406 protein-coding genes, 8 tRNA genes and 5 pseudogenes (2 of these 419 only partly in view) are annotated in these 452639 nt (G+C 68.2%); 232 read left to right on the top strand and 187 right to left on the bottom strand.

Going from position 1 to position 452639, the window contains the following annotated elements:
* A protein-coding gene (locus ABIE41_RS16800) for a bifunctional 2-C-methyl-D-erythritol 4-phosphate cytidylyltransferase/2-C-methyl-D-erythritol 2,4-cyclodiphosphate synthase (RefSeq protein WP_354192575.1) crosses the window boundary here: on the bottom strand, positions 1-207 show its beginning. The gene continues 1005 nt to the left of window position 1, outside the view; the window shows 207 of its 1212 coding nt (coding positions 1-207); its start codon is at positions 205-207; its stop codon lies beyond the left edge, outside the window.
* 198 nt (positions 208-405) lie between these two features.
* Here ABIE41_RS16800 and dusB point away from each other — a divergent pair.
* The 12 genes and pseudogenes from dusB to ABIE41_RS16740 all read left to right on the top strand — a co-directional run bounded on the left by dusB (position 406) and on the right by ABIE41_RS16740 (position 18550).
* Positions 406-1390, top strand: a pseudogene (gene dusB / locus ABIE41_RS16795) (tRNA dihydrouridine synthase DusB).
* A gap of 81 nt (positions 1391-1471) precedes the next feature.
* Positions 1472-2548 carry a two-component system sensor histidine kinase NtrB gene (locus ABIE41_RS16790; protein ID WP_192642830.1) on the top strand — a complete coding sequence of 359 codons (1077 nt, stop codon included), beginning with the start codon at positions 1472-1474 and terminating at the stop codon, positions 2546-2548.
* A gap of 20 nt (positions 2549-2568) precedes the next feature.
* Entirely contained in the window at positions 2569-4017 is a 1449-nt protein-coding gene (gene ntrC / locus ABIE41_RS16785; protein ID WP_192641452.1) for a nitrogen regulation protein NR(I), read from the top strand.
* A 124-nt stretch (positions 4018-4141) separates the two neighbouring features.
* The gene (locus ABIE41_RS16780; protein ID WP_354192572.1) at positions 4142-6433 is read left to right on the top strand and encodes a sensor histidine kinase NtrY-like; all 2292 of its coding nucleotides are present in this window, start codon (positions 4142-4144) and stop codon (positions 6431-6433) included.
* Entirely contained in the window at positions 6430-7797 is a 1368-nt protein-coding gene (ntrX, locus tag ABIE41_RS16775; RefSeq protein WP_192641451.1) for a nitrogen assimilation response regulator NtrX, read from the top strand. The genes ABIE41_RS16780 and ntrX overlap by 4 nt, the downstream gene beginning before the upstream one ends.
* Before the next feature lie 209 nt (positions 7798-8006).
* Positions 8007-8255 (top strand): RNA chaperone Hfq, encoded by a 249-nt coding sequence (hfq, locus tag ABIE41_RS16770; protein WP_054141683.1) that lies wholly within the window; start codon positions 8007-8009, stop codon positions 8253-8255.
* A gap of 5 nt (positions 8256-8260) precedes the next feature.
* The gene (hflX, locus tag ABIE41_RS16765) at positions 8261-9643 is read left to right on the top strand and encodes a GTPase HflX (RefSeq protein ID WP_192641450.1); all 1383 of its coding nucleotides are present in this window, start codon (positions 8261-8263) and stop codon (positions 9641-9643) included.
* Positions 9644-9667: 24 nt separating this feature from the next.
* A complete protein-coding gene (locus tag ABIE41_RS16760) occupies positions 9668-10534 on the top strand; it encodes an alpha/beta fold hydrolase (protein WP_192641449.1) in 867 nt (288 codons plus the stop codon).
* A 104-nt stretch (positions 10535-10638) separates the two neighbouring features.
* On the top strand, positions 10639-12990 hold the full coding sequence (locus tag ABIE41_RS16755; protein WP_354192568.1) for a DNA translocase FtsK: 2352 nt from the start codon (positions 10639-10641) through the stop codon (positions 12988-12990).
* A 137-nt stretch (positions 12991-13127) separates the two neighbouring features.
* Positions 13128-14696: a cryptochrome/photolyase family protein gene (locus ABIE41_RS16750; protein ID WP_192641448.1), complete on the top strand. Its 1569-nt coding sequence runs from the start codon at positions 13128-13130 to the stop codon at positions 14694-14696.
* A 102-nt stretch (positions 14697-14798) separates the two neighbouring features.
* Positions 14799-15923 (top strand): metallophosphoesterase family protein, encoded by a 1125-nt coding sequence (locus tag ABIE41_RS16745; protein WP_192641447.1) that lies wholly within the window; start codon positions 14799-14801, stop codon positions 15921-15923.
* Positions 15920-18550, top strand: coding sequence for an AAA family ATPase (locus ABIE41_RS16740; RefSeq protein ID WP_192641446.1), 2631 nt, complete (start codon positions 15920-15922; stop codon positions 18548-18550). The genes ABIE41_RS16745 and ABIE41_RS16740 overlap by 4 nt, the downstream gene beginning before the upstream one ends.
* Before the next feature lie 151 nt (positions 18551-18701).
* Here ABIE41_RS16740 and hydA read toward each other — a convergent pair whose 3' ends face one another.
* Positions 18702-20183, bottom strand: coding sequence for a dihydropyrimidinase (hydA, locus tag ABIE41_RS16735; protein WP_192641445.1), 1482 nt, complete (start codon positions 20181-20183; stop codon positions 18702-18704).
* A gap of 222 nt (positions 20184-20405) precedes the next feature.
* On the opposite strand from hydA, the gene rsgA reads away from it, so the two are divergent.
* Positions 20406-21413, top strand: coding sequence for a ribosome small subunit-dependent GTPase A (gene rsgA / locus ABIE41_RS16730; RefSeq protein WP_192641444.1), 1008 nt, complete (start codon positions 20406-20408; stop codon positions 21411-21413).
* Positions 21414-22443: 1030 nt separating this feature from the next.
* On the opposite strand, the gene ABIE41_RS16720 is transcribed toward rsgA, so the two are convergent.
* Positions 22444-23316: a MurR/RpiR family transcriptional regulator gene (locus ABIE41_RS16720; RefSeq protein WP_192641443.1), complete on the bottom strand. Its 873-nt coding sequence runs from the start codon at positions 23314-23316 to the stop codon at positions 22444-22446.
* Positions 23317-23411: 95 nt separating this feature from the next.
* Here ABIE41_RS16720 and ABIE41_RS16715 point away from each other — a divergent pair, with 95 nt between their 5' ends.
* The 12 genes from ABIE41_RS16715 to ABIE41_RS16660 all read left to right on the top strand — a co-directional run bounded on the left by ABIE41_RS16715 (position 23412) and on the right by ABIE41_RS16660 (position 35906).
* Complete coding sequence (locus ABIE41_RS16715; RefSeq protein WP_192641442.1) at positions 23412-25025, top strand: ABC transporter substrate-binding protein; 1614 nt, start codon at positions 23412-23414, stop codon at positions 25023-25025.
* 70 nt (positions 25026-25095) lie between these two features.
* Positions 25096-26073 (top strand): ABC transporter permease, encoded by a 978-nt coding sequence (locus ABIE41_RS16710; RefSeq protein ID WP_192641441.1) that lies wholly within the window; start codon positions 25096-25098, stop codon positions 26071-26073.
* A complete protein-coding gene (locus tag ABIE41_RS16705) occupies positions 26070-26978 on the top strand; it encodes an ABC transporter permease (protein ID WP_192641440.1) in 909 nt (302 codons plus the stop codon). The genes ABIE41_RS16710 and ABIE41_RS16705 overlap by 4 nt, the downstream gene beginning before the upstream one ends.
* Positions 26975-27955, top strand: coding sequence for an ABC transporter ATP-binding protein (locus tag ABIE41_RS16700; protein ID WP_192641439.1), 981 nt, complete (start codon positions 26975-26977; stop codon positions 27953-27955). The genes ABIE41_RS16705 and ABIE41_RS16700 overlap by 4 nt, the downstream gene beginning before the upstream one ends.
* A complete protein-coding gene (locus ABIE41_RS16695) occupies positions 27952-28974 on the top strand; it encodes an ABC transporter ATP-binding protein (RefSeq protein WP_192641438.1) in 1023 nt (340 codons plus the stop codon). Before ABIE41_RS16700 ends, ABIE41_RS16695 begins: the two co-directional genes overlap by 4 nt.
* Entirely contained in the window at positions 28971-29843 is an 873-nt protein-coding gene (locus tag ABIE41_RS16690) for an alpha/beta hydrolase family protein (RefSeq protein ID WP_192641437.1), read from the top strand. The genes ABIE41_RS16695 and ABIE41_RS16690 overlap by 4 nt, the downstream gene beginning before the upstream one ends.
* Before the next feature lie 194 nt (positions 29844-30037).
* Entirely contained in the window at positions 30038-31081 is a 1044-nt protein-coding gene (locus ABIE41_RS16685; RefSeq protein WP_192641436.1) for an ABC transporter ATP-binding protein, read from the top strand.
* 51 nt (positions 31082-31132) lie between these two features.
* Entirely contained in the window at positions 31133-32425 is a 1293-nt protein-coding gene (locus tag ABIE41_RS16680; RefSeq protein ID WP_192641435.1) for an ABC transporter substrate-binding protein, read from the top strand.
* Between the two features lie 20 nt (positions 32426-32445).
* On the top strand, positions 32446-33324 hold the full coding sequence (locus ABIE41_RS16675) for a carbohydrate ABC transporter permease (RefSeq protein ID WP_192641434.1): 879 nt from the start codon (positions 32446-32448) through the stop codon (positions 33322-33324).
* On the top strand, positions 33321-34187 hold the full coding sequence (locus ABIE41_RS16670) for a carbohydrate ABC transporter permease (RefSeq protein WP_210320821.1): 867 nt from the start codon (positions 33321-33323) through the stop codon (positions 34185-34187). The genes ABIE41_RS16675 and ABIE41_RS16670 overlap by 4 nt, the downstream gene beginning before the upstream one ends.
* Positions 34188-34217: 30 nt before the next feature.
* The gene (locus ABIE41_RS16665; RefSeq protein ID WP_192641433.1) at positions 34218-35060 is read left to right on the top strand and encodes an endonuclease/exonuclease/phosphatase family protein; all 843 of its coding nucleotides are present in this window, start codon (positions 34218-34220) and stop codon (positions 35058-35060) included.
* 21 nt (positions 35061-35081) lie between these two features.
* Positions 35082-35906, top strand: coding sequence for an inositol monophosphatase family protein (locus ABIE41_RS16660; RefSeq protein WP_192641432.1), 825 nt, complete (start codon positions 35082-35084; stop codon positions 35904-35906).
* Positions 35907-36458: 552 nt separating this feature from the next.
* On the opposite strand, the gene ABIE41_RS16655 is transcribed toward ABIE41_RS16660, so the two are convergent.
* The 3 genes from ABIE41_RS16655 to ABIE41_RS16645 form a co-directional block, all read right to left on the bottom strand.
* Complete coding sequence (locus ABIE41_RS16655; RefSeq protein ID WP_192641431.1) at positions 36459-37055, bottom strand: ferric reductase-like transmembrane domain-containing protein; 597 nt, start codon at positions 37053-37055, stop codon at positions 36459-36461.
* Positions 37056-37093: 38 nt separating this feature from the next.
* Positions 37094-37594 (bottom strand): peptidase associated/transthyretin-like domain-containing protein, encoded by a 501-nt coding sequence (locus ABIE41_RS16650; protein ID WP_192641430.1) that lies wholly within the window; start codon positions 37592-37594, stop codon positions 37094-37096.
* Between the two features lie 253 nt (positions 37595-37847).
* On the bottom strand, positions 37848-38762 hold the full coding sequence (locus ABIE41_RS16645; protein ID WP_192641429.1) for a LysR family transcriptional regulator: 915 nt from the start codon (positions 38760-38762) through the stop codon (positions 37848-37850).
* Positions 38763-38920: 158 nt separating this feature from the next.
* Between ABIE41_RS16645 and ABIE41_RS16640 the strand changes: the two genes are divergently transcribed.
* The 3 genes from ABIE41_RS16640 to ABIE41_RS16630 all read left to right on the top strand — a co-directional run bounded on the left by ABIE41_RS16640 (position 38921) and on the right by ABIE41_RS16630 (position 42155).
* On the top strand, positions 38921-39367 hold the full coding sequence (locus ABIE41_RS16640; protein WP_192641428.1) for a (2Fe-2S)-binding protein: 447 nt from the start codon (positions 38921-38923) through the stop codon (positions 39365-39367).
* Positions 39368-39378: 11 nt separating this feature from the next.
* A complete protein-coding gene (locus ABIE41_RS16635; protein WP_192641427.1) occupies positions 39379-41595 on the top strand; it encodes a xanthine dehydrogenase family protein molybdopterin-binding subunit in 2217 nt (738 codons plus the stop codon).
* Between the two features lie 101 nt (positions 41596-41696).
* Entirely contained in the window at positions 41697-42155 is a 459-nt protein-coding gene (locus ABIE41_RS16630; RefSeq protein ID WP_465247091.1) for a cyclophilin-like fold protein, read from the top strand.
* Between the two features lie 48 nt (positions 42156-42203).
* Here the strand turns inward: ABIE41_RS16630 and ABIE41_RS16625 are convergent, their stop codons facing one another.
* From ABIE41_RS16625 to ABIE41_RS16565, 13 genes are all read right to left on the bottom strand, one after another.
* The gene (locus tag ABIE41_RS16625; protein WP_192641426.1) at positions 42204-43613 is read right to left on the bottom strand and encodes an FAD-dependent oxidoreductase; all 1410 of its coding nucleotides are present in this window, start codon (positions 43611-43613) and stop codon (positions 42204-42206) included.
* A complete protein-coding gene (locus ABIE41_RS16620; RefSeq protein ID WP_192641425.1) occupies positions 43610-44224 on the bottom strand; it encodes a cysteine hydrolase family protein in 615 nt (204 codons plus the stop codon). Before ABIE41_RS16620 ends, ABIE41_RS16625 begins: the two co-directional genes overlap by 4 nt.
* Before the next feature lie 2 nt (positions 44225-44226).
* The gene (locus tag ABIE41_RS16615) at positions 44227-46287 is read right to left on the bottom strand and encodes a hydantoinase/oxoprolinase family protein (RefSeq protein WP_192641424.1); all 2061 of its coding nucleotides are present in this window, start codon (positions 46285-46287) and stop codon (positions 44227-44229) included.
* On the bottom strand, positions 46287-47978 hold the full coding sequence (locus ABIE41_RS16610) for a hydantoinase B/oxoprolinase family protein (RefSeq protein ID WP_192641423.1): 1692 nt from the start codon (positions 47976-47978) through the stop codon (positions 46287-46289). The genes ABIE41_RS16615 and ABIE41_RS16610 overlap by 1 nt, the downstream gene beginning before the upstream one ends.
* The gene (locus tag ABIE41_RS16605) at positions 47975-48844 is read right to left on the bottom strand and encodes an isocitrate lyase/PEP mutase family protein (protein ID WP_192641422.1); all 870 of its coding nucleotides are present in this window, start codon (positions 48842-48844) and stop codon (positions 47975-47977) included. The genes ABIE41_RS16610 and ABIE41_RS16605 overlap by 4 nt, the downstream gene beginning before the upstream one ends.
* Before the next feature lie 3 nt (positions 48845-48847).
* Positions 48848-50260 carry an MmgE/PrpD family protein gene (locus ABIE41_RS16600; RefSeq protein WP_354192554.1) on the bottom strand — a complete coding sequence of 471 codons (1413 nt, stop codon included), beginning with the start codon at positions 50258-50260 and terminating at the stop codon, positions 48848-48850.
* 7 nt (positions 50261-50267) lie between these two features.
* Positions 50268-50969, bottom strand: coding sequence for an ABC transporter ATP-binding protein (locus tag ABIE41_RS16595; RefSeq protein ID WP_192641421.1), 702 nt, complete (start codon positions 50967-50969; stop codon positions 50268-50270).
* Entirely contained in the window at positions 50962-51714 is a 753-nt protein-coding gene (locus ABIE41_RS16590; protein ID WP_192641420.1) for an ABC transporter ATP-binding protein, read from the bottom strand. Before ABIE41_RS16590 ends, ABIE41_RS16595 begins: the two co-directional genes overlap by 8 nt.
* Positions 51714-52676: a branched-chain amino acid ABC transporter permease gene (locus ABIE41_RS16585; protein ID WP_192641419.1), complete on the bottom strand. Its 963-nt coding sequence runs from the start codon at positions 52674-52676 to the stop codon at positions 51714-51716. Before ABIE41_RS16585 ends, ABIE41_RS16590 begins: the two co-directional genes overlap by 1 nt.
* Positions 52673-53545 (bottom strand): branched-chain amino acid ABC transporter permease, encoded by an 873-nt coding sequence (locus ABIE41_RS16580; protein WP_192641418.1) that lies wholly within the window; start codon positions 53543-53545, stop codon positions 52673-52675. Before ABIE41_RS16580 ends, ABIE41_RS16585 begins: the two co-directional genes overlap by 4 nt.
* 143 nt (positions 53546-53688) lie before the next feature.
* Entirely contained in the window at positions 53689-54930 is a 1242-nt protein-coding gene (locus ABIE41_RS16575) for an ABC transporter substrate-binding protein (protein ID WP_192641417.1), read from the bottom strand.
* Between the two features lie 51 nt (positions 54931-54981).
* Entirely contained in the window at positions 54982-55965 is a 984-nt protein-coding gene (locus ABIE41_RS16570; RefSeq protein WP_192641416.1) for a Bug family tripartite tricarboxylate transporter substrate binding protein, read from the bottom strand.
* Between the two features lie 4 nt (positions 55966-55969).
* Positions 55970-56794, bottom strand: a complete 825-nt coding sequence (locus tag ABIE41_RS16565) for a GntR family transcriptional regulator (RefSeq protein ID WP_192641415.1) — start codon at positions 56792-56794, stop codon at positions 55970-55972.
* 122 nt (positions 56795-56916) lie between these two features.
* On the opposite strand from ABIE41_RS16565, the gene leuC reads away from it, so the two are divergent.
* From leuC to ABIE41_RS16490, 15 genes are all read left to right on the top strand, one after another.
* Positions 56917-58353, top strand: coding sequence for a 3-isopropylmalate dehydratase large subunit (gene leuC / locus ABIE41_RS16560; RefSeq protein WP_192641414.1), 1437 nt, complete (start codon positions 56917-56919; stop codon positions 58351-58353).
* On the top strand, positions 58350-58979 hold the full coding sequence (gene leuD, locus ABIE41_RS16555) for a 3-isopropylmalate dehydratase small subunit (protein WP_192641413.1): 630 nt from the start codon (positions 58350-58352) through the stop codon (positions 58977-58979). The genes leuC and leuD overlap by 4 nt, the downstream gene beginning before the upstream one ends.
* 76 nt (positions 58980-59055) lie before the next feature.
* Entirely contained in the window at positions 59056-59967 is a 912-nt protein-coding gene (locus ABIE41_RS16550; RefSeq protein ID WP_192641412.1) for a LysR family transcriptional regulator, read from the top strand.
* Positions 59968-60062: 95 nt separating this feature from the next.
* A complete protein-coding gene (locus tag ABIE41_RS16545; RefSeq protein WP_192641411.1) occupies positions 60063-60893 on the top strand; it encodes an NAD(P)-dependent oxidoreductase in 831 nt (276 codons plus the stop codon).
* Positions 60893-61876 carry a Bug family tripartite tricarboxylate transporter substrate binding protein gene (locus ABIE41_RS16540; RefSeq protein WP_192641410.1) on the top strand — a complete coding sequence of 328 codons (984 nt, stop codon included), beginning with the start codon at positions 60893-60895 and terminating at the stop codon, positions 61874-61876. Before ABIE41_RS16545 ends, ABIE41_RS16540 begins: the two co-directional genes overlap by 1 nt.
* A gap of 4 nt (positions 61877-61880) precedes the next feature.
* The gene (locus tag ABIE41_RS16535; RefSeq protein ID WP_192641409.1) at positions 61881-62999 is read left to right on the top strand and encodes a 4-oxalomesaconate tautomerase; all 1119 of its coding nucleotides are present in this window, start codon (positions 61881-61883) and stop codon (positions 62997-62999) included.
* A gap of 20 nt (positions 63000-63019) precedes the next feature.
* On the top strand, positions 63020-63745 hold the full coding sequence (locus ABIE41_RS16530; RefSeq protein WP_192641408.1) for a PIG-L deacetylase family protein: 726 nt from the start codon (positions 63020-63022) through the stop codon (positions 63743-63745).
* On the top strand, positions 63742-64425 hold the full coding sequence (locus tag ABIE41_RS16525) for a 4-carboxy-4-hydroxy-2-oxoadipate aldolase/oxaloacetate decarboxylase (protein WP_192641407.1): 684 nt from the start codon (positions 63742-63744) through the stop codon (positions 64423-64425). The genes ABIE41_RS16530 and ABIE41_RS16525 overlap by 4 nt, the downstream gene beginning before the upstream one ends.
* A gap of 42 nt (positions 64426-64467) precedes the next feature.
* A complete protein-coding gene (locus ABIE41_RS16520; protein WP_192641406.1) occupies positions 64468-65643 on the top strand; it encodes an ABC transporter substrate-binding protein in 1176 nt (391 codons plus the stop codon).
* A gap of 33 nt (positions 65644-65676) precedes the next feature.
* A complete protein-coding gene (locus tag ABIE41_RS16515; protein ID WP_192641405.1) occupies positions 65677-66534 on the top strand; it encodes a branched-chain amino acid ABC transporter permease in 858 nt (285 codons plus the stop codon).
* Positions 66531-67538: a branched-chain amino acid ABC transporter permease gene (locus ABIE41_RS16510; RefSeq protein WP_192641404.1), complete on the top strand. Its 1008-nt coding sequence runs from the start codon at positions 66531-66533 to the stop codon at positions 67536-67538. Before ABIE41_RS16515 ends, ABIE41_RS16510 begins: the two co-directional genes overlap by 4 nt.
* Positions 67535-68287, top strand: a complete 753-nt coding sequence (locus ABIE41_RS16505; RefSeq protein WP_192641403.1) for an ABC transporter ATP-binding protein — start codon at positions 67535-67537, stop codon at positions 68285-68287. The genes ABIE41_RS16510 and ABIE41_RS16505 overlap by 4 nt, the downstream gene beginning before the upstream one ends.
* Positions 68280-69005, top strand: a complete 726-nt coding sequence (locus tag ABIE41_RS16500) for an ABC transporter ATP-binding protein (RefSeq protein ID WP_192641402.1) — start codon at positions 68280-68282, stop codon at positions 69003-69005. Before ABIE41_RS16505 ends, ABIE41_RS16500 begins: the two co-directional genes overlap by 8 nt.
* Positions 69006-69025: 20 nt before the next feature.
* Complete coding sequence (locus ABIE41_RS16495) at positions 69026-70135, top strand: 5-methyltetrahydropteroyltriglutamate--homocysteine S-methyltransferase (protein ID WP_192641401.1); 1110 nt, start codon at positions 69026-69028, stop codon at positions 70133-70135.
* Positions 70132-71085 (top strand): catechol 2,3-dioxygenase, encoded by a 954-nt coding sequence (locus tag ABIE41_RS16490; protein WP_192641400.1) that lies wholly within the window; start codon positions 70132-70134, stop codon positions 71083-71085. Before ABIE41_RS16495 ends, ABIE41_RS16490 begins: the two co-directional genes overlap by 4 nt.
* Positions 71086-71168: 83 nt before the next feature.
* Here ABIE41_RS16490 and ABIE41_RS16485 read toward each other — a convergent pair whose 3' ends face one another.
* Positions 71169-71432, bottom strand: coding sequence for a DksA/TraR family C4-type zinc finger protein (locus tag ABIE41_RS16485; RefSeq protein ID WP_192641399.1), 264 nt, complete (start codon positions 71430-71432; stop codon positions 71169-71171).
* 292 nt (positions 71433-71724) lie between these two features.
* On the opposite strand from ABIE41_RS16485, the gene ABIE41_RS16480 reads away from it, so the two are divergent.
* A complete protein-coding gene (locus ABIE41_RS16480) occupies positions 71725-72567 on the top strand; it encodes an alpha/beta fold hydrolase (RefSeq protein ID WP_192641398.1) in 843 nt (280 codons plus the stop codon).
* Between the two features lie 93 nt (positions 72568-72660).
* Here the strand turns inward: ABIE41_RS16480 and ABIE41_RS16475 are convergent, their stop codons facing one another.
* The gene (locus tag ABIE41_RS16475) at positions 72661-73593 is read right to left on the bottom strand and encodes a ring-cleaving dioxygenase (RefSeq protein WP_192641397.1); all 933 of its coding nucleotides are present in this window, start codon (positions 73591-73593) and stop codon (positions 72661-72663) included.
* A gap of 324 nt (positions 73594-73917) precedes the next feature.
* Between ABIE41_RS16475 and ABIE41_RS16470 the strand changes: the two genes are divergently transcribed.
* The 4 genes from ABIE41_RS16470 to ABIE41_RS16455 are packed head-to-tail and all read left to right on the top strand — an operon-like array spanning position 73918 to position 78396.
* Positions 73918-74190, top strand: coding sequence for a XapX domain-containing protein (locus tag ABIE41_RS16470; protein WP_192642825.1), 273 nt, complete (start codon positions 73918-73920; stop codon positions 74188-74190).
* Entirely contained in the window at positions 74187-76064 is a 1878-nt protein-coding gene (locus tag ABIE41_RS16465) for an amidohydrolase (RefSeq protein WP_192641396.1), read from the top strand. Before ABIE41_RS16470 ends, ABIE41_RS16465 begins: the two co-directional genes overlap by 4 nt.
* Position 76065: 1 nt before the next feature.
* The gene (locus ABIE41_RS16460; protein ID WP_354192540.1) at positions 76066-77670 is read left to right on the top strand and encodes an MFS transporter; all 1605 of its coding nucleotides are present in this window, start codon (positions 76066-76068) and stop codon (positions 77668-77670) included.
* A 48-nt stretch (positions 77671-77718) separates the two neighbouring features.
* Positions 77719-78396: a hydrolase gene (locus tag ABIE41_RS16455; protein ID WP_192641394.1), complete on the top strand. Its 678-nt coding sequence runs from the start codon at positions 77719-77721 to the stop codon at positions 78394-78396.
* A 57-nt stretch (positions 78397-78453) separates the two neighbouring features.
* On the opposite strand, the gene ABIE41_RS16450 is transcribed toward ABIE41_RS16455, so the two are convergent.
* The 6 genes from ABIE41_RS16450 to ABIE41_RS16425 form a co-directional block, all read right to left on the bottom strand.
* Positions 78454-79401 (bottom strand): helix-turn-helix domain-containing protein, encoded by a 948-nt coding sequence (locus ABIE41_RS16450; RefSeq protein ID WP_192641393.1) that lies wholly within the window; start codon positions 79399-79401, stop codon positions 78454-78456.
* A gap of 147 nt (positions 79402-79548) precedes the next feature.
* Entirely contained in the window at positions 79549-80427 is an 879-nt protein-coding gene (locus ABIE41_RS16445) for a LysR substrate-binding domain-containing protein (protein ID WP_192641392.1), read from the bottom strand.
* Positions 80428-80703: 276 nt separating this feature from the next.
* Positions 80704-82191, bottom strand: a complete 1488-nt coding sequence (locus ABIE41_RS16440) for a carboxylesterase/lipase family protein (protein WP_192641391.1) — start codon at positions 82189-82191, stop codon at positions 80704-80706.
* Positions 82192-82300: 109 nt separating this feature from the next.
* Entirely contained in the window at positions 82301-83866 is a 1566-nt protein-coding gene (locus ABIE41_RS16435; RefSeq protein ID WP_192641390.1) for an ABC transporter substrate-binding protein, read from the bottom strand.
* Between the two features lie 14 nt (positions 83867-83880).
* Positions 83881-84984, bottom strand: a complete 1104-nt coding sequence (locus ABIE41_RS16430) for an ROK family protein (RefSeq protein ID WP_192641389.1) — start codon at positions 84982-84984, stop codon at positions 83881-83883.
* Between the two features lie 275 nt (positions 84985-85259).
* Positions 85260-86423, bottom strand: a complete 1164-nt coding sequence (locus tag ABIE41_RS16425; protein ID WP_192641388.1) for a mandelate racemase/muconate lactonizing enzyme family protein — start codon at positions 86421-86423, stop codon at positions 85260-85262.
* Positions 86424-86573: 150 nt separating this feature from the next.
* Here ABIE41_RS16425 and ABIE41_RS16420 point away from each other — a divergent pair, with 150 nt between their 5' ends.
* Entirely contained in the window at positions 86574-87482 is a 909-nt protein-coding gene (locus ABIE41_RS16420) for a LysR family transcriptional regulator (RefSeq protein ID WP_192641387.1), read from the top strand.
* Positions 87483-87540: 58 nt separating this feature from the next.
* Here the strand turns inward: ABIE41_RS16420 and ABIE41_RS16415 are convergent, their stop codons facing one another.
* Complete coding sequence (locus ABIE41_RS16415; RefSeq protein ID WP_192641386.1) at positions 87541-88452, bottom strand: LysR substrate-binding domain-containing protein; 912 nt, start codon at positions 88450-88452, stop codon at positions 87541-87543.
* A 258-nt stretch (positions 88453-88710) separates the two neighbouring features.
* On the opposite strand from ABIE41_RS16415, the gene ABIE41_RS16410 reads away from it, so the two are divergent.
* The 11 genes from ABIE41_RS16410 to ABIE41_RS16360 all read left to right on the top strand — a co-directional run bounded on the left by ABIE41_RS16410 (position 88711) and on the right by ABIE41_RS16360 (position 101375).
* Entirely contained in the window at positions 88711-90069 is a 1359-nt protein-coding gene (locus ABIE41_RS16410) for an NAD(P)H-dependent oxidoreductase (RefSeq protein ID WP_192641385.1), read from the top strand.
* Positions 90070-90153: 84 nt separating this feature from the next.
* On the top strand, positions 90154-91149 hold the full coding sequence (locus tag ABIE41_RS16405) for a TRAP transporter substrate-binding protein (RefSeq protein WP_192641384.1): 996 nt from the start codon (positions 90154-90156) through the stop codon (positions 91147-91149).
* A 63-nt stretch (positions 91150-91212) separates the two neighbouring features.
* Positions 91213-91728, top strand: a complete 516-nt coding sequence (locus tag ABIE41_RS16400) for a TRAP transporter small permease (RefSeq protein ID WP_192641383.1) — start codon at positions 91213-91215, stop codon at positions 91726-91728.
* A gap of 11 nt (positions 91729-91739) precedes the next feature.
* Positions 91740-93023, top strand: coding sequence for a TRAP transporter large permease (locus ABIE41_RS16395; RefSeq protein ID WP_192641382.1), 1284 nt, complete (start codon positions 91740-91742; stop codon positions 93021-93023).
* Between the two features lie 459 nt (positions 93024-93482).
* Positions 93483-94310 carry a sugar phosphate isomerase/epimerase family protein gene (locus ABIE41_RS16390; protein WP_192641381.1) on the top strand — a complete coding sequence of 276 codons (828 nt, stop codon included), beginning with the start codon at positions 93483-93485 and terminating at the stop codon, positions 94308-94310.
* 143 nt (positions 94311-94453) lie between these two features.
* Positions 94454-96088 carry an ABC transporter substrate-binding protein gene (locus tag ABIE41_RS16385; protein ID WP_192641380.1) on the top strand — a complete coding sequence of 545 codons (1635 nt, stop codon included), beginning with the start codon at positions 94454-94456 and terminating at the stop codon, positions 96086-96088.
* A gap of 15 nt (positions 96089-96103) precedes the next feature.
* Positions 96104-97096, top strand: a complete 993-nt coding sequence (locus ABIE41_RS16380; protein WP_192641379.1) for an ABC transporter ATP-binding protein — start codon at positions 96104-96106, stop codon at positions 97094-97096.
* Positions 97093-98094, top strand: coding sequence for an ABC transporter ATP-binding protein (locus ABIE41_RS16375; protein ID WP_192641378.1), 1002 nt, complete (start codon positions 97093-97095; stop codon positions 98092-98094). Before ABIE41_RS16380 ends, ABIE41_RS16375 begins: the two co-directional genes overlap by 4 nt.
* On the top strand, positions 98094-99026 hold the full coding sequence (locus ABIE41_RS16370; RefSeq protein WP_192641377.1) for an ABC transporter permease: 933 nt from the start codon (positions 98094-98096) through the stop codon (positions 99024-99026). The genes ABIE41_RS16375 and ABIE41_RS16370 overlap by 1 nt, the downstream gene beginning before the upstream one ends.
* A gap of 68 nt (positions 99027-99094) precedes the next feature.
* A complete protein-coding gene (locus ABIE41_RS16365) occupies positions 99095-99898 on the top strand; it encodes an ABC transporter permease (RefSeq protein ID WP_354193481.1) in 804 nt (267 codons plus the stop codon).
* A 4-nt stretch (positions 99899-99902) separates the two neighbouring features.
* Positions 99903-101375, top strand: coding sequence for an alkaline phosphatase family protein (locus tag ABIE41_RS16360; protein ID WP_192641375.1), 1473 nt, complete (start codon positions 99903-99905; stop codon positions 101373-101375).
* Between the two features lie 73 nt (positions 101376-101448).
* Here ABIE41_RS16360 and ABIE41_RS16355 read toward each other — a convergent pair whose 3' ends face one another.
* The 6 genes from ABIE41_RS16355 to ABIE41_RS16330 all read right to left on the bottom strand — a co-directional run bounded on the left by ABIE41_RS16355 (position 101449) and on the right by ABIE41_RS16330 (position 108292).
* Entirely contained in the window at positions 101449-102771 is a 1323-nt protein-coding gene (locus ABIE41_RS16355) for a TRAP transporter large permease (protein ID WP_192641374.1), read from the bottom strand.
* A gap of 5 nt (positions 102772-102776) precedes the next feature.
* Entirely contained in the window at positions 102777-103325 is a 549-nt protein-coding gene (locus tag ABIE41_RS16350; protein WP_210320820.1) for a TRAP transporter small permease subunit, read from the bottom strand.
* 92 nt (positions 103326-103417) lie between these two features.
* A complete protein-coding gene (locus ABIE41_RS16345) occupies positions 103418-104488 on the bottom strand; it encodes a C4-dicarboxylate TRAP transporter substrate-binding protein (RefSeq protein WP_192641373.1) in 1071 nt (356 codons plus the stop codon).
* Positions 104489-104530: 42 nt separating this feature from the next.
* A complete protein-coding gene (locus ABIE41_RS16340) occupies positions 104531-106921 on the bottom strand; it encodes a xanthine dehydrogenase family protein molybdopterin-binding subunit (RefSeq protein ID WP_192641372.1) in 2391 nt (796 codons plus the stop codon).
* Positions 106918-107424 (bottom strand): (2Fe-2S)-binding protein, encoded by a 507-nt coding sequence (locus ABIE41_RS16335; protein WP_192641371.1) that lies wholly within the window; start codon positions 107422-107424, stop codon positions 106918-106920. The genes ABIE41_RS16340 and ABIE41_RS16335 overlap by 4 nt, the downstream gene beginning before the upstream one ends.
* A gap of 10 nt (positions 107425-107434) precedes the next feature.
* On the bottom strand, positions 107435-108292 hold the full coding sequence (locus ABIE41_RS16330) for an FAD binding domain-containing protein (RefSeq protein WP_192641370.1): 858 nt from the start codon (positions 108290-108292) through the stop codon (positions 107435-107437).
* A 108-nt stretch (positions 108293-108400) separates the two neighbouring features.
* Between ABIE41_RS16330 and ABIE41_RS16325 the strand changes: the two genes are divergently transcribed.
* Together ABIE41_RS16325 and ABIE41_RS16320 are read left to right on the top strand one after the other, a co-directional pair.
* Positions 108401-109039: a TetR/AcrR family transcriptional regulator gene (locus ABIE41_RS16325; protein WP_192641369.1), complete on the top strand. Its 639-nt coding sequence runs from the start codon at positions 108401-108403 to the stop codon at positions 109037-109039.
* A 175-nt stretch (positions 109040-109214) separates the two neighbouring features.
* Positions 109215-110393, top strand: coding sequence for an MFS transporter (locus tag ABIE41_RS16320; protein ID WP_192641368.1), 1179 nt, complete (start codon positions 109215-109217; stop codon positions 110391-110393).
* Between the two features lie 280 nt (positions 110394-110673).
* On the opposite strand, the gene ABIE41_RS16315 is transcribed toward ABIE41_RS16320, so the two are convergent.
* The 4 genes from ABIE41_RS16315 to ABIE41_RS16300 all read right to left on the bottom strand — a co-directional run bounded on the left by ABIE41_RS16315 (position 110674) and on the right by ABIE41_RS16300 (position 114494).
* Positions 110674-111888, bottom strand: coding sequence for an NAD(P)/FAD-dependent oxidoreductase (locus tag ABIE41_RS16315; protein ID WP_192641367.1), 1215 nt, complete (start codon positions 111886-111888; stop codon positions 110674-110676).
* Complete coding sequence (locus ABIE41_RS16310; RefSeq protein WP_192641366.1) at positions 111885-113252, bottom strand: FAD/NAD(P)-dependent oxidoreductase; 1368 nt, start codon at positions 113250-113252, stop codon at positions 111885-111887. Before ABIE41_RS16310 ends, ABIE41_RS16315 begins: the two co-directional genes overlap by 4 nt.
* Positions 113245-113553, bottom strand: a complete 309-nt coding sequence (locus ABIE41_RS16305) for a (2Fe-2S)-binding protein (protein WP_192641365.1) — start codon at positions 113551-113553, stop codon at positions 113245-113247. Before ABIE41_RS16305 ends, ABIE41_RS16310 begins: the two co-directional genes overlap by 8 nt.
* Positions 113554-113660: 107 nt before the next feature.
* Positions 113661-114494 carry an IclR family transcriptional regulator gene (locus ABIE41_RS16300; RefSeq protein WP_354192526.1) on the bottom strand — a complete coding sequence of 278 codons (834 nt, stop codon included), beginning with the start codon at positions 114492-114494 and terminating at the stop codon, positions 113661-113663.
* A gap of 117 nt (positions 114495-114611) precedes the next feature.
* Here ABIE41_RS16300 and ABIE41_RS16295 point away from each other — a divergent pair, with 117 nt between their 5' ends.
* From ABIE41_RS16295 to ABIE41_RS16270, 6 genes are all read left to right on the top strand, one after another.
* Entirely contained in the window at positions 114612-115385 is a 774-nt protein-coding gene (locus tag ABIE41_RS16295) for an enoyl-CoA hydratase/isomerase family protein (protein ID WP_192641364.1), read from the top strand.
* A gap of 58 nt (positions 115386-115443) precedes the next feature.
* Positions 115444-116514: an ABC transporter substrate-binding protein gene (locus tag ABIE41_RS16290; protein WP_354192523.1), complete on the top strand. Its 1071-nt coding sequence runs from the start codon at positions 115444-115446 to the stop codon at positions 116512-116514.
* 69 nt (positions 116515-116583) lie between these two features.
* Entirely contained in the window at positions 116584-117597 is a 1014-nt protein-coding gene (locus tag ABIE41_RS16285; RefSeq protein ID WP_354192521.1) for an ABC transporter ATP-binding protein, read from the top strand.
* On the top strand, positions 117594-119360 hold the full coding sequence (locus tag ABIE41_RS16280) for an ABC transporter permease subunit (protein ID WP_192641362.1): 1767 nt from the start codon (positions 117594-117596) through the stop codon (positions 119358-119360). Before ABIE41_RS16285 ends, ABIE41_RS16280 begins: the two co-directional genes overlap by 4 nt.
* 26 nt (positions 119361-119386) lie before the next feature.
* Positions 119387-120916 (top strand): class I adenylate-forming enzyme family protein, encoded by a 1530-nt coding sequence (locus ABIE41_RS16275; protein ID WP_192641361.1) that lies wholly within the window; start codon positions 119387-119389, stop codon positions 120914-120916.
* Position 120917: 1 nt separating this feature from the next.
* Entirely contained in the window at positions 120918-122000 is a 1083-nt protein-coding gene (locus tag ABIE41_RS16270; protein WP_192641360.1) for a hypothetical protein, read from the top strand.
* Positions 122001-122254: 254 nt separating this feature from the next.
* Here ABIE41_RS16270 and ABIE41_RS16265 read toward each other — a convergent pair whose 3' ends face one another.
* Positions 122255-122617 carry a hypothetical protein gene (locus tag ABIE41_RS16265; RefSeq protein WP_192641359.1) on the bottom strand — a complete coding sequence of 121 codons (363 nt, stop codon included), beginning with the start codon at positions 122615-122617 and terminating at the stop codon, positions 122255-122257.
* Positions 122618-122647: 30 nt separating this feature from the next.
* Positions 122648-122875, bottom strand: a complete 228-nt coding sequence (locus ABIE41_RS16260) for a hypothetical protein (RefSeq protein ID WP_192641358.1) — start codon at positions 122873-122875, stop codon at positions 122648-122650.
* A 277-nt stretch (positions 122876-123152) separates the two neighbouring features.
* On the opposite strand from ABIE41_RS16260, the gene ABIE41_RS16255 reads away from it, so the two are divergent.
* A complete protein-coding gene (locus tag ABIE41_RS16255; protein WP_354192517.1) occupies positions 123153-123977 on the top strand; it encodes an alpha/beta fold hydrolase in 825 nt (274 codons plus the stop codon).
* Positions 123978-124120: 143 nt separating this feature from the next.
* Here the strand turns inward: ABIE41_RS16255 and ABIE41_RS16250 are convergent, their stop codons facing one another.
* From ABIE41_RS16250 to ABIE41_RS16240, 3 genes are all read right to left on the bottom strand, one after another.
* Positions 124121-124804 carry a 3'-5' exonuclease gene (locus tag ABIE41_RS16250; protein ID WP_192641357.1) on the bottom strand — a complete coding sequence of 228 codons (684 nt, stop codon included), beginning with the start codon at positions 124802-124804 and terminating at the stop codon, positions 124121-124123.
* A gap of 125 nt (positions 124805-124929) precedes the next feature.
* The gene (locus ABIE41_RS16245) at positions 124930-126522 is read right to left on the bottom strand and encodes an EAL domain-containing protein (RefSeq protein WP_192641356.1); all 1593 of its coding nucleotides are present in this window, start codon (positions 126520-126522) and stop codon (positions 124930-124932) included.
* Between the two features lie 591 nt (positions 126523-127113).
* Positions 127114-127506 carry a response regulator gene (locus tag ABIE41_RS16240; protein ID WP_192641355.1) on the bottom strand — a complete coding sequence of 131 codons (393 nt, stop codon included), beginning with the start codon at positions 127504-127506 and terminating at the stop codon, positions 127114-127116.
* A 39-nt stretch (positions 127507-127545) separates the two neighbouring features.
* On the opposite strand from ABIE41_RS16240, the gene ABIE41_RS16235 reads away from it, so the two are divergent.
* From ABIE41_RS16235 to ABIE41_RS16225, 3 genes are read left to right on the top strand one after another with little or no spacing between them, the layout of a single operon-like run.
* Positions 127546-130350 (top strand): ATP-binding protein, encoded by a 2805-nt coding sequence (locus ABIE41_RS16235; RefSeq protein ID WP_192641354.1) that lies wholly within the window; start codon positions 127546-127548, stop codon positions 130348-130350.
* Position 130351: 1 nt separating this feature from the next.
* Positions 130352-131551: a hypothetical protein gene (locus tag ABIE41_RS16230; protein WP_192641353.1), complete on the top strand. Its 1200-nt coding sequence runs from the start codon at positions 130352-130354 to the stop codon at positions 131549-131551.
* A gap of 11 nt (positions 131552-131562) precedes the next feature.
* Positions 131563-132237: a hypothetical protein gene (locus ABIE41_RS16225; RefSeq protein WP_192641352.1), complete on the top strand. Its 675-nt coding sequence runs from the start codon at positions 131563-131565 to the stop codon at positions 132235-132237.
* Between the two features lie 701 nt (positions 132238-132938).
* On the opposite strand, the gene ABIE41_RS16220 is transcribed toward ABIE41_RS16225, so the two are convergent.
* Positions 132939-136664: a vitamin B12-dependent ribonucleotide reductase gene (locus ABIE41_RS16220; RefSeq protein WP_192641351.1), complete on the bottom strand. Its 3726-nt coding sequence runs from the start codon at positions 136662-136664 to the stop codon at positions 132939-132941.
* A 1191-nt stretch (positions 136665-137855) separates the two neighbouring features.
* Here ABIE41_RS16220 and ABIE41_RS16215 point away from each other — a divergent pair.
* The 3 genes from ABIE41_RS16215 (at position 137856) to ABIE41_RS16205 (ending at position 139634) form a co-directional block, all read left to right on the top strand.
* The gene (locus ABIE41_RS16215; RefSeq protein WP_192641350.1) at positions 137856-138380 is read left to right on the top strand and encodes a hypothetical protein; all 525 of its coding nucleotides are present in this window, start codon (positions 137856-137858) and stop codon (positions 138378-138380) included.
* A gap of 106 nt (positions 138381-138486) precedes the next feature.
* Positions 138487-138897 carry an NADH:ubiquinone oxidoreductase subunit NDUFA12 gene (locus ABIE41_RS16210; protein WP_192641349.1) on the top strand — a complete coding sequence of 137 codons (411 nt, stop codon included), beginning with the start codon at positions 138487-138489 and terminating at the stop codon, positions 138895-138897.
* A gap of 104 nt (positions 138898-139001) precedes the next feature.
* Entirely contained in the window at positions 139002-139634 is a 633-nt protein-coding gene (locus ABIE41_RS16205; RefSeq protein ID WP_192641348.1) for a DUF2155 domain-containing protein, read from the top strand.
* A gap of 7 nt (positions 139635-139641) precedes the next feature.
* On the opposite strand, the gene aat is transcribed toward ABIE41_RS16205, so the two are convergent.
* The 5 genes from aat to ABIE41_RS16180 form a co-directional block, all read right to left on the bottom strand.
* Complete coding sequence (gene aat, locus ABIE41_RS16200; RefSeq protein WP_192641347.1) at positions 139642-140322, bottom strand: leucyl/phenylalanyl-tRNA--protein transferase; 681 nt, start codon at positions 140320-140322, stop codon at positions 139642-139644.
* Positions 140323-140465: 143 nt separating this feature from the next.
* On the bottom strand, positions 140466-141824 hold the full coding sequence (gene accC / locus ABIE41_RS16195) for an acetyl-CoA carboxylase biotin carboxylase subunit (protein ID WP_192641346.1): 1359 nt from the start codon (positions 141822-141824) through the stop codon (positions 140466-140468).
* Between the two features lie 26 nt (positions 141825-141850).
* Complete coding sequence (gene accB, locus ABIE41_RS16190; protein WP_192641345.1) at positions 141851-142315, bottom strand: acetyl-CoA carboxylase biotin carboxyl carrier protein; 465 nt, start codon at positions 142313-142315, stop codon at positions 141851-141853.
* A 63-nt stretch (positions 142316-142378) separates the two neighbouring features.
* Entirely contained in the window at positions 142379-142837 is a 459-nt protein-coding gene (aroQ, locus tag ABIE41_RS16185) for a type II 3-dehydroquinate dehydratase (RefSeq protein WP_192641344.1), read from the bottom strand.
* Between the two features lie 103 nt (positions 142838-142940).
* On the bottom strand, positions 142941-143750 hold the full coding sequence (locus ABIE41_RS16180) for a DsbA family protein (RefSeq protein WP_192641343.1): 810 nt from the start codon (positions 143748-143750) through the stop codon (positions 142941-142943).
* A gap of 159 nt (positions 143751-143909) precedes the next feature.
* On the opposite strand from ABIE41_RS16180, the gene ABIE41_RS16175 reads away from it, so the two are divergent.
* The gene (locus tag ABIE41_RS16175) at positions 143910-145115 is read left to right on the top strand and encodes a pyridoxal phosphate-dependent aminotransferase (protein WP_192641342.1); all 1206 of its coding nucleotides are present in this window, start codon (positions 143910-143912) and stop codon (positions 145113-145115) included.
* A gap of 64 nt (positions 145116-145179) precedes the next feature.
* A complete protein-coding gene (locus tag ABIE41_RS16170; protein WP_192641341.1) occupies positions 145180-147441 on the top strand; it encodes a mechanosensitive ion channel domain-containing protein in 2262 nt (753 codons plus the stop codon).
* 53 nt (positions 147442-147494) lie between these two features.
* Here the strand turns inward: ABIE41_RS16170 and ABIE41_RS16165 are convergent, their stop codons facing one another.
* Complete coding sequence (locus ABIE41_RS16165; RefSeq protein ID WP_192641340.1) at positions 147495-147929, bottom strand: hypothetical protein; 435 nt, start codon at positions 147927-147929, stop codon at positions 147495-147497.
* A gap of 73 nt (positions 147930-148002) precedes the next feature.
* Positions 148003-150756, bottom strand: a complete 2754-nt coding sequence (locus ABIE41_RS16160; RefSeq protein ID WP_192641339.1) for an Rne/Rng family ribonuclease — start codon at positions 150754-150756, stop codon at positions 148003-148005.
* A gap of 636 nt (positions 150757-151392) precedes the next feature.
* On the opposite strand from ABIE41_RS16160, the gene ABIE41_RS16155 reads away from it, so the two are divergent.
* From ABIE41_RS16155 to ABIE41_RS16135, 5 genes are all read left to right on the top strand, one after another.
* Complete coding sequence (locus ABIE41_RS16155; RefSeq protein ID WP_192641338.1) at positions 151393-152673, top strand: N-acetylmuramoyl-L-alanine amidase; 1281 nt, start codon at positions 151393-151395, stop codon at positions 152671-152673.
* A 132-nt stretch (positions 152674-152805) separates the two neighbouring features.
* The gene (locus ABIE41_RS16150; protein ID WP_192641337.1) at positions 152806-155253 is read left to right on the top strand and encodes a penicillin-binding protein 1A; all 2448 of its coding nucleotides are present in this window, start codon (positions 152806-152808) and stop codon (positions 155251-155253) included.
* Between the two features lie 186 nt (positions 155254-155439).
* A protein-coding gene (gene prfB / locus ABIE41_RS16145) for a peptide chain release factor 2 (RefSeq protein ID WP_192641336.1) occupies positions 155440-156568 on the top strand; the annotation gives its coding sequence in 2 pieces (ribosomal slippage) (positions 155440-155508 and positions 155510-156568; 1128 coding nt in all).
* A gap of 133 nt (positions 156569-156701) precedes the next feature.
* Entirely contained in the window at positions 156702-157811 is a 1110-nt protein-coding gene (locus ABIE41_RS16140; protein WP_192641335.1) for an AI-2E family transporter, read from the top strand.
* Positions 157804-158496, top strand: coding sequence for a P-loop NTPase family protein (locus tag ABIE41_RS16135; protein ID WP_192641334.1), 693 nt, complete (start codon positions 157804-157806; stop codon positions 158494-158496). The genes ABIE41_RS16140 and ABIE41_RS16135 overlap by 8 nt, the downstream gene beginning before the upstream one ends.
* An 8-nt stretch (positions 158497-158504) precedes the next feature.
* Here the strand turns inward: ABIE41_RS16135 and ABIE41_RS16130 are convergent, their stop codons facing one another.
* On the bottom strand, positions 158505-159758 hold the full coding sequence (locus ABIE41_RS16130) for an acyl-CoA desaturase (protein WP_192641333.1): 1254 nt from the start codon (positions 159756-159758) through the stop codon (positions 158505-158507).
* Between the two features lie 237 nt (positions 159759-159995).
* Between ABIE41_RS16130 and ABIE41_RS16125 the strand changes: the two genes are divergently transcribed.
* A complete protein-coding gene (locus tag ABIE41_RS16125) occupies positions 159996-162191 on the top strand; it encodes an RNA degradosome polyphosphate kinase (protein ID WP_192641332.1) in 2196 nt (731 codons plus the stop codon).
* On the top strand, positions 162127-163704 hold the full coding sequence (gene ppx / locus ABIE41_RS16120) for an exopolyphosphatase (RefSeq protein ID WP_354192504.1): 1578 nt from the start codon (positions 162127-162129) through the stop codon (positions 163702-163704). The genes ABIE41_RS16125 and ppx overlap by 65 nt, the downstream gene beginning before the upstream one ends.
* Before the next feature lie 15 nt (positions 163705-163719).
* Here ppx and rnd read toward each other — a convergent pair whose 3' ends face one another.
* On the bottom strand, positions 163720-164859 hold the full coding sequence (gene rnd / locus ABIE41_RS16115) for a ribonuclease D (protein ID WP_192641331.1): 1140 nt from the start codon (positions 164857-164859) through the stop codon (positions 163720-163722).
* A 162-nt stretch (positions 164860-165021) separates the two neighbouring features.
* On the opposite strand from rnd, the gene aspS reads away from it, so the two are divergent.
* The 5 genes from aspS to ABIE41_RS16090 are packed head-to-tail and all read left to right on the top strand — an operon-like array spanning position 165022 to position 169473.
* Positions 165022-166800, top strand: a complete 1779-nt coding sequence (aspS, locus tag ABIE41_RS16110; protein WP_192642819.1) for an aspartate--tRNA ligase — start codon at positions 165022-165024, stop codon at positions 166798-166800.
* Positions 166801-166805: 5 nt separating this feature from the next.
* Complete coding sequence (locus ABIE41_RS16105) at positions 166806-167177, top strand: hypothetical protein (RefSeq protein WP_192641330.1); 372 nt, start codon at positions 166806-166808, stop codon at positions 167175-167177.
* 17 nt (positions 167178-167194) lie between these two features.
* Positions 167195-167494 carry a hypothetical protein gene (locus tag ABIE41_RS16100; RefSeq protein WP_192641329.1) on the top strand — a complete coding sequence of 100 codons (300 nt, stop codon included), beginning with the start codon at positions 167195-167197 and terminating at the stop codon, positions 167492-167494.
* Between the two features lie 42 nt (positions 167495-167536).
* A complete protein-coding gene (locus tag ABIE41_RS16095; protein WP_192641328.1) occupies positions 167537-168421 on the top strand; it encodes a glycosyltransferase family 2 protein in 885 nt (294 codons plus the stop codon).
* Positions 168418-169473: an acyltransferase family protein gene (locus tag ABIE41_RS16090; protein ID WP_192641327.1), complete on the top strand. Its 1056-nt coding sequence runs from the start codon at positions 168418-168420 to the stop codon at positions 169471-169473. The genes ABIE41_RS16095 and ABIE41_RS16090 overlap by 4 nt, the downstream gene beginning before the upstream one ends.
* Here the strand turns inward: ABIE41_RS16090 and ABIE41_RS16085 are convergent.
* Both ABIE41_RS16085 and ABIE41_RS16080 read right to left on the bottom strand, forming a co-directional pair.
* A complete protein-coding gene (locus tag ABIE41_RS16085; RefSeq protein WP_192642818.1) occupies positions 169445-170077 on the bottom strand; it encodes a CatB-related O-acetyltransferase in 633 nt (210 codons plus the stop codon). The genes ABIE41_RS16090 and ABIE41_RS16085 overlap by 29 nt on opposite strands.
* Before the next feature lie 86 nt (positions 170078-170163).
* Positions 170164-171978 carry a hypothetical protein gene (locus tag ABIE41_RS16080; protein ID WP_192641326.1) on the bottom strand — a complete coding sequence of 605 codons (1815 nt, stop codon included), beginning with the start codon at positions 171976-171978 and terminating at the stop codon, positions 170164-170166.
* Positions 171979-172158: 180 nt separating this feature from the next.
* Between ABIE41_RS16080 and ABIE41_RS16075 the strand changes: the two genes are divergently transcribed.
* The 4 genes from ABIE41_RS16075 (at position 172159) to ABIE41_RS16060 (ending at position 173358) form a co-directional block, all read left to right on the top strand.
* A complete protein-coding gene (locus tag ABIE41_RS16075) occupies positions 172159-172680 on the top strand; it encodes a DUF192 domain-containing protein (protein ID WP_192641325.1) in 522 nt (173 codons plus the stop codon).
* Between the two features lie 69 nt (positions 172681-172749).
* A tRNA-Pro gene (locus ABIE41_RS16070) sits at positions 172750-172826 on the top strand.
* 81 nt (positions 172827-172907) lie between these two features.
* On the top strand, positions 172908-173213 hold the full coding sequence (locus tag ABIE41_RS16065) for an ETC complex I subunit (protein WP_192641324.1): 306 nt from the start codon (positions 172908-172910) through the stop codon (positions 173211-173213).
* A gap of 68 nt (positions 173214-173281) precedes the next feature.
* Positions 173282-173358 (top strand) — tRNA-Arg (locus ABIE41_RS16060).
* A gap of 56 nt (positions 173359-173414) precedes the next feature.
* Here the strand turns inward: ABIE41_RS16060 and ABIE41_RS16055 are convergent.
* Positions 173415-173693 carry a hypothetical protein gene (locus tag ABIE41_RS16055; protein WP_192641323.1) on the bottom strand — a complete coding sequence of 93 codons (279 nt, stop codon included), beginning with the start codon at positions 173691-173693 and terminating at the stop codon, positions 173415-173417.
* 240 nt (positions 173694-173933) lie between these two features.
* On the opposite strand from ABIE41_RS16055, the gene ABIE41_RS16050 reads away from it, so the two are divergent.
* The 10 genes from ABIE41_RS16050 (at position 173934) to ABIE41_RS16005 (ending at position 184436) form a co-directional block, all read left to right on the top strand.
* Entirely contained in the window at positions 173934-175622 is a 1689-nt protein-coding gene (locus tag ABIE41_RS16050) for an ArnT family glycosyltransferase (protein WP_354192497.1), read from the top strand.
* Between the two features lie 105 nt (positions 175623-175727).
* On the top strand, positions 175728-176495 hold the full coding sequence (locus ABIE41_RS16045) for a glycosyltransferase family 2 protein (protein WP_192641321.1): 768 nt from the start codon (positions 175728-175730) through the stop codon (positions 176493-176495).
* Entirely contained in the window at positions 176492-176818 is a 327-nt protein-coding gene (locus ABIE41_RS16040; protein WP_192641320.1) for a lipid-A-disaccharide synthase N-terminal domain-containing protein, read from the top strand. Before ABIE41_RS16045 ends, ABIE41_RS16040 begins: the two co-directional genes overlap by 4 nt.
* A gap of 391 nt (positions 176819-177209) precedes the next feature.
* Positions 177210-178235 (top strand): amino acid ABC transporter substrate-binding protein, encoded by a 1026-nt coding sequence (locus ABIE41_RS16035; RefSeq protein WP_192641319.1) that lies wholly within the window; start codon positions 177210-177212, stop codon positions 178233-178235.
* A 160-nt stretch (positions 178236-178395) separates the two neighbouring features.
* On the top strand, positions 178396-179418 hold the full coding sequence (locus ABIE41_RS16030; protein WP_192641318.1) for an amino acid ABC transporter substrate-binding protein: 1023 nt from the start codon (positions 178396-178398) through the stop codon (positions 179416-179418).
* 145 nt (positions 179419-179563) lie between these two features.
* Positions 179564-180586 carry an amino acid ABC transporter substrate-binding protein gene (locus ABIE41_RS16025; RefSeq protein ID WP_192641317.1) on the top strand — a complete coding sequence of 341 codons (1023 nt, stop codon included), beginning with the start codon at positions 179564-179566 and terminating at the stop codon, positions 180584-180586.
* A gap of 82 nt (positions 180587-180668) precedes the next feature.
* Positions 180669-181862 (top strand): amino acid ABC transporter permease, encoded by a 1194-nt coding sequence (locus ABIE41_RS16020; RefSeq protein ID WP_354192492.1) that lies wholly within the window; start codon positions 180669-180671, stop codon positions 181860-181862.
* A 10-nt stretch (positions 181863-181872) separates the two neighbouring features.
* Positions 181873-183252, top strand: coding sequence for an amino acid ABC transporter permease (locus ABIE41_RS16015; protein ID WP_192641316.1), 1380 nt, complete (start codon positions 181873-181875; stop codon positions 183250-183252).
* A gap of 98 nt (positions 183253-183350) precedes the next feature.
* Positions 183351-184067: an amino acid ABC transporter ATP-binding protein gene (locus tag ABIE41_RS16010; RefSeq protein WP_192642816.1), complete on the top strand. Its 717-nt coding sequence runs from the start codon at positions 183351-183353 to the stop codon at positions 184065-184067.
* Positions 184068-184166: 99 nt separating this feature from the next.
* Positions 184167-184436 (top strand): hypothetical protein, encoded by a 270-nt coding sequence (locus ABIE41_RS16005; protein ID WP_192641315.1) that lies wholly within the window; start codon positions 184167-184169, stop codon positions 184434-184436.
* A gap of 128 nt (positions 184437-184564) precedes the next feature.
* On the opposite strand, the gene ABIE41_RS16000 is transcribed toward ABIE41_RS16005, so the two are convergent.
* Positions 184565-184708, bottom strand: a complete 144-nt coding sequence (locus ABIE41_RS16000; protein WP_192641314.1) for a hypothetical protein — start codon at positions 184706-184708, stop codon at positions 184565-184567.
* Between the two features lie 170 nt (positions 184709-184878).
* Here ABIE41_RS16000 and ABIE41_RS15995 point away from each other — a divergent pair, with 170 nt between their 5' ends.
* From ABIE41_RS15995 to ABIE41_RS15940, 12 genes are all read left to right on the top strand, one after another.
* Entirely contained in the window at positions 184879-186177 is a 1299-nt protein-coding gene (locus tag ABIE41_RS15995; protein ID WP_192641313.1) for an RsmB/NOP family class I SAM-dependent RNA methyltransferase, read from the top strand.
* 51 nt (positions 186178-186228) lie between these two features.
* Positions 186229-187797: a glutamine-hydrolyzing GMP synthase gene (gene guaA / locus ABIE41_RS15990; protein WP_192641312.1), complete on the top strand. Its 1569-nt coding sequence runs from the start codon at positions 186229-186231 to the stop codon at positions 187795-187797.
* Positions 187798-187846: 49 nt separating this feature from the next.
* Entirely contained in the window at positions 187847-188002 is a 156-nt protein-coding gene (locus ABIE41_RS15985) for a DUF5993 family protein (protein ID WP_192641311.1), read from the top strand.
* 10 nt (positions 188003-188012) lie between these two features.
* Positions 188013-188573 carry a disulfide bond formation protein B gene (locus ABIE41_RS15980; protein WP_192641310.1) on the top strand — a complete coding sequence of 187 codons (561 nt, stop codon included), beginning with the start codon at positions 188013-188015 and terminating at the stop codon, positions 188571-188573.
* 48 nt (positions 188574-188621) lie between these two features.
* Positions 188622-188711: transfer RNA gene (locus tag ABIE41_RS15975), tRNA-Ser, on the top strand.
* Positions 188712-189040: 329 nt separating this feature from the next.
* Positions 189041-190210, top strand: coding sequence for a septal ring lytic transglycosylase RlpA family protein (locus ABIE41_RS15970; RefSeq protein ID WP_354192487.1), 1170 nt, complete (start codon positions 189041-189043; stop codon positions 190208-190210).
* Between the two features lie 139 nt (positions 190211-190349).
* Positions 190350-191489, top strand: coding sequence for a D-alanyl-D-alanine carboxypeptidase family protein (locus tag ABIE41_RS15965; protein WP_354192485.1), 1140 nt, complete (start codon positions 190350-190352; stop codon positions 191487-191489).
* On the top strand, positions 191486-192148 hold the full coding sequence (gene tmk / locus ABIE41_RS15960; protein ID WP_192641309.1) for a dTMP kinase: 663 nt from the start codon (positions 191486-191488) through the stop codon (positions 192146-192148). Before ABIE41_RS15965 ends, tmk begins: the two co-directional genes overlap by 4 nt.
* A gap of 67 nt (positions 192149-192215) precedes the next feature.
* The gene (locus tag ABIE41_RS15955) at positions 192216-193286 is read left to right on the top strand and encodes a DNA polymerase III subunit delta' (RefSeq protein WP_192641308.1); all 1071 of its coding nucleotides are present in this window, start codon (positions 192216-192218) and stop codon (positions 193284-193286) included.
* 20 nt (positions 193287-193306) lie between these two features.
* A complete protein-coding gene (metG, locus tag ABIE41_RS15950; RefSeq protein WP_192641307.1) occupies positions 193307-194866 on the top strand; it encodes a methionine--tRNA ligase in 1560 nt (519 codons plus the stop codon).
* Complete coding sequence (locus tag ABIE41_RS15945) at positions 194866-195666, top strand: TatD family hydrolase (RefSeq protein ID WP_192641306.1); 801 nt, start codon at positions 194866-194868, stop codon at positions 195664-195666. Before metG ends, ABIE41_RS15945 begins: the two co-directional genes overlap by 1 nt.
* 10 nt (positions 195667-195676) lie before the next feature.
* Positions 195677-196474, top strand: a complete 798-nt coding sequence (locus ABIE41_RS15940; protein ID WP_192641305.1) for an MBL fold metallo-hydrolase — start codon at positions 195677-195679, stop codon at positions 196472-196474.
* A 126-nt stretch (positions 196475-196600) separates the two neighbouring features.
* Here ABIE41_RS15940 and ABIE41_RS15935 read toward each other — a convergent pair whose 3' ends face one another.
* A complete protein-coding gene (locus ABIE41_RS15935; protein ID WP_192641304.1) occupies positions 196601-197092 on the bottom strand; it encodes a class I SAM-dependent methyltransferase in 492 nt (163 codons plus the stop codon).
* A 209-nt stretch (positions 197093-197301) separates the two neighbouring features.
* Between ABIE41_RS15935 and ABIE41_RS15930 the strand changes: the two genes are divergently transcribed.
* Positions 197302-198279, top strand: a complete 978-nt coding sequence (locus ABIE41_RS15930; protein WP_192641303.1) for a Bug family tripartite tricarboxylate transporter substrate binding protein — start codon at positions 197302-197304, stop codon at positions 198277-198279.
* Positions 198280-198299: 20 nt separating this feature from the next.
* On the opposite strand, the gene ABIE41_RS15925 is transcribed toward ABIE41_RS15930, so the two are convergent.
* Positions 198300-198776 (bottom strand): regulatory protein RecX, encoded by a 477-nt coding sequence (locus tag ABIE41_RS15925; RefSeq protein WP_354192480.1) that lies wholly within the window; start codon positions 198774-198776, stop codon positions 198300-198302.
* 89 nt (positions 198777-198865) lie between these two features.
* The gene (gene arfB / locus ABIE41_RS15920; protein WP_192641301.1) at positions 198866-199285 is read right to left on the bottom strand and encodes an alternative ribosome rescue aminoacyl-tRNA hydrolase ArfB; all 420 of its coding nucleotides are present in this window, start codon (positions 199283-199285) and stop codon (positions 198866-198868) included.
* Between the two features lie 39 nt (positions 199286-199324).
* On the opposite strand from arfB, the gene mazG reads away from it, so the two are divergent.
* The 5 genes from mazG to rimO all read left to right on the top strand — a co-directional run bounded on the left by mazG (position 199325) and on the right by rimO (position 204537).
* Entirely contained in the window at positions 199325-200161 is an 837-nt protein-coding gene (gene mazG / locus ABIE41_RS15915; protein ID WP_192641300.1) for a nucleoside triphosphate pyrophosphohydrolase, read from the top strand.
* A 107-nt stretch (positions 200162-200268) separates the two neighbouring features.
* Positions 200269-201726 (top strand): siroheme synthase CysG, encoded by a 1458-nt coding sequence (gene cysG, locus ABIE41_RS15910; RefSeq protein ID WP_192641299.1) that lies wholly within the window; start codon positions 200269-200271, stop codon positions 201724-201726.
* An 84-nt stretch (positions 201727-201810) separates the two neighbouring features.
* On the top strand, positions 201811-202245 hold the full coding sequence (locus ABIE41_RS15905) for an OsmC family protein (protein WP_192641298.1): 435 nt from the start codon (positions 201811-201813) through the stop codon (positions 202243-202245).
* Positions 202242-203108 carry a sulfurtransferase gene (locus ABIE41_RS15900; RefSeq protein ID WP_192641297.1) on the top strand — a complete coding sequence of 289 codons (867 nt, stop codon included), beginning with the start codon at positions 202242-202244 and terminating at the stop codon, positions 203106-203108. The genes ABIE41_RS15905 and ABIE41_RS15900 overlap by 4 nt, the downstream gene beginning before the upstream one ends.
* Positions 203109-203217: 109 nt before the next feature.
* Positions 203218-204537, top strand: coding sequence for a 30S ribosomal protein S12 methylthiotransferase RimO (rimO, locus tag ABIE41_RS15895; RefSeq protein WP_192641296.1), 1320 nt, complete (start codon positions 203218-203220; stop codon positions 204535-204537).
* A 3-nt stretch (positions 204538-204540) separates the two neighbouring features.
* On the opposite strand, the gene ABIE41_RS15890 is transcribed toward rimO, so the two are convergent.
* From ABIE41_RS15890 to ABIE41_RS15880, 3 genes are all read right to left on the bottom strand, one after another.
* Positions 204541-204879, bottom strand: a complete 339-nt coding sequence (locus tag ABIE41_RS15890; RefSeq protein WP_192641295.1) for a hypothetical protein — start codon at positions 204877-204879, stop codon at positions 204541-204543.
* 67 nt (positions 204880-204946) lie between these two features.
* Positions 204947-206017: a hypothetical protein gene (locus tag ABIE41_RS15885; RefSeq protein WP_192641294.1), complete on the bottom strand. Its 1071-nt coding sequence runs from the start codon at positions 206015-206017 to the stop codon at positions 204947-204949.
* Positions 206018-206113: 96 nt separating this feature from the next.
* Entirely contained in the window at positions 206114-207088 is a 975-nt protein-coding gene (locus ABIE41_RS15880; RefSeq protein WP_192641293.1) for a quinone oxidoreductase family protein, read from the bottom strand.
* A gap of 166 nt (positions 207089-207254) precedes the next feature.
* Between ABIE41_RS15880 and ABIE41_RS15875 the strand changes: the two genes are divergently transcribed.
* A complete protein-coding gene (locus ABIE41_RS15875) occupies positions 207255-208412 on the top strand; it encodes a UbiH/UbiF family hydroxylase (protein WP_354192474.1) in 1158 nt (385 codons plus the stop codon).
* 9 nt (positions 208413-208421) lie between these two features.
* Here the strand turns inward: ABIE41_RS15875 and ABIE41_RS15870 are convergent, their stop codons facing one another.
* On the bottom strand, positions 208422-209537 hold the full coding sequence (locus ABIE41_RS15870) for a CaiB/BaiF CoA transferase family protein (protein WP_192641291.1): 1116 nt from the start codon (positions 209535-209537) through the stop codon (positions 208422-208424).
* 33 nt (positions 209538-209570) lie between these two features.
* The gene (locus ABIE41_RS15865; RefSeq protein WP_192641290.1) at positions 209571-210542 is read right to left on the bottom strand and encodes an AEC family transporter; all 972 of its coding nucleotides are present in this window, start codon (positions 210540-210542) and stop codon (positions 209571-209573) included.
* Positions 210543-210979: 437 nt separating this feature from the next.
* Between ABIE41_RS15865 and ABIE41_RS15860 the strand changes: the two genes are divergently transcribed.
* The 4 genes from ABIE41_RS15860 to hspQ all read left to right on the top strand — a co-directional run bounded on the left by ABIE41_RS15860 (position 210980) and on the right by hspQ (position 213515).
* A tRNA-Thr gene (locus ABIE41_RS15860) sits at positions 210980-211068 on the top strand.
* Between the two features lie 175 nt (positions 211069-211243).
* Positions 211244-211852 carry a hypothetical protein gene (locus ABIE41_RS15855; RefSeq protein ID WP_192641289.1) on the top strand — a complete coding sequence of 203 codons (609 nt, stop codon included), beginning with the start codon at positions 211244-211246 and terminating at the stop codon, positions 211850-211852.
* Positions 211853-212029: 177 nt separating this feature from the next.
* Entirely contained in the window at positions 212030-213079 is a 1050-nt protein-coding gene (locus tag ABIE41_RS15850; RefSeq protein WP_192641288.1) for an HpcH/HpaI aldolase/citrate lyase family protein, read from the top strand.
* A gap of 106 nt (positions 213080-213185) precedes the next feature.
* Positions 213186-213515 (top strand): heat shock protein HspQ, encoded by a 330-nt coding sequence (gene hspQ / locus ABIE41_RS15845; protein ID WP_069055336.1) that lies wholly within the window; start codon positions 213186-213188, stop codon positions 213513-213515.
* An 85-nt stretch (positions 213516-213600) separates the two neighbouring features.
* Here the strand turns inward: hspQ and ABIE41_RS15840 are convergent, their stop codons facing one another.
* Positions 213601-214362, bottom strand: a complete 762-nt coding sequence (locus tag ABIE41_RS15840; RefSeq protein ID WP_192641287.1) for an invasion associated locus B family protein — start codon at positions 214360-214362, stop codon at positions 213601-213603.
* Positions 214363-214654: 292 nt separating this feature from the next.
* Here ABIE41_RS15840 and ABIE41_RS15835 point away from each other — a divergent pair, with 292 nt between their 5' ends.
* On the top strand, positions 214655-216475 hold the full coding sequence (locus ABIE41_RS15835; protein WP_354192469.1) for an extracellular solute-binding protein: 1821 nt from the start codon (positions 214655-214657) through the stop codon (positions 216473-216475).
* Between the two features lie 11 nt (positions 216476-216486).
* A complete protein-coding gene (locus tag ABIE41_RS15830; protein WP_192641286.1) occupies positions 216487-217503 on the top strand; it encodes an AMP-binding protein in 1017 nt (338 codons plus the stop codon).
* Between the two features lie 12 nt (positions 217504-217515).
* On the opposite strand, the gene mfd is transcribed toward ABIE41_RS15830, so the two are convergent.
* The gene (mfd, locus tag ABIE41_RS15825; RefSeq protein WP_192641285.1) at positions 217516-221064 is read right to left on the bottom strand and encodes a transcription-repair coupling factor; all 3549 of its coding nucleotides are present in this window, start codon (positions 221062-221064) and stop codon (positions 217516-217518) included.
* A 117-nt stretch (positions 221065-221181) separates the two neighbouring features.
* Positions 221182-221478, bottom strand: coding sequence for an FAD assembly factor SdhE (locus tag ABIE41_RS15820; protein ID WP_192641284.1), 297 nt, complete (start codon positions 221476-221478; stop codon positions 221182-221184).
* Positions 221479-221640: 162 nt separating this feature from the next.
* On the opposite strand from ABIE41_RS15820, the gene recG reads away from it, so the two are divergent.
* Positions 221641-223743: an ATP-dependent DNA helicase RecG gene (gene recG, locus ABIE41_RS15815; protein WP_192641283.1), complete on the top strand. Its 2103-nt coding sequence runs from the start codon at positions 221641-221643 to the stop codon at positions 223741-223743.
* Here recG and ABIE41_RS15810 read toward each other — a convergent pair.
* The gene (locus tag ABIE41_RS15810) at positions 223721-224443 is read right to left on the bottom strand and encodes a DUF502 domain-containing protein (protein ID WP_192641282.1); all 723 of its coding nucleotides are present in this window, start codon (positions 224441-224443) and stop codon (positions 223721-223723) included. The genes recG and ABIE41_RS15810 overlap by 23 nt on opposite strands.
* Positions 224444-224622: 179 nt before the next feature.
* Here ABIE41_RS15810 and ABIE41_RS15805 point away from each other — a divergent pair, with 179 nt between their 5' ends.
* Entirely contained in the window at positions 224623-225000 is a 378-nt protein-coding gene (locus ABIE41_RS15805) for a YbaN family protein (protein WP_192641281.1), read from the top strand.
* Positions 225001-225013: 13 nt separating this feature from the next.
* Here ABIE41_RS15805 and glmS read toward each other — a convergent pair whose 3' ends face one another.
* Positions 225014-226840, bottom strand: a complete 1827-nt coding sequence (gene glmS / locus ABIE41_RS15800; protein ID WP_192641280.1) for a glutamine--fructose-6-phosphate transaminase (isomerizing) — start codon at positions 226838-226840, stop codon at positions 225014-225016.
* Positions 226841-226954: 114 nt separating this feature from the next.
* Positions 226955-228319 carry a bifunctional UDP-N-acetylglucosamine diphosphorylase/glucosamine-1-phosphate N-acetyltransferase GlmU gene (gene glmU / locus ABIE41_RS15795; RefSeq protein ID WP_192642812.1) on the bottom strand — a complete coding sequence of 455 codons (1365 nt, stop codon included), beginning with the start codon at positions 228317-228319 and terminating at the stop codon, positions 226955-226957.
* Positions 228320-228584: 265 nt separating this feature from the next.
* Between glmU and ABIE41_RS15790 the strand changes: the two genes are divergently transcribed.
* Complete coding sequence (locus ABIE41_RS15790) at positions 228585-230147, top strand: OpgD/OpgG family glucan biosynthesis protein (RefSeq protein ID WP_354192466.1); 1563 nt, start codon at positions 228585-228587, stop codon at positions 230145-230147.
* Positions 230135-232318, top strand: coding sequence for a glucans biosynthesis glucosyltransferase MdoH (mdoH, locus tag ABIE41_RS15785; RefSeq protein ID WP_192641279.1), 2184 nt, complete (start codon positions 230135-230137; stop codon positions 232316-232318). The genes ABIE41_RS15790 and mdoH overlap by 13 nt, the downstream gene beginning before the upstream one ends.
* Before the next feature lie 19 nt (positions 232319-232337).
* On the opposite strand, the gene ABIE41_RS15780 is transcribed toward mdoH, so the two are convergent.
* From ABIE41_RS15780 to tpiA, 9 genes and pseudogenes are all read right to left on the bottom strand, one after another.
* The gene (locus tag ABIE41_RS15780; protein WP_192641278.1) at positions 232338-232742 is read right to left on the bottom strand and encodes a DUF350 domain-containing protein; all 405 of its coding nucleotides are present in this window, start codon (positions 232740-232742) and stop codon (positions 232338-232340) included.
* Between the two features lie 42 nt (positions 232743-232784).
* On the bottom strand, positions 232785-233684 hold the full coding sequence (locus ABIE41_RS15775; RefSeq protein WP_192641277.1) for a VOC family protein: 900 nt from the start codon (positions 233682-233684) through the stop codon (positions 232785-232787).
* Positions 233685-233773: 89 nt separating this feature from the next.
* The gene (locus ABIE41_RS15770) at positions 233774-234943 is read right to left on the bottom strand and encodes a glutathionylspermidine synthase family protein (protein ID WP_192641276.1); all 1170 of its coding nucleotides are present in this window, start codon (positions 234941-234943) and stop codon (positions 233774-233776) included.
* A gap of 1 nt (position 234944) precedes the next feature.
* On the bottom strand, positions 234945-235568 hold the full coding sequence (locus ABIE41_RS15765; RefSeq protein WP_192641275.1) for a DUF1190 domain-containing protein: 624 nt from the start codon (positions 235566-235568) through the stop codon (positions 234945-234947).
* A 13-nt stretch (positions 235569-235581) separates the two neighbouring features.
* On the bottom strand, positions 235582-235983 hold the full coding sequence (locus tag ABIE41_RS15760) for a DUF350 domain-containing protein (protein ID WP_192641274.1): 402 nt from the start codon (positions 235981-235983) through the stop codon (positions 235582-235584).
* 169 nt (positions 235984-236152) lie between these two features.
* Positions 236153-237124, bottom strand: coding sequence for an N-acetyl-gamma-glutamyl-phosphate reductase (gene argC / locus ABIE41_RS15755; RefSeq protein ID WP_192641273.1), 972 nt, complete (start codon positions 237122-237124; stop codon positions 236153-236155).
* A gap of 320 nt (positions 237125-237444) precedes the next feature.
* On the bottom strand, positions 237445-239073 hold the full coding sequence (locus ABIE41_RS15750; RefSeq protein WP_192641272.1) for a CTP synthase: 1629 nt from the start codon (positions 239071-239073) through the stop codon (positions 237445-237447).
* Between the two features lie 211 nt (positions 239074-239284).
* Positions 239285-239686, bottom strand: coding sequence for a preprotein translocase subunit SecG (gene secG / locus ABIE41_RS15745; protein WP_192642810.1), 402 nt, complete (start codon positions 239684-239686; stop codon positions 239285-239287).
* A gap of 183 nt (positions 239687-239869) precedes the next feature.
* A pseudogene (tpiA, locus tag ABIE41_RS15740) lies at positions 239870-240632 on the bottom strand (triose-phosphate isomerase).
* Positions 240633-240830: 198 nt separating this feature from the next.
* On the opposite strand from tpiA, the gene ABIE41_RS15735 reads away from it, so the two are divergent.
* A complete protein-coding gene (locus tag ABIE41_RS15735) occupies positions 240831-242744 on the top strand; it encodes a peptidylprolyl isomerase (protein WP_354192464.1) in 1914 nt (637 codons plus the stop codon).
* Between the two features lie 2 nt (positions 242745-242746).
* Positions 242747-244276: an anthranilate synthase component I gene (gene trpE, locus ABIE41_RS15730; RefSeq protein WP_192641270.1), complete on the top strand. Its 1530-nt coding sequence runs from the start codon at positions 242747-242749 to the stop codon at positions 244274-244276.
* A 24-nt stretch (positions 244277-244300) separates the two neighbouring features.
* On the opposite strand, the gene ABIE41_RS15725 is transcribed toward trpE, so the two are convergent.
* Positions 244301-244885: a TIGR00645 family protein gene (locus ABIE41_RS15725; protein ID WP_192641269.1), complete on the bottom strand. Its 585-nt coding sequence runs from the start codon at positions 244883-244885 to the stop codon at positions 244301-244303.
* Positions 244886-245129: 244 nt separating this feature from the next.
* On the opposite strand from ABIE41_RS15725, the gene ABIE41_RS15720 reads away from it, so the two are divergent.
* From ABIE41_RS15720 to xth, 4 genes are all read left to right on the top strand, one after another.
* The gene (locus ABIE41_RS15720; RefSeq protein WP_192641268.1) at positions 245130-245597 is read left to right on the top strand and encodes a BA14K family protein; all 468 of its coding nucleotides are present in this window, start codon (positions 245130-245132) and stop codon (positions 245595-245597) included.
* 108 nt (positions 245598-245705) lie between these two features.
* A complete protein-coding gene (locus ABIE41_RS15715; protein ID WP_192641267.1) occupies positions 245706-246077 on the top strand; it encodes a CidA/LrgA family protein in 372 nt (123 codons plus the stop codon).
* Positions 246074-246802, top strand: a complete 729-nt coding sequence (locus ABIE41_RS15710; protein ID WP_354192463.1) for an LrgB family protein — start codon at positions 246074-246076, stop codon at positions 246800-246802. The genes ABIE41_RS15715 and ABIE41_RS15710 overlap by 4 nt, the downstream gene beginning before the upstream one ends.
* 15 nt (positions 246803-246817) lie before the next feature.
* Positions 246818-247603 (top strand): exodeoxyribonuclease III, encoded by a 786-nt coding sequence (gene xth, locus ABIE41_RS15705; protein ID WP_192641266.1) that lies wholly within the window; start codon positions 246818-246820, stop codon positions 247601-247603.
* 22 nt (positions 247604-247625) lie between these two features.
* Here xth and ABIE41_RS15700 read toward each other — a convergent pair whose 3' ends face one another.
* The 6 genes from ABIE41_RS15700 to ABIE41_RS15675 all read right to left on the bottom strand — a co-directional run bounded on the left by ABIE41_RS15700 (position 247626) and on the right by ABIE41_RS15675 (position 256267).
* On the bottom strand, positions 247626-247994 hold the full coding sequence (locus ABIE41_RS15700) for a hypothetical protein (protein ID WP_192641265.1): 369 nt from the start codon (positions 247992-247994) through the stop codon (positions 247626-247628).
* 80 nt (positions 247995-248074) lie between these two features.
* The gene (locus ABIE41_RS15695; RefSeq protein WP_354192461.1) at positions 248075-249022 is read right to left on the bottom strand and encodes a tetratricopeptide repeat protein; all 948 of its coding nucleotides are present in this window, start codon (positions 249020-249022) and stop codon (positions 248075-248077) included.
* On the bottom strand, positions 249009-250739 hold the full coding sequence (ilvD, locus tag ABIE41_RS15690) for a dihydroxy-acid dehydratase (RefSeq protein WP_192641264.1): 1731 nt from the start codon (positions 250737-250739) through the stop codon (positions 249009-249011). Before ilvD ends, ABIE41_RS15695 begins: the two co-directional genes overlap by 14 nt.
* 294 nt (positions 250740-251033) lie before the next feature.
* The gene (locus ABIE41_RS15685; RefSeq protein ID WP_192641263.1) at positions 251034-251615 is read right to left on the bottom strand and encodes a YqaA family protein; all 582 of its coding nucleotides are present in this window, start codon (positions 251613-251615) and stop codon (positions 251034-251036) included.
* 155 nt (positions 251616-251770) lie between these two features.
* Positions 251771-253402, bottom strand: coding sequence for an alkaline phosphatase D family protein (locus tag ABIE41_RS15680; RefSeq protein ID WP_192641262.1), 1632 nt, complete (start codon positions 253400-253402; stop codon positions 251771-251773).
* A 45-nt stretch (positions 253403-253447) separates the two neighbouring features.
* Positions 253448-256267, bottom strand: a complete 2820-nt coding sequence (locus ABIE41_RS15675) for a valine--tRNA ligase (protein ID WP_192641261.1) — start codon at positions 256265-256267, stop codon at positions 253448-253450.
* A 188-nt stretch (positions 256268-256455) separates the two neighbouring features.
* Here ABIE41_RS15675 and ABIE41_RS15670 point away from each other — a divergent pair, with 188 nt between their 5' ends.
* Positions 256456-256941 (top strand): pyridoxamine 5'-phosphate oxidase family protein, encoded by a 486-nt coding sequence (locus ABIE41_RS15670; protein ID WP_192641260.1) that lies wholly within the window; start codon positions 256456-256458, stop codon positions 256939-256941.
* On the top strand, positions 256941-257171 hold the full coding sequence (locus tag ABIE41_RS15665) for a hypothetical protein (protein WP_192641259.1): 231 nt from the start codon (positions 256941-256943) through the stop codon (positions 257169-257171). Before ABIE41_RS15670 ends, ABIE41_RS15665 begins: the two co-directional genes overlap by 1 nt.
* Positions 257172-257193: 22 nt before the next feature.
* On the opposite strand, the gene ABIE41_RS15660 is transcribed toward ABIE41_RS15665, so the two are convergent.
* The 3 genes from ABIE41_RS15660 to ABIE41_RS15650 form a co-directional block, all read right to left on the bottom strand.
* Entirely contained in the window at positions 257194-257736 is a 543-nt protein-coding gene (locus tag ABIE41_RS15660; RefSeq protein WP_465247120.1) for a PopZ family protein, read from the bottom strand.
* Between the two features lie 207 nt (positions 257737-257943).
* Positions 257944-259341, bottom strand: a complete 1398-nt coding sequence (locus ABIE41_RS15655; RefSeq protein ID WP_354192456.1) for a TolC family outer membrane protein — start codon at positions 259339-259341, stop codon at positions 257944-257946.
* A gap of 163 nt (positions 259342-259504) precedes the next feature.
* Positions 259505-260143 carry a protein-L-isoaspartate O-methyltransferase family protein gene (locus ABIE41_RS15650; RefSeq protein WP_192641257.1) on the bottom strand — a complete coding sequence of 213 codons (639 nt, stop codon included), beginning with the start codon at positions 260141-260143 and terminating at the stop codon, positions 259505-259507.
* A gap of 275 nt (positions 260144-260418) precedes the next feature.
* On the opposite strand from ABIE41_RS15650, the gene ABIE41_RS15645 reads away from it, so the two are divergent.
* Positions 260419-261213 (top strand): hypothetical protein, encoded by a 795-nt coding sequence (locus ABIE41_RS15645; protein ID WP_192641256.1) that lies wholly within the window; start codon positions 260419-260421, stop codon positions 261211-261213.
* 1004 nt (positions 261214-262217) lie between these two features.
* On the opposite strand, the gene ABIE41_RS15640 is transcribed toward ABIE41_RS15645, so the two are convergent.
* Positions 262218-262291, bottom strand: a tRNA-Cys gene (locus ABIE41_RS15640).
* Between the two features lie 163 nt (positions 262292-262454).
* Between ABIE41_RS15640 and ABIE41_RS15635 the strand changes: the two genes are divergently transcribed.
* Positions 262455-262529 (top strand) — tRNA-Asn (locus ABIE41_RS15635).
* A gap of 186 nt (positions 262530-262715) precedes the next feature.
* Positions 262716-264167 (top strand): cryptochrome/photolyase family protein, encoded by a 1452-nt coding sequence (locus ABIE41_RS15630; RefSeq protein ID WP_192641255.1) that lies wholly within the window; start codon positions 262716-262718, stop codon positions 264165-264167.
* A gap of 3 nt (positions 264168-264170) precedes the next feature.
* Here the strand turns inward: ABIE41_RS15630 and ABIE41_RS15625 are convergent, their stop codons facing one another.
* Positions 264171-264980 carry an SDR family NAD(P)-dependent oxidoreductase gene (locus ABIE41_RS15625; RefSeq protein ID WP_192641254.1) on the bottom strand — a complete coding sequence of 270 codons (810 nt, stop codon included), beginning with the start codon at positions 264978-264980 and terminating at the stop codon, positions 264171-264173.
* 157 nt (positions 264981-265137) lie between these two features.
* Between ABIE41_RS15625 and ABIE41_RS15620 the strand changes: the two genes are divergently transcribed.
* The 10 genes from ABIE41_RS15620 (at position 265138) to ABIE41_RS15575 (ending at position 274228) form a co-directional block, all read left to right on the top strand.
* On the top strand, positions 265138-265854 hold the full coding sequence (locus ABIE41_RS15620; protein ID WP_192641253.1) for an alanyl-tRNA editing protein: 717 nt from the start codon (positions 265138-265140) through the stop codon (positions 265852-265854).
* Between the two features lie 58 nt (positions 265855-265912).
* Positions 265913-266770: a 3-mercaptopyruvate sulfurtransferase gene (sseA, locus tag ABIE41_RS15615; protein WP_192641252.1), complete on the top strand. Its 858-nt coding sequence runs from the start codon at positions 265913-265915 to the stop codon at positions 266768-266770.
* 182 nt (positions 266771-266952) lie between these two features.
* Entirely contained in the window at positions 266953-268497 is a 1545-nt protein-coding gene (locus ABIE41_RS15610; protein WP_354192451.1) for an MFS transporter, read from the top strand.
* 60 nt (positions 268498-268557) lie between these two features.
* On the top strand, positions 268558-269082 hold the full coding sequence (locus ABIE41_RS15605; RefSeq protein WP_192641251.1) for a cupin domain-containing protein: 525 nt from the start codon (positions 268558-268560) through the stop codon (positions 269080-269082).
* 120 nt (positions 269083-269202) lie between these two features.
* Entirely contained in the window at positions 269203-270006 is an 804-nt protein-coding gene (gene modA, locus ABIE41_RS15600; RefSeq protein WP_192641250.1) for a molybdate ABC transporter substrate-binding protein, read from the top strand.
* Positions 270003-270701 (top strand): molybdate ABC transporter permease subunit, encoded by a 699-nt coding sequence (gene modB / locus ABIE41_RS15595; protein WP_192642946.1) that lies wholly within the window; start codon positions 270003-270005, stop codon positions 270699-270701. The genes modA and modB overlap by 4 nt, the downstream gene beginning before the upstream one ends.
* Positions 270702-270715: 14 nt before the next feature.
* Positions 270716-271792 (top strand): molybdenum ABC transporter ATP-binding protein, encoded by a 1077-nt coding sequence (gene modC, locus ABIE41_RS15590; RefSeq protein ID WP_192642804.1) that lies wholly within the window; start codon positions 270716-270718, stop codon positions 271790-271792.
* A 75-nt stretch (positions 271793-271867) separates the two neighbouring features.
* Complete coding sequence (locus ABIE41_RS15585; RefSeq protein ID WP_354192448.1) at positions 271868-272275, top strand: winged helix-turn-helix domain-containing protein; 408 nt, start codon at positions 271868-271870, stop codon at positions 272273-272275.
* 4 nt (positions 272276-272279) lie between these two features.
* Positions 272280-272687, top strand: a complete 408-nt coding sequence (gene cueR / locus ABIE41_RS15580) for a Cu(I)-responsive transcriptional regulator (protein WP_192641248.1) — start codon at positions 272280-272282, stop codon at positions 272685-272687.
* 119 nt (positions 272688-272806) lie between these two features.
* Positions 272807-274228: a M20 family metallopeptidase gene (locus tag ABIE41_RS15575; protein WP_192641247.1), complete on the top strand. Its 1422-nt coding sequence runs from the start codon at positions 272807-272809 to the stop codon at positions 274226-274228.
* Positions 274229-274260: 32 nt separating this feature from the next.
* On the opposite strand, the gene ABIE41_RS15570 is transcribed toward ABIE41_RS15575, so the two are convergent.
* The 4 genes from ABIE41_RS15570 to ABIE41_RS15555 all read right to left on the bottom strand — a co-directional run bounded on the left by ABIE41_RS15570 (position 274261) and on the right by ABIE41_RS15555 (position 277382).
* A complete protein-coding gene (locus ABIE41_RS15570; protein ID WP_192641246.1) occupies positions 274261-274860 on the bottom strand; it encodes a hypothetical protein in 600 nt (199 codons plus the stop codon).
* Positions 274861-274960: 100 nt separating this feature from the next.
* Positions 274961-275545, bottom strand: coding sequence for an amino acid synthesis family protein (locus ABIE41_RS15565; RefSeq protein ID WP_192641245.1), 585 nt, complete (start codon positions 275543-275545; stop codon positions 274961-274963).
* A 44-nt stretch (positions 275546-275589) separates the two neighbouring features.
* Positions 275590-276177 (bottom strand): amino acid synthesis family protein, encoded by a 588-nt coding sequence (locus ABIE41_RS15560; RefSeq protein ID WP_192641244.1) that lies wholly within the window; start codon positions 276175-276177, stop codon positions 275590-275592.
* Positions 276178-276188: 11 nt separating this feature from the next.
* Positions 276189-277382, bottom strand: a complete 1194-nt coding sequence (locus ABIE41_RS15555; protein WP_354192444.1) for an amidohydrolase family protein — start codon at positions 277380-277382, stop codon at positions 276189-276191.
* A gap of 169 nt (positions 277383-277551) precedes the next feature.
* On the opposite strand from ABIE41_RS15555, the gene ABIE41_RS15550 reads away from it, so the two are divergent.
* From ABIE41_RS15550 to ABIE41_RS15530, 5 genes are all read left to right on the top strand, one after another.
* The gene (locus tag ABIE41_RS15550; protein ID WP_192641242.1) at positions 277552-278046 is read left to right on the top strand and encodes a MarR family winged helix-turn-helix transcriptional regulator; all 495 of its coding nucleotides are present in this window, start codon (positions 277552-277554) and stop codon (positions 278044-278046) included.
* Between the two features lie 97 nt (positions 278047-278143).
* Positions 278144-279022, top strand: coding sequence for an FAD binding domain-containing protein (locus tag ABIE41_RS15545; protein WP_192641241.1), 879 nt, complete (start codon positions 278144-278146; stop codon positions 279020-279022).
* Positions 279019-281808 carry a molybdopterin-dependent oxidoreductase gene (locus ABIE41_RS15540; RefSeq protein WP_354192441.1) on the top strand — a complete coding sequence of 930 codons (2790 nt, stop codon included), beginning with the start codon at positions 279019-279021 and terminating at the stop codon, positions 281806-281808. The genes ABIE41_RS15545 and ABIE41_RS15540 overlap by 4 nt, the downstream gene beginning before the upstream one ends.
* A 14-nt stretch (positions 281809-281822) precedes the next feature.
* Positions 281823-283337, top strand: a complete 1515-nt coding sequence (locus ABIE41_RS15535) for a 6-hydroxynicotinate reductase (protein ID WP_192642802.1) — start codon at positions 281823-281825, stop codon at positions 283335-283337.
* A 146-nt stretch (positions 283338-283483) separates the two neighbouring features.
* A complete protein-coding gene (locus ABIE41_RS15530; protein WP_210320819.1) occupies positions 283484-284359 on the top strand; it encodes a UPF0280 family protein in 876 nt (291 codons plus the stop codon).
* A gap of 120 nt (positions 284360-284479) precedes the next feature.
* Here the strand turns inward: ABIE41_RS15530 and ABIE41_RS15525 are convergent, their stop codons facing one another.
* The 7 genes from ABIE41_RS15525 to exbB all read right to left on the bottom strand — a co-directional run bounded on the left by ABIE41_RS15525 (position 284480) and on the right by exbB (position 292102).
* On the bottom strand, positions 284480-285190 hold the full coding sequence (locus ABIE41_RS15525) for an ABC transporter ATP-binding protein (protein ID WP_192641240.1): 711 nt from the start codon (positions 285188-285190) through the stop codon (positions 284480-284482).
* 1 nt (position 285191) lies between these two features.
* Entirely contained in the window at positions 285192-285998 is an 807-nt protein-coding gene (locus ABIE41_RS15520) for an ABC transporter ATP-binding protein (protein ID WP_192641239.1), read from the bottom strand.
* Positions 285995-287884 (bottom strand): ABC transporter permease, encoded by a 1890-nt coding sequence (locus tag ABIE41_RS15515; protein WP_210320818.1) that lies wholly within the window; start codon positions 287882-287884, stop codon positions 285995-285997. Before ABIE41_RS15515 ends, ABIE41_RS15520 begins: the two co-directional genes overlap by 4 nt.
* A 146-nt stretch (positions 287885-288030) precedes the next feature.
* Complete coding sequence (locus ABIE41_RS15510; RefSeq protein ID WP_192641238.1) at positions 288031-289248, bottom strand: ABC transporter substrate-binding protein; 1218 nt, start codon at positions 289246-289248, stop codon at positions 288031-288033.
* Positions 289249-289724: 476 nt separating this feature from the next.
* Positions 289725-290648: an energy transducer TonB family protein gene (locus ABIE41_RS15505; protein ID WP_192641237.1), complete on the bottom strand. Its 924-nt coding sequence runs from the start codon at positions 290646-290648 to the stop codon at positions 289725-289727.
* Positions 290645-291097, bottom strand: a complete 453-nt coding sequence (gene exbD, locus ABIE41_RS15500) for a TonB system transport protein ExbD (protein WP_192641236.1) — start codon at positions 291095-291097, stop codon at positions 290645-290647. The genes ABIE41_RS15505 and exbD overlap by 4 nt, the downstream gene beginning before the upstream one ends.
* 3 nt (positions 291098-291100) lie before the next feature.
* Positions 291101-292102: a tonB-system energizer ExbB gene (gene exbB, locus ABIE41_RS15495; protein WP_192642799.1), complete on the bottom strand. Its 1002-nt coding sequence runs from the start codon at positions 292100-292102 to the stop codon at positions 291101-291103.
* 330 nt (positions 292103-292432) lie between these two features.
* Between exbB and ABIE41_RS15490 the strand changes: the two genes are divergently transcribed.
* Positions 292433-293041 carry a phosphoribosyltransferase family protein gene (locus ABIE41_RS15490; protein ID WP_192641235.1) on the top strand — a complete coding sequence of 203 codons (609 nt, stop codon included), beginning with the start codon at positions 292433-292435 and terminating at the stop codon, positions 293039-293041.
* On the opposite strand, the gene ABIE41_RS15485 is transcribed toward ABIE41_RS15490, so the two are convergent.
* Positions 293038-294951 carry a hybrid sensor histidine kinase/response regulator gene (locus tag ABIE41_RS15485; protein WP_192641234.1) on the bottom strand — a complete coding sequence of 638 codons (1914 nt, stop codon included), beginning with the start codon at positions 294949-294951 and terminating at the stop codon, positions 293038-293040. The two genes, ABIE41_RS15490 and ABIE41_RS15485, sit on opposite strands and share 4 nt — an antisense overlap.
* Before the next feature lie 20 nt (positions 294952-294971).
* On the bottom strand, positions 294972-295709 hold the full coding sequence (locus ABIE41_RS15480; RefSeq protein ID WP_192641233.1) for a helix-turn-helix domain-containing protein: 738 nt from the start codon (positions 295707-295709) through the stop codon (positions 294972-294974).
* A gap of 156 nt (positions 295710-295865) precedes the next feature.
* On the opposite strand from ABIE41_RS15480, the gene ABIE41_RS15475 reads away from it, so the two are divergent.
* Positions 295866-296594, top strand: a complete 729-nt coding sequence (locus ABIE41_RS15475; protein ID WP_192641232.1) for a response regulator — start codon at positions 295866-295868, stop codon at positions 296592-296594.
* On the opposite strand, the gene ABIE41_RS15470 is transcribed toward ABIE41_RS15475, so the two are convergent.
* The 3 genes from ABIE41_RS15470 to ABIE41_RS15460 all read right to left on the bottom strand — a co-directional run bounded on the left by ABIE41_RS15470 (position 296564) and on the right by ABIE41_RS15460 (position 299779).
* Positions 296564-297061 (bottom strand): hypothetical protein, encoded by a 498-nt coding sequence (locus tag ABIE41_RS15470; protein WP_192641231.1) that lies wholly within the window; start codon positions 297059-297061, stop codon positions 296564-296566. The two genes, ABIE41_RS15475 and ABIE41_RS15470, sit on opposite strands and share 31 nt — an antisense overlap.
* Before the next feature lie 38 nt (positions 297062-297099).
* Complete coding sequence (gene adhP / locus ABIE41_RS15465; RefSeq protein ID WP_192641230.1) at positions 297100-298173, bottom strand: alcohol dehydrogenase AdhP; 1074 nt, start codon at positions 298171-298173, stop codon at positions 297100-297102.
* Positions 298174-298234: 61 nt separating this feature from the next.
* Entirely contained in the window at positions 298235-299779 is a 1545-nt protein-coding gene (locus ABIE41_RS15460; RefSeq protein WP_354192433.1) for a bifunctional aminoglycoside phosphotransferase/ATP-binding protein, read from the bottom strand.
* 176 nt (positions 299780-299955) lie between these two features.
* Between ABIE41_RS15460 and ABIE41_RS15455 the strand changes: the two genes are divergently transcribed.
* Positions 299956-300705: an SDR family NAD(P)-dependent oxidoreductase gene (locus ABIE41_RS15455; RefSeq protein WP_192641229.1), complete on the top strand. Its 750-nt coding sequence runs from the start codon at positions 299956-299958 to the stop codon at positions 300703-300705.
* Positions 300706-300728: 23 nt separating this feature from the next.
* Here the strand turns inward: ABIE41_RS15455 and ABIE41_RS15450 are convergent, their stop codons facing one another.
* The 5 genes from ABIE41_RS15450 to ABIE41_RS15430 form a co-directional block, all read right to left on the bottom strand.
* Complete coding sequence (locus ABIE41_RS15450; protein WP_192642797.1) at positions 300729-303887, bottom strand: efflux RND transporter permease subunit; 3159 nt, start codon at positions 303885-303887, stop codon at positions 300729-300731.
* Positions 303884-305041 carry an efflux RND transporter periplasmic adaptor subunit gene (locus ABIE41_RS15445; protein ID WP_192641228.1) on the bottom strand — a complete coding sequence of 386 codons (1158 nt, stop codon included), beginning with the start codon at positions 305039-305041 and terminating at the stop codon, positions 303884-303886. Before ABIE41_RS15445 ends, ABIE41_RS15450 begins: the two co-directional genes overlap by 4 nt.
* Positions 305038-306150 carry an alpha/beta hydrolase gene (locus ABIE41_RS15440; protein WP_192641227.1) on the bottom strand — a complete coding sequence of 371 codons (1113 nt, stop codon included), beginning with the start codon at positions 306148-306150 and terminating at the stop codon, positions 305038-305040. Before ABIE41_RS15440 ends, ABIE41_RS15445 begins: the two co-directional genes overlap by 4 nt.
* Positions 306151-306226: 76 nt before the next feature.
* The gene (locus ABIE41_RS15435; RefSeq protein WP_192641226.1) at positions 306227-306454 is read right to left on the bottom strand and encodes a hypothetical protein; all 228 of its coding nucleotides are present in this window, start codon (positions 306452-306454) and stop codon (positions 306227-306229) included.
* A gap of 121 nt (positions 306455-306575) precedes the next feature.
* Positions 306576-308096, bottom strand: coding sequence for a mechanosensitive ion channel family protein (locus ABIE41_RS15430; RefSeq protein ID WP_354192429.1), 1521 nt, complete (start codon positions 308094-308096; stop codon positions 306576-306578).
* A gap of 576 nt (positions 308097-308672) precedes the next feature.
* Here ABIE41_RS15430 and ABIE41_RS15425 point away from each other — a divergent pair.
* The gene (locus ABIE41_RS15425; RefSeq protein WP_192641224.1) at positions 308673-308966 is read left to right on the top strand and encodes a hypothetical protein; all 294 of its coding nucleotides are present in this window, start codon (positions 308673-308675) and stop codon (positions 308964-308966) included.
* 6 nt (positions 308967-308972) lie between these two features.
* On the opposite strand, the gene ABIE41_RS15420 is transcribed toward ABIE41_RS15425, so the two are convergent.
* From ABIE41_RS15420 to ABIE41_RS15410, 3 genes are read right to left on the bottom strand one after another with little or no spacing between them, the layout of a single operon-like run.
* Positions 308973-310586 carry a sensor histidine kinase gene (locus ABIE41_RS15420; RefSeq protein ID WP_354192426.1) on the bottom strand — a complete coding sequence of 538 codons (1614 nt, stop codon included), beginning with the start codon at positions 310584-310586 and terminating at the stop codon, positions 308973-308975.
* Positions 310495-310896 carry a hypothetical protein gene (locus tag ABIE41_RS15415; RefSeq protein ID WP_354192423.1) on the bottom strand — a complete coding sequence of 134 codons (402 nt, stop codon included), beginning with the start codon at positions 310894-310896 and terminating at the stop codon, positions 310495-310497. The genes ABIE41_RS15420 and ABIE41_RS15415 overlap by 92 nt, the downstream gene beginning before the upstream one ends.
* The gene (locus tag ABIE41_RS15410; RefSeq protein ID WP_210320817.1) at positions 310893-311543 is read right to left on the bottom strand and encodes a response regulator; all 651 of its coding nucleotides are present in this window, start codon (positions 311541-311543) and stop codon (positions 310893-310895) included. Before ABIE41_RS15410 ends, ABIE41_RS15415 begins: the two co-directional genes overlap by 4 nt.
* Positions 311544-311951: 408 nt before the next feature.
* On the opposite strand from ABIE41_RS15410, the gene ABIE41_RS15405 reads away from it, so the two are divergent.
* Together ABIE41_RS15405 and ABIE41_RS15400 are read left to right on the top strand one after the other, a co-directional pair.
* Positions 311952-312239 (top strand): c-type cytochrome, encoded by a 288-nt coding sequence (locus tag ABIE41_RS15405; RefSeq protein ID WP_192641222.1) that lies wholly within the window; start codon positions 311952-311954, stop codon positions 312237-312239.
* Between the two features lie 85 nt (positions 312240-312324).
* Positions 312325-313602: an FCSD flavin-binding domain-containing protein gene (locus tag ABIE41_RS15400; protein ID WP_192641221.1), complete on the top strand. Its 1278-nt coding sequence runs from the start codon at positions 312325-312327 to the stop codon at positions 313600-313602.
* A gap of 3 nt (positions 313603-313605) precedes the next feature.
* Here ABIE41_RS15400 and ABIE41_RS15395 read toward each other — a convergent pair whose 3' ends face one another.
* From ABIE41_RS15395 to paoA, 4 genes and pseudogenes are all read right to left on the bottom strand, one after another.
* A complete protein-coding gene (locus ABIE41_RS15395; protein WP_192641220.1) occupies positions 313606-314832 on the bottom strand; it encodes a GTP-binding protein in 1227 nt (408 codons plus the stop codon).
* Positions 314833-315038: 206 nt separating this feature from the next.
* Positions 315039-317246 (bottom strand): aldehyde oxidoreductase molybdenum-binding subunit PaoC, encoded by a 2208-nt coding sequence (gene paoC, locus ABIE41_RS15390; RefSeq protein ID WP_192641219.1) that lies wholly within the window; start codon positions 317244-317246, stop codon positions 315039-315041.
* A 4-nt stretch (positions 317247-317250) separates the two neighbouring features.
* Entirely contained in the window at positions 317251-318201 is a 951-nt protein-coding gene (locus tag ABIE41_RS15385) for an FAD binding domain-containing protein (protein WP_192641218.1), read from the bottom strand.
* Positions 318198-318834: pseudogene (paoA, locus tag ABIE41_RS15380) on the bottom strand (aldehyde dehydrogenase iron-sulfur subunit PaoA). Before paoA ends, ABIE41_RS15385 begins: the two are co-directional and overlap by 4 nt.
* Positions 318835-319422: 588 nt before the next feature.
* Between paoA and ABIE41_RS15375 the strand changes: the two are divergent.
* From ABIE41_RS15375 to ABIE41_RS15325, 11 genes are all read left to right on the top strand, one after another.
* On the top strand, positions 319423-320193 hold the full coding sequence (locus ABIE41_RS15375; protein ID WP_192641216.1) for a phosphoadenylyl-sulfate reductase: 771 nt from the start codon (positions 319423-319425) through the stop codon (positions 320191-320193).
* Positions 320190-321092, top strand: a complete 903-nt coding sequence (gene cysD, locus ABIE41_RS15370; RefSeq protein WP_192641215.1) for a sulfate adenylyltransferase subunit CysD — start codon at positions 320190-320192, stop codon at positions 321090-321092. The genes ABIE41_RS15375 and cysD overlap by 4 nt, the downstream gene beginning before the upstream one ends.
* Positions 321092-322747, top strand: coding sequence for a sulfate adenylyltransferase subunit CysN (gene cysN, locus ABIE41_RS15365; RefSeq protein ID WP_192641214.1), 1656 nt, complete (start codon positions 321092-321094; stop codon positions 322745-322747). The genes cysD and cysN overlap by 1 nt, the downstream gene beginning before the upstream one ends.
* A gap of 151 nt (positions 322748-322898) precedes the next feature.
* A complete protein-coding gene (locus ABIE41_RS15360; protein ID WP_192641213.1) occupies positions 322899-323936 on the top strand; it encodes a sulfate ABC transporter substrate-binding protein in 1038 nt (345 codons plus the stop codon).
* Positions 323937-323939: 3 nt separating this feature from the next.
* Positions 323940-324791 carry a sulfate ABC transporter permease subunit CysT gene (cysT, locus tag ABIE41_RS15355; protein WP_192641212.1) on the top strand — a complete coding sequence of 284 codons (852 nt, stop codon included), beginning with the start codon at positions 323940-323942 and terminating at the stop codon, positions 324789-324791.
* Positions 324784-325692 carry a sulfate ABC transporter permease subunit CysW gene (gene cysW / locus ABIE41_RS15350; protein ID WP_192641211.1) on the top strand — a complete coding sequence of 303 codons (909 nt, stop codon included), beginning with the start codon at positions 324784-324786 and terminating at the stop codon, positions 325690-325692. Before cysT ends, cysW begins: the two co-directional genes overlap by 8 nt.
* A 15-nt stretch (positions 325693-325707) precedes the next feature.
* Complete coding sequence (locus ABIE41_RS15345; protein WP_192641210.1) at positions 325708-326754, top strand: sulfate/molybdate ABC transporter ATP-binding protein; 1047 nt, start codon at positions 325708-325710, stop codon at positions 326752-326754.
* Positions 326755-326957: 203 nt separating this feature from the next.
* Positions 326958-327314 (top strand): DUF2849 domain-containing protein, encoded by a 357-nt coding sequence (locus ABIE41_RS15340; protein ID WP_192641209.1) that lies wholly within the window; start codon positions 326958-326960, stop codon positions 327312-327314.
* Positions 327315-327317: 3 nt separating this feature from the next.
* On the top strand, positions 327318-328988 hold the full coding sequence (locus tag ABIE41_RS15335; RefSeq protein WP_192641208.1) for a nitrite/sulfite reductase: 1671 nt from the start codon (positions 327318-327320) through the stop codon (positions 328986-328988).
* Positions 328975-329505, top strand: coding sequence for a DUF934 domain-containing protein (locus ABIE41_RS15330; RefSeq protein WP_192641207.1), 531 nt, complete (start codon positions 328975-328977; stop codon positions 329503-329505). Before ABIE41_RS15335 ends, ABIE41_RS15330 begins: the two co-directional genes overlap by 14 nt.
* Before the next feature lie 49 nt (positions 329506-329554).
* Positions 329555-329710: a hypothetical protein gene (locus ABIE41_RS15325; RefSeq protein ID WP_192641206.1), complete on the top strand. Its 156-nt coding sequence runs from the start codon at positions 329555-329557 to the stop codon at positions 329708-329710.
* Positions 329711-329821: 111 nt separating this feature from the next.
* Here ABIE41_RS15325 and ABIE41_RS15320 read toward each other — a convergent pair whose 3' ends face one another.
* The gene (locus tag ABIE41_RS15320) at positions 329822-330769 is read right to left on the bottom strand and encodes an NAD(P)/FAD-dependent oxidoreductase (RefSeq protein ID WP_192641205.1); all 948 of its coding nucleotides are present in this window, start codon (positions 330767-330769) and stop codon (positions 329822-329824) included.
* A 163-nt stretch (positions 330770-330932) separates the two neighbouring features.
* Here ABIE41_RS15320 and ABIE41_RS15315 point away from each other — a divergent pair, with 163 nt between their 5' ends.
* Positions 330933-331649, top strand: coding sequence for a cytochrome c oxidase assembly protein (locus ABIE41_RS15315; protein ID WP_192641204.1), 717 nt, complete (start codon positions 330933-330935; stop codon positions 331647-331649).
* Positions 331646-332140: a CopD family protein gene (locus ABIE41_RS15310; RefSeq protein WP_192641203.1), complete on the top strand. Its 495-nt coding sequence runs from the start codon at positions 331646-331648 to the stop codon at positions 332138-332140. Before ABIE41_RS15315 ends, ABIE41_RS15310 begins: the two co-directional genes overlap by 4 nt.
* Here ABIE41_RS15310 and ABIE41_RS15305 read toward each other — a convergent pair.
* On the bottom strand, positions 332107-332619 hold the full coding sequence (locus ABIE41_RS15305; protein WP_192641202.1) for a DUF2231 domain-containing protein: 513 nt from the start codon (positions 332617-332619) through the stop codon (positions 332107-332109). The genes ABIE41_RS15310 and ABIE41_RS15305 overlap by 34 nt on opposite strands.
* On the opposite strand from ABIE41_RS15305, the gene coxB reads away from it, so the two are divergent.
* From coxB to ABIE41_RS15225, 16 genes are all read left to right on the top strand, one after another.
* Positions 332572-333285, top strand: a complete 714-nt coding sequence (coxB, locus tag ABIE41_RS15300; RefSeq protein ID WP_192641201.1) for a cytochrome c oxidase subunit II — start codon at positions 332572-332574, stop codon at positions 333283-333285. The genes ABIE41_RS15305 and coxB overlap by 48 nt on opposite strands.
* Positions 333282-335783 (top strand): cbb3-type cytochrome c oxidase subunit I, encoded by a 2502-nt coding sequence (locus ABIE41_RS15295; RefSeq protein ID WP_192641200.1) that lies wholly within the window; start codon positions 333282-333284, stop codon positions 335781-335783. The genes coxB and ABIE41_RS15295 overlap by 4 nt, the downstream gene beginning before the upstream one ends.
* Positions 335771-336097, top strand: coding sequence for a hypothetical protein (locus ABIE41_RS15290; RefSeq protein WP_192641199.1), 327 nt, complete (start codon positions 335771-335773; stop codon positions 336095-336097). The genes ABIE41_RS15295 and ABIE41_RS15290 overlap by 13 nt, the downstream gene beginning before the upstream one ends.
* Positions 336098-336198: 101 nt before the next feature.
* A complete protein-coding gene (locus tag ABIE41_RS15285) occupies positions 336199-338481 on the top strand; it encodes an FdhF/YdeP family oxidoreductase (RefSeq protein ID WP_192641198.1) in 2283 nt (760 codons plus the stop codon).
* Positions 338478-339347: a formate/nitrite transporter family protein gene (locus ABIE41_RS15280; protein ID WP_192641197.1), complete on the top strand. Its 870-nt coding sequence runs from the start codon at positions 338478-338480 to the stop codon at positions 339345-339347. The genes ABIE41_RS15285 and ABIE41_RS15280 overlap by 4 nt, the downstream gene beginning before the upstream one ends.
* Positions 339344-340162: a formate dehydrogenase accessory sulfurtransferase FdhD gene (gene fdhD, locus ABIE41_RS15275; protein WP_354192411.1), complete on the top strand. Its 819-nt coding sequence runs from the start codon at positions 339344-339346 to the stop codon at positions 340160-340162. Before ABIE41_RS15280 ends, fdhD begins: the two co-directional genes overlap by 4 nt.
* A gap of 280 nt (positions 340163-340442) precedes the next feature.
* On the top strand, positions 340443-342176 hold the full coding sequence (locus ABIE41_RS15270; RefSeq protein ID WP_354193469.1) for an ABC transporter ATP-binding protein/permease: 1734 nt from the start codon (positions 340443-340445) through the stop codon (positions 342174-342176).
* 296 nt (positions 342177-342472) lie between these two features.
* A complete protein-coding gene (locus tag ABIE41_RS15265) occupies positions 342473-343561 on the top strand; it encodes a glycosyltransferase (RefSeq protein WP_192641195.1) in 1089 nt (362 codons plus the stop codon).
* 28 nt (positions 343562-343589) lie between these two features.
* A complete protein-coding gene (locus ABIE41_RS15260; RefSeq protein WP_192641194.1) occupies positions 343590-343757 on the top strand; it encodes a hypothetical protein in 168 nt (55 codons plus the stop codon).
* 47 nt (positions 343758-343804) lie between these two features.
* Positions 343805-344767: a glycosyltransferase gene (locus tag ABIE41_RS15255; RefSeq protein WP_210320816.1), complete on the top strand. Its 963-nt coding sequence runs from the start codon at positions 343805-343807 to the stop codon at positions 344765-344767.
* Positions 344764-345822, top strand: a complete 1059-nt coding sequence (locus tag ABIE41_RS15250) for a glycosyltransferase (RefSeq protein ID WP_192641192.1) — start codon at positions 344764-344766, stop codon at positions 345820-345822. Before ABIE41_RS15255 ends, ABIE41_RS15250 begins: the two co-directional genes overlap by 4 nt.
* Entirely contained in the window at positions 345743-346954 is a 1212-nt protein-coding gene (locus ABIE41_RS15245) for an acyl-CoA dehydrogenase family protein (protein WP_192641191.1), read from the top strand. The genes ABIE41_RS15250 and ABIE41_RS15245 overlap by 80 nt, the downstream gene beginning before the upstream one ends.
* Positions 346948-347658 carry a PIG-L deacetylase family protein gene (locus ABIE41_RS15240; RefSeq protein WP_354192407.1) on the top strand — a complete coding sequence of 237 codons (711 nt, stop codon included), beginning with the start codon at positions 346948-346950 and terminating at the stop codon, positions 347656-347658. Before ABIE41_RS15245 ends, ABIE41_RS15240 begins: the two co-directional genes overlap by 7 nt.
* On the top strand, positions 347645-348235 hold the full coding sequence (locus ABIE41_RS15235) for an SAM-dependent methyltransferase (protein WP_192641190.1): 591 nt from the start codon (positions 347645-347647) through the stop codon (positions 348233-348235). The genes ABIE41_RS15240 and ABIE41_RS15235 overlap by 14 nt, the downstream gene beginning before the upstream one ends.
* Positions 348232-349080, top strand: coding sequence for a glycosyltransferase family 2 protein (locus ABIE41_RS15230; protein WP_192641189.1), 849 nt, complete (start codon positions 348232-348234; stop codon positions 349078-349080). Before ABIE41_RS15235 ends, ABIE41_RS15230 begins: the two co-directional genes overlap by 4 nt.
* A gap of 159 nt (positions 349081-349239) precedes the next feature.
* The gene (locus ABIE41_RS15225; protein WP_192641188.1) at positions 349240-349467 is read left to right on the top strand and encodes a hypothetical protein; all 228 of its coding nucleotides are present in this window, start codon (positions 349240-349242) and stop codon (positions 349465-349467) included.
* Between the two features lie 31 nt (positions 349468-349498).
* On the opposite strand, the gene ABIE41_RS15220 is transcribed toward ABIE41_RS15225, so the two are convergent.
* A tRNA-Gln gene (locus ABIE41_RS15220) sits at positions 349499-349572 on the bottom strand.
* A 237-nt stretch (positions 349573-349809) separates the two neighbouring features.
* Positions 349810-351327, bottom strand: a complete 1518-nt coding sequence (glpK, locus tag ABIE41_RS15215) for a glycerol kinase GlpK (protein WP_192641187.1) — start codon at positions 351325-351327, stop codon at positions 349810-349812.
* A gap of 369 nt (positions 351328-351696) precedes the next feature.
* Between glpK and ABIE41_RS15210 the strand changes: the two genes are divergently transcribed.
* Both ABIE41_RS15210 and ABIE41_RS15205 read left to right on the top strand, forming a co-directional pair.
* A complete protein-coding gene (locus tag ABIE41_RS15210) occupies positions 351697-352752 on the top strand; it encodes a Ppx/GppA phosphatase family protein (RefSeq protein ID WP_192642793.1) in 1056 nt (351 codons plus the stop codon).
* A gap of 45 nt (positions 352753-352797) precedes the next feature.
* Complete coding sequence (locus ABIE41_RS15205) at positions 352798-353610, top strand: RlmE family RNA methyltransferase (protein WP_192641186.1); 813 nt, start codon at positions 352798-352800, stop codon at positions 353608-353610.
* A 31-nt stretch (positions 353611-353641) separates the two neighbouring features.
* Here ABIE41_RS15205 and ABIE41_RS15200 read toward each other — a convergent pair whose 3' ends face one another.
* Together ABIE41_RS15200 and ABIE41_RS15195 are read right to left on the bottom strand one after the other, a co-directional pair.
* Positions 353642-354265, bottom strand: a complete 624-nt coding sequence (locus ABIE41_RS15200) for a hypothetical protein (RefSeq protein ID WP_192641185.1) — start codon at positions 354263-354265, stop codon at positions 353642-353644.
* Positions 354266-354318: 53 nt separating this feature from the next.
* The gene (locus ABIE41_RS15195; protein WP_192641184.1) at positions 354319-355770 is read right to left on the bottom strand and encodes an MFS transporter; all 1452 of its coding nucleotides are present in this window, start codon (positions 355768-355770) and stop codon (positions 354319-354321) included.
* A 237-nt stretch (positions 355771-356007) separates the two neighbouring features.
* Between ABIE41_RS15195 and ABIE41_RS15190 the strand changes: the two genes are divergently transcribed.
* The 8 genes from ABIE41_RS15190 (at position 356008) to ABIE41_RS15155 (ending at position 366037) form a co-directional block, all read left to right on the top strand.
* Positions 356008-356352 (top strand): hypothetical protein, encoded by a 345-nt coding sequence (locus ABIE41_RS15190; RefSeq protein ID WP_192641183.1) that lies wholly within the window; start codon positions 356008-356010, stop codon positions 356350-356352.
* A gap of 164 nt (positions 356353-356516) precedes the next feature.
* On the top strand, positions 356517-358010 hold the full coding sequence (gene guaB, locus ABIE41_RS15185) for an IMP dehydrogenase (protein ID WP_192641182.1): 1494 nt from the start codon (positions 356517-356519) through the stop codon (positions 358008-358010).
* A gap of 148 nt (positions 358011-358158) precedes the next feature.
* On the top strand, positions 358159-358569 hold the full coding sequence (locus ABIE41_RS15180; RefSeq protein ID WP_192641181.1) for an MAPEG family protein: 411 nt from the start codon (positions 358159-358161) through the stop codon (positions 358567-358569).
* Positions 358570-358714: 145 nt separating this feature from the next.
* The gene (locus ABIE41_RS15175) at positions 358715-359809 is read left to right on the top strand and encodes a DUF2865 domain-containing protein (protein WP_192641180.1); all 1095 of its coding nucleotides are present in this window, start codon (positions 358715-358717) and stop codon (positions 359807-359809) included.
* A gap of 245 nt (positions 359810-360054) precedes the next feature.
* On the top strand, positions 360055-361068 hold the full coding sequence (locus ABIE41_RS15170) for an extracellular solute-binding protein (protein WP_192641179.1): 1014 nt from the start codon (positions 360055-360057) through the stop codon (positions 361066-361068).
* Complete coding sequence (locus ABIE41_RS15165; protein ID WP_354192398.1) at positions 361065-362744, top strand: ABC transporter permease; 1680 nt, start codon at positions 361065-361067, stop codon at positions 362742-362744. Before ABIE41_RS15170 ends, ABIE41_RS15165 begins: the two co-directional genes overlap by 4 nt.
* Positions 362745-362982: 238 nt before the next feature.
* On the top strand, positions 362983-364740 hold the full coding sequence (locus ABIE41_RS15160; protein WP_192641178.1) for an AsmA family protein: 1758 nt from the start codon (positions 362983-362985) through the stop codon (positions 364738-364740).
* A 100-nt stretch (positions 364741-364840) separates the two neighbouring features.
* The gene (locus tag ABIE41_RS15155; protein WP_192641177.1) at positions 364841-366037 is read left to right on the top strand and encodes an E22 family MetX-like putative esterase; all 1197 of its coding nucleotides are present in this window, start codon (positions 364841-364843) and stop codon (positions 366035-366037) included.
* 270 nt (positions 366038-366307) lie between these two features.
* Here the strand turns inward: ABIE41_RS15155 and ABIE41_RS15150 are convergent, their stop codons facing one another.
* Positions 366308-366940: a MarC family protein gene (locus tag ABIE41_RS15150; RefSeq protein WP_192641176.1), complete on the bottom strand. Its 633-nt coding sequence runs from the start codon at positions 366938-366940 to the stop codon at positions 366308-366310.
* Between the two features lie 500 nt (positions 366941-367440).
* On the opposite strand from ABIE41_RS15150, the gene gyrA reads away from it, so the two are divergent.
* Positions 367441-370152, top strand: coding sequence for a DNA gyrase subunit A (gene gyrA, locus ABIE41_RS15145; RefSeq protein WP_192642791.1), 2712 nt, complete (start codon positions 367441-367443; stop codon positions 370150-370152).
* Positions 370153-370403: 251 nt separating this feature from the next.
* Here the strand turns inward: gyrA and ABIE41_RS15140 are convergent, their stop codons facing one another.
* Positions 370404-371516 (bottom strand): M20 family metallopeptidase, encoded by a 1113-nt coding sequence (locus ABIE41_RS15140; protein WP_192641175.1) that lies wholly within the window; start codon positions 371514-371516, stop codon positions 370404-370406.
* Positions 371517-371955: 439 nt separating this feature from the next.
* On the opposite strand from ABIE41_RS15140, the gene motA reads away from it, so the two are divergent.
* Complete coding sequence (motA, locus tag ABIE41_RS15135) at positions 371956-372813, top strand: flagellar motor stator protein MotA (RefSeq protein WP_192641174.1); 858 nt, start codon at positions 371956-371958, stop codon at positions 372811-372813.
* A 28-nt stretch (positions 372814-372841) separates the two neighbouring features.
* Complete coding sequence (locus ABIE41_RS15130) at positions 372842-373714, top strand: flagellar motor protein MotB (protein ID WP_192641173.1); 873 nt, start codon at positions 372842-372844, stop codon at positions 373712-373714.
* Positions 373715-373847: 133 nt separating this feature from the next.
* On the opposite strand, the gene ssb is transcribed toward ABIE41_RS15130, so the two are convergent.
* The 4 genes from ssb to ABIE41_RS15110 all read right to left on the bottom strand — a co-directional run bounded on the left by ssb (position 373848) and on the right by ABIE41_RS15110 (position 377525).
* Positions 373848-374390 carry a single-stranded DNA-binding protein gene (gene ssb, locus ABIE41_RS15125; RefSeq protein WP_192641172.1) on the bottom strand — a complete coding sequence of 181 codons (543 nt, stop codon included), beginning with the start codon at positions 374388-374390 and terminating at the stop codon, positions 373848-373850.
* 333 nt (positions 374391-374723) lie between these two features.
* Positions 374724-375302 (bottom strand): DinB family protein, encoded by a 579-nt coding sequence (locus ABIE41_RS15120; protein ID WP_192641171.1) that lies wholly within the window; start codon positions 375300-375302, stop codon positions 374724-374726.
* Positions 375303-375387: 85 nt separating this feature from the next.
* Complete coding sequence (locus ABIE41_RS15115; RefSeq protein ID WP_192641170.1) at positions 375388-376191, bottom strand: DUF2189 domain-containing protein; 804 nt, start codon at positions 376189-376191, stop codon at positions 375388-375390.
* 107 nt (positions 376192-376298) lie between these two features.
* The gene (locus tag ABIE41_RS15110; RefSeq protein ID WP_192641169.1) at positions 376299-377525 is read right to left on the bottom strand and encodes an MFS transporter; all 1227 of its coding nucleotides are present in this window, start codon (positions 377523-377525) and stop codon (positions 376299-376301) included.
* A 218-nt stretch (positions 377526-377743) separates the two neighbouring features.
* On the opposite strand from ABIE41_RS15110, the gene ABIE41_RS15105 reads away from it, so the two are divergent.
* Together ABIE41_RS15105 and uvrA are read left to right on the top strand one after the other, a co-directional pair.
* On the top strand, positions 377744-378925 hold the full coding sequence (locus tag ABIE41_RS15105) for a pyridoxal-phosphate-dependent aminotransferase family protein (protein ID WP_192641168.1): 1182 nt from the start codon (positions 377744-377746) through the stop codon (positions 378923-378925).
* A 419-nt stretch (positions 378926-379344) separates the two neighbouring features.
* A complete protein-coding gene (gene uvrA, locus ABIE41_RS15100) occupies positions 379345-382260 on the top strand; it encodes an excinuclease ABC subunit UvrA (protein WP_354193465.1) in 2916 nt (971 codons plus the stop codon).
* Between the two features lie 150 nt (positions 382261-382410).
* Here uvrA and ABIE41_RS15095 read toward each other — a convergent pair whose 3' ends face one another.
* Positions 382411-382878, bottom strand: coding sequence for a PIN domain-containing protein (locus ABIE41_RS15095; protein ID WP_192641166.1), 468 nt, complete (start codon positions 382876-382878; stop codon positions 382411-382413).
* On the bottom strand, positions 382875-383978 hold the full coding sequence (locus ABIE41_RS15090) for an ImmA/IrrE family metallo-endopeptidase (protein WP_192641165.1): 1104 nt from the start codon (positions 383976-383978) through the stop codon (positions 382875-382877). Before ABIE41_RS15090 ends, ABIE41_RS15095 begins: the two co-directional genes overlap by 4 nt.
* Before the next feature lie 671 nt (positions 383979-384649).
* On the opposite strand from ABIE41_RS15090, the gene ABIE41_RS15085 reads away from it, so the two are divergent.
* Both ABIE41_RS15085 and ABIE41_RS15080 read left to right on the top strand, forming a co-directional pair.
* A complete protein-coding gene (locus ABIE41_RS15085; protein WP_354192390.1) occupies positions 384650-384796 on the top strand; it encodes an SEC-C metal-binding domain-containing protein in 147 nt (48 codons plus the stop codon).
* 720 nt (positions 384797-385516) lie between these two features.
* On the top strand, positions 385517-385843 hold the full coding sequence (locus ABIE41_RS15080) for a hypothetical protein (protein WP_192641164.1): 327 nt from the start codon (positions 385517-385519) through the stop codon (positions 385841-385843).
* Positions 385844-385880: 37 nt separating this feature from the next.
* On the opposite strand, the gene ABIE41_RS15075 is transcribed toward ABIE41_RS15080, so the two are convergent.
* Positions 385881-386879 carry a hypothetical protein gene (locus tag ABIE41_RS15075; protein WP_192641163.1) on the bottom strand — a complete coding sequence of 333 codons (999 nt, stop codon included), beginning with the start codon at positions 386877-386879 and terminating at the stop codon, positions 385881-385883.
* Positions 386880-387034: 155 nt separating this feature from the next.
* On the opposite strand from ABIE41_RS15075, the gene ABIE41_RS15070 reads away from it, so the two are divergent.
* The 3 genes from ABIE41_RS15070 to trmFO all read left to right on the top strand — a co-directional run bounded on the left by ABIE41_RS15070 (position 387035) and on the right by trmFO (position 389672).
* On the top strand, positions 387035-387541 hold the full coding sequence (locus ABIE41_RS15070) for an invasion associated locus B family protein (protein WP_192641162.1): 507 nt from the start codon (positions 387035-387037) through the stop codon (positions 387539-387541).
* 401 nt (positions 387542-387942) lie between these two features.
* Complete coding sequence (locus ABIE41_RS15065) at positions 387943-388098, top strand: DUF1127 domain-containing protein (RefSeq protein WP_192641161.1); 156 nt, start codon at positions 387943-387945, stop codon at positions 388096-388098.
* Between the two features lie 167 nt (positions 388099-388265).
* A complete protein-coding gene (trmFO, locus tag ABIE41_RS15060; protein ID WP_192641160.1) occupies positions 388266-389672 on the top strand; it encodes a methylenetetrahydrofolate--tRNA-(uracil(54)-C(5))-methyltransferase (FADH(2)-oxidizing) TrmFO in 1407 nt (468 codons plus the stop codon).
* Positions 389673-389759: 87 nt separating this feature from the next.
* On the opposite strand, the gene ABIE41_RS15055 is transcribed toward trmFO, so the two are convergent.
* The 5 genes from ABIE41_RS15055 to yajC all read right to left on the bottom strand — a co-directional run bounded on the left by ABIE41_RS15055 (position 389760) and on the right by yajC (position 394104).
* Positions 389760-390653: a phytoene/squalene synthase family protein gene (locus tag ABIE41_RS15055; RefSeq protein ID WP_192642790.1), complete on the bottom strand. Its 894-nt coding sequence runs from the start codon at positions 390651-390653 to the stop codon at positions 389760-389762.
* 131 nt (positions 390654-390784) lie between these two features.
* On the bottom strand, positions 390785-391162 hold the full coding sequence (locus ABIE41_RS15050; protein ID WP_192641159.1) for an Mth938-like domain-containing protein: 378 nt from the start codon (positions 391160-391162) through the stop codon (positions 390785-390787).
* A 16-nt stretch (positions 391163-391178) separates the two neighbouring features.
* Entirely contained in the window at positions 391179-392132 is a 954-nt protein-coding gene (secF, locus tag ABIE41_RS15045) for a protein translocase subunit SecF (protein WP_192641158.1), read from the bottom strand.
* Between the two features lie 30 nt (positions 392133-392162).
* Positions 392163-393773 (bottom strand): protein translocase subunit SecD, encoded by a 1611-nt coding sequence (gene secD / locus ABIE41_RS15040; protein ID WP_192641157.1) that lies wholly within the window; start codon positions 393771-393773, stop codon positions 392163-392165.
* A 55-nt stretch (positions 393774-393828) separates the two neighbouring features.
* Entirely contained in the window at positions 393829-394104 is a 276-nt protein-coding gene (gene yajC / locus ABIE41_RS15035) for a preprotein translocase subunit YajC (protein ID WP_192642789.1), read from the bottom strand.
* A gap of 333 nt (positions 394105-394437) precedes the next feature.
* Between yajC and ABIE41_RS15030 the strand changes: the two genes are divergently transcribed.
* Positions 394438-395325, top strand: coding sequence for an ATP-binding protein (locus ABIE41_RS15030; RefSeq protein ID WP_192641156.1), 888 nt, complete (start codon positions 394438-394440; stop codon positions 395323-395325).
* Positions 395326-395529: 204 nt separating this feature from the next.
* On the opposite strand, the gene ABIE41_RS15025 is transcribed toward ABIE41_RS15030, so the two are convergent.
* From ABIE41_RS15025 to ABIE41_RS14955, 15 genes are all read right to left on the bottom strand, one after another.
* Entirely contained in the window at positions 395530-396960 is a 1431-nt protein-coding gene (locus tag ABIE41_RS15025) for a LysM peptidoglycan-binding domain-containing M23 family metallopeptidase (protein ID WP_354192384.1), read from the bottom strand.
* 117 nt (positions 396961-397077) lie between these two features.
* Positions 397078-397764: a protein-L-isoaspartate O-methyltransferase family protein gene (locus ABIE41_RS15020; protein ID WP_354192382.1), complete on the bottom strand. Its 687-nt coding sequence runs from the start codon at positions 397762-397764 to the stop codon at positions 397078-397080.
* Between the two features lie 36 nt (positions 397765-397800).
* On the bottom strand, positions 397801-398562 hold the full coding sequence (gene surE, locus ABIE41_RS15015; RefSeq protein WP_192641155.1) for a 5'/3'-nucleotidase SurE: 762 nt from the start codon (positions 398560-398562) through the stop codon (positions 397801-397803).
* A gap of 135 nt (positions 398563-398697) precedes the next feature.
* The gene (gene serS / locus ABIE41_RS15010) at positions 398698-400146 is read right to left on the bottom strand and encodes a serine--tRNA ligase (RefSeq protein WP_192641154.1); all 1449 of its coding nucleotides are present in this window, start codon (positions 400144-400146) and stop codon (positions 398698-398700) included.
* 215 nt (positions 400147-400361) lie between these two features.
* Complete coding sequence (gene tatC / locus ABIE41_RS15005) at positions 400362-401186, bottom strand: twin-arginine translocase subunit TatC (RefSeq protein WP_192641153.1); 825 nt, start codon at positions 401184-401186, stop codon at positions 400362-400364.
* A complete protein-coding gene (gene tatB, locus ABIE41_RS15000; RefSeq protein ID WP_192641152.1) occupies positions 401183-401674 on the bottom strand; it encodes a Sec-independent protein translocase protein TatB in 492 nt (163 codons plus the stop codon). The genes tatC and tatB overlap by 4 nt, the downstream gene beginning before the upstream one ends.
* Before the next feature lie 44 nt (positions 401675-401718).
* Positions 401719-401961 carry a twin-arginine translocase TatA/TatE family subunit gene (locus ABIE41_RS14995; protein ID WP_066719277.1) on the bottom strand — a complete coding sequence of 81 codons (243 nt, stop codon included), beginning with the start codon at positions 401959-401961 and terminating at the stop codon, positions 401719-401721.
* A 68-nt stretch (positions 401962-402029) separates the two neighbouring features.
* Complete coding sequence (locus tag ABIE41_RS14990) at positions 402030-403073, bottom strand: ABC transporter ATP-binding protein (protein WP_192642786.1); 1044 nt, start codon at positions 403071-403073, stop codon at positions 402030-402032.
* 232 nt (positions 403074-403305) lie between these two features.
* A complete protein-coding gene (scpB, locus tag ABIE41_RS14985; protein ID WP_465247090.1) occupies positions 403306-403983 on the bottom strand; it encodes an SMC-Scp complex subunit ScpB in 678 nt (225 codons plus the stop codon).
* Positions 403980-404810, bottom strand: a complete 831-nt coding sequence (locus ABIE41_RS14980) for a segregation and condensation protein A (RefSeq protein WP_192641151.1) — start codon at positions 404808-404810, stop codon at positions 403980-403982. The genes scpB and ABIE41_RS14980 overlap by 4 nt, the downstream gene beginning before the upstream one ends.
* A 59-nt stretch (positions 404811-404869) precedes the next feature.
* Positions 404870-405880, bottom strand: a complete 1011-nt coding sequence (gene nagZ, locus ABIE41_RS14975; protein ID WP_192641150.1) for a beta-N-acetylhexosaminidase — start codon at positions 405878-405880, stop codon at positions 404870-404872.
* A 133-nt stretch (positions 405881-406013) separates the two neighbouring features.
* Entirely contained in the window at positions 406014-407108 is a 1095-nt protein-coding gene (locus tag ABIE41_RS14970; protein ID WP_192641149.1) for a TRAP transporter substrate-binding protein, read from the bottom strand.
* 204 nt (positions 407109-407312) lie between these two features.
* Positions 407313-408983: an SPOR domain-containing protein gene (locus ABIE41_RS14965; protein WP_192641148.1), complete on the bottom strand. Its 1671-nt coding sequence runs from the start codon at positions 408981-408983 to the stop codon at positions 407313-407315.
* Positions 408984-409081: 98 nt separating this feature from the next.
* Positions 409082-410842: an arginine--tRNA ligase gene (gene argS / locus ABIE41_RS14960; protein ID WP_192641147.1), complete on the bottom strand. Its 1761-nt coding sequence runs from the start codon at positions 410840-410842 to the stop codon at positions 409082-409084.
* Positions 410843-410877: 35 nt separating this feature from the next.
* A complete protein-coding gene (locus ABIE41_RS14955; RefSeq protein ID WP_192641146.1) occupies positions 410878-412125 on the bottom strand; it encodes a deoxyguanosinetriphosphate triphosphohydrolase in 1248 nt (415 codons plus the stop codon).
* Between the two features lie 98 nt (positions 412126-412223).
* Here ABIE41_RS14955 and ABIE41_RS14950 point away from each other — a divergent pair, with 98 nt between their 5' ends.
* Positions 412224-412571, top strand: a complete 348-nt coding sequence (locus ABIE41_RS14950) for a HesB/IscA family protein (RefSeq protein WP_192641145.1) — start codon at positions 412224-412226, stop codon at positions 412569-412571.
* A 101-nt stretch (positions 412572-412672) separates the two neighbouring features.
* On the opposite strand, the gene ABIE41_RS14945 is transcribed toward ABIE41_RS14950, so the two are convergent.
* Positions 412673-413287, bottom strand: coding sequence for a cold-shock protein (locus tag ABIE41_RS14945; RefSeq protein WP_069055476.1), 615 nt, complete (start codon positions 413285-413287; stop codon positions 412673-412675).
* Positions 413288-413468: 181 nt separating this feature from the next.
* Between ABIE41_RS14945 and ABIE41_RS14940 the strand changes: the two genes are divergently transcribed.
* Positions 413469-414101 (top strand): LysE family translocator, encoded by a 633-nt coding sequence (locus tag ABIE41_RS14940; protein WP_192641144.1) that lies wholly within the window; start codon positions 413469-413471, stop codon positions 414099-414101.
* A gap of 3 nt (positions 414102-414104) precedes the next feature.
* Here ABIE41_RS14940 and ABIE41_RS14935 read toward each other — a convergent pair whose 3' ends face one another.
* Together ABIE41_RS14935 and ABIE41_RS14930 are read right to left on the bottom strand one after the other, a co-directional pair.
* Positions 414105-414560, bottom strand: a complete 456-nt coding sequence (locus tag ABIE41_RS14935; RefSeq protein ID WP_192641143.1) for a DUF3429 domain-containing protein — start codon at positions 414558-414560, stop codon at positions 414105-414107.
* 103 nt (positions 414561-414663) lie between these two features.
* Positions 414664-415419 (bottom strand): SIR2 family NAD-dependent protein deacylase, encoded by a 756-nt coding sequence (locus tag ABIE41_RS14930; protein WP_192641142.1) that lies wholly within the window; start codon positions 415417-415419, stop codon positions 414664-414666.
* A 118-nt stretch (positions 415420-415537) separates the two neighbouring features.
* Between ABIE41_RS14930 and ABIE41_RS14925 the strand changes: the two genes are divergently transcribed.
* Positions 415538-416722, top strand: coding sequence for an aminotransferase (locus tag ABIE41_RS14925; RefSeq protein WP_192641141.1), 1185 nt, complete (start codon positions 415538-415540; stop codon positions 416720-416722).
* A gap of 145 nt (positions 416723-416867) precedes the next feature.
* Here the strand turns inward: ABIE41_RS14925 and ABIE41_RS14920 are convergent, their stop codons facing one another.
* Positions 416868-417260: a hypothetical protein gene (locus ABIE41_RS14920; protein ID WP_192641140.1), complete on the bottom strand. Its 393-nt coding sequence runs from the start codon at positions 417258-417260 to the stop codon at positions 416868-416870.
* A 171-nt stretch (positions 417261-417431) separates the two neighbouring features.
* Between ABIE41_RS14920 and ABIE41_RS14915 the strand changes: the two genes are divergently transcribed.
* On the top strand, positions 417432-418406 hold the full coding sequence (locus tag ABIE41_RS14915) for a VOC family protein (RefSeq protein ID WP_192641139.1): 975 nt from the start codon (positions 417432-417434) through the stop codon (positions 418404-418406).
* Between the two features lie 36 nt (positions 418407-418442).
* On the opposite strand, the gene ABIE41_RS14910 is transcribed toward ABIE41_RS14915, so the two are convergent.
* The 4 genes from ABIE41_RS14910 to ABIE41_RS14895 all read right to left on the bottom strand — a co-directional run bounded on the left by ABIE41_RS14910 (position 418443) and on the right by ABIE41_RS14895 (position 421255).
* On the bottom strand, positions 418443-419972 hold the full coding sequence (locus ABIE41_RS14910) for a UxaA family hydrolase (protein ID WP_192641138.1): 1530 nt from the start codon (positions 419970-419972) through the stop codon (positions 418443-418445).
* Positions 419973-420127: 155 nt separating this feature from the next.
* A complete protein-coding gene (locus tag ABIE41_RS14905; protein WP_192641137.1) occupies positions 420128-420511 on the bottom strand; it encodes a type II toxin-antitoxin system VapC family toxin in 384 nt (127 codons plus the stop codon).
* Positions 420511-420723 carry an AbrB/MazE/SpoVT family DNA-binding domain-containing protein gene (locus tag ABIE41_RS14900; protein WP_069055483.1) on the bottom strand — a complete coding sequence of 71 codons (213 nt, stop codon included), beginning with the start codon at positions 420721-420723 and terminating at the stop codon, positions 420511-420513. Before ABIE41_RS14900 ends, ABIE41_RS14905 begins: the two co-directional genes overlap by 1 nt.
* Before the next feature lie 190 nt (positions 420724-420913).
* Complete coding sequence (locus ABIE41_RS14895) at positions 420914-421255, bottom strand: phasin family protein (protein ID WP_069055484.1); 342 nt, start codon at positions 421253-421255, stop codon at positions 420914-420916.
* A 337-nt stretch (positions 421256-421592) separates the two neighbouring features.
* Here ABIE41_RS14895 and ABIE41_RS14890 point away from each other — a divergent pair, with 337 nt between their 5' ends.
* Positions 421593-423248 (top strand): serine hydrolase, encoded by a 1656-nt coding sequence (locus tag ABIE41_RS14890; RefSeq protein ID WP_354192369.1) that lies wholly within the window; start codon positions 421593-421595, stop codon positions 423246-423248.
* 63 nt (positions 423249-423311) lie between these two features.
* Here ABIE41_RS14890 and ABIE41_RS14885 read toward each other — a convergent pair whose 3' ends face one another.
* Entirely contained in the window at positions 423312-424025 is a 714-nt protein-coding gene (locus tag ABIE41_RS14885) for a DnaJ domain-containing protein (protein WP_354192367.1), read from the bottom strand.
* A complete protein-coding gene (locus tag ABIE41_RS14880; RefSeq protein ID WP_354192365.1) occupies positions 424022-424765 on the bottom strand; it encodes a VWA domain-containing protein in 744 nt (247 codons plus the stop codon). Before ABIE41_RS14880 ends, ABIE41_RS14885 begins: the two co-directional genes overlap by 4 nt.
* Positions 424766-424855: 90 nt before the next feature.
* Here ABIE41_RS14880 and panC point away from each other — a divergent pair, with 90 nt between their 5' ends.
* The gene (panC, locus tag ABIE41_RS14875) at positions 424856-425704 is read left to right on the top strand and encodes a pantoate--beta-alanine ligase (RefSeq protein ID WP_192641136.1); all 849 of its coding nucleotides are present in this window, start codon (positions 424856-424858) and stop codon (positions 425702-425704) included.
* Positions 425705-425714: 10 nt separating this feature from the next.
* On the opposite strand, the gene ABIE41_RS14870 is transcribed toward panC, so the two are convergent.
* From ABIE41_RS14870 to ABIE41_RS14860, 3 genes are read right to left on the bottom strand one after another with little or no spacing between them, the layout of a single operon-like run.
* The gene (locus tag ABIE41_RS14870) at positions 425715-426011 is read right to left on the bottom strand and encodes a type II toxin-antitoxin system RelE/ParE family toxin (RefSeq protein ID WP_192641135.1); all 297 of its coding nucleotides are present in this window, start codon (positions 426009-426011) and stop codon (positions 425715-425717) included.
* Entirely contained in the window at positions 426004-426246 is a 243-nt protein-coding gene (locus tag ABIE41_RS14865; protein ID WP_192641134.1) for a type II toxin-antitoxin system ParD family antitoxin, read from the bottom strand. Before ABIE41_RS14865 ends, ABIE41_RS14870 begins: the two co-directional genes overlap by 8 nt.
* A gap of 56 nt (positions 426247-426302) precedes the next feature.
* A complete protein-coding gene (locus tag ABIE41_RS14860; RefSeq protein WP_192641133.1) occupies positions 426303-426740 on the bottom strand; it encodes a DUF1489 family protein in 438 nt (145 codons plus the stop codon).
* A 211-nt stretch (positions 426741-426951) separates the two neighbouring features.
* Between ABIE41_RS14860 and ABIE41_RS14855 the strand changes: the two genes are divergently transcribed.
* Positions 426952-427722 (top strand): SDR family NAD(P)-dependent oxidoreductase, encoded by a 771-nt coding sequence (locus ABIE41_RS14855; RefSeq protein WP_192641132.1) that lies wholly within the window; start codon positions 426952-426954, stop codon positions 427720-427722.
* Between the two features lie 95 nt (positions 427723-427817).
* Here ABIE41_RS14855 and ABIE41_RS14850 read toward each other — a convergent pair whose 3' ends face one another.
* The 5 genes from ABIE41_RS14850 to ABIE41_RS14830 form a co-directional block, all read right to left on the bottom strand.
* The gene (locus ABIE41_RS14850) at positions 427818-429803 is read right to left on the bottom strand and encodes an acetyl-CoA carboxylase biotin carboxylase subunit (RefSeq protein WP_192641131.1); all 1986 of its coding nucleotides are present in this window, start codon (positions 429801-429803) and stop codon (positions 427818-427820) included.
* A 41-nt stretch (positions 429804-429844) separates the two neighbouring features.
* A complete protein-coding gene (locus ABIE41_RS14845) occupies positions 429845-430492 on the bottom strand; it encodes a cation efflux transmembrane domain-containing protein (RefSeq protein WP_192641130.1) in 648 nt (215 codons plus the stop codon).
* Between the two features lie 98 nt (positions 430493-430590).
* Positions 430591-431367, bottom strand: coding sequence for an SDR family oxidoreductase (locus ABIE41_RS14840; RefSeq protein WP_192641129.1), 777 nt, complete (start codon positions 431365-431367; stop codon positions 430591-430593).
* 132 nt (positions 431368-431499) lie between these two features.
* On the bottom strand, positions 431500-433467 hold the full coding sequence (locus tag ABIE41_RS14835; RefSeq protein WP_192641128.1) for a putative bifunctional diguanylate cyclase/phosphodiesterase: 1968 nt from the start codon (positions 433465-433467) through the stop codon (positions 431500-431502).
* 193 nt (positions 433468-433660) lie between these two features.
* Positions 433661-434038 carry a DUF2147 domain-containing protein gene (locus ABIE41_RS14830; protein WP_192641127.1) on the bottom strand — a complete coding sequence of 126 codons (378 nt, stop codon included), beginning with the start codon at positions 434036-434038 and terminating at the stop codon, positions 433661-433663.
* Between the two features lie 129 nt (positions 434039-434167).
* Between ABIE41_RS14830 and ABIE41_RS14825 the strand changes: the two genes are divergently transcribed.
* The gene (locus tag ABIE41_RS14825; protein ID WP_192641126.1) at positions 434168-434569 is read left to right on the top strand and encodes a DUF2177 family protein; all 402 of its coding nucleotides are present in this window, start codon (positions 434168-434170) and stop codon (positions 434567-434569) included.
* On the opposite strand, the gene ABIE41_RS14820 is transcribed toward ABIE41_RS14825, so the two are convergent.
* From ABIE41_RS14820 to lipB, 3 genes are all read right to left on the bottom strand, one after another.
* Complete coding sequence (locus ABIE41_RS14820; protein ID WP_192641125.1) at positions 434531-435148, bottom strand: hypothetical protein; 618 nt, start codon at positions 435146-435148, stop codon at positions 434531-434533. The two genes, ABIE41_RS14825 and ABIE41_RS14820, sit on opposite strands and share 39 nt — an antisense overlap.
* Before the next feature lie 77 nt (positions 435149-435225).
* On the bottom strand, positions 435226-436833 hold the full coding sequence (locus ABIE41_RS14815; protein ID WP_192641124.1) for a carboxyl transferase domain-containing protein: 1608 nt from the start codon (positions 436831-436833) through the stop codon (positions 435226-435228).
* 131 nt (positions 436834-436964) lie between these two features.
* Positions 436965-437660 (bottom strand): lipoyl(octanoyl) transferase LipB, encoded by a 696-nt coding sequence (gene lipB, locus ABIE41_RS14810; protein WP_192641123.1) that lies wholly within the window; start codon positions 437658-437660, stop codon positions 436965-436967.
* A gap of 121 nt (positions 437661-437781) precedes the next feature.
* Between lipB and ABIE41_RS14805 the strand changes: the two genes are divergently transcribed.
* From ABIE41_RS14805 to ABIE41_RS14770, 8 genes are all read left to right on the top strand, one after another.
* Positions 437782-438051: a FliM/FliN family flagellar motor switch protein gene (locus tag ABIE41_RS14805; RefSeq protein WP_192641122.1), complete on the top strand. Its 270-nt coding sequence runs from the start codon at positions 437782-437784 to the stop codon at positions 438049-438051.
* 97 nt (positions 438052-438148) lie between these two features.
* Positions 438149-438233: transfer RNA gene (locus tag ABIE41_RS14800), tRNA-Leu, on the top strand.
* A gap of 187 nt (positions 438234-438420) precedes the next feature.
* Positions 438421-439827 carry a magnesium transporter gene (gene mgtE / locus ABIE41_RS14795; protein WP_192641121.1) on the top strand — a complete coding sequence of 469 codons (1407 nt, stop codon included), beginning with the start codon at positions 438421-438423 and terminating at the stop codon, positions 439825-439827.
* A 75-nt stretch (positions 439828-439902) separates the two neighbouring features.
* Positions 439903-440829, top strand: a complete 927-nt coding sequence (locus ABIE41_RS14790; RefSeq protein WP_354192356.1) for a glycoside hydrolase family 25 protein — start codon at positions 439903-439905, stop codon at positions 440827-440829.
* A gap of 135 nt (positions 440830-440964) precedes the next feature.
* On the top strand, positions 440965-441888 hold the full coding sequence (locus ABIE41_RS14785; RefSeq protein WP_354192354.1) for a glycoside hydrolase family 25 protein: 924 nt from the start codon (positions 440965-440967) through the stop codon (positions 441886-441888).
* Between the two features lie 76 nt (positions 441889-441964).
* A complete protein-coding gene (locus tag ABIE41_RS14780; RefSeq protein WP_192641119.1) occupies positions 441965-442975 on the top strand; it encodes a CorA family divalent cation transporter in 1011 nt (336 codons plus the stop codon).
* Between the two features lie 136 nt (positions 442976-443111).
* A complete protein-coding gene (locus ABIE41_RS14775) occupies positions 443112-444284 on the top strand; it encodes an isovaleryl-CoA dehydrogenase (protein ID WP_192641118.1) in 1173 nt (390 codons plus the stop codon).
* Between the two features lie 125 nt (positions 444285-444409).
* Positions 444410-444925 (top strand): gamma-glutamylcyclotransferase family protein, encoded by a 516-nt coding sequence (locus ABIE41_RS14770; RefSeq protein WP_192641117.1) that lies wholly within the window; start codon positions 444410-444412, stop codon positions 444923-444925.
* Positions 444926-444934: 9 nt separating this feature from the next.
* Here the strand turns inward: ABIE41_RS14770 and ABIE41_RS14765 are convergent, their stop codons facing one another.
* Positions 444935-445117 carry a hypothetical protein gene (locus tag ABIE41_RS14765; RefSeq protein WP_192641116.1) on the bottom strand — a complete coding sequence of 61 codons (183 nt, stop codon included), beginning with the start codon at positions 445115-445117 and terminating at the stop codon, positions 444935-444937.
* The gene (locus ABIE41_RS14760) at positions 445114-445542 is read right to left on the bottom strand and encodes a rhodanese-like domain-containing protein (RefSeq protein ID WP_192641115.1); all 429 of its coding nucleotides are present in this window, start codon (positions 445540-445542) and stop codon (positions 445114-445116) included. The genes ABIE41_RS14765 and ABIE41_RS14760 overlap by 4 nt, the downstream gene beginning before the upstream one ends.
* A 108-nt stretch (positions 445543-445650) precedes the next feature.
* Here ABIE41_RS14760 and ABIE41_RS14755 point away from each other — a divergent pair, with 108 nt between their 5' ends.
* On the top strand, positions 445651-446361 hold the full coding sequence (locus ABIE41_RS14755; protein WP_069055510.1) for a DUF599 domain-containing protein: 711 nt from the start codon (positions 445651-445653) through the stop codon (positions 446359-446361).
* A 13-nt stretch (positions 446362-446374) separates the two neighbouring features.
* Positions 446375-446644, top strand: a complete 270-nt coding sequence (locus tag ABIE41_RS14750) for a DUF3253 domain-containing protein (protein WP_192641114.1) — start codon at positions 446375-446377, stop codon at positions 446642-446644.
* A gap of 4 nt (positions 446645-446648) precedes the next feature.
* Here the strand turns inward: ABIE41_RS14750 and ABIE41_RS14745 are convergent, their stop codons facing one another.
* The 9 genes and pseudogenes from ABIE41_RS14745 to ABIE41_RS14715 form a co-directional block, all read right to left on the bottom strand.
* On the bottom strand, positions 446649-447437 hold the full coding sequence (locus ABIE41_RS14745) for a YdcF family protein (RefSeq protein ID WP_192641113.1): 789 nt from the start codon (positions 447435-447437) through the stop codon (positions 446649-446651).
* Between the two features lie 69 nt (positions 447438-447506).
* A complete protein-coding gene (locus ABIE41_RS14740; RefSeq protein WP_192641112.1) occupies positions 447507-448013 on the bottom strand; it encodes a lysozyme inhibitor LprI family protein in 507 nt (168 codons plus the stop codon).
* Positions 448014-448066: 53 nt separating this feature from the next.
* Positions 448067-448687, bottom strand: coding sequence for a glutathione S-transferase family protein (locus ABIE41_RS14735; protein ID WP_192641111.1), 621 nt, complete (start codon positions 448685-448687; stop codon positions 448067-448069).
* 204 nt (positions 448688-448891) lie between these two features.
* Entirely contained in the window at positions 448892-449083 is a 192-nt protein-coding gene (locus ABIE41_RS24275; RefSeq protein WP_465247119.1) for a biotin/lipoyl-containing protein, read from the bottom strand.
* A 96-nt stretch (positions 449084-449179) separates the two neighbouring features.
* Positions 449180-449434, bottom strand: a pseudogene (locus ABIE41_RS24270) (acetyl/propionyl-CoA carboxylase subunit alpha); the annotation flags it as partial.
* A pseudogene (locus ABIE41_RS14730) lies at positions 449407-450892 on the bottom strand (acetyl-CoA carboxylase biotin carboxylase subunit); the annotation flags it as partial. The pseudogenes ABIE41_RS14730 and ABIE41_RS24270, both read right to left, overlap by 28 nt.
* Before the next feature lie 257 nt (positions 450893-451149).
* Entirely contained in the window at positions 451150-451548 is a 399-nt protein-coding gene (locus ABIE41_RS14725) for a hypothetical protein (protein WP_192641109.1), read from the bottom strand.
* Positions 451549-451878: 330 nt separating this feature from the next.
* Positions 451879-452601 carry an HAD-IA family hydrolase gene (locus tag ABIE41_RS14720; protein WP_354192347.1) on the bottom strand — a complete coding sequence of 241 codons (723 nt, stop codon included), beginning with the start codon at positions 452599-452601 and terminating at the stop codon, positions 451879-451881.
* 34 nt (positions 452602-452635) lie between these two features.
* Positions 452636-452639, bottom strand: partial view of a hypothetical protein gene (locus ABIE41_RS14715; protein ID WP_192641108.1) — the final stretch only. Its footprint extends 491 nt past the window's final position; only the last 4 of its 495 coding nucleotides appear in the window; the start codon falls outside the window, past its right edge; the stop codon is at positions 452636-452638.

Raw genomic sequence — 452639 nt, 5'->3', positions numbered from 1 at the left:
GCGCGCCTCGTCGCCGGCGCCGATCACCACCGCAATTCGGCCGATCCGGGGTGTGGCCAGAAAAGGAGCCAGCGCCTGCCGCAGAACCGGGCTGCCGCCGAGCAGCCGATACTGCTTCGGCGCGTCGAACCCGGCCCTCAGGCCGCGGCCGCCCGCGACGACGAGCGCGGCAACCGGGGTGTCGGTGTCATCTCGTTCGGCGGGCACGGCTCTTTGTCCTGAATGAGGTTCGGTGATAGTCGCAGGAGGCATCGCCGCCAAGCCCGAAGGCCGCGGTCGATGGCGCTGGGGAGCGGACGATGATGCGGTGCACTATTTCGCGAGAGTCACTTGCGCTCCCGCAGCATTGTCCAATAAATATGCACAATGCAGGCTGCCTTTAATTCAGGCTCGGCCGTGACCGCTATGCTCCCTGTGACCCTCGCGTCGCGCGCCCTGCTGGCGCCGATGTCAGGGGTGACGGACATCGTCATGCGCCGGATCGCGGCCCGTTTCGGGGCCGGCCTCGTCGTCTCGGAAATGGTCGCCTCGGACGAGTTCGTGCGCGGCAGCGAGGAAGCGCGGCTGCGAGCCGAGGGCTCCGACATTTCGCCGCATGTCGTCCAGCTCGCCGGCTGCGACCCGCATTGGCTGGGCGAGGCGGCGCGTCTGGCGGAAGCCAATGGCGCGGCGATCGTCGATATCAACATGGGTTGCCCCGCCAAGAAGGTCACGGGCGGCTGGGCCGGCTCGGCCCTGATGCGCGATCTCGATCATGCCATCTCGCTGGTCGAGGCCGCTGTCGGCGCGGTCAAGATCCCCGTCACGGTGAAGATGCGGCTGGGCTGGGACGATGCCTCCCGCAATGCGCCCGAGCTCGCCCGCCGGGCGGTGGCGTCCGGCGCGCAGCTGATCACGGTCCATGGCCGCACGCGCCAGCAATTCTACAAGGGGGTCGCCGACTGGGCGGCGATCAGCGCCGTCCGTGCCGTCGGCGATTTTCCGTTGGTCGCCAATGGCGACATCCACGGCCTCGACGATGCCAGGGAATGCCTCGCCCAGTCGGGCGCCGATCTGGTGATGGTCGGTCGCGCGGCGCTGGGGCGCCCGTGGCGTGGTCGGGGCGATCGGTGCGGGCCTCGACGGGCGGGCCGCTCCTGCGCCGACGCTCGCCCTGAAGCACGCCGTCGCCCGCGAGCACTATGAGGGCCTGCTGTCGCTGATGGGCAAGGCCCATGGCGTGCGCCACGCCCGCAAGCATCTGGCAGCCTATGCCGACGAGGCGATTGTCAGCGGCGCGGCTCCCGACGCCGAGGCGCGGCGCCTGCTGCTGACCACGGATGATCCGAGCCAGGCCCTCGCGGCAATGGCTAGCCTGTTCTCTCCTGCCTGCGGCCGCGCTGCGGCCTGAACCGGGGTATTGCGTATGACGATGGCGTTCGCCGAGAGCGGCGGAAAGGGCAGGGACGGTTACCTGCTCGATCCGATCGAGATGCAGGCCCTGAATGTGCTGCCGATGCCCGTCGTGGTCATCGGCGAGCGCAATGGCATCCTCTACGCCAACACCTCTGCCGAGGATTTCTTCCAGTCGAGCGCGGTCGTGCTGAAGCGCCAGCGGCTCGACGATCTCATCGCCTTCGGCTCGCCGGTGCTGGCGCTGGTCGAGGAGGTGCAGCGCCGCGGCGCCAGCGTCAGCGAGTACCGGCTCGATCTCGGCTCGCCGCGTCTGGGCGCCGACCGCATCGTCGACGTCTTTGCCTCGCCGCTGCCCAGCCAGGGCGATGCGGTCGTGATAATGCTGCAGGAACGAACAATTGCTGAAAAAATGGACAGACAGCTGACGCATCGAGGGGCAGCCCGCTCGATCACAGCGCTCGGCGCGATGCTGGCCCATGAGATCAAAAACCCGCTTTCCGGCATCCGGGGGGCGGCGCAACTGCTTGAAGCGACGGTTCCCGACGAAGAGCGCATCCTGACGCAGCTGATCTGCGACGAGACCGACCGGATCGTGAAGCTGGTCGAACGCGTCGAGCTATTCGGGGACGAGCGGCCGACCGAGCGCGATCCGGTCAATGTCCACGACGTGCTCGACCATGTGAAGCGCCTCGCCCAGTCCGGCTTCGCACGCCACATCCGCTTCAACGAGATTTACGATCCCTCGCTGCCGCCGGTCTCCGGCAACCGCGACCAGCTCGTCCAGGTGCTGCTAAACCTGATGAAGAACGCGGCCGAAGCCATTGGAACGCAAGCGATCGACGGCGAGATCACGCTGACGACGGCCTATCGTCCGGGCATCCGCATGCAGGTGCCCGGATCATCCGGCCGCATCGCGCTGCCGCTCGAGATCGGCATCCGCGACAACGGACCCGGCGTGCCCGCCGATCTGCTGCCGCACCTGTTCGATCCCTTCGTCACGACCAAGGCCCAGGGCAGTGGCCTTGGACTTGCACTCGTCGCCAAGGTGATCGGGGACCATGGCGGGATCGTCGAATGCGAGTCCGTCCCCCGGCGCACGACGTTTCGAATTCTGCTGCCCCTGCACCAACTCCGGGCACGGCAGGCAGTTTGAGGCCTACAGGACCACAGTGAATGCCGACCGGTAACATTCTCGTCGCGGATGACGACGCCGCGATCCGCACCGTGCTCAACCAGGCGCTCGCCCGGGCTGGATACGAGGTTCGGACCACCGGCCAGGCGGCGACGCTCTGGACCTGGGCCGCGCAGGGCCTCGGCGACCTCATCATCACCGATGTGGTCATGCCGGACGGCAACGCCTTCGATCTGCTGCCGCGCATCAAGCGTGTGCGGCCCGAGCTGCCGATCATCGTGATGAGCGCGCAGAACACGTTCATGACCGCGATCAAGGCGTCCGAGCGCGGCGCCTACGAATATCTGCCCAAGCCCTTCGACCTGAAGGAACTCGTCGCCATCGTCGGCCGCGCGCTGTCGCGTCCGCGCGGCGAGGGGGCCCGGGCGAATGCGGCCGAGCCCGACGACATCCCGCTGATCGGTCGCTCGCCGGCGATGCAGGACGTCTACCGTGCGCTCGCCCGGCTGATGCCGATCGACCTGACGGTGATGATCAACGGCGAGTCGGGCACCGGCAAGGAGCTGGTCGCGCGGGCCCTGCACGACTACGGCAAGCGCAAGAACGGCCCCTTCGTCGCGATCAACATGGCCGCGATCCCGAAGGACCTGATCGAGTCCGAGCTCTTCGGCCACGAGAAGGGCGCTTTCACGGGCGCGCTGACGCGCTCCTCCGGCCGCTTCGAACAGGCCGAGGGCGGCACGCTCTTCCTCGACGAGATCGGCGACATGCCGATGGAGGCGCAGACGCGCCTGCTGCGGGTGCTGCAGCAGGGCGAATACACCACCGTCGGCGGCCGCACCCCGATCAAGACCAATGTCCGCATCGTCGCGGCCACCAACAAGGACCTGCGCATCTCGATCGCGCAGGGCCTGTTCCGCGAGGACCTGTTCTTTCGCCTGAACGTGGTCCCGATCCGCCTGCCGCCGCTGCGCGAGCGCGTCGAGGACATTCCCGATCTTGCCCGCCACTTCTTCACGCTGGTGGAGAAGGAGGGTCTGCCGCGCAAGCAGATCGATTCGGAAGCGATGGACGTGATGCGGCGCTACCGCTGGCCGGGCAATGTCCGCGAGCTGGAGAACCTCGTCCGCCGGCTCGCCGCGCTCTATCCCCAGGAAACGATCACGGCGCCGATCGTAGAGGCCGAGCTGCAGCCGGCGACCTCCAACACCAGCTTTTCCGGCAATGCCGGCCCGGAACGTGCGGAAACCCTGTCGGGCTCGGTCGAGCGGCATCTCAACCAGTATTTCGGCGGATTCGGCGACAACATTCCGCCGCCGGGCCTCTATCACCGCATCCTGCGCGAGGTGGAACCGCCGCTGATCGCCGCCGCTCTGGCCGCGACCCGCGGCAACCAGATCCGGGCGGCCGAGCTGCTCGGCCTCAACCGGAACACGCTGCGCAAGAAGATCCGCGAGCTCGACATGCAGGTGGTCCGCTCGCCGCGCTGACGAAAGGCGGCAGGCCCGCCTTTCATATGTCATATTTTGACAACACCGTTGCGGCGGCGCATCAGTGCCGCATCGCGGCCGGACTGATTTGGGTCTGCCGGCTGCCCGGGAGTTGTCTGCCATCGTGTCTGCCCCTTCGAGCGACGTCAGGATCGTGCCGCGAGCCGACGACACGCCGCGCCGCGTTTCGGGATGGCTCGGCGCGACCGTGGTCGTGTTCGCGCTGGTCTCGGCGCTGGTCACCTTCCTCGTCCTCTCGGGCGTCACCCCCGTGGTGCCGGTGCACGAGGTCGTCGTCGGCGTCTTCGTCCTCAACTTCCTGCTGATCCTGCTGCTGCTGGTCATCGTCGCCTTCGAGACGTCCGTTCTGATCCGCGCCCGCCGCGCCGGCGCCGCTGCCGCGGGGCTGCATGTCCGCATCGTCGGGCTGTTCAGCATCATCGCGGCGCTGCCGGCCGTCCTGGTCGCGATCATCGCCACCGTCACGATCGAGCGCGGCCTCGAGCCCTGGTTCTCCGACCGCATGCGCGACGCGATCTTCCGCTCGGTCGAGGTGGCCGATGCCTATGCGGGGTCGCAATGCCAGTCGCTCGGCCGCGAGATCCGCCTCCTCGCCGACGATCTCTCCCGCGCCCGGGCGGCCTATGACGTCGACCGGAAATGGTTCGAGACCTTCCTGACCGCGCGGGCGACAGCGCTGGGAGTGCCCGTCGCGGCGATCATGCAGCCGCCGGACAAGATCCTCGTCCGCGCCAATATCGATGTTCTGCGCGGCGCGCCCCAACCCGACGCCGCGGCCTTCGACGATGCGCAGTCCTCGCCGGAGCCGATCTGTGTTCTGCCGGCGACCGGCCGGATCTTCGGGGCCGTGGTCAAGCTCCCGTCCTATGACAACGCCTTCCTCCACATCGCCCGCCAGGTCGACCCGCTGGCCGTGGAGTTCCCCGCCATCGCCCGTTCGGCTGCGGCGGAGTACATTTCCATCGATGCGCGCCGGAAGGGCGTCCAGATCGCTTTTGCCTCGATGTACGGGCTGATCGCGGTCATCCTGCTGCTCTCGGCGATCTGGCTCGGGCTGAGCTTCGCCAACGCGCTGGTCGCGCCGATCCGCCGGATGATCCACGCCACCGACCAGGTTTCGAGCGGGAATTTCTACGTTCAGGTGCCGATCAGGCGCTCGGAGGGCGATCTCGCCCATCTCGGCGAGACCTTCAACAAGATGACCGCCGAGCTGCGACGCCAGCGCGACGGGCTCGTGACGGCCAGCGAGGTGATCGATCGTCGCCGCCGCTTCACCGAGACCGTGCTGTCCGGCGTCTCGTCCGGCGTGCTGAGCCTCGACCGCGACGGCCACATCACCATCGCCAACCGCTCGGCCGAGAGCCTGCTGGGCACGGGCGGGCGCCTGCTCGGCCAGCCGATCGCGCAGGTCGCCCCCGAGATCGCCGCCTTCGTCACCGAGGCACTGAACGGGCGCCAGCGCCAAAGCGCAGGGCAGATCGCCATCACGCGCGCCGGCCAGGACCGCATGGTCAATGTCCGTGCGGTGCGCGAAGGCGAGGGCTCCGGCGCCGGGCTGGTGGTTACGCTGGACGACATCACCGACCTTGTCTCGGCGCAGCGCACCGCAGCCTGGGCCGACGTCGCCCGCCGCATCGCCCACGAGATCAAGAACCCTCTGACGCCGATCCAGCTCTCGGCCGAACGCATCCGCCGCAAATTCGGCCGCGTCATCACCGAGGACAAGGAGATCTTCGACCAGTGCACGGCGACCATCGTGCGCCAGGTCGAGGATATCCGACGCATGGTCGACGAGTTCTCCTCCTTCGCCCGGATGCCGAAGCCCTCGCTGACGCAGGACGACATCGCCGAAACGGTGCGCCAGATCGTCTTCCTGATGCGCGTCGGCAATCCCGAGCTGACGATCAACGAGAACCTGCCGGCCGGTGCCGTACTCGCGCGCTTCGACCGGCGGCTGCTCTCGCAGGCTCTGACCAATGTGATCAAGAACGCCACAGAGGCGATCGAGGCTGTGCCGATGGACGAGCGCGGCCCGGGGCGGATCGACGTCGCCTTCGAGCGGCGCGAGGATGGCCGGATCGTCATCGACGTCATCGACAACGGCAAGGGGCTGCCGGCGGACCAGCGGCAAAAGCTGCTGGAGCCCTATATGACGACCCGCGAGGGAGGGACTGGGCTCGGTCTCGCCATCGTGGGCAAGATCCTCGAGGACCATGGCGGCGGCATCGAGCTGCTCGATCGGCCGGACGCGGCCGAGGGCCAGCGCGGCGCCCGCATCCGCCTCTGGTTCCCCGAGACCGGTCCCGAGCCCGAAGAGGCGAGGGAAGGCGACCGCGGCGATCCGCAGCGGAGCGCGGCGTCGGGACGGCAAACGCATGATGGGATACGCGTATGAGCGCTGACATTCTGGTCGTCGACGACGAGGCCGACATCCGCGAGCTGGTCGCCGGCCTGCTCGAGGACGAGGGCTATCGCACCCGCAAGGCGAGTTCCGCCGACGAGGCGCTGGTGGCGATCGCCGCGCGGCGGCCCAATCTCGTCTTCCTCGACATCTGGCTCCAGGGCAGCCGCCTCGACGGGTTGCAGGTCCTCGAACTGATCAAGGAGAGCCATCCCGATCTGGCGGTGGTGATGATCTCGGGCCACGGCAACATCGAGACCGCCGTCTCCGCCATCAAGAGCGGCGCCTACGACTTCATCGAGAAGCCCTTCAAGGCCGACCGTCTCGTTCTCGTCGCCGAACGCGCGCTCGAGGCCTCGCGTCTGCGGCGTGAAGTGCGCGAACTAAAGAAGGGCTCGGTCCAGGCCAGCCGCATCGTCGGCCGGTCGACGGTCGTCAATCAGCTGCGCCAGACGATCGAGCGCGTCGCGCCGACCAATGCGCGCGTGCTGATCACCGGCGAGCCGGGCTGCGGCAAGGAACTCGCCGCCCGTACGCTGCACGAGGCCTCGACGCGCGCGACCGGTCCCTTCGTCGTCATCAACGCGGCGACGATCACGCCCGAGACGATGGAGGAGGAGCTCTTCGGCGTCGAGGCGGGCGACGGCCGCTCGCGGCGTGTCGGCGCGCTCGAGGAGGCGCATGGCGGCTCGCTTTATATCGACGAGATCGGCGACATGCCGCGCGAGACCCAGAATCGCATCTTGCGCGTGCTGGTCGACCAGAACTTCCAGCGCGTCGGCGGCGCCACGCGCGTCCATGTCGATGTCCGCATCATCTCCTCGACCAGCCGCGATCTCGCCCAGCTCATCGCGGGCGGCCATTTCCGCGAGGATCTCTATCACCGTCTCTCGGTGGTGCCGGTGAAGGTTCCGGCGCTGTCGGAGCGCCGTGAGGACGTGCCGGAGCTGATCGAGTTCTTCATGGAGCAGATCTCGGTCGCCTCGGGGCTGCCAAAGCGGCGCATCGGCGCCGATGCGATGGCGGTGCTGCAGTCCCATGAGTGGCCGGGCAACGTTCGCGAGCTCAGAAACAATGTCGAGCGGCTGATGATCCTGACCAAGGGCGATCCCACCGCCGACATCACCGTCGACATGCTCCCGGCCGAGGTCGGGGCGATGGTGCCGACGACGCCCTCGGGCTCGGGTGGCGAGCGCCTGATGAGCCTGCCGCTGCGCGACGCCCGCGAGATCTTCGAGCGCGAATATCTCATCGCCCAGATCGCCCGCTTCTCGGGGAACATCTCGCGCACGGCCGAATTCATCGGCATGGAACGTTCGGCACTGCACCGGAAGCTGAAGTCGCTGGGCGTGGGCTGAGGCGGCAGGCGCGGCCTGCATGCGCGGTTGCACTCAGCGCAGGCGGTTCGCTGCCCTGCACGCTCATGTTGCACTTGCGTTGTCGGCGGACTCGGCAGTCTAATACGGGATCGGTGTCCCGAAGCGGGCGGCACGAGCTGCTGCGCCAACGGGACGAAATGGATCGCAGGCTCCAAGCCGATGCGCGATCCCAACAACAGGGGCTACCCATGGCCGCAGAGCGGGCACAGAATCTTCAGGACACGTTCCTCAACTATGTACGCAAGCAGAAGATTCCGCTGACGATCTTCCTCGTCAACGGCGTCAAGCTGCAGGGCGTCGTCACCTGGTTCGACAATTTCTGCGTGCTGCTGCGCCGCGACGGACATTCGCAGCTCGTCTACAAGCACGCCATCTCGACGATCATGCCCGGCCAGCCGGTGCAGCTGTTCGAGCCTGAGGAACAGGACAAGGCCTGATCCAGATGGGCGCCCGCAGCGATGCGGATGAGGCGCGGGCGGCGACCAAGCCGCTCGACGCCATCGAGCGCGAGATCGCCGCCAATACCCGCGCTTATGTGATCGGCCCCTACCAGCAGCGTCGGGGCGCGACGGATGCCAATCAGCGCTCCTTCGCAGCTCGTCTCGACGAGGGTGTCGGGCTGGCGGCTGCGATCGACCTCACCGTGGTCGAGCCGATCCAGGTCATGCTGACCGCTCTGCGGCCGGCGACCTATCTTGGCAAGGGCAAGGTCGAGGAGATCGCCGAGCGCATCAAGATCGAGGAAATCGGCCTTGTCGTGATGGACTGCGCGCTCTCGCCGGTGCAGCAGCGGAATCTCGAAAAGGCCTTCGGCTGCAAGGTCATCGACCGCACCGGCCTGATCCTCGAAATTTTCGGCCGCCGCGCGCGCACCAAGGAAGGCGCGCTGCAGGTCGAGCTCGCCCATCTCAACTACCAGAAGAGCCGGCTGGTGCGGTCCTGGACCCATCTCGAGCGCCAGCGCGGCGGCTTCGGCTTCCTCGGCGGCCCCGGCGAAACCCAGATCGAGGCCGACCGTCGCATCATCCAGGAGCGGATGACCAAAATCGAGCGCGATCTCGAGGCGGTCAAGCGCACGCGCGGCCTGCATCGCGCCAGCCGCAAGCGCGTGCCCTATCCGGTCGTGGCGCTGGTCGGCTACACCAATGCCGGCAAATCGACGCTGTTCAATCGGCTCACCTCCGCCGAGGTTCTGGCGCAGGACATGCTCTTCGCCACGCTGGACCCGACGGCGCGGGCGCTGAAGCTGCCGCATGGCGCGAGGATCATGTTGTTGGACACGGTCGGCTTCATCTCTGACCTGCCGACGCAGCTCGTCGCCGCCTTCCGCGCCACGCTGGAGGACGCGATCGAGGCCGATGTGCTGCTGCATATCCGCGACGTCGCCCATGAGGACACCACCGCCCAGGCCGCGGACGTCCAGGCGATCCTGCGCGATCTCGGCATCGACCCCGATGACGGCCAGCGCGTCGTCGAGGTCTGGAACAAGTCCGACCTGCTGGCGCCGGAGGAGCGCGAGCGCCAGCTCGGACTCGCAGGGCTGAAGCCCGAGGTCTCCCGCCCCGTTCTGGTGTCGGCGGTGACCGGCGACGGCATGGGGCGGCTGACCGACGCCATCGAGAGCCGCATCGCCCGCAGCCGCCCGATCTATCGCCTCGCGCTGCCGCCGGGCGACGGCCAGTCTTTGGCCTGGCTGCATGCCAATGGCGAGATCCTCGAGCGCCGCGACGCCGAGGACGGCACGCTCGACCTTACGGTCCGGCTGCCGCCCGAGCGGGAAGGGGCCTTCGGCGCCCGCTTCCCCGAGGCGCAGCGGGAGAACTAGGCCGGCCCCGACAGGGAGGTGGCGATGATCACGCGTGAACTGCGCTGGACCTGGGGTGGTGAGACCATCTCGCTCGGCCTCGACGAGATGGGCGAAGGGCCGAGCGTGCTGCTCCTGCCCGCGCTGAGCTCGATCTCGACCCGCGGCGAGATGCACCCGCTGATGGAGCGGCTTGCGCCCGGCCACCGCGTCATCGCGGTCGACTGGCCCGGTTTCGGCGACCGGCCGCGTCCGAACCTCGACTACACACCTGCCATGCTCCAGGCTTTCCTCGACTGGCTGCTGACGGAGATCGTGCCGCGGCCCACGCTGCTCGTCGCGGCGGGCCATGCCGCTGCCTATGCACTGGATCATCTTGCCCGCCATCCCGGCGCGGTCGACCGGCTGGTGCTGGTGGGGCCGACCTGGCGCGGCCCGTTCCCGACGATGATGGGTGGGACGCGGCCATGGTTCGCGCGGGTGAGGGCTGCCGTCGACGCGCCGGTTCTGGGGCCCGCGCTCTATGCCCTCAACCTCAGCGGCCCCGTGATCCGCAAGATGGTCGTCGGCCACGTCTACAGCGATCCGGACTGGCTGACGCCGGAGCGCATGGCGGCCAAGCGCGCCGTCACCAGCGCGGCCGGCGCCCGCCATGCCTCGGTGCGCTTCGTCACCGGCGGGCGCGACTGCGTTGCCAGCCGCGAGGCCTTCCTGGCGCTGGCGCGGGAGGCCGCTGTCCCGACGCTTGTCGTCTACGGCGCCGAGACGCCGCCGAAGTCGCGCGCCGAAATGGAAGCTCTTTCGGACAGGCCTGGCATCGAATCGGTGCGTCTCCCGCAGGGCAAGCTCAGCTTGCACGAGGAGTTTCCGGACGCCGTCGCGGCGGCGATCGCGCGTTTCACGCCGGGCTGACGGCATGCACCAGAGGGTACGTTCGGCGCGCTTGTTCATCGCGTCTTAACGCTGGGCCGATACCCCTTGGAGCCTGTCTTCTACGCCAGCCTCCGCGGTTTCTCATGCGTCATTCCGGCCTTCACACCTCCACGCAAGAGATTGCTGCGGAAGCGTTTTCCGACGACCCGGGCGAGCTGCCGGCCGATCGCGGCGGGCCTGTCTATGTCAGGGCGCGCGCCAATCCGCTGGCGCTGGTGAAGCCGGGCGAGGTTCCCGCCGCGCCGCCGCCGCCCGAGCCGCCGCAGGTCCGGTTCTGGCGCACGCCGGATCGCCTGATCGGGAGCGTCTGGGCCCGCGGTGCCGGGGTCGAAGCAGCGCTGCGCGACTATGAATTCGATGCCGATGCGATGGAGTCCGACGACCTCGTCGAGATGTCCGGCCATGCCGCTGTCGACGAGGTCGTCGTTGATGAGGCCTTGGCGGATGGGGCGCATGAACCGGCGCCGCTGACGCCCTTCGACCTGATTTCGGATCACGCCTTCTGGGAGGTCGTCGCCGCCGAGGTCGCAGAGGACGAGCCGGGTCGCCCGGCCGCCGCGCACCGCCACGCCGAGGTTCCCGCCGTCATTCCCCAGCAGACAGCCATGCCGGCTGCGCCTGTCGTCGCGAAGCCGCCGGCCCGCAGTGCGAGCCGCAGGGCCGAGGCGCCGCATGCCCGGACGGTCGCGATGCGCCCGGCTGCTCAGGTGGCGGTCGCGCCTGTCGCGCCGGCTCCGCTTCCCGTGCCGGCCCCCGTCACCGAGCTGGTTTCCGCCGGGCCGGCGCGCGGCGTTGTCGTGACGCGCCGGGCGCGGGCCGAAATGGCGGTGCCGGAGGCCGTCGCTGCCCCGGCGCCTGCACCGGTGCCGGAGCGTGCGGAGGTCCGCGTCGCGCAGCCGGCGCACTTCGAGCTGCCCGACATCGACATTCTCGGCGAGCCGCCGGCGGTCGAGACCGCCATCCCGACCGAGGTCCTGCAGCAGAATGCCGGCTTCCTCGAAGGCGTGCTCGAGGATTTCAACGTCAGGGGCGAGATCGTCCAGGCCTGCCCCGGTCCGGTCGTGACGCTCTACGAACTGGAGCCCGCTCCGGGCACGAAGTCCTCCCGCGTGATTTCGCTGGCCGACGACATCGCCCGCTCGATGAGCGCGATCTCGGCGCGCGTGGCGGTGATTCCCGGCAAGAACGCGATCGGCATCGAGCTGCCCAACGCCAAGCGCGAGACGGTCTATCTGCGCGAGCTTCTGGCGAGCCAGGATTTCGAGAGCTCCAAGCACAAGCTCGCTCTGGGGCTCGGCAAGACCATCGGCGGCGAGCCGGTGATCGTCGATCTCGCCAAGATGCCCCATCTCCTGGTCGCCGGCACCACCGGCTCGGGCAAGTCGGTGGCGATCAACACGATGATCCTGTCGCTGCTCTACCGGCTCAAGCCCGAGCAGTGCCGGCTGATCATGGTCGATCCCAAGATGCTGGAGCTGTCGGTCTATGACGGCATCCCGCATCTGCTCACCCCCGTCGTCACCGACCCGAAGAAGGCGGTCGTCGCCCTGAAATGGGCGGTGCGCGAGATGGAGGAGCGCTACAAGAAGATGTCGAAGCTCTCGGTGCGCAACATCGACGGCTTCAACGCCCGCGTCGTCGAGGCGCAGGCCGCCGGCGAGGTCATCACCCGCACGGTCCAGACCGGCTTCGACCGTCATTCCGGCGAGGCGATCTACGAGGAGGAGGTCATGGACCTCGCGCCTCTGCCCTATATCGTCGTGATCGTCGACGAGATGGCCGACCTGATGATGGTCGCCGGCAAGGAGATCGAGGGCACGATCCAGCGCCTCGCCCAGATGGCGCGCGCGGCCGGCATCCATGTCGTGCTGGCGACGCAGCGGCCGTCGGTGGACGTCATCACCGGCACGATCAAGGCGAACTTCCCGACGCGCATCTCCTTCCAGGTGACGAGCAAGATCGACAGCCGCACCATCCTGGGCGAGATGGGCGCCGAGCAACTGCTGGGCCAGGGCGACATGCTCTACATGGCCGGCGGCGGGCGCATCACCCGCGTCCACGGCCCCTTCGTCTCGGATGCCGAGGTCGAGAAGGTCGTCGCCCATCTCAAGACGCAAGGCCGGCCGCAATATCTCGACGCGGTCACCTCGGAAGAGGAAGAGCCCGGCACTGAGGGCGAGGACGGCGCGGTCTTCGACAAGACCGGCATGGGCCAGTCCGAGAGCGAGGATCCTTACGACCAGGCGGTGGCGGTGGTCCTGCGCGACAAGAAGGCCTCGACCTCCTACATCCAGCGCAGGCTGCAGATCGGCTACAACCGCGCCGCCTCGATCATGGAGCGGATGGAGAACGAAGGCATCGTCGGCCCCGCCAACCACGCCGGCAAACGCGAAATCCTCGTCGAGACCGGCAGGGCACGCGAAGACGAAGACTAGCGGCGGTACAGCCGCCGGCCTGCGCCGGGGGCTGAACCGGTTGTGGGAGCCGGGCGTACTCATCGCAACGAGAGGAGCGCTGCGATGAGGCCTACGGGATATGAGACCGACCGCCGGTGCCGGCCGAGAGCCGCGCGGTGAAGACCGTCGTCCTGATCCTCGGCGACCAGCTCAGCCGCGACCTCTCCGCGCTCGATGGCTTCGATCCGAAGCGAGACATCGTGCTGATGCTCGAGGTCGCTGATGAGACGACCTATGTCCCCCATCACAAGCAGAAGATCGCCTTCATTCTCTCGGCGATGCGCCATTTCGCTCGAGAGCTCAGCGACGAGGGGCTGAGCGTCGATTACGTTGCGCTCGATGACCCCGCCAACACCGGCTCCTTCTCGGGCGAGCTGGCGCGCGCGGTCGCCCGCCACCGGCCCGATCGCGTCGTCGTCACCGAGCCCGGCGAATGGCGCGTGCGCCGGATGATGGACGACTGGGCGCAGGATCTCGGGCTTCCTGTCGAGATCCGCGACGACGACCGCTTCCTGTGCTCGCGTGCCGATTTCGCCGCCTGGGCCGACGGGCGCAAATCCTATCGCATGGAGTTCTTCTACCGCGAGATGCGCCGTCGCACGGGGCTGCTGATGGAGGATGACGGGCCCGTCGGCGGACAGTGGAATTTCGACGCGGAGAACCGCAAGCGCCTGCCGGCGTCACTGTCGCTGCCGCCCCGCGGGCGCACGGCCCCGGACGCGGTCACGCGCGAGGTCATCACGCTGGTCGCGGCCCGCTTTCCGGGTCATTTCGGCGATCTCGACGGATTCGGCTGGGCCGTGACGCGGACGGATGCGCTGGCTGCGCTCGACCATTTCATCGCGGACGCCCTGCCGTCCTTCGGCGATTACCAGGATGCGATGGCTGAAGGTGAACCCTTCCTTTTCCACGCCTTGCTGTCGCCCTATCTCAACATCGGCCTGCTGCTGCCGCGCGAGGTCTGTGTCGCCGCCGAGACCGCCTACAGAGCCGGCAAGGCGCCGCTCAACGCCGTCGAGGGCTTCATCCGCCAGATCCTCGGCTGGCGCGAATATGTCCGCGGCATCTACTGGCTGGAGATGCCCGCCTATGCGCAGACCAATGCGCTCGAAGCCGACCGCCCGCTGCCCTGGTTCTACTGGTCGGGCGAGACGGACATGAATTGCCTGGCGAACGCCATCGCCGACACCCGCCGCAACGCCTACGCCCATCACATCCAGCGGCTGATGGTGACCGGCAATTTCGCGCTGCTCGCCGGCATCCGCCCGGCCGAGATCGAGGCCTGGTACCTCGCCGTCTATGCCGATGCGTTCGAATGGGTCGAGCTGCCCAACACTCACGGCATGGCGATCTTCGCCGATGGCGGGCTGCTGGGCTCGAAGCCCTATGCGGCCTCGGGCGCCTATATCGACCGGATGTCGGATTATTGCGGGTCTTGCGCCTATGATCCCAAGATCAAGACCGGAAAGGGGGCCTGCCCCTTTAACCCGCTCTACTGGGACTTCCTGATCCGCAACCGCGACCGGCTCGGCAACAACCCGCGCATGGCGATGCCCTACAAGAACCTGGCCCGGATGACGCCCGCCCATATCGAGACGATCCGGCGCGAGGCCGCCGCCATCCTCGACGGGCTCGACGCTCCGCCGCAGGCGCCCCCGGCCGGGCAGCCGGACCTTTTCGGCTGATCGCGGAGCGCCATTTCCTTCGCGCCCGTTCTCGACGATGCTGCGCGCCGGCCCGAAAGTGGCCTCAACGGATTCGCTGTCCGCTCTCCGTCCCAAGGCGCAATGTTCCGTTTTCTCCACTCCTCCGACCTGCATATCGGCAAGCGCTTCGGCACCATGCCCGACGAGCTGCGCGGCCGGCTGCGCGAGGCGCGCCACACGGTGCTCGACCGGCTTGCGGCGCAGGCGCGGGCGGGCGGCGCGCAGACCGTGCTGTTGGCGGGCGACAGTTTCGATACCGAGACGCCAAGCCCCGCCATGCTGCGCCAGGCGCTCGCCGCCATGGCCGGCCATGCGCCGCTGCGCTGGATTATCCTGCCCGGCAACCATGACTCGCTGCTCGCCGACGAGCTCTGGGCTGCAACACGCGCCGCCCTGCCGGCCAATGTCGTGCTGGCGACGGAAGCCGCGCCGCTCGCGCTCGCGCCCGACGTCGTGATCCTGCCCGCGCCCTGCACCACGCGGCGCCCGGGCCGCGACCTGACCGAATGGATGGACGGTGCCACGACGCTAGAGGGCGCGCTGCGCATTGGCCTCGCCCATGGCGCGATCCAGAGCTTTTCCGAGGATGGCGGCGGTCTCGACATTATCGCGCCCGACCGGGCGAGCCGCGCCGGGCTGGACTATCTCGCGCTGGGGGACTGGCACGGCCAGATGCCGATCGGTCCGCGCAGCTGGTATTCCGGTGCGCCGGAGCCCGACCGCTTCAAGCATGACCAGCCGGGCCGGGCGCTGCTGGTGTCGCTCGCCGGCCCCGGCGCCGTGCCCGATGTCGCGCCCGTCGAGACCGGCAGCTTCGACTGGCGCAGCCTGCCGCTCGACCTGCTCTCCGGCGATGATGGCGCGGCTTCTCTGAGCGAGCGTCTGCCGGCCGGCCCCGTCCGCCGCCAGACCCTGCTGCGTGTCGTCGCCACGGGGCGCCTGCGGCCCCAGGCGCGTGCGGGGCTCGAGGCCGCGATCGCGGCGGTCGCGCCGGAGTTCGCCTTCCTGCAACTGGATACGGAGTCCCTGGCGACGGATTGCGAGAGCGACGATCTTGACGCGATCGACCGGGCCGGGGCGCTGCGCCAGGCTGCGGACGCGCTGCTCACGGAGAGCCTCGACGAGGCCCGTTCCGCAGCCGAGCGCCAGGCGGCGCGCGACGCGCTGGCGCGGCTGTTCTCCTATTGCGCGGCGATTCCGGCATGAAGCTGACGGCGCTGCGCCTCCACAATGTCCGCCGCTTCGCCGGTCGAGGCGTCGCCGTCGAGGGCATCGGCGACGGCGTCAATGTGCTCTGCGCCGTCAACGAGTTCGGCAAATCGACCTGTTTCGATGCGCTCCACGCTCTGTTCTTCCAGCCCCATACCGGCACGCCCGGCGCCGTGCAGGGCCTGCGGCCCTATAGCGGCGGCAACCCGCTGGTCGAGGCCGACATCACGACCGCGAATGGCGCCTTCCGGCTGACAAAACAGTTCTATGGCGGCAAGCGCGCCATGGTGCGCGAGCTCGCGTCCGGCCGGCTTGTCGCCCAGGCCGACGAGGCCGAGCGCTTCATCACCAACCTCGTCCAGGGCGGCACGGCGGGGCCGGCCGGTCTGCTCTGGGTGCGCCAGGGCGTCACCGGGATCGAGCGCCGGGCCAAGAGCGACGAGGAGGGCGAGAAGCGCGCCCGCGAATCCGTCCTGACCTCGGTCCAGGGCGAGGTCGAATCCCTCACCGGAGGCCGCCGCATGGCGCAGGCGCTCGCCGCCTGCGAGGTGGAGCTGGCGCCTCTCGTCACGGCGACGGGACGGCCCAAGGCCGGCGGTCCCTATGCCCAGGCGCTCGAGGAGCGCGACGCGCTGGCCCAGCTGGAACAGAAGCTTGCGGGCGAATTGCGCGAACTGCGCGACGCGCTCGATCGGCGCCGCAGCCTGCGGGCCCGGCTCGCCGAGCTGGACGACGCCGAGCGCCATGCCAGCCTCCTGCGCGAGGTCGCGCAGGCCGATGCTGCACTGGCAACTGCCCGCGCCCATGGCGAGGCGCTGCGCACGGCCGAGGTCGAGGCCGCGCTCGCCCGCAACGCCCGCGACGCGGCCCGCGAGGCGCTCGACACGCTGCGCCGCGACCTCGCGCGGCTGGCGCTGCTGCGCGAACGCGAGGCGGAGAGCCGCGGCCGTCGCGACGAGGCGCTGGCGCGCCAGCGCGCCGCCAACGAGGCCGGGGTGGCTGCCGCGACCGCGGTCGAGCGGGCTGAAGCCGGGGAGCGCGAGGCGCGCGACCTGCTCGCCCGGCTGGACAAGGCGATGCGCGCCCGCGAGGCCGGCGAAAAGCTGGCTCGCCTGCGGCAGGAGCATGAGCGCGCCGCCGAGGGGCGTGGCGAGATCGAGACGATCGAGGCCGAGCTGAAGGCGCTGCGGCTGCCGGCGGGGGCGCTGGCGCGGCTGGAAGCGCTGGAAAGCGAGCTCGTCGGCTTGCGGGCGACGGCGGCGGCGCGTCGCCCGCTGCTGCGCGTCGCCTATGATCCCGGCGTCGCCGCCGCCATCCAGCTCGACGGCAGGACGCTGGAAGACGGCGAGGAACGCACCCTGTCCGGAGCCGCGACCCTGACCATCGAGGGCATTGGCCAGCTCACCATCGCCCTGCCTCAGGGTGGCGATGGCGAGGCGGATCTCGCCTGGGCCGAGGCGAGGCGGACCACGCTGCTGGCCGATCTCGCGGTTGCCGATCTTGCCGAGGCGCGACGCCGCGAAAGCGCGGCCCGCGAGCTGAACGGCCGGCTCGATCTGGCAAGGCAGCGACTGCGCCTGCTGGCGCCGGACGGTCTGCCCGCGCTGCAGGAGCAGATCGCGCGGCTGGAGGCACAGGGCGCCGGCGCCGAAGAAGCTGAAGGCGATCCGGAAACCGTGCGCGCGAGCCTGGTCGAGACCGAGGCGCGTGTCGTCGCCGCGCGCCGGGCGCAGCGGGAGGCGCAGGCCGCGCGCGATGCCGCGAATGCGGCCGTCGTCGAGACCGAGCGGGCCCTGGCCGGCGTCGCCTCCGAGCAGGCGGGGTTGGCGGCGGCGCTCGGCCCCGAGCAGGAGCGCGCCGGGCTGGAGGCGCAGCGAACGGCTGTGCTGGCGCAGGCCGAACAGGGCTGGTTGGTGGCGCAGGCGCAGCGCGATGCACTCCTGGCCGGCGCGGTCGACATCGCCGGCGCCGAGGCCAAACTGCGCCGCATGCGCTCGGTCCTCGACGGCGCCTCGGCCGAAATCGCATCACTCCGGGAGGAGGCGGCCGAGTTGAACGGCCGCATCCGCGCCCGCGCCGACGCGGCCGTCGAGGAGGCCTGGCAGGAGGCGGCGGAGAAGCTCGGCGCGGCCCAACGCCGCGTGGCGGCGCTGGAGCGCGAGGTGGCGCTGCTGAGTCGCCTGCGGACGGCGCTGGAGGCGGCCCGCACCGAGGCGCGCGACCATTATTTTGCGCCGGTGATGACGGAGCTGCGGCCGCTGCTCGGGCTCTTGTTCGAGGATGCGACGGTGACCTTCGACGAGGAGACGCTGCTGCCCCGCACTGTCAGCCGCAACGGGCTGGAGGAGCCGGTCGGCGTGCTCAGCGGCGGCATGCGCGAACAACTCGCCGTGCTGACGCGGCTCGCCTTCGCGCGGCTTCTGGCGAAGGACGGCCAGCCGGCCCCGGTCATCCTCGACGATGCGCTGGTCTATTCCGACGACGACCGCATCGAGCGGATGTTCGATGCGCTGCACCGGCAGGCCAGCGGCCAGCAGATCATCGTCTTCTCCTGCCGCCAACGCGCCTTCGCCCAACTCGGCGGCACGATTCTGCGGATGGTGCCGTGGGTGCCGGAGGGCTGAGCCGACTGCCTTGCCTCCGAACCACTCCGTCATCCCGGGCTAGTCCCGGGATCCATCGGAGGGCTCCGGAACCCTACAATGGATCCCGGAGCTGCGCCGCTTCGCGGCTTGTCCGGGATGACGCGGTGTTTCCGAGTAAAGCGATCGACTCTCACAAAATCGTCGCGCCGAAATTCCGCTCCGGGTCCATCTCAAGCACGAGCTTGCCCGTCGGCTCGGCGGCCGGGCCGCCCGTGCGTGACAGCCAGCGGCCGGAGCCGGCCTTGGCGTGGAGCGTGCCATCGCTGACGACGACCTCGCCGCGGCGGATCACCGTCTCCGGCCAGCCGGTCACTTGATAGCCGGCAAAGGGCGTGAAGCCCGTCAGGTCATGCATCGCCTCATCCGTGATCGTGACCTCTCGTGTGGGGTCCCAGATCGCGATGTCGGCGTCGTAGCCCGGCTGGATCGCGCCCTTGCCTGGCAGGTTGTAGATCTTCGCCGGCGCGGTCGCGGTCAGGTCGACAAAGGCCTCGAGCCCGCGCCCGGCGAATTCGGGCCGGCCCTTCGAGACCAGCGCGTCGAACATCAGGGGAAGGCGGGTTTCGAGCCCTGGCAGGCCATTGGCGATCTGCTTGAAGTTGGGGTTGGGCCCGGCCGAGAGCTTGCCGCTCTCGTCGAAGCGATAGGGCGCGTGGTCGGAGGAGACCGTCTGAAGATCCCCGAGCGCCAGCGCCTGCCAGAGCGCGTCCTGGTCGGCGGTCTCGCGCGGCGGCGGCGAGCACATCCATTTCGCGCCCTCGAGGCCGGGCTTGTCGAGATCGGCCTTGGTCATGAACAGATATTGCGGGCAGGTCTCGGCGAAGACCTTGAGGCCCTGGCCGCGCGCCTGCCGGATCACGGCGGCGCCCTCGGCGGTCGATACATGGAAGATCATGATCGGCTGGTCGATCAGCGCGGCCTGGGTGATCAGCCGGGTGAAGGCCTCCGATTCCGAGCCGCGCGGATGGCTGATCGAATGGAATTTCGGCGCGGTATAGCCGCGCTCGACCAGCTTCTTGCCCATCCACGAGATCATGCCGTGGTTCTCGGCATGGACGCAGATCAAAGCGCGGTGCTGGCGCGCCGTCAGCATCAGGTCGAGCAGGGGCTCGTCGTCGACCTTGATCAGGTCGTAGGTCATGAAGATCTTGATCGAGGCGTGTCCTTCCTTGATCAGCGCCGGGAGGTCCTCCTTGATCGTCTTCTCGTCGGGGTTCGCGACGATCATGTGGAAGGCGTAGTCGATCAGCGCGCCGCGCTTCGCCAGCGCCGCATAGTCGTCGACGACCTTGCGCAGGTCGAGCCCACGATGCTGGGCGGCGAAGGAGACCAGCGTGGTGTTGCCGCCGAAGGCCGCCGAGGTCGTGGCGCTCTCGAAGGTGTCGGCATTCATCAGCCCGCCGGCCGAGACCTGCTCGACATGGGCATGGGTGTCTATGCCGCCGGGCAGCACGAATTGGCCGGTTGCGTCGATCTCGCGCGCGCCCTTGCCGAGCCCGGTGCCGATCGCCGCGATCTTGCCGTCCTTCACGGCGACATCGGCGACGAAGCGCGCGGTCGATGTGCCGACGGTGCCGCCGCGAATGACCAGGTCGAAGGGTTGCGTCGTCATGCTGTTCTCCCGGCAGGCTGGGCGGCGTGGAGTCGGGCCGCTCTGCCGCGACCATAGCAAAGCCGCGGCCAGCCGCGAGCGCTTGCCGACGCAGGGCTATGATGTCTTCGCCGCCGCTATTCGTCGCGCTTATAGGGCTGCCGAGACGACGGCGCTTGCCAGCCGGCCCGAAGCCCGCTCTACCGGCAGGATGAGGATCGCCCGTCTCAGGACCGCCCGCCGATGACCGCGCCCGAGCCCGCCGCCTGGACGCTTGCCGCGCTCGGCTGGAACGCCTTCTTCGCCAAGCAGTGCGGCCCGGAAGACGAGGGGCTGCTGCCCGCCCGCATCGCCACGGTCCATCGCTCCAGGATGAGCGCGATGGCGGAAGAGGGCCCGATCCGGCTTTCTCTCCCGGTCCATACCGACACCGGCGCCTATACGGTCGGCGACTGGGTGCTGGTCGAGCCGGGGGCCCATGCGATCGGGCGCCTGCTCGAGCGACGTACCGTGCTGGCGCGCCGCGTCGAAGGCAGCAAGACGCCCCAACTCGCCGGCGCCAACATCGACACGCTCTTCATCGTCACCTCCTGCAATGCCGATTTCAACGTCGCGCGGCTGGAGCGCTATCTGGCGCTGGCCAATGAGAGCGGCGCCGAGCCGGTCATCATCCTGACCAAGGCCGATCTCACCGACGCGGCCGAAACCTATCGCGCCCAAGCGGCGGCGCTGCAGCGCGAGCTGGCCGTCGTCGTCGTCAACCCGAAGGAACCCGGCGCCACGGCGGTGCTGGCGCCCTGGTGCGGGGAGGGGCGGACCGTCGCCCTCGTCGGCTCGTCGGGCGTCGGCAAGTCGACCCTGGTCAACACGCTGGCGGGGCTCGCCTCCGAGGAGGCTCAGGAGACCGGCGGCATCCGCGCCCGCGACGACAAGGGCCGCCACACCACCACCTCGCGCTCGCTCCATGCCATCGAAGGCGGCGGCTGGGTCATCGACACGCCGGGCATGCGCACGCTCCATGTCAGCGATGCCGCCTCCGGGCTGGAGACGCTCTTCGCCGAAATCACCGAACTCACCCATCTCTGTCGCTTCCGCGACTGCACCCATGAGCACGAGCCGGGCTGCGCGGTGCAGGCGGCGGTGGCGAGCGGCGCGGTCGATCCCGACCGCCTCGCCCGCTGGCGTAAGCTCGACGCCGAGAACAGAGCGAAGACGCCTGAGGCGAGGGGTCCTAAAGGTCGGCGGCGCTAATTGATAGCGGCCTGACGACATAGGCAGTGTTCTTCCTTCCGGATACTGACAAGTGATAGTAAGCCGCCGACGCCAAGCGGCGTATCGCCGTATCCGTGTAAAATTAGAAAAAGCGGAAAACAGCAAAATTTGCCTGCAACCCCGCATCCCGGTAGGCGATTTCATTCGCAATATCGCTTGAGATCAGTCGTTGTTTGTATCCCCTTGCAATGACAGCAACCTGGGCTAATTTAGTGGCGTTTGACTAAAACTGTTTGGGGGGTGCAATGCATCGTGAGATCACACTGAAAATGTCTTATGTTGGCAAATCGCTCGCTATTTTTGCGATGGTTGCGTTTCCGATAGAGTGGGCCTCGGCCCAAGCTCGAGCAGATAACAACTTCGATCTCAGCTCTTATCGGGGGACGGATGCAGACGCCCGAGGCGCCAGAGGGTTCTGCTGGGAGAAGGTAGGCGTTCCGAAGGAAAGCCGCGCGCGGAGTTCCGAAGAATATGTCGCTTTGAAATCTTGCATCGACAAGGTTCACTCGTCTTTCGTTCCTGCCAAGTCAGGCCCGGCAGCACAATCGCCTCGTGGCAACTGCATTCGAGATCTTCCCGGCTCTCGCTATAATCGCGAAACGAAGCGGTTCACGAATCGGGATGTGGAGCTTGTGAGCTCGAAGTGCGGTGCTGCGTGATTTGAGCGCCTAGCCTTTCCCGCGCGACCGCCGCGAGCTACAGGTCCAGCTCGCAGCAAAGCCAATAGCGGCCGCTCGCTTAGTGGCCGCCAGGGTGCCTCAGGCTCGGCAGCTCGGGCGAGCAGACGTTGGTCCGGTCGCGTGATCGTGTCAAACACGGCCTGCATGGCGGTCGTGGATTCTCTTTCGTGAGCGGCAGGCCGCCGCGGTGCAGGCGGCGGTGGCGAGCGGCGCGGTCGATCCCGCCCGGCTCGCCCGCTGGCGCAAGCTCAACGCGGAGAACAAGGCGAAGACGCCCGAGGCGCGCGGGCCGAAGGGGCGGCGGCGCTAGCCGCTGCCCCGACCGCCGCCTAGCGGTGGAAGGTCCAGAGCAGGCTTTCGCTGAGCTCCCGCAGCGCCTCCGCGGAATCCGGCCGCTCGCGCGCCACGGCTGCGATCAGCGCGTCGGCCAGCGCGAAGATCGCGGTCGGCGAATTCGGCAGGAGATGGCTCCGCGAGGGCGCGAAGAGCGTGACATCCGCGATGGCCGCCAGCGGCGAGGTCGCCCCGTCGGTGAGGGCCAGCACGGAGGCGCCGCGCTTCTTGGCAAAGCCGGCGAGGTCGAGTGTCGCGCGCGAATAGCGCTGCATCGAGATCGCCACGACGAGGTCGTCCGGTCGCGCTGAGAGCATGTGTCGGATCGCCCGTTCGGGCCCCGTCCGCGAGGAGGCGAAGTTGACGTCGGCATCGAGATAGAGCGCCAACCCGTCCTCGAGGAACCCTGCGATGTGGTGGCTGGCGCCGGAGGCCGCAATGAAGACGCGCGGCGCTTTGGTCAGCAGGGCGACCGCACGCGTCACCGCCGCTTCGTCGAGCCCGTCGCGCGCTGCCTGGAGATTGGCGGACTGGTCGGCCAGGGCGTTGGCGAAGGTGGCGAAGGTCGAGCCCGGCTCCGCCCGCGCCCCGGCGAAGCTGTCCACAGGATCACGCGCAAATTTCAGCGCCGCCGAAAGCGCGGCCCTGAACTCGCCATAGCCGCCATAGCCCAGCGCCCTCACGAAGCGGGTAACGGTGGCGTTCGAGGTGCCGCTGCCCTCGGCCAGCCCCTCGATCGTCATCGTCGCGACGTCGAGCGGATTTTGAAGGACGAAGTCCGCCGCGCGGCGGTGGCCATTGCTGAGCGAGGGGTAGATCTGCGCGATCCGGTTGGAGAGATCCGTCGATGGCTTCAGGCCTTGGGACATGCGCTCGCGCCCGGTTGACGTAAAAAAGTTTTCATGTTTGCTACTGGACGAAAATAAACCTGTCAAAACGGTTTCAGCCGGGAGCAACCGTCATCATGCGCACATTCCTGCTTTCCGCCACCGTCGCCGTCTCCTGCCTGGCCGCATCGGCGGCTAGCGCGCAGACGCTGCGCATCGCGCTCGCCTCCGAGCCCACCGCGGTCGATCCGCACTACCATGACCTGACGCCGAACAACGCGCTGGCCCAGCACATGTTCGAATCGCTGGTCAGCCAGGACGAGCAGCAGAAGCTGCTTCCGGGCCTCGCCGCCTCCTGGGAGAACGACGGCAAGAACCGCTGGACCTTCAAGCTGCGCGACGGCGTCACCTTCTCGAACGGCAAGCCGTTCACGGCCGAAGATGTCGTCTTCACCTTCTGCCGCACGCTGAAGAACGAGACCAAGGTCTCCGATTCCTTCGCCGACGTGACCGGCAATTTCGCCTCCGTCGAGACGCCGGATGCCAGGACGCTGGTGATCAACACCAAGGAGCCGGAGCCGCTGCTGCCGAACCTGCTTTCGGCGCTCGGCATCCTCTCGGCCTCGATCGTCGAACATGGCCCCATCAGCTACGACGTCGCCAAGAATTGCGGTGTCACCGGCCCCTGGCCGACGGTGACCGGCTTCAACGACGGCAGCCTCGCCATCGGCACCGGCCCCTACAAGCTGAAGTCCTATGTCCGCGGTTCCGCCATCGAGCTCGAGCGCAACCCGACCTATTGGGGCAAGGCCGAGCCCTGGGCCACCGTGCGCCTGCTGCCGGTGACCAATGCCGGCCCGCGCCTGGCCGGCCTGCTCGCGGGCGACTACGACGTGATCGAGAACCCTGCCGCGCGCGACCTCGGCCGCATCAAGGGCGACAAGCGCTTTGATCACGTCATCACGCCCTCGACCCGCGTGATCTATTTCCAGCTCGACGTCGCCCGCGACCAGAGCCCCTTCGTCAAGGCCGAGGACGGCAAGAACCCGCTGAAGGACGTCCGCGTCCGCAAGGCGATGTCGCTCGCCATCGACCGCGACGCCATCGTCAAGCGCCTCATGGATGGCGCGGCGGAGCCTGCCTATCAGTACCTGCCGACCGGCATGTTCGGCACCCAGGCCAATCCCGAGAAGCTGGCCTATGACCCCGCGCAGGCGAAGAAGCTGCTGGCCGAGGCCGGTTATCCCAACGGCTTCCAGGTCACGCTCTCGACGACCAATGACCGCTACATCAACGACAGCCAGATCACGCAGGCCGTGGCGCAATATCTGACGCAGGTCGGCATCAAGGCCGAGGTCGATGCGATGACCCGCGCGATCTACTTCCCGCGCCGGGCCAAGAAGGAGTTTTCGGTCGCGATCGGCGGCTGGGGCTCGGGCACCGGCGAGGCGGCCTCCTTCCTGCGCCAGTGGCCGCCGACCCCCAACGAGACCAAGACGCTCGGCGGCTCGAACTATGGCGGCTACAAGAACGACAAGTTCGACACCGTCATCCGCGAGGCCGTGACGACGCTGGACGACGCCAAGCGGGCAGACCTGCTGCAGGAGGCCGGCAAGCTGGTGCTGGCCGACCACGCCTTCATCCCGCTGCACTTCGAGAGCGGCGTCTGGGCCTTCAAGTCCGACCTCGACCTCAAGGGCCGCGCCGACCAGCTCATGCTGGCGATGTCGGTGAAGCCGAAGGCGAAGTGACCGCCACAGACGCGACAGGCCGGGCCGCACCGTTGCGGCCCGTGCCGACAAGCGGAGCCGCTCGCGCGCCATGACCGCCTATGTCCTCCAGCGGCTGATCCAGAGCATCTTCGTGCTGCTCGCGGTCTCGGTCGTCGTCTTCTTCGCCGTCTACGGCATCGGAGATCCGATCGAGCTGCTTGTGTCGCCTTCCGCCAGCGCGGCCGAACGCGAGTCGCTGATCCGGCGGCTCGGCCTCGATCTCCCAGTCTGGCAGCAATATTTCGTCTTCATCGGCAATGCGCTGAAGGGCGATCTCGGCCGCTCCTTCGTCCATGGCGTCCCGGCGATCGAACTCATCCTGGCGCGGCTGCCCGCAACATTCGAGCTCGTGCTGCTCGCGATGACGCTGGCGATCGCCTTGGGCGTTCCGCTCGGCCTCTATGCAGGGCTCGACCGGGACAGCCGCGGCGCGCGCATCATCATGGGCGGCACGGTGCTGGGCTATTCGCTGCCGAGCTTCTGGAAAGGCATGATGCTGATCCTGCTCTTTGCCGTGGTGCTGGGCTGGCTCCCGACCGCCGGGCGTGGCGAGACCGTGACCGTGCTCGGCATCCGCACCAGCCTGCTGACCTGGGACGGGCTGAGCCATCTGGCGCTGCCGGCGGTCAACCTCGCCATCCCCAACATGGCGCTGATGATCCGCCTCGTTGCCGCTGGCACGAGCGAGGCGATGACGCAGGATTACGTGAAATACGCCCGCGCCAAGGGCGTTAAGCCGCGCCGGATCGTCGGCCGGCATGTCCTGCGCAACATCCTGATCCCGATCGTTACCGTCGTCGGCATCGAGTTCGGCAGCCTCGTCGCCTTCTCGACCATCACCGAGACCGTCTTCGCCTGGCCGGGCATGGGCAAGCTGCTGATCGACTCGGTCTATCAGCTCGATCGCCCGGTGGTCGTCGCCTATGTGCTGCTGGCGACGCTGCTCTTCGTCACCGTGAACTTCCTCGTCGACATCCTCTACGCCGCGCTCGACCCGCGGGTGAAGCTGACGGGAGAGGCGGCATGAGCGCGACGACCAGAGCGCCAGCCGTCCCGCCCGAGGCCGACACGACGCTGCGCGCGACCGTGCTGCGCCGCATCCGCAGCCGTCCGACGACGCGCGGCGCCGCCATCCTGCTCGCGATCATGGTCGGGCTGGCGCTGCTCGGCCCGATGATCGCGCCGCAGAACCCGCACGACCTCGCCGCGCTGAGCGTGATGGACAACCGTCTGCCGCCCGGCGAGGCCGGCATGAACGGCATGACCTATTGGCTCGGCACCGATTCCCAGGGCCGCGACATGCTGAGCGCCATCCTCTACGGCCTGCGCACCAGCCTGATGGTCGGGCTCACAGCCACGCTAGGCGCGCTCGTCATCGGCATCTCTGCCGGGCTCCTGGCGGCGCAGTTCGGCGGCTTTGTCGATGCGCTGATCATGCGCATCGTCGACTTCATGCTCGGCTTTCCCTCGATCCTGATCGCGCTTGTGTTGCTGGCCTCAATCGGACGCGGCGTGGACAAGGTCATCCTCGCCATCGTGCTGGTGCAATGGGCGCAATATGCCCGGCTGATGCGCGCCTCCGCGCTGGTCGAGCGGCGCAAGGAATACATCGAGGCGGCGCTGAATTTCGGCCTGCCGACGCGCCACATCATGCTCGCGCATCTGCTGCCGAACTCCGTCGGCTCGGTTTTGGTCGTCGCCTCGATCAGCATCGCAAGCGCGATCACGCTGGAAGCGACGCTCTCCTTCCTCGGCGTCGGCGTGCCGGTGACGCAGCCCTCGCTCGGCCTGCTCATCGCAAACGGCTTCGAGTTCCTGCTCTCGGGCGAATACTGGATCGCGGTGTTCCCCGGCATCGCGCTGGTGCTGCTGATCGTCTCGCTGAACCTCGTCGGTGACCGCATGCGCCGCAGCTTCAACGTGCGCTCATGACCGAACCCCTGCTCGAGGTCCGCGGCCTGCGGACGGTGTTCCACGCGCTCGATGGCGCCTGGCCGGCGGTCGACGGGGTCGATCTCGCCATCGCGCGCGGCGAGGTGCTGGGCCTGGTCGGCGAATCCGGTTCCGGCAAGTCGGTGACCGGCTTCTCGCTGGTGCGGCTGATCGATCCACCGGGGGAGATCGTCGCCGGCACGATCCGCTTCGCGGGGGAGGATATCAGGGCGGCATCCGAGGAGCGCCTGCGCGCGCTGCGCGGCGACCGCATCGCGATGATCTTCCAGGACCCGCTGATGACGCTGAATCCCGTACTCAGCATCGGCGAGCAGATGAGCGAGGCGATCCTCGAGCATCGCGATATCGGCCGGCGCGCGGCGCTCGACGAGGCGGCCGCGGCGCTGGGCCGCGTCGGCATCTCCTCGCCGCAGGCGCGGCTGAAGCAGTTCCCGCACGAGTTCTCCGGCGGAATGCGCCAGCGCGTCGCGATTGCGACCGCATTGCTCAACGCGCCCGACCTGATCATCGCCGACGAGCCGACGACGGCGCTCGACGTCACCATCCAGAGCCAGATCCTGTTCGAGGTGCAGAAGCTCGCCCGCGAGGCCGGCACCGCCGTGCTCTGGATCACCCATGACCTTGCCGTCGTGGCTGAACTCGCCGACCGTGTGGCGGTGATGTATGCCGGCCGCATCGTCGAAATCGGGCCGGTCGATGCGGTTCTCGACGCGCCGCGGCACCCCTATACACTCGGGCTCTTGAACTCGTCTGCGACGCTGGTCGCGCCCGGCGGGCGCCTCAACCAGATCGACGGCGTGGCGCCGCGCATCGACGACCGGCCGAGCGGCTGCCCCTTCCGCCCGCGCTGCCCGAACGCTCTGCCGCTCTGTGCCGAGCGCGATCCCGGCCCGACGGAGGAGGGGGCGCAGACCTATCGCTGCCACAACCCCATGCCGAAGGGAGACGCCGCATGAGCGCGCCAATCCTCGAGCAGCCGATCCTTGAGCTGAAGGGCATCACCCGGCATTTCCGCCGCAGCCCGACGCTGGCCGAACGCATCCTGATGGCGACCGGGCGGGGCAAGCCGCCGCCGGTGCTGCGCGCCGTCGACGGGGTCGACCTCACCGTCGCACGCGGCGAGGTGCTCGGCCTCGTCGGCGAGTCCGGCTGCGGCAAGTCCACGCTCGCCCGCGTCGTCACCGGCATCCTGCCGCCGACCTCCGGCGAGGTCGTCTATGATCAGCGCAAGGTGGCGGGGCTGAAGGGCAGGGACCGTCTGGACTACCTGCTCAAGGTCCAGATGATCTTCCAGGACCCTTATGCCTCGCTCGATCCGCGCATGAAGGTCTCCCGCATCGTCGGCGAGGCGCTGAGCCTGCACAAGCTGGTGCCGAAGGGCCAGATCGACGAAGCCGTTGACCGCGCCCTGACCGAGGTCGGGCTCGATACCGCCTATCGCGAGCGCTACCCGCACCAGTTCTCGGGCGGCCAGCGCCAGCGCATCGGTATCGCCCGGGCGCTCGCGGTGAAGCCCGACTTCCTCGTCTGCGACGAGCCGGTCTCGGCGCTGGACGTCTCGATCCAGGCCCAGGTCATCAACCTGTTCATGGATGTGCGCGCCCGCCACGGCCTGACCTATCTCTTCGTCAGCCACGATCTCGGCCTCGTCCGCCATATCAGCGACCGCGTCGCCATCATGTATCTCGGCCGCATCGTCGAGATCGGCCCTGCGGCCGAGGTCTTCGCGTCGCCGGCACACCCCTACAGTGCGGCCCTGATCGCGGCGATCCCCTCCGCCGCGCGGCGCAAGCAGGCCTTCAAGCCGCTGGGGGGCGAGTTGCCGTCGCCGCTGGCGCCGCCGCCCGGCTGCCCTTTCCATCCCCGCTGCCCGCAGGCGATGGCGGTCTGCCGCGAGATCAGGCCGCCTCTGGCCGAGATCGCGCCCGGCCGCAGCGCCGCCTGTCATCTGCACACGGCTCCGGAGGCCGCATGACCACCGCCACGCTGAACCCACCCCTCGGCCGCTGCGCGCTGCCCTTCGTCGATGCCTGCCATCCGGACCGGCCGCTCGCGGTCAATCTCTACCGGCCTGAGCGTTACCGGCCCAACGATCCCGTCGTCGTCGTCCAGCATGGCATGATGCGCAATGGCGACGACTACCGCGATTTCTGGATCGATGCGGCCGAGAAGCACAACCTCCTGATCGTCGCGCCGACCTTTCCCGACGCTGCATTCCCCAAGGCCGAGGGCTATAACAACGGGCTCGTGGTCGCGCCCGACGGCGCGGTCGCGCCGCGTGAGGACTGGCTCTATGCCGTGCCCCTGCGCGTGCTCGACGCTCTGCGCGCCGGCGGCGTCATCGACACGCCCGTCATCCGGATCTTCGGCCACTCGGCCGGCGGCCAGTTCGTCCATCGCATGCTGGCGACGCAGGGCCTTGGTCCCTTCGAGGCGGCTATTGCCGCCAACTCCGGCTGGTACACGCTGCCGGCGCTCGACGCGCCCTTCCCGGAAGGACTGGGCGGACTCGGGCTCGACGAGGCAGCGCTGCTGCGCTGGCTTGCCTCGCCGATGATCATCCTGGCCGGCGGCCGCGACATCGCCACCGACGATTCCAACCTCCCGTCCCAGCCCGAGGCACTGGCCCAGGGGCCGCACCGTTTCGCCCGGTCGCATCGCATGATCGCGCTCGGGCGGGCCGAAGCCCAGCGCCGCGGCGCCCCCTGCAACTGGGTCCATATCGAGGTGCCCGGCATCGGCCACGACGGCGAGGCGATGTCCCACGCCGCCGCGGCCTACTGGTTCGAGGGCCGCATTCCCACGGCGGCCGCGGCAGGCGCGAGCGGCAAGGTCGTCGCCTGAGGCCCGCATGCCATCGGCGCTGTGCCGGCTCACGATGAGCGGGCGGTGGCGGGACCAGCGCGCGTTGCCGATCGGGGCGGTGGGCAACCTGCGCGACGGCTTGTGCGCGGCTTCGATTTCGCGCCATATCGGCCCGACGACAGCGCAGCCCCTGTGCCGGCAAAGCTTGGCATGGGTTGCAGGCCGGATGACGCATGGTTTCTGTTGAGCTGAAAGCGGTTTCGAAGAGCTGGGGCGGCGCCGCGGCGGTCGATGAGGTCAGCTTCACCGTAGCGGGCGGCCAGCTCGTCGCGTTGCTCGGGCCCTCCGGCTGCGGCAAGTCGACGACGCTGCGGCTGGTCGCCGGGCTGGAGGAAACCAGCAGCGGCACGATCCTGATCGGCGGGCGCGACGTCACACGGGCACCGCCCTCCGGGCGCGGCATCGCGATGGTGTTCCAGAACTACGCGCTGTTCCCGCATCTTTCGGTGGCGCAGAACATCACCTTCGGGCTCGACGTTCGCAAGGTCGCCCGCGCCGAGCGCGACCGCCGGCTGGCGCGGGCCGCCGAGATCCTTGGCCTGGGCTCGTTGCTCGACCGCAAGCCCTCCCAGTTGTCGGGCGGCCAGCAGCAGCGCGTGGCGCTGGGCCGGGCCATCGTGGCCGAGGCGCCGGTCTGCCTGATGGACGAGCCGCTCTCGAATCTCGATGCCCAGCTGCGCGTCGAGATGCGCCGCGAGATCCGCGAGCTGCAGCAGCGGCTCGGCATCACCATGGTCTACGTCACCCACGACCAGGTCGAGGCGATGACCATGGCCGACCAGGTCGTGCTGATGCGCAATGGCCGCATCGAGCAGGACGCCCCGCCCGACGAGATCTACGAGAACCCGGCGAGCGTCTTCGTCGCCCGCTTCGTCGGAACGCCGCCGATGAATGTCGTGCCGCTGCCGGCCATCCTCGCCGCCGGCGGGGCAGGGCTCCTGACCCCGCCGCCGGGCCACGATCCCGCCGGCCTGGCGGTCGGCATCCGCCCGGAGATGACCGATCTGGGCGAGGCCGGCATCGCCGCCGATGTCGTGGCGGTCGAGTATCTCGGCGCCGACACGCTGGTCGAAACCCGCATTGGCGGGCACGGTTTCATCGTTCGGCGCGCCGGCAAGGTACGGACGAAGCCCGGCGAAAAGGTCCACATCACACTGTCGCAATCGGGGCTGCACTGGTTCGACCAGGCGTCCGGGCGCAGAGCGGTTCCAGGGTAAGACCCGTTCACAAGGGTCGGGCGTGCCAGCCACATCGAGAGGGAGAAACAGATGGACAGGCGTGACGTATTGAGCGGCGCTGCGGCGCTCGCGGGATCCTTGGTCCTGCCGGGCCTTGCCCGGGCGCAGGCGGCGACCGAGGTCTCCTTCTTCTATCCGGTCGCCGTCGGCGGGCCGATCACGAAGCTGATCGACACCTACGCCGCGGATTTCGAGAAAGAGAACCCGGCGATCAAGCTGAAGCCGATCTATGCCGGCACCTATCAGGAAACGATCGTCAAGGCGCTGACCGCCCATAAGAGCGGCACGCCGCCGGTGACCTCGGTTCTGCTGTCCACCGACATGTTCACGCTGATCGACGAGGACGCGATCGTGCCCTTCGACAGCTTCATCAAGACTGAGGACGACAAGAAGTGGCTCGCCTCCTTCTTTCCGGCCTTCATGGAAAACAGCCAGACCGGCGGCAAGACCTGGGGCATTCCCTTCCAGCGCTCGACCGTGGTGCTCTACTGGAACAAGGAGCTCTTCAAGGAGGCCGGGCTCGACCCCGAGAAACCGCCGGCGAGCTGGGCCGAGCAGCTCGAATTCGCCCAGAAGCTGACCAAGAAGGACGCTGCCGGCAACGTCACCCAGTGGGGCATCCAGATCCCGTCCTCCGGCTTCCCCTACTGGCTGTTCCAGGGTCTGTCCACGCAGGCTGGCGCGATCCTCGCCAATGCAACGGGCAATGCCACCAACTACGCTGACCCGGGTGTGGTCGAGGCGCTGCAGTACTGGGTCGACCTGGCGCAGAAGCACAAGGTCCATCCCCCCGGCATCGTCGAATGGGGCACCACGCCGAAGGACTTCTTCGAGAAGAAGGTCGCGATGATGTGGACCACCACGGGCAACCTCACCAATGTCCGCGGCAACGCCAAGTTCCCCTTCGGCGTCGCCATGCTGCCCGCCGGCAAGCGCCGTGGCAGCCCCACCGGCGGTGGTAATTTCTACCTCTCGAAGAAGGCGACGCCCGCCCAGCAGGAAGCCGCCTTCAAGTTCATCCGCTGGATCACGACGCCCGAGCGCGCCGCGCAGTGGGGCATCGACACCGGCTATGTCGCGATCTCGCCGGCGGCCTATGAGACGGCGGCGATGAAAGCCTATGCCGCCGACTTCCCGCCTGCGCTCGTGGCGCGCGACCAGCTTCCGCATGCGGTGGCCGAGCTCTCGACCCATGAGAACCAGCGCGTCACCAAGGCGCTCAATGACGGGCTGCAGGCCGCGCTGACCGGGACGAAGCCGCCCCAGAAGGCGATGGAGGACGCGCAGGCCGAGGCCGAGCGCATCCTGAAGCCCTATCGCTGAGAGACGGGATCCGCCTTGCGATGAATGCGCGCGCGACCGCCACGGTCCATGGCTGGCTGCTTCTGCTGCCGGCCATGGCCTGTCTGGCTCTGTTCACGCACTGGCCGGCGGTCGCGAGCCTCATCGAGAGCTTCTACTCGACACCAAAAGCGCGCCGCCCGGCGCGCTTCGTCGGGCTCGACAATTACGAGCAACTCCTCGCCGATCCGATCTTCTGGAAGGCGATGTCGAACAATCTCTGGTTCGCGCTTGGCACCATCCCGACCTCGATCGCACTCGCCTTGCTGATGGCGGTCTGGGTCAACGACAAGATCGTGGGGCGGACCTGGGTGCGGATGGCGTTCTTCACGCCGACGATCCTGCCGATGATCGCGGTCGCCAACATCTGGCTGTTCTTCTTCACGCCGCAATACGGGCTGCTGGAGCAGGTCGTCGGCGCCTTCGGCGGGCGCAGCACCAATTGGCTGGGCTCGCAGGATACGGCGCTCACCGCGATCACGATCGTCGCGATCTGGAAGGAAGCCGGCTTCTTCATGATCTTCTATCTGGCGGCGCTGCAGGCCCTGCCGCCCAGCCTCAGTGAGGCGGCGGCGATCGAAGGCGCCTCGCGCTGGACCTACTTCCGGCGCATCCAGTTTCCGCTGCTGATGCCGACGACGCTCTTCGTGCTGATCAATGCGGTGATCAACGCCTTCCGCATGGTCGACCACATCTTCGTCATGACCCGCGGCGGACCGGACAACGCGACGACGCTGCTGCTGTTCTACATTTACCAGGTCGGCTTCAGCTTCTGGGATACGGCCTATGCGGCGACGCTGACCTGCGTGCTGCTGGCGCTGCTCGCGCTGGTCGCCTTCGTCCAGTACGGCTTCCTCGAGCGCAGGACGCATTATCGATGAGCGCGCCTGCCCCCCAGCCGGTCGTCACCGCGGCGCGCTCGGACCCCTACGCCCCCAAGGGCCTGGCGCTGACGCTGGAATCGACAGGGGCGATCCTGCTCGCGCTGCTCTGGGTGCTGCCGCTGGCCTATGCCGTCTGGGCGGCGATCCATCCCGCCGAGTACACCACCCGCTTCGTGCTGACCGCGCCGCTGACGCTCGACAACTTCACCCGCGCCTGGGCGGCGGCGCCCTTCGCGCGCTATTTCCTCAACACCTTCATCCTGGTGACGATGATCCTCGCCTTCCAGCTCGTGCTGGGGACGTTGGCGGCCTATGCGCTGGCGCGGCAGGATTTCTGGGGCCGCGACATCGCCTTCGCGCTGATCCTGGCGCAGCTGATGATCATGCCCGATGCGCTGATCGTCGAGAACTACCGCACACTCGCCCGCTTCGAGCTGATCGATACCATCCCCGCCATCGCGCTGCCCTACATCGCCTCGGCTTTCGGCATCTTCCTGCTGCGCCAGACCTTCAAGACCGTGCCCAAGGAACTGGACGACGCCGCCCGCGTCGAGGGCGCGAGCCCGCTTCAGGTGCTGATGAAGGTCTATGTCCCGCTCGCGAAGCCGACCTACATCGCTTATGGGCTTGTCTCGGTCAGCTACCACTGGAACAACTTCCTCTGGCCGCTGCTGGTGACAAACTCGGTCGAGTCGCGCCCGCTGACGGTGGGCCTGCAGGTGTTCTCGTCGAGCGACCAGGGCATCGACTGGGCGGTGATCTGTGCCGCGACCCTGATGACCTCGGCGCCGCTGCTCGTCGGCTTCCTGCTTTTCCAGCGCCAGTTCGTGCAGAGCTTCATGCGCGCCGGCATCAAGTGACGAAGGCCCCGCCACGATGAAGCTGATCGGATGAGGCTGATTACCTGGAACATCCAGTGGGCGCGCGGGACGGACGATCGCGTCGATCCCCGCCGCATCATCGAGCACGCGCGGGCCATGGCCGATTTCGACGTGCTCTGCCTGCAGGAGGTCGCGGCGAACTTCCCCGATCTCGACGGCAATGACGACACTGACCAGTTCGCGCTGTTTGCGCAGATGCTGCCGGGCTTCACCGCGATCGAGGGAATCGGCGTCGATGTCGACGACGGGCAGGGTGGGCGCAAGCGCTTCGGCAACCTGATCCTGAGCCGCTACAGGGTGGCGCAGGCGCTGCGCCACCTCCTGCCCTGGGAGGCCGCAGAGACGCGCAACATGCCGCGCGTGCTGGTCGAGGCGGTGGCGCAGACGCCACTAGGGCCGGTCCGGCTGATGACGACGCATCTGGAATACTCGTCTCCAGTCCTGCGCGCGGCCCAGGTCGAAGGCATCCGTGAGGCGCATCGCATGGCCGCGTCCCGCGCCCGCACGCCACGCGCTCCGGGCCCGCACACCTATGCACCGACGCCCAACACGTCGAGCGCGATCCTGACCGGCGATTTCAACATGCGGCAGGACGATCCCGCCTTGGCGCGGCTGATGGCGCCCTTCGACGACGGCACGCCACCGCTGCGCGATCTCTGGACCGCCGTGATGGGGGATGCGCCACCGCCCCCGACCGCCTTCATCGTCGACCAGACCTATGGCCCGCCGGGCTGCCTCGACTATGTGCTGGCGACCCCCGATCTTGCAGCCCGTGCCCGCCGGATCGTCTGCGATGTCGACACGCGTGCCTCCGACCACCAGCCGATCCTGGTCGAGTTCGATGTCGGCTGACGGTCGGCCCGGGACAGCGCGATGATGTTTTCGCGGCGCGATCTCGAACGCCTTAACGGCATCCTCGCCTCGGCGGCACGCCGCGAGATCATGCCACGCTTTCGCAAGCTCGCCGCCGGTGACGTGCGCGAGAAGGCGGCGCCGGGCGATCTCGTGACGGAGGCTGACGAGGCGGCCGAGCGTTTCATTTTCGCCGAGCTCGAGCGGGCCTTCCCCGGCGCGCTGCTCGTCGGCGAGGAGGCCGCGACGCGCGACCCGGCCGTGCTGGGGCGTCTCGCGGAGGCGGAGCTCGCCTTCGTGATCGATCCGGTCGACGGCACGCTGAATTACGCTTCCGACCTGCCGCTCTTCGCGGTCATGGCCGCCGCCATCGTCAGGGGCGAGACCGCGGGAGCGGTGATCCACGACCCCGTCCTGAACGACAGCGCGCTCGCGTTGCGGGGTGAGGGGGCGTGGCTGGAGGGCTTAGCGGGCACGTCCCGCGATCTGCGCGTCGGCAGGCCGGTGGCCGTGGCGGCGATGAACGGCATGGCGAGCTGGCAGTATTTTCCCGAGCCGCTGCGCAGCGCGCTGCCGGCCCGCTTCCCTGCCTTCGCCGGCGTGGCGTCGCTGCGCTGCTGCGGCCAGGAATACCGCCTCGCTGCCTCCGGCCGCTGCGACTTCCTGCTCTATGGCGGCCTGAACCCCTGGGACCACGCGCCCGGCGTGCTGCTGTTCAGCGAGGCCGGCGGCCATGCCCGCATGCTCGACGGCGGGCTGTACCGGCCCGGCAAGCCTTCGACAGGGCTGCTCTGCGCGCCCGACGCCGAGAGCTGGCGGTTGATCCGGGAGAGGCTTGTCGGCTGACCGCTGCGTGTTAGCCACCGACGGCCGGCCAATTCAAAAGCTCACCCTGATCTGGCCCATACCGCTGTATTGCCCGCCCCGGGCGGAGACTTCCCTGTCGCCGCGCAGGCCGATCGCGATGCGCTCGGAGAGCCGCATGCCGACCCGGCCCGAGTCCTCGGTGCGAGCCGCCCCGCCCGACGCTGCCCCCCCACAGCGCAAGGCGAGGTGCTTCGAGACGGGAGGTGCCCGCCGGCTCCGCGATTACGGTGGTGGAGCCTGCGGCGTATCCCGCCAAGCCCGGACCCGTGATGCCCGACCGGAGGCGCGAGGCCGAGCCCCCCCTCCAGCATCGTCCCGAGGAACCGCCCGGCAGAACGCAGGCCAACCGCCGAGGCAGCGGTATGGATTCTCGGGCCGCTTCATTGACCGGGATCGACGGTCAGCTGACCAGTCCAAAGCTTGCACCGATCTCGGTCTCATCCGGAGACCGCGTCGCGGGTTGTTTCAGGGCCGAGGTGGTAAGAGGCACGCGACGTGCCCGGTCCGGGTCACCTGGCCCGGTTCAGCGCCCTAAGCCGAGCGGTCGGCGGGGCGCCGGGTTCGCCGGATCAGTGTCAAGGCGCGCAGGTCGTGGATGACCTTGGCCGTCGCCACCAGCACCAGCAGGCAGAATACCGCCTTCGACAGCGGCTCCATCGTCCCATCGACCAGCCAGGCGTGAAGGACGCTGCCGAGGACGATCACGACCGCGAGAACGGTGTGGGCGAGGCGCCATGTCCTCGGGGCCAGGCGAAAGCGCGCCCGCCACGCCGCGAGCGCAGCCGAGGCGAAGACCGCCCACATCGCGACCACGCCCCAGACCGAGAAGGGCGTCGGCGAGGCGAAGAGCAGCGCGTCGATGACATCCGGCGGGCTGGTGAGCCACAGCCCCGCGACATGGAGAAGGATCAACGCGACCAAAACAGCGCCCAGCCAGGCGTGGACAGGGCGGCCGCGCCGGGCCGGCAGAGCGGGCAAGTAGCCGCCCGCCAGCAAGGGCTGAACCAGCAGCAGTGCGAGCGCAAGAATCCCCGCGAAGCCGGACGCGATATAGACGGCGTCGCGCCAGGCGAGCAGAGGGCTTGCAGCCGCAAGCGCGATCGGCACCGCCACGACAAGGGCGAGCATGCCCCAGATCAGAGGCCCCCGAAGCGCGGGCAAGCCGCTCAAGCCGGCTGCAGCACGAAATGCGCGCTGAGGCTGGTGTCGCGCGCGCGGGCCATCACCGGCCGCAGGAAGACCGTCTTGAAGCCGTCCCCCTCATAGGCGAGATGGCCATGCGCCTGTCCGAAGGCCGGGATGATCTGGGGCATTTCCAGCCGGAAGGTTCCGTCGGCACCGGTGAGCGTGGCGCCGTGGCTGCGCGCGTCGTTCTCGCGCCCCTCGGTGGTATGGGCCCAGACCTGGATCCGCACGCCGGGCAGGGGCGCGCCGTCGCCGGCACGACGCACCGTCCCCGTCATCCAGAAGCCGCCGCCGCCGATGCGGCTGACGACCGGCGCGCCGGGGATGTAGTTGTTGGCGCCGCCCGGCATCGTCGGCGTGGCGGCGAGGCCCTGCGCCTGGGCAGGCAGCAGCAGGCCGGGCGCTCCCGTCAGAAGCGCCGCACCGGCGAGGGCGGAACCGCTGGTGAGAAAGGCGCGGCGGGTCGATCGATCATGGCTCAACGCAGCGTCTCCTTGATGGCTCGGCCATCGATGCTGGGGCGGTCAACGGGCGCGGGGCGACGCATTGGCTTGCCGGCGCACCGGGCTCAACTGCTGACCCATAAAGGGCGCCATCGGCGGGCAGGCAAGAGCGCAGGCGCTCGCAGGACGAGGGCTACCACCTGAAGCCGGCGCATCAAGAAAATGATTTATGTGATAGATTTCAGAGATTTGAGACGTTCTTCTCACAAGTCACATCTGGGATCGCGGCTCTTCACGAATTCGCGCCTGCCTGTCCCGCGCCGTGCCGCAGCGCGTCCACGATCACCTTGAAGGCGGGCAGGCTCTGCCTGCGGCTGGGATAGTAGATGTAGTAGCCCGGAAAGGGCGGCGACCACGTCTCGAGCACGGGAATCAGCGCGCCGGCGGCGATCAGCCCGGCGACGAGATCCTCCGGCACATAGGCGATGCCATAGCCGCTCAAGGCCGCATCGATCATCGCCACCGAGGTGTTGAAGGTGAGCTGCCCGTCGACCCGCACGCGGACCTCCTGCCCGTCCTTCTCGAATTCCCAGGCATAGAGCCCGCCGGCCCGCGACTGGCGCATGTTGATGCAGTTATGCGCGACGAGTTCGTTGGGATGCTGCGGCGGCGGGTTGGCGGCCAGATAGGCCGGCGATGCGACGGCCAGAAGCCGCCAGTCCGGCCCGATCCGGACGGCGATCATGTCCTTCTCCACGCTCTCGCCGAGGCGGATGCCGGCATCGAACTGGTCCTCGACGATGTTGCGAAGCCCGTTGTCGATGCTGAACTCCACCTTGATGTCCGGATAGGCGGCCAGCACCGGCTTCAGCTTCGGCCAGACGAGGCCGCTCAGGGCATGATCGGACAGGGTGAGCCGGACGGTGCCGGCAGGCCTGTCGCGGTAGCTCATCAGCGCCGCGATCTCGGCGTCGATCTCGGCAATGCGCGGCGCCAGCGACTGGCGCAGCGTCTCGCCCGCCTCGGTCGTCGCGACCGAGCGCGTGGTGCGCGCCAGCAGGCGAATGCCCATGCGCGTCTCGAGTTTCTTGATCGTGTGGCTCAGCGTCGACTGGGTGATGCCGAGCTTGGCGGCCGCGCGCGTGAAGCTGCGCTCCTCGGCCACGGCAAGGAACCAGAGCAGGTCGTTGAAATCCTGGCGGGCCATGCGCGTCGTCTCCGGCTCGGGCCATTCATGGGCTGGGTCGATATATGTATGCGGATTTCCGCCAGTAACGGGTCGCGCCGCTAACTCCTATTTTGGAAGCCATCCAATCGAGAGGGGGACCATGCGGAGCATGCCGCGTCCTCCCGCAGGAGATGGCCATGGAACTGACGATCAACGGATCGAAACAGCGCGTCGATGTCGAGCCCGACACCCCGCTGCTCTGGGTGCTGCGCGACGAGCTCGGCCTTACCGGAACGAAATATGGCTGCGGCGCAGCGCAATGCGGTGCCTGTACGGTCCTCGTCGATGGTCAGGCGACGCGCTCCTGCGTCACGCCTGTCGAGAGCGTGGCAGGGTCGGCGATCACCACGATCGAATCCGTCGAGGCCGATCCGGTGGGCCGCCGCGTCGTCGAGGCCTGGGTGGCGCATCAGGTGCCGCAATGCGGCTATTGCCAGTCGGGCCAGGTCATGGCCGCAACCGCGCTGCTGAAGCAGACCCCGCAGCCCAGCGAGGCCGACATCGCGGGTGCCATGATCAATCTCTGCCGCTGCGGCACCTACAACGCCATCGCCGCGGCCGTCCGCGACGCGGCACGCGGTTGAGGGAGAGGGTCATGAACGCTCCATTCGCCACGCCTGTCCTCCCCTTCAAGCCCTCGCGCCGTGGCCTGCTCGGGGGGATGGGCGCGCTCGTCCTCGGCATCGCGCTGCCGACCGGCGGCTCCCGGGCCCAGAACGCCGCCGCCGGCATCAAGCCCGGCACGCGCGTCAGCGCCTTCCTCGAAATCCGTCCCGACAGCACCGTGTTGTTCCGCAGCCCCTTCATCGAGGGCGGGCAGGGCGTCTTCACCGCCATGGCGCAGATCGTCGGCGAGGAGCTGGACGTCGAGCCGACGCGCTTCGTCATCGAGGGCGCCCCTCCCGGTCCGGACTATCTGCTGATCGACGGCGCCCGCTTCACCGGCGGCAGCATGTCGGTGCGCAAGAGCTATGAGACGATGCGCCGGCTCGGGGCCTCAGCCCGCGCCATGCTGATCCAGGCAGCGGCGGCGCAGTGGAAGGTGCCCGTCGCCTCGCTCTCGACCGAGCGCGGCCGCGTCGTCCACAAGGCCAGCGCCCGCAGCCTCGCCTATGGCGATCTCGCGAAGGCTGCGGCGGCGCTGCCCGTGCCGGCGCAGGTCTCGCTGCGCCGCGAGGCGGATTTCCGCTGGATCGGCAAGCCGGTGCCGCGCCTCGATGTGCGCGACAAGTCCACCGGCAAGGCGCGCTACGCCATCGATCTGAAGGTCGAGGGCATGGTCCATGCGGCGGTTCAGCATGCCAGCCGCCTCGGGCTCGACCCGGCCGCAATCGCCAACGAGGCCGACGTCCGGGCGATGCCGGGCGTACAGTCGATCCACCGTCTGCCAGGTGCGGTCGCCGTCGTCGCCAGCAGCTGGTGGCGCGCGCGCCGCGCCGTCGAGACGCTCCAGGTCACCTGGGCGGACACCAACACGGCCAAGGCCCGCCTGATGCCGGCGAGCTTCTCCTCGGAAGGCCATCGCGCGACGCTGATGGCTGCGGCCGGCGAGGGGATCGCCTTCGAGACGGCAAGTGACGCGACTGCATCGCTCGCCCGCGCGAAAACCGTCGTCGAGGCGACCTTCGACGCGCCCTATCTCGCCCATGCCCAGCTCGAGCCGCCCTCGGCCATCGCGCGCTTCAGGCCGGACGGCTCTCTCGAACTCTGGCTGCCCAACCAGGCGCCCGAGATGTTCCAGGCCGACGCCGCAAGGGTCGCCGGGCTGACGCCGGACAAGGTGACGATCCATTCCCCGGTGCTCGGCGGCTTCTTCGGCCGGCATTTCCTCTACCAGGCGGCGGGGCCCTACGCGCAGGCGATCCTGCTGGCCAAGGCGGTCGGCAAGCCGGTCAAGCTGATCTGGAGCCGCGAGGAGGAGTTCCTGCGCGATGCGGTCCGGCCGATGAGCGTGGCCCGCTTCAAGGCCGGGCTCGACGAAAACGGGCTGCCGGTGGCGCTGCAGGCCGTGGCGATCGGGGAGGGGCCGGTCAGCCGCTGGTTCGGCGGCGAGCCCGGCAAGGCCGACCCCTCGGCCGTCGAGGGCATCGCCGGCAAGCCCTATGCGATCGCGAACCGGCGCGTCGGCCAGATCCATGTCGACGATCCCGCGATCATCGGCTTCTGGCGTTCGGTCGGCCATTCGATGAACGACTTCTTCTATGAGACGTTCTTCGACGAACTCGCCGATGCGGGCAAGCACGACCCCTACGCGCTCCGGCTGCGCCTGCTCGCGAACAGCCCGCGGCACAAGGCGCTGCTGGAGGCGGTCGGTGACCTGTCGGGCGGCTGGAAGCGCGGCCCCTTCGCGGCCGCCGATGGCAGCCGGCGCGCGCGCGGCGTCGCCATGGCTTCCCCGTTCGGCAGCGAGGTCGCGACGATCGCCGAGGTCTCGCTGAACGGGTCGGACATCGTCGTCCACGATGTCTGGGTTGCGGTCGACCCCGGCAGCATCGTCAACCCGGCGGTGATCGAGGCGCAGGTCCAGTCGGCCGTGGCGCTCGGCCTCTCCTCGGCGCTGCTCGAGGAGGTCGTCTACGAGAACGGTGTGCCCCGCGCGCGCAACTATGACGGCTACCCGATTCTGCCGCCGGACCGCATGCCAAAGGTCCATGTCCGCATCATCGCGAGCGGTGCGCCGATGGGCGGCATCGGCGAGCCCGGTCTCCCCGGTGTCCCGCCGGCGGTCGCCAACGCCGTCGCGGCCCTGACCGGCAAGCGCATCCGCAGCCTGCCGATGTCCAAGTCCGATCTAAAGGCGACGGCCGGGTGAGACTCGGCCGTGGCTAACGCAACGCTCGCCGCGGCCCGGCTTCGGCCGGGTCGCGGGGGCTCGTCGGGTCTCGTGGTGAACAAACGTCCGGAGCGCGCCTGATGACCCATGCGCCCACCCATACGACCCGGCGCGCGATGCTGGTTGCGGCTCTCGCCGGGCTCGCATCCGGGGGCCCCGCCGCGGCGAAACCCGAGGTGAAAACCCTGATGAGGATCCGCTTCGCCTTCGCGGACCAGCTTTTCACGGCGACGTTGGACGACACGCCCTCAGCGCGCGACTTCGCCTCGATGCTGCCGCTCAACCTCTCGATCGAGGATTACGCGACCAACGAGAAGATCGCCCATCTGCCGCGCAAGCTGACGACGCAGGGCAGCGGACCGTTCGGCAACGAGGCGCCGGGGGACCTCGGCTACTACGCCCCTTGTGGCAATCTGGCGATGTATCATGGAGCCTATCGCTACTCCGCCGGCCTGATCCGCCTCGGGCGCTTCGACGATGGCATCGCCCCCCTTCTCAAGCGCGGCACATACCCGCTGCGGATCGAACGTCTGGGTTGACCCTGAGGGGACGCGGTCCAGGCTGTGCCCCGACCGCCACCAGCGAGGTCAGGCCGGGTCCGCCGACGACAGCCGCGCCGCTGCCCGCCCGGCGATGTCACCGAGCGTGATCGCGGTGAGCAGCCCGTTGCCCGAGAGATAGCCCGAGGCGCGCCGGCCCGACACACCGACCGCCGCACCGCCGCAGGCGAAGAGATTGGCAAAGGCCGAGCCGTCGGGCCGCAGCACCCGTGCTTCCGGGTTGATGCGAAGTCCGCCCTGGGTGTGGAAGAGGGCGCCGGTGACGGCAACAGCGCAGAACGGTGCGACGAGCGGGGCCGCGCCGCGGAAGTCGCGGCCGAAGCGATCGGCGCCGTCGCCCTGCTTCAGAGCTTCAACCTCGGCCGCCGTCGCCGCGAGCGCATCCGGCGGCAGGCCGAGCATCGCCGCCAGTTCCGAGAGGTCCTGCGCCTGCAGGATCGCGCCCTGGGCTTCGGCGTTGCGAAAGTCCTCGAACTGCCGGGCGATGCCGGCGATGCGACCGTCGAAGATCGTCCAGGCCTTGCCGTCGGGCTGGGCGAGGACGGTCGCAGCCTGCTCGGAATAGCCATGGCTCTCGTCGGAGAAGCGCTTGCCCCGGGCGTTCACCTGGAAGCCGCCCTCCATGATCGTCGCCCAGGTGATCAGGATGCCGTGCGGCTGCGCCACGGAGCCATGCCCCTGATGGCCGGACATGTCGACGAGATCGGCGCCGAGCGCCTCGCCCCAGAGCACGGCGTCCCCCTCATTGCCGGAATGGCCGAACCAGAGCGCATCCGCCATCTCGGGGATGTATGTCGCAACGAGGTCGCGATGGCCGCCATAGCCGTTGCAGGCCAGCACCAGGGCCTTGCAGCCGATCGTTTCTTCGCGCCCGTCAGGCCTCGTCCCGGCGACACCGACGATGCACGAGGCTTCGTCCGCGAAGAGCGTCGTGACGCGGCAATGGGTCAGGATCGGGATGTCGCGTGCCTCGGCCGCCTCGCGCAGCCGGTCGACGAGCTCCGAGCCGGTGCGCTTGGGCAAGCCGTGCATCCGGCGGGCGGAATGGCCCGGATAGGAGAAGTTCGTCACCACGTCGAAGGGCAGCCCATGACGGTCGGCGAGCCATTCGAGCACCCCGCCGACATGCGCCGCTAGCCGCGCGACGATGGCTGCATCCGGCTCGTTTTCGGCCTTGGCCATAATGTCGGCCGCGAAGAGCTCGGCGCTGTCGGCGATGCCCGCCGCGCGCTGGAAGCGGGTGTCCGCAGCGGGGATCAGCCCGGCCGACAACGCAGTCGAGCCACTCGGTACGGCGTCGCGTTCGAGGACGACGACCTCTGCGCCCGCCTCGCTGGCGGCGAGCGCCGCGACCAGCCCGGCGGCGCCGGCGCCGATGATCAGGACATCGGCCTGCGCCTCGAAGGAGCGGCCCGAGGCCGGAAGAACGGCGTTCACGGCGCTGCCATCTCCGCCAGCACCCCGGCGATCGTGGCGATCCGCGCCACCGGCTTCAGCGCCGCGATCGCCTCCGCATGCATGGTCGGCGTGGGGGCGGCACAACCGTCCTCGAGCACGGTGACATCGAGATCGCGCACATGGGCGTCGCGCACGGTCGAGGCGACGCCACCATTGGTGACGATGCCGGCGAAGACGAGATGCGCGATGCCGAGCTTGCGCAGAACCCATTCCAGCCGGGTCTGGTAGAAGGCGGAATAGGCGATCTTCTCGACGCAGACGTCGATCGGCTGCAGCGCATCGACGACGCGGTGCCCCCAGCCGCCGGGCAGGAAGTCGCCGCGCTTCAGGAACGGGCGCATCTGCTTGAGATGCGGCGAGATCAGCGGCTCGCCGCCGCGCCCCGGCACCAGCGTGAACTGCGTCGCCGCCACCAGCCCACCCTGCGCCCGAAAGCGCTCGACCAGCGGCAGCAAGCGGCCGGGCAGCGCCTGTGCTTCGGGCGAGGCTGCGCCGCCCTTGGCATAGGCGCCGTCGGGATGGATGAAGTCGTTCTGCAGATCGACGATCAGCAGTGCGGTCGCGGCGATGTCGGTGATCGGACCGGCCATGGTCAGCTCCTCAGGATGACGAGGTTGCCCAGCGCGTCGACCTCGGCGGTGAGGCCGGGGTCGAGCAGGACGGTGGCATCGGGCTGCTCGAAGATCGCAGGCCCCTCGACGCGGGCGCTGACCGGCAGATCGAGCCGCGACCAGATCGCGGTCTCCCGCCAGGCGCCGTCGAGATAGACCTGCCGCGTGCCGCGGCGTGCCAGTTCCAGGCTGGCCTCGGCTGCGGGAGCGAGCGCGGTCAGGTCGAAGGCCGGGCGGCGGCCAATGGCGGCTGTGCGCAGCGTGACGATGCGCAGCGGAATCCCCGGCAGGAGACGGCTGAAGGCCGCACCATAGGCGGCCTCGAAGGCCTCGCGGATGAGATCGCCGGTGATGCCGGTGCCGTCCTCTCCGAGCGTGACCGGGAGTGGCACCGAAACGGTGTGCGTCTGCCCGAGATAGTGCATGTCGAGCTCGTAGATCACATCGATCCGCTCGACCGACAGGCCGGCTTCGGCAACGACGCGGTGCGCCTCGCGGCCGGCCTCGACCATGCGCGCGTCGAGGGCCGCGGCGTCGAGCCCCTCCAGCATCAGGTTCACCGTCTGCACGCCGTCATGGCGGATATCGGCGATGACGCAGCCCAACGCCGAGGTCACGCCCGGGAAGCGCGGCACCAGCGCGCCCTTCAGCCCGACTTCGTGGATCAGGGCACCCGCATGGAGCGCGCCGCCGCCCCCGAACGGCATCGCCATGAACTTCGCCGGGTCGTGGCCGCGCTCGATCGAGACGAGCCGGATCGCGCCGGCCATGCGGGCATTTGCGATCTTCACGATGGCCTCGGCCGCGGCCATCACGTCGAGGCCGAGCGGCTCGGCGATCTCCCTGGCGATCGCCGCTCTGGCGGCCTCGACATCGAGCCGCTGCAGCGTGCCGAGCGGCTTCTCGCCGTCGATGCGGCCCAGCACCAGATTGGCGTCTGTCAGCGTCGGGCGGGTGTTGCCCTGGCCGTAGCAGACCGGGCCAGGGCGGGAGCCCGCGCTTTCCGGGCCGACCTCGAGCAGCCCGCCGGCATCGACGCGGGCGATCGAGCCGCCGCCGGCGCCGATCGTGGTGATCTCGATCATCGGGGTCCGGATGACCATGCCGAAATCGATGGTCGTCTGGGCGGCCAGCGCAGCCTGGCCGCCGGCGATCAGCGAGACGTCGAAGGAGGTGCCGCCGAGATCGCCCGTGATGATGTCGGGATGGCCCGCCGCACGCGCGATCACCGCGGCGGCGATGACGCCGGCCGCCGGCCCCGACAGCGCGGTCCGGACCGGCAGGCGGCGGGCCGTGGCGGTCGACATCACGCCGCCATTGCTCTGCACGATATGGAAGCGCCCGGTGAAGCCGTCGGCCGCCAGCGCATCCTCCAGCCGGCCGAGATAGGAGCCAACGACGGGCTGGAGCGTGGCGTTGAGCGCCGTCGTCGAGGAGCGCTCGAACTCGCGGATCTCGGGCAGGATCGCCGAGGAGCAGGCGATGTTCTCGTTCGGCCAGACGGCGCGGGCGGCCTCCAGCGCGTCGCGCTCGTTCTGCGGGTTGGCGTAGGCGTTGATGAAGATGATCGCGAGCGCCTCGCAGCCCTTCTCGTGCAGGGCACGGGCGGCCTCGCGCACCGCCTCGCGATCGACCGCGAGGCGGATCGTGCCGTCGGCCAGCGTGCGCTCGGGCACCTCGACGCGGCAATCACGCGCCGCGACAGGGACGAAATCGCCCCACAGCCCCCAGGTCTGTCGGCGGTCGCGGCGGCGCATCTCCAGCGCGTCGCGGAAGCCCGGCGTGGTGATGATGCCGACCTTGGCGCCCTTGCGCTCCAGCAGCGCATTCGTGCCGACTGTGGTGCCGTGCACGATGGAGGCGAGCTCCGAGACAGGTCCGAAGCTCGTCAGGCCAGCAATGAAGCCCTTGGCCTCGTCGCCACGCTGGGAAGGAACCTTGGCGGTGCGGAAGCGCTTGGCTGCCTCGTCGAACCAGAACAGATCCGTGAACGTGCCGCCGACATCGACGCCGACGATGGCCCGGGGGGAAGAGGTGGTCATCAGCCGATCTCGCTGTCGAAGCCGTAGACATCCCGGGCCGCGCCGGGGCTGACATAGCCGTTGGCCACGTCGCGACGCAGAGCCTCGCGGTCGCGCTTGTGCGGGTCGCCATAACCGCCGCCGCCCGGGCTTTCGAGGCGCACGCGCTGGCCCTTCGCGATGTGGATGTCGGCGATCTTGGTGACGAGCGGCGGGGATTTCGGCCCGTTCTCCGTGTCGTAGACGAAGCGGTTCATGGCGGCGGGCTTGCCGCCGGCGACGCCGAAGGGCGGGAACTTGCCGCGCTCGCCGAGCAGGAAGACGTCGGCGCCGCCCTGCGCCAGCACCTCGATCTCGTAGATCGCGCCGCAGCCACCGCGATGGCGGCCCGCCCCGCCCGAATCCGGCCGCAGCGCCCATTGCGTGAACATCACGGGGTAAGCCGCCTCGAGGATCTCGGCCGGCGGGATCGTCGCCGTCGAGATCGGGTTGTTGCCGTGGTTCAGCCCATCGCCTTCCGGGTTGCCGCCGAGCCCGCCGCCGAAGAAGGAGAACATCACGAAGCGCGAGCCGTCGTCGCGATGGCCGGCCAGCGAGAGCGCGTTGATCGTCGCATAGGGCGAGCCGTTCGCCCGCTCCGGCGCCATCTGCGCGAAGGCGCCGAAGACCGTGTCGATGACGCGCAAGATGGTCTCGGTATAGCCGCCGACCGGCTTGGGCGCAGAGACGCCCAGCAGCGTGGTGCCCGGGATGACGAAGGTGATCGGCTTCAGCACGCCGGCATTGGCCGGGACATGCGGGAAGATGTGCTTGAGCGCGACATAGCAGCAGGCGACCGCGGTCGAATAGGCGATGTTGAGCGGCCCGCGGCAGGGCGGCGCCGAGCGCGAGAAGTCGAGCGTCATCGCATCGCCCGCGATGGTGAGGTCGAGCGCGATGCGCAGCGGCTCGTCGCTGATGCCGTCATTGTCGAGAAAGTCGTCGAAGCTGTAGCGGCCATCCGGCAGGGCGGCGATCTCGGCGCGCATCAGGGCTTCGGCCCGCGCGCTGAAGGCGTCGAGCGCGGCCTCGACCGTCGGCGTGCCGTAATCGTCGAGCAGGGCCGACAGGCGCCGCTCGCCGAGGTCGAGCGCGTTGAGCTGGCCGTTCAGATCGCCCCAGTTCGACTGGGGCAGGCGCGAATTGGCGCTGAGGATCTCGACGATGTCGCCCTGGAACTCGCCCTTGCGCACGAGCTTGACCGGCGGGATGCGGAAGCCCTCCTGGAAGCTCTCGGTCGCCTTGGCGTTGAAATTGCCCGGGACGTTGCCGCCGACATCGAGCCAGTGACCGACCGATGCGAGCCAGCAGAACAGTTTTCCGTCCCGGAAGATCGGCCGCACCAGGCGCATGTCGTTGAGATGGGTGCCGCCCTCATAGGGGTCGTTGAACAGCCAGGTGTCGCCGGGCTCGTTCGACGCACCGGCCTCGACGCGCGCGATCACCGCCCGCACCGCGAAGGCCATCGCGCCGACGAAGATCGGCAGGCCCGACGTGCCCTGGACCAGGGTGTCGCCGGTGGTCGCATGGTAGAGGCCGTGGCAGGCGTCATGCGCCTCGGCGATGATCGGGTTGAAGGCCGAGCGATAGAGCGTCGCGTCCATCTCGTTGGCGATCTGCTCGAGCCGGCCCTTCAGAACGGCCAGCGTGACGGGATCGAGCGTCGCGGTCACAGGGTGCCCTCATAGGCCTTGCCGGCGGCGATCATCGCGGGCGTGCCGATCACAGCATTGAGCTGGTCGAAATCGAACATCCGGTCACGGAACGGGTCGGTCGTGCCATTGGCCTTGAGGCTGGCGTAGAAATCCTGCGCGGCCCGCGCGAGCGCCCGCACGATCCCGCCCGGGAAGATCACCAGCGAGAAGCCGAGTTCCTCGAGCGCGCTCGTCGAGCGGATCGGCGTGCGGCCGCCCTCGACCATATTGGCCATCAGCGGGAGCGTCCCCTTCAGCTCGCTGACGACGCGGGCCAGTTCCTCGGTCGAGCCGGGCGCCTCGACGAACAGCATGTCGGCGCCGGCCGCCGCGTAGAGATGGGCCCGCTCCAGCGCGCGCTCGAACCCCTCGACCGCGATGGCGTCGGTCCGCGCGATCACCAGCGTCTCGTCGGAGGCCCGGGCATCCGTCGCCGCCTTGATCTTGCCGACCATTTCGGCGGCCGGGATCACGCCCTTGTCGGCGAGATGGCCACAGCGCTTGGGGAAGCTCTGGTCCTCGATCTGCAGGGCGTTGGCGCCCGCCCGCTCGAACAGGCGCATCGTGCGCTGCATGTTGAGCGCATTGCCGTAGCCGGTGTCGGCATCGACGATGAGCGGTGTCGCGACGCGGTCGCGGATCATCGTGATGGTCTCGGCGACCTCGGCCATCGAGACGAGCCCGATATCGGGCCCGCCGAGGCGGGTATAGGCGATCGAGGCGCCGGAGACGTAGAGCGCCTCGAAGCCGGCATCGGTGGCGAGCGAGGCGGTCAGTGCATCGTACACGCCGGGTGCGAGCACGATCTGCGGCTGGCGGAAGCGAGCCTTGAGGGAGAGGGTCATCGGTCAGGTCCTGGTGACGGGCGCTGCGGCCAGCAAGGCATCGAGCGCTGCGATATCGGCCGCGCCCGGCAGGGCATCGACGGCCGCGATGATCGCCTCGGCCCGGGACTGGCCCCAGACCGGAACGGCGAGATCGAAGAATTTCTGGCGGACTTCGGCCGGCGTATAGGGATCTTCCGTATCGCCGCGATTGGTCAGCGCCTGCGCCTCGAGCCGGCGGCCGTCCTTCAGCGTCACGCTCACCTTGGCCGGGCGCTGCGCCGGCAGTTTCGCGGTCGACGCCGCATCCTCGCGGACGAAGACGCGCCGGGCCAGCTCGCGGATCGTTTCGTCGGTCCGTGCCGGCTCGCGGAAGGCGGCGACGGTCGCTGCGCCATGGACGATCGTGGTGGCGATCGAGAAAGGCAGCGAGAACTTCGCCGCCAGCATGTTGTGCGGCTCCTGGCCGGCGAGCTGCGCGGCCCAGACATAAGTCGCGACATCGATGCGCGCGATCGCGTCCGGCGTCAGCCGCCCGCCTTCCGTGGCGACGATCTCCGCCAGCGCGTCGAGCGCGCCGTGGTTGTAGCGGCAGCAGGCATGGCGCTTGAAATAGTTGCGCGCGATCTCCCAGCGCCCGCCGAGTTCCGCGACCATCTCGTCCGGGCGCCAGTCATCGGCGATGACGCTGCCATAGACGGTGCCAAGCCCGTCGGCCTCGCCGGTGAAGCCGGCGGCGACGAGGTCGCACACCATCAGGCCGATCTGGTTGGAGAAGCCGGCGAAGCTGTTGCGGACCGTGCCGCCCTCCAGCATCGTCCGCCGGCTGGTCGAGAGCCCCAGCGAGGAGGCGACGTTGATCGTCTCAATCATGCCGGCGGCATCGCGCCGTGCGAGCCAGGCGATGGCGACCGCCGCGCCGACCGTACCCCAGGTACCGTGCGGGTGCATGGTGACGCGCAGCTTCGAGGCGATGCCGATGCGCGCGCCGATCTCGTAACCGAGTGCAACGGCCGTGATGACATCGCGCCCGCTCGCGCCGCTTCGCAGCGCCGCCGCGAGCACGGCGGGCACGACATGGATGCCGGGATGGCCGCGGCAGAACTGGTTGCCCTCGTCGAGCTCGAGCATCGTGCCGGCCGTGCCGTTCAGGAAAGCGGCGAGGGGAGGCGCGCCGCGCCGCCCTGCGCCCATCACCGCCGCACCGGTGTCACCGTCGGCGCCCAGCATCCGCTCGGCCAGCGCAATCGTCTCGGGCTCCTGAGCGCCGGCGGCGATGGCGGCAATGCAGTCGCCGATCACCTGCAGCGTGCGGGCGACGACGGGTTCCGGCAGGTCCTCGAAGCGCAGCCCGGCACAGAACCGCGCGAGCCCGGTCAGCCAGGCCGGCGTGTCGGGCCGGCGCATCACCGGTTCGGCTTTGACGTGTACGGTCATCGGCGTCTCACAATCCGAGATAGGCGTGCTTGAGGGCCGGGTTGGCGGCGATCTCGGCGGCCGATCCCGCGACGACGATGCGGCCGTTTTCCATCACATAGGCGCGGCTTGCGAGTTCGAGCGACTGCACGACGTTCTGCTCGACGAGCATCACCGCCAGCCCCTCCGCCGCGATGCGGGCGATCAGCCCGAACATCTCCTCGACCAGTAAAGGCGAGAGGCCGAGCGAGGGCTCGTCGAGGATGATCAGCTTGGGGTTGCCCATCAGGCCGCGGCCGATGGCCAGCATCTGCTGCTCGCCGCCGGAGAGGGTCCCGGCGCATTGGGACATGCGCTCCCGCAGCCGCGGGAAGAGGGCGAAGATGCGCTCGAGATTGCCGGGCCGGTCGGCCTTACCGCGCCGGTAGCTGCCGAGCACCAGATTGTCGCGGACGCTCATGTTCGGGAAGATGCGGCGGCCTTCCGGGACATGGATCAGCCCGGCGGAGACGATCTCGGGCGGCCTGCGCCCGGTGATCGCCTCGCCGAGGAAGCGGATGGAGCCGGCCCTGGGCGAAATCAGGCCCGACAGCGCCCGGTTCAGCGTCGTCTTGCCCACGCCATTGGCGCCGAGCACCGCGACGATCTCGCCGGGAGCGACATCGAGATCGATCCCCCGCAGCACTTCGGTTGCGCCATAGCCGGCGACGAGCCCGCGCACCTCAAGCATGGGGGCCTCCATCCGGATCGCCCTGCAGGCGCTTGGCGGCGCCATGGCCGAGATAGGCCTCGATCACGGCCGGGTGGGCGGCGATCTCGGCCGGCTTGCCCTGCGCGATCATCTTGCCCTGGGCCAGCACGTGGATGTGCTCGCACAGGCTCATCACCGCCTGCATGACGTGCTCGACCATCAGGATGGTGACGCCCTGGTCGCGGATCTGGCGGATCACCGGCAGCATGTCGCGGATCTCGGAGGGGTTGAGGCCGGCCAGGACCTCGTCGAGCAGGAGCAGCCGCGGCTCCGTCGCCAGGGCACGCGCGAGTTCGAGCCGCTTGCGCCCGGCCACGGTGAGGTCGGCGGCCGGCTGATCCAGCATGCCGCTCAGCCCGAGCAGATCGGCAACCGCGCGTGCCTTGGCATGGGCCTCGCTGCAGCGCGGGTGGCGCAGATGCGCGCCGACGGCGATATTCTCGACCACCGAGAGGCCGGCGAAGGGCTGGACGATCTGGAAGGTCCGGGCGATGCCGCGCTCGGCCCGCTTGTGCGCGGCCAGGCCGGTCACATCCGTGCCGTCGAAGCGGATCGTTCCGCTGCTCGGTTGCTCGAAGCCCGCGATCAGCGTGAACAGCGTCGTCTTGCCGGCGCCGTTGGGGCCAATCAGGCCGGTGATCGAGCCCGGCGCGACCTCGAGGCTGGCACCGTCGACCGCGACGAGCCCGCCAAAACGCTTGGTGACGGAGGCAACGGAGAGCATCAGCGCGCCTCCTGCTTGCCGGAGCGGCGCGGCCGCCGCAGCAGGCCCATGATGCCACCCGGTGCGAAGGCGATCACCGCGACCAGCAGCAGCCCGTAAAGCACGAGGTCGATGCCGGGGATGCCGCCGGCCACGAGCTTGGCGACCTCGCCAAGGATATGCAGCGCGACTGCACCCAGGATGGGCCCGAAGGCCGTCCCGATGCCGCCCACGATCGGCGCGATCAGCGCCTCGACCGAGATCCAGGCGCCGAAGGCGATGCCGGCGTCGAGATAGAGGAAATACTGCACATAGAGCGCGCCCGCCGCGCCCGTGATCGCGGCCGAGAGCGTGATCGCCTTGAGTTTGACCGCCAGCGTGTCGACGCCGAGCGCCCGCGCCGCGTCCTCGTTCTCGCGCACCGCCGTCAGCCAGGCGCCGAAGCGCGAGCGCGTGATGGCGATGGTCAGCAGCAGCACGAATCCCACCAGGGCGACCGCGATCCAGACGAAGGCGGCGCGGCTGGCGAACTGGAAATTCTCCGGCCGGACATCGAGCTTCACCAGCGTGCCCGCCGCGCCACCGGTGAAAGCGGAGGCGTTGGCGAGAATGCGCATGACCTCGGCGAAGGCCAGCGTCACCAGCGCGAAATAGGAGCCACGCAGGCCGGAGCGGAAGCTGAGGAAGCCGATCACCCAGCCGATGACCCCCGCCAGCGCGATGCCGCAGGCGAACGCCGCCCAGGGGTTCACGCCGTAGCGGGTCTGCAGGAGCGCGGCGGCATAGGCGCCGGTGCCGAAGAAGGCGGCATGACCGAAGGAGAACTGGCCGGCGAGGCCACCGAGCAGGTTCCAGCCCTGGGCCGCGAGCGCGATGATCAGCGCGAAGACGACGAAGTTCAGCACCGTATTGGCTGAGACGACCACCGGCAACAGTGCGGCGAGCGCGATCAGGATCAGCGCGGGAGCGTAGGCGCGGATCATGCGCGGGCTCCGAACAGGCCAGTCGGCCGCACCAGCAGGACCAGGATGAAGATCAGGAAGATGCCGATCTGGCCGAGGCTCTCGCCGAAGAACAGGCCGCACAGGCTCTCGACCACACCGATGAAGAGGGCACCCAGCAGCGCGCCGGGGATCGAGCCCATCCCGCCCAGAACGACGATGGTGAAGGCGACGAGCACGAAGGCGTTGCCCGCGCGCGGGGTGACGTAGAAGGTCGGCATCAGCAGGCAGGCGGCGATGGCGACGCAGGCCGCGCCGAGCCCGAAGGTGACCGCATAGATATGCGCGACATCGATGCCGGCCAGCGCCGCGCCGGTCTTCTCGCGGGCGACGGCGCGGATCGCCCGCCCGGTATCGGTCGCCGTCAGGAGCAGACCGAGCAGCAGCGCGACGAGCAGGGCAACGCCGAAGGCAGCGACCCGCGGCAGCGCCAGGAAGGTGAAGCCGAGATCGATCGACTCGAAGGCGTAGGGCACGTCGATCGACCGCGTGTCGGAGCGGAAGATCGAGAGCATCGCGTTCTCGATGACGATCGAGAGGCCGAGCGTCACCAGCAGGATGTTGCGGTCCTCGCCATGGCTCGCCGGCCCGATCAGGAAGCGCTGCACCCCGTATCCGAGCGCGAAAAACAGCAGCGTGATCGGGACCAGCGCAACGTATGGGTCGATGCCGAGCATGGTCTGCGCGACATAGACCGCAAACATCGCCGCGGTCAGCATCGCGCCATGGGCGAAGTTGATGATGTGCAGCACGCCGTAGACCAGCGTCAGCCCGAGCGCGATCAGCGCATAGACCGAGCCGGTCATCAGGCCGTTGAGCACGGCGGCGAGAATGATGTCGGGTGCGAACATGCAGGCTTTTCGTTGGACGGCGCCGCCGTCGGCTCGGCGTCATGCCCGGCGTTGTGCCGAGCATCCGCGCCTCGAACACGCCCCGCGACCACGGGAGGCGTGGCTGGTCGGGACAAGCCCGACCATGACGAATGGGTGGCTCCTTACGCTGGGCGCGGGAAGACCGGCTTGGCGTCGGCGAAGTCGGACGGGAAAATTACCTTGATGTCGTTGCCCTGGACCTGGGTGTTGACCGGCGCGCCGCCCTCGTTCTGGCCGTTCGTGAACTTGGTCGGGCCATAGGGCATGATGTGGCCGGCATAGGTCGAAGCGGCCAGCGCCTCCGTGACCTTTGCCTTGTCGGACGAGCCCGCGCGCTCGATCGCGTCCGCCAGCAGGCCGACGCAGGAGTAGTTGAGCGGGATGTTGTAGGTCCAGAACTTGCCCGACGCCTCGACCTGCTTGCGCAGCGCCTCGGCCACGGGCTTGCGCGGGTCGTGCCAGTGGTTGCAGTCCATCACGAACTGGGCAGCCTCGTTGAATTCCTTGACGAAGCGGTAGTTCGAGGCGGCGCCGTTGAGCACGGCGTAGATGCCCTTCGGCCGGATGCGCTGCTGCTGCATCGTGCGCGCCAGCAGGGCGAACTCGCCGTAATAGCTCGAGGGGATGACGAGGTCGGGGTTCTTCGCGCGGATCTGCAGCGCGACGTTCGACATGTCGCGGGTCGGCGTCGGATGAGCGATGGTGTCGAGAATCTCGAAGCCGAGCTTGGGCAGTTCCGCCTGCATCAGCTTGGCGAGGCCCGAGCCGAAGAGCCCGTCCTCATGCACCAGCACGACGGTCTTCGCCGGCTTGCCCGCATCCTCGTTCAGCTTCGCCAGATTGGCGAGCGCGGTCTTCGTCACCATGCCGAAGCCGGGGCCGAAGCGGAACGTGTTCTTCAACCCGCGTGTGACGATCGAATCGGCGACGCCGACATCGACGATATAGGGCAGGTCGTAGCGCGCGGCCGCCTGGCTCGCGGCCAGGCAGATCGGCGAGGCGAAGCCGCCGACGATGCCGACGACGCCCTGCTCCTGCATGCGCTCGACCTCCGCCGTGCCACCCTCCGGCGTCGACCGGGCATCGCCGAAGACCATCTGCAGCTTGGCGCCGCCCATGGACTTGATGCCGCCGGCATCGTTGATCGCCTTGATCGCGGCCTCGGCGCCGATCTGGCCCTGCTGCCCGTCATAAGCGAGCGCGCCGGTCACCGGCTGGAGGATGCCGATCTTCACCACGGGCGCCTGGGCGCGCAGGACGCCCGGCATGGCGATGGCGGCACTGCCGGCGGCGGAGCCGGCCAGCACGGTGCGGCGGGAGAGCCCGGCGCGGCTTGCGGTCTTGATCTCGCTCTGGTCGGTCATCGTCGTTCTCCTCTGTGATGAGCCCGGTCTGGCGCCGGGCTGGTCGTGCGGTCAGTCGGCCTTCAACCCGCGCTCGCGGATGAGGCCGCCCCATTTCCTGCGTTCTTCATGGATGAAATCGTCGAGCTGCTTCGGCGTCATCGGCACGAACTCGACCCCCAACGCGGCGAGCTTCGGCTTCACCTCCGGCGTCTGGAAGGAGGCGGTGACGATCGCGTTGATCTTCTCGACAATCGCCGTCGGCGTGCGAAGCGGCGCCATCAGCGCCAGGAAGCTGAGCGCCTCGTAGCCCTTCACCGTCTCGGCGATCGCGGGGACCCGCGGCAGGTTCGGCGCGCGCTCCGCACTGGTGATGCCGAGAACCTTGACCCGGCCGGCCTCGACCTGCGGCAGCGCCGTCTGCAGGTTGTCGAACATCAGCTCGACCTGGCCGCCGATCAGATCGCTCATCGCGGGCCCGGCGCCGCGATAGGGCACATGGGCGATGTCGATGCCGGCCATCGTCTTGAACAGCTCAGGCGCGAGATGGCTCGTCGCGCCGACACCGGAACTGGCATAGTTCAGCTTGCCCGGCTTCTGCTGTGCCAGCGCGATCAGCTCGGCGACGCTGTTGGCGGGAAAGGCGGGCGTCGCGATCAGCAGCAGCGGGCTGCGCGAGAGCAGCACGACGGGCTCGAAGCGATCGGGGTCGTAGGGCAGCTTATCGCGCAGATACTGGTTCGTGACATGGGTCGCCGGCGTCGCGACGAGCAGCGTGTAGCCATCGGCCGCGGCCCGCTCGACCTCGGCGGAGCCGATCGCGCCCGAGGCTCCGCCCTTGTTCTCGACGATGAAGCGCTGGCCCGAGGCCTGGTTCAGCGCCTCCGCAGCGAAGCGGCCCATCACATCGGTGGCCCCGCCCGCCGGATAGGGCACGATGATCCGCCCCGACCGGCTGGGCCAGGGCTCCTGCGCGGTGGCGCGGGTCGCGGCGAGCCCGGCGGCGAGCCCGAGCAGGCCGAAGCGGCGGCGGTCGATCGTCATCGGTCCCGGCATGACCTCAACTCCTCGCCGCGGCAGAGGGCGGCCAGGAGTCCGCCTCGCCATCCTGATTGAGACCGGGGCTCGGTACCGGCGACCAGCGCCTGTCGCCGGCGGCACCGGCGCGGTGGAGCTCCATCTGGAAGGAGTAGCGGTCCGGCCGGTAGAGCGCGTGCAGATGCTCGACGCCGCGCCCATCTGTCCCCAGCACGACACGGGTCAGGGAGAGGAGGGGCGAGCCGATCTCGAGACCCAGCGCATCGGCAACGTCGGGGCTCGCCAGGGTCGCGCTGATCGTCTGGCTGGCGCGCTCGACGGCGGCGCCGGCTCGCTCCAGCAGGGCTAGCAGCGGCACGCTGGCGAGGTCGCTCTCGGAATAGGTCAGGCCGATGCGCTCGGGCACATGGGTGGTGAGATAGGAAAAGGGCTGCCCGTCGATGAGGCGCACGCGCACCGAGCGCTGCGTGCGCTCGCCAGCGGCGAGGCTGAGCGCCCGGGCCACGGGCTCTGGCGGCGGCCCATAGCCGAAGGAGACCAGCCTGACTCCGGTCCGGCGACCCATTTCCACCAGATGGGTCAGCATGTTCGCGAAATCGGCGACGATGGGCTTGGGCGCCTCGGCCTCTCGCACGAAGGTGCCGGCGCCGACGCGGCGGTCGATGAGGCCCTCGGCGGCCAGGCTGTCGAGCGCGCGACGCACGGTGACGCGCGAAACCCCATGCTCCAGCGCAAGCGCCGGCTCGCTCGCCAGGCGTGAGCCAGGGGCGATCTCGCCGCTGGCGATGCGCTCGCGCAATTGCAGCGCCAGCCGTCTCGCCTTCAACGGTTCGAGCGATGGATCCACCGTGCGCCGTCCTGTGCATCAGACAATTGACTGTCTCAGCGGACAGCTAGTTGTCTAGCGTATAGAACAAATGACTTGCGTCAAGCCGGCGAACGGCTATGTTTTTCGCCGAGGAGATCGCGATGACGGGTTCGGCAGGCAGGGGAGAGACGGTCGGGCGACCGCGCTCCCTGTTCGACAAGCTCTGGAGCAGCCATGTCGTGGTCGAGCGGCCGTCCGGGGACGCGCTGCTCTGGATCGACCGGCATTTCGTCCATGAGGGCTCGTTCCACGCCTTCAACCAGCTTCAGGCCCGCAGCGGCACGGTCGCCGAGCCCGGGCTGACCTTCGGCGTCGCCGACCATTATGTTCCGACGCGCAACCGCGATCGGGCCGAGCAGCCGGAGATCGCCCGGATGATCGACGACCTCGGCAGCAACACCGCCCGCCACGGCATCGAGCTGTTTGGAATGCACGATGCGCGCCAGGGCATCGTCCATGTTGTCGGGCCCGAACAGGGCCTGACGCTGCCGGGGCTGACGATGGTCTGCGGCGACAGCCACACCTCGACCCATGGCGCCTTCGGGGCCTATGCCTTCGGGATCGGCGCCTCCGAGGTCGCGCATGTGCTGATGACGCAGACGCTGTGGCAGAAGAAGCCGAAGACGATGCGCATCCGCATCGACGGCACGCCGATCGCCGGGGTCGGCGCCAAGGACTTCATCCTCTCGATCATCGCCCGCATCGGGGCCGACGGCGCGCGCGGCCATGCGGTGGAATATGCCGGCGCAGCCGTGCAGGCGCTGCCGATGGCTGGCCGCATGACCATGTGCAACATGTCGATCGAGGCCGGCGCGCGCTGCGGGCTGATCGCGCCCGACGAGACCACCTTTCGCTGGATCGAGGGCCGGCCCTTTGTGCCCAAGGGCGACGTCTTCGCCAGGGCGGTCGAGGACTGGCGCCGGCTGCCGAGCGACGAGGACGCCGCCTTCGATCGCGAGATCAGCCTCGACGCCGCCCGGATCGCGCCGGTGGTAACCTGGGGCACGAGTCCCGAGGACGCCCTGCCGATCGACGGACACGTGCCCGATCCGGCGCGCGAGACCGACGAGGGGCGGGCGGCGACGCTGCGCGATGCGCTCGACTATATGGGGCTGCGCGCCGGCCAGAAGCTGTCGGACATCGCGATCGACCGGGTCTTCATCGGCTCCTGCACCAATGCCCGCATCGAGGATCTGCGCGCCGCCGCAAGCGTGCTGTCGGGGCGCAAGGCGAAGGTGCCGGGTCTGGTCTCGCCGGGCTCGTCGCTGGTGAAGCGCCAGGCGGAGGAGGAGGGGCTCGACCGCATCTTCACCGAAGCCGGGCTCGACTGGGTCGAGGCGGGCTGCTCGATGTGCGTCGGCATGAATGGCGACACGGTGCCCGCCGGAGAGCGCTGCGCCTCGACCACGAACCGCAATTTCCGCGGGCGACAGGGGCCGGGTGCCCGCACCCATCTGATGTCGCCGGCGATGGTCGCGGCCGCCGCGGTCGCCGGCCGGCTCGCCGATGTGCGCCCGATGCTGGAGGGGCGCTCATGAAGCCGCTTACCCGGATTGCCGGACAGGCCTGCCCTCTAGGGCTGGCCAATGTCGACACCGACCAGCTGATCCCGGCCCGCTTCATGAAGCGGCCGCGTTCGGAGGGCTATGGCTCCTTCCTGATGCACGACCTGCGGCGCGACGAGGCCGGCGCGGAGCGGCCGGAGTTTCCGCTCAACCGCGAGCCCTGGCGCAGCGCCCCGATCCTGGTCGCGCGGCGCAATTTCGGCTCGGGCTCTTCGCGCGAGGCGGCGGTCTACGCCCTGGCCGATCATGGCTTCGACGTGGTGATCGCGCCCACCTTCGGCGACATCTTCGCCTCCAATGCGGTCAAGAACGGCGTGCTGCCGGCGGTCCTCGGCGAAGACGAGGTCGAGGATCTGCTGGCGGCACTCGCGGGCACCCCCGATCTCGCCGTCACCGTCGATCTCGGGGCCCAGACCGTGTCCTGGGGCAATCGCTGCGTCGCCTTTGCGATCGATCCGGTCTGGCGCGAGCAGTTGCTGAACGGCTGGGATGACATCGACGTCACGCGCTCCTTCGCTGGCGAGATCCTCCGCTACCGGACGGCGACGGAAACTGAACGCCCCTGGATGAGGCCGGCCGGCCCCAGTCCCGACCGCTGAGGCGCGGTTCGTGGGCGACCCGAGCAGGCGAAGGCCCGAGGGATCGCATTTCCCGGCGGCCGTGGTAGCAGATGGCATGCGCGCGGACGTTCTCGGTCTCCAGGCCTTTATCAGCATCGCCGAGCGCGGCAGCTTCCGGGCCGCCGCATCCCATCTCAACCTGTCGCAGACCGCGCTCAGCCACCGCATCCGCAAGCTGGAGGAAGCGCTGGGCACGCCGCTTCTGCAGCGGACGACGCGGCAGGTCTCGCTGACCGCGGCGGGGACCCTGCTATTGCCCCGGGCCCGACGGATATTCGAGGATCTCGGCGCCGCCATCGACGAGGTCAGGGTCGAAGTCCGGGAAGGCGACGCCGAGGTCTCCGTCGGTTGTCTGCCGACGGTCGCGGCCCATTGTATGCCGGCGGTGATCGCAGCTTTCGCGAAGCGCTTCCCGGGCGTCGGCGTCCGGGTCCACGACAACTCCGCATCGGAGATCGCCGACAAGGTGCAGTCCGGCGAGGCCGAATTCGGCGTGACGATCGTCGCCGCCAATCGCTGGGACCTCGAGCTCAAGCCGGTGGTGAAGGAGCCCTTCGTGCTCGTCAGCCATCGTGACATGCCGCTCGCCCAGGCGACATCGCTGACCTGGGCCCAGCTCCAGGGGGAGCCGCTGGTCCGCATCAGCGCGGAGACGGGCAACCGCATCCTGATCGACGACGCGCTGGGTTCTCGCCGCGAAACCCTGACCTGGCGCTACGAGGTCCAGCGCGTCGTCACCGCCGTCAGCCTCGTCCGCTCGGGCATCGGCTACGCCATCGTCCCGCAGCTTGCCCTCGACGTGGTCGATGCCGGCGGACTCGTCGCGATCCCGTTGCGGGCGCCCGCCATCTCCCGGACCCTGGGCATCGTCACGCGCAAGACGGTGCCGCTGCGCCCGGCGGCGCGCGAGCTCCTGTCCCTACTCAGCGCGGCCCTCAAGCGCAGCGTCGCACGCCCGCATTCATGAGCTCGATTGCTCAATCGCTGCATTCTTATCATTTGCTGCGCCAATGAACCTGTCCCACCCTTGTCGCGGGAAGAAGCGCATGGGGAGTGATGGCGATGGCTGGTTCAGAACCGGCGACAATCGCGTTCATCGGTTTCGGGGAGGTCGGCCAGACCTTCTCCCGCGGCCTGATGACGAACGGCGCGGCCGGCATCAACGCCTATGACCTCCTGTTCGGCAGCGAGGCCGGCCGTCGGCTGGAGAGCGCCGCGCATGAGATCGGCGTCGCCTGCGGTGCGTCGCCGGCGGAGGCCGGCGCGCACGCGCGGTTCGTCTTCTCGGCTGTGACGGCGGACCGGGCCGAGGCGGTCGCCCTCGAAGCGGCTTCCTGGCTGAGGCCGGGGCAGATCTTCGTCGACGTCAACTCCGCCGCGCCCTCGACCAAGCAGCGCGCGGCCAAGGCGGTCGAGGCCAGCGGCGCCGACTATGTCGAGGCGGCAGTGATGGCGCCGGTCCTCAAGCCCGGCCTGAAGGTCGCGATCCTCGCCGGCGGCCCCAGGGCCGAGGCCGCCGCTGCCGTCCTCAACGGTTTCGGCATGAATCTGAAGCCGGTCTCGGAGATGTTCGGCCGCGCCTCCGCGATGAAGCTCTGCCGCAGCATCGTCATCAAGGGGCTGGAGGCGCTGATGGTGGACTGTGCCGCCGCCTGCGAGACCTGGGACGTCAAGGACGCGGTCTTCGCCAGCCTGCACGCGACCTTCCCCTCGATCGATTTCCATGCCCTAGCCGCCGACATGCGCGAACGCGTCGCGACCCATGGCGTCCGGCGTGCGGCCGAAATGCGCGAGGCGGCGGAGATGCTCGCGGCGGGAGGCCTCGCCCCCGGGCTGGCCAGCGCCGTCGCGGACGCCCAGGAACGCGGTGCGCGCCGCAAGGGAGCAGTCTGATGCGGCCCCACCGCCGCCACGTGCTCGCCGGGCTCGGTGCGGCCGGCTTCTCGGGCCTCGCTCCAGCCCGGGCACAGACCTGGCCGAGCCAGATCATCCGCCTCGTCGTGCCGTTCACGCCGGGCGGCAGCACCGACGTGCTGGCGAGGCTGATCGCTGCAAAGCTGGAGCAGGTCATTCCCGGTCGAGGCTTCGTCATCGAGAACCGGCCCGGCGCGGGTGGCATGACCGCGGCCGGACAGGTCGCGAAGGCCGATCCCGACGGCCATATGCTGATGATGGGGCATATCGGCACGCTCGCCTTCGCGCCGTCCCTCTATCCGAACGTCCCCTACGACCCGGTCAGGGATTTCCAGCCGGTCGCGCTCGTCGCGATGGTGCCCAACATTCTGGCCATCAACCCGCAGCTGCCGGCCAAGACCCTCGGGGAGTTCATCGCCCATGCCAGGGCCCATCCCGGCAAACTGAACTATTCGTCCGGCGGCCAGGGCAGTGCCGCCCATATTGCTACCGCCTATCTGGCCCATCGGGCCGGCATCGAGGCCGTGCATGTGCCTTATCGTGGCACGGCGCCGTCGGTGAACGATCTCGTCGCCGGCAATGTCCAGTTCACGCTGACCGGCGGGCCGGCCGTGCTCCCTCTGGCCGAGGGCGGGCAGTTGCGCGTGCTGGGCGTGGCGAACCGGGAACGGGTCGGCTTCGCCCCGAACCTGCCGACCCTCGCCGAGAGCGGGCTGCCGGGTTTCGAGGCCGTGCAGTGGTATGGCGTGGTCGCGCCCGCCAGGACCCCGCGTCCGATCGTCGACCGGCTCAACCGCGCGATCAACGATCTGCTGCGCCAGCCCGACTTTGCCGCAGCGCTCGCCCGCGATGGCGCCATTGCGCGCCCGGAGACGCCGGACGGCTTTGGCGCACTGATCGCCTCGGAACTGACGCTTTGGCGCGACGTCATCACCCGCGCCGGCATCAAGGCGGCGGAGTAAGGCGATGGGGCAGATCGCGATACCCTGCATGCTGATCCGCGGCGGCACCTCGAAGGGGGCCTATTTCCTGCGCGACGATCTGCCGGCGGATGACGCGGCACGCGACGCCGTCCTGCTCACCCTGATGGGGTCGCCCGACAAGCGGCAGGTCGACGGGCTCGGCGGCGCGCATCCACTGACCAGCAAGGTCGCGATCGTTTCGCCTTCGACCGAGCCGGGCTGCGACATCGATTTCCTTTTCGCACAGGTCGGCATCGAGACGGCCCATGTCGACACCACGCCCAACTGCGGCAACATCCTAGCCGGCATCGGACCCTTCGCCCTGGCGCGCGGACTGGTGAAGGCGAGGGGCGCGCGCACGTCCCTTCGCGTGCGTACGCTCAACACGGGCACCATCGCGGATCTGACGATGGACACGCCGGACGGCCAGGCGAGCGCGGAGGGCGAGGCCCGCATCGACGGCGTGCCTGGCACCTCGGCGCCAATCGAGATCGGCTTCCTCGATGCGGAAGGCTCGGTCTGTGGGGCCTTGCTGCCGACCGGCAACGTCGTCGACGTGATCGACGGCGTGCCCTGCACGCTGATCGACAACGGCATGCCGGTGATCGTGATGCGGGCGGCCGATCTTGATCGCACCGGTTATGAATCGCGCGAGCAACTCGGCGAGGACACGGAACTGAAGGCGCAAATCGAACGCATCCGCCTCGCCGCCGGGCCCCTGATGAAACTCGGCGACGTCGCCCGAAAGGTCGTCCCCAAGATCGCACTGGTTGCCCCGCCGGCGGCCGGCGGCGCGATCTGCACGCGCAGCTTCATTCCGCATGAATGCCATGCGTCGATCGGCGTCTTCGCCGCCGTGACGGTCGCCACGGCCGCCGCTCTGCCGGGGTCGCCGGCCGCCTCGGTCGCGGCGATGCCGCAGGGACGCGAGCGCGCGCTGTCGGTCGAGCACCCGACCGGCGAATTCACGGTGACGCTGACCGTCGGCGGAACCGCCGCGCAGCCCGTGATCGAGCGAGCCGGGCTGCTGCGGACCGCCCGCATCCTGATGGACGGCCGCGCCTTCGTGCCGGCCCGCGTGATGGCGGCGCATGCGGGTGAAGCCCGCTCTGCCGTCGAGTGAGACGAGAGGACGCAACGCCGATGGCCGAGCCGCAGAAGACAGGTCTGGTGATCACCGCCCATCCCGGCGATTTTGTCTGGCGGGCCGGCGGCGCGATCGCGCTGCATGCGCGCCGGGGCTTTCGCGTCCGGATCCTGTGCCTGTCCTATGGCGAACGCGGCGAGAGCCAGTTCGCCTGGAAGAAGGCCGGCGTCCGGATGGAGGACGTCAAGGCCCAGCGGCGCGAGGAAGCGGAGCAGGCGGCCGAGACGCTCGGCGCCGAGATCGAGTTCCTCGACGCGGGCGACTATCCGCTGCGCACCACGCCCGCGATGCTCGACCGCGCCATCGACCTCTTCCACGAGCTCAACCCGCGCTTCGTCCTGACGCATGCGCTGGAAGACCCCTATAATGTCGACCACCCCGAGGCGACGCGCTTCGCCCAGGAGGCCCGCATCATCGCCCAGGCCGCCGGCCACAAGCCCGATCCGGAGCGGGCTTATGCGGCGCCGCCGCTGTTCCTGTTCGAGCCGCACCAGCCCGAGCAGTGCAACTTCAAGCCCAATGTCATCCTGAACATCGACGAGGTCTGGGAGGTGAAGCGCAAGGCCTTCGAAATCCTCGCCGCCCAGAAGCATCTCTGGGAATACTACACCCGGGTGGCGCTGAACCGCGGCATGCAAGGCGGTCGCAACTCCGGCAAGGCGATGACCTATGGCGAGGCCTATCAGCGCCTGTTTCCGGAAGCGCTGGAGGCGCTGGCATGACCCCCGTCGTCATCCGCACCAGGGCCCGCGCGCCGGCCGCCGCTATGGCCGATCTGGGCGCGCTCGGCGTCTCGACCACCCATGAGGCCATGGGCCGGACCGGCCTGATGAAACCCTATCTGCGGCCGATCTATGCCGGCGCCCAGATCGCGGGCGGGGCGGTGACGGTGCTGGCGCAGCCCGGCGACAACTGGATGATCCATGTCGCGATCGAGCAGATCCAGCCGGGCGACGTGCTGGTCGTCGCCTGCACCGCCGACAACACCGACGGCATGTTCGGCGACCTGCTGGCGACCTCGCTGAAGGCCCGCGGCGGCGTCGGGCTGGTGATCGATGCCGGCGTGCGCGACGTGCGCACCCTCACGGAAATGGGCTTCCCGGTCTGGTCGCGGGCGATCTCGGCCAAGGGCACGGTCAAGGCGACGCTCGGCTCGGTCAACATCCCGGTGGTCTGCGCCGGCGCGCTGGTCCATCCCGGCGACGTCGTCGTGGCCGACGACGACGGGGTCGTCGTGGTGCCGCGGCTCGAGGCGGAATCCGTGGCCGCCGCCGGCCGCAAGCGCGAGGCCAATGAAGACGAAAAGCGTAGACGCCTGGCCTCTGGCGAACTGGGACTGGACATGTACGGTATGCGCGAAGGCCTCGCCAAGGCGGGACTCGTCTATCGCGACGGCGATTGAAATCAGGCTTCGCAGAAAGCCGCATCAGGGGAAGGAATCATCATGACGCTTCGCAGGACCATTCTGTCCGGCATGCTCGGCCTCGCGCTGGCCGGGTCGACGAGCACCCTGGCGCTGGCGCAGGAAGCGCTGAAGATCGGGCTGATCCTGCCGATGACGGGGCCCTTCGCCTCCACCGGCCGCCAGATCGACGCTGCGGTGAAGCTCTTCCTCGCCCAGCAGGGTGCCGTGCATGGCGGGCGCAAGCTCGAGGTCGTCCTCAAGGACGACACGGGCAACGCCGATCAGACGCGACGCCTCGCCCAGGAACTGGTCGTTAACGACAAGGTGGCGGTGCTCGCCGGCTTCGGCCTGACGCCGCTCGCCATGGCGACCGCGCAGATCGCGACGCAGGCCAAGGTGCCGCAGGTCGTCATGGCGGCGGCGACCGCGACCATCACCGAGGCCTCGCCCTTTATCGTGCGGACCTCCTTCACCCTGCCGCAGGCCTCCGAGCCGATGGCGGACTGGGCCGCGGCCAACGGCATCAAGAAGGTCTTCACCGTCGTCACCGATTACGGCCCCGGCATCGACGCAGAGACCTCCTTCGCCAACAAGTTCAAGGGCGCGGGCGGCACCGTCGAGAGCGTGCGCGTGCCGCTCCGCAACCCCGATTTCGCGCCCTTCCTGCAGCGGGTCTCCGAGGCGAAGCCGGACGCGCTCTTCGTCTTCGTGCCGTCCGGCGTCGGCGCGCAGTTCATGAAGCAGTTCGTCGAGCGCGGACTGGACAAGGCCGGCGTCCGCCTGATCGGGCCGGGCGACGTCGTCGACGACGATATCCTCGAGGGCATGGGCGAGGTCGCGCTCGGCACCATCACGACGCATCATTATTCGGCGGCCCACGACAGCCCCGCCAACAAGGCCTTCGTCCAGGCCTTCCAGAAGGCCAATCCCGGCATGCGCCCGAACTTCATGGCCGTCGGCGGCTATGATGGCATGGTCCTGATCGCCAAGGCGCTGGAGGCGACGAAGGGCGACGCCGCCGGCGACAAGCTGATCGCGGCCATGAAGGGCGCCTCCTGGGAGAGCGTGCGCGGCCCGGTGACGATCGACCCCGACACCCGCGACATCATCCAGAACATCTATGTCCGCAAGACCGAGAAGGTCGGCTCGGAGCTGTTCAACGTGGAGTTCGCGACGATCACGGCCGTCAAGGACCCGGTGAAGGCACGCAAGTGAGGCAAGCGCAGCGGCCGTAGCGGATACCCGCCGATGTTGACCATCCTCTTCGACGGCATCGCCTATGGGATGGTGCTCTTCGTCCTCGGCTGCGGGCTCTCCGTGACGATGGGGTTGATGAACTTCGTCAACCTCGCCCATGGCGCCTTCGCCATGCTCGGCGGCTACGTCACCGTGCTCGCGATGCAGCGGCTCGGGCTGCCCTTCCTCGCCAGCTTGCCGCTGGCCTTCCTGGCGGCGGCACTGGTGGGGCTGGTGCTGGAACGGCTGCTCTACCGGCCGATGTACGCCAAGAGCCATCTCGACCAGGTGATGTTCTCCATCGGGCTCGTCTTCATGGCGGTCGCCGGCACCGACTGGCTGATGGGGTCGAGCCAGCAGTTCATCCGCCTGCCCGCCTGGCTGCAGGGGCGGTTCGAGATCGCGGGCATCGGCATCGGCCGCTATCGGCTTTTCGTCATCGCCGTCTGCGGGCTGCTCGCCGTCGGGCTGCACTGGGGCTTCACCCGCACCCGCTTCGGCAGTCGGCTGCGGGCGGCGGTGGACGATGCGCGGGTGGCGCGCGGCCTCGGCATCCCGGTCAACCGGCTCTTCGCCCTGACCTTCGCGATCGGCAGCGGCCTCGCCGGGCTGGGCGGTGCGCTCGGCGTCGAGTTGATGGGGCTCGACCCGACCTTCCCACTGAAATTCATGATCTACTTCCTGATCGTGGTCACCGTCGGCGGCACCTCGAGCATCACGGGACCCTTCTTCGCCGCCATGCTGCTCGGCGTGGCCGACGTCGTCGGGAAGTATCTCGTGCCCGAGATCGGCGCCTTCATCATCTACGCGCTGATGGTGGTGCTGCTGCTAACCCGCCCCAATGGCCTTTTCGCGAGGGCGAGGGCATGAGCGGCGCGACGCTCCATCAGCGCGTCCGCGAGGCGCTCTATCGCAGCCGGCGCTGGCATCCGGCCGAGATCGCCTTCTGGCTGATTGCCTTTGCCGCCTTCCTGCTCTTCCCGCGTCATCTGCTGCTCCTCAACGAGATCGCGATCCTCGCCTTGTTCGCGCTCTCGCTCGACCTGATCCTGGGCTATGCCGGCATCGTCTCGCTCGGACATGCGGCCTTTCTCGGCATGGGCGCCTATGCCGCGGGTCTCTTCGCCAAGCATGTCGGGGGCGACCCGCTGGCGGGGCTCGCCTGCGGCATGGCGGCATCCGGCCTGCTTGGCCTCATCACCAGTCCGCTCGTCCTGCGCGGCAGCGACCTCACACGCCTGATGGTGACGCTTGGCGTGGCCCTGATCCTCTACGAACTCGCCAATTCGCTGGCCTGGCTGACGGGCGGAGCCGACGGCCTCCAGGGTGTCGTCATGGGACCCGTGTTGGGCCTGTTCGATTTCGACATCTTCGGCCGCACGGCCTATCTCTACAGTCTCGGCGTCCTCTTCGTCCTGTTCCTGGTCGCCAGACGGGTCGCGAACTCGCCCTTCGGCCTGTCGCTGCGCGCCATCCGCGACAACCCGTTGCGCGCAGCGGCCTCGGGCGTCCCCAATGGCCGGCGACTGGCTGGGGCCTATACGCTTGCCGCCGCCTATGCCGGGGCGGCGGGGGCGCTGCTCGCCCAGACAACGCAGTTCGTCTCGCTCGACGTGCTCGATTTCCACCGCTCGGCCGATCTCATGCTCGTGCTGATCATCGGCGGCGCCGGCTATCTCTATGGCGGGCTCATTGGCGCCATCGTCTTCAAGCTGCTGCAGGACGCGATCTCCAGCTTCACCCCGCAGTACTGGATGTTCTGGATCGGGCTCTTCCTCGTGCTCTTCGTGCTCGGCGGTCGCGAGATCATCCATGGCGGAGTGCGCGCCGTCGCCAGCCGCTTCGCCCGCCTCGGCCGGGGAGGCACCCCGTGAGCGCGGCGCTGCAGACCTTCGCGCTGTCCAAGCGCTTCGGCGGCATCACGGCGACCGACGCCGTCAACTTCACGTTGGAGCGCGGCGCGCGCCACGCCCTGATCGGCCCCAACGGCGCCGGCAAGACGACCTTCGTGAATCAGCTGACAGGCGTGCTCAGGCCCAGTTCCGGCCGCATTGCGCTCATGGGGGACGACATCACGACGCTCGCGCGCGAGGCCCGGGTCCGGCGCGGTCTCGCCCGCACGTTCCAGATCAACCAGCTCTTCGGCTCGATGACGCCGCTCGAGATGATCGCCCTCGTCACCTCGGAGCGTCTGGGCCAGGGCGCCCGGCCCTTTGCGAGGCTCGACCGCGCATCCGAACTCGTCGACCAGACGGCCGAACTCCTGTCCCGCTTCCGGCTCGACGACATCATGGACCGACGCATCGCGACGCTGCCCTATGGCAAGCAGCGTCAGGTCGAGATCGCCGCCGCCTTCGCGGCGCGCCCCTCCGTTTTGCTGCTCGACGAGCCGGCGGCCGGTGTTCCCGAGGCCGAGCGCCGCGAGCTGATGCAGACGGTCGCGGCGCTGCCGGAGGACGTCTCCGTGCTGCTGATCGAGCATGACATGGACCTGGTCTTCCGCTTCGCCACGCGCATCACTGTGCTGGTCAACGGCCGCATCCTGGCCGAGGGCACGCCCGACGAGATGGCGCGCGACCCGGCCGTGCGGGCGGCCTATCTCGGGGAGGGCGCCCATGGCTGACGCGACGGATCCGCCGCTTCTGCGCGTCGAAAATCTCAGCGCCGGCTATGGCGAGGCGCAGGTCCTGTTCGACATCGACCTCACCCTGCGCGAAGGCCAGGCGCTGGCGCTGCTCGGCCGCAACGGCGTCGGCAAGACGACGCTGGTCGACAGCATCATCGGCGTCACGCGCCGCCGCGGCGGGCGGATCCTGCTGGCGGGGCGGGACATCACGGCGGCTCCGCCGGAGCAGCGCGCGGCGGCCGGCATCGGCTGGGTCCCGCAGGAGCGCAACATCTTCAAGTCGCTGACGGTGGTGGAGAACCTGACGGCGGTGGCCCGCCCGGGAGCCTGGGACGTGCCCCGCGTCCTGCGGCTGTTTCCGCGCCTGGCCGAGCGCAAAGGCAATCTCGGCCACCAGCTTTCCGGCGGCGAGCAGCAGATGCTGGCTGTCGGCCGCGCGCTGATGCTGAATCCGAAACTTCTGCTGCTCGACGAGCCGACGGAGGGGTTGGCACCGATCATCGTCGAGGAACTGCTCAGGTCCCTCAAGACCCTGTTTCGCGACGAAGGCCTCGCCGCCATCGTCATCGAACAGCACGCCCGCAAGATCCTGGAACTGACGGACGACGCCATCGTGCTCGAACGCGGCCGGATCGTGCTCGCGGAGCGCAGCGCGACGCTGATCGCCGAGCCCGCACGGCTGGAACATCATCTCGGGCTCGCAGCCGCGGCCTGACACAACGAGGGAGGACCATCATGAGCCAGAGAACCAAGCCGCCCTTCCGCGGCGACATGGTCGGCAGCCTGCTGCGCAGCGCACCGGTCAAGGACGCCCGCGCCAAACGCGCCTCCGGCGAGATCGGAGCAGCTGAGCTCGAGCGGATCGAGGACGAGGAGATCCGCAAGCTCGTCCGCAAGCAGGAGGAGATCGGGCTCCAGGCGGTGACCGATGGCGAATTCCGCCGCGCCTTCTGGCATTTCGACTTTCTCGATGGCCTGACCGGGGTCACGACCTACGAGACCGATGCCGGCATCCAGTTCAAGGGGGTCGCCACCAAGGGGCATGGCATCCGCGTCACCGGCAAGCTCGACTTCCCGGACGACCATCCGCATCTCGCCCATTTCAAGTTCCTCGCCTCCTGCACCAGCCGCGTGCCGAAGATGACGATCCCGAGCCCGTCGATGCTGCATTATCGCGGTGGGCGGAAGGCGATCGATCCGAGCGCCTATCTCAAGATGGAGGACTACTACGCCGATCTCGGCAAGGCCTACGCCAAGGCGATCAAGGCCTTCTACGACGCCGGCTGCCGCTATCTGCAGCTCGACGACACCAGCCTGTCCTATTTCTGCGATCCGGAGCAGCGCAAGATGCTGGCCGAGCGCGGCGACGATCCCGACGCGCTGATCTTCGTCTATCGCGACGTGCTGAACGCGGCGCTGAAGGCGAAGCCCGCCGACATGCGGATCACCACCCACACCTGCCGCGGCAACTTCAAATCGACCTTCATCGCCTCGGGCGGCTATGAGCCGGTCGCCGACCTCGTCTTCAACCAGATCGACGTCGACGGCTATTTCATGGAGTGGGACGACGACCGCTCCGGCGGCTTCGAGCCGCTGCGCTTCCTGCCAAAGGGCGACAAGCAGGTCGTGCTCGGCCTCGTCACCTCGAAGTTCGGCACGGTGGAGAGCAAGGACAATCTCAAGCGCCGGATCGAGGAGGCTGCGCGCTACGCCCCGCTCGACCAGCTCTGCCTCTCGCCGCAATGCGGCTTCGCCTCGACCGAGGAAGGCAATGTGCTGGCCGAGGACGAGCAATGGGCGAAGCTCAGCCGCATCCTCGAGGTCGCAAAGGAAGTCTGGGGATGACCGGCGAACCCTGTTTCGACATTGCCCATCTCGGCCATGTCGAGCTCTTCACCGACAAGCCCGAGGCCAGCCTCGACTTCTTCGTGAACATCTTCGGGCTGACCGAAAGCGGCCGGGAGGGCGACTCCGTCTATCTGCGCGCCTGGGACGATTACGAGTTCCACACGCTCAAGCTGACGGCGTCGCACACCACCGGAGTCGGCCACATCGGCTATCGCGCCACGAGCGAGGCTGCCCTCCTGCGCCGCGTCGCCGCGATCGAGGCGATGGGGGCAGGGCTCGGCTGGAGCGAGGGCGATCTCGGCCATGGCCGCGCCTATCGCTTCCGCGACCCCGATGGGCATGTCTTCGAGATCTACTTCGACACCACCAAATACGTCGCCCCAGCGGCCGAGCGGCCCGCGCTGAAGAACCAGGCCCAGCGCAACCATGGCCGCGGCTGCGCGGTCCGCCGGCTCGACCATGTCAATCTGCTGGCGCAGGACGTCGCGGTGATCCGCGACTTCATGCCGAAGGCACTGGGCAGCCGCGTCACCGAGCAGATCGTGCTCGATTCAGGCGAGGTCGGCGGCTGCTGGTTCACTGTCAACAACAAGAGCTACGACATTGCCTACACCCGCGACCACACGAAGGCGCAGGGGCGGTTTCACCACGTCACCTACGCAGTCGACCAGCGCGAGCACATCCTAGAGGCGGCGGATCTCTTTCTGGAGAACGGTGTCTTCATCGAGACCGGGCCGCACAAGCACGCCGTGCAGCAGACCTTCTTCCTCTATGTCTACGAGCCCGCCGGCAACCGCGTCGAGATTGCCAACGCCGGAGCGCGACTGATCCTCGATCCGGACTGGCAGCCCGTGACCTGGACCGAGACCGAGCGCAAGAAGGGCCAGGCCTGGGGGCTCAAGACGATCGACAGCTTCCACACCCACGGCACGCCGCCGGCAACCTGACTGCGGAAAGCGGACGCTCGTCGGCCAGCCCGTAGAGGGTCGGGCTCTGGTCGCTCCGATGACACGGCCAGTGCCCTTTGCCCCTAGCGCAACTGGCTGTCCTTGCTGCCGCGGCGGTTATAGGCCGACGCCATGGCCGGGCGGTCATGTCCCGACTGGCAGTCCACGCATAGCCGCGCGCCGGGCATCGCGGCGCGCCGCGCCGGCGGGATCTCCTCGCCGCATTGCTGGCAATGAATCTCGCCCGGCCCCGTCGGCAGGCGCGAACGGGCAAGTTTGACAGCGTCGGAGACGGAGTCGTCGATCTGATCCTGAACAGCTCCGTCCGGAGCCCACCCGCTGGCCATGGCAATCCTCCTGTGGCAGCGAAACGGAGATCGCGGCTCTCGGTTCCGGTGTGCCCGTGCTCCCCGGAGTGATCGATGTCCGGTGACGCGTGGGGCGCGGTGCGTCTTGAGCGGACTGCGGGCCATTTGAGCCGGCTGTCACCGCAAATCCAGCCAAGCCGCGACGCTAATCTGCAATCCCCGGCGAGCGGCGAGCCTTACCTCTTCCGCGCGAGGTGATCGCGGACACCACCGGACGCGTTCTCCCGCAGGCAATCGCGCCAGCCCCCCTCCCGATACAAGGATGCAGCAGATGAGCAGCAGGTTCGTGAAGACCAAGGACGGCGTCGACATCTTCTACAAGGACTGGGGCCCCAAGAGCGCCCAGCCCATCATGTTCCATCATGGCTGGCCGCTGAGCAGCGACGACTGGGACGGCCAGATGCTGTTCTTCCTCAGCCATGGCTTCCGCGTCGTCGCGCATGACCGGCGTGGCCATGGCCGCTCCTCGCAGGTCGATACCGGCAACGACATGGACCATTACGCCGCCGACGCCTCGGCCGTCGCCGAGCATCTCGACCTTCGCAACTCCGTGCATATCGGCCACTCGACCGGCGGCGGCGAGGTCGCCCGCTATGTCGCGCAATTCGGCCAGCCGCAGGGCCGCGTCGCCAAGGCCGTTCTGGTTTCCGCCGTGCCGCCGATCATGCTCAAGACCGAGCGTTATCCCGGCGGCCTGCCGATGTCGGTCTTCGACGGGCTGCGCAAGGCGCTCGCCGACAACCGCGCGCAGTTCTTCCACGATCTGCCGGCCGGCCCCTTCTACGGCTTCAACCGGGACGGCGCGAAGGCCGATCAGGGCGTGATCCTCAACTGGTGGCGCCAGGGCATGAATGGCGGCGCCAAGGCCCACTACGACGGCATCAAGGCCTTCTCCGAGACCGACCAGACCGAGGACCTGACCTCGATCACCGTGCCGACGCTGGTGATGCATGGCGACGACGACCAGATCGTCCCGATCGCGGCCAGCGCCGAGATTTCGGTCAAGCTGCTCAAGAACGGCACGTTGAAGGTCTACAAGGGCTTTTCCCATGGGATGCTGACGGTCAATGCCGACGTCATCAATCCCGACCTGCTGGCTTTCGTGAAGGGCTGAGACAGCCTGCGCCACAGAAACCGGGCGCGGCGACGGCAGGGCGGGTCCGCCTCTCCCTCGCTGCGTCCGCTCACGGCGACCGGCGGCCCGGGCTCAGGCCAGCGGCGGCAGAAGGCGCAGCAGTTCATCGCGGCGGCCCTCCAGCCCCGGCGGCAGGACGAGCCGCTCACCGAGGTTGTCGCGGGCCTCGTCGATCAGCAACCCCGGTCCGTCGGTTGCCATCTCGATCAGGATACCGTCGGGACCACGGAAATAAATCGAGCGGAAATAGAAGCGGTCCTTGACCGGGCTGGCCTCGATGCCGACCCGGCTCTTGAGCAGAGCGGCCATCCGCGCCTGAGTCTCGTCGTCAGAGGTGCGAAAGGCGACGTGGTGGATGGACCCCGCTCCAAGCCGCGCCCGCCGGTCGTCGCCCCGGCGATGGAGCAGAAACTCTCCTCCCGCCTGATCATGCGCCGAAAACGCGGTCCAGTCTCCGCAGCGCCCGGTTTCCGCGTAGCCCAGAACCTCCGTCAGGATGACGGCCATGAGATCGGTGTCGTGGAGGCTCAGCGCCACCGCCCGGAGTCCATGGATGGCAAAGGCCCCGGGGATGCCGGCGCCCTCCCGCCCTCCTCGGCCCGCCAAGCCGCCGACCAGCGCCAGAGCGGTGCCGTCGGGGTCCTGCAGGGTGATCGCAGGCGCTCCGGAGGGCATTGCCTCGCGATGGCAGGCAACCTTCATCCGGTCCAGGCGCTCTTCCCACCAGTCGAGCGCCGCGGCATCCACGGCAAAGGATAGGAACTCGACATCATCTGGCTGTCGGGGGGCTGGCGCCGCGCTGCGCCAGGAGAAGAAGGTTAGATGACCGCCGGGCCGGCCGTCGTTCTGACCGTACATCAGGTGGTAGGCGCCGGGGTCCTCATGCGTGACGGTGCGCTTTTCCAGGCGCAGTCCCAGCACGTGCCGGTAGAAATCCAGATTCCGGCCCGGGTCGGTGGCGACGACGGTGACGTGATGCAAACCACGACCGCTCACTGGCGACATCTGCTGCTCCCCGACGTGTTCGCATTCGACCCGGCGCTTTGACGAGAACTGAGCCTCGGCGCTTCTGGGCGATAGGAAACGTCGGTTTCCGCTTCACGTCTTGGACGAAGCCTTCACCTTTTGCCGGCCCCGCCCCAAGCCCCGATGCAGGAGACCGGCGAGGACGTCACCCGCCAGGCGCCAAACCGGGCACGCCCAAACCGAGGCGTCGACGCATTCCGACAAAGCGCCGCGGATCCGGACAAGACGCGCCAAGGGGGCATCGTCACCTTGACGGGCAGCGTAGGGCGCCGATGCGCGTCGCTGCTGGCAGGGCCACAGACGATGAAAATCTATCTCATGTCGCTCGGCGCCGGCCTGCTGGTCGGTATCATCTACAGCCTGATCCAGGTCCGCTCGCCGGCCCCTCCTGTGGTCGCGCTCGTCGGCCTGCTCGGGATCCTCGTCGGCGAGCAGCTACCACCCCTGCTCAAGGGCCTGTGGAGCCGTGAGCCCACGGCGCAATCCTGGCATCGTCAGGTCAAGCCGCATGTCTTCGGCCATCTGCCGGCGGGAGATCGGCGCCCTGGCCCGAGCGGCGAGAGGGAGAGGACATGACCGCCGAGCTGATCCTGCGCAACGCCCGCATCACGACGCTGGACCGCAGCAACCCGGTCGCCAGCGCCGCCGCGATCCGGGACGGCCGCTTCGTCGCGGTCGGCGACGAGGCCGAGGTGATGGCGCAGGCCGGACCGCAGACGCGCATCCTCGACCTCAAGGGCAAGCGCGTCCTGCCAGGGCTGATCGACAACCATCTCCACATCATCCGCGGCGGCCTGAACTTCAATCTGGAGCTGCGCTGGGACGGGGTGCGCTCGCTCGCCGACGCGATGGACATGCTCAGGCGCCAGGTCGCCGTGACGCCTCCGCCGCAATGGGTCCGCGTCGTCGGCGGCTTCACCGAGCACCAGTTCGCCGAGAAGCGCCTGCCGACGATCGAGGAGATCAACGCTGTGGCGCCCGACACGCCGGTCTTCCTGCTGCATCTCTACGACCGCGCGCTGCTCAACGGCGCCGCGCTGCGGGCTGTCGGCTACACGAAGGAGACCCCGAACCCGCCGGGCGGCGAGATCACGCGCGACGCTGCCGGCAACCCGACCGGGCTTTTGCTGGCGAAGCCCAATGCCGGCATCCTCTATGCGACGCTGGCCAAGGGCCCCAAGCTGCCCTTCGACTATCAGGTCAACTCGACGCGGCACTTCATGCGCGAGCTCAACCGCCTCGGCGTCACCGGGGCGATCGATGCCGGTGGCGGCTTCCAGAATTATCCGGACGACTACGCGGTCATCCAGCAGCTCGCCGACGAGAACCAGCTCACCATCCGGCTCGCCTACAACCTGTTCACGCAGAAGGCCGGGCAGGAGAAGGAGGACTTCCTCAACTGGACGAAGACCTCCACCTACAAGCAGGGCGACGACTATTTCCGCCACAACGGTGCCGGCGAGATGTTGGTGTTCTCGGCCGCCGATTTCGAGGATTTCCGCCAGCCGCGGCCGGACATGCCGCCGCAGATGGAGGACGACCTCGAAGGCGTGGTGCGCATCCTCGCCGAGAACCGCTGGCCCTGGCGGATGCACGCCACCTATGACGAGACGATCTCGCGCGCACTCGACGTCTTCGAGAAGGTGAACCAGGAGATTCCGCTCGCAGGGCTGAACTGGTTCTTCGACCATGCCGAGACGATCTCGGAGCGCTCGATCGACCGTGTCGCGGCGCTCGGCGGCGGCGTCGCCGTACAGCATCGCATGGCCTTCCAGGGCGAGGACTTCGTCGCGCGTTATGGGATGCGCGCCGCCGAGGCCACGCCGCCCGTCGCGCGCATGCTGGAGAAGGGCGTCAGGACCTCGGCCGGTACGGATGCCACCCGCGTCGCCTCCTACAACCCCTGGGTTTCGCTGGCCTGGCTGATCACCGGCCGCACGCTCGGGGGCCTGCGCCTCACGCCGGAGCGCAACTGTCTCGACCGCGAAACCGCGCTGCGCATGTGGACGGAGAACGTCACCTGGTTCTCTAACGAGGAGGGCAAGAAGGGCCGTATCGCGGTTGGCCAGCTCGCCGATCTGATCGTACCGGACCGCGACTTCTTCGTCTGCCCGGAGGACGAGATCTCCTACATATCGGCCGAGCTGACCATCGTCGGCGGCAGGATCGTCTATGGCGCGGGCGCGTTCACCACGCTCGACGACAGCGCGCCACCACCGGCGATGCCGGACTGGTCGCCGGTGCGGACCTTCCGGGGCTATGGCGCCTGGGGCGAGCCGGACGGCGCGGGCAAGAACTCGCTGCGTCGGACCGCGATGACCGCCTGCGGCTGCGCCAGTTCCTGCGGTGTCCATGGGCATGACCATGCCGGCGCCTGGGGGAGTGGGCTGCCGGTCTCCGACCTCCGGAGCTTCTGGGGTGCGCTCGGCTGCGCCTGCTGGGCGGTGTAAGGTGACGGAGACACCGCCTAAGGCCACAACCGCTTCGGCCTTCGCGCCGCTGCGCGGGCGCGTCTTCGCCGTGCTCTGGGCGGCAACGATCATCGGCAATGTCGGCTCCTTCATGCGCGACGTCGCCAGCGCCTGGCTGGTCACCGACCTGTCGGGGGCGCCGGCGGCGGTCGCACTCGTCCAAGCGGCCGCGACGCTACCGATTTTCCTGCTGGCGATCCCGGCCGGCGTGCTCTCCGACATTCTCGACCGCCGCAAATTCCTGATCGCGATCCAGATTCTGCTCGGGTTCGTCAGCCTGTCGCTGATGCTGTTGTCGACGGCCGGTCTGCTGAGCGTGAGTTCGCTGGTGGGCCTGACCTTCCTCGGCGGCATCGGGGCCGCCCTGATGGCGCCGACCTGGCAGGCGATCGTGCCCGAACTGGTCGAGAAGCCCGATCTGAAGAGCGCGGTCGCGCTCAATTCGCTGGGCATCAACATTGCCCGCGCCATCGGCCCGGCGCTGGGCGGTCTGATCCTGGCGACGCTCGGCGCCGGCTTCACCTATGGCGCCGACGTGCTGAGCTACGTCGTCGTCATCGCCGCCCTGGTCTGGTGGCGGCGCGCGCCCCATGCAGACGATGCCTTGTCCGAGCGCTTCACCGGCGCCTTCATCGCCGGGCTGCGCTATGCGCGGGCGAGCCGCGAATTGCATGTCGTGCTGCTGCGCGCCGCGGTGTTCTTCGCCTGCGCCAGCGCGGTCTGGGCGCTACTGCCGCTGGTCGCGCGCAATCTGCTGGGCGGCGGAGCCGGCTTCTACGGCATTCTGCTCGGTGCAGTCGGGGCCGGCGCCATCATCGGGGCGCTGCTCCTGCCGCGCTTGCGGGCGTGGCTCGATGCCGACGGCCTACTGCTGCTGGCAGGCATCGTCACCGCGACGGTGATGGTCACGCTGGCGCTTGCCCCTCCGAAATGGATGGCCGTGACGATCCTGCTGCTGCTCGGCGCGGCCTGGATCGTCGCGCTGACAACGCTCAACGGCGTGGCGCAGTCGATCCTGCCGAACTGGGTGCGCGGGCGGGCGCTGGCGGTCTATCTGACTGTCTTCAATGGCGCGATGACGGCCGGCAGTCTCGGCTGGGGCACGGTGGCCGAGGCCGCTGGCCTGCAGGGAACACTTGTGATCGCGGCGGGCGGCCTGCTCGTCGCCGCGGTCGTCATGCACCGGGTCAAGCTCCCGCCGGGCGAGGCTGATCTGGCGCCCTCCAATCATTGGCCCGAGCCGCTGGTGGCCGCCGCCGTCGCGCATGACCGCGGTCCTGTCCTGATCCTGATCGAATACCGGGTCAAAGCGACGGATCGCGATGCCTTCGTCGCGGCGATTCATGGGCTCGCCGCCGCACGCCGGCGCGACGGCGCCCATGATTGGGGCATCACTGAAGATACTGCCGACCCGGAGAAGCTGGTCGAGTGGTTCGTCGTCTCGTCCTGGGCCGAGCATCTGCGCCAGCACAAGCGGGTTTCCAAAGCCGATGCCGAGCTGCAGCAGCAGGTCAGTTGCTTCCATGTCGGCGATGCCCCGCCGGTCGTTCGCCATTTCCTCGATCTGCGCCCGACACCTGCGTGACGGGGCGATCCCCTGCATCAGCCTTCCATCCCAGCCAAGGAGACGACCATGTCCGGCTATCTCGAAGTCCTCACCCCCCAGAACAGCCAGATGATCTTCATCGATCAGCAGCCGCAGATGGCCTTCGGCGTGCAGTCGATCGACCGTCAGGTCCTCAAGAACAACGTCGTCGGCCTCGCCAAGGCCGCGAAGGTCTTCGGCATTCCGACCACCATCACCACAGTCGAGACCACGAGCTTCTCGGGGCACACCTATCCCGAGCTTCTCGCCGTCTTCCCCGAGAACAGGATCCTCGAGCGGACCTCGATGAACTCCTGGGACGACCAGAACGTCCGCGACGCGCTGGCCGCCAGCGGCCGCAAGAAGGTCGTCGTCTCCGGACTCTGGACCGAGGTCTGCAACACCACCTTCGCGCTCTGCGCCATGCTGGAAGGCGGCTACGAGATCTACATGGTCGCCGACGCCTCCGGCGGCACCTCGGCCGACGGCCACAAATACGCGATGGACCGCATGGTTCAGGCGGGCGTCGTGCCGGTGACCTGGCAGCAGGTACTGCTGGAATGGCAGCGCGACTGGGCGCGTCGGGACACCTATGACGCCGTCGTCGCGATCGCCAAGGAGCATTCCGGCGCCTATGGCATGGGCATCGACTACGCCTACACCATGGTCCATGGCGCGCCCGAGCGTGTCGCCCATGGCGAGCGCATCGGCCCCAACCCGGCCTAGGTCGGCTGAATCGCACCCGGGACGGGCGGCTGGCGTGGAGGCGCTGGCCGCCGTGGCTCAGGCCGACAGGCGGGCCCTGTCGGCGCCCGGCTCCAGCCGCCGGCGCCAGGCACCGGGCGGCATCCCGACCAGCTGCTTGAAGACGCGGGTCAGGTGGCTCTGGTCGCCGAAGCCACAGATCAGGGCGATGTCGGAGAGCGGCAGATGCGCCGTCGCGAGATGCCGCTTCGCCTCGTCGACCCGCAGCTGCATCAGGTAGCGCTGCGGCGCGACGCCCGTGCTGCGCCGGAAGGCGCGGGCGAAGTGGCTGGCGGTAAGGCGGCATTCGCTCGCCAACTGCGAGATGGTCAGCTCGGAAGCCAGCCGCGCCGCCATGATCTCCTTGGCCCGGCGCTCCTGCCAGGGCGCGAGCCGCCCGCTCGGGCGTTCATCGGCGCGGCCGGGCCCGCCGTAAACCTCCGCGACATGGGTCAGGAGGCAGATCGCGAGTTGGTCGATCAGCAGCGTGTTGGACCCGGTCGACTGCGCGGCGCGCATCAGCGTGTCGCACAGGCCGGCGAGGATCGGGTCCGGCCGCCCGGCATCGCAGCGCAGGCTGCCGACCGCGGCCTGGGAGCGCCGCTCGCCCACCGCTGCAAGCGCCCTGACGGGAATGTAGATCTGCAGCGCATCGACCCGCCCGCAAAGTTGCCATTGCGGCTTGTCGCGCAGATCGGTCAGGCTGACCGAGCCCGCCGGCAGCGGCCCGTGGTGTTGCGGCTCACCGGCGACCCAGCAGCTGTGACCGTCGAGCCGATCGATCGGGCACAGCAGCGAGAAGGCGGCGTCCGGCGGCGCCGGCTGCGTCCGCTCGCGCAGCCTGTCGCCGCAGGTCAGCCGCGTCGCCACCAGGGACAGTTCGCCCTCCAGCCGCAGCGCGCTGACCTCCTGGCCGTGCACGCCGAAATGCCGGGCGGCGCGCTGCCCGAAGAAGCCGTCGCTCGACAGCGGGACAGGCGATCCCATGGTCGGTCTCCCCGTTCGCGATAGTGGTGTCAGGCTCGGGCCCATGCTGCAGCACGGGGAGGGGCCCGGCAATCATCTGCTTGGATGAGGCTATGCGATGGCATTATGAGGCCGTCCGCGAGCGGCCGACCCTGAGTTGGGCCGGGATCAGCGCGATTCCATCAGGCAGTCGATGAAGTCGCGCACCAGCTGCGACTTGGGCCGCTCCGGCGGGCGGATCAGCAGGGTGCGGCTGTTGACGGCGGGCTCGAACGGCCGCAGCACGACACGGCTTTGGTCGAACCCCGTGATCGCATAGCTCGTGAGCAGGCCGGCGCCGATGCCGTCCGCCACCAGCGCGTAGACGGTGGAGGCATAGAGCGTCTCCACGACGATCCGCGGCATCGGCACCCCGGCCTCGGCGAAGATCATCTCGAAGCGCCGGCGCACCCGGTCCTCCGGCACATAGGCGATGAAATCGACGCCGGAGAGGTCCTGCGGCCGGATCACCTCGCGTTCCGCCAGGGGATGTCCGGGCGGCAGGGCGCAAAGCTCGCGCGGCTGGACGAAGATCTGGTGCTCGATGCCGGTGAGGTCGATCTCGTCTGCCGCCAGCCCGATATCGTAGGCGCCGCTGGCGACCCCGTCGCGCACGTCGCGGGAGGACTGGACCATCAGCGTCACCGTCGCGTCGGGCCAGCGGTTGCGGAACTTCACGATCGCCTTGGGGACGATCGAGCCGCTGAGCGAGGACAGGCTGGCGATCCGGATCTCGCCCGCACCACTGTCGCGGATGCGCGCCGCGGTCGAGCGCAGCCGGTCCATGCCCCGGAAGCTGGCCTCGACATCCTCATAGAAAATGCGGCCCTCCGGGGTCGGAACGACGCGACTGCGGACACGGCTGAACAGGCCAAAGCCCAGCGAAGCCTCAAGATCGGCGATGAGCCGGCTCACTGCGGGCTGGCTGACGCCGAGGATCTCCGCCGCCCGCGACACCGTTCCCGCCCTCATCACGGCCGCGAAGGCCTCGATCTGGCGCATGTTCATCGAGCGCTCTCCCGCGGATCCACGGCCATGCCGATGCAATTTGGATGCTGGCGGTGAAGAGCCGCAGGTGCCGGAGAGCCTGTGCTTCTGACCGAGCGACGTCTGTGGATGGTGCTCCGCAAAGTGCCGTTGCGCATCGATCGAGATACCCCGCCTGAACCAGCCAGGGCGGTAGCAGGATTCTCGTGAGCTGATGAGCACACGGCGCTGCAAGCGCATGCTCATTCGCCAGGCGAGACGTGACCGGATTTGACCGAGTACGGAGAGGGCGGGCCGCTAGCGATCGAACAGCCCATCGAAGATGCGGCGCAGGTCCTGTGACGGATCCGTCTGCAGCTTCGCGCCGCCTGAGTCGAACACCTGCGTTGCGCGGCTCGCGGCATCGTATTTGGGCCAGGGAACGGCTCCGGTCCGGACGAAGGCGATGACGGCGTCGTGCATGCTGCAGTCGCCGAGGGCGGCGGGTTGGCCATACGGCCCCGGCTGGTTCCAGATCAGCCCCAGATCGGCGACATGAGGCGCGAGACCGGCGAAGGGGCCGGCGGTAAGCGGGCGGTCGTTGCGATAGACCCAGACCGGCCCTTCCGCTGCGGCATGAGCTTCGGCCAGCCGGATCGAGGGCAGTTCGTATTCTTCCGCCGTCAGCAGCCACAGGCGACGGGTGCTTGCAGGCAAGCCAGGCCAGAGGCGCAAGGCACGCGCTTCGGCTTCCGCCATGAGGCTGGGTGCCAGATGCATCAGCTGTCGAGCGTCCCAGGCCTCCGGCGGAGTCCCGCTCCCGTGCTGCGGCCCGCCGAAGAAAGCCGCAACCTCGTCGCGCGCGGTGCCGATCAGCAGCGGGACCGGCTGCCGGGGCAGCAGTCGTCGCGGCGTCTGCGGCAGGAATGCGCCGTCCAGCACGGCCCGGAACGGCTGCCGCCGCACCTCTTCGCCGCCCAGCTGCGTCTGCAGGGCGATGAGGTCTGCGATGGGCATCGTCAGGAGACGTTGCCAATCCCCGCCTGCGAGCGCCAAAGCGCGCGCAGCAATGGCGTCCGCCTCATCCACGCCATGGATCGTGTCGCCGCCGCCGGAGCTCGAAAACGCCGCATGGAAGAGGCCTGTCGCGGAAGGTGCGGCCAGAAGCGCGGCGACGTTCTTGGCCCCGGCCGACTCGCCGCCGATCGTAACCCGACCGGGATCGCCGCCAAAGGTGACGATGGCCTGCCGAACCCAGCCGAGCGCCGACACGATGTCCCGCAAGGCGTTGTTGCCGCTGCCGCGGAAATGCTCGCCGAAGAGGCGCCCGCCTTCGAGAAACCCGAGCAGTCCAAGCCGATGGCCGACCGTGACGCAGGTGATGCCGGCACGCGCGAAGGCTGCGCCGTCATAGACCGGGCGGCTGGTGCCACCGACGGTCTGGCTGCCGCCATGCAGCCAGACGAGGACCGGGTGGGGCCCGGCCGCCGCCGGCGTCCAGATGTTGAGGTAAAGGCAGTCCTCACTCGCCGGCATCGGCGGCATGGCGTCGGGATCACCGGGATAGAACCCAGGATCGGGTGGTTGCGGCGCCACCGGCGCAAAGCCCAGCGCCTCGCGCGTTCCGGCCCATGGCGGAATTGGCTGTGGCGGCCGGAATCGCAGCGGGCCGACCGGCGCGGCGGCGTAGGGAACGCCCTTGAAGCACAGGATTTCGCCCGAGCGCCCGCCACACAGCCGTCCAAACGGCGTGTCGACGATGACGCGCTCATCGGGCGCCGCTTCGCGGGACGCATGGTGCAGCATCAGGCACGGTCTCGAGGATGGCGGGTCCGGCTCTGGCCGGAGCGCCCGCGATCGCTTGGGCGACCGCGGGCAGAGGCGGGGAGCGGCGGCACGGGCGGCCGCGGCGCCCTCACTGGCGGGTGATGTTCCAGTAGACGGGCGCCGGGGGGGTGAGCAGGCCAGTCAGGTTCGTCCGATAGGCGCGGATCTGGTACTGCACGCCGATCGGCACATAAGGCACCGTCTCCGCGGCACGAGCCTGGATCTTCGCCGCGAGAGCCTGGCGCTGCGCCTTGTCCGACAGGTCGGCGAAGGCCCCGCGCATCGTCTCGATCTCGGCATCGCAGGGCCAGCCGAACCAGGCCTTCTCGCAATTCGAGCGCAGGCCGAGATGGCTGACCGGCTCCATCATGTCGAGGCCCCCCGGACCCGAGATGAAGATGGACCACCCGCCCTTGCCGACCGGCTCCTTGCTGGCGCGACGGGCGACGACCGTCGCCCAGTCCATCGCCTGCAGATCGGTCTTGAAGCCGATGCTCTTCAGCAGTTCGTTGGCGACGGTCGTGAAGGCATGGATGTTGGGGTTCTCGGCGGCGTCGAGCAGCACCACCGGCGTTCCGTCATAGCCGGCTTCCTTGACGAGCGCCCTGGCCTTGGCGAGGTCGAACTTGGGGAATCCGGCCTCGGTGAAGTAGGGCGACGAGCAGACATAGAAGGAACGGCACGGTCTGCCGAGGTCCGGATCGTCGATGACAGCGGCGAGGAAATCCGCACCGTCGACGGCGTGGAGAAGGGCCTGTCGCAGCTTCGGATTGTCGAACGGCGGCTGGAGCGAATTGATCCGGATCTGCTGGGCCACGCCGATCTCGTCCTGGCGCGCAAGCGCGATCTCCTTCGATTTCTTGGCGAGCGGGATGAGGTCGCCGGACAATTCCTCGCTGATGTCGATCTCGCCCTTCAGCAGGGCGTTGAGCGCCGTCTGCTGGTCTGGAATGATCAGCCATTCGACACGGTCGACCTTGGCCACCTTTCCGCCCGAGAAACCGGCGGGCGCCTCCGCGCGCGGGGCGTAGCTCGGGTTCTTGATGAAGACTAGGCGGGCGCCCGCCATCCATTCGTCCTTCTTGAAGACGAAGGGTCCTGAGCCCGTGTGGTCGGTGACGGGCTGGTTGGGGGGCGTTGCCGAGGCGATGCGGGCGGGCATGATGAAGGGCACCGGAGCGCCGGGCTTGCCGAGCGCATCGAGCACCATTCCCCAGGGCGAGGTCAGCGTCAGGCGGAATGTCTTCGCATCCACCGCCTGCCAGGCTGCGCCGCGCTGGTTGAGCTGCTGCCCGAGGCTGTCATTGACGCTCCAGCGCTTCAGCGAGGCGATCACGTCGTCCGCCGTCACGGGCTGGCCGTCGCTGAACGTCAGCCCGCCGCGGAGGACGAAGGTCCAGACCTTGCCGTCCGACGACGTCTCCCAACTCTCGACCATCTGGGGCTTGATCGCCAGCTTGTCGTCGACCGCAAACAGCGTGTCGTAGATCATGTAGCCAAAATTGCGCGCCATGGAATCCGAGCCGAGCATCGGATCCAGGATCTTGACGTCTCCGGATGGCTTGACCTTGAGCACGCTCTGGGCCGGCGCCGGTCCGGCGGCGACGAGCATGACACCGCCCAGAAGCGCTGCCGCCAATGCTTTGAAAATCATGATTCCTCCGTTTTTTATCGTTGGCCTGGATGGTTTGTGACGATGTCGGCGGCCAGTTCCTCCGCCCGCATCGCGCCCCGTTGCAGGTAGGCGTAGGTGGCGAGCGCCAGGCCGGCGGCCGGTTCCCGCCCCAGCTCGGCATTCGAGAAGGCGAGGGTCACCGTCGACGCCCCGCCGAACAGGCTGGCGTCGATCCCGCCGAGAACCGCTTCCTGCACCTGATCGCAGAGCTCTGCCGGCCAGCCCGCCACGACGACGCGCCGGACCGGTGTGAGGTTCAGCGCATTGCCCAGCGCATGCCCCAATCTGATGAGGCGTGTCGCAAGGTCGCCACGGCTGCGCGCCGACAGCTTGAGCCGGCCCGCCTGCCATGCGCCGATGGTCAGCAGATCCTGCTCGCGGATGCCGAGGGCCGGCGCGACGGCCGCCGTCGAGACATAGGCCTCGAGGCAGCCGGCATGGCCGCAGCGGCAGCGCGGCCCGCGCGGATCGAGCACCATATGGCCGATCTCGCAGGGCGCGACATCGCCGCTCGCGGCAAAATCATCGATCAGCGCCGCACCCACGCCATGCCCGACGAAGACGTAGAGATAGGGACCGGCGGCAACGCCGACGCCCTGCTTCAGCTGGTGGGCGACGGCGCGCGTCATGATCGAATTGGCAGTGAGAAGCGCAACGCCGGGCTGCGCGGCCTGGATGTCTGCGAGGATGTTCGCCGGATCGATCGCGATGATCGGGTTGACCCGGAGATCTTCGTGATAGCCAGGGATCGAAACCGCGATCTGGCGCAGCTGGATACCGGTCCGATCAACATGGTCGGTGAGTTGGTGGAGCGCGCGGCGATAGGTCGCCCGGACGGTTTCGAGGTCGGCCCCGTCGGGCAGGTCCAGCCATTCCGAGAACCGGATCTCGCCCGTCAGCGATCCGACGCCGACATGCACCCGGCCGCTGGAAAACTCGACCGCGCCGACATGGCGATCTTTGCTCAGTGTCAGAAATGCGCTCGGCCCGCCTTGATAGGGCGCCGTGAGCCGCGTCTCGTCGACCAGATTCTCCGTCTTCAGCTCGGCGACGATGCGCGAGATGCTGGCATCGGTGAGGCCGGTCGTCTCGGACAAGGCCGGCCGAAAGCAGCCACCGGAGCACCAAAGAGAGCGCAGAACCGCAGACCGCGTCGCACGCCGGCTTCTTGGTGCCCTCACGTCCCACCCTTTGATTTTTACTTTATGTAATAATCCTGATCCAGGGCAAGATGCCTGTCAACACGCCCTTACTGGCGCGCCATCGCGGCGTCATTCAGCGCCGTCGCAAAGGGCCTGGCGGGGGAGGCGGGTGGGAGATGGCGAGAGCCGCTGACTATATGGCCAGCGACCGTCGAGCACCGCGATGCGTCCTATTCCGCGAGTTCGCGCATCACCTTGATCAGGTCGCTTTTGCCCTCGAAGCCGATTCCCGGTAGCTCGGGCATGACGATATGGCCGTCGTCGACCGTGACGCCGTCGGGGAACCCGCCATAGGGCTGGAACAGGTCGGGATAGCTCTCGTTGCCGCCGAGTCCGAGGCCGGCCGCGATGTTGAGCGACATCTGGTGGCCGCCATGCGGGATGCACCGCGCGGGCGACCAGCCGAACTGGGCGAGCACATCGAGCGTGCGCAGATATTCGACGAGCCCGTAGGACAGCGCACAGTCGAACTGGAGATAGTCGCGGTCGGGCCGCATGCCCCCGTAGCGGAGCAGGTTCCGGGCGTCCTGATGCGAGAACAGGTTTTCACCCGTTGCCATCGGGGCCGGGTAGAACTCCGACAGCGCCGCCTGGAGCGCATAGTCCAGCGGATCGCCGACCTCCTCGTACCAGAACAGCGGATACTGCCGCAGCATCTCGGCATAGGCGATGCCGGTCTTCAGATCGAAGCGGCCATTGGCATCGACCGCGAGCCTCGCCTGGGAGCCGATCTCGGCGAGAACCGCTTCGATCCGACGCTGGTCCTCGCCGATCGACGCACCGCCGATCTTCATCTTCACCACGGTGTAGCCGCGGTTGAGATAGCTGCGCATCTCGGCCCGCAGCTGGGCATCGTCCTTGCCGGGATAGTAATAGCCGCCGGCGGCATAGACGAAGACTCGCGGGTCGGCCTCGCGGCCCTTCTGCTGCGCCAGCATCCGGAACAGCGGCTCGCCGGCGATCTTCGCCGTCGCGTCCCAGATCGCCATGTCCAGCGTTCCGACCGCCACGGAGCGCTCGCCATGACCGCCCGGCTTCTCGTTGACCATCATCGCCGCCCAGAGCTTGTGAGGGCAGAGATTGTCGCCGGCCTCGTTGAGGACGCTCTTCGGCTCCGCCTGGAGCAACCGGTCGCGGAAGCGCTCGCGGATCAGGCCGCCCTGTCCGTAGCGGCCATTGGAGTTGAAGCCGTAGCCGACGACCCGTCGGCCGTCCCTGACGACATCGGTGACGACGGCGACGAGGCTCGCCGTCATCCTTGAGAAGTCGATATAGGCGTTGCGGATAGGCGAGGCGATCGGCTTGGTGACCTCGCAGACATCGACGATACGCATCGCTTTCCTCCCTGGTGTCGGCATGCCGTTTCGGCATTGAGCTTGCGCCTGTTCTGAGGGGTTGGGCTCGCCGCAGGCCCTGCTTAAGGCTGGACGCGCTGCCAGGGCCAATGCCAAGTTCGGTTTTGACTATGCGCGAACGGCATCGAGATGCATTACGATTGGCTGTCTGATTTCCGGGCTTTGGCGGAGCACCGAAGTTTCTCGCGGGCCGCCGACGCGCGCAACATCACGCAACCGGCCTTCGGTCGCAGGATCCGCGCGCTGGAGGAATGGATCGGCGCCGCGCTGTTCGAGCGGGGCCATCAAGGCGCGCGCCTGACGGCGGCGGGCGAGCACTTTCAGCCTCACGTGCGGGACCTTCTGGGCATTCTCGACCGGGCGAGGCGCGAGACGCGCGCGGTCGGCGAACGCAAGACCACCGCACTCACCATCGCGGCGACGCATGCCCTGTCCTTCACCTTCTTCCCAGGCTGGATCCGGCGGGTCATGCAGTCGCGGGCGCTCGGGACGATCAACCTGATCTCGGACAGCATGGCGGCCTGCGAGCAGATGATGTTTTCGGGCGAGGTTCAGTTCCTGCTCTGCCACGTCCACGAGGCTGCCGCCCCGCCATTTGCGGCGGACCGCTTCGCCAGCATGCGCGTCGGCGACGACGCGCTCGTCCCACTCTGCGCGCCCGATGAGAAGGGGGAACCGAGATGGCCCCTGCATGGCACCGCAGCGGAGCCGGCCCCCTTTCTCGCATACAGCCAGGCCTCGGGGCTGGGACGGATCATCGCGGCGTGCGGCGGGCTCGACACCGGGGCGTCAGCGGCCGGCCTGACATCCCATCTCGCCGCAACACTGGCGACGCTCGCCCGTGACGGGCATGGCGTCGCCTGGTTGCCGCTGACGCTCGCGGCCGAGGATCTGGACCGCGGCCGCCTCGTTCGTGCGGGGTCGAAACACCTTGATATCCCGGTCGAGATCCGGCTGTTCCGATCGCCGGGGAGGCTGAGCGAAGCCGCAGAGGACCTCTGGAAGGCAGCGTGTCCTCGTCAACCAGACGGAATGTGAGCCGACAGGCCGCGGTTCCCCGACCCAGTTTGGCCTCCATCGCTCTTTAGCCGGCCCGCTAGACCTCCAGGCGATCGGCCGAGACATCGCGGGCCGGCTTCTCGTTGATGTTCCGCATCAGCCACTCGACGAAGGCCTGGATCTCGGGATTGTCCCGCTCCTCGCGGCGATAGATCAGGCGGTGAGCGACGACCCCGATTCCGGTCGGACCCAGCGGCATGACGAGCCGGCCAGCGGCGAGAAGGTCGCGCGCCTGCAATGTTGATTCGAGCGCGAGGCCCAGGCCGTCCTCCGCGGCGGCCAAAGCGAGATGGGCGCGGTCGAACTGAAGCCCGCGTGCGCTCAGGGGCACAAAGGGGGCATGGCGCGCCGTCCACTGGTCCCAAGGCACCACGCAGCGCAGCGAGTGGATCAGCGGCACGCGGGCGATGTCGCTCGGCGCCTCCAGACCATGCGCAGCCACGAAGGCGGGGCTCGCGAGCGGGACGATGAGTTCCTCCCCGAGCGCCACCGCCTCGCAATCCTCGGGAACCGGCCGCGCATACTGGATGTCGATGAGGATGCCGTCCTTGCCGAGGCGGGCAGGCTCATGGCTGGCGAACAGCGCGACATCGATGCTGGGGTGCTCGCGCAGGAACCGGCCGAGCCGCGGCATCAGCCAGAGCGTGGCGAGGCTCGGCGAGGCATGGATCGGCAGTCGCCGCACGCCAGCCCCCGACGCGACCCGCATCGTCGCCGTCATCAAGCGCGCGAAGCTCTCGCCGATCGAGGCGGAATAGGTCAGGGCCTCCTCCGTCGGCACGACGCTGCGCCGCACGCGCAGGAACAGGGGCCGCCCCAGCATCCCCTCCAGCGCCCGCATCTGATGGCTAATCGCCGAGGGCGTCAGGTTCATCAGCTTGGCCGCCCCGGAAAAGCTTCCGGCCTCCATCACGGCGCGGAAGGTCTGCAGCCATTGCACCGGTGGCATGCCCCCAATCATCAGTGAGCCTCATTTGTCGATCATGCCAAAATTGTTCGTTTTTCGCCCGAACGGACCCCATGCTACGCCTATCACTTGAGGAATGCAGCTCATCAAAAGAAGCTGTGGCCCGCAGGGAGGAGAATGCGCCAGCAACCGGCGCCAGGTGACGCGCAGCCCGCGTTGGCCACCCTTTTCCTTTGCGTCGCTTCCTCGATGACGAGACGTCCGACCCCGTGGTCGGCCTGGTGAGGAAAGAACCGGCGCATGAACCTGCACAGACTGCTTCTCGAACGGAAGGCCACCGGCAAGCCGGTCACCGTCGCCATCATCGGCGCCGGCAAGTTCGGCACCATGTTCCTTTCCCAGGCCCGCAGCACGGACGGGATGCACATCGTCGGCGTCGCCGATCTCAACACCGCCCGTGCCCGCTCGCAGCTGAAGCTGGCCTGCTGGCCGGAAGAACAGTACGCGGCCGCCTCGATCGACGATGCGCTGAAGAACGGCGCGACACTCGTCACCGAGGACGGCGACGCGCTGATCGACCATCCCGGCGTCGAGGTCATCATCGAGGCGACGGGCGATCCGGGCGCCGGCATCCGCTTCGCGATGCGCGCCATCGCCCACGGCAAGCATATCGTCATGGTCAATGTCGAGGCCGATGCCTGCGCCGGCCCGTTGCTGGCGCGCAAGGCACGCGAGGCCGGCGTCGTCTATTCGCTGGCCTGGGGCGACCAGCCGGCCCTGATCGCCGACCATGTCGACTGGGCCCGCGCCTCGGGCTTTCGCGTCGTCAGTGCCGGCAAGGGCACGCGCTACCACCCGACCTATCACCAGTCCACGCCCGACACGGTCTGGGACATTCTCGACAAGTACATGAAGATCAAGGATCGCAATTCGATCAATCCGAAGATGTTCAACTCCTTCGTCGACGGCACGAAGTCGGGCATCGAGATGACGGCCGTCTGCAACGCCACGGGACTGGAATCGCAGACGGAAGGCCTGTCCTTCCCGCCGGCGACGCGGTTCGAGCATGCCGAGATCTGCAAGCCCAAGGCCGACGGCGGCGTGCTTGAGCGGGCCGGCGTCACCGAAGTGACCTCGTCGGTCTATCGCGATGGAACGGACGTGCCTCACAGCCTGGTCATGGGCACCTATGTCGTCTTCGAATCCGACAGTGCCTACAGCGAGGAGTGCTTCCGCGAGTATTCGATGCTGCCCGACAAGAGCGGCCGCTACTCCTGCCTCTACCGTCCGATCCACATGATCGGCCTGGAGCTCGGCATCTCCGTGGCCTCCGCCGCGCTGCGCCATGAGCCGACGGGCGCGCCGATCTGCTTCAATTCGGATGTCGTCGCCACCGCCAAGCGCAATCTCAAGGCCGGCGAAATGCTGGACGGCGAGGGCGGCTTCTGCGTCTGGGGCAAGCAGACGCCCGCGACGGCCTCGCTCGACGAGGGCTATCTGCCACTCGGCCTCGCCCACAACGTCAAGCTGAAGATCGACGTGGCGGAGGGCCAGCGCCTGAAATGGAGCGATGTCGCCTATGATCCGGACAATACCGCCGTGAAGGTCCGGCGCGAGATGGAGGCGGCCTTCGCCCGCCCCAATACCAAGGCTGCCTGAGCAAGACATGCCGGCGCGCCTGTGCGTGCCGGCATGGGATTCGAGCCCGAAAACGGGCCGTTCATAACCGAGGAGGAAACACCCATGACGACCAAGGGACGAAGCTTTCCGACCCGCCGCGCGGCACTCGCCGGCCTCGCAACCGGTGCGGCGATGGTCGCCATGCCGGGCGTGCTGCGGGCGCAGCAACTGAAATGGATTGGCGCCTCGGCGACGCCGCAGACCGACTTCATCGCCCAGAGCCTTGATGTCTTCGCCACCCGCGTGAAGGAGCTGACCAAGGGCCAGATCGATATCGCCTCTCACCATGCCGGCGCGCTCGGCGGCGAGCGCGAGAATGTCGAGGGGCTGCTGCAGGGCTCGATCCATGTCGCCACGCCGGGCGCCGCGCTGCTGGCCGGCTGGTACAAGCCGGCCGAGGTCTTTACCTATCCCTATCTGTTCAAGAACGTCGCCCACAAGGACACGGTCATGACCGCAATCATGGCCGAGTACGGCAATGACGTCGCGGCGCAGGCCAAGCTGCGCCCGCTAGGCGCCATCCCGCGCATGCCGCGCCAACTCTCGTCCAGCCGCCTCGTCAAGACGCCGGCCGATCTCAAGGGCTTCAAGATCCGCGTGCCGGAAACCACCATGTGGCGCCGGACCTTCGAGCGCTTCGGCGCCTCGCCGACGCCGCTGGCTTGGCCCGAGGTGTTCCAGGCGCTGAAGTCGGGCGTGATCGAGGGCCAGGAAAACCCGATGGCGCTGACCTTCAACGGCGGCATCTTCGACGTGAACAAGAATCTCGCGCTGACCGAGCACATGATGCAGGACAATATGATCGTGATCTCGGAAGCGAGCTTCCGCGCGGTCAACGAGGACCAGCGCAAGGCCCTCGTCCAGGCCGCCCGCGACATGGAGGACACGCTGCGTCCGAAGGTCATTGCAGACGACGAACGCATCCTCGCTTTGGTCAAGGCCAAGAACATCGCGATCAACGATGTCGACAAGGATGCCTTCCGCAAGACGCTCGAAGGCATGGAGACCGAGTTCGCCCATGTGAAGAAATGGGTCGATCGGATCAAGACGATCGCCTGATCGCCGCCACAGCAGCCGGGCCCTTGCGGGCCCGGCAACCCTTCCTCGCGTGACAGGATTGCCATGCAGCCTCTGACCGGCCTGCCAGCGCTTTGGCGCAGGCTCTGCGACCTGTGTGAATGGACGGCGCGCGCCATCGTCGGCGGCTCGATCGCAGCCATCGTGCTGATCACGATCGCGGCCGTCTGGTATCGCTACGGGCTTGATAGACCGCTGTCGTGGACCGAGCAGGTCTGCCGGATCCTGTTCGTCTGGTCGGTCTTCGCGGGCGCAGCGGTGCTCTACCGCAACATGCTGCACATCGCGATCGACATGTTCGTGCTGATGCTGCCGCAGCGGCTGCAGGCGCTGCTGCTCTGGCTCAACCAGGGCCTTGTCCTGTTGCTCGCCGTTTTGATGCTCTGGTTCGGACTGCAGATCTCGATCGGCACGCTCGGCCAGACCTTTGGGGCGCTCGAGATCAGCCCCGCCTCCTTCTATTTCGCCGCGCCGTTCTGCGCCGCGCTGATGATCGTGTTCTGGATCGAAAAGCTGTTCGACCCGGCCCGGCGCGATCCGCTCGGCGACGTGCACCTCTAGGAGACGATCCGATGGCCGGCGTGCTGATGCTCTCCTTCGGCGTGATGATGATGCTGGGCCTGCCCATCGCCTTCGCGATGGCGCTCGCTGCCGTCATGACGATCGCCAACCACCCGACGCTGCCGTTCTCGGTCTTCGTGCAGCGGGCGCTGATCGGCGCGGATTCCTATTCGCTGCTGGCGATCCCCTTCTTCATCCTGGCCGGCAACATCATGAATGTCGGCGGCATCACCGCCCGCATCATCAGCTTCGCCAATGCCTGCGTCGGCCGCTTCAGTGGCGGGCTGGGCCTTACCACCGTGATGTCCTGCATGGTCTTCTCCGGCGTCTCAGGCTCGGCGGTCGCCGATGCGACCGCGTTGGGCAAGGTGCTGATTCCCGGCATGAAGCGCTCGGGCTACGACCCGGGCTATGCCGCCGCCATCACGGCCTCTGCCTCGGTGATGGGGCCGATCATCCCGCCCTCGATCCCGCTGGTGATCTATGCCCTGTCAGTCGGCAAGGGCGTCTCGGTCGCCGCCCTGTTCCTCGGCGGCGTCATTCCCGGCCTTCTGCTCGGCGGCGGGCTTGCTGTCGCCGTCTACATGATCTCGCGCGCCCGCAAATACCCGGTCCACGAAGCCGTGCCGATGCGCGAGGTGCTGCGCTCCGGCAGCAAGGCGATCTGGGCACTGATGATGCCCTTCGTCATCCTGTTCGGCGTCACCGGCGGCGTGGTCACCGTGACCGAAAGCGCCGCCGTGGCCGTGCTCTATGCGCTCTTCGTCGCGATGGTGATCCATCGCGAGCTCTCCTGGCGCCAGCTCTGGAGCATCTGCGTCCAGAGCGGGCTCGATTCCGCCGTCGTCATGATCATCATCGCCTTTGCTGCCGGCTTCGGCTGGCTGATGGCGGTAAGCGGCCTGCCGCGCGAGATCGCCGCGTGGATCGGTGCCTTCTCGAACAATCCCTGGGTCATCCTGATCCTGATCAACGTGCTGCTGCTGATCGTCGGCTGCTTTATGGAAGCAATCGCGGCCATGATCATCCTGATCCCGGTGCTGATCCCGATCGTCGAGGCGGTCGGCATCGACCTCGTGCATTTCGGGCTGGTCATCGTCTTCAACCTGATGCTCGGCCTGCTGACGCCGCCGGTCGGCATTCTCCTCTACATCTGCGGCAACTTCGCCCAGGTGAAGATCGAGCGGGTTGTGCGCGAAGTGCTGCCCTTCCTCGGCGTCGGCTTCGGCGTGCTGGTGATCATCACCTTCATCCCCGAGGTTGTGCTTTGGCTGCCCCGGCTCGTGTTGAATTGACTCGACGCTCCGGGCCGACCGAATTTCTGACAAGACGGGCATGCTGCCGAGCCAGCCCTGCACAAACCGATGTCGGCGGCACCACCACCAGCATGCCGCCACGGCCCTTGCGCAGGCATATCGCGTAAGCCCGCCTGATCGGCTGACCGACCAGCGCTGGCACGTTACTGCGCTGATCGGGCCGACGGCCGACCTCGCAGGTCGGCGATCCCATCGTCTTCTTGGACGAGTTTCGGCACCGTGCCGGCGCCCCCTAGGGCACCGTCCCCAGGCCGTGAGGCGCCTTCGGATAGCCGGCTAGATAAATTGGAAAAAGTCCGCCTCTTTCACGGATTTTGCTGGGCGCTGTCATCCGGGCGTCACCGCCGGAGGGCTTAGTCCCCGCCGAGGCAGCAACGACTGCCTGCAGGGACCTGGCCAAGGCCCCGATCCGATTTCCCGTCTTTCCGGACCGTCCCCATGTCTTCGCACAAATCCCTGCCCGTCCTCGGCGTCGCGCTCCCGCTCGCCGGCCTCCGCCTGCACCGCGACTGGATCCTCGACAGGCAGCGCGATGTCGAGGTGCAGGATTTCTTTCTCGCCGACGTCCTGAACGGCGACTGGAAGCCGCTGGCCGACGATGTCCTGAAGACGCTCGACGGCCATACCGGTCGCCTCGGAATCCACGGCCCGTTCTGGGGCTTCAACATCGCCTCGAAAGACCCCGATGTGCGCGCCATCGTCGGCAAGCGCATGCATCAGGGCCTGGATGTCTGCGCCCATCTCGGCGCGACGCAGATGGTGATCCATTCGCCCTACACGACGTGGGACTACAACAATCTCGACGATCATCAGGATGCGCGCCAGCTGACCGTTGAGCTGACGCATGCGTCCATCGGTGACGCCGTCCGTCGTGCGGCCGATATGGGTGTCGTCCTCGTCATCGAGAACATCGAGGATAAGGACGCCCATATCCGCGTCGATCTCGCCCGCTCCTTCGACAGCGAGTTCGTCCGCGTCTCGATCGATACCGGCCACGCCAATTATGCCCATGGCTCGACCGGGGCCCCGCCGGTCGACTATTTCGTCCATGCCGCGGGCGACATGCTCCACCACGTCCATCTTCAGGACACCGACGGCTATGCCGACCGCCATTGGAATCCGGGCGAAGGCAATATCCGCTGGCAGGCCGTATTCCGCGCGCTCGAGCGGCTGAGCAGCAACCCGCGCCTGATCCTCGAGGTCCGCAACAAGGAAACCGTCAGGGCAGGCGCGGATCACCTGATCGCGCTGGGCCTGGCGCAGTAACGGCACCGCATCCCACCGCCCTGTCATCCAGCTGTTGCTCTGGCTGACTAGCGTTCGAAGCCATGGCGCCGCGGACCCAGGCTTGGGTCCCGGCGGACCCGACGGCGTTCGCAATCGCCCATTCAATCAACGGAGAGACTGTCATGGCCGCTTTCACGCGACGCAAGGCCCTTCAGTTCGGTGCGGCGACGCTGGGTGCATCCGCGCTGCCGCAATTCGCCATCGGCCAGTCGGACAACCGCCCCTCGATCACCATCGCGGTGCAGAAGATCGTCAACTCCAACACGCTCGACGTGCTGCGCGAGCAGTCCAATGTCGGCGAGCGCGTGTTCTTCACCTCGCTCTGGGAGCCGCTGATCGGCAAGGACTGGCTCGGCAACCTCCTGCCGCGCCCCGGCCTCGCCACCGAGTGGAAGCGCATCGACGACCAGACGATCGAGCTCAAGCTGCGGCAGGGCGTGAAATTCCACAACGGCGCCGAACTGACCGCCGAAGATGTCGTCTTCACCTTCTCCCGTGAGCGCATGTTCGGGAACACCGAGGCCAAGAACCGCTCGACCATCAAGGCCTTCGAGACGATCCCGACGCCGCGTCCCGGCAAGGAACTGCCGGTCGACATCCCGGCCGTGGCGCGCCGGGCCTGGCCCGACCTGCTGCGCGTCGACGCCATCGATAAGTACACCGTCCGCTTCTACAACGCGACGCCGGACGTGACGCTGGAAGGCCGCCTGGCGCGCTACGGCTCGGACATCATGAGCCGCAAGGGCTGGGAAGACGCCGCCAGCTATCTCGACTGGGCCCGCAAACCGATCACGACCGGCCCCTACAAGGTGGTGGAGTTCCGGCCGGACAATTCGCTCACGCTCGAGGCCCATGACGACTACTGGGGCGGCCGGCCGCCGCTGAAGCGGATCCGCTTCGTCGAGGTTCCCGAGGTGCCGAGCCGCATCGCCGGCCTGCTCTCGGGCCAGTACCAGTTCGCCTGCGACATCCCGCCCGACCAGATCAGCGATATCGAGAAGAACGCCGGCTTCGAGGTGCAGGGCGGCACCATCCTCAATCACCGCCTGACGGTGTTCGACAAGAACCATGCCCAGTTGCAGAACCCGCTGGTGCGCCGCGCCTTCACTCACGCCATCGACCGGCAGGCCATCGTCGACTCGCTCTGGGCGGGCCGGACCAAGGTGCCGGCCGGGCTGCAGTGGGAATATTACGGCGACATGTTCCACGCCGACTGGACGGTGCCCGAGTACAACCCGAAGCTCGCGGCCGACCTCCTCAAGCAAGCCGGCTACAAGGGCGACCCGATCCCCTACCGCCTGCTGAACAACTACTACACCAACCAGAACGCCACCGCGCAGATCCTCACGGAGATGTGGCGCTCGGTCGGCCTCAACGTGCAGATCAACACGGTCGAGAACTGGTCGCAGATCATGCAGCGCAACGACAGCCGTGCGGTGCGCGACTGGTCGAACTCCGCCCCCTTCAGCGATCCGGTGTCGTCCATCGTCAACCAGCACGGGCCCAACGGCCAGCAGCAGCAGATCGGCGAGTGGACCAACACGGAAATGAACCAGCTCTGCGAGGTGCTGGAGACCTCAACCGACCGGGCCCGCCGCCGCACCGCCTTCCGCCGCATGCTGGAAATCTGCGAGCGCGAGGACCCCGCCTATACGGTGCTGCACCAGAACGCGACCTTCACCGCCAAGCCCAAGGCCTTGCAGTGGAAGGCGTCGCCGGCCTTCGCCATGGACTTCCGGCCCGGCAACTATGTTTGAGGCGCGGGCGGGCAGATGGCCTCCACGCGTCTCACCCTGTCTGGCCTGACGGTTCGCTTCGATGGCGTGACCGTCCTGCACGGCATCGATCTGTCGATCGGCAAGGGCGAGGCGCTCGGCCTCGTCGGCGAGTCGGGATCGGGCAAGTCCGTGACCTGGCTCGCGGCGCTCGGCCTGTTGCCCGGCAAGGCACAGGTCTCCGGCAGCGCCAGGCTCGATGGTCTCGAACTGGTGGGCGCGAGCCCCGCTGCGCTCGACAAGGTGCGCGGCGGCCGCGTCGCGATGATCTTCCAGGACCCGACGAGTGCGCTCAACCCGGTGCTCAAGGTCGGCACGCAGATCGGCGAGGCCTTGTCGCTGCACCGCGGGCTGTCCGGCCGGGCGATCAGGGCCGAGGCCAAGCGGCTGTTCGATCTCGTCGGGATTCCTGACGCGGAACGGCGGCTCTCGGCCTATCCGCACGAATTCTCCGGCGGGCAGAACCAGCGCGTCATGATTGCGATGGCGCTGGCCGGCGCGCCCGACATCCTGGTGGCCGACGAGCCGACCACGGCACTCGACGTGACCATCCAGGCGCAGATCCTAGACCTGATCAACACGGTGCGGCGCGAGATGGGCATGGCGCTGGTGCTGATCAGCCACGACCTCGGCGTCATCGCCGAGACCTGCGACAGGGTCGCGGTGATGTATGCGGGCCGCATCGTCGAGGAAGCGCCGGCCGCCGAGCTGTTCGACGCGCCCCGGCATCCCTACGCACAGGGTCTGCTGAATTCCCTGCCTCCGCTCGGGGGGCCGCGCCGCAAGCTGGTCTCCATTCCGGGCGTAGTGCCCGATCCCCGCGCGCTGCCCAAGGGCTGCGCGTTCGCGCCGCGCTGCACGCAGGCGGCCGAGATCTGCCGGGAGGCGGTGCCCGCCTTGCGCAACCCCGAGACCGGCAGGCGCGTGGCCTGCGTATTCGAACCGGAGGTTCCGGCATCCGTCGTCGAGCGCGAGCTCGAGCTGGCATGAGCGAAGCCCTTCTCACCGCCACGGACCTGTCGCGGACCTATGGTTCGCGGCGTGGCCTGTTCGGCGCGATCACCCAGGTTCGCGCGGTCAACCGCGTCAGCTTCAGCATCGCCGCCGGCGAGACGCTGGGCATCGTCGGCGAGTCCGGCTCCGGCAAGTCCACCATGGGCCGCATGGCGCTCGGGCTCGAGGCCCCGGACGAAGGGGAGGTGCGCTTTGCCGGCCAGCCGATGCTGACCTCGGGCTCACCCGCATGGCGGGCGCAGCGCGCGCGCATGCAGATGATCTATCAGGACCCGCTCGGCGCGCTCGATCGCCGCCTGCCGGTCGTCGTCCAGGTGCAGGAGCCGCTCGACATCCACCGCATCGGCGAACAGGCCCAGCGCCTTCGGCTGGCGCAGGAAATGCTTGCCCGCGTCGGGCTGTCGTCCGAGCAGATGACCCGCTATCCGCACGAACTGTCCGGCGGCCAGCGCCAGCGCGTCGTCCTGGCGCGCGCCCTGATGACGAGGCCCGACTTTCTGGTCTGCGACGAGCCCGTCTCGGCGCTCGACGTGTCGATCCAGGCCCAGGTGGTCAATCTGCTGGTCGATCTGCAGGCCGAGTTCGGCCTCGCCATGCTGTTCATAAGTCATGATCTGCGCGTGGTGCGGCAGGTCTCCAACCGCGTGGCGGTGATGTATCTCGGCGATTTCGTCGAGGAAGGTGACGCGGATGATCTCTTCGCCGCGCCGTTGCACCCCTATACGCGCGCCCTGGTTTCGGCGGCACCGGTGACCAAGCGCAACAGCGGCCAGGCGCGGATCGTGCTGACGGGCGAGCCACCAAACCCTGCCGATCGACCGGGCGGCTGCAGCTTCCATCCGCGCTGTCCGCTGGCCATCGACCGCTGCAAGCGGGAGGCCCCCGTGCTGCGATCCGTCGAACAGGGCTTTGGCCGCCGTGTCGCCTGCCATCTGGTCGAACCGTCCAGCACGATGATGGGCAAGGCCGCCTGATGCTGCGCTATTTCGCCATCCGCTTCGGACGCGCCCTGATCACCATCGCGCTGGTGGTGACCTTCGCCTTCGTCGTCCTGCGCCTGTCGGGCGATCCCGCCCAGATCATCCTCGGGCCCGAAGCGCCGCCGGAGGCGATCGCGGCCTTCCGGGCGGCCTGGGGCCTCGATGATCCGCTCTGGCTGCAGTATTTCCACTATTTCGGCGCGATCGCCCAGGGCGAGCTCGGCCGCTCCATGCGCGACGGCCGCGCCGCGATCGAACTGGTGGCGGAGCGCATTCCCGTGACGCTGGCGCTGACATTGCCGGCGCTCGCCATCAAGCTGTGCATCGGCGTTCCCGCCGGCATCTATGCCGCCCTGCATCGCGGCAGCCTGGCCGACCGCGTGGTGATGATGCTCTCGGTGGCGGGCTTCACCATCCCCAGTTTCGTGCTCGGCCTGACGCTGGTCCTGGTCTTCGCCGTCAAGCTCGGCTGGCTGCCGTCGGGCGGGCAGGATAGCTGGCGCCACGCGATCCTGCCCGTGCTGACGCTCGGCATCGGAGGCGGCGCGGTGCTCGCGCGCTTCACCCGCAGCGCCATGCTCGAAGTGCTCGGCCAGTCCTTCATCCGCACGGCCAGCGCCAAGGGCGTGCCCTGGCGCGACGTCATCATCGGCCATGCCCTGCCCAACGCCGCGATCCCGACCGTGACGATCATCGGCTTCATGATCGGCACGCTGATCGCCGGCGCGGTGGTGGTGGAGAGCGTGTTCTCCTGGCCCGGCGTCGGCCGGCTGCTGGTCGTGGCGGTGGCGAACCGTGACCTGGCCGTCGTCCAGTGCATCCTGCTTCTGGTCGCGGCCACGATGGTGACGTCCAACCTCATCGTCGACTTTCTCTATGGGTTCCTCGATCCGCGCCTGCGGCAGACGGTTGGAAAAGCGGCATGAATGAACAGGCACTCTCCCATGCGGCGGCGCGGCAGCCGGCTCGCGGCCGTCGCTGGCCGGGCCAGGACATGCCGCTGCTGGCCAAGGTTGCGCTTCTCTGGCTCATCGCGATGATCGTCGTGGCCATCGTCGCGCCGATGATCAGCCCGTTCGTCTACACTGCGCCGAACCTGCGCAACTGGCTCGTGCCGCCAGGCACGTTGCCCCACATCCTGGGGACCGACGAACTGGGCAGGGACGTGCTCTCGCGGTTGCTGATCTCGATCCGCATCTCGCTTCTGATCGCGTTTGGAGCCTCGATCATCTCGGCCGTGCTGGGCACGACGCTCGGCTTTCTCGCGGCTTATTTCCGGGGCCTTGTCGAGCAGATCGTGCTGATGCTGGCCGACTTCCAGGCCTCGATGCCCTTCCTGATCCTCGCGCTATCGGTGCTGGCCTTCTTCGGCAACTCGCTGCCGCTGCTGATCGGCCTGATGGGCCTGTTCGGCTGGGAGCGCTATGCCCGCATCTCGCGCGGACTGGCCATTTCCGCCAGCGCACAGGGCTACGCCTCCGCCTGCCGGCAGCTCGGCGCCTCGCCGATGCGGGTCTATCTGCGCCACATCCTGCCCAATATCGCCTCGACGCTGATCGTCTCGATGACGCTGGTCTTCCCCGAGGTGATCCTGCTCGAAAGCGGCCTGTCCTTCCTCGGGCTCGGCGTGCAGCCTCCGATGACTAGCCTTGGCAACATGGTCGGCTATGGCCGAGAATACATCACGCGCGCGCCCTGGATCATGCTCGCGCCGGCGCTCACCATCGTGTTCACGACACTGGCCGTCTCGGTGCTCGGCGACTGGCTGCGCGACAAGCTCGATCCAACCTTGAGATAGCACCATGCAAAAAGCATCACGCGTCGTCGTCGTCGTGTTCGACGGGCTGAGGCCCGACATGGTGACGCCAGAGCGCATGCCGAATCTGGCGGCATTCGCGGGCGAAGGTACCTGGTTCCGGGAGGCGCGCTCGGTGTTCCCGTCGATGACGCGGGTGGCGACGTCCTCGATCTCGACCGGCGCGCCGCCGGCGCTGCATGGCATCGTCGGCAACAGCTTCTATTTCCCCGAGGTGACCCGCGAATTCGTCCTCGACACCTCGCTGGCAGCAGACCTCGCTTTGGCCGAAGAACGGCTCAAGGGGCCGTTGATCGCCGCGGAAACGCTCGGCGACCGGCTCGCCGCAGAAGGCAAGAGCTTCGCCGTGGTCCATTCCGGCTCGGCCGGTTCGACCTATGCGATCAATCCGCGGGCGGCCGCCCATGGCCACTGGACCTTCTCGGTGATGGGCGGCGAGGCCACGCGGACGCCGCACGCCGTCGACGAGGTGGTGGAGCGCTTCGGGCCGCTGCCGCCACGCACCCTGCCGCGCTTCGAGGAGACGGACTACGTCACCCGCGTCTTCACCGAGCACGTGCTGGGGGAGATGGATCCAGATGTCGCGCTGATCTGGTTCAACGAACCCGACACCTCGTTCCACTACAAATTCCTGGCCTCCGACGAGACGGACGCCATCGTCACGGCGGTGGATGCTGCGTTCGGGCGAATCCGCGCGGCGATTGAAGTCCGGTCGGACGCGCAGGACAGCGCCATCATCGTGGCCTCCGATCACGGTCAGATCTCCAGCTCGGCCGTGGCCGACATCGCCGGCCTCCTCGGCGAGGCCGGCCACAAGGCGGCCCGCGCCTCGGCCCGTGTGATCGACGGCGCCGCCGTCACCGTGACCGGCGGCAATATGGGTGAAATCCGGATGGTCGATGGCGACATGGACCGGCGCGACCAGATCGCGCGCTGGCTCATGCAGCGCGACGAGATCGGCATGGTGTTCACGCCATCGGACGACCCCGTGCAGGGCGCGGTCGATGGCACCTTCTCCACCACGCTGGTCGGCCTCGACCATGCCCGGCAGCCGGAGCTCGTCTATGTGCTGCGCTCAGACACCAGCCTCGACCCTCATGGCCTGCCGGGCCTGGGCCTGATCACCGGCGGCGTGCCGGTGGGCGGCGGCATGCATGGCGGCCTTAACCGGCACGAGCTCAACACCGTGCTGATCCTGGGTGGCGCAGCGCATGGTGGCGCCCCCGGCCAGACGGAAGCTCCCGCCGGCATCGTCGATATCGCGCCGACGATCCTCGATCTGCTTGGGCTCGCAGCGCCGGCCAGCATGCGCGGCGCCAGCCTGATGAGCGGCGATATCCGACACCATAAGGCCGAGATCGAAACCTTCGAGACGGGGTCGGGTGCCTTTCGGCAGAAGTTCGCCATCGCCCGTCGTGGCAACCATGCCTTTCCGGTCCACGGGGGGAGGGCCCGCTAGTCGCAAGAGGTCGGGGCCATTTGCGGATGCGATGTGCCTTCCTCGACCGGCTCGGATCGCTGGCCGCTACTTTTCAGATCAGCGCCAGGCTCAGCCAGGGAAATGCCGCGATGGCGATGAGCGCGGCCAGCATGACCAGAATGAAGGGCATCGCCCCGGCGAACACCTGCTCGACCGAGATCGTCGGATCGGCCAATGTCGCCTTCACGGTGAAGACGGATATCCCGAAGGGTGGCGTGAGAAGGCCCACCTCGACGGCGATCACTGTGACCACGCCGAAATGGATCAGATCGAACCCGAAATTCTGCGCGATCGGCACCGCGATCGGCGTCATGATCAAGAGGATCGAGCTGGAATCCAGGAACATTCCCAAAAACAAAATGATCAGCACGTAGATCAGCAGAAACCCATAGGCCCCCAGCCCGGTGGACTGGACGAGATCGCCGATCGCCGTCGGGACCCCCGCCATGGACAGCATGCGGCTGTAGAAGCCTGCCGCGATCAGCAGGATCAGGATGCTGACGGAGACCGCGCCAGTCTCGGTCAGGACTCGCCACATCTTGCCGCCGCCGAGCGAGCGACGGGCGAGGGCGATCAACAGCGCGCCGAAGGCGCCGATGCCGCCGGCCTCCGTCGGCGTGAAGAAGCCGGTGTAGAGTCCGCCGAGTACAAGCGCGACAAGCAGCGCGATCGGCACGAGTTTGGTCAGAATTTCCGACAGCGGCATGGCGGGTCGGGAGTCGGTGGCACCCGCCAGCGGCGCCCGGCCTTCCTGGTAGACATAACCCGGCGCGAAGCTGGCGAGGCCCATGATCACGGCCACAAAACCGCATGCGATCAGCACGCCAGGCAGGACGCCCGCGACGAACATCTTTCCGATCGAGACCTCGGCCAGCACGCCGTAGATGATCATCAGCAGGCTGGGCGGTATCAGCATCCCCAGGATCGACGATCCCGCGACGGTGCCAGCGGCGAAGGCCTTGCGGTAGCCATGCCTCGTCATTTCCGGCACGGCGACTTTGGTGAAGACCGCGGCAGAGGCGATGGACACCCCCGTGACGGCGGCGAAAACCGCGTTAGCCGCGACGGTTGCGACCCCGAGCCCACCGCGCAGTCGTCGCAGCAGCGCCTCGGCCACCTCGAAGGTATCCTTGCCGACATTCGAGATCGAGACGAGCAGCCCCATCAGCACGAAGAGCGGAATGGTCGCAAACAGATAGTCCGCAATGCCGTTATAGGCAGAGACCGACAGAAGCCGCATGGCCAGAGCGGGATTGTCGCGGATGATCCAGACGCCGGCGAAGGCGACGCCAAACAGCGCCACGGCGATGTGAACGCCGAGCAGGACGAGGATGACGAGAGCGCCGATCAGCGCCAGACCGAAGCCGAGATCCATGGGGGTCAGGCTCCGGCTGGGGGGCGGCTGCTCAGGCGAGCCGTCATGGCGACGAGATAGGCCAGCCCCGCAGCAGCAGCCCCGATCACCGTGATGGCCCAGAACGGCCAGGTCGGGATCGTGAATAGCCCCTGCACCCCGAAGAAGTCATTGCTGCGCCAGCTGCTGGATAGGTCATGCCAGGACGCCGCGGCAATGAGCCCGAACACGACCGCTCCGGCCAGTGCGAACACCGCCTCGAGCCCATCGGCCGCACGCGGGCTGCGAGCTTCGATCATGTTGATCAGGAAATCGGCCCGGGTCATTCGCCCGCCTGCGACAGCCGCGGCGATCTGCAGGAAAACGATGCCGACGACGGAGCGCCCGGCGATCTCAGCAACGCCGGTGATCGGCGCGTTGAAGACATTGCGACCGAGCACATCGGCCACGATCATGAACATCGTCAGGAAAATCCAGACGGTGCCGATGGCAGCCATCACGGACAGCGCGGCGTCGAAGGCGCCGCGCGGCGCGTCAGGGCGCGCGTCGAGGTTGGTTTCGGTGGCATCGGCCAAGGTGACGGCCTTTCACGACATGGTGCCAGCGAAAGCAGCAGGCATCCCCAGGGAGCGGCGCCCGTCAGGAGCGCCGCGGCAGGCCGGGCTCGTCAGAGCCCCTCATCCCAGTTGCGCAGCGGCGTAACCCCTCGCGCCCGGAGTTCGGCGAAGTAGGCCTTCAGGACCTTGCGTGCCGGATCGCCATTGGCCTTGAGCCAGGGCTCGACGATATTCGGCAGGTTCTTGACCCAGCGCGCCTTCTCGGTCTCCGGCAGATCGGCAACCTTGAGCCCGGCGGCCTTCATCTCGGTGAGCGCGGCCGTGGCCCTCTGCGTGACGTACTCGCCGTGCTTCTTCGAGGTGACCTTGCCGGCCGCCCGGATCGCATCCTGTACCTCCTTCGGCAGCTTGCCGAAGAAGGCCTTGTTGGCCGCGATGCCGCCGAAATACATGGCGCCGATGCCGACGCGGGTCAGGTTCGGGGCGACCTCGTAGACACGCGTCGGCTGGATCCCGGAGGCGAAGGACAGCGCACCTTGGGTCACGCCGGTCTGGATATTGGTGTAATAGGTCGTCAGCGCGCCATCGACGGGGGTCGAGCCTGTGCCTTGGAGCCAGTTGGCCGAGGTGCCCGGCGCGTTGATGCGACGGTTCTGGAGATCCTCGAGCTTCGCTACGGGGAAGTTCGCGTAGATGTCGTAGCTGTCGGTGATCAGCGACGAGAGGTAGACCATGTTCTGGCTGTCCCAGCTCTTCTGCAGCTCGGGCACCTCAGCGGTGAGCTTGTCGAATATCTCGATCAGCATCTCGTGGTTGTCGGTGGCGAAGGGGGCGAAGTAGGTCACGTTCTGCAGCGGCATCGCCGCGCCTTCCCAGACCGTGCCGACCATGCCGATATCGGCGATGCCGTCGGCGACCGCCGCCCGCGTGTCCGTGAATTTGTAGAGCGTGCCGCCATAGGCCTCGCGCCAGTTCACCGTAAACTTGCCGCCACCCTCTTTGAGGATCCGGTCGACCTCGGTCTGCAGGGCGTTCTTCATCGCCCAGACCCAGATGTTTGCCGTGGGATGGCTGGAGGCGATGTTGATGGTGATCCGCTGCTGCGCCTCGGCGGCACCCGTCAGCGCGGCGAGCGACAGCCCGGCAAAAGCGCCGATCAGGCCTCGTTTGGTCATCTTCATGGCCTTGCTCTCCCTTGTTGCGGTCTGTCGCCGCTTGGTCTGTCAGAGGCGTCGCGCCGGCACGGTGCCCAGCGCGGCGAGGATGCGTTCAGGCGTGAAAGGCATGGCGGCGACACGCGTCGAGAACGGCTTCAGCGCATCGTTGATCGCATTCATGATGGCGGCGGGCGCGCCGGCTGTGCCGGCCTCGCCGGCGCCTTTGGCGCCCAACAGGGATTCCCGCGTCGGCGTCTCGACATGTCCGATCACCATATCCGGCATCTCCGCGGCCATGGGCACGAGGTAGTCGGCCATGTTGGCCGTCATCAGCTGGCCATCCTCGCTGTACAGGCAATGCTCGTAGAGCGCCCCGCCGATCCCCTGGACGATGCCGCCCCGGATCTGCTCATCGACGAGCTGCGGATTGATGATGCGCCCGCAATCCTCGACGCACCAATGCTTCAGCAGCCGGACGAACCCGGTCTCGACATCCACCTCGACAAGAGAGGCCTGGGCCCCGTTGGTGAAGGCAAAGGGGTAGTCGCTGGTGATGAAGTGCCGGGTCGCAACGAGTTCGCGCGGCAGCCCCTTGGGCAGGGTATCGCCACGGAAGTAGACGATGCGCCCGAGCTCGGCGAGCGGCATGCGCGCCTGCCCGGTTGCCTTGTCGACGATCTCGCCCGCGACGACATCGAGGCTGCCGGCCTCGGCCTGCAACATCGCGGCAGCGATCGTCAGGATGCTCTCGCGCAGCGCCAGACCAGCCTGCAGCGCCGCCTCACCGCCGATCCCGGCCCCGCGGGAGGCCCAGGTGCCGCCACCATAAGGCGTGACCTGGGTATCGCCGGTGATGACCCTGACGCGGTCGATCGGAACGCCGACGCCCTCGGCCACGACCTGGGCGAGAATGGTATCGGTCCCCTGGCCCTGCTCGGTCACGCCGGAAAGGGCCACGACCGAACCGTCCGGGTCCATCCGCACGGTGCAGCCATCCTGCGCGGAGATCCGCGCTCCGCCGATGCCATACATGAAGGGGCTGGGGTTGGTCAGCTCGATGAAGCTGGCAAGCCCGATGCCGCGATGAATGCCCTGTTTGCGCAGCGTAGCCTGCTCGGCGCGCAAGGCATCGTAATCCATGAGCTTCAATAGCTTCTCGAGGCTCGCGTGATGCGACAACCCCTCGAAGCGCATATTGGCGGCCGAGGTGTAGGGATAGGCGTCGTCGGCCACGAGATTGCGGCGGCGGATCTCGGCCGGGTCGAGGCCAGCCGCCTCGGCAGCCAGATCGACGAGGCCCTCGGTGACGGCCGTCGCGATGGGATGGCCAACCGCGCGGTACTGGCAGGTCGGCGTCTTGTTCTGCAGCACCACCGTGGTCTGGGCGCGGTAGGTCTGGAAGTCGTAAGGCCCGCCGCAAAGATTGACGACCTGGTTGCCCTCGATGGCGCTCGTGCGCGGATAGACCGAGTACGGCCCGATGCCGGTGAGATCGTCGATCTCGAGAGCGACGATGCGCCCCTCGCCATCCACGCCCATGCGGCCCTTGATGCGATGATCGCGCGCATGGATGTCGCTGGCGAAGGATTCCAGCCGGTCGGCAACAAACTTCACCGGCCTCGCCATCGCCTTGGCGATGGCCGCCACGGCCATCTCGTCGGGATAGACATGCACCTTGATGCCGTACGAGCCCCCGACATCGCCGCAGATCACCCGGACATTGCCCTCCGGCAAGTCGAGGTGCTTGGCGAAGATCGTTTGCATCATATGCGGCGCCTGGGTGGAGTGATGCACCGTCAGCTGGTTTTCCGGCCGGCTGTAGCTGGCGAGGATCGAGCGCGGCTCCATGCAGACGCCGGTATGGCGGCCGGTGTGGAACGTCGCTTCCACCACATGCGCGGCGCTGGCGAAGGCGGCATCGACCTCGCCCTTCTCGTGCAGCCGGTGGAAGACCAGATTGTCGCCGAGCTCGGGATGGATCAGCGGCGTCTCGGGCGCCAGCGCGGTTTCCATGTCGGCGACAACGGGCAGCGGCTCGAATCTCACCGACAGCGCTGCGACCCCGTCCTCGGCCGCCGCGCGGGTTTGCGCCACGACGGCGACAACCGGCTCGCCGACCCAAGTGGCCCGCTCGACGGCGATGGCATGCTGCGGTGCCGATTTCAGCCCCTTCAGATGAGCAAGCACAGCGACCCACGGTGTGCAGATCGCGGCGACATCCGCTCCGGTGAAGATGCGCAGCACGCCCGGCACCTTCGCAGCCGCTTCGGTCTCGATCGCTCCGATGCGGGCATGCGCATAGGGGCTGCGATAGAATGCGACATGCACCATCCTCGGCAGCACGATGTCGTCGACATACTGGCCACGGCCCTCCACCAGCCGTGCCGCATTGGGGCGCGGCACGGTGCGGCCGATATAGGAATTGGGACGATCGAGGTCGGAGAGGTTCAGGGTCATTCCGCAGCCCTCGGGGACGCACCGCGCCGGGCCGCAACCTGCTCGACCGCGTCGACGATCGCCTCATAGCCCGTGCAGCGGCAGTAGTTTCCGGAGATGTGCTCGCGGATCACCGCGCGGCTCGGCGCCGGGTCATGCGCCAGCAGATCGGCGCAGGCCGCCAGCATGCCGGGCGTACAGAAGCCGCATTGCAGGGCGTTGCGGGCAATGAACGCATCCTGCAGATCCCGGATCGCGCCGGTGTCCGACTGTCCCTCGATCGTCCAGACATCGCAGCCATCGGCCTGAACCGCCAGCATCAAGCAACCGCGGACGATCAGCCCGTCGACCTGGACCGTGCAGGCCCCGCAGACGCCGTGCTCGCAGCCGGCATGAGCGCCGGTCAGCCCGAGATCCAGCCGCAGGAAATCGATCAGATGCCGCCTTGCCTCGACCCGTGCCGAGACCGGCTCGCCATTGACGCGCAAGGCGATCCCGACCGACTCAGAAAATGCCGTGGTCATGCTCTGCTCCTCAGGCTGTCGACATGACGGGCGACAGCGCGGCCACGACCCGACGCAGCAGCACCTTGGCCAGGTGCCGCTTCATCGTTGCGCTCGCCTGGAGATCGTCCGCCGGGTCGAGATCGTCGTCGAGCGCCGCGCAGGCGTCTTCGAGGTCGCCGCCCTGATCGAGGATCCGCATCGCGCCCGCGGCAAGGATCGCCGTCGAACCGAGGCCGAAATAGGCGAGCGTCACGTCACGAAGCCCGCCATCCGAAGGCGTCCCCGCCGCGGCCAGGCCGGCCATCGCATAATCCCCGCTGCGACGCGCCAGTTCGCGGATCGCCTGTCGCCTGCCGGCGGCGATGACGGGTATCTCGACGGCCACGAGAATCTCGAAGGGCTGCAGCGCCGTTTCGAACAGGCCGAGAAAGAAGTCCGCGGCCGGGATACGGCGCTCGCCCGTCTCGGATTGGACCACGATCACGGCATCGAGCGCCAGCATGCAGGCCGGCCACTCCGCAGCCGGATCGGCATAGGCAAGCGAGCCGCCGAGCGTGCCGCGGGTGCGGATCGCGGGGTGGGCGATCAGCGGTGCGGCCTCCGTCAGCAGCGGCGCGTGCCGCGCCACAGGCTCGGACCGCCCGATTTCCGCATGGGTCGTCAGCGCACCGATGCGCAGCGTGCCGCCCTCGCAGCCAAGACCGCACAGCGATTCGATGCGGCTGATGTCGATCAACGCAGGGACGTCGGCCAGACGCAGATTGAGGCCGGCGACAAGGCTCTGTCCGCCAGCGATCAGCCGGGCATCCGGGCCGGCCTCGCGCCAAAGCGCCAGCGCATGGCCGAGATCCGACGCGCGCGCATAGGCGAGCGGGGCGGGCTTCATAGCGTCTCCTCCACGATCGCCCTTGCTCGGACGCTCTCTTATTGATCAAATGATCTCCAAGAACGATTGGCTTGGCAACTGGAATTTTTCGTGGTCGAGACTTCGGCGATGCCTGGCCCTGAACTGCGTCCTCCCCAACCCAAGCGCCGGCTGAAGCCAGCCGAGCGCCGCTCGCAGATCGTCGATGCGGCCGTCGCGTTTTTCGCCGAGGTCGGGCTCGAAGGCCGCACGCGCGATCTGTCGGCACGGCTCGGGATCGGTCAGTCGCTGCTGTACAAGTATTTCGAGAGCAAGGAGGCGCTGATCGAGGCGGTGTTCGAGCGCGTCTATCTCGACCGCCTGCGTCCGGAATGGCGCGATTGGCTATGCGACCGCACGGTGCCTCTTCGCACGCGGATGCTGCGCTTCTACACGGCCTATACGGAAGCGATCTTCACCTATGAATGGATGCGGATCTTCATGTTCTCCGGGCTCGCGAAGGCGAAGCTGAATGCGCGCTACCTCGCGCATCTCCATGCCGCCTTCCTCGAACCGATGCGGCTGGAGATTGCGGCGGCATCCGACGCGCATGCGGCCGTGGAGATGGAGGATATCTGGAACCTCCATGGCGGCATCGTCTATATCGGAATTCGTCGCTTCGTTTATCAGACACCCACCCCGCCCGATGTCGGGCCGGCGATCGAACGCGCCATCGACCGCTTTCTGTCCGATGTCGTCAGCGTGACCGGTCCAAGTCACCCCCGATGACGATCGCGGGTGTAGCGCCCATGCGCGTGACCGATGAGGGGACAGGGCCTGCTCGGCGCCGGCGTCGCCCCTTCAGAATCGGGCGGCGGTGTCGGCTGGACGCGCGCCCGTCGCGCGCCTAAAGCCTCCTGCTGATCGCCTCATGCCAACCGGGCGGATGGTCCCCGGAGACGAGATGGGCAAGGTCCTCAACCTGACGATCCTGTGCCTCTCGGTGGTCGCCTCCCTGTCGGTCTGGTTTGCGGCGACGGCTGCCGTCGCCGATCTGATCAGCCATGGACTGATGACGAGTGCGCAGGGAGGCCTCCTCACATCTGCGGTCCAGGCGGGATTTGTCGTCGGCACGCTCGCCAGCGCCACTTTGGGCCTGGCCGACCGAATCCAACCCAAGCGTCTGTTTGCGACGGGATGCGGCATCGCAGGCGCCGCCACTCTGCTCCTGCCGCTCGTCGAGCCGACGGGCTGGGCCGCGCTTGGTCTGCGCGCCGTGGCGGGCGCCGCCATGGCGGCGGTCTATCCCGTCGGGATGAAGATGGCGGCCACCTGGGCCAAGGGCGATCTGGGCGTCCTCATCGGGATCCTTGTGGGCAGCCTGTCCCTCGGCTCTGCCTCACCGCATCTCGTGAACGGGCTGATCGGCACCTTGCCCTGGACGACCGTCTATCTCGTCGCCGGCAGTCTGGCCTTGGCGGCAGGGGCTCTCATCCTGGCCTTCCGCGAGGGGGAGATGCGGTTCGCGCCAACCCAGTTTCGGTTCGCCGATATCGGCGAGGCCTGGCGGTCGCCCCAGCTGCGCCTCGCCAATCTCGGCTATCTCGGCCATATGTGGGAACTCTACGCCATGTGGGCCTGGATCGGAGCGTTTCTCCAGCACGGCCCCATCAATCTCCAGGGTGCCAAGGCCAGCATGCTGGTCTTCCTGATCATCGCGGCAGGGCTCCCCGGCGCTGTGCTCGCAGGCCTTGCGGCGGATCGCTTTGGCCGTTGCGCGACCGCTGCCGCCGCTATGGTCGTCAGCGGCCTGTGCGCTCTCGCGATCGGCCCGCTGGCGAGCGTCGCACCGGCTCTGGCCATCGCGATCACCCTCGTCTGGGGCTTTGCCGTCGTCGCCGATTCCGCGCAGTTCTCGGCGCTCGCCATCGAGATCGCCCCGCGTCGACTGACGGGAACGATGTTGACGATCCAGACCTGCGTCGGCTTCCTGATCACGATCGCCGCTATTCAGACCTTGCCGTGGCTCCTGCCCTTTACCGGGTGGAACCACGCCTTTGCCCTGCTCGCAATCGGACCGTTTCTGGGTGTTCTCGCCATGTTGAAACTGCGAGCCCTCCGACAATCATGTAGCGTTTCCTGATAGTCAGAGGCGCTCCTGTTCCGCAGCGAGTGTTACCGTGCAGGATGTCCATTTTCAGGACATGGATCCGCTGTGCCTCAGGTGGTTTTAGGCGCGCCGACAGCGCCCAGGCTGCTCCGGACGAGGTGCGCCAGTTGCTGACATCTGACCGGCGCCGCACAGCAGGCATGTCGAGACCTGATCGGTGGCCATCGGCTTTCGATCCATTCCCGAGCGCAATGCATCGACTGCTGACGCATAATCTTACTTCGGAACGATCACTCTGCCGCCGAAGCGCAAGCTAGCTGCGGGCGATCGCTTGGTTGGCGTGAGCGGGTCGCTCGATCGCCATGTCGCCGTGGCGATCAAACTCCTTGAGGAACTTTTCGCTGACCGCCGCGGGCGTGCGGAATCTTGCAATCGAGAACGGGTCCAGCGGGGTCGGCGTCGCGCCGTCGACGATCAATTCGCTGAGGCACAGGCCGACGCCGGGGCCGATCTGGAAGCCATGGCCGCAGAAGCCGAAGGCGTGGAACAGGCCTGGCGTGGTGTCGCTCCTCCCGATCACCGGGATCATGTCGGGCAGATAGCCCTCGATGCCGGACCAGACGCGGATCACATGCGCCTGCGCGAGGGACGGCACGAGTCCCGCGAGCGCACGCATGGCTGCCAGCGTCTTGGCTGGCGGCACCGGCGCGCGGTTTCCCGCGGCATCGGCCGCCGTGCGTGGATAGCCTGCGAGGATGACATTGCCGCGCTCGGTCTGGCGGGCGATGACGGAGCCGTCGATCGTCTGGAGCGAGGGCGTGAACAGCGGGGGCAGGGGCTCGGTCACGAATTGCGGCGGCCCTGCCGCGAAGACCGGCGCGGTCTCTCCGAAGCATTCCGCACTCTGGACGGCCCAGGCGCCGGCCGCATTCACGAGCGCCGCGCAACTCAGCTCGCGCCCGTCTGCCGTGGTGATCCTGAAGCCATCGCCTTGCCGGTTGACGGCTGTGACGTGAGCGTTCTCGCGGATCTCCACGCCCTGCCGCTGCGCCGCACGCGCCACGGCCGGCGTGGCCAGCCGCGGGTTGGCGGTCGCGTCGCGCGCGCAGAAGGTCGCGGCGATCGCCCGGCCGCTTAGCCAGGGGAAGCGCCGGCGCAGATCGGGCGGGACGAGCCGCTCGATCGCCAGGCCGTGCGATTCGGAAACCTGCGCGTAGGCTTCGAGCCGCGCGGCCTCGTCGGCGTCGAAGGCACAATAGAGATGTCCGGTCTGCGCGAATTCGCAGTCCTCGCCGATCAATGCCTCGAAATCCTCCCACAGCGCATGCGAGCGCAACGACAGGGGATACTGGCCGAGAAAGCGGCCCTGCAGCCGCAGATTACCGAAATTCGTGCCGCTGGACTGAGCGCCGACCACGCCCTTTTCGAACAGCGTCACGCTCTGGCCGCGTCGCGCCAGGAAAAAGGCCGTCCAGACACCGATCAGACCGCCGCCGATGATCGCGACGTCGGCGCTCGCGCGGCTCATGGCGTCGACTCCCCGGCTGCGGAGAGGGCGATCGGCTTGACCGGCGCCTGACCGCGCAGGCGGCCGGCGCCAGCCCCATCCTGGCCGGACGCTCCGGCGACGATTTCCTGGAGGGCCGGCCCGCAGACGCGGCCCTGGCAGCGTCCCATGCCGCAGCGCGTCATCGCCTTGACGCGGTTGACCTCGACCGGGCCGAGCGCCTGCGCCATGGCGGCGCGCACCGCGCCGATGGTGACGGATTCGCAGCGACACAGCACCGTGTCGTCGGGCAGGGCCCGGATCTGTGAAACCGGCCAAGCAAAGGCCCGCGCCAAGCTGCGCTGGAAGCCGCGCAGCCTGGCCAGCTTGCGCGACAGCGTCCGGATCGCCGCCGCAGCGGGTGGCCCACCGAGATCGGCCAGGATCGCATGGGCGGCGAGGGCGCCGCTGGCCTCGGCCGCGTCGGCCCCGCCGATGCTGGCGCCGTCCCCGGCGAGATAGAGGCCGGGGCGCGCCCGGCCGAAGGCATCGGTCTCCGGCAGGAAGAGCCGGAACGCCTCGTCATAGGCGAAGCGGGCTCCCGCCAGATCGGCGAGCTGGGTTTCGGGCTTGAGGCCGTATCCCAGCGCGACGGCGTCGCAGGTGAAACGGCGTTCGCGGCCCGCCGAATCGCGCAGCCGCAGGGACTGGACATGGCCGTCGCCTTCGATCGCGATCGGGGTGACGCCATGGAGGAGCGGCGTGCCGGCGCGCAGCGCGCCAGCCATGCCGCCGAGCCCGCGCAGCAGCGTGCGCGGCGAGGCGAGAAGTCCGGGCAGCGCCCGCGCCTTGGCGACGAGGCCCGTCGTGTCGGCGACGACGGCGACCGTGCCGCCCATCTGCCGATACTGCTTGGCTGCAAGCAGGAGCAGGGGAGAGGAGCCGAGGAAGGCGACGCGTCGACCGATCAGGCAGCCCTGATCCTTGAGCGCGACCTGGGCCCCGCCCAGGGTGAAGACGCCCGGCAGGGTCCATCCGGGCAATGGTGCCACCCGGTCCATGGCTCCTGTCGCCAGCAGCAGCCTATCGGCCTCGATCGTCTCCGCCTGCCCGTCATGCAGGAGATGGAGCGTGCGCCCCTCGATCGCCCAGACCAGCGTGCGCGGGCGGTAGTCGATGTGCTCCGCCAGGGCGGCGAAGCGGCGGTGCAGCGCCTCGTAGCGGCCCGCCTCGCTGCCCATCAGAGCGTGCATGTCGAGCGCGAGATCGGGTGAGGGGCGGCGATAGCCCTGGCCGCCTGAGCGCTCACCCTCGTCGATCACGACGGGCCGGTGTCCGTGGCTGCAGAGCAGCTCGGCCGCCGCGATACCGGCCGGCCCGGCCCCGACGATGACGATGCTACTCATGGCGAGCGGCCGGCGGCTGGCTGGCGAGGATCATGCCGTCGGCGACCGGCGTCGTGCAGGCGCGCAAGCGTCCGCCATGGCTGCTCCAGACCCAGCAATCCTGGCAGGCGCCCATCAGGCAGAAGCCCGCCCGCGGCTCGCTCCCGAACTCGTGGCGGCGCAGGATCAGGCCGTGGGTCAGCAGGACGGCCAGGATGCTGTCACCCTCCGTTGCGGCCAGGGGCAGGCCGTCAAATTCCAGAGCGATCGCGGCCCCGCGACGCGTGGCGACGCGCATAAACTGGGCGCCGTCAGAGCTCATGAAGAAACCAAAATATCGCGATGCGATAAGCTCATGCGTATATTGGTAAGGTGGTCGGCGTCTCTGTCAAGCGATGCCGGCATGCCGGATCCTGCGCGTCGAGACGATCAGACCCGCGAGATCGCGTGGGCGGCGGCGATGATCAGCGATGAGAAGCGGGCGACGACCTCCTCGCGGCTGTAGCGCGAGCAGGAGGCCGCAACATTGACCGCCCCTTCGGGACGGCCGCGATGGTCGAGGATTGGCGCCGCGATCGAGGCGTCCCCGAGATAGACCTCCTCGAAGGCGGTGGCGAACCCCTGCGCGGCCGCCTGACGAATCTTTTCGCGGAGCGCATCGCTCTGCCAGGTCGTGGACGGCGTGTAGGCCTTGAGGTCGGAGGCGTCGATCACCGCCATCGCCTCGTCCTCCGACAGGCGCGACAGCATCGCGATGCCGGGCGCGGTGCAATAGGCCGGCATGCGCGTGCCGATGATGACGTCGGTGTTGAGGACGTGCCGGCTGAGGAAACGCGAGACGAAGATTATCTCCGTGCCCTCCCGCATCGTCAGATTGACGGTTTCCTCGGTCTCCTTGCTGAGATGCATCAAATAGGGCATCGCCCGGTCGACCAGGCGGCTGCTGCGGATGAAATGATAGCCGAGATCGAGCGTCTTGGCCGTGAGCTCGAATCGCCGGGTCTCGGCGTCCTTGTGGAGGTAGCCGAGCTGCGTCAGCGTATGGGTGAAACGCTGGGCAGCGCTGAGATCCATCCCTGTTTCCGCGGCGACCTGGGAGAGATTGAGCGTCTGATGCTGGCGGCCGAAGGCCGAGAGCACGCGGAAAGCCTTCTCCACCGAGTTGACCATCAACGCGCTGGATCGGCCGCCCTGGTCGCCTTTGCCGCGCACCAGCCGTTCGCTTTTGAGGCTGGCGCCGCTGCGCTCGCTCATCTCGGACATCGATGGTTCTCCTGCGGGATCAATGGCTGCGGCCTGCGGCCTTGACAAGATCGGGCGTTCGCGCCGATCATTCAATAGAACTTATTGTATATCGATAACAATGCATCGGAGAGTGCCATGAAGGACTTCATCCTCAGCGAGGTGCGCGGGCCTGTCGGCATTCTGACCCTGAACCGCCCCGACAAGCTGAACGCATGGAACGCGCCGATGCGGGCCCGCCTCGTGGAGGCGCTGGACGAGCTGGAGGCGGACTCTGCCGTGCGCGCCATCATCCTCACCGGTGCAGGCGACCGCGCCTTCGGCGCCGGGCAGGATCTCAACGAGACCAAGACCTTCGACCCCGACCGGGCCGAGCTGTGGATCGGCGAGTGGGAGCGCATGTATGACCGGATCCGCTCGCTCTCGAAGCCAATCGTGGCCGCGCTCAACGGCGTCGCGGCCGGGTCGGCTTTCCAGGTGTCGCTGCTGTGCGACCTGCGCGTCGGCCATCCCGGCGTCACCATGGGCCAGCCCGAGATCAACTCCGGCATCGCCTCGACCACCGGCCCCTGGATCATGCGCGAGCTGATCGGGCTCGGCCGCACCATCGACCTGACGCTGACCGGACGGATGATGGATGCCGAGGAATGCTTCCGTATCGGCGTGATCAACCGGCTCGTGCCGCAGGAGCAGGTGATGGCGGCTGCGCTGGAACTCGCCACCGAGCTCGCCGGCAAGCCGCCTGTTGCGATGCGCCTCAACCGCGCGCGCTTCCGGGAGGTCACCGAGGCCGGCTTCCGCGATTGTCTGGCGGCCGGCATCCGCAACCAGCGCGAGGCCTACGCCACTGGCGAGCCGGCGCGGATGATGGAGGAATTCCTCGCCAAGCGCGCCGCCAAGAAGAGCGCCTGACACGAGAAGACCAGACGACCACGGGGAAATGCGGAAAACCGCTGAACGGGAGAGAACGATGACCAGCAGCATCATGAACAGGCCTAACCGGCGCCACCTCCTGCAATTGGCCGGTGGCGTCGCCGCCGGCGCGGTGGTCGGGCCGGCCCTGATCGGACAGGCCCGCGCCGCGACGCAGATCATCGTGGCCGATCCCGGTGGGCCCTTCGGTCCGGCCTTCCGCAAGGCCTTCTACGACCCCTTCGAGAAGGCGACCGGCAACAAGGTCGTCAACGTCGCCCGCGAGGCCGAGCCGACCGCCCAGTTCAAGGCGATGGTCGAGACGAAGTCCTATACCTGGGATGTCTGCACGCTGACGCTCTCGGCGCGCGACATTCTGGCCGGCCAGGGTCTGCTCGATCCAATCGGCTTCACCCATGCCGACGTGCCCAAGCTGATGCCGGAGGCGATCTCGCCGCTCTACATGGGCACGGACGTCTATTCGAGCGTCTTCGCCTACCGCACCGACCGGGTGAAGACCGCGCCGGCGAGCTGGGCCGACTTCTTCAATGTCGAGAAGTTCCCGGGCCGCCGCGCGCTGCGCAAGAACCCGATCGACACGCTCGAGCAGGCGCTGCTCGCCGACGGCGTGCCGCTCGACAAGCTCTATCCGCTCGATGTCGATCGTGCCTTCAAGGTCCTCGACAAGATCAAGCCGCATGTCGCGGTCTGGTGGACCGGCGGCGCCCAGTCGACGCAGCTGCTGCAGAGCGGTGAGGTCGACATGCTGCCGGGCTGGAATGCCCGCCTGCAGGCGGCGATCGATGGCGGCACGCCGGCCAAGATCGTCTGGAATCAGGGCCTCTACTCGATCGAGGGCTGGGGCCTGCCCAAGGGCGGCCCGAAGGCCGACGTCGCGCGCCAGTTCGTGCGCTTCTGCTCGGATCCGAAGGCCCAGGCGCTGTTCACCGAGATCCTGGCCTATGGCCCGACCAATCTCGACGCCTACCAGACGATTCCCGCCGAGCGCGCCAAGGTTCTGCCGACCTCTCCGGAAAACCTGAAGCAGATGGCCATCGCGGACGAAGCGTGGTGGAGCGCCAATCGCGCCAAGGTCTCGGAGCGCTTCAACTCCTGGCTCCTGACCTGATCGCAATGATGACGGGGACCGACATCGCCGGCTCGGCGGCAGCGAATGGCAAACTCGTCATCGAAGGCCTTGGCAAGCGCGTACGGCGCGACCACGGCCCTCGAGCCGAGCTCGCTCAGCGTCGCCGAGGGCGAGTTCCTCACCTTGCTGGGGCCTTCGGGCTCCGGCAAGACGACGCTGCTGCAGCTGATCTGCGGCCTCGTCGAGGCGAGCGAGGGCAGGGTGGTGATCGACGGGCGCGACCAGTCGCACATGCCCGTCCACCAGCGCGATATCGGCCTCGTCTTCCAGCACTATGCGCTGTTCCCGCATCTGACCGTCGCCGAGAACATCGCCTTTCCCCTGAAGATGCGCGGGCGCCCTTCCGCCGAGATCGGCCAGCGCGTCGAGGCGGCCCTGGCGATGGTCCATCTCGGCCATCTGGCGAAGCGCTTCCCGCGCGAACTCTCCGGCGGCCAGCAGCAGCGCGTCGCGCTGGCCCGCTGCTTCGTCTACCAGCCCTCGATCATCCTGATGGACGAACCGCTCGGTGCGCTCGACAAGAAGCTGCGCGAGCATATGCAGATCGAGATCAAGCGGCTGCATCGCGAAAGCGGCGCCACGATCGTCTATGTCACGCATGATCAGGAGGAGGCACTGGCGCTCTCCGACCGGATCTGCCTGATGAACCACGCGAAGATCGAACAGCTCGGCACGCCGCGGGAGATCTACGAGCGGCCCCGGACCGCGTTTGCGGCCGACTTCATCGGCATCTCCAACATTTTCCGCGGCCGCTGGGACGGCAATGGCTCGCTCGAGACGGCGCATGGCCGCTTCGCGCTGCCCCGGAACGCCGCGAGCCCGGGGGCCGAGCCCGCGCTCGTGATCCGCCCCGAACATCTGAAGATCGGCGCGCCCGACGGCAACGCCGTGACCGGCCGCGTCAGCGAGATCGTCTATGCCGGCTCCGAGACGCGGGTGATCGCAACGCTGGGCGATGGCGGCCAGCTCGTGCTACGGCTCGGGCCCGACGACGCCGTGCCGACGATCGATGATCAGATCGTCGCCGGCTGGGCTCGCGAGCGGGCGGTGCTCGTCGCATGAGCGCGGTCGCGGCTCCTTCCGAGGCGCGGGAGACGCGTGCCTTTCGCTTCGGTGCGCTCTGGCTCGCCGTGCCCGGCCTGCTGTTCCTGGCCGTCTTCTTCGTCTGGCCGGTGGCGCAGCTTTTGGGCCTGAGCCTGTTCGATCCCGACAGCGGGAAGCCCTCGATCGCCACCTATCAGCGGATCGCCGCGACCGACGTCTATCTGCGCGTGCTCGGCATCACCTTCCGGATCGCCGGCTACACCGCCCTGTATTCGCTGCTGATCGGCTATCCACTGGCCTATTGGCTGTCGCGCCTGCCCGACATGTATCGCGGCCGGATGCTGCTCTTCGTCATGGTGCCGTTCTGGACGAGCTACCTCGTCAAGACCTTTGCCTGGATGATCGTGCTCGGTCGCAGCGGCATCATCAATTCGCTGGCGATGGGTTCTGGAGTCGTCGATCAGCCGCTGCCGCTGCTGCACAACGAGTTTGGCGTCATGGTCGGCATGGTCCACGCCATGGTCCCGCTGGCGGCGATGACGATGCTGCCGGTCATGGCCGGCATCGACCGACGGCTCGTGCAAGCCGCGCAGACGCTGGGCGCCTCGCCGGCGCATGCCTTCTGGCTGGTCTATTTCAAGCTGTCCCTGCCCGGCGTCGCGGCGGCGGGGCTGCTGGTCTTCATCTCCTCGCTCGGCTTCTTCATCGTGCCCGCCTTCCTCGGTGGGCGCCGCGAGACGATGCTGGCGCAGCTGATCATCACCCAGGTTCAGGAATTGCTGAACTGGCCCTTCGCCGGGGCTCTCGCGGCGATGATGCTGGCGGCGGCGCTGGTTTCCTGCTGGGTCTATGACAGGGTCTTCGGCATCTCGACCATCGCCGGGGGCGCGGCGCAGGTCGGCACGGGGCGCATCCGCGATCTCGGCCTGGCTATTCTCGCAGGCGTTGCCCGGCTGGCGGGAGCGGTCGCCGCGGCGACGCAGACGCTGCTCGGACGGAAAGGAGCAGGGCTTCTGCTTCCGGCCTTCGCCTGGCTCGTCATCGGCTTCCTCGTCCTGCCGACGCTGCTGGTCATTCCGCTGGCCTTCACCTCCTCGCAATTCCTCGAATTCCCGCCGCCGGGTTACGGCCTGACGTGGTTCCGGACCTATTTCGACTCTCCGCTCTGGATTCAGGCGACGATCCGCTCCTTCCTGGTCGCCTTCGCGACGGCCATCGCTGCCACTGCCATCGGCGGCTTCACGGCGCTGGCGCTGGCCAACAGCCGCACGCGCTGGAGCGGGCTGATCTTCGCCTTCTTCCTCGCGCCGATGATCGTCCCGCGCATCGTCATCGCCGTGGGGCTGTTCTACCTCTTCGCCCGCATCGGGCTGGTCGCGACCGATCTTGGGCTGATCATCGGCCATACCGTACTGGCCATCCCCTTCGCGCTGGTCACCATGGCGGCCGTGCTCAAGAGCTACGATCAGCGCCTCGACCAGGCTGCGGCGACGCTCGGCGCCAACCGGCTGAAGACGCTGACCGGCGTGACGATCCCGCTGGTCAAGGGTGGCCTCGTCGCCGCCTTCCTGTTCTCCTTCATCACCTCCTTCGACGAGCTCACCATCGCGATCTTCGTCAGTGGCGGGGTCAAGACCACTTTGCCCAAGCAGATGTGGGACGACATGATCCTCCAGCTCAACCCGACGCTCGCGGCCGTCTCCGTGGTCGTCTTCGTCGTGGTGACGGTGATGCTGCTGGTGGCCGAGCGCTTCCGCTCCTCGTCCTCTTCCACTTCCTGAATCTCGTGCGAACCGAACGACCGACCATGACTTCCAGCGACGATGCCGGCTTTGTCGACCTCCTGACGCGCCGTGCCGCCCAGGATCCCGACCGCGTCTACGCGCGCTATTGCGGCGAGCCGTTGACCTATCGCGCCGTCGAGCGCAGCTCCGCCGCCTTCGCCGCCCATCTGCGGGCGCGCGGACTGCAGCCGGGAGACCGGGTCGCGGTGATGATGCGCAATTCCGTCGCGGCCATCGCCATCGTGTTCGGCCTGGCTCGGGCGGGACTCGCCTGGGTCCCGGTGAACGCGCAGCAGCGCGGGGAGGGGCTGCGCTATCTGCTGACCCATTCGCAGCCCAAGCTCGTCGTGGCGGACGAAGATCTGGCCGAGCTCGTCACGGAAGCGCTGGCGGGAGCCGATGCGCCGCCCCTTCTGCGCCGGGGCCCCGAGCTCGACCGCATTCTGGCCGAGCCGGCTGCTTTTGCCGAGCCTGCGCCCGCCCCCGACGACGTCTTCGCGATCATGTACACCTCCGGCACGACGGGACGGCCCAAGGGCGTCGTCGTCTCGCACCGCATGTTGCGGCTGGCCGCAGAGGGTGTCGGCCGCGTATCGGCCGCGAAGCCCGGCGAGGTCTTCTTCGTCTGGGAGCCGCTCTACCATATCGGCGGGGCGCAGCTCTTGCCGCTGCCGATGATCCGCGACGTGACGCTCACCATGGTCGACCGCTTCAGCGCCAGCCGCTTCTGGAGCCAGGTCAAGGCCGAGGGCGCGACCCATATCCATCATCTCGGGGGCATCCTGCAGATCCTGCTGAAGCAGCCCGAAAGCCCGCTCGACCGGACGCATGGCGTCCGGATCTCCTGGGGCGGCGGCTGCCCGGCCGACATCTGGCCGCTGTTCCGCGACCGCTTCGGCATCGAGATCCGCGAATGCTACGGCATGACGGAGGCCTCCAGCATCACCACCTGCAACGACAACGGCGTCGTGGGCTCCGTGGGCAAGCCCATGCCCTGGTTCACGGTCAGGCTGCTGCGGGCGGACGGCACGCCGGTCGCGGTCGGCGAACGCGGCGAGATCGTCGTCGAGACCGATATCCCCGGCGCGATCTTCCCGGGCTATCTCGACAATCCCGAGGCGACCGCCAAGGCGCTCCGCGCCGGCGCGCTCCACACCGGCGATCTCGGTTCATGGGACGCCGAGGGCAACCTCTTCTTCCATGGCCGCATGACCGACAGCGTGCGCTGCAGGGGCGAGAACGTCTCGGCCTGGGAGGTCGAGCATGTCGCGGCCGAGCACGAGGACATCGAGGACTGCGCGATGATCGGCGTCGCGTCGGATGTCGGCGAGCAGGACATCAAGCTCTTCGTCAAGCCGCGCGCGGGCGCCGCGATCGACGAGGCCGCGCTCTCGGACTGGCTGGCGGCCCGCCTCGCGCCCTACCAGAACCCGCGCTACATCGCCTTCGTCGACGAGTTCGAGCGCACGGCGAGCCAGCGCATCATGAAGCACAAGCTCTCGCCCCGGCTCGACGACGCCTGGGACCGCGCCGCGCCGGTGATGGTCCGCTGACATGAGCACCTGCGACATCCTGATTGCGGGCACCGGCTCCTTCGCCGCGCGCATCGCCTTCGACATCGCCGCGGTGGCGGCCGAGCCGGTCGAGGTCGTCATCGCCGGGCGCAACCGCAGCCGGCTGAACTGGCTGCGGACGGCCGCAAATGCACGGGCCGCGATGTTCGGCAGCCAGGCGCGGTTCACCGCCCATGCGGTGGATCTGCTGGCACCGGACGCGTCCGACCTGCTGCTGGCAGCGACGAACCCGCGCATCCTCGTGCAGGCGGCGTCGATCCAGACCTCGCAGATCATCGCCCAGACGGGAAACGCCTGGACCCGGCTGGTGGCGGAGGGGGGCCTCAGTGCCACCGCGGTCTTCCAGGCGTTGATCAGCTCCCGCGTCGCAGCCGCGATCGCGCGGCGCAGCCAGCCTGTGACACTGATCAACTGCAGCTTTCCCGATGTCGTCAACGGTCTGATCTCGGCGCAGGGACATCAGGTCGCCTGCGGCATGGGCAATGTCGCGATCCTGTCGAATGTCTTCGCCGGCTCGGCCAGCGTGCCGCGCGGCGCCGCCATCAAGGTGCTCGCGCATTACCAGAATCTGGCCGCCTGGCGTCAGCCGCCGGAGCTGCGATCCGGCCGGGCACCACGCGTCTGGATCGACGGGACCGAGGTCGACGATGTCTTCACCCGTTTCGGCGATATCCAGCTGACGCCCGAGCCGGTCATCGAGATATCCGGCGCGAGCGGCGTGCCGATGCTGCTCGCCATGGCGGGCGGCCGGGACTGGTCGGGCCATGTTCCGGGGCCCAATGGCCTGCCCGGCGGGTACCCGGTGCGGCTTTCGCAGGGCCGGCTTGCGCTCGATTTGCCCCCTGGGCTCAGCGAGGCCGAGGCCATCGCGTGGAACGCGTCGTTCGAGACGCAAAGCGGCATGATCATTGGCCAGGACGGCCGGGTGCGCTTTACCGGGATCCTGCGCGACCGTCTCGTTGCCCAGCATCCGGCGCTCGAGAGCGGTTTTGCCGTCCGCGATCTAGAGGCGGTTTGCTACGACCTGCTCCAGTTGCGAGACCGGTTGATCGCGACGCCCTGATCGACGGGCGGCGTGTTGGCGGCGCGCGTCGCGCGACGGTCAAACAGCCGGGCGCGAACCGGAGCGGTGGTCGCCACAAGCAAAGACCGACACGTCTCGGCATGTCTCGGTCCCGTCGCGCCCGCGCCCAACGACCGATAACTCGGGCGGTACGAGCGCGAGCCACATCAAGCTGGTGAGAACGACTGGAACTCGATCTTGCGTCGATATCTCCCGTTGCCACGAAGGGAGGATCCGGCGAGCGTTCTGGGTGCTTATTCCGGCCAGTTGAGGCTGAGCACCACGAGCCATGACGCGAGCGCGCCCAGCCACAAGATGGCGAGATAGGCCAGCCAGCGCGTTCTGTTCGATGCGCGAGCCGCACGAAGCCGCAGATCGACGACGCCGGCGATCAGAAAACTGAAGGACCAGAGGATCGCAACGCCGACCAGAACTGGCCACACCCAGGGGCCTCGCCACGTCGACAGTGGGGGATAGACCTGGGTGAGCACCGGCGAGACCACGCCGTACAGAGCGAGGCTGATATAGCCCAGGCTCAAGAAACTCAGCGCGAAGGCTGCGACGAAACCGAATAGCGAAGCCTTCATCGCCCAGAGACCGGCGAGAAACGCTCTCAAGCCAGGGCTCCGAGACGCGCGAGAATGGCGCTAATCAAGGTTCGGAATCGCGTCGCAGACGGCTGCGATACACTCGCCAGTGACACGAAGGCCACTCATCACGACGCCCCCGAGTTCAACGATCTGGCCCAGACTATCGAGCTGGGTGGCGGTGTCGCCGATCGTTTCGATGGTGGAGGGCTGGGCTGCGGCGTCCTTGGCGCGCTCGACCTCTTCGGCATTCGATCGCGCGATGATGTCTGTCAGATCAGGCTCCATGACATATCCGTCCCGTCGCTGAGTCAGGCAGCAGAGCGGAGCCGGTCGGCGTGGTCATTTTGTGACCTTGCAAAGGCGGCTCGATGGGACGCCCGGCCTCGACCTGTCTGATCGAGCCGTTTCGACATCGCGCCACAAGCTGACCCGCGGCGGTCGCCCCGGCCATCGTGCCGTCAGGACAGGTCGGACCCAATCGCTGACGAATGCGTTGCCTCGGATGAACGCTGTTCAGTCTGACGGCTGCTCCGCGGTTGCGCCCAGCCAGAAGGACATGCCGGTGACCTTGCACTTCGTTCGTCATGGCGAAGGCCCCCGCCTCCTTCTGGTCCATGGCCTGGGTGGAACATGGCGGTCCTGGAGAACGATCCTCCCCGCGCTGTCGAAGGTGCGCGAGGTAACCGCGATCGATCTGCCCGGGCATGGCCAAACGCCGGCGGCGGCTGACAGCGGCAGCTTCGCTGGCCTTGCCGACAGCGTGGAGCAATTCATCCGCGAGCAGGGGCTGGACGGCATCGACATCGTCGGCAGTTCGCTTGGAGCGCGGATCGTCCTGGAGATGGCGCGCCGCGGCAAGGTCGGAGCGACTGTCGCTCTGGACCCTGGCGGTTTCTGGCGAGGCTGGGAGCGCACCTACTTCCAAACGACGCTCGCGGCGTCGATCCGTCTTCTCCGAGGACTGCGTCCGGCACTGCCTTGGCTATCGCGGTCGGCCGTGATGCGCAGCGCGCTTCTGGCGCAGCTCTCGGCAAGACCATGGCGCCTCGACGGGGAGGTCGTTGCGGCTGAACTGCAAGATTTCGCCAGTACGAAAACCTTCGATGCTCTCGTGCGCGATCTTGCGACAGGCCCCGAGCAAACAGGTCCCGCGGCCGATCCCACCCGTCCTCTCGTCATCGGCTGGGGCCGCCAGGACCGGCTGTGCCTGCCGCGACAGGCCGCTCGCGCTCAAGCGGCCTTCCCATCCGCCACGCTGCACTGGTTCTCCCAGTGCGGCCACTTCCCGATGTGGGACCGCACGGACGAGACGGTGCAACTCATCATCGACACGACGGGCGCTGGCTCGCTGCAGGGCTCGTCGACAAAGAGATCAGCTCTTTCATAAGACCGGAAGGCGCTTTCGGCCGAAGTCTGCGGCGACGCGGCGCCACATGCGGTCATCGGCTTGCTACCGCAAACGGACCTTCAGCCATCCGATCTCCATGGCGCCTGAGCCGTCACTCTCAGTCTCTTGCACGCCTCAGGTCTTCAATTCGCAGGGAAAGCTCGTGACGGGATGCGAGAGCCGGCTGCCGGGGATCGCGGGGCAGGGCTGCCCAATGTCGCCAGCCAGTCATGTGCATCCGCTATCCGGATCCGCTGCAGGCGGTGCAGCACGTCATGGTCGAAGTGCTCGGCGCGACAGCGGGAGCGTGCGTCGGCGCAGATGCGATCGAACAGATGGACCGTGACAAACGTATCGGCGCTCGCCCTGTGAAGGCGACCCGGTGACGCAATGCCCATCTCGGATATCAGACCACCCAGTCGATAGCTTCTCCGGCCCGGAAACATGCGGCGAGCCAGGAGCAGGGTGCATAAGGCGCGAACAGGCTGCCCCTGGAGAAACTCGCTCGCCTCGTGTTCGTAAAACCGCCGATCGAAGCCTGCGTTGTGACAGACGATCGGCGATGACCCGATGAACGATGACAGCTGACGCATCGCGACCGCCGATGTCGGTGCACCGTTGAGCATGGCGGTCGTGATGCCGGTGATCTGGGTGATCTCTGCCGGGACGCGGATGCCTGGATCGACGAAGGTCAGCAGTTCATGGCCCGCGCGGCCATCCACCACTTCGCGGGCTGACACCTCAATCACCCGCGCGCCCATCGCGGGGCTGAGCCCCGTCGTCTCGAAATCGAGCACGACAAAGCGACCGCTGGGGATGCTGTTCAAGGTCGCATGTTCCTGCCGAGCTCATCGATTCGACGCCAAGATATCATCCAGCGAGGGCAGGCAGCGCTGAATTCTCCTTCGCGCTGTCGCCTCAGATCAGAACGCGTTCATGGCGCCGGCTCCCGTCATGCGCTTGCCGGCCTGGCTAAGGCTTGAGCTGCGAGGCGTTCCTTGAAGGCGGCCGCACTGATCGGTCTGCCGAACATCCAGCCTTGGGCGTAGCCGGCTCCCGAACCACGGAACCAGTCGGCCTGCTCGACCTCCTCGACACCTTCAACGATGACTTCGAGCCCCAGAGTGCGCGCGATGTCCAGGATCTGAGGAACGACAGTGATCCGTGTCGTATCGCCCCCTACCGTCTGCGTGAAGCTGCGATCGATCTTGAGGGCGTCGACCTGCAACTCGTTGAGATAGCTCAGACTGGAGTATCCGGTTCCGAAGTCGTCAATGTGGATCCGGTGCCCCCTGCGACGGAGCCGTCGGATACCGTCGGTGACGACGTCGCGCGCTTCCGTAGAATGCTCGGTCAGCTCGAGTGATATCTGCTTGGTGTCGAGGCTCCAGCGTTCGATCTCCTTTGCGAGCGTCTCGAAGAACGCATCATCGGCGAGATCCTGAACCGAGATGTTGAGGCTGATGCCGAGCAGGCTTTTGTCCTTCAAGCAGGATGCAAAGTCGGCGAACGCCTGGGCGATGACGAAATCCGTGATCGCGCGGATTTCCCCGATCCGTTCGGCGACGGGAATGAACACGGCGGGGGGGATCGCACGGCCCGTCTGGTCGCGCCACCGGATCAGCGCTTCGGCGCCGACGATACGCCCATCGGCCAAGGCGACGATCGGCTGATACTCGAGCATCAAGGCGCGCCGCGACACCGCATCCCGGAGCCTTGCATCGATCGAGTTTCGACGTGCCCACATCACCAGCGTCAGTGCACTTCCGGCAATGCCGGCCAGGAGGCCAAGAAGACCGCATACGCCGAGCAGGAGCGCATGCTGATGGAACAGATCGGGTTTGCGCAGCGCAGTGGTGACACATAATGCGCGGTCTCGCGCGCAAAGCCGGTAGTAGAGCGTGCCATCCCGGGCAAACGGTCCTTGCATGACTGTGTCGTCTTCGACAGGCAGGATCGCCCGGCCGTAGAGCCTGACATAGCGGCCGGTCTCCGAAAGATATCCGGCCGAATAGTCCATCCCGATAAGGGGTTCGTCGATGAACGTAGCCGGATCGAGAACGACGTTTGTCGCACCCTTCTCGAGGATGGGTGCTCGGCTTTCTCGGGCGACCAGCACAGGCTCGGCAGGAGACACCCCAAGGCCATCCTTTGTGCGTGCCTGAGGCACGGGGACGAGCGGTGGCGCCGCGATCATTTGGAGGCTGCCCGTGCAGACCAGGCGTCGCTCCTTCAGGCGGCCGACATCCTTGATGTAGCGGGTGCGATAGACAGCCTCGCGCAGGTGGTCGAGTTCTTCGGCCGAGCAGAACCGTTCGGGCTGGCGATTGAAGGTGTCGAGTGTGCTCTGGACTTCCCGGTCGAGAGCTTCGAACCGGGTCAAGATCAGCCCGGCCACGGAGCCCAACCGATCCTGCGCCAGCACTTGGATCGTCATCCAGGCAGCAAGGACTGCCGCAGCAGCGCATGCCGCGCTCAGCACCGCGGCGACGGCCAGGCCCAGTACCCGTTGCCGCGGCGAATCGGGAGAGGTCTGACCGATCATGACGAGCCAGCGCCGGTCAGGGCATGACGATCGACCGGCCTGTCAGGCATGGCGCGGCGTCGATGCGATACGTCCGAGCGCAGCGGATGGTCGGCTCCCGATGGCCGGGGCTCAGCTCCAGCGAACGCTAAGCGGAGGGCGTCATCGGACCTGCGAGGCGAGGAAGAGGCCTCCGCATCGACGAGAGGCGCGTCTGAAATGGTGCAGGGAAGGCAGACAGTCATCGGCGCAGCGGATCACAAGCGGCAGTGCTCAACGCTGCTGGTTTCGGGGCCGGGCGACGCAACCGTTCAAAGGCCGATCCCACGCGGTGAACTGTGCGAACGATGACCTCATAGGGGGCGGCGATGTTCAACACGGCTGGCGCGACTCAGACAACATTCGCCGCGACTTTACCGCCAAGTTGAAGCGGATCGGCGGCCTCGTTCCGCTTGGTCATCGTCGGCCCTCAAGAGGCAGACACGATCCTGACGTTAGTGGAGGACTTGGTCAATTGCATGGGCTCGCCTACGGGCCACAATCATCGCCGCGGGTGCCAACTCGGCTATTCCTGCGCGGGACGAAGTCCATTCGGTTGGCATTGGGCTCTATCTACACCGCCTCCGGCACCCGACGATCGTTACCGATGAGTTTCTCCAAGGCACCTGCTAGCGCCTCGAAGCTGTACGGCTTCTTCAGTATCAGGGAATTGCGATAGGGCTCCAACATCCCGTCTGCGCTGTATCCGGTCGAAAACATGAATGGCACGGCCTGTTCGGCGAGGGCGTCCGCGACTGGATAGCTCCTGTCGCCATTGAGGTTCAGATCCAGCATGGCCAGATCGAACGTCTCGGTTTCGATCAGGAGAAGGGCCTGCTTGACGGTCGCAGCAACGCTGATGGATTGGCAGCCAATCTCCTCCAGCATGCTCTCGATCATCATCAGCAACATCATCTCGTCCTCGACAACGAGCATCCGCAAGCCGGTTAAAATGCGATCTGTCATGGCGTAGCCGTGGTCCTCCATCCGACCGCCGTACCGCAGATGGAGGTGCTGACGGCGACGCTACTCGCGGGGCTTGTCTGCGCTGGAATGTTCACGATGGCGAGCATGCCATCAGCCGCGCTCGTTTTTTCCGGACTTATCCTCGGCGCCCGTATCGTCCATATCCTGCTCTCACCGACCGATTACATCCTTGAAAACCTCGTTTTCCAAGGGATCTATGGCACGGTCATGCTGGTTTCGTTGCGCAATATGGCTCAGCTTTTCGTTGATCGCGTCTGTGCCGTCATCAGCGCGCAGGAACTCAGCCTCAATGCTGGCACGCATGCGCTGAACGAAGAGGCGCGGAGAGAGGATGTCGAGCGGCAAGCCGAGGCCTTTCGACATGAGATCGGAGCGATACTTCAGCCCGTCTTCCAGTCCGTTGGTCATATGAATGCGGCTGCTGAACAATTGGCGGCGCCTCCATCGAGATCAAGACGGTGGGACGGCTCATCGGTAATGCCGTGCCCGTCGAGCTGGCACGCGCGATCGCCCGGCGCGTTCGTTCTCACCTCGACGAGTTCTCGGCATGAAGGTGGTGAGAAGGCTCAGGTCCGCGAAATGAGCTCGACGACCACCAAAGAGCCGAAGGCCGCCATCGGCGAGTTCGACGAAGAGCTGAGTGCGGCTGAGAACGAGATCGCCGCGTTCAAGGCGGATTCCGCCCTTCTGCGCGAGCTCGGGGAGCGGCTCGTCGGCAAGCCGTACATCGCGCTGGCGGAGCTAATCAAGAACTCCTACGACGCCGACGCGACCCGTTGCGTCATCGAGATCACGGATGACCGGATCGTCGTTTCCGACGACGGCCATGGCATGAGCCGGAACGAGTTCCTCGGCTACTGGATGACCGTCGGCACGCGGCATAAGCAGAGCGCGGAGCGGAGCCGCAAGCTGGGCCGCCGCGTCACGGGCTCGAAGGGAGTCGGCCGTCTGGCGGCCCAGTTCCTCGCCGAGAAGATGCAGTTGGTCACCACGGCCGACGGCTCTGACAATCGTCTGCACGCCTTCGTCAATTGGGAAAGCGCGATTGAGCAGGGCAGCCTGACCGAAGCGACGGCGGACTACCGGGTCGAGCCGTCCGATCGATTGATCTATCCGAGGGTATCGAAGCACGGGACGATCGTCATCCTTGAAGGCCTCAAACAGGTTTGGGACGAAGACGAGATCAAGGAACTTGGGCGCCAGATCTGGATGCTGAATTCACCGTTTTACCTTTTTGGCGTCAATCGGCGCCGTAGGGGTGACGCGAACGATTTCCACGTTCAGTTCAAGACCGACCTGCCCGGCATCGACGAGGCGTTCGAACAGCAACTCACGCAGGCATTGGACAACTACCAAGCGGTGATCCGCGGCCGTATCGAGCGAGACGGCGCTTCTGTATCGTCGCACGTCACGGTCGAGTTCGACGGCGGCGATACGTACTCCGAGATCTTTCCCGTCACCGGCGAGCTCCGAGAGGCCAATTGGGAAATCCGCGTGTTCAATCTGGCGGGGAGACAGGCCGGAGGCGTCTCCGTACAGGACATGCGTCATTACTTCGAGAAGTACGGCGGCGTCACAGTCTACGACAAGGGGTTTCGTCTTCCCTATTACGGCGCAGAGAACGACTGGCTGGGTCTTGAGTACGACCACTCGCACCGTAAGAACCGGTCAAAGCTACTTCCCGATCATCTCCACGTCACGCGAGCGCTGAACGATCTGCCGACCCAAGGGCGGATATTCGGCGTCGTCAACGTGAACACATCACGCGAGGGACGCCTCGCGGCCGGCGATCGCAAGAGTTCCGGCAATTACCTGAAAATCCAGGTCTCGCGGGATCGGCTCGTCGCCAACAACGCGTTCGAGACGCTTCAACGGAGCGTCCGCCAATCCTTGGATTACTACGCCGCCTTGAAGCGGCGACTCACGGCGGAGGCGATCGACGTCGTCCGGCCGTCGGAGCGCCCGGAATCCAAGCTGCGTCGTTTGCGCCGTTTAGTCGATGACGCGATCGCGGCGCACCCTGAAGACGAGACGATCGAGGTCATTGGCTCCGAACTCGACGACGTCGAGGATAGCCTTGAACGGGTTCGGGAAAGCGACGAGGCGTCGCGCGCGTTCCTCGGCCCCCTCGCTTCCGCCGGCATGGCGGCGTTGGCCATTGAGCACGAGACGCGCAAGGACGTCCGAGATGCGCGAGCGAAACTCCAAAAGCTGGCGGCGATCGCGAATGCACATTCCATCCCGGAACTGAAGGAGACGTCGGACGCCCTGGTGGCTTGGTTGAACCGCTTCGAGGCGACGAGGAATCTGTTCCTGCCGCTCATTGAGGCCGACGACCGAGACAGCATTGAGCCGATGGAATGCGAGGCCGTGGCTCGCTCCGCGGTCTCCAACCTGAAGCCGCTGTTGGGCAAGGTCGTCGTCGAGTTCGCCATGCGACGGGGCTTGCAGTTTCCCCCGGCTGCCTTCGCTGAGTGGAATGCGATCTTCCAAAACGTGCTGCTGAACGCGGCCAACGCGACGCTGGACGAGGAAGCGCCTCGGATACGGATTTCCTCCGGCATTCGAAATCGACATGGCTTCGTTTGCGTATCCGATAACGGCGTAGGTATCGGCGAGGGCGCCGACGAGATGTTCAAGCCCTTCGTTCGCCGATCGTCGATCTCGGACGAGCGCCGCGAACTCGGCATGGGCGGGACCGGCCTCGGTCTTACGATCGTCGAGATGATCGCGTCGAACCGGAATTGCGAAGTCGCCTTCGTGCCGCCGGAGGGGAGGGAGTGGAGCACGACCTTCGAGTTGAGTTGGCGAGCGGAGCAATAGGATGAAGATCAGGGTTTGCGACGACTCCGAGGACCTGTCGGCGATCTGCGTCGAGAAAATCCGCGCCGTGGTTCCCGGCGCCGACGTGAAGCGCATGGACAACGCGATCGCGGAGGTGTCGAAGTTGCTCAAGCGGAAGGCCGCCGCCGAACTCGACCAGGATCCTCCCGCGGGGAGCACCGAGTTCGACCAAGTCGACGTCCTGGTCATCGACTTCGACCTGTTGCACCTGGACCACGACGGCAGCCGTACCACCGGCGAGGGCGTCGCGCGATTGGCTCGGGGCTACTCGGACTGCGGCGTCGTCGTGGTCATGAACCAGTTCAAGGTGGCCGATTTTGATCTTGGCATGCGAGGGCATCTCGAAAGCCACGCCGATCTGAATATCTCCGCCGATCGGGTGGGTGAACGAGCCCTGTGGGAAGAACTGCAACCCCAGGAGGGGACATTCGATCCGACAACCTGGACCCCGGTGCCGACTTTGCTGGCGGCGGCGAAGAGGCTCGCCGCCAATTTCCGCGACGGTACGATGGCTGCGCACATCATGCCTCTTCTCGGTCTCACGGCCGAAGCCTTGGGAGAGATATCCGACACCGCTTTCGGCTTTCTCAGTCAGAACGCCGAGACGGTCGAGGATCTCACGGCACTGACCGTAGAGGACTTCCTGAAGGAGAAGTTCGACGAAAAGGCCTTGGCCAATCTCGAACGTCACTCCCCGCACTACCTGTTCCGGTTCGCGGCCTTTCGGCTCATCAAGTGGATGGAGCGTGCGGTGCTGCGTCCGATGAACGTGCTTATCGACACGTCTCATCTGATCGATAGGATGCCTTTCATCATCGCCGACGAGCGGGCGATGGGCGACGCCGTGCATTGGGTCGCCGCAGCGGCCGATCCCCAGCGCCTGCTGCGTTGGGAGCTACTCGAAAAGTACCACAACGCCGTCGCGAGCGAGGTCATCGGTCGAGACGTCTTCGACTGGCATCGCATGATCGGCGACGAGACGTTCGACACCCTCCAGGACGAATTCATCGAGAAGGGAGCTGAGCGCTTCTATCTCGCGGAGGACACCTCCAGGTTCGTCGCCGCCAACCGCCTCGTTCGCTTCCGAGCCGATTTCCACAATTTCGGCGACCGCCGCGCGATCGAGAATCTGGAGCACCTCGTGTCTTACGGCCCGAAGCGGCGCCTCCAGTTCGGCTGACGCCAATGCCCATGTCCAACGAGCAGAAGCTGCACTTCGATGCGGTGCACCTGATCCTAACGGGCCTCTTCACCGAGGCACGTGAGGCCTACCGCAACGAACTCCGGGCCGACAGGCAGTTGCTCCAGAACCGGGCCGCGGCGGGTTTCGCCGTCGTGGAGGAGCACGACCTGATCAAGATCAAGCGGAAGGCATCGGGCAAGCTTCCGGATAGGAAGTTTCTATACGTCAGCTCGCCCAAGCATACGCTCGATCCAATAACCGGCATCTGGCTCAGGTGGGACTTTGAGCAGACGCCGTACGAGTTCAGGTTATTCCTCGGCCACTGGTCGAAGGTGGAACAGGACCGAAGTTTCGTCGCGTTCAGGTTCGATGCGCCGGAGGTGGGAGAGGATCACAACTTCTTCCATTGCCAACCCTGCCGCAATTTCGGCGACCGCGATCCGATGCCCAAGGCCGCTCTCGTTTCCGAGCATTTTCCGACGGTGCCCCTGCGCGCTTCCGACATCGTCGAGATGACGATCTGCGCAGTGAAGGCCCTCAAGGGGCAGAAGAACGCCAAGTCCTTCCTTAGCGGCCTGATCCGAGATTCGGGTTCGGCGAGCAATCGAGCGCTCGGCGACGCGTATGTGCGGCACTTTAACATCAAGCCGGCCGTAGTGTTCGCCGCCGAGCATAAAGAGTAGCTATTCATCCGCCTCGCGATCAGCAGCGAAGCCCCTCCTATGGGCAAAGCTCACTCGGGATTGCGCGGCCGGCGTCGACGGAGGGGCTCGGTGATGTTGCGTCGAGCGACGCTGGCGATCTGCTTCGCCGGGCCACTAGTCTAAAGCGAACCCGAGGTCATCCGGCATGGTCACGAACCGGACGCCGCGCCTCAACTCAGCGCGTGTGTAGGCGATCGTGCTTGTGTGAGGCGGCGTCAAGCGCCTCAGGAGCCGACATTTCACTACAGAACGGCTAGCGCCCGCTTTCGGCAGGTTGCCAAGGTCGGCTTGTGGCGCTGCGTTGGCAGGCTCGGCATAGAAACCAAGGCTTGCTTGCCATGCGGATCATACCATTGTGGCAATGCGCCTGGCAGGACGACACTCCGCCTCACGCACTCCTCGTCGACCAGCACGGATCATACTCTGAAATCCAAAGCCCGGCCCTCAAGAGCACAACTCGCGGCGAGGCGTCTGAGTGCCTCGCCGCCAGATCTCGGCCGCTACCTTTTGCGGTCCAGTCCGATCGCCTCGACTAGGCATCAGAGACAGACCGAACTGGTCGATATCAGCGCAGGGAAACTCGCTAACTTGTTGTTTCCTACGCGATATCAACGAAGTCATCAGTTGCGCGCTGACAATCCATTAGGGGTTCCGCATCAACAAGAAGAGGCCCGTGAGCCTCAGGAGCATCCGGTCGTCGAGCCACACGTGTTGCACTTCAGGCAGGTTCCGTTGCGGACCAGCGTGAAGTTGCCACATTCGCCGCAGCTGTCGCCGACATAGCCCTTCATGATCGCCTCGGCCCGGCGCTCTGACGCCGAGGGCTGAGCGGCCGGTGCGGAGAAGCCGAGCTTGGCCATCTCGGCCTCGCCGAAGCTCTCCGGCTCCTCCTTCAGCGCGGTCGCGCCCGCCGTGGCGAAGGCCGTGACGTTCGAGCCGCTCCGCGCCACCGTGTCGGTTCCGGTCGCGAGACCGGCGCCGCCCGGGATGCTGTGGAAGTTGATCGGCTTGCCACGGCGGAAGCCGGTGGAGGCGAGGGGGCTCGAGGTGATCGGCGTCGTCGTCTGCGGTGCCTTGTCCTGGCCGACGCCGCCGCCGATCACGTCATGACCGATCTCGCTGGGGTCGATATGGGCGAGGTCGTGCCGGCCGAGATAGGAGATCGCCAGCTCGCGGAAGACGTAGTCGAGGATCGAGGTCGCGTTCTTGATCGACTGGTTGCCCTGCACGAAGCCCGACGGCTCGAAGCGCGTGAAGGTGAAGGCCTCGACATACTCCTCCAGCGGCACGCCGTATTGCAGGCCGAGCGAGACCGCGATGGCGAAGTTGTTCATCATCGCGCGGAAGGCGGCGCCTTCCTTGTGCATGTCGATGAAGATCTCGCCGAGGCGCCCATCGGCATATTCGCCGGTGTGGACATAGACCTTGTGGCCGCCGACGACCGCCTTCTGGATGTAGCCGGTGCGGCGGGCGGGCATCTTCTCACGCTCGCGCACCACCTTCTCGACGATGCGCTCGACGATCTTCTCCGCGACCTGGGTGGCGCGGGCCGTCATCGGCTGCTGGTAATGCGCCTCGACCGCGTCGTCCTCGTCCTCCTCGTCGCTGATCAGCGCCGAGTTCAGCGGCTGCGAGAGCTTGGAGCCGTCGCGGTAGAGGGCGTTGGCCTTCAGCGCCAGCTTCCAGGACAGCATGTAGGCGCTCTTGCAGTCCTCGACGGTGGCGTCGTTGGGCATGTTGATCGTCTTGGAGATCGCACCCGAGATGAAGGGCTGGGCGGCCGCCATCATGCGGATATGGCTCTCGACCGAAAGATAGCGCTTGCCGATGCGCCCGCAGGGGTTGGCGCAATCGAAGACGTTGTAATGCTCGGTCTTGAGATGCGGCGCGCCTTCCAGCGTCATCGCCCCGCAGACATGGACATTGGCGGCCTCGATCTCGGCCTTGGAGAACCCAAGAAACGGCAGCACCTCGAAAGCGGGATCATTGAGCTTCTCGGCCGGGACCTTGAGCGTGCCGGTGAGGAAATCCTCGCCCAGCGTCCACTTGTTGAAGACGAACTTGATGTCGAAGGCGGCCTTCAGGTCCTTCTCGATCGCGTCGATCTTGTCCTGGGTGAAGCCCTTGGCCCGCAGCGAGCCGTGGTTCACGCCCGGCGCCTGCGCCAGCGAGCCATGGCCGACCGCATAGGCCTCGATCTCGGCGATCTCGCTCTCGCGATAGCCCAGCGCCCGCAGCGCATCGGGCGCCGCCGCGTTGATGATCTTGAAATAGCCGCCGCCGGCCAGCTTCTTGAACTTCACCAGGGCGAAATCGGGCTCGATGCCGGTGGTGTCGCAGTCCATCACGAGGCCGATCGTGCCGGTCGGCGCGATCACGGTCGCCTGGGCGTTGCGGTAGCCATGCTTCTCGCCGAGCGCCAGGGCGTTGTCCCAGGCGATGCGGGCGCGCTCCGACATCAGCGTCGAGGAGCCGCCGAGGCGGGCCAGCGTGCCGTGGTCGAGCGGAACCGGCGTGACCTCGAGGCCCTCATAGCCGCTCGCCATGCCGTGGGCCGCGGTGCGGTGGTTGCGGATGACGCGCAGCATGTGCTGGGCGTTCTTCTTGTAGCCCGGGAAGGGACCGAGCTCGCGCGCCATCTCAGCCGAGGTCGCATAGGAGACGCCGGTCATGATCGCGGTCAGCGCGCCGGCCAGCGCACGGCCCTCGTCGCTGTCGTAGCCGAGGCCCATGGTCATCAGCAGGCCGCCGATATTGGCGTAGCCGAGGCCGAGCGTGCGGTACTCGTAGGAGAGCTCCGCGATCTCCTTCGACGGGAACTGCGCCATCGTCACCGAGATCTCGAGCACGACGGTCCAGAGCCGGCAGAGATGCTCATAGGCCGCGACGTCGAACTCCTTGCTCTGCCGATCGTAGAACTGCAGCAGATTGGCCGAGGCGAGATTGCAGGCGGTGTCGTCGAGGAACATGTACTCCGAGCAGGGATTGGACGCGCGGATGCGGCCCGATGCCTTGCAGGTGTGCCAGTCGTTCATCGTCGTGTTGAAGTGCAGGCCGGGATCGGCGCTGGCCCAGGCGGCGTAGCCGATCTTCTCCCACAGATCGCGGGCCTTGAGCGTCTTGGTCACCTTGCCGGTGGTGCGCCCCGTCAGGTTCCAGTCGCCGTCGTTCTCGACCGCGCGCAGGAAGTCGTCGGTCAGCGAGACCGAGTTGTTCGAGTTCTGGCCGGAGACGGTGAGATAGGCCTCCGAATCCCAGTCCGTGTCGTAGATATCGAACTGGATGTCCTTGTAGCCCTGCTTGGCGAACTGGATGACGCGCTTGATGTAGTTGTCCGGCACCAGCGCCTTGCGGGCGAGCTTGATCTCGCGCTTCAGCGCGGGGTTCTTCTCGGCGTCGAAGCAGGAATCGCCTTCGCCCTCGCAGTTCACGCAGGCCTTGAGCACGGCCTTCATGTGCTTCTGGACGGTCTTGGAGCCGGTGACGAGGGCGGCGACCTTCTGCTCCTCCTTCACCTTCCAGTCGATATAGGTCTCGATGTCGGGATGGTCGACATCGACCACGACCATCTTGGCGGCGCGGCGCGTCGTGCCGCCCGACTTGATCGCACCCGCCGCGCGGTCGCCGATCTTGAGGAAGGACATCAGGCCCGAGGAGCGGCCGCCGCCGGCGAGCTTCTCGCCTTCGCCGCGCAGCATCGAGAAGTTCGAGCCGGTGCCCGAGCCGTATTTGAACAGACGCGCCTCACGGACCCAGAGGTCCATGATGCCGCCCTCGTTGACGAGGTCGTCCTGCACGCCCTGGATAAAGCAGGCATGCGGCTGGGGATGCTCGTAGCTCGACTTCGACTTGGTCAGCTTGCCGGTCTTGTAGTCGACGTAGAAATGGCCCTGGCTCGGCCCGTCGATGCCATAGGCCCAGTGCAGGCCGGTGTTGAACCATTGCGGCGAGTTCGGCGCGACGCGCTGCGTCGCGAGCATGAAGCGCAACTCGTCATGGAAGGCGGCGGCATCCTCCTCCGAGGTAAAATAGCCGCCCTTCCAGCCCCAATAGGTCCAGCAGCCGGCGAGCCGGTCGAACACCTGCTTGGAGGAGATCTCCGAGCCGTTGCGCTCGCCTTCGGGCAGGGCGGCCAGCGCCGCCTCGTCGGCGACCGAGCGCCAGAGGAAGGAGGGGACGTCGTTCTCCTCGACCTTCTTCAGCCGCGCCGGCACGCCGGCCTTGCGGAAATACTTCTGCGCGAGCACGTCGCTGGCGACCTGCGACCAGGCCTCGGGCACCTCGATGCCTTCGAGACGGAACACGATCGAGCCGTCGGGGTTGCGGATCTCGCTGACGGCGGATCGGAACGGAATGGCGGCGTAAGGCGACTGTCCGGCGGAGGTGTAGCGGCGCTCGATGCGCATGATCCGTCATTCCCTGATGCTTGCCGCGGGCGGGTCACGCCTCGCGCGGCCGGTTGATCACCGGCTCCTGATGTCAGCCCAACTCGGTTTTGATGCCCCGTGGACGTCGTGGCGTTGTGTCCCGCCTCGCTCGTCCGGTTGCGGCCAGACAGGCCGCGCGCGCCCTCGGCGCCACCGTCGCCGGTGTGCCGCGAAAACCGCCTCGACCCCTCTGGAAACTCATGGCGCGGGTATCGAAAGGCGTCTCCGCCGGCCGTCACGCGACTGTCAAAACCTAGTCCCGGATGGACCGTTCCGTCAAGGATTAGTGCCGCGCAATCCCTGTGGGCACGACATGTGGTGGGCGGATGTGGGTTGTGGGGATAAGTTTCAAGGCGTCCGCTAAGCCCAAGGAATCGCGAGGGGATTTCGTCAGTGCTGCGAGATTGCCACAATCTCCAGCCGAATAAATCCGTCAAATGCCACCGATCGTGATTAACCAATGGTTGCCGGGCGCAGCTTTCGACCCAGGCCGAAGGCGCCGTCTGCACAGCAGCGATCAAGTGCTTGAAACCATGCGGAGTTGGATCGACCGGAGGCGGTACAGGGACGTCTTCGAAACGGGACCGAATCGTGCCGATTTGGTTTCGATGATCGGTCCAATATACGCTCTGGCACCAATACTAGTTTAGCGAGTGCCTGCCATGATAGCGAGCCTATCAGCCTTTGGGTGCCCGGATGTTTCGGATTGTCTATGTCGCATTGCCCCTGGTTCTCTCGGGTTGTCTCCCGGGGGAGCCTTTGTCCCCCGACTATGCGGGGACGTGGGTCACCATTTGGGACAGCTGCCAGAAAGGCGGCAAGATCGAGCTGTCGACTCATAGAATCACTGTCAGCGGCGGCGAGCTTCCTATCGCGCTCACTCTTTTTTCGATTCAAAAGGCCGACGTTTCCGGGCCTGTAGCGCATTTGACGATGCAGCTTGAGCCGTCACCTGATGGGGCACACCCTGCAGCGTGGGGGCGTCAAGCGCCGAGCGCGTCGGCTCCCAAGAAAGAAATTCGTGTGACGTTGACCGCTAAGAATGGGCGGATAGCGCCGTCTAACGTGAGAGTCCGTGATCTCGGCACCGGACAAGTCGTCAGTCTGAGCAAAGAGGAAGAACTCGCCACCACGCTTCTCAAGCTTCAGCGCTGCTCAGGATAACGCGGCATGGCAGGCACCATGCCACCCGGCAAGGCGCGGCAGAGACGCGTGAAGGGTGCCTTCCGCAGACCTGTTCTATTGGCTCTCTGCGCCTCCATCGGCGCTTGTTCACCCGATGGCCAGCCGCCATCACCAGAGCTTGCCGGGTGGTGGCGTCCGGAACACACGGCGCGATCCTGTACGCGCTCCGCGATCCGCTTCGACAGGACGGGTGTGCAGGTTCGCCAGGACGGACGCCTCATCAAGGTACTCGATTTTGTCGCGGTGACAGTCGGGACCGGATTCGTGCGAGTGCAGATGCGTGCAACCGATGAAAGCGCAATCAGAACGGCTCTATTCGACGGAAACGCATGGCTGGCTGCCGAGTTTGTCAACCGAACGATCTCGCTGGCTCTGACACGCTCTGGTGAGCGTCTGGTACCGGTCGATCCGTTGATCCACCAAGATGGAGTGCCCGGGCTGCGCGCACCCCGCGCCGGGGAGGGTCGGTCGATTACCCGCATCTTCACCATGAACCCTTGCGAGGAATGAGGCTGGCTCCTTCGGAGGCCGACAGGTCGGCAGGGGGCTTCTGACTGGACAGCGTGGCATGGCGGCGCCATAAGTCGCGCGAGCTCGCCCGACGCGGATGACAGCTATGAAGCAGACCTTGCTGCAGATTTTCACCTGGTGGAACGGCCAGACCATCGGCACGCGCTTCCACACTTGGCGCTTCGGCGAGCGCGTCGGCGAGGACGAGTTCGGCAATGTCTATTACCGCACCAAGGGCGGCGTGAAGGACAAGGCGCTGGGCTATCAGCGCCGCTGGGTGGTCTATAGCGGCGAGGCCGAGGCCTCGAAGGTTCCTCCGGGCTGGAAGGGCTGGCTGCAGCACACGGTCGACGTCGCCCCGTCCGAGGAGCGCTACGAGCCGCGCGAGTGGCAGCAGCCGCACCAGCAGAACTGGACCGGCACCGCGCTGGCCTATCGTCCCAAGGGCTCGATCCTCGGCGAAGGCGAGCGCCCGGCCGCGACCGGCGACTACGAGCCCTGGACCCCGGGGCGCTGACGCGCGAGACGGCCCGGCCGCCCGCCCTTTTTCCGCTGCGATCGGCGTGTTACTGCGCCCCGACGCGGCCCGCCCGCGCCGCCGCGGAGATTCGCCAAACCGCCATGCCGTCGTCCTCCCGCCTTCCGGCCCTGGCTGGCCTGGTTTCGACCGCGCTGCTGTCGCTCGCCCTGACCGGCCCGGCCGCGGCCGACCGCATCCGCAACCCGACCGCCGTCTTCGCCGGGCTCGACAAGATCACCGGCCGCATCATTTCCTTCGAGGTCGCCGTCGATGAGACCGTGCAGTTCGGCGCGCTGCAGCTGACGCCGCGTATCTGCTGGACGCGCCCCCCGACCGAAGCCCCGCAGACGACCAGCTTCACCGAGGTCGACGAAGTCACCTTCAACAACGAGTACCGGCGCATCTTCACGGGCTGGATGTATGCCGCAAGCCCGGGCCTGCACGGCGTCGAGCACGCGATCTACGACGTCTGGCTGACCGACTGCAAAGGCGGCACCGAGCTCGTGGTCGATCCCAAGGAGCCGGAGGCGCCCGTTCCCGACGAGCCGCGCCGGCCGCGCAACCCCGCGCGCGACGTCAACCAGCAGCCCGGCCTGCCGCCACCGCCCGCGCCGGGTCAGCGCATCGACGTCGCACCGCCGCAGGGCGTGCCGGTGGCGCCCCGCCAGGCACCGAGCCAGCGCTTCTTCCCGACCAATCCCGTGCCCGGCCGCGACCCTTCCGGCAGCAACTGATGCTAGGTCAGACTGGCGACAGGCTGGCGACAGCCTGCTCACCTCTCACAATGTAGGCGGGCGACCAGACCGCAGCGTCCCCCGGGGCCGCCAGCGCCCGCTCGAGCAGCAGCCGATAGGCCGCCCGAGGCACCTCCTGCGTACCGAACTGGGCGAGATGCGCCGTCTGGAACTGGGCGTCGAGCAGGCGATAGCCGCCGAGCCGCAGCCGCGCGACGAGATGCACCAGCGCGACCTTGGACGCATCGGTCTCGCGATGGAACATGCTTTCCCCGAAAAAGGCGCCGCCCAGCGCGAGGCCGTAGAGCCCGCCGACGAGCCGACCATCGCGCCAGCACTCCACTGTGTGGACATGCCCGATCCGGTAGAGCACCCCGAAGATGTCGCGGATGCGCCGGTTGATCCAGGTGTCCGGCCGGTCCGGCCTCGCCTCGGCGCAGGCGGCGATCACGGCGTCGAAATCGCCGTCGACCCGGATCTCGAAACGCTCCGATCGCACCGTCCGCGCCAGCCGCGACGACAGGTGGAAGCTGTCGAGCGGAATGACCCCGCGCAATTCCGGCTCGACCCAGAACAGGTTCGGATCATCAGCCGTCTCCGCCATCGGGAAGATGCCGGCCGCATAGGCGCGCAGCATGATCTCCGGCGTGATCTCGGGCGTGCGCACGGGAATGGAGCGGGCCTTCATCGGGGCAGGGGAGCGCGGAGGCGGCGCGGAGTCAAACGAAGATCAAGCCCGTCATGGTCGGGGCTGCCCCGACCATCTGAGCTGGGACCATGCGCGCGTGTCGCGAAAGGGTCGGGGGCGAGCCCGACCCGGCTTCCAGGGCGTCAGACGCCCTCGTCCATGCCGCCGGCAGCGAGGAATTTCTCAAGCCAGTGGATGTTGTACTCGCCGTTCAGGATGTCGGGGTTGCGCACCAGCGTGCGGAACAGCGGCAGGGTCGTGTCGACGCCGTCGACGACGAACTCGTCCAGCGAACGGCGCAGCCGCATCAGGCATTCGGCCCGGTTGCGGCCATGCACGATCAGTTTGCCGACCAGCGAGTCGTAATGCGGCGGGATGACGTAGCCCTGATAGGCCGCCGAATCGACACGGACGCCGAGACCGCCCGGCGTGTGGAAGGAGACGATCTTGCCCGGCGAAGGCCGGAACGTGGCGTGATGCTCGGCATTCACGCGGCACTCGATGGCATGGCCCTCGATCACCACGTCCTTCTGCTGGATCGAGAGCGGCATGCCCGCCGCGATCCGGATCTGCTCGTTGACGAGGTCGATCCCGGTGATCATCTCGGTGACCGGATGCTCGACCTGGATGCGCGTGTTCATTTCGATGAAATAGAACTCGCCGTCCTCGTAGAGGAACTCGATGGTCCCAGCGCCGCGGTACTGCAGCTTGGACATCGCGGCCGCGCAGATCGCGCCGATCCGGTCGCGCTCGCCGGCGTTGAGGGCCGGCGAGGGGCCTTCCTCCCAGACCTTCTGGTGGCGGCGCTGCAGCGAGCAGTCGCGCTCGCCCAGATGGATCGCATGGCCCTTGCCGTCGCCCAGCACCTGGATCTCGATATGGCGCGGCTTCTCGAGGTACTTCTCGATATAGACCGCGTCGTCGCCGAAATTGGCCTTGGCCTCGGTGCGAGCGGTCGAGAGCGCGACGGACATCTCGTCCTCGCTGCGCACGACCTTCATGCCCTTGCCGCCGCCGCCTGACGCCGCTTTGATGATGATCGGGAACCCGATCTCGGCCGCGATCTTCAGCGCCTCGCCGTCGTCGGTGACGCCGCCCTCCGAGCCCGGCACGCAGGGGATACCGAGCGCCTTGGCCGTGCGCTTGGCCTCGATCTTGTCGCCCATCGAGCGGATATGCTCGGCCTTCGGGCCGATGAAGGTGATGTTGTGCCGCTCCAGAATCTCGGCGAAGCGCGCATTCTCGGAGAGAAAGCCGTAGCCGGGATGCACGGCGTCCGCGCCGGTGATCTCGCAGGCTGCGATCAGCGCGGGAATGTTGAGATAGCTCTCGCGGGCGCTCGGCGGGCCGATGCAGACGCTCTCATCGGCAAGGCGCACATGCATGGCATTGGCGTCGGCCGTCGAATGGACGGCGACCGTGGCGATGCCGAGTTCCTTCGCCGCGCGCAGCACGCGCAGTGCGATTTCTCCGCGGTTGGCGATCAGGATCTTGTCGAACATCTTGCGTTCGCCGTTCGCCGGGCCGCTCACTCGATCACCAGAAGCGGCTCGCCATATTCGACGGGCTGCCCATCCTCGACCATGATCGCGACGACCGTTCCGGCGCGGGGCGCGACGATGTCGTTGAAGGTCTTCATCGCCTCGACCAGCAGCACGCGCTCGCCCGCCTTCACGACCGAGCCGATCTCGACGAAGGGCTTGGCGTCGGGCGAGGGCCGGCGATAGGCGGTGCCGACCATCGGCGAGGGCACGGCACCGGGATGCGCAGCGGCGGCCTTGGCCTCGGAGGGAGCAGCGGCAACGGCAGCAACGGCCGGGGCTGCGGCAACCAGCGGCGCGGCCGCTGGCACCTGGACGGTGGCAGTGATCGTGCGTGCGACGCGCACCCGCAGATCGCCCTTTTCGACCTCGATCTCGCTGAGATCGGTCTCGTTCAGCAGTTGCGCGAGTTCGCGGACCAGTTCGGGGTCGATCGGGCTCTTGGTCGCCATGGCGGTTTCACCGTCTTCGTGGTCTTGGATCGGGCGCGGACGCCCGCAGGGATGGGATTGCGGTCAGGCCGCCGGCTTGGAGGCGCGCTTCTGCAGAAGCGGCACGATCGCGTCGAAAGCAAGATCGTAGCTCGCGACGCCGAAGCCGCAGATCACGCCGACGCAGACCGGCGCCATATAGGAATGGTGCCGGAACTCCTCGCGGGCGTGGACATTCGAAACGTGAACCTCGATCGCCAGCGCATCCGTACCCTTGATCGCGTCGCGCAGCGCGACCGAGGTATGGGTGTAGGCGCCGGCATTGATGACGACGCCCGCACCCGCCAGCCCGGCCTGCTGGATGAAGGTGACGAGTTCGCCTTCGTAATTGGTCTGCCTGAACACGAGCTCGACGCCGGCCGCCTCCGCCTTGGCCCTCAGCCGTTCCTCGACGCCGGCCAGCGTCACCGCGCCATAGGTGGCGGGTTCGCGGGTGCCGAGGAGGTTGAGATTGGGACCGTTGAGAACGTGGACGGCGACCATGGCGCGGGTGTTTCCGGCGCCGCCCGAGGGCAGCGGACGCCGCCCTCATAGACGCTGCGGGCCGGCAGGGGAAGCCTGCCGGAGCGTCAGGCGCACAGGCCGTTCAGCCGCTGCAGCTCGTCTTGCCGCATTTGCGGACGGCTTCGATCTTCTGCTTGAGGGCCGGCGCGCCGACGGCACCGAAGACGACCTCGTCGCCGAGAATGAAGGCCGGGGTGCCGGTAAGCCCGAGGCGGTCGCCCAGAGCCACCGTATCCTCGATCACACCCTTGGTCTGCGCGGACTCCATGTCCTTCTTCAGCCGCTCGACATCGGCTCCGGCTTCCTTGGCAACCTCGAGCGCCTTGGCAGCGTTGATCCGCCCCTTGCTGGCCATCAGCTTGTTGTGGAAATCGAAGTACTTCTGCCCCTGGAGCTGAGCCATCGCCGCCACCGCGACGCGGCTCGCCTCGACCGAATCGGGCCCCAGGATCGGGAAGTCCTTGATCACGACCTTCAGCTTCGGATCCTCCTTGACGAGGGCCCGGACGTCCTCGACCGCCCTTTTGCAGAAGCCGCAGTTGTAATCCATAAACTCGACGATGGTGACGTCGCCCTGCGGGTTGCCGACGATCGCCGAGGTCGCGGGATCGAGCAGCCGCGCCTTCTCGGCTGTCACGGCGCTGCGCTGCGCATCGGCCTGCGCGACGGCATTGCGCCGCTCCAATTCGATCATCGCCTCCTGGATGATCTCCGGATTCTGCAGCAGCGTGTCGCGAATCAGGCCGACGATCGCCTTGCGCTGTTCGGCGGTGAGACCGGACGAGGGCGTGGCGGTCTGCGCAAGGGCCGGCACCGAGGCTGCCAGGCCGAAGCCGAGGGCGAGTGCCGGCAGAAGGCCGGCGAGACGCCGGAGCGGGGTGGGGAGGGCCATCGGATCGTCCTTCTCGGTTCCGGTGCGGGACCGGCTCTGATGTCGAACCGCTTCTCCGCTCTCGCGACGCAGGCGTCAATTCACAGCTTTGCCACCGGTTGCGGGGCGCGGACGGCTCGGCTACGCCCGCTCGCAGGCCAACCCGCCCGGGACGAGACGATGCCAGACACCGCCACGCCATCCGCCTCCGCCCCGCAGGAGACGCTGCAGCCGGCGGCCCGCGCCGCGCGCGTCCAGCCCTTCATCGTCATGGACGTGATGAACCAGGCGGCGGCGATCGAGCGCGGCGGCGGCTCGGTCGTCCATATGGAGGTCGGCCAGCCCTCCGCGCCGACGCCGGCCTCGATCCGCGCCGCCGCGGCGCGTGCGCTCGATGATGGCCGCATCGGGTACACCCAGGCGCTGGGCACGGATTCACTGAGGGCCCGCATCGCCCGACATTACGCCGATGCCTATGGCGTCGATGTGGCGGCCGAGCGCGTCGTGGTCACGACGGGATCCTCGGGCGGCTTCATCCTGGCCTTTCTCGCCTGCTTCCAGCCGGGCGCGCGCGTCGCCATCACGGCGCCGGGCTATCCGGCCTATCGTAACATCCTGATCGCGCTCGGTCTCGAGCCGGTGGCGATCGAGGTCGGGCCCGAGACCCGCTTCGCCCTGACGCCGGAGCTGATCGCCCGCGCCCATCGCGAGAAGCCGCTCGCCGGCGTGCTGACGATGAGCCCGGCCAATCCGACCGGCGTCGTGATGACGCCCGACGCCATCGCCGCCGTGGCCGCGGAATGCCGCCGGCTCGGCCTCTGGTACATTTCGGACGAGATCTATCACGGGCTGACCTACGAACAGCCGGCGACGACGGCGCTCGCCGCCGATCCCGACGCGATCATCGTCAACTCGTTTTCGAAGTATTACTGCATGACGGGGTGGCGCGTCGGCTGGCTGGTCGTACCGCAGCGGCTCGTGCGCACGATCGAACGGCTGCAGCAGAACCTGTCGATCTCGGTGCCCTATCTGAGCCAGGTCGCGGGCGAAGCCGCTTTCGAGGCCACCGCCGAATGCGAGGCGATCAAGGCCGGCTATGCGCAAAACCGCGCCTATCTGCTCGAGGCGCTGCCCCGGATCGGGCTCGGCGACTTCCTGCCCGTGGACGGCGCCTTCTACATCTATTGCGACATCGGCCGATATTCGAACGATTCCATGAGCTTCTGCCGCGACGTTCTGAACGGCGCCGGGGTCGCGATCACGCCGGGGCTGGATTTCGACGAGGCTCGTGGCGCCCGCACGGTGCGGCTGTCCTTCGCCGGCTCGCTGGCCGAATGCCAGGAGGCCGTTGCACGGCTGGGCGACTGGATCGCGCGCCGCGCCTAGCCGGCGCTTGCCAAAGCCTCCACCGCGGCGCCAAATCGAGGGTGACGCTGGGGAGTGTGGCTTCATGGGTTCGGGATTCGTCTGCGGCCGGCTGATCGCGGCCTTGGGAGCGCTGGGCCTCGTCTTGGCGACGACGCCGTCGAGCCGGGCGCAGTCCCCCGCACAGCCGCCCGTGATCCTGACCCTGTCCGGCGAGGAAACACCCGAAACGGTCAGCCGCATGGTCGAGGCCCTGTCGCGCGAGGGGCGCCAGGTCGAGATCCGCATCGGTGGCGTTCCGGCCGCGGCGAAGCCAACGCCGACGGCGGCCAAACCGGCCCCGCAGCCCAAGGCCGACGCCTCCGCCAGCGCAGCGATCCCGGCCTCAACGGCCCAGGTCGAAGCCTTCGTCGATCATCTGGTCGAGGGGTTCGATTACGGCGCGGCGTCCGTCCCCCGCATCGGAGATCTGGCGCAGGACTGGGAGCGCGCCTGGCAGGACCGGCGCAACGGCCGGGACGGGCTTTCCGCCGGGCTGCGCATGGGCCTCATCTTGCTTCTGGCGCTTGCCGCGGCGGGGGTCTTCCGCATCGCCAGTGCCGGCTTCTTCGCGTCTCGGATGAGGCCGAAGGGTCCCGAATTCACGCCCCGCCTGATCGCCTCTTCCTGGGGCCTGCTGCAGGACCTCGCGACGATCGTGCTCGCCTTGCTGGTGGCGCGAATGGCGCGGAACGCCTGGCTGCCGGAGCCCGATATCGTCGCGGCCACCCTGACGACGACCGCCAACGGCGCTGCGATCGGCGCCGTCTATGTCGCCGTCGGCCGCTTCCTGCTCTCGCCCGGCGCCCCCGGGCGGCGGATCATGCCTCTGCCCCGTGCCGAGCGGCATTTCGGATTGCTGCTGTTCTATTCCGCCGTGACGCCCGCCATCATCGTCGCCCTGCTGCTGGCGGGGCGCATCGGCTCGGGGCCACAGCCATTGGCGGGCCTGCTGATGGTGACCGGCCTGGTGGCGCTGCTGTTCAAGCTCTGGTGGTTCCACGACATGCGCCGGGATCTCGCGGCTCTGATCCTGAAGGGCTCGCCCGAGCCCGGGCCCTGGCGACGCCTGATCGCGCTGTCGGCACCCTGGTTCTACATGGGAACCGCCCTGGCGCTCTGGGCCGTCGGCCGCGCGGCGGCGATGATGTCGGATGGCGGCCGCTGGGCGGAAGCCGCCGCGCTGACCCAGACGGCGATCGTGATCACCCCGATCCTCGCCGTCGGCATCGGCAGCTGGCTCGACTGCCGGGCCGCCCGCCGCGCAGTGGCGGAGGGCGCGACCCCGCTCTCGCAGGCGACTGGCGCTGCGCTGCGGGCGGCGGCAGTGGGCATTCTCTGGGCGGCGGGCTTCTTCGTCCTGGCGCGGCTCTGGGCCGGGCTTCTGGTCGGCATGAGCACGACGCAGTTCACCGGCGTGTCGCGGCAGGCAGCGGGCGTCGCCATCTTCGCCTTCGTCGGCTGGGTCGCGCTGGTCTTCCTGCGCGTCTTCTTCGACGCCTGCGCGCCGAAGCCCCGTGCCTCGGGACCGGTTGAGGAGGAGGATGGGCATGGCGACAGTGTCCCGTCCCGCCTTGCCACCGTGCTGCCGGTGTTGCGCGGCGTCGTGCTGGGCGCAGTGCTCGGTCTCACCATCCTGATCGTGCTGTCGCGCATGGGGGTCGACATCGGGCCGTTGCTGGCCGGCTTCGGCATCCTGGGCCTGGCCCTCTCCTTTGGCTCGCAGGCGCTCGTCCGCGACATCGTCTCCGGCGTCTTCTTCATGCTGGAGGACGCCTTCCGTGTCGGCGAATATGTCGACACCGGCCGGTTGAAGGGAACGGTCGAGAAGATCTCGCTGCGCTCGATGCAGCTGCGCCACCAGAGCGGGCAGATCCACACCATCCCCTTCGGCCAGATCCAGCAGCTGACCAATGCCAGCCGCGACTGGGCGACGATCAAGTTCAACGTCAGGCTCGATCACTCCGCCGACATCGAGCAGGCGCGCAAAACGATCAAGAAGGTCGGGCTGGCCCTGCTCGAGGACCCCGAATTCGGTCCCCACTTCATCGCCCAGCTGAAGATGCAGGGCGTCGCCGACATCACCGACAGCGCCGTCGTGATCCGGCTCAAATTCACGGCCAAGCCCGCCCAGGCCTCGACGCTTCAGCGTGAGGCGCTGAAGCGCGTCTACCGCGCCCTGAACGAAGCCAGGGTGCCCTTCGCCTCCAACCTGGTGACAGTGCGCGGCGGGGAGGGCGGGTCGACCTCGGGGGCCGCCGCGATCGCGGCGGTGCCACCGCCAAGCCCGCTGGCGCCGGCGGGTTAGCGAACTCTTCGTGTCAGCGGCTCCTTGGACAGCGCGGTCGATCGGAGGGCGCGCTACCAGTGCTTGCCCTTCTGGAAAAGCGAGATGGAGATATCGGCCAGAACCCAGAATAGGTCGGGGAGACTGCCCTGACCGAAACCGGAGAAAAGCAAAGCGAAGCCGCTGGTCGTGAGAATCGCACCTGCGATGGCAAAGAGCCGTGCTGTCGAGACGACTGACGCGATCTCAGTGCGGCGACGCGCACGTTCCGCCTGCGGCTGGCTGGATTCCGTGCGAAAATGCTGGGCGTAGGCCTCCGGTGTCGATTGCGTGCCGACGGGCCGATCGCCTTCCAGTTCCACCCTGATGGCGACGAACAGCACCAGAAGGCCGAGAAGCGCGACGCCAAGGCCTCCCAGCAATAGCCAGCCCAGCCAGGCAAGGCCGATGAGCGTTGCTGCGCCGAGAACGATCAGAACTTGTTTTTCGCGGTCGCGTGGCGGTGGCATCGGAAGCCCCACATGAGCAACACACTTCGCAAGAAAAGGGCCGCTGCGGTGTTCCGCAGCGGCCCTTGTTTCGTCAGCCTCGTCCGGCCAGCTTGTTCCACCAGCCGCCGCGCTTGGGGCGATCCGGATCGGGCGGCGTCAGCACCACCGCGACCGGCTCCTCGATCACGCGCGGCGCGGGGGCCGGGGCAGGCTCCGGCTCCGCGACGGGAGCCGCCTCTGCGGGCGCCGGGGCGGGGGCTTCGGGAGCGGCGGGCGCGGCGACCGCTTCGGTGGTTTCGCCACCTTCGGTGATCGGCACGACCTTCTTGCGCGAGCGACTGCGCTTGGGCTTCTCGGCCTCGACGGGCGCGGCCTCGACCTCTGCCGCAGGAGCCTCGGCGGTGACCGTCTCCGCGACGGCCTCGAGCGGCTGCTCCGCCTCGCCCTTGGGCTTGCGGCCGCGGCGGGCGCGCTTGGGCTTCTCTTCGGCAACGGGCCCGACCGGCTCGGCCACAGGCTCGGCAGCGGCCGCAGCAGGCTCGGCCGCGGTCTCGCGATCCTCGGCCTCGCCCTCGGCGGACGACTCGTCGCCGTCCTCGTCGCCGTCGTCGTCGCCGCCATCCGCATCGTCGCTGCCGCCGTCGAGACGCACGCCATTGGCGTCACGCTCGCCGCCACGCCGCCGACGACGGCGACGCCGGCGCTTGCGCCCGCCTTCGCCACGCTCGCCCTCGGGACGCTCTTCGCGGCTGGCCGTCGCGACGGCCTCGGTCGGGCCGACATCGTTCTCGGCATCCTGCGCCTCGGCCTCGGCGGCTGCGTCGAGCGCATCCTCGTCGGCATCCGACAGCACGGCTTCCGCCTTGATCGTCGAGGGAACGATGCGCCCCTCATTGCCGACGAACTCGCCGCGCTCGACCTCGAAATAGCGGGTACCAAGCAGCGTCGCATCGGTGTTGATCGTCACCGCGATGTTGAAGCGCGCCTCCAGATCGGCGAGATGCGCGCGCTTTTGGTTGAGGACGTAAAGCGCGACCTCGGGCCGCGTCCGGACGTTGAGGTTGTGCGAGGCGCTCTTGATCAGCGTCTCCTCCAGGGCGCGCAGGATCTGCAGCGACACCGAGGAGGCCGAGCGCATCATGCCGGCGCCGGCGCAATGCGGGCAGGGCACGGAGGAGCTCTCCAGCACGCCGGTGCGGATGCGCTGGCGCGACATCTCGAGCAGGCCGAAGGCCGAGATCCGGCCGACCTGGATCCGGGCGCGATCGTCCTTGAGGCACTCCTTCAGCTTCTTCTCGACCGCGCGGTTGTTGCGGTTCTCCTCCATGTCGATGAAATCGATCACGATGAGACCGGCGAGGTCGCGCAGGCGCAGCTGGCGGGAGATTTCCTCCGCCGCTTCGAGATTGGTCTTGAGGGCGGTGTCCTCGATGTTGTGCTCGCGGGTCGAGCGCCCGGAGTTGATGTCGATCGCGACCAGCGCTTCCGTCTGGTTGATGACGATGTAGCCACCGGACTTCAGGGTCACGGTGTTGGAGAACATCGCGTCGAGCTGGCTCTCGATCCCGAAGGAGGCGAAGAGCGGCGTCTGCTCGCGATAGGCCTTCACGCTCTTGGCATGGCTCGGCATGAGCATGCGCATGAAGTCCTTGGCCTCGCGATAGGCCTCGTCGCCGGCGACGTGAACCTCGTCGATGTCCTTGTTGTAGAGGTCGCGGATCGAGCGCTTGACGAGGTTGCCCTCCTCATAGACCAGCGCCGGCGCGACAGAGGCCAGCGTCAGCTCGCGCACGCTCTCCCACATCCGCATCAGGTACTCGTAGTCGCGCTTGATCTCGACCTTGGTGCGCGAGGCGCCCGCCGTGCGCAGGATCAGCCCCATCCCCTCGGGAACCTCGAGCTCCTGGGCGATCTCCTTCAGGCGCTTGCGGTCCTCGGCATTGGTGATCTTGCGCGAGATGCCGCCGCCCTTGCCGGTGTTCGGCATCAGCACCGAATAGCGGCCGGCGAGCGAGAGATAGGTGGTCAGCGCCGCACCCTTGTTGCCGCGCTCTTCCTTGACGACCTGCACCAGGATGATCTGGCGGCGCTTGATCACCTCCTGGATCTTGTACTGGCGGCGCGAGCTGCGCTGCGGGCGCTCCGGCATGTCGTCGAGAGCGTCGCCGCCGCCGAGCTGCTCGGGCTCTTCCTGGTCGCCGTCCTCGGAGCCGTGGTCGTCGCCCGAATCGTCGTCGTCGGAGGGACGACGCGCCTCGGAAGGCTCGCCCTCCACCTCGCCGTTCGGCTCCTCGCTGGTCTCGTAGGTCAGCGGCGCAGCGTTCTCGGCCGCATCCTCGCTGGTCGATTCGGCAATGGCCGGAGCGAACTCCTCGCCAAAGGCAGGCGCGCCCTCGTTGACCATCGCGGCTTCCTTGCCGTCGGTCTCGACGGCGTCGGCGCTCACGGTCTCGTCGGAAGTCGCCTTCTTGGCGCGTCCATCACGGTCGCCGCGGCGGCCGCGGTCGCGGCGCCCGCGCTTCTCACGCTTCTCCTCGTCGCGCTCGTCCTCGCGGTCGGCACGGGCCTCGTCGGCCAGCAGCGCCTGCCGGTCGGCGACGGGGATCTGGTAATAGTCGGGATGGATTTCCGAAAAGGCGAGGAAGCCATGGCGGTTGCCGCCATATTCAACGAAGGCGGCCTGGAGCGAGGGCTCCACACGGGTGACCTTGGCGAGATAGATGTTTCCGCGCAGCGGCTTGCGGCTGGCGGCCTCGAAGTCAAATTCCTCGATACGCGATCCGCGGACCACCACGACCCGGGTCTCTTCCGGGTGGGTGGCGTCGATGAGCATCTTGTTGGCCATATCTAAGTTCCATGGGCGCGGCCGCCGAAACCCGCCGGGCTGCGGACGAAGGTCCGCTGCCGCGGGCAGGGGTGCCGCGCAGAGGCCGGCGAGCGCCGGCATGTTGCAGGAGCAAAGGCCGGCGAATGCCGGCATCTGGGACGGGGAAGTGTTTGGTCGAGACAGAAGAGCGGCTCGGGAAGTCCGGCCGGGCTGAACGCCCCGCACCGTCCCGCAGGTATTGACGAGTCACCGATGATCCAAGCGGCGTCGTATGCCCCGACATCTGTCCTGACCTGCAGCACGCCCGCTCCGAAGAGACCTGGCACGCCGCGTTTGCACGCTCGCGAGACGTCGGCCTGATGCTGCATGACACGGGCACCGGCACCGGCCGTCTGCGGACGATCCGTTGTGGTTGCCGTCTTGCAGCCTGGCCCCGGACGCCGACGGTCCTTGCGGACCGGATGCGCACCATGGGGTGGCCCTGCAAGGCAACCTTCCCCATTACAGACAGGTGACCGTGTTTTGCAAGTCACATCGCATCACGGCATCGACCATGGACGCCCCGGCCGGTTCACCCGGCGCACAGCGCGTGGTAACCGCTTGTTAGGATGTCGCGCCGCTATGGTTAAGCCTTGGTGACGACAGTTCGGACACATGAACCTGACGCCTCCCACGCTCCTTTACCGCATCGCCTCCCGCGCGGCCCGGGCCCTGTGCCCTGCGGCGCTGGCGGGAGTCGTAGCGGTTGCCCTTGGCCTTGGGGGCGTGGCTTTCGCCAACGGGCGCGCCCAAGCCGAGCTTCCCGTCGCGACCGACGCCAGGCTGGAACAGACGGGCGAGACGGTGCGGCTGGTGATGGCGCTGTCGCGCCCGGTCGACGTCACGGCCTCCGTGCTGTCGGGACCCGACCGCGTCGTGATCGACATGCCCTCGACCAATTTCCAGGTCCAGCCCGCCGTGGCGCGCAAGGGAGCGGGTTTCGTCGGCGCCTTCCGATTCGGTCTCTTCACCGCCGACAGGGCCCGGATCGTCATCGACCTGACCCAGCCCGCCATCGTCGTCCGGGCCGAATCGCGCCCGGTGCGCGGCGGCTTCGGTGAACTCGTCGTGGAACTGCGCCGCGCCACACGCGCCGAGTTCCAGGCCGCTGTCGCCCGGACGCCGACGCGCGATTCCGTGCCTGCCGCAGTGGAGCCCCCGGCTGACAAGCCGGCTGGCGAGACCCGGCAGACGGTGGTGATCGACCCCGGTCATGGCGGCATCGACCCCGGCGCTGTCGTCGCCGCGATTTCCGAGAAGAATGTCGTCCTCGCCTTTGGCACCAAGTTGAAGGAACAGCTCGAGGCCAGCGGCCGTTACCGGGTGCTGATGACGCGGGACGACGACCGCTTCGTGCCACTGGCCGAGCGCGTCGCCATCGCCCGGGCGGCCGGCGCCGATCTCTTCATCTCCATTCACGCCGATTCGCTGACGCAAGCCCAGGAGGTTCGCGGCGCCACGGTCTATACTGGCTCTGAGCGCGCCACGGACGTCGAGGCGGCTCGCCTGGCGGCCAAGGAAAACCAGGCCGACGCCGTGGCGGGCCTCGACGCCCGCGAAGATACGCAGGATGTCGCCGGCATCCTCATGGACCTTGCCAAGCGCGAGACGCGCACCTTCTCCTCGGTCTTCGCCCGCAACCTCGTCGAGACGCTGGGCGGGTCGGTGAAGATGCACAAGGTACCGTTGCGCTCTGCCGGTTTCCGCGTCCTGAGCGCCCCTGATGTGCCCTCGGTGCTGATCGAGCTCGGCTACATGTCGAGCCCGAAGGACGCCGAGCTGCTGAATTCACCGGAGTGGCGCGGGCGCGCCGTGTCGGCGGTCGCCGCCGCGGTCGAGGGCTATTTCGTCAATGCCCGCGCGCCGGGTGGCAAGGCGGCCGACAACCGGCGCTGAGCGCGCGGGACGTGGCGCGATGTGGTGACAAGGCCACGGTTTGGCCATGTCCGTCATGTTATAGACGTGATTTGAGAAGGACCGACAAAGCGCTCGCGCTGGCCGGTCGGAGAGCAAGGGCCAGGGCCTGAAATGCGCTTTATCCTGCGACTGTTCGGATGGTTGTTCGCCGCCGGCGCGATCGCTTTCGTGATCGGCGCCGTCGTGGCGGGCGGCTTCCTCTGGCACTACTCCAAGGACCTGCCCGATTCGGCGCAGCTGCGGAACTACGAGCCGCCGGTGATGACGCGCGTCCATGCCGGCGATGGCTCGCTGATCGCCGAGTTTGCCCGCGAGCGCCGCCTCTATCTGCCGATTCAGGCCGTTCCGAAGCTGATCATCGACGCCTACCTCTCGGCCGAGGACAAGAACTTCTACAAGCATGTCGGCGTCGACCCCGAGGGTCTGGTGCGCGCCGCGATCACCAACTTCCGTAACCGGGCCGCCGGCCGGCGTCCGCAGGGCGCCTCGACCATCACCCAGCAGGTGGCGAAGAACTTCCTCGTCGGCTCCGAGCAGAACATCGAGCGCAAGATCCGCGAGGCGCTCGTCGCGCTGCGGATCGAATCGACCTACTCGAAGGACAAGATCCTCGAGCTCTACCTGAACGAGATCTATCTCGGCGCGCCGGCCCCGGGGCAGGGCAGCTATGGCATCGCCGCCGCGGCGCTGAACTATTTCGGCAAGTCGGTCCACGAGCTGAACCTGCACGAGGCCGCCTATCTCGCGGCCCTGCCGAAGGCGCCGACCGACCTGCACCCCTTCCGCAACCGCGAGCGCGCCATCGAGCGCCGCAACTACGTCATCGACCGCATGGTCGAGAACGGCTTCGTCAAGCGCGAGATCGGCGAGACGGCGAAGAAGCAGCCGCTCGGAGTCAATCCGCGCACGGTTTCGCCCAACAACATCGCCGCCGGCTATTTCGCCGAGGAGATCCGCCGCGAGCTGCAGGACCGCTATGGCGAGAAGAAGCTGCTCGAGGGCGGCCTGTCCGTGCGCGCCACCGTCGATCCCAAGATGCAGCTGATGGCCCGCAAGGCGCTGGTCGACGGGTTGGTGCGCTTCGACGAGGCCCGCGGCTGGCGCGGCGCGATCCAGAAGCTCGATCTCTCCGCCCGCGACTGGGGCCTCGCCATCGGCGAGCTGCCCGTGCTGGGCGACGTGGCGCCCTGGCGCCTGGCCGTTGTGCTGGACGTCGCCGGCGACAGCGCCCGCCTCGGCCTGCACCCGCTGCGCGAGACCTCGGGCCATCTCAAGAACGACCGCGAGACCGTCACGCTCGGTGGCGAGGGCATCAAATGGACCCGGCGCGCCCGCGTCGCTCAGGCCGTCTCGGTCGGCGACGTGGTCTATGTCGAGCCGATGGAGAACCGGCCGGGGCAGGTGCGCCTGCGCCAGCTGCCGGAGGTCAACGGCGCGATCACGGTAATGGATCCGTTCTCGGGCCGCGTGCTCGCCATGGTCGGCGGCTTCAGCCACGACCAGTCGGAGTTCAACCGCGCAACGCAGGCGATGCGCCAGCCGGGCTCCTCCTTCAAGCCCTTCGTCTACGCGACGGCGCTCGACAATGGCTACACCCCGTCCTCGATCGTGCTCGATGCTCCGATCGAGATCGACCAGGGCGGTGGCCTCGGCATGTGGCGGCCTGACAATTACGACGGCAAGTCGACCGGCCCGCGCACGCTGCGCTACGGCATCCAGTTCTCGAAGAACCTGATGACCGTGCGCCTCGCCAAGGATGTCGGCATGCCGCTGATCGCGGAATATGCCCGCCGCTTCGGCGTCTATGACGACATGCTGCCGGTGCTCTCGATGTCGCTCGGCGCCGGCGAGACCACGGTCATGCGCATGACCGCCGGCTACGCCATGCTCGTCAACGGCGGCAAGAAGATCCGGCCGACCCTGATCGACCGCATCCAGGACCGCTGGGGCGCGACCATCTTCCGGCACGACCAGCGCGTCTGCGAAGGCTGCAGCGCCGACAAATGGGCCGATCAGCGCGAGCCGCGCCTGATCGACAACCGCGACCAGGTGCTCGACCCGCTGACCGCCTACCAGATGGTCTCGATCATGGAGAGCGTCGTCCAGTCCGGCACGGCGACCGTCGTCAAGTCGGTCGGCAAGCCGCTCGCGGGCAAGACCGGCACCACCAACGACGCCAAGGACGTCTGGTTCGTCGGCTTCTCGCCCGACCTCGCGGTGGGCGTCTATATGGGATTCGACAAGCCGAAGTCGCTGGGTACCTCGGCGACCGCCGGCCAGTATGCCGCGCCGATCTTCCGCGATTTCATGATGGCGGCCCTCAAAGACAAGCCGGCGACGCCGTTCCGCGTCCCGGCCGGCATCAAGCTGATCCGCGTCGATCCCAAGACCGGCATGCGCTCGGGCGGCGAGGGCGGCATCCTCGAGGCCTTCAAGCCCGGCACGGCGCCGCCAGACAGCTATTCGGTGATCGGTGCGGCCGGCGACGGCATGACCCCCTTCAGCGTGGCTCCAGGCGGCGGACGCGCCGTCGGCTCCGGCACCGGCGGGCTGTACTAGATCACGCCCGCGTCATGGTCGGGCTTGTCCCGACCATCCACGTCTTCCTGCGGCGAGGACCGTGTTCAAGACGTGGATGCTCGGCACAAGGCCGAGCATGACGCGTGAGCCTGCCGTGGCCGTTTACAGCGACGTCGTTCGGCCCTATCCCCAGCCTCTCGTTTTTCATCCAAGGCCCTGATCCGCATGCGCCCAGAAATTCAGACGCAACTCGACAACGCCAAGCAGTCGATCGGACTGCTGAGGAGGCATCTTTGACTGGGATCAAGCCCAGCGCCGCCTCGCTGAACTGAACGCCCTTTCCGAGGGCCCCGACTTCTGGAACGACGCCGACGCCGCGCAGAAGCTGATGCGCGAGCGCACCTCGCTGGAAACCCAGATCGAGGGCATCCTCAAGCTCGAGCGCGATCTCGACGACGCCCTGACCTTCATCGAGCTCGGCGAGATGGAGGATGACGCCGCCTCGGTCAGCGAGGGCGAGGTCGGCATCAAGGCCGTCGAGGTCGAAGCCGCACGACTGCAGGTCGAGACCCTGCTCTCGGGCGAGGCCGACATGCTCGACACCTATCTCGAGATCCATCCTGGCGCGGGCGGAACCGAGAGCCAGGACTGGGCCGAGATGCTGCTGCGCATGTATCGGCGCTGGGGCGAGCGGCGGAAATTTAAGGTCGAGACGCTCGAATACCAGGATGGCGACACGGCCGGCATCAAGTCGGCGACGCTCCAGTTCAAGGGCCACAACGCCTATGGCTGGCTCAAGACGGAGAGCGGCGTGCACCGGCTGGTACGCATCTCGCCCTTCGACTCGAACGCACGCCGCCAGACCTCCTTCGCCTCGGTCTGGGTCTATCCCGTCGTCGACGACCGCATCATCATCGACATCAACGAGTCGGATTGCCGGATCGACACCTACCGCGCCCAGGGCGCGGGCGGGCAGCACATCAACACGACCGATTCGGCCGTGCGCATCACGCACATCCCCTCGGGCATCGCGGTGTCCTGCCAGCAGGAGCGCTCCCAGCACAAGAACCGGGCCAAGGCCTGGGACATGCTGCGCGCCCGGCTCTACGAGGTCGAGCTCAAGAAGCGGGAAGAGAAGGCCAATGCCGAGCAGGCCTCCAAGACCGATATCGGCTGGGGCCACCAGATCCGCTCCTATGTGCTCCAGCCCTATCAGCTGGTGAAGGATCTGCGCACCGGGGTCGCCTCGACGGCGCCCTCGGAGGTGCTCGACGGCGCGCTCGATCCGTTCATGGAAGCGTCGCTGGCTCAGCGGGTCTACGGCACCGAGGTCGAGGTCGAGGATATCGACTGAGCGAACGCTTTCCCGTTGCGGCGCCGGCAGCCCGGCACCGCAACGGGAGGCCGTCATTGTCGAAAGGTCTTGGAACCTTGATCCTGCCGATCCATTTGAGGACGGCGACGCCGGCTCCGCGAAAGGCCTGACCATGACACTGCAACGCCAAATCGGGTTCTGGCTGCTCTCGCTCGCCGTTCTCGTTCTCTTCCTGATCGTCTTCCGCGACGTTCTGCTGCCCTTCATCGCGGCACTGGCGCTGGCCTATCTGCTCGACCCGCTCGCCGACCGGATGGAACGCAGCGGCATGAGCCGGCTGGCGGCGACGATCCTGATCCTGTTCTTCTTCCTGCTCATTTTCGTGCTGGCGCTGGTTCTCCTGGCGCCGCTGCTCGGCCAGCAGCTGGCGGGGCTTGTCGCGCGCCTGCCGGCCGATGCGCAGCGCCTGCAGACGCTGGTGCTGGAGCAGGGTGGCCCGTGGCTCGAGCGTTTCGGGGGCACGAAGCTGACGGAGGAAGCCCAGAATTCGCTCGGCAATCTCGTCGGCGAGGCCACCAAATGGGTCGGCAGCGTGCTGCAGTCGCTGTGGACCGGCGGCACCGCCATCGTCGGCGTGTTCTCCCTGCTGGTGCTGACGCCGGTCATCGCCTTCTACCTGCTGGTCGACTGGGATCGCATGTGCGCCACCGTCGACAGCTGGCTGCCGCTCGACCATCGCGAGACCATCCGCGGACTGCTCCGCGAGATGGATGTCGCCATCGCCGGCTTCCTGCGCGGCCAGGCACTGGTCTGCCTGCTGCTGGGCATCTTCTACGCGGTGGGCCTGAGCCTTCTTGGCGTCAATTTCGGCGCGCTGATCGGCATCATCTCCGGCTTCCTCTCCTTCATCCCCTATGTCGGTTCGCTGACCGGGCTGGTGCTCTCCGTCGGCGTCGCCATCGTCCAGTTCTGGCCGGACTGGACCTGGCCGCTGGCGACGCTGGCTGTCTTCGCCGCCGGCCAGTTCCTCGAGGGCAACATCTTCCAGCCGAAATTCGTCGGCGATTCGATTGGCGTGCACCCGGTCTGGCTGATGTTCGCGCTTCTGGCCTTCGGCTCGCTGTTCGGCTTCGTCGGCCTGCTGCTGGCGGTGCCGCTCGCGGCCGTCATCGGCGTGCTCTGCCGGTTTGCGCTGCGGCAATATCTCGCCAGCAATATCTATCACGGCGGCGACGCGACTCGGGCCGCGGCCGTCCAGGCGCGCCTCGACGTCGATGCCTGAACAGCCCGCCCGCCCGCGTCAGCTCGCCTTCGATCTGCCGGTCGACAGTCGGCATGGCGTCGAGGACTTCCTGATCGGCCCGTCCAACGAGGCCGCCTATGGTTTGGTCGAGGCCTGGCCGCACTGGCCCGACGCATGGCTTCGCCTGGTCGGGCCGGAAGGCGCGGGGAAGACGCATCTTGCGGCGATCTGGGCCAAGCGCGCCCATGCCTGGACCGTCTCGGCCGGAGAGGTCGTCGATGCCCAGGTGCCGCATCTGGTCTCGGGCGGCGCGCTGGTGGTCGAGGATTGCGACCGCGGCCTGCAGGATGAGGCGGCGCTGTTTCACCTGATGAACGCGGTGAAGGCCCGGGGTGGCCACCTGCTGCTCACCGCCCGCGCGGCGCCCGACCAATGGGGTCTGCGCGTGCCGGACCTGCTGTCGCGGCTGCGGCTGGCGCCGGAGGCCCGGATCGAGCCGCCCGACGACGCACTTCTGCGCGCCGTCCTGGTCAAGCTCTTCATCGACCGTCAGCTCGTCGTCGACACCGGCATCATTGACATGCTGGCGCTGCGGATGGAGCGCTCCTTCGCCGCGGCGCGCACCCTGGTCGACCTGCTCGACAGGCTCTCGCTCGAACGAGGGCGCCGCGTGACGCGGCCTCTGGCGACAGAGGCGCTGGAGCGCCTCTACGCCGAGGACTGAGCAGTCGCTCAGCCCGCCCGGCGGGGAGGCGCCTCGACGGGAAGCGCCACCAGCCGGGCATGCATCGCTTCGACCAGCAGCTCATGGGCGCGGTTGGCGATGGCATCGAGCGACGGCGTCTTGACGAACATCGCCGCCGCCTTGGCGCTGAGCTGCTCGCGGCTCGGCAGGACGGGTAGCTGCCAGCTCGACGCATCCCACTGCGCCCAGGCTTCGGAGGCCTGATGCTGCAACTCGGCGAAGCGGCCACCGGCCCGCTCCTGAAGATCGGCCAGCGCCGCGCGCAGCTCGGCGAGCGTCAGGCTGGACCAGTGCAGCTCGGGCAGGGAGGGTGTGGCCGCATAGGCCTCGCGGAAGGCGCTGACCACCCGGTCCAGCGGCACCGAAGCCGCAAGCCGCTCGGCCGAGCGCTCGATGACGCGCGGCGGAAGCGCCTGCGAACGCTCGATCACGGCCTGTGGCGGCTGCTTCAGGTCCCAGACCAGGCGAAGCTTCGAGAGCCCGAGGATGATGTAGTAGGTCGGGTCGATCTGCCACCAGCGGAAGCCCTGGCGGACGCTGTACTGATAGGCATGGTGGTTGTTGTGCCAGCCTTCACCCATGGTGATGATGGCGAGCCACCAGTTGTTGCGGCTCTCGTCGCCGGTCACATAGTGTTTGTCGCCATGCACATGGGCGAGCGAGTTGATGCAGAAGGTGGCGTGGTAGACGGCGACCGTCGACCAGAAGAAGCCGACGATGAGCCCGGCCCAGCCGTCGATCAGGAAGCACAGCACCGCCAGCAGCACCGCCGGCGCCAGCTCGAAACGGTGCAGCCAGCGCAGCTCCGGAAACTTCGTGAGGTCCGGAATCGTCGAATCGTCGAAGACATGGTGGTCGCGGCTGAAGATCCAGCCGACATGCGAATAGCCGAACGAGGTCTGCACCGGCGAATGCACGTCATGCTCGGTGTCGGCATAGCGGTGGTGATGCCGGTGCTTCGAGGCCCACCAGAACACGCTCTTTTGCGCGGTCGACTGCGCCAGCACCGCCAGCACGAACTGCCCGACGCGGCTGGTCTTGTAGGTGCGGTGCGAGAAATAGCGGTGGTAGCCGCCGGTCACCGCAAACATCCGCAGCCAGTAGAGGCCGATGGCGAGCCAGACCGAGGTCGCGGTGACGCCGCTCCACAGGGCACCAAAACAGGCCAGATGCGCAAGAACGAAGGGGATGGCGGACGGATAGACGATGTCGCCATCGTCACGGTGGGAAGAACTGCTCAAATCGGCCTCGGTCGAATCAGACGGCTCCGGTTCGGCCGCCCGGGACATGAAAACCCCGCGCCGGCACGAAACAGGAGCGGGCCTTGGGTTGCAAGAGGGCCCGGCGACGCAGGCACTGTCGCCAGCGCGCCGCGCCGGAAATGACATGGTTGTCATCGAACCGTCACGCTACGGTGGCTCAAGACGCGCAGGGAGACGACCGTGGCCAGAGCAGCGACCGGAACGAGTGCCAAGCGCATGAACACGCAACCCAGCGTCATCGAGGTCGCGCATCCCGTGACTGCCGAGGAGCCGACGCCGCTGCGCGATTCGCCGGCCCGGTTCATGAACCGGGAGCTTTCCTGGCTGCAGTTCAACCGCCGCGTGATGGAGGAGGCCTCCAACCGCAATCACCCGCTGCTGGAGCAGCTGCGCTTCCTCTCGATCTCGGCGGCCAATCTCGACGAGTTCTTCATGGTCCGCGTTTCCGGCTTGCGCGAGCAGCTCAAGGCCGGCGTCGTGACGCCGAGCCAGGACGGTCTGACCCCGGCGGCCCAGCTCGCTGCGCTCGGCGAGGCCGTCGCGGCCCTGACGAAGGATCAGCAGGCGCGTTGGGTCGAGCTGCGCGGCGACCTGCACGAGAACCGCATCCAGCAGCTGGCACCGGGCGACATCGGCCCGGCCGAGCGGGTCTGGCTGGAGGATTACTTCCTCAACTACGTCTTCCCGGTGCTGACGCCGCTGGCGATCGACCCGGCGCATCCCTTTCCCTTCATTCCCAATCTCGGCTTCACCGTTGCGCTCGCGCTGGAACGGATCAGCGACGGGCGCCAGCTCGACGCCCTGATCCGCGTGCCCATCAAGATGGACCGCTTCATCGAGCTGCCGGACCTCGCCCGCGAGGAGAAGCGCCGCTTCATCACGCTGGAGGACGTGGTCTCTCTGTTCATCGGCAAGCTCTTCCCCGGCTACGACGTCAAGGGAACGGGCTCGTTCCGGATCATCCGCGACACCGATCTCGACATCGAGGAGGAGGCGGAGGATCTCGTCCGCGTCTTCGAGACCATGCTGAAGCTGCGTCGGCTGGGCGTCGTCATCCGGCTCGAGATCAGCACGGGCATGCCGGCGCATCTGCGCAAGCTCATCGTTCGCGAGCTGAAGGTCGACGAGGACGAGGTCGTCGAGGTCGAGGGCATGATCGGGCTGAGCGAGCTGTCGCAGCTCGTCGGCGTCGACCGGCCGGACCTGAAGTTCAAGCCCTACAATGCCCGCTTCCCGGAGCGCATCCGCGAGCATGGCGGCGACTGCTTCGCGGCGATCCGCCAGAAGGACCTGCTCGTCCACCACCCCTATGAGAGCTTCGACGTCGTCGTGCAGTTCCTGCAGCAGGCGGCGCGCGACCCCAACGTCGTTGCGATCAAGCAGACGCTCTACCGCACCTCGGCCAATTCGCCGATCGTCAAGGCTCTGACCGAAGCGGCCGAGGCCGGCAAGTCGGTGACGGCCCTCGTCGAGCTCAAGGCGCGCTTCGATGAGGAAGCGAACATCCGCTGGGCCAAGGAGATGGAGCGGGCGGGCGTGCAGGTCGTCTACGGCTTCATCGAGCTGAAGACCCACGCCAAGCTGTCTCTCGTCGTGCGGCGCGAGGCCGGGCAGCTCGTCACCTATTGCCACATCGCGACGGGCAACTATCACCCGATCACCGCGCGCATCTATACGGACGTCTCCTTCTTCACCGCCGATCCGGTGATGTCGCAGGACGTCGCGCGTGTCTTCAACTTCATCACCGGCTATGCCGAGCCAGCCGAGCTGGAAAAGATGTCGGTCTCGCCGGTCGGCCTCAAGCAGCGCCTGCTCGACGACATCGCCGAGGAGATCGCCCATGTGAAGGCGGGCCGGAAGGGTGCGATCTGGGGCAAGTGCAACTCGCTGGTCGACCCCGAGATCATCGACGCGCTCTATGACGCCAGCCAGGCCGGCGTCGAGATCGACTTCGTCGTGCGCGGCATCTGCTGCCTGCGGCCGGGCGTGCCGGGCCTGTCGGATAACATCCGCGTCAAGTCGATCATCGGGCGCTTCCTCGAGCACACCCGCGTCTACGCCTTCGGCGCCGGCCACGGTCTGCCTTCGGCCAAGGCCAAGCTCTACATCTCTTCGGCCGACCTGATGCCCCGCAATCTCGACCGCCGCGTCGAGGCGCTGACACCGATTTTGAACCCAACTGTCCACCAGCAGTTGCTGGAACAGATCATGCTGGCAAACTTCCTCGACAACGAACAGAGCTGGACGATCTTGCCCGATGGCGGCTCCCGACGCATTGTCCCGGCGCCGAACGAAGAGTCGTTCAACGCTCACAAGTACTTCATGACGAACCCGAGTCTCTCAGGACGTGGCAAATCACTCTCCAATTCCAGCCCCCGTTCCCTCTCGCGTCGAGGGGGGCGCAAGGCCTGACGTTCTGACCGCGCCCGGCCGCCTCGGTCTGGGTGCCGGCACGCTCGCCATCGTCGACATCGGCTCGAACTCCGTCCGTCTCGTCGTCTATGAAATGGTGGCGCGCGCGCCGGCCCAGGTTTTCAACGAGAAGGAGATGGCGGGTCTCGGCCGCCAGGTCGCGACCACAGGGCGGCTCGCGCCCGAAGCCATCGAGAAGGCGATCGCGGCGCTGGTCCGCTTCCGCATCCTCTGCGAGGCGATGCATGTCGGCGAGATCCGCGTCATCGCCACCGCCGCCGCGCGCTATGCCAGCAACGGCGCCGAGTTCATCGCCAGGGCCGAGCAGGCCATCGGCCAGCCGATCGAGCTGATCTCCGGAGACCGGGAGGCCGTGCTGTCAGGCCTCGGCGTCCTCTCAGGCTTCGACAATCCCGACGGCGTCGTCGGCGATCTCGGCGGCGGCAGCCTCGAACTCATCACCGTGTCGCGCGGCACGGTCGGGGAGGGGGCAAGCGTCCCGCTGGGCGGTCTCGCGCTGCTCGACCGCTCCAAGAATTCGCTGAAGCTCGCCGAGAAGATCGTCAAGGACGAGCTCGACAAGCTGCCGCAGATCGCGGCGATGAAGGGCCGCGACTTCTACGCCGTCGGCGGCACCTGGCGCGCCCTGGCGACGCTCCATCAGCACCAGGTCCGCTACCCGCTCAACGTCATGCATGGCTACACGCTGCCGGCCAAGGATGTTGCCGACTTTGTCAAGCTGGTCGAGAAGGCGGATCTGACGGGCCTGGACGCGATCGACGCGGTGTCCTCGGCGCGGCGGCCGCTGCTGGCCTATGGCGCGCTGGTGCTCGACGAACTGATCAAGCGTGGCAAGCCGCGCTCCGTCATCATCTCGGCGCAGGGAGTCCGCGAGGGGCTGCTGCACGAGCAGTTGTCCGAGGAGGAACGCGCCGCCGATCCGCTGCTGCGCGCCGCCCGCGACTACAACCATCTGCGCGCCCGCGACCCCCGCCATGCTGCGGAGCTGATCGCCTGGAGCCGCGCCATCCTGGAGACCGCCGGCCTGCCGGGCGACGATCCATCGCCACGGCTGATCGAGTCCGTCTGCCTGCTCTCCGACATCGGCTGGCGCGCCCACCCGGATTATCGCGGCGAGCAGAGCATGAACGTGATCGCGCACGCCTATTTCACTGGCATCGACCATGTCGGGCGCGCCTTCCTGGCACTCGCCATCTTCCATCGCTACGCCGGGCTGAAGTCGGACTCGCCCGCCGCCAACGCCCTGCGCGCGCTGCTGCCCTTGCCGATCCTCGATCGCGCGCTGCTGCTGGCGGCGATCTTCCGTGTCGCCTATCTGCTCTCGGCCGGCATGGCCGGATTGCTGCCGCGCATGCCGGCGACCTGCGTCGATGGGCGCCTCGTGCTGACCCTGCCAGCCGATCTCGCACCGCTGGCGAGCGAGCGCGTCATCGGCCGCCTCAAGCAGCTCGCCAAGCTGCTCGGCCGCGACTGGGAGATCGCCCGGGCCTGAAGCCCGCGCCGCGCCTCAGCCGACGACGACCCGGCCGCGCTCGATGCGCAGACCGAGTTCGCCGCTCTTGAGGGAGAGGGCCTTCTCGCCGAACACGCCGCGGCGCCAGCCCTGCAGCGCGGGCACATCGGCTTCGTCATCCGAGGCGATGGCTTCGAGATCATCGCTCGACGCAATGATCTTGGGCGCGACACGCTCGGCCTCGGCCACGGCCTTGAGCAGCACCTTGAGCAGGTCGAGCACCGCACCGTTGCCGCCGCGGCCGCGTTCGCGCTCCAGCCGGGGCAGGGTCTTGGGATCGAGCGCGAGCCCGCGTTCGATCGCCGCCAGCACCTCGCCACCCGAGCGCGACCGCTCGAAGCCGTTGGGCACGGAGCGCAGCTCGGCCAGCGCCTCGACGGACCGCGGCGCCCGCTGGACGATGTCCATCAGGGCATCGTCCTTGAGCACGCGCTGGCGCGGCACGTCGCGGTGCTGCGCCTCGCGCTCGCGCCAGGCGGCCAGCTCCATGAGCACGGCGAGTTCCTTGGGCTTGCGGATACGGCCCTTCAGGCGCTGCCAGGCGTTCTCGGGCTTCACCTCATATGTCGCAGGCGAATTGAGGACCGCCATCTCCTCGGCGACCCAGCTCTCGCGGCCGGTCTCTTCGAGATCGGCCTTCAGCGCCAGATAGATGTCTCTGAGATGGGTTACGTCGGCCTCGGCATAGACCAGTTGCGCCTCGTTCAGCGGCCGGCGCGACCAGTCGGTGAAGCGCGAGGACTTGTCGATGCGCGCCTTGGCGAGGTCGTTGGCGAGCTGCTCGTAGCCGACCGAGTCGCCATAGCCGCAGACCATGGCTGCGACCTGCGTGTCGAACAGCGGCGTCGGGAGCACCCGGCCGAGCATCCAGACGATCTCGAGATCCTGGCGCGCCGCGTGGAAGACTTTGACCACGGCCTCGTCGACCATCAGCCCGAAGAAGGGGTCGAGGTCGAGCTCGGGCGCCAGCGGGTCGACCAGCACGGCCTCGTCTGGCGAGGCGAGCTGGATCAGGCAGAGCTTGGGGTAATAGGTCGTCTCCCGCAGGAACTCGGTATCGACCGTGACGAAGGGGTGGCTGGCGAGGCGCGCGCAGGCGTCGGCGAGGTCGGCCGTGGTCGTGATCAGCTTCATGCTCCGGGCTTACCGGAGCAGGGGGCGCCGCGTCGAGTCCGCAGCCGGCAGAATCCCACCTGAATCCTTGACAAGCCCCGCGCCCGCGTGTGCTTACGCCGGCAGAATCGACCGCCCGCGGCTCGCCCCAGGGCGACCCCGAAAGAGATCATCCCCGTGACACTGCATCGCTACCGTTCCCACACCTGCGGCGCCCTTCGCGAGAGCGACATCGGCTCCCAGGCCCGCCTCTCCGGCTGGTGCCACCGCATCCGTGACCATGGCGGCGTGCTCTTCATCGACCTGCGCGACCATTACGGCATGACGCAGGTGGTGATCGACCCGGATTCGCCGGCCTTCGCCACGGCCGAGACACTGCGCTCGGAATGGGTCGTGCGCATCGACGGCAAGGTTAAGGCGCGCCTCGCCGGTACCGAGAACGCCAACCTGCCGACGGGCGCCGTAGAGGTCTTTGCGACCGATATCGAGGTTCTGGGCGCTGCCGGCGAACTGCCGCTCCCTGTCTTCGGCGATCTCGAATATCCCGAGGACACCCGGCTGAAGTACCGCTTCCTCGATCTGCGCCGCGAGAAGCTGCACAACAACATCATGCTGCGCACCAAGGTCATCGACTCGATGCGCCGGCGCATGAAGGATTCGGGCTTCTCGGAGTTCCAGACGCCGATCCTGACCGCCTCCTCGCCGGAGGGCGCGCGCGACTTCCTGGTGCCGAGCCGCCTGCATCCCGGCAAGTTCTACGCGCTGCCGCAGGCGCCGCAGCAGTACAAGCAGCTGCTGATGATGGCGGGCTTCGACCGCTACTTCCAGATCGCGCCCTGCTTCCGCGACGAAGACCCGCGCGCCGACCGCCTGCCGGGCGAGTTCTACCAGCTCGACGTCGAGATGAGCTTCGTCGAGCAGGAGGACGTCTTCGCGACGATGGAGCCGGTCATCGGCGGCATCTTCGAGGAGTTCGGCAACGGCAAGTCGGTCACCAAGAACTGGCCGCGCATCCCCTATGCCGAGGCGATCGCAAAGTATGGCTCCGACAAGCCGGACCTGCGCAACCCGCTGGTGATGCAGGACGTCTCGGAGCATTTCCGCGGCTCGGGCTTCAAGGTGTTTTCGCGCATCCTCGAGGACGAGAAGAACCGCGTCTGGGCCATTCCCGGGCCCAAGGGCGGCTCCAGAGCCTTCTGCGACCGGATGAACTCCTGGGCTCAGGGGGAAGGCCAGCCGGGTCTCGGCTACCTGATGATCAAGGATGACGGCGAAGGGCAGGGGCCGATCGCCAACAACATCGGGCCCGAGCGCGTGGCGGCGATCATCGCCCAGATGGGCCTGCAGCCGGGCGATGCCTGCTTCTTCGCCGCCGGCAACCCCGACAAGTTCTACAAATTCGCCGGAGCGGCCCGCAACAAGGTCGGCCAGGAACTCGGGCTGATCGACGAGAACGCGTTTGCCTTCGCTTGGATCGTCGATTTCCCGATGTTTGAGTACAATGAGGACGAGAAGAAGGTCGATTTCTCGCATAACCCCTTCTCGATGCCGCAGGGCGGCCTGGAGGCGCTGAAGAGCGAGGATCCGCTCTCGCTCAAGGCCTTCCAGTACGACATCGCCTGCAACGGTTTCGAGCTCGCCTCCGGCGGCATCCGCAACCACAAGCCCGAAGCGATGGTGAAGGCCTTCGAGATCGCCGGCTATGGCGAGGAGACGGTGATCGAGCGTTTTGGCGGCATGTATCGCGCCTTCCAGTACGGCGCGCCGCCCCATGGCGGCATGGCCGCTGGCGTCGACCGCATCATCATGCTGCTCGCGGGCGCCACCAATCTGCGTGAGGTCGCGCTGTTCCCGATGAACCAGCAGGCGGTCGACCTGCTGATGGGCGCACCGGCCGAGGCCTCACCCAAGCAGCTGCGCGAGGCGCATCTGCGCATCAACGCGCCCGAGAAAAACGGCTGATCGACATGACCGCTTCCGTTCCGGCGCGCGCCCTCGCGCTCGCCTGCCTCGCGGCGCTGCCGCTCTCGGCCTGCGTCTCCGGCCCGGCCAATCCGAGCGCATCCCGCGCCTCGGAACTGGCGAGCGTGGTCTCGCGCTCGGTGGCCTGCCGCGCCGGGGCGCCGAGCCGGTCCACGCTCGAGAGTTTCATCGCGGCCGAGAAGGCTCGCGGCGCCACGCCCGAGCAACTCGCCAGCGCCCGCTCGACCTATGTCACCGTCTCCGAGGGCGAGACCGTCAACCAGATGGTCCGACCGAAGCCCTGTGGCTCCGAGGAGCGCGCGGAGGTCCGCGAGAAGATGATGCGCATCCGCGCAGGCGACTTCAGCGCCCTCTGACATCCCGCGACCGCGCCATGAGGCTTCCACCACGGCTATTCGCCCTGCCGCTGATGCTCGGGCTGTCCGCCTGCACTACGGCCGGGCCTTTGCCCGGCACGCCGGAATTTGCAGCCGCGCAGGTGTCGCGCGCCTATGATTGCGGCCTGCGGGTCGACCGCGGCCGGGTCGTCGGCCGCATGCAGCAGGACGAGCGCCGCCGCTTCGCGCTGGCGAACGCCGCCTTCGCGGTCAAATCCTACAAGGCGCCACGGGCCTGCGATGCCGCCGAGCGCGCCTCGGTCCAGCGCGATGTCGCGGCGCTGACCCGTCGCTGAATTCGCTTGCCTCCGATCGGCCATCACGGCCACAAGGCGCCGATGCCCGCCGGAAGCCAGATCACCGCCATCGTCGTCGCCCATGACAGTGCCGAGGTGCTGCCGGCCTGCCTGTCGGCGCTGGCTGCGGACGGCGTCCCGGCAGTCGTCGTCGACAATGCCAGTAGCGATGCGAGCGTGACGATCGCACGCGAGCGCGGCGCGACCGTCATCGCGAGCCCGCGCAACGAAGGCTATGGCCGCGCCAACAACCGTGGCGTCGCCGCCAGCACCACACCTTTCGTGCTGATCGTCAATCCGGACGTCGAGATGAGGGCAGGCGCGGTTGCAGCCCTGCTCGAAGCCGCGCAGCGCTATCCCGACGCGGCCCTGTTCGCCCCGCGCATCGTCGAGCCCTCGGGCCGGATCTTCCTGCAGCCGCGCTCGCTCCTGTCCCCGCCGCATCTCAACCGCAGCGGCGCAATGGCGATCCCCGAGGGCGACGCCTGCCTGCCGTTCCTGTCGGGCGCCTGCCTGCTCGTCCGCCGCGAGATCTTCGTCGCGCTCGGCGGCTTCGACCCGGCGATCTTCCTCTTCTACGAGGATGACGACCTCTGCCGCCGCCTGCGCGACGCCGGCCACGCCCTCGTCCATGTCCATGCGGCCGAAGCCGGCCATGGGCGAGGGCGTTCGAGCGCTCCCTCGGCGGCACGCCGCTTCAAGGCGCGCTGGCACCTCGCCTGGTCGGAGGGCTATGTCGCCCGCAAGTACCGGTTGCCGCCACCATCCCCCGTCAAAATCCTCGAAAGCCTGGCCAAGGCGGTGGGATATGCCCTGATCCTGCGGCGCGAAAAGATGGCCGCGCATGCCGGCTCCGCCGCCGGCGCGCTCGCCTGGCTGCGTGGCCGCTCCGCGCTCGCCCGCGAAGGACTGGAGGGTTCGCCATGACCAGGCTCTTCGGCGTCAGCGTCACGCAGGCCTTGGCCGGTCCGCACAACAACTTCGGCCTGCTGCGGCTTGCGCTGGCGCTCGCCGTCGTCGTCTCGCACGCCTTTAGCGTCGCGACCGGGCGCGTCGAGGACGAGCCCTGGGCGCAGACGACGGGCTTCACGCTCGGCGAGCATGCGGTCAACGGCTTTTTCGCGATCTCCGGCTTCCTGGTCACGATGAGCTATGACCGCCGCGGCTGGCGCGACTACCTGGTCGCCCGCACGCTGCGGATCGCACCGGGCCTCATTGCTGCGACGCTGGTCGTCGCGCTCGGCCTTGGCGCGGCGATGACCCGCCTCGATCTCGGCGCCTATCTCGCCGATCCGCAGTTGCGCCGCTTCATCACGGGCACGCTGACCACCTTCAAGAGCGCCTCGGCCCTTCCTGGCGTCTTCGATAAAAACCCGCTGCCCTTTCCGATGGGCACGGTCTGGACGCTGAAATACGAGACGCTCTGCTATCTCGGCGTCCTCGTCGGCGGGCTGCTGGGCCTGCTCGCCCGGCCGAAGCTGGCGCTGGCGATGGGCGGCCTGCTGCTGGTCGCGACGCTACTGCGCGAAATCGTCGACCCCGATGGTCCCAAGGGCGTCGAGACCGCGCTGCGCCTGCCGCTGATCTTCCTCGCCGGAGGGTTGATCTACCTGTTCCGGGACCAAGTGCGCCTGTCCCTTCCGGGGCTGGCGCTGGGGCTCGCTACCCTCGTCCTGCTCTCGCCGACGCCGCTCTACAAGACTGCTCTTTATCTGCTCACGGCCTGGGGCGTGCTGGTCCTGGCGCTTGCTCCCGCCTTGACCCGACGAAGCACGGAACCACCCTCCGACCTGTCCTATGGCGTCTATCTCTATGGCTGGCCGATCCAGCAGGCGAGCCATGCCCTGTTCCCCGCTGCCAGCGCGATGACGTTGTTCTGGCCGGGACTGCTCGTCACGCTGGCCGTCGCCTGGCTGTCCTGGCATCTGGTCGAGAAGCCGGCGCTCGGTCTCAAGCGCCGGCTGATCGCCGCTCGCTGACGACGGCTGCGAGATCTGCGACGCGACCCGACATCAAGACGGGCATAAGCTGCAGAATGTCCTCTCGCGGCAGCTCCCACCAGCGGCTCGCCAGCAGCGACGCGATCTCGGCTTCCTCGAAGCGCATCCGCAGGACACGGGCCGGATTGCCGCCGACGATGGCGTAGGGCGGCACGGTCCGCGCCACCACCGCCCGCGCGGCGACGACGGCGCCGGTGCCGATCGTGACGCCGGACAGGATCATGGCCTGCGACCCGAGCCAGACGTCGTGGCCGATGACGACGTCGCCCCGCGTCGTATGGCTGCCCACGATCCCCGCGGCCTCGGGCCAGAGCCCCGGGAGGGCGGGAAACGGATAGGTCGTCACCCAGTCGGTGCGGTGGTTGCCGCCGAGCAAGATCTCGACGCCGTCGGCGATCGAGCCGTAGCGGCCGATCGTCAGACGCGCCCCGCTCTCGGGAAAACGGATCTTCGGCCGCCCATAGGTCCAGGCGCCGACGGCGATTTGGCCGGGTCGCCGCGCGATCACCTTCGCCAGATGAATCCGCGTCTGGTTGTGCGGGTTGACGCGCCCGCGCAGCAGGCCACGAGCGGCCGGCGGCAACCCCGCCCACCACGCCGCCGCGAGAGCCCCCGGCCGCCACTGCAGATCGTCCGGCGACAACCCCTCCGCCGGTTCGAGCGCCTGCGTCACTGCGCGTCGGCCTTAAGCTCGATCTTGTCGAGGATCTCGGTCGGGTCGGTGATGGTGATCACGTCGGCGAGGCCGAGGCCGCTGGCCGACTTCGCCTTGGCGTCGAGCGTCAGCGTGCCGGGTTTGGCGACGAAGCGCGAGACTGCCGCCGTCAGCGTCTTGGCTGCGTCGGAGGGCCCGAGGATCGAGGCCAGCCCCAGGCTCGCGATCATCGCGAATTGCTGGCGCATCTCATCGGGCTTGCGGCCGGCCTTGCGGGCTTCGTTGGCGATCAGCTTCTCCACCAGGCCGAAATTCTCGAGCTTGGCCGTCAGGCCCCGCGCGGTTGCGCCGAGCGCCGCCACCTGGGCGAGCGCCGCGTCGTTCGAGAACAGGTCCTTGGTGACGTTGCCCAGCGTCGCCGAGGCCTCGAGCCGAGCCAGCCCGGCGCCACCGAGCGCGATCTGCCGGATCGCCAGTTCGTTGCGCGCGGCCTCCCAGGCCAGGTCGATCCGGGCCGAGAGGTCGAGCGAGCGGATGCCCATGGCGATCAGGTCCTTGGCCGCCGGATTGCCCGCGCCCTCGGTGATCGGCGCGACGAGCTTGTCGAGGGTCAGCGACAGGCTCGTCGGGATGCCGTTGAGCTGCTCGCCCGCCTTCATCTCGAAGGTGCCGATCCCGACCTTCACCGGAGCCGCGCCCCGCGCCGCAGGCGGGGCATCGACGGTGAGCCCGGCCAAGCGCATCGTGCCGAGGGTCGGAACGTAGCGGCGCCAGTCGCTCATGTCGGGGCCCGAGCCGGGCCGGCCGAGATCCTCCAGCAGCGCCTTCACCACCGGGCCGTAGGAGAAGCCGACATAGCTGATCGAGTCGACCATTCCGCGCGCTCCGCCGCCGGCGAACCGCAGTCCTTCCAGCGCAAAGCCGGATTTGGCCGGCGCATCCTGCCCGTAGGCGATCCGGGCTATGCTGATCTCGACGGGGTCGGGCTTCGCGCCGGGCTTGGCCGCCTTCGGATCGACCACGGTCATCACCATGTCGCGGATCTCGCCGCTGCCGATCTCGACACGATCGTAGAAGCCGAGCAGGGCGATGCCCATGCGCTTCTCCGCCTCCCGCCGGACCGGATCGTCCTTTGACGCGCCACCGGCCGCGGTCTGCTCGGAGAGCGCCATCGCGCGCGTCAGCAGATCGCCCAGCGGCTCGGGGCCGACGCCCGCCGCCATGTCGCGGCTGGTGGCGCGGCCGAAGCTGATCTTGCCGGCCGGGCCCATGTCGATGCTGTAGCCGTCCTGCTCGGCGCGGCGCAGCAGCGGGCGCACCGGCTCGGTCTGGCCGGCCGGGACGCGGTCGACGAGGACCCGCGCGGTCTGCCGCATGTCGAGGCCCTCGAAGCGCATCGCCAGCAACGTGCCGCTGAGCTTGCCCCCGTCGGGGTTCTGGCCGGCGAGCGATCCGCCCGCCGATTCGCCGCGCGCGATCTGGCCGTCGCGGATGTCCGAGAAACGCACGTCGCGATACGTCGTGACCTGCTTCTGCTTGCCCTGTGCAACTTCGACGACGAGTTCCGGCGCGCGAATCTCGGACGCGCTCAGGCGGTCGATGCGGGCGAGCGCCGTCTCGCCACTCTTGATGTCGAGGAGGCTGCGAAAGGCCTCACGCTCCAGGGGGGAGCCCTTCACCTCGAGCTTGGGAGCCGACAGCGTGACGAGGCCGAACTCCATACGGACATTGTCGAGCTGGAAATCGGCCGCGGAGAGCGGCTGCGACATCGCCAGCATGGCGAGAGCGAGGGCGGCACCGAGCGGGCGGCGCTGACGCGGAGCGAACATGACGGTCTCCTGTTTTGTGGCGGCGACCCTGCCGCAACCCGCCCGCGAAGGAAAGCCGCGACGCTCCGGCATGCTGACGAAACACTTGACCCGGCGACCGGCCTGGCCGGTATCTGTCGCAGATTCGCCATCTGCGACGTCATAGGTTCGCAGGACGCGCCAGCCGGAGCCGAGACGACGATGCAGGCCAAGCCCCGTTTCCTTTCCCTCTGCAGCCGGGCTGTCGCGGCGCTGGCGCTGGGTACCGCTCTGGCGCAGCCCGTGCCCGTGACCGCGCAGAGCCTGCGCCTGGCTCAGGGGGCGCCCGCCGCGCAGGCGCCCGCGGCGCTGGAAAGCCTCGCCATCGTCAGCGGCGACAAGCGCCACAGTTTCCAGGTCGAGGTGATGCGCACACCCGAGCAGAGGGCGAGGGGGCTGATGCACCGCCGCTACATGCCCGCCGACCGCGGCATGCTGTTCGATTTCGGCCGAACCGAGCCCGTCGCGATGTGGATGGAGAACACCTACATCCCGCTCGACATGCTGTTCATCCGCGCCGACGGCACGATTGCGCGCATCGCCGAGAACACCGAGCCCCTGTCGCAGCGGACGATTCCCTCCGGCGAGCCGGTCCTGTCGGTGCTGGAAATCAATGGCGGCGTCAGCCGCACGCTCGGTCTGAAGGCCGGCGACCGCGTCGAGCACGCATTGTTCCGGCGCTGAGCGAAGGCCGCGCGCTTGCGGCGCAGGCGCCGGACGTGATAGCCAACCGCCACGCGTGGAATGGCCAGTCGGGGTATAGCGCAGCCCGGTAGCGCATCTGCTTTGGGAGCAGAGGGTCCCAGGTTCGAATCCTGGTGCCCCGACCATTCCGGGCGTCTTGCGACCGGGCCCGCCCGGCGGCAAGCGTGTCAGACGGCCAGTATCCAGGTGAGCGCCGAGCGAGAGCCATGACCGCACGCATCTATCGCCCCGCCCGCACGGCCATGCAGTCGGGCACCGCCAAGACCGAGCGCTGGCTGCTCGAATATGAGCCGGAGCAGCCGCGCCAGATCGAGCCGCTGATGGGCTGGACCTCGTCGGGCGACATGAACAGCCAGGTCAAGCTCTGGTTCGACAGCGAGGCCGAGGCCGTCGCCTATGCCACCCGCAACGGCATTCCCTTCCGCGTCGAGCAGCCCCATGAGCCGCTCCGCCGGACGGTGGCCTACTCCGACAATTTCAAGTTCTCGCGCCGCGGACAGTGGACGCATTGACTGTTTGAGGGGCAGGGCGCTCGCCTTCGCCCCTGATGAGACCGACGAAGGCCACGGCCTTCGTCTTCGGGCCCGTAGCTCAGATGGATAGAGCAGCAGCCTTCTAAGCTGCTGGTCGCTGGTTCGAATCCAGCCGGGCTCGCCATTCTTCCACCGACTCCCGCCCGGTCCCGTGCCGGTCACCATCCGGCTGGACGGGCTTCAATCCTCCCGCCCCCAGTTGCGCAGGCGCCTGATCGCGTCGGCCGGGCGACGTTGCCAGAGGCCGTGCGCCAATCCACCCAGGAAGAACAGGCCGAAGCTCGGCAGCGCGACCGTGACAGGGACCGTGACGAGGCCCATGGCACAGCCGCCGGAATCGCCGGGGCCGCATGCCGGGTCGAGGATCATCGCCCCGAAGACGATCAGTACGGCGGCGAGCGGCCCGATCAGCAGGCCCCAGAGGCCGGACCGCAGCGCCTTCAGCAACAGCTGGCCCATGATCGGCGCCTCCTCCATGTCGGCAGGCTAGCGCCGGGGCGCGAGGCTGTCATGGCCACTCTAATCCCACCGAAGCTTGCCGCGGCGCAGCATGCGGCGTAAACCGCGCCGGCCGCTCCTGGCGGCCTCCGCCTTGATCATGCCCGAAAGACCGGTCATCGCCGCGCCGCCCCGCGGGTGAGGCCGCCCGGCCTTTCCGGCCCAGAGCCAGTTGCGATCGCTGCGGTCGCGAGGATGTCCATGCCGTCGCTCACCACCGCGCTCGACCGTCTCGCGACGCTGGCCTCCGCCAGCCACGCCCGCGCCTGCGCATTCCTGGTGCTGCTGTCGCTGGCCGCCTTCCTCCCCGGCTTCCAGACGCTGCAGCCGCTCGACCGGGACGAACCCCGCTTCGCCCAGGCCAGCAAGCAGATGCTGGAGACGCGCGATTTCGTCGACATCCGCTTCCAGGACGAGGCGCGCCACAAGAAGCCGGTCGGAATCTACTGGCTGCAGAGCGCGACCGTGGCCGCCGGAGAGGCGCTGGGTGTGCCCCAGGCGCGCACGCAGATCTGGCTCTACCGCATCCCCTCGCTGGTCGGTGCCGTCGCCACCGTGCTGCTGACCTATTGGGCGCTGCTCGCTTTTGTGGGCGCGCGCATGGCGCTGCTCGGCGCTTCGCTGATGGCGGCCTGCGTCCTGCTCGGCGTCGAGGCCCGCATCGCCAAGACCGACGCGCTGCTCGCCGCCTGCGCGGTCGCCACCATGGGCGCGCTGGCGCGGACATGGCTGGACTGGACGCGTTCGCTCGCCTTCGTCCCCAGTTCGCGCAACTGGCTGGTGTTCTGGAGTGCGACGGCGCTGGGCCTCCTGCTCAAGGGCCCGATCGTGCCCATGGTCTGGGGGCTCGCCATCCTGGTCCTCAGCATCCGTGAGCGCAGCTTCCGCTGGCTCAAGCCGCTGCGCTTCGACCGGGGCCTGCTGCTGTGCCTCGTCGTCGTCCTGCCCTGGTTCCTGGCGATCGCCTGGAAGACCGGCGGCGCCTTCTTCGCCGAGAGCGTCGGGCAGGACATGCTCGGCAAGGTCGCCGAGGGCCAGGAGAAGCACTGGGGGCCACCCGGGCTCTATCTGCTGATCTTTTTCGGCACCTACTGGCCGGCCGCCGCCTTTGCCGCCATGGCCGTGCCCTTCGCCTGGGTCCGCCGGCGCGAGCCGCAGGTTCTGTTCCTCCTGGCCTGGATCGTGCCGTCCTGGATCGTCTTCGAGGCCGTGCCGACCAAATTGCCCCATTACGTGCTGCCGCTCTATCCGGCGGTGACGGCGCTGCTGCTGCTCGCGCTCCTGAATGACGGGATCGACCGGTTCCGGCGCGGCTCCGTCGCCACCGCGCTGCTCGTGGTCATCGTGCCGCTGGCCCTGACGGGAATCATCGTCGCCGCCAATTGGTCGCTGGACGGCAGCATTCCCTATCTCGCATTGCCGTTCCTGCTGCTGGCGCTCCTCGTGGCCGCCACGGTCGTCGCCGCTTTCCGCTGCGGCGATCTCGAAGGCGCGCTCCGGCTCGGGGTGGTCGCGAGCCTGCTGCTGGGGCTGGGCGTGTACGGCTTCGCCGTCGAGAGCCTGCGGTCCTTCAAGCTTTCGCCGCGCTTGGCAGAGGCGGTCCGGACCGTTGGCTGCACCGATCCGGCCGTGATCACGGTCGGCTATCGCGAGCCCAGCCTCGTCTTCCTCGTCGGGACCGATCTCGCCATGGGGCCGGACGGCGCCGCTGCAGCGGCCTTCCTCGCCCAGCCGGGCTGCCGCGTCGCGCTGGTCGAGGCGCGCCATGCTGCCGCCTTCCAGGCCGCGCTGCCCGCTACGGGGATCACGCCCCGACTGGTGACGACGCTGCGCGGCTTCAATCTCAACGGAGGCCGCCGCCTCGAGATCGCGGTGCTGACCCGGCCCTGAACCCATCATGGCAGGGTCCTTCGGCGAACGGACATCCTGCAAAGCTCCTTGCCCTGTCGGCCGCCCTGACGCAGGTTGCGGGCCGTTTTTCCGGATGATCGTCTGTTGACCGACCCCACGCCATCTCCCGAAGCCGCTTCGACCGCGCCGCTGCTCAGCGTCGTCGTGCCCGTACGCAACGAAGTCGGCAATGTCGGGCCGCTGATCGCCGACATCGAGACGGCCTGCCGATCGATCGGTGCCTTCGAGGTCATCTACGTCAATGACGGCTCGAGCGACGGCACGGCGGCGGCGCTGGCCTCCCTGGCCGCCGAGCGGAGCTGGCTGCGGATCGTCACCCACGCCCAGTCCTGCGGCCAGAGCGCAGCGGTGAGGAGTGGCGTGCGCCACGCCCGCGCGCCCATCGTCGCGACGCTCGATGGCGACGGGCAGAACGACCCGTCCTTCCTGCCGGCGATGCTGTCGGCGCTGCAGCAAGCCGGTCTCCAGGCCGGCCTCGTCCAGGGCCAGCGCGTCGGCCGCAAGGACACCGGCTTCAAGAAACTGCAGTCGCGCATCGCCAACGGCGTCCGCGGACGCCTGCTCAAGGACGGCACGCGCGATGCCGGCTGCGGGCTGAAATGCTTCCGGCGCGAGGCCTATCTGGCGTTGCCCTATTTCGACGCGCTGCACCGCTTCATGCCGGCTCTGATGGTGCGCGAGGGCTATACGGTCGTGCATCTCGACGTCCGCGACCGCCCGCGACTCACCGGCGTCTCGAACTATGGCTTCTTCGACCGACTCTGGGTCGGCATCCTGGACCTTGTCGGTGTCTGGTGGCTGATCCGCCGCCGCCGGCGCGTGCCGCAGATCGTCACGGAGCCGCAGCCATGATCATCTCCATCGGCCACGCGGTCTCCGACTATCTCTACGACGTCTTTGTGCTGAAGTTCGACTTCTGGCTCGCCTTCGGCATCGTCGCGCAGCTGCTCTTCACCGCGCGCTTCCTGGTCCAGTGGCTGGCGAGCGAGCGGGAGGGCAACTCGGTGATGCCGCTCTCCTTCTGGTATTTCTCGCTGGCGGGCGGCCTGATGACGCTGGTCTACGGCATCGTCCGGCGCGAGCCGATCATCATCATGGGCCAGGCTCTCGCAATGGTGATCTATACCCGCAACCTCATCCTGATCTTCCGCAACCGCCGTCGCCGGCAGGGCTGACGGGGTCGGCGCGCCCGCGAGCGGCAGCGCTTTAGGCAGGCTCGAACGGGCAGCATCGATTGCGAAAGAGCGCGGCATGGCTGGTTGCCGCGCAGTTCTGGCGCCGAATCGGGCAGGGCTGCGCCGCAGCGTCAGGACCCTCGTCATCGCCCAAACCGAGCCGCCTCAGGCTTGACCGCCCCCACAAACTCGCATGTGATGTATGCAGTGGACAAGGGACGGCGTCGAAAGACGCCTCCGCTTGACGCTCATGCGGGGCTCTGGCAATCGACGAACGGACGGTATGGCGCATAATTTCTGTGCATCCAGCGGCCGTAGCGCCGCGAGCGACCAGACCGACGGCGTCTGCCGGCCGAGATCGGGCAGGAGCATTTCAATGGGAGAGAGTTACATGAAGAAGTTCATGACGGCCGCCGTCGCGGGGCTCGGCCTGGCGTTGGCGGCGACCGCCGCCTCGGCGCAGGCGCCCTCGACGCTGGCTCAGGTCAAGCAGCGCAACATCCTCAACTGCGGCTCCAACACCGGCCTCGCCGGCTTCGGCGTGCCGGATGCCCAGGGCAACTGGGGCGGCCTCGACGTCGAGTTCTGCCGCGCGGTCGCTGCGGCGATCTTCAACGATCCGGCGAAGGTCAAGTTCATCCCGCTCTCGGCCAAGGATCGCTTCACGGCGCTCCAGTCGGGCGAGGTCGACCTGCTCGTCCGCAACTCGACCTGGACGATGACCCGCGACGCCTCGCTCGGCATCGTCTTCACGGGCGTGAACTACTATGACGGCCAGGGCTTCATGGTCCGCAAGAAGCTCGGCGTCACCTCGGCGCTGCAGCTCTCCGGCGCTTCGGTCTGCACCCAGCAGGGCACCACGACCGAGCTCAACCTCGCCGACTACTTCCGGGCCAATAACCTGAAGTACGAGGTCGTCGCCTTCGCCTCCTCGGACGAGACGGTCAAGGCCTATGACGCCGGCCGCTGCGACGCCTTCACCACCGACGCCTCGGGCCTCTATGCCGAGCGCCTGAAGCTGACCGCCCCAGACGAGCACATCGTTCTCCCCGAGATCATCTCGAAGGAGCCGCTCGGCCCGTCCGTCCGCAACAACGATCCGCAGTGGTTCGCCCTGGTGAAGTGGGTCCACTTCGCCATGCTGAACGCCGAGGAGCTGGGCGTCACCAAGGCCAATGTCGACGAGATGCTGAAGTCGCCGAACCCGGAGATCAAGCGTCTGCTCGGGACCGAAGGCAAGTTCGGCGAGACCATCGGCCTGACCAATGACTGGGTCTACCGCATCGTCAAGCAGGTCGGGAACTACGGGGAGTCGTTCGACAAGAACGTCGGCGCCGGTTCGCTGCTGAAGATCGCGCGTGGCCAGAACGCACTCTGGACCAAGGGCGGCCTGCAATACGCCCCGCCTGTCCGCTAAGGACGACGAGCGGGCGCCGGATCCGTCCGGCGCCCGCTTTTTTGTCGCGGAACGCAACGGGCGAGGGGCCCAGAGGAGAGGGAAGACGGACCGCGCTGGTCCGGGACTTGCTACTTCACCGAGAACGGGAGGAACCCGTTCCGACAACAGGGGAAATCACATGAAAACCGTCATCGCTGCAGCGTTCGCCGCTGCCGCTGCAACCATTTGCGTCACCGGCGCCCAGGCTCAGACCGGGCTGCTCGGACAGATCAAGACCAAGGGCGTCGTGACCTGCGGCGTCGGCCCGGGCCTCGCGGGCTTCGGCATTCCCGACGCCCAGGGCACCTGGAGCGGCCTCGACGTCGATCTCTGCAAGGCCCTCTCGGCCGCGATCTTCAACGATCCGAACAAGGTCAAGTACATCCCGCTTTCGTCGAAGGACCGCTTCACCGCGCTCCAGTCGGGCGAGGTCGACCTGCTCTCGCGCAACACGACCTGGACGATGTCGCGCGACACCTCGCTGGGACTGAACTTCGCCGGCGTGAACTACTATGACGGCCAGGGCTTCATGGTCCGCAAGAAGCTCGGCATCGACTCCGCGCTGAAGCTCGCCGGCGCCTCGGTCTGCACCCAGCAGGGCACCACGACCGAACTCAACCTCGCCGACTACTTCCGCGCCAACAAGATGAAGTACGAGGTCGTCGCCTTCGCGACGTCGGACGAAACCATCAAGGCCTACGAGTCCGGCCGCTGCGATGCCTTCACCACCGACGCCTCCGGCCTCTATGCCGAGCGCCTGAAGCTCCAGGTCCCGGCCGACCACATCGTCCTGCCGGAGATCATCTCGAAGGAGCCGCTCGGCCCGGTCGTCCGCCATGGCGACGACAACTGGCTCGATGTGGTGAAATGGACCCACTACGCCATGCTGAACGCCGAGGAACTGGGTGTCAGCAAGGCCAATGTCGACGAGATGCTGAAGTCCGACAATCCGGAGATCAAGCGTCTGGTGGGCACGGAAGGCAAGTTCGGCGAGGCCGTCGGCCTGACCAACGACTGGGCCTACCGGATCATCAAGCATGTCGGCAATTACGGCGAGTCCTTCGAGCGCAATGTCGGCGCGGGCTCGCTGCTGAAGATCGCCCGCGGCCAGAACGCCCTCTGGACCAAGGGCGGCCTGCAATACGCCCCGCCGATCCGCTGATCCCCTGCGTACCGGACAGCATGGCTCTGCGATGCCCGGCCGGATTCCCTGCCAAACCCCGCCGCGAGACGCGGCGGGGGCTTGGTCTGGGACTTGCTAAGCGTTTTGGACGCGGGTTCGCCCGCGTCCAAAACAGGGGAACAGCATGAACAACATCGTCACGACGGTTCTCGCGGCCGCAGCGCTCGTCGCCTCTGCAGGCGCCACCAGCGCTCAGACCAATACGCTCGCCCAGATCAAGGCGCGCGGCGTGCTCAACTGCGGCACCAGCCCGGGCCTTGCCGGCTTCGCCATGCCCGACGCCCAGGGCAATTATAAGGGGCTCGACGTCGATCTCTGCCGCGGCATCGCTGCCGCGATCTTCAACGACCCGCTGAAGGTCAAGTTCGTCCCGCTCTCGTCGAAGGACCGCTTCACTGCGCTCCAGGCGGGCGAGGTCGATCTGCTCTCTCGCACGACGACCTGGACGATGTCCCGCGACACCTCGCTGGGACTGAACTTCGCCGGCGTGAACTACTATGACGGCCAGGGTTTCATGGTCCGCAAGAAGCTCGGCGTCGACTCCGCGCTGAAGCTCGCCGGCGCCTCGGTCTGCGTGGCGCAGGGCACGACGACGGAGCTCAACCTCGCCGACTATTTCCGCTCCAACAAGATGAAGTACGAGGTCGTGGCCTTCGCCGGCGGCGACGAGACCATCAAGGCCTACGAGTCCGGCCGTTGCGACGTCTTCACCACGGATTCCTCGGGCCTCTATGCCGAGCGCCTGAAGCTCCAGGTGCCGGCCGACCATATCGTGCTGCCCGAGATCATCTCCAAGGAGCCGCTCGGCCCGGTGGTCCGCCATGGCGACGACAACTGGTTCGACGTGGTCAAATGGACCCACAACGCCATGCTGAACGCCGAGGAACTCGGGGTCACCCAGGCGAATGTCGAACAGATGCTGAAATCCGACAATCCGGAGATCAAGCGCCTCGTCGGGACGGAGGGCAAGTTCGGCGAGGCGATCGGCCTGACCAACGATTGGGCCTATCGCATCGTCAAGCATGTGGGGAACTATGGAGACGTGTTCGACCGGAACGTCGGCGAAGGCTCGCTGCTGAAGATCGCCCGCGGCCAGAACGCGCTCTGGACCAAGGGCGGGCTGCAATACGCCCCGCCGATCCGCTGATCACGCTGCAACAACCGACACCGGCGGTGGCGACGCCGCCGGTGGACAAGGCGTCAACCAAAACGAAAAAAGGGCGTAACAGGTGACGAGCATACCCACCGAGACCGCGCAGCCGGGCAAGGCCTCGCTGTTCTACGATCCCAAGATCAGGGGCTATGTCTACCAGCTCGCCCTGCTGGGGCTCGTCGCCTTCCTCGTCTGGTCCGCCGCATCGAACGCGATCGAGAACCTGCGTGCGCAGAAGATCGCCTCCGGCTTCGGCTTCTGGCACAACGCCGCCGGCTTCGACGTCAACCAGAAGCTGATCCCGTTCAGCGCCTCGGGCTCGACCTATGGCCAGGCGTTCTGGGTCGGCCTTTTGAACACGCTGCTGGTCGCCTCGATCGGCATCGTGCTGTCGACGTTCCTCGGCTTCTTCGTCGGCGTCGCGCGCCTCTCCAGCAACTGGGTGCTGGCGAAGCTGGCAATGATCTATGTAGAGGTCATCCGTAACCTGCCGCTGCTGCTGCAGCTGTTCTTCTGGTACAATGCGGTGCTCAAGCCGCTGCCCGATGCGCGCAATTCGATCGCGCTGCCGGGCTCGATCTTCCTGAACAACCGCGGCCTGATCCTCCCCAATCCGCAGTTCGGCCCAGCCTTCCAGGCCGTGGTGATCGCCTTCTTCATCGCCGTCGTGGTGGCGATCGTCTTCTACCGCTGGTCGAAGAAGCAGCAGGCCCGGACCGGCACGCAATACCCCAACGGCCTCATCACCCTCGCGCTGATCTTCGGCGTGCCGCTGCTGGTATTCTTCCTCGCCGGCAGCCCGCTCAGCTTCGAGCTGCCGCAGCAGGGGCGCTTCAACCTCACCGGCGGTCTGCAGATCTTCCCGGAATTCGTCGCACTGCTGATCGGCCTGACCACCTACACGGCGGGCTTCATCGCCGAGGTCGTGCGAGCCGGCATCCTCGCCGTCTCCAAGGGCCAGACCGAAGCCGCCAACGCGCTCGGTCTGCGCGCCGGGCCGACGCTCAAGCTCGTTGTCATCCCCCAGGCGATGCGGGTCATTATTCCCCCGCTGACCTCGAACTATCTCAACCTGACCAAGAACTCCTCGCTGGCGGTGGCGATCGGCTATCCCGACCTCGTCCAGGTCTTCACCGGCACGGTTCTCAACCAGACCGGTCAGGCCGTCGAGGTGGTGGCCATCACCATGGCGGTCTATCTGACGATTTCGCTCGTGACCTCGCTGTTCATGAACATCTACAACAAGCGCATGGCGCTGGTGGAACGGTGAGGGCGCCACGATGACCGACGCGACACTCGAAAACGCCCCGCACGCCTTCGTGCGCCGGGAGACACTGGAACAGCAGGCGCCGCCTCTCTCCGTGGCGGGGCCTGTGGCCTGGATCCGCAACAACCTGTTCTCCGGTCCGGTGAACAGCTTCATGACGCTGATCTGCATCTACGTCGTCGCCACCAGTCTGCCGGACCTGGTCCGCTTCTATTTCCTCGATGCGGTCTGGAGCGGAACCAATCGCGACGCCTGCCTCGCCGACAAGGTCGGCCGGCCGGTGGGCGCGTGCTGGGCCTATATCGGCGACCGCTTCCAGTACTTCATCTACGGCTCCTATCCCGTCACCCAGCGCTGGCGCGTCAACATCGTCTTCGTGATGTTTGCGCTCGGCGTGGTCTGGATGCTCTGGGACCGCGCGCCCCTGAAGAAGGTCGGCGCCTTCTTCTTCTTCGTGCTGCTGCCGCTCGGCGCCTATGTGCTGCTGCTCGGCGGCGCCAATGCCGAGGGCTTCCTGCGCTGGGCGATCCTGCTCACCCTGGCGCTGGCGGCCCTCTATCTCGTGCTCTCCTTCGCGCCCGGCCTCGCCCGCTTCTGGACGCCGGCCTCGCTGCTGGAGGTCGAACTCGCTGCCGCGCCGATGCAGCGCTTCTACCGCCCCAAGCGGCTGATCCTGCTGGCGCTCGTCGTGTTCGGGCTGATCGCGATCGTCGCCGATCGCGCCGGCCTGCCGCGGGTCGATACCGGCCTCTGGGGCGGCATGATGGTGACCTTCCTGATCGCGGCGGTCGGCATCGTCTTCTCGCTGCCGCTCGGGGTGGTCCTGGCGCTGGGGCGCCGCTCGCGGCTGCCGATCATCCAGCTGCTCTCGGTAATCTTCATCGAGTTCGTGCGCGGCGTGCCGCTGATCACCGTGCTGTTCATGGCCAACACCATGCTGCCGCTCTTCGTGCCGCAGGAGTACTCGCCCGACCGGCTGCTGCGGCCGCTGATCGGCGTCGCGCTCTTCGCCGCCGCCTATATGGCGGAGGTCATCCGCGGCGGCCTGCAGGCGATCCCGAAGGGCCAGTACGAGGGCGCGATGTCGCTCGGGCTGGGCTACTGGCAGATGATGCGGCTGATCATCCTGCCGCAGGCCCTGCGCATCGTCATCCCGGGCATCGTCAACACCTTCATCGGGCTGTTCAAGGATACGACGCTGGTCACCATCGTCGGCATCTTCGACTTCCTGCGCACGATCGAGGCGACGCTGGTCGATCCGACTTGGGCGACGCCGACCACCCGCGCGACGGGCTATGCCTTCGCCGCGATTTTCTATTTCCTGTGCTGCTGGGGCATGTCCCGTTACTCGATCGCGGTCGAGAAGCGGCTCGCCGCCGGCCAGAGACGCTGAGAGGAACCACGATCATGGCAATGGCAGACATCAAGGCGGCCGAGTCCCGTCCCGCGGCCCTCAAGCCGACCTCGCTGAACACCCCGACCGCCGTGGAGATGGTCGGCGTCAACAAGTGGTACGGCGAGTTCCACGTGCTGCGCGACATCAACCTCAAGGTCGAGCGCGGCGAGAAGCTCGTCATCTGCGGGCCGTCCGGCTCCGGCAAATCGACGATGATCCGCTGCATCAACCGGCTGGAAGAGCACCAGAAGGGCCAGATCATCGTCGATGGCACCGAGCTGACCAACGACCTGAAGAAGATCGACGAGATCCGCCGCGACGTCGGCATGGTCTTCCAGCACTTCAACCTGTTCCCGCACCTGACCATCCTCGAGAACCTGACGCTCGCGCCGATCTGGGTGAAGAAGCTGCCCAAGAAAGACGCCGAGGAGATCGCGATGCACTATCTCAAGCGCGTCAAGATCCCCGAGCAGGCGCTGAAATATCCGGGCCAGCTCTCCGGCGGTCAGCAGCAGCGCGTCGCCATCGCCCGCTCGCTCTGCATGAGCCCGAAGATCATGCTCTTCGACGAGCCGACCTCGGCGCTCGACCCCGAGATGGTCAAGGAGGTGCTCGACACCATGGTTTCGCTAGCCGACGAGGGCATGACCATGCTCTGCGTCACCCACGAGATGGGCTTCGCCCGTCAGGTCGCCGACCGCGTCATCTTCATGGATGCCGGCCAGATCGTCGAGATGAACAAGCCCGACGCCTTCTTCAAGAACCCCCAGCACGAGCGCACCAAGCTCTTCCTCAGCCAGATCCTGCACTGAGGAAGATGGGCTCGCGATCGCTGCCGCACCCGTCGCGGCAGCGACGCAGGGGAACAATGGTTCCCCGAACAGGTTGTCCTCCCAAATCGGAGGACAACCATGAAACGCTTCATTCCTGTTCTGCTGGCGGCGCTGGTCACCACGGGCGGAGCCTATGCCCAGTCGATCAATATCGGCCCCGGCGGTGTCGAGGTCGATCCGCGTTCGCCGCGCGACCGCGCCATCGAGCGCGATATGCGGCGCGACGAGAGGGCCCGCGAGCGGGCGCGCTACGAGCGGGTCCGTGAGCGCGAGAATTGCCGGACCGTCACGACGGTCCGTGAGACGCGCCGCGGCGAGGTCCGCAGCACCGAGCGCGTCTGCGACTGACCCCGCAGACCATTGAATCGAAAAGGCCCGCCGAACATTGCGTTCGGCGGGCCTTTTTCATGGACTCCGTCGGTCGACAGGCCGCGCCAGCCTGAGGATAGGCGAGCGCAGCGCGCAGCAGCGACGCCTCAGCGGCGGCCGCTCTCGAGCGTGGTCTTGGCGTCGAGCCGCTTCGCGGGCGGCGGCGTCAGGTCCGAGGCCGGCTGCGTGGCGCAGGCCGCGAGCGACAGGGCGAGGAAAGAGGCGAGGATGATCTGGCCGGCGCGCTGCATGGATCGTGACCTTTTGTTGCGAGGGCTGTTGCCTCGTCTTTCCGCCTGTGGAAGGAGCGCGTCAAGCGGATCTCGTCCGGCGCGCCATGACTGTGCGTCATGATGGAATTGGTCCAGTCTCGATCTGCGCCGGCGCTTCGCCGTCCTTGTTGTCCGGAAACGCCCACGCCATGACGCCCGCCGCCCGCATCAGCGCCGCCATCGAGGTGCTCGAGGATCTCATTCAGCGCCGCCGGCCGGCCGCCGATGCGCTCAAGGATTGGGGCCTGTCGCGCCGCTTCGCCGGCTCGAAGGATCGCGCGGCCATCGCCTCCCTGGTTTATGACGCGCTGCGCCGGAAGGCCTCCAGCGCTCATGTCATGGGCTCGGACACGCCCCGCGCGCTGATGCTCGGCATGCTGGCGCGCCAGCGCGGGCTCGATCTCGAACAGATCGCGGCACTCTTCACCGGCGAGCACCACGCGCCCGCGCCCCTGGAAAGCGAGGAGGTCGACCGGCTGGTCGTGCTCTCGCTCACCGACGCGCCCGACTGGGTGCGAGCCGACGTGCCCGAATGGCTCTGGCCGGGTTTCTCCGCAGCCTTCGGAGGCGACGCGATCGCCGAGGGCGAGGCCCTCGCAGGGCGCGCGCCCATCGATATCCGCGCAAACCGCCTGAAGATGACGCGCGAGGCGCTGGCGGGCGAGCTCGCCCACGCAAGCCCCGAGACCGGCGCCTGGTCGCCCGACGCGCTGCGCTTCCAGCCCGGCGTGGACGGGCGAGGGCCCTCGCTCCAGGCGGAGCCGTCCTTCTTCGCCGGTGGCTTCGAGATCCAGGACGAGGGCTCGCAGCTCGTCACCCTGCTGGCAGGAGCAAAGCCCGGCCAGACGGCGGTTGATCTCTGCGCCGGCGCCGGCGGCAAGACGCTGGCTCTGGCCGCCCTGATGGCCAATAGCGGCCGCTTGTTCGCGACCGATCTCGATGCGCGCCGGCTCGCCCCGCTGCATGAGCGCCTTGCCCGCTCCGGCGCCTCCAGCGTCGAGATCCGCATCCCGCGCTCGCGCGGCCACGAGCCGCTGGCCGAGATCGAGGGCCAGGCCGACCTCGTCCTGGTCGACGCCCCCTGCACCGGCTCGGGCACCTGGCGGCGCAATCCGGATGCGAAGTGGCGGGTGCGGCCGGGTGCGTTGGCCGAGCGCGTCAGGGACCAGGCCGAGGTGCTGGCGCGGGCCGCGAGGCTGGTGAAGCCGGGCGGGCGCATCGCTTACATCACCTGCTCGGTCCTGCCTGAGGAGAACGATGCGGCGATCGAAGCCTTCCTCGCCCGCAACCCGGGCTTCGCCGCCCTGGCGCCCGCCGAGATGCTGGTCTCGGAGCACGGCGATTTCAGCCTGCTCGCCCGTTTCGCGACGCGCCGTGGCCTGCAGCTCTCGCCCCGCCGCACCGGCACCGACGGCTTCTATCTGGCCTGCGTCCGGCGAGGGGACTGACGGCGCGCGACAGCCGTTGCGTGGCATCGCGCGATGGCTTAACCGGGCGCGATGACGAGCGCTCAGCCCCATCACGACTCCATCCTCATCATCGATTTCGGCTCGCAGGTGACGCAGCTGATCGCGCGGCGCATCCGCGAGATCGGCGTCTACTGCGAGATCGCGCCGTTCCAGTCGGCCTCGGAGGCGTTCCAGCGCCTGAAGCCCAAGGGCGTGATCTTCTCTGGCGGTCCGGCTTCGGTCCCTGAGGAGGGCTCGCCGCGCGCCCCGCAGGAAGTGTTCTCGACCGGGCTGCCCGTGCTCGGTATCTGCTACGGCCAGCAGACCATGGCGCATCAGCTCGGCGGCAAGGTCGAGAGCGGCCATGCCGCCGAATTCGGCCGTGCCGATGTCGAGATCGTCACGCCGTCGGCGCTGTTCGAGGGCATCTGGGAGGAGGGCGGTCGCTACCCCGTCTGGATGAGCCATGGCGACCGCGTCACGCAGCTGCCCGCCGGCTTCACCGTCAAGGCGACCTCCGAGAACGCGCCCTATGCGGTGGCGAGCGACGAGGCCCGGCGCTTCTACTCGACCATGTTCCACCCCGAGGTCGTGCACACGCCCGATGGCGGCAAGCTGCTGCGCAACTTCGTCGTCACCATCTGCGGCTGCACGCCGGACTGGAGCATGTCGGCCTATCGCGCCGAGATGCAGAAGAAGATCCGCGAACAGGTCGGCTCGGGCCGCGTCATCTGCGGGCTCTCCGGCGGCGTCGACTCCGCCGTCGCCGCGGTCCTGATCCATGAGGCGATCGGCGACCAGCTCACCTGCGTCTTCGTCGATCACGGGCTGATGCGGATGAACGAGGCGGAGGAGGTCGTCCGCCTGTTCCGCGACCACTACAACATCCCGCTCGTCCACGTCGAAGCCGAGGAGCTCTTCCTGTCGGAGCTCGCCAAATGCGGCGCCGATCCGGAAGCCAAGCGCAAGACCATCGGCCGGCTCTTCATCGACGTCTTCGATGCGGAAGCGGCCAAGATCGGCGGCGCCGATTTCCTCGCCCAGGGCACGCTCTATCCCGACGTGATCGAGAGCGTCTCCTTCTCGGGCGGCCCGTCGGTGACGATCAAGAGCCACCACAATGTCGGCGGCCTGCCCGAGCGGATGAAGATGAAGCTCGTCGAGCCGCTGCGCGAGCTGTTCAAGGACGAGGTGAGGGTGCTCGGCCGCGAACTCGGCCTGCCCGAGGCTTTTGTCGGCCGCCATCCCTTCCCGGGACCGGGTCTGGCGATCCGCTGCCCCGGCGAGATCACCCGCGAGAAGCTCGACATCCTGCGCAAGGCCGATGCGATCTATCTCGACGAGATCCGCAAGGCCGGCCTCTATGACGTGATCTGGCAGGCTTTTGCTGTGCTGCTGCCGGTGCGCACCGTCGGCGTGATGGGCGACCACCGCACCTATGACCATGTCTGCGCGCTGCGCGCCGTGACCTCGGTCGACGGCATGACCGCGGACTTCTACCCCTACGACATGGCCTTCCTCGGCCGCACGGCGACGCGCATCATCAACGAGGTCAAGGGCATCAACCGCGTCGTCTACGACATCACCAGCAAGCCGCCCGGCACGATCGAGTGGGAGTGATCTCGCGCGCTCACCGGGCCGCCGGAACCAGCCGGCCGGGAACAGCGCCATGATGAGCCTTCCCTTCTTCGGCCTGCTGGCCGGGTTCGGTTTCGTGATGGCGGGTCGGCGCAGCGCCGCGCTGCTGCTCTGGGCGGTCTCGATGGTCGTGATGCTGGTGCTGTTCCGGCTGCACGTCACCGATGCGCTGACGATCGTGCTGTGAGGCCGTGCTGATGAGCCCTTCACTGGCCCGTACGCTGAGCGCCTTCGGCCTGCTCGCGGTGAGCCTCGTGCTGATCGCCGCCTTCCTCGACCAGTTCGTGATGGGCGAACTGCCATGCCCGCTCTGCCTGCTGCAGCGCGTCGGCTTCATGGGGGCGGCGCTCGGGCTGGCGCTGAACGTCAAGTTCGGACCGCGCCCCGCGCATTACGCCGTGACCATCCTCTCCGCCTGCTTCGGTGGTATGGTCTCGATCCGCCAGATCCTCGGCCACATCGTGCCGGGCACCGGCACCTATGGCAGCGCCATCCTCGGCCTGCACTTCTACAGCTGGGCGCTGCTGGTCTTCGGCGCCATCGTGCTGGGCTGCACGGCGCTGCTGTTCTTCGAGCGCCAGTTCGAGCGTGCCGACCCAGTCCCCTTGCGCGCCACGATGGTCGGAAGCGCCATGGTCGCTCTCGCGGCGGCGCTGGCTTTGGCGAACGGCGTCTCGACCGTGCTGGAATGCGGCGCCGGCCTCTGCCCCGATAACCCGGTGGCTTACGAATGGCTGCAGGGTTTGAAGCGCCCCTGATCGATCCCGCTTGCCAAACGGCGCGCCCGGCGGCAATGACTGCGGCAGGGAAGGGTGGCCGAGTGGTTTAAGGCAGCGGTCTTGAAAACCGCCGTGGGTGCAAGCCCACCGTGGGTTCGAATCCCACCCCTTCCGCCAAGCCAGTCCCCAGCTCGCACTGGCCGTTGTTCATCATATCGGTGGTTTCTCGACCGGCTCAGCTGAAGCGGACTGGGCTGTTCTCGGCCGTGTCCTCAGGACCACGCCGGCCATCAAAGATGGCCGCGCTGTGGAACGGGTTGACAGATGCCGCATTTCCGACACCTTTGTGCCCGCTCAAGGGCGGACGGAGAGACCCCGTCGATGCCGGCGCGACTCGTTGCCCGGTGTTAACGGCCCCTTAACGTGATTGACCGAAAACTTCGGCTTCGCCGCTGTTGCGGCTTGGCCGGCCTGCTGGTTTTCGGCGCAGAAAGCGGAACGACTTCATGACGCGAAGCGCGCGCTCCTCGGCCCCGGACATGAACTCCGCCGCAGCCGATCAGGGCTCCGCTCCGTCCCAGGTCCCGCTTACGGGCCGCGCGCTGCGCCTCGGCTGCGTTGCGCTCGCCGGCCTCTTCCTCGCCAACTGCGCCAACGATCAGGTTGCCCGTCGCGGCAAGTCCAAGGAAATCGGCGCCTTCCCGCAATCGAAATACGGCCCGGCCAGCCCGCGTGTCGTCGCCGACGGCGAAGACGTGCCGAAGGGCGGCGGACGCCAGATGATCGGCAAGACCTATTCCGTCGCCGGCAAGCGCTACACCCCCTACGACAAGCCCGTCGGCTACACCGCAGTCGGTACCGCCTCCTGGTATGGCGAGGCCTTCCACGGCCGCCGCACCGCCAATGGCGAGGTCTATGACCGCCACGGCATCAGCGCCGCCCATCCGACGATGCCGCTGCCGGCCTATGCCCGTGTTACCAATACGCTCAACAACCGCTCGATCATCGTGCGCGTGAACGATCGTGGCCCCTATCACGGCGGCCGCCTGATGGACGTGTCGCAGAAGACGGCCGAGGCACTCGCCTTCCGCCATCTCGGCACGGCGCGGATCAAGCTCGAATATCTCGGCCAGGCTTCGCTGGCCGGCTCTGACGACAAGCTGCTGCTGGCCACGCTGCGCACGGACGGCCAGCCGGCCGCAATCCCGGGCACCAGCGCCCGCACCATGGTCGCGAGCGCGACGCCGGTCGCCAGTGCCCGCTCGCAGAGCGCCGATCTCGAGGACGGCCAGCCCGAGCCGGCACCGGCTCCCGCTCCGGTGGCGCGCGCCTATGCGCCGGCCGCGCCGGTTTCGCAGGGCTTCTCGACCGCCTCCGAGCCCTCGCGTCCTGTGCCCCAGACGGTCTCGACCGTCAGCACGGAGCCCGTGGGCGGCGTGCCGGTGCGTGGCGTCAAGCTGCCGCCCAGCCGTCCCTTCGATCTCGACACCATCGCCAATGCCGCCACGCCCGTGACGGTGCCTGCCGCAATCCGCACGACGCTCCCGCCCAGCCGCTCCACGGTGGCGAGCCTGTTCGCGGCCCCCGACCGCGCGCCGACCGAGCGCTTCGCCGCGTCGCATCCGCTGAACCGCGCCCTCGTCCCGCAGAATCTGCAGCCGCTCTCCAGCCGCTGAGCGGGCCTTGACCGGGCGCCCCCGGCTCTGCTTCAGATCGGGCATGACGATGTCCGGCAGCAGCAGGGAAGGGGCTTCGGCCCATAGGCAGACCCGCACGGCCCCCGCACGGTGGCTTCGGCTCGCCGCTGGCGCCTTCTTGAGCCTCGCCGCGACGCTTCCGGCCGCCTGGGCACAGTCATTCCAGTCCGCCGCGCCCTATGCGGTGCTGCTCGATTCAGCCAGCGGCACCGTTCTCTACGAGAAGGCCGCCGACGAGCTGATGGCGCCGGCCAGCATCGCCAAGATCGCGACCGCCCTCGTCGCCTTCCAGGAGATCGCCCAGGGACGGCTGACGCTGGACAGCGAGATCGCCATCTCCGAGAACGCCTGGCGCAAGGGCGGCGGCGTGTCCGGCGGCTCGACCATGTTCGCCCAGCTCAACAGCCGGGTGAAACTCTCCGACATTCTCCACGGCATCATCGTCCAGTCCGGCAACGATGCCTCGATCGCGCTCGCAGAGGCGGTGGCCGGCGATGAGGCGACCTTCGCGCGCATCATGACGGAACGGATGCGCGGGCTCGGCTTCACCCGCTCGGTCTTCCGCAACGCCACCGGCATGGGCGACCCGCAGCAGAAGGTCACGGCCCGCGAGATGGCCCTGCTCGCCGACCACATCGTCAAGACCTATCCCGATCACTACCGCATCTTCGGCCAGCGCGAATTCACCTGGAACAAGATCAAGCAGCAGAACCGCAACCCGCTGCTGACGATGGATATCGGCGCGGACGGGCTGAAGACCGGCAATATCGACGAATCCGGCTACGGCCTCGTCGGCTCCGCCGTTCAGAACGGCCAGCGGCTGATCGTCGTGGTCAACGGGCTCAAGACCGGACGCGACCGCGCCAGCGAAGCGCGCAAGCTGCTGGAGTGGGGTTTCCGTGCCTTCGAGGCGCGTCGCATCTTCGAGGCCGGCGAGATCGTCGGTGAGGCGAGCGTCTTCGGAGGCGAGAAGGGCCGCGTCGCCCTCAAGGCCAAGGGGCCGGTCAGCCTGCTGCTTCCGCGCGGCAGCAGCGAGCGGCTGACCGCGCGCATCGTCTATCGCGGGCCGCTGACGGTCCCCGTGCAGGAGGGCGCCGAGGTCGCACGGCTGCTCGTGACCCGCGGCGAGGTCAAGACGCTCGACATCCCGCTCTACGCCGCCGAGAGCATCCAGCCCGGCACACTGCAAAGCCGGGCGCTCGACGCGCTGATGGAGGCAGCCACCGGCTGGGTCCGCAAGGCGATGGGCCGCAGTTGAAGCCCGGTCCGGCAGCGGGGCGCTTCATCACGCTGGAAGGCGGGGAGGGCGCCGGCAAATCGACGCTGGCGCGCGCGCTCAAGGAGCGCGTCGAGGCGCTGGGACTGCGGGTCACGCTGACGCGCGAACCGGGAGGCTCGCCAAAGGCGGAGGCGATCCGCGAGGTCATCCTCTCGGGCGGCGTCCGCCAGCACGGCCCCTTCGTCGAGGCGCTGATGTTCTCGGCCGCGCGCATCGACCATATCGACCGCCTGATCCGGCCATCGCTCGCCAAGGGCGACTGGGTCATCTGCGACCGTTTCATCGATTCGACGCGGGCCTATCAGGGCACGCTGGGAAAGGTCGACGCCGCCTTGCTGGCGGAGCTTGAGGCGGTCACCATCGACGGGCTGGTTCCCGACCTGACCCTGATCCTCGACCTCGATCCCGCGATCGGGCTGGCCCGCGCCGCACGCCGCCGCGCGCCCGACGAGGCCGTCGACCGCTTCGAGGGCGAGGCGCTGGCCTTTCACCGCACCCTGCGGCAGGCCTATCTCAACATCGCAGCCGCCGAGCCGCAGCGCTGCGTCGTGCTCGACGGGGCGCTGCCGCCGGCCGCCCTGGCGCAGTCCGCCTGGACGGCGATCCGCGAGCGACTGCCGGCCCCGCAGCCCGCCTGAGCGGACCCGCTTGCCCTGCCGCGCGCGGCGGACCACAAGGCAGGGCGCCTGCGACCGAGGACCGACCATGCTGCCCACCACCGACGAACCGGACCGGCTCCCCAGCGCCCCGCATCCGCGCGAGACGCTGGCGCTGATCGGTCACGAGGCGCAGGAGCGGGCCTTCCTCGCGGCGCTGGCCTCGGGGCGCATGCATCACGGCTGGCTGCTCGGCGGGCCGGAGGGCATCGGCAAGGCGAGCTTCGCCTATCGCGCCGCCCGCTTCGTCCTGGCCGCGGGTGACCCGGCCGGCCGCGCCGCCGGCGCGACCTCGCTCGCCATGCCCGAGAACGACCCGGCCACGCGCCGGATCATGGCGCAGTCCCATCCCGACCTGCATCTGCTGCGCCGCATCCCGAAGCCGGACGGCAAGAGCTACACCAGCAACATTCCCGTCGACGCCGTCCGCCGCGTGCTCGACCGTTTCGGCGCCAGCGCGGCCGAGGGCGGCTGGCGCGTCTGCATCGTCGACTCGGCCGAGGAGATGGACCGCTCGGCCGCCAACGCCCTTCTGAAGCTGCTCGAGGAGCCACCGCCGCGCGCGTTGTTCCTGATCGTCGCCCATGCGCCAGGACGGATGCTGCCGACGATCCGCTCGCGCTGCCGGCTGATGACCTTCGCCGCGCTGGAGGAGGCGCAGGTGGCGCAGGCCGGCGAGACGGCGCTGGAGCGGATGGGCGGGCCCTTCGACCCGTCTGCCGTCCGTCGCGCCGCCCATCTCGCGGACGGCTCGGTGCGACGCGCCCTGACCTATGTCGACCCCGAGACGCTGGCGCTGGTCGAGGCGGTGCGGGCGCGGCTCGACGCGCTGCCGCGGCTCGACCTGCCGGCGTTGATGGCGCTGGCCGAGGACGTCGCAGGCAAGGCCGGCGAGGGCGACTTCGCCGTAATGGTCGAGACCGTGCAGAGTTGGCTCTCGGACCATCTCCACGCGCATGCTGCAGCGCAACCGGCGCGTCTTGCACCGCTGGCAGAGGTATGGGACAAGCTGGGGGCAGCGGCCCGCGACGTCGAAACCTACAATCTCGACCGCCGCCCGCTGGTGATGACCCTGTTTCATGATCTGTCGGATGCGGTTGCCCGCTCGCGCGCAGCGTGAAGCGAACCTCCGGATCGACGATGGCGACCGCCCCGAAATTCTACCTGACGACCGCGATCCACTACACCAACGGGCCGCCGCATATCGGCCACGCCTATGAGATGGTGGCGTCCGACGCGATCGCGCGCTTCAAGCGCCTCGACGGCTACGACGTCTTCGCCATGACCGGCACCGACGAGCACGGCCAGAAGGTCCAGCGCACCGCCTCCCAGAACGGCCAGTCGCCGAAGGACTTCGTCGACGGCATCGCCGGCCGTTTCCAGCAGATGGAAGAGCGGCTGGGCTGTTCCTTCGACCGTTTCATCCGCACCACCGACGCCGATCACCTGCCCTCGACGCAGGAGCTGTGGCGCCGGATGGAGGCCAATGGCGACATCTACCTGTCGAAATATGCCGGCTGGTACTCGATCCGCGACGAGGCCTTCTATGCCGAGGAGGAGACGACGCTCCTCGCTGACGGCACGCGGCTGGGCGGGCAGGGGACGCCGGTCGAATGGGTCGAGGAGGAGAGCTATTTCTTCCGGCTCAAGGCCTATCAGGAGCGTCTGCTGAAGCTCTACGAGGAGGTGCCGGACTTCGTCTCGCCGCCCACCCGCCGCAACGAGATCGTGTCCTTCGTCAAGGCCGGGCTCGAGGATCTCTCGATCAGCCGCACGACCTTCGACTGGGGGCTGCCGGTCCCGGGCGACCCGAAGCATGTGATGTATGTCTGGGTCGATGCGCTCAACAACTACGTCACCGGCACGGGCTTTCCCGATCCGCAGAACCCGCGCGCACATTACTGGCCGGCCGATGTCCACATCATCGGCAAGGACATCGTCCGCTTCCACACGGTCTATTGGCCCGCCTTTCTGATGTCGGCCGGGCTGCCCTTGCCCAAGCGCGTCTTCGGCCATGGCTTCCTGCTCTCCAAGGGCGAGAAGATGTCGAAGTCGCTCGGCAATGTCGTCGACCCCTTTGGGCTCGCGGATGCCTATGGCGTCGATCAGCTGCGCTATTTCTTCCTGCGCGAGGTCTCCTTCGGCCAGGACGGCAACTACAGCCATGACGCCATCGTCGGGCGGATCAATGCCGATCTCGCCAATGACCTCGGCAATCTGGCGCAGCGCTCGCTGTCGATGATCGCCAAGAACTGCGAGGGCAGGGTGCCGTCCTGCGGCGCGCTGACGGAGGCCGACCAGGCCATGCTGGCGCTGGCCGACGGCGCGCTGACCAAGGCGCGCGAGGCGATGACGGACTTTGCGCTGCATGTCGTGCTGTCGGAGATCTGGGCGGTGGTGGCGGAGGCCAACCGCTATTTCGCCTCCAACGAACCCTGGCGCCTGTCCAAGACCGAACCCGAGCGGCGTGACACGGTGCTCTATGTCACCGCCGAGGTGATCCGGCAGGTCGCGATCCTGGTCCAGCCAGTGATGCCGTCGTCGATGGCCAAGCTGCTCGACCTGCTGGGCGTCCCGGCCGGGAAGCGCGATTTCGCGGCGCTGGGCGAGGGCGGCCGCCTGGCCTCCGGCACGGCCCTGCCGGCACCGAGCGGCATCTTTCCGCGTTATGTCGAGCCCGAAGGCGGCGAGGCTGCCTGATGCTGATCGACACGCACTGCCATCTCGACTTCCCGGATTTCGCCGAGGAACTCGACGCCTACGTCGCCCGCGCCGAAGCGGCCGGCGTCGGCCGCATGGTGACGATCTCGACGCGGGTGGTGCGGTTTCCCGCCTATGCGGCGATCGCCGAGCGCTTTGCCTCCGTCTGGTGCAGCGTCGGCACGCATCCCCATGGTGCGCATGAGGAATTGGACGTCACGGCCGAGCAGCTCGTGGCGCTCTCGGCCCATCCGCGCTGCGTCGCCATCGGCGAAGCGGGGCTCGACTATCACTACAACAAGAGCCCGCGCGAGGCACAGGCCCAGGGGTTGCGCGTCCACATCGCCGCCGCCCGCATCACCCAGCTGCCGCTCGTCATCCATGCCCGCCAGGCCGATGACGACATGATCGCGATCCTGCGCGAGGAGATGGGGAAGGGCGCCTTCCCCGCGATCCTGCACTGCTTCACCGCCGGCGAAGCGCTGGCGATGACCGGGGTCGAGCTCGGCCTCTATGTCTCCTTCTCGGGCATCCTGACCTTCAAGACCTCCGAGGAGCTGCGCCGCATCGCCCGGCTGGTCCCGCGCGAGCGCCTGCTCGTCGAGACCGACGCGCCCTATCTCGCCCCCGTCCCGTTCAGGGGCAAGCGGAACGAGCCGGCTTATGTCGTTGAGACAGCAAAGGTTCTCGGCGATACGCTCGGGCTCTCGTTAGCCGAGGTCGCGGCCCTGACAACGGCCAATGCCCGACGCTGCTATTGGAAGATGGACCACGCAGCGCCGCTCGCGCAGGTCGCCTGAGGACGCCGCGATGAGCCAGACAGTCACGATCCTCGGCTGCGGCTCATCCGGTGGCGTGCCGCGTCCGGCTCTCGGCTGGGGCGACTGCGACCCGACAGAGCCGAAGAACCGCCGGCGCCGCTGTTCGATCCTGGTCGAACGCGACGGCCCGACTGGAACGACCCGGCTGCTCGTCGACACCTCGCCGGATCTGCGCGAGCAGTTGCTGGACGCCGGCGTCGCCCATCTCGACGCTGTGCTGTTCAGCCACGACCATGCCGACCACACCCACGGCATCGACGACCTGCGCGCACTCGTCCTGCACAACCGCAAGCGCATCACCGTCCATGCCGATGCCCGGACGCAGACCTCGCTGACGCGCCGCTTCGGCTATCTGTTCGAGACGCCGCCCGGCAGCGCCTATCCGGCGATCCTGGACCTGCAAACGCTTCGGGCCGGCACCACGCTGGCGGTCGTCGGCGCCGGCGGCGCCATCGAGGCGCTGCCCATGGCCGTCGAACACGGGCCGAACTACGAGGCGCTGGGCTTCCGCTTTGACGGTCTCGGCTATGTGCCCGATGTCAGCCTGCTGCCACCGACGGCCAAGGCGGCGCTGGCCGGGCTCGATCTGCTGATCCTGGATTGCCTTCGCGAGACACCGCATCCGAGCCATTTCAGCCTCAGCGATGCGCTGACGACGATTGCGGAGCTGAAGCCGCGACGCACCGTCCTGACCAATCTCCATGCCGATCTCGATTACAACCGTCTTCGCAACAGGTTGGAGCCCGGCATTGATGTGGCTTTCGATGGCATGAGGATCAGCGTCTAGCGCACGCTTCGACGAACTGAGCCCACTCCGGCATCGGTTTTAGTTCCATAATATGCCTTATGCGAATCGGAAATGGAAGCTAGCGAGTGCGTCCCCGGACCGCTCCCTCTTCCGACGACCGCTGGTCTACTCGCACCGTCGATAGGCGAAGTAGCGCCCTTCCGGAACGCCCTCGGGCAACGCCAGCGCATCCAGCAGCGGATGCTCGATCGGCCAGCCGCTGACGACCAGAGCACCGGGCGCCGCCAGCTCGACGACATGCGCCGGCAGCCAGGCGAACAGCACGCGGTCCCGCTCGGGCACGCCCGTCGTCACATCGACATGGATCAGCGCGGCGCAGCGGCCATGGCGCGTGGCGAAGGCCGGCAGCGTCTGCGCCATGTCGCCCGCGACGAGCCTGTCGGCCGGCGGCATCGAGGCTGGGTTTGGATGGACGTCGCGCTCGAAGACATGGATCTCGCGCTCCGGCAGCCGCTCGCGCAGATGGTCGTAGGTCCGGCCATTGCCGAGGCCGAGTTCCAGGACGAGCCCCTCCCGCCCGGCGATGGCAGCCGCCGCCCAGTCCAGCATGCGGCGCTGCGCCTCGAGGCGGCGGATGAAGCTGTCGAGGCGGCTCATGCGAGGCTCCGGTCCGGACGGCCTGCGCGCCTGCCCGCCATCCCACATAGCAGCGTCGCGGCGCAGGCCGATAGCCCGGCCATCGACGGGCTTGTCAGCGCCCGCGCCCGATGGCCTTATCGGGAACGATCCAATCGTCCGCCCGCATGCGCGGGCGTGCAGCGGCCACCAAGAGCCGTTTTCATATCTCCAGGGAGGTTTCCGTCTACATGATCCCATCACGTGCTTTCGTCACGCTCACCGCCGCGGCCGGGCTCTGCCTCATCGCCGCTGCAACCGCCCAGGCCCAGGCCTGGCCGCAGCGGCCGATCACCTTCATCGTGCCGTTCCCGGCGGGTGGCGGCACCGACGCCTTCGCCAGGCCCCTCGCCGCCCAGCTCGACCAGCAGCTCGGCCAGCGCATCATCATCGAGAATCGCGGCGGTGCCGGTGGCACGGTCGGCGCCTCGGCGGCTTCGAAGATGGCGCCGGACGGCTACGGCTTCTTCGTCGGCGCGGCCCATCATGCCATCGCGCCCGCGCTCTATCCGAAGCTCGACTACAACATCCAGACCGACTTCATCCCGATCGCGGTGATCGCCCAGCCGCCGCAGGTCATCGTTGTGCATCCCAAAGTGCAGGCCAAGACGGTGGCCGAGCTGATCGCCTTCGCCAAGGCGAACCCCGACAAGCTGAACTACGCCTCGGCCGGCAATGGCACGACGCATCATCTCGCCGGCGAGCTGTTCAAGCTCCAGACCAAGACGAACCTCACCCATGTGCCCTATCGCGGCGCCGGCCCGGCGCTGCAGGACATCGTCGCCGGGCAGGTCGATGTGCTGTTCGACGGCCTCGGCTCGTCGGCGCCGCAGATCCAGAGCGGGCGCCTGCGCGGCCTCGCCGTCGCCGCAGCGACCCGGTCGGACGCCATCCCGGACGTCCCGACGGCCAAGGAAGCCGGTCTGGAAGGCTACGAGGTCGCGACCTGGTATGCACTCTGGGCGCCCAAGGGCACGCCGCCCGAGATCGTCACCCGCATGCGCGCGGAGATCGCCAAGGCGCTCGCTGCTCCCGCCATCGCCGATGCCTGGAAGAAAAACGGTTCGCCGATCCCCACGCTCGCGGGCGACGAGTTCGGCAAGTTCCTGACCGCCGAGATCGCGCGCTGGGGCAAGGTCGTGACGGAGGCTCAGGTCAAGCTGGAGTGACGTTTGCGGGTACCCTGCCCTCAGGCTTCGGACATATCCTCATCGCCCGCGCCGTCGATCACGGCGCGGGCGATCGTCATCGGAAAGCCCGCGCGCGCCAGCGCCGCCAGGTCCTTCTGGCGGCTTGCCGCGCGGTCGCCGCGGCTCCAGGGCCCGAGCCGCTTGCGCCTGGCCGCTTTGCGCGCGGCTGCCAGCTCGTCCTCCTCGCTGGCAGCGCTCGCCGCCTGCGCCAGCTCACGGTCGACGCCCTTCGCCGACAGGCTCGCCGCCACGGCTCGTACCGAGCGCCCCTTGCGCTTCAGCGTCGCCGCGCGCGCCTGGGCGAAGCGCTCGTCGTCGACCAGACCGGCGGACACGCAGCGCGCCACCACCTCGTCCAGCATCGCCTCGAAGGCCGTGGGATCTTGCTCGTGATGCCTGCAGCTCACGGCGACCTTGCGCGCCAGCACGCGCCGCAGCTGTGCGGCCGGCGCCGCATATCGCTCCAGGTAGTGCATCGCCGCGCGCTGGAGATAATCGGGCGTGATCTTGCGTGGCGCGCGTCGTTCAGGCCGCCCCCCGTCGGAGCGCCCTCCTCCGAAGCCCATCAGTCCGTGCCGGGCCTGGAGCGCCCGGCCTTCACCGCCGAGCGCTTGTCCTTGGAGACCAGCCTGCGCTCCTTGGAGGCCTTGGTCGGCTTGGTCGGCCGGCGCGTCTGCGGGCGCACGGCCGCCTCGCGGATCATCTCCAGCAGGCGCTCCAGCGCCTCCTCGCGGTTGCGCTTCTGGCTGCGCTGGGCCTGCGCCACGATGACGATGACGCCGTCCTGCGTCAGCCGGCTGCCGGCGAGCTTCATCAGCCGGATGGCGACGTCGTTGGGCAGAGAGGACGAGCAACGCGCGTCGAAGCGCAGCTGCACCGCGCTCGACACCTTGTTGACGTTTTGCCCGCCGGGACCGGAGGCGCGCACGAAGCTTTCCTCGATCTCGCTCTCGTCGATCGCAATGGACGGGGTGACTTGAATCATGGGAGGAACCCTAGAGGATTTCAGCGCGAGTTTCAGCCTTTGCAGCCCTCTCCCTACATCGCCCGCCTGATCGAGATCATGGCGGCCCTGCGCACGCCGGGCACCGGCTGCCCCTGGGATCTCGAGCAGGACTTTGCCTCGATCGCGCCCTACACGGTCGAGGAAGCCTATGAGGTCGCCGATGCGATCGCCCGCGGCGACAAGCTCGACCTGAAGGACGAGCTGGGCGATCTGCTGCTCCAGGTCGTGTTCCATGCCCGCATGGCGGAAGAGGAAGGTGCCTTCGCCTTTCCCGACGTCGTCGAAGCGATCACCGCCAAGCTGATCCGGCGTCATCCACATGTCTTCGGCGAGGCGCGCGATCTTGCACCCGAGCAGGTCAAGGCGCTCTGGCACCGCATCAAGGCACAGGAGAAGCTTGATAAGGCCGAGGCCCGCCGGGCCGCGGGTTTGCCGGACAAGCCCGAGGACAAGGGTTTGCTCGCCGGCGTCACCCAGGGTCTGCCTGCCCTCACCCGGGCCTGGAAACTGCAGGCGCGCGCCTCCACAGTCGGCTTCGACTGGCACGATGCGAGGCTCGTGCTCGACAAGATCCGCGAAGAGACGGCCGAGATCGACGAGGCGCTGGCGTCGGGCGACAAGGCCGCGATCGCGGAGGAGATCGGCGATCTGCTCTTCGTCGTCGCCAATCTCGCCCGCCATGTCGATGCCGACCCGGAGGGCTGCCTGCAGGCTGCCAATGTGAAATTCGAGCGCCGTTTCAAAGGCATCGAGCAGAAACTGGAAGCGCAGGGCCGCTCGGCCGCGCAGGCCGATCTCACCGAACTCGAGGCCCTCTGGCAGGAGGTCAAGCGGGACGAAAAGGCGGCAGGCTGACCGCGCGCCGTGGCGTGCTGGTTCGGTCCTTGCTTCGAGGTGTGGCGTCCTTCCGCGACCAACGAACGGCGTGACAGGACGGTGATGATGCGCCAGATACGGATGCGATGAGACAGAGACGTCCCGAGGCTGCCGGAGGCCGCCGCATCGAACCGCTCGCGACCCTGCCGCTGTTCCACAAGCTGGCCGGTCGCATGGTCGTGCTCGTCGGTGACAGCGAAGGCGCCCTCTGGAAGGCCGAGCTGCTGGCGGCGGCCGGGGCCGAGGTGGCGGTCTTTGCGCGCGAAGGTGCCGAGCTGTTCGCCGCCCTCGCCGCGCCCCCCCCGGCGGGCAAGGTCGTCGTTCATGCGCGCGGCTGGGAGGCGGACGACCTCGCGGGCGCGGCGCTCGCCATTGGCGATATCGAGGACGCCGACGAGATCGAGGCCTTCGTCGCCGCAGCCCGCCAGGCCGGTGCACCCGTCAACATCGTCGACAAGCCCGATTTCTGCGACTTCTCCTTCGGCACGCTGGTCAACCGCTCGCCGCTGATCGTGGCGATCTCGACCGACGGCGCCGCGCCGGTTTTCGGCCAGGCGATCCGCACCCGCATCGAGACGCTGTTGCCGGCGACGCTGAAGGCCTGGGCCCAGGCGGCCAAGGACTGGCGCCCCGCCGTTCAGGCGCGCGAACTGCCCTTCGCCATGCGCCGCGCCTTCTGGGAGCTGTTCACCGCCAGGGCGATGGGCGAAGCCGGCCGGCCTCCCGCGGATGCCGACCGCACGGAACTCTTCGCGGCGCTGGAGCGCATCGAGGCGGCGCCGGGTCGCGGCCGGGTCTCGCTGGTCGGCGCTGGCCCCGGCGACCCGGAACTCCTGACGCTGAAGGCGATCCGCGCCCTGCAGAGCGCCGACATCATCCTCTACGACGATCTCGTCTCGCCAGGCGTGCTCGAACTGGCGCGGCGCGAGGCCAAGCGGATGATGGTCGGCAAGACCGGCTATGGCCCCTCGGTCAAGCAGAGCGACATCAACGCGCTGATCGTCTCGCTTGCCAGCCAGGGCAAGCATGTCGTGCGGCTGAAGGGCGGCGACCCCGGCATCTTCGGCCGCGCCGGCGAGGAGATCGAGGCCTGCCAGGCCGCGGGCCTGCCGGTAACGATCGTGCCGGGCATCTCGGCCGCGCAGGGTGCGGCGGCGACGCTTGGCGTGTCGCTGACCCATCGCGACCATGCGCGCCGGCTGCAATTCGTCACCGGTCATTCCCGCAGCGGCGAACTGCCGGATGATCTCGACTGGCGGGCGATGGCGGACCCTGCCGCCACGACCGTGATCTACATGGCGCGCGCCACGCTGGCCGGATTCCGCGACCGGGCCATCGCCGCAGGGCTCGACCCTGCGACCCCCGCCGTCGCCGTGCAGTCGGCCACGAGGCCGGACGAGCAGCATCTGCGCGCGACCATCGCCACCTTGCCCGAGCGGATCGCGGAGCTGCCGAAGGGCGGGCCCGTGCTGGTCCTCGTCGGCCATGCGCTCGGCCAGGCGCTCGCCGCAGCCTCCGACGAGGCGCAGCTGCGCCGCGCCTGACGCCCCTGCACGCGACGGTCTCGCCTCATTCTGACCGGGCGGCTATGCCACCCTGAATAGTGAGATCTCGAGGAGACACGAATCATGAAGGCGCGCGCGCGTTGGGTCGAAGGCATGGCCTTCATGGGCGAATCCGGCAGCGGCCATGCCGTCGTCATGGACGGCGCGCCTGAACATGGCGGCCGCAATCTCGGCATCCGGCCGATGGAGATGCTGCTGATCGGTCTCGCCGGCTGCACCGGCTTCGACGTCGTGCAGATCCTGAAGAAGGGCCGCGAGCCGATCACCGGCTGCGAGGTCGAGGTCGAGGCGCAGCGCGCGACGGAGGACCCCAAGGTCTTCACCCAGATCCACCTCGCCTATCGCATCAGCGGCCGCGGCCTGTCGCGCGCCAAGGCGGAGCGCGCCGTCACCTTGTCGAAGGAAAAATACTGTTCGGCTTCGATCATGCTCGGCGCAACCGCGAGCTTCACCTACGCGATCGACATCGTCGACGAGCTCGAAGAGGCCACCGCATGAGCGAGACCACATTTGCCGGGCTGATCGCGCCTGAAGACCTGCTCGCGCGGCTGGGCCATCCGAGGCTGATCGTGCTCGACATCCGCTCGTCGATCGACGGCGGCGGCAAGGCCGCCTATGAGGCCGGCCATATCCCCGGCGCCGTCCATACCGACTATGTCGCCGATGGCTGGCGCGCCAAGATCGGCCAGGCCCCCGGCCTGCTGCCGCCGCTCGATCACCTCGCCGCGCTCGTCGGCCGGCTCGGAATCGAGCCGCATGACGACGTCGTCATCGTGCCCGCGGGCGTCAGCGCCACCGATTTTGCCGCAGCGGCGCGCATCTACTGGACACTGAAGACGATCGGCCATGGCCAGCAGGCCATTCTCGACGGCGGCTTCCGCGGCTGGACGGCCGATCCGGCGCGCCCGGTCGAGACCGGCCCCTCGCCAGACCAGGCGGCGGCGCCCTACCCGGTCGTGATGCAGCAGCGCCTGCGCAGCATGGCCGACGCCACGCTGGTGGCCTCCCGCAGCAAACTCGCCACGCTCGTCGACGCCCGCTCGACCAGCTATTTCGAAGGCCACGAGAAGGCGCCGGAGGCGGCCCGCGCCGGCCATATCCCCGGTGCCGTCTCGCGCGATTATACGCAGGCCTTCGACGGCGCGACTGGTCGGCTGAAGTCGCAGGACGAGTTAGCGGCACTGTTCGCCGGTCTGCCGAAGGGCCCGGCGATCTCCTACTGCAACACCGGCCACACCGCCGCGCTCAACTGGTTCGTCATGTCGGAGCTGCTCGGCCGCGAGGAGGTCGCGCTCTACGACGGCTCGATGACCGACTGGACGCAGGATCCCGAGCGACCCGTCGCGACCGGCGCCGAATGAACCAGAACGGCCGGCCGGCATTTGCCAAACAGGCTGAAACCGTTCAAAGGAAGCGCGCGCGAGCCTCGGGCCGCGCCGCCTCCCGCCAGAGCTGTCGAGTTTGCCGCCGATGAACGCCGTCGCGCCGAAGATTTCTTTCGTTTCGCTGGGTTGCCCCAAGGCGCTGGTGGATTCCGAGCGGATCATCACCTCGCTACGCTCGGAAGGCTATGAGCTTTCCAAGAGCCATGCGGGCTCCGACCTCGTCATCGTCAACACCTGCGGCTTCCTCGACTCGGCCAAGGCGGAATCGCTCGAGGCGATCGGCACCGCCATGGCGGAGAACGGCAAGGTCATCGTCACCGGCTGCATGGGCGCCGAGCCCGAGCAGATCCGCGACCGCTTCCCCAACCTGCTCGCGATCACCGGTCCGCAGGCCTATGAGAGCGTCGTCTCGGCCGTCCACCAGGCGCTGCCGCCGCGTCACGACCCCTTCGTCGATCTCGTGCCCGACCAGGGCATCAAGCTGACGCCGCGCCACTACGCCTATCTGAAGATTTCCGAGGGCTGCAACAACCGCTGCAGCTTCTGCATCATCCCGAAGCTGCGCGGCGATCTCGTCTCTCGGCCGATCGGCGAGGTGCTGCGCGAGGCCGAGAAGCTGGTGAAGGCCGGCGTCAAGGAACTGCTGGTGATCTCGCAGGACACCAGCGCCTACGGCCTCGACATCAAGTACCAGCCCTCGATGTGGCAGGACCGCGAGGTCCGCACCCGCTTCTTCGAGCTCGCCCGCGAACTCGGCCAGATGGGGGTCTGGGTGCGGATGCACTATGTCTATCCCTACCCGCATGTCGACGAGGTCATCCCGCTGATGCAGGAAGGGCTGATCCTGCCCTATCTCGACATCCCCTTCCAGCACGCCTCTCCCAATGTTCTCAAGGCGATGAAGCGTCCGGCTCACCAAGACAAGACGCTCGACCGCCTGCGGAAATGGCGCGAGATCTGCCCCGACCTCGCCATCCGCTCGACCTTCATCGTCGGCTTCCCCGGCGAGACGGAGGACGACGTCCAGTTCCTGCTCGACTGGCTGAAGGAGGCCAAGCTCGAGCGCGTCGGCGCCTTCAAATACGAGCCGGTCAAGGGCGCGCCCGCCAACGACCTCGGCCTCACCCTCGTCCCCGAGGAGGAGAAGGAGGCGCGCTGGCACCGCTTCATGAAGGCGCAGGCCGAGATCTCGACGCGCATCGTCAGGAACCGCGTCGGCAAGCGCATCCAGGTGATCATCGATGAGGCCGGCCCCACCGTGGCCAAGGGCCGCTCGAAATGGGATGCGCCGGAGATCGACGGCAACGTCTATGTCTCAAGCCGCCGCCCGCTGCGCCCGGGCGACATCGTCTCGGTCAAGATCGAGCGCGCCGACGCCTACGACCTGCACGGCGTCGCGGTCTGAGGCTTAGGACGACCGGCAGATCCGGCGGATGACGCGGCCATTGCGGTCCAGGGCCGCCGGCGCCACCCCGCAGCCATCCACCGACGTCGCTCCGGCATCGGCGGCGCCACCCGTCTTCGGCGGCGTGTCGCAGCTCTCGCTCGGGCAGTCCGTTCGCGCCCACCGCGGCTCGGAAGGGCGCGTTAGCCTCGCCTTGTCCTCGGCGGCGATCGCCAGCGTCAGGCCGGGCGACCCGGCTGGCAGCGTGACGCGGCCCTGACGGCCGTTCTGCTGCGCGAGCGCAACCGTCGCGATGGTGAGCGAGGCGAGGAAGAAACCGCAGAGGCGAAGGGCGCGGGACATGGGCGTCACCCGAATGAGCGTCAGCGTTCTGCTGACCCTTCTTCGTCGCGGCGGCACGGCAGCAGGTTCACATGGCCGGTGACACCGCCGCGCGCCTCGGCATCACCCTTCGTCCCAGCCACCAGCCGAAACGCTGCGCCAGCATGGCGAGCGCGATCGCGTAACCGATCAGCGCGAGCATCCAGCCGACTGCGCTGAGGCTGAGCGCCCCGAGCACCAGCGCCCCGCGCCCCAGCACCTTGAGGATCGCCCGCGTCGTCGTGCCCTTGGCCGCGCCGAGCTTCGCCGCCTTGCCGATATCGCCTGCATCTTCCGTGACGGCGAGCACCTGCCGCAGTCCTCGCGAACCGGTACGCGTATAGACCGCGCCGGCATCCTGACCGAGCGCGGCGAAGCGCGCCATCGCCGCCGGCTTGACGATGCCGCCGGCCGCGACGCGCGCCGCCGCGAGGTCTAGCCGGGACGCCGCCGTCAGGCTCGCATTCAGGGCCGGGCGGTCGATCGCATCGACCGCCGTGCGCGTCAGGTTGGCGGTCAGAGCGGGCGAGAGGATCTTCGCCTTGCTCGCCGCCTTGACCGCGCTCAGGCCGTTGCGGGCCGGCAGCGAACCACCGAGGCTGACCCAGGTCGCGGCGCTAATGGCGAGCCCCGCCGCGGCGATGGCGAGCACGGCGCCGTCAGCCCCCTCCCCGCCGAGCCATTTGCGGCCCTCGACGGCGAGGTCGCGCAGATCGCCATAGCCGGTGACGTCGCCGACGAGCGCGCCCGCGAAGGCCGCGCCGCTCTCGCGGTCGCCCGCGAGGAAGCCCTGGCCGAAATCGCTGACGGCCCGGATGATGGCGCCGTCCTTCAGCGCCTGCAGCTTTTGCCGACGCTCGGCCGAGACCGGCAGACCGCGCTCGGCGGCCAGAGCGACGAAGCTCTCGGCCAGTTCCGTGTCGCGCGCCGCCAGCGCCGCATCGATCTCGGCATCGAGCCGGGCAGCGGGCAGCGCGCCCGCGAGGCGCAGGTCGGCCAGCGCAGCGGGATCCTCCGCGGCCGCGACCTCGCGCCAGTGCTGCATGCCCTGCGGCAGCGCGAGCGACCCGGCCGCCGCCAGCGACAGCCCGCGTCCGAAGCCGAGCACAACCCGTTTCATTCCGCCTGCGACCTTTGCCCGAACCGTCCCGCACCCGCGGGACGGTTCGGCGATACCAGTCGATTGGGGCGAGATTTCAGGGCACCGCGCGTCGTATCAGGGAATCAGCACCGTCGACCCCGTCGTGCCGCGGCTCTCCAGGGCGCGGTGCGCTTTGGCCGCGTCGGCGAGCGCGAAGCGGGCGTTGACCGGCACCACGACCTTGCCCGACGCCACCGCGCCAAAGAGGTTCGCCGCCATCTCGACCATGGTCGCGCGCTTGGCGATATGGGTGAACAGCGTCGGCCGCGTCACATAGAGCGAGCCCTTGGGCCCGAGCAGGCCGAGATTGAAGGGCTCGACCGTGCCGGACGCATTGCCGAAGCTCGCCAGCACGCCGAAGGGCTGCAGGGTGTCGAGCGAGGGCAGGAAGGTGTCCTTGCCGACGCCGTCATAGACCACGGCGCAGAGCTTGCCGCCGGTGATCTCCTTCACCCGCGCCACGAAATCCTCCTCGCGATAGAGGATGACATGGTCGGCGCCATGCGCCTTGGCGAGTTCGCCCTTCTCCTTCGAGCCGACGGTGCCGATCACGGCAGCGCCCAGCGCCTTGCCCCATTGGCAGAGGATGAGCCCGGTACCGCCGGCCGCGGCATGGACGAGGATCGTGTCGCCCGGCTTTACCTTGTAGGTCCGGTGCAGCAGATACTCCGCCGTCATGCCCTTCAGCATCATGCTGGCGGCAGCCTCGAAGGAGACCGCCTCGGGCAGCGCCACCGTCGAGTTGACCGCGACGATGCGCTCCTCGGCATAGGATCCGAGCGTCGCGACATAGGCCACCCGGTCGCCCGGCTTGAACTCGGTGACGCCCGGGCCGACGGACACGACCTCGCCGGCCGCCTCGTTGCCCGGAACGAAGGGCAGATGCGGCGCGGGATAGAGCCCGGTGCGGAAATAGGTGTCGATGAAGTTGAGACCGATCGCCCGGTTGCGCACCAGAAGCTCGCCCGGACCCGGCGCCGGCAGCGTGATGTCCTCGAGCTGCAGCACCTCGGGCCCGCCGGTCTTGTGGATGCGGATCGCCTTGACCATGTCGTCATCTCCCTGAACGTTGGGACAGGACCATAAGGCCTTGGCGCGGCTGCGCAACGGGGCCGCGGTGCGGCCGGCGCATCACGTCCCTGCGATCCTGCGACGCCCCGCCCCGTGGCCAATCCCGCCCGTCTGGCGTAACCAGAACGACATGACGACACCGCGCATGGACCAGGTCGATATCGCCATCGTCGGGGCCGGCGCCGTCGGGCTCGCGGCCGCGCTCGCGCTGGCCGAGGGCGGGCGCCGCATTGCCCTGCTCGGCCCCATTCCGACCCATCGTGATGGCCGCACCGTCGCCCTGCTCGACGGCTCCTGGCGGCTGCTCGGCGAGCTCGGCCTGCACGACGCGCTGGCCGACAAGGCCGCACCGCTGGCCGTGATGCGCCTCGTCGACGACACCGGCAGCCTGTTCCGCCAGCCCCCGGTCGAGTTCCGCGCCTCCGAGGTCGGGCTGCCCGCCTTCGGCTGGAATGTCGAGAATGCCGAGCTGGTCGCGGCGCTGGCGGCCAGGCTCGCCACCACCGCCGAGGTCCGCCGCGAGCCCGGCCTAGTCTCCGGGATCACCCCCGACGAGGACGGCGTCATGCTGTCGGGCGAGGGCTTTTCGCTGCGGGCCAGTCTCGTCATCGGCGCCGATGGGCGCCGCTCGCGAGTGCGGGAGGCGGCCGGCATCACAGCCCGCGACTGGGATTATCCGCAGAGCGCGTTGACCGCGATTTTCGCCCATGCCCGCGACCATCGCGACGTCTCGACCGAATTTCACACCCGCAAGGGCCCCTTCACCCTGGTCCCCCTGCCCAGCCGCCGCTCCTCGCTGGTCTGGCTGCTCGATCCCGCCGAGGCCGACGATGTCGCCGCGCTGGACGACGCTGCCTTTGCCCGCCGCGTCGAGCGGCAGGCGCATTCCCTGCTGGGCGCGATGCGGCTCGACGGGCCGCGCGGCCGCGTGCCGATGGGCGGGCTCTCGGTCGAGCGTTTCGGCGCCGACCGCATGGTCCTGGTCGGCGAAGCCGCCCATGTCTTCCCGCCAATCGGCGCGCAGGGCCTCAATCTCGGCCTGCGCGACGTGATGGCGCTGCGCGATGCGGTGGACGAAACCTCCGATCCCGGCGCGCCGGCGGCGGTCGCGGCCTATGACCGGGCCCGGCAGGCCGATGTGCGCCTGCGCACCGGCGCGGTCGACACGCTCAACCGCACGCTGCTGACCGATCTGATGCCGGCCGATCTGCTGCGCGGCGCCGGCCTTCTGGCGCTGTCGCGCATCGGCCCGCTGCGGCGGCTGGTGATGCGGCAGGGGCTCGCGGGCGGGATGGCGCGGTAGCGCCCCGCCTTACCCCAGCAGCCGCTCGGTATCCGCGCCGCTGGCCGCGACCTCGCGCAGGCCCGCCGCCTGCTCGCGGAAAACCGGCGCCAGTGGCAGCGGCGTCGAGACCAGCCGGCGCCCGCCGGGCTCCTGGGCCTGCGTGTCGAACAGACCGCGCGCCGTCAGATGCGGGTCGGCCACCGCCTCCTCCAGCGTACGCACCACCGTGCAGCAGCAGTCGCGCGGCTCCAGCGTCTCGCGCCATTGAGCGGCGGGCCGGCCGGCGATGATCGCCGCGATCGCGGCACGCGTGGCCTGGGGATCGGTGCGGTCGTCGCGCAGGGCGGGCGCGAGCCCGATCGCCTCGCTGAAGGTGTCCCAGAATTTCGGCTCCAGCGCCCCCACCGCCAGGAACCAGCCGTCCTGCGTCGCATAGAGGCCGTAGCGCGGGCTTGCCCCCGTCAGCAGCCCTTCACCGCCTTCCGGGTAGCGGCCGCTCGCCTGGCCCTGCGCCAGCCCGTACCAGGCGAAGGCCGGCATCGCATCAGTCATGGCGATGTCGAGATGGCAGCCCTGCCCGCTGCGCTCGCGCTGGCGCAACGCCAGCAGGATGTTGAGCACGGCTGGCATCGTCCCGCCGGCGATGTCGGCGACCAGCGGCGGCGGCAGGGGAGCCGCCGCGCCGGCCCGCAGCGACTGGCCGAGCAGCCCGCCGACCGCCTGGTAGTTGATGTCGTGCCCGGCCTCCTGCGCGCGCGGGCCGAACTGGCCGTAACCGCTGATCGAACAGTAGATCAGCCGGGGATTGATCGCCGCAAGCGCCGCAGGACCAAACCCGAGCCGCTCCATCACGCCCGGCCGGAACTGCTCGATCAGAATGTCGGCGGCCTCGATCAGCGGCGTCAGCCGCGCCAGCGCGTCCGGCGCCTTCAGATCGATCTCGATGCTCGCCTTGCCGCGATTGAGCACGGCATAGGGGGCCGAGGTCTCGCCGAAGCGCGGCGGAAAGCGGCGCATCTCCTCCCCGCCTGGCCGCTCGATGCGGATGACGCGCGCGCCCGCCTCGGCCAGGAACAGGCTCGCCATCGGCCCCGGCAGCAGGGTTGAGAAGTCCAGGACCGTGAGGTCGTCCAGCGGCAGCATCGGCGTCCCGGTCGTGAGCCGGCACACCGGCGATCAGGGGAAAAGGTCGGCCGCCATCCTGCCCGTCTTCACCAGCCACAGGAAGCCCGTCAGCGACACCATCGAGACGACGGTGCCGATCAGGATGCAGGCCGAGGCGCGGTCGATGCCGATGCGGTACTGCGTCGAGATCATGAAAATGTTCAGCGCCGGCGGCAGCGCCGCCATGATCACCCCGGTGAAGATCCAGATGTCCGGGAAATTGCCGATCGCCGAGAGCAGCACCCAGATCAGCAAGGGGTGCAGCACGAGCTTGATCGCGACCAGCACCGGCACCTCGGCCGGCAGTGTCTTCATCGGCCGCAGCGCCACGGTGACGCCGAGCAGGAAGAGTGCGCAGGGCGCGGCCGCCTGCGACAGCCAAAGCGTCATCTTGTCGAGCACCGAGGGCAGCTCGAAATGGGTCGCGCTCGCGAGGATGCCGAGCAGCGTCGCGACGTTGAAAGGATGCGTCGCGACCTGCCAGGCGACCTGTCGGGCGGTGTCGAGCGGGCTCTTCTTCTCGACGCCCGCCAGCGCCATCAGAAAGGGAATGATCGAGAACAGCAGCAGGCTGTCGAAGACGAAAATCAGCACCAGCGGCGCGCTCGCAGCCGGCCCCAGCGCCGCCAGTAGCAGGGGCGGACCCATATAGCCGATGTTGGAATAGGAGCCGGCGACGCCCTGCATCACCGCCTGCGGCAGGTCGCCCCGTGTCGCCCGCAGGCCGACCGCCAGCGACAGCATGAAGACGAGGAAGGTTGAAAGCGTCGTCGCCAGGATGAAGCGGCCATTGGCGAGCTCCGTCACCGGCTTGTCGGCGATCAGCCGGTAGAACAGCGGCGGCAGCGCGACATAGATCAGGAAGAACTGCAGCCAGACCAGCCCCGCCTCTGGCAGGCGCTTCCACCGGCCGATGACGAAGCCGAGCAGGATCAGCCCGAAGAAGGGCGCGACGAGATTGGCGATGGTGGCGAGATCGGCCATGCGGTCGACAGTCCCAGCGGAGGCGCCGACCGCGAGAGGGATCGACCTGCCCGGCGCTGTTTAGCCGGTGCCGGCCGGCACGCAAGACGCAAGGACGCCGGGGCGGCCAGCGGAGGATGCGGGCAAGACTGAATGCCTAGGAATAAATGGACGGATTATCGTCCTAGGCATTCTGTCATAGCGCCCGATAACGCATCAATACGCAATCCGTGCAAGTGCCTCGCCTATCGGCCGGCTGGCAAAGCCTCAATCGCGGAAGCCGCAAAGCGGCCCGCGTCGTGCGCAAGCGACGCGCCAAACGTCAGATTCGCGTGGACAACCGGGGCGAGAGCAGTGCGAGGCACGCTCGTGGACTCCACCTCTCGTTCTGGCCGTGTTCCGCTCTTAGGCGGCGAATCGAGAAAGGCCGGGCGCTCACGACGCCCGGCCCGTATCGAGGGCACGTAGCTGAACTGGAAGCCTCACGAGGGCGCACAGCACCGGATTGGTAATCCGGAGAATGTTGGTTCGAGTCCAACCGTGCCCGCCGCCATCCTCACTACGAGGTTGGAAGCGCGTCAATCCTTCTTTGCGTTGGATTGGGTCTTATTGTCCTTGACGGATTTCTAGGCCCGCTTGGAATCGCCCCGCAGCCTCAACGGCGTCGCCATCATTTGCGTTAGCACCTGATCGCGCCTCTGATCTTCGGAGTTGTCAGCCTCATGCGAAACCCGCTCGTTGTCGCGCTGCCGCAGGCGCACCAGGATTTTCTCACGGACCTCGCCTATGTTCTCGTCCGCTGGAACAACTACGAGGCCATGCTGTCGTTGATCCTATATAGCATCATCGGGGGCGGCCCCAAGGCTGACGTGTTGATCTCCGAGATGGGATCAACCGCGATGATCAACGCGATAAACACCTACGCGGCTGACTTTACAGACCCACCCCTATCGGACCACCTTTTACATTCGACAAAATACTTCGAACGAATGCGAGAGTACAGAAATTATTACATACACGGAATTAAACATATTGGTGGGAATGGCTCACTCGAAGCTGGCGGACATATTCAAACCAACAGCGCCAAATCGCGCTTTGTGATGCACGAACAACTCGTAGCGCCGGCAGAAATTGTCGGCTTTGCCGAAAAGATTGAGATTGGTCGCGCGCACGCTGACCAAATCATTTCGCATCTTTGGGGGCTTCAGCCAGGCGAGGCCGGGGTTAAGCCTTTAGGTTCGCTAGAAAAGCCTTCTCTGCCAAAAAGGCTTGAGAAGCCTCGCCAATTTCTCGAGCGCTCCGCGCCCCCACCTGAACCTGCGGAGGAGTGATCCCAGTTTCAGGTAGCTGGGTGCCGACCAAGTCAGATCTAAAGCTGCCTCGCCATGGCCGCTTTGCCACGACCATCATCGTCCATACTACCTCCCACCCACCTCTCCCGCCCAAGGGAGGATGGACGCGCCCTCCCCGCTCCGCCACATTCGCTGCACCGCAGCAGGGAGTGCCCGATGACCACCAAGACGCCGCGCCAGTTCTTCCGGCCTCTCGCGATCGGCGCGCCCGAGCCCTTTCGGGAGCTGCCTCTGCGGCTCGAGCGGATGATCCATTTCGTGCCGCCGCATCTGGAGAAGGTTCGCGCCAAGGTCGGCGACCTCGCGCCTACCGTCGACATCGTGCTCGGCAATCTCGAGGACGCCATCCCCGTCGAGGCCAAGCAGGCGGCCCGCGACGGCTTCATCGCCATGGGCCAGGCGGTGGATTTCGGCAAGACCGGGCTGTGGACGCGGGTGAACGCGCTGAACTCGCCCTGGTTTCTCGACGACATCACCGCGATCATGGCGCAGATCGGCGGCAAGCTCGACGTCGTGATGGTGCCCAAGGTCGAGGGCCCGTGGGACATCCATTATGTCGACCAGTTGCTCGCCCAGTTCGAGGCGAAGCATTGTCTGCCCAAGCCGATCCTGATCCACGCCATCCTGGAGACGGCAGAGGGCGTCAAGAACGTCGAGACCATCGCCACCGCCTCGCCGCGCATGCACGGCATGAGCCTGGGCCCGGCCGATCTCGCCGCGTCGCGGGCGATGAAGACGACCCGCGTCGGCGGCGGTCATCCCGAATACAAGGTGATCGCCGATCCCACGCCCGATGGCGCCTCGCGCGCGGTCGCGCAGCAGGATCTCTGGCACTACACGCTGGCGAAGATGGTCGATGCCTGCGCGGCGACCGGCATCAAGCCCTTCTACGGCCCCTTCGGCGATTTTGCGGACGAGGCGGCCTGCGAGGCCCAGTTCCGCAACGCCTTCCTGCTCGGCTGCGCGGGAGCCTGGACGCTGCACCCCTCGCAGATCGCCATCGCCAAGCGCGTCTTCAGCCCCGACCCGGCCGAGGTCGCCTTCGCGAAGCGCATCATCGAGGCCATGCCGGACGGCTCGGGCGCGGTGATGATCGACGGCAAGATGCAGGACGACGCCACCTGGAAACAGGCCAAGGTCATCGTCGATCTCGCCCGGCAGGTCGCCGCGCGCGATCCGCAGCTCGCCGCGCATTACGGGATGTGATGGAGCGCAGCGCGGAAACCGGTTGATTTTGACCTATTTGCGACGCAATTCTCACGCAAGCGCAGGGGTCCACCCTCGCTCTTCCGTACCGATGGATCGCTCACCAATGGAAGCACGTTCCGCCAAGTTCAGGATCGGCCAGGTCGTCAAGCACCGGGTCTACCCGTTCCGGGGCGTGATCTTCGACGTCGACCCGGTGTTCTCAAACACCGAGGAGTGGTGGCTCGCAATCCCCGAGCATCTGCGCCCGTCCAAGGACCAGCCCTTCTACCACCTCTTCGCCGAGAACGACGAGACGGAATACGTCGCCTATGTCTCGGAGCAGAACCTCGTCATCGACGAGACCGGCCGCCCCGTGCGCCATCCGCAGGCGAAGGAATTCTTCCGCCGCGACCGCAAGGGCCGCTACCAAATCGACCGCGCCGGGCTGAACTGACGCGCATATCGCGGTTTGCCGGCACCGGAAACGAAACAGGCCGCCGTATCGGGCGGCCTGTTTGCTTTTGGGCGTGAAGCTTCGCTCAGGGCTTCGGCGGGGTCGCCGGAGCGGCACCCGGAGTGGGAGCGGCGCCTGGCGCCGCATTGGCCCCGCCGCCGCCGAGCCGCTGGCGCAGCTCCTCCTGGCGCTTGGCCAGCTCGTCCTGAAGCTGCTTCTGCTGGTCTTCCAGAACCTTCGGATCGATCGCGGGGCCGTCGAAGCCCTTGGCGAAGTCCGTCAGCGGGATCGAGAAGGAGACCTCGCGGGCGCCCTGGTTCTGCACGCTGACGCTGAGGTTGGAGCCCTTCTTCATCGAGTTGATGAAGTCGTCCTTCACCTGCGCCTCGGCGAAGCAGCCGTTCGGGAAGCAGATGGCGTAGCGTCCGGGGGTCGGCTGGGCGGTGTCGACGCCGAAGCGGATGCCCGGCTGCAGCAGCAGGCCCAGCGGCATCAGGAAGCGCACGATCTTGTTAGGGTCGCCCTTCACGTCGTAGATCGCGACGGCGAGCACCGGCTGCCCCTGATCCGAGACGAAGTCGCGGGTGGTGTAGCAGATTTCCTTGTTGGCGGCCTCGTCCTTGCCGCAGACCTTGGTCCAGCTCGTCTGGGAAGGCTCGGGCTTGACCTGCACGACGGTCGGACCGGCGCCACCCTGGACGGGCTGGGCCGGTGCGGGTTGGGCCGGACGCGGAGCGGCGGGACGCGGCTGCGCCTGCTGCGCGAAGGAGGCCATCGGAGCAAGGCCGATCGCCGTGCTGAGAGCAAAGCTCAGGGCGCGAGCGGACCGGCGAAACGAAGCGGACATGGCACTTTCCTTAAATCAGGCGAATTCGGGATCACGACTTCGCAAGCCGCGCGCGTCACCACCGACAGCCCCATCGCATATCCGCGCCGGCTATCGCAAGCCGTGCACTTCAGGGGCGAATGCGGCGTGAGCATGACGTATCGGCTCGGCTTTAGCGAGTTCCGCTGGGGGATTCCAGCCCGAATAGCTGCCCGGCGCACGCCCCGCCATGTTATCATCGGCCCGAGAATCAGGTTGGACGATGCTTTTGCTTCACGCGGCCAGGGCGGCCTCACGCGCCGCGGCCCAAACCTTGACGGTCCTGTCGGCGCTCATCCTGGGGATGGCGGCGGTGGCGCATGCCGAATCGGCCACGCCGGGAGCGCCCGTGGCGGTCGACCATGCAATCGCCATGCATGGCGAGCCCGCCTTGCCGCGTGGCTTCGCGCATCTGCCCTATGCCGATCCGAAGGCACCCAAGGGTGGGCGCATCGTCTTCGGCCAGCAGGGCACCTTCGACAGCCTCAACCCGCTGGTCGTTCTCGGGGTCGCTCCGGATGCCGTGCCGCGCTATGTCCAGCAGAGCCTGCTGTTCCGTTCGGCCGACGAGCCCTTCACCGCCTATGGGCTGCTGGCCTCGCGGGTCGAGCTGAACGAGGCCCGCACCCGCCTCGCCTTCGAGATCGACGAGCGCGCTCGCTTCTCGGACGGCACGCCGGTGACGGCGCAGGACGTGGTCTTCACCTTCGAGATGCTGAAGAGCAAGGGAAAGCCCTTCCACCGCTCGAGCCTCGGCCGCGTCACCCGCGTCGAGACCCCCTCGCCGCGCCGCGTCGAGTTCGAGCTCGGAGACGGCAGCAACCGCGAATTGCCGCTGGTCATCGGCGCCATGCCGATCTTCGCCAAGCACGCGACCAATGCCGAGACCTTCGGCGAGACGAGCTTCAAGCCGGCGCTGGGCTCGGGACCCTATGTCGTCTCCGATCTGGTGCCCGGCGCCACCATCACGCTGAAGCGGCGCAGCGACTTCTGGGCCGAGGATCATCCCCTGACCCGCGGACTCTTCAACGCCGACGAGATCCGCTACGATTTCTACCGCGATGCCAACGCCCTGTTCGAGGCCTTCAAGGCCGGACTCTACGACGTCCGCATCGAGCCGGATCCGACCCGCTGGATGACCGGCTACGACCTTCCGGCCGTCCGCGACGGGCGCATCCTGCGCCAGACCCTGCATTTCGAGGCGCCCAAGGGCATGACCGGCCTCGTCTTCAACACGCGCCGCCCGCCTTTCGCCGACATCCGCGTGCGCGAGGCGCTGGCGATGATGTTCGATTTCGAATGGGTCAACCGCAACCTCTTCCACGGCGTCTATCGCCGCGCCGGCAGCTTCTTCTCCGATTCGGAGCTCTCGGCGCTCGGACAGCCGGTCGGCCCGCGCGAGCAGGCCCTGCTTGCTGCCTTCCCCGGCGCGGTCAGGCCCGACATCCTGACGGGCAGCTGGCTGCCCTCGGCCACCGACGGATCGGGCCGCGACCGCGAGCAGGCCCGCCGCGCGCTCGACCTGCTCAACAAGGCCGGCTACGGCATGGTCGACGGCGTGCTGCGGAGCACGAAGGGGGGCGATGCGCTCGCCTTCGAGATCACCGTCACCAACCGTCCACAGGAGCGGCTGGCACTGAACTATGCCCAGTCGCTTGGGCGCCTTGGCATCCGCGTCGATGTCCGGCTGATCGACGATGTGCAGTACTGGCGCCGGCTCTCAGCCTTCGACTTCGACATGATCCAGTGGACCTGGCCGGTCTCCGCCTCACCCGGCAACGAGCAGATCGGCCGCTGGGGCTCGGCCAATGCCGGCCGCAAGGGCTCGCTGAACTATGCGGGCGTGGCCTCTCCGGCCATCGACGCGACGCTACAGGCGCTGCTCGCGGCCCGCGAGCGCGAGGATTTCGTTGCCGCTGCGCGAAGCCTCGACCGGCTCCTGCTGTCGGGCTTCTATGTCGTGCCGCTCTACTACCTGCCCGACATGTGGGTGGCGCACGGGCGCGACATCGTCCTGCCCGCCCGCAAGCCCGCCTTCTTCCTGTCCACCGAAGTCCTGGCGCGCCTCCCGGCGACGCCGGCCCCGGCCAACTGAGAGACCGCGCGATGCGGGCAGAACCGGACGAAGCCGCCGCCCTGCTCGACGGCCTCCACTTCGACACGCTGCTCCAGGCGCTCGCGGCGGGACGTGGCTACGAGCCGGCCCTGCGCGACCCGCCGGGCCGCCAGGGCTGGAGCGACGTCGTGCCCGGCTCGCTGAGTTTCGCGCAGCTCCATGCCGCGACCGACCGGCTGGCGCGTCTGCTCGCGATCAACCGCGCCCAGCCCGGCGCGCGCGTCGCAATCCTCGCTCCGCTCGGCCCCGAGGCGGTGCTCTCGGTCCTGGCGTGCCTGCGCGCCGGGCTGTCGCCCATGCTGATGCCGATGCATGGCAACGAGCTGGAACTGCTGCGGTTGATCGAGGCTGCCGATGCGGTGATGGCGCTCGGCGTCGCCCGCGTTGGCCCGCTGCGCCCGCTGCTGATGCTGCGGGAACTGGCCGTGCGCGCCTTCGGTACGCGTTTCGTCGGCGGCTTCGGAGCGGAGGTGCCCGACGGTATCGCCCCGCTCGACAAGCTGATGGACAGCGCGACGCTGCATCCGCTGCCGGAGGTCGAGCGGCGCTCCGGCCTCCAGGTCGTCGACGCGATGACGATGGCCGGCCCCGTCGAGATCAGCGAGCGCGACGTCCTCGGCAAGGCGCTGGAGATCTCGCGCCTGCTCAAGCCGATGGAATCCTCCCGCATCGTCACGACCCTGGTCGGCGGCGACCTCGCGGCCCTCGCGAGCGGCCCGGCCATGGCGATGCTGACCGGCGTCGAATTGCTGCCGCTCGGCCTGTTCAGCCTCGGCGATCTGCAGGCCTGCATCGAGGGCGGCCGCAACGTGCATCTGGTGCTTCCGGGCACGATGGAGCCGGCTCTCGCCCATTCGCGGCTTTCGGCCCATCCGGCACTGGCGAGCCTCGTCTTCGTCCAGCGCCCGGCGGGCGGCAGAGCCCTCCCCGCCATCGACCGTCCGGACATCGCAATCGTCGACATCGACGTCGCCGGCGCCGCCGAGATCACCGTCAGCCGGCGCTGAGGGTCTCGCGTCTCACGCCGCCTTCTTGCGCTCCGCGATCCGCGCCAGATCGGTGAGCAGGCGCCGCGTGCCCTTCAGCCGCGCTTCGGCCGTCTCGAAATCGTCGATGAAGACGACGCGCATGTCGGGGCGCACCTTCGCCAGCGTGCCGATCTTCGCGACATAGGAGACAAGCCCCTCCGGGTTGGCGAACTCGTTGTCGCGGAAGGCGACGATGATGCCCTTGGGCCCCGCCTCGACCTTCTCGACATTGGCGCGCTTGCACAGCGCCTTGATCGCGACAATCTCGAGCAGCTGCTGGACCTCTTCCGGCAGCGGCCCGAACCGGTCGACCAGCTCCGCGCCGAAGGACTGCAGGTCGCCATCGTCGTCCAGCGTCGAGAGCCGCTTGTAGAGGGTCAGCCTGAGCGTCAGGTCGGTGACGTAGTGCTCGGGGATCATCACGGGCGCGCCGATCTGGATCATCGGCGACCACTGCGCCTCGCTCTCGAACTCGACGCCCGATTTCAGCGCCGCCACCGCCTCCTCCAGCATCTGCTGGTAGAGCTCGTAGCCGACCTCCTTGATATGCCCCGACTGCTCGTCGCCGAGCAGGTTGCCGGCGCCGCGGATGTCGAGATCGTGGCTGGCAAGCTGGAAGCCGGCGCCGAGCGTGTCGAGCGACTGCAGCACCTTGAGCCGCTTCTCGGCCTGGTCGGTCAGCTTGCGCGTCGCCGGCACCGTGAACAGCGCATAGGCGCGCACCTTGGAGCGGCCGACGCGGCCGCGCAGCTGGTAGAGCTGGGCCAGGCCGAACATGTCGGCACGGTGGATGATCAGCGTATTGGCGGTCGGGATGTCGAGCCCGGATTCGACGATCGTGGTCGAGAGCAGCACATCATACTGGCCCTCGTAGAACGCCGTCATCACGTCCTCGAGCTGGCCCGCCGCCATCTGGCCATGCGCGATGCCGACCTTGGCCTCCGGCACCTGCTTGTCGAGGAAGTCCTTGACCTCGGCGATGTCCTCGATACGCGGGACGACATAAAAGGAGCGCCCGCCGCGATAGCGCTCGCGCAGCAGCGCCTCGCGCACGATCAGCGGGTCGAACGGCGTCACGAAGGTGCGCACGGCGAGGCGGTCGACCGGCGGCGTCGCGATGATCGAGAGCTCGCGAACCCCGGTCATGGCGAGCTGAAGCGTGCGCGGGATCGGCGTCGCGGTCAGCGTCAGCATATGGACCTCGGCACGGAACTCCTTCAGCCGCTCCTTGTGGTTGACGCCGAAATGCTGCTCCTCGTCGACGATGACGAGGCCGAGATCCTTGAACTCGATGCCTTTGCCGAGCAGCGCATGGGTGCCGACGACGATGTCCATCGTGCCGTCCTTGATGCCGGCCTTCACCGCCTTGAGGTCCTGCGCCGAGACGAAGCGCGAGGCCTGGCCGACATTCACCGGCAGGCCTTTGAAGCGCTCGGCGAAGTTGCGGTAGTGCTGCCGCGCCAGCAGCGTAGTGGGCACGACCACCGCGACCTGCTTGCCCGCGAGCGCACAGGCGAAGGCGGCGCGCAGCGCCACCTCGGTCTTGCCGAAGCCGACATCGCCGCAGACGAGCCGGTCCATCGGGCGGCCCGCCGCCATGTCATCGAGCACCGCGTCGATGGTGTTCTGCTGGTCCTCGGTCTCCTCATAGGGAAAGCGGGCGCAGAATTCGTCGTAGATCCCTTCCTGCGGGATCAGGCGCGGTGCCTCCTTGAGAGCACGCGCCGCGGCGATGGCGATGAGCTTGCCCGCCATCTCGCGGATGCGCTGCTTCAGCTTGGCCTTGCGCGCCTGCCAGCCACCGCCGCCGAGCCGGTCGAGCGCGACCTCGGTGTCCTCCGAGCCATAGCGTGAGAGCAGCTCGATGTTCTCGACCGGCAAAAACAGCTTCGAATCCGCGGCGTAGTGGATCTCGAGGCAGTCATGCGGCGCGCCGACCGCCGTGATCGAGCGCAGCCCGATGAAGCGGCCGATGCCGTGATCGACATGGACGACGAGATCGCCTGGCGCGAGCGAGGACAGCTCCGCGATGAAGTCCTGCGGCCGGCGCGTCTTCTTGCGCGGGCGCACCAGCCGGTCGCCGAGGATATCCTGCTCGCCGATGACGGCGAGCTTGCCGGCCTCGAAGCCGGTTTCGAAGCCCCAGACGGCGAGCGCGGTGGTGCCGGGCTTCAGGTCGAAGGCGGCGCGCAGAGAGCCGGTCATCTGCACGGTCTTGAGGCCGTGATCGGCGAGCACATGCGCCAGCCGCTCGCGCGAGCCCTCCGACCAGGCCGAGAGAATGACGCGCCGGCCGTCCTTCTCCAGCGCCTTCACATGCGCCACCGCGGCATCGAAGACGCTGCCGGCATTGTCGGCGCGCTCGGCGGCGAAGCTGCGACCCTGGCGCGCGCTGAGATCGACGATCAGCTTGCCGTCGCTGTCGGGCAGCTGGAACGGCGTCAGCGTGGCCACGCCCGACTGGTCGACGATGCCGCGCCAGTCGGCCGGCGAGAGATAGAGCGCGTCGGGCTTCAGCGGCTTGTAGGGCACGCCGCCGGCGCTCGGCTGGTCCATCGCCGCCTTGCGGGCGTCGTAATAGTCCTTGATCAGGCTGATGCGCTCGCCGACCGCATCCTCGGCCTGATGGTCGAGGATCAAAGGCACGTCCGGCAGATAGGTGAAGAGCGTGTCGAGCCGCTCGGCCAGCAGCGGCAGCCAATGCTCCAGCCCGGCCGGACGGCGGCCCTCGCTGACCGCCTCATAGAGAGTGTCGTCGCGACCCGGCGTGCCGAAGGTGGTGATGTAGCTCTGGCGGAAGCGCCGGATGCTCTCGCTGGTCATCTGCGCTTCGGACATCGGCACGAGGTCGAGCCCGCGCATCTGCCCGGTGGTGCGCTGCGTCTCGGGATCGAAGGTGCGGATCGATTCCAGCGTGTCGCCGAAGAAGTCGAGCCGGATCGGCGCTGGCATCCCCGGCGGGAAGAGATCGACGATGCCGCCGCGCACCGCGAATTCGCCGGTCTCGCGCACGGTCGAGGTGCGCAGATAGCCGTTCATGTCGAGCCAGCGCGCGAGCTGCTCGGTATCGACCATGTTGCCTGGCGCGGCCGAAAAGCTCTCGGAGGCCACCTTGGAGAAGGCGGGCACGCGCTGCAGCGCGGCGTTGACCGTCGTCAGCAGCAGGCGCGGCTTGTCGCCGGACTTGGTCTTGGCGAGCCGCGACAGCGTCGTCATCCGATGCGCGACAATGGAGGGCGCCGGCGAGACGCGGTCATAGGGCTGGCAGTCCCAGGCCGGGAAGGACATCACCTCGAGATCGGGCGCGACGAACTGCAGCGCCGTCTCCAGCACTTGCAGGCGCTGGCCGTCGCGGGCGACGAAGACGAGCATCGCCGCGCCCTCTGCCTTCTTCGCGCGGGCCCGCGTCAGGTCGGCCAGGACGACGGCGTCGAACCCGTCCGGCACACTGGCCAACGTCGGCTTGTCGCCACGATGGAGCGCATCGAGGATGCGGTCGCTCTGCAGCTTGGCGATCTGGGCGGGAGGCGGAATGCTCATGGGAAATGCGTCATTCTCGGGCTGGACCCGAGAATCTCGGGACAAGAGGGCAATGGATTCAGAGAGGGTCGGGTCAAGCCCGACCATGACGCTTGCGCCGGGTTGCGCCCCGTCACGTCAGACGTGGATCGGCCGCTCATGGTGGTGGAACGTCTTCAGCCGGCGGAACACGGCGGTGTCGTAATTCTCCGGCACTTCGGCCTCGCCGGTGATCCAGCTCAGAAGATCGCGGTCGAGCACCTCGATCAACCGCTCGAACTCGTCCAGCTCGGCCTCGGAGAGCTCGCCGATATGGGCGTCCGCGAAGCCGCCCATGATCAGGTCGTTCTCGCGCATGCCGCGATGCCAGGAGCGGAACAGGATCTTGCGGCGGCGGGGATCGAGGTCGGCGCTGGTGCGGGTCGAGCCACTCATGGGAGCCTCGGTTGGATGGGAAACCACGGGATGGTGCAATGCGGATCGGGCCGGCCCCGTCGCGGAGCCTGCCGATGCGGGCTATATAGCCCCCGCATCCCGCGAAGTCAGCGGCCGAAGGGCGGCAAATCTTCGCACTCCTGACACAAGCCGAGTTGCCGCGTGCGCCCCTCCCTGCTCGATCCGCTGTTTGCCCCGGTGACGACGCTGCCCGGCGTCGGCCCCAAGACGGCGAAGGCGCTCGACAAGCTCATGGGCGACGAGACCCGCGGCGCCCGCGTCGTCGATCTCCTGTTCCACCTGCCGGTGGGCGGGGTCGACCGTCGCCCGAGCCCGACCATCGTCGATGCCCCGATCGGCGGCATCGCCACCTTCTCGGCGCGCGTCACCGAGCACCGCCCTCCGCCGCCCGGCAAGGGCAAGGCGCCCTACCGCATCCTCGTCGAGGACGAGACAGGGGACGTCACGCTCGTCTTCTTCCATGCCGATGTCCGCCATCTGCTGCAGACCCTGCCGATCGGCGCCTACCGCATCGTCTCCGGCAAGCTCGAACTGTGGGAGGGCATGCGCCAGATGGTGCATCCCGACCGACTGCTCGACCCCGTGCATGCGGCGACGCTGCCCGCGATCGAACCGGTCTACGGCCTGACCGAAGGCGTCGGGCCGCGCGTGATGGCCCGCATCGCCGCGGCCGCGGCCGAGAAATGCCCGGCTCTGGCGGAGTGGCAGGACCCCGCCTTCCTCGCCCGCAGCAGCTTTTCGCCCTTCCTCGAATCCATGCAGGCGCTGCATCATCCGGTCGACCTCAAGGCTCTCGAGGGCGACACGATCGCCCGCCGCCGCGTCGCCTATGACGAATTGCTGGCGAGCCAGGTCGCGCTCGCGCTGGTGCGCCGCCAGCAGAAGAAGAGCGCCGGCCGCGCGACGGCGGGCGACGGTCGCCTGCGCCATGCCATTGCCAGCGCCCTGCCCTTCACGCTCACCGACGGCCAGCGCCAGGCGCTCGCCGACATCCATGCCGACATGGAAAAGCCCGAGCGCATGCTACGGCTGCTGCAGGGCGATGTCGGCTCCGGCAAGACCGTGGTGGCGCTGATGGCAATGGCCGCCGCCGCCGAGGCGGGCCGCCAATCCGTGCTAATGGCGCCGACCGAGATCCTGGCGCGCCAGCATGCCGAGAGATTGGCCCCGCTCGCCCAGAAGGCCGGGCTGAAGCTCGCTCTGCTCACGGGCCGTGAAAAGGGGCCGGGCCGGGCGCGCGTGCTGGAAGGCCTGGCGACCGGCGAGATCGACATCGCCGTCGGCACCCATGCGCTGTTCCAGGAGGGCGTCGCCTTCCGCGACCTCGCGCTCGCCATCGTCGACGAGCAGCACCGCTTCGGCGTGCATCAGCGCCTGCTGCTCGGCTCCAAGGGCGAGGCGGTCGATATCCTCGTTATGACGGCGACCCCGATCCCGCGCACGCTCTCGCTGACGTGGTTCGGCGACATGGACATCTCGATCCTCGCGGAAAAACCCGCCGGCCGGCAGCCGATCGTCACCAAGGCGATCTCCTCGGAACGTCATGACGAGGTCGTCGGTGCCGTCGGCCGCGCGGTCGACAAGGGCGCGCAGGTCTACTGGGTCTGCCCGCTGGTACAGGAATCCGACACGCTCGACGTCGCCGCGGCGCAGGAACGCTACGACGCCCTGCGCGAGATCTTCGGCGACAACGTGGGGCTGCTCCATGGCCAGATGCCCGGCCGCGACAAGGATGCCGCGATGGCCGCCTTCGTCGCCGGCGAAACCCGCATCCTGGTCTCGACCACGGTCATCGAGGTCGGCGTCGACGTGCCCAATGCCAGCGTCATGGTGATCGAGCATGCCGAGCGCTTCGGGCTGGCCCAGCTCCACCAGCTGCGCGGGCGCATCGGCCGTGGCTCGGCCGCCTCGACCTGCCTGCTGCTCTACAAGGGCCCGCTCGGCCCCGTCGCCGAGGCGCGGCTGACGATCATGCGCGAGACCGAGGACGGTTTCCGCATCGCCGAGGAAGACCTGCGCCTGCGCGGCGAGGGCGAGGTGCTCGGCACCAAGCAGTCCGGCTCGCCGGACTGGCGCATCGCCCGCCCCGAGATCGACGGCGACCTGCTGGCGGCGGCGCGCGACGATGCCCGCCTCCTGATCGAGCGCGACCCGCAGCTCGACAGCGAGCGCGGCCAGGCGGTGCGCAGCCTGCTCTATCTGTTCGAGCGTGATGTCGCGATCAGGCTGCTGCGGGCGGGGTAGCCGGCGGGCGCAATGGACCCTTGGGGGCGACGGCGCCGGGCTGGATCAGTCCGGCCGACATGATCAGCTTGGCCCCATCCTCCACCGAGATCGAGAGCTCCACCACCTCGCGGCGAGGCAGGTAGAAGAAGAAGCCTGTCGTCGGATTGGGCGTGCAGGGCAGGAAGACGCCAATCTGCTCGTCGCCGTCCGGCAGGCGCCCGGCGATCTCTGGGGCCGCCTCCTGCGCGATGAAGACGATCGACCACATGCCGGGCTGCGGAAACTGCACCATGCCGACCTTGCGGAACGAGGTGCCCGACTGCGAGAAAATGGTCTCGAAGACCTGCTTCACGCCCTTGTAGAGGCCGCGGATCACCGGCATCCGGTTGAGGATCGCCTCGCCCGCATCGATCAGCGTGCGACCGACGAGATTAGCGGTCATGAAGCCGAGCAGCGTGAGGCCGATCAGCCCGATGATGAGCCCGAAGCCGGGAATCGGATAGGGCAGATGCGTGTCGGGCCAGTAGGCCGCCGGAATCAGCGGCTTCACAAGCCCGTCGACGAAGTTGACGAACCACCACGTCACCGAGGCGGTGATGGCCAGCGGCGCGGCGATGACGAGCCCGGTCAGGAAATAGCGCCGCAGCCGCGTCCCGAAGCTGGGGTTGAGCAGGTCGGCCTGCGCGACGAGGCGGGGATCCGGCGGGGTCGGCGTCATGCGGTCGGTCCGATCAGTCTGGCGGGCGCGAGGCTGAACGCGCGATGCGACAGACGTGCCAGCGGCACCCGCCGATTTCAAGGAGCGGCCCGGACTTCTCCCTCGCCGGCCTTGCGAGCCCGCCCCGGAGGATGCTTTCGTGCAGTTCGACGAGGCGAATCGGCGGAGCCATCGCAGCCATGACGCGCCGCTTCCACCGCTACCGGCGCCCCGTTCTTTTCGCCGCGGGCTGGCTCTTCACGGCGATGGGCGTCGTCGGCTTGGTCCTGCCGCTGATGCCCGGGACGGTGTTCCTGATCATGGCGGCCTGGTGCTTCTCGCGCTCGTCGCCGCGTTTCGAAGCCTGGCTCCTCGGTCATCCGCGTCTCGGCCCGCAGGTGCGGCGCTGGCGCGAAGCGGGCACGATCGCGCGCCCGGTCAAGCTCGTCGCCTGCGCCTCGATGCTGCTGAGCTTCGTGATTTTGACCCGCACCGATGCGCCGCCGATCGCCCTCTGGACGACCGGCGCCTGCTTGCTGGCGGCGGGCGTCTATGTCGCCAGCCGCCCGGAACCGTAAACCGGCCCGGCCGTCACTCCACGGTGACGGATTTGGCCAGATTGCGCGGCTGGTCGACGTCCTTGCCCATGAAAACCGCCGTCTGATAGGCGATCATCTGGATCGGCAGGGCATAGACAATGGCCGCGAAGGTCGGGTCCATGTCGGGCATGATGATCGTCGCTTCGGGCTCGATGCCGCATTCGGCGGCGCCCTTCGCATCGGTGATCAGGATGATGCGCCCGCCGCGTGCGGCGACCTCCTGCATGTTGGAGGCGGTCTTCTCGAACAGCGCGTCATGCGGCGCCACGACGATCACCGGCATATCCTCGTCGATCAGCGCGATCGGCCCGTGCTTGAGTTCGCCTGCCGGATAGCCTTCCGCGTGGATGTAGCTGATTTCCTTCAGCTTCAGTGCGCCTTCGAGCGCCAGCGGAAAGCTCGTGCCGCGGCCGAGATAGAGCACGTCGCGGGCCTTGGAGAGCTCGCGGGCGAGCTTCTCGATCTCCGGTTCCAGTTCCAGCGCCTTCGCCATCAGCCCCGGCAACGCGATCAGGCTCTGGACGTGGCGCGCCTCTTCTTCTGCCGACAACGTCCCGCGCCCCCGCGCGGCGGCGAGCGCCAGGCAGGCGAGCGCGGTGAGCTGGCAGGTATAGGCCTTGGTCGAAGCGACGCCGATCTCCGGCCCTGCCATGGTCGGCGCGACCGCATCGCTTTCGCGCGCGATCGTCGAGGTTGGCACATTGACGACGGAGAGAACCGTCTGCTGCTCCTGCCGGGCGTAGCGCAGGCAGGCCAGCGTGTCGGCCGTCTCTCCCGATTGCGAGACGAAGAGCGCCAGCCCCTTATCCGGCAACGGCGCCTCGCGATAACGGAACTCCGAGGCGACGTCGATCTCGACAGGCAGGCGGGCCAGCCTCTCGAACCAGTATTTCGCTGTCAGTCCGGCGTAATAGGCCGTGCCGCAGGCCGAGATGGAGAGCCGCGACAGCGACTCCCAGTCGACCTGTCCCTCGAAGGGCAGGCGCACCCGGCCGGCCGCCATGTCGAGATACTGCGTCAGCGTATGGCCGACGACCTCGGGCTGCTCATAGATTTCCTTCGCCATGAAGTGGCGATGATTGCCCTTCTCGACGAGGAAGGCCCCCGCCGCGACGCGCTGGGCGCGGCGCTGCACGGGCTGGTTGGCCTTGTCGTAAAAGGTCGCGCCCTTTCGATTGAGCACGACCCAGTCGCCCTCTTCGAGATAGGCGATGAGGTTGGTGAAGGGGGCGAGAGCCAGCGCGTCGGAGCCAAGATACATCTCGCCGTCACCGATGCCGACGGCGAGCGGCGAACCCTTGCGGGCGCCGATCAGGAGATCTTCCTCGCCTTCGAACAGGAAGGCGAGCGCGAAGGCGCCGCGCAGTCGCGGCAGGCTCGCCGCCACGGCCTCGACCGGGCTCAGGCCGCGGTCTAGTTCGCGCGTCACCAGAAACGCGACGATCTCGGTGTCGGTTTCGGTCGCAAAAACATAGCCGTCGGTTTGGAGTTCGCTGCGCAGCTCGCGGAAATTCTCGATGATGCCGTTATGGACGACGGCGAGCTTGGCGGTGGCGTGCGGATGGGCATTGGTCTCGTTGGGCTTGCCATGCGTCGCCCAGCGGGTGTGGCCGATGCCGATCAGCCCCTCGAGCGGTTCGCTGGACAGGCGGACTTCGAGATTCTTGAGCTTGCCCTCGGCGCGGCGGCGGGTGAGCTGGCCATGCTCCAGCGTGGCGACGCCAGCCGAGTCATATCCGCGATATTCGAGCCGCCTCAGCGCCTCGACCACCTGGGTCGCGACTGCTTCCTTGCCCAGAATCCCGACGATGCCGCACATGCGTGAACCTCTTCAGCCGTTGCCGTTCGCCCTCCGCATAGCGGCTTCGCGTCAACCGGCAAAATCACTCTAAATGTCGAACTATGAATGGCGACTTGCGCAGATCGCCGCCTTTCAGGGCTTACTGACGGCGGCCTTGCGGGCCTGCGCGGCCTCGCGGAAGCTCTTCGCCCAACCGTCCTTGACGACCTGTCGCCCGCGGCCGAGCGCCAGCGCGTCGGCGGCAACGTCTTCGGTCACGACGGAACCCGAGCCGACAATTGCGCCCGCGCCGATCGTGACGGGTGCGACGAGAGAGGAGTTCGAGCCGACGAAGGCGCCTTCCCCGATGATCGTGCGATACTTGAAGAAGCCGTCGTAATTGCACGTGATCGTGCCCGCACCGATATTCGCCTCGGCGCCGACAGTCGCGTCACCGATATAGGTGAGGTGGCTGACCTTGGCGCCGGCGCCGATCTCAGCCGCCTTGATCTCCACAAAATTGCCGACCTTGGCCTTGTCGGCGAGCCGGGCCCCGGGCCGCAGCCGGGCATAGGGCCCGACGCTCGCCTGCGGCCCGACCTCGGCGCCCTCGAGATGCGAGAAGGCGTGGATCACGGCCCCGTCCGCTACGCTGACCCCCGGCCCAAAAACGACATGCGGCTCGATCAGCACATCGCGCCCGATCGCGGTGTCGTGGCTGAAGAACACCGTCTCGGGCGCCGTCAGCGTCGCGCCTGCCGCCATCACTTCGCGGCGTTTGCGGCGCTGGAACTCGGCCTCCGCCGTGGCGAGCTGGATCCGGTCGTTGACGCCCTGGACCTCGCTCTCCGGCGCCGCGATCGCACGCGCCTCGAGGCCACGCCCCCGCGCCAGCGCGACCGCGTCGGGCAGATAGAATTCCGACTGTGCATTGTCGTTGCCGATCGCCTCGAGCAGGCTCAGAGCGTTTTTCCCGTCGAGCGCCATCAGCCCCGCATTGCAGAAGCGGACGGCGCGCTGATCGGGCGTTGCGTCCTTGTGCTCGACGATGGCCTCCAGCGCGCCATCACGCAGCAGCAGACGGCCATAGCCGGTCGGGTCCTGCGCCTCGAAGCCTAGCGCCACGACGCATGCGCCGCGCGCCAGTTCCGCCCGCAGCGCGCCAAAGGTGTCCGGCCGGATCAGCGGCGTGTCGGCGAAGGCGACGATCACGTCGTCGAAGCCCGCGGCGAGTGCTTCACGAGCGGCGAGCGCGGCATGGGCTGTGCCGCGTCGCTCGGCCTGCACGGCGATCGTCAACTCCGGCAGCAGGCGGCGCGCCGCCTCGGCCACATCCTCCCGCCCGGGCCCGACGACGACCACCACCCTGTCGGCTCCCGCAGTCGCCAGCGCCGTCAGCGCATGGCCCAGCAGCGAACGCCCACCGATCTCGTGGAGCACCTTGGGACGCTGCGAGCGCATCCGCGTGCCTTCGCCGGCGGCCAGGAGAATCGCGAGGCAGGACCGGGCGGGCTGCATTTCCGTCATGATTATCGGTTCCTTTGCCGCCGCGACGGCCCTTGGGCGGTCGAGCCGGCGCATGGTGGTGTTGCAACGGCCGTGGATAGCCGATCCCACTATCATTTGCCAAAGTCGGGCGCCCCGTTGTGGGCTACCTCTGCTGCCGCCACCCGAGGAGACACGTCATCGGCCATCTTTCGCCGGCCCTGCCGCTTTTCATGTCACCCGGAAATGCTCTAGAAGCGCGCGAGGACGAGGGCGTCGTCCGCGCATGTTGGGTCTGATGTCGAAACCTTTGAATCGTCGGCAGTTTCTCGAAGGTTCCGGCGGAGCCGCGGCGGCCTCGCTTCTCGCGACGGGCGCGGCTCGCGCCCAGTCGCAGACGCCGCTGGCCGCGATCAACCAGTCCTTCCTGTTCGAGGGAAAGACCTTCGATCCCTCGCTCGTCGTCGAGGCCGCGCGCATCCTGGCGCAGCGCCCGGTCGTGCCGCTCGTCGCGACCGATCTGCCCGATGGCTACGCCTCCCTGCCCTTCGACCAGTATGCCGGCATCCGCGCCCAGCCGGGCGCCTTGATCTGGGCCGGCGAGAATCGCGGCTTCACCATCGAGCCGCTGCACCGCGGCTACGTCTTCTCCAATCCGGTGAGTCTGTTCACGATCGAGGACGACACGGTCCGCCGTATCACCTTCGATCGCGCCAAATTCGATTACGGCCGCGTTACGCCGCCGCCGACCAATGTCGATCTGCAGTTCTCCGGGATGCGGATCGCGACTGGGCTCGAGCGGCCCTTCGAGGTCGCGATGTTCCAGGGCGCGACCTTCTTCCGCTCGCTGGCACGCGGCCAGAACTTCGGCGCGCTCGCACGCGCCTTGATTTTGCGTCCGGGCGAAACGCGCGGCGAGGAGATTCCGTTCTTCCGCGCCTTCTGGATCGAGCGCCCGAGCCCGGCCTCGGGCCTGCTCGTCATCCATGCCCTGCTCGATTCCGAGAGCCTGACAGGCGCGCTGCGGATGACGCTGCGCCCCGGCGACGTGACCCTCATCGATGTCGAGATGACCCTCTTCGCCCGCCAGGCGCTCGACCATATCGGCTTCGGCTGCACGATGGGCACCTTCCTCTCGGGGCCACAGAGCCGCCGCAGCTTTGATGATGCGCGCCCGGCGGTGCACGAGATCTCCGGCGTCCAGATGCGCTCCGGCACGGGTGAATGGATCTACCGCCCGGTCAGCAACCCGGCGACGCTCCAGGTTTCGTCCTTCATGGACAGCAACCCCAAGGGCTTCGGGCTGGTCCAGCGCGAGCGCGACCCCGCCGCCTTCATGGACGACGATCAGCGCTTCGAGCTGCGGCCGAGCGTCTGGATGGAGCCGCTCGGCGAATGGGGGGCCGGTTCGGTCCAGCTCATCGAGATACCCAGCGAATCCGACATCAACGACAACGTCATCATGTACTGGCGCCCGCGCCAGCCCCTGGCAGCCGGCAGCGAGACCTCGATCGCCTACCGCCAGGCCTGGTGCTGGCAGCCGCCCGAGCGGCCGGGTCTGGCTCTGGCGACGCGGATGCGCCAGGGCCGTGGTTCGCAGGGCCGCCGCCGGCGTTTCCTGGTCGACTTCACGGGTGACCGGCTGGCGGATGCCGGCACCGTCGCCTCGACCCGCGCCAATATCAGCACGACGCCCGGCCAGATTCACAATGTCCGGCTCTGGCCCTTTCCCGAGCGCAAGCTCATGCGCGTCGGCTTCGAAGTGGATCCCGGCACCGATTCCCTCTGCGAGCTACGGCTCGTCCTGCAGTCCGGAGGGCAGCCCGTGTCCGAGACCTGGTTGAATCGATGGACGTGGTGACGGCGACCCGATCCGGCGCGGTCGCGGCGCCGGATCACGCGGCTGCGGCACGCCCGCTTCCCGCGACCCCGCCCGAGAACCGCCTGATCATGCCGGTGCAGTCGTTCCGCAGCTGGAAGGACGAGGATGGCCGCAGGCCGGTCGCGCCGCGCGATTGGAAGACGCCCTGGCTGAAGCGCCTCTTCGTCTTCGGCGGCGGCCTCGTGCTCACCGCCTATGGCGCCTGGGAAATGTACAATGTCGTGTCGGTCAGCCGCACGACCTCGCTGCAGTACGTCCTGCTCGTCCTGTTCACGGTCAACTTCTCCTGGATTGCGCTGGCCTTCACCAGCGCCGTCCTGGGCTTCTTCGGGCTGCTCTTCGACCGCTCGCGCCCGGTCCATGTCGACACCCTGCAGCATCGCACCGTCGTGGTGATGCCGATCTACAATGAATCGACCGCCCGCACCTTCGCCGCCCTAGCGGCGATCCGGGAATCGGTCGAGGCGACCGGGCTCGGCAGCCATTTCGACTATTTCATCGTCTCCGACACGACCAATCCGGACGTCTGGATTGCCGAGGAGCGCGCCTTCCTGGCGCTGCGCGAGCGGCTCGGCCCCGAGGCGCGGGTCTATTACCGGCATCGCCCGAAGAACCATCACCGCAAGGCCGGCAACATCGCCGATTTCGTCACGCGCTGGGGTGGCCATTACGAGCACATGGTCGTGCTCGACGCCGACAGCCTGATGACCGGCACCTGCATCGTGCGCCTCGCGGCCGCGATGGAGGCCGACCCCGATGCCGGCATCATCCAGTCGCTGCCGCTGATCATCAACCGCAACACCTTCTTCGCGCGGCTTCAGCAGTTCGCCGCGCGGGTCTATGGCCCCGTCATCGCCACTGGCCTCGCCATGTGGTCGGGCCGCGACGGGAATTACTGGGGCCACAACGCGATCATCCGCACCCAGGCCTTCGCCGACCATTGCGGCCTGCCCGATCTCAAGGGCAAGCCGCCGTTCGGCGGGCATGTGCTGAGCCACGACTTCGTCGAGGCCGCCCTGATCCGCCGCGCCGGCTGGTCGGTCTATATGCTGCCGGACCTGACGGGCTCCTATGAGGAGAGCCCGCCCTCGCTGATCGACGTCTCGGTGCGTGACCGGCGCTGGTGCCAGGGCAATCTGCAGCATTCGCGCATCATCGGTGCCAAGGGCTTCGTCGCACCGACACGCCAGCATTTCGCCACTGGCATCATGGGCTATCTCGCCTCGCCACTCTGGCTGATGCAGCTCGTGGTCGGCATCCTGATCGTGCTTCAGGTCAGCTATGCGCGGCCGGAGTACTTCACCCAGGAGTTCACCCTCTTCCCGGTCTGGCCGCGCTTCGACCCCGAGCGCGCGCTGAACCTCTTCGCCCTGACCATGGCGATCCTGCTGGCACCGAAGCTGTTCGGGCTGCTGCTGACGCTGTTCAACAGCAAGCTCAGGCGAGCCGGCGGCGGCGCGATCCGCCTCATCATCTCGGCGCTGATCGAGGTCCTGTTCTCGGCCTTCTTCGCGCCGATCATGATGCTGATCCAGTCCGGCTCGGTCTTCCAGATCCTGCTCGGCCGCGACACCGGCTGGAATCCGCAGCGCCGCGACGATGGCTCGATCCCGCTCAAGGACATCGTCCGCCGCCACCGCATGCACACGGTGATGGGGCTCGTCACCGGTATCTCGGCCTTCCTGATCGCGACCTCGCTGTTCGCCTGGATGTCGCCGACGATCGTCGGCCTCGTGCTGGCGATCCCGCTCTCCTGGGCCTCGGGCCAGCTCGCCATCGGGCTTTGGCTGAAGCGGCGCAAGCTGCTCTACACGCCCGAGGAAGGCGATCCCCCGGCCGTGGCGCTGAGGGCCAATGCGCTGCAGGCCGAGTTCGCGGCGGCGGGCTATGACGACGCCGACGGGCTTCGCGCGCTCCATGCCGAGCCGGCGCTGCGCGAGGCCCATGAGGCCATGCTGCCCGAGCCGCCGCCGCGTCGCCGCGGCGAGATCGAAGCCGACCGCGCCGTGGCGCAGGCCAAGCTCGTCGATGCCGAGACGATCGACGACGCGGCGATCTGGCTGAAGCCGAAGGAGCGCATGGTCGTGCTGCACGACCGGGCGCTGGTGGCGCTGCTGGCCTCTCTGCCGGCCGAGCGCCCGGCTACCTGAACTTCTGCCCGCGGTCGCCTTAGAAGCTCATTGCGGCCGCGTTGATGACGCCAGCCGCGAGCGAGGCGGCACCGAGGAACAGGGCCGCGGCGAGTTCGCCCGCCGCGATCCGGGCCGAGAGGTTCGGCAGCACGATTCGCACCAGCACATAGACGATCAGCTGCACGATGATCGCGACCACGCCCCAGACCAGCAGGTCGGCGATGGTCGTCGAATGCACGACGGCGCTCGACAGCGGCAGCGCGAACCCGGTCAGGCTGAGGCCCAGCGAGAGCGCCGCGGCGATGTTGTTCTGCCGGATCAGCCCGAACTCGTTATGCGAGGTCGCGACCGTGTAGATCAGCAGGTAGACGCCGACCAGCGCCAGCGACACCGAGAAGAACAGGGCAAAATCGGGAAGCTTCAGCAGCGCCTGGGCGATCATGTCGGTCCGAATCCATCAGAGGGAGCGGACCGATCCTGACGCTCATCCCCGCTCGAAGGCAATCACGCAGCCCATCGCCGCCTCGGCCGGAACCACGATCCGGTCCTCGCCTTGTCCGAAGGCGATGTCAGCTGCCTCAAGCTTCGCCGCGACGGCGTCGAGATCCGGCACGGTGACGCAGAAGCCGAGGAAACGCGCCGGCGTCGTGTCCGGCTCGACATGGTAGATCGCCTGCGCGGCCTCCGGGTCGAGCACGTCGAGCCGCCCGCGCGGCAGGCCGAGCACATATTCGGCATTGCCCTCCAGCACCTCGGGGAACCCGGCGAAGGCGGAGAGGAAGACGCGATGGGCCGCAGGGTCTTCCGTCACCAGCACCGCGGCGGAGAGCGCACTGGCGCCGTTGGCATGCTGCTGGAAGGCCGGATTCCAGAAATTCTGCGGCTCGTGCTGCTGGCAGACGAAGAAACCGCATTCCGGCGCCCGCGGATCGGCGGCGAAGGCCAGCGAAAAGGCAACACGTACGATGCTGCCATCGGGCCGCTTGGCCTGCCGTTCGAAGAAGAAGGGTTCGAAATCGCCGATGCCCGCTGTCTTGAACGCCTGCGCATCCGCCTTGGCATCGGTGCTTTCGAGCACGAGCATCGAGAGCCCCTCGCCCCGTACCAGTGCGTCGCTGACAAACTGGCCGAAGGAGAACTGGCGCGGCGCCGGCGGCACGATCGCGCTCGCATCGCCGATCGTGATCAGCTCCAGGAACGAGCCCGGGAACTGCACGATCCGGTTTTCCGTCCCCCAGGGATGGCGGTTTCTGGCGCCGACGGTGAAGCCGAGGCGCTCATAGAAGGCGCCGGCCGCGTCGAGGTCGCGCACCCCGATCACCAGATGGTCGAGGCCGCGCGGCGCCGCCGTGAGGGTCGTGGCAGGCTGGGTCGTCTCAGGCATGGACTGGCTCGCTTGCAGCAGGCTCGGGAAGCATCACTAGCAGATCGCCCGGCTGCGGTCATGCGCGCTGGCCCGCCGGCCCGCCCCGCTCACCCGTCGATGTAATGCGGCACGAAACTCGAGGTGTTGCGCGTGATGGGTGTGACATCCTCGCGAAGGCAGAGCCCGCAGGCTTGCGAGGCGACGAGCCATGAACCGAGCACGGCGTAGTGCCCGTCGGACCGGAACAGGTTGGGCGCAGCATCCTGCAGGATGAAACCCTCCGCGCCATAGGGCCCGTCGTCGCTGTCGAGGACCCTTCCGCGCTCCGTCAGGGTGACATTGGCGCCCTCGCGCGAATAGAGCGGCTTGCGCACCAGCCGTGCCGAGAGCCCGGCGCAGCGCGGATCGTCCTCGAAGAAGGCGGGCAGGAGATTGGGGTGACCCGGCTCCATCTCCCACAGGCAGGCCAGCAACCCCTTGTTCGAGAGCAGAGCCCTCCAGGGCGGTTCGACGAACTGGCAGCGGGACGAGGCCAGGCTTGCCGCATAGCCCTCGCGGAAGAGCCACTCCCAGGGGTAGAGCTTGAACAGCGTCTCGATCGGCTGGTTGGCACCGTCGCAGAAGCGCCCGTCAGAGAGCAGGCCGATCTCCTCGACAAAGGTGAAGCGCGCATCGAGCCCGGCCTGGACAGCGCACTCCATCAGATAGTCCACCGTGCCGCGGTCCTCCGCGCTGTTCTGGACGCAGGCCAGATGCAGCCGGTAGGGCGAGGGCTGTCGGAGTTGGCCGAAGGCCGCGATCAGCCGCTCATGCAGAGAGTTGAACTGATCGCAGCCGGGCCGCAGCACGCCACGCGCCATCGCCTGCTCCAGCCAGTCCCACTGCACGACGGCCGATTCGAACAGAGCCGTCGGCGTATCGGCGTTGTATTCCAGCAGCTTGGCGGGCCCCTTGCCGTCATAGGCGAGGTCGAGCCGGCCATAGAGGTTGCGGTCGCCGCGCTTCCAGCTGTCGCGGATCAGCTCCCACTGCGCGGACGGAATCGCCAGTCGCGTCAGCATGGCATCGTCGTCGATGGCCTTCTCGATGAAGGCGAAGCAGAGCTGCTCGATCGCCTCTGTCGGCGCCTCGATATCCCGCTCGATCTGCTCCAGCGTGAAGGCATAGGCGACGCTCTCGTCCCAATAGGTCGCGCCGTCGAGCGTGTGGAAGGCGAAGCCCAGCCGCTCGACCTGGGTCTGCCAGTCCGGGCGCGGTGCCAGGGGAACCCGACGCATCTCAGGAGGATGAGGACGAGGAGTAGGAGCGCGCCGTCGAGCCGAAGCCGCCGCGCGAGGTCGTGCTCGTGGTCGTCGCGACGCCGGGCGAGCTGCCGCTGCGCGCCACCAGAGCCGCGCCCGAGGTCGTCGAATAGGCGCGAGACGAGGAGGAGCCGCGGCCGCCATAGCTGCCACCGCCGCTGCTGCCGCCGGAAGAGGACGAGCGCGCCTGCTGGCATTCGGGCGCCGTGCTCCCCGTCGGGCAGGCCTCCCGCGTCGGCGGCAGAAGCGGCTGCGCGGCCCCGCCCCCCTGGGCGAAGCTGCGGGCCAGCATGATCCCCGCCAGCGCCGGCACCACGACCGAGGCGCCGTTCCAGACAGCCGAACGGCAGGAACCCGCACCATATTCCGCCTCGCAGGCGCTGGTGCTGGAAAACTTCTTCGCGTCGCGCAGATGGTTGGCAGTCGCCTCGTTGAAGCGCTGCTCGCATTGCGTCGAGGTGAGTTGGCCGCCGGCGCGGCAATCGGCGAGGCTGTTGTAGACGAGGCTCTCCTCCGTCACCTCCTCGCGCCCGCTGCCCCAGATCGTCGCGACGAGCACGACGCCGGCCGCCGCGAGACCGATCTGGGTCGAGCGCTTCATCGACGCCTCCCGCTCAGACGGTCATGCTGGCGGCCGCCAGCGTGCCCGAGATCACCGCGATGACGGCCAACATCGCCGCCGAGGGCAGCCGGTCCTCCTCGATCTTGCGCGACAGCTCGGGAATCAGGAGGCGCGCCAGCCCATAGGCGCCGAACTGGATGATCATGGCCGCCAGCGCCCAGAGCACCAGATCGGGAATGCTGCTGGCCTGGGCGATGGCCTTCTCGAGCGGGATCGAGAACCCCGTCACATTGCCGCCCAGCGCCACTGCCGCCGAGAGATTGCCGCCGCGGATCAGCGCCAGCTCGTCATGGGCCGTCAACCGGAGATAGACCGCCGTAAAGCAGCCGATCAACGCAGCGCCGACGACGAAATAGAGGAGGAAGGCGGGTAGCCCCGCCATCGAGATCGCCATGCCGTCGCCCCCGGCGTCATTGACTGTCCATCGATCAGACCATTCGCATCTCGACAGGTCAACGCATCAGCCAAATGGATGAGGACGGTGAACAACGGGCCCGGCCCGTATGGCGCGACAAGGTCGACCACACGGGAGCGAGGCGGAGACGGCTCGGAGGCCCGCTGCCTCATGGCCAAACGGGTAGCCCATCCAGACCCGCCGTCTCCGGCAGGCCGCAGATCAGGTTGGCGTTCTGCACCGCCTGCCCGGCCGCGCCCTTGCCTAGATTGTCGACCACGCCCATCGCGATCACGAGGTTACGCTCGGGGTCGGCCGCATAGCTGACGAAGGCGAGGTTCGAACCGGTCGCCCATTTGGTCTGTGGCGGCTTCTCGGTCACGCGGACGAATGGACGCCCGGCATAGAAGCGCCGGGCCGCCTCGAGGCAATGCCCCGTGGTCGCGCTGCCGCGACAATAGATCGTGGCGAGGATACCGCGCGTCATCGGCACCAGATGCGGCAACACCAGCCCAGCCGCGCTGCCACCGCTCAGCTGCTCGATCGTCCGGGCGATCTCGGGCATATGGACATGCTTGAGCAGACCATAGGGCACCAGATTCTCGTTGCTCTCGGCATAGCCGAATGTGCTGTCGCCACCCCGACCGGCACCGGAGATGCCCGTCTTGACGCCGATCACGATATTGCCGGGCTCGATCAGCTTCTCTGCCAGCAGCGGCGCCAGCGCCGTCAGCGTCGCGGCGGGGAAGCAGCCGGGATTGGCGACGCGGCACTGACCTTCGATCCGGTTTGGCCAGATATCGGCCAGGCCATAGGCCCAGCCCGCGACATAGCGATGGTCGCCGCCGATATCGACGATCTTCACCGCCTCGGGAACGCGCGACAAAGCTTCGGCCGAGGCGCCCGTGGGCAGCGACGCAAACAGCACGTCGAGCGGCGGCAGGGTCTCGGGGTCCCACTTCGCGATCACCAGTTCGGCCAGCCTGGCTGGCACGCCGGGGAAGCGATCCACCAGGCGGCTGCCCGCGCTGCTCTCGCCCGCGGCGTAAACCAGCTCGAATGTCGGGTGGCTCGCGATCAGGCGCAGCGCTTCGCCGCCACCGAAACCGCTAATCCCGACAATGCCGACGCGAATGCTCATGGTGATGTCCTTCTGGTTTTGGGCAAAAGAAAACCCCCGAAGCCGAGGGCTGCGGAGGTTCACGAATGCGGGCCGAAGGCCGCCTTGGCGCATGAGCTTATGGAGAGGCCGTCATCACGCGAAAGCTTTCTGATCGACGCGCAGCTCGACGAGCCGCCGCGTAGGTGCGGCAGCGTCGGCGTCGATCGCAGAAGATCGGGTGGCTCGGCATGGTCTGAGACGGGTGCCGCAAGCGACATCCATCGTCAAGCGGAATGTCCGCCTCCCGCGGGCTCCTTGGACCGGCGCCGCATCGGGCGGCCCCGGCCTGCGCAAACGCCTCAGACGAGGCGGCTCTGCACCATCGCGGCCTGGACGAAGCTCGCAAACAGCGGATGCGGCTCGAAGGGGCGCGATTTCAGCTCGGGGTGGTACTGCACGCCGATGAACCAGGGATGGTCGGGATATTCGATCGTCTCGGGCAGCAGCCCGTCCGGCGAAAGGCCGCAGAAGCTCATGCCCTGCGCCTCGAGCTGGTCGCGATAGCCCATATTGACCTCGTAGCGGTGGCGGTGCCGCTCGGAGATTTCGGTCGTGCCGTAGATCTGCGCGATCTTCGAGCCGGCCTGCAGCGTCGAGGCATAGGCCCCGAGCCGCATCGTCCCGCCGAGATTGCCGTCAGCAGCGCGCTGTTCGATCTCGTTGCCGCGCATCCACTCCGTCATCAGACCGACGACGGGCTCATTGGTAGGGCCGAACTCGGTCGAGTTGGCGTCCTTGATGCCGGCCAGCGAGCGAGCGCCCTCGATCACCGCCATCTGCATGCCGAAGCAGATGCCGAAATAGGGCACCTTGCGCTGCCTTGCGAAGGTCGCCGCCCGGATCTTGCCCTCGGCGCCGCGATGGCCGAAGCCGCCCGGCACCAGGATGCCGTGGACATGCTCGAGGAAGGGCGCCGGGTCCTCCTTCTCGAAGACCTCGGACTCGATCCAGTCGAGATTGACCTTGACGCGGTTGGCGATGCCGCCATGCATCAGCGCCTCGATCAGCGATTTATAGGCGTCCTTCATCCCCGTATATTTGCCGACGATAGCGATGGTGACCTCGCCCTCGGGGTTCTTCACGCGCTCGGAGATGCGGCGCCAGTTCGAGACGTCGGGCTCGTGGCTGGAATCCATGCCGAAGGCCGCCAGCACCTCGTTGTCGAGCCCCTCCGCGTGGTAGGAGAGCGGCACGTCGTAGATCGAGGCGACGTCGCGGGCCTCGATCACCGCCGTCTCGCGGACATTGCAGAACAGCGCCAGCTTGCGGCGCTCCTCGCGCGGGATCTCGCGATCGGTGCGGCAGAGCAGGATGTCGGGCTGGATGCCGATCGAGCGCAGCTCGGCGACCGAATGCTGCGTCGGCTTGGTCTTCAGCTCGCCGGCGGTCGGAATATAGGGTAGCAGCGTCAGGTGGATGAAGATGCACTGCCCGCGCGGCAGCTGCTGGTTCACCTGCCGGATCGCCTCGAGGAAGGGCAGGCTCTCGATGTCGCCGACCGTGCCGCCGATCTCCACCAGCGTGAAGTCGTAGCCTTCGTTGCCGTCGAGGATGAATTCCTTGATGGCGTTGGTGACATGCGGGACGACCTGGATCGTCGCGCCGAGATAGTCGCCGCGACGCTCCTTGGTCAGGATGTCCATGTAGATGCGGCCGGTGGTGATGTTGTCGCCCTTGTTGCAGGGCCGGCCGGTGAAGCGCTCGTAATGGCCGAGATCGAGGTCGGTCTCCGCCCCGTCATCGGTGACGAAGACCTCGCCATGCTGATACGGGCTCATCGTGCCCGGATCGACGTTGAGATAGGGGTCGAGCTTGCGCAGGCGGACCGTGTGGCCGCGCGCCTGCAGGAGGGCCGCCAGTGCCGCCGCCGCCAGGCCCTTGCCCAGCGAAGACACCACGCCGCCGGTGATGAAAACATACCGCGTCATGGGTGGACACCTCTAAAGCGACGGGCGCGATTCGCTAAGTCCAGGCGTGCAGCCCCGTCTTGCCCTGCACGCTTGTCCACAGGCGCGCTCGGCCAGCCGGCCGGCGCACCCCATACAAAAGAGAAGGGCCGGTTGCCCGGCCCCTGCCAAGACTTGCTTGGCCAAGTCCTTGTCGCAAAAGTGGAGACCACTTTTGCGGGACGTGCCTGCCTCACTGCTGCGGCGCCGGAGGCGCCGGCGTGGGCGGCTGCGGCCCGCCGCTCGGCGCCTGCATCTGCCGGAGCTGGTCCAGCACGCCGCCGGCGTTGGGAGCGCTCGGCCCGGTCGGCGTGGCCGGCGCGCTCTGAGTCGGCGCGCCGTCGATGATCGAGCGCTGGACGCGGCCGCGCGTCGCCATCACGGCCAGGATGATCGAGGTCAGGAAGAAAGCTCCGGCCAGGATCGCGGTCGCCCGCGTCAGGGCGTTGGCCTGGCCGCGGCCGGTCATGAAGCCGCCAGCCCCGCCGCCACCCGAGCCCATGCCAAGCCCGCCGCCTTCGGAGCGCTGCAGCAGGACCACGCCGACGAGCGCGACCACGATGATCAGGTGGATGACGATGATGACGTTCTGCATGTTCTCGACAGACTGAGCCAGGCTCACGAAATGGGTCTGGTGCGGGCCGCCGCCAAGGGCCACCCGCACCTCATGCCGCTACCGGCCGGAACCGGCAGGCAGGGTCGGCGCGGCCCATAGCATGCAAGCGACGGCCGCACCACCCCGGCGATAGCCGCCGGGCGCGGTTTTGCGTCGTTGGGCTCAGGCGCAGGCCCGGGCGATCGCCAGGAAATCCTCGGCCTTGAGGCTCGCCCCGCCGACGAGCGCGCCGTCGACATGGGCGACATTCATCAATTCGGCGGCGTTGGAGGGCTTCACCGAGCCGCCATAGAGCAGGCGAACACCGGCCGCGGCCGCCTTGCCGAGCATCCGCCCGAGCTCGGCCCGGATCGCCTCGTGCATCTCCGCGACATCGGCTGCGGTCGGGGTCAGCCCGGTACCGATTGCCCAGACCGGCTCATAGGCCACGACCAGCGTCGCCGCCGTGGCGCCGTCGGGAATGGAGCCGCGCAGCTGCTTGCGGACGACCGCGACCGCCTTGCCGGCCTCGCGCTCCGCCTTCGTTTCGCCGACGCAGACGATCGGCACCAGCAGCGCCTTCTGCGCGGCGTGCGCCTTGGCCTTCACGGTCGCGTTGGTCTCGCCATGAAGCGTGCGGCGCTCGGAATGGCCGACGATGGCGAAGGCCGCCCCGGCATCGGCCAGCATCGCAGCGGAGACTTCGCCGGTGAAAGCCCCGGCCTCCTGCATGCTGCAATCCTGGCCGCCGGTCGCGATCCGCGTTCCCACCAGTGCGGCGCTCGCCAGATAGAGCAGGCTGGCGGGCGGGCAGATCGCGAGATCCACGGCGCTCTTCAGGCCGATGTCATAGGCCTTGGCCACCTCGGTCGCGATGGCGAGATCCGCCTTCAGCCCGTTCATCTTCCAGGTTGCCGGCCACCAGGGGCCTGATGCTGCGCGTCACCTGCGTCCTCCTATGGGTTGGCCCGGCTCTAGCAACCGCCGCCCCGCGCTGCAATCGGGCGACCGGTCCACCGCGGCTTCGCGACACGAATCCGCGCGGGCGATTGCGGCATCGCCCCGCGGTTCCTATAAGCGGCACCGACGAAAACCGGCAGGGCCGCTCTGAGCGCCCCGCCAGGCCAGGGAAAGATCGATCTCCATGATGATGACGGGCATCCGCAAGGCGGGCCAGAGCTTCTTCGGCAAGCTCGTGATCTTCGTCCTGTTCGGCTTCCTGATCTTCTCCTTCGCGATCTGGGGCATCGGCGACATCTTCCAGGGCTATGGCCGCAACTCCGTCGCCCGCGTCGGCAAGGCGGAGATCGGGCTGGAGCAGGTGCGCACCGCCTTCCAGAACGACGTCCAGCAGCTGACCCGCCAGCAGCGCCGGCAGATCACCCCCGAAATGGCGCGAGCGCTCGGCCTCGACCGGCAGGTCCTCTCCCGCCTCATCACGGAATCGGTGCTCGACCAGACCGGGCGCGCGATGCGCCTCGCCGTCTCCGACGACACCATCCGCAACCTGATCTTCGAGGATCCGGCCTTCCGCGACGCCTCGGGCAATTTCTCCGGCGCCCGCTTCAACGAGCTGCTGCGCGCCAACGGCTTCACCGAGCAGGCCTATGTCCGCGAGCAGCGCGCTACGATCCTGCGCCAGCAGATCGGCGAGATGGTCGTCGGCGCCGTCGCGTCCCCGGTCGCATTGCAGGAGCTCGGCCACCGCCTGCGCAACGAGCGCCGCGACGTCACGCTGGTTCGCCTCGCGCCCTCCTTCGCCGGCGAGATCCCGGCGCCGACGGAGGCTCAGCTCAAGACCTTCTATGACGAGCGCAAGAGCGCCTTCCGGGCGCCCGAGCGGCGCACCGCCGATCTGCTCGCCCTCACGGCCGAGAGCCTGGCCGATACCGGCGCCGTCAGCGAAGCCGATGCCCGTGCCCGCTATGAGGAGGTCAAGGCGCAGCGCTTCACCACAGCCGAGACGCGCACCATCCAGCAGATCGCCTTCCCGACGGCCGAGGAGGCGCAGGCCGCCCGCGCCCGCATCGAGGCCGGCGAAACCTTCGACGCGGTCGCGGCCGCCCGCAATGTCGCCGCAGCCGATCTGACGCTGGGCACCTTCACCCGCACCCAGGTTTTCGACCCGGCCGTGCGCGAGGCCGCCTTCGCCCTGCAGGAGGGCGCTGTCAGCGCGCCCGTCACCAGCGCATTCGGCCCCGTGCTCCTGCGCGTCACCGCCCTCGTGCCGGAGGCGGTGCGGCCCTTCGAGGCCGTCGCCGCCGAGATGCGCGGCGAGGTCGCGACCCGCCGGGCCGCGAGCCGCATCACCGAGATCCATGACCGCATCGAGGATCAGCGCGCCGCCGCCAAGCCGCTGGCCGAGATCGCCAAGGAGTTCAACCTGCCGTTGCGCAGCGTCGGCCCGGTCGATGCCGGCCTGCGCCGCACCGATGGCGGCACCGAGCCGGCCCTGCCCGGAGGTGACGCGACCATCCAGGGCATTTTCCGCTCGGAGCCCGGGGTCGACAACGAGGCGATCCGCCTGCCGCGCGACGCCGGCTATGTCTGGTACGATGTGCGCAAGATCGACGCCTCGCGCGAGCAGGGCTTCGACGAGGTCAAGGCGCAGGTCGAGACGCAGTGGCGCACCGACGAGGTCGCAACCCGCCTCTCCGCCAAGGCGCGCGAACTGGTCGAGCGGCTCGACAAAGGCGAGGCCTTCGATGCGGTCGCGGCCTCGGCCGGCCTCACCATCGAGCAGGCCAACGGTCTTGGCCGCCAGGACCAGCTCCCGGACCTGCCGAGCAACGTCGTCAGCCTGATCTTCGGCACGCCGGCCGGCAAGAGTGCCTCGGCTTCCGTCGCCGATGGCGGGCGCATCCTGTTCAAGGTCGATGCCGCCACGGTGCCGAGCTATGCCCGCACCACCCAGGAGGCGGAGAACTTCTCGCGCACCCTCGCCGCCAGCGTCAGCGAGGATGTCCTGGCCCAGTATGTCACGCAGCGCCAGGCGGAACTCGGCGTCGCGATCAACGAGACCGCGTTCCGCAACGCCACCGGCGGAAACCAGAACTGACCATGGCGGAGGCGCAGGACAGCGAGGCCTTCGCCGCCGCCTATGAGGCCGGCACCCCGCAACTGCTGCGGCAGGTGCTGGTCGGCGATTGCGAGACGCCGGTCGCCGCCTTCCTGAAGCTGCGCCACGCCACGACCGGGCCTGCCTTCCTGCTCGAATCGGTCGAGGGCGGCGCGGTCCGCGGTCGCTATTCGATGATCGGCCTCGAGCCCGACCTGATCTGGCGCTGCCATCACGGCGAGGCCGCCCTCTGCCGCCCGGCGCTCGGCGACGGCTTCCTTCCCGATCCCCGCCCCGCCTTCGAGAGCCTGCGCGCGCTCCTCGAGGAAAGCGCCATTCCCGAGGACGACGCGCCAGGCGCCGGCGAGCTGCCGCCGATGGCGGCGGGCGTCTTCGGCTATCTCGGCTACGACATGGTGCGCCTGATGGAGCGCCTGCCGGAGCCCAAGGACACCGGCACCGGCGTGCCCGATGCGATCCTGAGCCGGCCGACGCTGATGGTCGTGTTCGATTCGGTGCGCGACGAGATCCATGTGGTGACGCCGGTGCGTCGCCAGCCGGGTGTCCCCGCCCGTGCCGCCCATGAGCGGGCGCTCGAACGGCTGGATGCGGTGGTGCGCGCGCTGGAGGGCCCCCTGCCCCCGGATGCGGCGATCGACATCGCCGCCCTGCCCGAGCCGACGGTCATGTCCAACACCAGCGAGGAGCGCTTCCAGGAGATGGTGGCGGCCGCGCAGGACTACATCCGCGCCGGCGACATCTTCCAGGTGGTCCTGTCGCAGCGCTTCGAGGCACCGTTCCAGCTTCCGCCTTTTGCGCTCTACAGGGCGCTGCGCCGCGTCAACCCGGCGCCGTTCCTGTGCTATCTCGACTTCGCCGACTTCCAGATCGTCTGCTCGAGTCCGGAGATCCTGGTCCGGCTGCGCGACGACACGGTCACCATCCGCCCGATCGCCGGCACGCGCCGCCGCGGCGCCACCCCGGCCGAGGACGAGGCCCTGGCCCAGGAGCTGCTGGCCGATCCCAAGGAGCGCGCCGAGCACCTGATGCTGCTTGATCTCGGCCGCAACGATGTCGGCCGCGTCGCTCAGATTGGATCGGTGAGGGTCACCGATTCCTTCTTCATCGAGCGCTACAGCCAGGTCATGCACATCGTCTCCAATGTCGAGGGGACGATCGACCCGCGCCATGACGCGCTCGCGGCGCTGTCGGCGGGCTTCCCCGCCGGAACCGTCTCGGGCGCGCCGAAGGTGCGCGCCATGGAGATCATCGACGAGCTCGAACAGGATGCACGCGGCGCCTATGGCGGCTGCATCGGCTATTTCGGCGCCAATGGTGAGATGGACACCTGCATCGTGCTGCGGACGGCGGTGGTCAAGGACGGCCGCATGCATGTCCAGGCCGGCGCCGGGATCGTCTATGATTCGAACCCCGCCTCCGAGCAGGCCGAATGCGTGAACAAGGCCAAGGCCCTGTTCCGCGCCGCCGAAGAGGCCATCCGCTTCGCCTCGCGGGCCGGCCGCGGGCAGTAGCCCGCGCGGGCTGTTGCGGACCCGTCAGTGCCCCTTGCCGGACGCCGGCACCGTCATCCGGTCGACCCAGGCGATGCCAATGGCGGAGATGATGAAGACCGTGTGGATTACCGTCTGCAGGATGATTCCGGTCTCGGTGTAGTCCGTGGTGCGGTTGGCGCTGCCTATATTGCCGGCCTCGATGAAGGTCCGCAGCAGGTGGATCGACGAGATGCCAATGATCGCCATCGCGAGCTTGATCTTGAGCACGCTCGCATTGACGTGGCTCAGCCATTCCGGCTGGTCGGGATGGCCCTGCAGATTGAGCCGCGACACGAAGGTCTCGTAGCCACCGACGATGACCATCACCAGCAGGTTCGAGATCATCACCACGTCGATCAGGCCCAGCACGACCAGCATGATCTGCTGCTCGCTGAAATCCGTCGCGTGCTGGACGAGATGCACCAGCTCCTTCAGGAATTTGAACACGTAGACGCACTGCGCCACGATCAGTCCGAGATAAAGCGGCAGCTGCAGCCAGCGCGAGCCGAAGATGATCCGTGACATCAGGCTGAGCTGCGAGGGCGCCAGCGCAGTCTTCTGAGGAGGGGTTTCGCCGGCGTTCGCCATGATCGGCCTCTTAATCCTTGCAACGGATGATGCAGTGCAAAATCAGCCGCCGCGATATGGAATGCAATGGCGGCGCGCGCAAGCTCTTCCGCCGCGTCACGGCCGCCGCTCTACACGAGCAAGGACGACGAAATTTTGACGCGATCCCGTGTCACCCTTCCGAGATACAGGCGTCCGCATTACGCTTTGTGACCCTTCGGAGGACGCGCAAGCTTCCTCTCGCTTCAGAAGAGAGGATCTGTCCATGATCAAGACCTTCAGCCTCGCAGCCGCCCTGATCGGCACGGCCCTGATCGCCGCCCCGGCCTCCGCCGCACCGATCGCGGCGATGGCAACCCCTGCGCTGGCGACAGCCGGCGCAGCCGGCGATCTCGTCGAGACCGTCCAGTATCGCCGTTACGGCTACGGGCCGCGCTATGGCTATCGTGGCGGCTATTACCGTGGCGGCCGCGGTGCGGCGGTCGGCGCCGGCATCGCAGCCGGCGTGATCGGTGGCGCGCTGGCCGCCGGTGCCCTTGCCGGCCCGCGCTATGTCGAGCCCGCCCCCGTCTATGTCGCGCCAGCCCCGGTCTATGGCGCTCCCGTGCGCGCCTATGGCTACAGCGAGGCCGATGTCGATGCGGTGGCCTATTGCTCGCGCCGCTTCCGCACCTACGATCCCGAGACGGGCACCTACATCGCCGCGGGCGGCGTGGTCCGCGCCTGCCCCTGACATGTCGCGACCTGTCGGTCGTCCACACCTCCCCGCAGCGATGCGGGGAGGTTTTTTTGTCGATGGCGCTGCGGGGCGATAGGCTGGGTCAACACCGGAGCATTCCGCATGATCCTCGCCCTCACCCTTCTGCTCGCCTGCCAGCTCGCCGGCGAGGCCCTGGCGCGGCTCTTCGCGCTGCCAGTGCCGGGACCGGTCATCGGGCTCGCCCTGCTCTTCCTCGGCCTGCGCTGGCGTCCCTCGGCCGCTCTGGAGGGCGCGCCGCTGGCGACGGTGGCGGGCGTGCTGCTCGCCCATCTCTCGCTGCTATTCGTGCCGGCCGGCACCGGCATCGTCCGCCATGCCGGATCGCTGCTCGCCCATGGACCGGGCCTCATCGCCGCGCTCCTCGTCTCGACGGCGCTGACGCTCGCCGTCACCGCGTTTGTCTTCGTCAAGGTCGCCGCCCTCGTCGACAGCCGCCCGGACCCCAACCCGTGACGGCGCCCGATCTGACGCGGGTCGAGACGCTCTGGGTCTATCTCGCCGCCGACCCGCTGCTCTGGCTGACCGTGACGCTGGCGGCCTATGTCGTCGCCGATCGCATCTCCGCGCGCTTCGACCGGCATCCGCTCGCCAATCCCGTCCTGATCGCCGTTGCCATTCTCGCCGCGATCCTGACGGCGACGCGCACTCCGTTCGAGACCTATTTCCAGGGCGCGCAGTTCGTCCATTTCCTGCTCGGCCCGGCCACCGTCGCGCTCGCCCTGCCGCTGCACCGGCACTGGCCGCTGGTGCGCAAGGCCGTGCTGCCGATCCTCGCGGCGCTCTTCGCCGGAGCCTTCACTGCTGTCGTCAGCGCCGTCGGCATCGCGGCGGCCTTCGGCATTCCGCAGCCGATCCTGGCCTCGCTCGCGCCGAAATCGGTGACGGCAGCGATCGCCATGGGCATCGCCCGTGAGATCGGCGGCGAGCCCTCGCTGACGGCGACGCTGGTGATCGCCACGGGCATTCTGGGCGCCGTGATCGTGACACCGCTGATGATCGCACTCGGCTTCACGGACTGGCGCGCCCGTGGCTTCGCGGCCGGCCTTGCGGCGCACGGCATCGGCACCGCGCGCGCCTTCCAGGTCCACCCCGTGGCCGGCGCCTTTGCCGCCATCGCGATGGGGCTGAACGGGCTTGTCACGGCGGCGCTCGTGCCGCTTATCCTGCGTCTCTTCTGATCCGGAGCCTTCCCCTTGTTCATCGCCACCTGGAACGTGAACTCGGTCCGCCAGCGGCTCGGCCACCTGCTGGATTTCCTGAAGGAGGCGCAGCCCGACGCGCTCTGCCTGCAGGAGATCAAATGCGTCGATGCCGATTTCCCGCGCCGCGAGATCGAGGAGGCCGGCTGGCAGGTCGAGACCCATGGCCAGAAGACCTTCAACGGCGTCGCGATTCTCTCCCGGGCGAAGCTTGAGGATGTCCGCCGCGGCCTGCCTGGTGACGAATCCGACGAACAGGCGCGCTATCTCGAAGGCGTGCTCCCGCTGGGCTCAGGCGTCGTGCGGCTGGCTTCGATCTACCTGCCGAACGGTAACCCGCCGAACACCGAGAAATACCCCTACAAGCTCGGCTGGATGAAGCGCCTCACGGCCCATGCCCGGATGCTGCTCGACCATGAGGAGCCGCTGGTGCTGGCGGGCGACTACAATGTTATCGCCGAGCCGCGCGACGCGCGCGACCCGGCCGCGTGGGTCTCGGATGCGCTCTTCCTGCCGCAGACCCGGACAGCGTTCCGCGACCTCATCAACCTCGGCCTCACCGAGGCCCTGCGTGCCACCACCGACGAGGCCGGCCTCTACACCTTCTGGGACTATCAGGCAGGCGCCTGGCAGCGGAACAACGGCATACGCATCGACCATCTGCTGCTCTCGCCCCAGGCCGCCGACCGGCTGGAAGGCGTGCAGATCGCCAAGCATGTCCGCGGCTGGGAGAAGCCGTCAGACCATGTGCCGGTGATGGTGGAATTGAGAGCGGCCTGACGGTCCCTTCACCGGGGTCCACTCACTCCGCCGAGCCGCGCTTCACGCCGCCCTTGAGGAAGACCTTGAACGGCGTGGTGCCGGTCGCATCGCTGTCGAGCGAGCGCCATTTGCCGTTGGTGCAGAGAACGCCGCCCTGCGTCTCGACCGCATCGAACACGATCGCATTGCGATAGACCGTGCCGTTGGTCTCGATCGCGCGGAAGTTCGTGCTGCATTTTCCGTCGGCGACGACGGGATCGTAGTCGTGGATCATGATGCCGCCGCCGCCCGTGCTCGGGAACGGATCGGTCAGGACCGGCCAGCTTTCATAGGAAACCTGCGCTCGGCTGGGCATGGACGGCAGGATGAGGACCGCGGCGAGGACGGCGGCAGTGGCGGCGATGCGCATGGTACGGAGCCCCGGTTGACGCAGCCGTTACGCGGATTTGGCCCGACCGGATGCGATCGACGTCGAAAAGGCGCGGGGCCTCAGCGCTGCGCCGCGCGCGCCCCGGCGACCTGCTGGCGCTCGATCAGGGCGAGCGCCGCCGTGCGGTCGCTGGCGGAGGCGGTCGAGAACGCGGTGTCGTGGCGCTCGATGATCCAGGTGTCGCGATCGGGATCGGCGCTTTCGCGCGCCAGCGACAGCCACATCAGCCCGAGCACCGGCTGGCGCGGTACGCCTTCGGCGCCGCGCAGCAGCATGTCGCCGAACACAGCGCGAGCCGGCGCATAGCCCTTCTCGGCCGACAGCTTCATCCAGCGCGCCGCCTGGCGGGCGTCGCGGCGTGTGCCCTGCCCGTTCATGTAGAGCCGGCCTAGATTGTACTGGCCTTCCGGGTCGCCGAAATAGGAGGCGGCATAGTGGAACATGTCGAAGGCGCGGTCGAGATTCGGGCGGACATAGCTGCCCTTGATCCCGTCCATGAAATAGCCGCCGAGCGCGACGAAGGCGCTGCCGACAATGCGGCCATTGGCGGTGCCGGGCGTGGCGTCGGCATTCTCGTCCGCAATCTTCGAGAAATACTCGAAAGCCTTGAGGTCGCTGGCAGGCACGCCCTCGCCGCCGGCATACATCCGGCCCAGCTTGAACTGCGCCGTGAGATGGCCCTGAGCGGCGGCGTATTCGAGCGCGCGCACGGCGCCCGCCTGGTTGCCGGCGGTGGAGTCCCGCATCCAGGCGCGGATCGCGTCACGCGCGTTGCTGAAGGGGACAAGCGGCAACGCCGTATGGGCGGCGGGCGCGTCGGGAGAAGGAGCGATGGTCGCCGCGCCCGTGGAGGGCGCGTCGAGGGCGCCGGGCTCGGGGAGCGCGACGCCGGGAATCGGCCGGGGCGGAACCGGACCGCGAGCGCCCATGGCGTCCTGCGCCCAGGCGGCCTGCTGGCCGCCCAGGACGAGGAGCAATGCTGCGATCGTGGTCTCAGATATCCGCATAACAATGGGTCTCGGCGGCGCCGCCTGGATGGGTCACGGCCCCTCCCTTGGCGGAGCCGACGGTCTGCGCGTATTTCCAGAGGGCGCCGGAGTTGTAGTCGGTCTTGCGCGGCACCCAGTTCTTACGACGCTCCTCAAGTTCGGCGTCAGAAAGGCGGACTGCGAGCTTTCCTGTGATGGCGTCGAGCTCGATGATGTCGCCATCGCGGATCAGGCCGATCGGACCGCCGACGGCAGCCTCCGGCCCGACATGGCCGACACAGAAGCCGCGCGTGGCGCCCGAAAAGCGACCGTCCGTGATCAGTGCGACCTTGTCGCCCATGCCCTGCCCGTAGAGGGCGGCCGTGGTCGACAGCATCTCGCGCATGCCCGGACCGCCCTTGGGACCCTCGTAGCGGATCACCAGCACGTCGCCGACCTTGTATTCGCGCTTGCTGACGCAGGCGAAGGCGTCCTCCTCGCAGTCGAAGCAGCGCGCCGGCCCCGTGAAGGTCAGCTGCTCGGTGGTCATGCCGGCGATCTTCACGATCGCGCCCTCAGGGGCGAGGTTGCCCTGCAGGCCGACGACGCCGCCATTGTCGGAGAGCGGGCGGTTGGCGGGACGGATCACGTCCTGCTCGTCGTTCCACTTCACCTTGGCGAGGTTCTCCGCGATCGTGCGGCCAGTGACGGTCATGCAGTCGCCATGCAGGAAGCCATGGTCGAGCAGCGTCTTCATCAGCAGCGGGATGCCGCCGACCTCGAACATGTCCTTGGCGACGTATTTCCCGCCCGGCTTGAGATCGGCGATGTAGGGGGTCTTCTTGAAGATCTCGGCGACGGCAAACAGATCGAAGTCGATGCCGCACTCATGTGCGATCGCCGGCAGGTGCAGCGCGCCGTTGGTCGAACCGCCCGACGCCGCCACGACCATCGCCGCGTTCTCGAGCGCCTTGCGGGTGACGATGTCGCGCGGGCGGATGTTGCGCGCGATCAGCTCCATCACCATCTCGCCGGCGGTGTAGCAGAAGGTGTCGCGCACATCGTAGGGCGCCGGCGCGCCGCAGCTATAAGGCAGCGCCAGGCCGATCGCCTCGGCGACCGTGGCCATGGTGTTGGCTGTGAACTGCGCGCCGCAGGAGCCGGCCGACGGGCAGGCCGCCTCCTCGAGCTCCTGCAGATCCTCGTCGGACATGGCGCCGACCGAGTGCTTGCCGACGGCCTCGAACACGTCCTGAACCGTGACCGGCTTGCCCTTGAAGGTGCCGGGCAGGATCGAGCCGCCATAGATGAAGATCGAGGGCACGTTCAGGCGCACCATGGCCATCATCATGCCTGGCAGTGACTTGTCGCAGCCGGCGAGGCCGACGAGCGCGTCATAGCAATGCCCGCGCATGGTCAGCTCGACCGAGTCGGCGATGCATTCGCGCGAGGCGAGCGACGACTTCATGCCCTGGTGCCCCATGGCGATGCCGTCCGTGACGGTGATGGTGCAGAACTCGCGCGGCGTACCACTCGCCGAGGCGACGCCCTTCTTCACCGCCTGCGCCTGGCGCATCAGCGAGATGTTGCAGGGCGCGGCCTCGTTCCAGCAGGAGGCGACACCGACGAAGGGCTGGGAGATCTGCCGGGCGGTCATGCCCATGGCGTAATAGTAGGAGCGGTGCGGGGCGCGGGCCGGTCCCACGCTCACATGCCGGCTGGGAAGCCGGGACTTGTCGAAAACACGCGCATCCATCGTCTTTTTCCTCGTTCCACCCTGCGCTGTGACGCGCGCGGCAGATGTGCCACGCAGTCCAAGCCGGGCGCAACGCTCCCCCACCCTCTCCGGCCGCCCGCAGATCAGCTCCCGCAGCGCCGGAGACAGACTTTAATTCGTCTATATCTCAGAGACTTATCGCGCCTTCTAGCTGAGGCTGCTTTGTGGCGGGATCGCGGCGGTTCCATCGCCGCCCGGTGCCACCGGTGCAATCCGTCGAACTGTTGCGCCGATGTCACAAACGGACACCGGGAGCGGTGCGGCAAGCGCTCCTCAAAGCACCATCGGCAGCACGAAGAAACCGCCGACAATGACCACGACCAGCGCGAGCGCCGTCATCGGCAGATGCTTCTCGATGAAGATGCGGATGTTGTCGCCATAGTAGCGCAGCGCGATCGCGATCATCGCAAAGAAGGTGACGCGCGAGATCACCATCCCGATCGTGAACTTCCACAGGTCGAAGTGCAGGAAGCCCGACATGATCGTCACGATCTTGAAGGGGATCGGCGTCAGGCCCTTGGTGACGAGCACCCAGAACCAGAAATCCTGCGAGGTCGCGATCAGCTCGGCCGCCTTGTCCTGCAGGCCGTAGATGCTGATCAGCCAGGAGCCCAGCGAGTCGTAGAGCAGCGCGCCGATGGCGTAGCCGAGATAGCCGCCGAGCACCGCGCCGAGCGAACAGACGCCGGCATAGAACCAGGCGCGGTCCGGCCGGGCGATGCACATCGGGATCAGGAGCGGAATCGGCGGCAGCGGACTGACCGAACTCTCGACGAAGGTCAGGAAGAACAGCAGCCAGGGGGCGGCCGGATGCGAGGAATAGGCAACCAGCCCGTCATAGGCGCGCTTCAACATGGCGGAAGAACAACCGGTCCTGGGTTATCGGCGTCGAGATGCATGGCGGGCTTGCGCCCCACGCGCATCTAACCGTGTCGCGGGAAGAATGCCAGTGATGTCTTGCTGTAACGTCAATTTGACGACGGCTGCGCGGCCGAAAGCGGGCGCGGGCCTCAGGCGGGGCGCAGGCCCGGTCGCCCTGCCTCGACGACGAAGCTTGCCGCGGTCGTGACGCCGGCACCTTTTTCGCTGACGCGGTCGAGCAAGCGATAGTCGGCCTGCCAGCGCTCCCGGCCGACCAGATGGCGCAGATAGCCGCGCTGGTTGTTGAAATAGCGGATATGCGGGTTCTTCTGCAGGACGACCCGGCCGGCGCGGGTCATCGGCGCCCCGTCGCCGCCGGAGCTGATCGACGTCGCGACGAACTCGACCCCGACCGTGGCCGAACCCGCATCGTCGAAATCGGCCTTCAGCTCGCCCGCCCAGTTCTGGTGGATGTCCCCGGTCAGGACCACGGTGTTGGCCACCCCCGCCTCGCCGAGCGCGTCGAACAGGCGCCGTCGCGCCGCGACGGCGCCATCCCACTTGTCCATGTGGTAGCGGGTCGTGCCGGCCTCGGGCGCGCTGTCCAGCCGCATCATCATCACCTGCTGCGCCAGCACGGTCCAGCGCGGCGGCGGCAGGCGCAAGCCTTCGCGCAGCCAGGCCTCCTGCGCGGCGCCGAGCATGGTGCGCTCCGGGGCCAGCGCCTCGGCGCACCCCGTCTGCCAGCCATCGCCGCAGGGCTGGTCGCTGCGGAACTGCCGCGTGTCGAGCACTTCGATCCGGGCGAGATCGCCATAGCGGAACCGCCGATAGGCCTGAATCGACGGCCCATTCGGCAGGGCGCTGCGCCGCAGCGGCATGTGCTCGTACCAGGCCTGGAAGCCGGCCGCCCGTCGCAGCGCGAAGATCTCTGGCGGCACGCCCGCCTCTTCGGAGATGGCACTGGCCCAGTTGTTGTCGATCTCGTGGTCGTCGAAGGAAACGAGCCAGGGCGCCGAGGCGTGCGCGGCCTGGAGATCGGGGTCGAGCTTGTAGAGGGCGTAGCGGCGGCGATAGTCGGACAGCGCGTAGATCTCGTCGGGATCGCCCGGCATCACGCGCGCCACCGGGAGCTGGCGGTCTCCCGGCCGGATCGTGCGGTATTCGTAGATGTAGTCGCCGTAATGATAGACGAAGTCGAAGCGCTCCTCCGCCACATGGCGGAAGGCCGTGAAGAAGCCGTCCTCATAGCGCTGGCAGCCGAGCACGCCAAAGCGCATCGCCTCGACCACCGCCCCCGCCATCGGAAAGGTGCGGGCGCGCCCCATGGGGCTGCGGACGCCTCCGCAGGCGAAGCGATAGACATAGAACCGGTCGGGCTGCAGGCCGGCGACCTCGACATGAACCGCATGGCCCAGTTCGGGCCGCGCCAGCGCGGTGCCGCGCTGTACGACGCGCGCAAAGCCCTCGTCCTCGGCGACCTCCCAGGCGACTTCGACGGCCCGCATCGGCATGCCGCCATGCTCGGCAAGGGGTTCGGGCGCGAGCTTCGTCCAGATCACGAACCCATCTTCGGCCGGGTCGCCGGAGGCAATGCCGAGCGAGAACGGGTCGGCGGCGAAGACGGGGTTGGCCCAGAGCCGCTGCGCCCGGACGGGCGCAGCGGCAAGAAGCAGGCCCGAGGCCGCGAGCCCGCCCAGCAGCTGACGGCGCGACGGGGTCCCGATCGCCGTGACGAAATCATCGGGGTCGAAGCGTCCGAAGGCGTCGCGGCGGAACATGCTGACCTCCCCGACGATGCAACCGGCCCGAACCGCGCGGCGCCTTTACGACAGCCGCGCCAGAGCCTCCGCGATCTTGAGCTTGCGGGCTTCCGCCGCCGCCTTGCGCTCGCGGTTCTCCTCGACGATCTCGTCGGGCGCCCGCGCCATGAAATCGGGATTGCCAAGCTTCTTGTCGACGACCGCGATGTCCTGGTCGAGCTTCGCCATCTCTTTGGTCAGGCGGCTCCGCTCGACCTCGAGATCGATGATCCCGGCGAGCGGCAGCGCGGCGACCTCGCCCCGCACGATGATCTGCGCCGACTGTGCCGGCGAGACGCTCTCGAAGGCGATGTCGGACACGCGCGCCAGGCGCTGGATCATCGGGGCCCAGGCCTCGACCGTCGCGCGCGTGGCCGACGAGGCGTTCACCAGCACCAGCGGCGCCTGCGTGCCGGCGGGGACATTGACCTCGGAGCGGACCGAGCGGATGTCAGAAATCAGATCGACGACAAAGCCGATCTCGGCCTCCGCCCCGGCATCCTTAAGCGCGGCGAGATCTGGCCAGCGGGTCAGGCAGACGAGAGACGCATCGCCCGCGGAAAGGACGCGCGCCGCGCCGTCGCCCGCCTTCTGCGCCCAGAGCTCCTCGGTGAGGAAGGGCATGAAGGGGTGCAGCAGCTGGCAGATCAGGTCGATGACATGCGCAACGGTCGCCTGCGTCTCGGCCTTCTCGGCCGGATCGACGCCCTCGCTCTGCAGCACCGGCTTCGCCAGTTCCAGATACCAGTCGCAGAACTGGTTCCAGACGAAGCGATAGGCCGAGCCTGCCGCCTCGTTGAACTTGAAGCTTGGGATGCCCGCCGCGATGCCCTCGGCTGCGGTCGCCGCCTCGCTCAGGATCCAGCGGTTGAGCGGCAGCTTCACCTGCGCCGGGTCGAAGCCGGCGACGCGGGCGCAGCCATTCATCTCGGCGAAGCGCGCCGCGTTCCAGATCTTGGTCGCGAAGTTGCGGTAGCCCTCGACCCGCGAGGTCGCGAGCTTGATGTCGCGCCCCTGGGCGGCCATCGCGGCCAGCGTGAAGCGCAGCGCGTCGGCCCCGTACTGGTCGACCAGCGTGAGCGGGTCGATGACGTTGCCCTTCGACTTCGACATCTTCGCGCCCTTCTCGTCGCGAACGATGGCGTGGATGTAGACGTCCCTGAACGGCACCTCGTCCATGAAGTTGAGGCCCATCATCATCATCCGGGCGACCCAGAAGAAGATGATGTCGAAGGCGGTGACCAGCGTCGCCGTCGGGTAATAGCGCTTCAGCTCGGCCGTATCGTCCGGCCAGCCGAGCGTCGAGAACGGCCACAGCGCCGAGGAGAACCAGGTGTCGAGCACGTCCTCGTCGCGGGTGAGCTGGACCGCCCCGCCATAGTGGCCCATCGCCTTGGCCTGCGCCGCGGCTTCCGATTCCGCGACGAAGCATTCGCCGTCGGGCCCGTACCAGGCCGGAATCTGGTGGCCCCACCAGAGCTGGCGCGAGACGCACCAGGGCTCGATGTTCTCCAGCCAGTCGTAATAAACCTTGGTCCAATTCTCGGGCGTGAACTTCGTGCGTCCGTCCTGCACCGCCTTGAGCGCGCGGTTCGCCAACGGCTTGACGTCGACATACCACTGGTCGGTCAGCCAGGGCTCGATCACGACATCCGAGCGGTCGCCATGCGGCACGGTGTTGGTGTTGGGCTCGATCTTGGCGAGATAGCCGCGCTTGGCCATCAGCGCGACGACCGCCTTGCGCGCAGCGAAACGGTCGAACCCGTGCAGCGCCAGCGTCTCGGCCTCGGGGACGCTGCCGTCGAGGAAGGCCTCGTTCTCCGCCAGCAGGATGCGCGCCTCGCCGTCGAGGATGTTGATGACCGCGAGCTTATGGCGCTTGCCGACCTCGAAATCGTTGAAGTCATGCGCCGGGGTGATCTTGACCGCGCCGGTACCCTTCTCGGGATCGGCATAGTCGTCACCGACGATCGGGATGATGCGGCCGACCAGCGGCAGCATCGCGTTGCGGCCGATCAGGCTGCCGATGCGCTCGTTCTCCGGATGCACCGCGACACCGGTATCGCCCAGCATCGTCTCGGGCCGCGTCGTCGCGACCTGGATATAGGTCGAGGCGTCGTCGGCGTCATAGGAGACGCCTTCGAGCGGGTAGTTGAAGTAGTAGAGATGCCCGCCCGGGTCCTTGCTCAGGACCTTGTCGAGCTTGGCTGAATCGAACTCATCCTCGCCGCCGCGCTGCCATTTGAACGAACCGGTCTTCTCGACCTGGATGACCTCGAGGTCCGAGATCGCGGTCTGGAACTTCGGGTCCCAGTTCACCAGCCGCTTGGCGCGGTAGATCAGCCCCTGCTCGTGCAGTGCGACGAAGACCTTGAGGACGGCCTGGCTCAGCCCCTCGTCCATGGTGAAACGCTCGCGCGACCAGTCGCAGGAGGCCCCCAGACGCTTGAGCTGGTTGACGATCGTCCCGCCGGACTCCTCCTTCCAGGCCCAGACCTCGGCCAGGAAGGCCTCGCGGCCCATCGCGCGGCGATCGGTCTTGTTCTCGGCGGCGAGCCGGCGCTCGACGACCATCTGCGTCGCGATGCCGGCATGGTCGGTACCGGGCTGCCAGAGCACGTCTTTGCCGCGCATGCGCTCGAAGCGGCAGAGCACGTCCTGCAGCGTGTTGTTGAGCGCGTGGCCCATATGCAGCGAGCCGGTGACGTTGGGCGGCGGGATCACGATGCAGTAGGACTCGGCGCCAGGCGCCGCGCCGCGCCCCGCGGAAAAGGCGTTCGCCTCTTCCCAGGCCTTGCTGATCCGCGCCTCGACGGCGGCCGGCTCGAATGTCTTGTCCATCATCGCTTCGCTCGAACGGAAAACGGCCGGGGCTCGGCCCGGCCGGATAAATCTGAGGCCCGAAAGGTCGCCGGACTTAAGAGCGCAACCCGCCCCCCCGCGTCAACCATGCGCGGGATATGCCGCCCCGCGCTGCAAGGAACCAGCACGCCCGCCGCCGGTTGAAGCTGCAAGCAAGCAGGAGCTTCGACATGACCCATCACACCGACCAGACCCAGGTCTGGGACCTGATTGACGACATCAAATTCGCGATGCTCGTGACCCATGACGGCGAGGGCGACGAGCTTCGGGCCCGCCCGATGCACGCCCATGGCGATCGCGAAGAAGACACGATCTTCTTCCTGACCGACCGTCGCCATCACAAGGATGACGAGATCAGCATCAACGACAATGTCTGCGTGACCTTCGCCGACAACAGCAGCATGCGCTACGTCTCGGTGACGGGCACGGCGACCGTGGTCGACGACCGCGCCAAGGTGAAGGAGCTGTGGGACGCCAGCAATCGCGCCTTCTGGGACAGCGAGGAAGACCCGAACATCCGCGTGCTGCGCGTCCGGCCTTCCATGGCCGAGTTCTGGGCGAGCCCCGGCAAGATCGTGACGACCGTGAAGATGGCGGCTGCCGCCCTGACCGGCGCCAAGCCCGATCTCGGCGTCAACCGCAAGGTGGTGCTCTGATGAACCTGCTTGTCCACGCCGTCGGCGCCTGGATCGCGGCGGAAGCCGCGTCGGGCCGCTATCCCCGCCCCGTCGCCGTCGGCCTCTCCATGCTGGTCTCGCGCCTGGGCGCCCCGACCATGGCGATGACGGTGATGGCGCTTGCCTTCAAGCGGCTCAACGAGGCCGGTGCCTTCGAACGGCTGAAGACGCCGGCGGCTGAAAGCCGTCAGCGCATCGGCGAACGCTGAAAACGACGCGCAGCGCTGTCGTTCAGTGACGGCCGCCGCGCGCGACCCGCTCGATCTCGGCCCGGACCAGCCTCTCCACCATGGTGGGGAGGTTGTCGTCGAGCCAGCTCTTCAGCATCGGCTTGAGCATATCCTTGACGAGGTCTTCGAGTGTCCGCGCGTTGTTGGTCAGCACCGTATGTGCGAGCTGACCGAACGCGCTGGTGACGGCGGAGCTGGTCTGGTCGGACAGCAACTGCGCCATGTCGAAGGCCGGCGGCGCAGGCGCGGCGGCGAAGACGGGCGCAGGAGCGGGCTCCGGCGGCGGAGGTGGCGGCGGCGCGACCGCGACGGGCTCCGGCTCCGGCACAGGCTCGAGGAAATCGACATCGCCGTCTGCGGGCGGAGCGGGTTCCGGTTCGGGCGCAGGGATCAGCGCCGCCTCGGCCCCCAGATCGAGAACGTCATCATCGATGGTCGAAGGCGGTGGCTCTTCGGCGATCGGCGCGGGTTCGACCCCCGCCTCGGCCGGCTTCACCTCATCATCGGAGATGATCCGCCTGATGGAGGCGAGGATCTCCTCCATCGAGGGTTCGTTGGCCTTCGGTTGCGCGCTCATCTGGATCCGGACCACTCGACTCCGGGCGCACCGACAGAATCAAAGCCGCCCAGCCATCGAGTATTTCACGCGGGCGATGTCAGGCAAGGCGCCATCCCGTTCCGCCCACAGGGAAACCGAGCCTGTTGCGCGAATGTCGACGCCGCGAGGCGCCCGGGGCAGCCGCCGCCGGGTTCAGCGCCCGTCCGGCGTCTCCGTGCCCCAGAGCAGACCCTTGACCTGCTCGTAGTGCCGGCGCTCGTCATAGACCTCGGTCTTGAGCCGCAGCGTGTTGGCCGAGAGCCGGCCGATCGCGGACAGGACGGAATAGGACGCCACGACCCGGTCGCGCTGGGCGGTGACCAGTGTCGAGCGCGCGCTGACCAGTTCCTGCTGTGCGTTCAGCACGTCCAGCGTCGTGCGCTGGCCGACCTTGGCCTCCTCGCGCACGCCGGCGAGAGCGGTCTCAGCCGCCTGAACCTGCGCCTGCGCCGCAACGATCTGCGCCTTGGCGGCCTCGAGGCCGCCCCAGGCCGAAACGACCGCCGCACGCACTGTGTCGCGCTGGGTGTCGACCTCGATGCGCCGCTGGCCGGCGGTTTCCTTGGCCTGACGCGTGCGGGAATAGACCTGCCCGCCCTCGTAGATCGGGATCGTCAGCGTTCCGACGACACTGGCCGAGGCCCGGTTGTCGCCGAATGCGGTGGAATCATAGCGCTGCTGCACGAGGCCGCGGACGCCGAGCACGGGATAGAGATCGGCCTCCGTGACCTTGACCTGCAGCTCCGCCGCATCGACGCCATGCAGCGAGGCGACGATCGCGGGATGGCTCGACAGGGCCGAATCGAGCGCGGATGGCAGCGACTTCGGCAGCAGGTGCTCCACCGGCTTGCCGGGCGCCAGCTGCTTCGGCTCCGCGCCGACATTCTGGCGGTAGCGCGCGATCGAGGTCTTCAGATTCGATTCGGCCAGGATCGCCTGCGATTGCGACTGCGACAGGCGCGCTTCGGCCTGGGCGACGTCGGTGCGCGTCACCTCGCCGACCTGGAAGCGGTCGCGGGTCTGGCGCAGCTGCTCCTCGAGCACCTCGACGTTGTTGCGGTTGAGCGTCAGGATCGCGGTGTCCCGCAGCACGTTCATGTAGGAGGTCGCGGCATCGAGCAGGACGTTCTGCTCGGTATTGCGCAGCGTGGCGCGGGCGCCCAGTACCTGCGATTCGGCCTGCCCGACGGAGTTGCGGGTCTTGCCGCCGTCGAAGATGTTCTGGTCGACCTGCACGCCACCGCCGCGCGGAGCAAGACGCGTGGTCGAGGTCCGGCCGCCCGGGACGTTGGCGTCGGTGATGCTCGCGCCGATATCGGCCGAGGCCGTCACCCGTGGGCGGTAGCCCGACAGCGCCTGGGGAACGTTCTCGTTGGTGGCCCGCAGCGAGGCGCGCTGGGCATTGAGCGTGGGGTTGCCGGAATAGGCGCGCGACAGCGCAGCTTCCATGGTCTGGGCCATCGCTCCCGGGGAGACGCCCGAGGCGAGCACGAGGCCCAGAGCGGCGAGCGTCAGCGCGCCGAATGTTCCGTTCTTATTCCGTCGTGTCACCGGACGCCTCATGTGCGGACTCGAGTCGCGCCCAGGCATCGCCCCAGCCTCGGCATACAAAGAAAGCGTTACATAGCCCGGGCCGGCGCAAGCGCCAACGTACACTGAGCGACCGCAGCACGATGAGCGGCCCGGTGCCGCAAAAATGCGACACCGCCCGGCTTTAGAACACGAAGGCCGGTTTCTTGCGGAACTCGGCGAGAGCCGGTGCCGCCGCGTCGAAAACAGGCCGTCCGGAAACGCTGCCACCGTTCTTCTGATACAAATTGACCCGCGCCGCCCGCCCGAGGCCCTCGACGACGATCAGCCGGCCGCCCTCGCGCAGCAGCGGGAACAGATCCTCAGGCGTAACCTCGCAGGCCCCTGCAACCAGGACCGCATCGAACTGGCTGTCCTGCGGGCGGTCCGTCGTCGCCATGACGGCAACGCCCGCTGCCGCAAAGGCGGCCTTCGCGAGCTCGAGAGCCGCAGCATCTGTCTCCCACAGCGTCGCAACGGCGCCCATCTGCGCCATCAATGCTGCGCCGTAGCCGCTGCCGCCGCCATATTCGAGGACGGTTTCGCCTGGCTGCAGGTCCAGCACCTGGATCATCCGCGCGACCACCATCGGGGTCACCAGCGCCCGGCCCGTTCCCGGCAGCGCGACCGTCTGGTCGAGATAGGCCAGATGGGAGAGGCCGGTGGGCAGGAACGCCTCGCGCGGGACGATGTCGGCCGCCGCAAGCACGCTGCGATCAGTGACGTCATAGGTCCGCAACTGGCAATCGACCATCATTCGGCGCAGCGCGACGAAACTCTCCATGGCGCGAAATCTCCGTCCGCCGAAATCCTGAGCCCGGCTGGCGTCGCAAGGGCCTGTCGTGCCCCCGCTAACCGCCATGCCAGCCGTCGCTGCTTTCTGTTCGAGCGCGTCGCAAAAGGCAAGACGCCGGGGGCGCCCCCGGCGGCCGGTTGCGGGACGATCCGGACCGGCGATGCCCGCATAGCGCGAGGACCGACCTCCGTAACAAGTTCACCGCTCTGTCGCGGACGCCGCTCATGACCTAGCGTCATGTCGATTCGCTTGGATGGCCGTCTATGTTCGATACGAAGTCGCTTAGCGTTGCCATTGTCGAGAAATCGGATGTCGCATCGACCCTCTCCACCAGCGGCCTGTACGATGCGCGCTATCTGGCCGCGAACACCGCCTATCTCGCGCTGATCGAGCGGGTCTGGGGCGAGCTCGATGGACAGTCCCTGATCGACAAGGGAACGGCCATAAGCAATGGCGAGCGCGACCGGCGCCTGATGCTTCTGGACCGCCATGGCTTCTATGATTGCGAACCCGCCGTGCTCCGCACCGCATCGGGCCGCAAGGTGGCGGTGGAGATCAGCGCCCAGCGCGTGTGGTGCAGCGGGACCGCCTGCGACCTTGAATTCTTCCGGCCGCTGGCGGCGTCGCCCGAGGAGGACGCAGTCGTCGAGGCCGCGACCGGCCCGCGCGCGGCGTTCCTGCCTGAGCTCCAGGCCAATCTTCGGAAACTGCCCGCTTTCGAGCGGACGATTCTTATGCGGCGGATGCTGGCAGCCGTGGCCGAAGGTGGGATCCTGATCGCTCGCGTCGATCCCAACCCCGCTATCGCCCGCTACTCCGAAGCGCTGCGCACCCGGCTGGCGCCGTTCATCGCACCCGGCAGCGGCGGCATTGCCACCCGGCTCGATTTCTCCGCGCTCGACGAAAGCCTGGCCGAGCGGCATCTGCTCGAAGTGGCGGCCGACATCTGGAGCCTGATCCGCTTCGCGAAGGACCCGGAGACGGCCGGCATGCTGGAGCGACTCGTCGCGCCCTACACCGTGCCGGCCTCGCTCGTCGTCGGGAAACAGGGGGTGTGATCCAGCGCGTTCGGAGGCCGGGCGGCCTGCCACTCCGGCGTCGATCCATCTGCGCTGCTGGGGGAATTTTGGAGGCCTCGCCCGGAATCGAACCGGGGTGCAAGGATTTGCAGACCAACGCCTATTCGTATGAAATGCCCTCAATCAAACCAAAATTTAGCAATTAAAACAATGTGTTGAAACGGATTCAAACACAAAGTCCCCGCTATCTGATAGCTAGGACATAAAATCATCACAGGAGAAAGTACCTGCGGCGCCCTCCCGTGTTGGATACGAAATCAACGCAGAACGTCGGCTAATCGCTTTGCTAAGTCCAAGCCCTTTGCGGTGAGGTGATACTGCTTATCCCTGAGGCTCTCGGGTGAAATTTGAGCCTCCACCAAACCTAAGGGCCCATCCCTGTGACGAGCCTTCTCGCCAATTTCTAACAGCAGCCGCGAAGCAATAGGTTGGATAGTACCCATAGCCTTAGCATAATGCGTAGGGCCATTACCAGGATTGATAGCTACGTTAAGCGCCGCGGATATGTATGATGCCGGTATCTTATGGTCATAGCTACGCAGTATATCTATCGCAGCGTTAAGCTTCATGAGAATTCTAATTTCGTCCTCAGTCAAAACGTCAGTCATCAGTCAGCCTATCGCCTATCAATATATTTCTGTGAGTCCGTTCGAAGCGTCAGCATAGAGCCGAATCTAGTCGGTATTCCGCTACTTAGAGTATGATTCTGACCGAAAGCAATCAAGAGGGAGAGGACTCCAAGTCCTATGACACCCATCTGGTCCCCCACACGTCGCAAATCGTTTGCTGCCGAGTACCATTTGCGAGGCCGCCCTGCCCCATTTGGCCTGATTGCGGTGCATTGGCCGACTCGAAGAGGAGTGGAAGGACAATCCAACCTTTTGGTCCCCCACATGCGAGGGGACTGTAGGGGACTTAGGGGGGTTAAGCGCCCGTTCCAGCTGGATAGCACAACGCTTAGTGGTTGTTTTTATTGAGGAATTTGGAGGCCTCGCCCGGAATCGAACCGGGGTGCAAGGATTTGCAGTCCTCTGCGTAACCACTCCGCCACGAGGCCTTCCGTCGGCGCCGCATGACGACGCCGATGGCCGCAATAACCATAAGCTGCGGCGCGCTGCAACAGCGAAGCGGCGCGACGGCGCGGCTCGTCGTCTTTCCGTCACGGATCGACGGAAAGGGGTTGCGTCCCCGGAAAGGCGTCGCTATACGCCGCCCACCGATCCCGGATAGCTCAGCGGTAGAGCAATCGACTGTTAATCGATTGGTCGCAGGTTCGAATCCTGCTCCGGGAGCCACTGTTTCTGAAAGGCCCGAGCGACACCGCCCGGGCCTTTTTCTTTGCCGGACGGTGACGGTCCGCCGCGGTGATCGGCGGGGAGACGAAGGCTGCCAGGGCGCACGCGAATCCCTCCGCGCCCTGCTTCCTCCTGCCACGGGGCGACGGCTGGCGCGGCACGCGGCCACGCGTTACCTCTCGGCCCATGTCAGCCCCCTCGATCCACTGGTTCCGCGACGATCTCCGTCTCGCCGACAACCCGGCCCTTGCGGCGGCCGTCGCCGCGGGACCGACGCTCGGCCTCTACATCTTCGACGAGAGCCCCACGCGGCGGCCGCTCGGCGGCGCCAGCCGCTGGTGGCTCTCGCGGTCGCTCGCGGCACTCGCCACCGATCTGGAGCGCCGAGGCGGCGCCCTGATGCTGCTGAGGGGCGACCCGGAAACGCTGCTGCCGAAGGTCGCGGACCTCGCCGGAGCCGGGCTCGTCACCTGGAGCCGGCGCTATGACGGTGACTCGGTCGCGCTCGACGCCCGGATCAAAAGCGAACTCCAGAACGCGGGCCGCAAGGTTTCCAGCTTCAATGCCGCGCTCCTGAACGAGCCCTGGCAGGTCACCACCAAGACCGGGGACCCGATGAAGGTGTTCACGCCCTATTGGCGCGCCGCCCGCGCCCGCGGCGAGCCGCCGGCGCCCCTGCCCGCCCCCGCCCGCATCGTGGCAGCCGCCCTGCCGGCCGAGCTGGCGGCAATGGCCGTCACGCGTGAGGATCTCGCGCTGGAGCCCCACGCGCCCGACTGGGCGGGCGGTCTGCGCGACGCCTGGACGCCGGGCGAAGCGGGCGCGGCGGATTCCCTGGCTCGCTTCCTCTCCGGTCCCTTGGCCGGCTATGGCGAGGATCGCAACCGGCCCGATCTGGCATCGACCTCGAGGCTCTCGCCGCACCTGCGCTTCGGTGAGATCGGCCCGCGCCAGATCTGGCATGCGACCCGCAGCGCCATTGAAAGCGGCGAGGCGACAGCCCCCGAATCCGACGCGGACAAGTTCCTCTCCGAGATCGGCTGGCGGGAATTCTCGTATCACCTCCTCTTCCACAATCCCGATCTCGCGACCCGCAACTATAACCAGCGCTTCGATGTCTTCCCCTGGCGCCACGACGAGACCGCGCTGAAGGCCTGGCAGCGCGGGGCCACCGGCTACCCGATCATCGATGCGGGCCTGCGCGAGCTCTGGACCACCGGCTGGATGCACAACCGCGTCCGGATGATCGTCGCCTCCTTCCTGATCAAACATCTGTTGATCGACTGGCGCGCGGGCGAGGCCTGGTTCTGGGACACGCTGGTCGATGCCGACCCGGCCAACAACGCCGCAAGCTGGCAATGGGTCGCCGGCTCGGGCGCCGATGCCGCGCCCTATTACCGGATCTTCAACCCCGTCACGCAGGGGCTGAAATTCGACCCCCGCGGCGCCTATGTCCGCCGCTGGATCCCCGAGATCGCGGCCCTCGGCGATGCCGAGATCCACGAACCCTGGAAGGCGCCTTCGGTCAGCTTGCGTCGTGCGGGCATCGATCTGGGCGTCACCTACCCGAGCCCGATCGTCGATCTCGACGCCGGCCGCCAGCGGGCGCTGGCGGCACTGGCCAGCACCAAGGGCTGACGGTCAGAGCGGCCGGGCGCCGCCGCGACGCGACGCCTGGCGCAGCAGCCAGAAATAGGCCGGATAGGGCATGAGGTTGAGCAGCTTCATTGGCCAGGCCAGGCGGCGCGGGAAGGTGATCTCGAAGCCGCCGGACGCGAACCCCTCGACGATTCGCCGGGCCGCGACATCCGGCGGGATGATGAAGGGCATCGGCACCGTCTTGGGGCGCGTCATCGGCGTCTCCACCCAGCCCGGATTGACCAGCTGGAGGGTGATCCCCGCCCGGTCGCAGTCGAATTTCAGCGTCTCGCAGAGATGGATGACGGCTGCCTTCGACACGCCATAGGCGGAGGCGCCCGGCAGCCCGCCATAGCCGGCGACGGAGGCGTTGACGGCGATCTGACCGCGGCCGCGGGCCACCATGCGGTCCAGCAGCGCCGCCAACCCGCGTGCAACACCGACGAGATTGACCGCGATGATGCGCTCGAAGGCGTCCATGTCGAGGATGCCATCCGAATCGGGCGCGATTCCGGCATTCAGGAAAGCGAGCGCGATCGGCCCCTGCACGCTCTCGATGCCCTCGATGACGGCCTTCATCGAATCGGCGTCGGTAACGTCACCCGCATGGGCGAGCACGCGGCCGGGCAGACCCTCGGCCCGGCGGGCGATGTCCTCCAGAAGCTCGAGGCGTCGGGCGGTGATCGCGACTGTCCAGCCCTGCCGGGCGAGTTCGAGGGCGACCGCCTCGCCGATGCCCGAGCTCGCTCCGGTGATCCAGGCGACGCCGTCGCTGGGCCGCATCCGCGGCAGGGACAGGCGCGTAAGGGACATGGGACCTCGCATGCGGAGAGCATGGCCTATCTAGGCGCAGCCGCGGCGTGACGGAAGTCCCGGCACAGGCGAGGTGGCGTCGCGGCCGCGTCCGGTGCAATCTCCGCAGCCCTGCCCGACCGACCGAATGCCGGTCCCTGCCACGAGTTGCCCGACCATGACGACCGCCCTGCTCTTCCGCGACGACGCCTATCTCGCCGAGACCCCGGCCACCGTGCTGGCGGTGAACGAGCGCGGCGGCATCGAGCTGGACAAGACCGTGTTCTACGCCACCGGCGGAGGCCAGCCCGGCGATGCCGGCCTGCTGCGCCGGGCCGACGGCACCACCATCACGATCGGCAGCGCGATCTATGATCCGCAGGACCGCAGCCGCGTGCTGCATGTGCCGCTGGAGGGCCAGTCCGCGCCCCAGCCCGGCGAAGCGGTCACGGCCGTGCTCGACTGGGAGCGGCGGCTGAAGCGCATGCGCATCCACACCGCCCTGCATCTGCTCAGCGTCGTCCTGCCCTTCCCCGTCACCGGCGGCGCGATCGGCGACGGGGATGGACGGCTGGATTTCGACATTCCCGAGGGCGGACTCGACAAGGTTGAGATCGCCGAGAAGCTGAACGCGCTGATCGCGCGCAACGCTGCCGTGACCGAGCGCTGGATCACCGATGCCGAGCTCGACGCCAATCCCGGCCTCGTCAAGACGATGTCGGTCCAGCCGCCGCGCGGCTCGGGCCGCATCCGGCTCGTCGCGATCGGCGACATCGATCTCCAGCCCTGCGGCGGCACCCATGTCCGCAACACCGCCGAGATCGGCCTTGTCGCGGTCACGGATATCGAGAAGAAGGGCAAGCAGAACCGGCGGATCCGGATCGCGCTCGCCTGAGGGCGCGCTTGCCCGACCGCCGACGGCGACAGAATCCGAGCACAGGGGAAACGCTCACATGCCCAGCGACACCGTTTTCGTCTCGACCGAGTGGCTCGCCGAGCGGCTCGATGCGCCCGACGTCGTCGTGGTCGACGGCTCCTGGTATCTGCCGGTCCATGCCCGCGATCCGCATGCCGAATACGCCGAGCGGCGCATCCCGGGCGCGCTGCGCTTCGACATCGACGCGGTCAAGGACGCGGGCTCCGACCTCCCGCACATGCTGCCGCGCCCGGAGACCTTCGCCGCCGCGGTCGGCGCCATGGGGATCGGCGATGGCATGCGCATCGTCGTCTATGACGGGCTCGGCCTGTTCTCGGCACCGCGCGTGCGCTGGACGTTTCGCACCTTCGGCGCCAAGGACGTCGTGATCCTCGAAGGCGGCTTCCCGAAATGGCAGGCCGAAAACCGCCCGATCGAGCAGGGCCCGCCGCGCACCCGCGCCGCGCGCAGCTTCACCGCCCGTCTCGACCATTCCGCCGTCGCCGATGCCGGGGATATCGCCCGCGCCTTGGCCGAGGGAACCGCGCAGGTGGTCGATGCTCGCCCGGGCGACCGCTTCCGCGGCGAGGCGCCGGAGCCGCGCGCCGGCGTCCGTTCCGGCCATATGCCCGGCTCGCTCAACCTGCCCTTCCCGGCGATCGTCGAGAACGGACAGCTCAAATCGCCGCAGGCGATCGCCGCCGCCTTCGCGGAGGCAGGCGTCGATCTCGACCGGCCGCTGATCACAAGCTGCGGCTCGGGCGTCTCGGCGGCGATCCTCTCGACCGCGCTGGAGACGATCGGCAAGCCGGCGCGCGCCCTCTATGACGGCTCCTGGGCCGAATGGGGCGCCAGCGACCGCCCGCTCGCGACGGGGCCGGCGAAGCGCGGCTAGTCGTGCAGGCGCCCGTTGACCGGCGCGTCATCGGACGATACTCAACCGGACAGATAACCATCCTGGGCGGCAGGCGCACACCTGCTGTCACAGGCCAGTCGTGGTGTCCGGCATAAGGCTCCAAGCCCACACCAACCGAGAGGCGGCTGCGACCGTCGCGGACAGCAGCACGGACAGCGACGATGAAGCCCGCCCCCGACATGACGGCAACCGCGCCTAAGGCGACGCGCCGTGACTGGCTGGGGCTGGCGGTGATCGCCCTGCCCTGCCTGCTCTATTCGATGGACCTCACAGTCCTGAACCTCGCGATCCCGCAGCTCAGCGTCGATCTTAAGCCGAGCGCGGCGCAACTGCTCTGGATCGTCGACATCTACGGCTTCATGGTCGCGGGCTCCCTGATCACCATGGGCACGCTCGGCGACAAGATCGGGCGGCGCAAGCTCCTGCTGATCGGCGCTGCAGCCTTCGGTCTAGCCTCGATTCTCGCCGCCTTCTCGACCAGCGCCGAGATGCTGATCGCGACCCGGGCCCTGCTCGGCATCGCCGGCGCGACGCTGGCGCCCTCGACGCTTTCGCTGATCCGCAACATGTTCCTCGATTCCAAGGAGCGCAGCTTCGCCATCGGCATCTGGATCGCCAGCTTCTCGGCCGGCGGCGCGATCGGCCCGCTCGTCGGCGGGCTCCTGCTAGAGCATTACTGGTGGGGCTCGGTCTTCCTCGTCGGCGTGCCGGTGATGATCCTGCTGCTCGCGCTCGGCCCCATTCTGCTGCCGGAGTTCAAGGACCCGGAGGCCGGCCGGGTCGATCTCGCCAGTGCGGTGCTCTCGCTCGTGGCGGTCCTGGCGGTGATCTACGGCATCAAGCATCTGGCCGAGCATGGGGGCGGCTGGGAGGCCGCCGTTGCTATCCTCGCGGGTCTCACCGTCGGCGGCGTCTTCCTGCGCCGGCAGCGCCGGCTCGCCGATCCCTTCCTCGACCTTCGCCTGTTCCGCAATCCGGTCATCAGCGCCGCGCTGGCGATCAACGTGCTCGGCTTCCTCTTCCTGTTCGGCAGCTTCCTCTTCATCGGCCAGTATCTGCAGCTGGTGAAAGACTTCTCGCCGCTCGAGGCCGGGCTCTGGAGCCTGCCTTCGGCGCTGGCTTTCATCCTGGGCACCCCGATCGCGCCGGTCCTGGCGCATCGCTTCCGCCCGGCACCGATCATGGCTGTGGGGCTGACCCTCGCGGCGCTGGGCTTCGCCCTGCTCTCGCGCGTTACGGTGGACAGCCCCATCGCGATCGTTGTGGTCGCCGGAGTGATCTTCTCGCTCGGCTTCACCCCGGTCGTTGCGCTGACGACGGAGCTCGTCGTCGGCAGCGCCCCACCGGAGCGCGCCGGCTCGGCGGCGGCGATCTCCGAGACCAGCCTCGAGTTCGGCGGCGCGGTCGGTATCGCTGTGCTCGGCAGCATCGTCACGGCCGTCTATCGCGGCCAGATGGCACTGACCCAGCCCGCCGGTCTGCCGCCCGACACCGCCCGCAATGCCGCGGCCACGCTCGGCGGCGCCGTCGCGGAGGCGGCGCGGCTGCCGGCCGATCTCGCCGCGAGCCTGCTGGCGGCCGCGCGGGCCGCCTTTGTCGCGGGCATGCAGCTCTCGGCGCTGGTCGCGACGGTCGGACTCTTCGTCACCGCGCTGACGGCGCTCGTCCTGCTGCGCAAGGCGACCGCCACCGCGCACCCGGCCTGACGGCGAGGTGGTTCCACGCGCAGCGCATCTGCCCTACCCTCGCTGCGGAGGAGCCGACCGATGAGCGATCACGACCACGACCATCCGCACGATCACCCGCACGACCATGAGCATGGCGACGAGCCGCGCTGGAAGCATGATGGCGTGCGCGTCATCACCGGCGACAAGCTCGATCCCAACACCGCCCAGACGCCGGGCATGTTCCGGCAGGCGGCGATCAACCATGCCCGTGTCGGCGCGCAGAAAATCTGGGCGGGCACGGTCTCGATCCAGCCCAATGCCAAGACCGGCGTGCACCATCATGGCGAGCTAGAAAGCGTGATCTACGTGGTCCGCGGCAAGGCGCGGATGCGCTGGGGCGAGCGGCTCGAATTCGTCGCCGAGGCCGGTCCGGGCGATTTCATCTATGTGCCGCCCTTCGTGCCGCATCAGGAGATCAACGCCGACCCCGACAACCCGCTCGAATGCGTCCTGGTCCGCTCGGACAACGAGGCGGTCGTGGTGAACATCACCGATGTCGACCCGGTCGAGGCGCCAGAATCGGTCTACTGGGTCGACCCGATCCACAAGCACCCGCCGGGCTGACGCGGACCAAAACCTCAACCATCGCTATCCCCGACGGACGCGCCTTGACTCGCCGCGCCGCCCTCTGCGACCATCGCTGTATACGGCGAAACACAGCGACGTCACGCGGAGGACCGGCAGATGCTCGAGCGGCGCGCGCTTCTGGGAATGGCCATGGCTGTGGCCATCGGCCTCGCAACAGGCGCCGGCCCGGCTCTCGCGCAACCGCGCGATCTGGTTATCTTCGCGGCCGCCAGCCTGAAGAACGCGCTCGACGATGCGACGACCGCCTGGGTCAGGGAAACCGGCAAGCCGGCGCCGAGAATCTCCTATGCGGCGAGCAGCGCGCTCGCCAAGCAGCTCGAAGCCGGCGCGCCGGCCGATCTGTTCCTCCCGGCCGATCTCGACTGGATGGACTATGCCGCCGGCAAGGGGCTGATCCGGCCCGAAACCCGCGTCACCCTGCTCGCCAACCGCATCGCCCTGATTGCACCCTCCGAGTCGACCGCGACCATTGCCATGGGGCCGGGCCTCGATCTCGCTGCGGCCCTGGGTCCGGGCCGCCTCGCCATGGCCAATGTCGAGTCCGTGCCGGCCGGCAAATATGGCAAGGCAGCACTCGAGAAGCTCGGCGCCTGGGACAAGGTGAAGGACAAGGTCGCCCAGGCCGACAATGTGCGGGCTGCGCTGCTGCTGGTTTCGCGTGGCGAGGCGCCGCTCGGCATCGTCTACACGACCGATGCCGCCGCAGATCCCAAAGTAAAGGTCCTCGCGACCTTCCCGCCGGATTCGCACCCGCCGATTCTCTACCCCGTCGCCGTGACCAGGGATTCGACCCATCCCGATGCGGTCGCATTCCTCACCTATCTGCGCGGCGCAGGTCCGAAGGCCGCGTTCGAGAAGCAGGGCTTCACGGTCCTGAACAAGGCCGCCAACGCCACGTGACCGACTGGCTATCCCCTGAAGAATGGACGGCGGTCCGCCTGAGCCTGCTCGTCGCCGCCACGGCCATGTTCGCGAGCCTGCCCCTCGGGCTCGGCGTCGCCTGGCTGCTGGCCCGCGGGCGCTTCTGGGGGAAGTCGATCCTCGATGCGGCGGTGCATCTGCCGCTGATCCTGCCGCCCGTCGTCACCGGCTATCTGCTGCTGATCTGGTTCGGCCGGCGCGGGCCGGTGGGCCAGTTTCTGGAAGACTGGTTCGGCATCGTCCTGTCATTCCGCTGGACGGGCGCCGTGCTGGCGAGCGCGGTGATGGGCTTCCCATTGATGGTGCGGGCGATCCGGCTCTCGATCGAGGCGGTCGACCGCAAGCTGGAGGACGCCGCCGGCACACTCGGCGCGAGCCCGGTCTGGGTTTTCGTGACCGTGACCCTGCCGCTCTGTCTGCCCGGCATCCTGGCCGGCATGATCCTCTGCTTCGCCAAGGCGATGGGCGAGTTCGGCGCCACCATCACCTTCGTCTCGAACATTCCCGGCGAGACGCAGACCCTGCCCTCGGCGATCTACACCTTCACCCAGGTGCCCGGCGGCGAGGCCGGCGCGATGCGGCTGACGCTGATCTCGATCGCGATCTCGGTTTCGGCGCTCTTTGCCTCCGAAGCCCTGGCGCGGCTGGCCTCGAAGCGGGTGGGCGCCACGTGACCGCCGGCCTCGACATGGTCGTCAGGCACCGGCTCGGGGCCTTCACGCTCGACGCGACCCTGCGCTCACAGGGCGGCCTGACTGCGCTCTACGGTCCCTCCGGCTCCGGCAAGACCTCGCTCGTCAACGTGATCGCGGGGCTCATCCGCCCCGAATCCGGCCATGTCCGGCTCGATGGCGAGGCGCTGTTCGATCGGGCGGGGGGCGTCTTCGTGCCGCCGCATCGCCGCCGGATCGGCTATGTCTTCCAGGAGGCGCGGCTGTTCCCGCATCTCAGCGTGCGCCGCAACCTGCTCTTCGGCCGCTGGTTTGCGCCGCGCGGCGGCGCCGAGCGCATCGATCTCCCGGCGGTTCTGGACCTGCTCGGAATCGGCCATCTGCTGGCGCGCCGCCCGGGCGATCTCTCCGGCGGGGAGAGGCAGCGTGTGGCAATCGGTCGGGCGCTGCTGGCGCGCCCCCGCCTGCTGCTGATGGACGAGCCGCTCGCCTCGCTCGACGAGGCCCGCAAGGCCGAGATCCTCCCTTATATCGAGCGCCTGCGCGATGAGGCGGGCATCCCCATCGTCTATGTCTCGCACGCGCTGGCGGAGGTGGCGCGGCTGGCGACGACGGTCGCGATCGTCGAGGCCGGCATGGTCACGGCTTGCGGGCCGGCCGCGACGACCCTGTCGCGGCTCGATCTCGCGCTCAGGCCGGGATCGGCCGAGCCGGGTTCGCTGATCGAGGGCACAGTCGGCGCGCGCGATCCCGGATTCGGATTGACGCGGATCGAGACGCGGGCCGGCATGCTAGAGGTCGTGCGAACGGGGCTGCCTGCCGGCGAGACGATCCGGATCCGCATCCTCGCCAGCGACGTCATGATCGCTCTCGCGCCGGTCGCTGGTATCAGCGCGCTCAACCAGCTTCACGGCACGGTGGCGGAGATCGGCGCAGCAGGCGGACCCGATGCCAGTACTGTCGACCTGCGGATCGATTGCGGGGGCGAGAGGTTGGCGGCAAGGCTGACCCGCAAATCGCTTGTCACGATGGGTCTCGGCATCGGGAGCCCGGTCGTGGCCATCGTGAAGAGCGTTTCGGTCGAAACGCCCTAGAGGCCTTTGGCCGATGGTCGCCTTGGGCATTCCGCACGCGATGCCTATCATGACAGCATGCCCGAGGACGCCGCCATGCCCGCACCGCCCGAGACCTTGCCCAAGCTCAGGCTCGGCCTGCGGCTCGATTTCATGCCCGGCGGCCGGCTCGGTCCCGGCAAGGCCGATCTGCTCGAGGCGATCGGCCGGACCGGCTCGATCTCCGGTGCGGGGCGGGCGATGACGATGTCCTATCGTCGCGCCTGGCTCCTGGTCGACGATCTCAACCGCATGTTCCGCCAGCCCCTGGTCGAGGCGCAGCCCGGCGGCGCCCAGGGCGGTGGCGCAAGGCTGACGCCGCTCGGGCACGAGGTCCTCGCCCATTACAGGGCGGTCGAGCGCACGGTTCTGGAAGCGGCAGCCGCACCCATCGAGGCACTGCGCGGCGCCATCGATCCGACCCCACGCCCGGCCAAGGCGCAGCCGGCGGAAGCGGAGGCGTGACGCCATGAACATCGGCGAAGCGGCACGGCAGTCGGGCGTCAGCGCCAAGATGATCCGCTACTACGAGAGCATCGGCCTGATCGCGGCCCCGCAGCGGACGCAGGCGCAATACCGCGTCTACGAGGCCGAGGACGTCCACACGCTGCGCTTCATCCGGCGCGCCCGCCATCTCGGCTTCTCGCTGGAGGAAAGCCGCGCGCTATTGGCACTCTGGCGCGACAAGAGCCGCGCCAGTTCCGATGTGAAGCGCCTCGCGATGAGCCATGTCCGCGATCTCGAAGCCAAGGCAGCCGAACTCCAGGCCATGGCCGACACGCTGCGCCATCTCGCCGAGACCTGCCAGGGCGACGGCCGGCCCGACTGCCCGATCCTCAGCGATCTCGCTGCGCCGCCCACCGCCGCCTGCTGCTGACGAAGCAGCCTGCCGGCCATGCATGAAGCTGCCCTGGAATCGTCCCGGCCATGCGTCTGCCGGCTGGACGGGACGTGGCACGATTGCTCATATGCCGGCCTGACCAAGGCAGGACCATCATGGACAACCGAAACGATCTCTGGCGCCACGTCGATGCCAACAAGGAGCGCCTGATCGCGCTGAGCGAGCGGGTCTGGGGCATGCCCGAGGTCTGCTACACTGAGACGCGGTCCAGCGCCGAGCATGAAGCCGAGCTAGTGCATCAGGGCTTCCGCGTCACCAAGGGCATCGCCGACATCCCGACCTCCGTCATCGGCGAGGCCGGCGAAGGCGGACCCGTCATCGCCTTCATGGGCGAATATGACGCCCTGCCAGGCCTGTCGCAGGAGGCCGGCGTCGCCAGCCACTCTCCGGTCGAGACTGGCGGCCACGGCCATGGCTGCGGGCACAACCTTCTGGGCTCAGCAGCGCTTCTCGCCGCCGTGGCGATGAAGAACTGGCTCGCCGAGAACAAGCTGCCCGGCCGCGTGCGCTATTACGGCTGCCCGGCGGAAGAAGGCGGCGCCGCCAAGGCCTTCATGGTCCGCGCCGGCGCCTTCGACGATGCCGACGTCGCGATCTCCTGGCACCCGTCGAGCTGGTGGGAGGTGGCGCCGCCGCTCGCGCTCGCCAACACCCGCGCCGACTTCACCTTCACCGGCCGCACCGCGCATGCCGCCGCCGCGCCTCATCTCGGCCGCAGCGCGCTCGACGCCGTCGAGCTGATGAATGTCGGCGTCAATTACATGCGCGAGCACATGCCAAGCGACGCCCGCGTGCATTACGCCGTGCTCGACACCGGCGGCATCGCCCCCAACGTCGTCCAGGCCCATGCCCGCGTACGCTATTCGATCCGCGCGCGGGATCTCCGCGGCATGCTCGAACTCGTCCAGCGCGTGAAGAAGATCGCCGAAGGCGCCGCGCTGATGACGGAAACCAAGATGGAGATGCGCATTGTCAGCGCCGTCTCCGACCTCCTCGGCAACACCCCGCTGGAGCAGGCAATGCATGGCGTGATGGAGGAGCTCGGCCCGCCGCATTTCGACGACGCCGACCGCGCCTTCGCCCAGGAGATCCGCAAGACCCTGCAGGCGCAGGAGATCGCCTCGATCTGGCGCACCATCGGCATGGATGACACCGGCGCGCCGCTGGCTGATTTCCTCGTGCCGATGGACGCCAAGCGCAACCCGGCGATCGGCTCGACCGATATCGGCGACGTGAGCTGGGCCGTGCCGACGGTCCAGGCCCATGCGCCGACGGTGGCGATCGGCACGCCCTTCCACACTTGGCAGGTCGTCGCCCAGGGCAAGAGCCCGGCTGCCCACAAGGCGATGGTCCATGTCGCCAAGGCGATGGCCGCGACAGGCGCTGCGGTCCTGCTCGATCCCGCCCTGATGGCTGCCGCCAAGGCCGATCACAAGAAGCGCCTGGGCGCGGAAGGCTACACCTCGCCCCTGCCGCCCGAGGTCAAGCCGCCGCTGACGATGTCGCTGGGAGGCTGAGACGAAGGACGGGGGCGGACCTTCGGTCCGCCCTATCGTGTCCCCGTCGCCGCCGTGCGGTGAAAGATCGCCGTCGTGGCATAGAGCGGGATGCGCCGGACGAGATCCTCGATGATCGCGCCGCAACTGCCATAGTCGCCGGCATACTCGCCGAGATTCGGATCGAAGATGTGGATCCGGCATTCGAGGCCATAGGGGCGCGGCTCGATCCGGTTGATCCCGGCGATGGCATGGCCGCCGCCCCCTGAAAAGCGCATCGTCCAGGTTGCGGCGGCGCCGGGCTCGCGCAGGTCGTCGGCGACCTTCCGGCGCATGCCCTCGCGTCCGGCATGCAGCTTCATGTCGACAAAGGTCTGCTCCGCAAAGTCGATGCCGACGCGAGCGCCCATCTGGCGGCGCGCATCGTCGCGGCCGAGGGTATCGCGCAGCCGCCCGTAGCGCCGCTGATGCGCCTCCGCCCGACTGAAATCGACAGCGAGGGCCTGCAGCCGCAGCCGCGGCGCGGCTCCAGGCGCTTCGAACAGTGATTTCAGCCAGAGGTCGCAGAGCGCGACGCAGACCCCGTCGCGCGTCTCGGGGTCGTTGGCGTCGAGAAAACGCCCCTGCTGGAAGTTCGTGAGGGTGAAGGTCATGGCGGAACCTATCCGGCGAAGCGATCCTGCTCCGCCCGGTGGTCGCGCCGACCGGTCCTCCGGTTTCCTCGGCCCTCGAATTATTCTGAATGCGGCGCGCTCAGCGCAGCCCGTCCTCGCCCTTGATCTGGTCCTTGGTCAGCCCGCCGATGCGCGGCAGCGGGCGGCCGGAATCGGTCACCGCGATCGCGACCAGGATTTCGCCTGAGCGCGGGGCATCCGTGACCCGCACCTCGACCGCGTCGAAATGAGAGCGGACATAGGCCGCGTCCTTATGGCCGAGCGGCACGTCGATCGGCGTGCCGAGCCCGCCGCGCTTCTTGGCGGAGGGGATCAGCGCCGGGCCCTTGCCGAGCGCGGCGCGCACCGGCGTGCCCATCTTCGGATGCAGGATCGCCGCCGCATGCTCCAGCTCGCCGCCCTCGCCGACGATCGCCGCCTTGCCGAAGCTCTCGGCCTGGCCGGGCTCGATGCCGAGCGCCGCGAGGCAGCGCTTGGTCAGGAGATCGCCGAGTTCGACGCCGATCTCGGTCAGCTCCCCGAGATCGTCGCGGTAGCCTCCGGCAAACGGGTTGGCGATTACGGCGATCGAGACGGCGCGCCGCGTCGGCGGCGAGACGGATCGGCCCCCTTCGATCAGGGTTTCGTCGACCTGGGTGAGGATCTTGCGGATGGTCGCGGGCATGATGGGCTCCGGCGGAAGGGCGGGTGTCGGGGCGGCGTGCGCGCTTAGCGCTGCCCGTCCCAGACGCTGATCTGGTCGGCGCGCAGACCGCCGACGCGCTCATGGATGCGCGCGCCCGTGGTCATGACGAGGATGAGCACCATCTCGTCGGCCTGGGGCGAGCCCGGCACGCCGACCTCCACCGCGCCGAAATGGCTGCGCACATAGCAGGCGTTGATGTGGGTAACGGGGATGTCGATCCGCGCGCCCGGCCCGGCGACCTTCTTGGTCGAAGGCACGATCGCCTTGGCGTTGCCGAGGATCTCGCGCATCGCGTAGCCGCCCGGCACATGCCAGAGCGCGCCATGCTCCAACTCGCCGGCCGAGCCGACGACGGCGCCCTTGCCGTAGCCCTCGATGGTCGCGGGATCGCCGCCGAGCGCGTTCAGGCAGCGCGTCGCCATCTCCAGCCCCGCGGGCTTGAGCGCCTCCATCATCGGCATGATGTCGGGCACGTAGCGGCCGGCATAGGGGTTGGTCAGCACGGCGCAGACGGAGGCGATGCGCTCGGTGCGGCCGGGCAGCGGGCCGAATTCATGGAAGATCTCCTCGACCGTGGTCTGGATGCGGCGAATCTCGACGAGCACGCTCATGGGACTGCCTTTCAGACCACGGCCGGGGCGCTGTGCGAGGGCGGCGTCGAGCGCGAGCGCCCGGTCCGCACCAGCCCGTCGATCACCACCATGCCGATGCCGGGAATATCGCCGAGCGCGACCGCCTCCAGCAGGCCCTTGCCCGAGGAATGCTGCGGCTTGTCGAGGAAAACAAAATCGGCGGGATAGCCCAGCGCGATCAGCCCGGCATCGAGCGAGCGCCGGCGCGCGACATTGCCGGTGGCGAGACAGAACGCCTGCTCGGCCGGCAGCCCGCCCAGGCTCGACAACAGCGTGATCATCCGCAGCACGCCATTGGGCTGGACGCCCGAGCCCGCGGGCGCATCGGTTCCAATCAGCACATCTGCCAGCCGCCCGGCCTCGCGTGCGGCCTCCAGCGCCACCAGCGCCGATTTCTCGTTGCCGTTATGGACGACCTCGAGCGCGCCCTTCGCCCGCTCGCAGAGAATGCGGATGTCGGCGTGGGCGATCGAGGTCGGCCCGCCATTGATATGGCTGACGACGTCGGGCTGGGCCTCCAGCACATCGTCCTTGTTGACGAAATGCGAGCCGGCAATCGACGGACCGCCGGTGTGCATGATGGATTCGAGCCCGATCTCGCGGCACCAGTCGGCGACCCGCTTGGCGTCGGGCCCCTTGGCGACGGTGCCGAGCCCGATCTCGCCGATATGGCGGATGCCGAGCGCCTTTAGCTCCTCGAAGACCTCGCGGCCGAAGTCGAGCTCGGCCACCGGCGCACCTGCGATCACCTTGGCGCCGGCGGGCCGGAAATTCTGGAAGCAGCGCTGCGCCGTGACGGCCAGCGCCTTGACGCCGATGGCATCCTTCGGCCGGCCCGGCAGATGCACCTCGCCGGCCGAGACCAGCGTAGTGACACCGCCATTCACCCCCATCTCGATTATCCAGCCGAGCTGGTTCTGGCGCGGCGTCCAGTCGCCGAAAACGGGGTGGCAATGGGAATCGATCAGCCCCGGCGACAGGCCCGAGCCCTTCGCGTCGATCACGGTGTCCGCGCCGGAGAGATCCAGATCGGCCGCCTTGCCGATCGCCGCGATGCGCCCGTCGACGACGACAATTGTGTCGGCATCAAGGATCGGCTTGTTCAAATCGCCCGAGAGCAGCAGGCCAATGTTGCGGACCACCAGCTTGCCCTGGGCGGGTCCCGCCGCGACGTCGTGAGCCATCTGGATCTCCGCAGCCCTGCCGCCGGCGCCCCACGGGACAGGCGGCGATTGAATGTGTAATAACAATCATGGAGAGGCCCGCCGCCGCTGGCAAGGGGATGGCAAGAGGCCTGAAGACCTCCCCCGCAAGCCCCGGGGCGCACGCCGCCGGGGAGGCTAGGATACTGCCATGACGCGCATCGAGTCCCCCGTCGCCGAAGCGGAAGGCGAGCCGCCGGCAGACGCCGCCAGGCGGGCTCGAAAGCCGGCCGAAGCCTATGTGCTCGAGGAGCAGGTCGGCTTCCTGATGCGGCGCGCGCAGCAGCGCCACATCGCGATCTTCCAGCGGATCATGGGCGATGACGGCCCGACGCCGACCCAGTTCGCCGCCATGGCCAAGCTCGGCGCGGGTGAGGAAATCTCCCAGAATCAGCTCGGACGCATGACCGCCATGGACCCCGCGACGATCAAGGGTGTCATCGCGCGGCTGGCCGAGCGGGGGCTGGTCGAGCGCCGGCCGGACCCGGATGACCAGCGGCGCGTCCGCGTCCGCCTGACCCCGGCCGGGCTGGACGCGATGCCCGGCCTCACCGAGAAGGCGCGCGCCATCACGGCCGCGACGCTCTCGCCGCTTTCCCGGGAGGAGGCGGAGCGTCTGCTCGCTCTTCTCGCGCGTCTGGATTGAGCAGGGCCTGCCCGCAAAATCCGCTTGCGCCACCTTGTTTGTATACTAACAATAATCGGCAAGGGTTCCGGATCGTCACATTCGAGGGGAGCTGGCCATGGCGCGCTATCTGCGGCCGACCACGCTGGACGAGGCGCTGGCGCTCCGCGCGCAGGCCGACGGCACACCGCTGATGCCTCTGGCCGGCGGCACGGATGTCTACCCCGTCCGTACCCACAAGAGCGCCTGGTTCCAGCCCTTCAGCCGGGATGTGCTCGACCTCGGAGCGGTGCCGGAACTCACCGGAATCGAGCATCACGCGGCCGGAACGCGCATCGGGGCCGGCGCGACCTGGAGCGCCCTTGCCGAGGCCGCGCTGCCGCCCGCCTTCGACGCTCTGAAACAGGCCAGCCGGCAGGTCGGCGGCGTGCAGATCCAGAACCGCGGCACGATCGGCGGCAATCTTTGCAATGCCTCACCGGCCGCCGACGGCGTGCCGCCGCTGCTGGCGCTCGACGCGCAGGTGGAACTGGCGAGCCGGCGCGGCCACCGCCGCCTGCCGCTCGCAGCCTTCGTGCTGGGCAACCGCCGCACCGCGCTGGCGCCCGACGAAATCCTGGCCGCGATCCATGTCCCCGCCCAGCCAGAGGGCGCCAGCTCTACCTTCCTCAAGCTCGGCGCGCGGGCCTATCTCGTCATCTCCATCGCCTCCGTTGCCGCCGTCCTAGCGACCGATGGCTACAGGCAGGTCTCAGCCGCTCGCATCGCCGTCGGCGCCTGCTCAGCTGCGCCGCAGCGTCTGGTCACCTTGGAGGCCCGGCTCATCGGCCAGCCGGCCGGCGATCTCGCCACGCTCGTCCAGCCCGAAGACCTCGCCGCCCTGTCGCCGATCGACGATCTCCGCGCCAGCGCAGCCTACCGCCGCGATGCGGCGCTCGTGCTGGTGCGCCGGGCGCTGACCCAACTCGCCGGCAAGCCGATGGAGGCCGCAGCGTGACCATTCATGACCGCTCGGCCCTCGCCGCCACCGCTCATGCCGCGGACGCTATCGCCTTCCGGCTCAACGGCGCCGATGTCGCGCTGGGCGACGCCCCCGACAGCCGCCTCAGCGAAGTCCTGCGCGCCAGCCTCGGCGCCACCGGCACCAAGGTCGGCTGCGATGCTGGCGATTGCGGCGCCTGCACCGTCCTGATCGACGACGCTCAGGCCTGTGCCTGCCTCGTGCCGGTCGGACAGATCGCCGGCCGCGACGTGCTCACCGTCGAGGGGCTGGCGGAGACGGCGATCGGCGCCGCGCTCCAGCAGGCCTTCCAGCTCCATGGCGCGGCCCAGTGCGGCATCTGCACGCCCGGCATGCTGATGGCGGCCTATGATCTGCTCCGGCGCAACCCGCAGCCCGGCGAGCGCGAGACATTGGACGCGCTCGGCGGGGTGCTCTGCCGCTGCACCGGCTATCTCAAGATCGTCGAGGCGGTGCGCGACGCGCATCGCTTCATCGGCCACGGGACGGCCCCATCCTCTGCTGATGGCCCGGCCATCGGCAGCCGCCTCGCCCGCCTCGACGGCGCCCCCAAGGTCGCCGGCTCCGAGCGCTACGGCGCCGACAGCGCTCCCGACGATGCGCTCTGGCTGCGCGCGATCCGCTGCCCCCATCCGCGCGCGCGCTTCACGCTGGGCGATCTCGACGCCTTCGTGGCGGCGCGGCCGGGGCTGGTGCGGGTCTTCACCGCGCAGGACGTGCCGGGCGAGAACTCCTTCGGCATCTATCCGCATCTCAAGGACCAGCCGGTCTTCTCAGTCGGAGAGACGCGCTATCGCGGCGAATGCGTGCTGGCCGTGGTCGGCGAGAAGGAGGCGGTCGAGGCCCTCAGCATCGACGACATGCCGATCGCCTGGGAGCCCCTGCCGGCGATGATCGGCAGCGCCGCGGCGCTGGCCGAGGATGCCTTCACCCTGCACGACTTCGTGCCCGACAATGTGCTGACGCGCGGCCGCGTCGAGCGCGGCGATGTCGAGGCGGGCTTCGCGCAGGCCGCCCATGTCGCACAGGGCGCCTTCGAGACCGGCTTCGTCGAGCACGCCTATATCGAACCCGAAGCCGGCTATGCAAAGCGCATCGGCAACACCATCGAGATCTTCGCCTGCACGCAGGCGCCCTATATGGACCGCGACGAGGTTGCCCGCGCGCTCGGTCTGCCGCTGGAGAGCGTCCGCATCCTTCCCTCCGCCTGCGGCGGCGGCTTCGGCGGCAAGCTCGACGTCTCGCTGCAGCCGATGCTGGCGGTCGCGGCCTGGGTGCTCGACCGGCCGGTGCGCTGCGTCTTCTCGCGCGTCGAATCGATGATCTCCTCGACCAAGCGCCATCCCTCCTCGATCCAGGCAAAGGCCGCCTGCGATGCGCAAGGCCGGCTCGTTGCCTATGCGATGGAGGGCGATTTCGACACCGGCGCCTATGCCTCCTGGGGGCCGACGGTCGCCGGCCGCGTGCCGGTGCATGCGACGGGGCCCTACAAGGTGCCCCATGTCCGCAATCTCTCGCGGGCGATCTACACCAACGGCCCGCCCTCGGGCGCCTTCCGCGGCTTCGGCGTGCCGCAGGCGGCGCTCGCCCAGGAAAGCCTGTTCGACGACCTCGCCACTGCGGCCGGCCTCGACCGGCTGGAGTTCCGGCTGATCAACGCGATCCGCGCCGGCGACACGACGCCATCAGGCCAGCGTCTCGAAGCCAGCGCCGGCCTCGCCGAATGCCTGGAGGCGCTGAAGCCGCACTGGCAGGGGCTGCTGGCGGACGCGGCGGCCTTCAATGCGAGCGAAGGCCGCACGCGTCGCGGCGTCGGCATCGGCTGCATGTGGTACGGAATCGGCAACACCGGCATGTCGAACCCCTCGACCATGCGGGTGACGCTGTCGCAGGACGGCCGCCTCACCTTCTGGAACGGTGCCGTCGACATCGGGCAGGGCTCGACCACCGTCCTGACGCAGATCGCCGCCGATGCGCTCGGCCTGCCCGTGGAACGCTTCGACCTCGTGCTGGGCGATACCGCTCTGACCTTCGACGCCGGCAAGACCTCCGCCTCGCGCCAGACCTTCGTCTCCGGCCGGGCCGCCGAGGCCGCCGCCGCCGCGCTGCGCGCCGAGATCCTACGCCTGACCAATGCCGGGCCATCGGCGCGGCTGGCGCTGGAGGGGGCGACCATCACCGTCGCGGAGAACGGCGTCGTCGCGCGCATCGACCTCGCCGCCCTGCCCGCCCAGGCCGACGGCACGGTGCTCGAGGGCATCGGCTCCTTTGATCCGCCGACCGTCCCGCTCGACGCGATGGGCCAGGGCGTGCCCTACGCCACCTATGGTTTCGCCGCGCAGATCGCCTCGCTCGATGTCGATCTCGATCTCGGCACGATCAGGCTGAACCGCATCGTCGCCGCCCATGATGTCGGCCGCGCGATCAACCCGATGCTGGTCGAGGGCCAGATTCATGGTGGCATCGCCCAAGGCATCGGGCTGGCGCTGATGGAGGAATACCTTCCCGGCCGCACCGAGAACCTGCATGACTACCTGATCCCCACCGCCGGCGACGTGCCCCCGATCGACATCATCCTGGTCGAGGACCCCGAGCCGCTCGGCCCCTCCGGCGCCAAGGGCATCGGCGAGCCGGCGCTGGTCCCGACCGCGCCCGCGATCCTCGGCGCGATCCGCCATGCCACCGGCGTCACGCCACGCCAGGTGCCCGTGCTGCCGCACCGGCTCTGGGAGTTGCTGCGCGCCAAGGAGGGTCGCTCGTGAACGAGATCAACCCGATGAGCGCACAGGACAGCGTGCTCGCCGAGCGCTCGCGCAAATTCGGCGTCGCCGAGGGCGATGAGGGCATCGTTCGCTGCGACGCCTGCCCGGTGCTGTGCCGGATCCGCCCGGGCCGCGCCGGCGCCTGCTCGCGCTATGCCAACGAGAACGGGCTCTTGATCCGCACCGACCCGGTCGTGCTGCTGGCGGAGGCGGTGGAGGGCGGCCAGCCCCTCGTCGCGTTCGCGGAGAACGCACAGGACTGGGACGGCTCGATCCTGCCCGCCGAGCGCGTCTTCGTCACCGGCATCGGCTCGGGCACGACCTATCCCGACTACAAGCCCGCCCCCTTCATCGTCTCGTCGCAGCATGAGGGCATCGACACGGTGACCGTGGTGACCGAGGGCATCTTCTCCTATTGCGGCCTCAAGGTGAAGATCGACACGGACCGCCATCTCGGCCCGGAGACCGCCGCGATCCGCGTCAATGGCGAGCAGGTCGGCCATGTCACGACTGCCGAATACGGTTCGCAGATGCTCTCCATCGGCGGCGTGCGCCATCTCACCGGCGGCTCCAAGAAGGAGGGCAACACCACCTGCGAGACGATGCTGAAGCTCGGCAATGGAGAGGCGGTCGAACTGACCATTGATGGCGGTCATGGCGTCGTCGTCCAGGCCGGCCAGGCGCCGATCGTCGACGGCAAGCCCGAGACGCGCATGCGCGTCGGCTGCGGCTCGGCCACGATCGGCATCTTCGCCAAGCAGTGGCAGGACCATGTCGACGAGGTCATCGTCGTCGACGACCACATCACCGGCGTGCTGACCGAGCATCAGGCCGGCCGCGTGCTCGACATGAAGCCGGCCGGCATCCGCGTCCGCGGCCGCAAATCGACGCCCGGCCGCTATTTCCAGGTCGCGCAGCCAGGCCTCGGCTGGGGCGGCACAGACATCACCGACCCGCTCTCGATCATCCAGAAGATCGACCCGGCGCTGGCCTGGCCCGGCATGCGGCTGTTGATGACCTCGACCACCGGCGAGGATTCGCTCTACTGCGTCCTCGACGAGAACCTCGTTCCCGTAGAGGCGGAGATGCCCGCCGCCGTGCGCCAGTTCGTCGAGCGCATCGGCGAGAACTGCGAGCCGTCGCTCTGCAGCGTTCTGTTCGTCGCCGGGGCCGGCGGCTCGCTGCGGGCCGGCGTCACCGAGAACCCGATCCTGCTCACCCGCTCCGTGCAATCAGGCACGACGCGCGTCACGATGGGCGGCGCGCCGGTCTATGTCTGGCCCGGCGGCGGCATCACCGTCATGGTCGATGTGCTGCGCATGCCCCGGAACGCCTTCGGCTATGTCCCGACGCCCGCCATCGTCGCGCCGATCGAGTTCACCTTGCCGCGCGATCTCTATCTCGCCTGCGGCGGCCATACAGAGGAGATCGTGCCGGTCGAGGAGGTCCTGCGCGCCCATGGCGGCCAGGCCCGGATCGAGGGCGGCGCGGCGGAGAACCCCTGGCCGCTGCGGCGGGATGTCCGTTAGATCAGACGCGCTCCCGCCGTCATTCCGGGCAAGCGAAGCGCAGACCCGGAATCCATCATAGGGCACTGACGCTGCCTTATGATGGATTCCGGATCGGCGCCGCTCCGCGGCTTGTCCGGAATGACGGGTTGCTTCACGAGAGAGCGATGATATCCCACCGCGTCGCCCGCCTCCCGGGCAACCGTCTGCATCTGCAGGAAGGCCCGAGCGATCTCGTCATCGCGGCCTTCGGCCATCCCGCGGAGATCGAGCGCGCCTATGCCGCCGCCGAGGCTGCGTTCGAGGGGCTCCTGGCCGAACTTGCCGGCGAACTTGCGATCCTGCGCCAGCCGCTCGGGCCGCAGCCGCCGCCACTGGCCGGCGCCACGGCAAGGCGCATGGCCCGTGCCTGCTGGTTCTTTCGCGAGCAGTTCATCACGCCGATGGCCGCCGTCGCCGGGGCCGTCGCCGACACCGTGCTGGGCGCGATGGCGCAGGCCGTCCCCGGCCTCGAGCGCGCCTATGTCAACAATGGCGGCGACATCGCCGTGCTGGTCACGCCGGAGAATCCGCTCGACATCGGCGTGGTGCCCTCGCTCGCCCGCGCCCGGCCGGAGGGCTTCATCCGGCTTCATGCTGCACCTCATGCTGCGCAGCATTTTTGCGGCATCGCGACGAGCGGCTGGCGCGGCCGGTCGTTTTCGCGGGGCATCGCCGATGCTGTCACCGTGCTCGCCCGCAGCGCCGCCGAGGCCGATGCGGCCGCGACCGTCATCGCCAATGCGGTCGATGTCGCCGACCCCGCCATCATCCGCTGCCCTGCCCGCGCCCTCGACCCCGACAGCGATCTGCGCGACCTGCCCGTCACCGTCGATGTCGGGCCACTGTCGCCCGATGCGATGACGGCGGCGCTCGGCTCAGGGATGAGGATGGCGGAGGCGCTGCGGCGCGACGGGTTGATCGAGGGCGCGCTGCTGGCGCTCGCGGACGAGTGGCGCAGTGTCGGGGGGATCGAGGCTCTGCCACGTCATGGTCGGGCTTGACCTGACCATCTCGGAAACCCGTGTCCTCTGGTCCGGAGATTCTCGGGTCTGCGCGGAGTTTATCCTTGGGCCGATCAAGGATCGGACCCGAGGGCTCCGCCCGAGAATGACGGCAAGCCGTCACACCGACAGGTACTGCGCCCGCACCGCCTCATCGGCCTTCAGCTCGTCCATCGTGCCGGTGAAGCGGATGATGCCCTTTTCGATGATCGCGGCGCGGTCGGCGACATTTCCGGCGAAATGAAGGTTCTGCTCCGAGATCAGCACGGTCAGCCCCTCGCTCTTTAGCGCCAGGATGGTCTTGGCCATCTCCTCGACGATGACCGGGGCCAGCCCCTCCGATGGCTCGTCGAGCAGGACGAGCCTGGGATTGCCCATCAGCGTGCGCGCGATCGTCAGCATCTGCTGCTCGCCGCCCGACATCGCCCCGCCCGGCCGGTCGCGCATGCGGCCGAGATTGGGAAACAGCGCAAACAGCCGCTCCGGCGTCCAATGCGGCGCATCCGCCCGCGGCGGGCGCTGTGCCACCGACAGGTTCTCCATCACCGTTAGTTCGGAAAAGACGCGACGGTCTTCGGGCACATAGCCGATGCCCATGCGGGCGATCTCGAAGGGCTCGCGCCCGTCGACGCGCTGGCCCTCGAAGCTGACGCTGCCGCCGGCGGGCGGGACGAGCCCCATCACCGCCTTCATCGTCGTCGACTTGCCGGCGCCGTTGCGGCCCATCAGGGCCAGAACCTCGCCGCGCTGCATCGAAAGGCTCACGCCCTGCAGGATATGGGCGCGGCCATAATAGGCGTCGAGCCCGGTGATCTCGAGCATCGCGCTCATCTCAATGCCCTCCCGAGGTGGCGCCGGAGCCGAGATAGACGGCGCGGACATTGGGGTCCTGACGCACCTCCTGCGCCGTGCCATGGGCGATCAGCCGGCCGCGATCGAGCACGATGACGCTGTCGGAATGGGTGAAGACGACATCCATGTCGTGCTCGGTGAAGAGCACCGCGATGCCCGTGGCCGTGGCGATTCCCGCCGTCAGCGCCATCAGTTCGATGCGCTCGCGCGGGGCCATGCCGGCCGTCGGCTCGTCCATCAGCAGCAGCCGCGGCCGGTTGGCGAGCGCGACCGCGAGCTCGACGCGCTTGAGGTCGCCATAGGCCAGCACGCCGCAGGCGCGCTCGGCCTGCTCGAGCATGCCGACCTGCGCGAGCAGGCCGTCCGCCTCCTCGCGATGGCGGTCGCGGGCGCGGCCGAAGGGGCTCCAGATCCCGCCGGCATGCGAGATCAGCGCCATCTGCACGTTCTCGCGCACGGTCATCGAGGTGAAGGTCGCGGTGATCTGGAAGGTGCGGCCCACCCCCATGCGCCAGACATGCCGCGGCTTCAGGCCGGTGATCGGCCGTCCCGCCAGCAGCACCTCCCCGCCATCGGGCCGCAGCTGGCCGTTGAGCATGTTGAAGCAGGTCGTCTTGCCGGCGCCGTTGGGGCCGATCAGCGCCAGCATCGTGCCCGGCAGCACCGAGAAGGAGACGCCATCGACCGCGCGCACGCCACCGAAGGATTTGGCGAGGTCGCGCACAACGAGGACCGGCTCGCTGGCGGTACCGGCGCTCGCGACGGGGGCGGGAGCGAGAGCGGTCATCGGGCCGCCTCCGCCAGCCGGGTCGCTGGCACCGGCTCGGGCCCGGCTCGGCGCTCCCGCAGGGCTAGGATCGTGCCGACGAGTCCGCGCGGGAAGAGCACGACGAGCAGCACGATCGAGAGCCCCAGCGCGAAGCGCCAGTACATCGTCGCCTTCATCAGTTGCTCGTGCAGCCCGGCATAGGCGAAGGCGCCGATGATCGGCCCGGACACCGTCTGCACGCCGCCGAGCAGAACCATCAGCAGCGCATCGACCGAGCGCGGAATCGCCATGTAGGTCGGAAAGACCGAGCCCTTAAAGAAGGCGAAAAGCGCGCCGGCAATGCCGGCGCAGAAGGCGGCGACCGCGAAGGCGACCCACTGGATGCGCACCACGTCGAGGCCGATCGCTTCCGCCCGCAGCGCGTTGTCGCGCCCCGCCCGCAGGCCGTAGCCGAAGGGCGAGAAGATCGTGAAGCGAAGCGCCAGCACCGCCGCCGCGCAGATCACCAGCGTCAGGTAGTAATAGACCGTCTTGGAAGCCGCCCAGGCCGACGGCCAGACACCGAGGATGCCGTTGTCGCCGCCGGTGAGATCGACCGACTGGAAGGCCGTCGCCCAGGCGATCTGCGCGAAGGCGAGCGTCAGCATGGCCAGATAGACCCCCGATAGCCGCACACAGAACCAGCCGAAGACGATTCCGGCGATGCCCGCCAGGAACGGCGCCAGCAGCAGCGCCGGCTCCATCGGCGCGCCCAGCCATTTCACGGCCAGCGCCGCACCATAGGCGCCGAGCCCGAAATAGGCGGCATGCCCGAAGGAGGCCATGCCGCCGGGCCCCATAATGAAGTGCAGCGAGGCGGCAAACAGTGCGAAGATCACCAGTTCGGTCAGCGTCACCAGCATGTGGTCGGGCGTGACCAGCGGCGCCAGCGCCAGGATCAGCAGGCCGATCAGCCCGGTGAGCTTGGTCGCGCCGTCGGCCGGCCGCAACAAGGGCTCCGCCGGCCCATGGGCTCTCTGATGGCCGACGGGCGCCTTGCCCATCAGCCCATAGGGCTTGACCACCAGCACCACCGCCATGACCAGGAAGACGAGCACCAGCGTGATCTTCGGAAAGATCAGGATGCCGAAGGCATGCAGGATGCCGATCAGCACGGCCGCGAGATAGGCGCCGGTGACGCTGCCGAGCCCGCCGACGACGACCACGACGAAGGCCTCCGAGATCATCGAGAGGTCCATATGCAGCGTCACCGCCTCGCGCGGCAGCTGCAGCGCACCACCCAGGCCGGCCAGCATCGAGCCGAAGGCGAAGACCGAAGTGAAGAGCAGGCGCTGGTTGACGCCGAGCGCGCCGACCATCTCGCGGTCCTGCGTCGCGGCCCGCACCAACGTGCCCCAGCGCGTCTTCTGGAACAGCAGCCACAGGATCAGCAGCACGATGGGACCGACCGCGATCAGGAACAGCTCATAGGTCGGGAAGCGGTTGCCGAAGATCACGACGAAGCTCTTGAAGCCCGGGGCGCGCGGGCCGATCTTGTCCTCCGCCCCCCAGATCGCCAGCGCCACGTCCTGCAGCATCAGCACGACGCCGAAGGTCGCGAGCAGCTGGAACAGCTCCGGCGCCTGGTAGATCCGCCGCAGGATCAGCACCTCGATCACGACGCCGATCAGCCCCGTCAGGGCCGCCGCCGCCAGCACGCCGCCCCAGAAGCCGAGCGCGTCCGCCGGCCCGAAGCGCCCGACCAGCGTCCAGGCCAGATAGGCGCCGAGCATGTAGAGCGAGCCATGGGCGAAGTTCACGATCCGCGTGACGCCGAAAATGATCGACAGCCCCGACGCCACGAGGAACAGCGACGAGGCCGAGGCCAGGCCGTTCAGCGTCTGGGTAAGGATGAGGTCGATCATGCGGGCAATCCTGTCATTCCGGGGCGGCGCGCAGCGTCGAACCCTGAACCCACGACTGGGCGAGTCAGAAGGAACCGCGGCGGCACGGGCTCACCCGGTCGTGGGTTCCGGGTTCGATCCTGCGGATCGCCCCGGAATGACGGAGCTCACCCGGCCGGGCGCAGCGTCTTCACCACATCGTCGCTGGGCAGGTATTTGGCACCGTCGGCGTAGCGCCAGTCGACCATCGTGCCCTTGCCGTCCTTCAGCGCCGTCTTGCCGACATAGGCGCCGAGCGTCGACTGGTGGTCGATGGCGCGGTACTCGGCCGCCCCGAAAGCGGAGGGGAACTTCAGCCCCTTCAGGGCATCGACGAGCTTCTCGGTATCGGTCGAGCCGGCCTTGGTCAAAGCGGCGGCGATCGAGTTCATCGTGTCGAAGCCGACCACCGAGCCGAGCCGCGGATAATCATTGAACTTCTTGACGTAAGCCTCGCGGAACTTGAGGTGTTCCGGCGTCTTGATGTCGGCCTGCGGATAGCCGGTGACGATCCAGCCGACGGGCGCCTCGGCGCCGAGCGGATCGAGATATTCCGGCTCGCCGGTCAGCATCGACACCACGGTGCGGCCCTCGAAGAGCCCGCGGGTGTTACCCTGCCGGACGAAGTTCGTCAGGTCGCCGCCGAAGGTCACGTTGAAGATCGCGTCGGGCTTGGACGCCTCCAGCGCCTGCACGGTGGCGCCCGCATCGATGCGGCCGAGCGCCGGGAACTGCTCGGCGACGAACTCGACATCGGGCTTGGCCTTCTTCAGCAGCTCCTTGAACCACTTCACGGCCGACTGGCCGTATTCGTAGTTCGGCGCCACGATCGCCCATTTCTTGGCGGGCAGCTTCGCAGCCTCCTCGACCAGCATCGCCGCCTGCATGTAGGTCGAGGGCCGCAGCCGGAAGGTATAGCGGTTGCCCTTGGCCCAGACGAGCGCATCGGAGAGCGGCTCGGAGGCGACATAGAGCCGCTTGTTCTGGTTGGCGAAGTCGGCGATGGCGAGACCGACATTGGACAGGAACCCGCCCGAGAGCAGGTCGACCTTCTCGGCATTGATCAAATCGCCGGCATGGCGCACCGCATCCTCGGGCTTGCCGCCATCGTCGCGGAAGATTGTCTCGATCTTGCGGCCGAGCGCGCCGCCCGCGGCATTGACCTGTTCCAGCGCCAGCTCCCAGCCCTGGCGATAGGGCTTCAGGAAGGCGGGCTGGGCGGTGTAGCTGTTGATCTCGCCGACCTTGATCGGTCCAGCTCCCTGCGCCCTGACGAGGGCGGGGGCGGCGAGGATGGCGGCGCCGGCGGAGGCACCGGCCAGAAGACTGCGGCGGTCGATCGTCATGCCTGTTCCCCATGTCTGGCCCGGTGGCGGAAGCCCCAGCGCTCTTCGACAGATGTCGCATGCCGACGAAACCGCGTCAGCCGCGAATTCATTTGTATGCCTACGAATTTGAAGAGGCCCAAACTGGCTGTCAACGGCGAAAAATCGGCATGCGCTGGGCAGGGCGCAGGCAGGCGCAGGGCCCTCTGGAGCGCTGCCCGGCAGCAGCCGGCGGGCCAGCGCCCTCGACCGAAAAGACCGCCCGAACGCGGCCTGCTCAAAAATTAGGACAACGATGCTGCCCTTTTCCTCTTGTGAGATTGGGCGCCGTTTCCTATCTATGACGCACCGCAGCAGCGATGCTGCGTCGCCCTCCTTGGGCGTTTCCTCCCTAGACTTGGGCTGCGCTCACGCGCGGCCCTTTTTTCTGTTTGGGCCATGGCCGGCACGGCCTCATGCAGGGCGCAGGCGGCCCGCCCGCACCCATCCAGCTGTTTTCAGCGCGAGAACTTGACCGGCACCGACAGCGCGATACTGCCGCTGCCCAACCCGTCCGGCGGCGCCGGCACGGGGCTCGCGCGGCGGATCATCGCCACCGCCTCTTCATCCAGAATCGCATCGCCCGAACCGCCGACCAGACGCGCCGACAGCACGCGTCCGGCCCGGTCGATGCTGAAAGCGACCTGGACGGTGCCTGGATTTGCGCCACCAGGAAACCGCTTGAAGCGATTGAGATGGGCGAGCAGCGTGCCGCGCCAGCTCGCCCGCGAGGCCGCAGAGGCACTGGCCGCGCCTTCGGCTGGAGCGGCTGCGTTCGGAGCCGCCTGAGCCTGCGCCCGCGGCGGCGCCGTGGTGCGCTCAGCCGGCGGCTTGTCTGGGTCGATCGGCTTGCGGCGCTCCACCACCTTCTTCGGCGGCGGCTTGCGCTCGACGGTCTTCGGCCGCACTGGAGGAGGCGGCGGAGGCGGCGCCAGCACGGCCGCCGCATCGGGCAGCGGCGGCAGTTCCGGGACCTTAATCTCGGGCTCCGGCTGGACCACGGGCTGGGGCGTGGGTTCGGGCGGCGGTTCCACCGGCGGCGGCTCGACGACCGGCTCGGGCGGCGGCGGTTCGGGCTCCGGCGGCTTCTCGATCACGGGTTCGGGCGGCGGCTCGGGCTGCGCCTCGACCATCTCGGGACCGGGCGCAACCTCCTGCGGCGGCGCCTCGGGTGCAACCGGCAGCGGCGCGAGTTCGATCATCACCGCGGCCGGAGGCGCGCCCATCGCCGCTTCGGCCCGCTGCCAGGTCACCAGCATCCAGCCGGCCATCCCATGCGCACCGACCACGACGGCGATCGCCAGGGTCCATCGCGCCAGCGCAGGCCACAGCCGCGCGCCGAGACCAGCGGAGCGACCCGTGAACGTGCCCTGCCCGCTCATGGCCGCGGCGCTCCCGCGGCTGCGCCTTGCCCGGTATCCTCGAGCCCGACCAGGCCGACCTTGAGATAGCCGGCCTGGCACAGCAGGTTCATCACCTCCATCAGTTCGCGATAGGCCACGCCCCCGTCGGCCCGCAGGAAGACGCGCTGCTCGCGGTCGCTGTTGGTCTGCCGGTCGAGGGTCGCTCCCAGCGCCTCGCGCGCGATCCCGTCATTGCCGAGCGTGAGCGAGAGGTCGCTCTTCACCGTCAGGAAGATCGGCGCCTCGGGCCGCGGCTGCGGCTGCGCGTTCGAGACCGGCAGGTCGACCGCGACATCCACCGTCGAGAGCGGGGCGGCGACCATGAAGATGATCAGCAGCACCAGGATGACGTCGATGAACGGCGTGACGTTGATGTCGCTGACCTCGCCGAGATCGCCGTCCTGCGCGTCTTTGAGGGAAACGCCCATGGCTCACTCCGCCGGAACGCGTGCGAGGGCCGGAGTCGGCTGATGCGCACCGGCCACCGCATGCAGGGCGGTGCGGCCGGCGACCGCCGCCTGCCGGCGCTGCCGCTCCAGATCCCGCGACAGGTGCTGCAGGATCTCGCCCGACGCATCCGACAGAGTGGCGCGATAGCCGGTGATGGCGCGGGCGAAGACGTTGTAGATGATCACGGCGGGGATGGCGGCGACGAGGCCGATGGCGGTCGCCAGCAGCGCCTCGGCGATACCGGGCGCGACCACGGCGAGATTGGTCGTCTTCGCCTGGCTGATGCCGATGAACGAATTCATGATGCCCCAGACCGTGCCGAACAGGCCGACGAAGGGCGCTGTCGAGCCGATCGTCGCGAGCAGGCCGGTGCCGCGCGCCATCGCCCGCCCCGCGCGGGCCTCGATGCGCGCCAGGGCGATCGAGACGCGCTCCTTGATGCCGTCCTCGCCGAGATCGGCCGAACGGCGCGTCTCCTCGATCGCCGCGCCGAGCAGGGTCGCGACGGCGCCGCGCGGGCGCCCCTTCCGGCCCGCCCCACCCTCGGCCGCCTCGGACAGGCTTGCGGCGGTCTCCAGGCGGCGCAGCGCGCGCCCGGCCGCCGCCTTGGCGGTGGCGAGTTCGAGCACCTTGGCGAGCCAGATAGTCCAGGTCACCACCGACGCGAAGGCCAGCCCGACCATCACCGCCTTCACGACGATGTCGGCCGCCATGAACATGCCCCAGGGCGAAAGGTCATGCGGCAGGAGAGCAGCCGGGGCCGGCGCGGCGGCAACCAAGGGCGTCTCGGTCGCCTGCGCGGGCCGTGTCGCGGCTACGGTGGGATGGGCTGCATTCGGCGGCGCGATCCCGAATGACGGAGGCGCCGGCGGCAGCGCCGTCGTCGGCGCGCCAGGCACGGCGCCCGGGGCCGGCGTGGCCGGCACGGTCTGCGCGTCGAGCGACGCGACGCCTCCAGCCATGCCGAGCAGGGCGAGCGCCATCAGGGTCGAACGGACGCGTAGGCCAGAGCGGGCCTTGCGCGGAAGCTGGGAGGACGACACCGCCTTCTCCTTGGAATAATTCAAAAAAGCGTTTGCATTCAATGGGATGCGCATGGAGATACGCCTCTCCCAAGCATCCTTCCCTGTCAAGGCTTGGCCTCGCATCGCTGGCCCGGCGCTCTGTCCGGGTGCACGAGGCGGGACGGCGACGAAGGCCGTCGCTGCTGCGATCCACACCGGGACGATTGACAGCTTGCGCCGTCGTCTTGTCGCGTCCATGTGCCAAAGCCATGCAGGCTCCCGCGGGCGACGACACGAGAAGCGGCGATCATGGAACGCATCACCAGCATCGACGGCGTCGAGGGAACGCCGATCCCGCTGCGCTTCCGGCGCTGGAGAAACCATCCGAAGCCAGGCATCGACTTTCCGGACATCTCGCCGATGGCGACGGACGCAACCGCCCTGCGGCAGGTGACCGATGCGCTCGGGCAGCTTCTGCCGGATGAGACCTCCGTCGTCGCCGGCATCGATATCGGCGGACTGGGGATCGCAGGCGCCCTCGCCTACCGCGGCGGCCTCGGCCTGCTCGACATCCGGAAGGTTGACGCCATCAGGGCGGGAGTCATCCGCACGATCGTGGAGAACTATGAACTCGGCGACGGCGTCGCGGTCTCTCGCGCGCAACGGATTGCCCAAAGCACGGTTGCCATCGTGGATGATTGTCTCATGACCGGGCAGACCGCTCTCGCCGGCATCCGGCTCCTGCGACGCCTTGGTGCCCGCTGCGACACCGCGATCTTCGTCTTCGAGCTCGAGGGGATGCCGGGTCGAGCCCTGCTGGATCACGCAGGCATCGCCGTGCACAGCCTGCTGCGCCTGCCTCAGGCCGATTCCGATGAGGCGCTCGCCAGCAAGACGACCAGCCCGCCGGGCGCCTAGTCGAGCAGCTCGCGGATGCGCAGCGCGAGTTCCATCGCGCTGTAGGGCTTCTTCAGCCAGCTCGCCTCGGCGGCGAGTTCGCGCACGGCGACGCTGGGTTCGGCAAAGCCGGAGGTCATGATGATCTTGAGGCCAGGCCGCAGGCTGCGCGCCTCGCGGGCCAGCTCGTCGCCCGACATGCCGCCGGGCATGACGATGTCGGTGAACAGCAGGGCGATCTCGGGATGTGCGACGAGGACCGCGAGCGCCTGGGCGGCGGTCTCGGCCTGGAGCACGCGGTAGTTCATGTCCTCAAGCCGAGCGACGGCGACACGGCGGACGCGGGCATCGTCCTCCACGACAAGAATCGTTTCGCTGCCACCCGGAAGGCCGGAGGGCTCGAGCGAGCCGTCGGCTGACGCGGCCCCGGGCTGTGGCGCCGCCAGGCTAGCTGCCGGCAGGAACAGCCGGACGCTCGTCCCCTGCCCCACCTCGCTGTAGAGCTGGACATGCCCGCCCGACTGCTTGGTGAAGCCGTAGACCATGCTGAGGCCCAGCCCGGTCCCCGCCCCGACGCCCTTGGTGGTGAAGAAGGGCTCGAAGGCGCGCTGGCGCACCTCCGCCGGCATGCCAGCGCCGGTATCGGTCACCGAGATCAGCACATAGCTGCCGGTGCGAACCTCGGGATACATGCTGGCGTAATCGGCATCGAGCTTCGCCGCCGAGACCTCGACCGTCAGGCGGCCACCGCGCGGCATCGCATCGCGCGCGTTGAGCGCGAGATTGAGCAGCGCGTTCTGCAGCTGCGACGCATCGACCAGAGCCGCGCCCGGCGCGCCCGAGACGATGGTGCGCAGCTCGACGGTCTCCCCCAGTGCCCGGCGCAGCAGGTCCGAGAATCGCGAGACCAGTTGCCCGACATCGGCGAGCTTGGCGTTGAGCGGCTGCTTGCGCCCGAAGGCGAGGAGCTGGGCCGTGAGCTTGGCCCCGTCCTCCGCCGCCCCTTGCGCCTCGCGAAGCAGCGCGCGTGCCCGGTCATCGGTGAGCCGGCGCTCGATCATCTCGAGATTGCCGCTGACCACCGTCAGGAGATTGTTGAAATCGTGCGCGATGCCGCCGGTGAGCTGGCCGACCGCCTCCATCTTGTGGGCCTGCCGCAGCTCCTCCTCGATGCGGTGGCGGCTGGTCAGGTCGCGGATGAAGCCGGTGAAGATGCGCCGTCCGGCGGCGCGCGCCTCGCCGATCGCGAGTTCCATGGGGAAATGCGTGCCGTCCTTCTTCTGCCCCGTGACGACGCGGCCATAGCCGATGATGCGTCGCTCACCGGTCTCGAGATAGCGGTCCATATAGCCGTCATGGGCGCCGCGATCCGGTTCGGGCATCAGCATCTTGACGTTGTGGCCGATGACCTCGCCCGTGGCGAAGCCGAAGAGCCGCTCGGCCGCGGCACTGAAGGAGGTGATGGTCCCGCTCTCGTCGATCACGACCATCGCTTCGGGAACGGTGTCGAGGATCGAGCGCAGATGCGCCTCGCGCGCGACGAGATGCGCCTGCATCGTGCGCAGGTCGCTGACATCGACATTGGTCTCGACGATCGAGCGCTCGGCCCTCGCCTTGGCTCCCGCCACCACCCAGCGGCTGGCGACATAGACCGGCGTGCCGTCCTTGCGGCGCTGTGTCAGCTCGCCTGTCCAGACGCCCTGCGCGTTCAGATGCGCGACGATGTCGGCGAAGGGCTCGGGAAAGGTTGTTTCGAGCAGGTCATGGGCGATGCGCCCCAGCGCCTCGCCACGGCTCCAGCCATAGAGAGCCTCCGACCCGCTGGTCCAGCGGGTCACGACCCCGTCGAAGCCGTGAACGATCAGGTTGGCGCTGTCGAGGACATGGGCGATCTCGTCCAGGGTGGACGGGCTGGTCACGGTCGCCGGCATGCGCTCCCTCGATGGTCCACTCAGTTCGGCCACACCGCCTGCTGGATCGTGCGGCCGCCGGCGGCGTCTTTATCCCCGGCATCGGCCTCGCCCGCAAGCGCAGCGAGCTTGCCGAGCTTGCGCACCACCATCGCATGGCGGCTGCTGGGCGCGATCACCCCGCAATTGGTCAGCCGCGTCATCGTGCGCGAGACGGTCTCGATCGTCAGCCCGAGATAATCGGCCATGTCGAGACGCGTCATCGGGATCTCGATCACCGGCTGCCGATCGTCCCCGCCCAGGCGCCGCGCGATCAGCAGCAGGAAGCTGGCGACCCGCTCCTCGGCGCTCTTGCGGGCGAGCAGTACCATCTGGTCCTGGGCCGCCGCCATCTCGTCGCAGAGGCAGGCAAAAAGCTGCGGCCGTAGCTCCGGCGAGCGGTTGATCTCCTCCTGGAAGCGGCCATGCTCGTAGCGGCGCAGCTTCGTCCGGGTGACCGCCTCGGCGGTGTAGAGATACTGGTCCTTCAGCGAAACGCCGAGAAGGTCGCCGGGATAGAGGAAGCCGGTGATGACGCGGCGGCCATCGCTCAGGATGCGGAAGATGCGCAGGGCGCCTTCCACGACTTCGAAAACGTGACGGGCCTCGTCGCCCTCCCAGAACACGGCGGTACCGGGCTCGAAGGTCTCGACCGGCTGGCCGCCGAAGAGGCTGTTGAGGCTGACGGGGCAGGTCGGAACCGTCGCGAATCGCCTGACAGCTCCGTGCGGCTGTGACATGGTGGCTTGCGAAAGCATCGGCGCGTCATCCTTCTCTGATCGACGAGCCGAATTGAAACGATCCCGGTAACGCCGGAACGCCACGACGGTGACGCTTCGTGCGAAGATGTGACGGTTTGTAACAGCCGCGATCGTGGGAGAATCGAACTGCCTGCCATGCCCGAGTCGCCCGGCCGCAACGAACACATCCTGGTGGTGGATGACGATGTCCGCATCAGGCAGATGCTGACCACCTATTTCGAGGACGAGAGCTACCGCGTGACCGCCGTCGGAGACGGGGCCGCGATGCGCGAGGCGCTGCAGCGCCAGCCCGTCGACATCATCCTGCTCGATCTCGTGCTGCCGGGCGGCGAGGACGGGCTGATGCTGGCGCGCGAGGTCCGGGCCCGCTCCGACACGCCGATCATCATGCTCACCGGGCGCGACGACGTGGTCGACCGCATCGTCGGCCTCGAGGTCGGCGCCGACGACTACATCGCCAAGCCCTTCCATCTGCGCGAGGTCCTGGCGCGGCTGCGCACGGTGCTGCGCCGGCGCCAGCCCGCCGCCCCGGCTCGATCCGAACCGGATGAGACGATCCGCTTCGATGGCTGGCGGCTGGATCTGGCACGTCGCCAGCTCGTCACTGCGGAGGGCGCCGAGATCGTGCTCACCACCGGCGAATTCGACATGCTGGCGGCCCTCGCCCGGGCGCCGGGCCGCGTGCTCTCCCGCGACGTGCTGATGGACCTGACCCATGGCCGCAGCCTCGACGCGTTCGACCGCACGATCGACGCCCAGATCGCCCGGCTGCGCAAGAAGATCGAGCCCAATCCGCGCCAGCCGACCTTGATCAAGTCGGTTCGCGGCGTCGGCTATGTCTTCACGGGCAAGGCGACGCCCTGAGCGAGGGGCCAGGGCGGCTCCCCCATCGGCGACGGATCCAGGATCAGTGCGACCCCGCCCCCGATCCGCCGCGGCGCATCGAGCCGCGAGAAGGAGCGCGACGCGGCGCCGGTGCGGATGCGCACGGCGGCACAGTCGAGGCGGCCTGCGAGCGCGCAGAGATCCTCCACCATGGCGGAAGCGACGCCCGGTTCGTCGGCGGCACTCGCGACCACGAAGACGGGCACGTCGAGGATCGAGCCATGGACCGCGTGGCGGGCCTGCCGGCACAGGCACAGCCCCTTGACGTGGCCGCGCGGATTGGTGGCCACGCGCAGGTCCCGCGGCGCCCCGGTCACCGCACCGGGAGTGCCGCAATAGGCCCGCCAGCTCTCGATGTCCGGCGGTGGGTTCACGGCCTCCACCAGCAGATAGGCGGCATCGACCTGCTCGGGCTTCATCCCGGCGATGGTGTAGGCTCCCTGCATGGCGAGGCTCCTTTCCCCGCTGTCGCGGCTGCCCGGAATCATGCCGCCGCGAGCTCGTCTCCCAGCGCCGCCGCAGCGATCGGCAGCGCGAGGTCGAGAACGATCCGGCCCTCGACCTCGCCACGCCGCAACCGGTCGAAGACCGCGTTGATGTCGCTGAGCGGGACGGTCGCGATCTTCGCCCTGACCTTGCCCTCGACGGCAAACGCGATGGCCTCGTCGAGATCGCGCCGCGTGCCGACGATCGAGCCGCGCAGCGTGATCCGCTTGAGCACGACGTCGAAGATCGGCGTCGGGAACTCGCCCGGCGGCAACCCGACCAGCGCCACCGTGCCCTTTCGCCGGACCATCCGCACCGACTGCGCGAAGGCCGGCGGCGAGACCGCCGTGACGAGCACGCCATGGGCGCCGCCGCCCGTCGCCGCCAGCACCTCCTCGACCGCCGTTGCCGAGCGCGCATCAACCGCGACATCTGCGCCGGTCTGCCGGGCGAGCGCGAGCTTCTCCGGCGCGATGTCGAGCGCCACGACCTTGAGCCCCATCGCCTTGGCGTACTGGATCGCGACCTGCCCCAGCCCGCCGATGCCCGAGATCGCGACCCATTCTCCGGGCCTCGCTTCGGTTTCCTTGAGGCCCTTGTAAGTGGTGACGCCGGCGCAGAGGATCGGCGCCATGGCCGCGAAATCGACGCCCGCCGGCAGGCGCGCCGCGAAGGCCGCCGAGGCGATGGCATATTCGGCAAAACCGCCATTGCAGCTGTAGCCGGTGTTGTGCTGGTGCTCGCAGAGCGTCTCCCAGCCCGTCTCGCAATATTCGCAGCGCAGGCAGGAATCATGCAGCCAGGCGATGCCGACCGCGTCGCCCAGCGCGAAATCGGTGACGCCGGGCCCAAGTGCCGCGACCGTCCCGGCGACCTCGTGGCCGGGGATGAATGGCGGCACCGGCTTGACCGGCCAGTCGCCCTCGGCGGCATGGAGATCGGTGTGGCAGACGCCGCAGGCGTGGACCTTGACCAGCAGTTCGCCCGGCCCAGGCACCGGGATCGGCAGGTCCATGATCTCCAGCGGCCGGCCGAGCGCCCGCACCACCGCAGCCTTCATCGTCGTCGCCATGGCCCGCTCCTCCGCGAAGCCATAATCCTAGCCTGCCCGCAGCAGCGGGCCTTGACGGAGATCAAGCCGCGCCAGGCTGATCGGCGACAGCGAGAACGTCGCACGCCCGGCCACAGACCGTCTCCACATCGGCCTCGACCGAGAGATGCGTCCAGCCACTGACGGCCCCGCCCACCTCGGCTTGCGCGAGTTGGGCGCGCACGACCGCTGCCGTGGCGTCGGACGGGTCGCCGCGGCGCGCTTCCACCCGCGCGATCAGGGTCTCGGGCCGCGCCTCCAGCCAGATCCCGTGAAAGGGCACCTGTGCGGCGTGAGCAGCCTGCGCGATGCGCTCGCGATCCACGGCGCGGTCGAACACCGCATCGGCGACCACGCCATGTCCGCTGCGCAGCATCGCCTCGGCGCGACCAGCCTGTTCCGCATAGACGGCCTCGGAGACGGTCGAAAGATAGGCCTCCGGCGGCAGACGCGTCGCCATTGCGACGCCAAAGCGCTGCTTGCGCAGCCGGTCGCTGGAGAGGACGCGCGCGCCGGGCACCGGCCCGACGCGCCCGGCCACGGCAGCGGCAACGGTCGATTTCCCGGAGCCCGAGCGACCGCCGACGGCCACAAGGCGCGCCGAGCCCGGCGCGAGGCACCGGCGGGCCAGAGCGAGATAGGCCTGCGCCTCGACCATCACCGCCGCGTCGGCTCCGGTCTGGACGACGAGCACATGCGCCCGGACCGCGGCACGCACCGCCATGAAGAAGGGCAGAAGCGGCAGGCCACCCTCGTCGCCCGTCTCGTCGAGATACCGGTTCATCAGCAGGTTCGCCAAAGAGGGCAGTCCGCGATGCCAGAGATCCATCAGGATGAAGGCGAGATCGTAGAGGACGTCGGTGGTCGCGAGATTCGCGTCGAATTCCAGCGCGTCGAACAGCGTCGGCTCACCCGCGACGAGACAGATGTTGCGCAGATGCAGGTCGCCATGACAGCGCCGGATGCGCCCTACCCGCCCTCGTTCATCCAGAAGCCCGCCATGGCGCACAAGGGCATCCTCGCAGGCGGCGCTCAGCGCCGCGACCTCGCCGGCCGGCAGCCGGTCGGTCAGGGCAAAGCCCTTCGCATTGATCGCAAGCACGTCCGCCATCGTCTCGGCCCCGCCGCGACAGCTTTCGATCTCGGCGCTCTCGTGGAAGCTGGCGATCCGCTGCGCGAGCCTCGTCATCAGCGCGGGCGTGAGCCGCCCCTCACAGGCCATGCTGTCGAACAGGTCGTCGTCGCCGAAGCGGCCCATCTCGACGACGGCCTCGACCAGCGCGCCCTCGCCGTCCAGCGCGAGCTGCCCGTCCGCCTCCCGGGTCACGCGCAGCACGCGGCGATAGAGCGTGGGCGCGGTCCGGCGGTTGAGCCTCAGTTCGCGCTCGCAGGCCGCCAGCCGCAGCTCCGGCGTCGAGAAGTCGAGATAGGGCAGCTTGAGCCGCCGCTTCAGCTTGAATGCGCTCTCGCCCGCCAGCAGGATGACGGAGATATGCGTCGTCACGATCCGGGCCTCGCCTCGCCCCTCGCCTGCCGTCTCGGCCAGCAGAGAAAGGATCGGCTCCAGCCCGTCGCATGCCATCGTCATCTCCCGCTCGCCGCCGATCATCGCCGTCTCTCCATCCCGCCGCGTTGCGCTGCATCAAGAGCAACCGGTACCGCATGAGCGGGTTCGACCAGCGCCGCCGCTTCGGCTAAATCTGGACGGCGAGGCCGCCTCGGAAGGCGCCTGCCCCAGCCTGCCATGCGAGAAAGACTCAAGTCATGACGAAAGAATTTGCCGGCAAACATGTTGTCGTCATGGGCGGCAGCCGCGGCATCGGCCGCTCCATCGCGCTGGGCTTCGCCGCCGGCGGCGCCGCGGTCTCGATCTGCGCGCGCACGCCGGGTCCGCTGGAGGCAACGCGGCGCGAGATCGAAGCGCTGGGCGTCACCGCCCATGCCGCCGCGCTCGACCTCGCAGAGGCCGACGCGATCCAGGCCTATCTGCCCCAGGCCGTCGCGGCGCTGGGCGGGCTCGACATTCTCGTCAACAACGCCTCGGGCTTCGGCCATTCCGATGACGAGGCGGGTTGGGAGGCCTCGCTCGGCATCGACATGATGGCCGTCGTCCGCGGCAGCCATGCGGCGATCCCGCATCTGAAGCCCGGCTCCTCGATCGTGAACATCTCGTCGATCTCGGGCCTGCGCGCCAGCGCCCGCTCGGCCCCCTATGGCGCCGTCAAGGCGGCGGTGATGCACTACACCGCGAGCCAGGCAAAGATGCTGGCGCGGCAGGGCATCCGCGTGAACTGCGTCGCGCCGGGCTCGATCGAGTTTCCTGGCGGCACCTGGGAGGACAGGCGGACCTCCAATCCCGATCTCTACAACAGCACGCTCGCGACCATCCCCTTCGGTCGGATGGGCCGGCCCGAAGAGATCGCCCAAGTCGTGCTCTTCCTCGCCTCCGAGCGTGCGAGCTGGGTCACGGGCCAGAGCATCGTCGTCGATGGCGGCCAGCTCGTCGGGCCCTGAGCCGGCAGGCGTCAGGGCGCGGCTCAGCCATGGCCGGCACCGCCGGTCACGGCGGCGGGTCGCAGGCTCGGCTTTGGCCGAAGCCGCGTTTCCAGTCTCTGCAGCACGACGAAGACCGACGGCACGACCACGACGGTCAGCAGCGTCGAGCCGATCATCCCGGTCAGCGTGGCGAAGCCGATCGACTTCTGGGCATTGGCGCCCGCCCCGCTCGCCAGCACCAGAGGCACCAGCCCGAGGATGAAGGCGAGCGAGGTCATCACGATCGGCCGCAGTCGCAGCCGCGCCGCCTCGACCGCCGCCTCCGCCAGCGGCACGGCCTGCTTCAAGTGCAGGTCGCGCGCGAAGCCGACGATCAGGATCGCGTTCTTGGCCGAGAGCGCGATCAGCAGCACGAGGCCGATCTGGGTGTAGAGATTGCTGGAGAGCCCGAGCGCCAGCATCGCGCCCGCCGTCCCCAGAAGCGCCAGCGGCACGGAGAGGATGATGCCGAGCGGCGCGATCCAGCTCTCGTACTGGCCGGCCAGCACCAGATAGACCAGCAGGAGGCTGAGCGCGTAGACGACGAAGACCTGCCCGGCCAATTCCTTCTCCTGATAGGAGAGCGCGGACCACTCGTAGCCCGTGCCGGCCGGCAGCGTCTGGCGCGCGATCTCGGCCAGGATGTCGAGCCCCTCGCCTGAGCTGACATCGCGATTGGGCGCCCCGATCAGCGTCGCCGCCGGGTAGAGGTTGTGGAAGCTGATCAGCGACGGGCCGATGCCGGGGCGGATATCGGCGATGGCGCCGAGCGGCACCATCTCGCCGCTCTTGGCCCGCAGCTTCAGCGTCCGCAGCCCCTCGGCCTCCATGCGTGCCTCGGCCTGGGCCTGCACGAAGACCTGGAAGACGCGGCCGCCCTTGCTGAACTGGCCGACATAGGCCGAGCCGACATAGGCGCCGAGCGCATCGGTGGCGGCGCCGAAGGAGATGCCCAGCGCCTCGGCCTTGGTGCGGTCGATCGCCAGTTCCACCTGCGGCGCCTGGGCGCTGAAGGTGTTACGCGCCGCCTGGAAGCGGTTCTGCGCGCGGGCCCGCTCGGCGATCGCGTCGGCGAGGCGCTGCAGCTTGGCGTAGTCGAAGCTGCCGTCGCGCAGCTCGACCTTCATGGTGAAGCCCGAGGCGTTGCCGATGCCCTGGATCGGTGGGGGCGGCAGCACCAGCGCCGCGCCGTCCTCGAGATCGGCCATCGCCCGGTTGAGCGCGCCGTAGAGGCCGAGCAGATCCTCGCCCTTCCTGCGCGCCTTCCAGTCGGTCAGCATCACATAGGCGACGCCGGCATTGGCGAGGCTGGCATTGTCGTTGAGCGCCGAGAGGCCGGCGATCGCGATGACCTTGTCCACGCCCGGCACGGCGCGCGCCCGCTTGGTGACCTCGTCGAGCGCGGCCGTCGTGCGCGCCAGCGAGGCACCGTCCGGCAGCTGCACCGAGACCAGCATGTAGCCCTGGTCCTCGACCGGCAGGAAGGAGGTCGGGATGCGGCTCAGCGCATAGACGGAAGCCCCGACGAGCAGCAGCGTCACCGTGAAGACCGCCGCGCTCCGGGCGACCAGCCGGCGCACCAGCCCGACATAGGCCCGCTCGCAGGCGCCATAGCCGCGCTCGAACATCCGGTAGATCCAGGCGCGCTGCGTGACGGGCTTGGGCGCCCGCAGCCAGAGCGCGCATTGCGCGGGCTTCAGCGTGACCGCGTTGACGGCGCTGATCAGCGCGGTGGCGGCGATCACCAGGGCGAATTGCTGGTAGATCTCGCCGCTCAGCCCCGGCAGGAAAGCGGCCGGCAGGAACACCGCCATCAAGACGAGCGTGATGCCCATGATCGGGCCGATCAGCTCCTCCATCGCCCGCACCGTCGCGTCATGCGGGCTCAGGCCCCGTTCCATGTGATGGGCGGCGCCCTCGACCACGACGATGGCATCGTCGACGACGATGCCGATGGCCAGCACCACCGCCAGCAGCGTCGAGATGTTGACGGTGAAGCCCGGCGCCGCCATCGCCGCGAAGGCACCGATGATCGTCACCGGCACCGTGGTGGCCGGGACCAGCGTCGCGCGCCAGTCCTGCAGGAAGATCAGGATCACCAGCAGCACCAGCACGGCCGCCTCGACCAGCGTCTTGTAGACCGCGCCCAGCGAGGCATCGACGAAGCGGGTCGTGTCGAAGGGCACGCTCCAGCCCATCCCCTCGGGAAAGCGCGCCGAGAGCGCGGTCATCCGCGTCTGCACGAGCTTCGCCACCTCGAGCGCATTCGCCTCCGGCAGCTGGAAGATGGCGAGCCCGGCCGAGGGCTGGCCGTTGAGGCGGAAATCCTGGCCATAGGCCTGGGCCCCGAGTTCGACCCGGGCGATGTCGCGCAGGCGCGTGATGCGGTTGCCGTCGGCGCGCACGATGATCGCCTCGAAAGCCTCGACCTCGTCGAGCCGGCCGGGTGTCAGCAGCGTCGTCTGGAAGGCCTGGTCGCCGGCGGTAGGCGCCATGCCGAGCTGGCCGGAGGCGACCGAGCGGTTCTGCTGGTTGACCGCATTGACGATGTCGGCCGGGAGCAGCCCGCGCAGCTGCATCTTTTGCGGATCGAGCCAGATTCGCATCGCATATTGCCCGGCACCGAAGACGTTGACGGCACCGATGCCCGGCAGGCGCGCGATCTCGTCGAACAGGTTCAGCGTCGCGAAATTCGACAGGAACAGGCTGTCATGCCCGGCCCGGTCGGAGGTCAGCGCGACGATCTGGAGGATCGCGGTCGAGCGCTTGTTGGTCTGCACGCCTTGCGTCTGGACGACGGAGGGCAGCTGCGGCAGCGCCGCGGCGACGCGGTTCTGCACCAGGATCTGCGCCTTGTCGGCATCCGTGCCGATCGCGAAGGTCACGGTCAGCGTGTAGAGGCCGTCGCTGGTGCTGGTCGAGGACATGTAGATCATGTCCTCGACGCCGTTGACCTTCTGCTCGATCGGCAGCGCGACCTCGCGGGCGATCACGGCGGCACTGGCGCCGGGATAGCGCGCCGTGACCTGCACCGTCGGCGGCACGACATTGGGATATTGCGCGACCGGCAGCCGCAGCAGCGCCACCAGCCCGAGGATGACGATCAGGACCGCGATGACATTGGCCAGGACCGGCCGCTCGATGAAGAACTTGGCCATCAGCGCGTGGCCTTCGCGACATCGGTGACAGGCCGCACCCGGCTGCCGGGGATGGCGTTCTGCATCAGGCCGACGACGACGCGGTCACCAGCCGACAGGCCGGCGCGGATGACGCGCAGGCCGCCCTCGCTCGCCTCGCCGACCTCGACCGCGCGCTGCTCGACGATGTCCTGCCCGTTCACGACCAGCACATAGCGCCCGGTCTGGCTGGCGCCGAGTGCCGCCTCCGGCACCAGCAGGGACGGCACGTCCTTCTGCAGCGGCAGCCGCACGCGGACATAGAGCCCCGGCAGGAGCACACCCTTGGGGTTCGGCACCGAGGCCCGGACCGCCAGCGTGCCGCTGCCCATGTCGAGTTCGGGCGCGACATAGTCGAGCTGGCCGAGATGCGGATAGCCGGCATCGGTGTCGAGCCCGATCTCGACGGGGATGCTGCCGAGGCCGGCGAGCGTCAGGCCGCGCTGGCGCATTGCCTCGCGGATCCGCAGCACGGTCTGCTCGTCGAGCGAGAAGCGCACCTTGATCGGGTCGCTCTGGACGATCGAGGCCAGCAGCGTCGGCCCGCCGACGCCGACCAGCGCTCCGTGATCGACGAGATGGGCCGAGACGATGCCGTCGAAGGGTGCCTTGACCTCCGTATAGGCCAGGTTGAGCTGCGCCTGCGCTACCTGGGCGGCCGCCTGCTCGCGCGCGGCGGCGGTCGAATCGCGCCGGCTGAGCGCACTGTCGAGCGCGGCCTCCGAGGCGGCTTGCCGCTGGGCGAGCTGCTTCTGGCGGGCGAGATCCGCCTCGGCCTGGACCAGCAGCGCCTTCTGCTGCGCCTCGGCGGCTTCCGCGAGCTGCAGGCTGAGCCGGTAATTGTCCGGCTCGATCACGAAGAGCACGTCACCCTGCTTCACGGCGGCGCCGTCGCTGTAGCGGATCTCGCTCAGCGTGCCCGAGACCCGCGCCACGAGATCGACTCGCTTCGCCGCTGCCGTCTGGCCTGTGAGCTCGAGATAGCGCGTCACCGGCCGCGACACTGGCGGCGCCACGCGGACCTCGGCCGGGGGCGGCGCGGAGGCGGCAGGCTTCTCGTTGCAGCCGGCCAGCATGGCGGCGAGGACGAGGAGCACGGGCACGGCCGTCAGCCGGGAGAAGGCGAACGAGGCGATCATCGTGATCCTCCGAGAGGCGGGCCGGGAATGAGGGCGTCGCCCAGCAGCGTCACGGAGCGGCCAAAGGTCTCGATGCGCTCGTTCAGCCCCGATCCGCCTTGGCGCGCCGGCCCGGCGCCGTTGGCGATCGCCCGCCCGATCGCGGCGATGGTCGTGCCGTCCCCGAACGCCTTGTTGTGGTTGCGACCGATGCCGCCGGCGACCTGCGAGAGGTCATGCGCCTCGATGCCGAGCGCGCGGAACTGGCTGAGATCGGTGTTCGCCCCGGCCCGGATCTTGCCGCCGAAGAGGCGCCGCGACAGGTCGAGCGCGTAATCGTCCTGCGAGGCGTAGAGCACGATGCGCGCGGTCAGCGGGCGCAGCCGCGCGATCTGGGTGCGGAACACGTCCATGTCGATGTCGGGCGCCGCCAGCACGATCGTGCCGAGCCGCCCCAGCGTCTTCTGGTCGCCCGCGATCGAGAGCTGCCGCAGCGTCTCCATCGTCAACCAGTTGCCCATCGAATGGGCGAAGACGTCGATGCCCTCGATGCCTGGGTCGCGCGCCAGCCGCGCCAGCAGATCGGCCATCGCGTCCCGGCTGAAATTGGCGGAATCCTTGTCGTAGCCATAGTCCCTGACCTCGCCGCGCGAAGGCCAGCTGAACAGGACCGGCAAGCCGTCATAGCCGGTGTCGTCGACGATCTGGGCGAGGCGCACGACCGCCTCGTCGAATTGCGTGTTGTAGCCATGGGTGAAGACCAGCGCCCTGCGCCGCGTCTTCAGCTCGGTGCGGGCGAGCCCGGCGAACTGGGTCGCGTCGAGCTCGCGCGCTTCGACGAGCGCGATATGCTTGTCGGGGTCGGGACTGTCGGCATCGGTCGGAACCGAACCCGGCGCCCGCCCTTTCGGCAGCGACAAGGTGAGGCTGGCATATCGCGCCGCGTCGCCACGCTCGCCCGAGAAGAGATGGCCCGGCGGCTCGGTGGCCGGGCCTCGCGTCGTCACCGCCAGCACGGTGCGCGTCTTCGCCTCGGCGGGCTGTTTCGCCACCGGCACCAGCAGGCCGCGGCCCGACCCGGCGCAACCACCCGCTGCCAGCGCCAGCAGCGCAGCCCCCAACAGGGCCATCGGGCCCAGCCCGCTTCGCATCGGCAATCCCCCTGCCGTTCTCGTCCGTACGCTGCCGGCTGCGCCGGCGCGGGGCTCAGCCGCCGCGGGCCTCGACCACCTTGCGGCAATCGGCCGAGAGCTTCGCCTTGTTGTCCTTGAGGCAGGCGTTCATCGGCTGCGGCTGGCCGATGAAGGGCGCGCAGAGCTTCTGCGCATCCGAGCGGCAGGCCATCTGTTCGGCCCGCGTCGGGCCCGACTGGGCGCTGGCCAGCCCGGTGCCCGCGAGCAGAAGCGCGCAGGCGAGCAAGGTCGATGTCTTCATGGAAAGGCCCTCTCGTCTGGGAAAGGCCCGGCGATCCGGCGATCTCCGAGCCTGTGCAGCATGGCCCGCCCTCCCGCCGCCGCCCATGCCATGTTCATGGGTGTCCCGGACGGCCGGCACCTCAGGCCGCGGGCGCGGGAGCCGGCGCCACGGCGCTCGACAGGTCGTCCGTCGCGATCTCGATCTCGCGCAGCAGGCCCGCCACGGCCTGTTCGTCGATCGTTTCCTCGATCAGCCGGCGGATCAGCGCCCGCGCCTGTTCGGCCGCGGCAGCGCCAATGCTGAAGGTGAAGACGAGCGAGCCCCGGGGCGTCTCCACCGGGTCCGCACCCGGCGCGGGTGCGTTCAGCTTCACCGCGATGTCGCCCACGATCGCCTGGCGGATCGCGGGCTCGCTGCGCAGCGCCGCGGCCGCCTGGCGGGTGAAGAGCACGATATCATCGCGGTCGGGCGTGCGGTCCAGCGCGACACTGACGCTCATCCGCATCAGCTTGCGGCTGTGATTGGTGACGGCGCCGAGTTCGCCCAAGGGGATCGTGTGCAGCCGCCCGTCATCCTCGCGCAGGCGGACGCTGCGCAGGTTGATCTGCTCCACCGTGCCGCGCCTCGTGCCGACCTCGACGGATTCGCCGATGCGGAAGACGTCGTCCACGATGTGGAAGACGCCGGAGACGACGTCCTTCACCAGCGCCTGCGAGCCGAAGCTGATCGCGAGGCCGACGATGCCCGCGCCCGCCATCAGCGGCGTGATGTCGACACCGAGCGCCGACAGCGCCACCAGCGAGAACACGACGCAGATCACCGTGATCGTGGTGGCGCGCAGGATCGGCAGCACCGTGGAGAGCCGCGCCAGCCGGGCGTCGCGCTCCTGCAGCGTCCCCTCGCCCTCGCCCGGCATCAGCGCGGCTTCGGTCCAGACATGGACGAGCGCCGCGCCCGTCGCGCCCAGCACGAAGACGAGCGAGGCGAAGGTCAGCCGATAGCCGAAGACCTGCCCGCTCTCGGCCGGAAGCCAGCCGAAGGCGCCGACGAGCCAAAATTCGAGGCCGATCCGCAGGATCGTGACCACGGCGAGGCTGTCGATCAGCACGCGCAGCACGAAGAGGCGCCGCATTTCCGCCGGCTGCCGCGAGTCGCGGATGCTGACGGAAACGGCGCGGTCGAGGGCGAGCGCGACCAGCAGCACGACGATGGTGCCGACCGCGCCGTGATAGAGCGCGAAGGCGCCGTCGACCCAGCCCCAGATCCAGAAGAGGAGCGCGAGAAGACTGAGCCCGATCGCCAGGGCCCGCGGGCCCGCACCGGTGCCGTGGCGCCCGAGCGAGGCGAAGAGCTGCACCGCTCCGGCAGTCAGCGCAACGGCGACGAGGCAGGAGATCAGCTTGGCCGACTCGGTGGCGAGGCCCGCCCGCTCCCCCGCGGTCAGGAGGACCATGTGCAGATGCGCGATCGCGAACAGGATGGCGAAGCGGCGCACCGCCTTGCGCGCGCCGGCATCGTCCACCCGCGCCAGCCGGAAGCGTTTCATCGCGGGCTGGAAGAGGATGAGCAGCAGCGTCAGCCCCATCAGCCAGCGCACCAGCGCGATCACCATGTCGCGCGGCAGTGCTTCGCTCCCGGGCAGGATGCCGAGGCCCCGCACCCAGCAGCACCCGCCCCGTGATCGCCGCCGCCAGCAGCGCCAGCGCCTCGAGCCCGGCGAGCCCCGCCATGCCGGCCAGCGCGCTGCGCATGGACCCGGCTCTGCGGCGCGGACCGGTAAGCAGCGCGCGTGTCCCGGCATAGACCAGGACCACGGCGGCGCAGACGGCCAGGGTCTGCGCCAGTACGGCCGGCGCCTCGGGCAGGGCCCGCATCAGGACATTGGCCACGTCGCCGGGCAGGCGCGGCGCCGTCGTCAGCGCTGCGACCATCTCGCGATCGCCGATTTCGACCAGCTGCCGCAACGCGTCGAGCGGGCCGATGCCGCTGCGCGCGGCCTCCGCCGCCGGCGCCATGGCAGCCGGACTGGCTGGTTCTCCCGACATGCGCTCTCCCCCGGCGGCCGCGCGGCTGTTCGCCGCTGCGCCTGCACTCCGATCAGGGGCTCTCGGCGCCCCTGCAGCCATCCCATCTTCATGGGATGTCGCAGCCGGGCGCAACGGGCCAGATTGGAGCGACGTCGTTGAACCGGGCCGGTCGGCCCGGGCGCGGACGCTGGCATGGCGGAGGACGAACCATGGGTCGCATTCGAGGTATCACGCGCGCTGCACTCGGCCTGGCGGCCTTTTCCGCGCTGGTCGCGCTGGAGCCGGCCCCGGCACAGGCGGCCGTCGTCTATTGCAAGACGGTCGGCGTGCCGAAGGGCTGCGTGGCGCGGCCCGGAGCGCCCGTCGTGGTCGGCGCCCCGGTCGCCCGGGGGGCGGTGGCGACCCCCTATCGCGGTGTCGGAGCCGGCGCGCGCGGCGTCGGCGTGCGGCCTGGCACGCCCGCCAATCGCGGCGGCCCGGTCAACCGCGTCGGGCGTCGCTGAGCCGGCTCAGCCGCCCGCCGCTTCAAGATCGGCAAAGCGGGCCGGCAAGTCGAGCGTGACCCGCGTCCCCTCCGGCCCGGAGACGATCTCCAGCAGCGCACCGCAGCGTTCGGCGCGCCGCTTCATATTGGCCAGCCCCCGCCCGGCAGGGGCAGCTTCGCATCCCCCCGGCCCTGCAAAGCCCTGACCGTTATCGCTGACGGTGATGCGCCCATGCGGCCCGCCATCGCCCGGCAAAGTCTCGATGCCGACGGTGATGGTGCCGGCCTGCGCATGCTTGACCGCGTTGGTCACCGCCTCGTCGAGCAGCCGCAGGATCTGGATGACGTGGCCCGGCCGCAACTCCGGATGCACGGGCAGGCCCTGAGGCGTCAGCACCCGCCAGTCGAGCGCGATCCGGTGGGCGCGCAATTGCGAGGCGAGCCGCTCCCGCCACGCCCCCAGCGCCAGCATCAGATCGCCGCCGATGTCGTCCATCGCGTCGATCACGAGCCGCAGATCGCGCAGCGCCGCCCGCGCCGCCTCGCCGATCGGCGGGCCCCCCGTGCGCTGGCGCTCGCTGAGCGCAACGATGCTGACGAGCTGGCCGCCGAGGCCGTCATGGAGATCGCGCATCAGCCGTGTGCGCTCCGCCGCCAGGGCGATGGCCCGCGCCCGCTCCTCGTCGCGCGCCAGCGTCGCGCGCAGCTTGTCCTCGGCCTCGCGGACGAGGCCGATCATCCGCGCGGCGAAGCCGTCGACCTGGTTCAGCGCCCGGGCGAAGCGCCAGCTCAGGCCGATGCCGATCGCGATCACCACGGCCGAATAGGACAGGCGGGAGAAGAAGATGCGGCGGTCCGGCGCGATGTCGAGGATCGAGAGGATGTCGTGCACGCAGAAGAACAGCACGACCGTGACCGCGCTGCCGAGCACGAGGCTGATTGCGTCCCGGCGCTGGAGGAAGGCGAGCACGACCAGCACGGCGATCACGACCAGGCAGAAGGCCACCGTCGCCGGGCCGAGCACCAGATAGGCCGCGCGCACCGGGCCTGGCCCGCCGAACAGGCCCGTCGCTGAGATGATCAGGCCGGGCAGGAAGAGCAGCCAGGCGATCCGCGGCAGCTTCAGCCCGAGGAACAGGACGAAGAACAGCACCCCGAAGGCGCTCTCCAGCGGCGCCGAGGCGATCAGGACCGCATTGAGACCGCCATAGAGCGACTGGCCGCTCGGCGCCGAGATGAAGGTCTGCATCACCCCGATCGCCATCGAGGCGGCGAGCGCCCCGTATACCGGCTCGTGTCGGCGCATCAGCCACATCATACCGAGGATGACCGCGAGGATGCTCTGCCAGGCCGCGAGCACCACCGGCAGCGTCACGAAGAGCAGGACGCGCCGCTCATAGGCCGGGCGCAGCGCATCGTCGGGGCCGACATAGATGCGGTCGAGAAAGCCGGTCAGCGGCCCCCAGACCAGAAGCCGGACAGTGACCTCGTTGGCGCCCTCCCGCAGCAGTGCGCTCGGGATCACCGCGATCTCGGGAGAGCTTCGATCAGGCCGGTTGGCCGCCGGATTGCGGCGGCTGTCGAGGATCTCGACGCCATTGACCGCCAGCGCGACGCCATTGGTAAAGCGGGGCAGCATCACCGACCAGACCGCCCCCCTCCGAGGCCGGCCCAGGCCTCTCGAACGCCAGCCGGAACAGCGGCGGATCGACCATGGTGAAGCGGACGTCGAGATGGTGCGGCAGCGTCACGGCAACGGCGGCGGGCTCCAGCCGCGCCTGTGTCAGCGCATAGCGCGCTGGCGGCTCGGGCGCCGGCAGCGCCGCGAGCATGAGGCAGAGCCCGACGACGAGGGCCTGCAGGGCGAGATACGCCGCCAGCCACAGCGCGAGACGCGGCGTGCCCGCGGCCGCCGTGAGCGCGTCCCGCCCGGCCGCCGCCTCGCTCACAGCCGGATCAGACCCTGCTGCAACGCCTCGAACACCGCCTCGCCCCGCGTGTTCACCTCGAGCTTGCGGTATATGTTCTTGATGTGGCCGGGCACGGTCTGGCGCGACAGGCCGAGATGGCCGGCGATATCGGCATAGCTGAAGCCCTTGGCGATGCCCCAGAGAATGTCGATCTCGCGCGGCGTCAGCCGCGCCGTGTTGAGGGCATGCGGCACAGCCACGGCGGAAGCCTGCGCCTGCGTGCGGCGCACGATGAAGCGCGCAATCGAGGCCGAGATCGGCGAATGGCCGGCGACGAGGTCGCGAACCGTCGCGGCGATGTCGGTGGGGACCGCGTCCTTCAGCAGATAGCCGGTTGCGCCCTGGCGGATCGCGGCGATGACGCTCTCCTCGTCGCCGAGGATCGAAATCACCATGATCTCCGTGTCCGGATGGCGCTGCCGCGTCTCGCGGATCAGGTCGAGACCATGCCCGTCGGGCAGTTGCAGATCGGTCAGGAGCACGCGCGGCGGGTTGGCGGAAAGGCTCTCCCGCGCCTCGGCCAGCGTCGCGGCGGCCGTCACGGTGAACTCCGGCGCGGCACTGAGCGCGTCCTGCAGACGCCAGCGCGTCGGCGCGTCATCCTCGACCAGCAGCACCGCGATCATGCGCCGGCTCGCTCCCCTCACGGGCCGGTCCGCCATCGCCCCCGGCGACGACCACCCCCGCGGCGCACTCTAGCGAGCCCCCGTCCCGCGCGACAGCCCATGTTCATGGGGCGTGGATTGCCGGCGCTTCCCTCCGTCAGCAGCGGCTCACCGTCGCTCCGAACGAGATCGTGAAGGACGCCGCCCTCGAATTGTCGGACAACAGCGACAGATCGCTCAATCAGCCCGGCCGTTTTTTTGAAAGAGGATCGGGCCGGATGCGAGACGTTGCGCGGCAGGGAGGCCAAGCATGAAAAACGCCAGAGCGGGATCAGGGATCGCGATAGGCCTCGCCGCTCCCGGCCTGACGTCGCTGCAATCCCCGTGATGCGCGGCTCCTCTCGCCCCCGCGGCTGGTCGAGAACCGTCGTGTTTGCAGCTGCGCTCGCCTCAGGGCCCGCCTCGGCCTCCGGCGACATCGCGCTCGGGCATCATCTCTCCGCCGAATGCGCGGCCTGCCACCAGACCAGCGGCCGGCAGGTCGGCGGCATTCCGGCCATCGTAGGCCTGCCCGCCGGGCAGTTCGTTGCGCTGATGGAGGCCTATCGCGACAGGCGGCGCGAGAACCCGGTCATGCAGACGATCGCGGGCCGCCTCAACCGCGAGGAGATCGCCGCCCTCGCCGCCTATTACGAGAGCCTGGAACCGGCCCGATGAGACGTGCCTGCGCACCAACTTCCCGCGACGCGATTCCGGCCACGACATCGCTCCCCCGCTCCGAAGCCAGATTCGGGAGACAGACATGACGATCGACCGTCGCGCATTCGCTCTGGCGGGCCTCTCCGGTGCCGCCACGCTCGCGCTCGGCGCGCCGGCCATCCTCGGCCAGGCCAAGCCCCGTGTCGTCGTCATCGGCGGCGGCGCCGGCGGCGCGACGGCCGCGCGCTATCTCGCGAGGGACAGCCAGGGCGCGATCGCGGTCACGCTGGTCGAGGAAAACGAGACGTACCAGACCTGCTTCCACTCCAACCTCTATGTCGGCGGCTTCAAGCGCTATGACGAGATCGTCCATCGCTACGACACGCTGGCGCAGGCTCCCGGCATCGCGATCGCTCGCACCCGCGCCACCCGGATCGACCGGGACGCCAAGGAGGTCCTGCTCTCGACCGGCCAGCGCCTTCCCTATGACAGGCTCGTGGTCTCGCCCGGCATCGACCTGAAATACGATTCCGTCCCGGGCTGGTCGCAGGAGGCCGAGGAGGCGATGCCGCATGGCTGGAAGCCCGGCCGTCAGACGCAACTCGTGAAGGAGCGGCTGGACGCCGTGCCCGATGGCGGGCTGATCGTGATGATCGCACCGCCCAACCCCTATCGCTGCCCGCCCGGACCCTATGAGCGGGCCTCGATGTTCGCCCATGTGCTGAAGACGGCGGGCAAGACCGGGTCCCGGATCATCATCCTCGATCCGAAGGAGAGCTTCTCCAAGCAGGCCGCCTTCCAGGCCGATTGGGAGAAGCGCTATGGCGGAATGATCGAATGGCTCGGGCCGCGGGTCCATGACGGCATCAGATCCGTCGATCCGAAGACCGGCACCGTCGTCACCGGCTTCGAAACCTACAGGGACTGCGCCTTCGTCAACGTCATCCCCGCCCAGATGGCCGGCGAGATCGCCCGCAGCGCCGGCCTCGCCCCGGCCGGCGGCTATTGCACGATCGACCCCGCAACTATGAAATCGGTTGTGGACCCGGCCATCTTCGTGCTCGGGGACGCCTGCACCGCCGGCGACATGCCGAAATCCGCCTTCTCGGCGAACAGCCAGGCCAAGGTCGCGGCGATGGTCATCCGCGGCGAACTGACCGGCGCGCGGACCTTTCCGGCCCGCTACGTCAACACCTGCTGGTCGATGGTCGGCCCCGACGACACGATCAAGGTCGGCGGCCGTTACGAGCCCAGGGACGGCAGGATCACGGCGACCGAAACCTTCGTGTCGCAGCCGAACGAGAGCGAGGCGCTGCGCAGGGATAACCAGGCCGAGAACATCGGCTGGTACGCCGCCATCACGGCGGACATGTTCGGCTGAGGCTCAGGCCGCCTGCCGGTCCCAGGCGGGGAAGGGATCCTCGAGCCCGAGCAGTGCCTGCGTCATGCCGGTCGCCGGACTGCCGGTGAGGCAGGAATCGAGCAGGGCGCGAATGTCCGCCTCGTCCATCGCCTGCGTGCCGATGAAGACCAGCTCCTGGCGCCGGTCGCCCCAGGTTTGCGACCAGTGCTTGCGCATCAGCGAGGCGAACTCCTCCGAGCGCGGCCAGCGTTCCTTGGGCACGGCGGCCCACCAGCTGCCCATGCCCTCGGTGCGGGCGATGCGGCCTGCGAGCGAGTATTCGCCGACCCAGCGCGGCCGCGTCGCCAGCCAGAAATGCCCCTTGGCGCGGATCACGCCGGGCAGGCGTTGCTCCAGCAGATCGTAGAGCTTGCGCGGGTGGAAGGGCCGCCGCGCCCGGTAGACGAAGGAGCGGATGCCATATTCCTCGTTCTCAGGGACATGGTCCTTGAAGCCGAACAGCTCCTTGTGCCAGAGCGGATGCTCCTGCGAGCGCTCCTCGCTGTAGAGCTTGGTGTCGAGCACGGCCGCCAGCGGCACGCGGCCGAAATCGGCCTCAACGATGCGCGCGTCGCCATTCAATCCGCGGACGACCTGGCGAACCTGCTCGCGCTGCTGCGGCGTCGCCTCGCCGATCTTGTTGATCACCACGACGTCGGCAAACTCGATCTGCTCGACCAGGAGATCGACCAGCGTGCGGCCATCGCCCTCGCCGGCCGTCTCGCCACGATCGGCCAGGAAGTCGCGGCTGTCGTAATCGGCGAGCAGGTTGAGTGCGTCGACGACCGTGACCATCGTGTCGAGCCGCGCGACGTCGTCGAGCGACTGGTCGTTCTCGTCGCGGAAGGAGAACGTCGCGGCGATCGGCAGCGGCTCGGCGATGCCGGTGCCCTCGATCAGCAGGTAGTCGAAGCGTTTCTCGGCGGCGAGCCGCCGCACCTCGTTCAAGAGGTCGTCGCGCAGGGTGCAGCAGATGCAGCCATTACTCATCTCGACGAGCCTCTCCTGCGTCTGCGACAGGTCTGCCCCGCCCTCGCGCACGAGGTCGGCGTCGATATTGACCTCGCTCATATCGTTGACGATGACCGCGACGCGCTTGCCCTCGCGGTTGTTGAGGATGTGGTTGAGCAGCGTCGTCTTGCCGGCGCCGAGGAAGCCGGACAGCACAGTCACGGGCAGGCGGCGGTCGATCAGGGTATCGGGTTGCATGCGGGTCCATCCGATGAAAGCTTCGAATGAATGTTACAGTATAACATAACATCGAAGTCAATCGGACGGTTTGCCGACGCGCACGGCTGTCGATCGGACGCGGGCGCAACGGCCCGAATCCCCTCGCTGGGGTCCGCAGACGAGCGACCGCGGCCCCAAGTGCTTCGGCGAAAGCCTCAGCTCTTGGGGCCCCGCCGAACGCCTGCTCAGGCCGCGTCCGGCATGTGCTGCAGCAGCTTGTCGAGCGTGATGGGATAGTCGCGCACGCGCACGCCGGTCGCGTTGTGGATCGCGTTGGCCACGGCCGCGCCGACACCGCAGATGCCGAGCTCGCCCACGCCCTTGGCCTTCATCGGCGAGGACATCGGATCGACCTCGTCGAGGAAGACGACGTCCTGATGCGGGATGTCGGCATGGACGGGCACCTCGTAGCCGGCGAGGTCGTGATTGACGAAGAAGCCGCGGCGCTTGTCGACCGCAAGCTCCTCCATCAGCGCGGCTCCTGCGCCCATCGTCATAGCGCCGATGACCTGGCTGCGGGCCGTCTTGGGATTGAGGATCCGACCCGCCGCACAGACCGCCAGCATCCGCCTGATGCGGGTCTCCGCGGTGTAGGCGTCGACGCCCACCTCGACGAAATGCGCCCCGAAGGTCGATTGCTGATGCGTCTCGTCGAGATCGCCGAACTCGATCGTATCCTCGCCGCTGAGCGGGCCGGACTCGGCCGCGCTCGCCAGCGACAGGCTGCGATTGCCGACCTTCACCATCCCGTCGGCAAAAACCGCCTCGGCCGAGTTGATCCCGAGCTTCTGCGCCACAGCCTCGCGCAGCTTGACGCAGGCCGCATAGACGCCTGCCGTTGAGCTGTTGCCGCCCCACTGGCCACCGGACCCGGCGGAGACGGGAAAGGTCGAGTCGCCGAGCTTGACCACGACCCGGTCGAGACCGACGCCGAGCATCTCGGCCGCGGTCTGGCCGATGATGGTGTAGCTGCCGGTGCCGATATCGGTCATGTCAGTCTCGACAGTCACGATGCCCTGCGCGTCGAGGCGGACGCGCGCGCCGGATTTCATGACGATGTTGTTGCGGAACGCGGCAGCGACGCCCACGCCGATGAGCCAGTTGCCCTCGCGCCTCTGCCCCGGCTGCGCCGAGCGCCGCGACCAGCCGAAGCGCTCGGCCCCGACCCGGAAGCATTCGTCGAGGCGGCGCATCGAGAAGGGCCGCTCGGGCTTCTCGGGATCGACCTGGGTGTCGTTGAGCACCCGGAAGGCGATCGGATCGAGGCCGAGCTTTTCGGCCATCTCGTCCATTGCCATTTCCAGCGCCATCAGCCCCGGGGCCTCGCCGGGAGCGCGCATAGCGTTGCCCTCCGGCAAATCGAGCTCTGCGAGGCGCATCGCGGTCATGCGGTTGGCCCCCGCATAGAGCAGGCGGGTCTGCTGCACCGCGACCTCGGGCCCGCCACCCGGCTGATCGCCGGACCAGCTCTCATGGCCGATCGCGGTGATCTTGCCGTCCCGCGTCGCGCCGATGCGGATGCGCTGGATCGTCGCCGGGCGGTGCGTCGTGTTGTTGATCATCAGCGGGCGCGACAGCGCGACCTTGACCGGCCGCTTCGCCAGGCGCGCGCCGAGCGCCGCCAGCAGCACGTCGGACCGCAGGAAGAGCTTGCCGCCGAACCCGCCGCCGATGAAGGGCGAGACGATGCGGATATGGTCCTCGGGGATGCCGAGGGTGGTCGCCATGTCGGTCACACCCCAGGCGACCATCTGGTTGGAGGTCCAGAGCGTCAGCCGCTCGCCCTCCCAGGCCGCGAGCGTGGCATGCGGCTCCATCATCGCGTGGCTCTCATCGGGCGTCGTATAGGTCTCGTCGAGCTTGACCGGCGCCTGCGCGAACGCGCCCGAGAAATCGCCGACCTGCGTGTCGTCGAGGCTGGGATCATCGCCCTCGGGCTTGGCGGCCCCGTCCTTCGCCGCCTTGAGGTCGAAGGCGCCCTGGGCGGCCTTGTAGTCCACCTTGATCAGAGCACCAGCCGCGCGCGCCAGCTCGAAGCTCTCGGCAACGACGAGCGCCACGGCCTGGTGGTAATGGGCGACCTCGGGCCCGGCGAGCAGCGGCGCGGTGTTGCGCTTGCCCTTCTTCAGCGTGCCGGCCTCCTTGGCCGTCAGCACGGCGATCACGCCCGGCGCCCGGCGCGCGGCCTCCGTGTCGATGGCGGTGATCCGGCCCTTGGCGATGCCGGCGCCGACCACATGGCCATAGGCCTGGTTCGGCACGACATCATGCTGCTCATAGGCATAGCGCGCCGTCCCGGTGACCTTCCGGGTCCCGTCGATGCGGTCATGGGGATGCCCGACGACCTTCAGCCGGTCGATCGGGTTGTCGGTAGCGGGCTTGTCGAATTTCATGGCTTCAGCCCCTCGCCTGGGTCAGCACCGCGGCGAGCGTGCGCTCGACCAGCGGCAGCTTGAATGCATTCTCATGGGTCGGCTTCGCGTCGGCGAGCAGGGCCGCGGTGGCTGCCTTCGCGCCACGCGGCAGTTCGGTCTCCGCCGCCTCCACGCACCAGGGCTTGGGCGCAACGCCGCCGACCGCGACCCGTCCGGTGCCGTCGCGTTGCACGATGGCCGCGACCGAGATCAGCGCGAAGGCATAGGAGGCCCTGTCGCGCACCTTCCGGTAGATCTGCGCGCCGCCGACGGGCTTCGGCAGGGTGACGGCGGTGATCAGTTCGCCCGGCTCCAGCACCGTCTCGACATGCGGCGTGTTGCCCGGCAGGCGATGCAGATCGGCGACCGGAACAAAGCGCGTCGAGCGATCCGGCTTCACCGTCTCGACCTGCGCGTCGAGCACCCGCATGGCGACGGCCATGTCGGAGGGATGCGTCGCGATGCAGGCCTCGCTGGTCCCGACGATGCCGAGCTGGCGCGTGAACCCGCCAATCGCCGAGCAGCCGCTGCCGGGCTCGCGCTTGTTGCAGGGTTGGGCCGTATCGTAGAAATAGGGGCAGCGCGTCCGCTGCAGCAGATTGCCGGCCGTCGTCGCGCGGTTGCGCAATTGGCCCGAGGCACCGGCCAGCAACGCCCGCGACAGCACGCCGTAATCGCGCCTGACCCGCTCATCGGCCGCCAGCGCGGTGTTGCGCACCATCGCGCCGATCCGCAGCCCGCCCTCCGGTGTCGGCTCGATGGTGTCGAGGCCGAGCCCGTTGACGTCGATCAGATGGGCCGGCGTCTCGATCTGAAGCTTCATCAGATCGAGCAGATTGGTGCCGCCGGCGATGAAGCGCGCGTCGGGGTTCCGGGCGGCTGCGGTCGCAGCCTCGGCCGGCGACGTCGCCTTTTCGTAACTGAAGGCCCTCATGCCCGCCTCCCCGCCACTTCGGTCATGGCCTCGATGATGTTGGAATAGGCGCCGCAGCGGCAGATGTTGCCGCTCATGCGCTCGCGAATTTCGGCATCCGTCACCGCAGCGGCCGCATTCAGGTCGGCGGTGACATGGCTCGGCATCCCGGCCTTGATCTCGTCGAGCACGGCAACGCTGGAGCAGATCTGCCCGGGCGTGCAATAGCCGCACTGGAAGCCGTCATGCTTGATGAAGGCGGCCTGCATCGGATGCAGCGCGTCGGCACCGCCGAGCCCCTCGATCGTGGTGACCTCGGCCCCCTGGTTCATGATCGCCAGGGTCAGGCAGGAATTGATCCGCTGCCCGTCGACGATCACCGTGCAGGCACCGCACTGGCCATGGTCGCAGCCCTTCTTTGGTGCCGGTCAGCTTGAGCTGTTCCCGCAGCAGGTCGAGCAGCGTGGTGCGCGTGTCGATGGCGAGCGACCGGCTCTCGCCGTTCACGCGAAGGGACACGGACGCCGTCACCGGCTCTCCCCGGGGCGCAGGTTGGGCCCGCGCCGGTCCCGACACGGTCGGCATGGCAGCGCAGGCACCGGCCACCACCATAAGGTCGCGCCTGTTCAAACTCAGGTCTCCGGGCGTTGGCATATCAGTCTCCAATCTCGGCCGGGTTTCTCGGCAAGCAGCAGCAGTGCCCCGTCCGGGCCTGCCGCGTTGCGAGGGAGAACGGCCGAAGCGGCGGCTGGTTCATTCGGTTCCGGGGACAGCCCGCACACGAGTTCGTCAGACGGGGCTCGACAGCTTCCGGGATTGCGCCGCCGATCCGCGACGCACGGCTGACCCGATTGCCCTGTTCATCTCCGGCTGCGCCATCGCTGACTTCGCTGCCGCGCTCGCGGCGGGCGAGATCGGGCCGGCAAGCTCGACGCACGTCGGGGCGCTTCGCGGGCCGCCTGATGGCGTTCTGGGCTCGACCGCAGGCTCGGCTGGCTCGCCTGAGGGTGATCGACCGGGATGGCCTGCCGATGGCGCGTCCCGGAGAGAGATGTTCCCCAAAGCCAGCAAAGTTCGAAAAGCGGTTTCATTGACCCAAAGACGGGGATTCAGGAGAAGAAGGCAGCCATTCAGGGCCAAAAATCCGCCGTTTTTCCTGAGAACTGGGCTACGCAGACGCGCCCTTCCCATCCCGCAGTCCCAGCCACTCCAGGGCGCCGGTTTGGCCGGCGGATCAGTCGCATGGCCCAGCCGGCCCCCTCGTCTCACCCAGCCGCCGGCCCTGCGCCCGGGAACGAGGCGCAGCGCGTCCTGTCCCGTCTGGCGAGGGCCCGGGCGGAGATCGCCGGACGGCTCGTCTTCACGACCAGCTTCGGTCTCGAGGACCAGCTTCTGACGCATCTCATCGTCGAGGCAGGGCTGGCCCACGAGGTCGCCTTCGCCACGCTGGAGACGGGGCGCCTGTTTCCTGAGGTCCACGAACTCTGGGCCGAGACCGAGCGGCGTTACGGGATCGTCATCCAGGCCTTCCTGCCCGATGCGCAAGCGGTCGAGGAACTGGTCGCCGAACAGGGCATCAACGGATTCCGGGCTTCGCCCGAGGCCCGCAAGCGCTGCTGCCAGTTGCGCAAGCTCGTGCCGCTCGACCGGGCGCTGGCCGGCGCTTCCGGCTGGATCACCGGGCTGCGGGCCGACCAGTCGCAGGCACGCGCCGCGGTCGCGCTGTTCGAGCCCGATCCGCAACGCGGCCTGACCAAGATCAACCCGCTGCACGACTTTGGCCGCGAGGAGGTGCTGGCGGCGGCGCAGGCGCTCGGCGTGCCGCTGAACCCGCTGCATGCCCGCGGCTTCGTCTCGATCGGCTGCGCGCCCTGTACGCGGGCGATCGCGCCGGGCGAGCCGGAGCGGGCCGGCCGCTGGTGGTGGGAGCAGGATGCGGCGAAGGAGTGCGGGCTGCATGTCGGCGCCGACGGCCGGCTGGTGCGCGCCGCCACCGCGGAGGCTCGCTCGTGAACGCGCTCAGCCATCTCCAGAAGCTCGAGGCGGAGGCCATCTTCATCCTGCGCGAGGTCGTGGCGACCTGCGAGAACCCGGTGCTGCTCTATTCGATCGGCAAGGATTCCGCCGTCCTGCTGCATCTGGCGATGAAGGCCTTCCATCCCGGCAAGCCGCCCTTCCCGCTGCTCCATGTCGATACGACCTGGAAGTTCCGCGAGATGATCACCTTTCGCGACGAAACCGCGCGCAGGCTCGGGCTCGAACTGATCGTCCATGTCAACGAGGACGGGCTGAAGGCGGGCATCGACCCGATCAGCTCGGGCTCCCGCATCCACACCGACGTGATGAAGACGCAAGCGCTGAAGCAGGCCCTCGACAGGCACGGCTTCGATGCCGCCTTCGGTGGCGCTCGCCGCGACGAGGAGAAGACCCGCGCCAAGGAGAGGGTCTTCTCGCTGCGCAGTCCCGGCCACCGCTGGGACCCGAAGAACCAGCGCCCGGAGCCCTGGTCGCTGTTCAACACCGCCAAGAAGCCCGGCGAGAGCTTCCGCGTGTTTCCGCTGTCGAACTGGACCGAGAGCGACGTCTGGGACTACGTCGCACTGGAAGCCATCCCGGTCGTCCCGCTCTATTTCGCCGCCCCGCGCCCCGTTCTGCGCCGAGGCGACGCCTGGATCATGCGCGACGACGAGCGCCTCCCGCTGCTGCCCGGAGAAAGCGTCGAGACCCGCATGGCGCGCTTCCGCACCCTGGGCTGCTACCCGCTGACGGGCGCGATCGAGAGCGACGCCACCACCCTGACCGACATCATCGCCGAGATGCGGACGTCGCAGAGCTCCGAGCGCCAGGGCCGGATCATCGACCATGACGGCAGCGGCTCGATGGAGCAGAAGAAGCAGGAAGGGTACTTCTGATGAGCGCCCTCACGGCCCGGCGCGGCCTGTGCGAGACGCCGCCGGGCGACGGTCCGGCCAATGACGACAGCCTGCAGCCGCGTTCGCTCCTGCGCTTCATCACCTGCGGCTCGGTCGACGACGGAAAGTCGACCCTGATCGGGCGCATTCTGTTCGAGACCGGCGCCGTCTTCGAGGACCAACTCGGCGCGCTGCAGCGCGATTCCCGCAAGTTCGGCACGCAGGGCGCCTCGCTCGATCTCGCCCTGCTGGTCGACGGGCTCTCGGCCGAGCGCGAACAGGGCATCACGATCGACGTCGCCTATCGCTATTTCGCGACACCGCGCCGGTCCTTCATCGTTGCCGACACGCCGGGCCACGAGCAGTACACCCGCAACATGGCCACCGGTGCCTCCACGGCCGATCTCGCCATCATTCTCGTCGATGCCAGGCTCGGCCTGCTGCCGCAGACACGGCGCCATTCCTTCATCGTCTCGCTGGTCGGCGTCCGCCACGTCGTGGTGGCCGTGAACAAGATGGATCTGGTCGGCTATGACCGCACCGTCTTCGAGCGCATCGCCGCCGACTACCGAACGATGGCGGCCGGGCTCGGTTTTGCCGACATCACTGTCATCCCGCTGTCGGCCCGCGATGGGGACAATGTCGCCGCGCCCTCGCCAGCCCTCGGCTGGTATGACGGACCGCCGCTGCTCGCGCATCTCGAAAACGTAGCCGTCGAGGCGCCGGCCCGGGAGCATCGCGGTGCGGTTTTGCCCGTGCAATGGGTCAACCGCCCGGATTCCGAGTTCCGCGGCTATTCCGGCAACCTCGCCCATGGCGAACTGACGGCCGGCGATGACGTCACGATCCTCCCCTCCGGACGGCAAACCACCGTCGCGCGGATCCTGACGCCGGCCGGCGAGGCCCGCCATGCGCAGGCGGGGCAGGCGCTGACGGTGACACTCGCCGACGAGGTCGATGTCTCGCGCGGCGACCTGATCGTCCACAGCAACGATCCGCCCCCGCTTTCGCAAACCCTTGCGGCGCGGCTGCTCTGGACCGCCGAGACGCCAATGGCGCCCGGGCGGCGCTACCAGCTCAAGCTCGCCAGCACGCAATGCGGCGCCGTGATCGACCGACTGCACCACCGCATCGATGTCGCGAGCTATGCCGAGGTCCCGGCCGCCACCCTGGCGATGAACGACATCGGCACAGTGACGCTCGATCTCGACCAGCCGATCGGGACCCTGCCCTATGCGGAGAGCCTCGTGCTTGGCGGCTTTATCCTGATCGACCCCATCAGCCGCGAGACGGTGGCCTTCGGCTTCGTCGGCGAGAGTCGGGAGGTGCAAGCCGCCGGCAAGACCGCGAACACGCGCGGGGCGCGGGCAAAACTCCGAGCCCGCCTCGCCGCCTGGGCGGGCGAGCCGGGTACCCTTCGCCGCAGCGAGCGCGCCGGCCTGCTCGCGGGACATCTCGCCGGGACCGTCCTGCTCGCCGGCCTCGTCCTCGCCTGGACCAGAAGCATCGCGGCGGCCGCGCTGGTCGCGGGCGCCGACCTCGTTCTGCGGCCGCTTGCGGTCATCGCGGGCCGCAGCCTCGGCGGGCGGGTCTGGCGGCGCAGGCTGGCGAAGCGCAGCGGGCCCGAGGAGAATCTTCTCGGCGACGGGATCTGACCCCGGCGCCGCAGCAAGGTCCTTCTCCCAGAGCGACCAACTTTAAAACACAGTGCTGCCCGAAACTGTTGTTGCAAGACCGCTGTCAGCATACGCTTTGTTCTGTAAAAAGAACGCCCTCCGGGGCTGTCGAGCAATGACGGAGAGCATGATGACGAGTCCGACCTTCCGCCGTCTGCTTCATGCGGGACTGGCCCTGGGAGCCTTCTCGCTGTGCTTTGGGGTTGTCGCCGGAGCGCGCGCCCAGACCGAGCTTCTGAACGTCTCCTACGACCCGACCCGTGAACTCTATCGCGAAATCAACGCCGCCTTCATCGCGGAGTGGAACGCGAGGAATGCGAAGAAGATCAGCACGATCCGCCAGTCGCATGGCGGCTCGGGCGCGCAGGCCCGCACCGTAATCGACGGCCTCAACGCCGACGTGCTGACGCTGGCGCTGGCAGGCGACATCGACGCGGTGGCGCAGCGCTCGAAGAAACTGCCGGAGAACTGGCAGTCGCGGCTGCCGCAGAATTCCTCGCCCTACACCTCGACGATCGTGTTCCTCGTCCGCAAGGGCAATCCAAAGGGCGTCAGGGACTGGCCCGATCTGGTGAAGCCGGGCGTCCAGGTCATCACCCCTAACCCAAAGACATCCGGCGGGGCGCGCTGGAACTACCTCGCCGCCTGGGCCTATGCCGAGAAGGCCTTCAACAAGGACGAGGCGAAGGTCCGCGAGTATATCGGCAAGCTTCTCGCCAATGTCCCGGTGCTCGACACCGGCGCGCGCGGCGCCACCACGACCTTCACCCAGCGCGGCATCGGCGACGTCTTCCTCTCCTGGGAGAACGAGGCCTTTCTGGCGCTGAAGGAATTCGGCGCGGACAAGTTCGACATCGTCGTGCCCAGCCTGTCGATCCTGGCCGAGCCGCCCGTGGCGGTCGTGGACGCCAATGTCGACGCCAAGGGCACGCGGGCCGAGGCGCAGGCCTATCTCGACTTCCTCTACACGCCGAAGGCCCAGGCGATCATAGCCAAGAACTTCTACCGCCCGCGCAATCCCGAGGCCGCCGATCCGAAGGACATCGCGAACTTCCCGAAGGTCGACCTCGTCACCATCGACGCCGTCTTTGGCGGCTGGGCCAAGGCGCAGCCCACCCATTTCGGCGATGGCGGCACCTTCGACCAGCTCTACAAGCCGGCGCGCTGAGCGATGGCGCGGGGTGTTGCCGCATCGGGCTGGTATAAGCCGAGCGTCCTGCCGGGGCTTGGCATCTCGCTCGGCATCACCCTCGCCAGTCTGTCGCTGATCGTCCTGATCCCGCTCGCTGCCCTGTTCGTGAAGGCAGCGAGTGCGGGACCCGCCGAGATCTGGGCGATCGCAACCTCGCCGCGGACGCTGGCGGCACTGCGGCTCTCCTTCCTCGGCGCACTCTTCGCAGCCTCCATCAACGCCTTTTTCGGCCTGATCCTGGCCTGGGTGCTGGTGCGCTACGATTTTCCCGGCCGCCGGCTGATCGATGCGGCGGTCGATCTGCCCTTCGCCCTTCCGACCGCCGTGGCCGGCATCGCGCTCGCCGCGATCTACGCGCCCAATGGCTGGGTCGGCGCGCTGCTGGCGCCCTACGACATCAGGATCGCCTATACCCCACTCGGCGTGATGGTCGCCCTGATCTTCATCGGCCTACCCTTCGTGGTGCGCACGGTCCAGCCGGTGCTGGAGGAAAGCCAGGGCGACATCGAGGAGGCGGCGGCCCTGCTCGGCGCCAGCCGGTTGAGGACGATCCTGCGGGTGGTGCTGCCGCCGGTCCTGCCGGCCCTGCTGACGGGCTTCGTCCTCGCCTTCGCCCGGGCGGTTGGCGAATACGGCTCGGTGATCTTCATCGCCGGCAACGTCCCGATGGTCTCCGAGATCGCGCCGCTGCTGATCGTGATCAAGCTCGAGCAGTTCGACTATGCGGGTGCCGCCGTTATCGCGACACTGATGCTGCTTCTCTCCTTCGCGCTGATCCTGCTGGTCAATCTGGTGCAGGCGCGGACCCGGCGGATCCTCGGCGATGTTTGACGCGACCCTGCCACGGGCGGCCCTCGCCCCCTCATCCCCCACACCCGCTCCCGCGCAGAACCGGCAGCGCATCGGCGGCGAGAGCCCCTGGGTGCAGTCGCTGCTGATCGGCGTGTCGCTCGCCTTCCTGCTGCTCTTCCTGCTGCTGCCGCTGTTGACCGTCTTCGTCGAGGCCGGCGCGCGGGGCTGGGCGGCCTGGCGGGCGGCGATCTCCGAGCCCGACGCGGTCTCCGCGATCCGCCTCACGCTGCTTGTCGCCGCCATCGCCGTGCCGTTCAACATCGTCGTCGGCCTCGCCGCGGCCTGGGCGATCGCGAAGTTCGAGTTCCGCGGCAAGAGCCTGCTGATCAGCCTGATCGACCTGCCCTTCTCGGTCTCGCCGGTGATCTCGGGGCTGGTCTATGTGCTGCTCTTCGGCGCGCAGGGCTATCTCGGCCCGTTCCTGAAGGCGAACGGCATCGAGATCATCTTCGCCTTGCCGGGGCTCGTGCTGGCGACCGTTTTCGTCACCTTCCCCTTCGTGGCACGCGAACTTATCCCGCACATGCAGGCACTGGGCTCCTCCGACGAGGAGGCCGCGCTGACGCTTGGCGCCTCGCCCTGGCGCGTCTTCTTTTCGATCACACTGCCCAACGTGAAATGGAGCCTGCTTTACGGCGTGCTGCTCTGCAACGCGCGGGCGATGGGCGAATTCGGCGCGGTGGCGGTGGTCTCCGGCAAGATCCGCGGGCTGACCAACACCATGCCGCTGCATGTCGAGATTCTCTACAACGAGTATATGAGCGCCGCCGCCTTTTCGGTCGCCTCGCTGCTGGCGGGCCTGGCCCTGGTCACGCTCGTCCTCAAGACCATTCTGGAATGGCGCTTTGGCGATGCGATCGCCGCCGCGCGCCGGCACTGACCGCGAGCAACGCCCATGACCGTCGCCGTCACCATCGAAGCCATCGACAAGCGCTTTCTCGGGTTCCAGGCCCTGCGAAATGTCTCCCTCGACATCCAGCCGGGGGAGCTCGTCGCCCTGCTCGGCCCCTCCGGCTCCGGCAAGACCACGCTGCTGCGGCTGATCGCCGGGCTCGAACAGGCCGATGGCGGCCGCGTCCTCTTCGGCGAGACCGATACGCGTGACCTCTCGCTGCGGGACCGCCGGATTGGCTTCGTCTTCCAGCACTACGCACTGTTCAAGACCATGACGGTGGCCGAGAACATCGCCTTTGGCCTGCGCTCGCGGCCACGCGCCGAGCGCCCGAGCAATGCCGAGATCACCCGCCGCGTGAAGGATTTGCTCGACCTCGTGCAGCTGCCGGGGCTGGAGAGGCGCTATCCGAGCCAGCTCTCGGGCGGGCAGCGCCAGCGCGTGGCGCTCGCCCGGGCGCTCGCCATCGAGCCGCAGGTGCTTTTGCTGGACGAGCCCTTCGGCGCGCTCGATGCCCGCATCCGCAAGGATCTGCGCGCCTGGCTGCGCGAACTCCATGGCCGCACCGGCCACACCACCCTCTTTGTCACCCATGACCAGGAGGAGGCGCTGGAACTGGCCGATCGCGTCGCAATTCTGCACGAGGGGCGGCTCGAGCAGGTCGGTACGCCCGACGACGTCTACGACCACCCGGCCTCGCCCTTCGTCTGCGAGTTCCTCGGCGAGGCGAACCGCCTCGATGTCCGCATCGTCGGCAGCCAGGCCTTCCTCGACGACAGGCCGGTTCTGGGCGGGCTGTCGCAGAACCAGGGCGGGCCGGCCTCGCTTTATGTGCGCCCTCATCACCTCAAGATCGTCGACGAGGCGCCCCTTTCCATCCCCGGCGTCGTTGAGCAGGTGCGCCGCACCGGCGCGCTGCGGCGGGCCGAGATCGCCGTGGCCGGGCTGGCGAAGCGGCTCGATCTCGACCTCACCAGCCAGGTCGCGCCGGCGATCGGCGAGCGCGTGCGGGTCAAGATCACCCAGGCGAACGCCTTCGCGCGGGCCTGAAGCGCGGCACGACCGGCTGCAGCGCAGAGTTCATTTCACTCCATCTCGCGCGGAATATGAAATAACCGTCCCCTGCACGTGAATTGAAGCGTCAGGGGGCTTCGCCTAGACTCGCGTTCTGAATACAGAACGGATGGCAGCGACGTGAGCCCACCCATCGACATCGCGAACGAAGCTGGCGAACAGGGGCCGGAGGCCCGGTCATGAGCCTTGCCGCCAGGCGCCCGCCCCTCCCGGCCATCCTGCTCGCCAACGACCTGCTCGACGGGGACGTGGTCTTCGCCATGGCGGGCGATAACGACGGTCTGCACTGGACGCGCGACCCGGTACTCGCATTCGTCGCCGGCGACGATGCCGCTGCACTGCGGCTCGAGGCCTTCGCCGAGGCGGAGCTGGCGGGCCAGCGCGTCGTCGACGCCTATCTGGTCGATGTCGATGTGACGGTGGGCCGGCCCGTGCCGCGCCATTTTCGCGAGCGCTTCAAGACGCTCGGCCCCAGCAACCGCCCCGATCTCGGCAAGCAGGCCGGCGAAGGCATCGCCAGCCCGCGGAGCGCCTGAGCGATGTACCGTTACGACGAGTTCGATGCGCGCTTCGTGCGCGACCGCGTGGCCCAGTTCCGCGACCAGGTCTCGCGCCGGCTCGACGGTTCGCTGACCGAGGACGAGTTCAAGCCGCTGCGGCTGAAGAACGGCGTCTATCTCCAGCTCCACGCCTATATGCTGCGGATCGCCATTCCCTATGGCACGCTGTCCTCGCGCCAGATGCGCCAGCTGGCCTATATCGGCGAGCGCTATGACCGCGGCTATGGCCATTTCACCACGCGCCAGAACCTGCAGTTCAACTGGCCGAAGCTGCGCGACGTGCCGGCGATCCTGGATCTGCTGGCCGATGTCGAGATGCATTGCATCCAGACCTCAGGCAACTGCATCCGCAACGTCACGGCCGACCATTTTGCCGGCGTGGCCCAGGACGAGATCGAGGATCCGCGGCCCGTCTGCGAGCTGATCCGGCAATGGTCCACCGCCCATCCCGAGTTCAGCTACCTGCCGCGCAAGTTCAAGATCGCGGTCACCGGCGCGCAGGACGACCGCGCCGTGATCAAGGCGCACGACATCGGCATCCGCATCCTCAGGCATCCCGCGACGGGCGAGACCGGCTACGAGATCAGCGTCGGCGGCGGTCTCGGCCGCACGCCGATGATCGGCAAGGTGGTGCGCGACTTCCTGCCGAAGGCCGATCTGCTCGCCTATCTCGAGGCGGTGATGCGGGTCTACAATCTCGAAGGCCGGCGGGACAACAAGTACAAGGCTCGGGTCAAGATCCTCGTCCACGAGATCGGCACCGAGGAGTTTACGCGCCGCGTCGATGCCGAATTCGCCCGGCTGGACGGCCCCGCGATCAATGCCGATCCCGAGGAGGTGGCGCGGATCGCCGCCTATTTCGCGCCGCCGCCCTATGAGGCCCTCCCGGCCGAGAGCGCGGCCCTCGCCGCCGCAACGGCGCGCGACCCCAACTTTGCGCGCTGGGTCGAGACCAACACGACGCCGCATCGGGCCCCGGGCTATGTCGCGGTCACCGTCTCGCTGAAGCCGATCGGGCTGGCGCCGGGCGATGCGACCTCGCAGCAGATGCGCCTCGTCGCCGATCTCGCCGAGCGCTATTCCTTCGACGAGCTGCGCGTCACCCATGCGCAGAACCTCGTCCTGCCGCATGTCCGCCAGGACGAGCTTTTCGCGATCTGGCAGGCGCTGGGCCCGGCCGGGCTCGCCACCGCCAATCTCGGCCTGATCACCGACATCATCGCCTGCCCGGGCCTCGATTACTGCGCGCTCGCGACGGCACGCTCGATCCCGATCGCCCAGGCGATCCAGCAGCGCTTCGCCGATCAGCAGCGCCAGGCCGCCATCGGCGAGCTCAACATCAAGATCTCGGGCTGCATCAACGCCTGCGGCCATCACCATGTCGGCCATATCGGCATTCTCGGCCTCGAGAAGCGCGGCATCGAATCCTACCAGATCACGCTGGGCGGAGACGCCACCGAGAACGCCGCGATCGGCGAGATCCTCGGCCCCGGCCTGGCCGCCGAGGCCGTGCCCGACGCCATCGAGGCCATCGTCGGCGTCTATGAGCGCGAGCGCCGGGATGGCGAGCGCTTCATCGAGACCGTTCGCCGCATTGGCCTAGCGCCGTTCAAATCCGCCTTCCGGGAGCTGTTCGATGCTGCTGCTTGATCGCGACGGGGCGCGCAGCGACGAATGGACCCGCAGCGCGGATGCCGCAGCAGCTCAAGGCGGGCGAACCCTGGTCGACTTCGCTGCGCTGCCGGAGGCGCTCGCCACGACGCCGGCTGGGCAACCGCTCGGCGTCTTCATCCCCAATACGGTAACGGCGTCCGAGCTGGCGCCGCATCTGGACCGGCTCGCCCTGATCGTCATTGCCTTTCCGAGCTTTTCCGACGGGCGCGGCTACAGCATCGCCAGAGCGCTGCGTCGCGAGGGATTTTCCAGAACGCTCCGCGCCTCCGGCCCGCTCATTCCCGACCAGTTCGCCTATGCGCTCGCCTGCGGCTTCGACGAGATCGAACTGCCCGACACCAGCGCGTCGCGCCAGAGCGTGGCTCAGTGGCTCGGCGCCAAGACGCATCTGCCCTCCACCTATCAGCGCGGCTACCGGCGCGACGGCAACATCCTCGAAGCCCGTCGCCAGGCGAGAGCCGCAGCCGCTCCGGCAGGCAACCGGCCCGCATGAGTACAGGCATGAGCGCCCGAGGATGAACGGCGATGATGGGGAGGCCGGATTGATCGAACGCGCTGCCCGCTGGAGCGAGGACACCTCCCCGCGCGAGATCGCCGACGCGCTGCCGCCGGGCCGGCACGAACGCCGGATCGATGCCGGCTTTGCCGTCCTCGTTGCGCTGCTGCTGCTGGGTTGGCTGATCCTCCCGCCCGCCTGATCGTCGCTTGCTGCGGTCTTGGAGACGGACCGCTACGCCAAAAACTCGCAGGCCGGTTGGTCACAGGCCCAGCGCAGGCGGGGCAGCCCGCGATCGCGGGCCCGCCCTTCCTCAGCGCGCCGGGTTCGAACCCAGGATGGCGCCGGCGAGGCTGTCGCCGCTGTCGAACGCCGCTTCCACACGCGGCCCAATGCACCAGTCGCCGCAGGCGCCGAGACGGGCGGCCGGGTCCCAGAAGAACGGCGCTCCCGCCGGCTGCTCGACCAGCGCATAGCGCCAGCGATGCGCCGCCGCAAAACCCGGCTCGGCCGTTTCACCGGTGAGTTCGCGGAAGCGGGCCAGCAGTGCCGCGGCGGCCTGCTCCGGCGTCTCCTCCAGATGCTCGCGCGACCAGGCCGGCGTGGCATGAACGACGATGGCGTCGCCGCTCGCGTCGCGGCCGGGCTTGGAGCTGTCGCGGGCGATCCAGGCGATCGCCGCATCCCCCGGACGAAGCCGGTCCTGCGAAAGCGTGGTGCGCGCCGGAAAGCCGAGCATCAGCGCCCAGCAGGGTGCGTAGGTCGCACGCGCCGCACCGTCCCAGCTGCAGCCCGCCGACGCCAGCAGCGGCGCGGCTTGCGGTGCCGGCACCGCAACGATGACGCCGGCGAACGTGCCGTTGCCCTCGGTCGCAGCCGGCCCGTCGGCCGTCGAGACGCTCCAGCCATGGGCTCCGCCTGTCAGCGACGAGACGGTGCACTCGCCCACGACCGTCGCTTGCGGGGCCAATACGCGGGCCGGCGCGCTCATGCCGGGCATGCCGACATGGTCCTCGCCCCAGCGCCCGACGAGCCCCTCGGCCGACAGGGTCTCGACGAGCGACAGAAACCGCTCGCCGCGGGCGGTGAAATATTGCGCCCCGTGATCGAACCGGAAGCCTCCGGCCCTCCGGGTCGCCATGCGCCCGCCCAGGCCGCGGCTCTTTTCGAACACCGTCACCGCCAGGCCGGCGGCATTCAGCCGGCGCGCGGCGGCGAGCCCCGCCATTCCGGCGCCGATGACGGCCCAATGTTCGCCCATAGATCACTACTCCAGCTTGGCTCGCTTACGTCGGCGTGGGCAGGCTGGATCAGGCAGCCGGTCGGAGGTACGCGCCGAGGGAACCTCACGCGGCGCTTCGCGTATCCCTTTCAGGTGACCCCACTCCCTGGCCGGGGTCGCACGGTCCGGGGAGGTGGTACGGGTGTCGGTCGGAAGTGTCGTTCCCTATTGCGGGCTGCCGCCCGCTCCCGCCGATCTCGCCGCCACCTGGAATGTCGATCCTCCCCTTCTGATGGTGCTGACGCTGGCCGCCGCGGCTGCACTGAGGCTGCCGGGCCCGCGTCGCCGGGCCGGGCTCGCGGCGGTCGCCGTGCTGGCGGTCGTCTTCGTCTCGCCGCTTTGCGCCCTCGCCTCCGCCCTCTTCGCTGCCCGCGGCCTGCATCATCTCGTGCTGGCCGCGCTGGCCGCGCCGCTCCTGGCCGTCGCGCTCCCGGCGGCTCGGCCGTCCGGCGTCGCGGCACCGCTCGGCCTGTCTAGCCTTGTGCTGTGGCTGTGGCACTGGCCCGCCCTCTATGAGGCGGTCTATCGCGACGCGGGCCTCTACTGGCTGATGCAGGCGCTGCTGCTGGCGAGCTTCGTCTGGTTCTGGCGCAGCGTGACGTCGGCGCGGACTGCACCGGTAACGGCATTGCTGGCGATCGCGGCGGGCGCTGGGCAAATGGGGCTGCTGGGTGCGCTGCTCACGCTCGCGCCGATACCGCTCTACCCGGTCCACGCCGCGGGCGCGCTGCTCTGGGGCCTCAATCCGCTGCAGGACCAGCAACTCGCCGGCCTGCTGATGTGGGTGCCCGCCTTCTTCGTCTATGGCGGCTATGCCCTGTGGGCGACGCGCCGGCTCGACCGGGCAGCCTTCGAATGATCGCCTGGCTCAAATTCCTGCATATCGCCGCGCTGTTGTTCTGGTGTGGCGGCCTGCTGCTGCTGCCGCTGCTGCTGGCGCGCGCAGACAATCCCGTTCGGGCCGGCGAAGCGGCGCGAATGCGGATCTTTGCGCATTTCGCCTACAACTTCTGCGTCAGCCCCGCGGCGGTCGTCGCGACGATCGCCGGCGGCAGCCTGCTCTTCGCCCGCTGGGTGTTCGAGCCCTGGATGTTCGTCAAGCTGGTACAGATCGGCGCGCTCGTCGTCCTGCACACCTATCTCGGCCATTGCGTCGCCCGGCTGGGCGAGGCGGGCTATGTGCGCCCTGCCGTGCCGCCAGCCCTGATGCTGGGCGCTGGCCTCGCGATCATGGGCGCGATTCTCGTGACCGTGCTGGCCAAGCCGCATCTCGACGCCGCCATGATGCCGGACTGGCTCCGGCAGCCCCTCAACCGTCAGCTTTTGCTGCCGCCGGCGCCGAGCCGGTAGTCGAAGACGAGCTTCCCGCCATGCCAGCCCGTCAGCCCGGTGAAACCGGCACACAGAACCGAGAGCAGGACGCCGAATGGCAGCACTGCCTCCTCGTAGCCGCCCAGCCGGTAGCCGAAATTGGCGCCGAGCATGCTGAGCAGCGCGACAGCGATCACGAAATGCGTCCAGCTCGGCGGGCGGGTGCGGATGCCCGGGACCAGCAGCAGCTCGACGGTGCCCGACAGGCCCGCGAGCAGGCCGATCAGGAAGGCGGCGCCGATCGCCCAGAGCGCGACGCGCGTCCAGAAGACGTCCCCGGTCCACCAGTAGAACAGGTCGGCGCCGAGCGTGCACATCGTCAGCGAGATCGGGAAGGCGACCAGCATCGCGTGGATCGGGTGGCCTGCGACGGCGACGCGGGTGTCGGTGTCGCTCAGAACCTTTTCCGCATGGAGCGGATCCAGCGCCTGGTCGGTATCGGGGCGCGGCGGGCTCATCGCGTCACTCCCATCGCGGCAGCCGGTATCGCGGCGGGGGGCTGCACCGGCCCGCTCTCCGTGCTCGATCCCGCCGGCCCGGCGGCGGAGAGCATCCTGACCCTGATGGCCGTTCTGCTCGCGCTCTCGATCCTGTCCTTCGTCGTCATCTTCGGGCTGTTCCTCCTGGCTTGGCGCCGCCGCCGTGTTCGCGCGCCATCGCTGCGCCTGTTCCTCGTCGGCGGCGGACTGGTATTTCCGCTGGTCCTGCTGAGCGTCGCCACGGTCTATGCGGTGGTCCTCGGTGAGCGCATCACCGGCGCCCGCGAGGTGCCGGCCCTGCGCGTCGAGGCGCAGGCCCGGCAGTGGCGCTGGGAGTTTACCCGCCAGGGCGCGGGAGGTTCCGTCACGCGCGCCGACGTGCTCGATATCCCGGCTGGGCGCAGCGTCGAGGTCTTCGTCACCAGCGCGGATGTGATCCACAGCTTCTGGGTGCCGCGGCTCGGCGGCAAGATCGACGCCATCCCCGGCAGCCGCAACCGCATCCTGCTGCATGCGGATGTGCCGGGGCGCTATGGCGGCGTCTGTGCCGAGTTCTGCGGCACCGGCCACAGCGTCATGGGCTTCAGCGTCGTCGCCCATGACGAAGCGGCCTGGGCGAGGCTCGACGGCGGAGCCAGCCCATGAGCGCGCTCAAGCTCCACGGCGAACTCGATGCGATCTGGCGGCGGCAGAGCGGCTGGAAGGGCATGCTCACCAACGTCAATCACAGCGATCTCGGCATCCGCTTCATGGTCGCGGCAGGGATCTATTTCGCCATCGGCGGCATCCTCGGCATGCTGATCCGGGCGCAGCTCGCGACGCCACGCTCGGCCTTCGTCGGGCCGGAGATCTACAACCAGATCTTCACGATGCATGGCAGCCTGATGATGTTCATGTTCGCGATCCCCTTCTTCGAGGGGCTGGCGATGTACATGCTGCCGAAGCTGCTCGGCTCGCGCGACCTGGCCTTCCCGCGCCTCTCGGCCTTCGGCTGGTGGTGCTATCTCTTCGGCGGCTTCATCCTGCTGACCGCGATGGCACTCGGGCTGGCGCCCGACGGCGGCTGGTTCATGTACACGCCGCTGGCGTCGCGGACCTATACGCCCGGCATCAACGCCGATGTCTGGCTGCTGGGCATCACCTTCGTCGAGATCTCGGCGGTCTGCGCCTCGATCGAGATCACGGTCACCGTGCTGAAGCTGCGCGCGCCTGGCATGTCGCTGGGCAGGATGCCCATCTTCGCCTGGTACATTCTGGTCACTGCGCTGATGATGGTGGTGGGCTTCCCGCCCCTGATCCTCGCCTCGACCCTGCTCGAGATCGAACGCGCCTTCGGCTGGCCCTTCTTCGATCCGGCACGGGGCGGCCATCCCCTGCTCTGGCAGCACCTGTTCTGGCTCTTCGGCCATCCGGAAGTCTACATCATCTTCCTGCCCGCGGCCGGGGTGATCTCGACCGTCCTGCCCGTCATGGTCCGCCATCCGCTGGTCGGCTATGGCTGGGTCGTGGGCTCAATCCTGGTGCTCGGCTTCTTCAGCTTCGGGCTCTGGGTCCACCACATGTTCGCGACCGGCATCCCGCATCTGGCGCTGGCGCTGTTCTCGGCGGCCTCGGCGCTGGTGGCGGTGCCCACCGTGGTCCAGCTCTTCGCCTGGTTGGCGACGATGTGGGCCGGGCGGCCGCAGATGCGCCTGCCGATGCTCTACATCGCCGGATTCTTCTTCAATTTCCTGATCGGCGGGCTGACCGGGGTGATGCTGGCCATGGTGCCGCTAAACTGGCAGGTCCACGACACCGCCTTCGTCACGGCCCATCTGCACTACGTCCTGATCGGCGGCTTCGTCTTCCCGATGCTGGCGGGGCTGCATTACTGGCTGCCGCGGCTGATCGCGCGCCGAAGCCACCCGCTGCTCGGACAGCTCGCCTTCTGGCTGATCTTCGCCGGCTTCAACCTGACCTTCCTGGTGATGCATCTGACGGGTCTGCTGGGCATGCCGCGGCGCGTTTCCAGCTACGAACCCGGGCTCGGCTGGGACTGGCCGAACCTGGTCTCGTCGGTCGGCTCCTTCGTCATGGCCTTCGGTGTCGCGGTCGCGATCATCGATTTCGGCCTCGCCGCCGCGTTCGGCTGGCGCTCGGGGCGCAATCCCTGGCGGGCGGGCACGCTCGAATGGGCGCTGCCGATCCCGGCGCCGAGCTACAACCTCGCCAGCCTCCCGCAGGTCGAGAGCCGCGAGCCGCTCGACCGCCGCCATGCGCTGGCACGCAGCCTCGCCCAGGGCGAAGGCTATCTCGGGCGAGACCGCGATGGCCTGCGCGAGACGACCGGCGTCGACATCGTCTCGGGCGCGATCAGCGAGATCGTCATCGTGCCCGGCAATTCCTGGCTGCCGATCGTGACGGCCGCCGTCACGGGGGGCTTCTTCCTCTCGCTGCTGTTCGGCTTCTACCTGGCAGCGCCGGTGGCGCTGGCGGGCCTCGTTCTCCTCGGATGGCGCTGGGCGGCGGGATTGGGGGCACGGTCCGATCTCGGTCCCATTCCGCTCGGCCGTGGCGAGCACGCTGTGCCCCATCATGAATCGCCGGAGGCGCCGGGCTGGTGGGGCAGCGTCTTCGCGCTGGTGACGGACGCCACCTTCTTCGCCTCGCTGCTCTTCGGCTACGCCTTCCTCGCCACCGTCGGGCCGGGATGGCCGCCGCCGGTCCTGGCGCAGCCCTCGCTTCTCGCCGCGAGCCTGGCTGTGGCGGGTGCGCTGGCCGCGCTGATGGCCGAGCACGCCGCCCTCGCTGCGGCGAGGACAGGACAACCGGACCGGGCACGATCCGCCTATGCCGCCGCTGGCGCCGCATTGTCGGTTGGCCTGACAGCGCTCGCCGCCTTCGGCTGGCTGGGCCTGCCCAGCCCGCAGGCGCACGCCTATGGCGCGGTCGTCTGGGTGCTTCTGATCTATGGCGCCGTGCATGGTCTGATCGCACTCGCCATGCTGCTCTTCGTCCGCCGGCGGCTGGCGCAGGGCTATGTCTCGCCGGCCCGCCTGCTCGAACCGCGGGTGGTGCGGCTCTGGCTCCGCTACGGCGTGCTCGCGATGATCGTCTCGCTCGCGGCCATAGCCCTGCCAGCGGGGGCGTCATGGCGGTGGTGATGCGCATCCTCTCGGGCTTGCTGATCTGGGCCGTGGGCTTCAACGCGATCTACGCCGCCCATGGCCTCGGCTGCGGTCTGGGCTGGGGCGAGCCTCTCCTGATCGGTCCCTTCACGCGGCTGAACGCGGTGCTGGTGCCGCTCTGGGTCGCTTTCCTCGCGCTGGGCTTGCTGCCCCTCCACCAGGCGCTGCGCGCCCGAGGCACGGCCGCCGAACCGGCGCTACGGCGCGCCTGGCTGGTCGGCGGCTGGGCCGGCCTCGGCGGGTTGGCGGTCACCGGCGCGCCAGTGCTCCTGCCGGCGCATTGCCTCTGACGCGGCCGCTCCCGGCGGGGCCGGCTTGCGACAGATGATCTCCGCGCGGAACCATCCGCGCCGCCACCGATTGGGTTTCCTGAAAAGCCAGGAGGATTTGGATGGCCCGTCGCGCACGCTACAAGCCCTATCGGCAACCCACCGGTGGATGGGGCTCGGTCAAGTCGCTCGGCCTCCATGTCGTCGGTCAAAATGCCTACCACAGCACGCCGGCGCTGCTCACGGACCACAACAAGGTCGGCGGCTATGCCTGCACGAGTTGCGCCTGGACCAAGCCGCGCGAGGCCCATAGCGCCGAATTCTGCGAGAACGGCGCAAAGGCGACCTTCTGGGACGTGACGACCCGGCGCACGACGCCCGAATTCTTCGCCCGCCACAGCGTGAAAGAACTGCTCGGCTGGTCTGATTACGACCTCGAGAATGCCGGGCGGCTGACGCATCCGATGCGCTACGACCGCACCTCCGACCGTTATGTCGAGGTGTCCTGGGCGGAGGCTTTCGCCGACATCGGCGGGAAGCTCAAAGGCTACGATCCGAAGTCGACCGTGTTCTACGCCTCGGGCCGGGCCTCGCTCGAAACCTCCTACATGTACCAGCTCTTCGCGCGGCTCTACGGGCACAACAACCTGCCCGACAGCTCGAACATGTGCCACGAGACGACCTCGGTGGCGCTGCCGCAAAGCATCGGCACGCCGGTCGGCACCGTGCTGCTCGACGATTTCGCCGCGACCGACTGCATCCTCTCCTTCGGACAGAATGTCGGCACAAACTCGCCGCGGCTGCTGCACACGCTGCAGCAGGTCCGCGAGCGCGACGTGCCGATCATCGTGTTCAACCCTCTGCGCGAGCGCGGCTGGGAAGCGTTCGTCAACCCGCAGCGCCCGGGGCAGATGCTCACCAACGCCCCGACGCAGATCGCGACCCAGTATCATCAGCCGCGCGCCGGCGGCGACATCGCCGCGATGCTGGGGATCGGCAAGGTGCTGCTCGCACTGGACGACGAGGCGAAGGCAGCCGGGCGGACGCGGGTTCTCGACGAGGCCTTCATCGCCGAGCACACCCAGGAATTCCCCGCCTTCGAGGCCAAGCTGCGCGAGACGGGTTGGGAGGAGATCATCGAGGCCTCCGGCCTGCCGCGCGCCGCGATGGAAGCCGCCGCCGCGACCTATGCCAAGGCGACGGCGACCATTGCGATCTACGGCATGGGCCTGACCCAGCACCGGCTCGGCGTCGACAGCGTGCAGATGCTGGTCAACCTGCTGCTGATGCGCGGGCAGATCGGCAAGCCCGGCGCCGGCATCTGCCCCGTGCGCGGCCATTCCAACGTGCAGGGCCAGCGCACCGTCGGCATCGCCGAGAAGGCCGAGTTGGTGCCGCTCGACAGGCTGGCGGAGCAGTACCGCTTCGAGCCGCCGCGCGAGGACGGTCTGGCGACGGTGGAAGCCTGCGAGGCGATCGTGGCCGGCGAGATCCGGGCCTTCGTCGGGCTCGGCGGCAATTTCGTGCGCGCCATCCCCGAGCGCGAACTGATGGAGGCCAAGTGGGGTGGGATCGACCTCTCGGTCCAGATCGCGACCAAGCTCAACCGCGGCCACCTCATCACGGGCCAGACCAGCTATCTGCTGCCAACGATCGTCCGCTCCGAGATCGACGAGCAGGCGGGCGGCCCCCAGATCGTCACCGTCGAGGATTCGATGACCTGCATCCACGCTTCGCGCGGGAAGTGGAAGCCGGCGGCCGCGACGCTCCTGTCCGAGCCGACGATCGTGGCCGAACTGGCGAAGGCGACGCTCCCACCCAATCCCCACGTTCCCTGGGACGCGTGGGTGGCCGATTATGCGAAGGTGCGCGACGCGATCGAGGCGACCTATCCCGACCAGTTCGAACGCTTCAACCAGCGGCTCGACATTCCCGGCGGCTTTCCGCGCCCGGTGGCGGCGCGCGAGCGGCGTTGGGAGACCGACAGCGGCAAGGCCCATTTCAAGGTGCCGAAGGCCCTCTCCGCCAGCTTCGACGACGGTCTTGACCATGGCGTGCTGCGGCTGATCACGCTGCGCTCCAACGACCAGTTCAACACGACCGTCTACGGCTATGATGACCGCCTGCGCGGCATCAGCGGCTCGCGGATGATCGTGATGATGAACCGCGACGACCGCATCCGTTTCGGCATCGCCGAGAAGGGCAAGGCACGGCTGACGACGGCTGTCGACGACGGCATCCTACGCTCGATGGGCGGGTTTGAGGTCATCGACTACGACATCCCAGCCGGGACCTGCGCCGCCTATTTTCCGGAATGCAACGCGCTGCTGCCGCTCTGGCAATATGCCGAGGAGAGCAAGACGCCGGCCGCGAAATCCATTCCGATCCGGGTCACCGCGGAATGAGTGGCACCGCCGACAGCTCTGCATCGCTCCCCACCATGCTGGCGCCGCCGGAGCTGAAGGACCGGGTCTTTGACGCGCTGGCGCAGAAGGCCGAACTGCCCCTGCGGGCGATGCTCGTGCTCGGGCTCCTCGCCGGCGTCTATATCGGCTTCGGCGGCCTCTTCTCGACGATTGCCCTCACCGGCGCGGACGCCCTGCCCTACGGGCTCGGTCAGGTCGTGGCGGGTCTCGTCTTCGCAGCGGGGCTGGGCCTCGTCATGATCGCGGGCGCGGAGCTGTTCACCGGCAACACGATGATGCTCGCAGGCGTCATGGCCGGGCGCATCGCGCTGCCCCGGGCCCTGAAGGCGCTCGCTATCGTCTACATCGCCAATCTCACGGGCTCGCTGATCCTGGCTGCGCTGGTCTACGGCGCTGGCCTGCACGAGACGCAGGGAGGCGCCGTGGGTCGCACTGCGGTCGACATGGCGCTTCGCAAAACGGAGCTGTCCTTCGGGGCGACCGTGGCCAGCGGAATCCTGGCCAACATACTGGTCTGCCTCGCGGTCTGGTGCGCCTATGCCGGCGAGACGGTGACGCAGAAGCTCGCCGGGCTGACGCTGCCGGTGGCGGCCTTCGTGGCAGCGGGCCTCGAACACTCCGTCGCGAACATGTACCTGCTGCCCTATGCCTGGCTGGTGGAGGCCGGCACGACCGACTCCCCGGTCGCATTGTCGCTCGGCGCCCTTCTCGGCAACCTCCTGCCTGCAACGCTCGGCAATCTGCTCGGCGGCACGCTGATCGCCGCAGCCTATCGGTTCGCCTTCGCTCCGGCATCCGCCGAGGCGCGCGAGGCCGAGCCGGCGACCGGAGGGACGTCGCGATGATGCAGCCGGGAGACCATCTCGATCCGGCCTGCCGCCCGGTGGCGAGCACGCGCTGGCGCTACGAGGCGGAAACGCAGACCGCCCGCGATACGGAGATCGCCGTCGAATGGCCGGTCAACATCCGCTACGGCTCGGTGCCCTATGCGGTGATGATGGCGACGCCGCTCGACCTCGAGGACTTCGTCACCGGGTTCAGCCTGACCGAGGGGATCATCGCCGAGGCAAGCGAAATCCGGAGCATCCGCGTCGCCGACGAGGCGGAGGCGATCACCCTTGATGTCGACCTCACACCGGGCCGCTTCCGGCAGCATCTCGGCCGGCAGCGCCGGCTGACCGGGCGCACCTCCTGCGGCGTCTGCGGCGTCGAGGATGCGAGCCAGCTGCCGCGGGCGGAGAAAAGCGTCGCAGCCCACGCGCCGATCGCCGCCGAGGCCGTGGCCCGCGCCGTCGGCGATCTGCGCTCCCACCAGCCGCTGCATGCCCGCACCCGCTCCGTCCATGGCGCCGTCTGGTGCGATCACGAGGGCCGCATCCGCCTGGCCCGCGAGGATGTCGGCCGCCACAACGCCCTCGACAAGCTGATCGGAGCGGTGCTGCGCACGGGCGAAGCAGCGGCGGACGGGTTCGTCGTGGTCACGAGCCGGGCTTCCTACGAAATGGTCGAAAAGACCGCGATCCTCGGCGCTGCGGCGCTCGTCTCGGTCTCGGCGCCGACCTCGCTGGCGGTGACCCGAGCAAGAGCCGCCGGGCTGATGCTGGTCTCCGTCGCCCGGGAGGACGGCTGCGAGGTCTTCTCGGGAGAACTCGCCGGCTAAGCCCGCGAAGAAACACGATCTCTGCACCCTGGTCTCCTGCCGAGGCCTGAGAGTTCGCGAACATTTTCTGAGCCAGCGTGCACGATCTTCATGCAGCTCGAATACTCAGTCGCCCACTGCGTTGCGCGCTCGCGACAGTCTCGCGTCGAACTTATCGAATACGGCTGCGTTGAGGCGGTGCGTCACCTCTCCCGCCGATCCGCAACGCCGCATTTTGGCGGCGTCAAACGGAAGTCGATCCGTGCCAGCGAGCCATTCGAACGCGCGCCGATTCTTCACGATGGCCTGCGGGTTTTGGGCGGGTGAGACCGCATTCAGGGCGTGGCTCCTGACCGCGACGGTGGCCGGATGCGTGGCCGCGCAGATCAGCGTCGCCGTCTGGATCAACAACTGGAACCGTCAGTTCTTCGACGCGCTGGAAACGCGGGATCCCCCGGCCATCTGGGCGGTGGTTGCCTTGCTGCCGGCGCTCGTTGCCACGGCTGCGGTGGTCCTGTCGGCCCTTGTCATCAGCCGGATCGCCCTTCAGATCCGGTGGCGCGAGTTCGTCACGACCAGGCTCATCTCGCGCTGGGTCTCTCGCCAGCGCTATTACCACCTGCAGTTCTCGGCACCCGACCTGCCTGCGCCCGAATACAGGATCGCCGAGGATGGCCGATTATCCGTCGAGCCCGTGGTCGAATTCGTCATCGGGCTGATCACGGCCGCGGTCAGCGCACTGACATTCGCGACGATCCTCTGGCGGGTGGCGGGATCGGCCAACTTCACGCTGGGCGGCACCCAGGTGGTGATCCCCAGCTACATGGCCCTATCGGCCATCCTCTATGCGGCCGTCACGTCCTACGCCGCCTATCTCGCGGGTTGGCCGCTGGTGAAGCGGATCGCCGGGAAGAACGAGGCGGAGGCGCGTTTCCGGGCGGAGATGACGCGCCTGCGCGAAAATGCGGAAAGCATCGCATTGATCCGCGGCGACGCCGATGAGCGTCTGTCGCTGATGCGAAACTACGGGCACGTGGTGTCGGTCTGGTTCGCGGTCATGCGTCAGCAGGGCGTTGTCGCGCTGGTCCTGAACGCCAACAGCGCGCTCTTCCCCATCGTGCCGCTCTTGCTGATAGCGCCGAAATTCGTGTCCGGCGAGGTCACGCTCGGGGCGGTCATGCAGATCGTGGCGGCGTTCATGGCGGTGCAGGCCGCCCTGATCTGGTTCGTCGATAACTTCCTGCGCCTGGCCGAATGGTTCGCGTCCGTCGCGCGCGTCGATGAACTGCAGCAGGCGCTGGATGAACGCGACGATGCGGCAGCCACCGTTCCGGAGCCTTGCCTCAGCGTCTCACATGGCGAGGTCGATGCGATCCATCTCGTGGACCTCTCCCTGCGCCATGCCAACGCGGCGCCCGTGCTCTCTCCGACATCCCTGGTGATCGATCGCGGCGAGCGCGTGCTCATCACCGGAGAAAGCGGCGTCGGCAAAAGCACGCTGATCAGAGCGCTGGCCGGCTTATGGCCCTGGGGCAGCGGCCAGATCCTCATGCCGAGGGGCCTTTCGCTGGCCTTCGTGCCACAGAAACCCTATCTGCCGATCGGTACACTTCGTACGGTTCTCCTCTACCCGCATGCCGCGAGCCCGCCATCGGATGATCGTCTCGTCGCGATCATGCAGCGTTGCGGACTTGCCGATATGGCGGCCCGTCTTGACGAGACGGCGCCGTGGGACCGCCTCCTCTCAGGCGGCGAACGCCAACGCATCGCCTTCGCGCGCCTGCTCGTACAGGCACCGGACATCATCATCATGGACGAGGCGACATCGGCGTTGGACGAGGCGAGCCAGTCATCTCTGCTGGCACTCTTCGGCGAGGAACTGAACGAAGCGACCCTGGTGAGTGTCGGCCACCGCCCGAGCCTCGATTCCTTCCATGATCGCAGGATCACGATGCTCAAGTCCGCCGAAGGTGCGGTGATCGTATCCGCGAGGTCTATTCCCGAGCGTCGCGTCACCGAACCCGGGCTGTCCTGATGACAGGCGGCACTGCTCACTACCCCTGCGGAGAGCGGGTGCCATCCAGGCCGTTCGAGTGGAGGGCAAGACAACGATCGACGAGCAATAACAAATGACATTCTTGCTCAAGCTGATCCTTGGTTCAGCCAAAATTTTGCTCGCGACGCTATAGATTCGGCGGGAACTAAAGCCGCTCAAAACTTGTTTCCGTCCCAGTCCGCTCCGGCGGAGGTTTCATATGTCAGGACAAGATCAGAGCGACGCTGCGGCCAGCGGTGAAGCGATGGTGCTTGCCGTCAGCACCGGAGCGAACGTTGCGTATCGGGATCGTTGCTCATCTCAAACATGCCATCCGGGAGCCATTCGCGGGCGGCCTGGAAATGCACACCTCGATGTTACAGAGCGCGCTCCAGCATCGCGGTCATGATGTCACCGTGTTCGCTTCATCGCGATCCGAACCGGAAGCGAGCGTCGAGGCGATCTGCGATGAGACGTCGCTGACCGAGATCGGCTGTGACGAGGCTCCCGATAAAGTCTTCTTCCAGGAGCATCACGCCTATCTGTCGCTCATGAACGGATTGAGGCATCGCGCCTTCGATCTGATCCACAACAACTCGCTGCACTATCTGCCCGTTGCCATGGCTGACGCATTGCCAATGCCGATGGTGACGACGCTTCACACGCCGCCCTTCGCCTGGCTCGAAAGCGGAGTGCGGCTGTGCAAGGCGCCGCATGCGACCTTCGTGGCCGTATCGGAGTCGATCCGGCGAACCTGGAGCCGGGTCGCTCCCATCGACCACGTCATCATGAATGGCATCGACCTGAACCGCTTCTCGTTCAGGGCGCACGCGGCCGTCCCGCCCTACTGGGTCTGGTATGGACGGATTGTTCCGGAAAAGGGCCTCGATCACGCCATCGCAGCGGCCGATCTGGCAGGAGCGACATTGCTGATCGCCGGCCCCATCTCCGATCAGGATTATTTCGATCGGCAGATCGCCCCGAATCTCGATGAACGGGTCAGGTACCTCGGACACCTTCCGCATTCTGAGCTTGCAGGCGTCATCGGTGGCGCACGGACCTTCCTGTGCACGCCGTGCTGGGAAGAGCCCTATGGCCTGGTCGTCGCCGAAGCCCTGGCCTGCGGCGTTCCCGTGGCCGCCTTTGCGCGAGGCGCCATACCTGAACTGCTCGATGCCGCCACCGGCGTCCTCGCAACGCCGGATGATCCGGTCTCCCTGGCGAAGGCAGCCTTGGCTGCCCAGCAACTGGACCGGCAGGCCTGCCGGGAGAGTGCCGCGCGTCGCTGCGACGCCAGCCGGATGATCGACGAATACGAGGCGCTCTATGTCGATTTGATCGAAAGGGCGTCCGCCAGGGATCCCGAAACGAAATTTGCGGCCTGAAAGGCCTGCTGACGCAAGGATCCGCCTCATGACCCGTGACCCGCGCGACGATGTGAAAGCGACCGTTGCCGGCAGCGGCGGCGCGCTTCTGCCTGAGGACACGTTGGTCTCCGAGACGACCCGGCTATTCGACCCCGAGCCTGTCAGCGCGCCCATGGTTCACGCCCGCGGTGTCGCGGCGCTGGGCTTCGCCTGACGATGGCATCGCGCGTCGCTAACGAGGGTTCGACAGATCGGGGCGCTATGCCTGCCCTGCCCTTCTGCGTTTGCGTCCCCGCGCGCAATGAGGAGGAGCGGCTGCCGCGCTTGCTCGAGGCGCTGGCCGCACAGGATGTCGAGGGTCTGATCCAGGTCGCGATCTGCCTCAACAACACCACGGATCAGTCGGCCGACATCATCGCGACCCTGGGCAGCCGGCATCGCGAGCGGCTAGCGATCGATCTCGACGTGGCGACGTTTCCACCCGAACGCGCGCATGCAGGATCAGCCCGAGCGGCCGCCATGGCCGCCGGCTTAGCCAGGCTGCCGTCGCCCAACGGCGTTCTGATCACGACCGATGCCGATGCGCGACCGCCGGCGAACTGGATCGTCACCAATCTAGCAGCCATCGCTCGGGGGGCGGATATCGTCGGCGGCCGTCTGCTCTTCGACGAAGACGAAGACATCCCGTTCGGTGTCGCCGCAGCTCGGGCGCTGTGGGATCGCTATTGGGCCGCAGTCCGTCAGATCGAGGATGAAATCGATCCCTGTGAATGGGATCCGCCACCCCGCCACGGCGATCACACGGGGGGCAGCCTCGCCATCACCACGGAAATGTATCGACGGTCCGGCGGCGTTCCCCCGATCGCCTTAGGCGAGGATCGCGCTCTCGTCGAAGCTGCCGTCATGGCCGGAGGACGCCTCGTCCATCCCCCCGAGGTCTGGACACGCGTGTCGGCCCGCCTCGATGGCCGCGCAGCAGGCGGCATGGCGCAGATGATGAGGCGGATGGCCGATACGGCGTCGCGGGGAGCCGTCGAGATGGCTCCCGCTCTCAGCCATTGGCGCGAGCGCGCGATGTGGCGCCGAGACAGGCGGCAGGCCGTCTGCGCGAAGAGCCGTTTCATCGCGGCCGAGCATGCCTTGCCTCCGATGCCGCACGATGCCGTGCTCGCCGACATCGCGTTTCCGTCAGCCGCCGGCTCCGGCGCAGGCGGTGTCCGATGACGGGACCCATTGGCTACTACGTCCATCATCATGGCGATGGGCACCGCCAACGCGCCCTGGCGATTGCGCAGGCGGCCCCCCATGGACGGTTCACCCTGATGGGAACAGGTCTTGCCGGCCGCACCGAGGGCGTCCCCTGCCTCGACCTTCCGGATGACCGGCTGACCGCACGTCTCGCCTTTGACGGGCACGATGACGCGCATGACCGGCCACAGACCCTGCATTATGCCCCCTCGCATCACGACGGTATCCGCAGCCGCGCCGCCCTGATCACGGACTGGATCGCGCGGGAGCGCCCATCGCTCATCGTGGTGGATGTCTCGGTCGAGATGGCGATGCTCTCGCGGCTGGCCGCGACGCCGACTGTTTATGTCCGTCTCGCCGGCCTGCGTGATGACACAGCCCATCTCGAGGCGTTTCGCGGTGCGAGCGCGATTCTCGCGCCGTTCCACAGCGCGCTGGACGATCCCGCCATGCCCGCATGGGTGCGCTCCAAGACGCATTTCTGCCCCGGTCTGACATCGGCCTCTCGCCCGGTCGAGGCCGGCTGCCGGGACACCATCCTCGTCGTCTACGGCAAGGGGGGCGCGGGCGGGGATGGCGACGCACTCGCGGCGGCGGCTCGCGCCTCGCCGTGTTTCAACTGGCGCGTGATCGGCCCGGTTTCACATCCGCGGTCGAGCCCTGACAACCTCGCCATCCTCGGCTGGACGGACGACGCAGAGGGCGAGATCGCACGCGCCGGCCTTGTGATCGGCGCGGCGGGAGACGGCCTCGTCAACGCCGTGACCGCCATCGGGCGCCGCTTCATCTGCCTTCCCGAACCACGCCCCTTCGACGAGCAGACAGCGAAGGCCCGTCGGCTCGCCGCGCTTGGCGCCGCCATCGTGATCGAGCGCTGGCCGGAAGCGTCGGACTGGCCGGCGCTGCTCGCCGCCGCGCAAGCCTTGGACCCCGGCGTCCTGACCCAGCTGCATGATCGCGACGGTGCGCGCCACGCGGCCGACTTCCTCATCGCAACGGCAAAGGAGGGTAGCCCCCGTGCATCAGAGTGATCGCCTGCGAAGCGGGGATGCGTTGCCACCGTCGCAGCAGGATTTCCGACCCCGCGTTCTGGGTGTGTTCCAGCGCCTGGTCGAATCCGGCGCGCGGTACGATGCGGCACCGCTCTATCCGCTGGAAAGCGTCGAAATCCTGCGCAACATCGGCCTGCATCGCCTGTTCGCACCCCCGGAAAGTGGCGGAGAGAGCTTTGCCGATGAGCGGGCGACGAACACGGCGCTGCTCGGCGTGCTCCGGATCATCGGTCGCGCTGATCTGAGCCTGGGACGGATCTTCGAGGGCCATGTCAACGCGCTGAAGCTGTTCGCCTGGTTCGGCTCCACCGCTCAGAAGGCGACGCTGGCGTCCGCGCTGAGGGATGGCGCCTTCTATGGCGTCTGGGCTACCGAGCCGCCGCCGGGCGTCATCCTCAGTCGCAACGGCGAGAACTGGCTGCTGACCGGCGCCAAGGCCTTCGCGACGGGGGCCGGCGGCCTGGCCGCTGCCATCATCACCGCGCGTGGCCCGGACGACGCGACGCAACTCGTCATGGTGCCGGCGAATATCGCAGCCCGCGCCGACCTCTCGGGCTGGCGCGTGCGCGGCATGCGGGCAACCGGCAGCGGCAGCTATGATCTCACGGGCATGCAGCCGAACCAGGAGCAACTCCTCGGCGCTCCCGGCGATTATACCCGGGAGCCGCGTTTCACCGCCGGGGCGTGGCGCTTTCTCGCGGTCCAGCTGGGCGGCATCGAGGGCCTGCTCGCCGAGACGCGGTCGGCCATGTCGGAGGCCGCGCGCAATGACCCGCTGCAACGGGTCAAGTTCGGCGAGGCTGTCGCGGCCTCCCGGACAGCCTATCTCTGGGTGCGCGAGGCAGCCCAGCGCGCTGCCGACGAATCCGCCGATGCTCCCAACTTGGTGCGCATGACCCGCGGCATCGTCGAGCGGGCAGCCCTCGACGTGATGGAGCTGTCGGCCCGGATCGTCGGCACGCGCAGCGCTTTCGACGGCCAGCGCATCGACAAGATCATCCGGGATCTGAGCCTTTATCTGCGCCAGGCCGGTCCGGATTACGCGCGCGATCAGGCGGCCATCGCCTGGCTCGACCATGATGTCTTCGACGAGGACGACCGGCTGTGGTGACGCCGCCCTTGTCTGCGCGCGCGCTCGCTTCGAGTGCGATGGCCTCCGCACGCTGGCTTGTGCTGGCGCCTCACGCCGACGACGAGACGCTCGGGTGCGGTGCGTTGATTGCCGACGCGGCATCGCGAGGCGCCCTGGTAGCCGTTGTGATCCTCACCGATGGGGTTGGGTCGCACCCGCATGACGGGCCAGGATCCCGCGCGCGCCTTGTCTTGGCCCGTCGCCGGGAGGCTGCCCGCGCGGTCAGGATGCTGGCGGGGCCCGCCCAGCCGATGCCGCTCTTCCTGGACTGGCCCGATGCGCAGCCCTTCGCGGCAGGCGAACACGGCTTCGAGCGGGCAAGGCGCAGGTTGAGCGCCCTCTGCCGCGAGCGTCGCGTCGATGCGCTGGCCGTCACCGCGCGACATGAGCCCCATTGCGATCATATGGCGGCCTATCGGCTGGCCTGCGCCGCTGCTTCCAGCGCCCTGCGTCCAGTCACCGTGTTCGAATACGTCGTGTGGGCGCCCGAGCCGCCGGGCGAAGGCTATCGGGCGCTGCGGACGCCGCCGATGCCGCTCGGCCTGCGCAACGCCGCGCTCGCGGCTCATCGCAGCCAGCTCACGCCGCAATTCGGCGAAGGTTTTCGCGTGCCGTCCGCGATGATGCGCATGCCGGCGTTCGACCTGCTTTACCAAAGGACGGGCCACCATGCGCCCGCCTAGAAGCCTGCCGCCTGCCTATTTCGAGGGGATGTTCAAAGGCACCCCCGATCCCTGGGGCTTCGAGACCAGCCGCTATGAGCAGAACAAGTACGATCACAGCATCGCGGCCCTGAGCGGTCGCCGTTACGGACAGGCCTTCGAGATCGGCTGTGCCAACGGGGTTCTCACCCAACGGCTCGCGCATCACTGCGATGACCTGCTGGCGGTCGATGTCAGCGAGACAGCGCTCGCCAGCGCGCGCGCGCGCTGCGCCGGCCAGCACAATGTCCGCTTCGCCTGCATGAATTTTCCAGGCGACACGCCGACAGGAGCTTCTTTCGATCTCATCATGCTGTCGGAGGTCGCCTATTACTGGGACGATGCCGACCTTGCGCACGCCGCCCGCGAGTTGGTCGCGTTGCTCGCTTTCGGCGGTGATCTGCTGCTCGTCCACTGGACCGGCGCGACGGACTATCCCCAGAGCGGCGACGGCGCCGTCGAGGCTTTGCGCCGCTCAATGGCATCCGCGGTCGAGACGGTCATCGATGAACGCCGGCCTGAATATCGGCTCGATCTCTGGCGTCGGCGGCCGGCGTGATCAGCGTCCTCACCCTGGTCAAGAACCGCGAGGCGCACCTGCAAAACCTCGTGGAGGGCTTGCGCCGCAGCACCATGGCGCCGCATGAACTCGTCATTGTCGATATGAGCGACGTGCCGGTCGCGCAGCCCGTCGCAGACTTTCCCGTCAGGCTCGTACGCCTTGCCACCGATGGCTTGCCCCTGGCAAAGGCACGCAACCTCGCCGCAGCCCACGCCGGTTCGCCATCGCTGCTGTTCCTCGATGTCGACTGCATCCCGGGCTCGGACCTCGTTTCCACGATGGCCGGCGCGATGAGGCAGCGGGACGCTCTGATCTGCGCCGAGATCCTCTATCTGACGGATGCCGACACGGCCCACCAGGATTGGTCGGACGCGTCGCTGAAAGCAGCAGGTGTGCCGCACCCCGCCAGGCGGTTCCCGCCATCCGGACTGGCTTCCGAACCCAATTTCGGGCTGTTCTGGTCCCTTGCGTTCGGAATCTCCGCCAATGCTTTCACCAGCATCGGCGGTTTCGATGAGGCGTTCACCGGCTACGGCGCCGAGGATACCGACTTTGCCTTCCGTGGTCGGGACGCGGGCCATGAGCTGTGCTTCCTCGGCGGCACATACGCCTATCATCAGCATCACGGCGTCTTCGACCCGCCCCTCCAGCATTTCGAAGACATCTGTCGCAACGCTCGAACGTTCTACGGAAAATGGAGAGAGTGGCCCATGGCGGGGTGGCTCGACGCCTTCGAAGATCTCGGCTTGCTGACCCGGGAAAGCGACCGCCTCACGGTCATTCGGCCTCCAACCCGTCGAGAAATCTGCGACGCCCGGCGTCCCGATTGGCAGCCCTATTGACCCAGCCCGGGAGCCTGGGCTGGCCGGAGACAATGTAAGACCAGCCTCTGGCGCGTCGGGACGGGAACCAGCCGGATCGAAACCGGCTTCAGCCGAGATGGACTATCTGCCTCACATGACACGCTACGTATTTCCGCGGGATCTATGAGGAGCAGCGGCATGTCTGATGCCGTCCCGCATGAGACGAGCACGCCGCAAAGCCTCGCGCCGATCGATTCGACCACGTGTCAATCGAAGGTCGCCGCGATTGATGAAAGCCGCAAGCTTCGAGGGGACCCGAACCCGGAACCGCCAGCCGTCGCCGTGGCGCGCGAGGAAAGTGTTGTGCCCACGCATGTGCCCAGCCCTGTGGCAAACTGGACGCCAGCTTCCAACCAACTGCGCTAACTTGCTGATTTTATGGGGAAAGCCACCGGAGTGGCTGGGGGACTAGGATTCGAACCTAGACAACCAGAGTCAGAGTCTGGGGTCCTACCGTTAGACGATCCCCCAATGGCGTGAGGCGCGATCCGCGCTCGCCTTTGGTGTCGCGGGGTCTAATCAAAGCTTCGGCGAATGGCAAGCCCCGAAATGCCGGTTCCCGCTCGGGTCGGCTGTGGGCGCTGCAGCGGCTGTCGCGGCCGCTGCGGGCCGGGGGCTACTCCTCGCCGCGCTTCCGCACTGACCCGGCCTGGCCGGGCCGAATCGCAGTCGCGCCACTATGCGCTCCTTCGCGGACCCGCCTGCCGCTCAGCCCGTGCTCAGCGTGCGCCTGACAGCATCGCGCCAGCCCGCGATCTTGCGGTTGCGCTCGCTGGCCGCCATGCCCGGCGTGAAGCGCCGCTCCAGCCGCCAGAGATCGGCAAAACGGTCGGGCTCTGGCAGCAGGCCGGCATCGAGCCCGGCGAGATAGGCCGCGCCCAGCGCGGTGGTCTCGCGCAGGCTCGGCCGGTCCACGGGCAGGTCGAGCAGATCGGCGAGGCGCTGCATCGTCCAGTCGGACGCCGCCATGCCGCCATCCACCCGCAGCACCGAACGCGTGCCCTGCCCGGCCCCGCCCGCCGCCTTGGCCCAGTCGGCATGCATCGCCTCGATCAGGTCGAGCGTCTGATAGCAGACACTCTCAAGAGCGGCCTTGGCGAATTCGCGCGGGCCGGAATTGCGGGTCAGCCCGTAGATCGCGCCGCGCGCCTCGGCGTCCCAATGCGGCGCGCCCAGCCCGACGAAGGCCGGCACCAGATAAACCTCCTGCGCCGGATCGGCGGCGCGCGCCAGCGGGCCGGTCTCGCTCGCCTCCTTGATCAGGCCGAGCCCGTCGCGCAGCCATTGCACCGCCGCACCCGCGATGAAGATCGAGCCCTCCAGCGCATAGGTCCGCCGGCCCTCCAGCTGATAGGCGACCGTGCTGAGCAGCCGGTGCTGCGAGGCGACCGGCGCGTCCCCGGTGTTGAGCAGCGCGAAACAGCCCGTGCCATAGGTCGACTTCACCATGCCCGGCGCGAAACAGGCCTGGCCGATCGTCGCCGCCTGCTGGTCGCCGGCGATGCCGCGCACGGGGATGGCGGCGCCCAGCAGCGCCGGGTCGGTCTCGCCGAACAGGCAGGCACAATCCTTCACCTCCGGCAGCAGCGAGGCCGGGATGTTAAACAGCGCCAGCAACTCCTCGTCCCAGACGCCGCGATGGATGTCGAAGATCAGGCTGCGCGAGGCGTTTGTGGCGTCCGTCGCGTGCACGGCCCCGCCGGTGAGGCGCCAGAGCAGGAAGCTGTCGACCGTGCCGAAGGCGAGTTCGCCGGCTTCCGCTCGGCGCCGGGCGCCGGGCACATTGTCGAGCAGCCAGGCGATCTTGGTCGCCGAGAAATAGGGATCGATGCGCAGGCCCGTGCGGGCCGCGATCAGCCCCTCATGGCCGGCGGCGACGAGGGCGGCGCAGGCCGGCGCCGTGCGGCGGTCCTGCCAGACGATGGCGCGGTGGATGGCGCGGCCGGTCCGCCGGTCCCAGACCAGCGTCGTCTCGCGCTGATTGGTGATGCCGATCGCGGCGATGTCGGCAGCCGACAGCCCGGCCTGGGCGATCGCCTCGCGGCAGGTCGCCAGCACGCTCTCCCAGATGTCCTCCGGCTCGTGCTCGACCCAACCGGAGGCCGGGAAATGCTGGGCGAATTCGCGCTGCGCGCTGGCGACGAGCCCGAGGCCCGAATCGAAGACGAGGGCGCGCGACGAGGTCGTGCCCTGGTCGATCGCGAGGAGATGGCGTGCGGCGGCCATGGTCGGCCTCCCTTTCTGCGGCTGCGGCCCGTCTGCCGGGCCCGTGGCGGCGGAGACTGGCCGATGCCCGCCCGCCAGGGCAAGGGGCTGGCTCCACTGCCGATCGGGCCGCGACCGAATGTTCCGCTTGGCACTGCGGTCCCGCTGTTGTTACGCTTTGATTCCAAAGGGCCGGGCCATGAGCCGGCCGGCGCGGCGACAGCCGGAGGAACGGGCGGAGTGGAGGTCGAGGACCGGCAGGAACGCAATGTCGCGGCGACGGCGCTGCCGCTTCTGCATGGCGGCCGTCCGCAGCCCGGCGTCGCGCTCCGCGTGCCCTCGCTTGCCTCTCCCGAAACGGCACCGCTCCCGTCCCTGCCGGACGCGGTGATGCCGACCGCGATCCTGCCTGCTGCGGCGCTTGCGGCCGAGGCCGCAGCGCTCGACCAGCGCGCCCTTCCGCGCAGCCCGCCCGCGACCTATGCCGCGCTCGATCTCGGCACCAACAATTGCCGCCTGCTGATCGCCCGGCCGGCCCAGCACGGCTTCCGCGTCGTCGACGCCTTCTCGCGCATCGTGCGGCTGGGCGAAGGGCTCGCCGCCAGCAGCCGGCTCTGTGACGCCGCGATGGACCGCGCCGTCGAGGCGTTGAAGATCTGTCGCGGCAAGATGCTCCACCGCAATGTGACGCGCGCCCGGCTGGTGACGACGGAGGCTTGCCGCGCCGCCGTCAACGGCTCGGATTTCGTCCGCCGCGTCGCCGCCGAGGCTGAGCTCGATCTCGAGATCATCGACCAGCGCACCGAGGCAACGCTCGCCGTCTCCGGCTGCGCCGCCCTGGCCGACCCGGCGGCAGAAGGCGTCATCGTCTTCGACATCGGCGGCGGCTCGACCGAGATCGTCTGGATGGGCGGCCGCAACGAGGCGCGCGACCCCGCCGCCCGCATCCGCGAATGGGCCTCGCTGCCGATCGGCGTCGTCACTGTGGCCGAGCGCTATGGCGGCGTCGATGTCAGCCGCGAACTGTTCGAGACCATGGTCGAGGATTGCGCCCGCGAGCTCGCAGGCTTCGCCACGAAGGCCGCCGCCGCCCGCGGCGCCAAGAATTTCCACCTGCTCGGCACCTCCGGCACGGTGACGACAGTGGCCGGCATCCATCTCGGGCTGGCCCGTTATGATCGTCGCGAGGTCGACGGCTTGTGGATGCGGCAGGACGATATTCTCGCCGTCATCGACCGCCTCGTCGAAATGGACTATGCAGCCCGCGCGGCCAATGCCTGTATCGGCCGCGAGCGTGCCGATCTCGTCCTGGCCGGCTGCGCGATCTTCGAGGCCATCCGCCGCGCTTTTCCCAGCGAGCGGGTGCGGATTGCCGATCGCGGTCTGCGCGAGGGCATCCTGCTCAGGATGATGCATGAGGACCGCGCCTGGTGGCGCCGGAGATGAGATGACCCTGTTCCCCCGCCCTGCCTTCGCGATCCGGACACCGGCATGAGCGGCGGCGGCAAGGCCGGGAGCAAGGGCACGGGCTCCGCGAAAACCGGCGCGACCAAGGCCGGCGGCGCGCGCGTGCCCGGCAAGCAGGCCCCCAAGAGTGTGGCCGGCGGCGGCGGCTCGCGCGACATGCGCGTCAAGGTCAAGAAGGCCGGCAAGCTCAAGCATTCGTCGCAGCTCTGGCTCGAGCGCCAGCTCAACGACCCCTATGTGAAGCGCGCCCGCGAGCTGGGCTATCGCTCCCGCGCCGCCTTCAAGATCGAGGAGATGGACGACAAGTACCATTTCCTGAAGCCGGGCCAGAAGCTGATCGATCTCGGCTGCGCGCCGGGCGGCTGGTGCCAGATCGCGGCGGCGCGCATCGGCCTCGACAAGGGCAAGGGCCGCATCGTCGGCATCGACCTGCTGCCGGTCGACCCCATCCCCGGCGTCGAGCTGGTCGAGATGGACTTCATGGCCGAGGAGGCCCCCGCCCTCCTCACCCAGCGCCTGGGCGGCCGGGCCGACGGTGTGATGTCCGACATGGCCGCCAACACCACCGGCCACAAGAAGACCGACCACATCAAGATCATCGCGCTGGCCGAAGCTGCGCTCGAGTTCGCCCATTCTGTGCTGGCGCCCGGCGGCTTCTTCCTCGCCAAGCTCTTCCAGGGCGGCGACAGCGCGACCCTGCTGGGCGGGCTGAAGCGCGACTTCACCACCGTGCGCAACATCAAGCCGGCCTCAAGCCGCTCGGATTCCTCGGAGCTCTATGTGCTGGCGACGGGGTTCCGGCGGAGGGCGGAAGAGCCGGGCGAGGACGCCGCTTGACCCACAGGGTCGGCAGCGGCGCGGTTGCCGGTCAGTCCCGTTCCGGAAACAGGTCGGTCGGCAGCCTGTCGGGCCTGTAGGTCCCCGGCTTGCTCTTCTCCACCGAGTGCCAGATCCACATCCCGAAGCCGATCAGTCCCAGCATCGGGAACAGCATCTCAGCGACGGGGATGTTGCCACCCGCCGTCTTCAGCAGGATGAAGCCGCCTGCGCCGCCGAAGACGATCAGAAAGAAAACCAGCGTGATCTGCAGGACCCGGTGCCGCCCCTCCGGCACGCCGCGCAGGAAGCGGATGCGCGCGGCGTCCTCCAGCGGAATGCGCCGGTGCAGATCCTCGACGAAGGCGATGAAGACGGGATCGCGATTGGGATCGTCGGCGCCCCAGGGCGTGCCGGACTGAACCTGCAGCGGGTTGCCGCGATCGAAGACGAGTTCGATCATCGCCTCCCAGGGGCTGTTTGTGCCGCCATTCAGGGCCTGGATCCGCACCGAGCGCAATTGCGAGTAGGGACGCAGCCCGGCCCGACCGTCGAGCGCGTAGCTGATACCCTCGTCGCTCAGCGTCAGCCGTGCCTCCGCCAGCTTAAGGCGCATCGAGCCATCGCCGATCGCGAGGTCGTAATCAGCCGGGGCGCGGGGTTCCGCCGGGTCCATGCCTCATCCTGCCCTGCCGCAGCGGCAGATGACAAGACGGGCAGCGACGGCGGCTATTCCAGCGGCTTCTGGTCCGAAATCGCCTGGGCCGTCGCCTTGGGGGCACTCGTCGGCGCACCGCCCAGCAGATGCCCGGAGACTTCCGCCCCGGCGTCGGGTGCGAGCCGCGCCATCATGAACACCGACGAAGCCGAGATCAGCCCGACCAGGATGAAGGCGGGCCAGAAATCGCCCGCGCCGAGCGCCGACCCACCATGGAGCGCGCCTGCCGCCTCCAACGCGAAGGCCCCGATGGTGACGCCCATGCTGAGCGAGAGCTGCTGCGCCACGCTCGACAGGCTGGTCGCGCCCGACATGTCCTTGTTGGAGACGTCGGCATAGCTGAGCGCATTGATGCCGGTGAACTGCAGCGAGCGGAAGCAGCCGCCGATCAGCAGCACCGACAGCATGATCCAGTGCGGCGTCGAGGGGGTGAACAGCCCCGACGCCGCCAGGAAGGCCGCGCCGACCACCGCGTTGAAGGTCAGCACGCGCCGGAAACCGAAGCGCGCGAGGATGGTCTTGGCCGCCGTCTTCATCAGCAGCGCGCCCGCTGCCGAGACGAAGGTGATCAGCCCCGATTGCAACGCGTCCAGCCCGAAGCCGAGCTGCAGCATCAGCGGCAGCAGAAAGGGCACGGCGCCGATCCCGGTGCGGAAGATCGAGCCGCCGATCACGCCGATCCGGTAGGTCGGGATCTTGAGCAGCGACAGGTTCAGCACGGGATGGGCAATGCGTCGCGAATGGAACCAGTAGCCGATGAGGGACGCGATCCCGGCGGCGACGCAGGCATAGGACACCGCTTCGTGCACGAGATGGCGCCCGCCTGTCGCCAACCCGAGCATCAGGCTGGCGAAGCCGAAGGCCGACAGCAGGAAGCCGCGAATGTCGAGCGGGGCGACGTCCTCCTCGCGCACATCCTCGAAGAACAGGGTCGCCAGCACGATGCCGACGATCCCGATCGGGAGGTTGATGAAGAAGATCCAGCGCCAGTCGAAATAGGTCGTGATGAAGCCGCCCAGCGGCGGCCCGACGACGGGGCCGACCAGCGCCGGCACGGTCAGATAGGCCAGCGCGCTGACGAGCTCGGCCTTGCTGACGCTGCGCAGGATGACCAGCCGCCCGACCGGAACCATCATCGCCCCGCCCATGCCTTGGACGAAGCGCGCGCCGACGAAGGCGCCCAGCGAGTTCGACAGCGCGCACAGCACCGAGCCCAGCATGAACACCGCCAGCGCCGCCCGGAAGATCGTGCGCGCGCCATAGCGGTCCGCCATCCAGCCGGAGATCGGGATGAAGACGGCCAGGCTGACGAGATAGGAGGTCAGCGCCAGCTTGAGCGCGATCGGGTCCTCGCCGAGCGATTGCGCGATCACCGGCAGCGAGGTCGCGATCACCGTCGAATCGGTGTTCTCCATGAACAGCGCACAGGCGACGATCAGGGGCAGGAGCTTGGCGCGCTGCAAGACGGGCAATCCTCGCGGAGACAGGGCAGCCATAACGCCCCGAGCCGGGCAAGACGAGGGCAGGATCGGCGCCGGAGCGCCTCCGAACCGGGCGCAACGCGCAAGGCCGCCATGCGTTTCACTCGCGGAGCGGGCGTCACAGCAGCGCAGCCATGCGTTCGCCGCCGTGTCGCGGCCTGCCTGCGCCCCCCATCTGAGCGCTAGAGGGGCGCAACCGCACCATTCCGGAGATCTCCGATGCTTGACCGTCTTGCCATCCCCGCCCTGCGCCGGGCCGTTCGCCTCACCGGGCTTTGCTTTCTCGCCGGGCTGGGCCTGGCCGGCACGGGCGGGCGTGCCGCCCACGCCCAGCCTGCGCAAAATTCCTCGACGAGCTGGGAGATCGGCTGCGCCCAGCCGGTCGTCTCGCCCGGCTCCGGCGACAGCCTGCGCGTGATGAACTGCATGCGCCAGAAGGACTGCCAGGAGATCGCCAACCGCGAAGGCCAGATGGTCTTCCAGGCCGGCTGCTTCGGCGTCGCGCCGAGCACGCCGCGCCTGCCCGCAGGCGCCGTGCGTTCGAATCCGCAGCGTCAGGGATAGGCCCGCGCACCCGTCGCCGGAAGCTTCGCCGCGCCGCAGCAAAATTTGTGGCGCGGTGGTCTAGCGGCAGCGGGGAGCCCGTGCTAACGGGCCTCGTCAACCCGGTCGCGGGCACTTTCCGCAAGACCGCAGCAGAGCCGGCACGTCCGGCGTCGGAGTTGACGATGACCCTATTGCTCGACGGCCTGATTCGCGACGGTCTCACCTTCGACGACGTGCTGCTCGAGCCCGGCCCGTCCGAGGTCATGCCGGCGGATGTCGACATCCGCACCCAGCTCACCAAGACGATCTCGCTGAACCTGCCGATCATCGCCTCCGCCATGGACACGGTGACGGAAGCGAAGATGGCGATCGCCATGGCCCAGAACGGTGGCCTCGGCGTCGTCCATCGCAATCTCGAGGCCGATCAGCAGGCCGCCCAGGTCCGCCTCGTCAAGAAGTTCGAATCGGGCATGGTCGCCAACCCGATCACGATTTTCCCCGACGAGACGCTGGGCGATGCGCTCGCGATCATGCGGCACAATTCGATCTCGGGCATCCCGGTCGTCGAGCGCGGTCCGCAGGGTCACAAGGGCAAGCTCGTCGGCATCCTGACCAATCGCGACGTCCGCTTCGCCGCCAATCCCGAGCAGCCCGTCTCCGAGATTATGACCAAGGACCGGCTGATCACGGTGCGCGAGGGCGTCACACAGGAGGAAGCCCGCCGCCTCCTGCACCAGTTCCGCATCGAGAAGCTGCTCGTCGTCGACGATCATCACCGCTGCATCGGCCTGATCACCGTCAAGGACATGGAGAAGCAGGTCGCCCATCCCAACGCCGCCAAGGACGCCAAGGGCCGGCTGCTGGTGGCGGCAGCGACCACCACGGGCGATCTCGGCTTCGAGCGCTCCGAGATGCTGATCGACGCCGGCGTCGATCTCATCGTCGTCGACACTGCCCATGGCCATTCGGCCAAGGTGCTGGAGGCGGTGACGCGGGTGAAGCGGCTTTCCAACGCCGTGCAGGTCATCGCCGGCAACGTCGCAACCGCCGGCGGGGCCCAGGCGCTGATCGATGCCGGCGCGGATGCGATCAAGGTCGGCATCGGCCCGGGCTCGATCTGCACCACCCGCATCGTCGCCGGCGTCGGCGTGCCCCAGCTCACCGCGGTGATGGACGCCGCCAACGCCGCCAGCAAGCACGGCATCCCGGTCATCGCCGATGGCGGCATCAAGTATTCGGGCGACCTCGCCAAGGCGCTCGCGGCCGGCGCGTCCTGCGCCATGGTCGGCTCGCTGCTCGCCGGCACGGACGAGACCCCGGGCGAGACCTTCCTCTACCAGGGCCGCTCCTACAAATCCTATCGCGGGATGGGCTCGGTCGGCGCCATGGCGCGTGGCTCGGCCGACCGTTATTTCCAGCAGGATATCAAGGATGCGCTGAAGCTGGTGCCCGAGGGCATCGAGGGCCAGGTCGCCTATAAGGGCCCGGTCTCGAGCGTGCTCCACCAGCTCGCCGGCGGCCTGCGTGCCGCCATGGGCTATGTCGGCGGCAAGGATCTGAAGGACTACCAGTCCAAGGCCCGCTTCATCCGCATCACCAGCGCCGGCCTGCGCGAGAGCCATGTCCATGACGTGACGATCGTGCGCGAGAGCCCGAACTACCCGACGCGCTCCTGACGGCGGCTTAAGCCTCTATCCACCGACTTCTGCCGCGCGGCGGCCCTTCGCGGGGCCGCCGCGCTTGCGTTCGGCCCTGCGGATTGCTTGGCTTCGGACGCGCCCGGCCGGCGGGGCCCGGCGCGATGGAGGCGCTCGGAGACGCAGGATGTCGCTCAAGCTGGTCTACCCCGCCCTCGCCCTGATCCTCTGGATGTTCGTCGTCCTCGGCATCCTCTTCCTGCGGCGCAAGGCAGCCTTCGCCGGCAAGCAGGTCCGGATGGCCGATGTCGCGGTCTCGACCGAGGCCTATCCCCAGCCGGCTCGCCTCGCCGCGGCGAACTTCGCCAACCAGTTCGAGACGCCGGTCATCTTCTTTGCCCTGATCATGCTGGCGATGGAGGTCGGCGCGACCAGCTACATCATGGCGGCTCTGGCCTGGCTCTATGTCGCCAGCCGGGTCGTCCACACGGTCATCCATGTCGGCTCGAACGATCTGCGCCTGCGCGCGCCGGCCTTCGCGCTCGGCGTCCTCGTCCTGTTTGGCATGTGGATCGGCGTGGTTCTGGCCGTGCTCTGACGCCAGTTCCGCGCGAGCCTGCAGCGTTAAGCATCCCCGCCTGATTCGTTCTGGCCGCATGGCGGGAGCGTTGAAGCTTAACGAAAAGTAAACTACACCCATCCGGCGGCGGACAGGTCAGCGAGCGTAGAGTGGAGTAAACGCGATGTTGCGCGTCCGTGAAGTGGCGAGCCCGGTTTCCGCAGGTCGGCAGGACAGCCCGGCTCCGGCGAGCGCCAGTGCCGCCACGGCTCCGCGCCGCTCCGCCCGCCTCGCCGCTCTCGGCGCGCTCGGTCTCGCCCTCGGCGTCGGCGGCACGGTGCTGACGGTCTCGCTGGTCCAGGCCGAGGACGATGCCGGCATCCGCGCCTTTCATCTCCAGGAGGCCGCAAACCGCGAGGCGCGCCGCGCCCAGTCCGCCGGCTATGCGCCGCAGGTAATGACGCGCCCCACCGCCTATGCGCCCGCCCGCTCCAGCTGGCAGATCCCCTTGCTGCAGACGGCGCCCGACGGCCGGCTCGCTCATCCGCCTGTCGATCTCAACCCCTTCCGCCAGCGTGCGGCGACCGACCCCGCCGCTGCCCGCTCCAGGCGCACGCCGGAGGCCCGGCTCACCGCGCTCAACGAAGGCAACCGGACCCTCTGCGTGCGACTCTGCGACGGCTTCCACGCGCCGATCGGGCAGTTGCGCGGGGCCGCCGATATGCCGGCGCATGAGGCGCTCTGCCAGGCGATGAACCCAGGCATCCCGGTCAAGGTCTTCCGCCTGTCCGGCGGTGTCAGCGATGTCGGCGAGGCCCAGTCGGCCGACGGCAAGCGCTATCGTGCCCTGCCGATGGCCTATGCCTTCGAGACGACGCGGGACGCCGCCGCATGCCGCCCGGCCATCGTCCAGGCGGGCGAGCGCCGCGTCTCGCTGCTGCGCGACTTCACGCTGCGGCCCGGCGATAGCGTCGTCCTCGACGGCAAGGTCCGTACCTTCATGGGCGGCTCGCGCTTTCCCTACAGCCCTCGCGATTTCCGTGATTTCCGTTCGGCCGCCGAACTCACCAAGAGCCAGCGCCGCGAGATCGACGAGCGCGTCGGCATCTCCCGCCTCGAGGCGCAGGCACGCTCGGTGCGCCGCCAGATGCTGCTGCGCGAGGCCAGCCTGCACGATGACAACCTCGCCAGCGACGCGGAAAGCCGCTTTGTCCTGCGCGGCACGCTCGACCCCGCCCGTCGCGGCCCGGTGCGGATGATCTCGCTGATCGCCGACTGATCCAGCAGATACCCGTCGGCGCCAGCCTCGCGCCGCGCTGGCGCCATCGGCGCTCGCCCACAACGCGGCCGAGACCTCAGCCCCCGCTGACGTGGCCTCTTTAGAAGAAATCAAAACTCGAAACAGATTAGAACCCCTTTAAGAGACTGATCTCAAAGGGTTTTTCGGTTGACGCCCTGCCAGTCGCCCTCTACCGCTCCCTCGGCAACATCAAGAAACGGGCCTTGAACCCGAAGGAGCCGACCATGACCCACGCGATCCGTCTCTCCACGCTGGCCCTGGCCTCCTGCCTGCTGGCGGTCCCGGCCTTCGCCCAGAGCGTGAACCTCTACACGACGCGCGAGGCCGCCCTGCTCAACCCCGTCATCGACGCCTTCACCAAGGACACCGGCATCAAGGTCAATGCGGTCTTCCTGAAGGACGGTCTGCAGGAGCGCGTTGCGGCCGAGGGCGCCAACAGCCCCGCCGACGTGATGTTGATGGTCGATGTCGGCCAGATCAACGCCCTGGTCGAGGCAGGCATCACCCAGCCGATCAAGTCCGCGCTGGTGGACAAGACGGTACCCGCCGCGCTGCGTGGCCCGGCCGACAACTGGGTCACGCTGACCCAGCGCGCCCGCATCGTCGTGGTCTCGAAGGAGCGCGTGAAGCAGGACGCGATCACCTATGAGGATCTGGCCGACCCCAAATGGAAGGGCAAGGTCTGCATCCGCTCGGGCCAGCACCCCTACAACAACGCCTTCTTCGCCGCCTATCTCGCCCGCAACGGCGCCGAGAAGACGGAAAGCTATCTGAAGGGCCTCAAGGCCAACCTCGCCCGCAAGCCCGGCGGCGGTGACCGCGACGTGGCGCGCGACATCCTGTCGGGCCAGTGCGACATCGCGGTGATGAACACCTACTATATCGGCCTGATGAGCGAGGCGAAGAACGAGCAGAAGAGCTGGTACGAGGCGATCAAGCCGGTCAAGTCGACCTTCGCCAATGGCGGCACCCATGTGAACGTCTCGGCCGCGGCGATCGCCAAGAACGCTCCGAACAGGGACAGCGCCGTCAAGCTGATCGAGTACATGCTCGGCGAGAAGGCGCAGACCCTCTATGCCGACGGCAATTTCGAGTTCCCCGTGAACCCGGATGTGAAGGAGAGCGCGGCGGTCAAGCTGCTCGGCACCATCACCCCGGACACCACCCCTCTCGGTGACGTCGCCAAGAACCGCAAAGCCGCGGCGGATCTCGTCGACAAGGTCGGCTTCGACAATTGAGCCTCGGCGTTTCCCTCTCCGAGACCCGGCGGTCGCCACTCGCGTGGCGGCCGTCGACATTTCTGGTCTTCGCCGCCCTGCTCGGCGCAGGCCTCGCGCTGCTGCCCGTCCTGGCGCTGGCCTACACGGCACTGTCGCCGCAGGCGGCGTCGATCTGGCCGCATCTGGCGGCGAATGTCCTGCCCGCCGCGCTGGCCGACACCAGCCTCCTGCTGCTGGGCGTCGGCGCGCTCTGCGCCGCCATCGGCGTCGGCAGCGCCTGGTTGGTGACGCAGTTCGAATTCCCGGGCCGGCGCGGCCTGGAATGGCTGCTGGTGCTGCCGCTCGCCCTGCCGACCTACATCACGGCCTATGTCTATGTCGAAATCCTCGGCTTCCAGGGGCCGTTCCAGACGGCGCTGCGCGCCCTGACCGGCTGGCGCTCGCTGCGCGACTACTGGTTCCCCGATCCGCGCAACCTGCCGGGCGCGATCTTCATCATGGCGCTCGTGCTCTACCCTTACGTCTATCTGAGCGTGCGGGCGCTCTTCGGCCTGCAGGCGGCGGCGATCGTGGAATCGGCACGCACGCTCGGCGCCTCGCCGAGCCGGCTGTTCTGGCGCGTCGGCCTGCCCATGGCGCGCCCGGCGCTGGCGGCAGGGCTCACTTTGGCTCTGCTCGAGACGCTGAACGACATCGGCGCCAGTGAATATCTCGGCGTCCGCTCCCTGACGCTCTCGATCTACACCACCTGGGTCAACCGCAACTCGCTGGCGGGCGCGGCCCAGATCGCCTGCGTCATGCTGCTGCTCGTCGTCCTGCTGATGGCGGTCGAGGCGCATCTGCGCGGCCAGCGCCGCTTCGCCCTGCCGGTGCGGCAGCCGCGCGCCGTCGGCCGCTCGCCGCTCGCCGGCTGGCGGGCAGTGGCGGCCGTGACGCTCTGCGCCCTGCCCGTCCTCCTCGGCGCCGTGCTGCCGATCGGCTTCCTCGCGGCCGAGGTGCTGCAGCGCGACCTCTGGCAGCAATTCGACGGCGCCATGCTGCGCAGCCTCGCCAATGCGCTCGCCTTCGCGGGGCTCGCAGCCGGGCTCGTCGTGCTGCTCGGCATCGGCATCGCGGCCGCGCGGCGGCAGGGGCGCGAGCCCTGGCTGCCCGCGCTGTCGCGGCTGGCCGGCCTCGGCTATGCGGTGCCCGGCACGGTGCTGGCGCTCGGCCTGCTCGTCCCCCTCGCCGCCTTCGACAATCTCGTCGCCGATGCGGCGCGGCGCTGGCTCGGCGTCAATCCCGGCCTGCTCCTGATCGGCTCCGGCGCGGCGCTGGTGCTGGCCTATCTGGTGCGCTTCCTCGCCATCGCCGTTTCGGGCGTCGAAAGCGGCCTGTCGCGCATCTCGCCGCGCATCGACGACGCCGCACGCACGCTGGGCGCCAGCGCGCCGCAGGTGATGCGCAAGATGCACTGGCCGCTGGCGCGCCCGGCCGTCGCAGCGGCCGCCCTGCTCGTCTTCGTCGATTGCCTCAAGGAACTGCCGGCGACTCTGCTGCTGCGGCCGCTCAATGTCGAGACGCTCGCCACCACCGTCTACGGCCATGCCTCGCGCGGGGCCTTCGAGGACGGGGCGCTCGCCGGGCTGCTGATCGTGCTCGCCGGCCTCTATCCGGCCTACCGCCTCGCCCGCGCCGGCGGCCGGGCCGGCTAGCCGGCTCGACAAGCCCCCGCCATCGGCCTAAACCGAAAGCCGCGCAGGACAGGGCGCGGGATGGGAGCGCAGCCGGCTGCGCACTGCCTGCCGCCCGGTCGCTTCCTGGTTGGGTGGGCGCCGCGTTCAGACCCGGGATGGCGGCGGCGCCACCCTCCCGCGGCGCGCCATGGTCCGGGGGCGTGGCCTTTCGCCCCCGCTGCAGCACGATGTTCCGGCTATCCCGTCCCGAGAGTTCATGACCCGACGCGCCTCGATCCTCGCCTACAGCCTTGTCCTCGTTCTCGGGCTTCTCGGCCTGCAGTCGTGGAACATCGCGGCGGCGCGGGTCGAGCGCCACGTCATCCGCGCGATCGAGGCCCGCACCGGCCTCGCCGTGACGGGGCTGGACAAGGCCGAGATCGCGCTGCTGCCGCTGCCGCGGATCAGCCTCTCGGCGGTCTCCTTCGCGCAGCAGGATGGCAGCCTTTCCGGCCGGGCCCTGCGCCTGCGCGCACAGGCGCGGCTGCTCCCGCTCCTCGTCGGCCGTCTGGACTTCGACCGGGTCGATCTCGTCTCGCCGCAGCTCGATCTCGCCGTCCCCGCCGGCAGCGACCAACTCGGCGACTGGCTGGCCCGCCCGCTCGACGCGCTGCAGAAGCTGAGCGAACAGAGCCGCATCGTCATCAATGGTGGCTCCGTCTTCATCCGCTCGGAGGGCGCGATCCGCAGCATCCTGCGCGACGTCAACCTCGTCCTCGACGAGCGCGAGGCGCAGGCCCCGCTGGCACTGGCGGGCAATCTGCAATGGCGCGGCATGCCCGCCGAGATCAGCCTGGTCTGGCCGATGGCCGGCGGGCGCGGCCGGACCTTGCTCAGCATCGAGGCGCCACTGCTCAAGCTGCAATTCGAGGGCGCGCGCAGCAGCGCACCCGAACCGATCACGACCGGCCAGCTCACGCTGGCGACGCGCTCTCTGCCCGAGCTGCTGAACTGGTTCGGCGAGGCGCCGCGACTGGCCGGCGCGCTCGGGCCGCTTTCGCTCAGCGCGGAGGCCCGCATTCGCCCCCATGACACGGCCCTGACCAATGTCGCGCTGCGGCTGGAGGGCGACCGTCTCGACGGCGCGCTCAACCTGGCGACCGTGGCGGGCCGCACCAGCCTCTCCGGCACGCTGGCCGGCGCGACGCTCGATCTCGGGCGCCTGCTCACCCGGCTCGAACTGCCCGCCGCCAATGGCACGCCCGACTCGGCGCCCCTGCCCTTCGAGACCTGGACGGCCCATGACATCGACCTGCGCGTCTCGGTCGAGGCCGCACGGCTCGACGGCGCGCGGCTCTCCGACGTCGCGACCTATCTCCTGGTCAAGAAGGGGCGCTTCGAAGCCGGGCTGCTGCGGGCGGGCGCCTATGGCGGCAGCGTCAAGGGCCGCCTCCTCGCCATGGCGGCGCCGGGAGGCATCGACGTCAAGCTGGTCGGCGGGGTCGAGAAGCTCAATCTCGGCCGCGCCGGCCTCGATCTGCCGCAGCTTGCCCGCCTCAGCGGCACTGGCGCGCTGCAGCTCAGCCTGGACGGACTCGGCCAGTCGGTCCCCGAAATCCTGGCCTCGCTCAGCGGCAAGGGCACCCTGTCTTTGCGCCAGGGCGAGCTCTCCGGCTTCGCCTTCGCCGATCTGCTGCGCCGCGCCGAGCGCAATCCCGGCCTCGCCTTGCGCGACTGGCGCCAGGGCCGCACCGCCTTCGACAGCGCCGGCTTCACCGCGACGGTCGCCAATGGCGTCCTTACCCTCAGCGACGCGCAGATGGCGGGGACCGGCTACCGCATGACCCTGGTCGGCACGGCCGCGCTGAACGGGCCGACCCTCGACATGGCGGCCCTGCTGCAGCCGGCCAGCGGCACGCTGCGGGTTCCCTTCAGCCTTCGCGGCCCGCTTTCCGCCCCCGCCTTCGACCTCCAGACCGAGGCGCTGCTGCGCCCGGCCGGCGCCGGCGAGGGCGAGACGCTGCCGCTGCGCTGATCGCCGCGCCTTTCCGCTTCCGTCACCGCCGGACTTCCGCTTGGATGGGATCAAGGCCGGATGTCACGGCCGCACGGAACGTCGACGGGAGGAACGGACGATGAAGCACTGGATCGCGGCCACGGCAGGCCTCGTGGGATGGATGGCGATGGATCTGATGAGCGGCGGCGCCCCGGCGGCGGCCCAGGAGCTGTTGACCGAGAAAAAGGTCTTCACCCTCCAGAGCTTCACCACGCAAAGCGGGCGCACCCTCAAGGACGTCAAGGTCGGCTGGGAGAGCTACGGCACGCTCAACGCCGACAAGTCCAATGCCGTGCTGATCTGCCACTTCTTCTCGGGCAACTCGCATGCCGCCGGGAAGTACGATGCCAAGGACGCCGCGCCCGGCTATTGGGACGCGATCATCGGCCCCGGCAAGGCGATCGACACCAACAAGTATTTCGTCCTCTCCTCCGACACGCTGGTGAACCTCAACACCGGCGATCCCAAGACCACCACCACCGGCCCGGCCTCGATCGACCCCGACACCGGCAAGCCCTATGCGCTCGACTTCCCGGTCGTGACGGTCGGCGATTTCGTCAATGTCCAGAAGGCGCTGGTTGAGAGCCTCGGCATCAAGCGGCTGGCCCTGGTCGCCGGTCCCTCCATGGGCTCGCTCCAGACCTTCGAATGGGCGGCGCGCTATCCCGAGATGGTCGCCAAGGCGATGCCGGTGATCGGCGCGGGCGAGGCCGATGCGCAGCTGATCGCCTGGCTCGACGTCTGGGCCGCGCCGATCGTGGTCGATCCCAACTGGAACAAGGGCGACTATTACGGCAAGACGCCGCCCAATGCCGGCCTCGCCAAGGCGCTCGCCGTGGTGACGCTGCAGGCCAACCATCAGGACTGGGCCAACGCCACCTTCGGCCGCCGCGCCGCCAAGGACGGCGAGGACCCGGCCAAGGCGCTGGGCAACCGCTTCCAGGTCCAGAGCATCCTCGACAATGCCGGCGAGGCCCGCGCCAAGGTCTCGGACGCCAACCATTTCCTCTATCTCGTCAAGGCGAACCAGCTCTTCGCCGCAGGCGGCACCTCGCTCACGGATGCGGCGACGAAGATCAAAGCGCCGGTGCTGCTGATCACCCAGCCCAAGGACCTCGTCTTCACCGCCGACGCGGTCGACCGCACCGCCGAGACGCTGAAGAAGGGCGGCGTCGACGTCACCCATGCCCATATCCAGGGCTCGCGCGGCCATCTCGACGGCGTCATTTCGATGAAGCAGGCCGAAGGCGCGATCCGGGCCTTCCTGGAAAAGTAGGCGATTGCGGCGCGGCTCCGCTTTGGCGGGGTCCGCGCCACTCCTTCGCCAAGCCGACAGAGGCGGTGGAGCCGCGCAGCCCGTTGAACGGCTTGACCGTTTGAAAAGACTCGAGACAGTCGAGATCGCTGGCCATGAGCTGCTCGCTCATATGCCCGCAGTTGCTCTGCGACCTGCAGCCTGAAGGCTGACGTAGCATCATCCAGAAGAGGGCGAACGTGGGCAGCGATGCGGCCGAAGTCAGATTTGTCGTTGCGCGGAGTAAAGACCCTACCCCGCCCGGACCACCGCCCTCACCCCGTCGATCACGAACTGCACCGCCAGCGCGGCGAGGATGACGCCGAGCAGGCGGGTCAGGACGATGTTGCCGGTGATGCCGAGCAGGCGGGCGAGCGGCGTCGCCAGCCAGAACACGGCGAGGCAGGAGAGGATCACGAGCCCGCAGATGAGCGCCAGCGCCGCCAGCCGCAGCGGATCGCCCTCCGCCCGCCCGGCGAGGAGGATGATCGCGGTCAGCGCGCCGGGCCCCGCCATCAGCGGGATCGCCAGCGGGAAGGCAGCGACGTTGCGGATGTGATCCTGCGTGATCGCGGTCGTCGCGGTCTGCTGCTTGCGCTCGGTGCGCCGCTCGAACACCATCTCGAAGGCGATCCAGAACAGCAGCAGACCGCCCGCGATGCGGAAGGCCGGCAGCGACACGCCGAGCGCCTTGAGCACGATGTCGCCGGCCACCCCGAAGAAGGCGAGGATACCGAAGGCGATGATGCAGGCGCGGATCGCCACCTGACGGCGCTCGCCCGCCGACATGCCCTGCGTCAGCGACAGGAAGATCGGCGCCAGACCCGGCGGATCGAGCGTAACGAGCAGGGTGACGAGCGCGGAGGTGATGAAGTCGATAGGCATGGCGGCACTAAAGACATGCCGCGCGTCACACTGGAAGAGGCAGCGCCGGCAGGGGAAGCGCCCCCGCACTCAGCCTTCATCCTGAGGAGCTGCACCGCAGCGTCTCGAAGGATGCTCCAGGAGGTTCTGGAACAAGCTGGAGCATCCTTCGAGAAGGTCGCTGAAGCGCCCTCCTCAGGATGAGGGCTGAGCGTGGGGCAAGGCGCCCTCGTATGGGGATGGAGGCCATTTCGAGCCGCGCCGCTCCTCAATCAAGGCGGGAATGTGGAGGGCAACGGCCGACGTCCCTTGGGTATCCTATAAGTCACTGAATTCGTTGATCTTATTTTCCACCGAAAAGCCGCGGTCGCGGCTGGCCTAAAACGGTGGAATCGGCTAGCCAGAAGCTTGAAAAATAACCGGAATCGGGACCCTATCCCTTGAGCGACGACACCGAAGACAAGCGCCCGGACGAGCCGCAGTTCGGCGGCGAAATCAAGCCGATCGCCATCACCGACGAGATGAAGAAGAGCTATCTCGATTACGCCATGAGCGTGATCGTGAGCCGCGCTCTGCCCGACGTCCGCGACGGCCTGAAGCCCGTGCACCGGCGCATCCTGTTCTCGATGCACGAGAACAAGAACCTGCCCGACCGGCCCTACACCAAATGCGCCCGCATCGTCGGCGACACGATGGGTAAATACCATCCGCACGGCAATCTCGCGGTCTATGACGCGCTGGTTCGCATGGCGCAGGATTTCTCGCTGCGCCTGCCACTGATCGACGGCCAGGGCAATTTCGGCTCGATGGACGGCGATTCCGCGGCCGCCGATCGTTATACCGAGGCGCGCCTCGACAAGGCGGCGATGCCGCTGCTCGAGGATCTCGACCTCGACACGGTCAACTTCCAGCCGAACTATGACGGCAAGGAGCAGGAGCCGACCGTCCTGCCGGCGCGCTACCCGAACCTGCTGGTCAACGGCGCCGGCGGCATCGCGGTCGGCATGGCCACCAACATCCCGCCGCACAATCTCGGCGAGGTCATCGACGCCTGCGTCGCGCTGATCGACAATCCCGAAATCACGATCGACGAGCTGATCGAGATCGTGCCCGGCCCCGACTTCCCGACCGGCGCCTCTATCATGGGCCGCAGCGGCATCCACGCCGCCTATCACACCGGCCGCGGCTCGGTGGTGATGCGCTCGAAGACGCATATCGAGGAGCTTCGCAAGGAGCGCGAGGCGATCGTCGTCACCGAGGTCCCCTACCAGGTGAACAAGGCCTCGATGGTCGAGAAGATCGCCGAGATGGTGCGCGAGAAGCGCATCGAGGGCATCTCGGACCTGCGCGACGAATCCAGCCGCGAAGGCGTCCGCGTCGTCATCGAGATCAAGCGCGATGCGCTGGCCGACGTCGTGCTCAACCAGCTCTACCGCTTCACCCAGCTGCAGACCTCCTTCGGCTGCAATTTCGTGGCGCTGAACGGCGGCCGGCCCGAGGTGCTCAACCTGCGCGACTTCATCGTCGCCTTCGTCGAGTTCCGCGAGGAGGTCGTCTCCCGGCGCACGCGCTTCCTGCTCAACAAGGCCCGCGAGCGCGCCCATGTGCTGTGCGGCCTGGCGACGGCCGTGGCCAACATCGACGAGGTCATCCGCCTGATCCGCACCGCGCCGACCCCGGCCGCAGCCCACGCCTCGCTGATGGAGCGCGACTGGCCGGCCGAGGATATCGCGCCGCTGATCGCACTGGTCGACGATCCGCGCCACCCCATCAACGCCGACGGCACCTATCGCCTGTCGGACGCGCAGGCCAAGGCGATCCTCGAGCTGCGCCTCGCCCGCCTGACGGCTCTGGGCCGCGACGAAATCGGCGACGAACTTCAAAAGCTCGCCACCGAGATCGCCGATTACCTCGACATCCTGCGCTCGCGCCTCCGCATCCAGTCGATCATCAAGGACGAGCTGGCCGCGGTGAAGACCGCCTTCGCCACGCCGCGTCGCACCGTGATCCAGGACTGGGGCTCCGACCTCGACGACGAGGATCTGATCGCCCGCGAGGACATGGTCGTAACCGTGTCCCATGCCGGCTACATCAAGCGCGTGCCGCTCTCGACCTATCGGGCCCAGAAGCGTGGCGGCAAGGGCCGCTCCGGCATGGCGACGCGCGACGAGGATTTCGTTACCCGTCTCTTCGTCGCCAACACCCACACGCCGGTGCTGTTCTTCTCCTCCGAGGGGCAGGTCTACAAGGAGAAGGTCTGGCGCCTGCCGCTGGCGGCGCCGAACTCCCGCGGCAAGTTCCTCAACAACATGCTGCCGCTCGAGAAGAACGAGCGCATCACCACGATCATGCCGCTGCCTGAGGACGAGGCGAGCTGGGAGACGCTGGACGTCATGTTCGCGACCGCGTCGGGCAATGTCCGCCGCAACAAGCTCTCCGACTTCGTCAACGTCAACCGCGCCGGCAAGATCGCGATGAAGCTCGACGAGGGCGACCACATCGTCGACGTGCAGATCTGCACCGAGGCCGACGACGTGCTGCTGACTACGGCCAATGGCCAGTGCATCCGATTCGAGGTGCCGGAGGTGCGCGTCTTTAAGGGCCGCGATTCCACCGGCGTGCGCGGCATCAATCTCGGCAAGGGCGACGAGGTGATCTCGCTGGCGATCCTGAAGCATCTCGACGCCACGCCCGAAGAGCGCGCCACCTATCTCAAGGACGCCGCCGCCCAGCGTCGCGCGCTCAATGGCGAGGCCGAGGATGCGGCGGAGGCACCGGCCACCGGCGATGGCGAGGAGACGGCCGGCGAGGTCGAACTCGGCGCCAAGCGGGTCGAGATGCAGCTCGCCGAGCAGTTCATCCTGACGGTGTCGGAGAAGGGCTACGGCAAGCGCAGCTCCTCCTTCGAGTACCGGGTCACCGGCCGCGGCGGCAAGGGCATCGTCGCCATGGTCGTCAACGACCGCAATGGCAAGCTGATCGCCTCCTTCCCGGTCGACGACCGCGACCAGATCATGCTGGTCACCGATGGCGGCCAGGTCATCCGCGTGCCGGTCGATGCCGGCCCGGGCAACCGCATCCGCATCGCCGGCCGCTCGACGCAGGGTGTGACGGTGTTCAACACCGACGCCAGCGAGAAGGTCGTCTCGGTCGAGCGCATCGGCGACGAGGGCGAGAGCGAGGACGGCGAGGCCGAAGCCGGCCCGGCGCCGGAGAGCCCGACCGAAGCGTAAGCGCTTCGCTGCCGGCGAAAACACGAAAGGGGCTGCAGCGATGCAGCCCCTTTTTCGCTGAGGTTTGAGCTGTTCCGGGGCGCGGGTCATCCCGGCCGCAGCGAAGCGGAGCGCCGGGATCCATCGTAGAGCAAAACGAACTAAGGTCTTAGCTCAACAATGGATTCCGGATCAGCGCGGCTTCGCCGCTTGTCCGGAATGACGGCCGACGTGGCGCCCGCGGGACTGCCCGGCTTGCGGCGCCACCGCGCTCACACCGTCTCCAGCAGCCCCTTGATCAGCGCCTGTCGCGGCGCGATCGACGAGATCAGCCCGTATTCGTTCAGCGTATGCGCGCCCTCGCCGTCGATGCCGAGCCCGTCCAGGGTCGGCACGCCGAGCGCGGCGGTGAAGTTGCCGTCCGAACCGCCACCCGTCATCGGGCAGTCCTGCAGGTCGAAGCCGATGCCGGCTGCGATGCGTTTCGCCGTCTCGAACAGCGCCGCGCCTTCGGGGGATTTTTCATAGGGCGGCCGGTTCATGCCCCCGGTCACGGTGATGCGGACATCCGGGTCCTTGGGCGTGAGGCCCAGGATATGGCTCTCCATCGCGGCCCCGTCGGCGGCGCTGGCGACGCGCAGATCGACGCTGAACCAGGCATGCTGGGGAATCACATTGGCCGCCGTGCCGCCGCCCATCAGCGCGACCGTCGTGGTGACGCCGCGGGCGTAATCGGTCAGCCCCTCGATGGCGAGAATCTGGTGGGCGGCTTCGCGGATCGCGCTGCGGCCATCGGCGTGGCGCGCACCGGAATGCGCCGGCCGGCCCTCCAGCTTGACCTCGAAGCGCCCCACCCCCTTTCGCGCCGTGACGATCTTGCCGCCCTCGCGCGCCGGCTCGGTGACGAGCACAGCCGCAGAGGTCCGGCCGATCTCCTCGATCAGCTCACGCGTCGTCGGCGAGCCGATCTCCTCGTCGGGCGTGAACAGGAAGACCAGCGGCCGCTTCGCTCTGCCCGCCAACGCCACCTGCTTGAAGGCCTGCAGCGCCAGGAAGGCACCGCCCTTCATGTCGTAGACGCCGGGCCCATAGAGCCGGTCGCCCTCGACCCGGACGGGCAGGTCGCGCGCGCTGGTGCCCACGGGATGAACCGTATCGAGATGCGACATCACGGCAATGCCAGGCGCGCCGGTGGCCGGACCCGCCCGCAGGATCAGGCTGTTGCCGAGCCCATCGCGGCCGGGGATGCGTTCGACCGCGATCGGCAGGCCTTCGACCTCCGCGGCGACGAGATCCATCATGCCGTTGACGCCGGGGGCGTGTTGGGTGGGGCTCTCCAGCGAAAGCCAAACGGAGAGGGCGGAGACGGGATCGGGCGTGCTCATGATGGCGCGAACCTTGGCCGGCCCATGCCATGCCGGCAAGCGCGGAGCGCAGCAGGGGCGCCCTGCCCTGATGGCATGGCGCCGCACACCATAAGGCGGCTGGCTCAAGGATCGCTCCGGCCTGTCCTGGCAGATCGTCCCGGAGCGCTTCGTCGAACGGGTCACGGGCGGCGACGCAGCCGTCCCCGGCCGCATAATGGACGCGATGACGCAGATGACCAAGTTCGACATCGCCGCACGGGGGCGCGCGGCCGCGGAATGAGCCGTTTCCGCCGCTTCAACGACGCGACAGAGCCCTGATCGCACGGCGCGGGGGCGGAATTCAGCAGCCTGCGAAACAGCCATTCTAAACTCGCCCTTAACCTCAATCAGTCATTTCGTTGGACTGTAGAGGGCGCACGCGGGCTGTACCTGCTGTGGCGCGAGAGTGGCAAAATCCATGCGGCTGATCGTCGGCACAATCATCGTCTTCCTCTGCGTCTTCGGCGGCTACGCGGCGATGGGCGGCAAGCTCCTCGTTCTGTGGCAGCCCTTTGAATTCGTCATCATCCTCGGCGCCGCGATCGGCGCGTTCATCATCGGCAACCCTGGGCCCGTGCTCAAGGGCGTGCCGGGCATGTTCGGCACGCTCGTGAAGGGCCCGAAATACAAGCAGGCTGACTATGTCGAACTGCTGGGGATGCAGTATTCGCTCTACAAGCTCATCAAGCAGAAGGGCATGCTGGCGGTCGAGCAGCACATCGAGAATCCGCACGACTCGACGCTGTTCAACGCCTTCCCGAGCTTCGCGGCGAACCATCACGCGGTCGAATTCGTTTGCGATTACATGCGCATGCTGACCATGGGCGTCAACAACGTCCACGAGATCGACGCGCTCATGGACGAGGAGCTCGAGACGCACCACCAGGAGCAGGAGCGGATCTACGCCGCCATGCAGTCGATCGCCGACGGAACACCGGCGCTCGGCATCGTCGCCGCCGTGCTGGGCGTCATCAAGACGATGGGCTCGATCACCGAGCCGCCGGAGGTGCTGGGCCATCTGATCGGCGGCGCGCTCGTCGGGACCTTCTTCGGCGTTTTCGTCGCCTATGGCTTCTTCGGCCCGATGGCCTCTTCGCTGAAGAGCACCTTCGAGGCGGAATCCAAATACTATCTCTCGCTCAAGGCCGGGCTTCTCGCCCATATCGCCGGCCAGCCGCCGGTGATGGCGGTCGAGTTTGCCCGCAAGGCGCTGATGACCGACGTCCGCCCGACCTTCGCCGAAGTGGAAGCGGCCACCGCCGATCTGCCGGCCTAGACCTGACCCGACCTCCAGCAGGCAGCCGATGGACAAATCCACACAGCCGATCATCATCAAGAAGATCAAGAAGGCCGCCCACGGGCACCATGGCGGGGCCTGGAAGATCGCTTACGCCGACTTCGTGACCGCCATGATGGCGTTCTTCCTGCTGATGTGGCTGATCAGCATGACGACGCAGGAGCAGAAGGTCGGCCTGGCGGAGTATTTTGCGCCGGCCGCCCTCAGCCCCAGCAACAGCGGCGCGGGCGGTCTCATGATGGGCACGGCCCTCGACAAGTCGGGCAGCAAGTCGTCGGCGCCCCGCGACGCAGCGATGGGCACCATCGGCCAGGACGACGGCGCACGCCGGACCGCACTGGGCCGATCCAGCGAACGCGAGTCCAACCACACCGGCGCCGGCCTGCAGTCCCAGCTCAGCGCCGCGGCCAGCATCCGGCAGGCCCTGCAGACCATGCCGGAAGTCGCCGAATTGTCGCGCAACATCGTGATCGAGCCGACCCGGGAGGGGCTGAACGTGTCCCTCCAGGACGAGTACGGCCGCGCCATGTTCGCCGAGGGCGCGATCCAGCCCTATGACCGCACCAAGCAGGTGCTGAAGGCGCTCGCCCCCACACTGCGCCGGCTGCCCAATCGCCTCGCCATCACCGGCCACACGGCCGCCGCGCGTCCGGGCTCGGTCGGCGCCGTCGATCCCTGGAACCTCACGGCCGGGCGCGCCCTCGCGGTGCGCGAGATCCTAACGGGCGCCGGCTTCCCCAGCGACCGCTTCGCCTCCGTGACCGGCCGCGCCGACACCGATCCGGTCTTCCCCGACAATCCCTACAGCCCGCCCAACCGTCGGGTCAGCATCCTGCTGCTCAATGAAGAGCCGCCGATGCCGCCGAGCACCCTGCGCTGACGGCAAGGCACGGCCCGGCGTCGGGGCTTGCCAGAGACCGTCGGACAGAGACCCTGCCGCTCGACAACGAAAAACCCCGAGGCGCTGCACCAGTGCCTCGGGGTTCATGTTTCAGAGGGCCGTCCAGCCGGGGCTAGAACGGGATGTCGTCGTCGAGATGGCTCGAGGAAGAGCGCGGGGCTCCGCCGCCGCCGGCCATCGCCGGCTGGCGCGAACCGCCGCCACCGCCGCCGCCCATCGGGCCCGAGCGGCCGAAGGACGAGCCGGAGGAGCGATCCTCCATCATGCCGCCACCCTCGCCATATTCGTCCGAACCGCCCTGGCCGCGGCTGTCGAGGATGGTCAGTTCGCCGCGATAGCGCTGCAGCACGATTTCGGTGGTGTACTTCTCGACACCAGACTGGTCCTGCCATTTGCGGGTCTGGAGCTGGCCCTCGATATAGATCTTCGAGCCCTTCTTCAGATACTGCTCGGCGACCTTGGCGAGGTTCTCGTTGAAGATCACGACCGAGTGCCACTCGGTGCGCTCCTTCTTCTCGCCGGACTGCTTGTCGCGCCAGGTTTCAGAAGTTGCGATGCGCAGATTGACGACCGGCTCGCCCGAGCCGAGGCGGCGGACTTCGGGATCGCGCCCGAGATTGCCGACCAGAATGACCTTGTTGACGCTGCCAGCCATGAGAGGCTCCATTTCCTGCGCACATCGAAACCGGCCCACGACCGGAGCCGGACCTTACCGGCCGACCGCGCCACTATCAACGATGTTCTCGTTTTGTTCAAGCGCCATTCGAAAGGTTGTCCCCTGATTTCGTCAGGCACGGCGGCGCAGCACCCCCCCTTCATTCCGGGGCTTCGCATTTGCGAAGAGCCCGGAACCCAGAACCGATGTCGCGAAGGAAGGGAAGACGAACCGGCAGCGCCCTAACTGAAGGACTGTCGGTTCTGGGTTCCGGGCTCAGGCCTTCGGCCTGCCCCGGAATGACGGCGCGGTCCGGTGCCGGATCGGCGAGGACTAGCTCCCCTCGCCCCACACCCTCGCCTCGCTCAACCCCAGCGCCGCGAACTCGCCCGCCCGAAGCTCCGCCTCTTCGACCGAGAAGAACTCGTCGAGTTGCGGCGGCGCCACCGACGTGCCGCTGAGCATGGCATGGGCCTGGCCGCGATGATGGGTCTGGTGCTGGAACAGATGCAGCAGCAGCCGGTCGAGCCGCTCGCGCTGAATGCGGGCGCCGCGGTGCACGCTGACGATCCGCTCCAGCCCGCCCATGTCCGTACCTTGGCCCGCCGCCGCTTCGACCATCGCGATCAGCCGCCGGTCCATCGCCTCCTGCGCGGCCTGAAGCTCAGGAAGCGTCGCGCAGGGCTCGCGGTTCGCCCAGGCGGCGGGGCCGAGCGTGCCGCCCTCCATCGCGTCGACATAGAAATGGTCGATGATCAGGATGTGGTTGAGCGTCGCCCGCAGGCTCGGGAAGAACCCGGTGCGCGGCGCCACCCATTCGGCCTGCGAGAGGCCCGCGCAACTGCGCAGCAGCCGGTGATTGGCCCAGAGATTGTTGAAAGCCATCGCGCGATAGGGTCGCAGTTCGTCCATGGTCGGTCCTCCCCGTCGAGGGAGAGACTGACAGGAAGCGTGCGACGCGTCATGGCAGCAGGCGCCGGTGTGCCCGCATCCCGGGTCAGGCCACCGGCTCGACCACCCGCCGGTAGAGATGCCAGGTCGCATGGCCAAGCACGGGCAGCAGCACGACGAGGCCGAGAAAGGCCGGCAGCATCGCCACCAGGCACAGCGCCGCAATCAGCGCCGCGAAGCCCAGCATCGGCAGTGGGTTCGTCGACACCGCCCGCACGCTGGTGATCATGGCGGTGATGAAATCGACCTCGCGGTCGAGCAGCAATGGAAAGGAGATCACCGTCAGCGAGAACAGGATCGTGGCCAGCACGGCGCCGACGAGGTTGCCGACGGCCAGGAACATCAGCCCCTCCGGCGTCGAGGTGAGCACGGTCAGGAAGCCCGAGAAGCTGGAGAAGGACTGGAAGCCGAGGAACAGCGCCAGCAGCAGGCGCACCTGGTAGAGCCACATCATCATCACGAAGAGCGTGACGAAGGCCATCCAGCCCAGCTCCCGCTGGCCCTGCGCGAAGACGACGCCGAGCACCTGCCCCCAACCCAGCGTCTCTCCCGCCTCGCGCCGGCGCGACACCTCGTAGAGCCCGACCGCGACGAAGGGGCCGATCAGAACGAAGCCCGCCGCCAGCGGATAAGCGAGATAGGGCATGCCGAACCGCGTCAGCGACATCAGGATCGAAAGCCCGCCCAGCGCATAGATCCCGCCGAAGAACAGCCCGAAGAGCGGCGCCGCCTGGAAGTCCCTGAGACCCGCGACGAAGGCCTCGACCACGTCATGGATGGCGATGCGCCGGACCACCGGGTCCGGGCGCCGCGGCTCCGCCGCTCCGGTCTCGCTCTGGATATGGTCCATGGCCTCTCCCCTCATCCGCCTCCGCGCTCTCGCCGGGGCGTTGCTTTTGGGGGTCAGCCTAGCGCCGGCACCGCCGCGCGCATTGGGGGAGATCAATCCGGCCGGCGTCAGTGCCCGGGTGCCGGCGCCCCGTCGGAGGCGAGCCGCGGCAGGAACCAGGCGAGCAGGCCGATCGCCGGCAGGAAGGCGCAGAGATGATAGACCGCGTCGATGCCGATGCGGTCGGCCAGTTCGCCGAGCATCGCCGCGGCGATGCCGCCGAGACCGAAGGACAGGCCGTAGAACAGCCCGCCGACGAGGCCGATGCGGCCCGGCATCAGCTCCATCGCGTAGATCAGGATCGCCGCGAAGGCGCTGGACATGATCAGGTTGATCACGATCGTCAGCACGCCGGTCCAGACCAGATCGACATGGGGCAGCATCAGCGTGAAAGGCAGCGCGCCGAGGATCGAGAACCAGATGATCTTGTTGCGGCCGATCCGGTCTCCCAGGATGCCGCCGAAGATCGCGCCCGCGGCCGAGGAGGCCAGGAACAGGAACAGCATGATCTGCGAGGTCTGCACGGCAACCCCGAACTTCCCGATCAGGTAGAAGGTGTAGAACGAGCTGAAGCTCTGCGAATAGGCGTTCTTGGAGAACAGCAGGATCACCAGGATCGTCACCGCGAAGCCTACCGCCGCCGTCGAGCGCACCGGGGCCGTTGCGGCCACCTTCGCCTTGGCTGGCGCCGCCGCCTGCTGACGCTGCAGCTCGGCATAGCGCCCGGCCGTCCAGGTCATCACCATCATCGCCAGCAGGGCGGTGGCCGAGAACCAGGCGAGGCTCGTCTGGCCGCGCGGCACGATGACGAAGGCCGCCAGCAGCGGACCGAGCGCCCCGCCCGTCTGGCCGCCCACCTGGAAGATGCCTTGCGCCAACCCATGCCGCCCGCCCGACGCGTTGCGCGCCATGCGCGTCGCTTCCGGGTGGAAGATCGAGGAGCCGAGCCCGACGCAACCCGCCGAGAGCAGCAGCAGCGGATAGCTGCCGGCATAGGCGAGGCCGACCAGCCCGAACAGGGTGAAACCCATGCCCACGACCATCGAATAGGGCATCGGGTTCTTGTCGGTATAGGCGCCGACCAGAGGCTGGAACAGCGAGGCCGTGATCTGGAAGGTCAGGGTGATTAGGCCGATCTGGCCGAAATCAAGCCCATAGGCGACCTTGATGATCGGGTAGATGGCCGGGATCAGCGACTGCATCATATCGTTGAGCAGATGCGTCGCGCTGAGCGCGATCAGCACCGGCATGGCGGCAGCCTGGGCAATGCGGGCGGGCGGCGTCGTGGCGGTCATGTCCGAGCGGTATCCGGTTCGATCCAGGCCAGAGCTTCAAGCCATTGAACCGGCATGGCCCGCTAAGCCAGCGAAATGAATGCAGAGGCGCCATGCACCGACACACGGATGCCGACATGCCCCTGCGGCGTGCACGGCTCTTGCTTGTGTCCGGGCTCTGTCGCTATGGCGACAGCGTACCCCTTCAGGCACCCGCCTTCACACAGGATTCCCGTCAGATGAGCGTCGCCAACGGCCGGCACATCCTCGCGATGCCGGGACCGACCAACATTCCCGACCGCGTGCTGCAGGCGATGATGCGCCCGGCCGAGGAACTCGCCTCGAAGACGATCGTCAACCTGACCGAATCCGTCCTGGCCGATCTCAAGCGCGTCTTCCGCACCACCGGCGAGACCTTCGTCTACGCCGCCAACGGCCATGGCGGCTGGGAAGCGGCGCTGACCAATGTGCTCTCGCGCAGCGACAAGGTGCTGGTGCTGGCGAGCGGGCGCTTCGCCATCGGCTGGGGCGAGATGGCCGCCTTCATGGGCGCCGATGTCGAGGTGCTGCCGGGCAGCTGGCGCGCCGCGATCGACCCCGCCGCCGTCGAGGCGCGGCTGCGCGCCGATGACGGCCACGCCATCAAGGCCGTGCTGATGGTGCAGATCGACACCGCCTCGGGCGTCGTCAACGACGTCCCGGCCGTGCGCCGCGCCATCGACGCCGCCGGCCACCCGGCCCTGTTCATGGTCGACGGCGTCGCCTCCGTCGGCTGCATGCCCTTCGAGATGGACGCCTGGGGCGTCGATGTCGCCATGTCGGCCTCGCAGAAGGGACTGATGACCTCGCCGGGCCTGGCCTTCGTCGCCGCCAACGAGAAGGCCATCGCTGCCCACAAGACCGCGACGATGAAGACGCTCTATTGGGACTGGTCGTCCCGGATGAACACGCTCGCCTATATGAAGCATTGCGGCACGGCACCGGAGCACCTGCTCTTCGGGCTGCGCGCGGCGCTCGACATGATCTTCGAGGAAGGGCTGGAGGCCGTCTGGGAGCGCCACCGCCTCCTCGCCGGCGCGACCCATGCCGCCGTCTCGCGCTGGGCCGAGGGTCAGGCCGTGACCTTCAACGTCACCGATCCCGTCCAGCGCGCCCCCTCGGTGACGCCGGTGCTGGTCCAGGGCATCGAGACGGCCACCCTCACCGACTTTGCCCGCGACACCGGCGGCGTCTCGCTCGGCCTCGGCATCGGCGAGCTCAGCGGCAAGGCTTTCCGCATCGCCCATATGGGCCATGTCAACGCGCCGACCGTGCTCGGCACGCTCGCCGTCGTCGAGATGACGCTGCAGGCCAAGGGCGTGCCGCACGGTTCCGGCGGCGTCGATGCCGCGGTGGCCTATCTGGGTGCCGCGACGGCCTGAGCGTTCCCCCGTTCTGGTCACCAACTCACAGGACGGGGTCATCCCTGGCGGAGCGAAGCGCAGACCCGGGATCCATTCCGGAGCGTCTGTTGGAGAGGTTCCGGAATGGGTCCCGGGTCTCCCTGCGGTCGCCCGGGACGACCGCGCATCCGGTGAGGAGCCGCTCCCCATCCGCTCCTGCCACCCCCTGTCAGCAGCGCCGGCTGCGACCCCGCGCCGCTGGCGATGTGCGTGATAGACATTGCCGCCGCCTGCCGGCCGGTCTGGCATGGCGCGGCTTTTGCCCTATCTCTACGGCTCACCCCTCTCCGGACGCCCCCATGGCTCGCAAACCCTCCTCCGGCGGCAAGACTTCGTCGGGTCAGACCTCGTCCGGCAACAAGACCTCGCTCGCCGACCAGGCCGCCTCGCTCGAGGCGATGTTCGACGAGGCCCGCAAGACCGACTCGCGCATGATCACCGTGCGCGGCGCCCGCGAGCACAATCTCAAGAACGTCGACCTCGCGATTCCTCGCGACAAGCTCGTCGTCTTCACCGGGCTGTCGGGCTCCGGCAAATCCTCGCTCGCCTTCGACACGATCTATGCGGAAGGCCAGCGCCGCTATGTCGAGTCGCTGTCGGCTTATGCCCGCCAGTTCCTGGAGATGATGAGCAAGCCCGATGTCGACCAGATCGACGGGCTCTCCCCTGCGATCTCGATCGAGCAGAAGACGACCTCGAAGAACCCGCGCTCCACCGTCGGCACCGTCACCGAGATTCACGACTATATGCGCCTGCTCTGGGCGCGCGCCGGCATCCCCTATTCGCCCGCCACCGGCCTGCCGATCGAAAGCCAGACCGTGCAGCAGATGGTCGACCGGCTGGTCGAGCTGCCTGAGAAGACGCGCGGCTACCTGCTCGCCCCCGTGGTGCGCGGCCGCAAGGGCGAGTTCCGCAAGGAGATGGCGGAGTGGCTGAAGCGCGGCTTCCAGCGCGTCAAGATCAATGGCGAGTTCGTCGAGATTCCCGATGCGCCCGCGCTCGACAAGAAGTTCAAGCATGACATCGACGTCGTCGTCGATCGCCTTGTGATCAGGCCCGATCTCGGCGCCCGGCTCGCCGACTCGCTGGAGCAGGCGCTCGACCTCACCGACGGCATCGCCGTCTTCGAATATGCCGATGAGAAGGAGGAGAATGGCGAGCCGCGCCGCATCGTCTTCTCCTCGAAATTCGCCTGCCCGGTCTCCGGCTTCACGATTCCCGAGATCGAGCCGCGCCTGTTCTCCTTCAACAACCCCTTCGGCGCCTGCCCGGCCTGTGACGGTCTCGGCCACGAGATGCGCATCGACCCGGACATGATCGTCCCGGATCCCTCGCTCAGCCTGAAGAAGGGCGCCATCGCCCCCTGGGCCAAGTCGACCTCGCCCTATTACGGCCAGACGCTGGAGGCGCTCGCCCGCCATCTCGGCTTCTCGATGACCAAGCCCTGGGCGGAACTCCCCGACAGCGCCAAGATCTCGATCCTGTTCGGCACCGGCGCCGAGCCGGTCCGCATGGCCTACAACGACGGGCTGCGCGCCTATGAGGTGAGGAAGCCCTTCGAGGGCGTCATCACCAATATGGAGCGGCGCTGGAAGGAGACGGAGTCGGACTGGGCCCGCGAGGAGATCGGCCGCTTCATGTCCGAAACGCCGTGCAAGGCCTGCCAGGGCTTCCGCCTCAAGCCCGAGGCGCTCGCGGTCAAGCTCGATAGGCACCATATCGGCGAAATCTCGCGGCTCTCGGTCAAGGATGCGCTCGACTGGGTCACCCGCCTGCCCTCGCGCCTCAGCCAGAAGCAGAACGAGATCGCCCCGCGCATCCTCAAGGAGATCCGCGACCGGCTGACCTTCCTGCTCGATGTCGGGCTGGAATACCTGACGCTGGCCCGCGCCTCGGGCACGCTTTCGGGCGGCGAAAGCCAGCGCATCCGGCTCGCCAGCCAGATCGGCTCCGGCCTCACCGGCGTGCTCTATGTGCTCGACGAGCCCTCGATCGGCCTGCACCAGCGCGACAATGAGCGGCTGCTCGGCACGCTGCGCCGCCTGCGCGACCTCGGCAACACCGTCATCGTCGTCGAGCATGACGAGGATGCGATCCTCACCGCCGATTACGTCGTCGATGTCGGCCCCGGCGCCGGCATCCATGGCGGGCGCATCGTCGCCCAGGGCACGCCGCAGCAGATCCTCGACAATCCCGACTCGCTCACCGGCAAATACCTCACCGGCGAGATGTCGGTCGCGGTGCCGGTGCGCCGCCGCAAGGCGCAGAAGGGTCGTTCGCTCAAAATCGTCGGCGCCCGAGGCAACAACCTCAAGGATGTCACGGTCGAGATCCCGCTCGGGCTGTTCACCTGCATCACCGGCGTCTCGGGCGGCGGCAAGTCGACGCTGGTCATCGACACGCTCTACAAGGCGGTGGCGCGCAAGCTCAACGGCGCGATCGACCACCCCGCCCCGCATGACCGCATCGAGGGCATCGAGCATCTCGACAAGGTCATCGACATCGACCAGTCGCCGATCGGCCGCACCCCGCGCTCCAACCCGGCGACCTATACGGGCGCCTTCACGCCGATCCGGGACTGGTTCTCCGGCCTGCCCGAGGCCAAGGCGCGCGGCTATCAGCCGGGCCGCTTCTCGTTCAACGTCAAGGGCGGCCGCTGCGAGGCCTGCCAGGGCGACGGCGTCATCAAGATCGAGATGCACTTCCTGCCGGATGTCTACGTCACCTGCGACGTCTGCAAGGGCAAGCGCTACGACCGCGAGACGCTGGAGGTCAAATACCGCGACCACTCCATCGCCGATGTGCTCGACATGTCCGTCGAGGAGGCCAAGGACCTGTTCAAGGCCGTGCCCTCGATCCGCGACAAGATGGAGACGCTCGCCCGCGTCGGGCTCGACTATGTCAAGGTCGGCCAGCAGGCGACGACGCTCTCGGGCGGCGAGGCCCAGCGCGTGAAGCTCTCCAAGGAGCTCTCCAAGCGCGCCACCGGCCGCACCCTCTACATCCTGGACGAGCCGACCACCGGCCTGCATTTCCACGACGTCGCCAAGCTCATGGAGGTGCTGCACGAGCTGGTCGAGCAGGGCAATTCCGTCGTCGTCATCGAGCACAACCTCGAAGTGGTGAAGACGGCCGACTGGGTGATCGACATGGGCCCCGAGGGCGGCGACGGCGGCGGCGTCGTGGTGGCCGAGGGCACGCCCGAGGCCATCGTCAAGGCCGGCAAGGGCCACACCGCGCGCTTCCTCAAGGAGGTGCTGGAGCGCCGGCCGATTGCGAAGGGCAAGGCGGTGGCGCGGGAGGCGGCGGAGTAGCGCTACGAGCTGCCGTTATGTGTTTCATTGAAGGAGACGTTCAGGCGCGCTCACGTTCGCTCCCGCGGAGGGTGCTGGTGAGTGACGTTGCGACGTAAGCACCCAGCATCATTGGATAATGAAGAGCACCAAAAACAAATCTTGGCCAAACTAGAAGGACCAGCCCTTCGCCCTGAGAAAGTCGCCCAGCTTCATGCAAGGCACGCCGAAATGCTGGCAGACAGCGGGAATGTTGGGCTTGTTAGGCTTTGGGCTTTCCTCGCTGACGACCGTGCCGTGAAGCACGGACGCCCGAGCGATCAGGAACGGGTCAGCAACCGGCGTGCCGCGCAGCCGCGATTTCTCGCTAATCAAACCCTGAAAATGCGGGATTGCAAATATCTTTCCGACAAACGCCGTTTCTTGTGCGTCGGGAGTGGCAAAGATCGCCTTGTTGCCATTGCACCAGTCTAGGACATGATGCCGCGGACCGTCCGTCAACTCGCGCAAAACTTCGCGCGTCGAGGTTATCTCCCCGGCTGCCAAGGCTTCTTCAAATCTGGTCCAGAACGTGGGAAAAATATCAGGGAAATAAGGGCTCATCTCAGAAAACGAATTGGCATCGAAGACATAAATCATGCTGCGGCACCCCGCAGTACCATTTCCTCGAATTGCTCAAAATTCTTTGGCTTCACGCCGATTAGTTCAGCAGCCTCAGTTCGAGTCAGCAGCCGCCGCGAATAGCGGGATACCACCTCGCGCAGGAATTGCTCGCTGAGATAAGCCCCCTGCGTCGCATAGTAGTTGCCGCCGGTGCCGCCATCCCGCTGCTGATCGGCCCATTCTCGATCTTTCGCGAGGTATCGATCCACAGCTACCTCGCCGCGTTCGACAAAGCGGCGCAACACGACGCTCCGGCTGACGTGATACCGTGCGGCTAGGGCCGCAAACTGGTCATCGGACGCACGATCGGGATCGATGCCGCGCGCAGCCGCCTCGAAATCAGCCATGGGCACGAGGATTTCGGCAGCTACCGCATTGCAGAACCGCTCAACAGCCCGGTCAGCCGGCGGCAACTCCTCTATCCCCCGACTGTCAAACCGGCTGATGCCGCTTCGGTCACACAACACATGCGCCAACTCGTGGATAAGGCTGAACACCTGCCGCGTCTTGGTCGTGCTGTTGTTGATGAGGATAACGGGGAACTCGGGATGCCACAGGCAGAAACCCGAGAGTTCGCGCTGCTTGAACGTGTCTTTGAAGATATGCACGCCGCCGCGCTCGATGGCCCGCCGCCAAAGCTTCAGGGCTGCATCTGCGTCCGGCCGCTGCCGGATATTCTCCAGGCTGACGCCCAAAACCTCGCGAACACGAGCGGCCTGCTGAACCACACCGGCACGGGGGTTCAAGCGCGCCTGCCGCCATATGGGCGCAGCCGCCGGGCTTCGGTCGCCATGGAGCTCGATCAAGGCTGCTTGAAACGCTCGCGCCTTCCTGATGAGCAGGGTAGTATCACGCGAGAGGTGGCTTAGATCGGCGTCAGGCAGCGACCGGAACTCCGCACGCGGACGCGGCTCATCCGGTGGGGCTGGCATAAAGAACAGCGCGAGCGGGCGCTTGTAGATATCGTAGGCCAGCGTCTCTAGCTGAGGGTAGCTCGGGGCATCGTCGCCGGCCTCCCACGCCTCAATGAGGTCAGTCGTCTTTTTCAACCGCCCGGCCACGTCAGCCGTCGTCATGTTCGCGCTTTCGCGCGCCCATTTCAGGACAGCGGGCGTGAGCCCTACGACTGGCGATGGCCTGGCTATAACTGCTCTCCCCGAGACGATTCGAGACCGCCATTGATGGCATCTTATGCGAGTGGCGGAGCTTTAGAAGCGCGCCGTTGGTTGAGGTTTCAGCCTCAGCGGACATATTGCTGCGGGGGCAGTTTGCGCAAGGGCATGGGCCGCATCACGGAGCCGCGCAGGGGAGCCACACCGGCGTAGCAGACTTATCCCCGCTCTCCCCCCCACGCCCCCTATCCCCCCTCGCCCATCACCCGAACGGGGCTGCCATCCGGAGGTATGCCTGTGGCTGGGTGAGGTGTCGGCCGCTGGACCAGCGGGGCGCAAACCCAACGGCGGCGGCGGTGAGGACACGGCCACGGTGTCAAAGGGCCGACACCTCTCCCTGCCCTCTCCTTACAGGAGAGGGTTCCCCGCGGTGCCTGCGCCTCCTCCGGGAGACGCAAAGAAGCGTCGCGGCGCCCTCGCCTTCCGCCTTGGCCGCATCCCGCCTTTGCGATAGGACGCCGCGGCCCAAAACCTGAAGGAGGGTGCCATGACCAAGAACACGCACAACCTCTTCGACCAGCCGTCCTTTTGAGGTCACGAGCAAGCGTCGGAAGTCCTACCCGTCCGAAACCCGCGTGAAGCGCGGCGTCCGCATCGTCCATGGCGATGTCGAACTGCAGGAAAAGCTCGGCCGCAACGACCTCTGCGTCTGCGGCTCCGGGCGCAGATTTCAAAAAGTGCTGCATGCCGAGCGGCCGTTTCGACGGCTCCGACCGGGATGACTACTTTCAGGGAGTGATGCGTCCCTTCCCAAGCAAGAGCGCGGGGAACCCCTCTCCCGGATGGGAGAGGGGCAGGGGTGAGGGCCCGCAGCCGATCGCTGAAACGAAACGGAGCCGTTGCGCCCTCTTGCTGCAAAGGCAGGCCCTCATCCGGCGCTCCGCGCCACCTTCTCCCATCCGGGAGAAGGAAAGGGGCGTCGCGGTTTCACTTGGAAACTTATCCCCGCCCTCCCAACCGCCCCCATACTCCCCTCGCCCATCACCCAAACGGGGCGGCCATCCGGAGGTGTGCCAGTGGCTGGGTGAAGGGTCGGCGCCTGCGGGTGGAGTCACGATCCACTCCCGGGAGGCTTCGGGGCACCGCCCTGGGGGTACTACGGCCCCTGTGCGAGGAGCTCGCTGGAACGGTCGCATCGCATCACGCCTTCGTCCCATGCCGGACGGCGCGACAACCCGATGAGGGGAACTGGCGCCCGAGGGCTCGCGGCGGAGGATGGCTTTCGACCCGATAAGCGCGGCCCGGAGCCCAAAATCGCCGAAGGCGGAGCGCCGGGGGGCGTGCGGCGGGTGGCTCAATCCCGCCGCGCCGCGACCTGGCTCAACGGTTGCGGACCTCGACCCAAGCGCCCCGCGGCGCTCCGCCAGCCCCGTTCTGACAAACCGACGCTGCAACAGCGGGCGGGGGCCGGCGCTCGCCCCCTCCCCGCAGGGAGACGACGCATGGCCCGCAAAGAACCCTCCGGCTTCTCGCCCGAGCACATCGCCAATTTCCACCGCACCCAGCAGATCCGCCGCGACCTTCTCAGGAAGATGGGCGACATCCTCCAGGTCTGGCGCGACTGCACCGACAAGGCCTGCCAGCGCGGCCGCAGCTGCCGGCGCGACGACGCGGCCTGCCTCCACGGCTTCATGCAGGCCCTGCCCGACCAGGACCGCCGCCTCACCGGCTACATGATCCAGAACGGCGCCGCCGGCCTCGACCCCGACGCTGCATTGGCCAAGGCGCAGGCGCGCGTCGCCGAGGAGACCGCGCAGGATGGCGGCTGAGCGGCGCCGCCCGCCCGGCGCCACGGCGCCGGGATCGCTACCGCCCGAACGCCCGGCGCAGCACCGCCTCGTTCTCCTCCTGCCGCCGCTTGTCCTCGGCGGCGCGCTGCCTGTCCTCCTCCTGCATCCGCTTCTGCGACGTCTGCCGGTCCCGGCGGTCCTCGGCGGCCCGGGCGCGGGCGTCGCGGGCCGCGGCCTGCCCGTCGAGCTGCCAGAGGCCGGCGAGGTTGGCCAGGCAGGCGGCGATGCCGAGCGACAGCACGGCGATCTGGATGGCCTGCCAGGCCGGCAGCGACTTCGGGCTCTCGCCCATGGCGATACCGGCCGGTCGCGGCCGGAGCGCGCCGGACGCCGGTACACTGGCCGCGGCCTTCTGATGGCGGAAGGCCTGCCAGCGGGTCTCGACCGCCCGGCGCAGCTCGTCTCGGGGCACGGAGACGAGTTCGTGGTGCAAGGCGACCCGGACGACCTCGCCATCGGGAATGAAATTGGCCTTCCAGCCGGGGCCGCGCAGAAAGGCTGAACCGACGAAGAGCCTGGACTCATAGAACTGGCGCGACACCACGATCACCGTGACGCCGTAGAAGAAACTGTATTTGTAGAGCTGCGACGGGCCGCTGGTGAACAGCGCCACGGGCGACAGCATCTTGGTGGTGATGTCGATGCTGTCGATCGCCTGGATCTCGCGCCAGGGGATGAGCACCTCCCTGACCCAGCGGTGGGTGATGCCGGCCGGCGACAGGCTGAAGACCGGCTTGCGCGCCCCCGCCCGCGTCCACAGCGACCAGGCCACGACGACCGGGCCCGCCACCAGAGCGAGGACGACGAAGAACCAGGTGTTGCCCCAGCTGCGCGGCTTCTCGCTCGCATCGGAGAGGACGAGGACGACGAGCCCCATCAGGATCAGCAGCAGCCCGGTCGGCAGCAGCCGGACGATGCTGGTGGCGGCACTGTAGTCCAGCGTCCGGTCGAGATCCCCGCCCCTGTCAGTCACGGCCAGGCCCCCGCGTTCGACGATCAGCGCAAACCGCTCCATGCCGGCGGAGCCGTCCCGCCAGAGTGGCCGAGTGCGTCGGGGCCCGCAAGCAGCGCCACTCTCTCTCCGAGGCACGCCCCCGTCCCGCCCGCCATGGTCACGCCTCGTTAACCGCTACCTTCCCACCTTGCCCGCCTCGCATGAAAGGAGACAGGATGACGACATCCGCCACCCGCGCCGCCCTCATTGCGGCCACGCTCGGCCTGAGCCCGCTGCCGGCACTCGCCGCCACCGCCACCCCGCTCGGCCAGTTCGGCAGCTGGACCGCCGCCGCCTTTGGCGAGGGCGAGGCGCGCAGCTGCTATATCCTCGCCACCCCCGCCAGCGCCGCGCCCGAGACCCTGCGCCATGGCGAGGTCTATTTCTTCGTCAAGGAAGGCGAGGCGCCGCAAGCGACGGAGTCCAGCCTGCAGGCCGGCTACGACTTCGCCGATGGCTCCGAGGTCACCGTCACCATCGGCGACGAGACCTTCCGCATGATCACCAAGGGCAGCCATGCCTGGCTGCGCCGGATCGAGCGCGAAGGCGAGCTGCTGGCGGCGATGCGCGCCGGCCGCGTCATGGCGCTGGAGGCCCGCTCCGCCCGCGGCAATGCCACGAACTACGAGTTCTCGCTCGCCGGCGTCACCGCCGCCTCCCGCCATCTCACGAATTGCGAGTGAGAGCCCGCCGGGCGGCCGATTCGCGCCGCCCGGCCGGGTTTCCGTCCTGCCGGGGCCCCGATCGCCGCAAAACAGGGTGAATCAGCGCTTATGTGCGCTGCACCATCGTTAAGGCGCCAACCCTGCCCATCAGGGCGGCAGATTGGCCTGACCGGTGACACGCCGCCGGCCCGATGATCAGGGATTAGGCAGAATTATCGCGAATCTTACCGATCCGTTAATCGCTGGACGCGGGCGAGGCGGCAAAAGTGAAGCAATCGAGAATGGTTCATGCCACAGACGCATAACGGAACTGACGTCATGCCTCTGTTTGGGGCGGGCTGGCTCACTTATATGCACTGCACAACGAATTCGTCGCTGTGGGCACCGACCCGCTCCGGAAACCTAGTAGGACCATCGTTATGTTCGTCACCATGATCGCCGCCAAGATCCGCTCTTACCTGCGCTATCGCGAGACCGTTCGCGAGCTCTCCCGTCTGACCGACCGCGAGCTCGACGATCTCGGCCTGTCGCGCACGGAAATCCCCTTCGTCGCGCGCACCCACGCCGCCGTCTGAAGACGCTTTCGTCCCGCCCAAGCGGGGTGCCGAGTAGTCTCTCCCGGACCAGCGATCCTCCCTCGCGGCGTCCGGTCGCAGAGCGAATGCCCGCCGAAAGGCGGGCATTTTGCGTTTCGGGCACCGCTTCCCTTGACGTCGGCGACGGCTGGCGACACATCCCGGGGATGGAACCCGTTCACATCATCGGCGGCGGTCTCGCCGGCTCCGAGGCCGCCTGGCAGATCGCCCAGGCCGGCGTCCCCGTCATCCTGCACGAGATGCGGCCCGTCCGCGGCACCGACGCCCACAAGACCGAGGGGCTGGCCGAGCTGGTCTGCTCCAACTCCTTCCGCTCGGACGATGCGCTCTCCAATGCGGTCGGCCAGCTGCATTGGGAGATGCGCCGGCTCGGTTCGCTGATCATGGCAAAGGGCGACGCTCATCAGGTCCCGGCCGGCGGCGCACTCGCGGTCGACCGCGACGGCTTTTCTCAAGGAGTCACCGCCGCGCTCGAGGCCCATCCGCTGGTCACGATCGACCGCGCCGAGATCGCCGGCCTCCCGCCCGCGGAGTGGGACAGCGTCATCATCGCCACCGGTCCCCTCACCTCGCCCGCGCTCGCCGCCGGCCTGCAGTCGCTGACCGGCGAGGATGCCCTGGCCTTCTTCGACGCCATCGCCCCGATCGTCCATTTCGACTCGGTCGACATGGACCAGGCCTGGTTCCAGTCGCGCTACGACAAGGCGGGCCCGGGCGGCACCGGCGCCGACTACATCAACTGCCCGCTCGACCGCGACCAGTACGAGGCCTTCATCGACGCGCTGCTGGCCGCCGAGACAACCGAGTTCAAGGAGTGGGAGGGCACGCCCTATTTCGACGGCTGCCTGCCGATCGAGGTCATGGCGCAGCGCGGCCGCGAGACGCTGCGCTGGGGCCCGATGAAGCCGGTCGGCCTGACCAACAAGCACAACCCGACGGTCAAGGCCTATGCGGTGGTGCAGCTGCGCCAGGACAATGCGCTGGGCACGCTGTTCAACATGACGGGCTTCCAGACCAAGCTGAAATATGGCGAGCAGGCCGCGATCTTCCGGATGATTCCGGGCCTCCAGAACGCCGAATTCGCCCGGCTCGGCGGCATCCACCGCAACACCTATCTCAACTCGCCGAAGCTGCTCGATGCCCGCCTGCGGCTGAAGGCCGATCCGCGCCTGCGCTTCGCCGGCCAGATCACCGGCTGCGAGGGCTATGTCGAGAGCGCCGCCATCGGCCTGCTCGCGGGCCGGCTCGCCGCGGCCGAGCGGCTCGGCCGGGAGATCGAGATCCCGCCGGCGACGACCGCGCTGGGCGCGCTGGTCAACCACATCACGGGCGGCCACATCGTCACCATCGACGAGGGGCCGCGCTCCTTCCAGCCGATGAACATCAATTTCGGCCTCTTCCCCCATATCGAGGGCCAGGCGACGCATGGCCCCGACGGCAAGAAGCTCAAAGGCCCGGCCAAGAGCGTCGCCCGCAAGCATGCGCTGACGGCCAGGGCGAAGGTCGAGATGGAAGCCTGGGCGGGCGGCGAGCGGGCTCAGGCCGCGGAGTGACGCGAAGCGTCATGCTCGGGCTCGACCCGAGCATCTCTTGCCGGAGATTCTCGGGTCTGCGCTTCGCTCCGCCCGAGAATGACGCGCTCAGCCAGCCGCCTTTGCGGCCCGCCAGATCGCCCATTGCCGGCGCCAGGCGGGCAGCGTGATGATCGTGCGGTAGGGGTCGTAGCCCGAGCGTTCCATGCGCGCGAGATAGGGCTCGACCAGCGCGACCGGCAGGAAGGCCGGCATCACGGCAGAGGGGATCGTGCTGCGCAACTCGCGCAGCTTCACCAGATGCCCGCGCGCAATGCCGCGCAGCTCCTTCAGCGAATAGAGCACGCCCGGCCCGCCGCGGCCGCGGACGATGTCGTCGCGGGTGACGCCGTTGCGGGCGAGGATGTCGCCGGGCAGATAGACCTGCCCCTCGGCCGCATGCCAGGGGAAAGCGCGCATCAGCCCCGTCAGTGCATAGGCAACGCCGGCATAGCCCGCGGCAGCCGCCCCGCCGGGATCGCGGCCATTGGCGAGGATGATCGAGGCCAGCCGGACCAGCGCGCTCGCGGTCTCGCCGGCATAGCCTTCGAGGTCGCGCAGCGAGGGCATCGGGTCGTCATAGAGATCGAAGATGCGCGCCTCGATCAGCCCCGTCAGCGGCGCGATCGGCAGGCGATAGCGCGCGATCGTGTCGAGCAGCGCTGCGGCGACGGGGTGGCCCTGCGTCTCGCCGCTCGCCTGCCCCTCGAGCAAGTCGCGCCACCACTGCATCCGGACCTCGCCGGGCAGCGGCTCGCTCACCAGCGCGCGGATGCGGGCGATCTCGAGGCTGAAGGCATAAAGCGCGAGCAGCGAGGGGCGCTGCGATTCGGGTGCGTAGAGGCAGGTGATGTAGCGGTCGTGATCCTGCTCGCGCACCATCGCGGCGCAATGCGCGTAAGCATCCGGCAGGGCGGACGGCACGGCGTCGCTACGACGGTCGGTCTCGGTTGCCTGCGGCATCATCTGGCCTCGATCCGGTGCCCGCCCCCTGGCCACGTCGCAGCAGTGTAGGACGAGCCGGCGGTGGATGGCTACGCCCGCGCGACATGAGTGACCCGATTTGCGACGGCGATGAGCCGGTCGCGGCCGCCTCAATCCACCGCGATCAGCGCCGCGGCGACGCGCCGTTCCTCGGCGACGAGGACGTTGTAGGTCCGCGCGGCGGCGCCCGTCGCCATGCCCTCGACCGTTACGCCGCTCGCCCGAAGCAGATCCCGCCAGGCATGCGGAATGAAAGCAATGTCGGCGCCGGTACCGATCAGCAGGAAGTCGATGCCATCGGCCTCGTCCAGCACCGGCTGGAGCAGCTCGGGCGTAACCTCGGCGAAGCGGGCAACCGGCCAGATCCGGATGCCGGATGGCAGCGCCAGCACCGATCCGCGATGGCTCATCCCGGCGAAGCGGAAACCACCGGCGCCGAAGGCGTCGAGCTGGTGGCGTCCGGGGACGAATCCGTCGAAGCGGCTCATGCCGGCTTTACGCCGCTCAGCTCTTGGCCTTGGCCGCGGTGGGCAGCTTCTCCTCGGTGCCCTCGCTGCGGGAAACCCCGGCACGGACATCGAGATAGAGCAGGACCGGCGTCGAGATGAACATCGCCGAATAGGTGCAGACCACCACGCCGAAGAGCATGACGAGCGCGAAGCCCTCGATCGCCGTTCCGCCGAACAGCACGAGCGCGATCAGCGCCAGCACCGTCGTGGTCGAGGTGATTGCGGTGCGCGACAGCGTCGAATTGACCGAGAGGTCCAGCAGGTCGGGGATCGGCATGGTCTTGTAGCGCCGCAGCAATTCGCGCGTGCGGTCGAACACCACGACGGTTTCGTTGAGCGAGTAGCCGACGATGGTCAGGATCGCGGCGATCGAGGTCAGGTTGAACTCCAGCTGCGTGATCAGGAAGAAGCCCATCGTCAGCACGATGTCGTGCAGCGTGCCGAGGATCGCGCCGATCGCGAGCTGCATCTCGAAGCGGAACCAGAGATAAATCAGCACGCCGACGATCGCGAGCACGACGCCGAGCGTGCCGGCCTGGACCAATTCGCCCGAGACGCGGGGACCGACCGTCTCGACGCGACGGAAATCATAGGTCGCGGCGAAAGCCTCGCGCGCCTTGACGACGACCTGCTGCTGGGCCACCTCGCCGCCCGGCTGCAGGGCGAAGCGCATCGAGATTTCGCCGCCGGAGCCGAATTCCTGCACCTCCGCCTCGCCGAAGCCGAGAGCGTTGGCCGTCTGGCGCACCGAGCCGATCTCGGGCTTGCCGGACTTCGCCTGCATTTCGATCAGCGTGCCGCCGCGGAAGTCGATGCCGAAATTGAGGCCCACCGTCAGGAACAGGAACAGCACCAGCAGCGAATAGGCCGCCGAGAACGGGTAGCTGAACCGCCGGAAGCGGACGATCTTGAAACGGGTGCCGTCGGGAACGATGCGAAGCAGACGCATGCGCTGATCTCCTTGAACAGTTGGCTTGCGTCAGAACGGAAGGGTCTTGGGGCGGGCCCAGCGGTACCAGAGCGCGATCAGCATGCGGGTCAGCGTCACCGCGGTGATGACGGTCGTCAGGATGCCGAGGATGAACACCACCGCGAAGCCGCGCACCGGGCCGGAGCCCAGCGCAAACAGCGCCAGCGCGGCGATCAGCATTGTCACGTTGGAGTCGATGATCGTCGCGAAGGCGCGCTGGAAGCCGGCCTCGAGTGCCGAGACGAGCGAGCGGCCCTGATGCGATTCCTCGCGCATGCGCTCATAGATCAGCACGTTGGAGTCCACCGCCGTGCCGATCGTCAGCACGATGCCGGCGATGCCCGGCAGCGTCATCGTCGCGCCCAGCACCGACATCAGCCCGAAGATCAGGCAGACATGGACGAGCAGCGCGATCGAGGCGATGAAGCCGAACACACCATAGGTGCCGATCATGTAGAGGATCACCAGCACCGTTGCGATCAGCGTCGCCATCTTGCCGGCCTGGATCGAGTCCTGGCCGAGGCCGGGGCCGACGGTCCGCTCCTCGACAATCGTCATCTTCGCCGGCAGCGCGCCGGCGCGCAGCAAGATGGCGAGGTTGTTGACCGCCTCGACCGTGAAGTTGCCCGAGATCTGGCCCGAGCCGCCGGTGATCGGCGACTGGATGACGGGCGACGAGATCACCTTGTTGTCGAGCACGATCGCAAGCGGACGGCCGAGATTTTCCGTCGTCGCCTGGCCGAAGCGCTGGGCGCCACGGATATTGAAGCGGAAGTTCACGATCGGCTGCGAGGTCCGCGAATCGAAGGCCGGCTGGGCATCGATCAGGTCCTCGCCCTCGACGATGACGCGCCGCTCGACAGGCACCTGCGAACCGCCGGCATCCTGTGACGGCAGCATGTCGACATCGCCGCCTTGGCTGTCGGCCACCATGCGGAACTGCAGCTTGGCGGTCTGGCCGAGAATGTCCTTCAGGCGCTGCGGATCCTGCAGGCCGGGCACCTGGACCAGGATACGATCGAGGCCCTGGCGCTGGATGTTGGGCTCCGTCGTGCCGAGCGCGTCGACGCGGCGCCGCAGCACCTCCATCGCCTGCTCGACGGCGCGGCGGACGCGCTCATTGGCGCCGGCTTCCGTGACGGTGAGCTGGATCAGACCGTCGGGCTGCTCGACAACCTCGATCGACGTGTTGCCGGACGGCCCGAAGGCGCCGAGCGTGCCGATCGGCTGCGCCAGTTCGCGCAGCTTCGGCAGCAGCTTGGCCCGGTCGGCCGCATCCGGAACGCGCAAGCTGACACCGCGCGCGGTCATGCCGATGCCGCCCTGGAAGCTTACCCGCTCGTCGCGCAGGATACGGCGGACGTCGTCGCGCAGCTGCGTCACCTGGCTGCGCACCAGATCGGCCCGGTCGATTTCCAGCAGGACGTGCGAGCCACCCTGCAGGTCGAGCCCGAGCACGACGGCGTGGATCGGCAGCAGGATGCGCGGGATCCAGGACGGCGCGTTCTGCGCGATCGACTGCCGGGTCTCGGGCGAGAACAGGTTCGGCAGCGCAAAGCCGCAGCCGAAGAGCAGCACGAGCAGGACGACGATGACCTTGCGGGTCTGGAAGCGGAGCATCTGCGGGTAACGCCTTGTTGTCGCGCGCCGGCCCCTCGCGGGGCCGCGGCGCGGTTCAGCTCTTGACCGGCTCGCCCTTGGCGCGAACGTCGGTGATCATGCCCCGGACCAGGCGAACCCGGACACCGTCGGCGATCTCCGCCTCGATCTCGGCATCGTCGATCACCTTGGACACCTTGGCGACAATGCCGCCCGAGGTCACGACCGTGTCGCCGCGGCGGACGTTCTTGACCATCTCCTGATGCAGCTTCACCCGCTTCTGCTGCGGCCGGATGATCAGGAACCACATGATCACGAAGATCAGCACGAAGGGAACGAGCGAGATCAGCATGTCGGTGGAACCACCGCCACCGGCGGCTTGGGCAAAAGCGGGGGTGATCACGAAACGGCTCCTTCATCGCGGCGGCGCAGGCGCCCCCGGCCGCGGGGTGCGGCGGATTTCGTCCAGGGCCTCAAAAAATCGGGCCTCAAAAAATCGCGCGGACTATAGCCAGAGGCGCCGTTAAATCAATCGGACGCGCCCGGCCGGCTCGCAGCGCTCATCACCTATGGGCTCGCCGCAGTTCGCGCAATGGCCTTGCGCTTCGAGCCGACAAGCCGTTAACCGTTGCGACCGCCGTACCGCCCGGTACGGCTCCGTGCCGACCCGTCCGAAGGCCCGCCCATGACCGCTGCGACCGAGACCCAGACCGACCCGACGCTGGCCGCCCTGCTGCGCATCGCCGAGGCGCTCGAGCGCATCGCCCCACCCGCGCGCAAGCCCGCCGATTTGACGCTCGCCGACGCCTTCGTCTGGCATCCCGCAGGGTCGGAACTCGCGCCCGTCGCCCGCGTCAACCGCGTCGCGCTCGGGCTGCTGCGCGGCGTCGATCGTGTCCGCGATACGCTGGCCGAGAACACCGAGCGCTTCGCCCGCGGGCTGCCCGCCAACAACGTGCTGCTCTGGGGCGCGCGCGGCATGGGCAAGTCCTCGCTGGTCAAGTCGGTCCATGCCGACACCAACACGCGGCTCGCCGGAGAGGCGCTGCCGCTCAAGCTGATCGAGATTCACCGCGAGGATATCGAGAGCCTGCCCGAACTGATGGGACTGCTGCGCCCGGACGCGCATCGCGCCATCGTCTTCTGCGACGATCTCTCCTTCGACGGCGACGATGCCTCCTACAAATCGCTCAAGGCGGCGCTGGACGGCGGCGTCGAGGGGCGGCCGGGCAATGTCGTGTTCTACGCGACCTCGAACCGCCGCCATCTGATGCCGCGGGACATGATGGACAATGAGCGCGCCACCGCGATCAACCCGGGCGAAGCGATCGAGGAGAAGGTCTCGCTGTCGGACCGTTTCGGCCTCTGGCTCGGCTTCCACAAATGCAGCCAGGACGAATATCTCGCGATGATCGACGGCTATGTCGGCCATTTCGGCCTGGCGATCGACCCCGAGACGCTGCGCCACGAGGCGCTGGAATGGGCGACGACCCGCGGCTCGCGCTCGGGCCGCACCGCCTGGCAATACATCCAGGATCTCGCTGGGCGGCTGGGAACGAAGCTGGAGGGGTGAGCCGCGAGCCCGTCATTCTCGGGCGAAGCGTAGCGAAGACCCGAGAATCTCAGCCCGGAAGAGGCTTAATGACGAAATGGTCGGGCCAAGCCCGACCATTTCGTCCATCGCACAAAAAGATGGCGGGGCGGCCTTTCCTGGGACCGCCCCGCCCTGTTCCGACCGGTGGGGTCTCGCGGAGACCGGTCGAAGGTAAAGCCGTGATCAGTTGTTGAGATAGGGCGTCGGGTCGACCGGCGCCGAGCCCTTGCGCAGCTCGAAATGGAGCTGCGGCGAGGAGACATTGCCGGTCTGGCCGGAGTTGGCGACGACCTGGCCACGCTTGACCGTATCGCCGCGCTTGACCTTCAGCTCGCCATTATGGGCGTAGGCCGAGACATAGCCGTTGGGGTGACGGATCAGGACGAGATTGCCGTAGCCCTTCAACTCGCTGCCGGCATAGGCGACAGTGCCGCCCTCGGCCGCCTTCACCGGCGTGCCTTCCGGCACGGCGATGTTGATGCCCTCGTTGCCGCCGCGGCCGCTGAAGCCGGCGATGACGCGGCCGCGGGCCGGCCAGCGGAAATCGGCTTTCTCGCCGGCCTCTTCGGCCTTCGGCAGGCTGGCCGTGGTGGTGGGCTCCGGCTCGCTCTTGGGAACGGCCGCGGACTTGGGCTCGGGCGCGGCGGGCGCCGTCGCGACGACGACCGGCTTGGCCTTCTCGGCCGCCGGAGCAGCCGCTGCCCGGGCAGGCTGAGCCTCGGGCGCCGGCTTGGCGGCGGGCTTCTCGGCGACGACCTTGGCCGGGGCCGCAGGCTTGGCGGCGGGCACCGCAACCGGGGCCGGAGCGGCAGCGGCCGTCGTGTTGGTGCGGGCGGCAGCCTTGGCCTTGGCCTCGGCGGCGAAGCGGGCCCGCGATTCGCGCATCGCCAGCGCGTCGGCCTCGGCCTTCGCCTTGGCTTCGGCGGCAGCCTGGGCCTTCGCCTCGGCGGCGGACGGAGCCTTGGCGCGCATATCCTGCACCGGAGCGGCGGGACGCGCCGGAGCCAGGGTCGCAGCCGGTGCGGGACCGGTCACGAAACGCGACGCGTCGGAGCGGGTCTCGGCCGGAGCCTGGGCCATCTGCTGACGCGGAGCGGCGGCCGGAGCCGGAGCGCCCGACGCGGCGGCGTTGTAGACGGGGATGGTGATGCGCGTGCCGGGCGCGACATTCGGGCTGGAGAGGCCGTTGGCGGAGATCAGCGCGGCGCGCGGCACGCCATAACGCGAGGAGAGCGTGTCCAGCGTCTCGCCCTGGGCGAGAACGACGGGCGTGCCGCCCTGGGCCGACCAGCCGGAGGAGCTGCCGGCGACCGGCTGCGGCGCGGCGGCGCGCAGGGCGACCGCCGACTGCGGCGGCGGCAGGGGCTGGGAGCGAACGGCCGCTACGGCGGGGGCCGGCGTCGAATAGACCGGCGTGTTCACCGAGCGGCCGATGGAGCCCGTCGTCGCGGGGTCGCGCGCAGGGGCCTGGGCCGTCTTGAACGGACTGTCGAAGGGGGTGTCGGTGAAGCGCATCGCCTCCGATGAGCAGGCGCTGAGACCGAGCGCGAGCAGGCACGCCGTCGAAGCGCGCAGGGCGAGATGGAACTGGACCGATCCGGCAGGACTACGCATGGAACTGGCACTCGCAAACGACGCAACTCGATTGCCAGTATTAAAACCGCGTTCAGGTTACGAAAGCGTTTCGCACCGCGACTCGGCGTTTGCTTTTTGACGGATCGACCGCCGCGATCAGAGAGCCCGCGCCAGCCCGGGCACCAGCGGCGGCAGGCGCACAGCCGGGCCCGGTGCATGGTCGAAGCTGCCATCGGGCAGCCGCGTGACGACGACGCGCCGCGCCGCACCCTCGACGCGCATCGCGCCCACGAGGCGCCCCCCCGGCGCGAGCCGCGCCAGCAGCATCTCGGGGATCACCGGCGTGACGCCGTTGACGAGGATGCGCTCGAAGCGCCCCAGCGTCCGGTCGGGCTGGAGGCCGTCGGCATGGCGCAGCTCGATCGCGCCTGCAAAGCCGCTGCCGCCGACACGCTCCTGCGCGGCGAGCGCCAGCGTCCGGTAGCGTTCGAGCGAGACCACCGCGCCACCCATCGCCGCCAGCAGCGACGTGACATAGCCAGAGCCGGTGCCGATCTCGAGCACGCGCGCCCCGGCCTGGAGGTCGAGTGCCGTCAGCAGCGCCGCGACCGTGTGCGGCGCCGTCATCGTCTGACCGCAGGGCAGCGGCACCGAAACGTCCTGCCGGGCGAGATCGGCGAAGCGGGCGGGCGCAAAGCGCTCCCGCGCGACCTTCTCCATGGCGCGCAGCACGGCGAGGTCGCGCACGCCCTGAGCGCGCAGCGACAGGAGGAAGGCGACGGTGCGCTCGCCCTCGCTCGCCGGCCGCTCCTCGATCATGGCGTCGCCCTCGCCGTCGGTCATGTTAGGATGAGGGCTGAGGATTTCATGCCCCCGCGCTCACGCAAACACCCGCGCGAACCGCGTCAGCGTCGGCTCATGGGTCAGGTCCAGTTCCAGCGGCGTCACCGAGATCTTCTTCTCGGCCAGCGCGCGCAGGTCGGTGCCGTTGGCCGGCTCGCTCTTGCCCCGCGCGAAGGCGATCCAGAAATACGGGTTGCCGCGCCCATCCTGCCGCGGCTGGAGCTGCATCAGCTCCTGGTCGCGCCGGCCCTGCACCGTCACCGCCACACCGGCGACCTCGTCGGGCGCGACATTGGGGAAGTTCAGGTTGAACAGAATCTCCTTCGGGATGCCTTCGTCGAGAATCCGGCGGATGATGCCCGGCGCATGATGCTCGGCGCAGTCCCAGTGGATGTTCTCGCGCCCGCCCGGGCCGTAACCCTGGCTCACCGCGATCGAGGGGATGCCGAGCAGCGTGCCCTCCATCGCCGCGGCGATGGTGCCGGAATAGGTCACGTCCTCGGCGACGTTCTGGCCGCGATTGACGCCCGACAGCACGAGGTCGGGCCGGTTCTCGATCATGATCGAGCGCACCGCCATGATCACGCAATCGGTCGGCGTGCCCGCGACCGCGAAGCGCTTCTCGCCGACCTGCCGCAGCCGCAGCGGGTTCGACAGCGACAGCGAATGCGCCACGCCCGACTGGTCGGTCTCCGGCGCGACGACCCATACATCGTCGGAGAGCTGCGCCGCGATGCGCTCCATGACAGCGAGGCCCTCGGCATGGATGCCGTCGTCATTGGTCACGAGAATGCGCATGGTCAGAGGTCTTTCATCGACGAGGAGGGTTCCCGGCAGGCGGCGTCATTCTCGGGCGAAGCGAAGCGCAGACCCGAGAATCCTGCACGAGATGCTCGGGTCGAGCCCGAGCATGACGCTGGTACGACAGCGCACTCACGCCTTCTCGATCTTCGTCACGCCGCGCATATAGGGCACCAGCACCTCGGGCACCGTGATCGAGCCATCGGCGTTCTGGTAGTTTTCCATCACGGCGATCAGCGCCCGGCCGACCGCCGTGCCCGAGCCGTTCAGCGTGTGGACGAAGCGCGGCGCGCCGCCCTCCTTGGGCCGGTAGCGCGCATCCATCCGGCGGGCCTGGAAATCGCCGCAGACCGAGCAGGACGAGATCTCGCGATAGGTCTTCTGGCCAGGCAGCCAGACCTCGATGTCGTAGGTCTTCTGCGAGGCGAAGCCCATATCGCCGGTGCACAGCGTCATCACGCGATAATGCAGGTCGAGCTTCTTCAGCACGGCCTCGGCACAGGCGAGCATGCGCTCATGCTCCTCGGCCGACTTCTCCGGCGTCGTGATCGAGACCAGCTCGACCTTCTCGAACTGGTGCTGGCGCAACATGCCGCGCGTGTCGCGCCCCGCCGAGCCAGCCTCGGCCCGGAAACAGGGGGTCAGCGCGGTGTAGCGCCGCGGCAGCTCCTCCTCGGAGAGGATCGATTCGCGCACGAGATTGGTCAGCGGAACTTCGGCGGTGGGGATGAGCCAAGTCCGGTATGGATTATGTCGATATTCGAACTCGCCAAGTTCAGCCTTCGCTCCAGCTCTTGATTTGGCGATTCCCATACGCTCGGCCGTGTCGATCGCCAGCGACCAAATTGCCTCGAACTCTGAAAGACCGTGCCGCCGCTGCTCTTCTTCCGTCTCGCATCGGAATTGATCATTGCTGAACTTCGGCAACTGCGCCGTGCCGAACATCGCGTCGTCGCGCACCATCAGCGGCGGCATCACCTCGGTGTAGCCGTGCTCCTCGGTGTGGGTGTCGAGCATGAACTGCCCGATCGCGCGGGACAGCCGCGCGATCTGGCGCTCCAGCACGACGAAGCGCGAGCCCGACAGCTTCGCCGCCCGCTCGAAATCCATCTGGCCAAGCGCCTCGCCGAGCTCGTAATGCTCCTTGGCCTGGTTGATGCCGACGAGCCGCTTGCCGGTCTCCTCGGGCTTCGTGCCATGAACCGACGTCACGACATTGCCGTGCTCGTCGGCGCCGTCCGGCACCTCGTCATGGGGCTTGTTCGGGATCGCCGCGAGCTGCTCATCGAGGGTGGCCTTGGCCGCCTTCTCCTCAGCCTCCAGCTGCGGCTGAAGCTCCTTCAGGCTCGCAACCTCGGCCTTGAGCTGCTCGGCGAGGGCAACATCCTTCGCCCCCATCGCCTTGCCGATCTCCTTGGAGAGGGCATTGCGGCGCTCCTGCGAGGCCTGGGCCTTCGCGATGGCCGAGCGGCGCGCGTCGTCCAGCGCCAGCAGCGAGGTCGAGAGCGGCTCAAGCCCCCGCCGCTTCAGCCCGGTGTCGAACGCCTCAGCGTTCTCGCGAATCCATTTGATGTCGTACATCGTCGTCAGGCCACGCCGTCAGAGGTCGGAAAACAGGCCGATGCTCTAGACCGGACCGGGCGCGGAGGGAACAGGGAAGGTGACGAACCGCCCTCCTCCCCGTCTTGGTCGGGCTTGTCCCGACCATCCACGTCTTCGATTGGCGAAACTTGATTTCAAGACGTGGATGCTCGGCACAAGGCCGAGCATGACGCGCAACGCGATCGAGGGACGCGCTACTCGCTCGCCGCGTCCGCGGCGTCGTCAGCGGCCTGCTTGGCGGCGCGCTTCTTCTCGACATAGCCGACCGAAAAGATCGAGAGCTCGTAGAGCAGCAGCATCGGCACGGCGAGCATGAGCTGCGAGATCACGTCCGGCGGGGTCAGGACGGCGGCGACGACGAAGACGAAGACGATCGCGTAGCGGCGCTTTTCCTTCAAGAACACCGTGTCGATGATTCCCGCCTGGCCGAGCAGGGTCAGGATCACCGGCAGCTGGAAGGAGATGCCGAAGGCAAAGATCAGCGTCATGATCAGCGAGAGATATTCGCTGACCTTGGGCAGGAGCGCGATGCCGGCCTGCCCGTCGGTGGCGGCCTGCTGCATGCCGATGGAGAACTTCATCAGAACCGGCATGGCGAAGAAGAACACCATCGCCGCGCCCGCGACGAAGAAGATCGGCGTCGCCGCCAGATAGGGCGCAAAAGCCTGGCGCTCGTTCTTGTAGAGCCCCGGCGCGACGAATTTATAGACCTGCGTGGCGATCACGGGGAAGGCGAAGAAGCCCGCACCGAAGGCCGCGATCTTGATCTGGGTGAAGAGATATTCGAGCGGCGCCGTGTAGATCAGCTGCACGTTCGCGCCCGGCCCGGCCGCCCAGACATAGGGCTGCACGAGGATGTTGTAGATCTGCGTCGCGAAGGCGAAGCAGATGAAGAACATCACCAGAAAGGCGACCAGCGACTTGATCAGCCGCGCGCGCAGTTCGATCAGATGGTCGATCAGCGGCGCGCGGGAGGCCTCGATCTCGTCCTCGCCATCGCGCGGATTGGCGACGCTCATGCCGCGCTCCCTTCACCAGGCTCGGCGGCCGCGGTCTTGCGCTTGCGCGGCGTCTTCACTGGCGCGGGCACGGCGGATTCTACCGCAGGCTCGGGCGACGCGGCCTGGGCCGCGGGCGCGACATCGGCAGGTGTGATCTCGACCGGCGGCAACGGATCGGGCGGCGGCAGCGCGGAGAGCTTGGCCTCGGCCTCCTTCAGCGCCGCATCGTCGAGCCCGGTCGAGGCCGGCATCTCGATCGGCTTGAAGTCGGGGTTCATCGCGCTCGACACCGAGCCGCCGACATCCTCGACCTGTTTCTTCAGGTCGTGGAGTTCGGCCTCGCGCATCGCATCGTTGAACTGACCCTGGAACTCCGAGGCCATCCGGCGAATCTTGCCGACCGCCTGCCCGACGGTCCGCATCGCCTTGGGCAGGTCCTTGGGGCCGATCACGACGAGCGCGACCGCCCCGATCAGCATAAATTCGCTCCAGGCGATGTCGAACATCGACAGTTCGTCCTCTCAGCCTCCCGCGGACGGGAGGCCAGGCCTCAGGCCTTGGTCTCGGCCTTCGCCGGCGCGGAAGGGGTGGCCTGCGCGTCGATGATCTTGGGATCGACAGGGGTCGCGGCGGTGGGCGGCGGCGGGGGCGTCTCGTCCTCGGCCATGCCCTTCTTGAAGGACTTGATGCCCTTGGCCACGTCGCCCATGAGCTCGGAGACCTTGCCGCGGCCGAACAGCAGCATCACGATGACGCCGACGACGATCCAGTGCCAGATGCTGACGCCACCCATGGCGAACTCCCTCGATTCATACGCTGCGGCGGGATCGGCGACCCCGGTCCGAGCTGTTGTGGCGGAACCTATGTGTCCCCCGCGGGGAACACAAGAACTTCGTCGGTGGGAATGTCGAGCCCGACATCGTCACCCTCGTTGATCGCGCCCGCCAGCGACGCCCGCACCGAAAGCAGCCGGTCGAAGCCGTCGACCGCGATCAGCAGATGGTCGACCTCGCCGAGGAAGCGCCGCGTCACCACCCGGCCCGGCAGGCAGAAGCCCTTCGGCACGATGCGCACGGCATGGGGCCTGATGCAGGCCACCGCCTCTGTGCCTTCGCTGAGGCCGGGTGCCGGAAAGCGGCCGAACGGCGTATCGACCGCCCCGCGCACCACCCTTCCGGCAACCTCGGTAAAGTCGCAGAAGAATCGGGCGGCAAAGAGACTGCCCGGCTTGCGGTAGAGCGCCTCGCCGGTGCCGATCTGCACGATTTCGCCCGCACGCATCAGCACGATCCGGTCGGCGATGCGCATCGCATCCTCGGGATCATGCGTGACGATGATCGAGGTCGCGCCGGTTTCCTGCAGCAGGGCGGCGGTTTCGTCGCGCACGACGTCGCGCAGGCGCCGGTCGAGATTGGAGAAGGGCTCGTCCATGAGGAGGACGCCCGGCCGCGGCGCCACGGCGCGGGCGAGCGCAACACGCTGCTGCTCGCCGCCCGAGAGCATGTGCGGATAGGACTGGGCCAGATCGGCGAGGCCGACGCGGGCGATGGCGCGCAGTGCCGTCGCGTCGGCCGCCGCCCCCTGGACGCGGCCCGACAGCCCGAAGCGGACATTCTCCAGCACGGTGAGATGCGGAAACAGCGCATAATCCTGGAAGACGAGGCCGACGCCGCGCTGCTCGGGCTCGACGAAACGGCCGGGCGAGGAGACGTCCCGCCCCTCCAGCAGCACGCGGCCCGCACTCGGCCGCTCGACGCCGGCGGCCAGCCGCAGCAGGGTCGTCTTGCCGCAGCCGGACTGGCCGAGCAGCGCCACGATCTCGCCCGGCTCGACCGACAGCGACACGCCCCTGAGCGCCGTGACCTCGCCGAAGCGCTGCGTCACGCCGTCGAAGGCCAGCGCCATCGGGATCGCGGCCCCGGCCGTGCCCCGCCGCCCCCAGCTCAGCCAGCGCGATTTCGTCTCGTTGGCGACCAACGGATGCTCCGCCTCGTCTCTTGGAACGCGACGTCGTCCCGGGCGGAGCGAAGCGCAGACCCGGGACCCATGCCGGAACGGTTCAGGAATGGGTCCCGGGTCTTCCTTCGGTCGCCCGGGACGACGCGGCGGATGATGTGACAGCCGCCCTGTGCGGCGCTCAGCCGTTCTCGTCAAGCGGCGTGAACAGGTCGCCGAGCGGGTCCTCGTCGGCGCGCAGGTCGGGATCGTCGTCGGGAACCGGCACGGTGAGGTCGCGCGTGAGCCGCCCCTCGATGAAGCCCGAGCCCTTCAGCTCCTCCAGACCCGGCAAATCGTCGATCCGCTCGAGGCCGAAATGGTCGAGGAAACCGGGCGTCGTGCCGAAGGTGACCGGGCGCCCCGGCGAGCGCCGACGCCCGCGCAGCCGCACCCAGCCGGCCTCGAGCAGGATGTCGAGCGTGCCCTTAGCCGTGGCGACGCCGCGGATCTCCTCGATCTCCGCCCGCGTCACTGGCTGGTGATAGGCGATGATCGCCAGCACCTCGAGCGCCGCCCGCGACAGTTTGCGCGGCGGCTCGGCCTCGGCGGCGAGGAGATAGCCGAGATCGGGCGCGGTGCGGAAAGCGTAGCCACCGGCCACGGAGCGCAGATTGACGCCGCGCGGCGCGTAGAGCGCGGTCAGATGCGCCAGGACCTCTTCGATTGCGACGCCAGCCGGCACCGAGCGCGCCAGTTCCTCGGCCGGCAGCGGCTGGGCGGAGGCGAAGAGCAGCGCCTCGACCACGCGCATCGCCTGCGCGAACGCCTCGGCCGCACCGTCGGCCTCGTCCGGAAGCGGCGCGGCGGCCTCCGTCACAGGCCGTCTCCGCGCGACAGCGGCAGGGCCGGCGGTCGCGCCGAGCGGCGGCGCAGATAAAGCGGCGCGAAGGCCTCGTCCTGCCGCAGGTCGAGAACCCCCTCCTTGACCATCTCCAGCATGGCCGAAAGGGCCGACGCCCGGACCGTCGCCGCCATCTCCCGAGCGGGCAGCCCATGCGACGTCATGTAGCGGGTCAGATAGGGGTCGATCTGCGTCCAGTCTCCGGCCTCGCCGACGAGCCGCTGCAGCGCCTCGCGCGCCTCGACCAGCGACCAGACCACGCGCTGGCCGACCGAGATGTGCCCCTGAACGCGCTTCATCCGCTGCTGGGCATAGGCCGAGAGCAGATCGTAGAGCTCCGCCTCCCAGACGGGCCGGGCTCCGGCGACGACCGCCTCGGGCGCGCCGCGCGCGAACACGTCCTGCCCAAGCCGCTCGCGCGAGGCGAGCTTTCGTGCCGCGGCACGGATCGCCTCCAGCCGGCGCAGGCGCAGCGCCAGCGAGGTCGCGAGGTCGGCTGCGCTGGGCTCCTCGCCCCTGGGCGGTTCGGGCAGCAGCAGGCGGGATTTGAGATAGGCGAGCCAGGCCGCCATCACGAGATAATCGGCCGCCAGTTCCAGCCGCAGGGCCCGCGCCTGCTCGACGAAGACGAGATATTGCTCGGCCAGCGCCAGGATCGAGATCCGGTGGAGATCGACCTTCTGCCGGCGCGCGAGATCGAGCAGCAGATCGAGCGGGCCCTCATAGCCGTCGACATCGACCCGCAGCGCCGGCTCGCCGTCGCGTTCCGGGCCGTCCTCCTCGAATGGCAGTTGCGCCGCCATGGCCGGCCGTCCCCCTCCCGCCCCCGCGAAGGACGCGGCAGCGCCACAGGTTCGACGGTTCAGCCGCCCAAGGCAAGCGCGCTCGCGACTTGGGCGCGGGCGGCCTCGACTTCGAGCGGCTCGGGCTCGTGGCGGATGCGCGCGAGCGCCATCGCGGCGCGGCGGGCGCGGTCGCCCCGCATCTCCGGCACGGCGCCGGCGATGGCGACCATCTCCTCCATGATGCCGTGGCAATGCAGCACGACATCGACGCCCGCGCGGATCGCCGCCCTCGCCTTCTGCGCGAAGCCGCCCGAGAGCGCCTTCATCGAGATGTCGTCGGTCATGATCAGCCCGTCATAACCGAGCTCACCGCGCATGATCTCCTGCACGACCTTGCGCGAGACCGTCGCCGGGTTCTTCGCGTCGAGCGCAGTGAAGACGACATGCGCCGTCATCGCCATCGGCATATCCGCCAGATGCCGGAACGGCCGGAAATCATGCGCCCGCAATTCGTCGAGCGAGGCGTCCACGACCGGCAGATCGTGATGGCTGTCGGCCCGCGCCCGGCCATGACCGGGCATATGCTTGATCACCGGCAGCACGCCTCCCGCCAGCAGCCCCTCGGCCGCAGCCCGGCCGAGCTGCGCGACACGGTCGGGCTCATGCGCATAGGCACGGTCGCCGATGACGTCGTGGCTGCCCGCAACCGGCACGTCGAGCACGGGCAGGCAGTCGACATCGATGCCGACCGCCTTGAGATCATGCGCCATCAGCCGGGCGGAGAGGCGCACCGTCTCGCGCTGCTGCAGCGGGTCGTTGATGCCGAGGAAGGCGCGGGCCGGGGGATATTTCGGCCAGTGCGGCGGGGCCATACGCTGCACCCGCCCGCCCTCCTGGTCGATCAGGATCGGCGCGTGCCAGCCCACGGTCTCGCGGAGTTCGGCGGTGAGCGCCGCGACCTGGGCCGGGTCCTGCGTGTTGCGCCGGAACAGGATGAAGCCCCAGGGCCGGGCGTCGCGGAAGAAGGCCCGCTCGTCCGGGGTCAGGTTCGTGCCGAGGCAGCCGGCGATGAAGGCGCGCGAGGTCATGGCTGAGGGGTAGGAAGCGTCGCAGGCGCGGTCAAGCGCAACCCGTCATTGCGAGGAGCGAAGCGACGAAGCAATCCAGGGCCGCGCCTTGTCGGTCTGGATGGCTTCGCTGCGCTCGCAATGACGGTGAGTGTCAGCGCATCTGCTGCGACATCTGCGCGTTGAAGGCGTCGAAGGGCAGTTCGGCGACGCGGAACCAGAGGTTCTCCTTCTTCCAGTACGGGAGGAAGGAATCGTAGAACGTCTTGAACTCGGCGTTCTTCGAGGCGAGGTCGGCATACATCGCGAAGGCCTCCTTGAAGGCCGCCGCCATCACCTCCTGCGGGAAGGGTCGCAGTTCCGCCCCCGTACCGGCGAGCCGGATCAGCGCGTCGGGATTGCCGTGATCGTATTTGGCGACGCAGAGCGCATTGGCTTCGGCGCAGGCGGCCTCGACGATCGCCTTGTAGGCCGGCGGCAGCGCGTCCCACTTCTCCAGGTTGACGAGGAAGCTAACATTGGCGTTCCCCTCCCAGAAGCCGGGATAGTAGTAGTACTTCGCGACCTTCTGGAAGCCGAGCTTCTCGTCGTCGAGCGGGCCGGAGAACTCGACGGCGTCGAGCGTGCCGCGCTCCAGCGCCGGGTAGATGTCCCCGCCCGCGATCTGCTGCGGCACCACGCCGAGCTTCGACATGATCTGCCCGCCAAGGCCGGCGATGCGCATCTTGAGGCCCTTGAGGTCCTCCAGCGACTTGATCTCCTTGCGGAACCAGCCGCCCATCTGCGCGCCGGTATTGCCCGAGGGGATCGTGTAGAGGCCCTGCTTCTTCATGAAGGCGCGGCAGAGCTCGAGACCGCCGCCGGCATAGAGCCAGGCGTTCTGCTGGCGGGTGTTGAAGCCGAAGGGCAGCGAGGTCTCGAAGGCGTAGGCCGGGTCCTTGCCGATATAGAAGCTCGACAGGGTGTGGCTGCATTCGACGGTACCGTTCTGCACGGCGTCGAGCGCCTGCAGGCCCGGCACGATTTCGCCCGGCGCGAAGACCTGGATCTGGAAATTGCCGTCCGTCGCCTCGGCCACGCGCTTGGAGACCTGCGTCGAGAGGCCGAACAGGGTGTCCAGGCTCTTCGGATAGCTCGAGGTCAGGCGCCAGCTGATCTTGGGCTGCGACTGGGCGATGGCGGGCGCGGCGATCAGCGCGCTGCCCGCTGCGCCGGTGGCGGCGGTCTTGACGAAACGACGGCGGTCCATGGTGTCCTCCGGAAGGCTGTTCTGGTCGTCGGCCGCATCTCCCGCCCGGCGGGCGGGACGCGACTCTGCCGCGGGCCTCTTCGCACGAAAAACCAGACCCGGCCACCGCATGCGGCGCCGCCGCGCCCTGCACTCCGGGCACGAAAAACCGGCGGCGCCTGGGGCGCCGCCGGTTTCAGAGGGGATCGACGATGGCTGGTCGGATCAGTTCTTCGCGATGAAGCACTGGCCACCGGCAGCCTGCAGGGCCGTGCACATGCTGGCAGCATCGTCGCGGCTATAGGGGCCGACGCGCAGGCGGTAGACGGTCTTGCCCCCGGCCAGTTCGGTCTTGCGCACGATCGGCGCCTGGCCGCCGAGCTGGCCCGGATATTTGCGCTGCAGGGCGGCGAAGGTGGCGCGGGCCTCGGCCTCGCTGCCCGGAGCGCCGAGCTGGACGACGAAGTCGCCGGTGCCGGAACGGATCGCCGCCGTCGCCGGGGGCGGTGCGGCCGGAGCCTGCGCCGCGGGAGCGGCATTGGCGATGCGCAGCGGCGCTGCGGGCGTGGTGGCCGGAGCGGCGGCGCGCTCCTGGGCCTTCGGAGCCTCGGCCGGCGGGGTCGTCGCCGGACGCGACGGCGTGACGGGGGCCGCGGCGGCGGCGGGCTGGGCGGTGCCCGAGGCGGGCGAGAGCCCGGCCGGGCGCGCCGGCGGGGCGGAGCCGGTCGCCAGCGGGACGGCGCCGTTGGTGTAGCCGGCCGTGCCGTTGGCGGGCGGCGCAGGCGTGCCATCGGGACGGATCGAGACGGTGCGGACCCGACGCGGCTCGCCCAGGCCCGGCACCGGCGGGACCGGCGTCAGGGCAGGCTCGGACGGCGTGGCGGCCGGAGCGGAGCTGGCGGGAGCCTGCGACAGCGCATTGGCCGGCGGCGTGGCTGTCGCCGAGCCGGGGCCCGGCATCACCACGCGCGTCGGCATCGAGCGCGCCGCCTGCTGGACGTCGACCGGCTGCTCCTCGCGGCTGACGACCTTGGTCGGGCCGGCCTGGGTGTCGCCCGGCCGCTCGTAGATCTGCTTGTTCTGATTCGGGATCTCGGCCCCGCCGGGATTGGTGGGTTCGACCTTGGTCGGGCCGGTGGCCGCAGTGATGGTCGGGGGCAGGCCGTCGGCGGTGCGGGTCGGGCTGCGCAGCGACATCGCGGCCCCGACACCGACCACACCCACGACGATCAGCGCAGCGGCGGCATAAAGCCCCTTGCGCGAGCGGCGGGGCTCGAGGTCGGGCATGTCCTCCTCGGCGGCAGCGGCCTGGACGGGCTGCGGCTCATAGGCAACCGGCTGATCCTGATAGCCATAGCCGTCATTGGGATCGTCGAGGTCGCGCGCCGTCGGCGTCGTGGCCGGGCGCTGATAGGCGTGAGGCTCCGGGCGCTCGAAGCTCTCATCGGCTGCATCGAAACGGGGCTCGGCCCGAACGGACGCAGGAGCGGGAGCGACGGGCGCCGCCGGCCGGGCGCCGTCGGTGCGGCGCAGCAGCGCCTCGAACTCGTCGAGCGCGCCCCGCAGCTCCGCCGGCGGCGGCGACTGCTCGGCCACGGCCTGGAACTGCTGGATCGCATCGAACTGCGGCTCGGCGCGCGGCGCCTCCGGCACGATGCGCGGCTGGGCGGAGACGGCCGCCGGCGCCTGCCAGGACGGCGTCACCCGCTGGGGCGCCGCGGCAGCACCGCGCTGACCGAAGATATCCTTCAGCGGATCGCCCTGATCGACGATGCGCGTCAGCTCCGCCAGCGGATCGGCCGGCTGGCCCGAGCGGGGCGCCTGCCCGGCACTGCGGAGCTGGCGCTCGAGATCCTCGAGATCGAGAGCAAAACGGTTTCTAGCGGGCTCACTCATGGCATGATCCATCCCAGCGCAGGCCGCCAGCAGCCATGGGAAGCCCCATGCGCGACACGGTCAACCTGACCTTGTGGGCGCCGAGGGCCGCAAGCCCGTCAACGCATCTCTTCCGGCGCCGCAACTCCAGCGACAGCCAGACCGGAAGCAAGGACGCTGCGCACCGCATGCACAAACGCCAACCTCGCCAAGGTCGACTCTCGATCAGTTTGATTAACGAACCGTAATTGCGGCGAGTCTTTGCCCTTGTTCCATAGGGAATGGAAAGCGCTGGCGAGCTCATGCACGAAGAAGGCCAGCCGATGTGGCTCATGGGCGGCCGCAGCGCCTTCGACGATGCGTGGATAGGCCGCGATCAACTTGACGATACCAACCTCGGCCTCGTCGGTGAGCCGGGCGAGATCGGCCTGTGCGAGGGCGGCCGGCGACAGATCCAGATCCGGAAAAGCCTCGCGCGCCTGCCGGAAGATCGAGGCGCAGCGGGCATGGGCATACTGGACGTAGAAGACCGGATTGTCCTTCGACTGCTCGACCACCTTGGCGAGATCGAAGTCGAGCGTCGCGTCGTTCTTGCGGAAGATCATCATGAAGCGCACAGCGTCGCGGCCGACCTCGTCGATGACCTCGCGCAGCGTGACGAAATCGCCCGAACGCTTCGACATTTTAACCGGCTCGCCGTTGCGCAGCAGCTTGACGAGCTGGCAGAGCTTGACGTCGAGCGCGCCCTGCCCCGCGGTCACGGCCTTCACCGCCGCCTGCATGCGCTTGACATAGCCGCCATGGTCGGCGCCCCAGACGTCGATCATCTGGGGAAAGCCGCGGGTGAACTTCGAGCGGTGATAGGCGATGTCGTTGGCGAAATAGGTGTAGCTGCCGTCCGACTTCAGCAGCGGCCGGTCGACGTCGTCGCCGAACTGCGTGGCACGGAACAGCGTCTGCTCGCGATCTTCCCAATCCTCGTCCTTCTGGCCCTTGGGCGGCGGCAGCCGGCCCTCATAGACGAGGTCGCGGGCGCGCAGATCGTCGATGGTCGCGCCGACCGCGTCGACGCCACCCTCGTTTTGCAGCGAGCGCTCCGAGAAGAACACCTTGTGGACGACGCCGAGCGCGGCGAGATCGTCGCGGATCATCGCCATCATGCCGTCAATGGCAGCGGCCCGAACCAGCGGCAGCCATTCGGTCTCCGGCTTCGCCAGCAGCGCCTCGCCATGGGCCTTGGCTAGGGTCTCCCCCACCGAGACGAGATAATCACCCGGATAAAGCCCCTCGGGGATCATGATCGTCTCGCCCAATGCCTCGCGGTAGCGCAGGAAAGCGGAGCGGGCGAGCACGTCGACCTGCGCCCCGGCATCGTTGATGTAGTATTCGCGCGTCACGTCATGGCCGGCGAAGGCGAGGATGTTGGCCAGCGCATCGCCGAAGACGGCGCCGCGGCCATGGCCGACATGCATCGGCCCGGTCGGATTGGCCGAGACATATTCGACATTGACGCGCGGCTGCGGCTTGGGCACGCCGCGCCCATAGTCGAGACCGCGCTCGACCGCGTCCTTGAGGATCGCGGTGAAGACGGAAGGCTGCAGCGTCAGATTGATGAAACCCGGCCCCGCGATCTCCGCCTTGACGATCTCGGCGTCCTTGCCGAGTTCCTCGACCAGCAGCGCCGCCAGCGCGCGCGGATTGGTTCCGGCCTCCTTGGCCAACACCATGGCCGCGTTGGTCGCGAGATCGCCATGGGCCGGGTCCTTCGTCGGCTCCACCACGACGCGGCCGAGATCGAGGCCGGCGGGCAGCGCCCCGCGCTCGGCGAGCGCCGCGAGCGCGGCGGCGACACGGGCGGAATAGGTCTCGAACAGGTTCATGGCGGCCGATATCTGCGGTGGGGAGGCGCCCGGCCCTATCGCAGCGTGGGGGTCGCGTCAAACAGGCGCCGATGCTCGTCGAGCGCGTACCAGTCGGTCATCCCGGCGATATAGTCCGCCACCCGCCGCGCGAGGCGGTGCGCGTCGAGGCTCCCGCAGCCGGCGGCCCAGTACAGCGGCATCAGGCCGGGATCGGCCCGGAAGCGGGCGAACAGGTCGCGCACCACCTGCGCCGCATCGCGGCGGATCGGCGCGATGCGGGCATGGCGGTACATGTTGGGATAGAGGAAGGCCTTGATCTCACGATCGGCCGCCTCGATGGCCGCCGGAAAGGCGATCACGGGCCGGCCCGCCCGGCGCACCGCATCGGCATCCGCCGGGGCGAGCGCCGCCAGCCTCGCTTGCGATTCGGCGATGACGCCCTCGACGAAGCGCGTGATCACGCGCCGCACCAGTTCGTTGGTGGCGCGCGCGATCTCCAGCCCCGGATGCAGGGCCTCGATCTCGTCGAGCAGCTCCGCCAGGAAGGGCACCGCGCGCAGTTCGCCATGGCCGAACAGCCCGGCCCGCAGACCATCGTCGATGTCATGGGCGTTGTAGGCGATGTCGTCGGCGAGCGCGGCCGCCTGCGCCTCCGCCGAGGCATAAGTGTCGAGCCAGAGATCCTGCTTTGCCTGATATTCGACGATTGCGGCAGGGATGCCGTCCTGCGCGTAGCGGTCGGTCGGCGATCCGTCGGCCAGCAGCAGCGGGCCGTTGTGCTTGACCAGCCCCTCCAGCGTCTCCCAGGTCAGGTTCAGCCCGTCGAACCCGGCATAGCGGCGCTCCAGCCGCGTCACGATCCGCAGCGTCTGGGCGTTGTGGTCGAAGCCGCCGACATCGGCCATGCACGCGGCCAGCGCATCTTCGCCGGTATGGCCGAAGGGCGTGTGGCCGAGGTCGTGGGCCAGCGCCAGCGCCTCGGCGAGATCCTCGTCGAGCCCCAGCGCCCGCGCCAGAGCGCGCGCGATCTGCGCCACCTCGATCGTATGCGTCAGCCGCGTGCGGAAATGGTCGCCCTCATGCGAGACGAAGACCTGCGTCTTGTGTTTCAGCCGGCGGAAGGCGGTCGAGTGGATGATGCGGTCGCGGTCGCGCTGGAACGGGTTGCGCGTGGGCGAGGCCGGCTCCTCGATCAGCCGGCCCCGGCTCGTCGCCGCCCGGCAGGCATAGGGAGCCCGCCAGCGATCGCCGGGTTCACGCCCGAGAGGCTCGCCGAAGGCGGGGGTCTGTGGATGCGGCATGGCGGGTCCGTCGCCGCCCCCGGCTTGTAGAGGGGCTGGCGCGCAATTACCTTTGCGGGCAACAAAGGTGCAAGGAGCTTCTGCTCCGGGAGATCGCCATGACCACCTCTCTTGAGGCCCCTGTGAGCGTCGCCGTGACCGAAAAGGCGGCCAGCCGCATCCTCGCCGTGATGGCGACGGAGCCGCCGGGCTCGATGCTGCGCGTCAGCGTTGCCGGCGGGGGCTGCTCGGGGTTTCAGTATGTCTTCGACGTCGACCGCGAGAAGGCGCCGGGCGACATTGTCATCGAGCGCGACGGCGCCACCGTGCTGATCGACGAGACCTCGCTCGACCTGCTCGCCGGCAGCACCATCGACTTCGTCGACGACCTGATCGGCCAGTCCTTCAAGATCACCAACCCGAACGCGACGAGTTCGTGCGGGTGCGGGACGTCGTTCGCGCTATAGGACAGGCGTCATGGTCGGGCTTGCCCCGACCATCTCTGGCAGGAAAAACGCTGTTCGCGACGGGAGATGCTCGGGTCAAGCCCGAGCATAACGCGAGGCGGTCAGTGCGAGCTCGGCGCCCCACCCTGCTCCAGCCGGATCTCGGCGGCCATCAGGCCCTTCGGCCCAGGTCCGTAGCGAACCAGCACGACCTGTCCCGGGATCAGCTCGACGAGCCCGTAGCGGCGCATCGTCTCCATGTGGACGAAGACGTCGGGCGCGTTCTCGCCGGCCGAGACGAAGCCGAAGCCGCGCAGCCGGTTGAACCACTTCACCGTCATCCGCTCAAGCCCGCTGGTCGGCGTGACCTGGACGTTGGTGCGCGCCAGCGGCATCTCGGCGGGGTGACGCGCGGCGGTGGTGTCGATCGAGAGGACGCGGATGGCCTGGCGACCGCGCGGCTTCTCCACCGCTTCGAGTACGATGTGAGCGCCTTCAGCGATCGCATTGAAACCATCGCGCTTCAGGATGGTGACATGGACGAGGACGTCGGCCCCGCCATCCTCGGGCACGACGAAGCCGTAGCCCTTGCTCACGTCAAACCACTTCACATAGCCGCTGAGTTCGACGCCGACATCCGCGGCGAGGCCCTCGGGCCCGTCGAGCCGCATCACGCGATTGAGCGACTGGATCGGTCCCACCGGCCGCCGCCCGCCCTCACCGAACTCGTCGGACATTGACTACCCACCCCCGCCCGAAATGGCTTGATTCGCCCGGTCACGATACCATCCCCGGGGAGTCGCGATACAGCCGGCTTCGCGTCATCCACATGCGCGATGGGCGAAAAAGCCCTGCGGCGCGAGGCCGCCCCGTGCGATAGTCGCTTCCCGAGCCGCCACTGCCGCGACGAGGACCCTCATGCCCGATCTCGCCACCCTCGCGCTCTTCACCGCCGCCTGCGCGGTGCTGACGGCCACGCCCGGCCCCGACATGCTGCTGATCGCCTCGCGCAGCATCGGTCAGGGCCGCAGGGCCGGTCTCATGACCTATGCGGGCATCGCCACGGGCAGCTATCTCCAGGCCTTCGCGGCGGCCTTCGGCCTGTCGCAGCTCTTCCTGCTGGTGCCGGCGGCCTATGACGGCCTGCGCTTCCTCGGCGCGGCCTATCTCGCCTGGCTGGCCTGGACGACACTGCGCGCGCCCGCCGCCCTGTTCGCGCCGCGCGCCGACCAGCCCCGGCTCAGGCTACGGGCGATCTTCCTGCAGGGGATGCTGACGAACCTGCTCAACCCGAAGATGGCGCTGTTCATGCTGGCGCTGCTGCCGCAGTTCCTGAAGCCCGAGGCCGGGTCGATCGCCCTGCAGGTGATCCTGCTGGCGACGATCCTCAACCTGATGGGGCTGATCGCCAACGGCGCGGTCATCCTGACGGCGGGCCGGCTCGGCCGCGCGCTCGCCGCGCGCCCGCATCTGGCGGCCTGGCCCCAGCGGCTGATGGGCGCGGTCTTCGGCGCGCTGGCGCTGCGACTCGCGCTGGCTTCGCGCGATTGAGGCTCAGGCCGTCGCAGCCGCCACACCGAGCAGCACCGCCACCGCCGCCGACAGGCCAAGCCGCAGCCGGCCATACCATTCCGGCGCGACCTCGCGGCAGTACAGGCCGTAATCCAGCAGCCCGAGCAGCACGAAGGCCACGCACAGCGTCCACAGCGCAGCCCCCGGCGCCAGCAGCGCCGCCGCCCAGCCGATCAGCGCCGGCACGACCGCGATGATGAAGTCGCGCCGCTGCGCGGCCTCGCTCTCATAACCGATGGCGATGCCCCAGCGCACGCCGCCGAGAAAGGAGAGGATCGCGACCCCATAGACGATCAGCGCCTGGGACAGGCGCGCGCCACTGCCGATGCCCGGCACGGCGAAACCGGCCGCCAGCCCGGCCGTGCAGGCCAGGAACGGGATGACCCCGGCCGCGCCGAGCGCGAGGGCGGCGGAGGGGATGGTCTTCTCGCTGGACATGGATCGCCTTGCGACTGCGGACGGGAGCGTCCCGCTCGCATAGCTGTTTTTGCCGCCGCCTCAAGCCCCGCTGCACGCGCGCGACCGAAAGGTCGCAGGCGCGTCAGCCTGCGAGCGGGCCGAGCGCCGCGCCGATCTCGGCCCGCACCACCAGATCGGCGATGGCGTCGAGCTCCGTCGGCTCGCGGTTGACGATGATCAGCGTCGCCTCCTGGCGCTTGGCGATGACCGGCAGTGTCGCCGCCGGATAGACCACGAGCGAGGATCCGATGACGAGGAAAAGCTCAGCCTCCAGAGCCAGTTGCTGGGCCCGGATCATCTTGTCCTGCGGCATCGCCTGGCCGAAGGAGATCGTCGCGGACTTCACCGGCCCGCCGCAGGCGGCACAATCCGGCGGCTCGCCCGTCGCCTCGAAGGCGGGGCGGATCTCGGCCAGTTCGTGCCGGCGGCCGCAGCCCAGGCAGGTCGCATAGGTGCCGTTGCCATGCAGTTCGATGACCCGGTCGTCGGGCACGCCAGAGGCCTGGTGCAGCCCGTCGATGTTCTGGGTGATGATCGCGGGCGCCCGGCCCTGCCCGACAAGCCGGGCCAGCGCGCGATGCCCGGCATTGGGCGCGGCGCCGGCATAATGGTCGTCCATCGCGAATTTGCGCCGCCAGGCTTCGGCCCGCGCTTCGCGGCTCTTCACGAAGGCCTCGAACGGGATCGGCTTGTTGACCATCCAAGGCGAGCCGGCGGAGCGGAAATCGGGCACGCCCGATTCGGTCGAGATGCCCGCCCCGGTGAAGGCGACGATGCTGCCGGCGCGGTCCAGCATCACATGCAGCGTCTCGATGGCGTCCTGCGTCCCGTCCGGCATGCGCGCTCCCTGGCTTACCCCGACGATATGGCGTCCCCGACGCCCGCAGCCAAGCGCAGCAGCCCCCGGCGCGGGGGCCGATTGACGCAGGCAGCGTCGAGTCCCAAAGCTGCCGGCCATGGCTGACACGACGCTCCCCGCCCTGAACCCCGACCTTCTCGACACCGCCACGCCGCCGATCCCGCAGGCGCAAGCGTGGGCGCGGGCCTATGACGGGCGCAGCGGGCCACTGGTCGACCTCTCCCAGGCGGTGCCGGGATCACCCCCACCGGCGGCGCTGCTCGAGCGGCTGGCGCAGGCCGCTGCCTCGCCCGACGCCACGCGCTACGGCCCGATCACCGGCGACATGCCCCTGCGCGAGGCCTATGCGGCCGAGATCGCCCGGGTCTACGGCGCCCCCTTCAAGCCCGGCGAGGTCGCCATCACCTCGGGCTGCAACCAGGCCTTCGTCATGACGATGATGGCAGTGGCGCGGGCCGGCCAGAACGTGCTGCTGCCGACGCCCTGGTACTTCAACCACGAGATGACCCTGTGCATGCTCGGCATCGAGGCGCGCCCGCTGCCCTGCGACCCGGCCGCCGGCTTCGTGCCCGAGGTCGCTGCGGCCGAGGCGTTGATCGACGCCGGCACGCGCGCCATCGTGCTGGTGACGCCCAACAATCCGACGGGCGCGATCTATCCGCCCGCGACCATCGCGGCCTTCGCGGAGCTGTGCGCGCGGCGCGGGCTCTGGCTGGTGCTCGACGAAACCTATCGGGATTTCCTGCCCGCAGGCGCTGCCGCCCCGCATGAAGTCTTCGCTACAACGCCTTGGCAGGACTCCGTGATCGGCCTCTACAGCTTCTCGAAAGCCTATGCCGTGCCGGGCTGGCGGCTGGGCGCCATCACGGCCGGCGAAACCGTGATGGCTGAGATCGCCAAGGTGCTCGACTGCGTCCAGATCAGCCCCGTGCGCGCCGGCCAGGCGGCTGTGACCTGGGGCATCGACGGCATCCGCGACTGGCGCGAGGCCAACCGCGCCGAGATCAACACCCGTGCCGCGCTCTTCCGCGAGGCCATGGCTCCGCTCAACGACTGGCGCGTGCTCGCGGCGGGCGCCTATTTCGCCTATGTGGCGCACCCGTTCCCGGGCGTGCCGGCGGCGGATGTGGTGCGCGCTCTGGTGCAGGAGCGCGGCGTGCTCGCCTTGCCCGGTCCCTATTTCGGACCGGGCCAGGAGCGGCACCTGCGCATCGCCATCGCAAATGTCGCCGCCGACCGGATCGGCGCGCTGAGCGAGCGGCTGCGCGGGTTTACCCTGTGACGTGACACGTCATGCTCGGGCTTGACCCGAGCATCTCGGAAACCAGTTCATTCTCGTCCCGAGATTCTCGGGTCTGCGCGGAGTTTATCCTTGGGCCGATCGAAGATCGGACCCGGGGGCTGCGCCCGAGAATGACGCGTGCCCGCTACCGCAGCAGCGCCGCATAGCGATCGCGATAGGCCCAGACCAGCAGCGACCCCAGCACCACCAGAATCCCCGCCACGGGGATGCCCTGCGGGTTGAGCACGAGGTGGAAGAGCACGATCACCGTCATCACCGGCGCGATCAGCGCGAGCCCCAGCGCCGGCGCGATGTTGCCGAGCAGGCTGAGTGCGCCGACGAGGTTGACCGTCTTCAGCAGCGGCCAGAGGAAGCCGGAGGCATGCAGCGCCTCCTCGAAGGCGACACCGCGCGCGCTGGTCGGCGGATGGATCAGATGCGTACCGGTGGCCAGCCACCAGAAGCCGTCGACGGCGGAGACGAGGAAGAGCAGCCCGAGCAGCACGCGCGGGATGGTGACGAGAAGCAGGGTCTTCATGATGGTCCTTGGAATGACAAAAGGCCCGTCGCGGCCGCGGCGGGGTCCCGCCTTGGTCGCGGTGAGGCCCGCTCCGGTTCATCATACGCGACCCCACGCGCTTGTGACATGCGCGCAGCCGAGTTTCATGGCCTGCCATAGCAGGATGGATCTGCTTTCCGAGCCCTGCCGATGACCCCTGCCCTGACCCGCCGCCTTCTCCTGCAACTCGCCGGCTGCGCCTCTCTCTCGGGCGCGCTGGCTGGCGCCGTCCGCGCCGAAGGCGGGCCCGTCGCAGCCCCGCCCGCAGGACCCGGCTTCGCCAATGCCACGCCACTGCGCATCGGCCAGGCGGCACTGCGGGTGCGCGACGTCGAGCGCATGAGCGGCTTCTATCGCGACGTGCTGGGGCTGACGGTGCTGGCGCGCGGCGAGGCCGGCGTCACGCTGGGCACGGCCGAGGGCGGGCTTCTCCTGCTGACGCCGCGCCCGGACGCCGCGCTCGAGCCGCCGACCCAGGCCGGGCTCTTCCACACTGCCTTCCTGATGCCGACGCGCCGCGATCTCGCCCGCTGGCTGGTCCATGTCGCGCGCAACCGCACCCCGCTGACGGGTTTCGCCGACCACAGCGTCAGCGAAGCGGTCTATCTGAACGATCCCGAAGGCAACGGCATCGAGGTCTATGCCGATCGTTCGCCGGAGCGCTGGCGCTGGGAGGGCGGCAGCGTCGTGATGGGCACGCACCGGCTCGACGTCGACGACATTCTCACCCTAACCGACACCCGCGCGAGCGACTACCCGAAGGCCCCCGACGGCCTGCGCATCGGCCATGTCCATCTGCGCGTCGGCGATGTCGCGGCGGGCGACCGCTTCTACCGCGATCTCCTCGGCCTCGAGCCGACGCTCAGGCGCGATGCGGCGAGCTTCCTGTCATCGGGCCGCTACCACCACCATCTCGCGCTCAACAGCTGGAACAGCGCGGGTGCCGGGCCGCGCGACCCCGGCGCGACCGGCCTCGACTGGTTTTCATTGGTCTCCACGCAGGCGGATCTGCTCGCAGGCCCGCATCAGCGCCTGCTCGCGGCGGGCCAGACGGCCTCGCCGGTCTCCGGCGGGTTCGAGAGCACCGATCCCTGGGGCACGCGCGTCAGCCTGCTGCAGGGCTGAACAGCCCTCGCGGGCACTCGCGCCCGGCGGCGGCGCTCACATCGTCGCGCCGATCTGCCAGGGCACGAACTCGGCGTCGCCATAGCCCATCTCTTCCGACTTGGACTTCTCGCCCGAGGCGACCTTCAGCAGATAGTCGAAGATCTCCTGGCCCTTCTCCTCCAGCGTCACGCCGTCGAGGACATCGCCGCAATTGATGTCCATGTCGTCGGTCTGCTTGAGATACATCGGCGTGTTGGTGGCGAGCTTCACCGAGGGCGTGGGCTTGCAGCCATAGGCCGAGCCGCGCCCGGTGGTGAAGGCGAGGATGTTCGCACCGCCCGCGACCTGCCCCGTCGCGGAAACCGGGTCATAGCCGGGCGTATCCATATAGACGAAGCCCTTGGAACGGACCGGCTCGGCATAGTTGTAGACGGCGGCCAGCGTCTTGGTGCCGCCCTTGGCGGCTGCGCCCAGCGACTTCTCCAGGATGGTCGTCAGCCCGCCCGCCTTGTTGCCTGGCGATGGGTTGTTGTTCATGTCCATCCGGGCGCGGGCGGTATAGTCCTCCCACCATTTGATGATGCCGACGAGCTTCTCGCCGACTTCGCGCGTGGCAGCACGGCGCGTCAGCAGATGCTCGGCGCCATAGATCTCCGGCGTTTCCGAGAGAATCGCTGTGCCACCGTTCTCGACGAGGATGTCGGCCGCCTTGCCGAGCGCCGGATTGGCGGTGATGCCGGAATAGCCGTCCGAGCCGCCGCACTGGAGCGCGAGCATCAGCTCCGAGGCGGGAACGGTCTCGCGCCGCGCCCGGTTCGCGATCGGCAGCATCACCTTCAGCGCGTCGATGCCGGCCGCAACCGCCTTCTTGGTACCCCCGGTCTCCTGAATCGTCAGCGTGCGGAAGACGTCGCTCTCCTCGACGCCATAGGCGTCCTTCATCCGCTTGATCTGGAAGCCCTCGCAGCCCAGCCCGACGACGAGAACCGCCGCCATGTTCGGGTTGCAGGCATAGCCCCAGGTCGTGCGCTTCAGCACCTCGAAGCTCTCACCATTATAGTCGATGCCGCAGCCCGTGCCGTGGGTCAGCGCGATCACGCCGTCGACATTCGGATAATCGGCGAGCAGGCCGGAGCGCTTGACCTCCTCGGCCATGAAGCGCGCGGCCGAGGCCGAGCAGTTCACCGAGGTCAGGATGCCAACATAATTGCGCGTGCCGGCCTTGCCACTGGCCCGGCGGAAGCCCTCGAAGGTGGCCTGCTGCTCGACCGGCAGCACGAATTCGGGCTTGGCCTCGGCACAGAAGGCGTAGTCGCGCTCGAAGGCGTGGAAGCCGGTGTTGTGCTCGTGCACCCATTCGCCGGGCGGAATGTCGACGGTGGCGAAGCCGATGATTTGCCCGAACTTCCGGATCGGCTCGCCGATCGCGATCGGGCTGAGCGCCAGCTTGTGGCCGCGCGGAATGCGCTTCAGCGCCGTCACGCCGGCTGCCGTCACACCGATATCGACCGGGTCGACCGCGACCGCGACATTGTCGCTGGCGTTCAGCCTGAGGGTACGCGGCGGGATGGTTTTGTCGAGCATCGGAGGAACCACTGGCTTGCAGGCCGCGGCGCGCGCGGCGACGGGCAAGACATGCGCTTCCTCGCGACAGTTTTCAATCGGTTCAAAACAACCATCGCCACGGCGCGACCCGCCGCGGCGGATGTGCGGCTCGGCTCGGCATCACCGAGACCGGGCTAGGCACCGCTGAGCTTGGCGAAGTAGGTCACACTGTCGAGCCCCTCGAAATGCGCGTCGCAGGTCAAGAGATCGGCGCCGCGGTCCAAGGCCGTTGCGTAGACGATCGCATCAGCGGTCGACAGCCGGTGCCGGGCGCAGAGTTCCGCCGCCAGCAAGGCCAGTCGGGTATCGAGCGCGACGACGACGCACATCTGGCTGAAGGCGATGACTTGATCAGCCTTGTCCTCACCGACCTCGCGGACGAGCCATTTGCCGAGTTCGAGTTGAACGATGGTCGGGACCAGCCAATCCTCGCGCTGCGGCAGCCAGGATTCCAAGGTTTGGCCCGTCGGCGATGCGATCAGCCACTCGATCCAGGCCGACGTGTCGACCAGCCGCATCAGGCCCGATCGCTGCGATCACGAAAATCAGCCGGGTTGGCCCCTTTGGCCAGCCCCTTCAAATCTCCCGGCGACGGCACAGGGACCAGCAGGACGCCCGTGCCCTTCGGCACAAAGGCGAACTCCTGGCCCGCTTTCCAATGGCGCGCCTGTCGGACAGCCTTCGGGATCGAGATCTGGAACGTCGCGGAAAGGGTTGCGGTGTCGGACATGATCGCATTCCCTCATCGATCGATGGGAAGCCAGAGGTAACAGGAAACTCCGTTCGCCGAAACCATGACGCCGCGCGCGCAAGCATCCGCCGACTTGCTCGGCGCCCAAAGACGAAAAAACCCGGCCTCACGGCCGGGCTTAGATTCAGCGGTGAGGCCTGGTGCCGCGAGCGGGCGGCGCCGGTTCAGCTCACTTGGTGGCCGGAACGGCCTTGGCGACGATGCCCTCGAACGGCTTATAGGCGTCCTTGGCGATCGAGGCGTAGAGCTCGCCCATCTTGGTCATCTGGGCGACGGCGCCCTCGAAGGCGGTCTTGACGTAGTCGGTCTGGATCTCGATGGCCTTGTCCAGCGTCTTGACGCCGGCCAGCTTCTCGAGCGTGGCGGTGCCGGTCTCGAAGGACTTCTTGGCGTAGTCGGTGGCCTCGACGGCGAGCGTCTGCACGCCCTTCGAGGTGGCGCCGAAAGCCTTCAGGGCGGCGTCGACGTTCTCTTTGGAGGCCTTCTGGATGGTTTCGAACTGCTGGATCATGTTTCTTCCCTCGGCACGCATGCCGCCTCTTGCTGACGAGCCCTAAGGCCCGGGTCTGTCGCCCCTGGGTCAGATGAAAAAGGGTTCACCACCGGGACCGTCCTCATATTGTGCACCGCAACATGAATGTCAAGATCACGCTGCACCGCGCCAACCGCGACGCCCTGACGCTGACGCCGGCTCCCCGATAGCTGGCATTTTAACGGCTCCGTAACCGCACCGTCCTAACCTCCAAAACTGTGTCCCATATGCCACGTCGAGCTGTGGCGCTGGGACCCAGGCGTGAGTTCTGGTTGAGGCGGGTTGCATGGCTTTCAGTTGCGTTGGGTCCCGACGCGTGCGTTCGCGCGTGTTCGTGGCAATGATCGGCATCGTGGCGGTGGCTCTCGCGGCCGTGGCCTCTCCCGCCGAGGCGGCGCGCAAGAAGAAGCGCCCGGCCGGCGGTGGCTATGCGCCCCCCTATGCGGCCATGGTCGTCGACGCGAAGACCGGCCGCACGCTGCATGCGGTCAACGAGGATGCGCCGCGCATCCCCGCCTCGATCACCAAGGTGATGACGCTCTACGTGCTGTTCGAGCAGCTCGAACGCGGCCGCTTCAACATGAATTCGGAGCTGACGGTCTCGGCCCACGCCGCCCGCCAGGAGCCCTCCAAGATCGGCTTCACGCCCGGCGAGACCATCTCGGTGCGCGACGCCATCCTCGCGCTCATCACCAAGTCGGCCAACGACGTGGCGATGACGGTGGCCGAGAATGTCGGCGGCTCGGAAGACGAATTCGCGAAGATGATGACGGCCCGCGCCCGTTCGCTCGGGATGAGCCGCACAGCCTTCTACAATCCCCACGGCCTGCCCCACAGCCCGCCGAACATCACCACGGCGCGCGACCTCACCATCCTCGCCCGCGCCATCCAGGAGCGCTTCCCGCGCTACTACCCGATGTTCTCGACGCGGGTGTTCAACTATGCCGGCGGCGCCTATCGCAACCACAACAAGCTGCTCGGCCGCATCGAGGGCGTGGACGGCATCAAGACCGGCTACACCCGTCTCTCCGGCTTCAACCTGATGACCTCGGCCAAGGCCGATGGCCGCCATGTCGTCTCCGTCGTGCTCGGCGGCCGCTCCGGCGCCTCCCGCGACAAGATCATGGCCGACCTCGTCGTCGCCAGCCTGCCCAAGGCGGCCACCGGTGGCCGCGCCTCGATCCAGGTCGCGGATGCACCCGAGGCGGAGGAGAAGCCCCAGGAGCGTGTCCAGGAACGCGCCCCGGAGCGTGTTCGCCCCGCCGCCCCGGTCGTGACCGCCGCCTTCGCCGAAACCGCCCCGCTGCCGGTTCCGCGTCCGCGCGTCGAGACCGAAGCGCCCCTGCCGGCGGCAGCCCGCGCCTACGCTCCCGTCCCGACCACGACGCCGATCGCTCCGCCGCGCCCGCTCAGCACCGGTGCCCAGCAGCTCCAGATCTCCGGCATGCGTCCGGTGACCGCCACCACGACGCCGCCGGCGATGCGCTGGTCGATCGGCGCTCCCGCCGCTGACGGCAAGATCCTGCGTCCCCCGGCAAATGTCGACGTCACCTCCTCGATCGCCAAGGTCGCCGAGCCCGGCGAGGCGCCCGTGGCGAAGCCTGCGGCCGCACCGGCTCAGGTCGAGAAGGCTCACGACAGTGGCGTCACCACCCTCGCCAAGGCCGTCGACAAGGCGCCCGAGCCGGCGCGGGCCAGCGAAAGCCGCGCCGCCGTTGCCACCACCGGCAAATGGATCATCCAGCTCGGCGCGACCGACGACGAGGCCAAGGCCAAGGACATCCTGGCCCGCGCCCGCGCCAAGGCCGCCGGCCCGCTCGCCGACGCCACGGCGGTGACCGAGCGCGTCGAGAAGGGCGGCTCAACGCTCTTCCGTGCTCGCTTCGCCGGCTTCGACGACTCGAAGGACGCTCAGAACGCCTGCGCCAGGCTCAAGCGCGACGGCTTCGCCTGCTTCGCGACCCGCGGTTGAAGGACAAGGACAAGGAACGCTGCCATGTCGCACCCGACCTCTTCCCTGTTTCCCGTCGGCGCCTCACTTCAGAAGGACGTCCTTGGCCTGGTTGACGCGAGCGGCAAGACCGCTGGTGCCCCCGGCATCCGGGTGGATGCGCTTCATCAGGGCGCGATGGGCTTCGCGGATCGCCTCCTGGCCCGCCCCCGGCTGAAGCCCCAGGATCTCGTAGGCCTCCTGATGCGACATCGCGCCCGTGCCCGCCGCGCGGCCCTGCCCCGCGTCGTGGTGACGATCAGCGTCTTCACGCCAGCCGGGCGACCGGCGGTCCAGATAAGCCTCTAGCAGTCGCGCCCCGTCGGGGTCGTCGGCGAGGCATTCGCGCATTAGATCGGCGATCTCGGCCAGCGAGAGATCGTCGAGGCTACGCCCGGCGAAACGGCCGCTACTGACCGTCCCGGTCATGCCGCCACTGTCATGGTCGAGCTCCATCGCCAGCAGGCGCGAGGCGACCTGCGAGCGCGCACCGGGTGTCTCGGCGGACGACGTCCCCCAGGGAAAGCGGATGCCGCCGGGCCCGGTCGCGCTCCAGCCGAGCAGCCAGGCGCCGATGCCACCGACGAAGATCGCCATGTCGAGCCGGCCGCGCATCATCAGCAGCGCGGCGACGCCCAGGGACAGCACCCCGCCGCCGCCCTTGACCGCCTTGGCCAGCATCTTCGGATTGGTGCTCGCGAAAAGCTTCGACAGCCACCAGATCAGCAGCACCGCGCCGATCCCGTAAAGCAGCGTCACCGGCGGCCTCCTTCCATCGAGCCCAGCAGCCCGCGCACCACGGGGCTCGCAGCCGCGAGCTTGAGCATCGCCTCCCGCCCGCCGGCCGCATAAGCAGCCGCACCGCGCAGCAGATCGAGCAGCGAATCGGGCGCGGCGGCATCGAAGCGGGCATGGGCCCCGCCTGTCAGCCGCGCCAGGGTGGCGAAGGCCGCGCTCGCGGCGGGATCATGCCCCTCCTGGAACAGGAAGCCACGGATGCCGCGCAGGCCGAGTTCGCCCGCCAGCCCGGCCAGCGCGTCGACCTCCTCCTCCATCGCATCGCCGACGAAGACGAAGGCGCGAATCGGGACGCTGCGCGCCTCGTCACGGACATGCTTGAGGATGCGGGCAATCTGGGTCTGGCCGCCCTGGCAGGCAATGCCCGACATCAAGCCGTTCAGCCGTCGCGGTTCGCCGACCCAGCCCGAGGCCCGGCATTCGGCCAAACCGCGAAAATAGACCAGCTGCACGGCGAGCCCGCCGCTCGTCGCCGCGACTTCGAACATCTTGGCCTGCAGCGAACAGGCGAGGTCCCAGGTCGGCTGGCGGCTCATCGTGGCGTCGAGCGTGAAGACCAGCCGCCCCGCCTGCCCGGTCGCCAGCGGCGCGAGCTGCTTGGCCGCGCCGAGGAAACGGTCGATCTCGCCGGGCGCCGAACGCCCCGCCGCGACCTCTGCGCCGGCCCGCTTCTCCAGTGACTTGTCGCTCTTCTCCGTCATGGCCTTGATATTGGCGGTTCGCGGGACATTTGCTACCCGTCTGCCGCCACCAAAGGCGCGACTTCACAGCCCATCGACGAGAGAGGCGCCATGACCGGGATCGCGATCTTCGAGACTGTCGCCGCCATGCGGCAGGCCGTCGCCGGCTGGCATGCCGCTGGCGAGAAGGTCGGCCTCGTGCCGACGATGGGCGCGCTCCATGAAGGCCATGTCGCTCTGGTGAAGGAGGCGCAGAAGCATGCGCGGCGCGTCATCGTCACGATCTTCGTGAACCCTACGCAGTTCGCGCCGCATGAGGACTTCAAGAAATATCCGCGCACCTTCGACGACGACTGCGCAAAACTGGTCGCCGCTGGCGCCGATGCGGTGTTCTTCCCGCCGGTCGAGGAGATGTACCCGGCCGGCTTCGCCACCCGCGTGCTGCTGCTCGGCCCGGCCGCGGTCGGGCTCGATGATCGCTTCAGGCCGACGCATTTCGAGGGCGTCGCGACAATCTGCTGCAAGCTCTTCACCCAGTCTCGGGCCGATCTCGCCGTCTTCGGCGAGAAGGACTACCAGCAGCTCAAGGTCGTCACCCGCATGGCGGCCGATCTCGACCTCGGCATCGAGATCGTGCCGCTGCCGACCTTCCGCGAGGCAGACGGCCTCGCCATGTCCTCGCGCAACCGCTACCTCTCGCCGGAGGATCGCGCTCTCGCGCCGCTGCTGCACAGGGTGATGCAGGCGCTGGCCGTGCGCATCCGCAACCGCGAGGAGCTCTTCCGCGCCGTCGGGGAGGCCCAGACGGAGATCATCTCGGCCGGCTTCGAGCTCGACTATCTGGAGGCGCGCCACGCCGACACGCTGGCGCCCGTCACTTCGCTGGCCGATGGCCCGATCCGGTTGCTCGTCGCGGCGCGGCTCGGTGCGACGCGGTTGATCGACAATATCGCGGTGTGAGGTTGCTGCCCTAGAGGTGCGTTTCGGCATCCATCCGCTGATGGAGCAGACGGATCACGTCGATGCTGGTTTTGGTCTCTCGGTAGAAGACCAGATGCGCGCCGACGGTGAGCTTGAGGTAGCCCGAGCGGAAGGCGACGGGACGGCCTCGTCGCAGCCCTCGCGCCAAGCCTTCGAGAGCTGCAATGATCCCGTCATGATAGATTTCCGCCTGCGCGGGCGACCAGCGCTCGGCGGTATAGGACCAGATCTCTTCGAGGTCGGCCTCGGCCAGCGGCGAAAGCCGATACGGCAGCGCCTCAGCCATGCCGGGCGCGCATTCGCGCCTTGAAAGCCTGGTTGTCGAAAGGCTTCGGCGCCCCCGAGTCCTCTCCCGCCTTCAAGGCGACCTGAAGCGCACGGATCTTGTCTTCCTGTTCGTCGAGAAGACGCAGACCCGCGCGCACGACATCACTGGCCGAGTTGTACTGACCCGTCCGGATGCGCGCACCGACGAGGCGCACCACTTCTTCATCGAGTTCGATCGACGTGGCTTCGGACATGCGAAAGGCTCCACAGGCTGCATAAACTAGCAGAACGCGGCCGCGGCGGCCACGCCCTACAGCAGGCCCAGCTCTGCCAGCTCCCGCCGCAGCGCCTCGGGCATCGCGCCGAGATCGCCGCTGCGGCCGTCGATGTCGCGCGGTGCGTCCTTCTCGGTGAGGTAGCGCCAGCCCTGGAAGGGCCGGCAGGGTCGCGGCTCCAGCGCCACCACCACCGGCTCGAGCACGAGATGGCAGCGGCCGATGCCCTCGCCATCGGTGAAGGGCCGGACCGCCAGCAGCTTTTGCCGCGCGCTGATCTGGCCCTTGATGACCCAGTAGAGCGAGCCGCCGTCGAGCAGTTCGTCGAGGCGTTTGGGCACCATGCGGGTGGTGTGGATCTGCTCGGCCGTGCGGCCCAGCCGCCGCTCAAGCGTCAGCCGCTCCTCGATCCAGTCTTCCAGATCGCCGATGGAATCGGCACCGACGCAGAGCTTAAGAAGATGGAGCGACATGGCCGGCAAGCTAATGCGGGCCAGGCAACCCGACCAGCACCTGCGGCGTTTCTCCACAGATGCGATAGGCGCGCCGCGTCATTCTCGGGCGAAGCGCAGCGCAGACCCGAGAATCTCGGCAAGGTGAAGCGCTCGCAGGAGATGCTCGGGTCTTCGCCCGAGCATGACGTACCGGTTTGCCCTATCCTGGCGAAATAACGGAGAGGCGATCATGCGCGGACTGACAGGCAAGGCGATCCTCGTCACCGGTTCCTCGAACGGCATTGGTCGCGCCATGGCGGAGCGGCTGGTCGCCGAGGGGGCGAAGGTCGTGGTCCATGGCCGGGATCGCGACGAGGTCGAGGGCGTCTGCCGCGCCCTCGGCGCGCAAGCAGCACCTGCGACTGGCGATCTCGCCGACCTTGCGACCCCGCAGGCGCTGGTCGACGCCACGGTGGCGGCCTTCGGGCGCATCGACGGCCTCGTCAACAATGCCGGAATCTATCCGCGCGGCGAGGTCATCGGAACGACGGCGGAGTTGTTCGACCAGATCTTCGCCATCAATGTCCGCGCCCCGCTGCTGGCCTCCGAAGCCACGGCGCGGGCCTTCCGTGCGCAAGGCTCGGGCGGCGCGATCGTCACCGTCGGCTCGATCAATGCCTGGTGCGGGCTGCCGCGGCTGACGGTCTATTCGATGTCGAAGGGCGCGCTGATGACGATGACGCGCAACCTCGCCGACTCGCTGGGGCCGGAGCGTATCCGCCTCAACCAGCTCAATGTCGGCTGGACCTTCACCGCCAATGAGGACGCGACCCAGCAGAAGGAAGGGCAGAAGCCCGGCTGGGAGAACCATGTCCCCATCCGCCAGGCCCCGAGCGGCCGGATCATGCAGCCCGCCGAGATCGCAGCGCATACGGCCTTCTGGCTTTCGGACGAGAGCGCGCCGGTCTCGGGCCAGATCTACGAGGTCGAGCAGTTCCCGGTGATCGGGCGGATGGGGTAGCGGCGTAACAGCGTCATGCTCGGGCTTGACCCGAGCATCTCTTCGACGAAATTCTCGGGTCTGCGCTTCGCTTCGCCCGAGAATGACGCCGCCCCTCAATCCCCGAGCACCACGACCTTCGCGCCCTCGGCCACCTGCGCGCCCGGCTCCGCACCGATTTCGCTGACGGTGCCATCGCGCGGGGCCGTCAGGACATGCTCCATCTTCATCGCCTCGACGATAGCGAGCCGCTGCCCCTTGGTGACGACCTCGCCAGCCGAGACGAAGACGGCGATCAGCTTGCCATGCATCGGCGCCTTGACGACGCCGCCTGAGCCCGCCGCGGCGTCGAGATCGACGCTGAACGGGTCGAACAGCGACACCGCCGTCTGCCGGCCGCGATGCAGCGCCAGCCATGTCCCGCGCTCCCCTTGCGCCAGCGCGATCTCATGCTCGCCCTCGTCGATGTCGTGGCCGGGAAGGCTGACTCGGGCGCCGGCCTCGTGCCACTCGATCCGCGCCTCGACCCGCTCGCCATCGACCAGCAGCGGCAGGCCGAGCGCGGGCCGCGGCATCAGCGAAAACGCGTCCGCCACGAGCCAGGGCGAGCGCGCCTCGCCATCGGCCCGCTCGGCCGCCTGCATCACGACCGCGGCCTCCCGATCCTCCTCGAGCTGGAGCGCCGCCGCTGCAACCGCCGCGGCATCGAGCGGCTGCGGCTCGGCACCGAGCGCGGAGATGTTGCGCTCGATGAAACCGGTGTCGAAGGGCCCTTCGCGGAAGCCGGGAGCCTCCGTCAGCGCCTTCAGGAAGGCCAGATTGGTCCGCGGCCCGGCAACGACCGTCTCGCCCAGCGCCGCGCCCAGACGGTCCAGCGCCTCAGTCCGCGTCGCGCCATGGGCGATCACCTTGGCGATCATCGGATCGTAGAATGGCGTCACCGTATCGCCGGCCTCGACGCCGGTGTCGATCCGGATGCCTTCGCCCTCGGGGAACTGCAGCGCCCAGAGCTTGCCTGTCGAGGGCAGGAAGCCCTTCTCCGGATCCTCGGCATAAAGCCGCGCCTCGACGGCATGGCCGGTCGCGGTGACGTCGGACTGGCTGAAACCGAGCGGCTCGCCGGCGGCGACCTTCAATTGCAGCTCTACCAGATCGAGCCCGGTGATCGCTTCGGTGACCGGATGCTCGACCTGGAGGCGGGTGTTCATCTCCATGAAGTAGAACCGGTCGGCCTTCAGCCCTTCGCGCCCATCGGCGATGAACTCGACCGTGCCGGCGCCGACATAGCCCACCGCCCTCGCCGCCTCAGTGGCGGCCTTGCCCATGGCGGCGCGGACCTCCTCCGTCATGCCCGGCGCCGGCGCCTCTTCGATGACCTTCTGGTGGCGCCGCTGCAGCGAGCAGTCGCGCTCGAAGAGGTGCACGACATGGCCATGGCTGTCGCCGAAGACCTGGATTTCGACATGGCGCGGCGAAAGCACATATTTCTCGACCAGCACGCGCCCGTCGCCGAAGGCGCTCTGGCCCTCACGCTGCGCACTGGTCAGCGCGTCCGCGAAATCCTCAGGCCGATCGACCTTCTTCATGCCCTTGCCGCCACCGCCGGCGACCGCCTTGATCAGCACGGGATAGCCGATCCGCTGCGCCTCCCCGGCGAGGAAATCGACGCCCTGCTCAGCCCCGTGATAGCCCGGCACCACCGGCACCTGCGCCTTTTCAACCAGCGCCTTGGCGGCATCCTTCAGTCCCATCGCCCGGATGGCGGAGGCCGGCGGACCGACGAAGACGATGCCGGCCTGCGCGCAGGCCTCGGCGAAATCGGCGTTCTCGGAGAGGAAGCCGTAGCCCGGATGGATGCAGGCGGCGCCCGCCTCCTTGGCGACCGCCAGGATCTTGCCCGCGTCGAGATAGCTCTCGCGCGCCGGCGCCGGGCCGATCCGGTAGGCCTCGTCCGCCATCTGCACGAACAGCGCCTCCGCATCGGCATCGGAGTAGACGGCAATGGTGCGCAGGCCCAGCCGCCTGGCCGTGCGGATGACGCGGCAGGCGATCTCGCCGCGATTGGCGATCAGGATGGAGGGCAGCTTCTCGGCAATCGACATCGGCAATGTCCCGGACGGCATGGCGCGGCAGCGTGCCGCCTTTATAGCCCGCCGACCGGGGCTGTCGCCGCCTTGTTCTGCACAGGCGCCTCGGCAGGCTTCGTGCGCAGCGAACGCCAGATCGCCCAGCTGGCCTGGAAGCACAGCCCCGCGACGAAGACATCGAAGAGATATTCCGGCCAGCGCACCGGCGCGACGCGGGCCGCCAGCCCGAGCAGCGCGAAGCCCGTGGTCGAGATCACGTCGTTGCGCGAGGACAGCCAGGTCGCCTTGATGACGGGATTGTCCTCGCCCCGGAAGCGCCAGAGCACGCCGACGATCAGGACCGCGATGACGACCGCACTGCCGGCGGAGAAGCCCAGCGCCCAGACCTCGATCGGCCGCGGCGTGATGATCTTGGCGGCGAGGTCATAGAGCGTATGCAGCCCCGCCACCGCCATCACGGTGCCGATCGCCATCGCCGCCAGCCGCTCGGCCCGCGCATCGCGGCCGAAGACGATGGCGGCGATGCCGTACAGCGCAACGTCATAGACCCAGTCGACGCCGTCCTTGAACAGCTGGGCATTGCCGACGGCGAGTGCCCAGGCGACGACGCCGGTGGCGAAGACGAGGATGCCGAGCGCGATGCCCCAGATCGTCAGGGTGTAGGCGCGGGCAGTCGTCGGCACGACCGGAAGGGGCTCACTCATGTGGGGCTACCAGGCCGTCATTCTCGGGCATAGCGAAGCGTAGACCCGAGAATCTCCTGCTGGAGATGCCCGGGTCAAGCCCGGGCATGACGCTGCACTCACCCGCGACCGACGAAGGGCGCGTTCGTCGCCATCACCGTGACGAACAGCACATTTGCCTCCGGCGGCAGGCTTGCCATGTGCAGCACCGTGGTGGCGACATTGTCGACGTCCATGACGGCCTCGACCTTGATCGAGCCATCCGCCTGCGGCACGCCCGTGGTCATCTTGCGGGCCATCTCGGTCAGCGCATTGCCGATATCGACCTGGCCGACGGCGATGCCGTATTTGCGCCCGTCGAGCGAGGCGGTCTTGGTCAGCCCGGTGATGGCGTGCTTGGTCGCGGTATAGGCGACCGAGTTCGGCCGCGGCGCATGGGCCGAGATCGAGCCGTTGTTGATGATGCGGCCGCCCTGCGGAACCTGGTCGCGCATCGCCTTGAAGGCCTCCTGGGTGCACAGGAACGGGCCGGTCAGGTTGGTGTCGACGACCTTCTGCCAGTCCTCGATCGACAGATCCTCCAGCAGCACGCCGCCCGGCGCGTTGACGCCGGCATTGTTGAACAGCACGTCAACACGGCCAAACGTGGCCGTCGTCTTGGCGAAAAGCGCTTGGACCGAGGCCTTGTCGGTGACGTCGGTCGGGACGGCGAGCGCGCGCCCGGCGGCCGCGCCCGACAGGGCGATCGTCTCCTCCAGCGCATCCGCGCGGCGGCCGGCCAGCACGGTGCGATAGCCATCCTTCAGAAAAGCGAGCGCTACGGCCCGCCCGACGCCCGATCCGGCTCCGGTGATGATGGCAACCTTGTCATGGGCGGGCGTGCTGGCGGCGGGCATGGCGAATCCTCTGGTTTCTTGCCGGTTCAACCGTTTCAAATCCGGTGGGGCGGACCATAGCAGCGTGCTGCATACAGGGAACAGCGTTTCGCGCAGGCGCCCTCGCCGGCCAGTGCCGGGGCGCGGGCCCGATCAGCCCGCCACGGCCGCGTTGGCGCCGAGCCAGGGGCAGTTCACCGCCGTCTGCGGCTGGGCGACCGGGCGGCCAACCAGATAGCCCTGGAAGGAATCGATGCCGAGCGACAGCAGCGCCGTGGCTTGCGCCTCGGTCTCGACGCCCTCGGCGACGATCTGCAGGGCGAAGCGCCGCGCGATCAGCGCCGCGCCCTCGATCACCGAGCGCGAGCGGCCGTCGATGTCGGCGATGAAGGATTTGTCGATCTTGATCTGGCGCATCGGGAAATCGCGCAGGCGCGCCAGCGAGGAATAGCCGGTACCGAAATCGTCGACGGCGAGGCAGATGCCGAGCGCGTCGAGCTGCGTCAGAACCGCAAGGGTCTGCTCGTCATCGGCCGGCATGAATACCGATTCGGTGACCTCGAGATGCAGCCATTGCGCGCCGAGCTGGTGGCGGGCGAGCGCGCCGCGCACGATGTCGACGAATTCCGGCTGCGCGAGCTGCCGCACCGAGCAGTTCACGGCCACCGCCGCGCGCACGCCGCCGCGCTGCCAGCGCGCCGCGGCCGCACAGGCGCGATCCAGCACCCAGGCACCGACCATCGCGATCTGGTTGCTCTCCTCCGCGATCGGGATGAACTCGTCGGGAGCGAGCGTGCCGAGCGTCGGATGCGTCCAGCGCAGCAGCGCCTCGAAGCCGTGGAGATCGCCGGTGGCCGCTGCCACGATCGGCTGGAAGGCGAGCCAGAACTGGTCCTGCTTCAGGCCCGCGGCGATGTCGTCGGCGATGCGCTCGCGCCGCTGCAGGGCGATGGCGAGCGAATGGTCATAGCTCAGCGGCACGGCGGAGTTCTGGCGCTTGGCCTGTGTCGCGGCGAGATCGGCCGCCCAGATCAACTCCTCGAGCCCCTGCCCGTCCTGCGGATAGCACGCGACACCGACGCTCGCGCCGACATCGAGCGTCTGGCCGTAGAAGACGTAGGGCGTGCTGAACAGCTTCTCCAGCACGGTGGCGGAGGCCTCGGCCTGGGCTGAGCCGGGCGTCACCACCACCAGTTCGTCGCCACCCCAACGGGCGATCAGCGCCTGCGCCGGCAGGCGGGTCATGAGCCGCAACGCAATCTCGCGCAGCACATAGTCGCCGGCATCGTGGCCCAGTGTGTCGTTGATGCGCTTGAAGCGGTTGAGGTCGAGGAAATAGACCTCCGCCGTGCCGGCGCGGGCCACGACCTTCTCGAACTGCTCCGACAGGCCACGGCGGTTGAGCAGCCCGGTCAGCAAATCATGCGAGGCCTGGTGCTCCAGCGTCTCGGTGCGCTCGCGAACCTTGTTCTCGAGCGTCTGGTTGGCGTCCAGGATCTCGGCCATCAGCTCGGTGTTGCGCTGGCCCAGCTGGACGGACTGGAGCAGCAGGATGCGGTTGGCCCGGTGGCCGGCAATCATCACGCAGCAGAACACAAGTCCGAGCAGGCCGATCACCGAATCGGGCCCGGAGGTGAGCATCAGCCGGATCGCGCCGGGAACCATCAGGATGGCGATGTAGAGGGGACCGATCACGCCAAAGGGCGAGAGAATACCGATCGCACCCGCCGCCATGCCCGCCAGCACGATGCTGGTGGCGAACTTCACCAGCGGATCGGCCACGCCGAGCAGCAACCAGGCCAGCACGGCCCAGCTCGCCGCGGCGGCGAGCTTGCCGAGGCCCGCGATCAGGATCTCGCGTGCGGGAGAGATCGCGGCGCCGCGCGTCACCGCCGCCACGATGGCCCGCTGGACGGCGATCCGCAGCAGCGAGACCAGCGTGACGAAACCGAACCACCACCAGACCCAGGTTGCGCCGGCGGTGGCGGCGAGCCCGGAGACGGCGGTGGAGGCGACGTAGTTGACGAGAAGCGCGGGAAGATAATTGCGTCGGACGATCGGGAGCAGCGCGGCGGCAACCTGACCCGACTGACGCAAGGGCGCGGTGGGATGCGTGATCAACCGGCTCGTCCAGCTAGAGAGACTCACAAAGTGTGCGTCACTCATACAAGACAATCGGTATCCAAACGTAAACAAAGCAAGCCCGCGCGGGCGCGATGACGGCCGAGAGCTCGTCGCCGCGCCTGCACCTTGGCTTGCCTCTTCTGCGGCACCTCAACCGGCCGCTGACGCCGCCTCTATGGCGGCGCCGGCGCTACTCGGCCGGCTTCCAGTTTACGGTCTTGCAGAGCACGCCGACGATGCAGCCCCGCGTCGAAAGACCGTCCGGCTTCACTGTCAGGGTCATGGCGAAGCGGCGGTTGCGCTTGGGGTCGAAGGCCTCGCCCTTGAGGCTGTCGGCGCCGTTCGGCTGCAACGTCAGAACCAGCCGGTCGCCGACCTCCTCGCCGCCGCTCGTGTCCTTGATCCAGACATTGGTCGCGCAGATGTTGCTGCCGCAGGGCGCAATGCGCACGCGCGCATTGCCGTCGTCGCGCAACCAGACGCCGCTCGGATCGGCGCTGTTGGCCAGCGCCGGCAGCGCCGGGGCGATCGACAGGCCAAGGGCGATCAGCGTGGTTTTCAGCTTCATGGCTTCCTCTCCAGTCGGTTCGGTAACCGGATACGCGGCTGGGTCGCCGCCGGTTTCACGATCACGCGCAATGTGATCCCGCCGGCATCTGGTGGCGTAACCTTCCCACAGCAACCCGGAGAGCCCCCTTTGAAAATCCTCCTGACGGCCTACGGCGCCGCCGCCCTCGCCTTCCTCGCCATCGACGCGGTCTGGCTCTCGACCATGGCGAATCTGATGTACCGCCCGCTGCTGGGCGATCTGCTGGCGCCGAGCTTCCGGCTGGTGCCCGCCATCCTGTTCTACGCGATGTATATCGGCGGCATCGTCTTCTTCGCCATCCGCCCCGCGCTGGCGACCGGCCGCCTCGCCACTGCTGCGCTGCACGGCGCGGCACTCGGCTTCGTCGCCTACGGCACCTACGACCTCACCAACCATGCCACGCTGCGTGACTGGCCGGCGATCATCACCATCGCCGACATGATCTGGGGCACGCTGCTGACCGCGAGCGCCTCAGTCGCGGGTTATGCCGCCGCCCGGCGCGTTGCCTGAGGCGGCGGTCTCCGCCTCCGCCAGCAGGGTCGAGAAGGAGAGCGCGGTGAAGGCGGTCAGCCCTCCCGCGCTCATCATGTTCAGTCGCAGCAGCGCGGCATACTCCGCCTCGCTGTAGAGATGGAACGGTGCGCCGTACGCGCCGTGGAACAGGAAATAGGCGAGGAAGCAGACACCGGCGAGCGGGAACGCAGCGATCCAGCGCTCATGCGGCCGGAAGATCAGCAGCGCGAGCACCGCGCAGGGCACGAGGAAGATCTCGACGCCCGAGGCGACGCCGAAGACCTTGGCCGAGAGCAGCGTGTTGGCGATGCCCGCCACAGGCAGCATCGCCCGCCCGATCAGCGTGTTCCAGCGCGACAGCGCCGGCACGGCGAGGAAGAAGGGCGTCGAGAGGAAGGTCCAGGCCGTGGGGCCGATCTCGGGCCCGACCGTCCAGTAGACATAGAGCGGATAGAAGGGCTGGTTAGAGGCGACGAGCAGCGCGAAGAAGTTCGCGGTGGCGACGCGCGGATCGGGATGATGCGCATAGGCCTTGAGCGCGGCCATGACGTCCTGGAACCGGGCGATGAGGGACATGTCGGGCAGCCTCGTGCGAGGGACGATGCCGCATCTACGCCCCCCGCCGCGGCTTGGGTCACAGTTCGGCGTCCGGCTCACATGCGGAAGACGCCGAATTTCGTCTCCGGCACCGGCGCATTGAGGCACGCCGAGAAGGCCAGCGCCAGCACCCGGCGCGTCTCCGAAGGCAGGATGATGCCGTCGTCCCAGAGCCGCGCCGTCGCGTAATAGGGCGAGCCCTCGGCCTCGATCTTGTCGCGGATCGGCTTCTTGAAGGCCTCCTCCTCCTCGGCGCTCCAGCTCTTGCCATCCGCCTCGATGTTGTCGCGGCGCACCGTCGCCAGCACACTGGAGGCCTGCTCATGGCCCATCACCGAAACGCGGGAGTTCGGCCAGGAGAACAGGAAGCGCGGCGAATAGGCTCGCCCGCACATGCCGTAATTGCCCGCACCGAACGAACCGCCGACCAGCACGGTGATCTTGGGCACCCGCGCCGAGGCGACCGCCGTGACCAGCTTGGCTCCGTCCTTGGCGATGCCGCGGGTCTCGACGTCGCGCCCGACCATGAAGCCCGTGATGTTCTGCAGGAACAGCAGCGGGATGCGCCGCTGGCAGCACAGCTCGATGAAATGCGCGCCCTTCAGCGCGCTTTCCGAGAACAGGATTCCGTTATTGCCGATGATGCCGACAGGAATGCCGTGGATGCGGGCAAAGCCGGTGACCAGGGTCGTGCCGTAGAGCTTCTTGAACTCGTCGAACTCCGAGCCGTCGACGAGCCGGGCGATGACCTCGCGGATGTCGTACTGCTTCTTGAGATCGGTCGGGACCACCGCCTCGAGTTCGGCGGGGTCGTAGAGCGGCTCGACCGGCTCGGCGATGTCGATATCGGGCCGCTTCACGCTGTTGAGATTGCCGGCGATACGCCGCGCGATGGCGAGCGCATGGGTGTCGTCGCCCGCATAATGATCGGCAACGCCCGAAAGCCGCGCATGGACATCGGCGCCGCCAAGATCCTCGGCGCTCACGACCTCACCGGTCGCCGCCTTCACCAGCGGCGGCCCGCCCAGGAAGATCGTGCCCTGCTGCTTGACGATGACCGTCTCGTCCGACATCGCCGGCACATAGGCGCCGCCCGCCGTGCAGGAGCCCATCACCACCGCGATCTGCGGAATTCCTTCCGCCGAGAGCGTCGCCTGGTTGTAGAAGATCCGGCCGAAATGCTCGCGGTCCGGGAAGACCTCGGTCTGGTGCGGAAGGTTCGCCCCGCCCGAATCGACGAGGTAGAGGCAGGGCAGCCGGTTCTCGCGCGCGATCTCCTGCGCCCGCAGATGCTTCTTCACCGTCATCGGGTAGTAGGTGCCGCCCTTGATGGTGGCGTCGTTGCAGACGATGACGCATTCGCGCCCGGCGACGCGGCCGATGCCGGCGATCATGCCGGCGCCATGCACATCGCCCTCATACATGCCGAAAGCCGCGAGCGAGCCGATCTCCAGGAAGGGCGAGCCGGGGTCGAGCAGGCGCAGCACGCGCTCTCGCGGCAGGAGCTTGCCGCGGGCGACATGGCGCTCCCGTGAGCGCTCATTGCCGCCCAGCGCTGCGGTGGCGCGCCGCTCCAGCAATTCGCCGCACAGACCAGACCAGGCCTGCGCATTGGCCTGCGCATCGGCCGAAGCCAGATCGACCTTGCTCTCGATGACCGGCACGGCGCTCTCCCAGGCAATTATCTCGTTGCCGCGTTATGGCCCGGACCGTTGCAAAGGCCAACGGCGGGGATGCTCACAGGGGGAAGGCGAAATCTCCCATGTCCCGCGGCGCCTGTCCCGCACGGCGGCCTTCAGACCGTCGGGCCGAAGATCCGCTCGAACGAAGCGCGCAGCGCGACATCGACATCGTCCATCGTCACCGGCAGGCCGAGATCGACTAGCGAGGTGACGCCGTGCCGGCTGACGCCGCAGGGCACGATCCCGTCGAAATGGCCGAGATCCGGCTCGACATTGAGCGAGATGCCGTGGAACGAGACCCAGCGGCGCACGCGGATGCCGATGGCGGCGATCTTGTCCTCGGCGTCGGGCGCCTTCTCCGGCCGCCGGACCCAGACGCCGACCCGGTCCTCCCGCCGCTCGCCGCGGACATTGAAGGCGTCGAGCGTATCGATCAGCCAGGCTTCGAGTGCCGCGACGAAGCGCCGGAGATCCGGCTCGCGCCGCTTCAGGTCGAGCATGACATAGGCCACGCGCTGGCCAGGACCGTGATAGGTGTACTGCCCGCCGCGGCCGCTGCGATGGACCGGGAATCGCTCCGGCGCGATCAGATCCTCATCCTTCGCCGAGGTGCCGGCGGTGTAGAGCGGCGGATGCTCCACCAGCCAGACCCGCTCGGCTGCAAGACCATCGGCGATCAGCCCGGCGCGATGCTCCATTTCAGCCACGGCCTCGTCATAGCCGACGGGCCGCTCCGCCACGACCCATTCGACCGGCGGCGAGCCAGCGGCGGGCAGGAACAATTCGGAGAGCGCCTCGCGCGTCTTCACTGCGCATTAACCCTGTTGCGACCAACTTCGGAACGAAGCGGCGGCGAGCCTCATGCTCCCGACCGGAGCAACAGGCAAGTTTGGTTGTTCGTATTCTGAAGTAGGGTTCCGGAGGCACGACTTGAAGGCTGATCTCGATCTCGTTCCCGTCGAACTGACGGTCGTGCTGGGTTCCGCGCGGATGCCGATCTACAAGCTGCTGCGCATGGGCCGCGGCGCCATCATTGAGCTCAACGCCAGCGAGACCGACGAGGTCCAGATTCTTGCCAACAACCATCCCTTCGCCAAGGGGATCGTCGTCGTCAGCGGCCAGAAGATCTCCGTCGAGATCACCCAGATGCTGAAGCGGCCGACGGTCTACACCCTGCAGACCGTGGCCGCGGCGGCCTGATCGCGTTTTCCTGCTCAATGCCCTTGTGGCGACGGATTCGATTTGCTAGACCCGCGCCGCTCCGGAGTTCACCGCCACGGCGGGACGCTTCGACGCCGCGGTCATGGCGGAATTGGTAGACGCACTACCTTGAGGTGGTAGCGGGGAGACCCGTGGAGGTTCGAGTCCTCTTGACCGCACCAAATTGAGGGCACCAGCCCGGCGAACGGCGATCCGCAAGGGTCGCCGTTCGCGTTTGGGCCCCCACCGCGCTCGCCCCCCTCGCAGCCTGTTGCATTGCAACCGCGCCGCGGCGCTGACACAAGGGCGGCAGGCGCCGCTCCGAATCCCGGTTGCGCCGAATCTCCTTCTCGCAGCACGGAGCGGCCCATGACGGACACCGAGAACGCTGCGGCTGCCGCGAACGAGCGCCCGATCCGCGACGAAGACGGCGCCATCGACACCGCGCTGGTCGAGCAGGTCTCGCAGGCGCTTCTCCTGTCCGACCTGACGACGCTGCGCTCCGTCGTCGCCGACATGCACGAGGCCGATCTCGGCGCGCTGCTCGAGGCGCTCGACGCCGAGGAGCGCACGCGGCTGATCTCGCAGTTGGGCCGCGACTTCGACTTCACCGCGCTGACCGAGGTCGACGATTCGGTCCGCGAGGAAATCCTCGAGACTCTGTCGCCCGAGACGGTGGCCGAGGGCGTGCGCGATCTCGACACCGACGACGCCGTCTACATCCTCGAGGACCTCGACGAGGCCGACAAGCAGGAGGTGCTCGACCGGCTGACCCCCGCCGAGCGCATCGTCCTGCAGCAGGGCCTCGACTATCCCGAGGGCAGCGCCGGCCGGCGCATGCAGAGCGAGATCCTCGCCGTCCCCGCCTTCTGGACCGTCGGGCAGACGATCGATCATCTGCGCCAGACCGACGATCTGCCGGAGCGCTTCTTCGAAATCCTCGTCGCCGATCCGGCGCATCACTTCGTCGGCTCCGTGCCGCTCGACCGGCTGCTGCGGACGCGGCGCCCCGTCGGCATCGCGACGCTGGTCGAGGAGGACAGCCGCTCGATCAAGGCGACCGACGACATCGAGGACGTGGCGCGTCTGTTCCAGCGCTACAACCTGATTGCCGTCCCCGTCGTCGACGACGCCTCGCGGCTGGTCGGCGTCGTCACCATCGACGACATCGTCGACGTCATCGAGGAAGCCGCCGACGACGACGTCAAGCAGCTCGGCGGCGTCAATGCCGACGAAGAACTCTCGGATCCGGTCCGCGAGATCGCGCGCAGCCGCTTCAGCTGGCTTTTCGTCAACCTCGTCACCTCCTTCCTCGCCGCGGCGGTGATGAGCCTGTTCGAGGCGCAGCTCTCCCAGGTCGTGGCGCTGGCCATCCTCGCCCCCGTCGTGGCGAGCCAGGGCGGCAACGCCGCGACGCAGACCATGACCGTGGCGGTCCGGGCGCTGGCGACTCAGGAGCTCGGCGGCTGGAACCTGCGCCGCTTCTTTACCCGCGAGATGATCGTCGGGTTGATCAATGGCGTCGGCTTCGCGCTGATCACCGGCATCGTCGCGGCGCTCTGGTTCGGCAGCCAGGGGCTCGGCGTGGTCATTGCCATCGCCATGGTGGTCAACCTGTTGGCCGCCGCCATGGCGGGCGTCGTGATCCCGGTCGTGCTCGACCGTTACGCGATCGACCCTGCCGTCGCCTCCGGGACCTTCGTCACCACGGTCACCGACGTCGTCGGCTTCTTTTCCTTCCTCGGCATCGCCGCCATCTGGCTCGCTTACGCCTGATTGGGCCCTCGCCGGTTAGCGTAAACCGCCCGTCAAGCTTTCTCCTCAATCTTGCGCGACATGACCGGTCGTCGCATGAACCCTTTCAAGCCCGCATCCCTCTTCGCTGCCGCCGCGCTGGCCGTGCTCGGCGGCTGCGTCGCCATGGAGGGGCATTATCCCGCCAAGGGCGATGCGCGCCCGCATCCGGGCGTGGCGGAGGCGCTGCGATACCCCATCCAGGGAATCGACATCTCGCGCTGGCAGGGCGACATCGACTGGACCGCCGTGAAGGGCGCCGGCACCCGCTTCGTCTTCATGAAGGCCACCGAAGGCGGCGACCACATCGACCCCGCCTTCCTGCGCAACTGGGAAGGCGCGCGCCGCGCCGGCATCCCGCGCGGCGCCTACCACTTCGTCTACTGGTGCCGGCCGGCCCATGAGCAGGCGCTCTGGTTCAAGCAGCACATCCCCAACGACCCCGACGCGCTGCCGCCCGTGCTCGACGTCGAGTGGAACGGACATTCGAAGAGCTGCCCGAAGAAGATCGACCGCAGTCTCGCGCTGGAAAAGATCCAGCTCATGCTGACCGAGCTCGAGCAGCTCACCGGCAAGAAGCCGATCATCTACACCGACATCACCTTCCACAAGGACGTGCTGGAAGGGCAGTTCGACGACTACCCCTACTGGATCCGCTCGACCGCCGCCCTGCCCCAGGTGCGCTATGCGAACCGCCCCTGGGAGTTCTGGCAGTTCACCACGACCGGCCGTGTGCCCGGCATTAAAGGCGACGTCGACCGCAACGCCTTCTTCGGCAACGAGGGCGAGTTCGTCGGCTGGCGCACCGGCGAGTTCGACATCGGCACGCGCCAGTGGAAGCGCCAGCGTCCGGTTGCGCCGCAGCCGAGCCCGGGCCCCGACCGGCCGGCCGCGCCGACGCCCGCCGTCGCCGCCATTCCCGGCAGCGTCGCGCCCGTCTCCTCCGCCTTCAGCCCCGCCGAGGAGATCGCCGAGAGCGATTGACCGTACAGCACGCCGCCCCGGCCCCGCGGCAGTTAACCAAAGCTGAAATGAAGCCGCCGCATTCGATCCAATTCTAACCGGCTCTTAACCACGGTCTCGCCATCTCGAAGGGTGAGCCAGGAGAAGGAGAAGCCGGTGCGATCGACGATGTGGAAGCGGGTGGCCCTCCCGGCCGTCCTTGCCGGCCTGTTCGCCATTCTCACCGGCCCTGCCGAAGCGCTCTATCCCAAGAAGAGCGACGCGGCCCCGCATCACGGTGTCCGCGACGCCCGCCGCCAGGCCATCCAGGGCATCGACGTCTCGCGCTGGCAGGGCGAGATCGACTGGGAGAAGGTCGCCGATGCCGGCACGCGCTTCGCGTTCATCAAGGCGACCGAGGGCGGCGACCATCTCGACCCGAATTTCCGGCAGAACTGGGCCGGCGCCAAGAAGGCCGGCATCGCGCGCGGCGCCTATCATTTCGTCTGGTGGTGCCGCCCGGCCAAGGAGCAGGTCCGCTGGTTCAAGCGGCACATCCCGCGCGATCCCGACGCCCTGCCGCCCGTGCTCGACGTCGAGTGGCAGAACGGCTCGCAATGCACCCGCAAGGTCTCGCGGGAGGACGCGCTCGAGAAGATGCGGATCATGCTCGCGGCGCTGCACGAGCACACCGGCAAGAAGCCGATCATCTACACCGACATCAACTTCCACGAGGACATCCTCGAAGGCGAGTTCAACGACTATCCCTACTGGCTGCGCTCGACCGCCGCACCGCTGAAGCATCGCTACAACCGCGAGCAGTGGGAGTTCTGGCAGTTCACCACCACCGGCCGCGTTCCCGGCATCACGGGCGATGTCGACCGCAACGCCTTCTTCGGCAGCGAAACGCAGTTCGCTGCCTGGCGCGAGGGCCGCTTCGACATCGGTTCGCGCAAATGGCACGGCGGCGAGCCGCGCGTGGCCGGCACGAAGACGCCTGCGACGGCAGCCGGAACCCGTGCGCCCAAGGCCGCGGGCGGGACGATCCTGCGCATGACGCCGCCCGGCAAGGTGCCCCAGCGCACCGCCAGCAACGACTGAGGCGACGGCCGTCATCGAAGCGTCATGGCGCGGGCGCAGGCCTTGCCCGCCCCCTCCGCTCGCTGCCCGGCCGCCGATGAACGCCCCCACCGCCCTCCCCGATGCGCAGTCGCGCATCGGCATCATCTGGGCCTATCGCTTCGATGCCGAAGGCGTGCCCTCGCTGATCGATCGGGACAGCGTGCCGGACGTCGCGCCGGGGGCCGGCTTCGTCTGGATCCATCTCGATCTCGTCCACAGCCGCGCCAAGGACTGGATCACGCAGCAGCCCTGGCTGCCGGCGGCGGCGGAGGACATGTTCGTCTCCACCGAGACGCATCAGCGGCTGGAACATTCCGCGGGCCTGGTCTGGGGCGTCTCGCATGATCTCGTGCGCGACGTCGCCGCCGATTCCGACCGCGTCGGCCCGCTCTACTGGATCGTCGGCGAGCGCCTGCTGCTGACCGGCCGGCGTGAGGCGCTGCAGTCGATCCGCCTGGCCGCCGATGCGCTGAACCGCGGCGAGACCATCGAGAGCCCGGTGCTGCTCTTCGAATTCATCATTGAGCACATCATCGACGACGTCGCCCGGGCCGTGGTGCGACTGATGGACGAAACCGACGGCGTCGAGGACCAGGTGCTGGCCGACAGCTTCGACGACGCGCCCGCCCGCGTCGGCGCGGTCCGGCGCATGGCGGTCAGGCTGCATCGCCAGCTCGGCGGGCTGCTGCTGCTGTTCCGCCGCTTCGCCGAAACCAGCTCCGGTCGCAAATCGCCCGACGAGGTCAAGGCCGCCGCCACCCGCCTGCTGCAGCGCATCGACGGCCTGCATCATGATGTCCAGTCGGTGCAGGACCGTGCCCGCCTTTTGCAGGACGAGATGTCAGCGCGCACCGCGAGCCAGACCAACCGCCAGCTCTACGTGCTCTCGATCCTGACGGCGCTGTTCATGCCGGCGACCTTCATCACCGGCCTGTTCGGCATCAATGTGAAGGGCCTGCCCTGGATGGAGCACGATCTCGGCGCGCTCTTCGTCGCGCTGACCTGCCTGGGCGCCGCGCTGCTGACCCTGGTGCTGCTGCGCCGTCGCGGGGTGATCGGCGGGTGAGGGGCGGCGTCCCCAGCCCTTCCGCACCGATGCCCAACCCGCTGCGCGCGCCCGCGCGCTGACTTGGGCGCCAGCCGCGCTATAAGTCGGGGAAACGCCGGACGCCACGCCGCGCCGGCCCCTTGGGAGGTCCACCATGCTCGCCAATGCGCCCCGCCCCTTCAATTTCGACCTCGGCGAAACCGCCGACGCCATCCGCGACACGGTCCATGCCTTCGCGCAGGAGAAGATCGCGCCGCGCGCCCAGGAGATCGACCAGACGAACCAGTTCCCGCGCGATCTCTGGCCGCAGATGGGCGCGCTCGGTCTGCACGGCATTACGGTCAAGGAGGAGGATGGCGGCGCGGGCCTGGGCTATCTCGAGCATGTCGTCGCGATCGAGGAGGTCTCCCGCGCCTCGGCCTCGGTCGGCCTCTCCTACGGCGCCCACAGCAATCTCTGCGTCAACCAGATCGCCCGCAACGGCAACGCCGCCCAGAAGGCGAAGTACCTGCCCAAGCTGATCTCGGGCGAGCATGTCGGCGCGCTCGCCATGTCCGAGCCCGGCGCGGGCTCCGACGTCGTCTCGATGAAGACGAAGGCGGTGAAGAAAGGCGACCGCTACGTCCTCACCGGCAACAAGATGTGGATCACCAATGGCCCCATCGCCGAGACGCTGGTCGTGTACGCCAAGACCGATCCCGAGGCCGGCTCGAAGGGCATCACCGCCTTCCTGATCGAGAAGGGCATGAAGGGCTTCTCGACCCATCAGAAGCTCGACAAGCTCGGCATGCGCGGCTCCGACACCTGCGAACTGGTCTTCGAGGAGTGCGAGGTCCCCGAGGAGAACGTGCTGGGCGCGGTCGGGCGCGGCGTCAACGTGCTGATGAGCGGGCTGGACTATGAGCGCGTCGTTCTAGCGGCCGGCCCGCTCGGCATCATGCAGGCGGCGCTCGACGTGGTCATGCCCTATGTCCATGAGCGCAAGCAGTTCGGCCAGGCGATCGGCGAGTTCCAGCTCGTTCAGGGCAAGATCGCCGACATGTATGTGATGATGAACGCCTGCAAGGCCTATGTGTATTCCGTCGCCAAGGCCTGCGACCGCGGCGAGACCACCCGCGAGGACGCCGCCGGCGCCATCCTGATCGCAGCCGAGAAGGCGACCCAGATCGCGCTCGACGCCATCCAGCTGCTCGGCGGCAACGGCTACATCAACGACTACCCGACCGGCCGCCTGCTGCGCGACGCGAAGCTCTACGAGATCGGCGCCGGCACCAGCGAGATCCGGCGCATGCTGATCGGACGGGAGCTGTTCCAGAAGACGAGGTGAGGGCCACACCCGTCATGCCCGGGCTTGACCCGAGCATCTCCGGACGAGAGGACAGCAGGCGCTTCGTTCGGCCTGAGATTCTCGGGTCTGCGCTTCGCTCCGCCCGAGAATGACGCGAGGTTTGGATGCCCCTCTACTTCGCCTACGGCCTCAACATGGACTCAGCCGGCATGGCGCAGCGCTGCCCGCGCTCCAAGCCGCTGGGGCTCGCGCGCCTGCCGCGCCACCGCTTCCTCGTCACCACGGACGGCTACGCGTCCGTCGTCCGCGACCCGCGCGAGGAGGTCCATGGCGTGCTCTGGGACTGTTCGCTCGGCGATATCCGCACGCTCGACAAGTTCGAGGACCTCGCCAGCGGGCTCTACGTGAAGATCAGCCAGCCGGTGATCGTGCCCGGCGGCGCCAAGCGCGCGCTCGTCTATATCGGCCGCTCGGGCGATCCCGGCCGGCCCAAGCCCGGCTATATGGAAACGGTTATCGCCGCAGCCAAACACTGGGCTCTGCCAGAGAGTTACGTCGCCGGCCTGAATCGCTTTCTGAGCAAGCCGACTCTGGATCTGAAGACGATTGCTCAGGATGCGGGCGACCTGCCGCCGGGGCCGGTCGCGGGCGTCCGGCCGCGCGCGCTCGCGCCGAAATAGGGTCTCGCCCTATTTCCAGAGCAGCGCCAGGAGCCGGACCGCGATCACCAGCAGGAAGCCGGCGATGATCGTTCCGACGATGCGGTGACGCTTGGCCCGGTCGGGGAACTGCCGGGCGAAGAGCCGCCCCAGCGGCTTGCGGAAGAGGAAGGCGACGACCAGCAGGATGACGAGGACGTTGACCGGACTCACGCGGTCGCCTTCGCAGCCGGATCGCGGGGCTCGGCCGCATCGAAAGGCGCGCCGGCCTTCTTCCAGGCGCCGAATCCGCCTGCGACATGCGCCACGGGCTTCAGCCCCATTTCCTGCGCGGCCTTCGCCGCCAGCGCCGAGCGCCAGCCCCCGGCGCAGAAGAACACGAAGCGCTTGTCCTGCTGGAAGACCGGCTTGGCATAGGGGCTCTCGGGATCGATCCAGAACTCGAGCATGCCGCGCGGGCAGTGGAACGCCTCGGGCATCCGCCCTTCCCGCTCCAGCTCGCGCGGATCGCGCAGATCGACGAAGACGACGTCGTCGCGGCCCAGCAGCGCCTGCGCCTGTTCGACGCTCAACGTCTCGACGACGGCCTCGGCTTCCGCCAGCAACGCCTTGTAGCCCTTGGTGATGGTCTGCGGCATCGCGGCCTCTCCCTGAAACGGCCGGCACCGTGGCCATTGCCGCAGCCTGCGTCAATCGCGCCTTGCCGCGCCCGCGCCCGCGCCGCACTGTGCGCGCCGGGGATAAGAATGATCGGATTCGGAACGCTCGACATCATCGGCGCCGCCTTCTTCGCGGCGGCCTGGATCGGTTACCATTTCGCCGTCGAGATGGGCCCGCATGCCGGCAAGAGCCTGAACATGCGGATGAATCTGCGCCGCGCCCGCTGGATTCGGGAATCGATGGGGCGCGACAACCGCATCGTCGACACGCAGATCATGAACGGCCTGCAGAACGGCACGGCCTTCTTCGCCTCGACCTCGCTGATCGCCATCGGCGGCACGCTGACGCTGCTGCAATCGACCGATCGGGTCGTGGCGCTGTTCTCGGACCTGCCCTTCGGCACCGTGCCGACACGCGCCGTCTGGGAGCTCAAGGTCATCGGGCTCGCCCTGATCTTCGGCTACGCCTTCTTCAAGTTCGCCTGGAGCTACCGGCTGTTCAACTACTGCGTCATCCTGCTGGGATCGCTGCCGCCGGCCAAGAACCATGATCCTGCGGACGCGCAGCGCGCCGTCCACGAGGCGATCGAGATGAACGTCGCCGGCGGGCGCCACTTCAACCGCGGCCAGCGCGCCTTCTTCTTCGCGCTCGCCTATATGGGCTGGTTCCTGGGTCCGACGACCTTCATTCTCTTCACTGGCGCCGTGCTGATCGCGATGTACCGGCGCCAGTTCGCCTCCGATGCCGCCCGCGTCTTCCGCTATCCCGACACGACGCAGGCCAAGTCCGAGCCCTGAAGAAGTCCGAGCCATGACGAAGCCCGACGACACCGAACTCGAAGCCACGCTGCTGGCGCTGACGGCGCAGCGCGGCGAAGGCAAGACCATCTGCCCGTCGGAAGCGGCGCGCGCGCTCGGCGGCGACCATCCCGACGGCTGGGGCCCGCTGATGCAGCCGATCCGCCGCACGGCTGTCCGGCTGATGAAGGAGGGCAAGCTCGTCATCACCCGCAAGGGCCGCCCGGTCGATCCCGACGATTTCCGTGGCGTCTACAGGCTGCGGCTGCCGGAGGGCGGATAGCCCCTCACGGCCCCGGAAACAGCGCGTCGCTGTAGCCGGTCAGCCGATAGGCGACGAGCCCGACCCATTCCTTGAAGCCGTCATCGGCGATCATCAGCCCGCGCGGTGCCCGCCCGGAGACGCGCACGAATTCGGAGGCCTGCTCCTCCGTCAGGTAGTCGACCGGGAAGGCGTCCACCGCGAAGCCGACCTTGCGGAACACGCCCATGGCGCGCGGCATGTGCCAAGCCGAGGTCACCAGCAGCCAGCGCTCGCCGGGCTTGGGATCGACCAGGCGCTTGGTGAAGAGCGCGTTTTCCCAGGTGTTGCGGGACTGGTCTTCCAGCAGGATCCGCTCGCGCGGCAGGCCGAGCCCCTCGAACAGCACGCTCGCCCCGTCCGATTCGGTCTTGGTCACCGGCGAGATCAAATTGGCGGCGCCGCCGGTGAAGACGATCTTCGCCTGCGGATGCAGTCGCGCGAGCTCGACCGCCTTGGTCATGCGCGCCGCGGCGCTGGTCAGCACCACATCGCCGCGGGCGACGCCGATGGCTCCTCCCAGGATGACGATGCCGGTGACCGGGCCCTTCTCGGCCGGCTGCTGGGGAAAGCGGTTCTCGAGCGGCCACATCACCAGCCGCGGCAGCGGGCTGAAGGCCATCAGCGCGAGGAACGACAGCGCCACGACGCCGAGCCAGCGCGCTGCCCTCGCCAGGCGCGTGAAGGCGAGCAGCGCCGCCAGCAGCGCCAGCAGGATCGCGAGGTTCACCGGCGACAGCAGGAACCAGACCACCTTGGACAGGACGAAGAACATGGGCGGCTTTCGGGCTTCGGGCGACCGGCCGCTTCTAGCCGACGAAAGCTGACGGCGCGTGAACGCCGCTCAGCGGATGATCTGCGGCGGCTGCGACGGGCGGCGCGCCGGCGCCTGCGGCCGGGAGGCTCGATCAAGCTCCAGCACCCGCGCGGCGACCTCGCGCAGTTCGCAGCCGGCCTGCCGGCCCGCCTGGAGGGCTTCACGCTGGGTTGCGGCATAGAAGGCGCATTTCTGCGCGACATAGCCTTCCCAGGACATCTGCAGGGCAACGAGGCGGCTGCGCTGGCCGGCATCGAGAGGCCGCCCGCTCTGCTGCACCGCCTGCACCAGTCGCTCGCGCCAGACCGCCTCCTCGCGCCGCGCGCAGCCCGCCTCGGCGGCGCCGCGGTCCGACCCCGCCGCGACCACGCAGGCCACTGCGATGGAGCCGATGCAGGCGGGTGCCGCCCCGCCGCTGGCCTGGAGGCAGGAAGCAAGCTGGGCCCGATCGGCCGCCAGCGTGGAGTTGGTCTGGGCGAAGGCCGGCGCGGCCGCGCAGAGAAGGAAGCCGAAAGCGAGACGGATCGAATGCATGGCGGCCATCTTGCCAGCCGCCGAGCAGCGATCAAGCCACCCGCCGGTCACCATCATGCGACCGGCAGCGGCAGCGCCGGCGCCGCCGCCGGGCGCGCGACGAGCGTCGCGTACCAGCGCTCGACATGCGGCCGTGCAATCCGCTCGACCGGCATGTTCAGCCAGCGATGCGCCCCGCAGCCGACGACGATGTCGGCCATGCCGAAGCGCTCACCGCCGAGGAAGCTGCGCTCGGACAGATGATGATCGAGGATCGCCATCAGTGCCTCGGCCTTGGCGACGCCGGCCGCGACGATCTCGGGAGCGGTATATTCGGGCACCTTGCGCACCAGCCCCCACAGCACCGGCATCAGCGCTGGCTGCAGCGAGGATTGCATCCAGTCCAGCCAGCGATCGGCATCGGCCCGGCGCGCCGGGTCCTCGTCCCAGATCCAGCCCGCGCCATAGCGGGCGGCGAGATAGCGCACGATGCTGTTGGACTCCCAGATGCAGACATCGCCGTCTTCCAGCACCGGGATCTGGGCATTGGGGTTCTTCGCCAGGAACATCGGCTCGCGCAGCCCGCCGAACGGCCCGCCGCAATCGATGCGCTCGAAGCTCTGGCCGACCTCGCCTGCAGCCCAGACGACCTTCTGGACATTGATGGAGCTGATCCGCCCCCAGATCGTCAGCATGTCAGATGGTCTCCGTCCCAGCCTATGGCCGCAGCTTGCCCACACAGCGTCATTCCGGACAAGCCGCGCCAGCGGCGCCGCTCCGGAATCCATCGGAGGACGTTGTCTCGGACGGTAGCGCTTGACGATGGATTCCGGGTCTTCGCTCCGCTCGCCCGGAATGACGGCGCGAGAGCGGAGGACGGCTGGCTTGTCCGATACGCCTCAGGCGAATTCCATGATCACCGCGTCGACCGCCAGCGAATCGCCCTCCTTCGCCAGGATCTTGGCGACGGTGGCGTCCTTCTCGGCGCGCAGCACGTTTTCCATCTTCATGGCCTCGACCATGCAGAGCGCCTCGCCCGCCTTGACCTCTTGGCCGACGGAAACCGAGATCGCCTTGACCACGCCCGGCATCGGGCAGAGCAGCACCTTGCCGGTGTCGGCCGCGACCTTCTCCGGCATCAGCGCGGCGAGTTCCGCCTCGCGCGGCGTGCGCACCACGGCATCGGCATAGGCGCCGGCATGGCCAAGCGCGAAGCCGTTGGTGATGGGGCGGATTTGTGCAGCGATGGCGACACCGTCGAGCGTGCCGTTCCAGACCGGCTGACCCGGCCGCCACTCGCTCGCAACCGTGACGCTGCGGCTGCCGAAATCGATGACGACCGCCCCGCCCTGCTCGCCGACCTGCCCCTCGAAGCGCTCGGCCCCGAGCAACACGACCCGTGTCCGGTCGAAGGCGACGCGGCGCCAGCCCTCCATCTGCGCGCTGACTGCGCGCTTGCGCTGGTTGAGCTTGTGGTCGCAGGCGATCGCGATCGCTGCCAGGCGCAGCGCGATCTCGCCCTCGGGCACCGGCAGGGAGAAGCCCTCAGGAAACTCCTCGGCGATGAAGCCGGTCGAGAGATTGCCGGCGATCCAGCGCGGATGGTGCATCAGCGCCGAGACGAAGGGGATGTTGTGGCGGATGCCGTCGATCGCGAAGGCATCGAGCGCGCGGCCCTGCGCCTCGATCGCCGCCTCGCGCGTCGGCGCGTGGGTGACGAGCTTGGCGATCATCGGGTCGTAGTAGATCGAGATCTCGCCGCCCTCGAAGACGCCGGTATCGTTGCGCACGATCGCGTCGCCATCGGGCCCCTCGACCGGCGGGCGATAGGTCACGAGCCGCCCCGTCGAGGGCAGGAAGTTGCGCGTCGGATCCTCGGCATAGACGCGGCTTTCCACCGCCCAGCCGTTCAGCTTCACCTCGGCCTGGGTGAGCCGCAGCTTCTCGCCATAGGCGACGCGGATCATCTCCTCGACGAGGTCGATCCCGGTGATCATTTCCGTCACCGGATGCTCGACCTGGAGCCGGGTGTTCATCTCCAGGAAGAAGAAGGACTTGTCCTGGCCGGCGACGAACTCGACCGTTCCGGCGGAATCGTAGTTCACCGCCTTGGCCAGTGCGACCGCCTGCTCGCCCATCTTGCGGCGCGTCGCCTCGTCCAGTAGCGGCGACGGCGCCTCCTCGACGACCTTCTGGTTGCGCCGCTGGATCGAGCATTCGCGCTCGCCGAGATAGATGACGTTGCCGTGCTTGTCGCCCAGCACCTGGATCTCGATATGGCGGGGATCGACGATGAATTTCTCGACGAAGACGCGGTCGTCACCGAAGGAGGACGCGGCCTCCGACTTGGCGCGGGCGAAGCCTTCGGCCACCTCTCCGGCCGAATGGGCGATGCGCATGCCCTTGCCGCCGCCGCCGGCCGATGCCTTGATCATCACGGGATAGCCGATCTCGTCGGCGATGGTGACGGCGTGATCGGGGCTCTCGATGATGCCCAGGAAGCCCGGCACCGTCGAAACATTCGCCGCGGCCGCGGCCTTCTTGGATTCGATCTTGTCGCCCATCGCCGCGATCGCACCGGGATTGGGGCCAATGAAGACGATGCCGTTGTCCTTCAGCGCCTGGGCGAAGGCCTCGCGCTCGGAGAGAAACCCGTAACCCGGATGCACGGCTTGCGCGCCGGTCTGCTTGCAGGCCGCGATGATCTTCTCGATCACGAGATAGGACTGGGCTGCAGCGGGCGGACCGATATGGACCGCCTCGTCGGCCATCTCGACATGAAGCGCGTCGCGATCCGCATCCGAGTAGACCGCGACGGTCTTGATGCCCATGCGCCGCGCCGTCTTGATAACCCGGCAGGCGATCTCGCCGCGGTTCGCGATCAGGATCTTCGAGAACATGCGTGGCGCCTCCCCGGCCGTCGACGAGCGGGGCAGACCGGCCCGAACCGCGCGGCTCGTGCGACCTGCTCCCCACGCCAGTTAGAGCATGTCACGGAAAACCGGCTACCGGTTTTTCGCACAGCCCCAATGGCGAAACCCGAACCGCGACGCCGCCTGGCGCCACGATCCGGGTCCGGGTGTATGGGAGGGCGTCGTCGCCGTCCACCGATGCGAAAGTCGGTGGTCGGCAGGAGAGCCCGCGTCAGCCGGGGCGCTCAGCTCGCCAGCAGCACGCGCTCGGGCCAGGCCGGCATCGTCTTGGCATGGCCCTTGTCGAGGGCGAAGCCAATCAGCGCCTCGTCGCAGCGCTCGGCCTCCCGCACGATCTCGAAGGCGATGCGGCGGGCGGTGGCGGTCGGCCCCTCGCCGGCTGACAGCGTCGTCACCAGCCAATGCGCCTTGTCGCGGTCGATCACACCGGTCGGGCGGTTCTGCCAGACGGCGAAGTCGACGACGACCGCAACGAGATAGTCGCCGAAGGCCTCGCAGCGCTGGGGCACCGCCCGGTCCAGCGCCACGAGGACATCGATGACGTCGCGGGTCAGAACACTGTCCGCCAGGATATCACGCTGAAGAACAGCGACGTCCTCGTCAGTGATCGTCAGACGATCCATCACCTGGTCAACGAATTCGCGAAGCTCATGACCCATCATTGTTCGACCCCTGTCCGGCGTTGTTTTTTGCCGGTCCGTTCCTGTTGTAGGAACACCATGGATCGACACCCGCCAGCAGGTGGTTAACAGCCAAATCTGAACGCGTGTTCAGGTTAAACGGCCCTGAGCGGATGTGGTTGCGAGGATGTTACTGGGGGCAGCTCATGTCGACACCCACCCGCGCACAGGGCCGCCATTCTCGGGCGAAGCGAAGCGCAGACCCGAGAATCTCGCCGCGGAAGGAAGCTGGTTTCCGAGATGCTCGGGTCAAGCCCGAGCATGACGCCAAGGTCACACCGGCTCGGCGACGACCGCCGGACCCAGCCCCAGCACGCCGGGCAGATCGGTCGAGCGCGCGAGCACATGCCGCGCGCCGAGCGCCACCAGTGTCTCTACCGGCTGGAAACCCCAGGAGACCGCGACGGGGACGACGCCGGCAGCCACCGCCATCTCGATGTCGAAGGAGCTGTCGCCGACCATCGCAGTGCGCGCGGGCTGCGCGCCCGTCTCCTGCATCGCCCGCTGGATCATGCCCGGATGCGGCTTCGAGGGCGCGTCGTCGGCGGTCTGGATCGTCGCGAACAGACGCTCCCAGCCATGGCGCTCGACGATGTACTCGGCTCCGCGCCGTGATTTTCCGGTGGCGATGCCGAGCTTGAGACCAGGCCGGGCCGCGAGCGCGGCCAGTGTCTCCGCAACGCCGGGATAGAGCGGCTCGTCCATCGCGGAATCGGCATGGGCCGAAAGCCGCATCGCACCGAAGACCTCCTTGTAGGTAGCCGTCAGCGCCGCATCCGGCGCCGGCAATCCGCCCAGGCGCATCAGCGCGATATCGAGCGTCAGCCCGACGACGCCGAGCCCTGCCTCGCGCCCCGGATGAACCAGGCCGTGACGCTGGAACGTCTCGATCTGAGCGGCGAGCAGGATCGCCTCGGAGTTGATCAGCGTGCCGTCGAGATCGAAGAGGATGAGGTCCATGGCGGCGCTGTAGCGCGGATCGCCAGCGCGATCCACCGGCTCCCGCGCCGCCCTGCCCCGCTAGGATCGCTCAG

Source organism: Bosea sp. OAE506, from assembly GCF_040546595.1.
Taxonomy (GTDB): Bacteria; Pseudomonadota; Alphaproteobacteria; order Rhizobiales; family Beijerinckiaceae; genus Allobosea.
This window is presented reverse-complemented; position numbering and strand designations above follow the sequence as displayed.

Excerpts from the sequence above, each read along its gene's own strand:
- ABIE41_RS16075 (WP_192641325.1), top strand. The coding sequence starts at position 172,159 with ATGCAGGCCAAGCCCCGTTTCCTTTCCCTCTGCAGCCGGGCTGTCGCG.
- ABIE41_RS15700 (WP_192641265.1), bottom strand. The coding sequence starts at position 247,994 with ATGCGCATCGCCGCCACTGCCGCCGTCCTCGCCGCGGTCCTCATCCTG.
- ABIE41_RS16480 (WP_192641398.1), top strand. The coding sequence starts at position 71,725 with ATGAGCAGCAGGTTCGTGAAGACCAAGGACGGCGTCGACATCTTCTAC.
- ABIE41_RS15925 (WP_354192480.1), bottom strand. The coding sequence starts at position 198,776 with ATGCACTACCTGGAGCGATATGCGGCGCCGGCCGCACAGCTGCGGCGC.
- leuD (WP_192641413.1), top strand. The coding sequence starts at position 58,350 with ATGAAGCCGCTTACCCGGATTGCCGGACAGGCCTGCCCTCTAGGGCTG.
- ABIE41_RS16300 (WP_354192526.1), bottom strand. The coding sequence starts at position 114,494 with ATGTCCGAGATGAGCGAGCGCAGCGGCGCCAGCCTCAAAAGCGAACGG.
- ABIE41_RS16635 (WP_192641427.1), top strand. The coding sequence starts at position 39,379 with ATGAACGCTCCATTCGCCACGCCTGTCCTCCCCTTCAAGCCCTCGCGC.
- ABIE41_RS14750 (WP_192641114.1), top strand. The coding sequence starts at position 446,375 with ATGACGAAGCCCGACGACACCGAACTCGAAGCCACGCTGCTGGCGCTG.
- ABIE41_RS15030 (WP_192641156.1), top strand. The coding sequence starts at position 394,438 with ATGACCGCTGCGACCGAGACCCAGACCGACCCGACGCTGGCCGCCCTG.
- ABIE41_RS16705 (WP_192641440.1), top strand. The coding sequence starts at position 26,070 with ATGAGCGCGACGACCAGAGCGCCAGCCGTCCCGCCCGAGGCCGACACG.
- ABIE41_RS15725 (WP_192641269.1), bottom strand. The coding sequence starts at position 244,885 with ATGGCGAACGCCGGCGAAACCCCTCCTCAGAAGACTGCGCTGGCGCCC.
- ABIE41_RS15865 (WP_192641290.1), bottom strand. The coding sequence starts at position 210,542 with ATGGCCGATCTCGCCACCATCGCCAATCTCGTCGCGCCCTTCTTCGGG.
- ABIE41_RS16660 (WP_192641432.1), top strand. The coding sequence starts at position 35,082 with ATGATGTTTTCGCGGCGCGATCTCGAACGCCTTAACGGCATCCTCGCC.
- modC (WP_192642804.1), top strand. The coding sequence starts at position 270,716 with ATGGTCGTCAGGCACCGGCTCGGGGCCTTCACGCTCGACGCGACCCTG.
- ABIE41_RS14860 (WP_192641133.1), bottom strand. The coding sequence starts at position 426,740 with ATGTCGCTCCATCTTCTTAAGCTCTGCGTCGGTGCCGATTCCATCGGC.
- ABIE41_RS15900 (WP_192641297.1), top strand. The coding sequence starts at position 202,242 with ATGAGCGAGACCACATTTGCCGGGCTGATCGCGCCTGAAGACCTGCTC.
- ABIE41_RS15340 (WP_192641209.1), top strand. The coding sequence starts at position 326,958 with ATGAGCCTTGCCGCCAGGCGCCCGCCCCTCCCGGCCATCCTGCTCGCC.
- ABIE41_RS14965 (WP_192641148.1), bottom strand. The coding sequence starts at position 408,983 with ATGAGTGAGCCCGCTAGAAACCGTTTTGCTCTCGATCTCGAGGATCTC.
- ABIE41_RS15150 (WP_192641176.1), bottom strand. The coding sequence starts at position 366,940 with ATGCCTATCGACTTCATCACCTCCGCGCTCGTCACCCTGCTCGTTACG.
- ABIE41_RS16525 (WP_192641407.1), top strand. The coding sequence starts at position 63,742 with ATGACCCCCGTCGTCATCCGCACCAGGGCCCGCGCGCCGGCCGCCGCT.
- ABIE41_RS16225 (WP_192641352.1), top strand. The coding sequence starts at position 131,563 with ATGTCCAACGAGCAGAAGCTGCACTTCGATGCGGTGCACCTGATCCTA.
- rimO (WP_192641296.1), top strand. The coding sequence starts at position 203,218 with ATGAACGCCGTCGCGCCGAAGATTTCTTTCGTTTCGCTGGGTTGCCCC.
- ABIE41_RS16180 (WP_192641343.1), bottom strand. The coding sequence starts at position 143,750 with ATGGCCCTCCCCACCCCGCTCCGGCGTCTCGCCGGCCTTCTGCCGGCA.
- ABIE41_RS15070 (WP_192641162.1), top strand. The coding sequence starts at position 387,035 with ATGACGACATCCGCCACCCGCGCCGCCCTCATTGCGGCCACGCTCGGC.
- ABIE41_RS16330 (WP_192641370.1), bottom strand. The coding sequence starts at position 108,292 with ATGAAGCCCGCCCCGCTCGCCTATGCGCGCGCGTCGGATCTCGGCCAT.
- ABIE41_RS16620 (WP_192641425.1), bottom strand. The coding sequence starts at position 44,224 with ATGGCCGGTCCGATCACCGACATCGCCGCGACCGCACTGCTGATCGTC.
- ABIE41_RS15875 (WP_354192474.1), top strand. The coding sequence starts at position 207,255 with ATGGACCAGGTCGATATCGCCATCGTCGGGGCCGGCGCCGTCGGGCTC.
- ABIE41_RS15890 (WP_192641295.1), bottom strand. The coding sequence starts at position 204,879 with ATGTCCCGCGCCCTTCGCCTCTGCGGTTTCTTCCTCGCCTCGCTCACC.
- trmFO (WP_192641160.1), top strand. The coding sequence starts at position 388,266 with ATGGAACCCGTTCACATCATCGGCGGCGGTCTCGCCGGCTCCGAGGCC.
- ABIE41_RS16715 (WP_192641442.1), top strand. The coding sequence starts at position 23,412 with ATGCGCACATTCCTGCTTTCCGCCACCGTCGCCGTCTCCTGCCTGGCC.
- ABIE41_RS16205 (WP_192641348.1), top strand. The coding sequence starts at position 139,002 with ATGCCGTCGTCCTCCCGCCTTCCGGCCCTGGCTGGCCTGGTTTCGACC.
- nagZ (WP_192641150.1), bottom strand. The coding sequence starts at position 405,880 with ATGACCTCGCGCGCCTTCATCGCCGGCTGCCTCGGCACGAACCTGACC.
- ABIE41_RS16030 (WP_192641318.1), top strand. The coding sequence starts at position 178,396 with ATGAAAACCGTCATCGCTGCAGCGTTCGCCGCTGCCGCTGCAACCATT.
- ABIE41_RS16675 (WP_192641434.1), top strand. The coding sequence starts at position 32,446 with ATGAATGCGCGCGCGACCGCCACGGTCCATGGCTGGCTGCTTCTGCTG.
- secD (WP_192641157.1), bottom strand. The coding sequence starts at position 393,773 with ATGCTCCGCTTCCAGACCCGCAAGGTCATCGTCGTCCTGCTCGTGCTG.
- ABIE41_RS16570 (WP_192641416.1), bottom strand. The coding sequence starts at position 55,965 with ATGCCGGGACCGATGACGATCGACCGCCGCCGCTTCGGCCTGCTCGGG.
- ABIE41_RS15780 (WP_192641278.1), bottom strand. The coding sequence starts at position 232,742 with ATGATCGCCCAGGCGCTGCTGAAGCTTCCCGATTTTGCCCTGTTCTTC.
- ABIE41_RS15530 (WP_210320819.1), top strand. The coding sequence starts at position 283,484 with ATGATATCCCACCGCGTCGCCCGCCTCCCGGGCAACCGTCTGCATCTG.
- ABIE41_RS15130 (WP_192641173.1), top strand. The coding sequence starts at position 372,842 with ATGGACAAATCCACACAGCCGATCATCATCAAGAAGATCAAGAAGGCC.
- fdhD (WP_354192411.1), top strand. The coding sequence starts at position 339,344 with ATGATGCAGCCGGGAGACCATCTCGATCCGGCCTGCCGCCCGGTGGCG.
- ABIE41_RS16605 (WP_192641422.1), bottom strand. The coding sequence starts at position 48,844 with ATGACCCTCTCCCTCAAGGCTCGCTTCCGCCAGCCGCAGATCGTGCTC.
- ABIE41_RS16235 (WP_192641354.1), top strand. The coding sequence starts at position 127,546 with ATGGAGGTGCTGACGGCGACGCTACTCGCGGGGCTTGTCTGCGCTGGA.
- ABIE41_RS15515 (WP_210320818.1), bottom strand. The coding sequence starts at position 287,884 with ATGATCGACCTCATCCTTACCCAGACGCTGAACGGCCTGGCCTCGGCC.
- ABIE41_RS15075 (WP_192641163.1), bottom strand. The coding sequence starts at position 386,879 with ATGGAGCGGTTTGCGCTGATCGTCGAACGCGGGGGCCTGGCCGTGACT.
- ABIE41_RS15555 (WP_354192444.1), bottom strand. The coding sequence starts at position 277,382 with ATGGCTCACGACGTCGCGGCGGGACCCGCCCAGGGCAAGCTGGTGGTC.
- ABIE41_RS14990 (WP_192642786.1), bottom strand. The coding sequence starts at position 403,073 with ATGGCGCTGGCCTTCGACGGCGTGACGCAGCGCTTCGGCGAGGTCACG.
- ABIE41_RS15550 (WP_192641242.1), top strand. The coding sequence starts at position 277,552 with ATGACGCGCATCGAGTCCCCCGTCGCCGAAGCGGAAGGCGAGCCGCCG.
- ABIE41_RS15670 (WP_192641260.1), top strand. The coding sequence starts at position 256,456 with ATGACCCATCACACCGACCAGACCCAGGTCTGGGACCTGATTGACGAC.
- ABIE41_RS14850 (WP_192641131.1), bottom strand. The coding sequence starts at position 429,803 with ATGTCGATTGCCGAGAAGCTGCCCTCCATCCTGATCGCCAATCGCGGC.
- ABIE41_RS16440 (WP_192641391.1), bottom strand. The coding sequence starts at position 82,191 with ATGCTGCACCATGCGTCCCGCGAAGCGGCGCCCGATGAGCGCGTCATC.
- serS (WP_192641154.1), bottom strand. The coding sequence starts at position 400,146 with ATGTACGACATCAAATGGATTCGCGAGAACGCTGAGGCGTTCGACACC.
- ABIE41_RS16005 (WP_192641315.1), top strand. The coding sequence starts at position 184,167 with ATGAAACGCTTCATTCCTGTTCTGCTGGCGGCGCTGGTCACCACGGGC.
- accC (WP_192641346.1), bottom strand. The coding sequence starts at position 141,824 with ATGTTCGACAAGATCCTGATCGCCAACCGCGGAGAAATCGCACTGCGC.
- ABIE41_RS16260 (WP_192641358.1), bottom strand. The coding sequence starts at position 122,875 with ATGGAGCCTGATCTGACAGACATCATCGCGCGATCGAATGCCGAAGAG.
- exbB (WP_192642799.1), bottom strand. The coding sequence starts at position 292,102 with ATGGCGCTCGCCCTGCTCGGCATGGCTGGAGGCGTCGCGTCGCTCGAC.
- ABIE41_RS16465 (WP_192641396.1), top strand. The coding sequence starts at position 74,187 with ATGACCGCCGAGCTGATCCTGCGCAACGCCCGCATCACGACGCTGGAC.
- ABIE41_RS16375 (WP_192641378.1), top strand. The coding sequence starts at position 97,093 with ATGAGCGAAGCCCTTCTCACCGCCACGGACCTGTCGCGGACCTATGGT.
- ABIE41_RS15080 (WP_192641164.1), top strand. The coding sequence starts at position 385,517 with ATGGCCCGCAAAGAACCCTCCGGCTTCTCGCCCGAGCACATCGCCAAT.
- ABIE41_RS15290 (WP_192641199.1), top strand. The coding sequence starts at position 335,771 with ATGGCGGTGGTGATGCGCATCCTCTCGGGCTTGCTGATCTGGGCCGTG.
- ABIE41_RS15760 (WP_192641274.1), bottom strand. The coding sequence starts at position 235,983 with ATGGCGATCTCGATGGCGGGGCTACCCGCCTTCCTCCTCTATTTCGTC.
- ABIE41_RS14895 (WP_069055484.1), bottom strand. The coding sequence starts at position 421,255 with ATGATCCAGCAGTTCGAAACCATCCAGAAGGCCTCCAAAGAGAACGTC.
- ABIE41_RS16335 (WP_192641371.1), bottom strand. The coding sequence starts at position 107,424 with ATGACCACGGCATTTTCTGAGTCGGTCGGGATCGCCTTGCGCGTCAAT.
- cysT (WP_192641212.1), top strand. The coding sequence starts at position 323,940 with ATGGCGCGGGGTGTTGCCGCATCGGGCTGGTATAAGCCGAGCGTCCTG.
- ABIE41_RS15110 (WP_192641169.1), bottom strand. The coding sequence starts at position 377,525 with ATGACCGCCACGACGCCGCCCGCCCGCATTGCCCAGGCTGCCGCCATG.
- ABIE41_RS14780 (WP_192641119.1), top strand. The coding sequence starts at position 441,965 with ATGAACGCCCCCACCGCCCTCCCCGATGCGCAGTCGCGCATCGGCATC.
- ABIE41_RS15175 (WP_192641180.1), top strand. The coding sequence starts at position 358,715 with ATGTTGCGCGTCCGTGAAGTGGCGAGCCCGGTTTCCGCAGGTCGGCAG.
- ABIE41_RS15155 (WP_192641177.1), top strand. The coding sequence starts at position 364,841 with ATGAAGCACTGGATCGCGGCCACGGCAGGCCTCGTGGGATGGATGGCG.
- hfq (WP_054141683.1), top strand. The coding sequence starts at position 8,007 with ATGGCCGCAGAGCGGGCACAGAATCTTCAGGACACGTTCCTCAACTAT.
- ABIE41_RS15820 (WP_192641284.1), bottom strand. The coding sequence starts at position 221,478 with ATGAGTGGCTCGACCCGCACCAGCGCCGACCTCGATCCCCGCCGCCGC.
- ntrC (WP_192641452.1), top strand. The coding sequence starts at position 2,569 with ATGCCGACCGGTAACATTCTCGTCGCGGATGACGACGCCGCGATCCGC.
- ABIE41_RS15605 (WP_192641251.1), top strand. The coding sequence starts at position 268,558 with ATGAGCGATCACGACCACGACCATCCGCACGATCACCCGCACGACCAT.
- ABIE41_RS15810 (WP_192641282.1), bottom strand. The coding sequence starts at position 224,443 with ATGACGCCGACCCCGCCGGATCCCCGCCTCGTCGCGCAGGCCGACCTG.
- ABIE41_RS15935 (WP_192641304.1), bottom strand. The coding sequence starts at position 197,092 with ATGAGCCGCCTCGACAGCTTCATCCGCCGCCTCGAGGCGCAGCGCCGC.
- ABIE41_RS16140 (WP_192641335.1), top strand. The coding sequence starts at position 156,702 with ATGACACTGCAACGCCAAATCGGGTTCTGGCTGCTCTCGCTCGCCGTT.
- ABIE41_RS15625 (WP_192641254.1), bottom strand. The coding sequence starts at position 264,980 with ATGTCCCTTACGCGCCTGTCCCTGCCGCGGATGCGGCCCAGCGACGGC.
- ABIE41_RS15930 (WP_192641303.1), top strand. The coding sequence starts at position 197,302 with ATGATCCCATCACGTGCTTTCGTCACGCTCACCGCCGCGGCCGGGCTC.
- ABIE41_RS15395 (WP_192641220.1), bottom strand. The coding sequence starts at position 314,832 with ATGCAACCCGATACCCTGATCGACCGCCGCCTGCCCGTGACTGTGCTG.
- ABIE41_RS16395 (WP_192641382.1), top strand. The coding sequence starts at position 91,740 with ATGGCCGGCGTGCTGATGCTCTCCTTCGGCGTGATGATGATGCTGGGC.
- ABIE41_RS16410 (WP_192641385.1), top strand. The coding sequence starts at position 88,711 with ATGAACCTGCACAGACTGCTTCTCGAACGGAAGGCCACCGGCAAGCCG.
- ABIE41_RS16580 (WP_192641418.1), bottom strand. The coding sequence starts at position 53,545 with ATGTTCGCACCCGACATCATTCTCGCCGCCGTGCTCAACGGCCTGATG.
- ABIE41_RS15720 (WP_192641268.1), top strand. The coding sequence starts at position 245,130 with ATGATCAAGACCTTCAGCCTCGCAGCCGCCCTGATCGGCACGGCCCTG.
- ABIE41_RS16755 (WP_354192568.1), top strand. The coding sequence starts at position 10,639 with ATGCGTCATTCCGGCCTTCACACCTCCACGCAAGAGATTGCTGCGGAA.
- hspQ (WP_069055336.1), top strand. The coding sequence starts at position 213,186 with ATGGAAGCACGTTCCGCCAAGTTCAGGATCGGCCAGGTCGTCAAGCAC.
- ABIE41_RS16585 (WP_192641419.1), bottom strand. The coding sequence starts at position 52,676 with ATGATCCGCGCCTACGCTCCCGCGCTGATCCTGATCGCGCTCGCCGCA.
- ABIE41_RS16040 (WP_192641320.1), top strand. The coding sequence starts at position 176,492 with ATGATCATCTCCATCGGCCACGCGGTCTCCGACTATCTCTACGACGTC.
- ABIE41_RS14845 (WP_192641130.1), bottom strand. The coding sequence starts at position 430,492 with ATGAGTGAGCCCCTTCCGGTCGTGCCGACGACTGCCCGCGCCTACACC.
- ABIE41_RS16445 (WP_192641392.1), bottom strand. The coding sequence starts at position 80,427 with ATGAACATGCGCCAGATCGAGGCCTTCGCGGCCGTGATGAGGGCGGGA.
- ABIE41_RS15305 (WP_192641202.1), bottom strand. The coding sequence starts at position 332,619 with ATGAGCCCGCCGCGCCCCGATACCGACCAGGCGCTGGATCCGCTCCAT.
- ABIE41_RS15225 (WP_192641188.1), top strand. The coding sequence starts at position 349,240 with ATGTCTGATGCCGTCCCGCATGAGACGAGCACGCCGCAAAGCCTCGCG.
- ABIE41_RS16595 (WP_192641421.1), bottom strand. The coding sequence starts at position 50,969 with ATGCTTGAGGTGCGCGGGCTCGTCGCCGGCTATGGCGCAACCGAAGTG.
- ABIE41_RS16000 (WP_192641314.1), bottom strand. The coding sequence starts at position 184,708 with ATGCAGCGCGCCGGCCAGATCATCCTCGCCTCTTTCCTCGCCCTGTCG.
- ABIE41_RS16700 (WP_192641439.1), top strand. The coding sequence starts at position 26,975 with ATGACCGAACCCCTGCTCGAGGTCCGCGGCCTGCGGACGGTGTTCCAC.
- coxB (WP_192641201.1), top strand. The coding sequence starts at position 332,572 with ATGGAGCGGATCCAGCGCCTGGTCGGTATCGGGGCGCGGCGGGCTCAT.
- ABIE41_RS16345 (WP_192641373.1), bottom strand. The coding sequence starts at position 104,488 with ATGAAGATGACCAAACGAGGCCTGATCGGCGCTTTTGCCGGGCTGTCG.
- ABIE41_RS14930 (WP_192641142.1), bottom strand. The coding sequence starts at position 415,419 with ATGCCGGACGGGACGCAGGACGCCATCGAGACGCTGCATGTGATGCTG.
- ABIE41_RS14855 (WP_192641132.1), top strand. The coding sequence starts at position 426,952 with ATGCGCGGACTGACAGGCAAGGCGATCCTCGTCACCGGTTCCTCGAAC.
- ABIE41_RS15360 (WP_192641213.1), top strand. The coding sequence starts at position 322,899 with ATGACGAGTCCGACCTTCCGCCGTCTGCTTCATGCGGGACTGGCCCTG.
- ABIE41_RS15560 (WP_192641244.1), bottom strand. The coding sequence starts at position 276,177 with ATGAGCGTGCTCGTCGAGATTCGCCGCATCCAGACCACGGTCGAGGAG.
- guaA (WP_192641312.1), top strand. The coding sequence starts at position 186,229 with ATGACGAGCGCTCAGCCCCATCACGACTCCATCCTCATCATCGATTTC.
- ABIE41_RS15115 (WP_192641170.1), bottom strand. The coding sequence starts at position 376,191 with ATGGACCATATCCAGAGCGAGACCGGAGCGGCGGAGCCGCGGCGCCCG.
- ABIE41_RS16485 (WP_192641399.1), bottom strand. The coding sequence starts at position 71,432 with ATGGCCAGCGGGTGGGCTCCGGACGGAGCTGTTCAGGATCAGATCGAC.
- ABIE41_RS15510 (WP_192641238.1), bottom strand. The coding sequence starts at position 289,248 with ATGACGATCGACCGCCGCAGTCTTCTGGCCGGTGCCTCCGCCGGCGCC.
- ABIE41_RS16270 (WP_192641360.1), top strand. The coding sequence starts at position 120,918 with ATGAGCACCTGCGACATCCTGATTGCGGGCACCGGCTCCTTCGCCGCG.
- ABIE41_RS14900 (WP_069055483.1), bottom strand. The coding sequence starts at position 420,723 with ATGTCCGACACCGCAACCCTTTCCGCGACGTTCCAGATCTCGATCCCG.
- ABIE41_RS16630 (WP_465247091.1), top strand. The coding sequence starts at position 41,697 with ATGACCCATGCGCCCACCCATACGACCCGGCGCGCGATGCTGGTTGCG.
- ABIE41_RS16165 (WP_192641340.1), bottom strand. The coding sequence starts at position 147,929 with ATGCCACCGCCACGCGACCGCGAAAAACAAGTTCTGATCGTTCTCGGC.
- ABIE41_RS16405 (WP_192641384.1), top strand. The coding sequence starts at position 90,154 with ATGACGACCAAGGGACGAAGCTTTCCGACCCGCCGCGCGGCACTCGCC.
- ABIE41_RS16665 (WP_192641433.1), top strand. The coding sequence starts at position 34,218 with ATGAGGCTGATTACCTGGAACATCCAGTGGGCGCGCGGGACGGACGAT.
- ABIE41_RS15665 (WP_192641259.1), top strand. The coding sequence starts at position 256,941 with ATGAACCTGCTTGTCCACGCCGTCGGCGCCTGGATCGCGGCGGAAGCC.
- ABIE41_RS16575 (WP_192641417.1), bottom strand. The coding sequence starts at position 54,930 with ATGACCGACCAGAGCGAGATCAAGACCGCAAGCCGCGCCGGGCTCTCC.
- ABIE41_RS15570 (WP_192641246.1), bottom strand. The coding sequence starts at position 274,860 with ATGACCTTCACCCTCACGAACTTCCAGCAGGGGCGTTTTCTCGACGCC.
- ABIE41_RS15735 (WP_354192464.1), top strand. The coding sequence starts at position 240,831 with ATGATGATGACGGGCATCCGCAAGGCGGGCCAGAGCTTCTTCGGCAAG.
- surE (WP_192641155.1), bottom strand. The coding sequence starts at position 398,562 with ATGCGCATTCTCGTGACCAATGACGACGGCATCCATGCCGAGGGCCTC.
- ABIE41_RS16530 (WP_192641408.1), top strand. The coding sequence starts at position 63,020 with ATGGCCGAGCCGCAGAAGACAGGTCTGGTGATCACCGCCCATCCCGGC.
- ABIE41_RS15375 (WP_192641216.1), top strand. The coding sequence starts at position 319,423 with ATGGCCCAGCCGGCCCCCTCGTCTCACCCAGCCGCCGGCCCTGCGCCC.
- ABIE41_RS16495 (WP_192641401.1), top strand. The coding sequence starts at position 69,026 with ATGAGCCAGAGAACCAAGCCGCCCTTCCGCGGCGACATGGTCGGCAGC.
- ABIE41_RS14745 (WP_192641113.1), bottom strand. The coding sequence starts at position 447,437 with ATGTTCTTCGTCCTGTCCAAGGTGGTCTGGTTCCTGCTGTCGCCGGTG.
- ABIE41_RS15400 (WP_192641221.1), top strand. The coding sequence starts at position 312,325 with ATGACGATCGACCGTCGCGCATTCGCTCTGGCGGGCCTCTCCGGTGCC.
- ABIE41_RS14840 (WP_192641129.1), bottom strand. The coding sequence starts at position 431,367 with ATGCCCGCCGCCAGCACGCCCGCCCATGACAAGGTTGCCATCATCACC.
- ABIE41_RS15475 (WP_192641232.1), top strand. The coding sequence starts at position 295,866 with ATGCCCGAGTCGCCCGGCCGCAACGAACACATCCTGGTGGTGGATGAC.
- ABIE41_RS16320 (WP_192641368.1), top strand. The coding sequence starts at position 109,215 with ATGGGCAAGGTCCTCAACCTGACGATCCTGTGCCTCTCGGTGGTCGCC.
- ABIE41_RS16160 (WP_192641339.1), bottom strand. The coding sequence starts at position 150,756 with ATGGCCAACAAGATGCTCATCGACGCCACCCACCCGGAAGAGACCCGG.
- ABIE41_RS16695 (WP_192641438.1), top strand. The coding sequence starts at position 27,952 with ATGAGCGCGCCAATCCTCGAGCAGCCGATCCTTGAGCTGAAGGGCATC.
- ABIE41_RS16380 (WP_192641379.1), top strand. The coding sequence starts at position 96,104 with ATGGCCTCCACGCGTCTCACCCTGTCTGGCCTGACGGTTCGCTTCGAT.
- ABIE41_RS15830 (WP_192641286.1), top strand. The coding sequence starts at position 216,487 with ATGCGGGCAGAACCGGACGAAGCCGCCGCCCTGCTCGACGGCCTCCAC.
- ABIE41_RS14945 (WP_069055476.1), bottom strand. The coding sequence starts at position 413,287 with ATGTCCGACGAGTTCGGTGAGGGCGGGCGGCGGCCGGTGGGACCGATC.
- panC (WP_192641136.1), top strand. The coding sequence starts at position 424,856 with ATGACCGGGATCGCGATCTTCGAGACTGTCGCCGCCATGCGGCAGGCC.
- cueR (WP_192641248.1), top strand. The coding sequence starts at position 272,280 with ATGAACATCGGCGAAGCGGCACGGCAGTCGGGCGTCAGCGCCAAGATG.
- argC (WP_192641273.1), bottom strand. The coding sequence starts at position 237,124 with ATGAGCATTCGCGTCGGCATTGTCGGGATTAGCGGTTTCGGTGGCGGC.
- ABIE41_RS15480 (WP_192641233.1), bottom strand. The coding sequence starts at position 295,709 with ATGTCACAGCCGCACGGAGCTGTCAGGCGATTCGCGACGGTTCCGACC.
- ABIE41_RS15980 (WP_192641310.1), top strand. The coding sequence starts at position 188,013 with ATGAGCCCTTCACTGGCCCGTACGCTGAGCGCCTTCGGCCTGCTCGCG.
- ABIE41_RS15245 (WP_192641191.1), top strand. The coding sequence starts at position 345,743 with ATGATCGCGACGGTGCGCGCCACGCGGCCGACTTCCTCATCGCAACGG.
- ABIE41_RS14905 (WP_192641137.1), bottom strand. The coding sequence starts at position 420,511 with ATGCGGCTGGTCGACACGTCGGCCTGGATCGAGTGGCTGATCGCATCG.
- ABIE41_RS15255 (WP_210320816.1), top strand. The coding sequence starts at position 343,805 with ATGCCTGCCCTGCCCTTCTGCGTTTGCGTCCCCGCGCGCAATGAGGAG.
- ABIE41_RS15535 (WP_192642802.1), top strand. The coding sequence starts at position 281,823 with ATGAGCGCACAGGACAGCGTGCTCGCCGAGCGCTCGCGCAAATTCGGC.
- ABIE41_RS15455 (WP_192641229.1), top strand. The coding sequence starts at position 299,956 with ATGACGAAAGAATTTGCCGGCAAACATGTTGTCGTCATGGGCGGCAGC.
- ABIE41_RS15765 (WP_192641275.1), bottom strand. The coding sequence starts at position 235,568 with ATGAAGCGCTCGACCCAGATCGGTCTCGCGGCGGCCGGCGTCGTGCTC.
- ABIE41_RS15485 (WP_192641234.1), bottom strand. The coding sequence starts at position 294,951 with ATGCCGGCGACCGTGACCAGCCCGTCCACCCTGGACGAGATCGCCCAT.
- ABIE41_RS16170 (WP_192641341.1), top strand. The coding sequence starts at position 145,180 with ATGGGTTCGGGATTCGTCTGCGGCCGGCTGATCGCGGCCTTGGGAGCG.
- ABIE41_RS15685 (WP_192641263.1), bottom strand. The coding sequence starts at position 251,615 with ATGTTGAAGCGCGCCTATGACGGGCTGGTTGCCTATTCCTCGCATCCG.
- ABIE41_RS16510 (WP_192641404.1), top strand. The coding sequence starts at position 66,531 with ATGAGCGGCGCGACGCTCCATCAGCGCGTCCGCGAGGCGCTCTATCGC.
- ABIE41_RS16690 (WP_192641437.1), top strand. The coding sequence starts at position 28,971 with ATGACCACCGCCACGCTGAACCCACCCCTCGGCCGCTGCGCGCTGCCC.
- ABIE41_RS15235 (WP_192641190.1), top strand. The coding sequence starts at position 347,645 with ATGCGCCCGCCTAGAAGCCTGCCGCCTGCCTATTTCGAGGGGATGTTC.
- ABIE41_RS16035 (WP_192641319.1), top strand. The coding sequence starts at position 177,210 with ATGAAGAAGTTCATGACGGCCGCCGTCGCGGGGCTCGGCCTGGCGTTG.
- ABIE41_RS16100 (WP_192641329.1), top strand. The coding sequence starts at position 167,195 with ATGAGGCTTCCACCACGGCTATTCGCCCTGCCGCTGATGCTCGGGCTG.
- ABIE41_RS14980 (WP_192641151.1), bottom strand. The coding sequence starts at position 404,810 with ATGGCGGCGCAACTGCCATTCGAGGAGGACGGCCCGGAACGCGACGGC.
- ABIE41_RS15565 (WP_192641245.1), bottom strand. The coding sequence starts at position 275,545 with ATGCCCGCGACCATCCGCAAGATCCTCACCCAGGTCGACGAAACCCTG.
- ABIE41_RS15610 (WP_354192451.1), top strand. The coding sequence starts at position 266,953 with ATGAAGCCCGCCCCCGACATGACGGCAACCGCGCCTAAGGCGACGCGC.
- ABIE41_RS15285 (WP_192641198.1), top strand. The coding sequence starts at position 336,199 with ATGGCCCGTCGCGCACGCTACAAGCCCTATCGGCAACCCACCGGTGGA.
- ABIE41_RS15160 (WP_192641178.1), top strand. The coding sequence starts at position 362,983 with ATGACCCGACGCGCCTCGATCCTCGCCTACAGCCTTGTCCTCGTTCTC.
- ABIE41_RS16220 (WP_192641351.1), bottom strand. The coding sequence starts at position 136,664 with ATGCGCATCGAGCGCCGCTACACCTCCGCCGGACAGTCGCCTTACGCC.
- ABIE41_RS15180 (WP_192641181.1), top strand. The coding sequence starts at position 358,159 with ATGTCGCTCAAGCTGGTCTACCCCGCCCTCGCCCTGATCCTCTGGATG.
- ABIE41_RS16685 (WP_192641436.1), top strand. The coding sequence starts at position 30,038 with ATGGTTTCTGTTGAGCTGAAAGCGGTTTCGAAGAGCTGGGGCGGCGCC.
- ABIE41_RS16240 (WP_192641355.1), bottom strand. The coding sequence starts at position 127,506 with ATGACAGATCGCATTTTAACCGGCTTGCGGATGCTCGTTGTCGAGGAC.
- ABIE41_RS15650 (WP_192641257.1), bottom strand. The coding sequence starts at position 260,143 with ATGGAGAGTTTCGTCGCGCTGCGCCGAATGATGGTCGATTGCCAGTTG.
- adhP (WP_192641230.1), bottom strand. The coding sequence starts at position 298,173 with ATGGCGACGACGATGAAGGCTGCGGTGGTGCGGGCGCTCGGCCGGCCG.
- aat (WP_192641347.1), bottom strand. The coding sequence starts at position 140,322 with ATGAAGGCCCGCTCCATTCCCGTGCGCACGCCCGAGATCACGCCGGAG.
- ABIE41_RS16540 (WP_192641410.1), top strand. The coding sequence starts at position 60,893 with ATGCGGCCCCACCGCCGCCACGTGCTCGCCGGGCTCGGTGCGGCCGGC.
- ABIE41_RS16090 (WP_192641327.1), top strand. The coding sequence starts at position 168,418 with ATGACCAGGCTCTTCGGCGTCAGCGTCACGCAGGCCTTGGCCGGTCCG.
- ABIE41_RS15025 (WP_354192384.1), bottom strand. The coding sequence starts at position 396,960 with ATGCGTAGTCCTGCCGGATCGGTCCAGTTCCATCTCGCCCTGCGCGCT.
- ABIE41_RS16155 (WP_192641338.1), top strand. The coding sequence starts at position 151,393 with ATGAACCTGACGCCTCCCACGCTCCTTTACCGCATCGCCTCCCGCGCG.
- ABIE41_RS14775 (WP_192641118.1), top strand. The coding sequence starts at position 443,112 with ATGCTCGCCAATGCGCCCCGCCCCTTCAATTTCGACCTCGGCGAAACC.
- uvrA (WP_354193465.1), top strand. The coding sequence starts at position 379,345 with ATGTTCGACGAGGCCCGCAAGACCGACTCGCGCATGATCACCGTGCGC.
- ABIE41_RS15260 (WP_192641194.1), top strand. The coding sequence starts at position 343,590 with ATGACCCGTGACCCGCGCGACGATGTGAAAGCGACCGTTGCCGGCAGC.
- ABIE41_RS15310 (WP_192641203.1), top strand. The coding sequence starts at position 331,646 with ATGATCGCCTGGCTCAAATTCCTGCATATCGCCGCGCTGTTGTTCTGG.
- modA (WP_192641250.1), top strand. The coding sequence starts at position 269,203 with ATGCTCGAGCGGCGCGCGCTTCTGGGAATGGCCATGGCTGTGGCCATC.
- ABIE41_RS16360 (WP_192641375.1), top strand. The coding sequence starts at position 99,903 with ATGCAAAAAGCATCACGCGTCGTCGTCGTCGTGTTCGACGGGCTGAGG.
- trpE (WP_192641270.1), top strand. The coding sequence starts at position 242,747 with ATGGCGGAGGCGCAGGACAGCGAGGCCTTCGCCGCCGCCTATGAGGCC.
- ABIE41_RS15055 (WP_192642790.1), bottom strand. The coding sequence starts at position 390,653 with ATGCCGCAGGCAACCGAGACCGACCGTCGTAGCGACGCCGTGCCGTCC.
- ABIE41_RS16290 (WP_354192523.1), top strand. The coding sequence starts at position 115,444 with ATGACCAGCAGCATCATGAACAGGCCTAACCGGCGCCACCTCCTGCAA.
- rsgA (WP_192641444.1), top strand. The coding sequence starts at position 20,406 with ATGACCGCGCCCGAGCCCGCCGCCTGGACGCTTGCCGCGCTCGGCTGG.
- tatB (WP_192641152.1), bottom strand. The coding sequence starts at position 401,674 with ATGTTCGACATCGCCTGGAGCGAATTTATGCTGATCGGGGCGGTCGCG.
- secG (WP_192642810.1), bottom strand. The coding sequence starts at position 239,686 with ATGCAGAACGTCATCATCGTCATCCACCTGATCATCGTGGTCGCGCTC.
- hflX (WP_192641450.1), top strand. The coding sequence starts at position 8,261 with ATGGGCGCCCGCAGCGATGCGGATGAGGCGCGGGCGGCGACCAAGCCG.
- mgtE (WP_192641121.1), top strand. The coding sequence starts at position 438,421 with ATGACGGACACCGAGAACGCTGCGGCTGCCGCGAACGAGCGCCCGATC.
- ABIE41_RS15805 (WP_192641281.1), top strand. The coding sequence starts at position 224,623 with ATGACGCGCCGCTTCCACCGCTACCGGCGCCCCGTTCTTTTCGCCGCG.
- ABIE41_RS16790 (WP_192642830.1), top strand. The coding sequence starts at position 1,472 with ATGCAGGCCCTGAATGTGCTGCCGATGCCCGTCGTGGTCATCGGCGAG.
- ilvD (WP_192641264.1), bottom strand. The coding sequence starts at position 250,739 with ATGGATGCGCGTGTTTTCGACAAGTCCCGGCTTCCCAGCCGGCATGTG.
- ABIE41_RS16550 (WP_192641412.1), top strand. The coding sequence starts at position 59,056 with ATGCGCGCGGACGTTCTCGGTCTCCAGGCCTTTATCAGCATCGCCGAG.
- ABIE41_RS14915 (WP_192641139.1), top strand. The coding sequence starts at position 417,432 with ATGACCCCTGCCCTGACCCGCCGCCTTCTCCTGCAACTCGCCGGCTGC.
- ABIE41_RS16680 (WP_192641435.1), top strand. The coding sequence starts at position 31,133 with ATGGACAGGCGTGACGTATTGAGCGGCGCTGCGGCGCTCGCGGGATCC.
- cysG (WP_192641299.1), top strand. The coding sequence starts at position 200,269 with ATGAGACAGAGACGTCCCGAGGCTGCCGGAGGCCGCCGCATCGAACCG.
- ABIE41_RS14880 (WP_354192365.1), bottom strand. The coding sequence starts at position 424,765 with ATGACGGAGAAGAGCGACAAGTCACTGGAGAAGCGGGCCGGCGCAGAG.
- mfd (WP_192641285.1), bottom strand. The coding sequence starts at position 221,064 with ATGAGCATTCCGCCTCCCGCCCAGATCGCCAAGCTGCAGAGCGACCGC.
- ABIE41_RS16470 (WP_192642825.1), top strand. The coding sequence starts at position 73,918 with ATGAAAATCTATCTCATGTCGCTCGGCGCCGGCCTGCTGGTCGGTATC.
- secF (WP_192641158.1), bottom strand. The coding sequence starts at position 392,132 with ATGCGTCTGCTTCGCATCGTTCCCGACGGCACCCGTTTCAAGATCGTC.
- ABIE41_RS15270 (WP_354193469.1), top strand. The coding sequence starts at position 340,443 with ATGGCCTGCGGGTTTTGGGCGGGTGAGACCGCATTCAGGGCGTGGCTC.
- ABIE41_RS14770 (WP_192641117.1), top strand. The coding sequence starts at position 444,410 with ATGCCCCTCTACTTCGCCTACGGCCTCAACATGGACTCAGCCGGCATG.
- ABIE41_RS15675 (WP_192641261.1), bottom strand. The coding sequence starts at position 256,267 with ATGATGGACAAGACATTCGAGCCGGCCGCCGTCGAGGCGCGGATCAGC.
- ABIE41_RS16215 (WP_192641350.1), top strand. The coding sequence starts at position 137,856 with ATGGCAGGCACCATGCCACCCGGCAAGGCGCGGCAGAGACGCGTGAAG.
- ABIE41_RS14735 (WP_192641111.1), bottom strand. The coding sequence starts at position 448,687 with ATGCTGACGATCTGGGGGCGGATCAGCTCCATCAATGTCCAGAAGGTC.
- ABIE41_RS16275 (WP_192641361.1), top strand. The coding sequence starts at position 119,387 with ATGACTTCCAGCGACGATGCCGGCTTTGTCGACCTCCTGACGCGCCGT.
- ABIE41_RS16305 (WP_192641365.1), bottom strand. The coding sequence starts at position 113,553 with ATGAGCTCTGACGGCGCCCAGTTTATGCGCGTCGCCACGCGTCGCGGG.
- ABIE41_RS15940 (WP_192641305.1), top strand. The coding sequence starts at position 195,677 with ATGAGCCAGACAGTCACGATCCTCGGCTGCGGCTCATCCGGTGGCGTG.
- cysN (WP_192641214.1), top strand. The coding sequence starts at position 321,092 with ATGAGCGCCCTCACGGCCCGGCGCGGCCTGTGCGAGACGCCGCCGGGC.
- ABIE41_RS16175 (WP_192641342.1), top strand. The coding sequence starts at position 143,910 with ATGCCAGACACCGCCACGCCATCCGCCTCCGCCCCGCAGGAGACGCTG.
- ABIE41_RS15955 (WP_192641308.1), top strand. The coding sequence starts at position 192,216 with ATGCTGCCCACCACCGACGAACCGGACCGGCTCCCCAGCGCCCCGCAT.
- ABIE41_RS16545 (WP_192641411.1), top strand. The coding sequence starts at position 60,063 with ATGGCTGGTTCAGAACCGGCGACAATCGCGTTCATCGGTTTCGGGGAG.
- ABIE41_RS16325 (WP_192641369.1), top strand. The coding sequence starts at position 108,401 with ATGCCTGGCCCTGAACTGCGTCCTCCCCAACCCAAGCGCCGGCTGAAG.
- ABIE41_RS15460 (WP_354192433.1), bottom strand. The coding sequence starts at position 299,779 with ATGACGATGGCATGCGACGGGCTGGAGCCGATCCTTTCTCTGCTGGCC.
- yajC (WP_192642789.1), bottom strand. The coding sequence starts at position 394,104 with ATGCTGATCTCGCTCGTTCCCTTCGTGCTGATCTTCGTGATCATGTGG.
- ABIE41_RS15050 (WP_192641159.1), bottom strand. The coding sequence starts at position 391,162 with ATGAGCCGCTTCGACGGATTCGTCCCCGGACGCCACCAGCTCGACGCC.
- rnd (WP_192641331.1), bottom strand. The coding sequence starts at position 164,859 with ATGAAGCTGATCACGACCACGGCCGACCTCGCCGACGCCTGCGCGCGC.
- ABIE41_RS16535 (WP_192641409.1), top strand. The coding sequence starts at position 61,881 with ATGGGGCAGATCGCGATACCCTGCATGCTGATCCGCGGCGGCACCTCG.
- ABIE41_RS16150 (WP_192641337.1), top strand. The coding sequence starts at position 152,806 with ATGCGCTTTATCCTGCGACTGTTCGGATGGTTGTTCGCCGCCGGCGCG.
- guaB (WP_192641182.1), top strand. The coding sequence starts at position 356,517 with ATGACCCTATTGCTCGACGGCCTGATTCGCGACGGTCTCACCTTCGAC.
- ABIE41_RS16025 (WP_192641317.1), top strand. The coding sequence starts at position 179,564 with ATGAACAACATCGTCACGACGGTTCTCGCGGCCGCAGCGCTCGTCGCC.
- ABIE41_RS16760 (WP_192641449.1), top strand. The coding sequence starts at position 9,668 with ATGATCACGCGTGAACTGCGCTGGACCTGGGGTGGTGAGACCATCTCG.
- ABIE41_RS14725 (WP_192641109.1), bottom strand. The coding sequence starts at position 451,548 with ATGGATCGTCTGACGATCACTGACGAGGACGTCGCTGTTCTTCAGCGT.
- ABIE41_RS15680 (WP_192641262.1), bottom strand. The coding sequence starts at position 253,402 with ATGTTCCGCCGCGACGCCTTCGGACGCTTCGACCCCGATGATTTCGTC.
- glpK (WP_192641187.1), bottom strand. The coding sequence starts at position 351,327 with ATGGCCGCCGCACGCCATCTCCTCGCGATCGACCAGGGCACGACCTCG.
- ABIE41_RS16210 (WP_192641349.1), top strand. The coding sequence starts at position 138,487 with ATGAAGCAGACCTTGCTGCAGATTTTCACCTGGTGGAACGGCCAGACC.
- ABIE41_RS15320 (WP_192641205.1), bottom strand. The coding sequence starts at position 330,769 with ATGGGCGAACATTGGGCCGTCATCGGCGCCGGAATGGCGGGGCTCGCC.
- ABIE41_RS15140 (WP_192641175.1), bottom strand. The coding sequence starts at position 371,516 with ATGAGCACGCCCGATCCCGTCTCCGCCCTCTCCGTTTGGCTTTCGCTG.
- ABIE41_RS16400 (WP_192641383.1), top strand. The coding sequence starts at position 91,213 with ATGCAGCCTCTGACCGGCCTGCCAGCGCTTTGGCGCAGGCTCTGCGAC.
- ABIE41_RS14870 (WP_192641135.1), bottom strand. The coding sequence starts at position 426,011 with ATGGCTGAGGCGCTGCCGTATCGGCTTTCGCCGCTGGCCGAGGCCGAC.
- ABIE41_RS15840 (WP_192641287.1), bottom strand. The coding sequence starts at position 214,362 with ATGTCCGCTTCGTTTCGCCGGTCCGCTCGCGCCCTGAGCTTTGCTCTC.
- ABIE41_RS15715 (WP_192641267.1), top strand. The coding sequence starts at position 245,706 with ATGATCCTCGCCCTCACCCTTCTGCTCGCCTGCCAGCTCGCCGGCGAG.
- ABIE41_RS15575 (WP_192641247.1), top strand. The coding sequence starts at position 272,807 with ATGGACAACCGAAACGATCTCTGGCGCCACGTCGATGCCAACAAGGAG.
- ABIE41_RS15585 (WP_354192448.1), top strand. The coding sequence starts at position 271,868 with ATGCCCGCACCGCCCGAGACCTTGCCCAAGCTCAGGCTCGGCCTGCGG.
- ABIE41_RS14790 (WP_354192356.1), top strand. The coding sequence starts at position 439,903 with ATGAACCCTTTCAAGCCCGCATCCCTCTTCGCTGCCGCCGCGCTGGCC.
- ABIE41_RS15770 (WP_192641276.1), bottom strand. The coding sequence starts at position 234,943 with ATGCGTCGGGTTCCCCTGGCACCGCGCCCGGACTGGCAGACCCAGGTC.
- ABIE41_RS16515 (WP_192641405.1), top strand. The coding sequence starts at position 65,677 with ATGTTGACCATCCTCTTCGACGGCATCGCCTATGGGATGGTGCTCTTC.
- gyrA (WP_192642791.1), top strand. The coding sequence starts at position 367,441 with ATGAAGAAGAGCTATCTCGATTACGCCATGAGCGTGATCGTGAGCCGC.
- ABIE41_RS16590 (WP_192641420.1), bottom strand. The coding sequence starts at position 51,714 with ATGCTCTCCGTTGCCTCCGTCACCAAGCGTTTTGGCGGGCTCGTCGCG.
- ABIE41_RS15190 (WP_192641183.1), top strand. The coding sequence starts at position 356,008 with ATGCTTGACCGTCTTGCCATCCCCGCCCTGCGCCGGGCCGTTCGCCTC.
- ABIE41_RS16655 (WP_192641431.1), bottom strand. The coding sequence starts at position 37,055 with ATGCTCGCCCTTGTCGTGGCGGTGCCGATCGCGCTTGCGGCTGCAAGC.
- ABIE41_RS16095 (WP_192641328.1), top strand. The coding sequence starts at position 167,537 with ATGCCCGCCGGAAGCCAGATCACCGCCATCGTCGTCGCCCATGACAGT.
- ABIE41_RS15170 (WP_192641179.1), top strand. The coding sequence starts at position 360,055 with ATGACCCACGCGATCCGTCTCTCCACGCTGGCCCTGGCCTCCTGCCTG.
- ABIE41_RS15630 (WP_192641255.1), top strand. The coding sequence starts at position 262,716 with ATGTCAGCCCCCTCGATCCACTGGTTCCGCGACGATCTCCGTCTCGCC.
- ABIE41_RS15425 (WP_192641224.1), top strand. The coding sequence starts at position 308,673 with ATGGGTCGCATTCGAGGTATCACGCGCGCTGCACTCGGCCTGGCGGCC.
- ABIE41_RS24275 (WP_465247119.1), bottom strand. The coding sequence starts at position 449,083 with ATGCCGGGCGTGGTCAAGGCGATCTCGGTTTCCGTCGGCCAAGAGGTC.
- ABIE41_RS14755 (WP_069055510.1), top strand. The coding sequence starts at position 445,651 with ATGATCGGATTCGGAACGCTCGACATCATCGGCGCCGCCTTCTTCGCG.
- ABIE41_RS15905 (WP_192641298.1), top strand. The coding sequence starts at position 201,811 with ATGAAGGCGCGCGCGCGTTGGGTCGAAGGCATGGCCTTCATGGGCGAA.
- ABIE41_RS15090 (WP_192641165.1), bottom strand. The coding sequence starts at position 383,978 with ATGACGACGGCTGACGTGGCCGGGCGGTTGAAAAAGACGACTGACCTC.
- ABIE41_RS15210 (WP_192642793.1), top strand. The coding sequence starts at position 351,697 with ATGCCGACCGCGATCCTGCCTGCTGCGGCGCTTGCGGCCGAGGCCGCA.
- ABIE41_RS15750 (WP_192641272.1), bottom strand. The coding sequence starts at position 239,073 with ATGACGCGGTATGTTTTCATCACCGGCGGCGTGGTGTCTTCGCTGGGC.
- ABIE41_RS14920 (WP_192641140.1), bottom strand. The coding sequence starts at position 417,260 with ATGAAGACCCTGCTTCTCGTCACCATCCCGCGCGTGCTGCTCGGGCTG.
- ABIE41_RS16475 (WP_192641397.1), bottom strand. The coding sequence starts at position 73,593 with ATGTCGCCAGTGAGCGGTCGTGGTTTGCATCACGTCACCGTCGTCGCC.
- ntrX (WP_192641451.1), top strand. The coding sequence starts at position 6,430 with ATGAGCGCTGACATTCTGGTCGTCGACGACGAGGCCGACATCCGCGAG.
- ABIE41_RS16370 (WP_192641377.1), top strand. The coding sequence starts at position 98,094 with ATGCTGCGCTATTTCGCCATCCGCTTCGGACGCGCCCTGATCACCATC.
- ABIE41_RS16055 (WP_192641323.1), bottom strand. The coding sequence starts at position 173,693 with ATGGGCCAGCTGTTGCTGAAGGCGCTGCGGTCCGGCCTCTGGGGCCTG.
- ABIE41_RS14995 (WP_066719277.1), bottom strand. The coding sequence starts at position 401,961 with ATGGGTGGCGTCAGCATCTGGCACTGGATCGTCGTCGGCGTCATCGTG.
- ABIE41_RS15775 (WP_192641277.1), bottom strand. The coding sequence starts at position 233,684 with ATGCCTGAGACGACCCAGCCTGCCACGACCCTCACGGCGGCGCCGCGC.
- ABIE41_RS14935 (WP_192641143.1), bottom strand. The coding sequence starts at position 414,560 with ATGTCCAGCGAGAAGACCATCCCCTCCGCCGCCCTCGCGCTCGGCGCG.
- ABIE41_RS15645 (WP_192641256.1), top strand. The coding sequence starts at position 260,419 with ATGTTCGATACGAAGTCGCTTAGCGTTGCCATTGTCGAGAAATCGGAT.
- ABIE41_RS15420 (WP_354192426.1), bottom strand. The coding sequence starts at position 310,586 with ATGCTGCCCCGCTTTACCAATGGCGTCGCGCTGGCGGTCAATGGCGTC.
- ABIE41_RS15295 (WP_192641200.1), top strand. The coding sequence starts at position 333,282 with ATGAGCGCGCTCAAGCTCCACGGCGAACTCGATGCGATCTGGCGGCGG.
- ABIE41_RS15885 (WP_192641294.1), bottom strand. The coding sequence starts at position 206,017 with ATGAAACGGGTTGTGCTCGGCTTCGGACGCGGGCTGTCGCTGGCGGCG.
- ABIE41_RS16420 (WP_192641387.1), top strand. The coding sequence starts at position 86,574 with ATGCATTACGATTGGCTGTCTGATTTCCGGGCTTTGGCGGAGCACCGA.
- paoC (WP_192641219.1), bottom strand. The coding sequence starts at position 317,246 with ATGAAATTCGACAAGCCCGCTACCGACAACCCGATCGACCGGCTGAAG.
- accB (WP_192641345.1), bottom strand. The coding sequence starts at position 142,315 with ATGGCGACCAAGAGCCCGATCGACCCCGAACTGGTCCGCGAACTCGCG.
- ABIE41_RS16340 (WP_192641372.1), bottom strand. The coding sequence starts at position 106,921 with ATGACCCTGAACCTCTCCGACCTCGATCGTCCCAATTCCTATATCGGC.
- ABIE41_RS16645 (WP_192641429.1), bottom strand. The coding sequence starts at position 38,762 with ATGGCCCGCCAGGATTTCAACGACCTGCTCTGGTTCCTTGCCGTGGCC.
- ABIE41_RS15620 (WP_192641253.1), top strand. The coding sequence starts at position 265,138 with ATGACGACCGCCCTGCTCTTCCGCGACGACGCCTATCTCGCCGAGACC.
- ABIE41_RS15525 (WP_192641240.1), bottom strand. The coding sequence starts at position 285,190 with ATGAGCGCGATGCTCGAGATCACCGGGCTCGACGCCTATTATGGCCGC.
- ABIE41_RS15200 (WP_192641185.1), bottom strand. The coding sequence starts at position 354,265 with ATGGACCCGGCGGAACCCCGCGCCCCGGCTGATTACGACCTCGCGATC.
- ABIE41_RS16230 (WP_192641353.1), top strand. The coding sequence starts at position 130,352 with ATGAAGATCAGGGTTTGCGACGACTCCGAGGACCTGTCGGCGATCTGC.
- ABIE41_RS16105 (WP_192641330.1), top strand. The coding sequence starts at position 166,806 with ATGACCGCTTCCGTTCCGGCGCGCGCCCTCGCGCTCGCCTGCCTCGCG.
- hydA (WP_192641445.1), bottom strand. The coding sequence starts at position 20,183 with ATGACGACGCAACCCTTCGACCTGGTCATTCGCGGCGGCACCGTCGGC.
- ABIE41_RS16455 (WP_192641394.1), top strand. The coding sequence starts at position 77,719 with ATGTCCGGCTATCTCGAAGTCCTCACCCCCCAGAACAGCCAGATGATC.
- ABIE41_RS15695 (WP_354192461.1), bottom strand. The coding sequence starts at position 249,022 with ATGCGGATATCTGAGACCACGATCGCAGCATTGCTCCTCGTCCTGGGC.
- ABIE41_RS16310 (WP_192641366.1), bottom strand. The coding sequence starts at position 113,252 with ATGAGTAGCATCGTCATCGTCGGGGCCGGGCCGGCCGGTATCGCGGCG.
- ABIE41_RS16600 (WP_354192554.1), bottom strand. The coding sequence starts at position 50,260 with ATGACCGTACACGTCAAAGCCGAACCGGTGATGCGCCGGCCCGACACG.
- ABIE41_RS16365 (WP_354193481.1), top strand. The coding sequence starts at position 99,095 with ATGCCGCTGCTGGCCAAGGTTGCGCTTCTCTGGCTCATCGCGATGATC.
- ABIE41_RS15945 (WP_192641306.1), top strand. The coding sequence starts at position 194,866 with ATGCTGATCGACACGCACTGCCATCTCGACTTCCCGGATTTCGCCGAG.
- ABIE41_RS16125 (WP_192641332.1), top strand. The coding sequence starts at position 159,996 with ATGAACACGCAACCCAGCGTCATCGAGGTCGCGCATCCCGTGACTGCC.
- ABIE41_RS15250 (WP_192641192.1), top strand. The coding sequence starts at position 344,764 with ATGACGGGACCCATTGGCTACTACGTCCATCATCATGGCGATGGGCAC.
- leuC (WP_192641414.1), top strand. The coding sequence starts at position 56,917 with ATGACGGGTTCGGCAGGCAGGGGAGAGACGGTCGGGCGACCGCGCTCC.
- ABIE41_RS16740 (WP_192641446.1), top strand. The coding sequence starts at position 15,920 with ATGAAGCTGACGGCGCTGCGCCTCCACAATGTCCGCCGCTTCGCCGGT.
- ABIE41_RS16520 (WP_192641406.1), top strand. The coding sequence starts at position 64,468 with ATGACGCTTCGCAGGACCATTCTGTCCGGCATGCTCGGCCTCGCGCTG.
- ABIE41_RS14925 (WP_192641141.1), top strand. The coding sequence starts at position 415,538 with ATGGCTGACACGACGCTCCCCGCCCTGAACCCCGACCTTCTCGACACC.
- ABIE41_RS15970 (WP_354192487.1), top strand. The coding sequence starts at position 189,041 with ATGACGCGAAGCGCGCGCTCCTCGGCCCCGGACATGAACTCCGCCGCA.
- ABIE41_RS16065 (WP_192641324.1), top strand. The coding sequence starts at position 172,908 with ATGACCGCACGCATCTATCGCCCCGCCCGCACGGCCATGCAGTCGGGC.
- ABIE41_RS16415 (WP_192641386.1), bottom strand. The coding sequence starts at position 88,452 with ATGCCACCGGTGCAATGGCTGCAGACCTTCCGCGCCGTGATGGAGGCC.
- ABIE41_RS16615 (WP_192641424.1), bottom strand. The coding sequence starts at position 46,287 with ATGACCACCTCTTCCCCCCGGGCCATCGTCGGCGTCGATGTCGGCGGC.
- ABIE41_RS15120 (WP_192641171.1), bottom strand. The coding sequence starts at position 375,302 with ATGGACGAACTGCGACCCTATCGCGCGATGGCTTTCAACAATCTCTGG.
- ABIE41_RS16425 (WP_192641388.1), bottom strand. The coding sequence starts at position 86,423 with ATGCGTATCGTCGATGTCTGCGAGGTCACCAAGCCGATCGCCTCGCCT.
- ABIE41_RS14955 (WP_192641146.1), bottom strand. The coding sequence starts at position 412,125 with ATGCCGCATCCACAGACCCCCGCCTTCGGCGAGCCTCTCGGGCGTGAA.
- ABIE41_RS16745 (WP_192641447.1), top strand. The coding sequence starts at position 14,799 with ATGTTCCGTTTTCTCCACTCCTCCGACCTGCATATCGGCAAGCGCTTC.
- ABIE41_RS15660 (WP_465247120.1), bottom strand. The coding sequence starts at position 257,736 with ATGGAGGAGATCCTCGCCTCCATCAGGCGGATCATCTCCGATGATGAG.
- ABIE41_RS15855 (WP_192641289.1), top strand. The coding sequence starts at position 211,244 with ATGCGAAACCCGCTCGTTGTCGCGCTGCCGCAGGCGCACCAGGATTTT.
- exbD (WP_192641236.1), bottom strand. The coding sequence starts at position 291,097 with ATGGGCGTTTCCCTCAAAGACGCGCAGGACGGCGATCTCGGCGAGGTC.
- ABIE41_RS15095 (WP_192641166.1), bottom strand. The coding sequence starts at position 382,878 with ATGATTTATGTCTTCGATGCCAATTCGTTTTCTGAGATGAGCCCTTAT.
- ABIE41_RS15545 (WP_192641241.1), top strand. The coding sequence starts at position 278,144 with ATGGCGCGCTATCTGCGGCCGACCACGCTGGACGAGGCGCTGGCGCTC.
- ABIE41_RS16080 (WP_192641326.1), bottom strand. The coding sequence starts at position 171,978 with ATGTTCGCTCCGCGTCAGCGCCGCCCGCTCGGTGCCGCCCTCGCTCTC.
- ABIE41_RS15445 (WP_192641228.1), bottom strand. The coding sequence starts at position 305,041 with ATGATCGCCTCGTTCGCCTTCTCCCGGCTGACGGCCGTGCCCGTGCTC.
- ABIE41_RS16315 (WP_192641367.1), bottom strand. The coding sequence starts at position 111,888 with ATGAGCCGCGCGAGCGCCGACGTCGCGATCATCGGCGGCGGTCTGATC.
- ABIE41_RS15435 (WP_192641226.1), bottom strand. The coding sequence starts at position 306,454 with ATGAAGACATCGACCTTGCTCGCCTGCGCGCTTCTGCTCGCGGGCACC.
- ABIE41_RS16010 (WP_192642816.1), top strand. The coding sequence starts at position 183,351 with ATGGTCGGCGTCAACAAGTGGTACGGCGAGTTCCACGTGCTGCGCGAC.
- ABIE41_RS16490 (WP_192641400.1), top strand. The coding sequence starts at position 70,132 with ATGACCGGCGAACCCTGTTTCGACATTGCCCATCTCGGCCATGTCGAG.
- ABIE41_RS16720 (WP_192641443.1), bottom strand. The coding sequence starts at position 23,316 with ATGTCCCAAGGCCTGAAGCCATCGACGGATCTCTCCAACCGGATCGCG.
- ABIE41_RS16015 (WP_192641316.1), top strand. The coding sequence starts at position 181,873 with ATGACCGACGCGACACTCGAAAACGCCCCGCACGCCTTCGTGCGCCGG.
- metG (WP_192641307.1), top strand. The coding sequence starts at position 193,307 with ATGGCGACCGCCCCGAAATTCTACCTGACGACCGCGATCCACTACACC.
- ABIE41_RS16710 (WP_192641441.1), top strand. The coding sequence starts at position 25,096 with ATGACCGCCTATGTCCTCCAGCGGCTGATCCAGAGCATCTTCGTGCTG.
- argS (WP_192641147.1), bottom strand. The coding sequence starts at position 410,842 with ATGAACCTGTTCGAGACCTATTCCGCCCGTGTCGCCGCCGCGCTCGCG.
- ABIE41_RS14820 (WP_192641125.1), bottom strand. The coding sequence starts at position 435,148 with ATGTCCCTCATCGCCCGGTTCCAGGACGTCATGGCCGCGCTCAAGGCC.
- ABIE41_RS16135 (WP_192641334.1), top strand. The coding sequence starts at position 157,804 with ATGCCTGAACAGCCCGCCCGCCCGCGTCAGCTCGCCTTCGATCTGCCG.
- ABIE41_RS16390 (WP_192641381.1), top strand. The coding sequence starts at position 93,483 with ATGTCTTCGCACAAATCCCTGCCCGTCCTCGGCGTCGCGCTCCCGCTC.
- ABIE41_RS15790 (WP_354192466.1), top strand. The coding sequence starts at position 228,585 with ATGTCGAAACCTTTGAATCGTCGGCAGTTTCTCGAAGGTTCCGGCGGA.
- ABIE41_RS16500 (WP_192641402.1), top strand. The coding sequence starts at position 68,280 with ATGGCTGACGCGACGGATCCGCCGCTTCTGCGCGTCGAAAATCTCAGC.
- ABIE41_RS15065 (WP_192641161.1), top strand. The coding sequence starts at position 387,943 with ATGTTCGTCACCATGATCGCCGCCAAGATCCGCTCTTACCTGCGCTAT.
- ABIE41_RS16450 (WP_192641393.1), bottom strand. The coding sequence starts at position 79,401 with ATGGGATCGCCTGTCCCGCTGTCGAGCGACGGCTTCTTCGGGCAGCGC.
- ABIE41_RS15105 (WP_192641168.1), top strand. The coding sequence starts at position 377,744 with ATGAGCGTCGCCAACGGCCGGCACATCCTCGCGATGCCGGGACCGACC.
- ABIE41_RS14970 (WP_192641149.1), bottom strand. The coding sequence starts at position 407,108 with ATGGACCGCCGTCGTTTCGTCAAGACCGCCGCCACCGGCGCAGCGGGC.
- ABIE41_RS15870 (WP_192641291.1), bottom strand. The coding sequence starts at position 209,537 with ATGCTGCCGCTGGACGACCTCACGGTCCTGGACTTCTCAACCCTGCTG.
- ABIE41_RS14760 (WP_192641115.1), bottom strand. The coding sequence starts at position 445,542 with ATGCCGCAGACCATCACCAAGGGCTACAAGGCGTTGCTGGCGGAAGCC.
- ABIE41_RS15490 (WP_192641235.1), top strand. The coding sequence starts at position 292,433 with ATGGAACGCATCACCAGCATCGACGGCGTCGAGGGAACGCCGATCCCG.
- ABIE41_RS15280 (WP_192641197.1), top strand. The coding sequence starts at position 338,478 with ATGAGTGGCACCGCCGACAGCTCTGCATCGCTCCCCACCATGCTGGCG.
- ABIE41_RS15505 (WP_192641237.1), bottom strand. The coding sequence starts at position 290,648 with ATGAGCGGGCAGGGCACGTTCACGGGTCGCTCCGCTGGTCTCGGCGCG.
- ABIE41_RS15385 (WP_192641218.1), bottom strand. The coding sequence starts at position 318,201 with ATGAGGGCCTTCAGTTACGAAAAGGCGACGTCGCCGGCCGAGGCTGCG.
- ABIE41_RS16385 (WP_192641380.1), top strand. The coding sequence starts at position 94,454 with ATGGCCGCTTTCACGCGACGCAAGGCCCTTCAGTTCGGTGCGGCGACG.
- ABIE41_RS15345 (WP_192641210.1), top strand. The coding sequence starts at position 325,708 with ATGACCGTCGCCGTCACCATCGAAGCCATCGACAAGCGCTTTCTCGGG.
- ABIE41_RS15205 (WP_192641186.1), top strand. The coding sequence starts at position 352,798 with ATGAGCGGCGGCGGCAAGGCCGGGAGCAAGGGCACGGGCTCCGCGAAA.
- ABIE41_RS15410 (WP_210320817.1), bottom strand. The coding sequence starts at position 311,543 with ATGATCGCGGTGCTGCTGGTCGAGGATGACGCGCCGACGCGCTGGCGT.
- ABIE41_RS15995 (WP_192641313.1), top strand. The coding sequence starts at position 184,879 with ATGACGCCCGCCGCCCGCATCAGCGCCGCCATCGAGGTGCTCGAGGAT.
- ABIE41_RS14950 (WP_192641145.1), top strand. The coding sequence starts at position 412,224 with ATGACCACCTCTCTTGAGGCCCCTGTGAGCGTCGCCGTGACCGAAAAG.
- ABIE41_RS14740 (WP_192641112.1), bottom strand. The coding sequence starts at position 448,013 with ATGCATTCGATCCGTCTCGCTTTCGGCTTCCTTCTCTGCGCGGCCGCG.
- glmS (WP_192641280.1), bottom strand. The coding sequence starts at position 226,840 with ATGTGCGGCATCGTCGGGATTCTGGGCAAGGAAGCAGTCGCGACCCAG.
- mdoH (WP_192641279.1), top strand. The coding sequence starts at position 230,135 with ATGGACGTGGTGACGGCGACCCGATCCGGCGCGGTCGCGGCGCCGGAT.
- ABIE41_RS15880 (WP_192641293.1), bottom strand. The coding sequence starts at position 207,088 with ATGGTCAAGGCGATCCGCATCCACAAGACCGGCGGGCCCGAGGTGCTG.
- tatC (WP_192641153.1), bottom strand. The coding sequence starts at position 401,186 with ATGAGCGTCGCCAATCCGCGCGATGGCGAGGACGAGATCGAGGCCTCC.
- aroQ (WP_192641344.1), bottom strand. The coding sequence starts at position 142,837 with ATGGTCGCCGTCCACGTTCTCAACGGTCCCAATCTCAACCTCCTCGGC.
- ABIE41_RS15440 (WP_192641227.1), bottom strand. The coding sequence starts at position 306,150 with ATGGCCCTGTTGGGGGCTGCGCTGCTGGCGCTGGCAGCGGGTGGTTGC.
- ABIE41_RS14940 (WP_192641144.1), top strand. The coding sequence starts at position 413,469 with ATGCCCGATCTCGCCACCCTCGCGCTCTTCACCGCCGCCTGCGCGGTG.
- glmU (WP_192642812.1), bottom strand. The coding sequence starts at position 228,319 with ATGCAGCCCGCCCGGTCCTGCCTCGCGATTCTCCTGGCCGCCGGCGAA.
- ABIE41_RS16295 (WP_192641364.1), top strand. The coding sequence starts at position 114,612 with ATGAAGGACTTCATCCTCAGCGAGGTGCGCGGGCCTGTCGGCATTCTG.
- ABIE41_RS15335 (WP_192641208.1), top strand. The coding sequence starts at position 327,318 with ATGTACCGTTACGACGAGTTCGATGCGCGCTTCGTGCGCGACCGCGTG.
- ABIE41_RS16670 (WP_210320821.1), top strand. The coding sequence starts at position 33,321 with ATGAGCGCGCCTGCCCCCCAGCCGGTCGTCACCGCGGCGCGCTCGGAC.
- ABIE41_RS15020 (WP_354192382.1), bottom strand. The coding sequence starts at position 397,764 with ATGACCGACGGCGAGGGCGACGCCATGATCGAGGAGCGGCCGGCGAGC.
- ABIE41_RS15520 (WP_192641239.1), bottom strand. The coding sequence starts at position 285,998 with ATGACCGCTCTCGCTCCCGCCCCCGTCGCGAGCGCCGGTACCGCCAGC.
- ABIE41_RS14830 (WP_192641127.1), bottom strand. The coding sequence starts at position 434,038 with ATGAAGCTGAAAACCACGCTGATCGCCCTTGGCCTGTCGATCGCCCCG.
- ABIE41_RS15330 (WP_192641207.1), top strand. The coding sequence starts at position 328,975 with ATGCTGCTGCTTGATCGCGACGGGGCGCGCAGCGACGAATGGACCCGC.
- ABIE41_RS14910 (WP_192641138.1), bottom strand. The coding sequence starts at position 419,972 with ATGCTCGACAAAACCATCCCGCCGCGTACCCTCAGGCTGAACGCCAGC.
- motA (WP_192641174.1), top strand. The coding sequence starts at position 371,956 with ATGCGGCTGATCGTCGGCACAATCATCGTCTTCCTCTGCGTCTTCGGC.
- sseA (WP_192641252.1), top strand. The coding sequence starts at position 265,913 with ATGCCCAGCGACACCGTTTTCGTCTCGACCGAGTGGCTCGCCGAGCGG.
- ABIE41_RS16280 (WP_192641362.1), top strand. The coding sequence starts at position 117,594 with ATGAGCGCGGTCGCGGCTCCTTCCGAGGCGCGGGAGACGCGTGCCTTT.
- ABIE41_RS16050 (WP_354192497.1), top strand. The coding sequence starts at position 173,934 with ATGCCGTCGCTCACCACCGCGCTCGACCGTCTCGCGACGCTGGCCTCC.
- cysW (WP_192641211.1), top strand. The coding sequence starts at position 324,784 with ATGTTTGACGCGACCCTGCCACGGGCGGCCCTCGCCCCCTCATCCCCC.
- ABIE41_RS16640 (WP_192641428.1), top strand. The coding sequence starts at position 38,921 with ATGGAACTGACGATCAACGGATCGAAACAGCGCGTCGATGTCGAGCCC.
- ABIE41_RS15985 (WP_192641311.1), top strand. The coding sequence starts at position 187,847 with ATGATGAGCCTTCCCTTCTTCGGCCTGCTGGCCGGGTTCGGTTTCGTG.
- ssb (WP_192641172.1), bottom strand. The coding sequence starts at position 374,390 with ATGGCTGGCAGCGTCAACAAGGTCATTCTGGTCGGCAATCTCGGGCGC.
- ABIE41_RS16245 (WP_192641356.1), bottom strand. The coding sequence starts at position 126,522 with ATGATCGGTCAGACCTCTCCCGATTCGCCGCGGCAACGGGTACTGGGC.
- ABIE41_RS16355 (WP_192641374.1), bottom strand. The coding sequence starts at position 102,771 with ATGGATCTCGGCTTCGGTCTGGCGCTGATCGGCGCTCTCGTCATCCTC.
- ABIE41_RS14865 (WP_192641134.1), bottom strand. The coding sequence starts at position 426,246 with ATGTCCGAAGCCACGTCGATCGAACTCGATGAAGAAGTGGTGCGCCTC.
- arfB (WP_192641301.1), bottom strand. The coding sequence starts at position 199,285 with ATGATTCAAGTCACCCCGTCCATTGCGATCGACGAGAGCGAGATCGAG.
- ABIE41_RS15470 (WP_192641231.1), bottom strand. The coding sequence starts at position 297,061 with ATGCAGGGAGCCTACACCATCGCCGGGATGAAGCCCGAGCAGGTCGAT.
- ABIE41_RS15850 (WP_192641288.1), top strand. The coding sequence starts at position 212,030 with ATGACCACCAAGACGCCGCGCCAGTTCTTCCGGCCTCTCGCGATCGGC.
- ABIE41_RS16435 (WP_192641390.1), bottom strand. The coding sequence starts at position 83,866 with ATGATTTTCAAAGCATTGGCGGCAGCGCTTCTGGGCGGTGTCATGCTC.